The sequence below is a fragment of the Mesorhizobium sp. M0217 genome (assembly GCF_040321955.1).
GTDB lineage: Bacteria > Pseudomonadota > Alphaproteobacteria > Rhizobiales > Rhizobiaceae > Mesorhizobium.
The window spans coordinates 1-382,004 of sequence record NZ_JAMYSN010000004.1; the positions used below are offsets into that span (position 1 = coordinate 1).

Below are 382,004 nucleotides of genomic sequence, written 5' to 3' on the forward strand. Positions count from 1 at the left end.
TTGTTGGGCGGGGGGGGGGGTTTAGTCCCCCCCTCGCTGTTTGGGGGGGGTGGGGGCGTGGGGGTGCGTATCTGGGTGGGGGGTTGGTTTCTCGCGGCGGCCCCCCCCACCCCGACCATCCAGCGAACTTCGGCCGGCTCTGCTCCAAGGGCTCGGCCCTGGCCGAAACCATCGACCTCGACGGCAGGCTGCTCTACCCCGAAATCCACGGTCGCCGTGCCGGCTGGGACGAGGCGCTCGACCGCGTCGCTTCGACCTTTTCGCAAACCATCGCCGAGCACGGTCCTGACTCCGTCGCCTTCTATGTCTCCGGCCAGTTGCTGACCGAAGACTACTATGTCGCCAACAAGCTGATGAAGGGCTTCATCGGCTCGGCCAACATCGACACCAATTCGCGGCTATGCATGGCCTCCTCGGTTGCCGGCCACCGCCGCGCCTTCGGCTCCGACACCGTGCCCGGCACCTACGAGGATCTCGAGCTCGCCGACCTGATCGTGCTGGTCGGCTCCAATCTCGCCTGGTGCCATCCCGTGCTCTTCCAGCGCATCGCGACGGCCCGGGAAAAACGACCGGAGATGAAGGTCGTGCTGGTCGATCCTCGCCGCACCATGACCGCTGATATCGCCGACATGCACCTGGCGATCGCACCGGATGGCGACGTTGCTTTGTTCACCGGACTGCTCGCCTGGCTCGGCCGGCACAACGCGCTCGAGCGCGGCTATGTGACCGCACACACGACCGGCTTCGGCCAAGCTCTCTTCGCCGCATCGGCGCTCGACCTTGCCGGCATTGCCGCCGCCACCGGCCTGAGCGAGGACGAGCTCACCCGCTTCTACAACCTGTTCGCCGCGACTGCGAAAACCGTCACTGTCTACAGCCAGGGAGTGAACCAGTCGTCTTCGGGCACCGACAAGGTCAACGCCATCATCAACTGCCACCTCGCCACCGGCCGCATCGGCAAACCTGGGGCAGGGCCGTTTTCGGTGACCGGCCAGCCCAACGCCATGGGCGGCCGCGAGGTCGGCGGCATGGCCAACATGCTGGCTGCCCATATGGAGATCGATAACCCCGAGCACCGCGACCGCGTGCAGCGTTTCTGGAATGCGCCGGCCGTCGCCCAAAAGCCCGGTCTGAAGGCGGTCGAGATGTTTCAGGCGATCGCCGCCGGCCGCATCAAGGCACTGTGGATCATGGCCACCAACCCGGTCGATTCGATGCCGGATGCCGATGCCGTCGAGGCAGCGATCAAGGCCTGCCCGTTTGTCGTGGTTTCGGATGTGCTGGCGAGCACGGACACCGTGCGTCACGCCCATGTGCGGCTACCCGCCGCCGCCTGGGGCGAGAAGGACGGCACCGTGACCAATTCAGAGCGCCGCATCTCGCGCCAGCGCAGCTTTCTTGCAGTGCCCGGCGAGGCGCGGCCGGATTGGCAGATCATTGCCGAGGTGGGCAAGCGGATGGGGTTTGGCGAGGCGTTTGCGCATGTGACGCCGGCGGAGGTTTTCGCCGAACACGCCGCGCTGTCGGGTTTCGAGAATGACGGCGCGCGGGATTTCGATATCGGCGCTTATGGTGCGATCGATGCCGACGCCTATGAAGAATTGGCTCCGTTCCAATGGCCGGCGCCGAGCCCAGCCACCCCCCTCTGGCCTGCCGGCCATCTCCCCCGCAAGGGGGGAGATCAGCCGTCGCCTCGGCCTTCGCCAATTACCAACGATGCAGAAGATATGCCGGCGTCAAAGCTGCCAATCTCCCCCCTTGCGGGGGAGATGTCCGGCAGGACAGAGGGGGGTGTTCAAGCGGGACTTGACCCTTCCAGCACCCGCTTCTTCGCCAACGGCAATTTCTACAATCCCGACCGCAAGGCGCGCTTCATCGCCATTCGTCCCATCGTCGAGACACGCACCAGCCCGGACTATCCGCTGATCCTCAACACCGGCCGTGTTCGCGACCATTGGCACACGATGACCCGCACTGGGAAAAGCCCACGTCTCTCCCAGCACATGGCCGAGCCCTTCGTCGAGATCCACCCGGCGGATGCCACGCATCACGGCATTGGCGACGCCGACATCGTGCGCGTCTCCAGCCTGCGCGGGGATGTGCTGGTGCGCGCGCTGGTGACGGCACGCCAGCGCCGGGGGAGCGTGTTTGCGCCGATGCACTGGACCGATCAGTTTTCGGCAAAGGGCCGCCTCGACACGCTGACCGCGCCTCTGACCGATCCGGTTTCCGGCCAACCTGCGCTGAAACATGTCGGCGCCCGTATCGAGAAATTCGCCGCGAGAGCCTTCGGCTTCGCTGTGGTGCGCCGCAAGCCGGTGGCGCTCGCAGCAGATTACTGGGCCGTGGCCAAATGCAAGGGCGGCTGGCGGGTGGAGCTTGCCTTTGCCGGCGATGACATCGACTGGGCTGGTTTTGCTGGTTCGCTTTTCGATGTTCCCGTAGCCGACATGCTCGCCTATCACGACCGCGATACCGGCCAGCATCGCATTGCTGCCTTTGACGACCAGCACCTCGCCGGGGCTTTGTTTATCGCGTCGGGACCGGTGGCGGTTTCGCGGGGTTGGGCGGCACAGCAACTCCAGGAGGTTCACACCAGCCAGCGCGAACGCTTCAGGATCGTCGCCGGTCGCGCCGGCGCCGATCGGCCCGATGCGGGCGCGACCGTCTGCTCCTGTTTCAGCGTCGGGGTCAACCAGATCGTGGCGGCAGTGGCGGCCGGGTGCACGACAGTCGAAGCCGTAGGCGGCGCCCTGAAGGCCGGCACAAATTGCGGCTCCTGCCGGTCCGAGATCCGGGCGGTCATCCAGGCCAATCGGGTTCAGGCTGCGGAGTAGGTGCGGCTGGATCTGACGATATCCTCTTGGGCCACCATGGTCATCGATTGCGGAAGGTGGTGGCTGTCTAATCCAGCCGGTCGCGCAGGATGCTCCAGGGGAGCAGCATATTCGGTGCATAGCGCACGAGCTTGTGCAGCGGGATCGGCGCTGGCGGCGCGAAGGGGAGCGGCAGATCGCGGGCGTCCGTTCCGCTCGCCCAGTTGGCCAGCACCTTGCCCATTGCCGTGGTCATGGCGATGCCGCGGCCGTTGCAGGCGAAGCCTGCGATCAGGCCTGGGCCGAGGTCGATGAGACGCGGCAGGAAATCCGGCCCCACCGCCGCCACGCCTGTCCAGCTGTAGGCAAGCGGCGGCAGGTCAGGCAAATCGAGATGCCTGGCGAGCCGTCGCCAGATTGTTTGCGGCACCCGCGTCTCGGCGCCGGCTCCGACGACATGCATGCCGCCGCTGATCAGCCGGTTCTGGCCATCGCAGCGGCACGTGAACAGGTTGCGCCTGGTGTCGCCAACGCCCTGGCCGCCGGGCATCAGGCGCGCGCGTATGGCGCGCGACAGCGGCGCAGTGGCGATCTGGAAGACTTTCAGCGGGATATACGTCCGTGCCAGTGTCGGGTTCAGCTCTCCACCATAGGCGTTGGTGGCGACCAAGACCTTGCCCGCTCGCACAGTGCCGGACGCAGTCTTCAAGGCCCAGCCATCCGGCGTGCGGTCGATGGAAGTGACACGCGTCTGCTCGAAGATGCGTGCGCCAACCTTTTCCGCGGCGTCGGCCAGGCCGCGCGCATACTCGACCGGATTGAGGACGCCGCCCGAGTTGTCCATCCAACCGCCGGCGTAGCCGCCGATACCGGTGAGCGTCGTGACCGCCTTGGCATCGAGCGTTACGGTCGGCCTGCCCCGCGCCGCCCATTGCTCGGCGCGCGATCGCGTCTTTTCCAGCGCGGCGGACGAATGCGCCGGCTGGATCCAACCGTTCTGCACAGCGTCGCATTCGATGCCATGCCGCTTGATCAGGCCGAAGACGAGGTCAGCGCTTCCCGCGGCGAAATCGATCAGCCTCCCGCCGCGCTCGGGTCCGAGTTCGGCGATGATGTCGTCTGGATCCCGCTTGGCGAAGTTCGGAACGACGAAGCCGGCATTCCGGCCGGTCGCACCCCAAGCGATGAATTCGGCTTCGAGGACCGCGACCGAAAGCCCTTTCTCAGAGGCATGCAATGCCGTCGACAGGCCGGAAAAGCCGCCGCCCACAATCGCGAGATCGACGTCGAGTCCGCCTTGCAGCGCGCCCCGGTCGCGGCGGTTGCGGCTGACGGCATGCCAGAGCGAAACGCCATACGCTTGCTGCCGGATCATGGCATTCATGATCCGGCCTCGTTCTCGTTGGCCGCCGCCTTTGTCTGTGTGCCGGGCTTCGGTCGGCGCGGCCGGTCGCCGAACAATCCGTTAGGCCGCATCAGCAGGATGACGCAGAGCATGACGCCGATGGCGACGATCTGCAGTGAGGCCGCGCGTGCTTGCTGCTCGGGCGCAAACAGCACGCTGGTCAGCGTGCCCGACCCCGCCCATATCGCCCAGACCAGGATGCTGCCGGCAACGGCGCCGGCATTGCTGCCCGAGCCGCCGACGATCAGCATCACCCAGACCTGGAAGGTCAGGATCGGCAGATAGTTATCGGGCGCGATGAAGCCGGTGAAATGCGCCTGCAAAGCGCCGGCCAGCGCCATGATAGCGCCGCCGACGGCGAAGGCCTGGACGCGGTAGAAGCGCGCGCTCTTGCCCAGCGAAATCGCCGCTCGCTCGTCCTCGCGCAGCGCCTTGAGCACGCGGCCCCAGGGGCTGCGCGACAGGTGCTCCAGAGCGAGATAGGCGATCAGCGTCACAGCCGAAACGACGGCGAGGTTCGACAGGTTGAACAGCAGCGGCGTTTCGGCAAGGCCGCCGAACGGGCGCGGGATGAAACCGATGCCGAACGGGCCGCCGGTGAGTTTCTGCGCGTTGAGCGCGACCAGCTGCACGACGACGGCGACGCCGAAGGTGGTGATCGCCAGGTAGTCGGATCGCAGACGCAGCGTGGCCATGCCGGTAAGTGCTGCGGCGATACCGCCGACGACCATGGCGCCCGCCCAGCCGACCAGGATCGGCAGACCGAAGCCGCCGAAGCGCGCGGCATCGTCCGGGGTCGTCAGCAGCGCCGATGTATAGGCGCCGATGGCGACGAATCCGGCAAGGCCGACATTGAAAAGGCCAGTCAGCCCCCACTGCAGATTGAGCCCCAGTGTGACCAGCGAAAAGATCAGTGCGGTGGTCAGGAAGAAGGCGCCGTAGCCGAGCAGGTCCATCAGCGTTCCCTCACACCAAACAGGCCGATCGGCCGAACGAACAGCACCGCCATCAGGATGATGAAGGAGATTGCGGCGCGCCATTCGGCGCCGATCAGCTGCACCGCACCGGCTTCGGCAAGACCGATGATCAAGCCGCCGAGCACAGCGCCCGGAATGCTGCCGATGCCGCCGAGGATGGCTGCTGCAAACATCGGCAGCAGCATGTCGAAGCCCATGAACGGGCGGATCTGCACCAGAATGCCGATCATCACGCCGGCCACGCAGGCCAGCGCCCCGCCGATGATCCAGGTGACGCGCACCACGGAGGCAACATCGATGCCGACGATGCGGGCCAGGGCCGCATTTTGGCTCAGCGCCTGCATGGAGCGGCCGGTCTGCGTGCGTGTCATCAACAGATGCACGCCGAGCACCAGCACTGCGGTCAGCAGCAGCAGCGCGATCTGATCGGGCGTGATGCGGATGCCGAAGCCGACCGGCATGGCGATCTGGATCGCCCGGCTGAAATAGGTCGGGCGTGAGCTGAAGGTGAATTCGAGCAGGCTGCGCAGCGCCATCGAGGCGCCGAAGCTCGCCATCACCACGATGATGGCTTGCCCCTGCGAGCGCAGCCGCGAAAACAGCACCTTGTCGAGCAACAGCGCCAGCAGGGCGGTGAAAGCCATGCCGACAACCAGCGCAACCAGCAGCGGCCAGCCGAAGGACAGCGGACCAATGGGCGCCACCTTGCCGAACATCGCGCCGATGGCGCTGACGACGGCGAGCGTCGCATAGGTGCCCCAGGCCATGAAGTCGCCATGGGCGAAGTTCGAGAAGCGCAGGATCGAGTAGGTCAGCGTCACGCCGATGGCGCCAAGGCCGATCATCGAGCCGGTCAGCAGCCCATCGACGACAAATTGCAGGCTCATGCCGCGCCTCCCTTGCCGACGGGGGACGGGCGTTGGCCGAGATAGAGTTCGGCGACGACAGGATCGTTCCACAATTCGGATGCCACACCCTCGTGCCGGTCCCTGCCTTCGACCAGCACATAGGCGCGGTCGCCGATGGCAAGCGCTGCCTTGGCGTTCTGTTCGACCAGCAGGATGGTGACGCCGGACCTGCGGATGCCGGCCAGCATCTCGAACACCGTCGATACGAATTTCGGCGAAAGGCCGGCCGACGGTTCGTCGAGTACCAGCACCTTGGGATGGACGATCAGGGCGCGCGCGACGGCAAGCATCTGCCGCTGTCCGCCCGACAGATTGCCGGCGGCGGTGCGGCGCTGGCGGACGAGGTCGGGGAAGGCCGTGTACATTTCCTCGATGCGGGCAGGGATTTCGCGTCGCTCGAGGATGCCGCAGGCGACTTTCAGATTGTCCTCGACCGACATCAGCGGGAAGATGTTCTCCGTCTGCGGTACGAAGGCCAGGCCGAGCCGAACCATGGTGTGGGCGGGAGCAGCAGTTATGTCCTTGCCGTCCAGGAACACCGCGCCGCCGGTGATCGGGACAAGGCCGGCGATCGCCTTGATGAAGCTCGACTTGCCGGCGCCGTTGGGACCGAGCACGACGACGATCTCGCCCTTGCCGACGGTGATCGAGGCGCCGCGCACGATCGGCACGCCGGGCTCGTAGCCGGCTTCGAGGTTGCGCACGTCGAGGACCGTCTCACTCATGCTGGGCCTCCGAGATAGGCCTCGATGACGCGCGGGTCGCGGGCGACCTCTTCCGCAGTGCCTTCGCTGAGCAACTGGCCGCTCGCCATGACCAGCACGCGGTGGCAGAGCCGCGTCACCATGTCGATATTGTGCTCGATCAGCAGAAAGGTGATGCCGCGCGCGTTGATGTCGCGGATGCGGTCGATGATGATCTCGAGCAGCGTTGCGTTGACGCCGGCCGCCGGCTCGTCGAGCAGGATGATCGCCGGATCGGCCATCATGACGCGGGCGAGTTCGAGCAGCTTGCGTTGACCGCCGGAAAGCACGCGTGCCGGTTCGTGCGCCAGCCGAGCGAGCGAGACGAGCTCGAGCAGCTCGAGTGCCTTTGCCCTGGCTGCTCTTTCCTGTGCCGCCACTCGCCACGGCGTGACGAAGTTGGCGAGCAATTTTTCGCCGGCTTGGCCCTGCGCCGCCAGCATGATGTTTTCGATCAGCGTCAGATTGGGCAGGGGGCGCGGGATCTGGAAGGTGCGGCCAAGACCACGGCCGATACGCAGATGAGCGGCTTCGCCGGAGACGCGCGTGCCATTGAGCAGGATATCGCCGCTGGTTGGCAATATGCTGCCCGCCAACAGATCGAACATCGTCGTCTTGCCGGCGCCATTGGGTCCGATCAGGCCGAGGATTTCGCCCGCTTTGACATCAAACGAGACATTGTCGACGGCGACAAGGCCGCCAAAACGCCTGACGACGTTTCGTGCCGTCAGAACTGGCGCACGGGTCTCCTGCCGTTGGCGCTCCGCTGCATCGCTCATCAAACCCTCTGGCCGAAGACGATCGTTGTCGCCTCCTGATTTTTGATTTGTGATCACACTTGCGTTGATCACGCTATTCGGCTTTAATTTCATTCGCAAGCCGAAAACGGGGCAAATGCCGGTAATGCAGAAGGCTGCCATCGACAAGAACAACGGGACGATCGCAGCCCAGCTTACGCCGGTCGGCCGCGAGACGGTGCAGGATCGCGTCTATTCCGAGTTGCGCCGTGCTCTGATCGGTGGCCTTTTCGAGCCGAACCAGGTGCTGACTATCCGCGGTCTCGCCGATGCGCTGGTCACCTCGACCATGCCGGTACGCGAAGCGCTTGGACGGCTGATCACGGAAAAGGCGCTGGAGGCGCTGCCCAACCGCTCGGTGCGCGTGCCGCCGATCACGCTGGAGCGCATCGACGACCTCCTGCGCGCCCGCTCACTCATCGAAGGCGAAGCGATCGCGCTTGCCGCCACGCGTATGAGCCCGCGCCAGATCGCATCGATCGAAGCCATGCTGGGCGAGTGGGACGAGATGCGGGCCCTGAAGCACAAGAAGGATATCGATCGCGAAGCGACGCTCAACCAGAGCTTCCATTTTGAGATCTACCGCTGCTGCGGCTCGGCTGTGCTGATCCCGATGATCGAAAGCCTCTGGCTTCAATCGGGTCCCTGCATCCGCGTCGCCATCTATGCCTTCTCCGAGGCAGGCGAGGTTGATACCGCCCACTATCATCGTCGAATTGTCGCGGCACTTGCCAAACAGGATGCGCAAGCGGCGCGCGAGGCGCTGGTAGCCGACATCAGCCGCCCCTTCGCCTTCCTGCGCGACAAACTTCAATCGGCGAAGGACTGACATGCCCAAGCCCGCCATCGGCATCACAGAACCACGCTCGAAGCTTTCCGTGACGGCGCTGCTATTGCCCGAAAAGGCGCCGGAGAATGCCGCCTTCCTGCTGGCGTATCTGGCGCAGCCACGCATCATCCCAGGCATCCATGCGATGTGGACAGGACCGGAAATCTCGTGCCCGGTTCCGTCAGCCGATCTCCACGGCCAGGCCTATGCCCAGCCTTTGCCACCGGAGAATGCAACGCTGACGCCGCAGCCCGGCGATATCATGCTGTCCTATGTGCCGCCACGCGTGTGGGGCGGCAATCCCAATGCCATCTTCGATATCGGCCTGTACTACGGGCAGGGGGCGCGGCTGCTGTTCCCGATCGGCTGGCTGGCCGGCAGCGTGGTCGCGCAAGTGCTTGCGGGAGAGCGCGATCAGTTTGCCGCCGCCTGCGGCGTCATCCGCCGCAACGGCGCCTGTGACATCACCTTCAGCCTGGTGGAGGCCTGAATGGCCGACGACAGTTTCGAACTCTTCGATCTGCGCGTCGAAGCGGTCATCCCCGAGGGCAAGCCGGTCTATTGCGGCGCCAGGGCCGGCGACTATTTCGAACTCAAGGGCGAAATGCTGTCGCTGCCGGCGGGGCAGGGTTTTTCGATTTATTCGATCTCCGCCGTGTTGCCGCTCCTGGCGGCAAAGCAGCGCCCGACGCATGCAAATGACTGGATGACCTCGGATGCCGAGATCGCCTGTCCCGATCCCAATTGCGCCAGCCGGCTCCGCATTGTCAGGCTTGCCAAGCGGCGGTTCAGCCATGCCGAAACCACGGCCGTGCCGCTGCCGAAGGAGACCGACAAGGGATGACCGCCAGGACCATCGAACTCAGCCCCGGCTATGCGATCTCGCGAGTCATCCGCGGTGGCTGGCAGCTTGCCGGCGGGCATGGCGCCGTCGACCGCAGCCAGGCGGTGACCGACCTCATCGCCACTTTCGATGCCGGCATCTGGACCTATGACTGCGCCGACATCTACACCGGCGTCGAGGAACTGATCGGCGCCGCGCGCCTGCGGCTGGCGCGCGATCGCGGTCTCGATGTCGCGGCCAGGATGAAGGTGCACACCAAGCTGGTGCCGGACCTCGAACGACTGGCAAGGATCAGCCGCGACTACATCAGGGGCATCGTCGATCAGTCGCTTCGCAGGCTGAAGACGGAGCGGATCGATCTCGTGCAGTTTCACTGGTGGGATTATGACCAGCCTCGTTACGTCGAGGCGATGGGTTGGCTCGACGAGCTTCGGCTGGAAGGCAAGGTGCGCAATCTCGGCACCACCAATTTCGATACGCCGAGGCTAGCCGAAATCCTCTCCGCGGGCATCCCGCTGGTCAGCCAGCAACTGCAATATTCAGTGCTCGACCAGCGGCCGGCAAACAGCCTTGCGGGTCTTGCCGCTAAGAACGGTGTCCGCTTCCTCTGCTACGGCTCGGTGGCCGGCGGCTTCCTCAGCGACAAATGGCTTGGCGTGGCCGAGCCCTCCACGCCGCTCGAAAACCGCTCGCTGGTCAAATACAAGCTTATCATCGACGACTTCGGCGGCTGGGAGCTGTTCCAGTCCCTGCTCAAGGCGCTGAAAGCGGTCGGCGATCGCCACGGCGTCGACATCGCCACCATCGCCTCGGCATGGGTGCTCGAGCAGCCGCAGGTCGCGGCCGTCATTGTCGGTGCGCGCAACCAGGCACATGCGCTGGCCAATACGAAAATCATGGACGTCGCGCTCGACGCCGACGATCGCGCGCGGATTGCTGCCGCCATCGCACAAGGCACCGGCCTCGCGGGCGATGTCTACACGCTGGAGCGCGACCGTCACGGCCGCCATGGCTCGATCATGCATTACAACCTCAATGCGGGGAAGAAATGAGCGGAGAGCCTTCCCTTTTTTCGCGTGCCAGCGCTGAAATCATCGACCTGCATCGCTTCTTCGTCGACTGGTTTGTCGCCGCGCGAGCCGACGCTGTGGAGTTCGGCCGCTTCGAGGCTGTCATGGGCGAAGGCCTCACCATGGTGGCGCCGAATGGCCAGATCCTCGATCGCGACGCGGTCGTAGATCATGTCCGGACAAGCCGCGCCACTTGCGACGACGGTTTTGCCATATCGATCGAGGACATCAGGCCGGGTTGGCAGGACGCGGACACGATCGTCATCTTCTACATCGAGGCGCAACTGCGCGCCGGCAAACACAGTCGCCGGCAGTCCAGTGCGGTCTTCACCACCAGTTCATCGGCACCAAACGGCGTCGAATGGCGGCATCTGCATGAGACCTGGCTGCAGGCGCCGGAAGGCTGAACAGGCAAAAGTTCAAACAAGAAAAGGGGAACGGCAATGAAGAAGACGATACTTCAAATCACCACAGCACTGGCTCTCGTGACGATGGCCGGCGCCGCACACGCAGCGGACTGCAAGATCACCGTCGGCCTGGTCATGGAGCTCACCGGTCCGGCCGGCGAATACGGCCAGGCCGGCGCGAAGTCCGTCGAAATGGCCTTCCGCGACATCAATGAAGCCGGTGGCGTACGCGGCTGCGATCTCGCAACCGACACGCGCGACAGCCAGAGCCAGGGCAATATCGCGGTCGATGCCGCGACCCAGCTGGTACAGGTCAAGAAGGTGCCGGTGATCATCGGCGGCATCATCTCCTCGGTGTCGATCCCGATTTTGACCTCGGTCACCGGGCCGGCCAAGATCGTGCAGGTGTCGCCGGCTTCGTCCTCGCCGACGCTGACCGCCCTTGGCCGCGACGGCAAGACCAACGGCATCTTCTTCCGCACCATCACGTCGGATGCGCTGCAAGGCGTGGCCGCCGCCAAATACGCCATCGACAAGGGCTTCAAGAAACTGTCGATCATCCATGTCAACAACGACTTCGGCGTCAACATGGTGGCCGAATTCTCGCGTGCCTACAAAGCGCTCGGCGGCACCATCGTCTCCGACACGCCCTACAACGAAAAGCAGTCGAGCTATGCCTCGGAGGTCACGGCGGCGATGGGAGGCGAACCGGACGGGCTCTACCTCGTCAGCACGCCGGTCGACGGCGCAACGGTCGCCCGCACCTGGATATCGCAGGGCGGCGTGCAGAAATTCCTGCTCAATGACGGCATGAACAGCCCGGACTTCATCGAATCCGTCGGCGCCGATTATCTCAAGGATGCCTATGGCACCTCTTCCGGCACCAGCCCGACGGCCTCCACCGACTACTTCCTGAAAAACTACAAGGAGTTTTCGGGTATCGAGCCGTCGAACCCGGCAGCCGACCGTTCCTATGATGCCGGCGCCATTGTCGGCCTCGCCATTGCCATTGCCGGCTCCGAGGATCCAGCCAAGATCAAGGATGCCATGTACAAGGCGGTCGATCCTGCCGGCACACCGATCTATGCCGGCAAGGACGAGTTCGCCAAGGCGCTCGGCCTGATCAAGGACGGCAAGCCGATCCGCTATGAAGGCGTCATCGGTCCGGTCAGCTTCGACAAATATGGCGACATCACCGGTCCGTTCCGGCTGTGGAAGATCGTCGACGGCAAGGTGACGACCGACGGTGAAATGACAACCGACGACGTCAACGCGCTGCAGGCGAAATTGCAGTAGGCGCCGGTACATTGTCCGGCGCGATCTCCGTTCGATCTCTGGGAGATCGACGCCGGACAAGCAGTCCAACATCGGCGCTAGTTACGCGGTCAAGCGCGAAATCAGCCGGGTCAATATAACGACAGGCGGCTGGCCGGGCATGAAGACCTGCGGATTGGAGAGGGCGCCGACGATATGACCCACATAGTCCGATTTGTCGTAGCCGATTGACGATATCGGGTAGGCGTCGAAATTTGTCAGGGACACATTGTCGAAGCCATAGAGGCGGAAGCGGCTGGGCCGGTTGTCGGGGAAATCCGCCCGGCAGACATCCAGAACACCCATGGCCATCGCGTCGGACGTACAAAAGACCGCATCGGGACAGCCGCGTCCCGTCAGGCCGGCGGCTGCCGCATAGCCCGACTCGTAGGAATAGTCTCCCTGGACCGTCTGCAGCAGTTCAATTCCATGATGCCGGAACGCTTCGAGGTAGTGGCCGATGCGCAGCTGTTCGACGCGTGAGGACGAACGGCCGGTCAGTAGGCTGGCCGTGCGCACGCGCTTGGCCGCCGCATCCGCCACGGCCTCGGCGATGCCCACACCTTCATCGGGAATGACGGTGGGTGACAGATCGTCATGCAGTCCGTTCAGCATGATGACCAGGTCCGAGCGAAACATGCGCCGCACCGTCGCTGCATCGGCAAAGTCGGAGAACACCACGGCGGCATCGACATGATAGGCAACGCCGTTGCGCAGAAAATCCTCGACCCCTTCCGCCGAGCCGATGCGGATGAGGATGACCTGCTTGCCGATCGACTGGATTGCGTCGAGCAGCCGGTCGAACAGGTCGAGATCTGAAAGGTCGTGAATGTGGTTGACCACGACGGCAACCAGATTGACGGTCTTGGTGGTCAGGCTTTGCGCCAGGAGATTGGGTTTGTAGCCGAGCTGCGCGGCGGCCTGCACGACACGTTCGCGTTTGTCCGCCGAGACCGGTCGCGGTCCGCTCGACAGCGCACGGCTGGCCGCGGCACGCGACACGCCTGCCAGCCGCGCGACGTCGGCGATCGTTGCGACGGCGCCTCGAGTGTGCGCCGATCGGTTGCCGGTAATGGGTGTCACCACAGCGGGTTGAGCGCCGGCGGGTTGGAGTCCGGCCCCCACCACTTCTTGTAGGTCGTCTCGTAGGTGCCCGACTGGATGAAGTCGGACACGAACATGTCGAGCCAGCGGACGAATTCGGGATCGCCCTTGGCGACGGCGATGCCGATCGGATCGTTGGAATAGAGGCCTGGCAGCGTCACCAGGCTCGGTGTCTTGGTCGCGAGGTAATCGAGCAACGAGGAATCCTCGATCGCCGCATCGACGCGCTTCTGTTGCAGCTGCAGAACCCCGTCGGGCGCGAACTGGTCGACATAGACGAGCTCTGCTTCCGGCACGGCCGCCTTGAGGAAGGTTTCGCCCGTGGTGCCGCGGCCGACGACAACCTTCTTGCCGGCGAGCCCCTTGAGGTCGGTTATCCCGGCATCTTTCTGGACGATGACGCGCAGCCCGGCCCGGTTGTAGGGGATGGTGAAGTTGACGGTCTTGGCCCGCTCGAGCGTTGCAGAGGTGTTTGCGACCGCGACATCGATCTGTCCCGACACCAGCATGGAAATACGCGCATCGCCCGAGACGTCGACGAACTCGACCGGCACGCCGAGCTTTTGCGCCAGCAGCGTCGCGACATCGACATCGTAGCCGACAGGGTTGTTTTGTGCATCGCGAAAGCCGATCGGCTCGCCGCCGAGCGATACGCCGATGCGAATGGTGCCGCGTGAGCGGATGTCGTCAATCATGCCGGCAAGGGCTGGAAATGCCGAACCGGCCACGATGGCCAGCGCGGCGAAGGCACGCAGTACGGTTTTCATGGTTCCTCTCCTTATTTTCAAGTGACGCGTCTTGCCGCCCGCAATTCGGGTGCGGACATGGAATCCTTCCAGAGCCAGTAGCGGACCTCGCCCTCGCATCTGAAATTCACCACCTCGTGGTTCTGCTCGGCGTCGACGGCGTGGATGACCACTCCGGCCAGGAAGCCGGTGTCGAGTTCAGCCAGTTCCTCGACCGCCAGCGCGACCGCATCCGACAAGGATCGGCCAAGCTTCATGGCCAGCACGACGGTCCGTGCGGTGGCGCAGCGCATCGTCATCTCGCCGGTATGGGTGCACGCCGCCGCGCCATAGCGGCTGTCGGCGTAAAAGCCTGCGCCGGGAATGGGAGAATCGCCGAGCCGGCCCGGATATTTCCAGGCCCAGCCCGAGGTCGAAGTCGCGGCATGGATGCCGCGCCGCGCATCCGCCGACAGGAAGACGGTGGTGTCGCGGACGCGCTCGGGATCGGTGATAGTACGGCTGAGCGGCGCCAGATCGATATTGGGGAATTTCGCCAGCTGTTGCGGTGTGAGTTCCTGTTGCAGCCGCTCCCACCAGACGCGCCTGGAGTCCTCGAACAAGACTTTGTCTTCGGCAAAGCCGATTTCGCTGGCAAAGCGCTGCGCCCCTTCGCCGGTCAGTATCACATGCGGCAGGCGCTTCATCACCTGGTGCGCCAGGGCAGCGACCGCCAAGGTCCTTGGCACAGCGCCGACTGAACCGACCTCTCTTGTATTGCCATCCATGACGCCGGCGTCGAACTCCATCTCGCCCAGCATGTTCGGCCAGCCGCCATAGCCGACGCTTCGAACCTTGACCTCTTTCTCCACCATGCCGATGCCGGCAACCATCGCGTCCAGGCTGACGGCGCCATCGCGCAGCATTTGCACCGAGGTTTCGAATCCCGGCCATGCTTCGTTGTTGGCTAACAGCAGCATTCCTAGTCCTTGCGCATCTTGGAGAGAAACTGCGCAACCCGCGGCTGCGCCCGGCCGCCGTCCGCGGCGAAGAAACGATCCGTTGGCAGATCGACCACCAGCCTGCCCTTGTCGAGGAAGACGATGCGGTTGGAAATCTCGCGCGCGAATTCGATCTCGTGGGTGACGAACAGCATCGTCGTGCCTTGCGCGGCGAGCTTTGCCAGGATGGCCAGCACCTCGGAAGTCATTTCCGGGTCGAGCGCGCTGGTCACTTCATCGAGCAGCAGATAGCGCGGCTGCATGGCGAGCGCCCGGCAGATGCCGACACGCTGGCGCTGCCCGCCCGACAACTGCGCCGGGTAGGCGTTGGCCCGATCGGCGAGGCCGACGGACTCGAGCAGCTTGCGCGCCAGCGCCTCGGCCTCAGGGCGCGGCATCTTCAGCACCTCGATCGGGGCGAGCGTAATGTTCTGAAGCGCGCTCATATGCGGATAGAGGTTGAACAGCTGGAAGACGGTGCTTGAGCGCTTGCGCGCCTCGGCCAGCTCCTTCGGCTTGCTGACATCGAAATCGTCGACCGTGATGCGGCCCGACTTCAGCTTTTCGAGGCCGTTGATGCAACGGATCAGTGTCGACTTGCCGGACCCCGACGACCCGAGGATCGAGACCACTTCGCCGGGCGCGATCGTCAGGTCGACGCCGTCCAGCACAGTGACCTCGCCGAACGCTTTGTGCACGTTTTCGATCTTGAGCATGTTAAAGCCCCCGCCAGGCGCTGTGCGCCCGCAGGCGGTTTTCAAGACGCTCGCCAAGCAGGGCGACCAGCTTTGCCGCGCCATAGTAGAGCAGCCCGACGACGGTCCAGACCACGAACGGCTTCAAGGTTCGCATGTTGAGGATGTGGCCAATCTTGGTCAGGTCGACGACGCCGATGACAGAAATCAGCGACGTCACCTGAAGCTGGTTGACCAGCAGCGCGACGAGCGGGCCGACCGCGAAGGCGGCAGCCTGGGGCGAAACGATATGGCGCAGGACCTGCCACCGGGTCAGGCCGAAGACACGCGCGGCCTCGACCTGCTCGCGTTCGATCGACTCGATCGCCGAGACCGCGATGACATAGACGAATGCCGCGGTGTTCGCCGACAGAGTGATGGTCGCTGCGGTGACCGGCGTCACCCTTATATGCAACAGCGCCGGCAGGCCGAAGAACACCAGGAACAGCTGCACCAACACCGGCGAGTTCTTCAACAGCTCCGACAGGAAGGTGACGACCTGGGCCAGAACCGGCACACGGTAGAACCGCACCAACGCCCAGCTCAGGCCAATCAGCAGTCCGATCAGAGAGGTGACGAGAAACAGCGCGATGTTGGTGCCGAGACCTTGCGCCAGCAGGATCAGGTCGTAGGAGGTGAAGTCGCTGAACCGCATCAGTCGACCGCCTCCATCATGTCCCGATTGAGATGGCGGTGGAGCAGGGTGACGCCCAGCGAGACCAGATAAGTCAGGGCCGCATAGGCACAGAGCAGCACCATATAGACCTCGAAGGGCCGATAGGTCTGCGAGACCACGATCTGGGCTGAGCCGGTGAGCTCGTTGAGCGTGATGGTCGAGAGGATCGAGGACGTAAGGATCATGTTGATGAGCACGGATCCGAGCGGTCGCACGGAGGTGCGCAGCGCAATCGGCAGCACGATGCGGGTGAAGATCTTGCGCCTGGACAGGCCGCTCACTTCAGCGGCGTCGATGATGCCCTGGTCGATGGCGAGGATGCCGGCGCGAATGATGTCGGAGGCATAGGCGCCGCCGGCAATCGAAAGCGCCACGACGCCGGTGGTGAAGGCATCGATGTAAATGCCGAGCTCGGGCAGGCCGTAATAGAAGAAGAACAGCTGGACGATGAACGGCACATTGCGGAAGAGATCGACGTAGACGAAGGCGATCCGTTGAAGCAGTGCCGAGGCGGAGGTGCGTGCGATCGCCACCAACGCGCCCATGACGACGCTTCCCACCAGCGACAGCGCGCAAGCCGCCGCCGTAAGTTCGGCGCCGCGCGCCAGAAAACCCAGATGCGGGAGCAGAATGGACAGATCGAAATGCACCGGCGGTCCCCAGTGAAACCGGTTTCACTCTTTTGGCTTTCGCCTCGTCTGTCAAGATGCAGGGTCTGGTTGCCGGCCTGTGGCTTGCATTCGTTGCGATGATTCCGGTTCGCCTCATGCGCGCTATGTCTCAAGCGCCGGCAATTCGCCGCCGGCTTTCAGCTCGAGGACGCCGCCTATGCCAGCCGCGCGTCGCCGCAATCCCTCGGCCATGGCGGCTGGGGGCGGCGCCCTCGATTTTGCCGATCCCGGCGCCGGTGTCGGATTCGGCTACGTCACCAACCGCATGCTGGGTTTCGACGACGTCGATCCACGCCGCAAGGTGTTGATTGATGCCGTTTACGACGCGCTCTGACGTTGGGAGCCGTTATGCGCGGATGTTCCACATGGCGTCCGGCACAACCACCAGCTTGCCGACGAAGTCCTTGGCAACAAAGTCTGCCTGCGCCTTGTGAAAATCGGAGAGCCTGTAGACGCCGCCGACCAGCGGCCGGATTTTCTTCGCTTCGATGTATCCAATGATGCGGCGGAAGTCGGCGCGCGTGCCCTGGCTCGATCCGTGCAGTTGCAGCTGCTTGAGATACATGGTCCTGAGATCGAGCTGCACGACCGGGCCGGCGATGGCGCCGGCGGTGGTGTAGCGGCCTTCAGGTCGCAGGATGCGCAGCAGGTCGTTGAAGATCGCGCCGCCGACGAGATCAGCGACCACATCGATCGGCTGGTCGCCAGTGGCTTCATTCACGGCGGCGGGAAGATCGGCAACCCCACGGGTAATGACCGCTTCGGCGCCGATGTCGCGCACCGCCTGCTCCTTGCCCTTGCCGACGACCGCATAGGGAATGGCGCCGCGCGCCCGCGCCAGCTGCACGATGCCGGAACCGACGCCGCCTGAGGCGCCGGTGACCAGCACGCGTTCGCCGGCTTTCAGCCCGGCGCGCTCCAGCATCTGTTCGCCGGTGAGGTAGGCGCAGCAGAAGGTGGCGAGTTCGACGTCGCTCATGTCAGTATCGACGAAATGCGCATTCTCGCCCGGCACCGTCTGGTACTCGGCGTACCCGCCGTCGCGACCGTGGCCCATATAGTCAATGTCGGCGAGGGAATCGTCGTCGCGGTTGTAGATCGAAAAATCGACCATTACCCGTTCGCCGATACGGCCCGGGGAAACGCCTTCGCCGACGGCAGCGATGGTGCCGACCGTGTCGGTGCCCTGGATGCGCGGGAAGGTAAGCGTGTTGCCTTGCCGCCGCCACGTCGACACGGCGGCAGCGTCCTCCTCCGTGCCATAGGCGCCCTGGCGTACCCAGACATCGGTGTTGTTCATACCGCAAGCGCTGACCTTAACCAGCACCTCGCCGGCGGCAGGCACAGGCACTTTCACATCGCTGCGATAGACGAGCTTTTCCGGTCCGCCATGCCCGGTGAGCAGCACGGCGGCCATGGTGGCGGGGAGGGTCTTGGTCATGGCATTCACGGTCGATCTCAGAGATTGGAAAACACGCTGTTGACGGCATCGGCGGTTTTGGAAACGACGATGTCGGCTTCCTCACGCGTCAGGCAGAGCGGCGGCGCGAAGCCTAGTATGTCGCCCTGCGGCATGGCGCGGCCGATGACGCCGCTGGCGGCAAGTGCTATCGCCACTTGCGGCCCGATCTTGAGCGAGGCGTCGAAGAACACCCGGTCGTCCTTGTCGGCGACAAATTCGACCGCCGCCAGCATGCCATCGCCGCGCACGTCGCCGACGTGTCTGTGCCCGCCGACAGCCTTGGTCAGTTCGGCGCGGAAATAAGCGCCGGTCTCACCGGCGTTCGTCACCAGGTCCAGTTCGTCGATCAGTTCGAGATTGGCGACACCTGCGGCGACGCAGATCGGATGCGCGGCATAGGTCCAGCCATGGCCGAGCGAACCAAGCTTGTCGGAGCCCTGCACCAGCACCTGCCACATCTTGTCGGCAACGATGACGCCCGACAGCGGCGCGTAGGCCGAGGTCAGCCCCTTGGCGATGGTGATGAGGTCTGGCTTGATGCCGTAATGGTCGGAGCCGAACATGGTGCCCAGACGGCCGAAGCCCGTCACCACCTCGTCGGCGACCAGCAGCACGTCATACTTCTTCAGCACCGCCTGGATCTTCTCCCAGTAGCCGGCCGGCGGCGGCACGATGCCGCCAGTACCGAGGATCGGCTCGCCGATGAAGGCGGCGACGGTTTCGGGACCTTCGGCCAGGATCATCTCTTCCAGTCTGTCGGCGCAATGCTGCGAGAACTGCTCCTCGCTCATCGAGCGGTCGGCGCGGCGGAAATAGTAGGGCGCTTCGGTGTGCAGGACCGGCGCGCGCGGCAGGTCGAAGGCGTTGTGGAACAGGTCGAGCCCGGTCAGTGATCCCGTCATCACGCCCGAACCGTGATAGCCGCGCCAGCGCGAGATGATCTTCTTCTTCTCCGGCCGCCCAAGCACGTTGTTGTAGTACCAGATCAGCTTGATGTTGGTCTCGTTGGCATCCGAACCCGAGAGGCCGAAATAGACCCTCGACATGCCCTTCGGCGCGCGGTCGATGATCATCTTGGCCAGTGTGATCGAAGCCTCGGTGCCGTGGCCGACATAGGCGTGGTAATAGGCGAGGTTCTTCGCCTGGGTGGCGATGGCATCCGCGATCTTTTGGCGGCCATAGCCGACATTGACGCAATAGAGACCGGCAAAGGCATCGATGCTCTTCTTGCCATTGTTGTCCCAGACGGTGACGCCTTCACCGCCGGCCATGATGCGGGTCGGGCTCTCGCCCCGCGCATGCGTGCCCATATGGGTCGAAGGATGGAAGAAATGGTCGCGATCCCAGGCGTTGAGTTCGTTGGACTGGTCGAGCATTTTTTGACTCCTTGAGAGATGGCCGGACGGACTATGTGACGTCCAGACAGAGGTACTTCAGATCGGTGAAAGCTTCGAGCCCGTGGCGCGAGCCTTCGCGGCCGATGCCGGATTGCTTGACGCCGCCGAAGGGGATCGGCGCTCCGGTGATCTTGACGCGGTTGATGGCGACCATGCCGTAGTCGAGCGCGCGGCCCATACGTTGCTGGCGAGCGCCATTCTCGGTAACGACATAGGCGACGAGGCCATATTCTGTGGCGTTGGCACGGGCGATCACCTCGTCCTCACTGTCGAACGGCGTGACTGCGGCGACCGGCCCAAAGGTCTCCTCGCGCATGATCAGCGCTTCGTCGCTGACATCGGCCAGCAACGTCGGCTGGTAGAACAGCGGCCCGGCCTGATGCCGCTTGCCGCCGGTGAGGCAGCGCGCGCCATGGGCGACGGCATCGGCGACCTGTTCCTCGACCTTGGTCACGGCGCGCTCATGCATCAGCGGTCCGATATCGATCTTTTCGACAAGCCCATTGCCGGTCCGCAGCGCCTCGATGCGCTCGGCAAAGGCGGCGCAGAAGCGATCGTAGATCGGGCGCTGGACATAGATGCGGTTGGCGGCAAGGCAGTCCTGGCCTGACGTTGCAAACTTGGCATCGATGGCAATGCTCACTGCGTTGTCGACATCGGCGTCGGCAAAGACGATCAGCGGCGCATGGCCGCCAAGCTCCATCACCAGCCGCTTCATCGTCGGAGCACACTGTGCGGCGATCAACCGGCCGATCTCCGTCGAGCCGGTAAAACTCATGGCGCGGACGCGCGGGTCTTCGCACATGCGCCCGACGATCGTCGCTGCCTTGCCGGTGATGACGTTGAAGACACCGGCGGGCAGGCCGGCGCGCTCGCCGAGTTCAGCCAGCGCCAGCGCCGACAGCGGCGTCTCCGAGGATGGGTGTGCGACGATGGTGCAGCCGGCGGCGAGTGCGGCGGCCGCCTTGCGGGTCAGCATCGCCGCCGGAAAATTCCAGGGCGTGACGACGCCGACAACGCCGAGCGGCTCGCGCCTCACCATCATCTCGGCATTCGGCAGATGGCTGGTGACGCTCTCGGCGTTGAGGCGCTTTGCCTCTTCGGCATACCATTCGACGAAAGAGGCGGCATAGTCGATTTCGCCGAGCGATTCCTGCAGCGGCTTACCTTGTTCCAAAGTCATCAGCAGGGCAAGGTCGTCTTTCGCCGCGATGATCAGCTCGAACCATTTTCGCAGAATTCTCGACCGCTCCTGCGGCAGCAGTGACCGCCAAGCCGGGAAGGCACGCGCGGCGGCACCGATTGCCCTTGTCGTTTGCTGCGCATCGAGCGCGGCGACAAACGCGACCGTCGCGCCTGTGGCCGGATCGGTGACTTCAAAGCTTTCGGCCGCTTCGCTCGCGGTCCAATGCCCATCGACATAGGCAAGCTCGCGCAGCAGCCGGCGGTCGGAGAGGCGGTCGAGCGCCTCATGGCGATGCGAGCGGGCAAAATGCGCGGACATGGTCGAGGCCTCCCGGTTCGGACGATGCGGGAAGACTATCCGTCACATGCAGACAGAGAGACTGTTTCGACGCCCTGAAGGAGAGAGACTCTCTCTATTGTGCCGTCCCGACAGACATTCTCTCCGGGCTTATGCCGACGCCGGCAGCAGATCGGCTATCGGCAGCACGATTTCGTCCTTCACCGTCTTGGTGACGATGTAGGTGAAGTAGCGGTCGATGCCGATCTCGCGCTCCAGCAGGTCGTCGACCAGCCGCTGATAGGCGTCGATGTCGCGCGCCATCACCTTCAAGACATAGTCGACGCCGCCGCCCACCGACCAGCAGGCGACGATTTCGGGGATGTCGCGGATGACGCGTTCGAAGCGGTCGAAATCGGCCTGGCGATGGCTGGCCAGCGTCACCTCCATCAACACGGTGGCGACCGGCGCCACCACGCGCATGGCGATCTTGGCGTGGTAGCCCGAGACGATGCCTGCCTTCTCCAGCTTGCGCAGCCGCATCCAGCACGGCGTCGGCGACAGCCCGACCTGTTCGGCCAGCGCCAGCTTGGTGATGCGCCCGTCGCGCTGGATGACGTCGAGTATCCTGAGGTCGATCTCGTCGAGTTTCGCTGATGTCATTGGCGTCCGCTTTTTTGTCGGCATCACCATGACGGCGCATTATTTCGATTGTCAATTGCACTGATTTCGATCTCTAATAAGTCATGACATTATGGCAACCCGACCCCGCGCTCCTCCGCCGGCCAGCCTATCAATCGCTGGCCGACCAGTTCGCGCGCGCCATTCATGACGGGCGGCTGGCCAATGGCGCGCGGCTGCCGACGCATCGCCGGCTGGCCGACGATCTGAAACTGTCGGTGCAGACCGTCAGCCGCGCCTATGAGGAACTGATCCGGCGCGGCCTCATCTCGGGCGAGATCGGCCGCGGCAGCTTTGTCCAGACGCAGCGCCGTGAGCCGGAGCCGCCCTATCTGCCGGAGCGCCTCGGCGAGGTCATCGACCTATCGATCCTGAAGCCGGTCTGCGAGCCGATGCATCTGGAGCGGCTGAAGCAGGCGCTGGGCTGGCTGGCCGAAAACCTGCCATCGAGTTCGGCGCTGTCGTTTCGGCCCAACATGGTGTTTCCGCGCCACCGCGCGGTGGCGGTCGAATGGCTGAAACTGTGCGGGCTTGACGTCTCCGCGCAGAACATCAGCCTGACCAACGGCGCCACTGCTGGGATGACCGTAGCGCTGATGAGCGTGGCGCCGCCGGGCTCGACCGTCGCCACTGAGGCCATCGGCCACCACACGCTTGTGCCGCTGGCGCGCTATCTCGGCTTCAACCTGGAAGGCCTGCCGATCGACGGCAATGGCCTGATCCCGGAGGCGTTGGACGAGGTCTGCCGGCTCACCGACATTCGCGCGGTATTCGTGCAACCGTCGGTGATCAACCCGACGGCGACGCTGATGGACGCTCGGCGGCGCGAAGAGATCGCCGCGGTCGCGCGCAAGCACGACATCGCCATCATCGAGAACGATGTGCTGGGTCCGCTCGTCGAGGACCGGCCGCCGCCGGTCGCGGCTTTCGCACCGGAGCGCACGCTCTACGTCACTTCCTTCACCAAGATCACCGTACCTGGCCTGCGCATCGGCTATCTCGCGGCGCCCGACCGCTATGTCGCGGCGGTGGCCAACCGGCATCTGGTGTCGAACTGGATGGCGACGCCGCTGGTGGCCGAGATCGCCACCAAATGGGTGACCGACGGCACGGCGATGGAACTCGTTCGCTGGCAGCGCGCGGCATTGCGCCGCCGCCAGGACATCGCAGCCGAGGTGCTGGGCGGGGTTGGTTATCGCGCCAGGCGCGACGGGCTGCATGTCTGGTTGCAACTGCCCGCGGACCGTGCCGAGGAAAGCTTCGTCGCCCAGGCCCGCCTGCAAGGCGTGGCGATCGCGCCCGGCACCTCCTTCCGCATCTCGGATGCGCCCTGGCATCCGGCGGTGCGCATCTCGCTCGGCTCGACCACCGAGGGGGAACTGCGCGCCGGCCTCGGCGTTGTCACCAAGTTGCTGCTTGGCGATCCGGAGCATCTGCTGCTCGCAATCTAAGCGGGAATTGCTCTGGAATCATGCAGTGCCGGAAATATTGTCATGATTTTATTTTCCCAATTGACATGATTTGGCGCGTTCCGCATCGTTAAGGGCACAGGCTTCTCCAGCAGGGGAAATTCATTTGTCCTCACCCATCATCAAGGTCGACGCCATTTCGAAGAGCTTCGGCTCGTTCAAGGTACTGGACGGCCTGTCGATGCAGGTCATGCCCGGCGAGAAGCTGGCGCTGATCGGCCCGTCCGGCTCGGGCAAGACGACGATCCTGCGCATCCTGATGACGCTGGAGAAGATCGACGGCGGCCATATCCAGATCGATGGCGAGCAGCTCTATCACATGGAGCGCAACGGCCAGCTGCTGCCCGCCGACGAGCGGCACCTGACCAAGATGCGGCAGAAGATCGGCATGGTCTTCCAGCTGTTCAATCTGTTTCCGCACAAATGCGTCATGGATAACGTCACGCTGGCGCCGATGCTGACCAAGGGCACGCCTCGCGCCGCCGCTGAAAAGCGGGCCATGGAACTGCTCGACATGGTCGGCATGGCCGACAAGGCGAAGTCGATGCCGGCGCAGCTGTCCGGCGGCCAGAAGCAGCGCGTGGCGATTGCCCGTGCGCTGGCATTGTCGCCGAAGATCATGCTGTTCGACGAGGTGACGTCAGCCCTCGATCCGGAGCTGGTCGAGGAGGTGATGAATGTCATGCGCAAGCTCGCCGCAGAGACCGACATGACCATGCTGCTGGTCACCCACGAGATGGGCTTTGCCCACGACTTCGCCGACCGCGTGCTGTTCTTCGACCGCGGCAAGATCGTCGAAGAGGGCAAACCAGACGAGATTTTCCGCCATCCAAAGCAGGAGCGCACGCAAGGCTTCCTGAAGAAGATCATCGCAGCCGGACATCGTGTCTGACCGCTTTGCGGGGCGGAAGACCGCCCCAGACAAAACCAAGAAGACAACAAAGGAGTTGGGAACAATGAAGAAACTTGGCATTCTGGCCGGCGTCGCCGGTCTCGCACTGACGGCGGTGCTCGCCGCGTCGAGCACCGGTTCGGCCGATGACAGCAAGCTCGAGCAATTGAAGGCGCAGGGCTTTGCCCGCGTCGCGATCGCCAACGAGCCGCCCTATACGGCGGTCGCCGCCGACGGCAAAGTTTCGGGTGCGGCGCCCGACGTGGCGCGCGAGGTCTTCAAGCGTCTCGGTGTTGCCGACATCGTCGCTTCGATCTCCGAATATGGCGCGATGATCCCCGGCCTGCAGGCCGGCCGCTTCGACGTCGTCACCGCCGGCCTGTTCATGAAGCCGGAGCGTTGCGCGGCGGTCGTCTATTCCGAGCCGGTGCTGTGCGACGCCGAGGCGATGCTGGTGAAGAAGGGCAATCCGAAGGGCTTCAAGAGCTACGAGGACGTCGCCAAGGACACGTCAGCCACCATTGGCGCGCCCGGTGGCGGCACGGAGGAGAAGCTGGCGCTCAACGCCGGCGTGCCGCGCGAGCGCGTCATCGTCGTGCCGGACGGCCAGAGCGGCCTGAAGATGCTGCAGGACGGTCGCATCGATGCCTATTCGCTTCCCGTCCTGTCGATCAACGACCTCGTCAAGAAAGCCAACGATCCGAACCTCGAAGTCATCGCCCCGGTGGTCGGCGCGCCGGTCTATTGCGACGGCGCCGCCTTCAAGAAAGGCGATGAGGCCCTGCGCGACGCCTTCGATGTCGAGCTCGCCAAGCTGAAGAAATCCGGCGAGTTCGCCAAGATCGTCGAGCCCTACGGCTTCTCGGCCGCAGCCGCGATGTCGACCACGCGGGACAAGCTCTGCGCGGCGAAGTGATTTTTCCTTCTCCCCGTTCAACGGGGAGAAGGTGGCCCGAAGGGCCGGATGAGGGGCGGCGCCAAGTTCTGTTATGCTAGCGCTGCCCCTCATCTGCCTGCCCGTCCTCCGCAGCAGCTGCGCTGCAGCTTCGGAGGGTGGACTGGCATCTTCTCTCCGTGAACGGGGAGAAGGAAGCTAACCGCCAACGTTGGAACCCGAATGACCCAGTGGTCCGGCTACCTCGGCCTGATATTGCAGGGAGCGCTTGTCACCATCGAGCTGACGCTGATGGGGTCGGTGCTCGCCCTGATCATGGCCTTCCTCGCCGGCATGGGCCGCGTGTCGCGCTTCTTTGCGCTGCGCTGGCTGGCCACCGCCTATATAGAATTCTTCCGCGGCACCTCGATCTTCGTGCAGCTGTTCTTTGCCTATTTCGTGTTGCCGTTGATCGGCCTCGAACTGACCCCCCTGCAGGCGGGTGTGCTGGCGCTGGGCCTCAATGTCGGCGCCTATGCGGCCGAGGTGGTACGCGGCGCCATCCAGTCGGTCGGCCGCGAACAATATGAGGCCTGCATCGCGCTCAACCTCGGCCGCTGGCAAGGCATGCGCCATGTCATCCTGCCGCAGGCGCTGCTGGTCATGCTGCCGACCTTCGGCAACAATGCCATCGAACTGCTCAAGGCGACCTCCGTGGTGTCGCTGATCTCGCTCGCCGATCTCACCTTTCAGGCGCAGGTCGTGCGCTCGCAGACCGGTAACACGCTGGCGCCGTTCACCACCATCCTGATCATCTATTTCGCCCTGGCGCTGATCATCTCCTGGGGCGTGCGTTCATTGGAACGCCGCATGGCGCGCGGCCACGACGGGGTGCGCGTCTGATGGATTGGGACTGGAACTTCGTCTGGGAGATCCTGCCGACGCTGATCCAGGGCGTGAAGATCACCATCCTGGCAACGCTGCTCGGCTCCGTGCTGGCCGCTGTCGTGGGTCTGGGCATCGCGCTAGCACGACGCTCGCCCAACAAGGCGCTGTCGCGCACCGTTGGTTGGGCGGCCGAATTCATCCGCGGCACGCCGCTTCTGGTGCAGCTCTATTTCATCTTCTACGTGCTGCCGGATTTCGGCATCCTGTTGCCGCCGCTGGTCGCCGGCGTCATCGGGCTCGGCCTGCACTACGGCACCTACACGGCGGAAGTCTATCGCGCCGGCATCGACAACGTGCCGCGCGGCCAGTGGGAGGCGGCCAAGGCCTGCAATCTGAGCGCCACGCAGACCTGGACCAACATCATCATTCCGCAAGCGATCCCACCGATGATCCCGGCGCTGGCCAATTATTTCATCGCGATGTTCAAGGAGACACCGCTGCTATCGGCAATCACCGTGCTGGAGCTGATGAACCAGGCAAAGAGCGTCGCCAACACCTACTATCGCTACATTGAGCCGATCACGCTGGTCGGCGCTTTCTTCCTCGTCATCAGCCTCTTCTCGGTCGTGCTGCTGCGCTGGCTGGAACATCGCTACGGCAAGATCGAAAGGTAATTCTCAAGATGAAACCGCTGCCCGAAATCAGGCTGATGCCGACAAGGCCGGCGCTCGATGCGCGCCCGCTGGAAAAGCGCGTCGGCCTGATCATCCTTGCCACCGACCACACCAGCGAACCGGATTTCCGCCGCATGGTGGCGAGCGAGCGCATCGGCGTCTATGTCGCGCGCATTCCCTACAAGAATCCGACGACGCCGGAAAACCTTCGCAAGATGCAGCCGGAGCTGGCGGCGGGCGCCGCGCTGATCCTGCCAGACGAGCCGCTCGACGCGATCTGCTACTCCTGCACCTCGGCCTCGGTGGTGATTGGCGACGCCGAGATCGAGGCGGCGATCCAGTCTGCCAAGCCGGGTGTTCCTGTGGTCACGCCGCCCATGGCAGGCGTGCGCGGGCTGAAGGCGCTGGGTGCCAAGAAGATCAGCATCCTCACCCCTTACACCGTAGAAACCTCCAGACCGATGGCGACGTATTTCGCCGAGCGCGGCTTTGAGATCGTCAGCTTCACCTGCCTCGGCTTCGAGGACGATCGCGAGATGGCGCGCATTGCGCCGGCAGCGATCGCCGACCTGGCTCGTGAGGCGACGAATGCGCAGGCCGATGCACTGTTCGTGTCCTGCACCGCATTGCGCGGAGCGCTCGCGGTTCCCGGGATGGAACAGGCGATCGACCGCCCGGTCGTCACCAGCAATCAGGCCAGCGCCTGGAATTGTTTGCGGTTGTGTGGCGACGGGACGTCGCATCCCGAATTTGGCCGTCTGATGACGCTGCCTTTGCCGCGCGATTGACGATCATGACGACAGTCACCCTTAACGATATTCGTGCCGCCCGGGAGCGAATTGCCGGCAAAATCGAACGCACGCCGACAGGGTTATCTCACAGCCTTTCCGAACGACTGGGCATCCCCGTCCACCTCAAGCTTGAACACCGCCAGACCACCGGCAGCTTCAAGCTGCGCGGCGCCTCGAATGCCATTGCTTCGCTGAGCGCCGAGGAGAAGGCGCGCGGCGTGGTCGCGGCGTCGACCGGCAATCATGGCCGTGCGCTGGCCCATGCCGCGAAGCTCGAAGGCATGCGTGCGGTGATCTGCATGTCGCGACTGGTGCCGGGCAACAAGCTCGACGAAATCCGTCGGCTTGGCGCGGATGTCCGCATCATCGGCAACAGTCAGGACGAGGCGCAGCAGGAGGTCGAACGGCTGGTGGCGCAGGAGGGACTGGTGATGCTGCCGCCCTTCGACCACCCGGCCATCATCGCAGGGCAAGGCACGCTCGGACTGGAGATGATCGAGCAGGTCCCGGATGCCGCTCTCGTCCTGGTGCAACTCTCCGGTGGTGGACTCGCCTCGGGCATCGCCGCCGCCGTCAAGGGCGTCAGCCCCGGGACAAAAATCATCGGCGTTTCGATGGCGCGTGGTGCTGCGATGAAGGCGAGCCTGGATGCCGGTCGCCCGGTCGAGGTGGAAGAACTGCCGACGCTGGCGGATTCGCTCGGCGGCGGCATCGGTCTCGGCAACCGGCTGACCTTCGCCATGTGCCGCGATCTGCTCGACGACGTCATCCTGCTCAGCGAGGACGAGATCGCCGCCGGCATCCGCCATGCCTATGAACAGGAGCGCGAGATCGTCGAAGGCGCCGGCGCGGTCGGCATCGCCGCGCTGCTTGCCGGGAAGGTCAAGGCGACCGGGCCGGTGGTCGTTCTTCTCTCGGGCCGCAATATCGACATGAACACGCATCGCAAGATCGTCTGGGGTGACGCAATCGCGGAGCGCGCGGCATGAAAACTCTCCCACGCCGAATTCCCGCCCACCCCCCTCTGTCCTGCCGGACATCTCCCCCGCAAGGGGGGAGATCGGCAGCTTCGATGCGGTCGCTGTTCTTGCTGCGCTGGAGATTGGCGAAGGCAGGAGTGCAGTCCAATCTCCCCCCTTGCGGGGGAGATGGCCGGCAGGCCAGAGGGGGGGGTGACGGAACACTATCCTTCGCAGTGCGCGCCTTCGCGGAGCGCGTCGCATGAGCCGGATGACGATCCTCACCGAGAAGGAACTGCGCACAATCGTGACGCTCGATCTCGACGCGGTCGCCTGCGTCGAAAACGCTTTCCGCGCGCTCGCCACATTGCCGGTGGCGATGCCGCCGATTCTGCGGTTGGACATTCACGAGCAGCGCGGCGAGGTGGATGTGAAGTCCGCCTATGTGCCTGGAATAGACGGTTTCGCCGTCAAGATAAGCTCCGGCTTCTTCGATAATCCGAAGCTCGGTCTGCCCAGCGGGGGCGGCATGATGGTGTTGCTCTCGGCAAGAACCGGTGTGGTCGAGGCGCTGCTGCTGGACAATGGCTATCTCACAGATGTCCGCACCGCTGCTGCCGGCGCCGTCGCGGCGAAGCATCTGTCGCGGCCGGATTCGTCCGTCGCCGCAATCTTCGGCGCCGGCGTGCAAGCCGGGCTGCAACTCGAAGCACTCATGTTGGTGCGGCCGATCGCCGAGGCACGTATCTGGGCGCGCGATGCGGTCAAGGCGCAGACGGCCGCAGGCGCGCTGCGCGAAAAGCTCGGCATTCTCGTGCGCGCCGAGCCGGATGCAGCCAAAGCAACCATCGGCGCCGACATCATCGTCACCACCACGCCGTCGACCGAGCCGCTGATCAAGGCCGGCTTTGTCGTTGCCGGGCAGCACATCACCGCCATGGGCTCGGATGCCGAACACAAGAACGAGATCGCGCCGGCGATCCTGCGCATGGCCGATCTCTATGTCGCCGACAGCGCCAAGCAGACACGGCGTCTGGGAGAACTGCATCACGCCATCGCATCGGGCGTGATGGGAGCCGATGCCGCGGTCACCGAACTCGGCCAGATCATCGCCGGCGAACGGCACGGAAGGCGCTCACCCAGCGATATCACCATTGCCGACCTCACCGGCACCGGCGTGCAGGATACGGCGATCGCCACGCTCGCTCGCGACCGGGCGCGGGCGGCCAATGCCGGAACCATTTTTGAAAGCTGATGCTGGCCGCAAGGCCCAACAAACGAGGACCAAGAACAATGCAACCGAACCTGAAATTCTCGCGCGCCGAATTTGCGGATCGCCTCGCCAAGACGCGGAAAGCCATGGAGGTGAAGGGCGTCGATCTCCTGGTTGTCAGCGACCCCTCCAACATGGCCTGGCTGACCGGCTACGATGGCTGGTCGTTCTATGTGCACCAAGCAGTGATTGTGCCCCCATCGGGCGAGCCGGTCTGGTACGGCCGCGGCCAGGATGCCAATGGCGCCAAGCGCACCGCCTATCTCGCGCATGACAACATCGTCGGCTATGCCGACCACTACGTGCAGTCGACCGAGCGCCACCCGATGGATTTTTTGGCCAGCGTGCTTAGTGATCGCGGCTGGGGCAAGCTGACCATCGGCGTCGAGATGGACAATTACTGGTTCTCGGCTGCCGCCTTCGCCGCGTTGCAGAAGCACCTGCCCAACGCCCGCTTCGTCGACGCGACAGCGCTGGTCAACTGGCAGCGCGCGGTGAAGAGCCCGACTGAAATCGACTATATGCGCAAGGCGGCCCGCATCGTCGAAGCCATGCACCAGCGCATCGTCGACAAGATCCAGGTCGGCATGCGCAAATGCGATCTGGTCGCCGAGATCTACGATGCCGGCACGCGCGGCGTCGACGGCATCGGCGGCGACTATCCGGCGATCGTGCCGCTGCTGCCGTCGGGCGCCGACGCCTCGGCGCCGCATCTCACCTGGGACGACCAGCCGATGAAGTCGGGCGAGGGCACCTTCTTCGAGATCGCCGGCTGCTACAGCCGCTACCATTGCCCGCTGTCGCGCACCGTCTTTCTCGGCAAGCCGACGCAGGAATTCCTAGATGCCGAGAAGGCGACGCTGGAAGGCATGGAGGCGGGGCTTGCGGCGGCAAAGCCCGGCAATGCCTGTGAGGACATCGCCAACGCCTTTTTCGCCGTGTTGAAGAAATACGGCATCGTCAAGGACAACCGCACAGGCTACTCGATCGGCCTGTCCTATCCGCCGGATTGGGGCGAGCGCACCATGAGCCTGCGCCCCGGCGACCGCACCGAACTCAAGCCCGGCATGACCTTCCATTTCATGACCGGCCTGTGGCTGGAGACGATGGGACTGGAAATCACCGAATCCATCCTGATCACCGAAACCGGTGTAGAGTGCCTCGCCAATGTACCGCGCAAACTGGTGGTGAAGAATTGAGCCCGATGCCTAGCCTCCGCCCATCTCCGATCGCGCCGACCGTCGATTTCGACAAGGACGGCGTGCAACATGGTTTCCTGCGCCTGCCCTACAGCCGCGACGACTCGGCCTGGGGTTCGGTGATGATCCCGATCTGCGTCATCCGCAACGGCAAGGGACAGGCCGCGCTGCTCACCGGCGGCAATCATGGCGACGAGTATGAGGGGCCGCTGGCGCTCTACGATCTCGCCCGCACGCTCGATCCCAAACAGGTCAGCGGCACGGTGATCATCGTGCCGGCGATGAACTATCCGGCCTTCCGCGCCGGCACGCGGACGTCGCCGATCGACAAGGGCAATATGAACCGCAGCTTTCCCGGCCGTCCCGACGGCACGGTGACCGAGAAGATCGCCGACTACTTTCAACGCGAACTGCTGCCGCGCGCCGACCTCGTCTTCGATTTCCACTCCGGCGGCAGGACGCTGGATTTCGTGCCCTTCTGTGCCGCCCACACGGTGCCCGACAAGGCGCTGGAGCAGAAAGCCTTCGACGCGGTCGCCGCGTTCTCGGCCCCGTTCTCGATGCGCATGATCGAGATTGACTCCGTCGGCATGTATGACACGGCGGCCGAGGAAATGGGCAAGGTCTTCGTCAGCACCGAGCTTGGCGGCGGCGGCACCTCGCGTGCCCAGACCGTGCGGATCGCGCGGCGCGGCATCAGCAATGTGCTGCGCCATGCCGGTATTGTTGATGGTGCGGTCGAGAAGGGCAGAACTCAGTGGCTCGACATGCCGTCAGGCGATTGTTTCTCCTTCGCCGAGGACGACGGCATGATCGAGACCATGGTCGATCTCGGCGAGCCTGTGAAAGAAGGCTCGGTGCTGGCGCGCATCCATTCCACCGGCCGCACCGGCATCGCTCCGCAGGAGATCAAGGCAAAAATGTCCGGCATTCTGGCGGCGCGGCATTTCCCCGGCCTGGTCAAAGCCGGTGACTGCGCCGCCGTCCTGGCCCTTGTGGTTTCATCGTGATTTCGCAGAGTACGCCGCGCGAATATCAGTCGGTCTGGATCCAGACCGACTTGGTCTCCAGATACTCGTGCAGATGCTCGATGCCGCCCTCGCGGCCATAACCCGACATCTTCGTGCCGCCGAACGGCACCGCCGGGTCGATGGCATGGTACATGTTGACCCAGACCGAGCCGGCCTTGACGCGGCGCGCAAGCTTGTGCGCGGTGCCCAGATGTGTCGTGAAGATGCCGGCGGCCAGGCCATAGGGCGTCGCATTGGCACGCGCCACCGCTTCGTCGAGCGAGTCGAAGGGCATCGCCGAAATGACCGGGCCGAAAATCTCCTCGCGCGCGATGGTCATCTGGTCCGACACGGCGCCGAAGACCGTCGGCGCAATGAAGTTGCCGCCATCGTAGAGCTCGCCGGTCAGCCGCGAGCCGCCGGCGACCAGTTCGGCGCCTTCGTCGCTGCCGGCCCTGATATAGCCCTCCACCTTGGCTGCCTGCTTGGCATTGATGAGCGGTCCGATTTCCGTCTCTGCCTCGATGCCATGGCCGATCCGCAGTCTGCCGGCGAAATCGGCGAGCCGGCGGACGAACTCGTCATGGATTTCGCGCGCCACGAACAGCCGCGAGCCGGCAATGCAGATCTGGCCCGAATGCACGAACACCGCCATCGCCGCGATCGGAACAGCCTTGTCGATGTCGGCGTCGCGGCAGACGATGATCGGCGACTTGCCGCCGAGCTCCAGTGAAACGCGTTTGAGGTTGGCCACGGCTGCCCGCGCGATGGCCTGGCCGGTCAGCGTCGATCCGGTGAAAACGATCTTGTTGACGTCTGGATGTTCGGCGAGCCGCGCACCGGCTTCGGCCCCGGTGCCGGTGACGACGTTGACGACGCCGTCGGGCACGCCGGCTTCCTGCATCAGTTGCGCGATCAGCAGCGGCGTCAGCGACGCATCCTCGGACGGTTTCAGCACGATGGTGCAGCCTGTCGCCAGCGCCGGCGCGATCTTCCAGATCGAGGCGGCGGTCGGCGCGTTCCAGGGAATGATCGCACCAACGACGCCCACCGGCTCGCGCCGGGTGAAGGTGACGATCTCGCCGGGAATCGAATTGTCGATCGCCTCGCCATGCAGCGCCGTCGCCATGCCGGCATAGAAGCGCAGCATGCCGATGACGCGGCGCCGGTTGGAGAGCGTGCGCGTGATCGGCAGTCCCATATCGAGCGTGTCGGAAACGCTGAGCTCTTCCCAATGCGTCTCGAACAGATCGGCGATCCTGAGCAGCACGCACTGCCGCTCGTAGGGCGAGAATTTGGACCATGGGCCTTCGAAGGCCGCGCGCGCGGCGGCCACCGCCGAGTCGATATCGGCAGCCCCGCCGCGCGGCACTGTCGCCAGCACCTCGCCTGTTGCCGGATTGAGTGCCTGCATGCCCTGGCCGGACTGCGCGGCGACCCACTTGCCGCCAATGAACATCGGTCGGAATTCGCCATGGTACAACGCCGTGGCCTTCGCCTTCGGGTCGAAGTTCAGCGTCATCTCTTCCTCCTCGCAATTCCTTGGCGACTATTACTCCCGCCGCCGACCTCAAACAAGGAAAGCTAAAGGGCGCTCAGATAACCAGGTTGTGCGGGTGACTTCCGATCGCGCCAGCAACAAGAAACAGACAGCCGCTAGAGCATGGTCCCGAAAAGTGGAAACCGGCTTTCGGAAAAGATTGTGCTTCGACAAATGGCATCTAGAAAAATCATCGCGAGTTGTCGGAGCGCGTCGCTAAAAGCTCAATGAGGCAAGCCGATCATTGCCCACGGCGACCGTGATGCCGGCATTGCAGACGAGAGCGCAACAGGCAGTCGCCAGCCGCCACCCAGCGCTCACCCGTGGCCGGATCGATCGTGGCCGTTCCAGCCGGCTTCACCGTGACAGAGGTTTCGCGCGCCGCTTCGCTGCAATCGCTGTTGGATGACTGCTCGCGGAAGCAAGATCGGTCGAGCGGCCTCGCGACGTGCAAACATTGGCAGGATTGATCCGCAACCGACGGTGCCTGGCATCGATCGAGCACGCCGGTCCGTCACTCCGGAAGGCCGGCCTTTCGGAAGCCATCGACGAAATGGTCGAGCGTGGCAGTGTCGCGGAACGGCTCCGTCTCGACCCAGTGACGGGTGGTGAAATGTGGGTTCGCGACGAGGAACAGGTCGACCTCGGCGCGCGCCTCGTCGATCCGGCCGAGTTGCGCAAGGCTTGCCGCAAGGAAACGGCGCGAGCTTGTCCGATACGTCTCGTCCCGGCGCGTCGTCTCGACGGCGGCTTCATAGTCGCGCGCCGCATATTGCGCCTGGCCGAGCGTCAGATAGTACCAGCTTGCCGGAAACGGGTTCAGCCGGAACGCCTTGCTGATATAGTCGAGGCCCTCCTCGACGCGCCCGGCCAGGACCGCGATGTCGGACAATGTCGCCCAGGCATCGGCCTCGTTCGGGTCGAGCTCGAACGCCTTGGCAAATCCCACATCCGCTTCGTCGAATCTGCGCTCATAGGCAAGCAGGTTGGCAAGCACCCAGTGGCAGCCGGCATCGTTGGGATCGATCGCCACAGCCTTGCGCGCCAGTTCCAGGGCAAGGCCGCGGGCAGGCTCAATGGGCTCTCCCCAATGCACCCATCCCATCCAGTGGTTCATGGCAAGCCAGCGATAGGCTTCGGCATAGTCCGGATCGAGCGCAAGCGCGCGCGTCAGCAACAGATGCGCTTCGCGCGCCGTCTCCGGCGAGACGTCGATCAGGTTGCGGGCCCGCACGCACAGATCGTAGGCCTCGAGATTTCGGGGCCGATTGCGCGGCAGCGGCGCGCGCAGCCGGCCAAGCAGCGCCTCGACGATCTTGGCCGTCACCTCGTCCTGAACGGCAAAGATATCTTCCAGGCCGCGATCGAAGCGGTCTGCCCATAAATGCTCGCCGCTCAGCGCGTCGACCAGCTGGGCGTTGATGCGCACGCGCCCGGCGGCGCGTCTGGCGCTGCCCTCCAAGAGATAGCGCACGCCAAGTTCCCTGGCGACCTCGCGCACATCCACCGCCTTGCCCTTGTAGGCAAAGGTCGAGTTGCGCGCGATGACGAACAGGCCGCCGATCCTCGACAGGTCGGTGATCAGGTCTTCGGTCAACCCGTCGGCGAAGGCTTCCTGCTCGGGGTCGTTGCTGAAATTGGCAAAGGGCAGCACGGCTATCGACGGTTTGGCAGGCAGCGGCAAAGCCTGTCGCTTCTCGTCGCCGAGCTGTTCGATGGCGCCGGTGAAGCGATAGCCGACGCGCGGAACGGTCGATATCCATTCTCCGCCGTTCGTGGCCGGACCCAGCAGCTTGCGCAATTGCGCAATCTGGACGGTGAGGTTGCCTTCCTCAACGGCGGTGCCTGGCCATGCCGCATCCATCAACTCGGCCTTGGCCACGATCTCGCCGGGCCGGGCGACGAGCGCCGCCAGCAGCTGCAGTCCGCGGTGGCCGGCGGCTACGGGAACTTGGTCCCGAAGGAGCGTTCCCGCACCCGGATCAAGCACGAACGGACCAAAGGCAAAGCGCGATCCCTGCATAACGCGCATCTATAGAGCAATTCCAGGAAAGGTGTGAAGGCGGTTTTCCCACGGGAAAGCGCGGCGGAGCGCTTCACGGACGTATGGCGTCAAAACAAAGAGTTGAGCACCTCGCCGTTTCCATGAAACGGCGAGGTGCTCTAGCCGGTTTGGAACTTTTGAGAACTATTTGGCCGGGCTTAATTACGGCGCCGTCCGCATGCGGCAGAGTTCAACCTCTTGCAAGCCGAGGGCTGTCGCTCCTCAAACCGAATGGAGGTTGCCATGAACGATACCCTTGCTTCTGCTCGTGCAGCCTTGCCGGAAAAGGCGGTGTCATCGGGCCGGCGTCCGACGGGCCCGCGGGGCATGATCGCGGCCTGGCGCGAGCGGATACGCTTTCGCTGGGACCTCAAGCAGATGGCGGAGGCCAATCCGCACCTGATCGACGATATCGGTCTGACCAGACGCCAGCTCGAGGCCGAAATCGTCAAACGCTTCTGGCAAGTGTGAGCTGATGTCGCGGATAAGACCCGCCCGCCTGTTTGGGCGTACCGCGGCGTTTTGCCGGCATTTGCACTTGCCGGAACGTGCCGATCCTGCTTCGAAGTCGGCATGAGCGCCGAAGACGCGACGTCACCGCCGGAGAACCACATCGCATGGGCCGCGATGGCCGGCATCATCGCGACAGTTACGGTGTTCGCCATAGCACAGGGGCTGACGTATCCGCTGCTCAGCTTCATCCTGGAACGGCAAGGGACGACACCGGGCCTCATCGGCCTCTCGGCCGCGATGACGCCTCTGGGTTTCATTATATCGTCGCTCTTCACGCCGGCGCTGGTCCGGCGGGTGGGCGCGGCGCGCTTTGCGGTTGTGTGTTCGATCCTGGCAGCAACCGTCCTGATCGCGATTGCCTGGACGCAGGATGTATGGGCCTGGATGCCGTTGCGCTTCCTGCTCGGCTTCTTTGCCAATCCGCTTTACGTGATCAGTGAAACCTGGCTGGTCTCGATCACACCCGCCGCACGCCGAGGCCGCATCATGGGCCTATACTCCTCCATCGTTTCCGCCGGCTTTGGCCTCGGCCCGCTGTCGCTAGGCTTGGTCGGCACGCAAGGATGGCCACCCTTCATCATCGGCAGCGCGGCCTTCCTTGTCTGCGGCCTGATCGTGCTTGCCGTCGCGCCACGCCTGCCCGACATGCCGCGTGAGGGCGAAGCGGTGTCGGTCGGCGGCTTCTTCGCGCTGGCGCCGCTGCTCTTGTTCGCAGTCTTCACGGCTGCCGCCTTCGAGCAAGTCCTGCTTTCGCTGTTCGCGGTCTATGGTGCCGCGCTCGGCAGCACTGAGCAGCGCATCGCTTCGCTCATCACCTGTTTCATCGCCGGCAATGCCGTGCTGCAGGTCGTGCTTGGGCGCGCCGCCGAACGGTTTGGCTCGAAGCCGATGATGCTGTTCTGTGTCCTGGCTTGCCTGGCCGGTTGTTTGCTGTTGCCGTTGCTCTTCGCTACATGGCTTGTCTGGCCGCTCTTCTTCGTCTGGGGCGGGGTCTCGTTCGGGATCTACACGCTGTCGCTGATCCAGCTCGGCGAGCGTTTCACCGGTCAAGCCTTGATCGCCGGCAATGCCGCCTTCGCGTTCGTATGGGGGGTAGGCGGCATCGTCGGCTCACCCGTGGCCGGGCTGGCGATGCAACTGACCGGACATCAGGGACTGCCATTGTCGCTTGGCCTGCTGTGCTGCGTGCTGGTGGTGTTTCTGCTGGCGGAGTTACGGCGGGTTGACCGCGTTCAGGCGTAAGGCGTGCCTGCCATTGCGGCCTTCAGGCCGATGCTGCCCTTGTCGACAATAGCGAGAAAGGCCGGACCCGCCTCGTCGCCGTCCTGGGTTTCTCGAAGCGTCCGATCCGCCTCGATGAACGCCACGGCCGCCAGGCGGGTGTCGGGGTCTGCAGCTTACGCCCGCCGCCTTCGGATAGTGCCACCATTAGGATATCCCAGCTCGTCGCGTTCGCTCTCGCTCGCGCCGACGCCGGCCCAGTCCGGACCAGCAATGTCTTCAGCTGCCATGTCTTCAAACCTCGATGTCAGGCGAAAACGCGGCCGCCGTAGAAACTCGGCGGCCGCCAATGGCGACGCTATATTCGCCCGAGAACAACCAGAATGATCACGATGATCAGCACCAGCCCGAGGCCACCGCCGCCATAGTAACCAGTGCCGTAGAACGGGCCGCCGCCGAGGCCGCTGAAGCCGCCGAGCAACGCGATGATCAGGATGATAATAAGAATGGTACCCAGGCCCATATGCCGTCTCCTTCGCTGCCGCGCCGTTCACGGCGCGGCTCGAAGAACTAAACTCCCAGCAAGCCTTCCTGTTCCCCGGCGATTTTCATCCGACGGCTAAGGAACGAAAGCCATCATGACGGCGTTTGCTGAGGTTCAGGCGCAAGCTGCGCGTGCCATCGCGCGCGCTGGGCGGCGCGTAGAATTCAGAATTTAGGCGGGATCGCCCTCAAGGCGACCGGCGGCTCGTCCACCCGAACGCGCCGGCAGGCGTGACGCCGGGCTTACGCTGGAAGGCGAGATGAAACGTGTCGGCATCTGAAAGCCGAATTGGTCGACGACGAGTTTTGGCCCCGCACCATTTCCAGTCGAGCCGAACCGGCAGCAGCTCACGTCGCCTTGCCGGCCGGCGCGCCTATGTCTTCCTCGGCAATATCGTCGAACGATGCGTAGTTCATGTTGTAGAGCCTGGCATAGAGGCCCTTGGCCGCCATCAGCTGCTCGTGGTTGCCGCTTTCGACGATCTCGCCGTTCTGTAGAACGATGATGCGATCGGCGCCGCGTATGGTCGCCAGCCGGTGCGCGATGACCAGCCCGGTGCGGCCTTCCAGCAGCGTGACCAGCGCTTTCTGGATCAGCATCTCGGTGTAGGAATCGATGCTCGCCGTGGCCTCGTCGAGCACCAGGATTTTCGCATCGGCGACCAGTGCGCGTGCAAAACTGATCAGCTGACGCTGGCCGAGCGAGAGATTGCCGCCGCGCTGTTCGAGCTCGGTGTCGTAGCCATCGGGCAGATGCTCGATGAAGTCGTGCGCGCCGACGGCCTGCGCCGCGCGCACCACCTCCTCGCGGGTAGCCGATGTCTTGTGGTAGCGGATGTTCTCCAGCACCGTGCCGGAAAACAGGAATGGCTCCTGCAACACCATCGCCACCTGGTCGCCGAGCGAATCCTGCGTCACGTCGCGCACGTCGTGGCCGCCGACCCGCACCTCGCCCGACCAGACATCATAGAAGCGGTGCACCAGCGCCATGCAGCTCGACTTGCCCGAACCGGTCGGGCCGACAAGCGCAACCGTCTCGCCCGGATTGACGCGGAAGGAGATGTTTTTCAGCACCGGCTGGTTCTGCCGGTAGCCGAAGGTGACGTTCCTGAACTCGACCGAACCGTCCATGTCGCGCGTCAGCGCCACCGCGCCTTGTTTGTCGCTAACGTCGACCGGCACGTCCAGCACTTCGGAGATGCGTTGGCCCGACGCCATGGCGCGCTGCATGACACTGTACTGCATGGTGAGCGAGCGGATCGGGTCGAAGAAGCGCTGGATGTAGAACAGGAACGCCACCATGACGCCGATGTCGAGGCTGTGCGACAGCACCATCGAACCGCCGACGACGATGACCGTCGCCATCGCAATGCCGGTCAGCGTGTCGACGATCGGCACCATCACCTGCGCATATTTGGCCGAGGTCAGGTGAGCCCTGAGATTGGCCAGCACCTTCTCGTCATAGAGGTCGAAATTGACGTGCTGGCGTTCGAGACTCTGCACAGTGCGCACGCCATGGATGCCTTCCGCCAGCGCCCCATTGGCAATCGAATTGGTTTCGTGCGCGGCCATGAAGGCGACCTTGGCGCGCGGCAGCCAGAACAGGCGCACGATGAACAGCGCCGGCATGGTCGACAGCGTCAACAGGCCGAGACGAAAATCGAGCCACAAAAGCACGCTGACAATGCCGAAAAGAAGCACGATGTCGCCCACCGACATGACCGATGTCTCGAGGAATTCCTGCATCGAATTGACGTCGCCCTGCAGGCGCGACATCAGCCGGCCCACCTCGGTCTTGTCCATGAAGCTCAGCGAGACGCGCTGCAGATGGCTGAACATGGCGCGGCGCAAATCCGACAGCACATTCTCGGCCACCTTGCCGACGACACTTTCCTGGACATAGCTGGCGCCATAGTTGATCAGGATGATCAGAGCGAAGGCGCCGATCGCCCAGTTCATCACCGAGCGGTCGGCCTTGCCAGCGGCCATGCCGTGGTCGATGGCGTAACGGATGACCAGCGGGATCGCCAATTGCGTCAGCGTGAACACCAGCACGGCGGCAACCGAGATGAAGATCCGGCCCTGATACGGTTTCACGAAGCTCCAGATGCGGCGCACGATACGCGGATCGTAGACCTTGCCGAAGACCTCTTCCTCGTCGCGGTGCGAACCGACGACGGCCCTGGTGGGCCGCCGGCTGGTGTCTTCCTTCTGGTCGTCGTTCTGTGTCGACATCATGCGGCTCCCACCGCCACCGGAAAATCGTCGTCCGGCCGCAGCTGCAGGTCGTAAAGCGCGCGGTAGCGTCCACCCAGCGCCAACAATTCCTGGTGCGTGCCGCGCTCGGCGATGCGGCCATTCTCGACGAACAGGATCTGGTCGGCATGCATCAGCGAGCTCAGCCGGTGCGAGATGATCAGCGTCACGCGGTCCTTGGCGAAGCGCTTCATCGCGGTGCGGATTCGCTGCTCGGTGCCGGCGTCGACAGCCGCGGTGGAATCGTCGAAGACCAGCACCGAAGGCCGCAGCATCAGGGTGCGGGCGATGGTCAGGCGCTGCCGCTGGCCGCCGGAAAGCGATGACCCGCGCTCGCCTACGACTGTAGTGTAGCCGGCCGGAAGCCCGATGATGTAATTGTGCAGCTGGGCGTATTCAGCCGCCTGCCCGATGCGGGTCTCGCGTGCCCAGGGATTTCCATAGGCGATGTTGTTTTCGATCGAGGTGGTGAACAGGAAGGCGTCCTGCTGCACGACGCCGACCGCCTTGCGCAACGATTGCAGCGTGACCTCGCGTATATCCTGCCCGTCGATGGTGATCGCGCCTGACGTCACGTCGTAGAAGCGCGGGATCAGATGCGCGATGGTCGACTTGCCGCTGCCCGGCGGGCCGACAATACCGACGGTCTCGCCGGACCGGGCCTCGAATGAAATGCCCGACAGTGCCGGCCGGCCGCCGGCGCCCGCGTAGCGGAAGCCGACATTGTCGAAGCGCAGCACGCCTTCGGTGACCATGAGATCCTTGGCATCGGGCGCATCCTGAATGTCGAGTTCGGCGTCAAGCAGTTCGAACAGCCTTGTACCGCAGGTCGAGGCGCGGGCGAACGAGTTGACCATCAGCCCGAGCTGGCGCACCGGCATTTGCAGGATGGTCATGAAGGTGAGGAATTGGGCCAGCGTGCCGACGCTGATCTGGCCTGCGATCACCTTCTGGCCACCGAACCACAGCACCAGGCCCATGGCCGCCAGGAAGGAAAAATTCATGGCGCTGGTGTTGGAGACGCGGATGTCGACGCGCTGGTCGGCAAGCTCCAGCGCCGACTTCTTGGCGCGGTCGAATTTTTCCAGCTCATGCCGCTGCGCCGCAAAGGCGCGCACGACGCGGATTCCGCCGAGGTTCTCGTCCATCACCCGGCTCAGCACTGACAGCCGCTCCTGCAGCGTCAGCCAGGTGCTGCGCAGCCTGAGCTGTGTGACCGAGGAGCGCCAGGCGACGAACGGCACGAAACTCAGACTGAGCAGCCCGAGCTCGAGATCGGTGCTGATCAGGAGATAGGAGCCGACGCCGATCAGCACGCCGAGCAGCACCACGCGCAATATGCCGGTGGAAAAGAACATGCGCACGCCGTCGAGGTCGAGCAGGCCAAGCGTAATCAGGTCGCCGGTATGCACCCGGTCATGGAAGGAGAAGCTCAGCCGCTGGATCTTCTCGTAGAAGGCCAGGCGCAGCTCATAGCCGGTGCGGTGGCCAACGGCCTCGCCATAATAATTCTGCGCCATGGTGAAGAGGCCGCGCAGGATGCTGACGACGAGCAAGGTGATCGCCGTCGTCCACAGCGCCTGCTCAGCCGCCGCGCCGCCGCCTCCAGCCATCACGCCTTGCGCCTGGTCGATGGCGTGGCCCAGCAGGCGCGGGATGAACAGCTGCAGCGTCGCGGCGATGAAGGTCGAGGCGATGGTGACCGCAACCTGCCAGGGATGGCGCAACGTCATGCGCACGATGCGCAGCAGCGTGCTGAGGCCCTTGCCCCAGGACGCCTCCGCCACATGGGCAAACGATTTGCCGCGCTTCGCCGCGCCGCGGGTTGCATCCATTGCCAAGGAAAATACCCAATCCGATCCGGACATTAGCCCAGACGAATGAAAACAGACTCAGTTTCAGATACCGCGATGGTACGCCTCGATTTTGACCGTTCAAGGGCCAATGGCGGCATCGCACTGTGCCTGAAAGGGGCTGATCGTCCGCGGCTGCCTAAGCCCGAGTCGGCGTTAGAAGCGGCTGGTCGTCACTTTAGGCCGATTGAAAAGATGCGAGCATGACCAGCCACCATCATGCCCGACCTCGACCAATATGGTCCGCCGCGGGACCGAGCGCAGTGAGCAGCGCCTTGCCGCTTTCCAGCGTCGCATTCTCATGCGGCGCGCGCAGGTTGAGCCAGCGTTTGTCGCCGGAGCGCACCGCCAGCACTGCCTTCATCGCTGGGATCAGGCCGGCATCCTGGATCACCTTGCGGAACGCCCTGATCGCGGCGTCCGCTTCCGTGACGTCTTGGCCAGCGATCGTCGCGTCGTAGAGGGCGCGGATGGCCGCAGCGTTGAGATTGACGGTCGCGGAGATACAGCCCGCAGCACCACTGGCGAGCCCCTTGGTCAGTTGCGCCTCCGAGCTGGGGAACACCGCGACGTCGGGTGCGGCGGCAATCACCGCCGCCGTGTTGTTCCAGTCGCCGGCGCTATCCTTGTAGGCGACGACCGTCTCTGGAAACGCCGCGCTCAACCGGGCGGTCAGGGCAGGGCTTACCGGCACGCCGGAGTTCTGCGGGATGTGGTAGAGGATCATCTTCAGCGCCGGGTTGGCCACCCTTTCGATCAGCTCGCTATAGTAGCGCGCCTGGCCATCGTCCCCGGCGGCCGTGTAGAAGAACGATGGCAGCACCATCACGGCGGCGCAGCCGAGGCCGACCGCGTGCTTCGACAGTTCGACGGTTTCGGGCAGTGCGGTGACGCCGGTGCCGGGCATCATGCGCCCCGGCGAAATGCCTGATGCAACCAGCCATTCCAGCGCCTGCATGCGCTCGTCGAGCGAGAGCGACAGCGCCTCGCCCGTGGTGCCAAACGGCGACAGGAAATGGGCGCCCTGGCCCAGCGCCCATTTGGCGTGTGAGATCCACAGGTCACGGGCAATGCGGCCGTCATTTTCGAAAGGTGTCAGGATCGGGGCGATGGTTCCTTGCGGGCGGGTCATGTCGGTCCTTCCATCGGTGCTGGAAATCAGCTTGGCATAGAGCATACGTACGATGCGATCTGCCAGAGGCGATCTCTTGGGCCACCGCGCCGGCCGTGGGAAAACTTGCGGGTCATTGCCGCGAAATTCTGGCCCTTCGGTCTGCCGCAACCAGATGACGCCGGCGTCAATGGGTTGCAAATGGACCGGGGTTGCAAATGGACCTGGGTTGCAAATGGACCAGGGTTGCAAATGGACCAGCCAAGCCCGAAATGTCGAACAGAGACAGATCCGGAAACGGCATGCACCCACGATTGCTCAAGACCTTCCTCGCCGTGGCGCGGCACGGTAATATCACCCGCGCAGCGCGGGAGGTTCATCTGGCGCAGTCGAGCGTCAGCGACCAGATCCAGTCGCTGGAAAGCGAACTTGGTGTCGTCCTCTTCATCCGCTCGCGCCACGGCCTCGACCTGACAACGGCCGGCGACGCGCTGAAACCCTATGCGGAAGAGATTCTGCAACTGGCGGAGGAGGCGCGTATTGCCGTCGAGGCAACGACGGGAATGACCGCCGGAACGGTTACGGTCGGCGCGCTGGAGACGATTGCGACCGTCAGACTTCCGCAATGGCTGGCGGCCTTTCGAGGCGACCACCCGGAGATCGGTCTGCGGCTGAAAATCGCCGGCAGCGATGCCCTGCTGCGGCAGCTCGAAGAGAGCGAGATTGACGTCGCCTTCTGTTTCGACAAAGGCGGTCTGGACGAACGTCTGGCCCGGCGCACGATATCGGCCGAGCCGCTGGTCCTTGTCGCCTCACCCGAACATGCGCCCGCATCGGGGCAGAGCGACCTGGCCACGCTCGCCGCGATGCGTTTCGTGGTGACGGAAACCGGATGCGTCTACCGGCATCTGTTCGACACTGCCTTTGCCGAGATTGCAGCGCCAGAACTTGCCGCCGAAGTCGGCAGCATCGGCGCCATTGCGGGCCTGGTGGCGACTGGTGTCGGCATGGGCCTGGTGCCGCGGCTGGCCGTTGCCGACGCGCTCGATCGCGGCGAGATCGTCGAATTGCCATGGCCGGGTTCGGCCCGCACGGCGTCGCTGGTCATGATCTGGCGCCGCCGGCGGGTGCAACCGCCGGCGCTGAAACTGCTGCTGGCTGCCGCGGCCAGGAATTTCGCTGCGCTCAGATCAGCCGATGACCGCCCTCGACATGCAGAACCGTCCCTGTCGTAAAACCGTTGCCCATCAGAAAGGCGATGGCATCGGCAATGTCGTCCGGCTGTCCGACGCGGCCGACCGGCAGGCGCCTGGCCATTGCATCGAGCGTCTCGTCCTTCTTGTCGCCGGCCACAAAACTCCAGATCGGCGTGTCGACCCAGCCCGGCGAGACGGCGTTGACACGGACCGGCGCCAGCTCGACCGCCAGCGCCCGCACCAACCCTTCCAGCGCAGCGTTGACAGCGGCAACGACCGAGCCGCGCGCCGCCGGCCGGTAGGCGGCAATGCCTGAGGTGAAGGTGATGGAGCCGTTGGCCGAAAGCTGCGGCGCGCCATGCTTGGCGAGCAGCAGCGGCCCGTAGAATTTGCTTTCGACGACCCGCTGCGCCGCCTTCAGGTCGACTGAAGGCAATAGCTCATAGGCGCCTTCGATGTCGGCGGCGGTGCTGACAATATGGTCGAGCCGGCCAATTCGCTTGAACAGGTCAGCGACCTGATCCTCCCTGGCGATATCGGCCGCGACGGCGCTCAAAGCGGAAGGGTTCTGCAGCGCCTCGCCGGCACGCTTGAGCCTGGCTTCACTGCGGCTGACGATGATGACTTCGGCGCCTGAGTCCAGGCACCGCCTTGCCAACGCCAGCCCCATTCCGGAGCTGCCGCCAATGATAGCGATTTTCGATTTTGCGATGTCTGCCATGTTTCCGTTGCTGTCCTGAACCGCTCCGGCGAGAGTCGCAGACCGGCGGCAGGAGTGGAAACGGAAGAAAGCGATAGTGCCATCGGAGGCTCCGATGGCACTATCGTCGATAGGAACCGACGCGGGCCGCTCCGTCGAGTGCCCGCCTGTCAATGAAGTGCGCTCAGTAGCCGACCGTAAAGCGCTGCTTGATATGCGCCGGCTTTTCGATCTCGTCAGCCATGACGATGGCGTAGTCCTCGAAGGAAATGCTGCTGCCCTTGTCGGACGTCAGCAGCGTGTCCTTGCCGATGCGGTATTTGCCGGTCCGCTCGCCGGCGACGAACAGCGCCGAAGGCGACAGCAAGGTCCAGTCGAGATCGTCGACCGTCCGCAGCGTGTCGAGGAAGTCGGCGCCCTTCTGCGCCTCGGCCTTGTAGATATCAGGGAAGGTCGGCGTGTCGACCAGGCGCTTGCCGGGCGCAACCTCAAGGCTGCCGGCGCCGCCGACGACGAGGTAGCGTTTGACGCCGGAAGCACGCACGGCTGCGATGAGCGTATCGGGATCGCTGTCGAGGAAATGAACCGAGGAGATCACCGCGTCATGACCCTTGATCAGGGCGGCAAGGCCATCCTTGTCGAAGACGTCGCCCTTCTTGGCAGTCACGCCCGGAAGTGCCGCGATCTTGTCTGGATGCCGGGCAATGGCGGTGATGCTGTGCCCGCGATCGGAGAGTTCCTTAAGCAGGCGGGAGCCGACCTGGCCGGACGCGCCGATAAGTGCGATTTTCATGGGGATTTTCCTTTCGTCTGGGGAGAATTTCATCTGGGGAGAATTTCTGGGATTACGCCGCCTCGATGTGAGCGACGAGATTGTCGTAGCTGCCGAACAGCGCGTTGGCGCCGATCAGGCGCGGCGCCGTTTGGCCGATCACCGCCAGCGCGGGAACGCCATTGGCATGCAGCCGTTGGAACAACATCCGCCCGCGGCTGACCAGGTCGTGATGCTTCGCCAGAAACGGCTGCGTCGGCGCTTTCAAGAGCTTTGCCGCGTCGCTCATGCCGGCGTCGGTCAGTACCGCGGCGACGCCGTCAACCGTCACAATATCGCGGCCGTCGACATAGCGCGCATGCTGGATCGCCTTCAGTGCCGCAAGTTCCTGGCGCCAGTCGTCCAGCCCGGCGGCGTTGATGCCCATGGTGGCAGCGGAAGAATCGAGCAAGGTGCCGCTGACATTGAGCACATTGTCGAGATAGGCCTGGCTGAAGCGCTGTCCGCTCAGCCGCGCGATGCGCTGGTCATTGTCCCAGGCGTGGGCGGCAAAACCTGTATCCAGCGGCCGCGCGCCGGCACCGGAGAAAAGCCCCACCGGCAGCAGTTGGAGCGCGGTCCCGCCGGCGGCCAGTCGATCAAGCATCGGCGTGGCGCCATAGCACCAACCGCAGAGCGGGTCGAAAAGATAGGTTAGGGTTGCATTGGTCATGGCGGCCTCATTCTGTTGCCCGATAGATGACAGCTGGACCGCTTGCGAAAAATAGCGATCAATCATACAAACTGTCTGATAAAATCAGACAATGAGTGGCCTGTGACCGAACTCCTCAATCTCAATCGGCTCGTCTACTTCGCCACCGTGGTGGAGACCGGCTCGTTCACGGCCGCTGCCGACCGTCTCGATGTTGCCAAGGCTGTGGTCAGCCATCAGGTCGGCAAGCTCGAAGAAGAGCTTGGCGCCACGCTGTTGCGGCGCACGACCCGGCGCGTGACGGCGACCGAAGAGGGTCGTCTGTTCTATGACCGGACCGCGATCATCCTGCGCGAGGCGGAGGCAGCCTATGGCGACATTTCGCAGCGAGCGGCGCAGCCGACGGGGACGCTGCGGCTGACGGCGCCGCTCGATTATGGCGAGAAGGTCGTGGCGCCGACCATCGCCGCCTACATCAGAAAATACCCGAAAATGCGGGTCGAGACGATCTTCGACGATGCGGTCAGCAACCTGGTCGACGAGCAGATCGATCTTGGCATCCGCGTCGGCTGGCTTGCCGATTCCAGCAATCTGGCGCGGCGGCTGGGCAGCCTGCAGCAATTCGTCGTCGCCAGCCCGGAACTGGCCGCCAGGCTGCCTGGGGAAGCCAGCCCCAGGCAGGCGAAGTCGCTGCCCTGGGTCGGCAACGCCCAGTTGCGCGGGGTCGGCCAATGGCTGTTCTCGAGGGGCACGGAAACGGTGCTGGCCGAACTCAACCCCGTCGTCAGCTGCGACAAGACACCAGGCGTGCTGTCCTGCGTGCTGGCCGGCATCGGCCTCGGCATCTTTCCGGATTACAGTGTCGCCGACGACATTGCGCGCGGCCGGCTGGTGCGGGTGTTCGCGGACTGGACCTTGCCGTCCGGTGGCATCCATGCCGTCTTCCCGCCGGCGCGCTTCAGGCCGGCCAAGGTGCGCGCTTTCGTCGACCTCCTGGTTGCAGCCGAACGGCGGCGCGCGCGCAGTGCGGGCTGATTTCGGCACCGGCCGGCAATGCCGGCGAGGGAACCTTTGTTCGGCAGGCGCTTTTGGATATGCTGCGATTCCGAACCGTCAGAAGGGGTACTGCCGATGACCACCAAGATCTTTGCGACCTGCATGCTCGCTCTCGCTGTCGGCTGCAGCCTGTCCACAGCGGGTGTCGCCAAGGACAAGCATCGCCATCGTCAGCCAGAACCCGAACGCTACGTCCCCGCCCATCGCGACCTCATCTACGCCCTGTTCGGCGGCCCGCGCTACTATGACAAAATGCTGATCACCACGGCGGCCGGCCCGTGCTCTTACGACCGGGTCGGGCCGGACGCGAATGCGCTGAACAAGGTCAACGATCACCATTGCGGAAAGTAGATTGGTCCCAAAGGCGGGGTCCTGCGTCCCAGGGTTACCGGATGACGGCCGCCGCGAACACGATAGAGACAGTCGATGACCGCTGGTGAGAAATGGTCTCCGTCCGAAAAGAAAGTCGCCCGCACTGCCTATGACGCAGCGCTGAAGGTGGCGCTCGACAAGACGCTGGCTGAACTCAAGAGCAGGGCCCACGTTGCGGCAACGCCTTACGAAATGTGGGATGTCGAAGACTTCTGCTGCAGCAGCGACGGAAGATCGACCAGATGTTCGACTATCGCTATTCACAGCTAATACAGGTCTTCGCCAATCTCATCCGGCAAGGCTATCTCGAGGAGAATCTCCTTGTTGGCTTGTCGGAAGACAAGCGGCAAACGATCCGAAAATACGCCAGGTGGAATCGCGAAGGGTAGGGGTCCTCTTCGGGGACCTTGGCGCTGCATTCAAACTGGACCATTCACCATCTTCGCGCGCGCCGCGCAGCTCGAGTTCAGCCATGGCGTGCCTCCGTGGCATCGGGGGTCGCGCCTCTGTCCTTGTCGTCCTGCGCCATCGCCAGCGGCGCACCGCCTTCCCACAGGATCAGGCTGGCGGCGCCGATCAGCCCGGCGCGGTCGCCGAGTTCAGCCTGCACGATCGGCACGTCGCGATAGGCCGGCATCGCCCGCTGCTGGATGACCGCTCTGATCGACGGTGCCAGAAGGTCGAACCCGTTGGAAAGGCCGCCTCCCATGACAATCAGATCGGGCGAATAGAGATGAAGCAGGTTGGTGAAGCCGATGCCCAGCCATTGTGCTTCCGCCTCGATCAGGTCGAGAGCGTTGGCGTCGCCGGCCTTGGCAGCCTCTACGACATGCCTGGCCGAGACCTCGCCGTCATTTGACAGCCGTCGTAAGAGCGAGCCGTCGCCCGGCGCGGTCAGTCGCGTGGCGCGGCGGCCGAGCGCGGTTCCGGAGGCAACGGCCTCGAAGCAGCCGATGGCGCCGCAAAAGCAGCGGTCGCCTTCACCGGTGATGGTCATGTGGCCGATCTCGGCCGCCAGTCCGCGCCTGCCGTGATAGATGTGGCCATCGGCGACGACGCCGCCGCCAATGCCGGTCGATACGGTCACGAACACCAGCGATCCGCTGCCGCGTCCGGCGCCAAAACGCCATTCGCCGAGCGCCGCCGCATTGGCGTCGTTTTCCAGCCGCACCGGCAGGCCGAAATGCCGCCCCAGAATGTCGATCAGCGGCACATCATGCCAGCCGGCCAGCGTTGGCGGCGCAATGACGATCCCCGCCTTGGGGTCGAGTGGCCCCGGCGCACCGACGCCGATGCCGGCGACCTTTGCCTGCGGGTGTTCCTTGAGGAGCGTGCCTGCCAAAGCGACGATCTGGCTGATCACCGCCTCCGATCCCGCACCGGCAAGCGTCGACGCTGAAGCATGAGCGACGATACGGCCATCGCTTTCGACCAGCGCACCGCGCAGCGCCGTGCCACCGAGATCGAAGGCGAGCGCAAGCTTGGTCATCAGGCGGCGACCTCCAGCCCGTGCAGCCAGGCCATGCGCCGGGGAAGGTCGGGATCGCCGAAGGCCAGCGAGCCCAGCACCACGGTTTCCGCACCTGCGGCGCGCAGCAGCGGCACGGTCTCGTGGCGGATGCCGCCATCGGCGGCGAGCACGATGTCGGCCTCGCGGCCGGCTTTGCGCATCAGCGCGCGCGCCTCGATCAGGCGCGGACACGCTTGATCGGACAGGCTCTGGCCCTTGACGCCGATGGAAGTGCCGAGCAGCGTCACGAACGCCACTTCCGGCAGGAACGGCGTGACGGCCGCGACCGGTGTTTCCAGCCGCAGCACCACGCCGGCCTCGGCCCCGAGTTCACGCGCCAGTTTCACGGCACGCAGACCGGTCTCGCCGTTTTCGGCGTGCACACTGATCAGGTCGGCGCCGGCCTCGATGAACTGGCGCGTCTGTTCCTCGACGATCTCGGCTTCGACCATCAAATGGACATGGATAGGCTTTGCGGTGAGCTTGGCGATGTGCGCCACCAGATCCGGGAAGAACAGGAAGCCAGGGGTGAAGCGGGCATCGGCGACGTCGATATGATGGACATCGGCATGGGTCTCGATGCGCTTCAAATCGCGCTCCATATTGGCGAGGTCGGCCGACCACAGCGAAAACTCGCCGATAAGCCGGTTGCGCGGCAGAGCGGCAATTGCGGCGGGGCCGGACAGGGGCTTGTTCGTCGTCATCGTCTCAGGCTCCGTAGCCGCGCATTGTCTGGCGGTTGGTTTTGACGGCGCCGGCAGGGTCGGCGGCGGCCGTTTCGGACTCTTCCTCCAGCACCAGCCAGCCGTTGAAATTGGGTGCAGCACCAGCGATCTCGATCACCTTCGCCGTGTCACAGACGCCCTTGCCGAGCATCGCCCAGGTTCCATTCGCGTCGACATCCTTCAGATGCACATAGCGGATGCGGTCGCGATAAGTGGTGAGCGTATCCGCCATGTCCTGGCCACCGCGCAAGATGTGGCCGGTGTCGGGCACCCAGCCCACCAGCGAGGCGTCGAGCAGCCCGAAGATGCGGTCGTAGTCGGCGCGGTCGAACAGCAGCGTGTTGTGATGCGAGCTTGGATGCACCGCGACCTGGACGCCGGCCTCGCGCCCGAGCTCGCCGGCTTTGTTGTAGACCTCGGCGGCGATGGCAAACTTGTGGTCGCGCGGCCCGTCGGAAACGATCGTGGCCGAGCCCATCGACACCAGCGCGCCGGGAAAGGCGGCGGCGAAGTCGATCCAGCGTTTGGCGGTATCGAGGTCGGCGCCGATCTCATCCCTGAGCGTGAAACCGCTCTTCGAGCCGAAGGCGAAGGAGACGAGCGTCAGTCCGGATGATTTCAGCGCGGCCGCGAACTCCGCCGGCTTGCCGGCATAGCGGCCGATCATCGTGTCGGTGATCTCGATGCCGGCATAGCCGCCATCGGCGATCGCCTTGAGCAGATCGTCCGGGCCGCCGGCAAAACGGTCGCCGAGCATTTCCCAGGTAAAGGTTTGGCAGCCGACTTTCAGGTCTTTCACGGTCATCCTTTCATTCCTTGATCCACCTCCGTTGGAGGGACATCCTACTTGACCGACCCTGCGGTCATGCCGGCGAGGAAGAACCTCTGGGCAACCAGGTAGATGACCAGGAGCGGCAGCGAGCCGAGCACGCTGATCGCCATCATCTGGTTCCATTCGAAGGCGTGTTGCCCCATCAACAACTGGATGCCGATCGGGACGGTGCGCATGGACGTCGACTTCGTCAGTGTCAGCGCAAAGAGAAATTCGTTCCAGCACAACAGGAAGGTGTAGACCGACGTCGCCACGATACCAGGCAGTGAAATCGGGACGATCACCCGCCACAGTGCGGTCCAGCTGGTGCCGCCGTCGACAGCCACCGCTTCATCGAGGTCGCGCGGCAAGGTGTTCAGATATCCCGTCATCAGCAGGATCGCATAGGGCAGCGTAAACACCAGATAGGTCAGGATCAGCGCGACATAGGTGTCGAAGATGCCATACGAGACGACAAGCCCGAAGAAGGGGATCAAAAGCGTGATCGGCGGGATCGTCTGCGTGCTGATGATGAGAGTGTTGAGGCTGCCCTTGCCGCGGAAATTGAAACGGCTGAACCCATAGGCCGCCAGCAAGGCGATCAGCACCGTCAGCACGGTCACCGCTCCGGCCACGAAGTAGCTGTTGAAGAAGAAGCGCAGCTTTACCGGGTCGCCCAGGATGGCCGCATACGCTTCCAGCGTGAAGGCCTTCGGCAGGACGGTTGGTGGCAGGGCAAAGATTTCGGTGTTCGACTTGAACGAGCTGCTCAGCATCCAGTAGATCGGGAAGGCCGCGAAAAAGAGCCCTGCGGCAAGCGCGACATGGAGCGCGGCGGTGATCAGCCTGTCTTTCGGCGTGTGCATTTTCCTCATGTGACTACCGAGCCTTTTGATAGCGGATGTAGAACAGCGTCAGGCCGAGAGAGATCAGCAGGATGACCACGGCGCTCGCCGAGGCCTGCGACAGGTTGTAGCTCGAAAACGCCAGCTTGTATGTGTAGGTGCTGAGGACCTCGGTCGAGTAGATCGGACCGCCACCCGTCGTTATCCAGATCAATGGAAAGACCTGCATGGTCCAGATGAAGTCGAGCAGCGAGATGCTGATGATGATTGGCATCAGCTGCGGAATGGTGATGAAGATCAACTTCTGGTAGGCCTTCGCGCCGTCGATATCGGCGGCCTCGTAGAAATCCTTAGGAATGCCCTGCAAGCCTGCGAGCAGGCTGACCATGAAAAGCGGGTAGCCCGCCCAGATATTGGCGAAGGTGACGGCGTGCAGCGCGGTCGCGGACGAGGAAAACCACTCGACCTTGGAACCGATGATGCCCATCTGCATGAGAACACTGTTCACGACACCATTCGGCTCAAGCAGAAGGCGCCAGATCACCGCGATAATTACCGCGGTGAACAGCCAGGGCAGTATGTACAGCACGCGCAGAATGTTGCGCAGCGTCGGATTGATGCGGTCGCTGTTCAGCATGAGTGCGAAGAGCATGCCGATGGTCATATGGAAGACGACACTCATGCAGGTGAAGTAGAGCGTGTGCCACAGCGAGGCCCAGAACACCGGATCGGCAAAGATCGCCTGGTAGTGTTTCAGTCCGGCAAAGGACGGGTCGCGACGCAGCACCGCGCTGTTCTGGAACGAATAGCCAATCACCGTCACCATCGGCAGCAGCATCAGAAGGCCGACTATGAGGAGCGATGGTGACAGATAGAGATAGGGTGCGACCGCTCGTTTCAGTCGATGGTGGGAGCGCTTCTGCCCGGTCATGTGCGACCCCTGGGATGTGCCTTCAGGAGGAAGGTGCGCTTCAAAAACAGGTCCATCTCAAATTGCGATCCGTTGTTGACGGGTGGCCTGGCCGAGGCCGGGCCACCCGGTGGAAGATAGCAAACGGGCAATGGGCCGCTCAGAATTTCGCCATCCAGCCCTTTTGAGCGTTGGTTGCGGCTTGTTCCGGAGACTGCTCGCCGGCAAGCATCTTCTGAGCCTCCACGTCGAACTGGGTCATCAGGTCTTCAGCCACCGGCAGGCCCGTGAACTCGTTGGCGAGATAGCCGGTCTTGAAGATTTCGAAAGCCTTGGCGAAAGCCTTGTCCGAGGTCACGAAATCGGGCTTGGCGTTGACGTTCCCCGGGAAGGCGTTTGCAAGCGACACGAGCTTGGCATTCACCTTTTCACTCATCAGATATTGGACGAGCTTCCAGGCTTCATCCTGATGTTTCGAGGCGGCAGAGATGCCGATGCCCCAGGAGGCATAGGGAAGGCCGCGCTTGCCGTTGTAGTCCGCCACGACTGGGACCGGGATGAGGTCGAAGTTCAGCTTGGGATTGCGTTTGCGGATGAGATTCACATGCGCGAGCGAGTCGATCATCATTCCGACCCGATCGTTGACGAATTCCTCGACCTTTTCCTGCTCGGTCTTGGTGGCAATGCCGGGCGAGATGACGCCGGCGTCGTTCAGCGATTTGACGAAGGTGAGCATATCGACGACCGGCTTGCCCTCGAGAGCCGGCTTGCCTTCAACCATCATCGATTGACCCGAGGCCCAGACCCACGACATCAGGTCGTTCTGGACACCGGACGGCGTTTGCAGCGACAGCGGCAGCACCCAGCCATACTGGTTCTTGTCGGCATGGGTCATCTTCTTGGCGGCTTCGAGAAACTCCGCGCGGGTCGACGGCAGCTTGGTGACGCCTGCCTGGGCGGCGAGGTCCAGATTGACGAAGACCGGATAGACGAACGAAGCCACGGGAAACATCACCGCCTTGCCGTCCACCTTGATGATATCCGCGACCTGGGTCTTGTCGAACCCGCTCGCATCCATCATCGGGTTCATGTCGGCTAGCGCACCCTGCGCGTTCAGATTGTTCACCCAGGCGCCGTCGAGACCGACGACGTCGCTGAGCGTTCCGGTTGCGGCGCCGACCGAGATCTGGTCTCGCGTGGTCGCATAGGGACCGCTGACCAGCGTCACCTTGATGCCGGGGTTTGCAGCCTCGAAGTCGTTCATGATTGCCCTGAGCGATCCCGCCGGCAATTCGGGCTCCCACCATTGGGTGAATTCCAGCGTCGTGTCCGCCATGGCGCCGGTTGCACCAAGCAACCATGCGGCCGCGGCTATTTTCAGCATCGCGGGTCGTATCCGAAACATCATTTTCTCCTCCTTCTTCAAGATCGGCCGCACAATGCGGACGATCGTCTGTTCATTCAGAAGCCTTCTTGTATCTTCCGCAGGCACCTCGCTCCCGCCCGCGGTCTTCCGCAGATCTTCAGATCGCCAGATGCGTTTCGGGATCGAAGAAATGGAACTTGGCATCATCCACGGCCAACCGGATTTCCGAGCCGGAGCGGACGGCGCTGATCGGCTCGAACCTCGCCACCGCGTTCGACGCCAGGCCGAAATCATCCACCGCATCCGGATCGCCGGAGTCCACCCGGACCGCGTCGATGTTCATGTGGACGATCTGTTCGGAGCCGAGTTCCTCGATCGAGGTCACCCTGGCCGGTATCGTCTGATACTTGCGACCGGATTCAAGGCTGCTGTCATAAAGATCCTCCGGTCTGATCCCGAACACGACCTTGCGCCCCGCATACGACCTCAAGGCCGGCCTGCGCACGAAGGCTGCATCCTGCAGCCGGACGGCGAAGTCGCGAAAAGCGAGCTCGCCGCCCTTCAGGGTCGCCTCGAAAAGGTTCATCGAAGGAGAGCCGATGAAGCCGGCAACGAAGGCGTTAACCGGCGATTCATAGAGCCTCTTGGGTGTGTCGACCTGCTGCAGCACACCGCCTTTCAACACCGCGACTCTGTCGCCCATCGTCATCGCTTCGATCTGATCGTGGGTCACGTAAATGGTCGTGACGCCGAGCTGCTTTTGCAGGCTGGTGATTTCGGCGCGCATTTGCACACGCAGTTTCGCATCCAGATTGGAAAGCGGCTCGTCCATGAGAAAGGCGGCCGGCTCGCGCACCATGGCGCGGCCCATGGCAACCCGTTGACGCTGCCCGCCTGACAGGTTCGCGGGTTTGCTGTCCAGCAAAGACGTCAGCTGAAGAGTTTTGGCGATCTCGTCCACGCGCTTCTTGCGCTCGGCCTTCGGCTTGCCTGCCAGCCGCATCGAAAAGGCGATGTTTTCGGATACCGTCATATGCGGGTAGAGCGCGTAGCTCTGGAACACCATCGCGATGTCGCGGTCCTTGGGCGGCATGTCGACGACGTCGACCCCGCCGATCCGAAGGCTGCCGCTGGTGATGTCTTCCAACCCCGCGATCATTCGCAACGCCGTGGATTTGCCGCAGCCGGAAGGCCCGACGAGGATCAAGAACTCGCCGTCCTTGACCGACAGGTTCAACTGGTCGATTGCGCGAAAACTGTTCCCGTAGGTTTTGCAGATCTTCTCAAGAATGACTTCTGCCATATTCCTCCCTCCACAAGTATAAGCCCTGATTTTTATGATTCTCCTGGGCTTGTGTTCGCCTGCGAAATGTTTCGTCGGATCGTTTCAGGTCATGCTCCAGCATCCACATGCGCATTTTTCAGGTCGACTGCTGACGGCGCGTTCGCCGATGCCAGGAGTTGCGTGACCTGGTCCTCGGTCGGAAGCGCCTCGCGCCCGCCACGCCCCGTTATCGAAACGGCCGCCGCCGCGGCCGCGAATGCGATCCGGCCCGCGGTGTCGGCTCCGCGCGTCAACGCATGGGCATAGGCGCCATGAAAGCAGTCACCCGCGCCTGTGGAGTCGACGACCGCAACCCGGTGCGGGGGCAGGTGCCAGAGACCTGTCTCTTCACGGCCGCGATAGTACACACCCCTGCCTCCATCGGTCAGAACCACGGCGGATCGCGATGGCAACCACAAGGCATCGAGCATCTCGGCAGGCGATCGGCGCCCCGTGGCAGTCCGTGCAAAGCTAAGTGGAAGAATGAGATGGTCGCAGAGCGCGATCAGCCGCTCCGTGGCGGGGCCGCTGCTCCATTCGATATCGCCGAGGATCGCAAGGCCGAGATCGCGAGCCCGAGCCACGACATCCAGCGACCCGGTCGCATAGCTATCGACGATCAGGACGGTTGCGCGGCTGAGGATATCGTCCGGAAAGTCCGGAGCGGTGCCCAGCATCGCATCGTCGTCATACGCGATGAACCTTTCCCCGTCCGAGCCGACGGTGATCCGCGAGTGCACCGGGCGCGCGTCGGGATGGCGCGGCGCGAATGCGGTTTCAATACCGCTCGCCACGAGATCGAGCAGAACGGCGTCGTCCGCGGCACTGGCCAGCCATCCGACGAACCCGGCGGTTCCGCCGAGCCGCGCGACGGCGGCAAGCGCCGTCGCGACATTTCCCCCGAAAGCGCGGGTACTTTGCAGAACCTTACCCTTGCCCGCCGACAATGGCTGATCGACGTAGACGATGTCGTCTATCGCAATAGCGCCGAAGCCGAGGGTGGCGGGGACGGTGGGCATCGTTCAGGCGCCCGCCTTCGCCAAGGCGTCTTGCGCCGAAAGGCCGTCATGGATGACGCCGCGAAAGGCAAGCGCTGCCTTCTCCGGATCGCCGTGCCCCCAGAGATTGCGGCCGACCACGGCGCCGCGCGCGCCGGCACGGATGGCATCCGCCGTCTGCTGAAGCGCGCCGAGCAGCGTATCGGTCTTTGGACCGCCCGCGATGACAACCGGCACCGGGCAGGTCCGGACGGTCTCCCGGAACGACTCGAAATCCCCGGTGTAGCCGATCTTGATCACGTCGACGCCGGACTCGTAGCCGATGCGCGCCGCATAGGCGATCTCGTCGGGGGTGAAGACGATCTTTGCTCCGTCGGTGAAATCGCGAGGGTAGATATGCGCCACCACAGGCATGCCGTAGCGGGCCGCCGCATTCACCGAATCGGTCAGCCAGCGTATGTATTTGCCCTCCGTCGCGCCGCGCACCGGAATGGCCACGGCCAACGCATCGGCCCCCGCGCGCACCGCGTCCTCGGGCGTTGCGATCAACTCGCTGATGCGATCGTCCGCGGTGAAGCAGCCCGCCTGAATCACCAGGGAAGCTTTGCCCGCATATTGCGGCCACAGATGGCGCGCGGTGCCAGGCTGGATGCTGACGTAGTCGGGTTTGCCCGCCATGACGCGTGCGAGCGCACCCGGCAGGTCGGCAAGGCCGCCTTTGCGCACGTCGCCATAGCCGACGAAGTGGTCGACCGCGCCGCCAAAAAGGTTCCCCGATGGATGCGAGAAGAGGCGCGCGAGGCGCACCTTGGTTCCTAGGCTCATGAGTCCAAAATTCCCTGATCGGTTGATTTAAAAATGCTCGATCCAGTGTTTCCGAAAGAAAAAAGAAAAACAATCTTTCGAAAGCTTTCGAATCTGCATATTTCCGGTAAGGTGAGCCGAGGCCGGCGCGATTGCTCGGCGCAGGCAGGCAAGGGCAGGGCAATGTTGTCGGAGCAGAGACGCCAATCGATCCTGGGCGAGGTGCAACGCAGCGGACAGGTTCGCATCAAGGACCTGTCGGACGGGTTTGGCGTGTCGGAGGTCACGGTGCGCTCCGACCTCGAAATACTGGACCGCAAGGGACTGCTGACCAAGACCCGTGGAGGAGCGGTGACCCGGACCACCGATTCGACGACGGCCGCGTTCGCGCGGCGGATGCAAACGAACCTCGACGCAAAGAAGCGCATCGCCCGGGCGGCGCTCGACCTTTTCGAGGACAACCAGTCGATCATCTTCGACGGTGGCTCGACCTTGATGCAGCTTGCCATGCAGTTACCGCCGCTCAGCAATGTCGTGGTCGCGGCCACGGCCATGAATATCGTGCAGCATCTTATGCATCGTCCCGGGCTCGACGTTCATATGATCGGCGGCCGGGTCTATCCCGACACGGTGAGCACGCTGATCACCGATGCCGATACGGCTCTCGGCGGCCTGGTAGCGCATCAGGTCTTTGTTGGAGCGCATGCGATAGACTCGTCACTGGATGTGGTCGACGTGAACGAAGACATGGCGCGAACGAAGCGAAACCTCGTTCGCATGGCCCGGCGCGTTGTCCTGCTCGCCGATTCGAGCAAATGGGGCGTCAGCGGGACGTCCAAGGCATTTTCGCTGTCGGCCGTCGATGTGGTGATCACCGACGATGGCCTGCCCGGTCCAATACGCAGCGAGCTTGATAGGATCGGGGCCAAGGTGATCTATGCCTGAACCCATCCCGGTCTCTGATGCGCGACGGAAAGCGCGCATGAGCCACGGGCTTCGCAGCGGCCGTCGGCCGTTTTTCATGCCGGTCATGTTCTCCTCCTCACGCTGGCGGCCTCCCAGTGCACGCCAGAATTCTCATAAGCTCTATAAAAATTTTACGCGCGTCAACATTTAAAGTCCTGTATAGCGGATTGCGGGGGGTCGTGGGAACTGCAACGGTTGCGCAGCATGCCCTTGGCTTCGGAGGAAAGCTGGAAATGCACGGAAAATCAGAGACAAAGCTCGGCATCGGTGTCATCGGCTGCGGCAACATCTCGATGACCTATCTGCGCAATGCAGCGCTCTTTGGTGGTGTCGAGCTACGCGCCTGCGCCGACATTTCCGCTGACATGGCCGAGCTGCGCGCCAGGGAATACGGCATCCGCGCCCTCGGCGTTGACGCGCTGCTGGCCGACCCCAATATCGACCTCGTGCTGAACCTGACAATCCCCGCGGCGCATTTCGATATTTCGTTCTCGGCGCTTTCGGCGGGCAAGCACGTCTTCACCGAAAAGCCGTTGGCAACCTCCGCCGCCGACGGCCGCCGGCTTGTCGCCGAGGCCGCGAAGCGCGGCCTGCTGATCGGCTCGGCGCCGGACACATTCCTGGGTGCAGCCGGCCGCCGCGCGCGCCGGCTGATGGATGACGGCGCCATCGGCAAGCCGGTGACCGGCACCGCTTTCATGATGGGACGGGGCATGGAGCACTGGCATCCCAATCCGCAATTCTATTATCAGCCCGGCGGCGGTCCGGTGTTCGACATGGGTCCCTATTACCTGACCGTGCTGGTCAATCTGCTCGGGCCGGTCGAGCGCGTCATGGCGATGGCGACGCGCGGCCAGGAGGAGAGGCTGATCACGGCCGACGGGCCGTTCAAGAACACGACATTCAAGGTCGGCACGCCGACCAACATAATATCGCTGCTCGAATTCCGCTCGGGCGCCACCGTCACCTTCGGCGCCTCATGGGATGTTTTCAGACACTCCAACCATCCCATTGAACTGCACGGCACCGAAGGCTCGCTCAGGCTACCCGATCCCGACACGTTCGGCGGCACGGTCTCGCTGTCGGAACGTGGCGCCGACTGGGCCGATTTCGCCAGCGAGAGCGAATTGTATGGCGCCCGCAACTGGCCCTATGTGGCGCCCGACCGCGCCAATTACCGCATGCTCGGCGTCGCCGATCTGGCGCGCGCGCTGGCCACGGGCAGAAAGCCGCGCGCCTCCGGTGAGCTGGCGCTGCAGGTGCTGGAGATCATGGAGGCGATCCTGGCTTCCGGCGAAAGCCGCGGCTCGGTTGCCGTCAACGGCACGGTCGACCAGCCGCCGCTGCTTGGCGAAGACGAAGCGGCAACCCTGCTTGCCTGACGGGAGGTTCGTCCGTGACATTGCCACCGTCCCTGCCGACACTCGATCCGGAGGCCCGGCATGTGCTCGAACTCGGCAGCCAGGCCGGCGCGCCGCCGTTCGAAACGGGAACGCCTGAACAGGCGCGCCGTGCCTACAATGAGGGCTTCCCAAACCTGCAAGGCGAGCGTGAGCCGGTAGCGGCACTCAATGAGCGCATCATCTCCGGACCCTGCGGACCACTTAGGCTCAGGATCTATCTTGGGCAGGGCGCGCCTTCGGCAGGCGCTCCGGCGCTGCTCTATCTCCATGGCGGCGGCTGGGTGATCGGCAATCTCGACTCGCATGACGAGATCTGCCGCTGGTTCGCCAACGGGGCAGTCGCTGTCGTCGTTTCCGTCGACTACCGGCTGGCGCCGGAACACAAATTCCCGGCGGCAATAGAGGATTGCCGAGCGGCACTTGCTTACATGCAAAGCGCCGCGGACGAACTCGGCATCGACGCTGCCCGCATCGCGGTTGCCGGCGACAGCGCGGGCGGCAATCTCGCCACGGTGCTCGGCCTGCTCACGCGGGGGGACAAAAATCCGCCGGCAGCGCAGCTGCTGTTTTATCCCAACACCGATGCCGGGCAGACGACGGACAGCTATCGGCGCTTCGCCATAGGCTTTGGCCTGACCGCCTCGACCATGGCCTGGTTCCGCGACCATTATGTCCGCAATGCCGCCGACATCGGCGACTGGCGTACCTCACCGCTGAAGGCGGAAAGCCTCGCCGGTGCGCCGCCCACCTTCATCGCCATCGCCGGTCACGACATCCTCGCCGACGAAGGCGAGGCCTATGCCAGGCGTCTGCAGCAGGCTGGCGTGCCGGTCGTGCTGGAACACTGGCCCGGTCAGATCCACGGCTTCGTCTCGATGGGCCGTCACGGCCCGGCAGCGAGACAGGCGGTTGCCGCCGCCATTGCCGCGTGGCGAAGCTTCGATCCTGCCTTTGGAAAGGCTCAAGCGGACTGACGCATCACCAGGGCGGCGTCGAGGCTGACCTTCGGCGCGACGTTTGCCGTATCCTCGTTGAGCAAAGCGAGCAGTGTCTCGACGCTGCGCCCCGCCATGGCGGCAAAATCCTGCGCGATGGTGGTCAGTGCGGGGCAGGTGTAGCGGCTCAGCGGATGGTCGTCATGGGCGGCGATACGCAGGTCGCAATCGGCCTTGCGGCCGATCTTCAGCCCTTTCGCGAAGGCTGCCGCCATCACGCCGAAAGCCAGGCGGTCATTCGCACACAGTATGGTCTTGCCGGGCAGACCTCCGGTCTTGCCGGGCAGACCCCCGGTCTTGCCCGGCAGGCCGCTGGCCCCGAGCATCTGTTCCATCTGCTTGTAGCCGATGCGCTCGAAATCCCATGTGTAGTCTCGGGTGTTGCCGATAACCACCGGCTCCTGGCCAAGTTGACGCATCGCGGCGACGTAACTGTTCAGGCGCTCCGGCGAATTGTGATTGACATGCGGGATGTCGAAATAGACCGGGGCGTCGCCGGAGCGGCAGAGATAGTCGACGATGGTCGAGACGCTCTGGGCATTGTTGTTGCCGACAAAGGGCGTGCCGCCTTCAAGATAGGTGTCGAAATAGACGACCGGCATTGTCTGGGTCAGCTTCTCCAGCGTGCGCCGGTCCGAGCGCAAGCCGAGCGGCGCGATCAGCGCGCCCGAAACTTTCAGCGACAGGATGGTACGTGTCGCCTCCATTTCGAGCTCGGTTGAGCCATGCGAGGAGATGACGATCGGCCAGTAGCCCTCGTCGCGCAGCCTGAGCTCGATGCGGCTGACCATTTCGGAATAGAAGGGATCGGTGACCGTCGGTACGACAATGCCGATGGCGCGGGTGCGCTTGCGGTTGAGGTTGCGGGCAAACAGATTGGGCTGGTAGTCGGACGACCGCAACGCCTCTTCGATGCGCTTGCGCGTTGCCGGCTTGACGCTGGTCGGATCGTCGAAATATTTCGACAGCGTCGGCCTGGAGACGCCGCAGGAGCGGGCGAAATCCTCCATCGTCTTGTGCGTCATTGGCATTCAATCCTCGTCTGGCACGCGCCAGAACCTCGGTCATCCCTTGACGCTGCCCACGGTCCTGCAGCCGGCGCGTCCGCCACGCAACGGCAGACGAAATTTACAGGAAACGTCAGTGGGTTCAACGCGCAATGACAGATTATACCGTGCGTAAATTTGTTCAATTGACGCGAAAATTGTCGCGCATCAAAGTCTCGGTCACAAAGAGCGCTGAAAAGTCCAGGCACCATGACACAACAGATCGATCGGCTTCTTTCCCAGCTATATCGTCGGCTCGATGCCGCCGCGATTGTGATCGGCGATGCTATCGATCCGCGCTATGGCGACGACCTCTCCGGCAAGGGCGGCAGCCAGCCCGAACTGGTCTTGCGTCCGCGCAACGCCGCCGACGTCGCCGAAATCCTGCGCCTATGCAGTGGTATCGGCCAGAAGCTGGTCGTCCATGGCGGCCGCACCGGGCTGGCCGGCGGCGCGCGCGTGCAGCCGGGCGAAGCGGTGCTGTCGCTGGAGCGCATGACCGCGGTCGAAGCGCCCGACCGCGCCGCGGCAACCATCATCGCGGAAGCCGGCGCGCCGCTGCAAATGGTGCAGGAAGCGGCCGATGCAGCCGGCCTGATGTTCGGCGTAGATATCGGCGCGCGCGGCACGGCGACGGTCGGCGGCAACATCGCCACGAATGCCGGCGGCATTCGCGTGCTGCGCTACGGCATGTACCGCGCCCAGGTGCTGGGGCTGGAGGCCGTGCTTGCCGACGGCTCGATCCTGACTTCGTTGCGTGGCCTGGCCAAGGACAATTCGGGATACGATCTCAACCAGCTTTTCATTGGCAGCGAAGGCACGCTGGGCGTGGTTACTCGCGCCTGCCTGCGGCTGCATCCCAAGCCCGCCACCGAGGTTGCCGCCTTTTGCGCCCTTGGCTCGCTGGGGGCGGCCATTGCGCTGCTCGACCTGCTCAAGCAGCGGCTCGGTCCCTTGCTGTCAGCCTATGAGGTGAATTTCTCGCCGCTCTACGGCTCCATGATTGCCGGCATGGCGGCGCCGGCGCCGCTGCCGGCCGGCGCGCCGGTTTACGTGCTGGCCGAGATCCAGGGCAATCAGGCCGAGCTGGACGGCGAGCGTTTCGCTTCGGTGCTGATGCAGGCGGTCGAAGACGGCATCGTCGCCGACGTGGTCGTCTCGCAGTCGCCGCGCGAATTCCGTGCGCTATGGGATGTGCGCGAAGAGGCCAACCGCTTCCTGTTTGCGATCGAGGGCATGATCGGCGTCGACATCAGCATCCCGTTGGCGACCATGGCGGGTTTCCTGCGCAACGCCGAAGCCGCGATCCACGCCGTCGACAGCCGCGCCGAGATCTACGTCTTCGGCCATCTCGGCGACGGCAATCTGCACTATCAGGTCGACACCACGGAACCGGCGGCCGCCTATGAGATCATCTATCGCGGCGTGGCGGCATGCGGTGGCGCCGTCTCGGCCGAGCACGGCATCGGCCTCGACAAGAAGAAATGGCTGAACCTCGTGCGCAGCGACGCCGAACTATCAGCCATGCGCCGGCTGAAGGTGGCGTTCGATCCGCACAACATTCTCAACCCAGGGCGGATTTTCGATATCATTTGATCGCCAGGAGGATCTAGCTTGCAACTGGCGAGAGCAGCGCGTGGAAGTCGACCGTTCTCATCTGCTCGACGCCGTCCAGAGTCATATTTCCCGCGACATAGACGATGATTGCCAGACCGAGCCAGCCGATCCAGCGATACCTGGCAAGCAGCGCCGCCACCAGCGTCGAGGCGACCGCCATCAGAACCACCGACAGGATGAGACCGAACACCAGCGCATTCATGTCGTGGGCGGCGGCGCCCGCCACGGCCAGCACATTGTCCAGCGACATCGAGACATCGGCGACGACGATCTGCAGGATCGCGGTGCGCAGCGCCTTGGCCGGCCGCGCCGTCGCAAGTGCTGCGGCTTCAGTGTCGACGTCCTCGCCGTCGCCGGCCGAGCGCAACTCCTGGAACATGTTCCAGCACACCCAGAACAAAAGCATGCCGCCGACCAGCATGATCCCCGGAATTTCCAGCAGTTGCACCGCGATCACCGCAAAGACGACGCGGATCACCGCCGCCGCGGCAATGCCGGCGATGATCGCCTTCTGCCGCAACGCCTTGGCGAGGCCTGCGGCCGCCATGCCGATCACCACGACATTGTCGCCAGACAGCACAAGGTTGATGGTGATGACTTCCAGATAAGCGGCGACAGTCGTCTGGTCGAAACTCATAGAGCGGTCTCCCCGGAAGGCTCCGGCTGGTTGCGGCGGATCGGACCGATGTCTGCGCAAACGCGAAGACAGCTGATTTGAGTGCAGCCCGGCATTGAAACAAGACGCCAGCGCGGCCAATCGGTCCTCATCCACGGAATTCATCGCCGGGTCGTGATTTCCGACCAGAAATGCCCGTCCCAGAATGCCCATCATGGAAGGGAAGACAAAAGCGTTCCGCTTGCCTATCAATATTGCCGACCAAAGGAGAGACGAGCATGAGCAAGACGGCACTGATTTTCTGGGGCGGATGGGAAGGCCACACGCCGGCTCGCAGCGCCGCTGTCGTCAGCGAGATATTGACGGGGCATGGCTTCGAAGTGCGGATAGAAGAGGGCACATCGGCGCTCGCCGATCCGCAGCTCCCGGCCATCGATCTGATCGTGCCGGTGATCACCATGTCGACGATCGATAAACCGGAGCTGCAAAACCTCACCGCCGCCGTCAGCGGCGGGACCGGCCTTGCCGGCTTCCATGGCACCATGGGCGACAGTTTTCGCAACGAACCGGCCTATCAGTTCATGACCGGCGGCCAATGGGTCGCGCACCCCGGCGACATCATCGACTACCGTGTCGACATCATCAGCGACGATCCGATCGTCAGGGGTATCGAGGGTTTCGCCTACCATTCCGAGCAGTATTACATGCATGTCGACCCGAGCAACGAGGTGCTGGCGACGACGACGTTCAGCGGTGAGCATCTCGACTTCATCGACGGCGTCGTCATGCCCGTGGTCTGGAAGCGCCGCTATGGCAAGGGCCGCGTCTTCTTCAGCGCGCTCGGCCACACCGCGGATGAGTTTTCCGTGCCGCAAATGCGCACCATTCTCGAGCGTGGGGTGCTGTGGGCCAGCCGATCGGCCTGATCCCGGGCTTGGCGTCAAGCTGAGCGCAGTGGGACGGATTGCTTATAGCGATCGTCCAGTTCCGCGAAGCGGCGCTCCCGACACTGCTGGGGGCGCGCTGGCGAAGGAATCGCCAATGCCATGACACTCGAGCCGTATCGTTCGACGGGCGGCTTTTCGGAGGATTGGATGGCGTCGGGATACGGGAAAGTAGAAGACTCTAATTCTCTCTGAATCCTCGATTGAGCGAGTCGCGAACCGGCGCCAGCATATAGTCGAGCAGTGTGTGCTCGCCAGTCAGGATCATCACTTCGGCAGGCATGCCGGGCGACAATTTTACGTCATGGAGGGTTGCGAGGTCAGCCATATCGACTTTGATCTTGGCGAGAAAATAGGGTTCTCCGGTCCTCTCGTCCGTCAGCCGGTCGGCCGATACCGAGGTGAGCAACCCGTGGATTTGCGGAAGATGCCGTGTTGGATAGGCTGACAGCACAACGCGTGCCGGCATGTCCGGATGCACCATGTCGATGTCCCGCGGCTTGATCCGTGAATCGATGACCAGGTTGGACCCATTCGGAACGATATCGAGGAGGGGCTGGCCGCTGGAAATCACGCCAGATTCAGTTGTGACACGCACGTTCATCACTGTTCCCGCGATCGGCGCGACAATGTCAGTCCTGGCCAGCACATCCTGACGCGAGGGTAACAGGCTCCGCAATTCGGCCAGATCGCCGCGCACCTTGCCAAGATCCTCGTTCGCTTTCTCACCATCCTGTTGCCGCAAATTGAGAAGCTGCAGCTCGGTCTCGCCGATCTGCTGTTCGTTGCGCGCGACCTGCGACCGGTTCGACGCCTGGCTCGCTCGGATGTCGGCCTGGGCACGCTGCAGCGCAAGGATCCGCGGCAGGCGCTCCAATCCCTTTTTGTACATTTCCTGTGCCGAAGCGATCTCGCGGTCGATCAGCCCCAGTTGCTCCTCCTCGGCTGCGATCACTTCCCTGGACCCGGTGATTTGCTCCTCTATCTGCCGTATCCGCTTGTTGAGGATCTGCTCGCGCCCCTCGCGAGTGGCAAGGCGGCTGCGAAGCAGTTCCTGCTCTTCAGCGGCCACTTTCTGCCCGGCCTGGTTGTCAGCCGATGTCAGTTCCTTGGGAAAAATGATCTGATCTTCTCCGGCAACCTCCGCACCCAAGCGCGCTTCGACCGCCAGCAAGCGAATGTAGCGCTCATGCAGCTCGTCGTAGCGGCCCTGTGCATCGGTCGTCTTCATGCTTATCAGAACCTGGCCCGCTGTGACCTTGTCGCCATCCCGCACGTGGATCATCCCGATGATGCCGCCCTCCAGATGCTGAACGGTCTTCCGGTAGCCGTCCGGGCTGACGATGCCGGGGGCCACGATGGCGCTGGCCAGGAGGGCCACGTCTGACCAGAGGGCGATGCCGCCGACAAAGAACAGCGCGGAGAAATAGCCGAGTATACGCGCTGGACGCGTCCGGCGATTCAGGTCGCGCTTGCTATCGCGATATGCAGACGAACGCCGCCGGACAAGCCCGACAAGCCCGACAAGCACGAGCACGAACAGCGCGGTGGCAGTTGCAGCCAGCGCGGCGCGCGCCGGCACGTCCAGGCTGTCGAAACGGTTCGAAGCCGCCGCAGCTAGATCTCCAGCAGCGACAACTAACCTGTCCAGCACGTCACGCAGGCTGGCCATCAGCATGTCCATCATCTTCGACAGGTCGCTAAATCGGTCGCTCATGGCTCACTCCGCCGCCTTCAATTTTGCCGGAACGACGACGCTGGTCTTGTCTTGCCCGGACGACGGCACGGCAGTCGGTTTGCGGTGACCGCCCAGCGCGCCCAGCACCTCGTCGCGCGTGCCGAACATCTTAACGGTGCCGTCGTGCATGAAAACGACATGATCCGCCGTACGCAGCAGGTTCGTCTGGTGGCTGACGAGAATGACGGTGCAGCCCCGTTCCTTCAAATGGTGAAGAACATTGAACAGAGCCATTTCACCATCGCCGTCGAGGCCAGTGTTCGGTTCGTCGAGCACGACGAGCGCGGGATTGCCGAATAGCGCCCGGGCGAGAGCGATGCGCTGACGTTGGCCACGCGAGATTCGCGCCCCATGCGGCCCCACCTCCGTTTGATAGCCATTTGGCATCCGCAATATCGTCTCGTGGATACCTGCGGCCTGCGCCGCGGCGATCACTGCGGCACTATCGACATCGCGCAAGCGCGCAATGTTGTCGGCGATCGTTCCCGGAAACAGCTCGACCTGCTGCGGCAGGTAGCCGATGTGCATTCCAAGCTGGTCCGAAGGCCAACTCGCGAGCTCTGCGCCGTCCAGCCTTACATGACCGAGCGAAGGCCGCAACGTTCCCACCATGAGGCGGCAAAGTGTGGTCTTGCCGGAACCCGACGGACCAATCACGCCGCAGGTCTCGCCGGCCTCGACGTTGAAGGATACTTTGTTCATCAGGGCCTGCTGTGTACCCGGCGCATGGTAGTGTGCGTTCTCGAGCCTTAGCCGGCCTTGCGGGCGGGGTAAGGTCACTTCACCGCCCTGCCTAGAATTGGTGTCCGCGAACAGGCGCATGAGGTTGCGACGCGCGGTGCGAGCGGTAACCAGGCTGCGCCAGGCTCCGATCGAGCGTTCTATCGGCGCAAGCGCGCGGCTCAGCAGTACCGATGCCGCGATCATCGATCCGGCCGTCAGTTCGCCGCGCAAGACAAAGTAGGCGCCAAGTCCCAGCACGGCCACTTGCAGGGCCATGCGCAGCGAGCGCGACAGGCTCCCGATGCTGGTCGTGCGACCGAGAAGTTGCGCCTGGATGGTCATCAACGACTGCTGCTTTTCTTCCCAGCGCTGCAGCGCCGAGCCCGACATGCCGAGCGAGCGCAACGTCTCAGCGCCATCGATGTATTGGCCGGCCGCGACCTGGTTGCGACGCAGCTCTGCCGACGTTTCCTGGCTCCTGCGGCGGGTAAAGAAATCATTGGCGAGCGCGCCGCAGAACAAAAGGATCGCCCCGATGAGTCCGAGCACGCCCAGTGCTGGGTGCAGAAGCCACATGAAAGCCAGGAAGACGGGCGTCCACGGCGCGTCGAGAAAGGTCAGCATGCTGTCGCCACCGACGAAACCGCGCAGGTCCGCTACGTCCTTCAGGCCGGCCTCGACGTTGCTACCCGCGAGGCGAGCCTCCATGGCTCGTTCGATCACCGGGACGTTCAACTGGTCGTCGAGCCATTGGCTGATATGGCCGAGGATCATGCGGCGGGCTTGTTCCAAAAGGCCATAGACGGCGATCGCGCCGATCACCGCCAGGGTGAGCCACACCAGCGTGTCGATCGACCCGCTCGACAGCACCCTGTCGTAGATCTGCAGCATGTAGACGGTGCTGGCGAGCATCAGGACGTTTGCAAGCAGGCTGAAGATGAGCAGGGCGGGCGCCTGGCGCCGGGCCAGATGCATTACCTCTTCGAACTGCGGTCTTGGCTGCGGCACGGCTCGCCCCCCATTGTGATGCTTTGGATTGTGCCGGCCGGGCGCCAGGAAAGGCGCCCGCCCGGTGTCGGGTCAGATGATGCCGTCCGGGGCGTCGACATGGACCGAGAACGTGTCGGTAAAGCTGTCATTGTCGCCGTCGACGAGATTGGCCGTGAAATCCAGGTCGAGCGGCGCCGGGTTGGACTCCTGCTCGAGCGAGAACTGAATCACGGGGATCTTGACGGTGCCCACGCCCATGATGAGCTGGACCGCCTCGATCTGCTTCGCGCCGCCGTCGATCTCGAAGTACTTCCCGCCCTCCGCGACGTCAGGAATGAGCGGGTCGTGGCGCGGGGCATTGCTGAGCATGCCCGCCGTCACGTCGGTAGGACCGCTGACGGTACCGTCCGTATAGTAGACGATGTAATAGAGGTCTTCCGTAGCCGGGTTGTAGCCGCCGACGGAGTTGTCGATATAGACCGTGACCTTATCCACGTCTTGCTGGGGATTGACCACGAAGCTCTCGTCGCCCGAGGTGATTGAGGTGCCGGCGAACAGCGGGGTACCCCCGCTCTTGCCGTCGAGGTTGTTGTTGTTGACGCCGATGCCCGAAGTCGACACGTTCATCTTCGATGAGCTGTTGATCAGGCTAGTGGCACCATACCCCTCCAGCGTTGCCTCGGTAGGGTCATTGTTGACCAGGTCTTCGATGTCGTTCGGGAAACTGCCCGCCCCATTCTCCAGGGGAGCGGTCACCAGATTGCTGAAGAAGATGACGTCACCGTCGTGACCGGTCGGCGGGAATTGCAGCGTTTGCACCGCGTCCGGACCGCCCGCCTTCAGCGAACCCTGTGTGGTGTCGAAGGTCGTGATCGTTCCAGGAGGGGTGTCGACGTCAAGGTCGTAAGTGCCGTTGACCGGATCGAAGGTCAGTGTGAAGTCCACGTCTTCAGCCGTGCCGTCGCCGTTGAAGTCATCGTGGATCGAGCCTGTGAAGGTGTAAGGGTCTGCCGCGTCCGGTGTCAGGGATAGGCCCGACGTTACCGTCGGGTTGGAGTCGATTGTATAATCGTCCAGCGTTACGCCCAGCAGGTTGAACCCGTCGGCGCCTGGGTCGTGCGTCCAGGTGCCATGGGCGCCACTGTCGTAGTCACCGGTTGCGTTCTCCACAGCAATTGCCGGCCCGGTGTCTTCGAAGGTGAAGGCACCGCCTATGTCGACCGAGGTGTGCGCGCTGTCGCCGTCGCCGTCGGTTGCGGTTGCGGTCAGGCTCACCAGGTTGGCGGCAAGGATGACCGGAGTGTCCGCCTCTACGGGATCGGTTGGATCGCCATGGACAACCGCACGCGACTGGTCGAGGGTCACGTTGCCGTCGGCATCGACCGAGATGCGGAACACCTCATCCGTGCCGGCAGTGCCGACGATGTCGCCGCCGACAACATTGAGAAGCACCTCAAGGCCGCTGAGCGTATCGAACACGCCGCTGGCGACGTTACTGCCGCCGCCGAGTACATCCAGCGTGTAGGTCACATCGTCGGTGGCCGCTGGTCCATCGACGCCAAAGTTCGGCGTGAACAGCGCCGCGAAGCTGGTCGAGTCGTCGGTAACGAAGTCCGAATCGCCGACCACCAGGGTCGGTACGTCATTGCCGGACGGCACGATCGATGGGCCGTCATCGTCGAAGTTGATCAAGGAGCCGACCTCTGCGCTGGCGACGTTGGTCTGATCTGTGCCGAAATGCACTTCCTTGACATCGAAATAGTCTTTTTGCTCGTCAATGTTCTTGATAGTGAAGCGGTCAAAGGTTGCGTCTGCGGTGAAATCGACCGTCACACCCTCGCCGACATTGTGAAGGATCACTCCCAGGTTGGTGTAATCAACCGTGATGCCCAGGGTGGCGGCATCCGTTACCACGCCGTTCAGCTTGAAAGTCACTGAGGCGATGTTGACTTCCGCATCGTTGTCATCACCCGGTAACGTGGCGCCTTTCGCGTTGTCATCATTGTTGTAGGCGTGGACCTCTATGTCAGCCACGGTATGGGTCGGAGTAGACTGCGAAATCGAGAAACCCGCGGTGGAGACGGTCTCGATGTGATCTGTGTAGTTCGGCGCGGTCGGCGTGTTGGTAAAGTTCTTGCCGGCGCTCTGGGTGCCGCCGTTGATCAGGTCGATCTGAAGCTCACGGCCAAAGCGCACGTCTTGTGATGAGACGCCCAGGCCTTGCGTGCTGACATTGACTTCAGCCTGTACGCCATTGTCATGAGCCGTGACCAGGATCTTCTGCGTGCTCGCCGTGTCAGCGTCGAGGATATACCACTTGTTGTGTCCGGGAGGGGCGTCACCAAGCGAGCTGAAATTCAGGACGCTGGTCCCGGTGACCGAGGCGTAGACTAGCTGATCCAGATCGATTAGATCGACGTCCGCGTTGTCAGGGTCCGGATTCATCAACGCCACGTACTGGACCAGGTACAGGTCCGCGTCGCCGTCCAGCGCAAACGAGAAGGCGAGGGGATCGAGTAATGGATCGGGCTCGCCAACTGAGGTCGGGTCAGAGGTCCCAATGACGCCGATCACGACGTCTGCATTGTTCGGGTCCTGGAACAGCCAGACATAATTGCCATCGACCGTCCGGATGCCGGTGACCGCGCCGTCGGTGGGTGAAAACGCAGTTCCCGAAGAGTCCTGGGCGAGAACGACCGAGGTGATGGTCTCCCCTGGGTCCGCAGAGGCCACCACGAAGTCCTCCTTGAAGGCGACCTCCAGCGCGGTGCCAAGATTCAGCAGATATTGCAGCGTGGTGTTGGTGCTGTACAGCGGATCGGATGGGTCAATATCATTGTCCGTGAGGCCAGCGCTCTCATCGATGATGATGTCATGAGCTGTGATGTCGATTGCCATGGAGATTCTCCCCTTTTTGAACAACATCAAGAAAAGGGGTTCACCCCCACCCGATGTCGGATGCACCTACCCCAGGGCATCCGCCGGCGCACAGAATTGCGGCCGTTTATCCTCCATTGTGCCGCCGACGCAGAGGACGCGTCCATTCGCGGTTCGATAGTGTTATGGTGAATGCCCCTACCTGATCGAACGATATACATCCTTCGAAAGATCGAGCCGCGACAGGCGCTCGCGGGCAACCGCGTTGGTATGGATCGATCGATATGCCGTGGGTTTCCGGCCTTTTGTCGGCATCTTGTCGACGCAGCCTGCCTTGCCAGCTCGCCGAAGGTAGGATCAAAGCCCGCTTTTGTGACTTGGTCCCAGATGGTCGGAAGCTTCGCCAAAAGTCGCCCAGGCGAGTTCCGCCCTGCTGCCGAGGCGGAGCTTCTCGTAGACGTGATGCAGGTGCATCTTCACCGTGCCTTCGGATACATGCAGTCGCTGCGCAATGATCTTGTTGCGCAGGCCGCGTGAAACAAGGCCGGCGACTTCCGTCTCGCGTCCAGTAAGCTTTGGCGCGCGCTGAGGCAGCGATCTCGGCGTCAGCAGATGCTGGAGGATATGGTCGTCGACCCACTTTCGGCCGCCTGCCACTGCATTGGCGCATTCGACAAGGTAGCTGTGGCTGATGCCGTCCATCAGCAGGCCGTCGGCATCGAGCTTGGGGATTTCGTTGAAGTCGAATCCGCCGTTTGGCTGCAGGATGTAGATGATGCCCAAAGGGCTGCTGGTGGCTCTCAGCCTTGCGGAAAGGCCGGCCGTCTGCCGGTCCACACCATCCAACCCTATGATGACAAGATCGGGCCGGTGGCGCTCCACCAAGGGGAGAACCTCAATCGTGTGGTGGCATTCTGCGACAACGCTGTGTCCCGCCTTCCGCAAAACCCACTCCAGACCGGCGAGATACACCCCCCGCGGGTCCGCGACTACCAAGCTCGACATGGGAACACGTCCGTAAAAAACGCAACGAACTTTGTTTAATATGTCAAGAAACCAGAGCTTCGGTCGATTGTCAAGGAGTTGCTAATATTGTAGTATATTCAAGGCTATGAATGGCATTTTCTGCGTTCGACAGGCCCGCCGAAGCGCTCGTGATCGCGCAAGGCGCCTCTGGATTTGACGCCTGTTAAGCTGCCAGTGATGACGGATTTTTGAGCTGTCTTCTCCCCTTGGGCAGACAGGCGGAGCTACTCGCAAAGCCAAATCATATGTTCTATGCTCGCTGGCATCACTGCGTTCGACAGCCGTGATCGGAACTGAGGTCTGTTGTCCTGAGGCGGGGCATCAATGTTCGAGGTCGGCGGATTTTTTCGGCAACGAATGCCGTTCTCAAAGGGCCGGCGCATCGTCGGCGCCCTTGCTCTCGTCGCCGCTGTATTCGGGCTGTTGCTGCTCGCACCGGAAGTGGCGAATGCGAAGCCGAACTGGACGCTCGATCCGGCGAATTCGACGCTCACCTATCAATCGGTGAAGAAGAACACCATTGTCGAAACCAACAAGATCAGGAACCTCTCGGGCACGCTGACATCGGATGGCGCCGCCAAGGTCACGTTCGACCTCAACTCGGTCGACACCGGCATCGACCTTCGCAATGTCCGCATGCGCTTCCTGTTCTTCGAAACCTTCAAATTCCCGACGGCGGAAGTGACGGCGAAAGTCGATCCCGCCGCTTTTGCCGATCTCGCCACCAAACGGCGCATGAGCGCGCATATCCCGTTTCGCCTGAGCCTGCACGGCGTCGACAAGGACCTTGAGGCCAATGTCGTGGTCACCATGATCACCGACAGCATGGTGTCGATCGCCTCGGAGGCGCCGGTCGCCGTGCATGTCGAGGATTTCGGCCTGTTGCCCAACATCGAAAAACTCCAGCAGGCGGCCAATGTCAGCAGCATCGTCCCGACGGCTTCGGTGTCGTTCGACTTCGTCTTCACCGCTGATGGCGCCAAGCCTGCGGCCACGCCTGCCGTCGCGGCCGCAGCCCCAGCCGATGCCGGGCCGGTCGCCACAGATGCAGGCAAGATGTCCTTCAGCGACGATGAATGCCTGAACAGGTTCGAGGTGCTGTCGCGCACCGGCGCCGTCTATTTTCGCCCAGCCAGCGCTCGGCTCGATGAAAAGAGCCGCCCGCTGCTGGCCGAGGTGGTCGGCGTCGTCGGCAAATGTCCGAAACTGAAGGTCGAGGTTTCGGGCCATACCGATTCCGACGGCTCGCCGACGGCCAACAAGAACCTGTCGGAACGGCGCGCCAAGGCGGTCGCCGACGCGATCATCGCTGCGGGCATTCCATCGGCGCAGATCACGGCTTCCGGCTATGGCGAGGAAAAGCCGGTGGCGCCGAACGATACGCCGAAGAACAAGGCGCTGAACCGGCGGATCGAGTTCTCCGCCACGCCGCTCTCCAACTGAGCCGGTCCTTAACTGAGAAGGCCCGTCAACCGAAAAGGAATCCGGTGCGTTTGGACATGATTGCAAGTTGCGGCAACTTCATGCGCGGCATCGGCCTCGCCGTGCTGGCGCTTGCGTTGACCATGACCATTACCATGACCGCGGCCAGTGCCGAACGCCGCATCGCCCTGGTGCTCGGCAATTCCCATTACCGGAACGCGCCGGTGCTGCCCAATCCGGTGAACGATGCGCAGGCAATGTCCGATCGCCTGAAGGGGCTGGGCTTCGAAATCGTCTCCGGCCTCGATCTCACCAAGGCGCAGACGCAGGAAAAGATCGCGCAATTCGCGCGGCAGGTGCGTGGCGCCGATGTCGCGCTGTTCTTCTATGCCGGTCATGGCCTGCAGGTCTCGGGCAGGAATTACCTGCTGCCTGTCGATGCGGCGCTGGAGGACGAGACCTCGCTCGACTTCGAAGCCGTGCAGGTGGATTTCATCCTGCGGCAGATGTCGCGCGAGACCAGCATCAGGCTGGTGTTCCTCGACGCCTGCCGCGACAACCCGCTCGCCGATGTGCTTGCCAAGGAGACCGGCGGCGACAGCACGGCAAGCAGCGGCCTTGCCGAAATACCGATCGAGAATGGCGGCGCCGGCACGCTGGTCGCCTTCGCTGCCAGTCCCAACCAGCTCGCCTATGACGGACCGGGCGAGCACTCGCCATTTTCGGCGGCGCTGCTTGCCCATATCGGCGAGGTCAACGTCTCGATCACCGAAGCGATGAACCGGGTTACGTCGGATGTGTTCAAGGCCACAGCGGGACGCCAGCAGCCCTGGGTCAACGTTTCGCTGACCACCGATGTCGTGCTTCACAAGGTCGATCTCAAGGCGCCGCTGATCGTCGGCGATTCCGGCGCGGCTGCGCCCGAAGGCGATACGCAGGCGCGCACCGGCGCGGCCGCCAATCCGCCGGGTACGGACGCCGGCGAGCAGGCGCTGGAACAGCTGCGTGAGGAAATTCCGAAGCTGGGCTCGGACGCGCCAGTCCTTTTCGACGTTCCGGTCAATTTCGGCGACCCGGCGATCGACGGCAAGAGCATCGCCCAACTCATCCAGGGCAAGCCGCACTTCAGTCCGGTCGAGGGCCTGGAAAAGTCCGTCTGGGACAACCAGTGCAGCAACTGTCATCAATGGACCGAGGAGCGGCTGTGCGATCAGGCCAAGACCTACGTCACCAATGATGTCTCGGTGTTGCGCCTGCAACACCCGCTGGGCACGCGCTTCAAGGTGGCGCTCGGCAAATGGGCGCAAAACGGCTGCAAATGAGACCGCCAACAATGGGTTGGATCAGATTTCAATGAAATCTCATCACGATCCAGAGCAATCAGGCTCGGCGCAGCGCCTCGGTTTCGGCCAGATGGATGCCCATTTCGACAAAGGCGGTGAGCACGGAGAAACGGTCCGCCACCGCAACCCGCGCCAGTCCGGCCAGTATACCGGTATTGACGGCGTGCGCAGCCGGCAGCGGCCGCAGCCCCGACCCGTTCTGCGCAGCCAGGCCGCTGATATGCCGTTGCGCCGCGAGCGCGATCCAGCCGGCAGGCGTGTGCTGCTGCGTCATCGCCGCCCCGGCGACAGCCTCCCGGCGGGTTGCATTGTTGGGGTCGCCGACCCACTCCTGGATCAGTGTCAGCGTTGCGAGGTCCTGCTCTTCGAGCAGCTCGGTCAGATGCCCCAGGCACTCATGGCCCCACCAGATTGCGGCCCGGTCAGGCAGGAGATAGGCGCAAAAGGTAATCGCTTCCTCGGGGATGCGCCCGGCCATCAGCCGGCGGCAGAACTCGAGCGAGGGTTGGTCGGTCGGAACGGCCGTCATGTCCCGGGCGACAGCCGTGTTCGCGGCGAAGAGATCGCGTGCGGTCTGGAATCGAAGCCCGTTGACCATCGCTGCTGTTATCCTCCCCCAGCCCTCACTCAACCCGCCTGCGAGGCGTGGGTCAAGTCTGTCGACCACCACATGTCCATGACGTTGTTCACAGACAAACGCCTCACGGTTTGGTATATTCCACAGCCGACCGTGATCTCGACAGATCATTGTCGAACAGGAAGAGTTGGCCCGGATCCATGGATCGGGCCTGAGTGAAAATCGGATGCTCGAAACGGGAGTAACCGTTATGCAGCGGCACATTTCAGTCTTGGCATTGGCGACCGTGCTTTTCTCGACCCACGTCTATGCCGACCCACTTCAGAAATCGGAAGACATTGTGAAGTTCTTTGCCGGCACGATCGATCACGGCGCGGCACGCGGGATTTGTGTCGGCACCGAGGACGAGTGCAAGAGCAAGACCGGCCAGAAAGAAAAGCCTCCGGAGAAGACCGGCCTCGATATGCTGATCAATTTCAGCCTGGATTCGTCCGAGCTCGACGCCAAGGCGCGCAGCGAACTCGACCAATTCGCCAAGGCGCTGAAGGACGATCGGCTGAGCAAGCTGTCCTTCGTCGTCGAAGGCTATACCGACGCATCCGGCTCGGCGACCTACAATGAAGGCCTGTCGCAGCGCAGGGCGCAATCGGTCACCGCCTTCCTCGAATCCAACGGCATCGAATCCACCCGCATCAAGGCGGTCGGTCTCGGCGAGGCCAATCCACGCAATCCCGATCCCTACGATCCCGTCAACCGGCGGGTCGAGATGCGGATCAAGGCGCAGTAGCTTCGCCGGCTGCGTCTTCCGGCCGTCGTCAAACACAACGCCGCGCGTCCAACGGACACGCGGCGCTTTTGTTGTTTGACATGATCGATCAGTTCTTGAGCACGCCGCCGACCGCTACGCCGGTGCCGAAGATCAGCGCCTTGGTCAGGAAATCATTATTGTCCCGCGGCGGCGGTTCATCCTCGCGCACGACCTCGCGGTTGCGCCTTTTCTGCACGAACTGCTGTTGCCGGCGCGGCTTCTGGGCGTACTGCTTCTTGCGTGGCTTTTCCGCCACCGGCTTCAGCGTGCGGGCCTTCTGCACCACCTGTTTTCTCGGCTTGTCCACTCCGGCCTGGTCGGCCTCGTGCTTGGCACGAACGGCCTCCATCATCGGGTCCGTCTGGATAACCAGGAACGCCAGTTGCTCGCGCGTCAGGAAGGTGGTCGGAGGCAGCCCGTTCCCCTCTTGCCAGTCGCCGATCGCTTGCCGGGTCTTGGCGCCGATATTGCCGTCGACGCGGCCAAGCTCGTTGCCCAGCGCCTCGACGCGCAATTGCAGGTCGATGCGGCCCTGGCGATCGAGACCGATCGCGTTCTCCGTCGCCTCGGTGCCCAGCACCTTCTTCATGTCCTCCGAAATGCCGACCGAGGTGCGCACGGCAGAACCCGAGTTCGCTTCGTCGGCATCGAGCGCTGCCACCTGCCGTTCCTGGGCTTTCGGATCGTTCAGCGCATCGATGTTGAGCCGCGCCACCGTGGCGAAGCGGCCATTCGGGAACTGTTCGAGATAGGCTTCGTAGAATGGCGCGGTGTTGCGCTTCGAGGCCTCGTCCCAAAGCCGCTGCTCGACTTCCCACGAAGGCGGTTCGCTGGTGACGAGAGCAGGAGCGGGCGCTGCCGCGGCGTTCGCGTCATCGGCGGCCGGTTTTACCATCGGTGCGGCTTCGGCGGCCGGTTTGCCAAGGAAGACCTCGCGGCCCAGCGATGCGTTGTGCCATGGCCGCTGGCGGCCTTGCGTGGTCTCGGCCACTTCGCCGCGCACCCGCGTCAGCGCGCTCTGGATCTCGACGCCGGGTTCGGTCAGGTGCCTGGCGAGCGCGGTCGAGTAGGGGCTGTCGACGCCGTTGCCGTCAAAGGCGATGGCGCCCGGATCGGTGGCATAGGCAATCAGGATGCCGCCGGTGCCGACGCCCTCTGATTTAGGATCGATCGGCGCCAGGCCGGTGCCCAGCGCGGTGGAGCGGGTCTTCGGCATCGCGGCCGCCAGCGTCCGTGCCAGCGGATTGTCGCGGCAGGCATCGAGGATGATGACGCCGACCGCCGGGTCGGGCGGCAGTGCGGCCATGAAGTCGTCGATCTGGACGGTGCGGGTCTTGAGATAGGCAGGTGACGTCAGTTCGGCGTCGACCGGGATCAAAAAGTTCTTGCCGTCGACCTGCATGCCGTGGCCGGCATAGAAAATGACGGCGAGGTCGGCATCGTAGGACTGCTCGGTGAATTTGCTGATCAGGCTGTGCATGCCGGCATTGTCCTGGTCGACGCCCTCGATCACCTCGAAGCCGGCATTGCGCAGCGTCGATGCGATGAGATGCGCGTCATTGGCCGGATTGGGCAATTCGACGGCATGGACGTATTTGCTGTTGCCGATGACCAGCGCGACGCGTTTGACGCCACCGGCATCCGGCGCCGCCGCCTGGACGGTGCCAAGCGCGGTCAGCATTAACAGAAAAAATCCGCTCAAAAGGACGGCAAACGCTTTCATGGGATCGGCCCTCCGCCCCAATGGGGCGCGTTATTGATGGCTGCGCATGCTAAATTTCACCAGCGACTGTATCGCTTCTGCCAAAATGGCTGTTGGGCGTATGTGATCCCAGCCACAGTTTTGGTTCACAAGGACCCAAAAACCTTCCCAAATATCCGCAAACATACCATTCGCCGGCCTCAAAACCAATCGGCTTGGCGAAAGCCGGGGCAAACTGCCCGCTCTAGCCCGGCTCGAGCGCATTTTGGGTCGAGCCGACCAGTGCCGTTATCGCCTGCTTGTATTTTTCGAACTCCGGCGATGTCTGGCGGACTTCCGTCGTCGTCTGCTGGCCCGCATCGGTGGTGGCGGACGTCGGCAATTTGCGGCCCATCTTCCGTTCCGCCCAGTCGACGACGTAGCTGGCGGTCTTCCCGGCGAGAAACGGGTTGGCCTGGATAACGGACGAGCCGAGCACGGCGCTCAACTGCGCCGATCCCGGCGACGCCAGCACCTGATGTGCGCCTTCCATGCCGAGGAAATGGCAGAGATAGAGCCGGCCGGCGGTGATCTGGTGGCCACGCGCCTTGAGATAGGCTTCGCCCTCGCGCGCCAGATTGCGCACCATCTCACGCGAGATGGTGGCGTCGTAGCGCAAAGCGAGCAGGTCTGCGGTCGACAGCGAGCGCGCCAGTTCGGGACGATAGGTGTTCATCATCCGGATCCAGGTCTTGGATATGAACTGGCCGGCGCCTGTCGCCGAAGACAGCGGGTTCTTGGCCCGCGCGCTACCGCCCGATTCGACGTGGACGATACGGTCGGTCAGCGTTTCGACGGCGGGATCGCTGGAAGTGACGGCAATTGCAGCGGTCACTGTTCCGAGCGGATCGATCGCCTGACCGCTTTGATAGAGTTCGAAATGCAAATGTGGCCCGGTCGACAGGCCGGTGGTGCCGATATAGCCGATGATATCGCCGGCCTTCACCTTGGTGCCGACACCGCTGGCAATGGCGAATTTCGACATATGCGCGTAGCGCGTCTCGCGGCCGCCGCCATGGGCGATCTTGACCACATTGCCGTAGCCGCCGCCGTCGCCCTGGAAGATGATCTCGCCGTCGAAGGCTGCGGCGATCGGGGTCCCCACGGGTGCTGCCCAGTCGACGCCTTTGTGGATGCGAACAACGCCCAGGATCGGATGCTTGCGCGGCCCGAAGGTCGACGTCATGACACCGTTGACCGGCGTCACCATGCCGTTGGCCACCGTCAGCGAGCGCACCTGGTCATCGCCCGAGACGCAGGAAAACTGGCCGTCGCTCTGCTGGAAAACGAAACAATCGAGGCTCTTTTGCGTGCCTTGGATGCCGACATAGAGCACCCGTCCGTCGGTCTCGTTCTTGCCGCGCGGCGTCTGCGAATAGATCAGCACAAGGCGCTGGTCCTCGCTGGCGAAAGCATCCAGATCCTGTCCGCGCGACAGATACATGATGGCTTCGCCGATGATGCCGCTCGGCACATTGTTGCGGGCCGCCGTCGAGTAGATCGCGTCGAGCAGGCGGTATTGCCGTTTCTGCGTGCCTTCGGTCTCGGCGCCCGAATAATTGAACAGGTCCTCGCGCACCCACGGGTCGACGCCCGACACGAAGGCGCCGGCCGCGTTGCGTGTCAGCGTGCCTACAAAGACGTTCCTGGCGTAGATCGAGACCTGCATCAGCGACATCGTCGTGGTCTCGCGCGTCGGCCTAAAGCCGCGCATCGCCACGACATAACCAGGCTGCAGGCCGTCCTTGTCGAACAGCGCCTTCAGCGCCTCGCCGGCAAGCTTTGCGTCGTCGGCGGAAAAATGCGCATCGAGCGCCACGCTGTCCAGGCTGCGGTCGTTGAGGATTTTCACGAAAATGTCCTGGGTCGCCTCGAAGCGCTGGTATTCCGAGCTGACGGTGGCAACGCTGGTGTTGTTTTCGACCGGTGTCTTCTGAAAGGCGGGGAGTGCTGCTTCGCCCTCACCGATGGTCTCGCCCCAGCCGGCCTCGGGGTCATCGGCCGCCGCCGATGCACCCGGAGCGGTCTGCGGGTCAGGAGCTGGGCCGGAGGCCGCCGGAGCCCCGTCCGCGCCGGGCGATGGTTGAAGATCGTTCTGCAGGTCATTCTGCGGATCGTTGGGTTCGGCGGGTGGCGCGACCGCGGTCTTCCGCTGCGCCTGAAAGAAAGCGAAATCCTCTTGCGTCGACGGGATCGTCGTCATGAATTTTTCGCTGGCGCTCAGCATCACGTCGGAGAGAACCATGATCTGAGGGGAGATGCCGGCCTGGTCGAGCTCCGTCGGGCGCGGCATCCCGCGGCTCTTGGCGGCGCCGGCCTCCGGCGCCAGTGTGATCCACATCGGGTCGCCGGCAAGGTCGATGATGGCCGGCACATAGACCGATGCGTCGGCCGGTACGTCGTCCGAGCCTTCGACGGCGTGCAGTTCCTCGTCCTCGTCGCCAAACGACCAGTAGTCGGCGGTAAGATAAAAGCCGGTGGCAATCGCGGCAAGGGCGATTGTCGCCAGGCCAGCCGCCAGCCCGATCCAGATCCTGCGCCTGCGCAGCGCGGCGCGCGCCTGCTTCTTTGCTCTGAAGCTGGTGTCGATGCTGTGCGTCACGGCGCGCTTCCGGTCAGGAAGAAGGTCCAGCGCACCTGTTCCTGCGTGTCGACTTCGAGAAACTTCGCCGCGATATGGCCGCGCTGCCAGCATTCATCGATGCCACGGATCGAGAACCGCCGCCGCTCGATGCACATGTCGGTGGAGCCTGCCAGGATGGCGTGGCCGAAGACATCCGTCGCGTAGATGTAGATGTAGCGGTTGGTCAGCTCCTCGCGAATGACGTTGACGCATTGATTGGCGCCGATGGTCCACCAGCCATCGGTCTGGTCGGCATCGTCGACCTTCTGGCCGACGGCAAGATTGACGACGTCGAGCGTCTGGTTGCAGACGGTGAATTCGGCGCGCGCCTGCCCGGTGGAAAGAAGCGCCAGCAACAGCGTCGCGACCGCGCTCGCGGCGAGCTTCACCCGCACGTTCCGGGCAAGCAGGACGGGATCACGGCGACGGCGTTGCATCGGCGTCGGTGCTACCCGCCGAGGCGGAAATATTTGGCGGTCGCCGAAAATGCCGAACTCCTGGCGCCGATCTCGTCGAGTATCCTGGGCAACAGCACCGAGGCCGGCGTCGGCGTTGTGAAGTCCGCCGCCTTAATGTCCTGCGGCCCGGTGATCACCATGATGATCTGCGGCAACGCCTTGCCAGCCGCCTTGTCGGCGGCGCCGAGCCCGATCGGGATCGAGAAGGTCGCCTTGTCGGCTTGTACGACAACATGGTCGTCGAGGTTGAAGGCGATGCCCCTGTGGTCGATCAGGAACACGCTCGACACCAGCCCGCCATGCGTCACCAGCGTGCCGTCGATCGGCGAGCCGTCCGGCACCGATGTCTGGTCGAGGACAAGCTGCGGCCTGTCGGCCGTGCTCGCGCCCATGAAACGCAGGAAGCCGGTGATCCCGCATTGCGGGGGCTGGATAAGGCGGACGCTGATATCCGGCTCGACATGGAACTTCGCCTGGAATTCCCCAAGCAACTGTTCGAAGGGTGGCACCGACGTGCCGAAGCCCTCGATCGCGACACCCTTGTCGGCGGCCGACGTCACCGTCGCAAAAAAACAATCACCACCATTGAAGGCGCGTACCCAGGTGACCCGCTCCGCGGCCGCATCGGCCGGTGGCGGCACCTCCGGCTTGGGCACGTTCATGGCAATGTCGGGCTCTGCCGGCTTGTCGGCCTGCTCACCGCTGGCGATATCGGGCTGGCTTGGCTTGGGCTCCGCGGTCGGTTCAGGCGCCCGCGCCTTGGGCTCGGGCGCTTGAGCGGTGGGTTCCGGCGTCGGTGCTGTGGGTTTGGGGGCCTCGGCCGTCGGTTCAGGTGTTTGCGTGGCTGGCGCTGTCGCCTTGGGCTCTACCGGCGGACTGACAAGCTCCGGGTTCTTCGCGGCACCGGGCTGCGACGGGCCGGATGGCGGTTGCAGCGCAACGGTCTTGTCGGTTGGTTCGGCCGGCTGCGGGGCCGTAGCGCTCGACGCGACTGGCGGCGTCGGCTGCGGCTCGACCGGCGCTTTGGCCTGATCTTCAGCCGCAGTCTCCGCTGGTTGCGTCTTTGGCACCGTCTTCTCGACCGGCGCAGTGTCCGGAACGGGCTTGTCAGCGACGATCGGCTTTGTCAGTTCGGGTTGGAGCGGCTTGCCGGTGTCGGTGACGCGAGGCCGGTCTCCGAATCCCACGATACCCGATGCATAGAGCCCTCCAAGCGATACCACGGCCACCGCCGACAGCACCGCGATCGTCAGATTTCTGCCTGTAGTAGCACGCTTCGGCGGTGTGCTTTCTCGTCTGGGAGTTTCAGCAGCCGGTTTCGGCTGCGACAGGTGCGCTGGGCGCACGTGCGGCACGAAAGACGGCTCCGCCGTGCCGCTTGGCGGGGCCGAACCGAAGCCTTGGGCCGGCGAGTCCCCGATCTTCGAAACAGGCCCGGCGGTTTGCCCGGTTCGCGGCAGGCCGGGCCGGGGCGCAAGCGAGGCCGGCGGCAAGGTCGCGTCGCTGTCGTCGCGCGTCAACCGGGCGATTTCGGCCATGCTGGCCGGTCGATCATCCGGGTCAGGCTGCAGCATCGCTTCGACAATGTCCCTGAAATCGGCATCGATGCCGGAGAGATCAGGCACGGTCCGCCGTTTTTCGACGATCTCGTATTGCGAGCCGCCCATGTCGATCGGCTTGCCGCGCAGCGCCGCCGCCAGCACCAGCCCCAGGCTGTAGATGTCGGACTGTTCGCTGACCTCGCCGCCATAGAGCCCGAGCTGCTCGGGAGAAACATAGTTGTATTTTCCGGCGAACTTGCCGCCGATCAGCGTCTCGCCACCGACCGCGGCCGATCGCGCAATGCCGAAATCGATGATCTTTGCCCGCTCGACCCGGCCGCCCGGCAGGATGATGTTGTCGGGCGACAGATCGCGGTGGATGGCGCCGGCCTGGTGCACGGCGCTCAGGCCCGAGGCCAGCCGGTGGCACAGTTTGCGCACATCCGGAGTCGCCATCGCCCCGCCGCGCATGACGTCGTACAGCGACTGGCCGTCGACGAATTCCATCGCCAGATAGGGCCGCCCGATGCCGGGATCTATGGTGAAGACGTGGTAGCGCACGACCGCGTCATGCGACAGATGGTTGAGGATCGAGGCTTCCTTGCGAAACAGCGACAGGATCGTCTGATCGCGGGCGAATTCCGGCAGCACGATCTTGATCGCGACATGATCGCCGGTCTGGATGTTGTGGCCGCGATAGACTTCGCCCATGCCGCCCGACGCGATGCGTTCGTCGAGCTCGTAGATGCCGCTGAGCTGCGTGCCGACGCTGGTATCCGCCATGTTGGGCAATAGCCGGGTCTTGTCGTCGGAGCTCATCGGTCGTGGCCTCCTGCTCGGGACAGGCCATTGCCTTTGTCTCTGATCTTGACCAGAACGATGGTGACGTTGTCGGTGCCGCCGCGCTCAAGCACCATGGAAAGCAGCTTTTCGCAGGCAGCCTGCGGCGCTGCCGAGAGCACTGCTGCCGCAATTTCCGCGTCGCTGACATGCGCCGTCAGCCCGTCCGTGCTGAGGATGAAGATGTCGCCGGCAAGGGTCTCTCCCTGCTGGAAGTCGATGGCGATTTCGTCGTTGACGCCGATGGCACGGGTGATGACGTTGCGGCGCGGCCAGTTCTCCGCTTCGGCTGCGCTGATCGCGCCGCTGTCGAGCAGTTCCTGCACCTCGGTGTGGTCGCGCGAAATCTGCGAGATCGCGGCGTTGCGCACGAGATAGACGCGGCTGTCGCCCGACCACAGGCAGGCGAACCTGCCGTCCATGGCCAGCAGTGCGGCAACGGTGGAGCCGATGGTCACGCCGCGTGAGCGCGAAATCCGGCGGATCTCGGCGTGCGCCCGGTTCAGCCGATCCTCAAAGCGGGCGCGCAGATCCGGCGCCGAACTGGCGATGCCGATCGTCGCCAGATGCTCGACAATGCTTGCCGAAGCGACTTCTCCGGCCTCGTGCCCGCCCATGCCGTCGGCCACCACCCAGAGGCCGATCTGCGGCTCGACCAGAAAGCTGTCCTCATTGTGGTCGCGCACGCAGCCCTTGTGGCTCACGCCGTAGCTCTCAAAGGCGGCATCGTTCACTTGCCTACGCTCCGCAACGCCTTGGCTGACGTGCCTGGCCAGTCTGCCACAGCCCCATTCATTAGAGTATCGAAATCTAAGCCGCTGATGACGGACGGTGTGGTGCCGCCGCTGTCTCTGCGTCCTGCAATCGCCGGTCCTGCCATGCAATTCCCCATCAGAAAGCCTTCGGACAGCTGAACGCGGAGAGCGCCGGCAGCGTGAACGGATTGCCGTCCTCCCCGGTCTTGATCGTGTAGGCGACATCGCGCCCGCCGATGACGAAATGCGCTTCGAGACTGTCGCCATTGGCGGTGACCTGCCCCTTGTCCAGCAATCGTTTCAACGCCCAGGGACCGTCGAACTTGATTGCGGACTCGCGGCCGGGCAGCTCCGGCGTCAGGCTGAGACTGGCCGAACCGGTCTTGCCCGGCCACGGAATCAGGCCCGGCGTGTTGCCGGCTTGGGTGGCCTGCAGCACCTGGCCGTCGATATTGAGCAGCGCCATGTCGGCATCGCCATGCAACGACAGCGGCGTGAATGTGATGCTGATCGACGGCACCGGCCCGCCGAGCGGAAAGAAAGCCGCGCGGATTTGTGCCGCGAGCTGAAAGTTCTTCAGCGTCGATTTCGCCAGATTGCGGCCGAACCTGGTGTCCTGCTTCCAGTCCCAGTCCTGGCCGCTCATGTCGACCAGCGACGCCAGGTTCTGCGCGAAGAACCGGTCGAGAACCCCGCCTGGAGAAAACAATCTGGCAAAATCCGCCATGGCGACATCGTCGGTACCGGCGGGGGCGAATGGAAAGCGCCCGGCAATCATCTCTTCGCACGGACGGCCGACGGTCTCCTCCAGCATCTCGTTGAGACGCGTGGTCGATGTTTCGGCGACGGTGCCCTCGAAATCGTCCGCCGCCGCGCTCACCATCCTGGCCAGCGCCTTCGGCAGCCGCGAGGCGTTGGCGCGTAGAGTCGATATCTGCAGCTGCAGATTGGCGTTGGCCTGGTCCGTCTGGGCGGGGACATCGGCGGCCAGCCGCACGCTCTGATAGATTTCGCGGAAATTCTGGGTCAGGGCGTCGAGCGGCCGCTGCCCCGGCGCCCCGGCCACCAAAGCCTGGAAAGACCGGAACTGGGCTTCGATGTTGGCGCCGGGATCCTTGTTCTGGGTGCTGACAAAGGCGGTCCCGGCCCTGCTCTGCGATTTGCGCGCCGCAATCTCGATGCCGATGCGGGCGAGGCCCTTGGCGCGCGCGGCGGTTTCCTGGTCGCTGTCTTGAGACGGCGCAGCCGGATTGCGCTCTTGCGTCAAAGCTGTTTCGCGCGCGATCGCCTCGAACAGCTGCATCAGCGGCGAACTCGGTGATCCCGCTGCGGACAGCGCCAGATATTGCGGTTTGTCGGCGGCCATTGCCTTGAACTTCAACCTGTCGAGCACCTCGTTCCACGCCGCCGCAAAGCCCTTGCCATAGCGATCGAGCAGCTCCGGGCCGAGCTTGAGCAATTCCTGGTCGAAACCGCCTTGCTCGCCGCTCGAGCCGATCACCCATTGATCGTCGACCAGCGCCTGCGCGCTCCTGGCAAGTTGCGCCAGATAGAAGTCGAAGCCGGCATGGGTGTAGAGACCGGGGACGCGAAGGCCGGCGAGATCGTTTCCGTCATTGCGCTCGAACAGCATCGGCGCTTCCGGGCCGGCTTGCGAGGCCACCGAAAAATCGTCCAGCGCCGCCGCATAGGTGGCCGACTGGATGAGAGCGGTGGCGCGATCGGCAAGGCTCATGCGGCCGAGCGAGCGCTGGGCGGATTCGACCAGCGTGCGGTTGAGTTCGAACGAGGGATCCTGGTCGTTGTCGAGCGCCAGCATGGCGCGCAAATGCTTCTCCAATTGCGCCCGGCCGTCGCGATTGTGGGCGCCGGGATAGCGGTTCTGTTCCCAGTCCCGTTTCAGCCAGGTGACGACCAGCTCGTCATCCACTTTCGGCGCCTTGCCGCCCAGCATCAGGTAAATCTCCAGCGGCTCGTACAGCGCCATCGGATCGGCCATCCTGGCCTCGATCGTGCGTTCGAGCTGGAACAGCAGGCGCGAGCGGAACATGCGCTCCAGCCCTTGCCGGTAGGCAGTCTCGGAAGCCGAAAGGATACGCTCGCGCTGGCTGAGGCCGAACGTCGCCGTGGCCGGGGTGGGCTGGTCTCTCGTATCGTAGCCGGCCGGCAGGCCGCGCAGCGCATCGAGCGCGCCGATGACGGTTTCGAGGTCGGCATCCGACACCGTCGTGCTGGCCAGCAGCGGCGCGGCTGTCGCGCGGTATTGGCCTGCCGCCTGGCCGGTCGCGGCGACCAGCGATTTGTTGGTCGTAAAGCTCAGGCCGAGAACGCCAAGCGCGGCGATCGCTATGGCCGCGATCGCTGTCAGGCCGGCGTAGCGGGCGATCGCAACGCGCCTGTCGGCCGCCCTGTCATAGGACACCCAGCCGGACTCGGCGAAAATGACGCGGCTCAACAGATCGTGCAGGAAGAAGCTTTTGCCGGTGCCGGAAAGATGCGCCTGGGCATTCCTGCCGAAACTGCGGCCTATGCTGCCCAGCAACTGGTCGATCGGCGTGCCTTCCTGCGTGCCGGAAGAAAAATACAGGCCGCGCAGGGGGGCGTTCAGCTGCTTGCGCGTCGGCTCGAAAACGCCCTCGAGGAAATTCACGATCCGGCCTTTCAGCGCACCGAGCTGCGCGGCGAAGCCGAAAATGGCGATGCGCGCGACCGGATCGGTCTCCGCCTGCAGCCGCTCGCTCATCTCTTCGGTCAGGCGCTTCACCAGCGCGTCGAATTCGGCTGGCGCTTCTGCGACCATGTTCAGGCCGCGCTCGGCGGTCTGGAAGGTCGCGCCCCACACCTTGCGCCGGCGTGCTTCGTCGAAACCGCCGAAATATTCCATGAATCCGGAGACCAGGTCGGCCTTGGTGAACAGCACGTAGACGGGAAAGCGGACCTTCAGGACCTCGTGGATTTCCTGCAGGCGGCTGCGGATCTCGGCGACACGGGCCGCCTGCTCTCCGTCCGCCATCAGATCGGCAAGGCTGATCGCCAGGATGACGCCATTGATCGGCTGACGCGTCCGGTGCCGCTTGAGCAGCGACAGGAACGCCAGCCAGCTTTTGCTGTCGGTCCGTGCATGGGAATCCTGCGTCGTGTAGCGCCCGGCCGTGTCGATCAGCACCGCCTCGTCGGTGAACCACCAGTCGCAATTGCGCGTACCGCCGACACCCGCCACCGGCTGCGCCTGGCCCGACCCGGCAAGCGGAAAGTTCAGGCCGGAATTGACCAGCGCGGTGGTCTTGCCGGCGCCCGGCGGGCCGATGACGATGTACCAGGGGACGTCGTAGAGGAAGTTGCGCTTGCCGCTCGACTGCCTGAGCGTCGCGACTGCTTCGTTCATGCGAGCTTCCAGCACCTTTGCATCGCTGCCGTCATCCTCGGCGCTGGCCATGGCGGCCTCCAGCGCCTTCTGCGCCTTGCGCCTGCGCCAGAACCGGATTGCATAGATGATCGCCACCGTTCCGACGACGATGCCGATGATCGCTGCCCGCAGCCAGATGGGATCCAACGGCCGGGCGCCGGCAAAGCGGATTAACGGGCCGGCGTACCAGACCGCGGCGGCAAAGCCGGCGAGCGCGAGCGCGCTGAAGATGCGCAGCAGCCAGCCGGTCACAGCATCTCCTCCCGCGGGATCATTACATCGACACGGCGGTTTTTGGCGCGGCCGTCCGGCGTTGCATTGTCGGCGATGGGCTCGTCCTCGCCCTTGCCCTCGACCTTTGTCCGCAACGGATCGCTGAAATGCGCTGCGATCATCTTTTCCACCGACTGGGCACGTGCGACGGAGAGGTCGAAATTCGATTTGAAGGCGCTGGTCTTCTTCGGTTTGACGTTGTCGGTGTGGCCGACGATCCGGATCGGCCCGCGCTCCGCGTCGAGAGCCGCCGCGATGCTGGCGGCCACCGGCTCGAACTCCGGCTTGACCTCGGCTCGTCCCGACTGGAACAGCAGGGCGTTGCTGATTTCCACGATAATGAAATCACCCTTGGTGCCGACGCTGACGCCGCCGCCTTCGATCTCCTTGGCCAAGGCAGTGCGGATGCGATCGACCTGCGCAATCGTCGTTGGCGCTGCGACGACCTTCACCTCCTCGGTCAGCGGGACGAAGCCGGTGCGCTCGATGGTGACCGGCGTCGCCGGATTGAGCGCCAGCAACTCGCCGGCAACAGCCTCGCCATCATTGGTGATGAGCACGCGCAGCGTGAAAAAGGCTGCGGTCAAGCCCGCCGCGGTTGCAGCGGCTATGACCCAGAGCGGAACCCGCCTGGAGCCTTGCGCCGATGTGACCGACAAGCCTTGCCAGCGCGGCGAGATGTCGTCGTCACCGGGGACGCGGAAATAGGCTGATGTCTCGTAGACGTCGCGGCGGACCCGTTCGAGGCTCTCGCGCGGCTGGCCGCGATACTGGCCTTCGAAGCCAAGCGACAGGCAGACATGCATCAGCTCGATGAGATTGCGATGAGGTTCCGGCGTCGCCAGCACCGTGTTCAGCGCCTGGAAAAAACCGGCGCCGGTGGGTTTGACCTGGAAGAAGCGCTGCAGCATGGCCTGCTGCGCCCAAGCATCCCGGCTGGAACCGGGCAGATTGGCGACGATATCGTCGGCGGTTTCGCAAAGCACATAGCTGGCGATGCGCGCATCCTCTTCCGAGGTATCGGTCCTGGCGATCTTGCGGTCGAAATCCTCGATCAGGCCGGCGACATGCTGCGCCAGCTTCTCGGCCGGTCTTTCGACAGCCATCAGCCGCAGATGCCCAAGCAGCATCAGCAAGGGCGCCGCGGCAGCGACGATCGGGTTGGCCGCGCCATAGTCGACGCCGTCGCTGGCGCCGAGCAGCGCATCCCATGGCGTTTTCCCCGCCGTCCCGGCTGAGCCGTGAACGGGCGGATCGGCCGGCGCCTCAGTGAAGGGCGTACCCTGATAGATCACCGTCCCCGTGACGTCGGGTGGCGGCTGGCGGCCGGCGTTGGGGTCGAAAACCGTGGGTTCCGGGACGCTGGCAGGGGCGATCACCGTACTGCCGGGGGCCGGCGCATCGCGGGCGAGAACCGTCTTTTGCTTGCGGCCGGGATTGGGGCGGCTGGGGCGGATGACGGTTTTGCCGGTCGGATCGAAAGGATCATCCTTCGAGCTCATCGCCGATCCCTGCCTCTACGCCCGCGCGCCGCGACGCACAGCGCCATGTCCGCGCAAACGCGGACCGCAGGACGCTATCTCGCCGTGACATGACATGTGCCGCAGACCCCCGAGGTCGACCAACCGTACCCGCGTGCTCAATCGTCGTATGTGATCGTAGTCTCAGAAGGTTGCGATGGAAACCCGGCGCAATTTTGGTGGCCGGCCCGTGCTCGGGTCGCCTTCACGGTGTCTTCAGCGGTGCGCGGGCTTAGCCCTTGCCGGTCTTCTGTTTGGCGGCCTTGGCATAGGCTTCACTGAAATAGGTGAGGAATATGTCCAGCATGCCGTTCTCGTGCGCTTCCTCCTTGGCCCGCCAGGTCGCGACCAGCGCGTCCCAGGCGCGCGTTTTCTTCGAGGCAAAGGAGGATGGCGGCAGTTTTTTCGCAATCGCCTCGGGCGACAGATCGTCAAGCAACCGCGACAGCGCTGCCTGCATGGCGGCGAAGGTGGCGAATTCATGTGTTTTGAGGTCGTGGAAAGCGTCTTCGATGCTGTGCCTGGCATCGAGATAGCCGGCCCTGCGCCGCGCGAACATGATGTCGAGGATTTCGTCTGTCCCGGGCACGAACTTCAGCGGATTGTTGTCCGCGGAATTGATCATGGTGCGGTCGCTGGTCTTGGCCAGGACTTTCGCGGCGGCGCGCGCCTTCAACAGCAGCACCAGTTCGTCGACGACGATGCGCAGCACCGCGCCGATCTCGCCGGCCACCTCCTGCGGCTGGCGCAGCAAAAGCACCTCTGGCGGAATGCCGGCGCCGGCGGCAATCGCGCGCAGGATCTCGTCGGCTTGCTGCGGCCGGCTGGAGAGCGAAGCGGGCGGCGCGGTCGGTGACCGTGGCGATGCGGCATGGTCTGGAAAGGATCCAACGGGCATCTGCCGTTGCGTCGAACCATGGCCACCGAAGGCTGGGTTCCCGTCATCGATCGATACCGAGACGATATAGCGGCCGATCCGGAGCCGGTCACCTTGCGCCAACCGGTGCGGGTCGGTCAGGCGCTGGCTCGACCCGTTGACGAATGTGCCGTTGCGCGAGACGTCGTGGAGAAAAAAAGCGCCGCCTTCGTAGCGGATTTCGCAATGCCGGCCGGAGATGAACTTGTCCGGATCGGGCAAGGTCCAGGCACAGTTCTCCCGCCCAATCTCGAAGCCGCGGTCGCGCGATGCGTATCCGGGCGGCAGCCCGGCAGGCAGGACATCGACATTGCTGATCTGCAGACTGATGAACATGCGCTATGGACCGTCGACCGCTGCCGTTTTCCATTGATCCGATGTGCCACAGTCTAGCAGCTTGCGGGCACAGCGGGAGAGCGGCGTTTCACACTGGCGAAAGCGGCGCAAACAGCAACGGCCTGCCGCTTGTCCTCTTTGGTCTGCCATAGAACATGTGGTAGGCTCAACATGGCTTGGGTGGCAAGTTGCGAAATATCCCTGAACGTGAGGTCGTTAACACAAGAAGGGCTTCGAACCTGCCACACTAGCGCTCAGGAGGGGCACGACCCATGCCGAGTGAACAACGCGCCGCGCTTGTGCAGACGCCGGTCGGCGCCGAGCTGTTGACCTTTACGCATCTCGTCGGCCGCGACGAGATCAGCCGCTGCCTTGCCTACACCGTTGGATTTGTCTCGACCAATGCCGATGTCGACCCGCTGAAGATGCTGGGCGGCACCGTTTCGATCGAAGGGGAGGCCGACCCCAAGCGCTGGTTCAGCGGCCTCATCGCCGAGTTTCGCCTTACCCGCATCGAAGATCGGCTGGCTCACTATGAGGCGGTCGTCAGGCCGTGGCTGTGGTTCCTCGGCAATACCACCGACTGCCGCATCTTCCAGGACAAGACTGCCGTCGAGATCGTGGAGGAGATTTTCTCCAAATATGGCGGCATCGCCAAGTTCGAGAAGCGCTTGCAGGGCTCCTATCCGCCGCGCGAATATTGCGTGCAGTACGACGAGAGCGACCTCGATTTCGTGCAGCGGCTGCTCGAGCATGAAGGCATAATGTACTTCTTCGAGCATGCCGAGGGTGAGCACACACTGATCCTGGCCGACGCCATGAGCAAGCTGAAGCCAGCGCCGGGCTATGAGACGGTGCTCTATCAGTTCGAAGGGCAGGGCTCGCGCCGCGACGTCGAGTACATCACCGACTGGATTCCAGGCAGCGCGGTGCGCCCCGGCGCCTATGCCCACACCGACTATGATTTCGAGAAGCCCGCCGCCGATTTGATGGCGAAGTCGGCACAGCCCTTCGGCCACAAGCAGGCTGCCGGCGAGAACTATCGCCACCCCGGCGCGCATCTGGAAGTCGGCCGCGGCGACAGCCTGGCGGCGATCAGGCGCGAAGAAATCCAGGCGGCGCATATGCGCATTGCCGCCGTCGGCACCGTGCGCGGCCTGTTCTCCGGCTGCACCTTCAAGCTCGACGGCTTTCCGCGCAAAGACCAGAACAAGGAGTATCTGGTCGTCAGCGCCGAATACCGGCTGTTCGATCCGGGCTACCGCGCCGGCGTCGACACCGATGGCGAGAATTTCAAGGTCGTGCTCGGCGTGGCGCCGACTTCAGTCGCCTATCGGCCACCGCGCATCACGACGCGGCCGATCATGCGCGGGCCACAGACGGCGACGGTCGTCGGTCCGTCCGGCGAGGAAATCTTCACCGACAAATATGCCAGGGTGAAGGTGCAGTTCCACTGGGACCGCCTGGGCAAGAAGGACCAGAAGAGCTCCTGCTTCGTGCGCGTGTCGCAGACCTGGGCCGGCAGCGGCTGGGGCTTCATCCAGATCCCGCGCATCGGCCAGGAAGTGATCGTCGATTTCATCGAAGGCAATCCGGATCTGCCGATCATCACCGGCCGGGTCTACAACGCCTCGCAGATGCCGCCCTACGGGCTGCCCGGCAACGCCACGCAGTCGGGCTGGAAATCCAACTCGTCGAAGGGCGGTGGCGGCTACAACGAGCTGATGTTCGAGGACAAGGCCGGCTCCGAACTGGTCAATTTCCAGGCGCAGAAGGACCATCACCTTCTGATCAAGAATGATCGCCAGAAGCTGGTCCAGCACGACCAGTCCGACCGCATAGACCACGACGCCAAGCACTCCGTCGGTCACAACCTCGACGAGGACGTCGGCAACAACAAGACGGTCAAGGTCGGCGTCGACCAGACGACGAATATCGGGTCGAACGACACCGAGACGGTCGGCAAGAACCGCTCACTGAGGGTGGGGGCCAATGAGACGATCCACGTGCTCTCGAACTCGACAGAAAACATCGATGTCAACCATTCGCAGACGGTAGGGCTGGTTCAGACCATCACCGTTGGCGCGGCGCGTGTCGATTCGGTTGGCGCCGCTGAAACCAGAACCGTTGGCGCGATGCAGACCAACACCATCGGCGCGACGCGCTCGGTCAGCGTCGGCTTAAGTCAAAGTCACACGGTCGGCACAAGCGACAGTTGGGACATCGGTTCCGACCAGAACGTCAAGATTGGAGGCGGACAAAACAACAAGATCGCCAATGATCAGAAATCAGAGATCGGCGCTGCGCGTTCAGTCAAGATCGGCACGGACGACGCGACCGCTGTAGGCGGCAACAGGGCCCTCAAGATTGCCAAGAACAGCTCCGTCGAAGTGGGTGAAGGCGGTGCCATCAATATTGGAAAAAAGTTGATCATCGAGGCCGGTGATTCCATCATGATCAAGAGCGGGTCGGCGTCGATCGAGCTGAAGAAGGACGGTACGATATCCATCACCGGCAAGGACATCTTCGTGAAGGGTTCGGGCGACATCAACGTGAAAGCGTCGGGCGACATCATCATGAAGGGTTCCGAGATCAAGCATAATTGAGGCGTGTCGAAATGGCCAAGACAAAGACCCGAATTGAAGGCGTGGTAATCGGTGTGTTCCTCGGATTCGACGGCGGCGCGCCACTGGTCGTCTTCGCTGGTAACGCGCGTGACACTGCTGTCCCCGCCAAAAGCCTATGCGAGCTCAGCTCGGACATGATTGGCACGGATGTGGCGCTTCTCTTTCAGGGCGGTGATTCCGGTAAGCCGCTGATTGTGGGTCGCATTGTTGAGCCAGCGCGCAAGGCGCCATCTCCACAGGTAGTCAGGGACGGTGAGACGGTCAGGATCGTGGGCGAAGAACGCATCGAATTGCGCTGCGGTAAGTCGACAATCATCTTGGAGAAGGATGGCCGCATAACCATCCGTGGCACCTATGTGACAAGCCACGCGCGGGTTTCCAACCGCATACGCGGTGGATCGGTCAACCTGAACTGATGGCCCCGCCTCCTCTCTTTGAAATCGTGCGTCAGCATGCCGAGATGGCGGCGTTTCTGTGGACCGTCTACAATCAACACCTTCTGCATCCGGATAAAAACCCCGATATGGACGAGGAACGGCTGGGTCGAGTGGTCGCGCAGCTGGAGGCGCATCTTGATGGGTTGCGGGTGGCTGGGGACGTTGGCCGTACAATTGCGCAAAAGCTCTACGACGAATTTCCCGAGGAGGGCGAACTGTTCGTCTTGCGCATGCTTTCGGTGCCAGACGCTCCGCGCATTTCCGAGTTGGACGTCAGCAAGGTCAGAAAGTACATAGCGGCGAATTTGTCGTCGACGTAATCTGAAACGATTGCTTCGAAGGTGCGTCCGTCAATTCGAGGACTTGGCGACCTTGTCAAATTCGGGGAAGCCGTCCACAAGCAGGGACTCGACAATAGAGTCATCGAGCAGCCACGTGGGGAGCTTGCGGCTGTGGGCCCGCATATTGTCATGCTGTTCCATGCGCAGGCCCGCAATCTGAGCCTGATTGAGTGCCTTGCGCTCTCGTCGCCACCACTCGCGGACGAGCACATCCCTATGCCCGGAACTGACATATACTGACGGGTCCATATAGGATCGCTCGAAGAAAAAGCGCCAAAGCATCTTATCGAAGTCGCTCTTGCGAGCGTCGTTTTCCAGCCAGACCTCGCTTGTCTGCCTGCACCGTAGCGAAAGCTGAAGACTGGGCTCAAGGACATGGGCCGCATAAGATAAGGAGAGTTGCTCCATGAGGTCTTCGTCAACGTGCTTGGCTCTTTCCCGCTTTCCTTGGGCAAACCGCGTGAACGTATTGATCCAAAGACGCATCGCCAACTGGGCTTTTGTATCCTGCATGAAAGGAGTTAGGCAGTAGGCCCAATCATACACGCGGTCCACGTCTTCGCCGTTCTCTGCAAGCTCTCCCAGCATCGCTTGAAAGGCCTTGGCGATGTCAGAATCGGGATTTTGCGGTGGAATGGACACTCTTTTCCGTGAATACTTTTCCGTAGCGGCATGCAGGCATTCAAGCGAATTGATCGGTCGTCGAATAACGTCGTCGAACTCAAAAACGCGATCGGACGCGATCCAAGCCCACTGACGGGCGAAGTTTAGCAGATGATTCTCACGATAATGTCGCATCCAGCTCAACCTATCACGCGGTGATGATGGCGGTTATTTGATTTAGTGTTCGATCCGCACGCGCGGCGCTGAGGTCTCCGCCGTTACACAGGTCATGACCGGGACCAAGGTGCTCGGGCTCTCCGACATATTGCGGGTCGTTGTTCTGGATTCCCTCGATGGCAGCCTTCATGTTGTCGTCACGATCCTTCTCTTTGCGGGAATTGGCGAAGTCGATGTCGTCCAAATCACATCCAGCTTCATTGAAGGCATCGATTGCTGCGCGTACTTCGAGCAGCTTGTCGTCCAGGTTCTGTTGATGGGTTTGCCACCCTTCCGATCCAGGCGCCATCTGGCCGCATCTTTGCTCGGCGAGCATAAACAGATAGCCATGCGCCCCGCCCTTCTTCTTGGGGGCGTTCCGCTTGTCCGACGATGCATTTTCGACGCGTTTATTGCGCGTCAACTGTAGCTCGATGGCCGTTGCCAACTCTTCGCAGTTGGCGTCCCCGCCGCCCCCGCCGCCCCCGCCGACCAGCGCGCCGTTGCCGTCATTCGGCTGTGGCGACGCGTGGTTCACGGTGGCACGATCTGTGTTGCGAGGCACCGGCTCACCCTGTGCCTTGACGTTGCTCGACCAGGCGGCGGCATAAGCCTTGCCTGTATTTGTCGAGGTGATGATGCCCTTCTTGGCCGCGCAACCTGCCTCGGTTCCCGTCGTCTTCGTGTAGTAGGAAAGGTTCTTCTGTGCGATCGTTTTGCCGCCGATCTTTACGGTGCTCGTGCCGTTGTCGGTATCGGAATCCATCCCGAATGTCGGGTAGGGAATGGGCGCACCTGGTGGTGTTGCCGGGTTTTCCGGTGGCGTGAAACAGGTATCGGGAAAGGCCGCGATAATCTTGTTGTCTTGTGCCTTGGCGGAAATCTCAAGCCCGTTGGCGTAAACCGAGCCCATCAGGCGACCCTCTTGGCGAAGATCGCGGCTCCGCAGACGCCGTTGTCGGAGGCAGATTCGATTAGCACTGGATTTCCGGCCGCATAGCCTTTCCGAGCTGCCGTCCATGCCATGCCAACCATCAGGGGGACCGCTGCCGCCCCGACATTGCCAAGGAACTCGTTGGGCGACCAAATATCCTGGAAGCCATGATCTCCGCGCAGCACACGGATGGATGCCAGGGTTGACTGCGAGAACCAGAATTGTTCTCCGATCAGATCGGCAATGCGGTATCCGACCTGGTTCATCCCGATGCGTGCCTGTGCGAGAGCCGTGCTGTAGGCTTGGACCATGCCGTCGCCGCGCAGCGGTATATCCTGACGATTGAGGATCGAACCTTCCTCGTGCGCCAGTCCGACACCCATCAGGTGAAAGTTGCCCCCGGCGCTCGGCCCGCACAGAAATGCTGCTGCCGCTTCGCCCGGAATGAAGCCGTTCGAGTTGCCTGCTATGAGCAGTCGCTTCTGTTTGAGATAGTGTGCGACGCTGCGGCTGCCCAGAAAACTGTCCACCCCCGCGACCAGAACGTAGCGTGCGCTTCGCTCTTCGATCATTTTGCGCGCATGCTCGAGCGCCACATGCCCCGACGGTCTGCCATGCGCGATGATGCGGCTGCTGGCGTGCAGTTCGATCTCGGCAATTTTGGCAATCTGACGTAGTAGATCTGAATCGTTCACAATCGGACGGGCTGGTCGGTCATCCTCGGAAGTGCACAGAAGCAAGGCGGTTTGACCACGGGCCTGTGGCACCGCGTCCAAGGCCTCGCAGATCGCGGCTGCGGCGATATGGGCAAGACGTTGCTCGCCATGCCACTTGCGTGGTAACGGCACCGGCGCGCCGATCAGCCGTTCCCCACCAGGGGCGATAAAATCGGTCTCTTGAAAACCGTCGATCTTACCTCTCATGGCAGCGCAGGCGGCGGCCGAACTCAAGCCGACGGCTGTGACCATCCCAACGGAAAGAATATCGACGCCGACGGTCATGATGATACCGCCTGATTTCGATTGCTCGGCAACAGTTCTGCGCGAACGTAGCGTTTGCCGGTATCCTGGGCCAGAAGCATCCCGGGCGTCGGCGGCCCCACCCAGCATTCGCTGAAATCCAGCAAACTGGTTTGGATGCGCTGTGCCGACCGCCAGACCATCGAAAACCGTCTCGCCTCAGGGTCAAGGAGGATGGTGTCGGGGCTGAGATCCGCTTCAAAGGCAATTCGCCTTCCTTTAAACAGACGCATGGGCAAGGCCGTCGGCGGCAGCCGAAAGCTTACGCGCCCCTCCGGCGTCATGTTCACCAGCACAATTTCCTCACCGCCGCGAGGCGGATCAATCTGCTGGTCGGGCGGCGCCATCTGGAAGTAGCGCTCGTCGAAATCCTGCGGCAGAAAAGGAAAGACATTGTCGGCCCATTTCTGGTCGTAGGTGCCGCCATATTCTACTCGCCCGGGCCAGCCGCGACCTATCGGCCCGAAGCTCATCGGCTTGTAGTCGCCGAAGGGTGAGCGGACGTCCTCGCCTATGGCCTGCGTGTTCGGCAGCCGCAAACCGGGAACCAGGCGTTGATTTCTGGTTCGCGACCAGCCGGTTCCGACCGGGTTGTACTTATAGCTGGCCGGCAGCTTGTCCTCCGGGTCGAGTCTGTCAACACCGCCCCACGCGACATCATAAGAGATCGGTAGTTTCAGGAAAGGCCGCGGCATGGTCGCGGCGAACATCGGCCCGATGGCGCGCCACTCACGGTTCCCAATCACCTCGAACCGCTTCGACCAATTACCGATCTTGATGCCAACCGGCACACGCTCCGTCGGGCGCCTTTCCGGCGCATAAGCGCAGCCGTTGGCGACCACGTCGCAGCGCGACTTGCGGAAGGCGAAATCAGTCTCCCACAGCGTTGCCGAATAGCCGGGAATGGCGGTGTGCGTGTCAGCCATGACAAGAGGGGTCTGCTCGCGAGATTTCTGCGCCAGCTCACCGGGCTTAATTGGAAAATCGAAAGTGCCTTTCACCACCACCACGATCCAATCATGACCGGCTTTATCTGTGGCTATGGTGAACTCATGCAGATACCCCATCTGATTCCATATCTGCATCAGCTGGTCTCCCAACTGCCGGCGAGGATTGTCTCCAGCGTCGCTTGCGGCGACACCGGGTCGATGTCGAAAACGTCGGAGTGCGCCGTCCACATTACCATGTCGGCAATCAGCTCTTCGCCTGGCTCGACCGACGGCACAGGTAGTCCGCCGAGCGCTGCATCCAGTTCTTCGGGCGTCAGCTCGCCCCGCTGGGCGGCGGTGGCGGCCTCCTCGATCCCGGCAAACCATGCCTCGGCATGCGTCAGCGCGACAGGCGCTTCGGGCAGCAGGGCAACGACGCTCAGCGGAAATTTCCGGCCAACCTTGTCGGCGCTTTGCAGGATGATGCCCGCCGACGCGCCGAAGGAATTCGCGCCGGCCAGAAAGCGCAGCGCGGTGGCGGGGGGCCAGATGTGCTGGCCAAACAATGGCACCAGGTGCTGCGCCAGCCAGCGGTCCCACAGGCGCACGAACTCGCCCGTCAGCCGCCGGCTGACGAAGTCGCCGGTGGCGGGCATTTTGCCGTAGAAGCCAGGCAGGATCAGATCTGCGGCGGACATGAGAATTTCTTGAACATCTGGAGGTTGTAGGGATTTTCGACGCTCGCCGCCTTGAGCTTGAAATCGGCGTACATGCCTTTCGTGCCCAGCCGCAGGCTGTAGACGTCGGACAGCGACGTGCCGGTAAAGCGGCCGCCGCGCAGCATCCTCAGCCATGCCCAGCTGCCGGTCTCGTTGAGCATGATTTCGGGTGAGCCGTCGATCGGCTGGAAAGCGAGCGAGATGACGCCGGTGCCGTCCTTGCCGGGCCAGGTCATCGGTTGCGGTCGCGTCGCATTGTTGAAATAGACCAGGTTCTGGCCATCGAGGTTGAGCGTGACGCGGGTCACGTTGGGCGACAGGTCGGTCGGCTCGAGCGTGAAGGCCATCACCGGGCCCTGGCCGCCGGGAAAGAGATCGTCGCGGATGCGCCGCGCCTGCTCGAAGGCGGCGAGCGCCGATGGGTCGAGGCCGAAATCGGCACGCCATTTCCAAGGCTGCGCCGAGGTGTCGACATAGCCGATGAGATGGTCGTTGATGAAGCCGTCGATCATCCCTGCCGGTCCGAACAGGCGGGCGAAGTCGCGCACGTTGACGTCGACGGCACTGTCGGGGCTGAACGGATAGCGGTCGTTGAGCGCGGCCTGGCAGAAGGGCAGGATGTCGGCGCGCCAGATGGCGTTGAGCTCGGAGGCCACGGCCTTCTGCGTCAACCCGCTGGTGTCGCCGGCAATGCCGCTCAGCCAGGTGTTGACCGGGTCGGGCAGGATTTGCGCCTGGCGGGCGACGGCGCCGGTCAGTTCGGCAAGCCCGCCCTGTTTCTTGATCGCGTCCTGCGGGTCGGGATTGGCGGTCACCGTCTGCAGCACGTTGGACAGCGCCGTCAGCGCGACGACCGCGGCATCGAGCGCCGGCGGCTGGCCGTCGACCTCGGCAATCGTGCTCTTGAGCGGCTTGAAGTGTTCGGCCACCAACGTGCCGGTCAGGTCGACTTCGCTCGCCGATCCTGCGCGCGGCAACAGCTTGGCGCCGGTCTTGACGATCTTGCCAAGTTTGCCGAGCTTGCCCAGCAGTTTCGAGCCGCCCTTCGCCGCCGCCTTGTCGTCACCGGCCGGCGCGTCGTCCGAGCGGGTGAGGTCGACCTCCTGGACCACCGCCGTCAACAGCCGCTTCAACGCGGAATCGGCACTGGAAAGGTCTTTCAGATTCTCGCTGGCAATGTTGAGGTCGCTCAGCGGCGCCAGCCGCATGTCGCGCAGGAAACTATCCCACTGCGCGATATAGTCGTCATAGTAAAGCTTCAGGATGTCTTCCGACAGCGCCGACACCGAGGTCTCGGAGTTTTCAGAACAGCCGCCGGCAAACACGGCGCGGTCGAGTGCCGCCTGGGCGGCGACATCCTCGACCCGGTCGAGGATCGCATCGTGGAAGCCGTCATAGGTGAAGGCGCCTGATATGCCGACGCGCAGCGTCTTGTCGGAGCGTCGCGAAAACACCTTGGCGCCGTTCGGCCCGGCGAAATTGGCGGGGATCCATTCCTTCAATCCGGCCACCGCCGGATCGGCCAGCAATTGCTTGTAGGCCCGCGCCGGCAGCGAGATCGTGCAGACCGTTTTCAGCGCTTCGGCGACCAGCGCCTGGTCGGGTGTGATGTAGCTATCATCGACCGCCATGCGCCGGATCGCGGCCAACTGGTGTTCTTCGGCATCGGCGGTCGGGAAGGGCGCGGCCGGCGCGAATTCGGGCAGGTCGTTCACCCACCAATTCTCGACGAAGTCGGAGTCCATCTGAGACAGGCCGGTCATCATGCGGTAGGTCTTGAGTGCGCCCAGCATGAAGTCCGGATCGCGGATCTGCCGCCACATGGTCGCTTCCAGCAACGCCACCATGCGCGGCTCCAACACGTTGCGCAGAGCGTGGTCATAGGTGTCGGTCTGCGCCCGCATCATCTCGGCCGAAGCCGATGGCCCGAGCAGGTCCTGCGCCTTGTTCGGAGGCGCAGTCCTGGCATTGACGACTTCGTCCATGGCGGTCAGCGCAACGTCCATAGCCGGCTGCAGCACCGAGGCGGGCGTCGCGGCGGTCGACGTCAGCGGCGCCTGCAGTGCTTCGAACTGGCCGGCTTGCGCGGCGATGGCGTTGCGGTTGTCGTAGTAGGACCAGGTGAACAGGCCGCCGGCGAGTATGGCCGCAGCCGCGCAGGCAGCGGCGGCACCGCGCCAGATCCAGCTGCGGCGGCGCTGCGCCAGCGGATCGAAGGTGCCAAGCCCGGCCTCCTTGAAGATCACCTCGGTCAGAAGGTTCTTGAGGAAGAAGCTGCGCTTCTCGAAGCGCTGCGCCGGCATCGTGCGTCGTGCCGGCAGGCCGAAGGAGGAGGCCAGCGCCGCGGTCAGCCGGTCGATCGGCGCGCCTTCCTGGGTCGCCGAGGTCAGATAGAGGCCGCGCAGCCAGGCTGCCTCCTCGTAGCGGCTCTCGCCGAACATCGCTTCGACCAGCACCTGGATCGGCTCGGACAGGCTTTGCAGCTGTGCGGGAAAGCGGAAGATCTCGGCCCGTTCGGCCAGCTTGTCCTCGTCTTCCAGCCGCGGCACCAGTCGCTTTTCCAGCTCCCTCGACAGCGTCGTGATTTCGCCCGCGATCGCCTTGGCATCGACGCGCGCGTCGAGCGGGAAGGTCGTCCCCCATACCTGTTCGCGCGCCGCCGTCGACAGGCCGCCGAAGAAAGCCTCGAAGCCTCTGATCAGATCGGCCTTGGTCAGCATGAGATAGACCGGCAAGCGGATTTCCAGCCGCTCTTCGAGCTCGGCCAAGCGCCTGCGGATCTTGCGGCCATGCGCCTTGACGGCTTCGTCGCCCTCGGACAGCGCGTCGATCCCAAGCGCAACGATGACGCCGTTCAGCGCACGACGGCCACGATGCTTCTTCAACAGATCGAGGAAACCCAGCCATTCCACGGCGTCGACATCGGGCTGGCTTTCCTGCTGGACATAGCGCCCGGCGGTGTCGATCATCACTGCGTTTTCGGAGAAGAACCAGTCGCAGTTGCGGGTACCGCCGATGCCCTGCAGATCGTCGGTGAGGTCGATCGGAAAGTTGAGGCCGGATTGGCGCAAGGCCGTCGTCTTGCCGGTCGCCGGGGGGCCGACGATCACATACCACGGCATCTCGCGCAGGAACTTGCGGCCGCCGAGCTTGCGGCGCTTCAACTCCACCATGACGTCCTGGAACTTGGCGCCGACCGCGGCGACGTTTTCCTCGCCCGGGCTGAGCCGCTTTTCCTCGACCGGGGCGGAAATCTCGGCGACGAACATGCGGTTGGCGCGGATCGCGCGGCGCTGCGCGACGATCAGCCAGATCAGCCAGAAGATCACCAGAAGAGCGATGATGACGATGCGCACCGTCTCCGACGCCATCGGCACATAGTCGCCGACTCGTACGATCGGGCCGAATACCCAGATGATCAGCGACAGCAGCGCCAGGCCGATCAGCGTCCACAGGAAACGCGAAGTCAGGACCGCCCAGAGGAAGCGCAGGATGAACATGTCACAGCCTCTTTTCGACCAGCACTTCGACGCGGCGGTTCAAGGCCCGGCCTTCGCGTGTGCCGTCGTCGGCCACCGGATCGGTGGCGGCCCGGCCTTCGGAGCGCACGCGCTCCTTCGGCACGCCGTTCTGAATCAGGATATCGGCAATTTCCGCGGCGCGGGCTTCCGACAGCCGCTGGTTGGTGGACAGTGGGTTGGTCTTTTGCAAGGGAACGCCGTCGGTGTGGCCGACCACGGTGATATCGCCGATCAGCTCCTGGTTCTCGAGGATCACCCTGGCGACCGAGGCGATGAGCGGATCGAAGCCGTCTGTCAGCTGCGCGCGCGACGACTGGAAGAGTTCGGGATTGGAGGCCTGGATGACCAGCCGCGCCAGCGACACGCTCTCCGTGCCGCTCAGCGCTCTCTTGAGCTCGTCCGGCGCCGCCGCCTGGAATTCCGGCAGCAGCGCGAAATCCACGGCCACCGGCGGCGGCGCGTCGACCTTCGGCGAAGCGCGGGTGACATCCGTACGCGTCGGCGGCGGCAAGGCGCGAACCAGCGCCGAAAGCTCGACCGCCTGGCTGCTCAGGCTCATCGACAGGCCGATATGGATGGCGGTGGCGATCACCGCCGCCGCCGCAACCATCACCCAGATCGGCACGATGAAACGTTGTGGTTCATCGGACGCGATCACGCCCTTCCAGTTGGGCGACAGCGGTGCGCCTTCGGCGTCGCTGTCGCGCAGGAAACGCGCTGCAGCCACCCGCACCGCATTGAGCGAACGGTCGCCGGAGCGGCCCGGCACGCGATATTTGCCGCGGAAACCGAGCGCCATGCAATGATATTGCAACTCCAGCATTTCGCGGTCGCGATTGGGATGGCGTTCAAGCTCTTCGAGCCGGGCGAAGAACTGCGCGCCGGCATCGACGTCGCCGCGCAGCATCACCACCAGCGGCTGGCGCGGCCAGGCGCTGGCCCCGCCCCACGGCGTATTCAGCGCCAGATCATCGAGCAACGCAGCCACCAGCCACGCGGCCTGGTCGGCTCGCTCAAGCGAGGAGCCCTGCGCCATGGTGGCGTCGCGGCAGCGCACGAGTTCGTCGAGCAGCCTGGTGCGCAGGGCTTCCGGGTTCTCAGGCGGCTGCGCGTTTTCGAGTTCGGGTGCAAATTCCAGCAGCGGCGAGAACGCGTTGACGAGCACGTTCGGATGCGCGCGCGCGGAGCGTTTCGCGGTCACCCCTGACGCCGGCAGCGGCATGGCGCGCGGCGTTGGCGCTCCGCTCAGCCGAATGCGCGTCCGCTCCCGATCCTCGGACAGTCCGAAAGGATCGTCCCTGCTCATCATCTCACCTGTTGACCGAGTAGCAGTCGACCTGCGGTTCGCTGGGCAGCACGCCCGAAACGCCGATCACAAAACCGGGCGCTTCGAGAAGCGAAGCCCAGTGCTCGCTTTTCTGGTCGAGTTCGAGGCACAGCCGGTCGCCGTCATAGGGAATTTCGCGCGGCTGCGAATGCAGTGGCTTTAGCGGAATGCCGGGCAGGCGTGATTTCCACAGCCCTTCGAATTCGCTGGCCGAGCCGACGGTCGCCTGGTTGACGAAAATCTTGCGCAAGGCATCCTCCGACAGTTCGGAGCCGATCCGCACCACGATGCGGCTCGCCACCAGAAGTTTCGGGTTGTCGATGCGGATCTTCCACACATTGGTGGCATGGCGCATGACCGGCAGCGCGCGCGATTTCGGCTCGATGTAGCGCAGGCTGAGGATCAGCGAACGCAGCGCGTCGGCCAGCGCCGAATAGGCTGGGCCTGGCGCCATGTGGTCGTAAACAGGCAGTTCGCCGAGCCGCCTTGCGCTCGAGCCATAGGTCGCCATCGAGCCGGCTAAGCCAGCCAGCTCCATATAGACCTCGGCTGGATGGAAGACATCCTGCACCAGCATGTGCGCAAACCGCGGCCGCGCGGCGTTGACCAAATTGAGGATCAGAAGATCCTCGACGCTGCGCCCGGGGCCGCCCAGCACCATCTTGCCATGCGCCTCGGCGATCTGGTCGAGGCCGGTGACCACTTCCTGCAGCAGCCGGCTGTACCAGGACGCCGCGCCGATGACCAAGGTCGGCGGCAGGAAGGTGTCGTCCAGGGCCACGCCGCCATCGGCGCGCACGCCCTTGAGTTCGGCCACCGGCAGCGCGGTGTAGCCGCCGACGGCCGTGCCCGGCGCCAGCAACAGCGCCTGCGGCCGTGCGATCTCGATTTCCTCGGGATCGGAGCCGCCATGCACGGCGTCGCGCACCGACACGATCCGGCCGCGATAGCGCGCGCCAGACGGCTCGGCGTGAGCGGGGTCGAAGCCGACGCCGCCTGGCGGTTCGAGCGGCAGCGCTATCAGCACCGGTCCAGCGCCCATTTCCGGTGTCACCGCCAGCGGCCGCGGCGCATCCATCGTCTCGGGGATCGCGAACGGCGTCCCGTCTGGAAAGATGCCGCGTGCCGAGAGCACCGAGATCTGGCCGGCATCGAGCTGTGCCTGATCGAGCGTCAGCGTTCGAAAGCCGAACGTATGCAGATGCCCCGCCTGCAAGGCGCCGCGCACCGTCGCTTCGAAGAAGCGGTCCTGTTGCTGGAAATGCTGGGTGCGGAGGAACAGCCCCTCCGACCACAGCACCCTGTTTGCATCGCTCATGCCGCCACTCTCTGCTTCCTGCTCATCATGTTGCGCGGCTTGCGGACTTTTGCCGCCAATGCATGTCGCTCAAAAGTGGTCACGGTTTTGAGAGAACGACATGCATAAAAACAAAGACCTAAAGCGCGTCGCCTGAATCCGTTCAAGCGCGACGCGCTTTAGGCGGAAATCCCGCCGCTGCCGAGCTTCACATTGACCGTGAACTTCGATCCCGGCGAAACCGATTTGGTCGTGCGCCAGTTGCGTCCGCCGGGTTCCCTGATCAGCGCGACGAAGCCGAGTGCTGCCACTTCTGGCTCGACCGTGATGGTCTTCGATGCGGTCTTGCCGGGTCCGACGGAAACCGTGTCGGAGCCGATGAGATCGCCGCCAAGTGCCGCGCCGGCACCGCCCTGCAGGGCAAAATAATCGGCCGAATTGAAGGCGCCGGTGCTCTTCAGCCGTAAGACCATTACCGTTACCGGCCTGTCGCCGCCGCCCGGTCCCGGGTTCATGCCGGCCCCACCGGCCAAATTGACCGTTATGACGGAGGGTTTAGGCGGGCCGCTCTGGCAAGCCGTCAGCAGTCCCGTAGCCCCGATGGCCAGAATGAATTCGCGTCTGTCGATCATGTCTCAGTCCTCCTCATATGCATCACGAAAATCAGCGCCGATCTCGCCCAGAAAACGCGTCTCGGCGCTGTGAGCGATTTCACGGTGGCGTTTCTGGTACAACTCCCAGAGCTTGGCTCCGCGCCCGCCGGTCAGCAGATTGCCGATCGCCGAACTCGACTTCAGTTCCTGCTCGATCGCCGCCGGATCGAAGCGGTCGATCATGCGCTTGAGCGCGCCTTGCACGCCGCGCCAGGCGCGAACGTGATGCTGCGCCAGATCGCGCACCGCGTCCTTGATCGCCGCCTCGGCGCCGAGGAAACCGGGGCTGCGCTCGGCCAGGATGGTTACCAGCGCATCGTCGACCGAGGGCAGGAATTTGAGCGGGTTGACTTCGGATGCGCCAACCACCGTTTGAGCGACGCGAGCGTTGCCCTTCTCTTCGGCGCGCTTGCGCAAAAGCTGCATCAGCCCTTCCATCATCAGCCGGTACTCGCGGCCGAATTTTTCCATGTCGGCCACCGGATCGCCGCCGGGAAAATCGGCCTCGTCCATGCCCATGCCGCGCAGGAAAGCGGCGCGCAATTCCGCGTCCGACGGTCCGGCTGACGGCCGCGCCGCGGATTGGCGGACAGGAGCGCGTGGTGGCGGTGGAGACGGGGGAGGCGGTGGCTGCGGTGGCGATGGCTCGACCGCGCGGACTGGCAGATCCCAGGGCGCTGCAGAGGGGGCAGGCGAGGGCGCATCGGTTGCACCGCCATCCGTCACGCCGGCGTCGAGGCTGGTGGACCCGGCAGGGCCGAAACCAAACCCGTCATCGTAGGCCGGCAGCTTCTCAGGATTGGATCTGCTCGGCTCTCTCGACCGCGGCGCGGAGTCGAGGCCGAAGGGATCGTCGAACGATGGCTTGGCGCCGTTTCTGTCAGTGGGCTCGGCCACCGGCGTTGCCACAGGGTCGAGGCTGAACGGATCGTCGAACGCCTGCGAGCTGCGTTCATCGGACCGCGCACGCGCGAATGCGCCGGGCACCGGCTTTTCGAATGGATCGGGCAGGTTGGCAGGGCGTGGCCGTCCCGGCTCTTCTTCCGTGGTGGACGAAAAGAAATCGTCGCCGCCGAGGCTGACCGGCGCCCGCGACGCCGCCGGCTTACTGGCAGGCGCTGAAGGCCTGGAGGCCGGCGCCTCGGTCTTCGCCGTCTGCAAATCGACCCACACCACATAGTCGCCCAGTCGCAGTCGCATGCCGCTTTGCAGGCGCGCGGTATTTCCCGCGCCGAGCGGGCTGGCGGCATCGTCGATGAACAACCCGCTGCTGGAGGTATCGGTGACGAAATAGCCGCCCTGCTTGCTGGTGATCTTGCAGTGGGCGCGCGAGACGAACATGTCGGGATCGTTGATCTGCCAGTCGGCGTCGGCGCTGCGGCCGATTACCAGCTCGCCCTCGTCCAGCCGCGCCTGCCGCGTGACTTGCGCGCGTGGTCCCTGTTCGAGAATCAGAAGCAGGCTCATGCCGCCACCTCTTCCCGCCAGCCGACGATGGTCCGCAACCGCATGTCGTCGGCGTCCCCCTTTTCGACCGGTCGCGCCAGCCAGGTGGTGCGGGCAAGCTGGACGGTGCCGAGCTTCGCCGGCGGCACTGCCTTTGCCGCAAGCACGATCCTGAGATCGACATCGATGGTCTCGCCGATCAGGTCGCGCACCGCCTGCTTCAACAGCTTCAGCCGCTCACCGCCCGGCAGGAAGGCCTTGTAATCGATATAGCTGAGCGCGCCGATGCGCAGCTCGATGCGGCTCTGCCGGCTGAAGCTGCGCGGGCCGATGGTGGCGCTGCGGCCGAGCGTGGCATAGCTGCCGGCAAGCCGCGTCTGCAGCGCCTTGGGGATGGTCATCCAGGCCGCGACGAACTCCTTCAGCACCACCGGCACTTTGAAGGCTTCGGCCAGGAACAGCGTCAGTCGCTCGGGGCCGTCGACTTGGGCAGCGAGCGAGGCGGCCTGGCGAAGTTTTACTGTATCGAGTTCGGCATCCTGCGTGCCCGGCAGCCCGATGCCGGCCATCGCTTCCAGCATGGAACGGACGCGGCCGCCGACACCGCGTTCGACCTGCACAGCCGGATGCGCATCCGCCCAGGCCCGATAGTAGAGCGCGATCATCCTGTGCTGCAGGATATTGACAAAATCGACGAAGGTCGTGTCGCTCGTCTGCCGCGCCTCGGCGCCGGCATACCAGCGTTGCGACAGGCGATCGAGCACCCAGCGCGTCAGATGCAGTGGCATCGGCCCTTCGGGTCCGAGCAGGCCGAGATTGTTGACCGTGACGCGTGCCGGCGACTTGTCCGTCGGCTCGCGGAAATCCACCACGTCCTGCACTGCGAAGGACAGCCGCACATTCTGGCCGAGCCTTGCCGGCTCGCGGTCCGGCCGGCCGGAATGGCCGAACAGGCCGCCTTGCCGTTCGAGCCGGCGCAGCAGTTCGAAAAAGTCGAAACTCTCGGACAGGGTTGCGGCTCGCTCTAGATCAGGTAGCGATTGCCGGGCGTCATCGGCCATGGCACATCCTCCTGTTTCTGGAGCAACCGCGTGCGCGTGCGCACGAACCCGTTAATGCCGGCATGGCGGGCAAACAGCCGCGACAGCAGGCCCGACAGCAGCAGAGTGCTCTGTCCCGCCAGCACCGACTGGTCGACATGCAGCGTCACTTCCGTGCCGCGGCCGAAGCACATCGGCCCTTCGATCGCCAGCCTTTCGATCACCGCGCGCGAGTCGATGCGCACGATCGAGCGCACATTGCGGGCGAGCCCGGGGTCGCCGCGCTCGGCATAGAGATCGAGCAGCGCGTGCAGCGGATCGACGCCGCGGCCTTCCTTGGCCAGGCTGAGGAAGTTGAGCGCCAGCTGTGACACCAGCCGCCAGGCCAGGTCGTCGGCGCGCGACTCGCCGTCGGCGCCGGTCGGCAGCGCTGCCGGGATCGCCGGCTGCGGCGAACGCAATGCGCCGAGCAGCCGGACCGTCTCCACAGGGTCGCCGGCTTCCAGCGTCAGGGTCGGCGTGTCGTCGAGGATGGCCAGGTCGCGATTGGTGCAAAGCGCCATGATATCGACGCGCTTGAGCGGCCGGTTGGCCTGACTGTTGACTGGGCGCGACACCGCCAGGAAGACGTCGTCGCCGGCATAGGAGGTCCGCGTCACGCCCTGGCGCCGCTCGTCCTCGGTCGGCCGGCGCGGCCGCCGCTCCGTCGAATAGACCCAGCCGCTGCCGCGATTTTGCCCAAGGCTGAAGAGTTCCGGTATCTCCGCGTCGGGTCCCTCGGCATCGGCGTCTTCGACGCGGATGACGCGGTAGATTTCAAAGTCGCGCGCCCGCGTGCGGTCGGCATGCAGCACCTGGCGTGTCTTGCGCTGGTCGAGCTCGACGATGTTGCACTCGCGCTCGAAGAGATTGATGATCGGGGTGGCGAAGAGATCGAAATCCGCCGGCGTCAGATCGGCGAGTTCGGGCACCGGACGCCGGAACAGGAAGATGATTTCGAGCCCGGCCTGGCATTTGCGCACGACCGGCAGCAAGCCGGTGACGCGCCCATAATGGAAGCGCTCGGGCATCATGAAATATTCGCGCAGCAGGCGGTAGCCTTCGAAGGTCGGCCGCGTGCGCGGCATCAGCGCCTCGGCATCGGCAATGCCGACCATCTCCGGCGGCGGTAGCGGCGACAATGGATTGGTCTTGCCTTCCGGTCGAGCGCCGACACCAGAGCAGACTCCGAAGATGGCGTCGAAGATTAGCGGCGCCTTGGTGCGGTTGGCGAAATAGAAGTCGAGCCGGTCGAGCGCCAGTTCGTCGAGCTTGCCTTTGCCGGTCCGCGCCAGCGTGATGCGAAGTGCCGCTTCGCCGGCCTTGCCGGCGATCGGGCCGATGCCGGCGGCGGCAAGCGCGCTGCGGTCCTGGAAATAGCCGACCGAACTGATCGCGATCGGAAACAGCGTCATGTCCTGCGCGGTGGTGAAGGTGCAGCGTGTCGACAGGCCGGCCTGCAGGCTGGAGACCAGCCGCGTGCCGCGCTTGACGACGTGGCCGGCAAGCATTGTCTGCACCTGCTGGCCGGGCTTCAGCACCACCATGGCGGTTGCCGGCACCGGCGTGACGAGATCGGGATAAAGCACGTCGAGGATGCTGCGCGAAAACCGCGAGCGCTCGGCATCCACCTTCAGGCGCGTGCGCGCGGCGAGGAAGGCGACGCCGTCGAGCAGCCGCTCGACATAGGGGTCGGGACACGGCACCGTATCCAGCGACAAATTGCGGGCAACCGCCGGATGCATGTCGGCGAACTCCGCCGCCAGCCCGCGTATGTGGGACAGTTCCTCCTCGTAATATTCTACGAAGACCCGGTCCATCTCTCAGGCTTCCCTGAACTCGGTGCGCGCCAGTCCGTTGTCGAGATTGATCGTCGTGCGCAGGCGCATGCGCTCGGGCGTCGGCGTCATGATCAGCACGGCGTCGATCTCGATCTTCAGGCCGGTCTTGTCGCCGAGGTTGACCGTGACTTTCGTCGCGCTCTCCTTCAGCCGCGGCTCGAATGCGGCGAGCACGGCGCGGATCTCGCGTGCCAGAACATCGCGATCGAAGTCGCGCGACGACCGGCCGGAGAAGGACGGCACGCCATAATTGACAACGCTGCGGCGCACCTCCGGAAAGTCGGCCAGCGATGTCGGACTGTCGGTCATCTGCTCGGCCTCGAGATCGGATAGCAGCGGCGCGGATTCGAAACGCTCGGTGTTGAACAGCGCCTCGATGTCGCGCCGCACGGCCTCGCGCAGCACATCGGGCGACACCACGATGCCTCGGCTTTCAAGCTCGCCACGGTGCCGGTTCTGAAACGCCAGCCTTTGCAGCCGGCGCTTCTGATCGGGGTTCAATGCGTCATCGGCGTCGATGCGCCTCGGTCCGTCTGCCAGCAGCTCGTCCAGGCGCTCTGCGCCAAGCTCCTCCTGCAGAGCCTGCCTGAGCCCGTCTATCTCCGAGCTCAGGCCCGGCAGATCGTTGACGAGGCGGTCCCACAGCGAAGGCTGTACCGCCTCGCGCTTGGCCCGTGAACCGCCCGCCTGTACCTTGTCGGCGGCAGGGCGCTTTGCTCGCCCCTCACTTGCCGACATAGACATCCATTTCGGCTTCGTCATTGTCGTCATAGACGAACTTGATCTTCTTGTAGGCGAAGGAGACTTCCTCCTGGATCAGGTCGGCTTCATCATCGGCCTGCGACATGTCGTATTCCATGATCGAGGCGTCGGTCAGGGTAACGACCAGATAGTCCTTGCTCTCGCCGTCGATGGTCCGCCGAGCGGAGAATTTGACCTCGTCCAGCGCCTTGTTTTCGAACAGGGCCTTGGCCAGATAGGGTGAGGCCTTGTCGTAGTGCTTGGTGAACTTGATCATGCCCATCGACACGCGGCCTCGGCGCGAGAGGGAATTGGGGTCGTAGGGCGCGACCATCTTGTAATCGACGCCATGGATTTCGATCTCGTCGTCATGGCCGTCGCGCGTGCTGGGCCCCTTGATATCCGGAACTTTCAGAAAACCGTCGATCTTCATTGTGGGCATTTTCGTTCTCCACCGCTTTCAAACAAAGGTTTGGTTGCTGCAATCAGGTCTTAACGGACGGCAATTCCGACACCAGCCTGAGCGAGGCGTTGATGCCCTCCAGCTGGTAGTGCGGGCGCAGATAGAAGCGGGCGTTGTAGTAGCCCGGCCGGCCCTCCACGCTGTCGACCTGCACCTCGGCGGCGGCAAGCGGACGCTTGGCGCGTGCCTTGTCGTCGGCGAAGGCCGGGTTGGCCAGCACGTACCGGTTGATCCATTCGGTCAACCAGATCTGCATGTCGGTGCGTTCCTTGAACGATCCGACCTTGTCGCGCGCAATCGCCTTGAGGTAGTGGGCGAAGCGCGAGACCGGGAACAGATAGGGCAGGTTGGCGGAGAGCCGCTCGTTGGACTGGGCGTCGGGGTCGACCAGGCGGCCCGCCCGCGTCTCATCGTCCTGCAGCGAATGGGCGCCGATGAAGGCCGCGAGATCGGTGTTCTTGCGGTGCAGGATCGGCATCAGCCCGAGCTTGGCCAGTTCCGCTTCGCGCCGGTCGTCGATGGCGACTTCCGTCGGGCACTTCATCGCAATCGAGCCGTCATCGGTCGGGAATGAGTGCACCGGCAGGTTGAGCACCGTGCCGCCATTCTCGACGCCGCGGATCTGCGTGCCCCAGCCATAGAGCTTGTGGCTGCGGTTGATGTTGACGCCCATCGGGAAGGCAGCGTTCATCCAGACATATTTGTTGTGATCGCCCTGCACTTCCTCCTCGAAGGAGAAGCCCTTGACCGGGACTGTCTCCGAGCCGTAGGGCAGCCGCGCCAGCACGCGCGGCATGGTCAGCCCGATATAGCGCGCATCCTCGCTCTCGCGCAGCGATTGCCACGAGGCGTAGGCCGGGTTGGAGACGATCTGCTGCAGGTCCTGCGGGTTGGGCAGTTCCTGCCAGCTGTCCATGCGGAACAGCCGTGGCGAGGCGGCGGCGATGAACGGCGTGTGCGCCGAGGCGCAGATGCCGGAGATGTTGCGCAACAGGCCGACGTCGCGCGGGTGGTTGGAGAACTCGTAGGCGCCGATGACGCAGCCGATCGGTTCGCCGCCGAGCATCGAATACTCGTCGGTGTAGACTTTCTTGAAGATCGGGCTCTGGTCCCACATCTGGCCTTCATAGTCTTCGAGCGTATCGGCCAGCTGCTCCTTGGAAATGTTCATCACCCGGATCTTCAGCTTCTGATCCGTCTCGGTGTTGTTGATGAGGTACCAGAGGCCGCGCCAGGTGCCTTCCATCTGCCGCACTTCCGGCGCGTGCAGGATTTCGTTGACCTGGGTCGTCAGCATCTTGTCGATGCCGGCGATCAACGACTTGATCGACTTGATCGAGTTGGACGAGATCGTCGTCGTTTCGGAGCGCGACTGCGCCGCCAGCGCCAGGTTGCGAACCAGCTGCTGCAGCTTCTCGCTGTCGTCCTTCTTGACCTTGAAGTCCTTCTCCAGCAGCTGGCTGAATTCACCGAGATCGACGGCCTCGGCCTCGGCGACGGATGCTGCGGTCTTTTGCTGTTCGGCCATGATCTATTCCTCACCCTTGTCGTCGGACAGCGCCTGGGCGGCGATCTGGCCAAGCAACGGCTGGTTGTTCAGCAATTGGGCTATGCGCTTTTCGGCATCGACCCGGCCGTCCATGAAGCCGAGCAGCTCCTCGAGCTGGCGCCGCATCTTGAGGATTTCGGCCAGCTGCGGGACCTGTTCGGCGATCTTGTCGGGGGCGAAATCGCCCATCTTGGTGAAGGTCAGGTCGAGCGCCAGCTCTTCGTCGCGCTCCTGTCCCTCGGCCTGCGGCAGCGTGTTCTTCACCCGCGCCTTGACCCTGGGTCCCAGCGCTTCCATGAATTTGGGGAAGCGGTTGGCATCGGTCTCGACAAAGGAACGGTCGAGCACTGTCTTGGACGCTTCCCTTGTCTGCGATGCGCCCGACAGGTCGGCCATCACGCCCATGACGAACGGCAGTTCGATCGTCGTCGGGCTGCCGTAGGTTTCGACATCGTAGGCGATCTGCACGCGCGGGGCGCGATTTCGCTCGATGACCTTCGCTTTGCTTTCGGCTGGCATGTGTTGCTACCTTTCATCCTTCTGGGCAGTCTTCTTGGCGTCTGGAACGCCGGCGAGCAGCCGGAATTCCTTGAGCCCCGACGGGGCGAGGTCTTCCATCAGTTCAACGAAATCCATGTGCACCATCCTGCGCACCCGGCGGGCGAGATGCGGGATCGGGCTCGACGGCTCGGTGCGGTCGTAGAACGCGACCACAAGGTCGAGGCACTTCACCACATCGTCGCGCGAGGAAATCCTGTCCGGGAGCCCCGCACCGGTCTCCGCGTAGCTTGCCATCGTCTCGGCTCCATGACCGTTTCTGACCGGCGCGGCCGGGCTTGCCGCCGCAGCAGCCGGGCTGGCCGCCCCCTTCGTCGCTGCCTCTTCCGTGGTCTCGACCGCCGTATTGCGTTCCAGCGTCGTCAGCACGCGCTGCAAAAATCGTTTCAGGTCCGGGACGGCGGCCCCGTTGCTGTCAAAGCGGGCATTCAGCGCCGTATCGACCGCGTCGAGCGCCTCGATCGCAGCGTGCGCCCCGGCGATGAGCGCCGTCATCTGTTCACCGGCCTGGTCCTGATGGGCGGCACAACCGCTGCCCACCCGGTTCAGGAGCTGTCCGTGCGCGCTGACCAGCGCTGCCTTCTCCGTGGCATTCAATCCCGACGCCGCTTCCTGAAGCATGACGCGATCGTCGAGCGCACCCTGTTCGAGATCGCGTCCGCTGATCGGCCCGATGGGACGCGGCGCGAAGAAGACCATCTCCCTGAGGTTCGCCAGCAGGCCTTCCTGGCCGTTCTGCAGGTCGGCCAGCGCGTTGAGGCGGCGCAGGGCGGCCTCGCGTGGTTGGGGGCTGGCGCGCAGCGCCGGGTGCATCGTCTCCCAATGCGTCTCGAAGGTCCTTGCAATCAGGGTCAGGCCCTGTGCCAGTCCGGCCAATCCCTCTTCATTGGCCAGCGCCCGGGCGACAATGACAAGCAGGCGCAGGTCGCGGCCATGCGAACGCAACTCCTCGGCCTTGCCGAGCACGGCAGGCCAGTCGACCGGAATGGTCGATTGCGCGGCTGGCTTGTTGCGCCCGTCATGGACGACCTTGACCTGCGGCTCCGTGAGCCGCTCCAGCTCATGAAAAGCCGGATCGTTGCGCAAGTCTTCGCCTGACGGATTTTCACCGTCCAGCGGAGCAAGCCAGAGTGCGAGATCGATCACAGATACCCCCGGCGACCGGCTCTAAAACCGTACGTGACCCAACGTTAGCACACGGTTGCATATTCCCACAATTCGCCATCCGCTCAAAAGTTAACGAGCGCTAATGAATGTCGGTGCAACTGCGTCTCGGATGGCGCAATTCATGGCGTGCCTGGCCAACCTCGTATGTGAAGCGCATCGCATAGGATTAGAAAAAATCGTGGTTGTCTGCATTTGGCGGCGCGGAACTCTCCACAAAGAGAAAGGCCGGCTGCATCAAGCGCTTTGTCAAGCGGCTGCTTATGTGGCAGGCTGTCGACGGGCAGATTGCAGGAGCACGTTCGATGGAACAGCGCCGGTCGTCGCAGGGGTTCAAACGCAAGGAACTGGTTGGCAAGCTCAATCCGGTCTGCCTGCGCGCCTTCAAGGCCGCCGCCGACAGCGCCAAGCTGCGCGGCAATCCTTACGTCGAACTCGTCCATTTCATAGAACAACTGGTGCTGTCCGAGCGTTCGGATGTGCAGATGATCATTGCCGATGCCGGCGTCGATGCCAGCCGGCTTACCAGCGAAATGACCCGCGCCGTCGACAAGCTGCCCTACGGCGCCACCTCGATCGAGGAATTTTCCGACCACATCTTTCACGCCATCCAGGAGGCCTGGAACCTGGCGACGCTGGAATTCGGCATGGAGGAGGTCCGCAGCGCCCATATCGTGCTCGCCTGCCTGAAGACGCCGGTGCTGGAAGGCCTGGTGGCGAAGATCAGCGGCGAATTCGACAAGATCGACGCCGACGGGGTCATCGCCCGCTTTGCCGAGGTGGTGGACGGTTCGCTCGAAGCCGGCGCCACGGCAGCAGTGGCTCCCACCGCGGAGGCGCCGCGGCGAGCTCCGGGCGGGGACTCCGCGCTGGCCAAATACGCCACAGACCTCACCCAGCGCGCCCATGACGGCAAGATCGACCCGGTCGTCGGCCGAGACCCGGAGATCCGGCAGATCATCGATATCCTGATGCGGCGCCGGCAGAACAACCCGATCCTGACCGGCGAGGCCGGTGTCGGCAAGACCGCGGTGGTCGAGGGCTTTGCCCTGCGCATCGCCCAGGGCGACGTGCCGCCGCCCCTGCAGGGTATCAGCGTGCGTATGCTCGACGTCGGCCTGATGCAGGCTGGCGCCAGCGTCAAGGGCGAGTTCGAGAAGCGCCTGAAGGCGGTGATCGACGAAGTTCAGTCATCCGAGACGCCGGTCATCCTGTTCATCGACGAGGCGCACACGCTGATCGGCGCCGGTGGTGCCGCCGGAACCGGCGATGCCGCCAATCTCTTGAAGCCGGCGCTGGCGCGCGGCGAATTGCGCACCATCGCCGCAACCACCTGGGCCGAGTACAAGCAGCACATCGAAAAGGACCCGGCGCTGACCCGCCGTTTCCAGGTGGTCAAGATCGATGAGCCGTCGGAAGCGGTCGCTGTGCTCATGCTGCGCGGTGTAGCCGGCGTGCTCGAACAGCATCACGAAGTGCAGATCCTGGACGAGGCGATCGAGGCGGCGGTCGGCCTGTCGCATCGTTACATCCCGGCGCGGCAATTGCCCGACAAGGCGGTCAGCCTGCTCGACACCGCTTGCGCCAGGGTGGCGATCTCGCAGCATGCGACGCCGGCCGAGGTCGAGGACATTTTGCGGCGCCGCCAGGCGCTCGAGGTCGAAAGCGGCATCATCGGCCGCGAGGCAGCGATCGGCATCGAAGTAACTGACCGGCAGGCGCGGGTCGAGGCCGGGCTCACTGAGACGGGGACCATGCTCGCCGCCGCCGAGGAGCGCTGGGAGCGCGAAAAGGCGCTGGTTGCCGAGATCCTCGAACTGCGCGCGCGGCTGCGCGGCGACGGCGTGCCGCTCGATGCGGTGGCGACAGCCGAGACCGATGCCGAACCAGCAGCGCCGGACGAAGAAAAGACCAAGGTACCGAAGGCCGAGACGCCCAAGGCCGGAACGTCCGAGCCTGAAAAGCCGAAGGCCAAAGCGTCCGAGACCGAAGCGCCGGCTGCCGAAGCTGCACCGTCAGATCCTGCCGCCGATCTGGCGCGGTTGCGCGAACTCATGGCCGAGCTTGCCACCGCGCAAGGCGAGACGCCGCTGATCCTGCCGTCTGTCGACCGCAATGCGGTCGCTGCCGTGGTCCAGGACTGGACCGGCATCCCGACGGGACGGATGCTGTCCAGCCAGACCGAAAAGGCGCTCAAGCTGGCCACCACGCTGTCCGAACGTGTCGTCGGCCAGGATCACGCCATGGAGATGATCGCCAGGCGCGTGCAGACCAGCCGCGCCGGGCTCGGAGCGCCGGAAAAGCCGGTCGGCGTGTTCCTGCTCTGCGGCCCCTCGGGAGTCGGCAAGACCGAGACGGCCCTGGCGCTGGCCGAGACGCTCTATGGCGGCGAGCAGAACCTGATCTCGATCAACATGTCCGAATTCCAGGAGGCGCACACCGTCTCGACGCTCAAGGGCGCACCGCCCGGCTATGTCGGCTACGGCAAGGGCGGCATTCTCACCGAGGCCGTGCGCAGAAAACCCTATTCGGTGATCCTGCTCGACGAGGTCGAGAAGGCGCATCCCGATGTCCACGAGATCTTTTTCCAGGTCTTCGACAAGGGCATGATGGATGACAGCGAGGGAAGGCGCATCGACTTCAAGAACACGCTGATCCTGCTGACGTCCAATGTCGGCTCCGAAGTCATCATGGAGCGGACGCAAAACGGCACGGTGAGGGCAGGGCTCGACGGCCTCGATGCTGCCCTGCGCGCCCCACTGCTGAAGGTGTTTCCAGCGGCCTTCCTCGGCCGCGTCGTGACCATCCCTTACTATCCGCTCTCGGATTCGATGATCGAGGCCATCACCCGCCATCAGTTCGGCAAGATCGCGCGGCGGCTGCGCGCCAGCCACGACGCCGAACTGGTGATCGGCGACGGCGTCATGGCGCTGGTCAAGGCGCGCTGCACCGAAATCGAGTCCGGTGGCCGCATGATCGACGCCATCCTCACCAACACGCTGTTGCCGGAACTCAGCCGCGGCGTGCTGAACCGGTCGCTCGACGGCGAGAAGATGACCAAGGTGACCGTCAGCGCTTCCACTGACGGGTTTGCCTATTCGTTCGAATAGTCAGGCCTGACTGCTCGGCTCCGTCTCGGCGCGGATCAGCTTGATGTCGGCGCCGGCTGCCCAGGCGCCGATATCCTCGCGCCGCAACGCCGCCGCCATCATGTCGGGAAACAGGTCCGGCGTGCAGGCGAAGACCGGTATGCCAAGTGCCGCGACCGAAGCCGACATCGCCGGATCATAGCCCGGCCGGCCCTGATCGGTCAGCGCCAGCAGCACGACGACATTGACGCCGGACCGGACCAACGCCGCAAGCCGCCGCAGCAAGTCCTGGCCGTTGCCGCCCTCATAGAGGTCGGTGATCAGCACGAAGTGGGATTTGGTCGGCCGCTCGATGCGGTCGGCGCAATAGGCGACCGCCTGGTTGATGTCGGTGCCGCCGCCGAGCTGCACGCCAAACAGCACCTCGACCGGGTCGCTGAGCTCTTCGGTCAGGTCGACGATGGCCGTGTCGAAACAGACCAGCTTGGTGCGCACGACCGGCAGCGACGCCATCACCGCGGCGAAAATCGAGGCGTAGATCACCGAGCTCGCCATCGAGCCGGACTGGTCGACGCACAGCACCACTTCGTCGAGATCGACCAGCCGGCGTTGCTTGCGCATGAAGCCGACCAGTTTTTCCGGCACGACGGTTTTGTGCTCAGGCTGGTAGTGGCGAAGATTGGCCGAGATGGTGCGCGGCCAGTCGATGTCGCGTTGGCGCGGCCGGTTGGTGCGTCGCGACTTGTCGAGCGCGCCACGGATCGCCTCGGCGGTCTTCTGCTCCAGCCGCTGCATCAGCTTGGCAACGATGTCGGCGATGATGGTGCGGGCGATGTCCTTGGTCTTGGCCGGCATCACCGAACGCAGCGAGATCAGGTCGGCGACGAGGTTGACGTCGGCCTCGATCGCCTTGAGGAATTCCGGCTCCATCAGCATCTGCTTCAGGTTCAGCCGCTCAAAGGCATCCTTCTGGACGATCTGGACCACCTGGGCGGGAAAGAAGGAGCGGATATCGCCCATCCATTGCGCCACGCGTGGCGCCGAGCGGCCGAGCCCGCCGCGCCGCTTGCGCGGGTCGGCATCGGCATTGGCGCGGTCGCCGTAAAGCGCATCGAGCGCCGAAGACAGTTTTTTGTCATCACTGGAAAGGGCGGAGGAAGCCTCGTCATCGGCGCCGATCGCCAGCCGCCAGCGGCGCTCGCGCCCGCTATCGGAGGATGCTGGGCCGGGTTCGGGCACTTCGGCTTCGTCATCCATTGTCACACTCCGCCCGCCAGCAATGGCCCAAGCCGCTCCAGGTGACGGCGCCAGCCCTCGCCGCCATCCGGCGCCGGCGTCAGGCCGGCCGGCAACCTTGCGGTGCGGCCGAGCACGGCCTCGATCAACCGCTGCCGCTCCATCGAGTCCAGATTGGAGAAGACGCGGCGCAGCAATGGCAGATGCGCGATGAAAGCGTCCTCGTCGAGCGATTTCAGCCACCCATCGACGGCGCCGCGCAGGCCCTCGTCGTAGATCAGCCGCTGGCCGGCAGTGCTGAAGAAACCTTCGAAGAACCCCGCTGCCTGGGCGACCGGCGTCCCCGGCGACAGCCTGCGTCCGAGCAGCCCGGCGGCGTCCTCTGCCGACAGTTGGCCGGCTTCATAGAGCAGATGCGCGGCGCAGCCGGCGAGCAGCGCCGTCGAGCCCGGACCTTCCAGCACGCCGGTCAGGCCGTTGCGCCAGGCATCGAGCACGCCTTCGCCGGGCTCGACCAGCCGGATCGCCGTGTCGGCCTTGCGCACAGCACCGACCAGCGTGGTGGCGGCCTGCTCGTCCAGGTCGCGCACCGCATAGGGCAGCGCGATCGCGCCTTCGACGATCAACCGTTCCAACAAACCGGACAGCCGGTTGGTTTCGGTCTTGCGCGCCTCGCCGTAACGGATGATGTCGGCAAGCGGCGGCACCGAGGCCAGCATCTCTAGGCATTCGCTGCTGTGCGCTGCGCGCGCCTCCAACGCTACAAGGCCGGCGCTCGCGGCCTCCGACAGATCCGCCGTAATGGCGCTCTGGACAAGGGCGGCAAGCGTGTCGAGGCTCGCGGCCGCACCGAGCATCTGGATCAGGCGGCCATTGGCGGCCTTTTCGATAGTCGGGCCGTAGACCAGGTTCTCGACCAGGCGCACGGCATATTCCGGCTCCCAGGCGAGCGTCCATTTTTCGCGAAAGGTGCCGCGGCTGCGGCCGGCGTCGGCCAGCCTGCCCCATTGCACGCCAAGCACGTTCAGCCGGTGCAGCAATGTCGAACGAAACAGTCCGCTTTCGCTGCGCAGATCGACCGACAGCTCGCGTTCCAGCGCCTCCGGCTTCAGCCGCGCCGCCTTCTGGTTGCGCTGCAGGTCCTCGATCAGCGGCGCCAGCGGCGTGTCGGGCGGAATCTCGCCGACATCCGCGCCCAAAAGCAGCTCGGCCTCGACCAGCGCCCACAGCACCGCTTCGCCGTTGAACAGCGCCGCGATCGCGGCATCGCGCAATTCCTCGAAGCCGGGCTTCGGCCGCTCGCGAATGGCAGCCAGTGTGCGCGCAAGCCGCTCGGCCTCGATCAGCGACGCGGTCGACACCAGATGGCCCTTCGCCCGCAGCACCGCCGCGATCGTCGCCAGCCACAGCGTCGCGGCGTCGCGCCGCCCTCGTGTGCGCCACAGATGCTTGCACCAGCCGGGCGCGACGACGCCAGCGCCATAACCATAGCCCAGCGCAAGACGCGGCCCGGTCCATGGCGCCCATGTCATGATGCTTTTGCGCCGGGCAATTGCCTTTATCAGCGCCTGGTCGTTCTTCTGCGTGTGCGCGGCCTGCAGGGCCGGCACATGCCATGCGCCGCAGACGACGGCGATCGGTCCGGCGAATTCCTTGCGCGCGGCAGCGATTTCCAATCGCATATGCGCTTCACGCTTGGCCTCGAACGGCGCGATCGCACCTTCGCCGTCGCGCAGCGTCGTCATCGCATCGGTGATGGCAGCGAAGATTGGACCCGGCTGCGGATTCTGCTCGATAATGTCGGCCCACCAGCTTTCGCCATCTTCATAGCCGGCGGCCGCAGCCAGCGTGCCGATCGGGTCGCGATGCGATGCGGGCTCGCCATCCTCACCGGTTTCGTCCTTGGGTTCGGGCTTGTCGGCGTCAGCCGTTTTGTCGGTGTCGTCGGTTGCCGGTGCCGCGAACCGTGCCGATGACGGCAGGTCGATGAACCGCAATGCCGCCTTGTTCTCCACCGCCCACACCGCCGCCTGGTATTCCGGCGAGAACTCGGCGAACGGCCAGAAACTTGTCGCGGCCGGATCGTCCTCGGGGTAGCAGAGCAGCGCCACCGGCGGCTGCATCTGCGGGCGCGCCAGCAATGGCAGCAGGGCGGACGCGTCGCTCGGCCCTTCGATCAGCACCGCGACCGGCTGCAAGTCCCGCAGCGCCTGCACCAGGCTGTCGGCGGAGCCCGGCCCGTGATGGCGGATGCCGAAATAGGCGACGTCGCTCATGACCTCAGATCGCTGCGTTCAGCGCCGCGTAATAGCCGGCATAGTCCGGCCGCTTCTTGAGCACCGTTTCGAGATATTCCTCCAGCACCACCTTGTCCTGCACCGGGTCCTTGACGATGGCGCCGACAAGGCTGGCGGCGAGGCCTTCGGCGCCGAGCTTGCCGCTGTCGAACCACGCCGCCTGGCTGAGGCCGCCGACCATGGTGGCGATCGCCTCGGCGGTCGAGAGCGAACCCGAAGGCGTCTTCAGCGTCACCTTGCCGTCGGCGGTTGCGCCCGAGCGCAGCTCGCGGAAAATGGTCAGCACGCGAGCGATCTCCTCGCCGACATTTTTCGGCACCGGCAGGTCGAGCCCGCCGGCCATCTCGTCGACCCGCTTGGAGACGATCGCCACCTCTTCGGCCATGTCCTCGGGCAGCGGCAGCACCACCACACTGAAGCGGCGCTTGAGCGCCGAGGACAGCTCGTTGACGCCCTTGTCGCGGTTGTTTGCGGTGGCGATGATGTTGAAGCCGCGCTGGGCATAGAGCGACGTGTTGAGTTCCGGGATCGGCATCATCTTTTCCGACAGCACGGTGATCAGCGTGTCCTGCACGTCCGAGCCCATGCGCGTCAGTTCCTCTAGCCGGCATAGCTTGCCGCTCTCCATGGCGCGGTAGAGCGGCGTCGGCACCAGCGCCTCCTGGCTCGGCCCTTTGGCCAAAAGCTGCGCATAGTTCCAGCCGTAGCGGATCTGGTTCTCGTCGGTGCCGGCCGTGCACTGCACGATCAGCGTCGAGTTGCCCATGATGGCGGCGGCGAGATGTTCCGACACCCAGGACTTGGCGGTGCCGGGAACGCCGAGCAACAGCAGCGCGCGGTCGGTAGCGAGTGTCGCCACCGCGGTTTCCATCAGCCGGCGGCGACCAACATATTTCGGCGATATCACGGTGCCGTCGCTTGCCTTGCCGCCGAGCAGATATGTCAGCACGGCCTTCGGCGACAGGCTCCATCCGGCCGGCTTCTGGCGTTCGTCATTGCGCGCCAGCGCCTGCAGTTCAGCGGCATAGGCCTGCTCGACAGGGAGGCGGATGGCTGCGTTCATGGTGCTGTTCTCCGGATTGTCATGTTTTGGTTCCCGTCATTGCCGCGTTGAGGCGCAGGAAAACGAGCGAGGCTGCCGCCGGCAGCATGCCGGCCGCAACGACATGCTCGATCAATTTTTCCGCTGTCGCCGCAGTGGCCAGAAAGCCCAAAGTTTCCAACAGGTCGTCGACGGTTCGCTTCATCGCGTCATCATTGCCGGCGACAGCCGAACGCAACACCGCCAAGCTCTGGCCGTTCGTCAGGTCGGGCCAATCCAGCCAGTTGGCTTCGAAGCCCTCGGCAAGGGTGAGCGTGCTAACATACTGCGGCGTATCTTTCAGGATCAATCTGACCAGGACACGCTTCCTGCGGCTATCCAGGCGCGGTGTCAGGTGCAGCACGAACAGTGCCGGCTTGCCACCCTCGGCGATCAGCGTGTCGGCCATCTGCGTTACTGCAGCGTCGCTGCCCGACGCGGCGACCATTCGTGAGATCTGGATGTCGGCATTGTTGTCGGCACCGAACTGCCAGGCTGCAATGAAATCGGGTTCGCTGACCCCAAATCGGGAAGCAAGGTCGACCAGATTGCAGGTCTCGAACAGTTCGGCGCGGCGCTTTTCCTGCGCCGGGGATTTGAGTTTTGCCGGGGTGTAGGTGGTGCGGCGGCGGATAAAGCCGGATTTGCCTTCTGCGATGAAGGCGGCAAGTTCGGCAACGGGATCGTCGGCACCGCCACCAACACGACCGTGCTCGCCCAACCTCGCCAGCAGCCGGCTCGCCAGTTCCTGCACCTTGCCGGAGCGGTCAGTGGCCAGGCTTTTCAGGAACGGCGCGTCCTCAGGCGTCAGGCCGAAATGCATGAGTTCGATCAGTGCCAGCCGGACTTCCGCCGGCTCGCCGGGCGCCTTCGCTTCCATCAGGCTGCGGGCCGTGGCCGGATCGCGACGGCGCATCTCGGTCAACGCGATACGGCGCGCGGCGGGGTAAAAGTCATCCCAGTTCTGCACCGTCAGTTGCTCCTGCGGCGCAATCTTCAGCCCCTCGACGCTGGCCTGCCAGTCGATCCACGGCGCATAGATGTCAGGGCTGTTCTGGTCTGATGCCGACGGCATCCAGTCCATCGGATGCAGCACGTAGCCACGGCCGGCGACGAGCGTCGCCACGCGCGACTTGCGCCGCGCATCGGCGGCGTTCTTCAGGGCCGCCCGCAACAGCGGCCGCAACCGCTCCGGCAGCAGCGGCAGGCCAAGCCTCGGCAGCGGCGGGCGCCGCTTCAGCGTCTTCGGCGCCGACGGCCGCAGGCCGACATCGAGCGCCTGCGCCGCGATCGCCAGCAGACGTCGCTCCCGTTCGTCTGGGCTTGCGCCACCCGCGATCTCCTTCCATGCGGTTGGCGCCAGATCGAATGCGGTTCCGCCGGTGATCCAGCAGTCGCGCATCGTCGCCAGGCCGGTTAGTTCGAGCTCGTTCATGACAGATCGAGCCTCCCGAAGCCGCTTTGCGCGGCCAGCAGATCGAGCCGCGCGCCGTTCCAAAGCGCTGCCGTGGCCGCGAGGTCGAGGCCAAGCACGGTCTGATCGACGGTCCCGCTAACAGGCAGGGCGATCCCTTGCGGGTCGTGCGCCGCTTGCCACCAGGCGGTGCCGCGCTCATCGAGCAGGATCGCGCCGGCAGGCAGCATCAGCGGGCTATCGGTCGACCAGGGCGCTGCGTCCTGGTGCGCCGCATGCGCCGCGAGCGGGTCCTTGACAGCGTCGAGGCCGAAATCCGGCCAGGCGCCCGACACGACGTCGCCCTTGCGCTCCGCCACCAAGGCCCGCAGTGGCTGGCGCGACGGGTAGAATACCAGGCGGGCGTGGAACCGGTCACCGGGCGTGAACGCCGCCGAGCGGCGGCCGGCCGAAGCCGGAAAGAAATCGAGCAGCAGCGCAAACTGCGGCGTCGGGCTTTTCAGATCGAGCAGCCAGGTCGAATGGCTGACGAGACCGTCGCGGCGGGTCTCGATCTTCTCGCCTACGACCTCCCAATGGCTGTCGACCTGCTTCGCGTCGGGACTGGACAGAACCTGGTCGCGGGTTTCGGACGCCGACACCAGTCGCTTCAGCTCGGGATCGTCGGGCGCCGAGCGCCAGGCTTTGGCCAGCAGCACCAGCTTGCCGAGTTCGCGGATCGCCGCGTCCGGCCGTTCCTCGCTGCGCAGCGCCATTAGCCGGGCCGGGATTTCGTCGATGCGTCCGGCAAGCGCCGTCGCCTTCATGTCGACAAGCCGCGCCGCAATGCGGCGGCAGCGCTCGCTGCTGGCGTCGGCAAAGGCGGAAAGGCCGAGCCGCAGCTGGTCGGCAATCCACTGGTCGAGTTCGTCCAGCGCGCCTGCCACCGCGGTGCGCGTATCTTCCGCCCGCTTGCGCTGCGCCGTCTCGCGGCGCTCCGTCGCGGCGGCGTCATCGACGGTGCTTTCCTCTGCCTGCGAGGCCTCGCCAATGCTCTTGCCAGACGCGCCCCTGCCAGACTTTGCGTCGACCGGCGGGGGCGCACTCTTCCTGCGCCGGCCAAGCCAGTCATTGACCCATTCCGGCGTTGTTTCGGCTGATGTGAAGCTGGCCGGCGCCGTGGCGGCGATCCACATCAGCGCCAGCGTGTGCTTGCAGGGAAATTTTCGCGACGGGCAGGTGCATTTGTAGCCGTGGTCGCCGGTGTCGACGACGGTGCGATAGGGGTTGGATCCCGAGCCCTGGCATTCGCCCCAGATCAGCGCCTGCTGCTCGTTCTTCTCCAGCCGCGGCCAGTTCGAGCGCTTGGTGAGCTTCGAGGCGGCGCTTAGCGACGCCTGATCGGGGGCCAGCGCCTCGATGGTTTTCAGTTCGAATTCCAAGCCGCGCCTCTCGTCACCCCAAATCAATGCCTGGCATCAATATAGGGTGCCGTTTGTGAAGGATTGTTGTGGCCCCGGCAAGACGAAGATAGCGCAGATCAGTACAACGGCGTGGCCATATGCCGGGGCGTCGGCCATTGCGCCGTGATCTCGGGCTGCACCGGGCGCTCGAGATAGGTCGACAGCACGACATAGCTTCGCGTCGAGGTGACGCCGGGCGTTTCGTAGAGACGCGCCAGCAGGCCTTCGAGCGCCCTGGTGTCCTCGGTGCGGACCTTGAGAAGCATGCAGGTGTCGCCGGCCACCGAATGGATTTCCTCGACCTCAGGATATTGGGAGACGGCCATCAGCTCCGGTGTCTTGCCCCAGCCCTTGGTATCGATATGCACGAAGGTGAGCAGCGGCTTCTTCACCGCCTTCGGGTCGATGATCACAGCCGTGCCGCGGATGGCGCCGCTGCGCCGCAGGCGCTTGACCCGCTCATGCGCCGCCGGCGGCGAAAGGCAGACGCGTTCGCCAAGTTCGGCGTAGCTGATCGTCGCATCCTCGACCAGCACGCCTAATATTTTTCGGTCGATTGCGTCGAGCTCGCGGGGAGCTACCTTGTTCTGCAGAACCCCATCTGTTTCTTCGTCCATATCGAAATTCCTTGTTGTCGCGGAATCCAGTTCGGCCATTATGACCCGATGACGAACGCGCATCAAGCTGCAACGCTCCATCAGCCGATCCCGGCGCTGGCCTACCTCCTGACCGGCTGCATCGCCGTCATCGGCTCGAACTCGCTGGTCCTGGGTCCAATTGCTCCGGCAGTCGCCGCATCCTTCGGCACCAGCGTGCCGGCGGTGATGGCCGCGTCGGCTGCCTTCGGTCTCGGCACTTCCGCCAGCGCTTTGTTCCTCGCCCGCTATATCGACGGCGTCGGCGCCCGCCGCATGCTGCAGGGCGCTCTGCTGTTGCTGGCGGTCGGGCTTCTCGCCAGCGCGCTGGCGCCGACGGTGATCATGCTGGTCGCGGCCCAGGCCGTCGCCGGCATCGCCGCCGGCGTCGCCATGCCGGCCATCTATGCCAGTGCAGCGGCAATTGCGCCGCCCGGCCGCGAAAGCGGCACGATCGGCGTCGTGCTGACCGGCTGGACGGTCTCCATGGTGGCCGGCGTGTCGCTGTCGGCCGTGCTTGCCGATCTCGTGCACTGGCGCGCCGTCTTCGCCGCCGTCGCGGTGCTTTCCGCCATTGCGCTTGCTGCCTTGTCGATGACCTCGCTCAGCGACGTCAGGAAGAGCGGCCCGGCGCCGTCGCCGTTCGTTGCGCTGGCCATTCCGGGCATCGTGCCGCTGCTCATCGCCTGCACCGCCTTCATGACCGCTTTTTACGGCGTCTACGGCTATCTCGGCGATCATCTGCACCAGGATCTGGGCGAGCCCGTCAGCGCCAATGCGCTGGCCGCACTCGCCTACGGCGCCGGCTTCGGCGCCGCGGCCTTCCTCGACGGCGTCATCGACCGCATCGGCGCACGGCGCGTCATGCCTTTCGCCTATCTGCTGGTCGCCGTCGTCTATGTCGCGATCGCGCTCGCAAGCAGCAATTTCGTGCTGATCCTGGCTATGATCGCCATCTGGGGCCTTGCCAATCATTTCGGCCTGAACGTGCTGGTGATGCGCCTTACCGCGCTCGATCCGTCGCGCCGTGGCACCATCATGGGCCTGAACAGTTCGGTCACCTACCTCGCCGTCTTCATCGGCACCACCAGCTTCGGGCCGCTTTATTCATCGTTCGGCTTTGCCATCTGCGCGATCGTCGCCGCCGTGCTGATGCTGGTTGCGGCAGCAGCGGGGTCATGGCGGTCGCCTCCGCCCATCAAGCCGTAAAGCTTGCGTCCTCATCCCGTCCTTCGCTAGAGCTTGGCTTGCCATGCGAGCCCCGCCCGGATGAAGACGACGCTTGAAACCACTGCCGACCCCTCGTCAGACGACCTCGCCTTCCTGGCCGAGCGGCTGACGGCGTTCAATGACGGCGATGTCGGCCCCTCCGGCCGCAAGCCGATCGCGGTCTTCGTTCGTGACGAGCACGGCGCTGTCGTCGCCGGCATTTCGGGATACACCGCCTGGGGCTGGCTCTATGTGCAATGGCTGTGGGTCGACGAACGCCTGCGCGGCCAGCATATGGCCGGCGACATGCTGGACGCTGCCGAGCGCGAAGCAGTCGCCCGGGGCTGCCAGACCGCCTGGATCGACACGTTCAATCCGACAGCGGCCAAAGTCTATGAGCGGCAAGGCTACCGGCGTTTCGGCGAGCTGCCTGACTTTCCCATCGGCCGCAGCCGCATCTTCCTGCAGAAGAAGCTCTAACCTGCCAGCCGCCCGCCTTGCATCGGCCGCGGCACGCCGGTGGTGCTGGGAAAGCTGATCGGCAGGCCGCGCAGCACGCGCACGGCAAGGAAGGCAAAGCATTCGGCCTCCACCGCATCGCCTTTCCAGCCCAGTGTCTCGGCCTGCACCACCTCGACGTTGGCGCGCCTCGCCAGCATCGCCATCATCGTCGGGTTGCGGCGGCCGCCGCCACTGACCGCCAGGCGCTTCGGCCGGCGCGGCAACAAATCGAGCGCCTTGCCGACGGCCGAGACGGTGAAGGCCGTCAGCGTCGCCGCCCCATCCTCTGCGCCGAGGCCGTCGGCCATGGCGGCGCCGAAGTCGAAACGGTCGAGCGATTTCGGATAGGGCTTGGTCAGATACGGATGCTGGAGCAATTTGGCCAGCCGCACTTCATCGACGGTGCCGGCCGCGCCCAGTGCGCCGTCGCGGTCCATCTCGCCGAGGCCGTTTGCCTTGATGAAATCGTTGAGCGGCGCGTTGGCCGGGCCAGTGTCGAAGGCGACGATGTTGTCCTTGCCGTCCCACCAAGTGACGTTGCCGACACCGCCGAGATTGAGCACAGCGGTGTCCCCGCTGGCGTCGGCTTCCCTCAAAAGCGCCGCGTGGTAGGCAGCCGCCAGTGGTGCGCCCTGGCCGCCGGCGCGCACATCGTCCGAGCGGAAATCATAGGCGACCTTGGCGCCCAAAATGGAATGCATCAGCGCGCCATCGCCCAACTGGCGCGTATCGCCGCGCCGCCCGGGTTGCGGGGCACGATGCAGCACGGTTTGGCCGTGAAAGCCGACCACGCCGATATCGCCCATGGTCAGGCCGTAGCTTTCGACAAGGTCCTTCACCGCCGCCGACTGCGCCCGCGTCAGCGCCTCCTCGGCTTCGGCAAAGATCGCCGGCTCCGGCCCGTCGAAATTCCACACCCGGGCCTGACGCAGCGTCTCCTCCAGCAAGGCACGGATCGCTGCGGGGTAGGGGGCCAGCGTATAGGTGCCGAAATCGGCGATCCGCTCGCCATCGGTCTTGATCAGCGCCACGTCGATATTGCCGTCAAGCACGGTGCCGGTCATCAGGCCGACGGCCCAGATTGGTTCCACGGTCGACTCCCTTGCGACACCGTTTGCGATTCCAACGCAATCACCTGTCGGACGGATTGTCTCGCCAGGCAAGACCCTGGCCGCGGTCGATTGCTCCGAACCTGCCGGCAGAGTTTTTCACCGAACAGCGAAAATCGAGCAACGCCGTTCTTGCGTCTCGCCGCTCAAGACGCCAGCTATGAGACGAACACGTCATCGCCAAGGAGAAACGACATGGCATCCGAAGTCGCAGTGATCGCCGGCGCGGGTGCGGGCCTGAGCGCCTCTTTGGCACGCCTTCTCACCACGGAAGGCTATCGTGTGGTGCTGGCCGCCCGCAACACGGCCAAACTCGCGGCGCTGGTCGGGGAAACCGGCGCGCTGGCCGTCGAAACCGACGTCGCCGATCCGGCCTCCGTCGCCGGCCTGTTTGACGCCGCCGACAAGCAAGGCCCGCTGGCCCTTGCCGTCTTCAATGCCAGCGGCCGCACGCGCGGCCCGATCGCGGAGGTCGATCCCGATGCGGTCAAACAAGCCTTGCTTGTCGGCGCCTATGGCGGCTTCCTGGTCGGCCAGCAAGCGGCGCGGCGGCTGCTTGCGCGCGGCTCCGGTTCGATTCTTTTCACCGGCGCCTCCGCCAGCATCAAGGGCTTTCCCAACTCCGCCGGCTTTGCCATGCCGAAATTCGGCCTGCGCGGTCTGGCTCAGTCGATGGCGCGCGAACTCTTCCCTAGGAATATCCATGTCGCGCATTTCATTATCGACGGCCAGATCGAGCCGGCCGGGACGAAGCCCGAGCGACCGGACAGCCAGCTGTCGCCCGATGCGATCGCGCAGACCTATCTCGCGACCCATCGCCAGCATCGCAGCGCCTGGAGCTTCGAGGTCGAGCTGCGGCCCTTTGTCGAGACATTCTGACCGGTCCGGCGTGACCGTTCTCGCAATTGCGAAATCTTTGAGAGAATATTCCCGGCTTCGTGTTTGAGAAGAAATGCGGTTCTTTGATCCGGCAAGCAGCATTGCCGATGATGTCGTCAAGGCTTGGTATTCCACCTCGCCGCAATGACTTCAGGATTACGAGGGATCGACAATGTCCGAACGCGGAAACGCTTCCAGCTCTCTTCTTTTTTCAGCCATCAGCCGGCGAGCTGCCCTTGCGGCACTTTTTGCCTCGGCCGTCACGCTTGCCGGTCTGGCTCAGCCGACGCCGTCCTTCGCCGAGGACAAGAAGTCTATCAAGGTCGGCATCATCAGCGGCGAGGATGAGGATGTCTGGCGCGTCGTCGTCGCCCAGGCCGCCGAAAAAGGCCTGACCGTCGAGACCGTGGTGTTCAACGACTACACCCAGCCCAACGAGGCGCTCGAGCGCGGCGAGATCGACGCCAACGCCTTCCAGCACCAGCCCTATCTCGACAACCAGATCAAGACCCAAGGGTACCACATCGTGCGCGTCGGCTACACCGGCGTCTGGCCGATCGGCCTCTACTCCAAGAAATACACCAAGGTTGCCGACCTGCCCGAAGGCGCCGTCATCGGCTTGCCCAACGACCCCTCGAATGAGGGCCGCGCGTTGCGCGTTCTGCAGAACGAAGGCGTGATCAAGCTGAAGGACGGCACCGGCATCCTGGCGACCACCGCCGACATTGCCGAGAACCCTAAGAAGGTCGTCATCAAGGAACTGGACGCCGGCATTGTCGGCCGCTCGGTCGAGGATCTCGACGCGGCTGTCGTCAACACCGACTGGGCGCTGAAGAGCGGTCTCGGCCCGGACAACCGCATCGCCCAGGAGCCAGTGGCCGACAACCCCTACCGCAACTTCATCGCCGTGAAATCCGGCAACGAGAACGAGGCGTGGGTGAAGACGCTGGTCGCGTCCTACCAGAACGAGGCGGTCAAGGCCGAGTTCGACAAGGTCTACAAGGGCACCGGGATCAGCGCCTATTGATTGGCGCCTGGTTGTCAGGAGCAGGCGGCCCGCTGTTGAGCGGGCCGCTGTCGCATTTGTCGAGCGTTGAAACGGACAGTGAGATGAACCAGCACGTCACGGCCGAGGCATCCGGTCCGGTCAATATATCGGCCGGGCAAGAAGATGTCGTACGCCTCGTCGACCTCAAGCGCCGCTTTGGCGCGACGCCTGCGCTCGACGGCGTCTCGCTGACGGTGAAGAAGGGCGAGATCCTCGGCATCATCGGCCGCAGCGGAGCCGGCAAGTCGACGCTGATCCGCTGCCTCAACGGGCTGGAGCGGCCGGACTCCGGCGACGTCTTCATCGAGGGCCGCGAGATCGGCCGGCTCGGCGAGCGTGAATTGCAGCCGCTGCGGCGTCGCATCGGCATGATCTTCCAGCACTTCAATCTGCTGTCGGCCAAGACCGTGGAGGACAATGTCGCGCTGCCGCTAAAGATCGAGGGCCGCCCAAAGGCCGAACGGCTGGCGCGCGCCGCCGAATTGCTCCACCTCGTCGGCCTGTCGGAGAAGGCGAAGGCCTATCCGTCCTCGCTGTCGGGCGGCCAGAAGCAGCGCGTCGGCATCGCCAGGGCGCTGGCCGCGCGGCCAGCGCTGCTGCTGTCCGACGAGGCGACCTCAGCGCTCGATCCGGAGACGACGCGCTCCATCCTGGCCTTGCTGAAAGACATCAACCGGCAGCTCGGCCTGACCATCCTGCTCATCACCCACGAGATGGAGGTGATCCGCTCGATCGCCGACCGCGTCGCGGTGATCGATGCCGGGCGCATCGTCGAGCAAGGCCCGGTGTGGTCGGTCTTTGCCGAGCCGCGTTCCGAAATCACCAGGAGCCTGCTCGGCGGCATCCGCCCGCAACTGCCGGCCGAGATTGCCGGCCGGCTTGCTCCCGGAGGCGGCGCCGAGCTCATCCTCAGGGTCGACGTCGCAGGTGAGGCCGCGCGCGGTCCGCTGCTGTCCGATCTTGCGGTGGCGGTGCCGGGGCCTTTCCGCCTCGTCCATGGTGGCATCGACCATGTCCAACAGCAGCCGGTCGGCACGCTGTTCCTTGCGGTCGCGGGCAACGATCCGAAACATCTGTCGAAAGTAATCGCATTCCTGAAGGCCCGCGACGCGCGGGTGGAGGTGCTTGGCCATGTCGCCGGTTCTGTTTGAACTTCTGCTGCGTTCGATCTGGGAGACGGTCCTGATGACAGCCGCGTCCGGTCTCATCTCGCTCGTCTTCGGACTGCCGCTCGGCCTGGCATTGATTGCCACCGAGCGCGGCGGCATTGCCGAAAGCCTGTGGGTGAACCGCGCGCTCGGCGCCGTCATCAACGGCTTCCGCTCGGTGCCTTTCATCATCCTTCTGGTGGCGCTGATCCCGGTGACGCGGCTGATCGTCGGCACCTCGATCGGCACCTGGGCGGCGATCGTGCCGTTGTCGATTGCGGCGACGCCCTACTATGCCCGCATCGCCGAAGTGTCGCTGCGCGAGGTCGATCGCGGCCTGATCGAGGCGGCGCGCGCCATGGGCGGCAACCGCTGGACGATCATTCGCGAGGTGCTGGTGCCCGAAGCATTGCCCGGCATCGTCGCCGGTTTCACGGTGACGCTGGTAACGCTGATCGGCGCCTCGGCCATGGCCGGCGCCATCGGTGCCGGCGGGCTTGGCGACCTCGCCATCCGCTACGGCTACCAGCGTTTTGAGACCAGCGTCATGGTCGCCGTGGTCATTGTGCTGATCATCCTCGTTTGCGGCATCCAGTGGGTCGGCGACCGGCTGGTCGCCAGGCTGGACCGGCGCGGATGAGCGCCACGAACGTTATTTGCCGGCAGGCTGCCAAACGCAGCGCCGGCTTTCTCTATCGGCGCCGAGATTGGATTGCGCGTTGCTTTGATCGGACCGGCCTGCGTGCCACCGTGACAGCGGAACAAGGAGCTTGACCATGCCCAGGATCGTACCCGTGCTTGATCTCGGCCGTCTCGAACAGGGCGCTTCCGAGCGGCGAACGTTTCTCTTGGACCTGCGCACGGCCGCGCGCGATGTCGGCTTCTTCTATTTGACCGGCCACGGCATATCGGCTGCGGATACCGCAGAAGTGCTCGACGCCTCGCGCCGGTTCTTTGCCTTGCCGGAAGCCGACAAACTGGCGATCGAAATGGTGAAGTCCTCGCAGTTCCGCGGCTACACGCGCGCCGGCGGCGAGCTGACCAAAGGCAAGGCCGACTGGCGCGAACAGCTCGACATCGGCGTCGAACGCCCGGCCATCGAACAAGGCCCCGGCGTGCCCGCCTGGACGCGGCTGCAAGGGCCGAACCAGTGGCCGGGGGCACTGCCCGAGCTGAAGCCGGCTCTGCTGGCATGGCAGACCAAGGCGACAGCGGTAGCGATCCGGCTGCTCAGGGCCTTCGCTTTGTCGCTCGACCAGACCGAGGATGCCTTCGATCCGATCTACCGGGCCGAGCCCAACCACCGCATGAAGATCGTGCGCTACCCCGGTCGCGACGCCACCGGCAATGACCAGGGCGTCGGCGCGCACAAGGATGGCGGTTTCCTGACGCTTCTGCTGCAGGACGAGAGCAAGGGCCTGCAGGTCGAATATGACGGTGCCTGGGTCGACGTCGATCCGCTGCCCGACACGCTGGTGGTCAACATCGGCGAACTGCTCGAGCTGGCCTCCAACGGGTATCTGAGAGCAACGGTCCACCGCGTGGTAACGCCACCGGCCGGTGTCGAGCGGATTTCGGTGCCCTTCTTCTTCAGCGCCCGGCTCGACGCCACGATCCCGCTGCTCAACCTGCCCGAGGAACTGGCGGCCGAGGCGCGGGGTCCGGCCAGCGATCCCGACAATCCGCTGTTTCGCAATGTCGGTACCAATGTGCTGAAGAGCCGCCTGCGCTCGCATCCCGACGTGGCGCGCCGGCACTATGCCGATCTTCTGGAAACCGACGCCTCACCGGCTGAAATCTTTCAAAACGAGAACGAAATTTCCGAATCTCGCGTTGTTTTAGAAAGCCGTTCGTCGCCATCTGCCGCGAATACGCGCATATAGGAATTATCGTTCGGCGGTTTCCTCCCATTCCACCGAGCGGTGTTCCCCTCTGAAGGTTCTTGACCTTCTTTTGGCCGGGCCGCTTTCGCGCCCGGCCTTTTTTATGTCAATAGCTCTTCTTTCTTCCCCACAAGGGGAGAAGGAAGAGGCGCCAGGGGACTTCACCCAAACTTCGGATCAAGGCTCCCCGACTTGTAGCGCTTGGCCATCTCGGCCACCGGCAGCGGCTTGATCTTCTGGGCATTGCCGGCGGTGCCGAACTGCTCGAAGCGCTCCTTGCACAGCTTGCGCATCGCGGCCATGGCCGGCGTCAGGTATTTGCGCGGATCGAACTCGCTCGGGTTTTCGGTCAGCACCTTGCGGATGGCGCCGGTCAGCGCCATGCGGTTGTCGGTGTCGATGTTGATCTTGCGCACGCCGTGCTTGATGCCGCGCTGGATCTCTTCCACCGGCACGCCCCAGGTCGGCTTCATCTGGCCGCCATATCTATTGATGATTTCCTGCAGGTCCTCGGGCACCGAGGACGAGCCGTGCATGACCAGATGCATGTTGGGCAGGCGGCGGTGGATTTCCTCGATGACGTTCATCGCCAGCACCGCGCCGTCCGGCTTGCGTGAGAATTTGTAGGCGCCGTGGCTGGTGCCCATGGCGACAGCCAGCGCATCGACATGGGTGTCCTTGACGAACTCGACCGCCTGTTCCGGATCGGTCAAGAGCTGGTCGTGGCTGATGGCGCCTTCGACGCCGTGGCCGTCCTCCTGCTCGCCGCCGCCGCTCTCAAGCGAACCGAGCACACCGATCTCGCCTTCCACCGACACGCCGCCCCAATGCGCCATGTCGACGACGCGCCGGGTGATGCCGGAATTGTAGGCATAGTCGGCCGGCGTCTTGCCGTCCTCTTTCAGCGAGCCGTCCATCATGACAGAGGTGAAGCCGTACTGGATGGCGGTGACGCAGGTGGCTTCGTTGTTGCCGTGGTCGAGATGCATGCAGACCGGAATGTCGGGGTGGATTTCGACCAGCGCGTCGATCAGCTTGGCCAGCACCACATCATTGGCGTAGGCGCGGGCGCCGCGGCTGGCCTGCAGGATGACCGGCGACTTGGTCTCCTCGGCCGCCTCCATGATGGCGAGGCCCTGTTCCATATTGTTCATGTTGAAGGCGGGTACGCCGTAGCCGTATTCGGCGGCGTGGTCGAGCAATTGTCTCAGTGTTATGCGAGCCACCCAATAGTCTCCCGTATCTGGTTTCAAGCGCAACGTCGCGGGCCGGCCGGTTGCCGGCCTAGATGCTTCTGGCCGGATTTCGCCAGAACCGCAACCGTCAGCGGCCATCGAGGCCGCAATTCTTGTTGCATGGCCGAAATTCGGTAGCCAGCCGGTGAGGCGCTAATCTCCCCCCATGAGGGGGAGATGGCCGGCAGGCCAGAGGGGGGCGGTTCGACTGGAGCGCTAGCATCATCTGTCGGTGCTGGGAGGTCGCGTCAGGACGCGCCGACCCCCTCTGTCGCCTTTGGCGACATCTCCCCCTCAAGGGGGGAGATTATCCGCGTTCGGGGAACATCGCCTTCAACCCTTCGCGCGAAGCCTTGGCCACACCGCGCTCGGTGATCAGCCCCGTCACGAGCCGTGCCGGCGTCACATCGAACGCCGGATTGGCCGCCGGCGTCGCTTCGGGCGAAACCCGCACCTGCGCAATCTTGCCGTCCGCCGTCTTGCCCCAGACCAGCGACACCTCGTCACCGGAGCGTTCCTCGATCGGGATTTCGGTCAGGCCATCACCCACCGTCCAGTCGATGGTCGGCGAGGGCAGAGCGACGTAGAAGGGCACCTCATTATCGGAGGCGGCGAGCGCCTTGAGATAGGTGCCGATCTTGTTGCAGACGTCGCCATTGGCCGTGGTGCGGTCGGTGCCCACGATCACCATGTCGACCGCGCCACGCTGCATCAGATGGCCGCCGGCATTGTCGACGATCAGCGTGTGCGGCACGCCGTGGCCGGCCATCTCCCAGGCGGTCAGCTGGGCGCCCTGGTTGCGCGGGCGCGTCTCGTCGACATAGACATGGACCGGAATGCCGGCCTCGACGGCGAGATAGATCGGCGACGTGGCGGTGCCGTAATCGACCGTCGCCAGCCAACCGGCGTTGCAGTGGGTGAGGATGTTGACCGGCTCGCCCGGCTTCTTGCGTGCCGCGATCTCCTTGATGATGGCAAGCCCGTTCTCGCCGATGGCGCGATTGAGATCGACATCCTCGTCGGCGATTTCGGCAGCGCGCTTATAGGCCGCCTCCGCGCGCTGTCCCAATACGATCGGCCTGAGGAACCGCCGCATCTCGTCCAGCGCCCAGCGTAGATTGATCGCAGTCGGCCGCGTCTTGTGCAGCGTCTCCCAGACCGCGTCGAGCGCTTCGTCAGACGGATCGTCCGCCATCTGGATGGCGACGCCGTAGGCCGCGGTGACGCCGATCAGAGGCGCGCCACGAACCCACATGTCGCGGATCGCGGTGGCGATGCCGGCAACGCTCCCGATCGTCTCGACCCGGAACTCGTGCGGCAGCCAGCGCTGGTCGATGATCTCGACCGAACGCTGGTCGTCGCTCAGCCAGATGGTGCGGTAGTGGCGCTCGCCGACGTTCAAATCCTGCTCTCCCGTTCGATCAAAGCGGCCAGATTATTAACCTCGTCCATGCCGTGAATCTGGCGCCGGTTGACGGCGATGTGACGGCCGAATTTCAGCGCCTTGGCCTCGCAGGAGGCCCGCAGATCCTCGTCCTCGATGGTCTCGAAATCGGCATTGTGGGCGAGGCCGAGGATGCGCCGGTGCACCTCGATGCCGGCAAAGCCCAAGAGGTCGGTCCAGATCTGGTGCAGCACATGGTCGAGCGCCTGCTCCGAGGCGAGAATGTCGCCCTGATCCTCGAACAGGCTCTTCTGGTAAAGCATGCCGGTGCGCTCGGTGCGCCATAGATGCGAGAACTCGGCGCGGAACACCGTCCAGGTGTCGTTGGTCACCCCGAGCAGATAGGCACGCATGGCGTCACGCTTGCCCTTCTGTTCATGGCCGCGCTGCGAGAAGTAGGACATCCAGAAATTGGCGAGCAGCATGCCGACGTCGAAGGCCATCGGACCGTAGAAGGCGAACTCCGGATCGATCATCCGCGTCTCGGTGTCGGTGACCATGATCGAGCCCGAATGCAGGTCGCCATGCAGCAGCGTCTCGGCGTTGGCGGCGAAGATATGCTTCAGCCGCTGCGCTTCGACCTTGAGGTCGCGGTCGGCACGCAGTTCGGCAACCAGGCCGTCGAGCTGCGGCGAGGTGTGCCGGTTCAGCTTGGCGTCGAAATAGGGATCGGAAAACACCAGGTCTTCCGTGATGCCGCAGAGCTCGACATTGTCGGCGAACAGCGCCAGGTCGGCCTTGCGGTCCTTGGTCGGCATGGAGAGATCGGAGCCGCGGAACAAAGTGCGGGCCATGAACAGGCCGATGTCGCGGGCAATATTTGGCAACTCGCGGCCGCCGATCAGGGCACGGCGCAGGATGATGTGCGGCGGCGCCAGATATTCCATGATGATCAGCGCCTGGGCTTCGTCGAAATGGAGGATCGCCGGCACCGAACCCGGCGCGCGCGCCTCTTGCCGCGTCAGCGCGTGATACTCGAAGAAGGAGCGTTTGAGCGGCAACGGCCAGCTGTCGCCGACGAGGCGAACATAGGGCAGGGCCTGCTTGACCACGGCCGCACCCGACACGCCCTCGACGATGAAGACGAGGTTCAGATTGCCGTCGCCGACCTCGCGCACCTTCCAGGCACCGGTATCGGGGCCGATTTTTGCGCACAGCGCTTCGTTCGTGCCGAGGCGCGATGCAAGCGTCTCCACCGACAGTGCTTCGAACGGCAATTTCGCAGTCATTCCTCACCCTCCCGCTTGCTCGCTCAATCATAGTGGAGCGATGGCGGTGAGGCCAAGCTAGGAAGCTGACTGGCAATTGTCAATCGAGTTGACAATTGATGACGTAGCCCATAGCGTCATGGTCAGGGAGGAAACGAATGGGCAATGATGCCGTGTTCCGCGTGGACGGGCTGAGGAAGTCCTTCGGCTATATCGAGGTGCTTGGCGGCGTCTCGCTCGAACTGCATGCCGGTGAGATCACCGTGCTGATGGGCGCCAATGGCGCCGGTAAGTCCACCCTCGTGAAAATTATCAGCGGCGTCTACGACCATGCCGGCGGCACCATGCACCTGGCCGGTCATGATTTCGCGCCGAACACGCCGGCCGAGGCGATCCGCGCAGGCGTCGTCACCGTGCATCAAAACATCAATGACGGCGTCGTCGCCGATCTCGATGTCGCCACCAATCTGACGCTGGATAGGTTGAGCGGCAAGGGCGCGCCGCTGCTGTTCAACCCCGGCCGGGTGCGCCGCGAAGCCAAAGCGGTGGCCGACCGCATGGGGCTCGCCATCGACCTCAAGGCCCGCATCAGCGATCTGTCGCTGGCCGATCGCCAGATGGTGGCCATCGCGCGCGCCATGGCGCACCAGCCGAAAGTGCTGATCCTCGACGAGCCGACCTCCTCACTGTCCAGCGCCGAGGCCGACCGGCTGTTCGCCCTGCTCGACCGGCTGCGCGAGCAAGGCGTCGCCATCCTCTACATCTCGCACCGCATGTCGGATATCAGGCGGCTTGCCGACCGCATCGTCTCGATGCGCGATGGCGTCATCTCAGGCGTCTTCGACAGCGAGCCTCTCGACTATGAGGGCGCCGTTAACGCCATGCTCGGCCGCAAGATCCATCTTGACCGCATCGAAGCCAGGAGTTCTGCCAAGCCGATCCTGACCGTCGATGCCTTGCGCATCGCCCCTGGTGCCCGGCCATTCTCGCTGACGCTCGGCGACGGCGAGGTCGTTGCCATCACCGGCCTCGTCGGCGTCGGCAAGACCGCGCTCGCCGAGACGCTGTTCGGCTTGCGCAAGCCGCTGTCCGGTACGATGACTTTATATGGCAAGCCCTATGCGCCCGCGTCGACCGGCGAAGCCATCGCCGCCGGCGTGTTTCTGGTCGCCAAGGACCGTGGCGAAAACGGCATCGTCGGCGGCTTCAACATCCAGGAAAACATCAGCCTGCCCTTCCACAAGCGCATGTCGCGCTTTTCAGTTCTCAAACGCGGCCTTGAACGCACTATTGCCCGCCGGCAGATCGAGGATCTCGGCATCGTCTGCCGCTCGGAGAAGGACGAGATGACCACTCTGTCGGGCGGCAACCAGCAGAAGGTGATGGTGGCCCGCTGGATGGCGCAGGACGCCCGATTGTTCATTCTCGACGAACCGTTCCAGGGCGTCGATATCTCCGCCAGGCGCGACATCGCCGCCAAGCTGAGGGCAAGCGCCAATGGCCGCGCCACGCTGCTGTTCGTCACCGAACTCGACGAGGCACTGGAGACGGCCGATCGCATATTGGTGATGTCCGAGCAGACCATCGTCGGCGAACACCGCAACGCCGATGTCGATCTCGACCGTCTGCTGGCCGAAGTCGCGGGCGGGCCGTTGCACAGTGCGGCCTGAGCCACGATGATTGAAGAACTGAGGGTTGGAATGGAGTGCACGGGTTTGAGTTGGGTATTGACGGCGGGCGCTGAATGACGCTGCGCGATTACGCTATCCGCTACGGGTTCATCGTGCTTCTGTTCGGGCTGATCGCGTATTTCGCCATCGCCGCCGACGGGTTCGTCTCGCCGCAAAGTGCCGTCTTCATTTTCCAGTCGGTCGCCATCACCGGCGTGCTGGCGCTGGGCGTCACCGCCACACTGGTTGTCGGCGGCTTCGATCTCTCGATCGGCTCGGTTGCCACATCGGCCATGATGGCGGCTGCCTATGTCATGGTGGTGCTGGAGCAGAACGTTGTCGTCGCTGTCCTCATCTGCCTGCTCATCGGCGCCCTTGTCGGCCTCATCAATGGCTGGCTGATCGTCTATATGCGCGTGCCCGATCTGCTGGCGACGCTCGGCATGATGTTCCTGCTCGTCGGCTTGCAGCGCATCCCGACTGAAGGACGCTCCATCGCCACCGGTATGACAATGCCGGACGGCTCGGTCGCCAACGGCAAATTCTCCGACGCCTTCCTGGCGCTCGGCCGCCACCGCTTCGACTTCTTCATCCCGAACCTCATTCCGGTCTCGGTGGTCGTGCTGATCGTGCTCGCCGTGCTGATCTGGTTCTTCCTCGAATACACACGCTTCGGCCGCATGATGTATGCCGTGGGCAGCAATGAACGGGCCGCCGAACTCGCCGGCGCGCCTGTCAAGGCATACAAGATCTGGGCCTACGTCATTTCAGGAGTTTTTGCCTCGATCGGCGGGATTTTGCTGGCCGCACGGCTTGGACGCGGTGACATCGCGTCGGGTAATAATCTGCTGCTCGATGCGGTTGCCGCGGCGCTGATCGGCTACGCGGTGCTCGGCGCCGCCAAGCCGAACGCCTTCGGCACCGCCATCGGCGCGCTGTTCGTCGGCATCCTGCTGCAAGGCCTGACGATGATGAACGCGCCTTACTACACGCAGGATTTCGTCAAGGGCGTGGTTCTCGTCGTCGCCCTTGTCTTTACCTTCGCCCTTTCCGGCCGGGGCAGGAGATAGAATGGCTGCCGGGACAGTTTTGGGTTCAACAAACGGAGGAAAGAACGTGAACATCACAAGACGACTTTTGGGGAAGGTCGCGCTCGGATTGGCCGGCGCAACAATGCTGATGCAGGTCCCGGCCTTTGCCGCCGACAAGCCGGCGCCGTTCGACAAGCCCGGCGTCAAGATCGCGCTGGTGCGCTATCTCTCGACCGGCGATTTCTTCCAGGCCTATCTCTCGGGCGTCGAGTCCCAGTCCAAGGCGCTCGGCATCGATCTGCGCGTGCTCGACAGCCGCCAGGACGCCGCCCTTCAATCCGACATGGTCGACCAGGCCATCGCACTCGGCGTGCAGGGCATCATCATCCAGCACGGCCTGACGGAATCGATGAAGGACGCCGCCCAGCGCGCGGTCGATGCCGGCATCAAGGTCGTCGCCTTCGACGTCAATGTCGAAAACCCCAAGATCCCGCAGATCGAACAGTCCGACAAGGACCTTGCGCGCCTGGCGCTCGAGCAGGCGGTCAAGGACAATGGCGAGAGCTGGAACGCCGGCTATGTCTATGTCGCTGGCATCGCGCCGCTCGACCGCCGCAACGAGACCTGGGTCGACGTGAAGAAGAAACATGCCGGCATCAAGGAAGTCGCGATGTTCGGCACGCTCGACAACCCGATCGCCAACTCGGTCGCCAACCAGGCGCGCTCGGTGCTGCAGGCGCATCCCGACATCAATGTGATGTTCGCGCCCTATGACGAGTTCGCCAAGGGTGTGAAGATCGCCGTCGACGAGGCGGGGCTGAACAAGAAGATCAAGATCTACTCCGCCGACATCTCTACCTCGGACATCGCGGCCATGCGCGAGACCGACAGCGCCTGGGCCGCCACCGCCGCCACCAACCCTGCCGTCGTCGGCCAGGTCTCGGTGCGCGCGCTGGCGCAGCTGCTCGCCGGTGAAGATCCCGGCCACAACGTCGTCGTGCCGCCGACGCTGATCACCCAGAAGGACCTGATCGACAAGGACATCAAGAACATGGAGGACCTGTCGGCCAAGCTGCCGCAATTCGCCCATGCCGATGTCGCCATGCCGGCCTGGATGCCGAACCCGAACGCGAAGTAGGATCGGTCGTCTGATAGATGCGAAGGGCGGCTATGGGCCGCTCTTTTCATATTGATGGTAAGCCTGCCGGCCTACAACCAATGGTCTGGATCGCGCATCCCGGGGACAATCGCCACAGCGATAACACCATCGGGCTGCGGCTCGTAGATGATGATATAGCGGTCTTCGACGAGCACGCGGGCCGTTGCGCTTAACTCGGGCCGTGCGCTGCCCATCTTGGGGTGCTGCGCCGCCAGCTCCAGTCTTTCGAAAATGCGCATCAACAGTCTGTCTGCTGCCTTTTCATTGTCGGCGGCGATGGTGTGCCAGATGTCTCGCAAATCCTGCGAAGCGCGCGGTGTGAGCCGATGGCTAGCCACGGGCGCGGCGTTCTGCCTTCAGGCTGCGAATGAACTCGGTGTGGTCGACAGCCACTGGCTTACCGCTGCCCATCCCGTCGGCATAGGCCCGCTTCAAGTGCTGGAGTTCGAGCGTGCGCAATTCCTCGCGCTGCTCCCATAAGCGCAGGGCGTCGCGGACAATCTCGCTGTTGGAAGCATAACCGCCACCTTCGATAGCGCTTTGCAGGCGAGCTATCTGCTGCGCGGTAAGGGATATGGTGAGGGTGCGCATAGGTTCGTTTTTCATACCCACATTATAATGCAGCCAACAAGATCTAACAATATCTGTTAGGAATCTGCCCCTGCATCATGACCGCCCGACGCGCACCAGCCACCGCGCCGTCCTCGCCATGCAGGCGTGCAGCACCGGAACACCATATTCGATGGCAGGCAGGTCATGCGGCGCCCTTGGCGGGATCGCCAGCATCCGCCATGCCCGCCCGGCGGCAGGCAAAGCTGCGTCCCATCAGACGGTGTCGCCAGCGCGCCGTCCTTGAAATCGCTCAGCAGCCATTGGCCTTCGCGGGTGACGAAGGTGGGAACGGAGTCGTATTTCGCCGATCCAGAGTACGCATGACATGGTTGCCGAAAGCAGCGAAACCTCATGCTCGGCGGAGCGCCCGCCGAACAGCACGCCGACACGAAGTCTCTTCGCAGCCATCGACAACTCCACCAAGGATCAGGGTCGGAGCTCGCATGCGAAACACAAGGCGCGCCCTAAAGTGGTCGAGCAATAGGCCAAGGATTGGAGTGGATTTTGACCAGTTCGAGCAGTTTTTCAGCACGACCTGCAAAAGCAGTTCTCCGCCTGGAGTCCTTCAGGTGGGAGAGCGGTTCGTCGTTTTGGTGAACGATGAACCGCTCCAGGTCTATGTCTAGCGCAGCGCTGCGGCGATGTTGCCACCGTCGACCGTCGTCACATCGGCGGTGGTGCGTTCGGCCAATGCTTGGTGCAGGAAGGCCTGCGCCACGTCTTCTGCCGTCACCTCCTGTCCGAGCAGATTGCCCGACATGTATTCCTTCTCCGACACGCCGCGCGCGCCGGAACGGCTGGCGATCATGGCGTCGGTCAACAGGCCGGAGCGGATGCGGTCGGCGTTGACCGCATTGGAGCGGATGCCGTGCGCGCCGTAGTCGAGCGCATATTGCCGGGACAGGAATAGCGTCGCCGCCTTCGGCACACCATAGGCGCCGAATTTCGGACCCGGGTTGACCGCCTGCTTGGAGGTGTTGAACAACAACACACCGCCGGTGCCCTGTTCCAGCATGATGCGCACCGCGTTCTGCGCCGCCGACTGGTGGGCGAAGAAGTTGAGCTCGAAACTCTTGCGCAGCAGGGCATCGTCGAGCTCGCCGATGCGGCCTTCCCAGGCGGCACCGGCGTTGGAGACCAGAATGTCGACGCCGCCATAGACAGCGACAGCTTTGTCGAAGGCGGCGCGCAGCTCGGCCGGGTTGGTGATGTCGGCGCCGACGCCGATCGAATTGTTGCCGGCTGCCTTTGCCGCCTCGGCCGCCCTGGCCGCATCGAGATCGACGACGACGGCATGCGCGCCATTGGCGGCGAACAGTTTTGCCGTCGCAGCACCGATCGCGCCGGCGCCGCCAGTGATCAGCACCACCTGGCCGGTCAGCGGCTTCGGCTTGTTGGAGGCGAGCTTGGCCTGCTCAAGCGACCAGTACTCCAGCGGGAAGAGGTCGGCCTTCGATAGAGGATGGAAGCTGCCGACGGCCTCGGCGCCGCGCACCGCCTCGATCCACATCTCGCCGACATCAGATGCGATCTTCGCATCCTTCAGCGTGCGGCCATGGCCGAACATGCCGAGGCCCGGCACCAGCGTCAGCCGCGGCATCGGGTCGAGCATGGTGCGCTGGACGTCGTCCAGCGCATCGTTGGTTTCGAAATAGGCGCGATAGTCGTTGGCGAAGGCGTCGACATGGCTCTTGATGACGGCCTTGTAGTCGCCAATCTTGTCGGCGTCTGGCGCCGGAACCGCCATCGGTCCGGTCTTGATGCGGATCGACAGGTCGGGCGTCGACACGCCGCGTCCGGCATAGTCTGCAATGCCGGCCGAATTGATGAAATCGACAATGGCATCCGAGGTGCGGAAGTCGCTGATCATGCGGTCGAAGCGGCCTTCGCCACGCGCCACCGCCACCGCGCCACGCAGCATCGGCGCGATCGCTGCCGGCGTTGCGAGCTTGGCCGGCAGTGCGGCTTTCGCTGCCTTCGGCTTGCCGTTCTTCGCCACATAGTCTTCGGCCACGTTCACATAATGGATCATGCGGTCATAGGCCTGCTTCGCAGCGTCGCCGAAGGTGAAGATGCCATGCTTGTCGAGGATCAGGCCTTCGACGCTGGGGTCGGCGTCGTAGACATCGGCGGCCACCTTGGCGAGGTCGAAGCCCGGCTTGATGTAGGGCACGTACCCCATCTTGTCGCCGAACACGGTCTTGATCAGCGGCTTGCTGTCCGCCTGGTCGACGATGGCGAGGATCGCGGTCGAATGCGTGTGGTCGACGAATTTATGCGGCAGGAAGGCGTGCAGCAGCGTCTCGACCGATGGATTGGGGGAGGCGGGGTCGATGAGGTTCGCCCGCTGCAGCGCCACCATGTCCTCGTCGGCGAGGCTGGCCAGCGCACGCGCCTTCAGCAGCGCGCCGAGCTTGACCGCCGGCAGGCCTTGCGGCTCGATCACACCCATGTCCCAGCCGCTGCCCTTGACGCACAGCACATCCCATTCGTCGCCGACGAGATCGGTGGCCTTGGTCTTGCAGGAGGTGTTGCCGCCGCCATGCAGCACCAGCCGCGGCTCGCCGCCGAGCAGCCGGGTCGTGTAGACGCGCAGCGCGAGGTCGCGGGCAACGCCCTTTTTCGCATAGTCGGCAACCAGTCTTTCCGCGTCGCCGTCATTCCAAAGGTTCTTCATGTCGCTATGTCCGCTTTGCTGTCTTTGATGTTGCTGTGAACAGGAGTGCCGCGACGCCTTGATGACAATGCGCCTGCTGCTGGGATTTCGTTGGTCAGGAAGCCTTTTTTGCCCCCGCACTGGCTCCGGCATGGTCGAGCAGCCGCCGCGCCATGCTGGCGCCGACGACGAGATGCGTGCAGAGTCCGCCGGCGAGCGCGGCGAGCAGCGGTTCGAACTTGCTGTCTTCCTGCACCACCATCAGCCGCTTTTCGATCTGGCGCAGTGACGACAGCGAGGCCGAGATGACGCGGCGGTTGTAGCTGCAGTCGAGCGCCTTGCCGGTGGCATCGATGATCTGGCCGGCAACGACGCCGGCGGCGCCCGCTTCGCGCAACAGCCCCATCTCGCCGGGGCTGAGCGCGCCGCATTTGACGACATGGCTGTCGCCATCGACGGTGCCGACCGAATAGAGCGCCAGATCGCAGTTGGCAATATCGGCCAGTTGTTCGCGGATCACCGGTTCGGCGCGCAGCCCATGCGCCAGCAATTCCGTCGTCAGCACCAGCGGCGCGTAGAAATTGAGGCCCTTGGCGTTGAGCCGCCGGGCGATCTCCATCGTGCACTGGTCGGGACGGTAGGAGTAGGGCGCGCCGAGATTGCCGCAGAGCTGCACAACGGTGACGTCCTGCAGGTCGGCATAGGACATGACGTCGGCGATGGTGTAGACGGTGCGGCCCCAGGCGACGCCGATCCGGTCGCCCTTCTTGACCAGTTCGAGAAAGACGCCCGCCGCCAGCACCGCAACGTCCGTCGAAGGGTCGACGACATAGGCATTCTCCGGCGCGATCCACACCGCATCAAGCTTGAGCGCGTCCTCGAGCTGGCGCGCAAGCACGTCGTCGGTGAACAGCTGCGTCGAGGTCGAGATGTTGACGATGCCGGTCTCGCGCGCCTTGCGCAAATACATCGCGACCGAGGCGCGGGAGATGTTAAGCTGGCTGGCGACCTGGTCCTGGCGCAGGCCATGGGCATAATAGAGCCATGCGGCCTTGTGGATAAGCTGTTCTGCCGGTCGGATCGCCATGCCGTCTCCTCGGCTGACATTATTCACGGCTCTCGACAAAAGTCAAACTGGCGTGGGTACACGATACCTCTTTGCCCATCGAATCTGGACGATCATTGCGCCAAATGTGCCCGGTCGGGAATCGCCGATGGTGACGTGGCGGGAAGCTGTGGTTAGAAGTTCTCAACAATGAAAATTCGGGGAGCACGGGATGGGCAGTCCCTACGAGCAGGATCTCGGCAAGAACGCCGCCAACCATCAGCCGCTGACGCCGCTCACCTATCTGGAGCGGGCGGCAAGCACCTATCCCGATCATGTCGCCATCATCCATGGCAGCCAGCGCATCACCTATCGCACCTTCTGGCAGCGCTCGCTGAAGCTCGCCTCGGCTCTGTCGAAGCGCGGCATCGGCAAGGGTGATACGGTGACCGTCATGCTGTCCAACACGCCCCCCATGCTGGAGGCGCATTTCGGCGTGCCGATGGCCAAAGCGGTGCTGCATTCGCTCAACACAAGGCTCGATGCCGCCGTCATCGCGTTCCAGCTCGACCATGCCGAGACCAAGGTGCTCATCGTCGACCGCGAATTCGCTGCTGTCGTCAAACAGGCACTGGCACTGGCCAAGGTGAAGCCGCTGGTCATCGACTATGACGATCCCGACTATGCCGCCGATGCACCCTATCCCAAGGGCGAGCGCATCGGCGCGATCGACTATGAGGCGTTCGTCGCCGGCGGTGACCAGGGCTACGCCTGGTCGATGCCCGACGACGAATGGGACGCCATCTCGCTCAACTACACCTCCGGCACGACAGGCAATCCGAAGGGCGTCGTCTACCACCATCGCGGCGCTGCCCTGATGGCTTACACCAACACCATCCATGCCGGCATGGCCAAGCACGCCGTCTATCTGTGGACGCTGCCGATGTTCCACTGCAATGGTTGGTGCTTCCCATGGACAATGGCCGTCCAGGCCGGCACCCATGTCTGCCTGCGCTGGGTGCGGCCGAAGCCGATCTACGATGCCATCGCCGACCACGGCGTCACACATCTTTGCGGTGCGCCGGTCGTCATGTCGGTGCTCATCAACGCCAGCGATGAGGACAAGCGCCACTTCCCGCAGACCGTTACCTTCAACACCGCTGCCGCGCCGCCGCCGGAAGCCGTGCTGTCAGGCATGGCCGATGCCGGCTTTGCCGTCACCCATCTCTACGGCCTGACCGAGACCTATGGCCCGGCGGTCGTCAACGAATGGCACACCGCCTGGGACGGTCTCGACAAGGGCGAACGCAGCGCCAGAAAGGCCAGGCAGGGCGTGCGCTATGCCGCACTCGAAGGCCTGACGGTGATGGACGCGGAGACGATGCAGAAGACGCCGGCCGACGGCGAGACCATCGGCGAGGTCATGTTCCGCGGCAACATTGTCATGAAGGGCTATCTGAAGAACAGGAAGGCGACCGACGAGGCTTTCGCCGGCGGCTGGTTCCACTCCGGCGACCTCGGCGTCATGCATCCCGACGGCTACATCCAGCTCAAGGACCGCTCCAAGGACATCATCATCTCCGGCGGCGAGAACATTTCATCGATCGAGGTCGAGGAAGCCCTCTACAAACACCCGTCCGTGGCGTCCTGCGGCGTCGTCGCCAAGGCAGACGACAAATGGGGCGAGGTGCCGGTCGCCTATGTCGAGCTGAAGCCCGGCAAGGTGGCAAGCGAGGCCGAGATCATCGAACACTGCCGCGCGCTGCTCGCCCGCTTCAAGGTGCCGAAGGCGGTGATTTTTGCCGAGATCCCGAAGACATCGACGGGGAAGATCCAGAAGTTTCAGCTGCGGGAAATGGCGAAGGGATCTTAGTTCCAGAGTGCAACGGCACGCGCAAGGTCGAGTTCGCGCACACCCTCTGTCACCATCTGTCACCAAATTATACGCGTACGTCGAATTCGCATTGACACTTCCCTCTTTTCGATTTACGACTGACGAAAGTTTAAATTCGTCACTCATAAATCGACAGAGAGCCATGTCCGAAGCCGCCAGCATAATGGCCGACTCCACCCGCCAGGAGAATGTCACCCGCATTCTCGACTGTGCCGAACGCCTGTTCCGGCACTATGGTTACGGCAAGACCAATGTCGCCGACATCGCCCGCGAACTCGGCATGTCGCCGGCCAACATCTACCGTTTCTTCGCCTCCAAGGTCGAAATCCACCAGGCCGTCTGCGGCCGCATGCTCCTCGCCAGCTACAACATGGCCTACGAGATTTCCCGGTTGCCGATCAGCGCCGAGGAGCGGCTGCGCCGCTACGTGCATGCGCAGTACAAGATGACGCTGGAAGTCATGCTCGACGACCAGAAGGTCCACGAAATGGTCATCGTCGCGCTCGAGCGCGACTGGGGCGTCATCGACAAGCATATCGACAGCATTCACGACCTGTTTGCCGAGGTCATCCGCGAGGGCATCGAGGCCGGCGAGTTTGCCGACCAGGATCCGGTCATCGCATCGCGCTGCTTCGGCGCCGCCACCGTCATTCTGTGCCACCCGCAAATGGTGGCGCAGTGCCTTGCCAAGACCAATCGGGCGATGCCCGACGATCTCATCGATTACGCGATCAAGGCTCTGAAGTAATAGCCGCCGCCCGCCGGGCGCCGGCGTCGACCGTTCATCTCCAGTCGGGAGTACGAAAGTGTCTTTGTCCAGTTCCATCATCCGCAAGCTGCCGGTCGCCGGCCTGATCGTCGCCACGCTCGGGCTCGCCGCCTGCAGCCAGGAGAAGACCGAGGTCCAGGACATCATCCGTCCGGTCAAGGTGGTCGAGATCGGCCAGGCCGAAAAGAGTCGCGAACTCACCTATTCCGGCTCGGTGCGAGCCCGTACCGAAATGAACCTCGGCTTTCGCATCTCGGGCAAGGTCACTGAGCGTCTGGTCGACATCGGCCAGCATGTGACGACAGGCGATGTGCTAGCCCGTATCGATCCCACGGACTATGAGTTGTCGGTCAAGAGCGCCAAGGCCAGCCTCGACGCCGCCGAGCGGCAGGTCGAGACGGTCGATCTGTCCCGCAAGCGCGCCGAACAGCTTTTTGCCAAGAACTTCACCTCCAAGTCGCAGCTCGAACAGGCGACGCTGAGCTACAACCAGGCGGTAGCGACGCGCGATGCCGCCCGCTCTACCCTTGCCCAGGCGCAGAACCAGGTCGTCTACACCGATCTCAAGGCGAGCGAGAACGGCATCGTCACGGCGGTCTCGGCCGATGTCGGCCAGGTGGTCGGCGCCGGAACGCCTGTGATGACCGTTGCCGTCGACGGCGAAAAGGAAGTGCTGATCGCGGTTCCCGAAATGGACATCGCCGCCTTCAAGCCGGGAAAGGACGTCAAGGCCAGCTTCTGGTCCGATGACGCGCTGGCGCTCTCCGGCAAAGTGCGTGAAGTCGCCGGCAGCGCCGACCAGCAGTCGCGCACCTTTGCCGTCCGCGTCTCGCTGCCCGACGACCCGCGCGTGCTGCTCGGCATGACCGCCAACATCGAGGCCTCGGTGGCCAAGAAGCAGGAGATGGTGTCGATCCCGCTCAGCGCGCTTGCGGAAAAGGATGGTCGCAAGATTGTCTGGACCGTCGACCGCGCCGGCGAGACGGTGCACGAGCGCCTGGTCAAGGTTGCGGAGTTCACCGCCGACGGCGTCAGCGTCGCCGACGGGCTCAAGCCGGGGGATGTCGTCGTTGCCGCCGGCACCCAGTTCATGACCGAGAATCTCAAGGTCAAGCTGACCGGCGATGCGGTCCAGGCCGCCTCTGCGGAAGGCGATGCCGCAAAGGCCCTGCGCTGACCGCAGGCATGAAGCCGGCTTGATCGTCGCTTCGGCGAAAGGGCTGGGCAAGCGAATTCAGGGTTTCCGGGCGGCGAGCGCCCGATGGTCGAGACGCCAAGATCGAGTTCCCCCGCATCGATCCGCGCGTCCCACCGCGATGAGTGTCTCTCCGCTCGGAAAGCCTCGCCGCCCGGAAGCCAGCATCGGAATATCCTAGCTGCATGCAAAGCGTATGCGCGCACGATCAACGAATTGGACTGACGCCGATGACCACCACCGACAGCACTGAAAAGCAGCCTTTCAATCTTTCGCGCTGGGCCATCGGCCATCCCTCGATCGCGCGCTTCCTGTTCGGTCTGATCATCATTGCCGGCGCGCTCGGCCTAATGCGCATGGGCCAGAAGGAAGACCCCGATTTCACTTTCCGCGTCATGGTCGTCCAGGCGATCTGGCCGGGCTCCTCGATCCAGGAGATGGAAGACCAGGTCGTCAACAAGATCGAGCGCAAGCTGCAGGAAACGCCGCACCTCGACTTCGTCCGTTCCTACACCCGCGCCGGCAGCGCCATCATCACCGTCCAGATCAAGGGCGACACCAATGCAGAGGAGGTGAAGGACGCCTTCTACCAGGTGCGCAAGAAGGTTGGCGACATCTCCGGCGACCTGCCGCAAGGCCTGCTCGGGCCCTATTTCAACGACGAGTTCGGCGACACCTTCATCACCCTGCACTCGATCGGCGGCGACGGCTACAGCTATCCGGAGCTGAAGAAATTCGCCACCCAGGCTCGCGACATGCTGCTGACGACGCCGGGCGTCGAGAAGGCCGTCATCATCGGCGACCAGCCGGAGAAGCTTTATATCGACGTCTCGTCCAAGGCCCTGGCCGAACGCGGCCTGACGCTGACCGACCTGCAGAACGCCATCAAGGGCCAGAACAATGTCGATCCGGCGGGCTCCGTCGACACCGGCCTGCGCTCGGTGCGCATCTCGGTCGAGGGCGATGTCACCAGGGCTGCCGACATCAGGGAATTGCGCCTGCGCGCCGGTGGTCAGGTGACACGTCTTGGCGACATCGCCACCGTGAGTTCCGGTCTCGAAGATCCCTATCAGCGCAAGTACCGCTTCAACGGCCACGAAAGCGTCCAGGTCGGCGTCGTCATGGCCAAGGGTTTTAACGTCAGGGACGTCGGCACGGATGTCGAGGCGACCTACAAGCGCTTTGAGGAAGCGCTGCCCTACGGCGTTGCGGTTGACCAGATCTCCAACCAGCCCGAGGTTGTCAAGGACGCCGTCAACGAGTTCATGGAGGCGCTCGGCGAGGCGCTGCTGATCGTGCTTGCTGTCTCGCTGCTGTCGATCGGCTGGCGTTCCGGCCTGGTCATCGCCATTGCCATTCCGCTGGTGCTGGCCGCCACCTTCGCCATCATGTACGAGCTCGGCATCGATCTGCAGCGCATTTCGCTCGGCGCCCTGATCATCGCGCTCGGGCTGTTGGTCGACGACGCCATGATCGTCGTCGAGATGATGGAGCGCAAGCTGGAGGAGGGGCTGGTCAAGATCGAGGCGGCGAGCTTCGCCTATTCCTCGACCGCCTTCCCGATGCTGAGCGGCACGCTGATCACTATCGCCGGCTTCATCCCGGTTGGCTTCGCCGCCTCGACCGCAGGCGAATATGTGCGCACGCTGTTCTATGTCGTCGGCATCGCGCTCGTCGTGTCGTGGTTCGTCGCCGTCTATTTCACGCCGTGGCTGGGCTACATGATCCTCAAGCAGCGCAAGCATGCCGGCAACCATCATGACGCCTTCGACACCGGCTTCTACCGGCGGCTGCGCGCCACGGTCGGCTGGGCGGTGCGCCACCGCATCATCGTTCTGGTGATGACGCTGGTCACCTTCGCCACCAGCCTGTGGGCGTTCCAGTTCATCCCACAAAACTTCTTCCCGCAATCCTCGCGGCCGGAAATCCTCGTCGATCTCTGGTTGCCTGAGGGAACCTCGATCAAGGAAGTCGAGACGCAGGCCAAGGCGCTGGAAGCCCGGATGATGGACAACAAGGACAAGCGCTTCATCGCCACCTATATCGGCGAAGGCGCGCCGCGCTTCTTCCTGCCGCTCGACCAGCAATTGCGCAATCCGAACTATGCGCAGCTTCTGGTGATGGCCAATGACGAGCCGGCGCGTGAGCGGCTGATCCTCAAGCTGCGCTCAGTCCTGGCGCAGGATTTCCCTTCGATCCGCTCCAAGGTCGACCGTCTGTTCCTCGGCCCGCCGACCGGCTGGCCGGTGCAGATGCGCATCATGGGTCCGGACCGCCAGGAGGTGCGCCGCATCGCCGACCAGGTGAAGGCGAAATTCGCCGAAAATCCGCTGCTCGGCGCCCTCCATGACGACTGGCTGGAGCCGGTACCGGCGATGAAGCTGGTCATCGACCAGGACCGCGCCCGTGCGCTTGGCGTCACCTCGCAGCGCATCCGCCAGATGCTGCAGGCAGCGATGTCCGGCGCGCCGCTCGATGACTTCCGTGATGGCGAGGAGACGGTTTCCATCGTCGCCCGCGAACCGGACGCCAGCCGCAGCCTGCTGTCCTCGGTCGACTCGGTCTATATCCCGACCGATTTCGGCGGCTTCGTGCCGCTGTCGCAGGTGGCCAAGGTGGTGCCGGTGCTCGAGCAGGGCGTCGAATGGCGGCGCGATCGCCTGCCGACCATCTCGGTGCGCGCCACGCTGCCGGATGGCGTGCAGTCGAACGACGTCGTCACCAAGCTCTACAATGACATGCAGGGCATGCGCGCCGGCCTGGCGCCCGGCTACAAGATCGAGATCCAGGGCGGTGCGGAAGATTCCGCCGAAAGCCAGGCCTCGATTGCCGCCAAGGCGCCGATCATGCTGGCCGTCATCGTCGTGCTCCTGATGATCCAGCTGCAGCATTTCGGCAAGGCGATGCTCGTGCTGGCCACCGGTCCGCTCGGCATCATCGGTGCGGCGGCGGCGCTGTTGATCAGCGGCGCGCCGTTCGGCTTCGTCGCCATCCTCGGTGTCATCGCGCTGCTCGGCATCATCATGCGCAACTCGATCATCCTGGTCGACCAGATCGATCAGGACATCGCCAGGGGGATGGACCGATCGGAGGCCATCATCGGCTCGGCCGTGCGCCGTTTCCGGCCGATCGTGCTGACGGCGATGACGGCGGTGCTGGCGCTGATCCCGATCTCGCGTGCGGTGTTCTGGGGACCGCTCGCCTACGCCATGATGGGCGGCATCCTCGTCGCCACCGTACTCACCATCCTGGTGCTGCCGGCAGGCTACGCGCTGTTCTTCGGCCGCGAGCCGAAGAAAGGCAGGAAGCCGGCTGATGAGGCCGTGCAGGACAATGACAGGCCGCCACTGGCCCTGGCCGCCGAGTAGGCGCTGCTGGGGCACAGGATCTTCCTTGGAAAATGCTGGAACGCCGTACGCTTGACGTGCGGCGTTCTGGCTTTCTCCTTGCCGGTGGCACCGAGCACCCAGGCAAGTATCTCAACACCAGGCGGGTTCATCAAAATAGGTTGAACGGCCACCTGTATGAAAATGCTTCGCGGCGCCGGTTTTGCAAAACAGAATTCCTTTCCAGGACGGCAAAGCCGTCCGATCCTGCTTACATATCGGAGCGGCAACGCTCATTCGCATCAGGTGATCATCCCATGGTAGACAATAAGCAATTGCGGCTCGGCGCCTTCATGCGTCCGGTCAGTCTTCACACCGGGGCCTGGCGCTATCCCGGCTCATATCCCGATGCCAACTTCAACTTCGCCCATCTGAAGCGCTTCGCGCAGACGCTTGAGGCGGCGAAGTTCGACGCCTTCTTCATGGCCGACCATCTGGCCGTTCTCAACATGCCGATCGAGGCGCTACGGCGCAGCCACACGGTGACCTCGTTCGAGCCGTTCACGCTGCTGTCGGCGCTCGCCGCCGTCACTGATCATATCGGCCTTGTCGCCACCGCATCGACGACCTTCGACGCGCCCTATCACATTGCCCGTCGCTTCGCCTCGCTCGACCATATCAGCGGCGGCCGCGCCGGCTGGAACATCGTCACCACATCCAATCCCGACGCCGCGCTGAACTTCGGCCTCGACGAGCATGTCGAGCACGACGAGCGCTATCACAATGCGCGGGAATTCTACGATGTGGTGACCGGCCTCTGGGACAGCTTTGCCGACGACGCCTTCATCCGCGACGCCGAGAGCGGGCTCTATTTCGATCCCGCGAAGCTGCATGTGCTCGACCATAAGGGTGAGCATCTCTCGGTGCGCGGCCCGCTCAACATTGCGCGGCCGGTGCAGGGCTGGCCGGTCATCGTCCAGGCCGGCGCATCTGAGGCCGGGCGGCAGCTGGCAGCCGAAACGGCGGAGGTGATCTTCGCCGCCCATTCCGATCTGGCGGCTGGGCAGCGCTTCTTTGCCGATGTCAAAAGCCGGGCCGAGAAGCTCGGCCGTTCGCGCGACGACATCAAGATCCTGCCCGGCGCCTTCGTCATCGTCGGCGACAGTGTCGAGGAAGCACAGGCCAAACGCGCCAAGCTCGACAGCCTGGTCTATTACGAGAGCGGCATTGCCTCGCTGTCGATCGCGCTCGGCCATGACGCGTCGGCCTTCGACCCCGACGCGCCCTTGCCCGAAATCCCCGAGACCAATGCCTCGAAGAGCGGCCGCGAGCGCGTCATCGAGCTGGCGCGCCGGGAGAATTTGACCGTCCGCCAGCTGGCGCAGCGGCTCGGCGGCTATTCCGGCCTTGCCTTCGTCGGCACGCCTAAAACCATCGCCGACGCGATGGAGGAATGGTTGGTTGCCGAGGGGTCAGACGGCTTCAACGTCATGTTCCCCTATCTGCCTGCCGGGCTCGATGACTTCGCCGAGAAGGTGGTGCCCGAGCTGCAGCGGCGAAAGCTCTTCCGGCGCGAGTATGAGGGCACCACCTTGCGCGAGAATCTCGGCCTGAAGCGTCCGCCGAACCGGTTCTTCGAAGGCTCCGAAGCGGCCACTCGCAAGGCCGGCTGACGTCCTGCCACAAAAAGAAACGGGCGCGCCGAAGCGCGCCCATTCTTTTCAGCCATCACTTTCAGATGACGAAGTACCAGTTGGCGAGCAGCATCACCACCAGGCCGGCGACCAGCGTCAGGTAGGGCAGCATGCCTGCCTTTTTGACCGAGAGGTCTGCGCCCGCCATGCCGAGGTCGGCCAGCATGTGGTCGGGGAACCTGCCCTTGTCTTGGACGTAGTGCCGGTAGCAGAACACCGGGATGATCAAGGCGGCTGTGATCAGGCCGGCCCAGAGCGCCATCGGGTTCCACACCTTGGCGCCGGCGCCCATGAAGATGGCGTTTACATAGGCGAAGATGGCGCCGAGGCCGAGCAGCCAGCTCGGCGCCTTCCACGGCCGGTTGATGTGGCCGTTGTCGATGCGGTGGATCCAGCCGGCATTGAGGTTGAGGAAGTTGAAGATGATGTAGCCGCAGTTCGACACGGCGAGGATGAAGAAGAAGCTCGTCGCGTCGGCCGAGGCGATGGCCAGCACGATCAGGTTGAAGACGAGATCGGTCCACATGGCGCGCGTCGGCGCGCCATGCTCGTTGACGTGGCTGAGATAGCGCGGCAGCCAGCCATCGACCGAGCCCTGGTAGAGCGTGCGCGACGAGCCGGCCATTGCCGTCATGATGCACAGCACCAGCGCCAGGATCATCAGCATCACCAAGAGGCTGTGGATCAATGCGCCACCCCCGACCATGCCGGCCAGTGCATCGGCGACACCCGAGCCGTCGACGATCGGCGTCGCCAGCATGCCGTTGAGGCCCAGCACGCCCTGGAAGGTGAAGGGCACCAGGATGAACAGAAGCATGCAGAGCAGGCCGGAATAGAAAATCGCCTTGAACGTGTCGGTGCCCGGGTTCTTGAACTCCGATGTGTAGCAGACGGCGGTCTCAAAACCATAGGTCGACCATGCGGCGATGAACATGCCGCCCAGCACCAGCGTCCAGCCAGCAATGTTCCACGAGCCGGGCTCCGGCGCGTAAGCCGCCGCCAGCGGCACCAGCGGCGAAAAGTTCGCCCAGTTGATCTGGCCGGTGACGATCGGCACGACACCGACGATCAGCATCGGGATGATGACCAGCAGGCCGATATACTTCTGCACATTGGCGGTGCCGAGAATGCCGCGATGCTGGATCGAGAAGATGATCAGCATCAGCACCGCGCCGATGAAGAAAGTGGCATTGAGGGTGAAGGAGACAGGACCCAGCGTGTGGCTGAACAGCGTCCAGTTGCGGATCGCCGGCGTGGCCGCCGTGGTCACCGCGGCGATGGCGTCGGCAGGCACCGTTCCGGCGTGCGCCGCGATATAGGCGACGACATCCGGCGAGGCCTCGGTGAACAGCGGCACCGGCGCCAGCGCGTTGAGGATATAGGCGGCGGCGATCGAGCAGCCCAGCGACAGCACCGGCGACCAGGCGAACCAGTTGCACCACACCGACAGCGGCGCGATGAACTTGGAATAACGCAGCCAGGCGGTGGCGCCGTAGATCGAGGCGCCGCCCGACTTGTTCGGGAACAGGCCGGCGATCTCGGCATAGGTGAAGGATTGCAGGAAGCCCATGATCATGGAAGCGATCCAGATCCCGAAGGCCAGCGTTCCCGTCGTTCCGGCAATGCCGCCGATCGAAAACAGGACAAGGGCAGGAACGCCGCTCGCCACCCAGAAGGCGCCGCGCCAGTCGATGTTGCGGAGCAGCTTGCCTTCAGCGGGCTGCTCCAGGGCAGTGGTAATCGTGCTCATCTGTCTGAATTCCCCATTTTGTGTTCCCGGCCGGTGATGCCTCGGCTTCGCGAAGCTTGTTCCCCGGTACATGACCGCACGACTCCAGTGTTTCCACTCAGTCGTATTTTTTTCTTAACAGTGAAGATTGATCCGGCGCGCTTTCACGTCAAGTGATTTGTGGCGCCGTGCACATCACGGTTGCGAAACGCTCGCTTTGTCCTTCTCCCCTTGTGGGGTGAGAAGCGGTCCGCGGTAGCGGACGGAAAGCCAATTGCTTTCGAGCTTCGAACGCCCTGAGCCTGCGAAGGGCCGGGGGTGCAACCCTCAGGATCGCGGCCTGGTCTTTTGCGGATCGTAGTGGGCGAAGGCCACGACGCGCGCCGGCAGCCGCTTGGCCTGCCCGTCGAGTTTGCCGATCTCGACCTCTGTGCCGGTGGCCGCATGGGTGACGTCAAGCCTCGCCAGAGCGATGTTCTTGTTCAGCACCGGCGAGCGCATGCCCGAGGTGACGACACCGATCTGGGCGCGGCCGATATGGACACAGTCGCCATGGCCGACCGCGACATTGCTGTCGATGTCGAGGCCGACGAGCTTGTGCTGCGGATGTTCCTTGCGCCTTATCAGCGCCTCGCGGCCTATGAAATCGTCGGTCTTGGTCTTCAACGGCACGGTGAAACCAATGCCCGCCTCGAACGGGTCGGTCTGGTCGGAGAATTCGTAACCGGCGAAGATCAGCCCGGCTTCGATGCGCACCATGTCGAGTGCCTGCAGGCCCATCGGCTTCAGCCCGTGCGGCTGGCCGGCCTCCCAGATGGCATCGAACACTTTTTCGGCGTCGCGTGGGTGGCACCAGATTTCGTAGCCGAGCTCGCCGGTATAACCGGTGCGCGACACCACGACCGGAATGCCATTGCCGCCGCCGATGCGCGCGACAGCGAAGCGGAACCATTCGAGTTCGTCGATCGACGGTTGCAGCGGCGAGGTCCAGACCACCTCTCGCACAATGTCACGGCTCTTCGGCCCTTGGACAGCGACATTGTGCATCTGGTCGGTGGACGAGCGCACCAGCACGTTGAGGCCGAGTTTTCTGGCGGTGTCGCGCAGCCATTCGCCGGACAGGTCATCGCCGGCGACCCAGCGGAAATTGTCCTTGCCGAGCCGCAGCAGCGTGCCGTCGTCGATCATTCCGCCATGCTCGTAGCACATGGCGGAATAGACGACCTGGCCGACGCCGAGCTTCTTGACGTCGCGGGTCAGCGTGTATTGCAGCAGCGCTTCGGAATCGGGACCGGTGACCTCGAACTTGCGCAGCGGCGACAGGTCCATGATCACCGCGTCCTGCCGGCAGGCCCAGTACTCGGCGATCGGCCCCTCTTTGGCGAAAGAATTGGCCAGCCAATAACCCCGGTATTCCACGAAGTTGCGGGTGTGCTTGGCGAAGCTTGAATGGAAGGCGGTCTCGCGGGTCATTTTCGGTTCCGAATCGGGCGTCATGCGTCTGGCGATCGCTCGCGAGAATTTGTGTTGGCCGGAATAGGTTCGCACATGGATGTCGGTCGGGTTCCAGCCATTGGCCGGTGTCGTGTCGTCGGGACAGGCGGAGGAGACGCAGACAATGTCGGTGAGCGCCCTGAGCAGGACATAGTCGCCGGCGCGCGACCACGGCTCATCCGACACCATCACGCCATGGGCGTCGATCTCCGTGTTGAAGAAGAAGTTGATCGCCATCCAGCCGGCACGTGGGGTCACACCCTTGTCGGCCAGCTCGCGGTTGAAATTCTCCGAGCAGTTGGTGTGGCCGGGATAGCCGATGTCGTCGTAATATTTGGCCGCACACGCCAGCGCGAACGCGTCATGCCGGCCGCATGTGTCCTGGATAACCTCGACCAGGGGCTCCATGTCCTGGTCGTAATATTTCGAGTGAAGGCCGGGCATCGGGTAGCTCGACCCCATCAGCGTGCGCGTGGTCGTTACGTCGAGCGGATGGTCCAGCCCCTTGTCCAGCTTGCGCGCCGAGAAGCACTGGAAATCGGTGCACTGGCGGCCGTCGACATCGATGATCTGCAGGTAGTCGCCCGCCTTGACGAAATAGGATTCGGCTGTCGCCGAATGGACGCGCAGATCGAGCACCGGATCGGCAAGCGGATCGGCCAGCTGCGACTTTGACTTCAGGCGCACGGTGGCGCGGCGCACCATGACGGTGAGCGGCGTTGCCGTATCATGGCTGTCGACGAGCATCGGCCCGCCGGGTGCGGCAATCAGCATCGCGCCGTCGCGCCTGACCGTGAATGCCTGCTCGGTGCCGGCAGGCGTTGCGCCGCCGAACACACGCACCGCCTTGGGCTCGTCGAGCTGCACCTGGCGGCGCTCAAGGCCACGACGGACGGAAGCCAGGCTGTCATCGCCCTCGGCCAGAAGCGCCTTGATCCCGGCGGCATTGCTGTTGGACTTTTCGCCGAGGATGGAAGGATCGGTGGCGCCGGTCCTGTCCCAGGCCAGCAACTCGCAAGCCTGCCCGCCCTCGACATTGCGCACGGTGAACGTATCGCCGGCCTCGACCTCGATCAGCACCGCGCCATTCCCCAGGATAGTATGGCGCTCCATGCCCGGCGGCAGCGCGATCTGGCCGGGCCGCAGGATGAGGCTCGGCCGCGGCGGCCCGGCTGTCACTGAAGGGTAGGGCGACTGGCTCATCTCAGCCTTGCGGTTACAGAAACAAGTTTGCCTGTGTGTAAAATTATTTTAGCAGCAAGAATAGCAGCGCGGTTGGGTTTGGCAAGGTGGAGGTGGCGTTCTCGACGCGGTCGCTGCAGGTTAGACCCTTCCAATCAAACCCATCTTCCGAACGCCAGCGCCGCCCCTCATCTGGCTGCCGCCATCTTCTCCCCGTAAACGGGCGAAGCGGTCGTCGCCGGCTTCGCCAATCGCCAACGTTGCAGGATGAGCGCCGAGGCTGCGGCCAGCTTCTTTCTCCCCGTCACTATACGGGGAGAAATGCCCGGCAGGGCAATGAGGGCGGCGCCAACATCTGAAACTATCGAGCTAAAGCTCCTCGGAATGCTCGACAGCCACACCATACTCCGCAGCCGAATCCAACATCGTGTGCCACAGACTTTCGGCAAACGTCGCAAACACCAGGAGGTTGAACACCGCCTGCCCATCCGCCTTGTCACCACCACGCCAGAGCGTGACGCTGGTGTGATCCATCGAAGTCGCGGCAGCAGCGCCAACCGGAAACGCATCGGGATGCAAATCAATCGACGACAGTTTCGCCAGCATGGCGCGCGCCTTGGGGCCGCAGACGCTGATCAGCACGCGGGCATGCGATTGGTCGGATAGTGAGGCGGAAGATGCAAAGGTCTGAGCGAGCACCTCAGTCCTGCCACCCTTCGACAGGACAAAAAACTGATCCGGTCCCGACCAGATCAGCGTCGCATCCGCGGTGCCAACCGCCTTCGGCGTTTCCGGAGCCGCGACGCCGAAACGAGCGTTCGCCGCCTCGGCCAAATCACCCGCCTTGCCGCGCCGTGCCATCACCTGGACGAGGTCGAAATTACGGATCTCGGTCAGCGACACACCGGCATCGCCTTGCACGCCGTAAGCGCCAGGAGCGAGCGCGCGCTCGAGCGGGCTACGAACATCCCAGGAAAAATCAGCCACGCTGGCGCCCTCCATCGGGATCGTAGAAGACGGGATTGCAGAGTTCGACATCATAGTCTTCACCGCGCAGCGGATCATGCGCGTGGACGATCTCGCCGATGCGTTCGCGGCCGCGCTCGACAAGGCCGAGACCGATCCACTGGTCGAGCGCCGGCGAGAAGCAGACCGAGGTGACGTAGCCCTGGTCGTTATCAGGCCCGGGCGTCTGGCCCTTCGGGATGATGTGCGCGCCGGAGCGCAGGCGGCGCGCCTTGTCGACCGGCTTGATCCCGACCACGACCTGCCGGTCCGGCGCCACCAGCGCCTCGCGGCCGGCCATGACGCGACCGATGAAATCCTTCTTGGTCGACATCATCTTGCCAAGGCCGAGATCGGCGGCGGTCGTCGTGCCGCTCAGTTCCGGCCCAGCGACATGGCCCTTTTCAACGCGCATGACGCCGAGGGCTTCTGTGCCATACGGCGTCACGCCGAACGGTTTTCCCGCCAGCATCAAATTGCGTGCCATCGCTTCACCGTAACGCGCCGGCACCGAAATCTCGAACGCCATCTCGCCGGAGAAGGAGATGCGGAACAGCCGCGCCTTGATGCCGCCGCGCAAAGCGACTTCGCGCACGCCCATGAAGGGAAAACCTTCGTTCGAAAGGTCCTCGGCAGGGTCGACGATTTCCTTCAACAGGTCTCGCGTCCTTGGCCCGGCAATCGAGAATTGCGCCCACTGGTCGGAGACCGAGGTCAGTTGCACGTCGAGTTCGGGGAATAGCACCTGCCGGCAGAATTCGAGATGCTGCATCACCAGCCCGGCCTTCGCCGTGGTCGTGGTGAGGAAATAATGGTCATCGGCCAGCCGCGAGGTCGTGCCGTCATCATAGACGAGGCCGTCCTCGCGCAGCATCAGCCCGTAGCGGGCTTTTCCCACGGCAAGGTTTGAGAAGGTGTTGATGTAGACGCGGTCGAGGAAGGCGCCGGCATCGGGGCCGTGCACATCGATCTTGCCCAGCGTCGAGACATCGCAGAAGCCGACGCCGCCGCGCACCGCCTTGACTTCGCGGGTCACGGATTCCAGCCAGTCCTTCTCGCCGGCGCGCGGATACCATTGCGCGCGCTTCCACAGGCCGGTGTCGACAAAGATCGCGCCCTGTTCGGCCGCCCAGTGATGCGACGGCGTCAGCCGCGTCGCATGGAAATTTTCGTCGCGATGGTGGCCGGCAAAAGCGCCGATGGCGACCGGCACGTAGGGCGGGCGATAGATGGTCGTGCCGGTCTCGGGAATGGATTTGCCCGACACCGCCGCCATGATGGCGAGGCCGGCGACATTGGACGTCTTGCCCTGGTCGGTCGCCATGCCGAGCGTGGTGTAGCGCTTCAGATGCTCGACCGATTCAAAGCCTTCGCGCTGCGCCAGCTCGATGTCGGATGCGGTGACATCATGCTGCTGGTCGACGAAAGCCTTGCCTTTGCCGGCGACGTGCCAGAGCGGGGTCAGCGAGAACGCCTCGTCGTCGGCGACCGGTGCCGATCCCGCATTGCCGATCCGGCTGGCGTCATGCGCCGCTGCGGCGCCGGCCTCGAAACCTGCGCGCAGGCAGGCGCCTAGCCCGAAGTCACCATTAGCCGCACCTGCGGCGACCATACCGGGCGGCGCGCCGTCCGGCACGAAGGCGGCGATGTCGTCTCGCCATTTCGGCCGGCCGCGATGGTAAGAGGTGAGCCCGACCGCCGGATTCCAGCCGCCGGAAACGGCAAGCCCGTCGGCCTCGACCTCGGCGCGCGCGCCGCCGGTCAGCGACACCGCTATTTTTCTTACGCCGTCCTTGCCGCCGTCGACGCCGCTGACCGAACCATGCAGCACGGTGAAGCCGTTCATGGAAGCGAGAGAACGATGGGCAGGCGAGACGTCAGGCCGCGCGTCGATCACCGCCGCGATCTGCAGCCCGGCGCCGAGTGCCGTCTCGACCGTGCGCCAGCCATCCTCATTGTTGGTGAACAGCGCGATCCGCTTTGCCGGCGTCGCCGCATAACGTGTGACGTAGGTGCGGATGGCGGACGCCATCATCACGCCGGGCGTGTCATTGCCGGCAAAGACGATGGGACGCTCAATCGCGCCGGCGGCGACGACGCAGCGCTTGGCCACGATGCGCCACAGGCGCTGGCGCACCTGATGCTCGGGCGGCACCGGCAGATGATCGTTGACCCGCTCGATCGCGCCATAGGTACCGCCGTCATAGACGCCGAACAGGGTCGTGCGGGTCATGATGCGGACATCCGGCATCGAGCTGAGCTCGGCCAGTGTGCGCGACAGCCACTCCGCGGCCGGCAGACCGTCGATCGTGCCGCCATCCGACAACAGACGGCCGCCGGGCGCAAAATCTTCTTCGCACAGGATGACGCGCGCACCGCTGCGGCCTGCAGCGAGTGCGGCGGCGAGACCGGCCGGACCAGAGCCGGCGATCACCACATCGCAATGCGCCCAGGCCTTGTCGTAGTGATCCGGATCGGGGGTGACCGCCGCGCGACCCAGACCCGCGGCGCGTCGGATCGCCGGCTCGTAGACCATTTCCCAGAATTTTGCCGGCCACATGAAGGTTTTGTAGTAGAAGCCGGCGACGAAGATCGGTGCGAACAGCTGGTTCACCGACATCACATCGTGGCGCAGCGACGGCCAGCGGTTCTGGCTGGCCGCTTCGAGGCCTTCATAGAGTTCGGCCGTCGTGGCCTTGGTGTTGGCCTCGCGCCGTGCGCCGGTGCGCAGTTCGACCAGCGCGTTGGGTTCTTCCGAGCCCGCAGTCAGAATGCCGCGCGGACGATGGTATTTGAACGAGCGGCCGACCAGCTTGACGCCATTGGCGACCAGCGCCGACGCCAGCGTGTCGCCCTGGAAGCCGGAAAATGTCGTGCCGTCGAAGCGGAAGGTGAGGGGGGTGGAACGGTCGATGAGACCGCCGGATGAGAGACGATGAGAGGTCACGATGTCCAGCCTCTGATCCATATGGTGTCACGGCGAAGGATGGCGCCGTCCCTTACCCTCCCCCTTGTGGGGAGGGTCGCTGCGCAGCAGCGGGGTGGGGGTGCGGCACCGACCCCCACCCGGACCTGCGGTCCTACCTCCCCACAAGGGGGAGGTAGGGGGCTGGCGCTTTTCGCGACGGCTGTGGTCTCGACAGAATAGCTCATGTCTCCACCTGGCTCGCACCAGCCCCCGCCGCCGGTTCCACCGCGGAGATCTCGTGCGTCAGCGTGTTGCGGGTGACCTTCAGCCAGGCCCGGCAGCCACCGCCGTGATACCAGTTCTCTGCCATCACGCCGGCGATGTTGTCGCGCAGATAGACGTAGTCGTAGACAGCATCCTCGCCGGCACCCGCCGCCGGCCGCGCCGGCTTGGCGTCGCCGAGATAGCTGAACTCGCCGAGTTCGCGTTCGCCGCAGAAGGGACAGACAATACGCATCTCGCCAGCCTCAGTGCAGGTTCGGTTGGGCGCCCTGGCCCTTTTCGTCGATCATGGCGCCAGTCCGGAAGCGGTCGAGCCGAAACAGCGCCGCCTCCTTGTGCGTTTCGTCACGCGCCAGAAGATGGGCAAAGACGAAGCCGGAACCGGGCGTCGCCTTGAAGCCGCCATAACACCAGCCGGCGTTGAGGTAGAGCCCCTCGACCGGCGTCTTGTCGATGATCGGCGAGCCATCCATCGACATGTCCATGATGCCGCCCCACTGGCGCAGAAGCCGCACGCGGCCGATCATCGGGATCAGCGCCATGCCGCCTTCGCAGACATCTTCCATGACAGGCAGATTGCCGCGCTGGGCGTAGGAATTATAGCCGTCGATGTCGCCGCCGAAGACCAGCCCGCCCTTGTCGGACTGGCTGACATAGAAATGCCCGGCGCCGAAGGTCATGACGCCAGGAATGAGCGGCTTGATCGCCTCCGAGACGAAAGCCTGCAGCACATGGCTTTCGATCGGCAGGCGCATGCCCGCCATCGCTGCGACACGCGACGATGACCCGGCGACTGCCATGCCGACCTTGCCGGCGCCGATCTTGCCGCGCGACGTCTCGACGCCAGTCACCTTGCCGTTGCCGTCCCGGACAAAGCCGGTGACCTCGCAGTTCTGGATGATGTCGACGCCGAGTTCGCTCGCCGCATGGGCATAGCCCCAGACCACCGCGTCATGCCGCGCGGTGCCGCCGCGGCGCTGCAGGAGGCCGCCCTGCACGGGAAAGCGCGCATGGTCGAAATTCAGGAACGGCAGCATCTTCTTCAGCGCCGCCTGGTCGAGCAGTTCGGCATCGATGCCATTGATGCGCATGGTGTTGCCGCGCCGCGCATAAGCGTCGCGCTGCGCATCGGAATGATAGAGGTTGAGGACGCCGCGCTGGCTGACCATGGCGTTATAGTTGAGGTCCTGCTCCATCCGCTCCCAAAGCTTCATCGAAAGCTCGTAGAAGCCGGTATTGCCGGGCAGGCCGTAATTGGAACGGATGATGGTGGTGTTGCGGCCGGCATTGCCGGAGCCGATCCAGCCCTTTTCCAGCACGGCGACGTTTCTGATGCCGAACTCGCTGGCGAGGAACCAGGCGGTGGCGAGCCCATGGCCGCCGCCGCCGATGATCACAACATCGTAGTGGTCCTTGGGCGCCGCATCGCGCCAGGTGCGCTGCCAGTTCTTGTGGCCGGAAAGGGCAGCACGGGCGAGCGAGAAGATCGAATATTTCATCAGGTCATTCCGAGGTCGCTCGCACAGCTGGGACGATTATATGTCCAACGTGTGGTCGCGCTCCCATTGCGTGAAGTGCGAAGCATAGGAATTCCATTCCTGGTGCTTCAGCTTTAGATAAGCCGACGAGAATTCCTCACCCAGCGCCGCCTTGAGCGATTTGTCCTTGTCGTATTCGCGAAGCGCGTCGAGCAGATTGAGCGGCAGCTTCGGCGCGCCTTTCACCGTGTGGCCGTTCTGGTACATGTCGATGTCGTAGCGCTTGCCGGGATCGGCCTTGGAGCGGATGCCGTCGAGACCGGCGGCAATGATGACGGCCTGCAGCAGATAAGGGTTTGCGGCGCCGTCCGGCAACCGCAGCTCGAAGCGGCCGGGGCCGGGCACGCGCACCATGTGGGTGCGGTTGTTTCCGGTCCAGGTCACCGTGTTCGGAGCCCAGGTGGCGCCCGAAATGGTGCGCGGCGCGTTGATGCGTTTGTAGGAGTTCACCGTCGGGTTGGTGATGGCGGCCAGCGCCGAGGCATGTTTCATGATGCCGCCAAGGAAATTCTTGCCCTTGGCCGACAGGCCGAGCTCCATCGCATTGTCGGCAAAGACGTTGACCTTGCCGGCCTTGTCCCACACCGAAATATGGGCGTGGCAGCCATTGCCGGTCAGGCCCTGGAAGGGCTTAGGCATGAAGGTCGCGCGCAGGCCGTGCTTTTCCGCCACCGACTTGACCATGAACTTGAAGAACGAGTGCTTGTCGGCGGTCGCCAGCACATCGTCGAAGGCCCAGTTCATCTCGAACTGGCCGTTGGCGTCCTCATGGTCGTTCTGGTAGGGGCTCCAGCCCAGCGCCAGCATATGATCGCAGATCTCGGCGATGACATCGTAGCGGCGCATCACCGCTTGCTGGTCGTAGCAGGGTTTTGAAGCCGTGTCGTATTTGTCGGAGATGACGCTGCCGTCCGGCGAGATCAGGAAGAACTCAGCCTCGACGCCGGTCTTGACATGCATGCCGTCAGTGGCGGCTTCCGCAATCAGCCGGCGCAGCGTGTTGCGCGGCGCCTGCTCGACCTCCTTGTCGTCCATGATGCAGTTGGCGGCGACCCAGGCGACCTCGGGCTTCCACGGCAGCTGGATCACCGAATCCGGATCCGGCACCGCCAGCATATCAGGATGCGCCGGCGTGAGGTCGAGCCAGGTGGCGAAACCGGCGAAGCCGGCGCCGTCCTTCTGCATGTCGGCGATCGCCTGCGCCGGCACCAGCTTGGCGCGCTGGCCGCCGAATAGGTCGGTGTAGGAAATCATGAAATATTTGACGCCGTTCTCTTTGGCGAATGCGGCGAGATCGTTCCCCATTATAGTTCCTCGCTTATTTTGATGTGTTTTTTAGAAGCCGTTTTTCCCCGGTATCCAGTTGGTGCCGGCCAGCGGCACGCCGGCCATGGCGGCGGCTTCGATGGTGAGGGCTACGAGATCCTCGGGCTCGAGATTGTGCAGGCTGTTCTTGCCGCAGGCACGCGCAATGGTCTGCGCCTCCAGCGTCATCACCTTGAGGTAGTTCGCCAGCCGCCGTCCGGCGGCGACCGGATCAACCCGCTTCATCAGTTCGGGGTCCTGCGTGGTGATGCCCGCGGGGTCGCGACCCTCGTGCCAGTCGTCATAGGCCCCGGCGGTGGTGCCGAGCGCATTGTACTCCGCTTCCCAGCGCGGATCATTGTCGCCGAGTGCGACCAGCGCTGCCGTGCCGATCGACACCGCGTCGACGCCGAGCGCCAGCGCCTTGGCGACGTCGGCGCCGTTGCGGATGCCTCCGGAGACGATCAGCTGCACCTTGCGGTGCATGCCGAGATCCTGCAGCGCCTGCACTGCCGGCCTGATGCAGGCAAGCGTCGGCTGGCCGACATTTTCGATGAATACTTCCTGCGTCGCCGCCGTGCCGCCCTGCATGCCGTCGACGACGACGACATCGGCGCCGGCCTTCACCGCAAGTGCAGTGTCATAATAGGGGCGGGCGCCACCGACCTTGACGTAGATCGGCTTTTCCCAGTCGGTGATCTCGCGCAGTTCGAGGATCTTGATCTCGAGATCGTCCGGCCCGGTCCAGTCGGGATGGCGCGAGGCCGAACGCTGGTCGATGCCTTTCGGCAGCGTGCGCATTTCGGCAACGCGGTCGGAGATTTTCTGGCCAAGCAGCATGCCGCCACCGCCCGGCTTGGCGCCCTGGCCAACGACCACTTCGATGGCGTCGGCGCGGCGCAAATCCCTGGGGTTCATGCCGTAGCGCGACGGCAGGTACTGGTAGACCAGTTGCTTGGAATGGCCGCGCTCTTCCTCCGTCATGCCGCCGTCGCCGGTGGTGGTCGACGTGCCTGAGAGTGTGGCGCCACGGCCGAGCGCTTCCTTGGCCGGGCCGGACAGCGACCCGAAGCTCATGCCGGCAACGGTGATCGGGATTTTCAGCTCGATCGGCTTCTTGGCATAGCGCGAGCCCAGCACCACCGACGTGTCGCACCGCTCGCGATAGCCTTCCAGCGGATAGCGCGAGATCGAGGCGCCGAGGAACAGCAGATCGTCGAAATGCGGCAGCTTGCGCTTGGCCCCGGCGCCCCTGATGTCATAGATGCCGGTCGCCGCGGCGCGGCGGATTTCGGAAAGCGTGTAGTCGTCGAAGGTCGCGGATTTGCGCGGCGTCGTCGGCGGGTTCTTGTAGGTCATGCTGCCTCAATACGCGTCGGCGTTGTCGATATTGAAATTGTAGAGCGTGCGCGCCGAGCCGTAGCGCTTGAATTCCGACGGCTTGACGCCGGTGACGCCGGCGCGGTCGAGCAGTCCCTGCAGCAGTTCGATATGCTCGGGCCGCATCTCCTTGGCGATGCAGTCGGCGCCCAGGCTTTCGACCTTGCCGCGCACGAACAGCCGCGCTTCGTAGATGGAATCGCCAAGTGCGCCGCCGGCATCGCCCAGCACCACCAGATTGCCGGACTGCGCCATGAAGGCCGACATGTGGCCGATATTGCCGTGCACGACGATGTCGATGCCCTTCATCGAGATGCCGCAGCGCGACGAGGCGTTGCCCTCGATGACGAGCAGCCCGCCCTTGCCGGTGGCGCCGGCATACTGGCTGGCGTCGCCCTTGATGACGATCGAGCCCGACATCATGTTTTCGCCGACGCCAGGTCCGGCCGAGCCGTGCACGGTGATGGCAGCGCCGTCATTCATCCCGGCGCAGTAGTAGCCGACGCTGCCGCGCACATCGATGCTGACAGGCTGATCGACGCCGACGGCAACCGAATGGCTGCCCTTCGGGTGCAGCACTTCCCACGCCGTTTCGTTGGAGCCGGGCGTCAGATTGTGAAGCGCCTGGTTGAGCTCGCGCAGCGACGACACATCAAGATCGAAGACCCGGGACGCCTGGTCTTGCGCCGCCTTCGAAAGTTTGGTTGCCGGCATGAGCTCAATGCTCCCAGAAATAGACGGTTGCGGGTTCCGGCTCCCAGACCCTCGCATTGTCTATGCCGGGCAGCTTGGTCAGCGCCCGATATTCCGAGCCGAAGGCGACATACTGGTCGGTCTCGGCCATGACGGCGGGCTTGCAGGCGATCGGATCGCGCACCACGCCGAAACCGTTCTTGGTGCCGACGACGAAGGTGAAGAAGCCGTCGAGATCGGACAGCGTGCCTTCCAGCGCCTCGCCGAGGTTCTTGCCATGCGCCATCTGCGACGAGAGATAGGCGGCGGCGACCTCGGTGTCGTTCTCGGTCTCGAATTTCATGCCCTCCCGCACCAGCTCACGCCGCACATTATTGTGGTTGGACAGCGAGCCATTGTGCACCAGGCACTGGTCGGCGCCGGTCGAGAACGGATGCGCGCCCATCGTGGTGACGGCCGATTCCGTCGCCATGCGGGTATGGCCGATGCCATGCGTGCCGGTCATCGAGCGGACGTCGAAACGGTCGACGACCGCTTCCGGCAGACCGACTTCCTTGTAGATTTCCACCGCTTCGCCGGCGCCCATGATGCGCACGTCGGGGCGGATTGACTGCAGCGCTTCGCGCGCGGCATCGACCTTGTCGGGCGCGGTTCTCAACACTGCATGGGTGGACTTCACCGCTATGCTCACCGGCGCGCCGATGGCCTTCGCGAGTTCGGCGTCGAGGCCGCGGAAATCGCGCTCGGGCTTCGCGGACTGGATGGTGATCTTGGCTTCATTCCTGGAAGGCGCGCCATAGATGGCAATGCCGGCGCTGTCGGGGCCGCGATCGCTGAGCGATATCAGCATCTGCGACAGCATCGAGCCGAGCTGCGGCTCAAGCGACTTGTCTTTCAGAAAAAGTCCGACGATTCCACACATGTCAGCCTCCCGACGTTACCACTAGACGATGATGTATCGAATGCGTCGTGCGAATTCAATCGTATGAAAAAAATATTCCTGTAGTTACGTATCCGGCTCGATGCGGCCTTGTGAACTATCGCCGCCGTCGCGGGCGCTGTGAATCCATGTGGCGGTGCGGATGCGGGCTATTCTGTAGGCATCGAGGATCGACAGCGCATAGATCAGGAAGCCGCCGGCGTGGCGGCCGACGAAGCTGGCATCGGCCGGCGCGATCTTGGCCGTCACCCAGGCGAGGATCACCATGAAGAACAGGAACTGCAGGCCGCGCACGGGCACGCCCAAAATGACGTGGCCGCTGGCCGGTAAGACGATGGCAGCGCCGAGCACCAGATACGGGTTTGTCGGTGCGGGTGCGCTCATGCGACCTGCCTTTCCTGTCGGTTGATGGCATCGCGCAGCACTGAGGCCGAGGTCAGCAGTCTCTCGACCAGCGTTGGATCCAGCCTTGCGCCGCCGAATGCGGCCTGCCGGAACACGCCGTAGCGCGCCCGCTCGGCCTCGGCCAGCAGCCAGACGATGCGCACGCCGTTCGGGGTGATCAAGAGTTCCTTGGCGCGGCCTTCGGCAAAGATGTCGAGATGGCTGGCGATCAGGTTCTGCGGAAAGCGCGCCGCCCTGAGGTCGGTTCGCAGCACGGCTTCAGCCGGAAATCCCGGAGCCTTCGGCAGCGTATGCTGAAGATGATCGAAATTGGAGAAGGTCGTCGGCGAGCCCGGCCGCATCATCATGTCGAAGGTCGCCGGCACCGCAACCGGCTCTGTGATCGTGACACTCAACCATCGCGCCGGCAGCTTTCGCGTAGCCAGCGTGTCGACGATGGTGCGCAGCTGCACGCGCTGTCCGTTCCATGTGCCGACCCAGGTGACAACGCCGGCTGTGCCATCGGAGACATCAACGGCATCTGTGATGACGGTCCGGATGCTGGCTGCCTCGGCTGCAAGATCAGCCTTGGCCTTTTTGCGGCTGGCGCGCGTATGCCAGGCGAGGTGCAGGACGAGAGCCACGGCGACCGCCCCGGCCAGCAATGCTGTCGTCACGTCAGACACCTCGTCACGCCATGCCCGCCCAGACCGGCAGGCCCTCTCCTGTCAATAGCCCTGCGGCTTCGGCCACGGCATGGTGAACTGGTCGCCGCGGCGCACATAGCGGTAACGGTAGAAGTGGAACCACAGCGAGATCAGGAAGTAGAAGGCGACCATGGCGATCAGCTGCGTGCCGTAGCCGAGGAAGATCGCAAAGAAGGTCACCACGCAGAGGCAAAACAGCACGATCGCCGGGATCGGGTGGAACGGGTGCGTATAGCCGCGGCGGATCGTGCCCAGCGGCCACTTTTTGCGGAACATCATGATGTTTATGCTCATGAAGGTGTATTGCAGCACGCCCGACAGGATTGAGAAGGTGATCGCCTGGTTGAGGTCGGCGATGAAGGCGAAGGCGAGCGCGATCGGCAACAGGAACAGGATCGAGCGATAGGGCGTGCGGTATTTCGGGTGCACGGCCGAGAACCATGTCGGCAGATAGCGGTCGCGTCCAAGCGAGAACCACGCGCGGGCCGCATCGTTGATACAGCCATTGGCCGACGCCAGTGCCGCGAGCAGCGTGGCGACGAACAACAGGTTTTCCAGCAGCGGGCTGCCGGTCAGCTTGCCGGCGTCCCACAAGGGATAATAGGTGATACCGAGGTACTCCCAGGGCATCAGCGAGGCGCAGACATACCAGGTCATGGCGGCGGCGATCAAAAGCGTGATCATGCCGGCCATCGTGCCGTAAGGCAGCGAACGCGCCGGCGAGCGCACTTCCTCGGCGGCCTGCGTGGTGCCTTCGATGCCGAGATAGTACCAGATGCCGAACTGGAAGGCCGCGATGACGCCGATCCAGCCATAGGGCAGCGCATTGCCGGGGGTGACCAGTTCGTTGAGCTTCAGCACAGCACCCTGCGTCCAGGGGCTGACCGAGAAGAACAGGATAACGATCGAGACATAGGCTATCGCCGTGATGACGAAGTTGACGTTGAGCGTCATCAGCACGCCGCGATAGTTCAGCCATGCCAGCACGACGATGGTGGCGGCAATGAAGGAGTTGTGGGTGAGCCCTTCGACGCCGGCCTTGGCGACGATGGTGTCGCCGAGCAGGATGGCGTCCGAAACCTCCAGCATGGTGTAGGCAAAGACCAGGAACAGCGCGACGTTGAAGGCCATCAGCGGCCCGACAATGTGCTTAGCCTGCGCGTATTGGCCGCCGGCGGCGGCAACCGTCGATGTCACCTCGGAGTCGATCATGGCGACCGAAGTGTACAAGAGCCCGACCACCCAGCAGACGATCAGCGCCGCCAGTGCGCCGCCCTTGTCGGCCGAGAAATTCCAGCCGGTGAATTCGCCGACCAGCACGATGCCGACGCCAAGCGCCCAGACATGGGCGGGGCCGAGCACGCGCAGCAGTGAAACTCTGTCGCCGTGTATTGCCGGTTCAAGCGTGATCGTCATTGTTCAATCCCCACTCAGATCCGGTGTTTTTCGGAAGCGGCTTCAAGCTCGCCTTCGCGCGAGGAAGTCAGCACCTCCTCGGAATAGGTCGTGTCGATCTTGAACCAGTCGTAGAGCATCCACAGCGCAAGCACGACCGAGATGCCCCACGATGCGTAAGAGAGTGCGACCCACATGAGCGTGCTTCCCCAAAATCTCTGGCGTTACTTGTCGTCGAACTTTTCGTTGATGACGTCGCGATATTCGCGGTCGGAGGCGCGGAACAGGAAGACGAAATAGCCGATCAGCACCGCCGCCATGATGATCAGCGTCGGCCAGTCGATGATGTAGTGGAAGCGGTTCTGGATGATGTCGTGCGCGGTCTCCGGCGTATAGCCGAGCTTTTCCCAGATCGAGGCCATGGTCGGGTTCTGTCCCAACGCTTCCCAGGTTTTGGCATCGAGCGCGTCGATGGATTTCGCCGCACCCGCCAGGCCGAGTTTCAATGGCAGCCACAGCGCCACGAAAATGGCGACCACGACGACCACGATATCGAAAATCTGCCCGGCCTTGCCTTGTTCCGGCGGCGTGTAGCGCGACATGTCTTCTACCCCTCAGGACGTTCTGTTTTCAGGACTTGCGGCTGCGGGCCGCGTCGGCGTTCTTGATGTCGAGACCGTAGATGAAGTCCTTGTCTTCCTTGTAGTGATTGACCATCGCCAGGATGGCGGCCGTATTGAAGATCAGCACGGCGGCGGCAGCGATGGCGACGACGATCTTGATCCCGGTGTCCGGGATGTAGGGCCATGTCATGACGAGCACGAAGAGGATCGTCGCCCAAAGGCAGATGATCAGGAGCGCGGACCCGCGCAGGTCGGAACGGTACAGCGTTTCGATGCGCTGCTGCAGGTCTGACATCGGTTTCCCCTTTTCCAGCGCCCGACCCCGAATTGGCCGCCCGCTGCCTCTTTCAACAGAGTGAAATTTTTTTCATAAATTCGGGCCGAATCCAGCAATTGTCAAGCCGATTTTACGTTGGGTTAACCGTTTGTCCCCAGCCGCGAATTTTGCCTGACAATGAAATTATTTGCTTCCGGGTATTGCGGCATCAGGACGTTTGCGATCAATATTCGACCAAATGCTCCCGCCTCGCGCAGGGAGCCGGGAACACAATAGAATTTTCGAACGGAGGATTTGCGGATGACGGCATCCTGGAGATTTTCGACCCTGGCGGATCGCCATCGCGCGTTAGGCTCGAAGCTCGAAGACTGGAGCGGCATGGGCACCGCCTGGACCTACGACAAGGACGCCGACGAGGAATACACCGCCATCCGCACCAGGGCCGGGCTGATGGATGTGTCGGGCCTGAAGAAGGTTCACATCACCGGGCCGCACGCCTCACACCTCATCGACCTGGCAACGACGCGCGACGTGGAGAAGATCTATCCCGGCAAGTCGGCCTATGCCTGCATGCTGAACGAGGCCGGAAAATTCACCGACGACTGCATCCTCTACCGCACCGGGCCGAACGCCTGGATGGTGGTGCACGGCTCCGGCACCGGCCATGAGGAATTGCAGCGCGCTTCCGTCGGCCGCGACGTATCGCTGCGCTTCGACGACAATCTGCACGACCTGTCGCTGCAGGGACCGACCGCGGTCGACTATCTCTCAAAGCATGTGCCGGGCATTCGCGACCTCAACTATTTCCATCATATGCAGACGCAGCTGTTCGGCTTTCCCGTCATGATCTCGCGCACCGGCTATACCGGCGAGCGCGGCTACGAGATATTCTGCCGCGGCCAGGACGCCGGCACGATCTGGGACAGGATCCTCGACGAGGGCAAGAGCGCCGGCATCATTCCGTGCCGCTTCACCACGCTCGATATGCTGCGCGTCGAAAGTTATTTGCTGTTTTATCCCTATGACAACTCGCAGAAATATCCGTTCGAGAACGAAGGCCCCGGCGACACGCTGTGGGAGCTCGGCCTCGACTTCACCGTCAGCCCCGGCAAGACCGGCTTTCGCGGCGCCGAAGAGCATTACCGCCTCAAGGGCAAGGAGCGCTTCAAGATCTACGGCGTGCTGCTCGACGGCAAGCAACCCGCGGATGAGGGCGCGCCGGTCTATCGCGACGGCAAAAAGGTGGGCGTGGTCACCTGCGCCATGTATTCGCCGCTGGTCGAGAAATCGATGGGCATCGCCCGCCTCGACGTCGACTGCGCGGTCAAGGACACCAAGCTCGAGATCCGCAACAAGAGCGGTTCGATCAGGGCGACGGCGCAGCCTCTGCCCTTCGACGATCCCAAAAAGACCAAGCGCACGGCGAAAGGCTGAGGCACAATCGACAGCGAGGGGTTTCGAGGTACGAAGTAGAGAATGGCAGCCAAAACGATCATCAGCCGGCCCATTTACGGAACCCTGTCCCCGCAGCCCGGCAAGCATCATCTTTTCGTGGCGGATGCGGAAGGCGCGCTGGCGATCGTCGATATGGCAAGGACGGCGCCCCCCGGCTTCTTCGACGGCGCCGAAATCGTCTTCATTCCCGGGGCCGACGGCAAGCACGTTGCCGCTCTTGAGGCACTGAAGTCCGCGCAATTTCATGTCGCGCCAACCTTCGCCAGCCTGCTGCCCCGGCTGAAGCAGACGCTTGCCAACGCGCATATGTGCCTGCGCCTCTATCTCGCCGGCACCGAAGGGCTGATCGGCCAGGCCATGCAGGTGGCGCTCGAAGCCGGCATCGATCATACCTCCATGCAGACCGAGCATCGCGGCTCATTGGCGCGGCGCATGCAGTGCGTGCATTGCAAAGGCATCACCGAAAATGTGACGACGCAGCCGGCCACCTGCGCGCATTGCGGCCTGCTGCTTCTGGTGCGCGATCATTATTCGCGACGGCTGGCAGCATTCCAGGGCGTCTGCATAAATGCCGAGGATCGCTCGGAGATCCCTCCCATAGAGGAGGTCTTCCCATGAGCACCGGCACCACCAAGCTCGATGTCGTCGTCAGCGACGTCGTCCCGGTCAACGAACTGGTGACGCGCTTCCATTTCCGCCGCCGTGACGGTGAGCTTTTGCCGACCTTTTCCGGCGGCGCCCATGTCGTGGTCGAGATGCGCGATGGCGACCGCACAAGGCTCAATCCCTATTCGCTGATGGGATCGCCGCTCGACACCCGCGAATACACCATCTCGGTGCGCCGCGACGATGTCGGCCGCGGCGGCTCGTTGTTCATGCACCGGAGCGTCAAGCCTGGCCTGGAGATGGTGGTCAGCTACCCCGTCAATCTGTTCTCGCTCGACCTCAGGGCAAAGAAGCATCTGATGCTTGCCGGCGGCATCGGGATCACGCCGTTCATGGCGCAGACCGCGCAGCTCGCCGGGTCCGGCGGCAATTTCGAGCTGCACTACACCTGCCGCACCGCCTCGCTCGGCACCTATGCCGATGTGCTGCAGGAGCGCTATGGCCGTCGCGTCCGGCTCTATCACGACGACCGCGACGAGCGCATCGAACTCGACCGTCTCTTGTCCTCGCAGCCGCTCGGCACCCATCTCTATGTCTGCGGCCCGGCCGGCATGATCAACTGGGTGCGCGAGCGCGCTGCGGCTCTCGGCTGGCCGGCGGAGACCGTGCACTACGAGCATTTCGCGGCACCCCAGCCCGGCCTGCCGTTCGACGTCACACTTGCCGTTAGCGGCAAGACCATCCGCGTCGGCGAGCAGCAGAGCCTGCTCGAAGCGATCGAGGCCGCCGGCGTCGATCCGCCCTATCTCTGCCGCGGCGGTGTCTGCGGCCAGTGCGAGACCAACGTCGTCTCGTATGACGGCAAGTTCATCCACAACGACCACTGGCTCAGCGAGGAAGACCATCGTTCCGGCTGCAAGATCATGCCGTGCGTGTCGCGCTTCGAAGGCAAGTCGCTGGTCCTGGAAAGATAGGAGGCCAGCTTGGGCATCACCTTTCGCAAGGAAACGTTTCGCGACGATTTCACCTTCAGGAACAGCCCGGAACACATCAGGCGGTTTCCGTTCCCGTTCCACGAAGACGCCTACATGTATGCGGTCAACATCGAGCCGCATGTGGTTGGCCCCAAGGGCAGCGTTCTGGAAAACCTGATCGACGTCGACGAGCACTATGTCGCCGAGATGCAGGACCGTGCACTGGTGCTGGCCGACGATCCGCTGCGCTGCCAGTCGCTGCCGCATATGACGCTGGCCGGCTGGGACCTGCTCGAACTTTTGATGGAGCAACAGGCACTTGGCTATCCCGAGCATTTCACCCTGACCCGCGACGGCGACCGCTGGCGCTGGATCAACCGGCCGCTCGGCATCGACGACACCTTCACCTTCGGCGACACCTCGACACTGCCTTACGGGCCGATGGAGTACATCACCCGCCAGAGCCAGGGTGATTTCTGCATTCTCGATCAGCGCGACGGCAATCTTTGGATGGACGCCGGCATGGTCACCACTCAGGCCGACTGGTCGCTCGATTTCGACATCGGCATGAATTTCTTCGAATGGCACGCGCCGGTGCCGCTGGCGCATGAGAAGGGGATTTTCGTCAGGGCGCTGAAGTTCCTCACCAACATCCAGCAGGGCAAGCCGGCGCGGCGTCTCAACTGGACGATGACCATCAACCCGCGCCTCGACACCAGTCCGGAGAATTACCACAAATGGGGCCCGGACCGCGCGACGGTGACGCCCGAAAATGTCGGCGACAAGGTGCATCTGCGCGTCGAACTGCAAAGCTTCTGGCGCCTGCCGCGCTCGAACGGCATCGTCTTCCCGATCCGCTGCTATCTGATCAAGATGGACGAACTGGTGACACAGCCGAAATGGGCAAGGCGACTGCACCGGGTGATCCGGGATTTGCCGGAAGAGCTGGCCACCTACAAGGGCCTGACGCGGTATCGGCCGACATTGGTGGAATGGCTGTCGAAGCTGGATGATGGCAGTGCGACGTCACCGGGGTTCGGGCCGGACTAAAGGCCCCCTCATCCGGCCGCTGCGCGGCCACCTTCTCCCCGAGCGGAGAAGAGATCGCCAGCGCTGACGCCAGACTCCTCTCCCCTCGGGGCAATCCGGGTGAGCGGGCTGCGGCGGTCCGACTACCCCGCGCTCTGCGGATAGCAAATAATCGACAGATACCGCATCGGAAGTTTCGTCAGTTGCTCCGGCCCGTGCGGCGCGTCGGCGTCGAAGAACAGGCTGTCGCCCGGCTTCATCGGATAGAGGTTGCTGCCGTGCCGGTACACCACCTCGCCCTCCAGCATATAGAGGAATTCCATGCCCTCATGCTGGAAGGTCGGGAACACATCCGAGTCCTCGGTCAGCGTAATCAGATAGGGCTCGACGACGACGCCGCTGGTGTTGGAGCCGATATGGCCGAGCAGATTGTATTGATGGCCGGCGCGGGTGCCGCGGCGTTCGACATCTAGCCCTTCGCCGGCCTTGACGAAGACGGCGCTGCGCTCTTCCTCGAATCGGCGGAAGAAGGCGGTGACGGGAACGCCGAGCGCCCTCGACAGCGCCTGCAGTGTGGTCAGCGACGGCGAGGTGATGCCGTTCTCGATCTTCGACAGCATGCCCAGCGAAATATCGGTGGCGACGGCGAGATCGGCGACGGTGATGCCGAGCTTCTTGCGGAAGGCGCGCACCTCGCGCCCGATCGCCACCTCCAGCACTTTTTCGCGCGTGTCGCGAATGGCGTGCGGATTCTGCGTCAGCGGGGCGCGGATGGTTTTTCCGTCCACGGAGGCCTTTGCCGGTGGCTTTGCCCTTGTCGAAGCAGTCTTGGAATCGGAACTTGTCTTCGCCATCTCGCCTCCGAATCCCCATGATTATTTCACTCCAGGTGAACATATTCGGTGCCGATACAGAAACGCAACCGCGCAGCAAGCCCCTTAAGTCGAATGGTGTCCGAACAGGATTTACGCCGTCATCCGTTTTTCCGGAAATCCGCTGGGGCGAAACGCGGTTTCTCCACAAGGCCTGTTGACAGCATCCAAGAGGCAATTACTGTCCTGTGAGTGAAATTTGTTTCGTAAGAGCAATTCCAAAAATCGAATGACACCGGGAGGCCTGCCATGAAAACGCGCGTTGCCGTCATTGGAGCGGGGCCATCCGGTCTGGCCCAGCTCAGGGCCTTCAAGTCGGCTGCCGACAAGGGCGCCGAGATCCCCGAAATCGTCTGCTTCGAAAAGCAGTCGGACTGGGGCGGCCTGTGGAACTACACCTGGCGCACCGGCCTCGACGAGCATGGCGACCCCGTCCACGGCTCGATGTACCGCTACCTCTGGTCGAACGGACCGAAGGAATGCCTGGAATTCGCCGACTATACGTTCGAGGAGCATTTCGGCCGCCCGATCGGATCCTACCCGCCGCGCGCCGTTTTGTGGGATTACATCAAGGGTCGCGTCGAGAAATCAGGCCTGCGCAAATGGGTGCGCTTCAACAGCCCGGTGCGCATGGTCACCTTCTCGGACGAGAGCAGGAAATTCACTGTCACCGCGCATGACCGCACCAACGACGTCACCTACTCCGAAGAGTTCGACAATGTCGTCGTCGCTTCCGGGCATTTCTCGGTTCCCAACGTTCCCTATTTCGAAGGCTTTTCGACCTTCAACGGCCGTATCCTGCACAGCCATGATTTTCGCGACGCCATGGAGTTCAAGGGCAAGGACATACTGATCATCGGCCGCTCCTATTCTGCCGAGGACATCGGCTCGCAATGCTACAAATACGGCGCCAGATCGATCACCTCCAGCTACCGCTCCAAGCCGATGGGGTTCAAATGGCCGGAGAACTGGAAGGAAGTGCCGCTGCTGCAGAAGGTCGTCGGCAAGACGGCGCACTTCAAGGACGGCACCACAAAAGATGTCGACGCCATCATCCTGTGCACCGGCTATCTGCATTCCTTCCCGTTCCTCACGGAAGAGCTGAAGCTGAAGACCGCCAACCGCATGTGGCCGGACGGGCTCTATGAGGGCGTCGTGTGGGAGAAGAACCCGAAACTGTCCTATATCGGCATGCAGGACCAGTTCTACACTTTCAACATGTTCGACGCCCAGGCCTGGTTCGCCCGTGACGTCATCATGGGCCGCATCAAGCTGCCGTCGGGACAGGCGATGGCCGAGCACGGCGCCAAGTGGCGGGCACGCGAAGAGACGCTGGAAGACGCCGAGCAGATGATCTGGTTCCAGGGCGACTACACCAAGGAACTGATGGACCAGACCGACTATCCCGGCTTCGACGTCGAGGCGGTCAACCAGACCTTCATGGAATGGGAGCACCACAAGGCGGAAGACATTATGAGCTTTCGCGACCACGCCTACCGCTCGCTGATGACCGGCACCATGGCGCCATTGCACCATACGCCCTGGCTGCAGGCGCTGGACGACTCGATGGAAAGCTATCTCCAGGTGAAGGGCGTGGCGGCGGAATAGGTCGGCGTGATGCAAAACAATGCGCCGGCACCGGCCCAGTTTCAATTCAGAGGGTAGTCGGGAGCCGCATCGGTCTCCGTCACCTTGACCCACACCAATTCGCTATAATAGGCACCCTCCGGGCCGGTGCCGTACATAGACAGCCTGTCAGCCATCAGCAGATGTGTCATGTCGTTGAGTGCCCGGCCGGTCGGCTCCTCGGGCCAGGCGAAGACGCCGTCGGTTTTGGCGCCGAACCTCACATCGGTGCATCCGAAATCGATCTCGACCTTCCACGACAGCAACGGCCTGATATCGCTGAGCGGCGGGCGCGGCGGATCGGGCTGCTCGAAGTGATGGTCGACCGAGACTCTCGTCGGCACTGCCGGCGTGATGCCTTTGGCTTTGAAGGAGGCGATGGCGTCGTCGCCAAATCGTGCGAGCAGGCCAGCGTGCCATAACCGGTAGGTCGCGCGGAAAAAGCCGCTGACCCGGATAGATTTGCCATCGTTGTTGAAGACGTTCACAGCGGCGTAGAAACGGCGCAGTCGTGGCGCCAGCGCCCGCCAGTCGCATTCGGCCGGTGTCCCCGGCGTCGCGATGAAATCGTCAAGCAGATCGCTGCCGCGCACATTGGCGTTCAGCACCGTGCAATCCTCACCATGGATATGCCAGTGCCGCCGGAGCTCGGCTGCTGCGATGCCAGGCTTGCGCAGCTCTTCCACCGAGGCGCGAACCCGAGCAATCGCGTAGGACGTAGCCGCATCCAACGTCTCAAACCCCGAAACCACATGCTCGCCGGTTTTGGCCATGTCGAAGACGACGACAGTAAAAGGCGGTTTGCGCTGATCGGGCATTCGGCAGCAAGCTCAGGCTGGTCGAGGATGAAGCAGCTTTCCGCGCGAAAATGCGTCAAAGTCAAGAGCTGGAGCGCGGCCTGCCATTTCCAGAAGAGGCGAACTCCAGAAGAGGCGAAACCGTCTATCCGAGCCGTGCTTGAGCTTTCGCGGCTCAGGGGTCGAAGACCGACCGCGATGATGTCGATGGCAGGTTGTTGCCAGCCCGCGACAATGCCGCGACTTTGGACAGTGCGACCAACACTTCCTGGCCGAGATCGCGTGTGCCGGCCACGGGGCAGGTGATGATCATCACTTCAATCCAGCGGATAGTCGGGAGGCGCCTCCGTCTCGGTCACCTTGGCGGTTAGTATCTCGCAGTCGTTGGCCCAGTCGGGGCCATCGCCGCGCATGGCCATCATGTCGGCCATCAGCAGGAACTGCATGGTTCTGAGCGCCCAGTCGGTGGGCTCTTGCGGCCAGGCGAAGATTCCGGCGGCGTCGCCGCCGAACTTCACGTCATGGCAGACAAAACCGACCTCGACCTTCCAGGATCGCAGCGTCACGCCTGGCGGCGGGTAGGGCGGGTCGGGAAGCTCGAAGTAATTGGCGACCATGAGCTTCGTCGGCTCCGCCGGCTCGATCCCCTTGGCCTTGAAGGCGGCAATGGCGTCGTCGCCAAAGCGCTCGAGGAGGCCGTCTCGCGTCAGCCTGTAGGTCGAGCGAAAGAAGCCGCCCGCCCAGACGGATTCGTTGTTGCCGTTGGAGATCAGCAGCGAGGCGCGGAAGCGGCGCAGCCTTGGCGCGAGAACTTGCCAGTTGCATTCGGCCGGCATCGACGGCGTCGCAATGAAATCGTCGAGTAGATCGCTGCCGCGCCCTCCGGCGTTCAGCACCGAACAGTCTTCGCCATAGAGGTGCCAGAGCTGGCGAAGCTCAGCAGTGGCGATGCCGGGCTTGCGCAACTCCTCCACCGAGGCGCGAACCCGCGCAATGGCGTAGGACGTCGCCGCCTCCAGCGTCTCAAACCCCGAAACTACGTGCTCCCCGTCCGGCTCGCCGGTCTTGGCCATGTCGAAGACGAGTACGGCAAAAGGCGGTTCGCCGGGATTGGACATTCAACAATTATCCTAGTCTTGCCCGCGCCTTCGCCGTCCAGGCATTGAACAGCCGGTCTGCGACGATGCCGATGAAAGCGATGGCGAGACCCGCGACAATGCCGCGTCCGGAATCGGCCTTGGACAGCGCGATGAAGACTTCCTGGCCGAGGTCGCGTGTGCCGACCATGGCGCAGATGATGATCATCGCCAGCGCCATCAGGATCGTCTGGTTGACGCCCAGCATGATTTCGGGAAGCGCCAGCGGCAATTGCACGCGAAAGAAGGTCTGGCGCGGCGTGCAGCCGGAAACCTTCGCCGCCTCGATCAGCGCCGGCGGCACTTGCCGGATGCCGTGATTGGTGTAGCGGATCGCTGGCACCACGGCGAACGCGACCGTTGCGATCATGGCGGTGACGTCGCCGACCCGGAACAGCATCACCACGGGAATGATGAAGCAGAAGGACGGCAGCACCTGCAGCGTGTCGATGATGGGCGTGACGATCTTTTCGAAGCGGTCGCTGCGGGCGGCCGCGAGACCGATCGGAATGCCGATCAGGCAGGCGATGAAGGCCGAGATGCCGCAGAGATAGACTGTGGCCATAGTCTTTTCCCAAAGGCCGGTGACGGCGCAGAAGGCGGTCAGCGCCGCGACAAGGGCGGCCAAACGCAGGCCACTGAGCTGATAGCCGGCGAGGCCGAGCAGGGCCACCGCGCCGAGCCACGGAAAGCCTTCGCAGAAGGCGCGCAGCGGGTTCAGTACATTGAGGATGAGCGCCACGCGAAACGCTTCGATCACGTCGAAGAAGTTGATCGTCACCCAGCTCACCGCCGCCTTCCACAGTGGCGCGGTGGTGAAGGTGATCTCCTTCGGCACCGCTGCGAAGGCCGGTACGAACAGGCCGAGCAGCGTCGTCACGACCAGGATGGCGATGGCCAGCGACAGATTGGGATAGCGCCGCCAAACGCTCTGGTTCGCCTGCCGTTGAACGTGGCCTTTTGCCTGCTTATGCGCGATCGCCTGGCTCAGCCGGTCGAGCGCGATTGCGAGCGCCACAATGGCGAGCCCGGCTTCCATCGCTTCGCCGACCTTCAGCGCACGCAGCGCCAGCAGCACATCATAGCCGAGGCCGCCGGCGCCGATCATCGAGGCGATGATCACCATGTTCAGCGCCAGCATGATCACCTGGTTGACGCCGATCATCAGTGTCGGCCGCGCCGACGGCAGCTGCACGCGCCACAATTTCTGCCGCGCCGTGCAGCCGGCCATCTCTGAGAAATCGTCGATCTCGGAGGGCACCCGCGACAGACCCAGCATCGTTGCCCGCACCATGGGCGGCGTGGCGAAGATGGCGGTGGCGATCATCGCCGAGACCGGGCTGTTGCCGAACAGGAGCAGCATCGGGATGAGATAGGCGAAGGTCGGGATGGTCTGCATCAAATCGAGGGCAGGGGAGATGATCAGCCGCTCGGCCCATGGCTTGCGCCACGCCCAGATGCCGGCGAACAGGCCGGTGACGATGCAGAACGGCACCGCGATGGAAATCAGTGCCAGTGTCAGCATGGCGCTGGTCCACTGGCCGAACAGCGCGGTGTAGAGGAAGCAGCCGCCGACCAGCATGCCGAGTTTTCTACCGCCCACGGCGTGCCCGGCGATGAAGGCGGCTACGCAGACGCCGATCCAGGACAGGCGCGGCAGGACATAGGCATCGGCACCGTGACCGATCTTGAAATTCTTGGCCAGCAGGTCGAGCGCGAAATCGAGGGGAACGCCGAGCACCGCGGTGATCGAGCGGGTCAGCCAGGACAAGTTCGACTTGATCCAGCGCATCAGCGCACTGACCCAGTCGGCGACGGGAACGACCGCATCGGCCGGATAGTCGACCGCCCATGGCAGCCTCTCCTGCAGCAGGAATACCACCAGCACGGCGGCCAGCGCCAGCGCCCAGATCAGCAGCCAGCGCTGAACCGGTGGCCTCGTTTGGCTGGCGCTTGCAGTCACCGTCATGCGCCGGCTCTTTGCTTGTCGATGCCGGCCAGCAGTCCGATCACGGCTTGCGGCGTCACCTCGCCGATCGACTTGCCGCTGCCGTTGACCACCGCGAACGGTTTTCCCGAAGCGACGATGCTGGCCGAGAAGCTGGCGATCCTGGCGTCGGGCGAAACCGTGCCGCCATGCTCGGAGCCATCCAGGGCACGCATCAGGCTGCGCGCCGAAATCACCTTGGCGCGGTCGACATCCCGGGTGAATTCGGCGACATAGTCGGTCGCCGGATTGACCACCAGTTGCTCCGGTGTGCCGATCTGGATGACCTCGCCGTCCTTCATGATGGCGATGCGGTCGGCCAGCCTGATCGCCTCGTCGAAATCATGGGTGATGAAAACGATGGTCTTGTGCAGCATGGTCTGCAGCCGCATCAGCTCGTCCTGCATCTCGCGGCGGATCAATGGGTCAAGCGCCGAGAACGGCTCGTCGAGGAACCAGATCTCCGGCTTGGTCGCGAGGCTGCGGGCGATGCCGACGCGCTGCTGCTGGCCGCCGGAGAGTTCGCGCGGATAGAAATGCTCGCGGCCGCGTAAGCCCACGAGATCGATCACCTCCCGCGCTCTCGCTTCGCGCGTCGGCCGGTCCTGGCCCTGGATACTCAGCGGGAAGGCAATGTTCTCCAGCACGTTCAGATGCGGCAGCAGCGCGAAATTCTGGAACACCATGCCCATGCGATGGCGCCGCAGTTCGATCAGCGCCGAATCGGAAATCTTGAGCAGATCGTTGCCTTCGAATTCGACCTTGCCGTGGGTCGGCTCGACCAGCCGCGACATGCAGCGCACCAGCGTCGACTTGCCGGAGCCGGACAGCCCCATAATGATGAAAATCTCGCCCTGGCGGATTTCGAGATCGACGGCGCGCACCGCGCCGACCAGTCCGGCCGCGGCGATGTCGGCCATGCTGGCCTTGCCGTCACGCTCGCGGATGAAGCTGGCCGCGTTCGACCCGAACAATTTCCAGACATTGCGGCAGGCAAGCTTTATCGGCCGCACATCCTTGGGCGTGCCAGTTGCCTGCGGTTCAGTCGCTTCCGTCATCCAATGGTCCTTCTGGAAAATGGAGATAAGACCCGGCCGCTAGGGCCGGGTCTGGCTTCCAGTCAGGCGATCACTGCGCCCAGGCTTTCCAGTCGGCTTCGTGGGCGGCGATCCAGGCGGCGGCGACATCTTCGGGCGTCTTGCCGCCGAGGTCGATCTCGCCGCTCATCTTGTTGAGCTCATCGGTATCGATCGTGTACGCCTTGGCCACCTTGTAGGCGACCGGCCATTTGTCCTTCATGCCGGACCAGGAGTATTTCCAGATTTCGCCATGCGGTTTGCCGCAATCATATTTGGCATCCGGGTTGGTGCCCCATTTCGGGTCGGTGTAGCACTCGGGCGTATACTCCGGGAATTCGACCCACTCGCCCTTGTACTTGGCCGGCGCCCAATGCGGCGAATAGATCCACAGCATGATCGGCGCCTTGCGCTGATAGGCCGAGTCCAACTCGGCGAACATCGCCGCGTCGGTGCCGGCATGGATGACGGTGAAGGGCAGCTTCAGCGCCTCGACGCGCTCGTCGTCAAAGCCTTCCCAGGTTACCGGGCCGCCGAGATAGCGGCCCTTCGGCGCCGTCTCCGCCGTCGAGAACGCCTCGGCGCATTTCGGGTCCTTCAGCGCCTCCCAATTGGGCAGGCCCGGGCATTTCTCCTTCATATATTCGGGAAACCACCACTCTTCCTTGGCCTTCGGCCCGAGCTTGCCCAGCCGCTCGGTCTGGCCGGTGGCGTCGGAGGCCTTCATCGCCTCGCCGGCCGTCGTGTCCCAGAACTCCAGGCCGACATCGAGGTCGCCATTGGTGAGACCGGTGGTCAGGCTGGAGAGGTAGTCGGCTGTCGGATATTCGACGGTATAGCCGAGCTTTTCGAGGATACCGCCAAGGATCTTGGCGTTGAGATTGACGCTGGTCCAGTCGAACAGCGCGATCTTGATCGGGTCGTTGGATTCGGGTGCTGCTGCCTGGACCGGCGATGTAAGCGAACTTGCGGTGGCAAGCGCAAAGGCTCCCATTGATAGGTTCGAAATCACACTGCGAAATGACATGCTTGTTCTCCTGTCAAACCATGTGGAAATTTCTTGATCGTTCCCTTCTTGCGTCTTTTCTTGATTGTGTTGGAAAGGCGGGTCGTTACGCAAGCTCGTTCGCACCAAGCCAGTGCCGCAGCCGCAACTTGCGCAGGCGAAATGGTTGCTCGACTTGGTGTTTATGTGATGCCGGGCGGGCCCGCGTCATGGCATCGGATGGATTGCTGCGCGAGCAATCGTCAACAGATCGATCGCCGCTCCAGCGGCGCTCTCAGACGTGCGAGCCATCAAGGTCCCATGGTCTCGGCCGGCGAGCCCCGTCCCCGCCAAGGCCGTTTCATGGGATGAAATTATATATACCAACGTTCATGCGGCGCAACGGCTGATGCCCTGTGCACTGCGGAATTTCAGACTGGTCGATTGCCAACCGCCAGAGCTGACGTTCACGACATGATCAGGCCGCCATCGACATTGATGGTTTGGCCGGTGATGTAGGTGGCGTCGTCGCTGGCGAGAAAGCTGACCAGGCCGGACACGTCCTCGCCGCTGCCGGCGCGTCCCATCGGGATGTTCTTCACCCATTCGGCCATCAGCTCGCCGGGCTTGTAGTCACCCATCAGCTTGCCCCAGGCGGCGTCGTTGTAAGCCCACATGTCAGTGTCGATAATGCCGGGGCAAATCGCGTTGACGGTGATCTTTTCCTTGGCTACTTCCTTGGCCAGGCTCTGGGTGATGCCGACGACGCCGAACTTCGACGCCGCATAGTGCGGCGTGTAGATGAAACCCTGCCGCGCCTGGCCCGACGCCGTGTTGATCAGCCGGCCGCCATCGCCATGCTTGCGGATGCGGGCGATCGCTTCCTGACAGCACAGGAACACGCCCTTGGTGTTGACCGCCATCACCTTGTCCCACTCGGCCTCGGTCATCGCCTCGATGCGGGCGATGGTGATGACGCCGGCATTCTGCACCGAAATGTCGACGCGGCCGAATTCCTTCTCGGCGAGGTCGTACAGCGCGGTGACCTCATCCTTCCTGGTAACGTCCATGCGCATCGACGCGACCTTGGCGCCCGCGGCTTTCAGGCTGGCGGCGACGTCCTCGACGCGGGTATCGATGGCGCTGACCACGACCGCGGCACCTTCTTCGGCAAAGCGCTTCGCCATCGCCGCGCCGATGCCGCCGCTGGCTCCGGTGATCACAGCAGTCTTGCCTTCAAAACGCTTCTGCACTTTTCTTCTCCTACCAGCAGACAAAGCCGCCATCGACGATCAGGTCGATGCCGGTGACGTAACTCGCGGCGCGGCTGGCCAGGAACACGGTCGGCCCGACCATCTCTTCCGGCGTCGCCATGCGGCCCATTGGTGTGTCGCGCTCGAATATCTTGATCTGTTCCGCGACCTCAGGCCGTTTGTTCATCGGCGTCAGCGTGTAGCCGGGGCTCACCACATTGACGCGCAGGCCGCGATCGGCCCATTCCATGGCGAGGCTCTTCGACATATGGATGACGGCCGCCTTCGACGAATTGTAATGCGCCTGGGTCAGGCCGCGATTGACGATCGAACCCGACATGGAGGCGATGTTGATGATCGAGCCCTTGCGTCGTGAAAGCATGGCGCGCGCTTCGGCCTGGCAGGACAGGAACACGCCGCTGACATTGACGTCGTAGATTTTCTGCCACGTCTCCAGCGGCAGCGTCTCGGCCGGCTCGGCCCCGGCGATGCCGGCATTGTTGACGGCGATGGTCAACGCGCCGAGTTCGTTCTCGGTGCGCTCGATCGCTGACGCGAGATCGGCCTCCGACGTCACCGTGCCGGTCAGCACCAGCGCCTTGCGGCCAAGTGCCGAAATCTTGTGCGCCGTCTCGTCCAGCCCGCCCTTGGAGGTGTGGCCGAAACAGACGACATCGGCGCCGGCTTCGGCCAATCCAATGGCGATCGCTTGCCCGATGCCGCTGCCGGCGCCTGTTACCAGCGCTACGTCGCCGCTGAGATCGAATAGTTTCATGTTGTTCCCCCTCCTGAAATGAAGGGGCGCCAGTCTTTGCTGGCGCCCCGCGCGGTCCGGTCCTTGGGAGGATACCACCTGCTGCGCTTTGTTCCGACTCCTGTCCTCAGCTCGTGGCGAGTTCCATCACCGCGACATTGCTGGCCTCGCTGCGGCCGAGAATGCCGCGCTGGCGGCCGCGGCTCAGCACCAGCACCCGGTGCGACAGACCCAGCACCTCCTCGAGGTCGGAGCTCACCACCACCACCGCCATGCCGGAACGGGCGAGGTCGGCGATGACGTCGTAGATCGCTGCGCGCGCACCGACATCGATACCGCGCGTCGGCTCATCGAGGATGAACACCTTCGGCGGGCGTGACACCCATTTGGCGATGATCACCTTCTGCTGGTTGCCGCCGGAAAGCTTGCTGACCGCCTGGCCAGGTTTGCCCTTGACCCCGAGCCTTGCGATGCCGGCTTCGGCGAATTTCTGCACCGCTTTCGGAAACACCCAGCCCTTCGGCGCGACATGGTCGAAATTGCCGAACGCCAAATTCTCGCCGATGGTCTGGTCGAGCACGACGCCTTGCGCCTTGCGGTCTTCCGGCACCAGCACGACGCCGGCCTTGATGGCTGCCGCCGGCCCGCTGAGATGCACCGGTTTGCCGGCAACGCGCACCGAGCCCGACGAGATCGGATCGGCGCCGGCGATCGCCCGCACCAGTTCGGTGCGGCCGGCGCCGATCAACCCGGCAATGCCGAGGATCTCGCCTGCTTTGACCGAGAAGGAAACGTTGTTGAAACTTTTCTCCGGCGAAGACAGGTTGTCGACCTCGAGCAGCGTCTCCTCGCGCGGTGGCGACAGATGCGGGAACATCCGCTCGACCGAGCGGCCGACCATCTGCTCCACCACTGTGCGCACGGGAATATCGGCGCGCTCGTGGCGGGCGACGATGCGTCCGTCGCGCATCACAACCACGCGGTCGGCAATCTGCGCGATCTCGTCGAGACGATGGCTGATGTAGATGAAGGACATGCCCTCCGCCTTGAGCTTGCGGATCTGCTGGAACAAAAGCTCCGTTTCCTCGCCGCCGAGCGCTGCGGTGGGTTCGTCGAAGATCAGCAATTCGGCATTGAGCGTCAACGCCTTGGCGATCTCGACCTGTTGCTGGGCGGCGATGCGCAGTGTGCCCACCTTGCGCTCGGGCGAGACGTCGAGGCCAAGCCGCTTCAACTGCGCCGAGGCCTTGGCGTTCATCGCTGCGCGGTCGATGCGACCGCCGCGCATCGGCAGGCGCCCGACATAGACGTTTTCCGCCACCGACAGATCCGGCAGCAGCTTCAGTTCCTGATGGATCATGCCCACACCGGCATCGATTGCCGCGGCAGGCGAGGCGGGGGAATAGGGCTTCCCCCGCCAGATGATGGTGCCCGCGTCGGGCCGGGTCGAGCCGGCGATGATATTGGACACCGTCGACTTGCCGGCGCCGTTTTCGCCGAGCAGCGCCACAACCTCGCCCGGCCGCACCTCAAAGCTTGCATCGGCCAGGACCTGGACCGGTCCGTAGCTCTTGCAAAGGCCGTTGACGAAGAGCCCGTTGTGCGGGCTTTCGCTGTGGCGAGGATCAGGAGACATCGTGGCGCTCTCTTAAGCGGTGCCGGTCGTTACGGATGCTTGGCGATGAACTGCTCGACATTGTCCTTGGTGGTCAGCGTCGCATCCTGCAGCTGTTCGGCCGGAACGCTTTCGCCGGCCACCAGCTTGATCGCCGCATCGACGGCGAGCCGGCCCATGCCTTGCGTCTGCTGCGTCGCGGTGACGTCGAACACGCCGTCCTTCAGCGCCTTGAGTGCGGCCACGTCGCCATCGAAGCCGGCGACCCAGACCTTGTGGCCGGGATTGGCGACCTTGACCGCCTGTGCCGCGCCCAGCGCCAGCGCATCGGCCTGGCCGATGACGATGGAGACATCGGGATGCGACTGCAGCAGGTCCTGCGTCAGCTTGAAGCCTTCGTCCTGGTGCCAGCCTTCGCTCCACAATTCGCCGACCACCTTGATATCGGGATAGGCCTTGAGCGCTTCGCCGCAGCCCTTCGAGCGATCGACTTCCGGCGTGGTGCCCTTCTGGCCGTGGATGATGATCAGTTCGCCTTTGCCGCCGGCCTGCTTGGCGATGTAGTCGCACACCGCCTGCGCCGAGGCGACACTGTTGGTGGCGATGAAGGTGTCGCCGGGCGCGCCGTCGGCGTTGCGGTCGACATTGACCACCGGAATGCCGGCAGCCTTGGCGGTCTTGGTCGGCACGGTGGCGGCTGTGGCGCCGGCCGGAATGTAGATCAGCGCGTCGATGTTCTGCGTGATCAGATCCTGGACCTGGCTGACCTGGGTCGCTGAATCGCCCTTGGCGTCGACGGTGACGATCTCGATGCCCTTCTCCTTGCCGTAGGCTTCGACCGACTGCTTGATCTGGTTGAAGAAGTCGGCCTGCAAATTGGCCACGGCGAGGCCGAGTTTCTTGGCCTCCTTGGCCGAGGCCATGTCGGTCAGCCCGAGCATAGGAATGATGGCGGCAGCGGCGAGCAGCAGTGAACGTTTGGTCAGCATGTGTTTCCTCCGTTGATAGTCAAACTGTCCCGCCAGCGCATCGCGCCCCTTGGAACATCCCAGTTTCGGATCGACCGATCCGTCTATCGCCCGGACGCTCCGGGCGAATTCTCAATTGTGCCCCGTTCTCTATCGCGCCCTGCGCCGCCAGGTATCGCTGGCGACCGCCAGCGCGATCACCACGCCGATCACCACCTGCTGGATGAAGGGCGAGACGCCGAGCAGATTGAGCCCGTTGCGCAGCACGCCGATGATGAGTACGCCGACCGCGGTGCCGCCGATCGAGCCGATGCCGCCCGACAGGCTGGCGCCGCCGATCACCACCGCCGCGATGGTGTCGAGCTCATAGCCGAGGCCGGAACTCGGCTGCACCGAATCCAGCCGCGCGGCGAGCACGATGCCGGCAAGACCCGCAAGTACGGCGCAGATGGCGTAGACCCAGTTGGTCAGTGACTTCACCGGAATGCCGGAGAGCCGCGCCACCTCGGCGCTGCCGCCGATGGCGTAAAGGCTGCGGCCGGTGGCGCGGTAGTTGAGGAAGATGGCGAAGACGATCGCCAGCACCATCATCACCCCGACTGTGACCGACAGGAAGCCGAAATGGCGGATGATCGACAGGCTGGTGAACCAGTCGGGAAAGCCGACAATCTGCGAACCGTCTGTGATCATATTGGCAAGACCGCGCGCCACCGACATCATCGCCAGCGTCGCGATGAACGGCGGCAGCCGGGTGACGGTCACCAGCAGGCCGGACACCAGTCCGCAAAGGCCGGCGACGACCAGTGCTGCAACGACGCCGGCCGCAAGGCCGAGATTGAGATAGTCGGGGTGGGAGACAAAGCCCATCACCATGGCGGCCAGCGCCAGCACCGAGCCGACCGAGAGATCGATGCCGCCGATCAGGATCACCAGCGTCATGCCGATTGCCATGATGCCGAGCACGGTGATCTGGTCGAGTACGTTGAGGATGTTGCGCACGGTGAGGAACGTGTCGGTGGTCAACGTCAGCGCCAGGCAAAGCAGCAGCAGCCCGATCAGCGGCCCCATGGTTCCGGCAAACAGCGCCGAAAGCTTCGCGGCCGTCGCACCTTGAGTGCCGGGCGCGGCTTTCAACTCGCCAGCCTTCGACTCGCTTGCATCATTGCTCACGGCCACTTCGTCTCCTCCGTCAGCGAAACGACGATGGCCTGCCGTCCGCTCTTGTTCACCAGGCACCTCCCTGTGAACAATTTATCTTTGATATGCAATTTTGTTCAGCTAAACTGTTCATTAGAAAATTGTCAAGAGCCGTTGCGCCATTCGGCGGTGGTTTGCGCCACCGGGCGGTTTGTCCTAGGGAAGGCCAGGGGGCGGCGCTTGCGGAAAGATTTCCGAAATTTGCCGCGGGAGGGCAAAAGATGGCGACCGTCGAAAACGAGAAGGCCTCGCGCTTCCCCGATGCCGAGCTCAAGGCCCGGGCCGCCTGGCATTACTATGTCGAAGGTCTGACGCAAGAGCGCATTTCCGAGATCCTCGGCGTCGGCCGCATCAAGGTGCACCGCATTCTCTCCGCTGCGCGAGAGGAGGGCATCGTGCAGTTCCGCATTCGCGACAGTGTCGTCGAATGCGTGCAGCTCGAGGAGGGCCTGAAGCAGCGTTTCGGGCTCAGCCAGGCGGTCGTGGTGCCATCAGCCGCTGATCGCAGCAACGCGCCGCTGATGATCGGCCACGCGGCTGCCGCCTATCTCGCCGACAATGTGAATGCCGGCGACGTCATTGCGCTGGGCTGGGGCCGCACGCTGAAATTCGCCATCAACGAATTGCCGAGGCGGCCGATCGCCAGGACGACGGTCGTCTCGATGCTCGGCGGCCTCACCCATGCGCAGCCGCTCAACCCGACCGAAAGCGCCTGGGAGTTCGCCGAAAAGATCGGCGCTGAATGTTTCCTGCTGCCGGTGCCGGTCTATGCCGACAAGCCGGAACAGCGCGATGCCTTCATGAGCCAGCGCAGCGTCCAGGATGTCGTCTTCCGCGCGCGCCGCGCCAACATCGCCGTGCTCAGCGTCGGCTCGTTTTCCAAGGACAGCCCGATCGCCAATTACGGCTTCATCAAGCCGAGCGAACTTGAGGAACTGCAGGCCGCCGGCGCGGTCGGAGACCTCTTGTGCCATTTCATCGACGCCGAGGGCCACCCGGTCGACCATGAGGTCAACCGCCGCGTCTGCGCCTATCCGCTGCAGGATTTGTCCGATATTCCGAGCATCATACTGGTTTCAGGTGGTCAGGAGAAGGTCGCTGTGATGCGCGCGGCGCTGGCCAACACCAGGATTTCGGTGCTGATCACCGATGAGGATGCGGCCAAAGGCCTGCTCAATCGTTGAGCGCTGTCCGGCGTCGGTCAGAATTCGCAGGGCTCCGGACGACTGTCGTCCGACCAGTCGGCCAGTGCGATCGGCACGAATTTTCCCGCGACCGGTTTGCCGTCGTCCAGGTCCTTTGAGGCAACGCCTCTGCCGGTGAGAAAATTGATGTCGCAGCCGCCCAGCGTCGTCTCGACCGAGCCGTCGGCTTTCTGCACATTCCAGTCCCAGTCGCGACTGTAGCCGGCGACAAGGAATTTACCGCCGCGCCAGACGATGGTCAGCGTTGTATCCCATGATTTGTTGGCGCCGCAGCCGAAGCACGAGGTGACGACAAGCGATCCCTTGCCCTTGCTTTCGAGCCCGAGAATACGGTCCTGCGTCAGCGCCTTCTTGACGAAGTCAGGCGTGCGCGAAGGATCGAGCTTTCCTTCGCCGGCAGCCAGATAGATCGAGAGATCCGCCAGCCCGCTGTCGGAATCCGCCGCGATCGCGGCCCGATCCATCCTGCCGTCATTGTCCATGTCGAGCGTGACCTCGAAGGGCGGCTCGTCCTGCGCACGCGCCGTCATTGGAGCTGCCGCAAGCGCGACAATCCAGGGCAGGGCGGCAAGGTGAAATACTGCTTTCATTAGCCCGATGAGTCTAGCATTGGCCGGGCAGGACGCAAAATCGGCAAGCTGGGCAGGTTGGGCATGGGAGCCTCACGCAGGCAAGCTGCGCTTGAACTCAGATCGCACCGAGCCGCGCGTGGATGTCGCGTGTCGCGTGATAGAGGTCGCGGTAGATCGCCTTGCGCGCCCGGTAAGCCGGCACCAGCGTCATGTCAGGATCGACACGCCTGGCCGGCGCCGCCGCCATTGCCTTGGCGGCGTCTTCCGCCGAGGCGAACCAGCCGATCGCCGAAGCCGCCAGCATCGCCGCGCCAAGGGCCGCCGCCTCGTTGACCGGCGACACGAACAGCGGCCGCTCCAGCACGCTGGCCATGATCTTCATCAGCAGCGCCGAATTGGTGCCGCCGCCGGCGGCAATCATCTCTCCCGGCTTGCCGCCGCTTTCGGCCTCCATCGCCTCGCTGGCGATGGCCTGCTCCAAAGCGATGCCTTCCAGCGTGGCGCGGAAGAGATGCCTGGGCTCATGGTCGAGCGACAGGCCAACAACGGCGCCGCGCGCCGCGCCATCCCAATAGGGGCTCATGACGCCGGCCCAATAGGGCATGACCAAAAGACCGTCGCTGCCGGCCGCAACATCGACCGCACCCTTCTCCAGTTCTGCCGCGGAAGACGCGCCGGTGGTGCGCACGATCCAGTCGACCAGTTGCATGCCCGAGCGCAGCACGGTTTCCAGCATGAAGCCCGAACCGGTGGGCGAGACCAGCGTGCGAAACGCGTCCGATGTGGTGACCGTGCCGGAATAGCAGCCGCTGACGACGCCGGAGCCGAGCGAGAGATAGCTCTTGCGGGCACCATAGACGCCCATGCCGAGACCCATGGCCTGGCCATCGCCGGCGCCGGCGACAATTGGCGTGCCCGCTTTGAGGCCAGTCAGCTGGGCAATGCTTTCGGCAAGGCCGCCGCAGATTTCGCCTGGGCCGATCAGCGCCGGCAACTGCCGTGGCTGCAGCCCTGCAGCCGCCACAAGCTCAGCGTGCCATTCGCCTGTCGCGACATCGAGCAAGCCGAGCGGGTCGGCACTTGCCGTGCTGGTTACCAGCCGTGCGGTCAGCCGGTGAACGAAGAAGCCATGAACATCGACCAGGGCGGCGGCGTTGGCCAGCACCTGCGGCTGGTGTTCCGCCAGCCAGGCGATGGCATAGAGCGCCGGCGTCGGATCCGGCGGCTTGCCGCTCCAGTCGCGGATCGTCTCGCGGCCAAGCTCGGCCGACAGCTTGGCGACTTGAGGCCGGGCGCGCTCGTCAAGCCACAGGATCGCCGGGATGAGCGGCGTGCCGGCCTGATCGATCAGGGTGAAGGTCTCGCGCTGATGGGCTATGGCAATTGCCGCCACGCGCGCGGCGCCGACCTTGTCGGCGACCTGCTTCAGCGCACTGATGAGGGCTGCCCACCAATGTTCGGCATCCTGCTCGAAATGGCCGGGCTTCGGATTGGCCAGCGGATAGGCCTCGCGCGCCTGGAACAGCTCCGCGCCGTCGCGGGTGAAGGCGATTGCCTTCACCGCCGTCGTCGAGGCATCGATCCCGATAACGACATCGTCCATCACAGGGAGATCCCGAAGGTTCAGGCGGCGTTGGTCACAAACTGTCCGTCCGACTGGTCGAGACGGCGGCGGATCTGCGTTATCACCATCGAATCGTCGGGTACACAATTTTCATAGGTGAGGAAGTCGCCGGTCTTGACCGGCTTGACCACCTTGGCGCGTTCGGCAATCCCGAGCGGCAGCGCGCCCTTGGCGCGGGCGTCCTCCCAGGTCATGGCGAAGCCGCGATAGTCGTTCTCGCCGATCATGCCGAGCGATTGGCCCGCGCCGAGATCGCTCTTGGCCACCGCCACCGCTTCGGCCACCGGGTGGTCGAGCGGCTCCATGTCGGCGCGTTTGTAGACCACGGCGCGCGCCGCCGACAGTGGCACTTCAAGGCTTGTCAGGTGATAGGGACGGTAGATCGTGAAATAGGGGCCCTTGCCGACCTTGAGGTCGACCATGCGCTCCAGCACGCGCGGATGCCTCGTTTCGATGATGCAGAACACGCCGGGCGCCACGCCCTTGCCGATGGAATAGTCGACCACGCCCTTGCGATGCAGCACGCCGCCATCCTCGCGCGGGCAAAGCACGCTGGCCAGTTCCTCCAGCGTCGCCGTCGGGCCGTGCATGCCCGGCACGTCGGGCACCAGCCCGGTGGCGTTGGCGATAGCCACCATCTCGATCGCCGTCTTGGAACCGTCGACGAACTCGACCAGCATGCGCGCATTCATGTTGCGCTCGGCCGCTTCCTTCTCGTAGTCGGCGGGCATGGCGTCGATCTTGAGCGGGTTGTTTTTGCCCTTGCCGGCGGCGATGATGTTGAAGCCGAGGCTCTTGGCGAAGCCGATGATCTCCAGCGTGCAGGCGGGTTCGTCGCCGGCCGCACCGGTGTAGACCACGCCGGCCTTGCGCGCTTCCTCCTTGAGGAAGCGGCCGATCGTAATGTCCGCCTCGACATTGAGCATAACGATGTGCTTGCCGTTCTTCATCACTTCGAGCGCAAACAGCGTGCCGATGTTGGGATTGCCTGTCGCGTCGATGATGACATCAATGCGGCCGGCCGCGGCCAGCGCATGCAGATCTTCGGTGACAGCGATCTTGCCGGCCTCGATGGCGCGGTCGATGGCAGAGGCGTTCGCAGCCTGGACGATGCCGGAGCGGTCATGGCCGGCGAGCAGTGCGGCATCGATCGCCGCTTGCGGCCGCACCTCGGAAATGGCACCGATCCGCATGCCCGGCATCAGCGCCACCTGGACGACGATGTCGGTGCCCATCTGCCCGGCGCCGGCGAGTCCGATGGTGATAGGCCCTTGGGCTTCAGCGCGCTGCAGAAGTTCCGCTGCAAATTGCGGATGGGCCATATCGCTTCCTCCAGTCATGACGCGCCGCAGCGTCAAATCATCATTTTGAACATTCCTATTTCCATTTGAAAAATATTTCAACCCGCAAATCGGAGAATGGCTGCAGGGCCAAACCTCCCACGGAGGATTCGTCGGGTGACAGCTTCATGCTGGGCTTGATCTCAGCCGATCTCTAGGAAAGGCTTGCCGAGCAGGTCGGGCACGACATCGACGCCGAGGCCGGGCCCGTCGGGAATGCCCATGTGGCTGCCGGTGACCGGTGGCGCGTTGGAGGCCGTGCGCACCGTCACCCACTCATGGAAGGCGATGGCGTGCAGCCGGCGTTCTTCCGGCGTCGACAGCGACAGATGTGCCATCGCCGCCGTGTCGATCTCGGCGCCGCCCGTATCCTCGACGGTGATCATGAAACCGAGATCGACGGCGACGTCGCGGATTTGCCTTGTCCTGGTTACGCCGCCAAGCCGCGAGATCTTCAGCGTCAGCCCGTCGGCGGCGCCCAGGCGGTGGATTTCCAGCATCGCCTCGAGCGAGATGACGCTCTCGTCCAGCACCATCGGCTTGTCGAGCATGCGGCGCACCGACATGTTCTCCTCAATCGACGTGCAGGGCTGCTCGAACGTGTAGTCGATGCCGCGCGTGGCGTCGGCGAACTGCCGCGCCTGGTAGGGTGTCCAGCCGGCATTGGCGTCGCAGAAAATCACCGTGCCTTTCGGCACGGCCGAAGCGACTGCGCTCACCCGCTCGATGTCTTCATGCACATTGCCGCCGACCTTGACCTGCAGCCGGCGGCAGCCTTCCGCGATGATCCTTTTGGCCAGTGCCGCCATCTGGTCGAGCGTGCCGTGGGTGACGACGCGGTAGGTCTCCGCCATGTCGCTCTCGCGGCCGCCAAGCATGGTCACAAGCGGCACGTCGGCGGCGCGGGCGGCCAGATCCCAGCAGGCCATGTCGAGCGCCGACTTGATGTAGGGATGGCCCTTGAACACCGTATCCATCAGCCGGCCGATGCCGGCGAGAGCACGCGGGTCCTGGCCGATCAGGTGCGGCGCGATCTCGACCACGCCCGCGCGCGTTCCCGCCGGAAACGCGGCCGAATAGAAATTGCCGAGCGGCGCCATCTCGCCCCAGCCGGTCACGCCGCTGTCGGAGGTGATGGCGACGATCACCGCATCGAAACAGTCGGCCACACGCCCCTTGGACATGCGGTAAGGCCCGTCCACGAAGGGCTGCACGACGCGATAGGCCTTGATGGATTTGATCTGCACTTGTCTGTCCGTTGTCTCTAGGTGTTGAGGAGGGTCAGCCCTTCGATGTTCCGCTGCTCGAGGCCACGCGCATAGGCAAGCAGCTCTTCGAAATCGAGGTCGATATGCTCGCGCGCATGGCGCTGGGCAGCGCGCATGTCGGCGCCCTTCAAGAACCGCACATAGGTCTCGTGGAGATCTTCGGCCGGCACCGGCTCGTTGCGGGCCCGCTGGTGCAGGGCAAAATACATCTGCAGCCGGCTGGTCAGCCGCTGCCAGGTTTCCAGCAGCACCGAATTGTCGGCCCATTCATAGATCAGCCCGTGCAATTGCAGCGCGGCTTCGATCTGGCGGGTGGTGTCGCGCGCGCGCGTTGCCTGCTTCACCGCTTCGTGGCGGCGGTCGAGTTCATCGAAGAAGCGCTGGTCGCGCAGCTTCCATGTCCGCTCCATGGCGAATTCATCGAGCACCTTGTTCAGCGAGTAGGCGTCGTCAATGTCCTTGGCGGTGACATCGATGACGAAGGTGCCGGCATAGGGAATGCTGGTCAGGATGCCTTCCTGCACCAGCTCGCGCATAGCTTCGCGCAAAGGCGCGCGGCTGACCCGCATCTGCTCAGCGATCCTCAGCTCGCTCAGCTTTTGGCCGGGTTCCAGCTGGCCGATCAGGATCGCCCGCCGCAACAGCGCAACGATCTCGGCTCGGCGTGTCGTATCCGCGATCGGATTGAAGTCCAGCTTGGCCATTCCGTCACTCCAGTGAGAGCCGGAAACAGACAAGCAGATTGTCGACAATCCTACAATATGTCTATTCCGGATTCTTGTGCCTTGCGGTTACTCCAAAAACGGCGTGCGGCGCTCCATAAAAAAACGGCGCCCTCGGCGTGGAAGCCGAAGGCGCCGCAGGACCGGGGCTGATGGGGGTTATCAGCTGGCCGGTTTCTCCTGGGGCAACGGCGAGATCGGCATTCCTGGTCCGATCTTCTGCAGATTGCCCGTTATCACCTGGTCGCCTTCGGCAACGCCGCTGAGGACCGCCACAAGGTCGCCGCTGGTCGCGCCAAGCGAGACGATGCGCTGGTCGACCGTGTTGCCCTTGCCGACGACATAGACATATTTGCCGAGCTGGCTCGAACCCAGCGCCACCTGCGGCACCATCAGCGCGTCGGGCAGCTGCTTGATGTGCAGCCGCACGCGGACATACTGGCCCGGCAGCAGCGAGAACTTCGCATTGCCGATGGTGGCGCGCGCCGTAATCGTGCCGGTCGAGTGGTCGACCGTGTTGTCGATGAAGGTGAGTTCGCCCTTCTGGCTGGCTTCGGTCTCGCCGGGCAGCAGCACCTCGACCTCGATCGGGCCGGCGGCGCGGGCCTGTTCGATTTCGGCCAGGTCCGTCTCGCTCGGATTGAAGGTGACGTAGATCGGGTCGAGCTGCACCAGCGTGTTCAGCACCGTGCCGGCGACGCTGACCAGCGTGCCGACCGAAGCCTGGTTGCGGCCGACGCGGCCGGCAAACGGAGCGTGGATTTCGGCGTAGCTCAAATTGAGCTCGGCCGTGCGCACCGCCGCCTGGTTGACGGCAAGCGACGCTTCGGCCTGGCGCAAGGTGCTCGTACGCTGGTCGAACCCATCCTTGGCCAGATAGCCGCTCTTGGCGAGTTCGGAGCCGCGGCCGAGATTGGAGCGCGCATAGTCGAGGCTCGCCTGGTCGCGCTGCACTTCGGCCTTGGCCTGGTCGAGAGCCGCCTTGAAGTCGTCAGGCGAGATCTTGTAGAGCAGATCACCCTGGCGCACATCCGCGCCGTCCTTAGCCGTCTGCTCCTGCAGATAGCCGGGCACGCGGGCCTGCAAGGTGACGCTGCGGATCGCCTCGATGCGGGCGGCGTAGTCAAGGTAGATCGGGATCGTCTTCTTGACCACGCTCGTCACCGGCACCGGCATGACGAATGCCGCAGGTGCTGCCGTCGCTGCCGCCGTGCCGGCATTGAGGCTGAGATTGCCCATGTCGAGGAAGTGGACGCTTGCCACCGAGATCGCTCCCAGGGCGACGGCCGTTCCCAAAGCTATTTTCCATTTACGCATTTTGATCTCCAATTCCATTCGGCTGCTTCGGCCAGGCGCATCGGCGCTGGTTCGGCAGTCGGTTCATTATTGTCCTGGTCATGAGCGGCGTTCGGTTCGCTGCGCACGCGGCCTTCGCGCAGCTGCTCGATGACCGCGTAGAAGACCGGCACGAACACCAGCGACAGGATGGTCGCCGCGACCATGCCGCCAAACACGGTGGTGCCGATCGACTGCCGGCTTGCCGCACCCGCACCCGTCGCAAACATCAGCGGCAGCACGCCGAGGATGAAGGCGAAGGCCGTCATCAGGATCGGCCGCAGCCTCAGCCGCGCGGCTTCCATCGCCGCGTCGACAATGCTCAAGCCTTCCTCGCGCCGCCGCCTTGCAAACTCGACGATCAGGATCGCGTTCTTGGCGGCGAGGCCGATCAGCATGACGAAGCCGATCTGCGAGTAGACGTCGATCTGCATGCCGCGCAGGAACAGGGCTGCGAAGGCGCCGAACAGGGCCAGTGGCACCGCCAGCAGCACCATGAACGGCATCGCCCAGCTCTCATACTGCATCGCCAGGATCAGGAAGACGAAGACGATGGCGAGGCCGAAGACGACCGACGCGATCGATCCTGCCTTGAGCTCCTGGAAGGTGATGCCGGTCCATTCGAAACCGAAATCCCTGGGCAAAGCGGTGGCGGCGGCCCGTTCCATCGCGGCAACCGCCTGGCCCGACGAGAAGCCGGGGGCTGCGCCGCCATTGATCGTGGCCGAGGCGTTGTTGTTGTAGTGCGGCACGGTTTCCGGGCCGACGAACGGCACCAGTTTGCCCAGTGTGCTCAGCGGCACCATGCCGCCGGAGGCGTTGCGCACATAGAGCCGCGAAAGGTCGCCTGCGTCGGCACGTGCATCCTTGTCGGCCTGGATGGTCACCCGGAAGGTGCGGCCGAACAGGTTGAAGTCGTTGACGTAGAGCGAGCCGAGATAGATCTGCAGCGTGTTGAAGACGTCGGGCAGGTTGAGGCCGAGCAGTTTGGCCTTGCTGCGGTCGAGGTCGTAGTTGAACTGCGGCGTCGAGGTCGAGAACGGCGAGAACAGCTGCTGCGGGTTGATTTCCGGCTGCTTGCGCGCCTCGGCGATCACGGCTTGCGTCGCGTCGTTGAGGGCTGAACTGCCTCGCCCGGTGAGGTCCTCGACGACGAATTCGAAGCCGCCCGTGGTGCCGATACCCGGGATCGAAGGCGGATCGAAGGACAGCGCGAAGGCTTCCGGAATCTGCATCAGCTTGCCGCGCACATCGGAGACGAGCTTGGACGCGCTCTGGTCGGGGCCGCGCTCTTCCCACGGCTTCAGGATGGCGAACTCGACAGCCGAGTTCGACTGCGCCGCACTGGTCAGGAAGTTCAGGCCGCTGATCGAGCCGACAATCTCGACGCCGGGTGTTGCCTGCAATATGTCGCGCGCTTTCTGCGCCACCGCATCGGTGCGTTCCAGCGAGGCGCCGTCAGGCAGCTGGATGACGACGAAGAAGTAACCCTGGTCCTCGACCGGAAGGAAGGTCGAGGGCAACTTCTGCCAGACGAAGTAGGTGGCCACCAGGCCGGCCGCGAACAAGCCGAGCATGATCCAGCGCAGCCGGATTAGGATACGCACGCCGTGCGCATAGGCATGCGACAGTCTGTCGAAGCCCGTGTTGAACCAGCGGAACGGGGCGAACTGCGTCTCGCCGCGATGGAGCAGGAAGGCGGCGCTCAGCGCCGGGCTGAGCGTCAGCGAGTTGAAGGCGGATATGCCGACCGAAATCGCCACCGTCAGCGCGAACTGATTGTAGAGCTTGCCGGAGACGCCGGGAATGAAGGCAACGGGCACGAAGACGGCCATCAGCACTGCGGTGGTGGCGATGATCGGTCCGGTGACCTCGGCCATCGCGGCCTTGGTCGCCGCCAGCGGTTTGAGACCCGCCTCCAATTGTCGCTCGACATTTTCGACCACCACGATGGCGTCGTCGACGACGAGGCCGATGGCCAGCACCATGCCGAGCAGGGAGAGCATGTTGAGCGAGAAGCCCATCATTTCCATGACGACCATCGTCGCCACCAGCGACACCGGAATGGCGATGGTCGGGATGATCGTCGTGCGCCAACTCTGCAGGAAGATGAACACCACGGCCACGACCAGCACCAGCGCTTCGCCGAGCGTGATCAGCACGTCATGCATCGATGCCGACACGAAGCGCGTGGTGTCGTAGTGCATGGCGTAGGAGACGCCCTTGGGGAACCGTGCCGACAGTTCCTGCATCTTGTCCTTGACGTGCTGCTGCAGATCGAGGGCGTTGGAACCCGGCATCTGGTAGACGGCCAGCACCACCGTCGGGTCCTTGCCAAAGAAGGCCGACGACGAATATTGCAGCGCGCCGAGCTCGATGCGGGCGACGTCGCGCAGCCGCACCAGCGAGCCGGTGCCGGTGTTGGCGCGCACGACGATGTCGCCGAACTCCTTGGGGTCGCTCAGGCGGCCGACGGCGTTGACCTGCATCTCGAAGGCGGTGCCGGCGGGCGCCGGCGACTGGCCGATCTTGCCGGCCGCCACCTGGACGTTCTGTTCCGAGATGGCGTTCTGGACGTCGACAGCGGTGATGCCGAGATTGGCGAGCTTGTCCGGATCGAGCCAGACGCGCATCGAATAGCGGCGTTCGCCGAAGATCTGCACGTCGCCGACGCCGGGCAGCCGCTTCAGCGGATCGACGACCTGCAGATAGGCGAGGTTGCTCAGCGCCACCGGATCGACCGAACTGTCGGGCGAGGTCAGATTGACGATGAGGACGAAATTCGGGTTCTGCTTCTTGATCGTCACGCCACCCTGGTTGACGATCGCCGGCAGCGACGAGGCGGCTTGCGAGACGCGGTTCTGGACGTCGACGGCCGCGGTGCTCAGGGAATAGCCGACATCGAAGGTGATGGTGATGGTCGAGGAGCCGTCATTGGAGCTCGACGACGACATGTAGGTCATGCCTTCGACGCCGTTGATCTGCTGCTCCAGCGGCGTCGTCACCGTATCGGCGACCACTTGCGCGCTGGCGCCCGGATAATGGGCGCTGACCACGACCTGCGGCGGCGTGATGTCGGGAAACTGCGAAACCGGCAAAAGGAAATAACAAATCGTCCCGGCGAGCACCATGATGATGGCGATGGCCGAGGCGAAGATCGGACGATGGATGAAAAAGTTTACCACGACACGCAAACCTCTTTAGAAGAACCGGCCTCTTTAAAAGAATTGGCAGACCGGGACAGCCGCCGGCCGCGCACCGAACCCGGGTCTTGCAAAAAATACGAAGACGGCGCCGCACCGCTGAGGCCCTGCTCATCGGCAACGGTCCTCAGCATCGCTTCGAAGGCGCGCGGATTGACGCGGTCCGCTTTCATCACCAGCCGGATCATCGGATCCCGGATGGCTTCATCGATGGTCAAATCCTTGCGCTGCGACATTGGAGCGTCTCCATTCCAGCGATTCGCATCGGACGATCGCGAACCGGTTTTCATCTCTTCACCGGCCGGAGCCGCATGACCTGCAATTTTCACCCTTTGTGATCTGGCAGGACCAGTTCACGGCCTTGTTATTGACGGAAGGCCACATAGGTGTTACTAGTAAGTAACATTCGGATAGTTACAGACCGGTAACACCCTAGTCAAGAGGTGAACCGAATTTTTAGGGAGACAAGGAGACTGCGATGGCAGACGGCATTACCGATCGCGTGCGCCCCCGGGACCGAATCCTGGAGACGGCGCAGGACATGTTTCACAAGCATGGCATCAAGGGCGTCGGTGTCGACGCAATCACGGAAGCCGCCGGCACCAACAAGATGACGCTCTACCGTCATTTTGAGTCGAAGGACGAACTGATCGTCCAATGCCTGCGCGCGTCGGCGGCTAAAGGCGCCGCGATGTGGGACCAATTCGAGGCTGAGCATCCCGGCGACAAGCTCGCCCAGTTGCATGCCTGGATTCGCATGGCCGCTGCTTGCCTGGCGGCTGACGGTCGCGGCTGCGACATGGCCAATGCCGCCGCCGAATTGACCGAGCCGGACCATCCCGCCAGGAGCGTGATCAAGGAGCTCAAGAGCGCTCAGCGCGATCGCCTCGTTGCGCTGTGCCGGGATGCGGGCATCGGTCAGGCCGAGCTTCTGGCCGATACGCTGTCGCTGCTGTTCGAAGGGGCGCGCGTCAGCGTGCAGACCATGGGCTGCCAGGGCCCCAGCACGCAGTTCGTGCGCATGGCTGAAGGCCTGATCAGCTCTTTCAGGGCGCGCTGAATTCCAGCTTTCGGAGTTGAGGAGTCCCCATCATCCGGCGGGGCTTTTGGCTATTCTCCGAACTTGCCCGTCAACTCTAATTTAGATTCGTTTGAGAATGAAAAAAGCCCGCTGCCGGGAGGAGGTGGCAGCGGGCTCGATTTCGAACGAGATGCGGGAGGAGGTGCACCGCGCTCAGCGTCGGCATCGCATCTGGGAGGAGTAGATGGCCGACACCCAGATGAGTACGGGTTGCCCAATGATTCGGCAACAATGAAAGTTGCATGGCTGCTGTGCAGATTTGCGGCATCTACCCCGACTTGTCGTACAAATCGGAGAAACCGCCACGGCGCGACTTCACTGCACCGGCACGTTTTCCTTGAAGATCAGCCGTGGCTCGATGAACTTCTTCGTCAGGTAGGGCGCGGCGGACGCGATCGAGCCGAGCAGGCGGATCACAGATTGCTCCGCGATCAGCCGCGCATTCTGGTCGATGACGACATCGGCGAGGTCGTCGACGAGATAGCCGCGCGTTTCCTTGGTCAGGTCGTGGCAGATGAAGACCGGCTTCTTCTTTGGCTTGGCCTCGAGCAGCGCTCTCGCCACACCTGAGCGCCCGGCGCCGACGCAATAGATGCCGAGCAGTTCCGGCTCGTTGTGCAGCGCCTGCATCGTTGCGGTGTAGCTGCCCTCCGGTTCGTCATTGATCTCGACCGCACTCGAGACCGTGAGATTGGGGAATTCCTCTGTCAGCACCGACCGAAAGCCCATCTCGCGCTCCTCGTGCCCGCGATAGGAACGCGAGCCGACGACCATCGCCAGATGACCCTGGCGGCCATTGAGGAAGCGCCCCATCAACAGCGCCGCCGTGCGTCCGGCAACCCGGTTGTCGATGCCGACATAGGCCGAACGCGGGGCGGCTGGAACGTCGGAGACCAGCGTGACAAGGCGGATGCCTGCCTCGACCACATCGCGCAATATGTTGCGCGTTCGCGGATGATCGACGGCAATGACGCCGACGCCATTGGCCTTCAGCGACAGATTTTCAACCGCCGCCTGCAGCGCTGCCGGCGAGATGCCGCCGAGATTGTGGATCCGGCACGAGGCGACCAGCGGCAGGCGCCCCGCATAGTCCTCGATGTGCCCGGCGAGGTCGATCATGAAACCGTTGGCGCCGATCGGCAGGAAGAATTCAAGATGCGCCGGCCGCGACGGCAGCGTCACCTGATCGACCACCGGCAAATAGCCGAGCTGCTTGGCCGCCTCCATCACCCGTTGGCGGTTGGCGGCGCTCGCGCCGGCCCGGTTGTTCAGAACCCGGTCGACGGTCGCGGTCGACAGGCCGCAGCTCCTGGCTATGTCGGCAACGGTGGCTTTCATGGCTGTAGTCATAGAGCATGATCCCGAAAAGTGGGAACCGGTTTTCTCGGACAAACGGGAACCGTTTTGTCAAAAGGTCATGCTCTACAACGAGTTAGAGCGGATGCGTTTCCGTGCCAGACGGCGCGAAGACGGTTCAGCCGTGCGATGGCCCGCCTTCGATGATGGCGTCGCGGATCTCCTTGTCGGACATCCCGGTGATGATGCGTTCGACCTCGGCCACGCTGGTCTTCTTCGGGTCGATGTCGTCGGCCACCACCTTGCCCCGGCGCATGACGACGATGCGGTCAACCACCTGGAAGACATGGTGGATGTTGTGGGCGATGAAGATGCAGGAATGCCCGGAATCGCGCGCGTTGCGCACGAAGCTCAGCACGCCTTGCGTCTCGGCGACGCCGAGATTGTTGGTCGGCTCGTCGAGGATGATCAGGTCGCTGTCGAAGTGCATGGCGCGCGCGATGGCGACGGCCTGCCGCTCGCCGCCGGACAGGGAGCCGATCGGCGTCGTCGGCGGGATGTTCTTGGAGATGCCGACCTGTTTCAACAGGTCGCGGGCGACATTGTTCATCGCCTCCTGGTCCATGCGGTTCAAAAAGCGCGGCGGTTTGATCGGCTCGCGGCCGAGGAACAGGTTGCGCGCGATCGACAGCTGCGTCACCAGTGCCGAATCCTGGTAGATCGTCTCGATGCCGTGCGCGATGGCGTCGCTGGTGCTGCGCAGATTGACCTTCTTGCCGCGGATGAAAATGTCGCCGCTGGTCAGCGGCACCGCCCCCGACAACACCTTGATCAGCGTCGATTTGCCGGCGCCATTGTCGCCGAGCAGGCCGACGATCTCCCTTTCGTTGACATGAAAATTGGCGTCTTCGAGCGCCTGCACGCGCCCGTAGGACTTTTTGATGTTGGACATGCGGATGAGCGGTTCAGCCATGGTTCTAGGTCCCTGCCTGATGCCGGCGTTCCAGCCATGAGTGCAGCGCCATCATGCCGAGGATGATGGCGCCGATGAAGATGTTGTAGGCCAGCCCGGGCACGCCGATCAGCACGATGCCGTTGCGCATGACGCGCAGGATGAGGATGCCGAGCACCGTGCCGATGATGGTGCCGCGCCCCCCGGTCAGCGCCGTGCCGCCGATCACCACCATGGCGATGACTTCGAGCTCGTAGCCGGTGCCGCTGTTGGGGTTGGCGGCCGACGTGCGCAGCGACGAGATGACGCCGGCAAGCGAAGCCATCACCGACGACAGCACGAACAGGCCGATCTTGACGCCGCTGACGTTGACGCCGCGCGCCCTTGCGGCGCCTGGATTGCCGCCGGCTGCCTGGATCCAGTTGCCGGTCCGGCTTTGCGTCAGCACGTAGCCCAGTGCGATGGCCGCCGCGATGAACCAGAAGAGCGACATGTAGATGCGGAACGGGCCGATGAAGAAATCACCGACCAGCGCTTCGGCCAGCCAGCTGCCCTCGGCGCTCCACGTCCGCTGCGGAAAGCCGTCGGTGACGAACAGCGCGGTGCCGCGCACCACCAGCAGCATGCCGAGCGTCACCAGGAAGGATGGGATTTTCAGCTGCGTGACGAACCAGCCATTGACCAGGCCGATGAAGGCCGCGATCAGCAGCGCGGCGAGGAAGCCGACCTCCAGCGAGGTCAGGCCGCTGTTGAACAGCGTCCACATCAGCACCGGCGAAAAGCCGAACAGCGAGCCGACCGACAGATCGAATTCACCCGACGTCATCAACAGCGTCATCGCCAGCGCGATCAGCCCGAGCTCGACGGTGAAGGCCAGCGTGTTGGAGATGTTCTGCGGCGACAGGAAATCGTGGTTGATGCTCCAGAACACCGCGATTTCGACGATGAGCAGAACGAAGGGCCCGAATTCCGGCCTCGCGATCAGGCGTTGGATGAGCGAACGGTTTTCCACTGATAACCTGCGACAGGAAGGGGAAGGCTGAGCCCAGCGCGCAACGCGAAGGGCTCGGCGAAAGACAGTCGCGACCGCGGCTGCGGCCGCGACTGTTGAAGGTCTGGGTTATTTGCCCGACAGGATGTCGTCGTAGACCTGCGCGGTGTCCTTTTCATAGAGCGCGCCGGTGATGACGTTGAAGCCCGGAGGAATGCCTGACGCCGCCATGTTGGCCAGCGACAGCGCGACGTAGCTGGTCGCCTGCGGGTCCTGCCACTGGCCGGCATTGACGTAGCCGGTCAGCACTTCCTGGGTGGTGTCGAGCGAGTTGCCCCAGCCGACGACCGGGATTTCGCCCGGCTTGATGCCGGCCTGGTCGAACACCCGCTTGATCGAGCCGGTGACCAGATCGCCGAGGCCGATGATTGCCTTGACCTTGGCCTTGTTCGCGGTGAGATAGTCGACCATGCGGTTGATGGCTTCGGCCTGGTCGAGCGTCGCTTCGGTGATCTCATAGGTGATCCCCAGCGGTTCGAAGACGCTCTTGATGCCTTCCTCTTCCTGGACGCCGTAGGTGGCGCCGGGGATTTCGACCGGCATCCAGACGAAGTCGCCCTTCTTCACCAGACCCTTGTCGACCAGATATTGCGCCCAGTGCTTGCCGAAGGTGACGTTGTCGCCGCCGACATAGGCGTCGAAGCTTGCCTTGGGATCGGGCGTGTTGAAGTTGATGATCGGGATCTTGGCGGTGTTGGCTTCCTTGGCGATTTCGATCAGGCTGCCCGGATCGGGGCTGGTGGTGACGATGCCGTCGGCCTTTGCCGAGATCGCGGCGCGCACGGCCTCCTGCTGCGAGGCAACGTCGCCATTGTGGAACGAAGTGTTGACGGTGTTGCCGGTGTCCTTCGCCCATTGCTTGGCGCCGGCCAGGAAGTAGGTCCATACCGGGTCGGCCGGGCCGCCATGCGAAATCCAGTAGAACGTCTTGGCCTGTGCCGCCGCCGGAACGGCCAGCGCCACAATCAAGCCAAGCACGAGTAATCGTAGCCTCGTCAGCATTTGCTTTCCTCCCATGTTGAAAAACGACCTCCACGTCCGGCGATGATCCGGGCCATGCCCTTGATCCTCTCCTCCTGCCAGCGCCGACCCGGATGCGCAGAGCATCTTCTTTTGCGGCCGATGGCAAGCCTCTATCCGCCCAATGGATGGTGGCGCGATGCAACGCGCCATCAGCGATCCCATCAGATCGCATCAGTTAGAGGGCAATTCCAGGAAAAGTGTGAAACGGTTTTCCGCCCGGAATTGCGTCAAACCAAGAGATAGAGATATTCCCCGGCAAGCAGGCGGGGCTTAAACTCAGGCGCGCGGATTTTCCTGGAAGCGCTCGGCCTGGCGGTTGCGCAGCACCTTGGCCAGCCGGTCGAGCGCGAGCGCCAGCACCATCACCGCGCCGATCACGAACGGGCTCCATGCGGCGTCGATGCCGAACAGGGTCACGCCGCTCAAGATGACCTGGACGATCAGCATGCCGATCACCGCACCGAAGACGGTGCCGCGCCCGCCGGAAAGCGAGGTGCCGCCGATGATCGCCGCGGCAATCGCCATCAGCACGAAACCGCCGCCTTGGTCGACGTCGGTAACGGGAGAGCCAAGCCACAGCGCGCCCGCCAGCCCCGAGATGACGCCCATCAGCACCAGCGTCTGCAGCCGCACAGCACCTGTCGGGATGCCGGCATAGAGCGCCGCCTGCGGATTGCTGCCGACGGCCTGGATCCGGTAGCCGAAGCGGCTGCGGTGAAGCACGAGGTGCATCACCACCGCCATTGCGACGAAGACAAAGACAGCCGTCGGCACAAGGCCGAACAGCTTGCCGTGAACGATCTCAAAGAAGTCGCCGCCTGGGCTGGCCGGAGCTGTCGCTTGCATCTTGACGGCCACCGCCGCCACGCCCCGGAACATTGCAAAGGTGCCCAGCGTAACGACGATGGCCGGCAGTCGCAGCGCCACCACCAGCAGGCCGTTGACGAGGCCGAGCCCGGCGCCGAGCAGCACGCCGGCAAGGGCGGCAAGCCACGGGTCGATGCCGGCGGCCAGAAGGAATGCGGTGAGAAGGGCCGCGAGATGGAATATCCAGCCGACGGAAAGGTCGATCTCGCGGAGTGCGAGCACGAACACCATGCCGATCGCCAGCATGCCGGGATACGCAGCGGTTTCCAGCAACGACAGCACATTGGCCTCATCGAGGAAATCCGGCCGGGCAAAGCCTGTAATCGCCACCAGGACAACGAGCCCGATGAGCGGCCTGAGTTCGACGGGCAGGCGAAGGCTGCGCTTCGGGTGGGCAGCCGAACCGGCAAGCTGTAGCATGGGATCCAATCGTGTCATGCCATGGCTCCCACGAGTTTCTTTTTCGGCCGCTCCGCCTCCGGCATCTCGCCGGTGGTGGTCAGTTGCAGCACTGTCCTTCGCTTCATCTCGACGCCGGACAGCTCGCCGGCGACCTGGCCGCGGTGGAAGACAAGGACGCGGTTGCTGAGGTTGGTCAGTTCGGACGGCTCGACCGAACGCAGCAAAACGATACAGCCATTGGCCGCCATCTGCCGGATCAGCGCATAGATCTTGCGCTTGGCAGCCGCCTCGATACCGCCAGCCGGATTGTCTAGGAGCAGCACTTGCGGCGCCGTCTCCAGCCATTTGGCGATTACGATCTTCTGCTGATCGCCGGCCAGCAGCGAATTCACCGGCGCGTCCGGCAGGCCCTTGATGCGCAGCGCATCGATCTGCCTTGCGGCGGCGGCGATCGCGGCCTTGGGCGAGTAGCGGCGAGACCCCCAGTTGCGGGCGCCTGTAGCGATGTTGCCTATGTTGAAGGCCAGCGACCGGTCGGGCATCAGGCCGTTGCACAGGCGGTTGGCCGGCACCAGGCCGATGCCGCGCCGCGCCGCTTCGGTCGGATTTCCAGGCAAGCCGTAGCCGTCGGGGAGCCGCACCCTGCCGCTTTGCGCCTCGCGCAGGCCAAACAGCATCTCGAACAGGTCTTCAACGCCCGACCCCTCAAGCCCGGCCAAGCCGAGGATCTCGCCGGAGCGGGCGGTGAAGCTGACGCCGGAAATCCGGCCGCCGCTCAGACCCTCCACCGTGATCCGCGGCCTTATCGTGCTGGCATTGGCCGGCAGTGCAGGCGGGAACAGGCTGCCGCGCTGCTGGCCGATCATGGCGTCGATCACATCGGCTTCGCTCAACGCCGAGCGCTCACTTGTCAGCACGTCACGGCCGTTGCGCATCACGGTGACCTGGTCTGCGATCGCAAACACGTCCTCCAGCCGGTGCGAGACATAGAGCACGCTCGTGCCCTTGGCCTTGAGGTCACTTAGTACGGTGAACAGGTGCTCGGTCTGGCGCCGGTCGAGCGCAGAATTCGGTTCATCGAGGATCAGCAGCCTCGGGCCTTCCAGAATTGCGCGGCCGAGTTCGACATAATGCCGTTCGCCCATGCCGAGTTGTCCCACAGGAGCGTGGACATCGACGTCGAGCTTGAGTTGCCGAAGCAAGGTGCGGCTGCGTGCCTCCATTTCGCGCCTGGAGACGAAGCCATTGCGCAACGGCTCGCGATTGACGAACAGATTGGCCAGCACCGAGCGGTCGGCAAACAGGCCGAGCCCCTGGTGGACGACGCCGAAGCTGTGCTTGCGTGCAGCGATCGGGCTGTCGACGGTGACGATCTGGTCGCCGACGCGGATGGTGCCGCTGTTGGGCCGGAGCACGCCGGCAAGCACCTTCACCAGCGTCGACTTTCCGGCGCCGCTTTCACCGACGACAGCATGGATGGTCCCCTGTCCGACAGACAGGTTCATATCCCTGAGCGCGACAACGCCGCCATAACGCATGGCGAGATTGCGCACCGATATCATCGGCAAACCGAGCATGCGATTCGGCCCCCACAGACCGCGCCCCGATCCTGGAGCGAATTTCCGATACAGTCACCCGGATTCCGCTAACAAACGGCTTACAGGGACCGGATGCGAACGTTTATCGGCTATCCGTTCGTCCCGCTGCTCCGAAATCAGATCAGGTCGGCCTTGGCGAGGTCCCGCATGAGATGGCTGGCGCCGTAGGTCCAGTGCGGGCAATCGGGCGACAGAAGCACGCGGTTCACCAGCGCGCCGAATTTCTCCGACGAGATGGTGACGATGTCGCCGATCTTGTGGGTGAATCCCTTGCCCTTCTCGCCGCGATCCTTCGACGGCACGAACATGGTGCCGAGATAAAGCGCCAAGCCGTCGGGATACTGGTGGTGCGGCCCCATGGCGGCCGCGACCAGCTCTTCGGGCGAACGGCTGATCTCGGCCATCGAGCTCGCGCCCTCCAGCGAAAACCCGTCCTCGCCCTCGACCTTCAGCCCCACCGTGGCGCGCTTGACATCGTCGATGGAAAAGCTTGCGTCGAACAACCGGATGAAGGGCCCAAGCGAGGCCGAGGCATTGTTGTCCTTGGCCTTGCCGAGCAGCAGCGCCGAGCGTCCCTCGACGTCGCGCAGATTGACGTCGTTGCCGATGGTCGCGCCGACGATCTTGCCGGTGCTGGCGGCGATCATGGCGATCTCCGGCTCGGGGTTGTTCCAGGTGGAGACAGGATGCAGCCCGACATCGGCGCCGAAGCCGACGGACGCCATCGGCTGGCATTTGGTGAAGATCTCGGCGTCGGGGCCGATGCCGACTTCCAGATATTGCGACCAGGCGCCGCGCTGGATGAGCTTGGCCTTGATCTCCATCGCCTCAGGCGAGCCGGGCTTCAGCTTCGACAGATCGTGGCCGATCAGCCCGGCAATGTCGGCGCGGATGGCGTCGGCCTTTTCCGCCGAGCCGCGCGCCTGCTCCTCGATGACGCGTTCGAGCAGGCTGACCACGAAGGTCACGCCCGACGCCTTCACCGCCTGCAGGTCGACAGGCGAGAGCAGATAGGGTTTTGCCGGATCGCGGGTGGCCTGAAAGCTGTTGGCGGCGATCGCGTCGAGCGAGCCGATCGGTTCGCCCTTGGCAGAGCGCACGTGTCCGGCCGGATCGGCCATCTCGCAGATGTCGCGCACTGTGGGTGCGGTGGTCGAGGTGACGTCGAAAACGATGCCGTCGCGCACGGTGACCACCAGCGGATGCGAGGCATCGCTTGCCCTGGCTCGGCCGATGAAGAGCCCGTCGGCGGGAAGCTGCGTTGGGTTCGTCATGGCTTACGGTCCTTTGATGATCGAGATGGCAGCTGGGCCGCTGCACTTTCACCGGATTCACGCCAAAGGTCTATCCCGTGGCGCAGGCAATTGTCGGTTCTGACATGAGGCCCGCCCTTTCAAAAAAATGAAACTGGCACTAGAATTTTCATTTTCCGCATACTCCAGGTGAAGCCTTGCCCGCACCGTTTTCCGTTCCGATCTGGCAGAAGCCGCAGACCGCATCCGCCTTCCAGTTGCTCGTCACTGCGCCGGTCGACGTTGCCATCGTCGGCGGCGGCTTCATGGGCCTGTCGACCGCCTTGCACGCAGCCCGGCTCGGTCTCGGTGTACAGGTGCTGGAGGCTGGCGAGATCGGCCAGGGCGCCTCGGGCCTCAATGGCGGCCAGGTCATTCCCGGCCTGAAATATGATCCCGAATGGCTGCTCGAGCATTTCGGCCCCGAGCGTGGCCAAGCGCTGGTCGATTTCGCCGCCTCGGCGGCGGATACGGTGTTCGATCTCATCCGCGACGAAAAGCTGGCGGTGCCGCTCACCCGCAAGGGCTGGATCCAGGCCGCGCATACCGAAACCGCATTGAAAGCGGCGGCGAACAGGGATGGTCAATGGCGGGCGCGTGGCGCCGATGTCCGGCTTCTGAATGAAAGCGAGATCGCCGATATGACCGGCGCGCAAGGCTATCTCGGCGGCTGGCTCGACCGCCGCGCCGGCATCATCGATCCGCTCGCCTATACAGTGGAACTGGCGCGCATCGCCGCCGCCGCCGGCGCCAGCATTGCCGAGCGGCAGAAGGTGGTGAAACTCCGCAAGGAGGCCGGCCTTTGGCGTGTCTCAACCGAAAGCGGCGCCGAGGTGCGGGCGAAAGCGGTTGTCCTGGCGACGAACGCCTATACCGATGGACTGCTTCCGGGCCTCGCGGAAACGATCGTGCCGCTGCATTCCTTCCAGGTCGCGACCGCGCCGCTGTCATCCAACCTTGCGGCGACGATCCTGCCGGAAGGGCAGGCGGTGTCCGACTCCAGGCGCATTCTCGTCTACTACCGCAAAACAGCCGACGGCCATCTGGTGCTTGGCGGCCGCGGCCGCATGGCGCGGCCGAGGAGCGAGGCCGACTGGGCGCATCTGCAGCACGCGCTGGTGCGGCTCTATCCGGCGCTCTCCGATGTCGTCATCGAGAAGCGCTGGTTCGGCCGCGTGGCGATGACACCGGATCACCTGCCGCACATCCATGAGCCGGAAAAGGGCCTGCTCGCCGTGGTTGGTTGCCAGGGCAGGGGCGTCGGCCTGATGACCGCGCTGGGAAAACGCATGGCGGGCTACCTCGCGGGCGGCGATGTCAATCAATTGCCGTTCCCGCTGTCGCCGGTCCGGCCGATCCCGTTCCACGCCTTCCGCCAGGTCGGCGTCGCCGCGACCATCGCCTGGTACCGGATGCTCGACGCCTTCGAGCGCTGATTGGGTGCCGGTCGCCTAGGCCTCGTGGATTCAGCTTGACAGTTTCACAAATATGAAAAAAGCTAAGCCGATTTCATATTTCCGTTGAGCAGTCCGATGTCGAGCATCGTTGCAACAGAAGCGCCGGCAGGGTCGTCCCGAGGCTTCCGCTTCGCCATGTTGCTGCCGGGCGGGCTGGTCACCTTGTTCCTGATCCTGTTTGCCCTTGGCCTTGTGCTCTTCCTCTCACTTCGCGGCAATGACGGTTCGCTGCTCGGCGCCGGCTTCACGGCAGGCAACTTCATCACCGTGGTCTCCGATCCGCTCTACTGGACGGTGACGCTGCGCTCGCTGGTGATCGCCGGCCTGGTGACGCTGGCGACCGTCGTCACCGCCTATCCCGTCGCCTACTATCTCGCCTTCCATGCCGGCCGCCGCCGCAGCCTGCTTTTGTTTCTGGTGACCCTGCCGTTCTGGACCAGCTATCTCCTGCGCGTCTTCGCCTGGAAGATCGTGCTCGCCTACAACGGCGTCTTGAACTCGGCGCTGATCGAAAGCGGCATCTGGTCGGAGCCGACGCTGGCCTTCCTCAACACGCCGGCGGCGGTGGTCGTCACGCTGGCGCATGCCTATGCGCCCTTCGCCATCCTGCCGATCTATGTGGCGCTGGACACCATCCCGAAATCACTGCTCGAAGCCGCCTCCGATCTCGGCGCCAGACCGTTCACGGCGTTTCGCCGCGTCGTCTTGCCCAATTCGATGCCGGGCGTTCTGGCGGCCGCCCTCGTCGTCTTTGTGCCGACGGTCGGCGACTATGTCACCCCGGCCATGGTCGGCGGTCCCGCCAGCACCATGATCGGCACATTGATCCAGTCGCAGTTCGGCAAGGCCAATGACTGGCCGTTCGGGGCGGCACTTTCAGTCTGCGTGATGCTGGTCATCCTCTGCGTGGTGCTGGTCGCACGCGGCGCCGACCGCAGATTCGGCAGCCGCACATGAGCGCCGCGCGGAGAGATGATGGCCGCGGCTGGCTCGGCGTCTATGTGCTTGCCTATCTCGTCTTCCTCTATCTGCCGGTGCTGTTGATCCCGCTGTTTTCCTTCAACAACTCCATCCAGGCCGCGTTTCCGCTGCAGGGCTTCACGCTCGAATGGTATGCCACGCTCTATGGCAATCCGGCGCTGTCCGGCGCGCTTTTGAACAGTCTCGTCATTGGCGTCGTGGCCGCCGCCGGCGCCACGCTCTGCGGCATCACCGTCTCCTATATGGACCTCTACGGTCGTTCGCCGCTCGCCGCCACCATCAGCGCCATCTCCAGGCTGCCGATCCTGATCCCCGGCGTCATCGTCGGCATATCGTTGCTGATCCTCGTCAATCTCATCGGCCTCGGCCCGTCGCGCATCGCCATCGTTCTCGGCCACATGCTGGTGGCGCTGCCGACCACCGTGGTGATCATGCGCAGCCGGTTTGCCGCAATTCCGAAAACCATTCGCGAGGCCGCACTCGATCTCGGCGCTTCCGACTGGACGACCTTCCGGCGGGTGATGTTGCCGCTCTCGCTGCCGGCCATCGTCTCGGCCTTCATGCTGGCCTTTCTGATTTCCTTCGACGAGTTCATCGTCGTCTTCTTCCTCGCCGGCACCGAGCCGACGCTGCCGCTCTACATCTGGAGCCAACTGCGTTTTCCTCGCTCGCTGCCGACCGTGATGGCGCTGGGGACAGCTATCCTTGCTGTGTCAGTCATCATCGCCGGCATCGCCGAAATCCTGCGCCATCGCGGGCTGAGCACAGCCCGTCGGACGGCGCCCACCAGTCCAGCCTGAACCATAACAAAAGAGGAGAACCGAAATGGCATTCGACCCGAAATCAATTACTGGGCTGAAATCGATCACTGGCCCGAAATCGATCACTGCAAAGACAGCCCGCACCGGGCTTGCCGCGCTTGCAATCGTCCTGTCGTCGACTGTCGCCTTCGCCGCCGACAAGCTGCAATATTTCACTTGGTCCGGCTATGAACTGCCAGACTTCAACAAGAGCTTCCTGACGGCCCATCCCGATGGCGTCGAGGCCTCGATCTTCGGCGACGACGACGATGCCTTCACCAAGGTCAAGGCCGGCTTCCGCCCCGATATCGCCCATCCCTGCTACGACAAGGTGGCGCGCTGGAACAAGGAAGGCCTGCTGCAGCCGATCGATACCAAGCGCATCAAGAACTGGGATTCGATCTTCCCGGTGTTCAAGAACCTGCCCGACATCCAGGCTGGCGACGGCAAGGTCTGGATGGTGCCGTGGGATTGGGGCAACACCTCGATCCTCTACCGCACCGATCTGGTGAAGAACCCGGAAGCGAGCTGGAACCTTCTGTGGGACAAGCAATATGCCGGCCGCATGGCGACCATCGATGCCGTGCATGACACGCCGATCGTTGCAGCACTTCTGGCCGGCGTAAACCCCTTCGATATGACGCCGGAGCAGATGGACAAGGTGGCGGAAAAATTGCGCGAGCAGCGTCCGCTGCTCTCCAACTACACCACCGACATGACCTCGGTCGAACAGGCGCTGGCCAGCGGCCAGCTGGTCGCCGCCATGACCTGGAACGCGTCGGCAACCTCGCTGAAGAAGCAGGGCGTGCCGGTCGAGTTCATGAAGCCGAAGGAGGGCATGCTGACCTGGGCCTGCGGCTTCGTCATGCTCAAGGACGCCAAAAACGTCGACCTCGCCTATGACTTCATCAACAGCCGGCTCGACGCCGACTCGGGTAAGTACCTGATCCAGGCCTACGGCTATGGCAGCTCGCTGAGCACCGCCTTCGCCGGCGTGGCGAAGGACGAACTGGACAAGCTGCAATTGCCGGCGGACCCGGAGGTGATGCTGAAGACCACCATCTTCACCGGACCGATGAAGCAGAATGACGATGTGGCGAAGATGTTCGAGAAGGTGAAGGCTGGGGGGTGAGCTGAGGCTGGGGTGTCCCCTTCTCCCCTTGTGGGAGAAGGTGGATCGGCGCACAGCGCCGAGACGGATGAGGGGTGTTCCAAGGAACGCCAACGTCTCACTCCGCTGGAACACCCCTCATCCGTCGCCTTCGGCGACACCTTCTCCCACAAGGGGACAAGGGGGAGCCTATCAACCCCGCGCCGCGCCAATAAAGAGACGAGGACCCACGCATGGACATGCTTGACGACGCAACCGAGAAGCCCAAGGCCGACGCCGACATCCGCGTCGGCCGGCGCGTGCGGGCGCTGCGGCTGGAGCGCAATTTGTCGTTGGCCGAGCTTGCGGCAAAAGCCGGCGTGTCGATTGGGGCGCTGAGCCAGATCGAGCGCGGCCTGTCTTCGCTGCGCGTCAAGGTGATCTGGCCGCTGGCCGCCGCTCTCGACATCGAGCCTTCGGCGCTGATCACCGACGGCAACGAAGCCGCCAACGATCTCTATTGCGTGCGCGCCGACAAAAGGCGGCAGCTCCCGGTCAAGTCGGAAGGCATCGCCAAGGCGCTGCTGTCGCCGCCGGGCGCGGCGCTGACCGGCCTCTTGGTGACCGTGGAAGCCGATGGCGGCACGGCGGAAGCCTATGCGCATATCGGTCACGAGTTCGGCTATGTCCTGTCGGGCGAGGTCGAACTGGTGGTGGACTCGACAAAATACGTGCTGAAGAGCGGCGACTCCTTTGCCTTCAAGAGCACGCTTCTGCACGCCTTCCGCAATCCCGGCACCGAGCCTTGCCAGATCCTCTGGGTCAACACCACCAAGCCGTCCGAGGTTCGCGATGGCGCCTGATGCGCTGGTACGCCTGGACACGGTCTCGAAGGTTTTCCCCGGCGGCATTGTCGGGCTCGACGCCGTCGATCTCGACATTATCAGCGGCGAGTTCATCACCCTGCTCGGGCCCTCGGGCTGCGGCAAGACCACCAGCCTGCGCGTCATTGCCGGTTTCGAGAGCCCGTCGAGCGGCAAGGTGCTGCTCGATGGTCGCGACATCACCGCGCTCAGGCCGTTCGACCGTCCCGTCAACACCGTGTTCCAGGATTATGCGCTGTTCCCGCATATGAACGTCGCCGAGAATGTCGGCTTCGGCCTGTCGCTGCGCAAACTGTCCGGCGCCGAGCAGGCAAAGCGCGTCCGCGAAGCCCTCGACATGGTCGGCCTCGCCGACAAGCTCGGCGCCCGCGTTTCCGAACTGTCGGGTGGCCAGCGCCAGCGCGTCGCGCTCGCCCGAGCCATAGTCTGCGAGCCGCGCGTTCTGTTGCTCGATGAACCGCTGTCGGCGCTCGATGCGCATCTGCGCGAACAGATGCAGGTTGAACTGAAGCGGCTGCAGTCGCGGCTCGGCACCACCTTCGTCATGGTCACCCACGACCAGACCGAAGCGCTGTCGATCTCCGACCGCATCGTCGTCATGAACAAGGGCCGCATCGAGCAGATCGCGCCGCCGGCCACGCTCTACGACCGGCCGGCGACGAAATTCGTCGCGAGCTTCATCGGCACCATGAACCTGCTGCAATCGCGCTTCATCGGCCGCGATGGCGACCGCCTGCGCTTCGCCGCCGGCGGGCTCTCGCTGGAGGCGACATCCGAAACCGGCGACACGCCCGGCGAAGGTGCGACGCACACCATCGGCGTCCGTCCGGAGGATCTGCTGGCCACCACCGACGCCGCCGCCGGCACCACGCCGGCGCGCGTCAACTCCATCGTCTTCCACGGCCGCACGCTGCGCCTGCATGCCGAACTCGGGCAGGGGCTGCCGGTGGTGATCGATGCGCCGCGCCAGGCCGAGGGCTTTCAATTCAGCGTCGGCGACGTGGCGCATATCAGCCTGCGCCGTGGTGCCAACTGCCCTATGCTGCCGAGCTGATCCAACCCAATCCCTTCATCGACGGTTGGATTTAACCTGCTGTGAAGATCGCCAAGGTGGAATTAAGTGTGAATTGACTCGCAAAGGAACATATTCCTACTTTGCGGGATGCCCGAACTAAGCACCCGACCGCGCCGAAATGTGCAAACCCTCTGCTTGGCGCATGAAGTCGGGCAGCTAATTCGTGTTCGATGTCGGAACTGCAACATCACTCGACACTATCTGCCTGGCGATCTCGCAAAGCTGGTTGGTGATATCCCCTTTTGGGATGTGGAGCGGCACATGCGGTGCGAGCGCTGCAAAGGTCGTGAGCTCGATGCAGGCATCATTCTGCCAAGCGCTGCTGAACGCCTTAAAATTCGCGTCAGACGTCTTGTCGAAATCCGCATGGTTCGCCGGGTAATCTGGCGAGACGACGATTGAGGAGAGCCGATTTCGGGCTAAAACAGAGACCCTTGGGCCGGGGCCCGTGGTGGGAACTTGATCTGTGTGGCTGGCTTCTCAACGATCACCAACGCGTCGTTGGGCGCCGTCCGCTGCAAATGCCGTGCTTCCGACCATGGCGCCGTCAGCCAAGCCTCGGTTTCCTCCGGCGTGGTGAGGATCACGGGCATAGCCTTCTCATGGATCGGCGCAATGAGAGCATTAGGCTTGGTGGTCATGAAGGCGTATAGCTCGAAGTCGCCGGGACCGTCCTTGACCTTTCGCACGCCCTGCCAAGACGTCCAGAAACCAGCGAAGAAGAACAACGGCCGGCTCTCGCCACGGGCAAACCAGTAATTTCGCTGGATTCCTGTTTCCGGGTCTTTATCGTTCGCCGCAGGGCTGGGCTCGGCAAAGCTGGTCACCGGCACGACACATCTGTGCTCGACGCCCACATATTGCTGCCAGTGCGAATATTGCGGATTGCGAACGTTGGTGGTGCCGTAGTCGGCCTTACCTTTCATGCGCTCGGGCGGCGTTGGCAAACCCCAAAGCAGTTTCGCCAGTTCACGCTCCCCATCCGCCCTGTTGCGAACGACAAGCCCAGGTTGATTGGGATAGACATCAAGCGAAGGTTCGAGGTTGCCGCTGATATCGCGCAATGTGCGGGTCCATTGGCGGACCGCCTCTTGCGTCGTCGTGATGTTGTAGAGGTTGCACATGCACCCAGCATTGCGGAATTGGCTTTTGTCTGCAACCGAAGTCGCTGTCCGACGCCGCCGCAATCGTCGTCACACAGCCGCGCTGTATCATCGTCCTGACACACCGTGTCAGCTGTCGTGCGGGTAAAGGTGGCGGGCCGGCAAGCGCTTCCCTACTTCAAACCAGTCTGAACAGGAGGAACACACATGACCATCGCGGATGTTGCCAAGGATTTCACCGAAATGCTCCAGCAGGGGGATCACCTGGGTGCTGGTGAAAAGTACAATGCCGATGATATCGTCAGCCTCGAAGCGATGGAGGGCCCGATGGCCATTGCCCGTGGCAAGGAAGCTCTCAGGCAAAAGGGCGAATGGTGGCAAGCGAACCACGAAGTCCATGGCGGCTCTGTCGAAGGCCCCTATGTCAACGGCGACCAGTTCGCGGTGCGCTTCAAGTTCGACATAACGCCCAAGGCCACCGGCGAACGGGTCACCATGGACGAGGTTGGCCTGTACACGGTCAAGAACGGCAAGATCACCGAAGAGCGCTTCTACTACTGAGCCCGGGTGCCGTAGGGTTCCGGCGCACTTCGCTGCACGACCCAAAAACCAGGCGGCCGGGACAAAGTCCTGGCCGCAGTGGGAAAAGCTCAAATGGTCTTCACATACTGCGCCAACTGATCGGCCACCGTGCCCCAGCCGTCGAAGAACCCCATCTCTTCATGATTGTTGCGGGTAGCCTCGTCGCGATGGATGGCCGTTGCCGTGTAGCGCGTGCCCTTGTCATCCGACTGAAGCGAAATGACTGCGGTGATGAAGGGCTCGCCGGAGGGCCGATAGCCCGGCAGCAGCGCATCGGTCCACACCAGCCGCTCGTTCGGCACGATCTCGAGATAGCAGCAATGGCGGTCGTTGACCTCCTTGCCGTCGGGTGATTGCATGCGCGTCCGGAACAGTCCGCCCGGACGAAGGTCGATCTCGCAATCGGTGATCAGCCAGGGCTTGGGCGTGAACCATTGCTTGACATGCTCCGGCACCGTCATCGCGCTCCACAAGAGTTCGCGCGGCGCGTCGAGCTTGCGCTCCAGCACAAGGTCCAGTCTGGGGTCGGGCTTGAAGGGATAGCTCACTTTTCTTGCTCCTTGAGGCTCATCACATAGGCGTCGAATTGATCGAGTCGGCGCTCCCACAGCGTGCGCTGTTCGGCCAGCCAGTTTTCGGCGAGCTGCAGCGGTTCGGGCGCCAGCTGATAGGTCCTGGTGCGGCCGATTTTTTCCGATCGCACCAGACCGCAGCCTTCCAGCACTTTCAGATGCTCGATGAAGGAAGGCAGCGCCATCTCGAAAGGCTGCGCCAACTCGCTGACCGAGGCCGGACTGCGGTTCAACCGCTCGACCACGCGCCGCCGCGTCGGGTCAGCCAGCGCGCGGAAGATGCCGTCGATCGGCGGGAGACTTGTAGTTGGGGCGAGGAGGCTTGGCATGGGCGATCCTGAGGTCTGTCGACGCGGTGCAGGCAGATACTTAGGAAATTTCCTTAGTATTGGCAACCTCTAAAAAAGCGCCGCTAGCGATTGGGAAGCTGGCAAAGCGGGGAGGGCGGTTTTAGGCTGTCTGAGGATTCGACTGTCAGTCAAGGGAAGCGCGTTTTGACGATCACCATGTACGGCATCACCACCTGCGACACGATCCGCAAGGCGCGCACCTGGCTGGAGGGCCATGCTGTGCCCTACCGCTTTCACGACTACCGGGCCGAGGGGATAGAGGCGGGCAGACTGGACGGGTGGGTCGGCAAGGTTGGCTGGGAAAAGCTGCTCAACAAGGGCAGCACCACATTTCGCGAACTGCCGGACAAGGACAAGCAAGGGCTCGACGAGAAGAAGGCCAGGAAGCTGATGCTGGCCAACCCGACGATGATCAAGCGCCCGGTGCTCGAGGTCGGGGATGAGATTTTGGTGGGGTTCAAGCCGGAGGCTTATGAAGGGGTGGTGAAGTAGCGTAGCCTTGCCTCGTCAGCCTATGGCGTAGCAAGGAGCGAAGCGACGCAGCGCAGACCCGAGGATGACGAACGCGTGGAGGGCGATCGCTAATTGTGAAGGCTTTCGCTTGCGGCGTATGCAGCGGTTCGCTGTCTCTCAACCCGTCCCGCGCAAATATCCCGCCAACGCCACCGCATTGTTATGCGCCTCGTCATGCGCGCCATAAAGCAGCGTCACCTTGGCCTTGCCGAGCAAGCCACGCAGTTTCGCCACCGCTTCTCTATTCCCATCCAGTTCGACCGAATACCGCACCTGAAACTCCGCCCATCGCGCCGGCTCATGTCCGAACCACCTCCGCAATTCATCGCTCGGCGCGATCTCCTTCAGCCACAGCGTCAGCGCGGCATCCTCCTTGCTGACGCCGCGCGGCCAGATGCGATCGACCAGCACCCGCTGCCCGTCATCGGGCGCGGGTGCTTCGTAAATTCGCTTGACCGTCAGGTCGGAGGCCATCCGCCCCCTTTACGCCCACTCGCCTTTGCGCATCACCGGCACGCGGCGGCCATCCTTATGCACGCCGTCTATGTCGATCTTGTCCGAGCCGATCATCCAGTCGATGTGGATAAAACTCTTGTTGCCGCCGCGCTGGGCGATTTCGTCCTGGCTGAGCGAGGCGCCGTCGACGAAGCATTTTGAATAGCACTGCCCGAGCGCGATGTGGCAGGCGGCGTTCTCGTCGAACAGCGTGTTGAAGAACAGCAGGCCGCTGGCCGAGATCGGCGAGGAATGCGGCACCAGCGCCACCTCGCCGAGCCGGCGCGAACCCTCGTCGGTGTCGAGCACTCTCTTCAGCACGTCCTCGCCCTTCGAAGCCTTGGCTTCGACGATCCTGCCCTCTTCGAAACGCACCGAGATATCGTCGATCAGCGTGCCTTGGTAGGACAGCGGCTTGGTCGAGGATACATGGCCGGAGACGCGCCGTGCATGCGGCGTGGTGAAGACCTCCTCGGTCGGGATGTTCGGATTGCAGGTGACGCCGTTCTTGGCAGTCGAGGCGCCGCCCATCCATTCATGGCCATCGGCCAGCCCGACGGTCAGGTCGGTGCCCGGGCCGCTGAAATGCAGATCATGGAAATTGTGCTCGTTCAGCCACTTTGTGCGGCCGCGCAGCGCTGCATTGTGCGCCGTCCAGTTTGCGATCGGGTCTTCCACATCGACCCGTGATGCCGAAAAGATCGCATCGGCGAGCTTCACCACCGCGACATCGTCGGCATCGCCGGGGAAGACCTGTTTTGCCCAGGCGAGATCCGGGTAGGCGACGATGTTCCAGTTGATGTCGAAGCCGGTGATCTTTTCCAGCGCCGGCTGGTAGGCCATCGAGTTCGCCTTGTTGGCGCGCGCCACTTTCGCCGGGTCCTGCGCCGACAACAGCGACGGGTCCTCGCCGCGCACGGCAAGCCGCGCCGCATTGTTGGAAAAGGCCTTCGCCATGCCTTCATACATCCAGCCGGCGGCGCGGTCGAAGCCGGCATCCGCGCCGTAGCGGAAGCGCGCCAGCATGATCTCGTCATCGTTGAAGATAGGGGTCACCAGGCCGGCGCCCGCTTTATAAGCGTGCTCGACGATGCGCCTGGTCAGCGGCAGTGCGGCGATCGACGAGGTCAGCACCAGATCCTGCCCCGGCTGCAATTGCAGCCCCACCTTGATGGCGACTTCCGCCAGCCTGTCGAGCTTCACCGGGTCGATGGTTGCGGAAACGCCGCGCGAATGTGTGGTCATGATCCTGCCTGCCTTGGTCCGGGAGTGAGAGTTCCAACATAGGCCGGCGCGGCTGTCCTTTCCAGCACCGTCGCGACGGACAGCCCTAGGCAGCGCTTTCCAGCGCGCTGAACTGCGCCACGGTCGCCGCGATCTCTTCGCGGATCCAGATCTTGAAATCGCGCACCTTGCGGCTTTCGGTCTTGGTGGCCGAGGTCACCAGCCAGTAGCCGAGGCCGCTCTGCGCCCGCACGCCGAAAGGCGCGACGAGGCGGCCGTCGGCCAGCGCATCGGCGGCCAGCAATTGCCAGCCGAGCATGACGCCGTGGCCGGCGATTGCCGATTCCAGGCACAGCATCGGGTCGGTGAAGCGCGCGCCCTTGCGGAAGCTGACCGGCTCGGCCCCGGCAGCCTTGAACCAGCTCTCCCAGTTGATCATCGCCCGCTCGTCGGTGATGGCGCAGGTCTGCGCCAGGTCTTCGATCGACTTCAGTTTCTTGGCGATCACCGGCGCGCAGACCGGAAAGACTTCCTGCGCCAACAAAAGTTCCGCCCGGCCGCCCGGCCATTTGCCGTCGCCAAGCCGGATGGCGATGTCGATGTCGGAACGTTCGAGATCGGCGAGGCGCACCGAGGCGTCGATGCGCAGCAGCACGTTGGGATGGCGGTCGAAATGCCGCGACAATCGCGGCAGCAGCCATTTCGAGGCGAAGGCCGGCGCCACCGAAACCACCAGCGTGCATTGGCTTGCCTCATCGGCCAGCGCCACCGCCTGCGCCAGCTCGCGAAAACCGGCGCCCAGCCGGGCGGAAAAAACCGTTCCGAATTCGGTCAGCACCAGCCCGCTTGCGGTGCGTTCGAACAGCGCCTGTCCGAGCTGCTTTTCAGTGCGGTTGATCTGCTGGCTGACGGCGCTGACCGAGACGTTGAGTTCGCCGGCCGCCGCCGCGAGCGAGCCGAGGCGGGCGACGGTTTCGACGGCGCGCAGGCCGTTGAGATGGACGCGGTTCAGCATAGCCATTTCAGTTTTTCTAAACCGGCGCGGCTGAAATCTCAATTGAAAGACAGCCCGACAAGGCAGATTTTAGTGGGACAGTCAGACCGAGGAGGCGAGGATGACGATCGTATCATTGTTCAAGATCTTAGCCGCTGCCGGCCTCCGGCCGGACCGCTATGATGGGATGCACGGCGGCGATGTCATCGACTGGGTTACCGACCCATTGTCGCATCCGGTGCTGGACACCATGTCGGAACGCGAACTCGGAGATATCCCGTTCCGGCTGACGGCGCGCCGCACCGCCTACGAGACCGGGGCGGTCGGCTGCGGCTGAGATGCGGGGGCGTTAGTCGCGCCCGCTGGCCCAACACAAAGCGGATTGTTTCATCGGTCGCCAATTCTATGGTGCGCTGCAATGAACGCCGCTCCATCACCCTTGCGCCAAGCTCTCGCTGGCATGATCGCCATGGCCGTTGCCATGGGCATTGGCCGTTTCGTCTACACGCCGATCCTGCCCGGAATGATGGAAGAACTGCATCTGTCGCCGGCCGATGCCGGCTGGATCGCGTCGGCCAATTATCTCGGCTACCTCGTCGGCGCGCTTGCGGCGGCAGGCGGCTGGGCGCATGGGCGCGAGCGCCTGCTGATGTTTGGCGGCCTTGCCGCCAGTGCTGCGCTCGCCGCCCTGATGGGGCTGAGCGAGACGATGACCGCCTTTGTCGTCCTCCGCTTCCTTGCCGGTCTCGCCAGCGCCTTCGTCATGGTGTTCATGGCCTCGATCGTCTTCGGTCACCTGGCAGCCGCCAACAGAAGCGACCTGCAGGCGCTGCATTTCGGCGGCGTCGGCCTCGGCATCGCGGCATCCTCAGCGCTGATGGCGGTTCTGGTCACCGAACATGCCGGCTGGGCTTCGGGCTGGCTGTGGTCGGCAGCGATTTCCGCCGGCGGCCTTGCGATGGTCGCCTTGCTCGCCGGCAGCACCGCACCTGGCCGCGGCGTGGCCGACCGCGAACCGGCACTGCCGAGGGACCGGTCGTTGGCAAAAGTCATCGTTGCCTACGGCCTGTTCGGCTTCGGCTATGTGGTGACGGCGACCTTCCTGGTCGCCATCGTGCGCCAGGGCGGCGGCGGCCGCGTCTTCGAGGCAAGCGTCTGGATGGTCACCGGCCTTGCCGGCTTTCCCTCGGTCTGGCTGTGGCAGAAGGTAGCGGCACGGATCGGGCTTTATACCGCCTATGCCGTGGGCTGCCTGGTCGAGGTGGTCGGCGTCACCGCCAGCGTCGCCATCGGCGGCACCGCCGGGCCGCTGCTGGCGGGCGTCCTGCTCGGCGGCACCTTCATCGCCATCACCGCGCTCGGCCTGCAGACGGCAAGGCAGCTCGTGCCGGAGGCGCCGCGCCGGATTTTTGCGCTGATGACCGCTTCCTTCGGCATCGGCCAGATCGTCGGCCCGATCGTCGCCGGACTGCTGGCGCAAGCCTCGGGCAACTTCTTCCTGGCCTCGATCGTCGCTGCTGGCGTATTGCTGGTATCTGCTGGGATCACCTGGTCGGCCGCGCCAAAATCGCCATGATTGTGGTCTTGCTCGATGCCGGGCATCGGGTACGGGCATTTGCTTTCCACCTAATGTGTGACTTTATGCCCGCTGAACCCCGCTGATTTGCGCACCGACCGAGGATTTCACCACAGTGTTCGTATCCTTCTTCCCGCAGCCGAAGCTGTTTTTCACCTCGGCCGCCGTCTGGAGCCTTTTGCTCATCATAATTTGGTTTTTCGGCGGCCAAGAGCTGGGTACCCTGATTGGGCTTGCTCCGGTGGCAGCCGACACGCCCGTTGGCGTTGAAGTCTTTTGGTCTGACCCGTTCGTCTGGTTCTACCTATACTACGGCACGGGCGTAGCGCTTTTCGCTGGCTTTTGGAGGTGGTATTCACCCCATCCTTGGCAGAACTGGTCGATCCTTGGGTCCGCGCTCATTCTCTTCGTGATCTATTTCCAGGTTCAAGTGGATGTAGCCTTTAACGCTTGGTACGGACCGTTCTACGATCTCATACAGCGGGCGCTCGGCAAGGCGTATTCGACAACGCCGTGGGATTTCTACAGCCAACTGCTGACCATCTCCTGGGTCGCTGGATTGGCCGTTGCCGTGGGTGTCCTTAACCTATTTTTTGTGAGCCATTGGATCTTCCGCTGGCGCACGGCGATGAATGAATACTACATGTTCTATTGGGACAGGCTTCGCACTATCGAAGGAGCGTCGCAGCGTGTCCAGGACGACACCATGCGCTTTTCCACGACGATGGAAGCACTCGGTGTGAATTTGGTCCGCTCGGTAATGACGCTGATCGCATTCTTGCCCGTTCTCCTCGTTCTGTCGAAAAATGTAACTGAATTGCCAATCGTCGGAGAGGTCCCTTACTCCCTAGTGGTGGTAGCGATTGTTTGGTCGATTTTTGGGACTACTTTCTTGGCGCTCGTCGGCATCAAGTTGCCAGGCCTCGAATTCCGTAACCAGCGCGTCGAGGCTGCCTATCGAAAAGAACTTGTTTATGGTGAAGATGATCCGAATCGTGCTCGGCCGCCCACTGTCGCCGAACTATTTAACAACGTGCGGCGAAATTACTTTAGGCTTTACTTCCACTACATGTATTTCAATGTGGCTCGCATATTCTATCTTCAGATAGATAATATATTCCCTTATATAGTATTGGTCCCAACGATGGTGGCCGCCAAAATCAGTTTGGGTCTATTGAACCGAATTCTCGATGCCTTCGGGCAAGTGCGCTCCTCGTTCCAATATCTCGTCAATGCGTGGACAACGATTGTCGAGCTTCTGTCCATTTACAAGCGCCTGCGTGCCTTCGAGGCAATTATCCACGGCGAGCCGCTTCCCGATATCGATCGTCGTTTCCTCGCGCGCCAGGCAAAGGAACCCGACCCGGCTTGATCCTATCTGCATAGACGGTTGGCGGCTCAGCCGCCCACCGCCGCCTGCCTCTCGCTACCACGTTGCCGCTGCACATAATCGCGAAAACTGATGCACTCGACATCTGATTTGACGCAGTTTTCGCCGGCAAAGCGCTCCAGCGCGTCCCAGTAGGCGCCGTTGTTCATCGGCGTGAAGTGGAAGCTGAGCACCAGCGGGATGCGCTTGCCCTGATATTGCCTGTCGAAGGCGGCGCGGAACGCCTGGTACGTCCGCTCGGTGAAGTCTGCCGCCTGGCTTGGCCGCTCGAAGCCGCCGGAATGCCTGACATAGAGATTGTAGTCCATGGCGATCACCAGCCTACCATCAGGGCCTTCCGGGATCTGCGGCAGCGAAAAGCGGGTCAAGCCGCCGCCGGTCGGCGGCTCGACCGGGCCTTTCGAAACGCCGCTGGCATCATAGTGGTAGCCGGCTTCAGGCAGGGCCTCATAGAGCCCTTTGCTGGTCGAGAGGTACGGCGCGCGAAAGCCGACAACGGCATGGGCAATATCGCGCCATCCCTTGGGCTCGGGTTCAATACCGTTGATCGCATAGGCGTTTTCCAGAATGCGCTCGAACGAGGCGAATTCCTTCAGCCAGTCGGCCTTGCTCCAGTCCTTGCCGTCGAAATGGCCGCAGCCATGGCTGGCGATGTCGTGGCCTTCCGAAGCGGCGAGCCCGATCTGATCGAGCCGATCGGCGACGTCCTGCTTCGAAGCGGCAAAGCCGATGTTGGATTTGCCCGCGGACTTGGCCGGAGCTGTGTAGTCGGCCCGCGTCTGCGGCGACAGCAGGAAGACGCAGGACAAAAAGTAGGTGAAATGCGCGCCGGTGCGCTTGGCCAGCGCCCGGCTGCGCTGCCATTGCGAGATCTCCCGGGCGCTATCGAACGAGATGATGACGATTTGCTTCGGCTTTGCCGGGGCAGGCGGCGCCGGCGGGTCGGCGAAAGCCGCACCAGCCATGGCAAGCACGGCTGAGGAAAACGCAACAACGCGGGACAAACGTGGCATCGGCAATCTGGGCTTGATCTGGAGGCAGTCCAAGCCGGCTATCGGCAAAATGTGGCGTGGGTGCGATCAACGTCGGCAGCTATGCGCCCGGCGATTAGCCGATTTTCCTGCCGAGCCCCTTCCATGCCCGCGAAATTTCGCTAAAACGCGGGCTCAAGAAGCGCCCCTGTTAGGGCAGCAATGGTTTTGATTGATGTCCGACGACAGTTTTATCCGCGAAGTCAACGACGAGATGCGCCGCGAAAAGGCGCAGGCGCTGTGGGATCGTTTCGGTCCGGCGCTGCTTGGCCTTGCTATCCTGGTGGTGCTCGGCACCGCTGCCTTCGTCGGCTACCGCTATTGGGACGAGACGCGCGCCAACCGCTCCGGCGATGCCTTCTCGCAGGCGCTGAAGCTTGCCAATGACGGCAAGAGCGACGAGGCGCTGACCGCCCTCGAACAGCTGGAAAAGGACGGCTACGGCGCCTATCCGCTGCTCGCCCGCATGCGCGCGGCGACCGTCAAGGCCGACAAGGGCGACTTTGCCGCCGCCGTCGCCGATTTCGATGGCGTCGCCGCCGACAACGCCATTCCCCAGGGCATTCGCGACATGGCGCGCCTGCGGGCCGCCCTGCTGCTCGTCGATCACGGCTCCTTCGCCGACGTCTCCAGCCGCGTCGAGGCGCTGACCGCCGACAACAACACGCTGCGCCACACAGCGCGCGAAGCGCTCGGCCTTGCCGCCTGGAAGGAAGGCAAGACCCAGGATGCGCTGAAACTGTTCGACCAGATCGCCGCCGATGACGGCGCCCCGCGCAACGCGCGCCAGCGGGCGACGCTGATGTCGGAATTGATCCGCGGCTCGGGCGCGTCATGATACGCATCGCCCAAAGCCTGCCCTCGGGCCTGACCCAAGGGCGCGCTGCGGTTTGGGCGATGATATGGATAGCCGGATGAGCTTCAAAGTCGCCATTATCGGCCGGCCCAATGTCGGCAAATCGACGCTTTTCAACCGATTGGTGGGACGGAAGCTGGCGCTTGTCGACGACACGCCGGGCGTCACCCGCGACCGTCGCGTCCACGCGGCCAAACTCTACGATCTGCATTTCGATGTCATCGACACCGCCGGTTTCGAAGACGCCGCCGCCTCGACGTTGCCCGGCCGCATGCGCGCGCAGACCGAGATCGCGATCCGCGAAGCCGACCTGATCTTCTTCACCATCGACGCCAAATCAGGCCTTTTGCCCGACGACCGCACCTTTGCCGAGATCGTGCGCAAATCCGGCAAGCCGGTCGTGCTGGTCGCCAACAAGGCCGAGGCCAAGGGCGCCCAGGGCGGCATGCTGGAGGCCTGGGAACTCGGCCTCGGCGAGCCGATCCCGGTCTCGGCCGAGCACGGCCAGGGCATGCCCGATCTGCGCGACGCGGTGATCGAGGCGCTGGGCAAAGACCGCGCCTTCGGCGAGGAAGAAGACGAGGCCGAGGACGTCGCCGCCAGCGAGGTGCTGATCGGCGAGGACATCACCGATCCCGACGCCGAACCTGCCTATGACGACACCAAGCCGATGCGCATCGCCGTCGTCGGCCGTCCCAATGCCGGCAAGTCGACGCTGATCAACGCGCTGATCGGCGAGGAGCGGCTTTTGACCGGCCCGGAAGCCGGCATCACCCGCGATTCCATCTCGGTCGACTGGGACTGGCATGGCCGTCGCCTAAAACTGTTCGACACTGCCGGCATGCGCCGCAAGGCCAGGATCCACGAAAAGCTGGAAGTGATGTCGGTGCAGGACGGTCTGCGCGCCATCCGCTTTGCCGAGATCGTCATCATCGTGCTCGACGCCACCATCCCATTCGAGAAGCAGGACCTCCAGATCGCCGACCTGATCATCCGCGAGGGCAGGGCGCCGGTCATCGCCTTCAACAAATGGGACCTGATCGACAATCCGCAGGAACTGCTGGCCGAATTGCGCGAAAAGACCACACGGCTTTTGCCGCAAGTGCGCGGCATCCAGGCGGTGACGGTTTCGGCCGAGACCGGGCGCAGCCTCGACAAGCTGATGGATGCCGTCATCAAGACGCACAAGGTGTGGAACAGCCGCGTTTCCACCGGCAAGCTCAACCGCTGGCTGGAAAGCATTCTTGCGCATCATCCGCCGCCCGCCGTCGCCGGACGCCGGCTCAAGGTCAAATACGTCACCCAGGCCAAGACCCGGCCGCCGGGTTTCGTCGTCCAGTGCTCGCGGCCCGACGCGATGCCGCAATCCTATGTCCGCTACCTCTCCAACAGCCTGCGCGAAGCCTTCGACATGCCCGGCGTGCCGATCAGGATAGCGCTGCGGACTTCGGACAACCCGTTCGCGGGGAGAGCGAACAAGCGCAAGTGAGCGGTGACGGTTGCGAAATTCTCCGCAAGATTGGCGGGGCAGCACCCCCCTCTGCCCTGCCGGGCATCCCCCTCAAGGGGGGAGATCAGCAGCCGCTGCGGCCGTTCTCACCTTGCAAGATCAAAAATTGGCGAAAGCGTTGATGACAGCAATCTCCCCCCTTGAGGGCCCTTGAGGGGGAGATGTCCGGCAGGACAGAGGGGGGTGTGACGGAACGCGACACCGGGTGATCACCGCGTCTAAGCGACCTCTCTCAACCGCTCGTCCTGCGGCAGCGCCGCCACCGCCGCCTGCCACAAAATATCCGCCAGCCGCGTCGCCACCGGGTCCAGTTCGGCGTCTTTCTGGTGCATCACCAGCGCCATGGTTGGCAGCGCGGGTAAGCCCAACGTTTGCGGTGCCATCGTCCTGACATTGGCCGGCAGGCCGATATCCGTGCGGATCGTCAGGCCGAGGCCGGCGGCGACCGCCGCCCAGATGCCGCCAAGGCTGGGGCTGGAGAAGGCCATCCGCCATGGCAGGCCGGCGCGGTCGAGCGTTTCCGTCGTCACTGTGCGCAGCAGGCATGGCGCTTCCAGCGCCACCAGCGGCAGTGCCTCGCCCTCGCGTAGCCTGGTCTCGATCAGCTTTGCCGGCCCGATCCAGCGCAATTGCGCGTCGCCGACATGCCGGCTGTAAGGCAGCGCCTGGCCGCTGTCCCAGGCCAGCGCAATGTCGAGATTGCCTGATGTGATCCGCTCGGCGAGTTCATAGCTGCGCCCGATCCGCGCCTCGATCTTGACCTTGGGGTGCGCGCGGGCGAAGCGTCCGAGCACCTCCGGCAGCACCGCCTCGCCGAAATCCTCCTGCAAGCCGAGCCTGACCCAGCCTTCCAGTTCCACGTCGTGGATGGCCGAGGCCGCCTCGTCGTTCAACTCGAGCAGCCGCCTGGCATAGCCGAGCATGGTTTCGCCGGCTTCGGTCAACGCCAGTCCGCGGCCCGACTTGCGGAAGATCGGCGTCGCCGCCTGGTCCTCCAACTTCTTCAGTTGCGCGCTCACCGCCGAGGTCGAGCGGCCAAGCCGGTCGGCGGCCTTGGCGAAGCTGCCGAGTTCCATGCCGGTGACGAAGCTTCGGAGGACATCGAGGTCGAAGGTTACGCGGCGCATCACAACGATCCTGTTTTTCGGGAACAATTGTCAAAAACTTCCCGATATTCGGGATGAAGTTATGGCGGTAAAGACGAGGCGTCAAGGTCCCGAAAGGGCATCAACAGGAGTCCCGCCATGTCGATCGCCGACGCAAATTGTGAGCCAGGCCGGGTTGGCCGAGCCGCCGCCGTCACGTCGAAGGCTGAACGATTTCGCGCCAATCATCGCTGGAAGGTGCTTGGCATCGGCGTTGCCGCCAATGCCAGTTTCTCCGCCACCTTCGCCGGCATACCGGCGGCGGCGGTGTTTCTGCGGTCGGGCTATCACTTGAGCAATGGCAATCTCGGCCTGGTCCTCGGTCTTCTCGGACTGGGCGTTGCCTTGAGCGAACTGCCCTGGGGTCTGCTCACCGACCGCTGGGGCGATCGCGGCGTGCTATTGACCGGCCTTGGTGCGACCGCGGCGTGGCTCGCCCTGATGGCGTTGTTCATCGTGCCTTCAGTGACCTATGTGCCTGGCGTCGCAATGCTGGCCGCATGCCTTCTGGTCACCGGCCTGCTCGGCGGCAGCGTCAACGGTTCCAGCGGCCGCGCCATCATGGCCTGGTTCCACGAAGGCGAACGTGGCTTTGCCATGAGCATCAGGCAGACCGCGGTGCCGCTCGGCGGCGGGCTCGGCGCGCTGGTCCTGCCGTCGCTGGCATCGGTGCACGGTTTCGCGGCGGTCTTCGGGCTGCTGGCCGCCATGAACGCCGTCTCTGCGCTGTTTGCCTGGCGATGGCTGCACCAGCCGCCGGAACTGGACAATGCCGGCAGCATGGCCGTGGCAAAGTCGGGCGGTCCGGCGCCGCTGCGCAATGTCGAGGTCTGGCGCATCGCCACCGCCATCGGCCTGCTCTGCTTTCCGCAAGTGGCGGTGCTCACCTTCGCCTCCGTCTTCCTGCACGATTTCGCCGGCATGGCCACGCTCACGATCAGCGCCAGCCTTGCCGCGGTGCAGACCGGCGCGATGGTGATGCGCGTCTGGAGCGGCCGCTTCACCGACCGCCATGGCAACCGCCGCTGGTTCCTGCGCCTCTGCAGCATGACGAGCGCGCTTGGCTTCGCGGCCGTCGGCCTGCTGGTCCTGGCGGCAGGAGCCACGCCAGACGCCCATGCCGCGTTGATCCCGGCGATCGACGTGCTGCTGGTCGTTGCCGGCATTTCGGTCTCCGCCTGGCATGGCGTCGCCTACACCGAACTCGCCACGCTTGCCGGCGCCAGCCGCGCCGGAACCGCGCTCGGTCTTGCCAACAGCTTCGTCTTCATCGCCTTCTTCGTGGTGCCGACCGCCATTCCGGCTTTGCTGCTCATCTGGTCGTGGCCTGGCGTCTGGCTGGTGGGCGCGCTCTGCGCCATGATTGCATGGCCAATTTTCCTGCGGCCGAACTGACGGGTTGCCGGTCGGCAAACGGCGTCCCATTTCGGGCCGCTTCGGAAAAACACGATCAACCGCGTTAACCCCGCATCAAGGTTAATGCTTCACTTTGGCTCTCCAGTGGCTCAGTGGCGTTTCTGGAGAGTTCCCCGTGCATCGACGTGTCCTGAAGCGGCTGGCCGCCGCCGCCGGTGAGAAAAAACGTTCCTTCGTATCGCCATTGGTCATCGGGCTCGGCATCTGGATCGGCTTTCCAACTGTCGTCGCCTACCAGGACATGGGCAGCTTGATTTCCGGCCTCGAAGCTTCGGGCACCCGCTGGAACTCTTATGTCGAGCGCTCCGTCGCCGGCTCGGTTCATGCCGCCGAAATGCCTTTCATCGATTCCGTCACCACCGGTTCGCTCTCGGGCTCGGGCGTGCGCCTGCCCGGCGTCGGCAAGGTCTCGTTTCGCGGCAAGGGCAATGTCGCCGGCATCACGCCCGACGAGGACCGCATCATGCGCGCCGACAAGAAGGGCCGCATCATCCAGGTCTCGCCGGTGGCGCCGCCGAAGAACTTCAATGCCGGCTCAATCTTTCAGCGCACGTCCTCGCTGCTGCGGCCGAGCATGGACAGCGGCCTGAAGCTCGCCTTCGCCAAGCCCGGCATCAAGGGCAAGGAAATCCAGATCGCCCAGGCCTTCCATACCAATGTGGACAAGAAGCCCGATCCCGGCGTGCCGGCCATGCTTGCCGCGTTGGTCAACAATGACAGACCGGACGTGCTGGCCACCGCCTATGCCCAGGCCGAACCCGATTACGCCAAGGCCTCACCCTTCGAAGCGCTGCTGCAGGACGAGGAGCCGAGCAGCGGGCGCTTCATTCCGCCGATGGCCAAGGGTGACCACTCGTGGATCCAGAACCCGCTGCCGGCCAGCGTCTTCTCCACGAAGGAGCAGGCCTGCCTCGCCAACGGCATCTATTTCGAGGCGCGCGGCGAATCCGTGCGCGGCCAGGCCGCCGTCGCGCAGGTCATTCTCAACCGCGTCCGCAATCCGGCCTATCCGAACTCGATTTGCGGCGTCGTCTACCAGAACGACAACTGGCTGAACCGCTGCCAGTTCTCCTTCGCCTGCGACGGCCGCAAGAAGCGCATCGAGAGCCCCGCCCATTACAAGACCGCGCAGGACGTCGCGATGGCGGTCACCGCCGGCAAGATATTCATTCCCGAAGTCGGCTCATCGACCCACTACTACGCCAACTACGTCCATCCGGGCTGGGCGCGCACGATGCAGAAGATGACCAAGATCGGCCTGCATATCTTCTACCGCACCTATGGCGGCGGCTGGAGCTGAGCCCTTCGGCTTGCCTGTCGCAAACGAACCGCAAAGGCCCTGGAAGCCGAAATCGGACAACGGTCGCCGGACGGATTCGGGGCATGTGCCGACCCGATAGTGCCGGGCACGATGTCGCACCTCGCCAAGTGATTGATTCCAATAGAAAAAATACATGGCTTTGAAGTCCCGCCCGTGGCTTGACGGGCGCAAACCCTCTAACTATGTTGCCGGCGACTTTAGAAGCGGACGGACGGTGACGGTCTGACCGGGCAGGGGGGTTACGATGGCCGACAAGAACGGGCCAGACGGAACCGGAGAAACCGGCCGCGGCAGCAAGCACGAGGCCGACATCCGCGACGAAGATCTCGAACGCCGCCGGCGTGAGCTTGGAGCATCGCTTGCGACAAGACGGCCGGATCAGCTCGAGGGGAATGACGGCGCGAAGGCGACGGCCGGATATGGCCAGGCGCTCAAGCTGTCCAGCGAGTTCATCGCCGGGATAGTGGTGGGTGTGGGCCTTGGCTGGTTTCTGGATCGCGTGGCGGGAACCTCGCCATGGGGTCTGGTCGTCGGCTTGTTGCTGGGCTTTGGCGCCGGCGTGCTCAATGTCCTGCGTTCGTCAGGTGTTGTGGCGGAATTCGGAAAAAGCGAGAAGTCGCACGATCCGAAAGAATGAAATGGCGCGCCGCCAATGGCGCACAAGGACACTTAAGGCCGCTCGCGGTTTTGACGGGGATGTAAATGGCTGCTGACAAGGTCGATCCGATCCACCAGTTCCATATCGTCAAGCTGATTCCGATCAATATCGGCGGCTATGACCTGTCCTTCACCAATTCGGCTCTGTTCATGGTCGCGACCGTGCTCGTCGCATCGGCGTTTCTGTACCTCTCGACCTCCAGCCGCAGCCTTGTTCCCGGGCGCCTGCAGTCGGTTTCGGAAATGGGCTATGAGTTCGTCTCCAACATGCTGCGCGACGCCGCCGGAACGCAGGGCATGAAGTTCTTCCCCTTCGTGTTCTCGCTGTTCATGTTCGTGCTGGTCGCCAACCTGCTTGGCCTTTTCCCTTACTTCTTCACCGTCACCAGCCACATCATCGTCACCTTCGGCCTCGCAGCCCTGGTGATCGGAACCGTCGTTGTCTACGGCTTCACGAAGCACGGTCTGGGCTTCCTCAAGCTCTTCGTGCCGCACGGCGTTCCGGTGTTCCTGTTACCGCTGGTGGTGCTGATCGAGGTGATCTCCTTCGTGTCGCGCCCGGTCAGCCTCTCGGTTCGTCTGTTCGCCAACATGCTGGCCGGCCACATCACCCTGAAGGTGTTTTCGGGCTTCGTCGTCAGCCTGAGCGCGCTCGGCGCCGTCGGCGTTGCCGGTTCGGTGTTGCCGCTGGCCATGGCAGTCGCGCTGACCGCGCTGGAATTGCTGGTCGCTTTCCTGCAGGCCTACGTCTTTGCGGTGCTGACCTGCATGTATCTGAACGACGCCCTGCATCCCGGGCACTGACCTTAGAATTTCCGGCATCTTTCGCCGGATGGAATTGCAACGGAATTACAGATCCAAAGGAGTTCAAAATGGACGCAGAAGCAGCAAAGTACATCGGCGCCGGTATCGCTTGCCTGGGCATGGGCGGCGCGGGCATTGGCCTCGGCAACATCTTCGGCAGCTACCTGGCGGGCGCCCTGCGCAATCCGTCGGCCGCCGATGGCCAGTTCGGCCGCCTGATTTTCGGCTTCGCCGTGACCGAAGCTCTGGGCATTTTCTCGCTTCTCATCGCGCTTCTCGCCCTGTTCGGCTGAGCCCCTGTTCGGCCAATTATCGGTCGGACGAGCATTGGGAAGAATTGGCTGGCCGCATTCCTGCGGCCATGCCTGATATGAGGGGATAGTCCATGTTCGTGACATCTGCGTTTGCGCAAGAGTCCGCACCCGCCGCTGAAGGCGCCCACACCGGTACGGAAGGCGACACGCATTCCGGCACCGGCGTGCCTGCCGAGGCGCACGGCACGTTCCCGCCATTCGATCCGGCGACGTTTCCGTCCCAGCTTCTGTGGCTGGCGATCACGTTCGGGCTGTTCTATTTGTTCCTGAAGAAGGTGGTGATGCCGCGCCTTGGCGGCATCATCGACGTCCGCAGCGATCGCATCACGCAGGACCTCGACCAGGCCGCCAGGCTGAAGGGCGAGGCCGACGCCGCCGTTGCCGCTTACGAGCAGGAACTGGCGGAAGCCAAGGCCAAGGCCAACGCGATCGGCCAGCAGGCCAACGACGCTGCCAAGGCTGAAGCCGAGGCTGCCCGCAAGAAGGTCGAGGCCGCCCTCGACAAGAAGCTCGGCGAGGCCGAGGCCAGCATTGCTTCCATCAAGGCCAACGCCATGAAGGAAGTCGGCATGATTGCCGAGGACACCGCTTCAGCCATCGTCGATGCGCTTGTCGGCGGCAAGACGAGCAAGGCCGAGATCTCGGCTGCGGTCAAATCCGTGGCCCGGTGAGGAGCACATCATGGACGCCACATCTCTCGCAACGCTTTGGGCAACGGTTGCCCTCGTCATTTTCCTCGGCGTTGCCGTTTACATCAAGGTGCCAGGCCTGATCGCCAAGTCGCTCGACGCCCGTGCGACCAAGATCAGCGACGAGCTTGCGGAAGCCCGCCGGTTGCGCGAAGAGGCCCAGCAACTGCTCGGCCAATACCAGAAGAAGCGCAAGGAAGCCGAGCAGGAGGCCGCAGCCATCGTCGCTGCCGCCAAGCGCGAGGCCGACATGCTTGCCGCCGAGGCGCACAAGAAGACCGAAGACTATGTCACCCGTCGCACTGCGCTTGCCGAGCAGAAGATCGGCCAGGCCGAGCGCGAAGCCGTCGCCGAAGTGCGCGCCAGCGCCGTCGACATCGCCGTCGAGGCGGCCCGCACGCTGCTTGCCGGCAAGATCGACGCCAAGGCCGGCGCCGACCTGTTCAAGTCCGCGCTGCAGGACGTGAAGGCCAGGCTGAACTGAGCGGGGTTAACTCGCTGACATCAAGCCGCCCGGGCAACCTGGCGGCTTTTTTGTTGAGCGGCGACGGAGATTGGCGAAGGCGGTGGTGCGCCTGATCTCCCCCTCGAGGGCCCACGAGGGGGGGAAGTCGCCAAAGGCGACAGAGGGGGTCCGTTCGACCAGGCGCGACGCTCTTTCTGCGACCAAGAAGGGCTAGCACTTCACGCGCGCGACCCCCTCTGGCCTGCCGGCCATCTCCCCCTCAAGGGGGGAGATTAGCTGTCCAACCCGACAAACCCTTCTTCTTCCACCACCTCAACCCCACCCAGCCTGAACGGCGCGAATGATGCCCGGTGCAGCCTTGCCACCGGCCCATGCGCTTCGATCGCGGTGCGGTGCCGCACGGTGGCGTAGCCCATATGGACCTCGAACCCGTAGCGCTCGTGATGGCTGCCGCAGCCGCACATCATGCGGTCGCGCATCACCTTGGCGACGATCGAGGCGGCGGCGATCGATTGCGAGCGCTGGTCGCCCTTGATCAGCGCGCGGCCTTCGCAGAGGAGGCCCGGCGGCACATCGCGGCCATCGGCCAGCGCCAGCTTCGCCTGGATCGGCAGGCCGGCAAGGGCGCGGCGCATGGCTTCCAGGCTGGCCTTGAGGATGTTGCTGCCGTCAATGCCTTCGGCGCTGACCGAGGCCATCGACACGCCGAGCGCTGACCCCAGGATTTTCAGGAACAGCGCCTCGCGCTGCAAATGGTTGAGCCGTTTGGAATCGTCGAGCCCGTCGGGAATGTTGGCGGGATCGAGGATCACGGCCGCCGCCACCACCGGCCCGGCCAGCGGACCGCGGCCGGCCTCGTCCATGCCTGCCACCGGCCACAGGCCTTCCGCCATCGCCTTCGTCTCGAAGGAGAAGTCGGGCTTTTCGACGATTTCGAAAAGAAGCGGAGAATCGGAACGTGCGCGAGCCATGTTGCGGCGAGGTTCGCATCGGCTCCGATTCTCCGCAAGTCCCTCCAAGGTCGAGTGGGGGCAAGACCGGGAGGGCACCGTCTGCAGGCCGGGGGACAGGCCGGACGGGATTCTTGGGTCGCCTGACAGCCACGAGGGCAGGGCAGGCGCTACTCTCAGAGCAGCATCAGCTGCTCGGTCGCCTTGGCGGCGGCGACAAACTGGTCGGTTCGGAGCGTGCGCCGCTCGGCGTTGAGGCCGAGCCGCTTGGCCGTGATCTCGAAGCGCCGGCCGATCTGCCAGGCATAGGGGCCGGCGCCTTTCATCCGCTTGCCCCATTCCGAATCATAGTCCTTGCCGTCGCGCATCGAACGGATCAGCGACATCACGTGCCGATAGCGGTCGGGATAATGGCGCAGCAGCCAGTCCTTGAAGATCGGCGCCACCTCGAGCGGCAGGCGCAGGATGACATAGCCGGCCTCGCGGGCGCCTGCGGCGCGTGCCGAATCGAGGATGCGCTCCATCTCCTGGTCGGTCAGGCCGGGAATGATCGGCGCCACCATGACAGAGGCCGGAATGCCGGCATCGGAAAGCTGCCGGATCGCCTCAAGCCGCTTGGTCGGCGTCGACGCGCGTGGCTCCATGGTGCGCGCCAGCATGCGGTCCATCGTTGTCACCGACAGCGCCACCTTGGCCAAGCCCCGTTCGGCCATGCGCGACAAGATGTCGATGTCGCGCGTCACCAGATGGGATTTGGTGACGATGCCGACCGGATGGCCGCGCGCCTCCAGCACTTCGAGGATCTCGCGCATAATCCGGTATTGTTTCTCGATCGGCTGGTAGGGATCGGTGTTGGTGCCGATCGCGATGGTGCGCGGCTGATAGCCATCCTTCGACAGTTCCTTGTCGAGCAGCCGCGCCGCATCCGGCTTGGCAAACAGCTTCGCTTCGAAATCCAGCCCCGGCGACAGGCCCATGAAGGAATGCGTCGGCCGGGCGAAACAATAGACGCAGCCATGCTCGCAGCCGCGATAGGGGTTGATCGAGCGGTCGAAGGAAATGTCGGGCGATTCGTTGCGGGTGATGATGGTGCGCGGCTTCTCGACCTGCACTTCGGTCTTGAACGGCGGCAATTCCTCCAGCGAATTCCAGCCGTCGTCGAACACATGCCGGCTGACCGGCTCGAACCGGCCGGACGGGTTGATGCCCGCGGAACGGCCGCGGTTGCGATCCGGACGGACGCGCATGCCGCTCTGTTCGATCATCGCATTGGCCATCTCGGCTCGCCCTGCTCCGAAAGCAGCAATGTCCGCACGCACGATATGTTCCATTTTGGCCCTTTCCCAAGGACTGTCGGCTGGCTGTCGAATCGCTCTGTTCATGAAAATAATCCTATTTCGCTGGTGAGAACAAAGCAAGAACTTTTTCGTTGGGCCATGCAAAACTGGCGCTGCGCCGGGCTTTCCGCTATTCGGCTAAAAATGCTCAGCGTTCTCATCGAAACCCGGGATGACGAAGAAGGCCTTGCCCGCACGCTCGCCTCGTTGATCGGCGGCGCGGTCGAGGGCGTGGTGCGCGATGTCATCGTCTGCGACACCGGCTCGACCGACCAGACGCATCGGGTTGCCGATCATGCCGGCTGCCACTTCGTGGCCGGCGGCATTGCCGCGGGAATCAGGCAGGCGAAGGGTGACTGGCTGCTGTTTCTGGAACCCGGCGCAAGGCTGGCGGAGGGCTGGATCGACGACGTTGTCGCTCACACGGCGCGGCAAACCATGCCGGCGCGCTTTTCCCGTGCGCGCGGCAGCCGCACGCCGTTCCTGTCACGGGTGTTTTCGGGCAACCGGGCGCTGGCCGAAGGGCTGGTCATCAGCAAGCGCCAGGCCGCTGCCCTGTCGAAGAACGCGCACAGCGCCGAAGCCCTTGCGCGCGGTCTCGCCACCAGGCGGCTCGACGCCGAAATCTGGCTGGCGCCGAAGAAGTGATGTTTCTCCCTTTTCCCGTTCCCAGGGAGAAGGGTGCCCGAAGGGCGGATGAGGAGCAGCGTCGGCGTCTCATCCGCATTGGCACGGTCGCAGCACCATCCCTCCTTTTCGCCGCAAAAAGCTATTGTGCATTGCACAAAAGCTGACGCGGGATTAGCATTCCGTTGATGCGGGATATCGGGGTTTGGGTAGTGCCGGAGCGGTAAGCAAGCGCCGCGTCGTCGTTGCTGCCGTTCATATCTGAGGACCCCGATGAACCTTTCGTCCCCTGACAAATCCGGCGCCCCCAGTCTGGAAGCCATTGCCCGCAACGGCAGCCTGCTCCGCCGCATTGCGGTGCGTATCCCGACCTATCTGTCCGACCTGCGCGAAAATCCCGCATGGCTGCCGATGTTCGTGCTTGCCCGCACCATGCCGGCGCGCAAACTGCACTGGCTTGGCGCCAAAGCCGCGCGCCCCGCGCAGAGTGCCGGAGCGACGATGTTCAGGGGCGTCGACCTCAAGTCGATCGTCGCGGCGCTGCGCGCCGATGGCCTGTTCTCCGGACTGGTCCTTCCGCAGGCAATCCACGAAGAGATCGCCAGCTTTGCTCAGAGCACGCCGTGCTTCGGCAATTTCGACCGCCGGCTCGAATTCATGCCCGGAGAACACGCAGAAGCCGAGAAGCGGTTCGGCCGCTCTTTGCTCAGCGGCCACTATTTCGAGCGCATCCTCAGCTGCAAGGCAGCACTCGCCATCCAAAACGATCCGCTGCTGCTCGACATCGCCCAGCACTATCTGGGCGGGCAGGCAAAGCTGATCACCACGCGTGTCTGGTGGAGCTTTCCGACCGGCGAGGCTTCCGACGCCGACAAGAACCTTGCCTCGCTCGGCAAATATCATTTCGATCTCGACGACTGGCGGATGCTGAAATTCTTCTTCTATCTCAAGCCCTGCGATGCCGGCACCGGCCCGCATGTCTATGTCAAAGGCAGCCACAACAGGCGCAGCCTCAAGCACCAGTTGACGCTGCTGGTCGGCCATCCGGCGCAAGACGTGCTCAAGGTCTATGGCGACGACAGCCCGGTCACGCTGACCGGCGAGGCCGGCCTCGGCTTCGTCGAGGACCCGTTCGGCTTCCACATGGGCACCGTGCCGTCCACCACGCCACGGCTGATGATGGAGGTCGGCTTCGGCGTCTCGCCGCCCTCGCGCCGCCGCTTCCACGGCGAACCGGTCATCCGCTGAGGCCGGAGCGGATCTCGACCGGCATCCAGCGCGCTTGCCGCCGGGCAATGCGACCCTCTTTGTTCTCGGCATCATAGTCCATTGGGACCGGCTCGCGGTTGAACCGCGGCCGGTCATCCAGCGCATTGACGATGACGATCGCTCTCGGTTCGCCGTCGGTGGTCACAGCAGCGACATAGACGCCGCAGTCCCGGCAGATGAGATAATCGGCGGTGCGCAATCCGAACCGGTATCGGTGCAGCCGGGCCTCGTCCTCGACCGCGACGATCAATCGCCCCTGCGGATCGGCGGCGGCGCGCGAACCATGCCGGACACAGAACGCGCACTGGCAGGCGCGGATCTCCATCTCGGACGGCTCAATTCCGGTTTCGAAGGTCAGGTGGATGTTGCCGCAATGGCAGCCGCCGCGGTGCGCGCTCATTGGATCTCTTCCGTCTTGACTTGGCGACAGACTATCCGCCCGACGACCCGGAGGAAATGACCTCTCGAAGGCGCAGCCGCCATTCTGCCTGACAAAGGCAGCACTTGGCCGGCTTTGCCTTGGTTTACGAGGCGGCCTTGCCGCGCCGCAAATGCTCGTCCAGGCGCGGCATGATCTCGACGAAGTTGCAGGGCATGTGGCGGTAGTCGAGCTGCGGTTTCAGGATGCCGTCCCAGGCGTCCTTGCAGGCGCCGGGCGAGCCCGGCAGCACAAAGACGAAGGTGGCGTTGACGACGCCGCCCGTCGCCCGGCTCTGCACTGTCGAGGTGCCGATCTTGTCGTAGGAAATGCGGTGGAACACTTCGGAAAAGCCATCCATGCGCTTCTCGAAGATCGGCTCCAGCGCCTCCGGCGTCACGTCGCGGCCGGTAAAACCGGTGCCGCCGGTGGTGATGACGACATCGATGTCTTCGTCGCGCGACCAGCCCAGCACCTTGTCGCGGATTTTCTCCCGGTCGTCGGTGACGATGTCGCGCGCGGCCAGGACATGGCCGGCCTCGGCGATGCGATCAGCCAGCGTCTGGCCGGATTTGTCGTCGGCAAGGCTGCGCGTATCGGACACCGTCAGCACCGCGATGCGCACCGGGATGAACAGGCGGCTTTCGTCAATTTTGGTCATCGGCCCCCTCTGAAGCGATGCTTCGTGTCGCGGCGACAAACCACTCCGGTTCGCGGCTGCGGATCTCGGCGGCGGCGCGCTTGGCGACATTGCCGGTCTCGAACAGCCCGAAGCATGTCGCGCCGGAGCCCGACATGCGCGAGAATCCAGATCCGGCCCTGTTCAGCAGGGAAAGCGCTCTGCCGATGGGCGGCTGTATTGCTTGCGCCGGTTCCTCAAGATCGTTGCGGGTGATCTCCAGCCAATTGCGGACGCCGTGGAAATCGAAACCGCGCGGCAGCGGCGGCAGTCCTTCATTGTCGCGTTTTTCAAGTGCATTGAACACATCGGGCGTCGAGACGGCGACGCCGGGATTGACCAGCACCAAAGCGAGCGCCGGAAAATCCGGCACCAGCGACAGCTCGTCGCCGACGCCACGCGCAACCAGCGGTTTTGCCGCAAGACACATCGGCACGTCGGCGCCGAGCGTGAGACCGATCCGGCTCAGTTCGGCCTCGCCGATGTCGAGCCCCCAGGTCCGGACAAGACCCTGCAATACCGCCGCCGCGTCGCTCGAGCCGCCGCCGACCCCGGATGCGACCGGCAGGTTCTTTTCCAGCCGGATGGCAACCGGCGGCGTGCTCTGCTGGCCGGCCTGCCTGCGCAGCGCCTCGCGCGCCTTCACCACCAGATTGCTGTCGTCGATCGGCACGGAAGTCGCGTAACGGCCCGATACGGAGAACCGGTCGGCGTCGGCAGGCTCGATCTCGACCCTGTCGCCGAAGCGGGTGAAAACGACCAGGCTCTCGAGCAGATGGTAGCCGTCGGCGCGCTTGCCGGTGACGTGCAGCGCCAGATTTATCTTGGCGGGCGCAAGCCACGTCCGGGCTGCGGCATCCAAACTGTCGGCTGCTGACGGGATGATGATCAGTCCTTGGCCAGGCGGTATTCGCCGGTCTTGGGATCCTGGACCAGCGTGCCGTTGGTGCCGTTGGCTGCCTGCTTTTCGGTGCGCCGCACCTTGGCGGTCACACGTTCGGCCTCGCGGACGAAGGTGCGGTAGCCGAAATAAGCGGCTGCGCCGACAACTGCGAAGAAAATGATCTGTGGCATTTCAAAGCTCCTCCCTCGCAAGGCGGCAAGGCAGACTGTCAAGCCCTCATGCTAGACGCTTTCCCTGCTTTTTCAAAGCCCGAAGCGCGCCCACAATGCGCGCTCTTCCGCCGCATCGATCACGCCGCTTGCGGCGGCGGCGGCAATATCGGGCGCCGAAACGTTCGAGCCGAACAGGCCGATGCGGCCAAACAGGCCACGCGGCGCGGTGACCAGCCTGAGCTGGGTTTTCGCGCCGAAGCGGGTTTTCAGTACCGTGCGCATGTCGCTCAACGCATCGACGAGGCCAAGCTCCAGCCCTTTCTTGCCGGTCCAGAACAGGCCGGTGAACAGGTCCGGATCGTCCTTCAGCTTGGTGCCACGGCGTTCCCTGACCAGGTCGATGAAGGTCTCGTGCACTTCCAGCTGCAGCGCCTTCAGGCGCTCGACGTCTTCCCTCTTCTCCGGCTTGAACGGGTCGAGCACCGCCTTGTTCTGGCCGGCGGTGTGGACACGGCGCTCGACACCGATCTTCTTCATCAGTTCGGGAAAGCCGAACGAGGCCGAGACGACACCAATCGAACCGACGATGGAGGACGGATCGGCAAAGATCTCGTCGCCGGCGACCGCGATCATGTAGCCGCCCGAGGCCGCCACATCCTCGACGAAGACCAGCACCTTCTTGTTCTTCTCGACCGCGAGGTCACGGATGCGCTTGAAGATCAGCCGCGACTGCACCGGCGAGCCGCCAGGCGAATTGATCGAAATGGCGACGGCGGGCGCATCGAACAGGAACGCCTTTTCGATGAGGGCGGCGGTGGACGCCAAGGACAGGCTCGGCCGGAACGGGCCGCCGCCGGCCATGATGGTGCCATGCAGCCTGATGACGGGAATGGTGACGACGCTGGATCGCCAGGATTTCGGCAGCAGGCGGTTGAAAAGGCGTTTCACGAGGTGGCTGTCTCCAAATGGCTTCAACGCATGTAGGGATTTGCGGGTCAACGGCAATGCTGCAATCCATCTCAGCCAACTGTGTGCCGGTTTTGCGGCAACGACACTGACGGGCCCAAAATCAATCGCCAAACAGCGACGCCAGTCCGTTGTTGATCATCTCGGTTCGTTCCGACGGGCCGTCGCCCGTTTGCCCATGCAGCATCAAAGGCGGGCGGATCGACAGCTTGCCGCGCGCGCCGAGCGCTGCCCTAACGACAATGCGGATTGCGGCTGCTTCCGGGCGCGGATGCACGGCCAGCATCTCGGCGTCGCCGAAGCGGCCCGACAGCGCATGGAGGAGGTCGCCAAGCTGTTCCGGCCGCGCAATGACGGCCAGGCCGCCGCGCGGCTTGGCGACGGCAGCCGCACTTCGGATCCAGCTCTCGAACAGCCCGTCGTCCATGACATGCGCTTGCCGCCGCAGCGGATCTGGCGTGGCGCGGTCCTGCGCCGCGTTGAAGGGCGGGTTCATGATGACGAAATCGAAGGAATTGTCGGCAAGGCCGGCTTGCGTCCGCGCCCGGCCCGACAGCGTGACGTCGGCGGTCAGCACCGAGGCGCGATTGCCGAGATGCGCATTGCCGGGATGGGCGAGCGTGGTTGTGGCGAAGCCTGCCATCTCGGTCGACCGTTCGACGAGCACGACCTGCGCCTCTGGGCAGCGCGACAGCACGGCAAGACCCGCCGCACCGGCGCCGGCGCCGAAATCGGCGAGGCGTCCAGCAAAGCCGGATGGAACTGCTGCCGCCAGCATCATGGCATCCATCCCGGCGCGATGCCCTGTCCTGGGCTGGACCAGCCAGAAGCGGCCGCGATGGAAGGCATCGACCGTATGGGCCGGCGTATCGCTGGTAAGCGCGCTCGCTTCAGCCATTATGTCTGGCGGATTTCGTTCTCGATGCCGGCGTCTTTCAAGATGCGCCGCGCCTGATCGGCCTGGTCGGCATCGACCATGACGCGCTTCTGCAAAAGACCGATCGACCCTTCGAGAATGCTCATGTTCTGGTCGGCGACGAAGCAGGCAATCCCGGCATCGCGCATCAGCGATTCGACGAAGGAGATGATCACGGCATCGTTGGTGCGCACGAGTTCTATCATCGGACGAAGTTCGCAGGTTGCAGCGTTGATGTAAACGCTGGAGCATGGCGCCGAAAAGTGTGGAGCGGTTTTCGGGCAACGGCATGCGGTCGCTAAGGTTGACACGCCGTCACCGCAGCCGCGCCAATTCGCCTCTTGCCGTGCCCGTATGTGCCGCCCTAGAGTCCCAGGCGGGACCAGGGTGCCGTCGCACGCGTGATCAAAGACGGGAGTGTTTGTTGGTGGGTGTCGTTCTCAACATCGAAAACGGGAAGCGGGAACCCGCCTCCATCAAGGATCTCATCGACCTGACAGCAGCCGATATGGGGCGCGTCAACAAACTGATCCTGTCCAAGGCCGGCTCCGACGTCGAGATGATCCCGGAGGTCGCCAATCATCTGATCTCGTCGGGCGGCAAAAGGCTGCGTCCCATGCTGACGCTCGCGGCGGCCCAGATGTTCGGCTATTCCGGCGAGGGCCACGTCAAGCTCGCCACCGCGGTCGAGTTCATGCACACCGCCACGCTGCTCCACGACGACGTCGTCGACGAGAGCGGCATGCGGCGCGGCAAAAAGACTGCCCGCATGATCTGGGGCAACCAGGCGAGCGTGCTGGTCGGCGATTTCCTGCTCGGCCAGGCTTTTCGCATGATGGTCGATGTCGGTTCGCTGGAAGCGCTCGACATCCTGTCCAGCGCCGCCTCGATCATCGCCGAGGGCGAGGTGATGCAGCTGGCGGCAGCCAAGAACCTGGATACCACCGAGGACGAGCATTTCGCCGTCATCAAGGCCAAGACCGCGGCGCTGTTCTCGGCTGCCGCCGAGGTCGGTCCGGTCATCGCATCGGCGACGCGCAACGATCGCGCCGCATTGCGCTCCTACGGCATGAATCTCGGCCTTGCCTTCCAGCTCATCGACGATGCGCTGGATTATGGCGGCTCCAGCCAGGAGCTGGGCAAGAATGTCGGCGACGATTTCCGCGAAGGCAAGGTTACGCTGCCGGTCATCCTCGCCTACCGGCGCGGCACCAAGGCCGAGCGCACCTTCTGGAAGCGCGCCATCGAGGACAATGTCACCGACGATGCCGGCCTGGAAAAGGCGATCGGCCTGATGACCCGCCATGGCGCCATTGCCGACACCATCGGACGGGCCCGCCATTTCGGCGAGATCGCCCGCGACGCGCTGGCGCCGCTGGAGGCGGCGCCGCAGAAATCGGCGCTGATCGACGTCATCGACTTCTGCATCAGCCGGGTGAACTGACCCGCGCCTGGCGCCAAAGCAAGTTTGCATGCAAAATCGGGCAATCACCGCTCGACAATCGGCAGCAGTGCAAATTATCTATAAAACATGGCAAAGACCGCAGACGACACCATCGCCGTGCGCATCAGCAAGGTGCTGGCGGATCGCATCATATCGGGCGCGATCGAGCCGGGAGCCCGGTTGCGGCAGGATCACATCGCCGAGGAATTCCAGACCAGCCATGTCCCGGTGCGCGAAGCCTTCCGGCGCCTCGAGGCGCAAGGGCTGGCGGTCAGTGAGCCCAGGCGGGGCGTGCGCGTCGCCGCTTTCGATCTCGGCGAGGTAAGGGAAGTCGCCGAAATGCGGGCAGCCCTCGAAGTGCTGGCGCTGCGCCATGCCGCGCCGCATCTGACGGCTTCCATTCTCAATCTTGCCGAAGAAGCCACAAAGGCCGGCGACAAATCCCGCGATGTCCGCTCTTGGGAGGAGGCCAACCGCACCTTCCACCGGCTGATCCTGGCGCCCTGCGGCATGCCGCGGCTCATCGCCACCATCGACGATTTGCACGCCGCAAGCGCCCGCTTCCTGTTCGCCGCATGGCGCTCGGAATGGGAAATCCGCACCGACCAGGATCATCGCGCGATCCTGAGCGCGCTGCGGCAGGGCAATACCGAATCGGCCGCCGCCACGCTTGGCCGGCACGTGCAGTGGATCGGGCAGAAACCGGTCAAGACCGCGTCAGGCAAGATGCGCGAAGCGTTTGCCATTGTTGGGTAGCGATCCTTCACACCCCCCTCTGTCCTGCCGGACATCTCCCCCGCAAGGGGGGAGATCAGCAGCTTTGCCGGCTGCGTTAGTCCTGCAACGTCGGCGATTTGCGAAAGCATAGGCGACATCCGATCTCCCTCCTTGCGGGGGAGATGGCCGGCAGGCCAGAGGGGGGTGCTGTCCCGCCGGCCCTTTCCAATTCCGTTCATCTAGGCACTCAAGATCCATCCTTTTTCACCCGAGGGGTTGCCATCTCCTCGCAAGTATGGATTCGATAATAGATCGAACAACAAAATTATCTATAATTACAAACCAACAGGGAAGCCGCCATGACCGACATCGCCTTTTCGCCCTCCAAGCCATCCTTCAGCCCGTTGCGCCTGCAAACCCGATCGCTTGGCTGGCAGGTCGGGGCCGTCGTCATCGGCACGCTGTTCCTGGCGCTGTCGTCCTACATCGAGGTGCCGATGGTGCCGGTGCCGGTCACCATGCAGACCTTCGCAGTGACGCTGATCGGCGCGCTCTATGGCTGGCGGCTTGGCGCCATCACCATCATCGCCTGGCTGGTCGAGGGCGCAGTGGGCCTCCCGGTTCTGGCCAGCGGCGCCTCCTGGTTCTACACCGGCGGCTATCTCCTGTCGTTCCCCATTGTCGGTGCTCTGGTCGGCTGGCTTGCCGAACGCGGCTGGAATGGCAACCGGGTTGGCTTTGCCTTCCTCGCCATGCTGCTCGGCAACCTGCTTTGCCTGGTGATCGGCACTGTGTGGCTCGCCGCCATCATTGGTGCCAAGGCGGCGATCGTCTCCGGCTTCCTGCCGTTCATCGTCGGCGGCTTGCTCAAGTCGGCGCTTGGCGCCGCCACGCTGAAGCTGTTTTCCGGCAACAAGGCGAGCCGGGTCGGAACCGCGTCCTGACCAATGACCATCAGGCTGCGCTCCCATCACCTGCTTTGCCTGCTGACCTATGTCGGCAAAGGGTACAGCGCAGCCTTCGTCGCCAATTATGACGTGATCGCGAAACGTCTGGGCCGGGGTGAGGATATCCTGATCGTCTCCGGCCCCGACGATATCTGCCAACCGCTGCTCGGCGAGGCCGAGCCGCATTGTTTGCGCGAAAGCGCCGCCGCCCGGGACGAACTGGCGGCACGCGATGTCGGCAAACTGCTGGCCCGGCCGATCCGGGCCGGCGCCCGCCTCAGCCTCGACGCGGCAACGCTTGCCGGTCTGCGCGCGGCCTTTGCAGCCGGCGTGACGCGTGAGGCCTGCCAGGGTTGCGAATGGGCCGGCCTGTGCACCACTGTCGCGGCAGGCGGATATCGCGATGTCAGGCTGTAGCTCCCAACCCCGATCTGCTATTATCCCGAACCGACAGTGTGTGCGTCGCCATGGTTTGTTAATCGGGTGACCCGATTGTGAATTCGGCCCGGATTGAAGCCTGACCCCAAAAAGGCCATGCTTTGGCAGGAAACATCGAGTCTATGGCTTCTCCGCGCCGACGCGGGATGGCGCTTGGCTGAAAGGGATACGATGCGGCAAGGACGTGCGCGCTGGCTCGCGGGGCTGGCAATTATGGCAGGGATGGCGATTTCTCCGCTGCCTGCCTACGCCAAGGAATCGACCGACCCGGTCAAGATCACCTCCTTCTCGGGCGCCTATCTCGCCGCCCGCATCGCCGAAGGCGACAACGACCTCGACAATGCCATCGCTTATTACAAGCAGGCGCTCGCCTTCAATCCCGGCGACACCTCGCTGCAGCAAAGCCTGATGCTGTCGCTGATCGCGCAAGGCCGCTTCGAGGAATCGCTGGTCTATGCCGACAAGCTCAAGGCAGTTCCCGACGTCGAGCGCTTCTCGCGTCTGGCTCTGGCGGTCGATTCCTTCCACAAGAAGGATTTCACCAAGGCGCAGTACTGGCTCAAGCTGTCGCTCGAATCCGATCTCGACCGGCTGATTTCCGGCGTCATGTCCGGCTGGGCACAAGCGGGCGCCGGCGACCCCACCGGGGCGATGGCCTCGATCGACAAACTGCAGGGGCCTGACTGGTTCGGCCTGTTCAAGTCCTTCCACCGCGCGCTGATCGCCGATGCCGCAGGCCTGTCGGATAAGGCCGACGCGCTTTATGACGCGACCCTGACCGACGTCACGGCCGGCGGTGCCGCGCCCGAGACATGGATGCGCAACGCCCAGGCCTACGCGTCTTTCCTGGCGCGCAAGGGCAACAAGAACAAGGCGCTCTACGTGCTCGACAAGGCCGAGGCGTTCGCGCCCGGCAAGCTCGACATCCAGGCGCTTCGCGACAGGATCAGCAAGGGCGACAAGATCGAGCCTTTCGTCGCCAGTCCCTCCGAAGGCGCCGCTGAAATCCTGCTCGACCTCGCCATCGCGCTCAATCGCGGCGGCGGCGAGCCGTTCGTGCGCCTCTATCTGCAATATGCGCTCGCGCTCAAGCCCGACAGCGACGCCGCTTTGGTGCAGCTTGCCGCCGTTGCGGAGCAGCTGAAGGACGGCGAAGGCGCCATTGCGCTCTATAGCCGCATTCCAGCCTCCTCGCCGCTGAAGGAGCTTTCCGACCTGCAGCTCGGCCTCAACCTTGCCGATCTCAACCGTCACGATGAGGCGATCGCCCATCTCAAGGCATTCGTCGAAGCTCACCCCGATGACATGCGCGCCTATCTGGCGCTGGGCGGGGTCTATGCGTCGAAGGAGGATTTCCGCTCCGCCGCCACTCTCTACGACAAGGCGGTCGCGGTGCTGAAGACGCCGACCAATGCCAACTGGAACATCTACTATCAGCGCGGCATCGCCTATGAGCGGCTGAAGGAATGGCCCAAGGCCGAACCGAACTTCCTCAAGGCGCTGGAACTGTTCCCCGACCAGCCGCAGGTGCTGAACTATCTCGGCTATTCCTGGGTCGACATGAACATGAACCTCAAGGAAGGCCTGGCGATGATCCAGAAGGCCGTCGACCTCAGGCCGAGCGACGGCTACATTGTCGATTCGCTGGGCTGGGCCTATTTCCGCATGGGCCGGTTCGACGACGCCGTGCGCGAAATGGAGCGCGCCGTGTCGCTCAAGCCGGAAGATCCGGTGCTCAACGACCATCTCGGCGATGCCTATTGGCGCGTCGGCCGCAAGCTCGAAGCCACTTTCCAGTGGAATCAGGCGCGCGACCTGAAGCCGGATCCCGATGTGCTTGCCATTTTGCAGCAGAAGCTGATGAAGGGCTTGCCGCCGATCGAATCCAACACGGCGCAGGAAACCCCGAAGGTCAAGCCGGCCACCCCGCCAGCGCCGAAGGGGTGATCGGGCCATACTTCTGATGAAACGGGGCTCGCTGAGCCCCGTTTTTTCGGTTTGGTGTCTTAGAGCAATTCCAGGAAAGTGTGCGCGGTTTTCCGTTCGGAATTGCGACAGAAACAAAGAGATAGAGACGCCCTATCGGGATCGTCATTCTATGGCGGAGCAAGGAGCGAAGCGACGCGGCGCAGACCCAGCGTTGGCGCTCATTCTAGAACAGCTTTCGGTAGACGACGAACCCCGAGAGATCGCCGATCTTGTCGTAGAGCTTTATCGCCGTGTGGTTGGTTTCGTGTGTCAGCCAGTAGACGCGGCTGGAGCCTGCGGTTTGCGCCCTGGTATAGACGTCTTCGATCAGTGCCCGGCCGACGCCCTTGCCGCGCGACGCCTCATTGGTGAAGAGATCCTGCAGATAGCAGTTCGGCGAAATCGCCGTCGTGGTGCGGTGGTAGAGATAGTGGACAAGGCCGAGAAGCTTGCCTTCGCTCTCGGCGACCAGCGCATGCATCGGCTCATAGGCATCGAAGAAGCGCGACCATGTCATTGCAGTGATGTCACCGGGCAGGGCGGTCTCGCCCGAGCGGCCGTAAAACGCATTGTAGCCGTCCCACAGCGGCAGCCATTGCTCGTAATCCTCTCGGGTGACGGGGCGTACGGTGAACTGGCCTTGCATGGCTGAACCTTTGTCGTTGAAGCTGGGCGAGCAAACGGCCACCGGCACCGTCCGGCAATGGGCCAGTCCGAAGCAAAGCGTTCAACCTCTCATCAAGGCGGCCATAGGCGCTGCCTTGACGCCTACCGGCCCGGCAACTAGGGAATGTCTTCTTTTTCGCGCTTTCCGAGGCCGCCGTGACGTCAGACAGTCCAGCCCATATGCATCCCAGCCGCTCGTTCCAGGGGCTGATCCTGACCCTGCACAATTACTGGGCCGCCTATGGCTGCGTCATCCTGCAGCCTTACGACATGGAAGTCGGCGCCGGCACCTTCCATCCGGCCACCACGCTGCGCGCGCTCGGGCCCAAGGGCTGGAACGCCGCCTACGTCCAGCCCTCGCGCCGGCCCAAGGACGGCCGCTACGGCGAAAACCCCAACCGGCTGCAGCATTATTACCAGTACCAGGTGATCCTGAAGCCCAACCCGCCGAACCTGCAGGAACTCTATCTCGGCTCGCTCAAGGCGATCGGCGTCGATCCGTTGCTGCACGACATTCGCTTCGTCGAGGACGACTGGGCAAGCCCGACGCTTGGCGCCTGGGGGCTCGGCTGGGAGTGCTGGTGCGACGGCATGGAAGTGTCGCAGTTCACGTATTTCCAGCAGGTCTGCGGCATCGAATGCGCGCCGGTGGCGGGAGAACTGACCTACGGCCTGGAGCGGCTGGCCATGTATGTGCAGGGCGTCGACAATGTCTACGACCTCAACTTCAATGGCCGAGAAGGCGCCGAAAAAGTCACCTATGGCGATGTCTTCCTGCAGGCCGAGCAGGAATATTCCAGGCACAACTTCGAATATGCCAACACCGCCATGCTGCTCAGGCATTTCGAGGACGCCGAAGCCGAATGCAAGGCGCTGCTCGCGGCCGGCGCCCCGGCTTCGAACGACAATCTGCAGATGCACCGCATGGTCTTCCCGGCCTATGACCAGTGCATCAAGGCCAGCCACGTCTTCAACCTGCTCGACGCGCGCGGCGTGATTTCGGTGACCGAGCGGCAGAGCTACATCCTGCGGGTGCGCAATCTGGCGAAAGCCTGCGGCGAGGCATTTTTGCAGACCCAGGCCGGCGGGCTCGCCGCCTGAGGTTCAGGCTCACTTCATCATTTCGGGGGAAATGTTGATTGGCGCCGAGAACTGGCCAGACGATCCCGCCATGGTCCGCATAGCCTGCCGCACACCCGGCATCGAGAAGGCGCCATGCACCTGCGCGGCGAAACAGGCGCTGAGCGCGATGATCTGGAGAAGTCTCGATGCCGTTTTCATGGTCGTTCAGCCAATAGGTCCCTGCCTGAGCGTTGGTCGCTTCAGCGCTGCGTTTGGTTCATGGAAATCTTTGATCCAAGGACGGGCGGGCTGGTTGCGGCCCGACAGCGGCGGTCAAATTTCTGGAAACAGCGGTCAGCCGAGTTGCTATGCCCTCTTACCTCCCCCTAGATGGGGAGGTCGCCGCGAAGCGGCGGGTGGGGGTGACAGCGCGACGTTCCATGCCAAAACTCGATCGATTCAAGCTGCAGTCTGCGCAAAGGCTTCGCGCGGCGATGACCGACGAGGAACGCATCCTGTGGCGGCATCTGTGGCGCATTCCAGTAGAAGGCACTCATTTTCGCAGGCAGGCGTCGGTAGGCGTTTACTTCCCTGATTTCACCTCCCACCGGCTGAAGCTGATCATTGAGGTGGACGGTGTCCATCACAGCTTCGATGACCAGCTGCGCCATGACGAGCGTCGAACGAAATGGTTCGAGAGCCAGGGTTATCGAGTCATCCGCTTCTGGAACCATGAAATCAAAAACGAACTGGATTCCGTGCTCGATACGATCTATGCGGCGGTGGAAGAACGAAAATCACACCTGCGTTTGCGCGATGGTGCCGAAGGTATCGGCGGCTGAGAGGTCGCCACCCCACCCCGGCGCTGCGCGCCGACCCTCCCCATCGAAGGGAGGGTGGGAGCTTAACTATGCCTGATCTGCTCGTAGAACTCCGCTCGGGAGAGATTCCCGCCCAGTCGCGCGCCCGCAGCGCCGGAGGCGCGAGGACGCGCAATCAGGAAGAAGGCATGCGGGTGGAGAAACTCTGATGCCGGATTTGTTGCTGGAATTTCGCTCCGAGGAAATACCGGCCCGGCCGCGCGCCCGCAGCGCCGGAGGCGCGAGGACGCGCAATCAGGAAGAAGGCATGCGGGTGGAGAAACTCTGATGCCGGATCTTTTGCTCGAACTTCGTTCCGAGGAAATTCCCGCCCGCATGCAGCGCAAGGCGGCGGGCGATCTCAGGAAGATGCTGACCGACGGTCTGGTCGAGGCGGGTCTGACCTATGACGCCGCGCGCGAATACTGGACGCCGCGGCGCCTGGCGCTCGATGTCAGGGGCCTGACCGCGCGCTCGAAGGATATCCACGAGGAGATCAAGGGGCCGTCGACGACGGCCCCGGAACAGGCGGTGCAGGGTTTTCTGCGCAAGGCAGGCCTTGCCTCGGTTGCCGAGGCGCATGTTCATTCCGATCCGAAGAAGGGCGATTTCTACGTCGCCCATATTTCGAAGCCGGGCAGGGCGGCGGAAGAAATCATCGCCGAACTGGTGCCGGCCATCATTCGCGGCTTCCCCTGGCCGACATCGATGCGCTGGGGGCCGGCTTCAGCCAAGCCCGGTTCGCTGCGCTGGGTGCGGCCGCTGCAGACGATTCTGTGCACCTTCGGCCCGGAGACCGAGGAGCCGGTGGTGGTCGATTTCGAGATCGATGGCATCCGCTCGGGCAATATCACCTACGGCCATCGTTTCATGGCGCCGGGAGAAATCACCGTGCGCCGCTTCGACGATTACGTGACCAAGCTGGAAGCGGCCAAGGTCGTGCTCGATGGCGACCGCCGCAAGGAGATCATCCTTGCCGACGCCCGCAACCTCGCCTTCGCCAACGGGCTCGATCTGGTCGAGGACGAAGGGTTGTTGGAAGAAGTGTCGGGCCTGGTCGAATGGCCGGTGGTGCTGATGGGCGAATTCGAGCAGGCCTTTCTTGCCATACCGCCAGAAGTGGTCCGGCTGACCATCCGCGCCAATCAGAAATGCTTTGTCACCCGGCGGCAGGGCGACGGCGAAAACCTCTCCAACCGCTTCATCCTCACCGCCAACATCGAGGCCAAGGACGGCGGCAAGGAGATCGCGCACGGCAACGGCAAGGTGGTGCGTGCCCGCCTGTCGGACGCGCTGTATTTCTGGAAGACCGACCAGGGCGATCTGCCGGATCTGGAGCAGCTCGAGGCGTCGGCGAAGAAATTCGGGCTCGATCTGAAAAAGCCGCTCGACCAGCGCATGGCCCGCCTCGACCATCTCAACGTCACCTTTCACGCCGAGCTCGGTACGCAAGGCGATCGGGTGGAGCGGATCAAGCGGCTGGCGCAGGAGCTGGCGCCAACAGTGGCGCAGTCGATCTCCCCCCTTGAGGGGGAGATGGCCGGCAGGCCAGAGGGGGTCGCTTCGGCTGCCGCGACGCCGTCCGGTCTCTCGAAGAAAGAGGGAGTTGGCACTCCACGCGAGACGACCCCCTCTGTCGCCTTCGGCGACATCTCCCCCTCAAGGGGGGAGATTACCGCGCTCGCCGCTCGCGCCGCCGTGCTGGCCAAGGCTGATCTCACGACAGAAGCAGTGGGCGAGTTTCCGGAACTGCAAGGCGCAATGGGCCGCAAATACGCGCTGCTGCAGGGCGAGCATCCGTCCGTGGCTGCGGCGATCGAGGAGCACTACAAACCGCAAGGTCCGTCGGATAGCGTGCCGACCAATCCGGTGTCGATTGCCGTCGCGCTGGCCGACAAAATCGATACGCTGGTCGGTTTCTGGGCCATTGATGAAAAGCCGACGGGGTCTAAGGACCCTTACGCGCTGAGAAGGGCCGCGCTTGGCGTGGTGAGAATCTTGGTCGAGAACGGGATCTCACTGCCGCTGACATCGCTCTTCGATAGTGCCTATCAAACGGCGAGTTATCTCGCGTCTAAGGCTGGACGGGCCTTTGGCCCCGACCTCCTCGCCTTCTTCCACGACCGCCTGAAAGTCTATCTCCGCGACCAGGGCGCTCGGCATGATCTCATTGACGCCGTGCTGGCAGGTGGTGGAAGCGCGCCAATCTCCCCCATTGTGGGGGCGGCGAAGCCGACGAAGGGGGGCGCTGTCCCGCCGACCTCTCATTCTGGCGCGCCCCCCTCTGCCCTGCCGGGCATCTCCCCCACAAGGGGGGAGATCGGCCAATCGCAGTCGGACGACCTCCTGCAGATCGTGCGTCGCGTCGAAGCTCTGGGGTCCTTCCTCGACACCGAGGACGGCAAGAACCTGCTCGCCGGCGCCAAGCGGGCGGCCAACATTCTGGCTGCCGAGGAGAAGAAGAAAACGCGCGTCGCCGAGACTGTTGAGCCGGCGCTGTTTCGCGAGGAGGCCGAGAAATCGCTGTTTGCAGCGGTGAATCAGGCGGAGAGAGAAGCCGGCGAAGCTATTCAAAACGAAGACTTTTCCGCCGCCATGCTGGCGCTTAGCGTGCTGCGTGAACCGGTTGATTCATTCTTTGAAGGCGTTCTCGTGAATGATGAGGACCAGGCCGTGCGCGCCAACCGCCTGGCGCTGCTGGCTCGCATCCGCACGGCCACCGATCAGGTCGCGGATTTTTCCAGGATAGCTGGCTAAAGGGCAGATAAGCCCGAAGACAGCGACGACAAGGGCGGTGCTCCCACGCCGCCCTTCTTGTCCGGAACCAACGTGTCAGTCTTGAGGCTGACTCCGTCAGTCCTCCCGAGGTTGACGAAGTCAATCCTCCAAAATGCTGACATGCACGCTGTCTGAATAGACGTCGACCTGGATCAGCGGCTCGCCATTGACGATGGCGTTCCGTGTCGAGGAGCTCATCGCGCCACCGCGCTTCAGCATGCGTTCCAGATACGCGCGATCATCGTTGCTGCGGAACCAGTCATCGCCCTGGTCGTCGGCATCGCGCCGGTGGAACTTGTGCCAGTTGGCACGGTCCTGCCGCACCATCTGTGCTGCGCTGCTCAGCTCATAGCCGTCGCTGGCATGGTGGTCGCGATCGGAAATGCGCGCGACGTAGGACCCTAGCTCGTCACCGGCCTGCGCGCCGCCGACAGCTATAGGTGACGCCAGCAACAGGCCGGCAATAGTCAAAGATTTCGTCATGTTCATGATAACCCCTCGCTCTCCTAGAACCCGGCGCGCTCATGCCAAACCCGATTGGCGAAATTGGGGCCGCCGCCGCCAAGCCGATCGTGCGCCGGGCTGTCGATCGGCGTCAAGCGGCATGGATCGGCCGTCTGTCTTGGCCGACTGTTTTGGCTGAATGGCCTACTCGGCTTTGCCGACGCCCTCGATCGGCTGCTGCGGTGTTGTTGCCGGCTGCGGCGCTGCCGGTTGCGACTCGGGCTTGCCGTTCGATGCCGTTGCAGTTCCGGCTGGTGCGGTCTCTGCCGTCGGCTCAGTTGCCGGCGCCGCGGCGCTCGCCCTGGCCGGAGCCGGCGCGGCGAAGGCGCCGCCGACGATGCCGCCGCGAATGATCATCGGATCCTGCCTAGGCTTTTCGGGGATCGCCGCGACCTTTTCATAAGTCACATCGGGCTGGGCATCGCCGAGCGCGACGATCGATGGCGTCGAGGCGGTCCTGACCGGTTCGGATCCGCCAACCTTGATGACCGATGGCGTCGAGGTCGAGACGCCGAGAAAGACGATCGACGAGGCGTGCGCCCCACCGGTCATCGCCGCCAGGGTGAAACCAAGCGCTCCAAGCACACGCATCGACATCGAAACCGTCCCCTTGCCCAACAAGCCGCCAGCCCTAACCCAAGTAGCCTTAACCCGAGTGGATTGATGCCGGCTTGCAGGGAAACATAGCATTTTAGGCATTGATAATTCGCCAACGCCGGCTTGCCCGAAAACCACTGCCGTATTAGAGCAATTCCAGGAAAAGTGAGTAGCGGTTTTCCGTCCGGAATTCCGCAAAAACAAATACTTAGAGCGTTTAAGCGAACAGCTGAACCGCTCTAATGCATGTCGCTCAAAAGTGGCCCCGGTTTTGAGAGAACGACATGCATCAAAACAAAGACCTAAAGCGCGTCGCATGAATCCGGTTCAGCGCGACGCGCTTTAGGTCCGGTGCCTGTGAGGGGAAGCGAGTGGCTGAGATACTATCCGTCGGCGAAGCGATGGAGCAGGCGTTGGCGCTGCTCGAGGGCGGCGACGTGGTCGCCATCCCGACGGAGACCGTCTACGGACTGGCCGGCGACGCGACCAATGGCGTCGGCGTCGCCCGTATCTTCGAAGCCAAGGGCCGGCCGCGCTTCAACCCGCTGATCGCCCATGTCGCCGATCTGGCGATGGCCGAGCGCATTGCAACCTTCGATCCGCTGTCGAAAAGACTGGCCGAGGCGTTCTGGCCGGGGCCGCTGACGCTGGTGCTGCCGCTCCGACCCGGCAACGGCATCCATCCGCTGGTCACCGCCGGGCTCGATACGATCGCGCTCCGCATGCCGAGGGGCTTCGGCGGCGAGCTGATCGCCAGGCTCGGCCGGCCGCTGGCCGCGCCCAGCGCGAACTCTTCGGGCAAGATAAGCGCGACGACAGGGCAAGCCGTGGCGGCCGATCTCGGCGCCAAAATCCGGCTGGTGGTCGATGGCGGCGCCACCCCGGTCGGGCTGGAATCGACCATCGTCAAGGTCGAAGGCAACAGCGTGCGGCTGCTGAGGCCAGGCGGCATCGCTGCCGCCGATATCGAGGCCGTCACCGGCATCAAGCTGCAGCGCGGCGCGACAGCCGGCATCGAGGCGCCCGGCATGCTGGCGTCGCATTATGCGCCGCGCGCATCGGTGCGGCTCGATGCACAGAGTGTGGCTGAAGGCGAGGCCTTGCTGGCCTTTGGTGGCGACCGCGCCGAAGGCTGGCAAGCGGCGGCCGCCTTGCGCAACCTGTCCGCGTCAGGCGATTTGCGCGAAGCCGCAAGCAATCTGTTCGCGTATTTGCAGGAACTCGACCGCAGCGGTGCGGCGACGATCGCCGTCGAGCCGATCCCGTTCGATGGGCTCGGCGAGGCGATCAACGATCGGCTGTTTCGTGCCGCTGCCCCCCGTGACAAGCTCGATTGAGCGCCATAGTTTGCGCCCATGAACGACGCACCCTTCGACCTCGATCCCGCTCTCATCGCCCGCTTCGCGGCAATCGTCGGCGACAAATATGCGCTGCGCGACCAGGCCGATATTGCGCCGTATCTTACCGAGCGGCGCGGTCTGTGGCATGGCAGGACCGCCTTGGTGCTGCGTCCCGGCAGCGTCGACGAGATCAGCCGGATCATGCGCCTGGCGAGCGAGACGGGAACGCCGGTCGTGCCGCAAAGCGGCAACACCGGGCTGGTCGGCGCCCAGGTGCCTGACGCATCCGGCCGCGAGATCGTGCTTTCTTTGTCGCGGCTGAACCGCATTCGCGAGATCGACGTCTTCTCCAACACGGTAACAGTCGAGGCCGGCGTTATCCTGCAGACGCTGCAGGAAGCGGCCGATGCCACCGACCGGCTGTTTCCGCTGTCGCTCGCCGCGCAAGGGTCCTGCCAGATCGGCGGCAATCTCTCGTCCAATGCCGGCGGCACCGGCGTGCTTGCCTATGGCAATGCGCGCGAACTCTGCCTCGGCGTCGAAGTGGTGCTGCCGACCGGCGAGGTCTTCGACGATCTGCGCAAATTGAAGAAGGACAACACCGGCTACGATCTGAAGAACCTGTTCGTCGGCGCCGAAGGCACGCTCGGCATCATCACCGCAGCGGTGCTGAAACTGTTTCCCAAGCCCAAGGGGCGCGAAGTGGCCTTTGCCGGCCTGTCGTCGCCGGAAGCAGCGCTTTCGCTGTTCAGCCTGGCGATGGACCGGGCAGGGGCGGCACTCACCGCCTTCGAGCTGATCGGCCGGCGTCCGTATGATTTCACGCTGCGCCATGCGCAGGGCGTCACGCGGCCGCTGGCGCAGGATTGGCCATGGTATGTGTTGATGCAGGTGTCGTCGGGCCGTTCGGCCGAGGACGCCAGGGGGCTGATCGAAGAAGTGCTGTCGGCAGGCCTCCAGCAAGGCATCGTCGGCGACGCGGTGATCGCGGCCAGCCTGGCGCAGGGCGACGCGTTCTGGAACTTCCGCGAGGTGCTGCCGGATTCGCAAAAGCCCGAAGGTGCTTCGATCAAGCATGATATTTCGGTGCCGGTGGCATCCATCCCGGCGTTTATCGAAAAGGCGGCCGGTGCAGTGGCTTCGGTCAGTGCTGGTGCGCGCGTGGTCTGCTTCGGCCATATGGGCGACGGCAATCTCCACTACAACATCTCCCGGCCGGAGGGCGGTGACGATGAAGCGTTTCTCGGCCTCTACCACGCCATGAACCATGCCGTGCACGATGTTGTGCGCTCCTTCCAGGGTTCGATCTCGGCCGAGCATGGCATCGGCCAGTTGAAGCGCGACGAGCTGATCGCCACCGCGCCGCCCATGGCGATCGAGCTGATGCGCCGGGTGAAGGCGGCCTTCGACCCGGCCGGCATCATGAATCCCGGTAAGGTTATCTGATCCTTTCAACATTTTGTGGCTGGTCTCATTCCGATAACCATCGCCTGAGATCAGCAAAATTTAACTGACTTTCTTAAGCCGGGCGGCAGAAGCTCGCGCTAATGTTTCACACAACGAGGCCGGGAAAACCGGCCCGGAGAGACCCGCAAAACGGCTCTCAGGAGAAACACAGGAAGGCAGCAGATGAACAGTGTATTGAAGCCCGTCTGGGCCGGGCGCAACATGCGCCTCGACCCATTCCGCCTGCCGCAAGTGGTGAGCTATGCCACGCGCGACGACTATGGCGACGTTACCTTCACCATCGACCAGCGCGGCGCCGTCATCCGCCGCACGCTCGAGATGAGCGGCGTGCCGGCGATCATCGCGCTGCCCGCCAACGCGTTTCGCGGCGTCGCCGCCCGCGCGATGGAGGATGCGCAAGGCAATGTCACGGTAACCCTCGAACTCCTGCACAACGACCCGATGCTGTCGGTGCCGCTGCTGGTGGCCGACGATCTCGACGACGTCGCCGCCGACTGGCGCGCCTGGGCCGATGCTTACCGGCTGCAGATGCTGCTGATCGAATCCGACGGCATTGCCCGCACGCTTGAGGAATCGCTCGGCGCCGCCATCAAGGCGCTGCCGGCCAAGGATCGCCGCAAGGGCCGGGTCTCGACCACGCGCCGCCCGCGCTTCCTCGCCCGCCGCAGGGCCGGCAATCTCGGGCTGAGACTGGTGATCGACGGCCAGGAGATTATTTCGAGAGAGTAGAGCGCTCTTCTCCTTCCCCCCTTGTGGGGGAAGGTGGATTGCCGCGAAGCGGCAAGACGGATGAGGGGTGTTCCAGGGAACGCCAACGCCTCACTCCGCTGGAGCACCCCTCATCCGTCTCGGCGCTGCGCGTCGATCCACCTTCTCCCACAAAGGGAGAAGGAAGAGGGAGCCTACACCAGCGGCTTTAGCGCCACCCACAGCGCACCGCCGATCAGGCCGATGAAGATCAACCAGCCGACCTGGTTGTTGGATTTGAACAGCCGCAGGCATTGATCGGGATCGTCGATATCCAGAACCGCTATCTGCCGCGCCATATGGGCGCCGGCGGCGATCAGCCCGGCCAGCGCCACCACCGGCGCCTGCGCCGAGGCGAAGGCGATGGCGAAGCAGACCAGCGTGCCGCCATAAAGCCCGACCAGCCAGGTCTTGGTGTTGTCGCCGAACAGCCGCGCCGTCGAGCGCACGCCGACGATGGCGTCGTCTTCCTTGTCCTGATGTGCATAGATGGTGTCGTAGCCGATCACCCACAGGATCGAGCCGATATAGAGCATGATGGCCGGGCCATCGAGATCGCCGAACTCGACCGCCCAGCCCATCAGTGCACCCCAGGAGAAGGCGAGCCCGAGCACCAATTGCGGCCAGTTGGTGAAGCGCTTCATGAAGGGATAGACGGCCACGATCACCAGCGAGGCGATGCCGAGCGGAATGGCGAAGTCGTTGAACTGCAACAGCACGACGAGGCTCAGCAAGGCCTGGATGACCAGGAATATCCAGGCCTGGCGGCGCGTCACCTTGCCGGCCGGCAGCGGCCGCGAACGGGTGCGCTCGACCTTGTTGTCGATGTCCTGGTCGACAATGTCGTTATAGGTGCAGCCGGCGCCGCGCATGGCGACGGCGCCGACGAAGAACAGGAACAGGAACCATGGCGACGGGAGCAATGTGAGCAGCGGGTCGCTTGCGCGCGGATAGGCGCTGGCCGCAAGCGCTGCCGACCACCAGCAGGGCCACAGCAGCAATTGCCAGCCGATCGGCCGGTCCCAGCGCGCAAGCTGCGCGTAAGGCCACAGCCAGCGCGGCAATATCTTGTAGACCCAATGGCCGCTCGGCGCGTCGGCGACGCGGCCCTGTGCGGCTTTCGACTGGATGGTTTCCATCGTGCTGGAGTGGCAGCAGCGGCGTGCGCCGTCAAGCGGCCGCATTGTCGCTCAGGCGGTGAAAATATCGTGGCTGGCAAACCATTCCTTCGCCACCTCCGTGAAGGCCAGCGCCGCCTTCGACAGCCTTTGCCTTGTGTCATGGGTGAGGATGATGCACTGCATCGGCAGCGGATCGGACAGCGGCTTGCAGACCAGCGGCAGCCCGTCATAACTCCTGTCGCCATAAGGCCTGGTGTAGCTCACAGCGACGCCGAAGCCGTTGGCGACCATGCTGCGCTGCAGTTCGAACGAACTCGCCGTCGATTGCGAGACCGGCGACAGGCCGCGGCTGAGGAACAGGTCCAGCATATGCTGCCAGCTATGCGGCTGGTCGGTGGTGATCAAGGGATGGGTCGCCAGCTCCGCCAGGCTGACGCTGGCCTGGCTGGCCAGCGCGTGGCCTTGCGGCAGAAGCGCGTGTGGCCGCAGCTCATGCAGCAGGGTGCGGGCGAAGTGCGAGGGCAGGCCGAGATCGTAGGTCAGGCCGAGATCGATTGCCGCATCGCCGAGCCGCCGGCCGAGCGTCTCGAAGGTCTCGTCGCGGACCACCACGGTGACCGCCGGGCAGCGTTGCGAAAAAGCGCGGATCAGCGCCGGCGCGAAATAAGGCGCCAGATCCTCGAAACAGCCGAGCACAAGTTCGCCGCCGACATCGGCGTCGCGCGTCCCGAGCCCAACCAGTTCGTCCGCTTCGGCCAGCACCTGCTTTGCCTTCGCCACCGCGCTGCGGCCGAACGAGGTCAGCGCGATGCCGCTGCCGCGCTGGCGCACGAATATTTTCTGGCCGAGCGTCGCTTCGACATTGTCGATCGCCACCGAGATCGAGGGTTGCGAGACGTTCAGCATCCGGGCGGCCACGGTGACGCTGCCGTGACGGGCAACAGTGACGAGGTAGCGCAACTGGGTGAGGGTCAGGTTCATAGAGTAAAGCTATAAGGGAGATGAGAAGTTATTATTTTACGCGATGTGCGGCGGCCGCGATAGTCGGTCATCGAAACAGGAGAGACATGACATGGCCGCCAGACATATCGATGCCGCAGCGATTGCCGACTACCAGCGCGACGGCGCGGTCTGCATACGCGGCGCCTTCAATGACTGGGTTGGCACCATCGCCGCCGGCATCGAGCGCAACATGCAAAACCGCAGCGCCACGGCCTCGGACATCGCCAACGGCAAGGGCAGCTTCTTCGACGATTACTGCAATTGGGAGCGCATTCCCGAATTCGTCGACGTGGTGCGCAATTCCCCGGCCGCGGAACTCGCGGCAGCGGCGATGCAGTCGCGCAGCGCCCAGTTCTTCCACGACCATGTGCTGGTCAAGGAACCGGGCACGCAAAAGCCGACGCCTTGGCACCAGGACATCCCGTATTACTTCGTCGATGGCACCCAGACCGTCAGCTTCTGGATTCCGATCGATCCGGTCAAGGAAGCGACGCTGCGGCTGATCGCCGGCTCGCACAAATGGGACAAGATGATCCTGCCGGTGCGCTGGCTCGATGACAGCAATTTCTATGCCGGCGAGGGCGATTATCTGCCCGTGCCGGATCCCGACAAGGACCCGTCGCTGAAGGTGCTCGAATGGGAGATGGAGCCGGGCGACGCCATCCTGTTCGACTTCCGCACCGCGCATGGTGCGCGCGGCAATCCGACCGCGGCGCGTCGCCGGGCGCTGTCGCTGCGCTGGGTCGGCGACGATGCGCGCTATGTCGAGCGCCCCGGCCGTACCTCGCCGCCCTATCCCGGCCATGACATGAAGCCCGGCCAGAAACTGCGCGAGGACTGGTTCCCGGTCGTCTTCCAGAGCTGATACCGGCCGGGGACGCCGTGCTCTCGGCGCGACGTTCCCGTGCGCAACCGGTATGGCGCAAGGTAAAACTCTTGACCCGCGCCGCCCGGGGCAATAGCGCAGTCCCTGTCGTGAAATGACAAGGGACATCGGCATGCGCGTTTTGTTAATCGGCTCCGGCGGCCGCGAACATGCCCTGGCCTGGAAGATCGCGGCCTCGCCGCTTTTGACCAGGCTCTATGCCGCGCCCGGCAATCCGGGCATCGCCCACGAGGCCGAACTGGTCAAGCTCGACATCGCCGACCGTGCCGCTGTTGCCAGCTTCTGCCAGGACAACGCGATCGATCTCGTCGTCGTCGGGCCGGAAGGGCCGCTGGTCGCCGGCATTGCCGACGATCTGCGTGAGCAGGGCATCCGCGTCTTCGGCCCGTCGAAGCGGGCAGCGCGGCTCGAAGGCTCGAAAGGTTTTACCAAGGACCTTTGCGCCAAATACGGCATCCCGACCGCCGCCTATGGCCGCTTCACCGATCTTGCCTCGGCGAAAGCCTATGTCGAAAAGGTCGGCGCGCCGATCGTCATCAAGGCCGACGGGCTTGCCGCCGGCAAGGGCGTCACCATCGCCATGACGCTGGACGAGGCGCGCGCCGCCCTCGATGCTTGTTTCGACGGCGCATTCGGTGACGCCGGCGCTGAGGTAGTAGTCGAGGAATTCATGACCGGCGAGGAGGCGAGTTTCTTCTGCCTGTGCGACGGCACGACCGCACTTCCCTTTGGCACCGCGCAGGACCACAAGCGCGTCGGCGATGGCGATACCGGCCCCAACACCGGCGGCATGGGCGCCTATTCGCCGGCGCCGGTGATGAGCCCCGAAATGGTCGAGCGCACCATGCGCGAGATCGTCGAGCCGACCATGCGCGGCATGGCCGAGCTTGGCGCGCCGTTCGCCGGTATTCTGTTTGCCGGGCTGATGATCACCGACAAGGGGCCGAAGCTGATCGAATACAACACCCGCTTCGGCGATCCCGAGTGTCAGGTGCTGATGATGCGGCTGAAGGACGATCTGCTGGTGCTGCTCAACGCCGCCGTCGACGGCCAGTTGGCGCACAGTTCGATCCGCTGGCGCGACGATGCCGCGCTGACCGTGGTGATGGCGGCACAGGGCTATCCCGGGACGCCGGAAAAAGGCTCGGTCATCCGCGGGCTGGAAGAGGCGGCCGGTGATGGTGTTGAGATTTTCCACGCCGGCACCGCCATCAATGGCGGCGCGCTGGTCGCCAATGGCGGCCGCGTGCTCAACATCACCGCGTCAGGCAAGACGGTCGGCGAAGCGCAGAGCCGCGCCTACGCCGCGCTCGACCGCATCGACTGGCCGCAAGGCTTCTGCCGCCGCGACATAGGCTGGCAGGCGGTGGCGCGGGAGAAAGCCAGCGCCACCTGAGCCTCAGCGCTCGCGAACGAGTTCCGTCGAAGCGGTGCTGACCGGGTCGGCGGCCTGCGAGAAGGCGGCCTCGAGCAGAGCCTCCGAACGATACGCAGTCCGCTTCCAGGCGACATACTCGGCAATGCCGAAGCGCGCGCGGCGCGGCACCGTCTTGACCACCGGCATGCGGAAGGCAGCGCGGAATGTCTGCCAGCGCGCGCCGAGCACCGCCACCATCTCCTCGACCGTCGGTGGCGTCGCCACATCGGCATAGGTGATGGTGACTTTTCCGGCGAGCCCGGCTGCGCGCGAGACTGGCACCGGTATCGAGGCGAGGTAGTCGGGCGGCACGTCGATCAGGCCGCCGAAGGGCCATTGCTGGCGCAGTGCCGCCGCGTCCATCGGCGCGACGTTGACGTCGATGTCGTTGGGCGTGCCGGCGACGCGGTAGGGGCAGCGCAGGCGCCCGCAATTGGCCTGCGCCGAGAACTGCCACAGCGCATAACCCTGCCAGTTGCCCATCGGAAAATGCACGTCGATGTCGGGCTTGTAGCGCGCATACCAGAGCGGCAGCCGCGACAGCAGACGGTATTGGTAGCGGTTGTCGGCGATGTACTGGGCGGTCTTGCCGTTGGTGTAGAGGATCGGGAAACGGCCGAGCCGCCGGTGCACCTGGCGCACGAATTCCTCGGCATCCTCGAGCGACATCCATTGCGAGGGGTCGTTGCCTTCGAGATCGAGGGCGAGCAGATCGTCAGGGGCTGGCTCGGCGAAATCGATGAAACTGTTGGCCTGCTCGAGCGGATTGCCGGGGCGGGCAAGATGATAGGCGCCCCATTTCAGGCCGAGCGCCTTGGCCACCACCTTGCGCGTCTGAAACAGCTCGCGCGTCACCGCAAAGCGTTTCCACAATGTCTTGCAGAGTTTGACCGTAGGCTCGTCGCCGTAGCAGAAATAGGGCGGCGGCAGCCCGTCGGAGGCCTTGTTGATGAAGCCGACAATGCGCTTGTCGGTGGCAAGCTGCGCCCAGTCGATGGAATTGTATTCATAGGCGTCGACCACCAGCGCGCGGTCGCCATCCCGCCAAGGCTCGGAAAAGTCCGAGGCTGTAGCCGCTGACGTCAGCGCCATCATCGCCGCGAGAGCGATCGCTGAGCGGCGAAGAAGATGCGCCGGCGTTTTCAAACAGGGATCCTCGCTGACCAAACACCGATGGTGGACCGGTATGGTTAAGGAAGTGCTTTCGGGCAGGAGTCCTGTCGCTCTCGCGATTTCGTCATTCTATGGCGAAGCAAGGAGCGAAGCGACGCGGCGCGGACCATAGTATGCATTCCGCGACTTCGAAGCGTTGCCACGGCGCGGAATTCTGCACCGTTGCGCCCCTAGCGCGAGGTCGCGACATGGTACTCGGCATCCGCTACGCTCCCGCTCCACCTGTGGACGACGAAGTTCGATGAAAATCCGCGTGACAAAGTTTGACGTTTACGTAAAAAGAAGGTCGGAGGCCGCCCAGAGGCGGATGGTTTTGCATCGGCCCGGGTCCTAGGATCGAGCGGTCGGAGCAGCGGAGTAGAAAGCGGCATGTACAAGGCCCCGGTCGACGACATTTCGTTCACGCTCAAGCATGTCGCCGGGCTCAAACCGGCGCTCGACAGCGGCGCGTTCGGCGACCTCGGCGAAGACCTTGTCGACGCCATCCTGTCCGAGGCCGGCCGCTTCGCCAGCGAGGAAGTGGCGCCGCTCTACAAGATCGGCGACGAGCACGGCGCGGTGCTGAACGATGCAGCCGTGACCACGCCGCCCGGCTGGAGGGCGCTTTACCGCAGCTGGATCGACGGTGGCTGGAACGCGCTGTCCGGACCGGAAGAATTCGGTGGCCAGGGCCTGCCGACCATGCTCGGCGTTGCCGCGCTCGAAATGTGGAACTCCGCCGCCATGGCCTTCGGCATCGGCCCGACGCTGACCATGGGCGCGGTCGAGGCGCTCGACAAGCATGCTTCCCAGGCGCTCAAAGCAAGGTATCTGGCGAAGCTCGTTTCCGGCGATTGGATGGGGACGATGAACCTGACCGAGCCGCAGGCCGGTTCCGATCTCGCCGCTCTGCGCACCCGCGCCGAGCCTGCCGGCGACGGCACCTACCGCATCTTCGGCCAGAAGATCTTCATCACCTATGGCGAGCATGATTTCACCGACAACATCATCCATCTGGTGCTGGCGCGGCTGCCCGACGCACCGGCCGGCACGCGCGGCATTTCGCTGTTTTTGGTGCCGAAATTCCTGGTCAATGATGACGGCTCGCTCGGTGCCCGCAACGACGTCTTCTGTTCGGGCCTCGAGCACAAGCTCGGCATCCATGCCTCGCCAACCTGCACCATGATCTATGGCGACGGTTTTCAAGACGCGACCCCCGGCGCCATCGGCTGGCTGATCGGCGAGGAAAACAAGGGGCTCGCCTGCATGTTCACCATGATGAACAACGCGAGGCTTTGCGTCGGCATGCAGGGCGTGGCGGTGGCGGAAGCCGCGACACAGAAGGCGATCGCCTATGCCAATGAGCGCCGCCAGGGCAAGGCATCCGACTTTTCAGGCGCCGGGATGGCGCCGATCGTCCATCACCCCGACGTGCAGCGCAATCTCTTGACCATGAAGGCTTTGACCCAGATCGCCCGCGCCATCTCGTATTCCTGCGCCCACGCCATCGACTTCGCGCGTCTGTCGGCAGGCGAGGAGGCCGCGCATTGGCGCGATCGCGCCAATCTGCTGACGCCGCTGGCCAAGGCCTTTTCCACCGATATCGGCGTCGACGTTGCGTCGCTGGGTGTCCAGGTCCACGGCGGCATGGGCTTCATCGAGGAGACGGGCGCGGCCGCGCTCTATCGCGACGCCCGCATTGCGCCGATCTATGAAGGCACCAACGGCATCCAGGCGATCGACCTTGTAGCCCGCAAATTGCCGCTTGGCGGCGGCGAGCATGTGCATGGCTATATCGCCGAACTGGAGGCCATCGCTGACGAGGTGCGGACCTCGAACCTGCAGGGCTTCGGCCGCACCGCCGAAGCGCTTGACCAGGCGTTCGACGATCTCACCGAGGCGACGCGCTTCCTGCAGAAGCTGCTGGCCGACGGCCGTCTGGACGAAGCGCAAGCCGGTGCGACCCCCTATCTCAGGCTGATCTCGCTTGCTGCCGGCGGCGCTTATCTGGCGCGTGGCGGACTTGCCCAGCAGAGCCGCATCGCCCTTTGCCGCTTTTTCGCCGAAAACCTGCTCGGCGAAGTCAGCGCCTTGAAGGAACGCGTCATCGATGGCGCCGAGAGCCTCGCTGACGCCGGCAAGGCGCTGATAACGGCCTGAATACCAGAGCGCTCACCAGGGAAGAATGACCGTGACAGACCATATTCTCGTCGAGCGCCAGGGCGCCATCCAGATCATCCGCATGAACCGTCCCGACAAGAAGAACGCACTGACGCGCGCCATGTATGCGACAATGTCCAAGGCGCTGGCTGATGGCGATGCCGACCCGGCGGTCCGCGTCCATGTCTTCCTCGGTGTTTCAGGCGCCTTCTCTTCCGGCAACGATCTCGCCGATTTCCTGGTCATCGCCACCGGCGGTGAGGGCGGCAACGAGGTCTGGGACTTCCTGATGGCGCTGGCCAAAACGGAGAAGCCGATGGTCTCCGGCGTCGACGGCATTGCGGTCGGCATCGGCACCACGCTCAATTTGCATTGCGACCTGACTTTCGCCACGCCGCGCACGGTGTTCCGCACACCCTTCGTCGACCTCGGCCTGGTGCCGGAGGCGGGCTCCAGCCTGCTGGCGCCGCTCATCCTCGGCAGGCAGGGCGCCTTCGCCCTGCTTGGGCTCGGCGAAGGTTTTTCCGCCGAGCGCGCCAAGGCCGCCGGCCTGATCTATGAGGTGGTCGAGGAGGACCGGCTAGAAGCCGCGGTACTCGCAGCGGCCGGCGAGATCGCCGCCAAGCCGCCGCAGGCGCTGAAGATTGCGCGTGACCTGATGCGCGCCCCGCGCCACGAGCTTGTCGCCCGCATCAAGGTGGAGAGCGAGCATTTCTCCGAGCGGCTGAAGTCCGACGAAGCGCGCGCCGCATTGACGGCCTTCATGACGCGCAAGAAGGCATAGGCTCACGCCAAGCTGTATCCGACCTTGGCGGTGGCGGTAGGCGTCAGGGGAAAACCGCTCAAGGGTTGTCAAAGCGCTTCGGCCTGCACTATTTCTCGCTCGATCCTGGCGGCCAGGTGGAGAGGACATGACCCGAGAATTTGTCATCGATGCGCACAGCATCGAAGCCGGCGCCCGTTGACGGGTTGAACGCCGGGACATGCTTGCCGATTTTGCAAGGCCGCTCGGCCTGACGTTCAGGCTCTGGTGGCGCTTCTGGCCGCAGCTGATCGCCATGGTGCTGTTGGGCATTTTGGGCGGCGACCTGTTCATGCAGATCGCCGCGCGCGCCGCCTTCCTCAACCATATGGCGGGCTTGGCGCTGCTGACGCTCGTCGCCTTGACGCAGCTCATCGTCACCGTCGCCATGTTCCAGACCCTGCTTCCCGGCCTGCCGGCGATCCGCGCGGCGCAACAGGCCGCGCGGGACAAAGCCTCCGATAAGACGTCTCGCGAAGAACCGAGCAGCAGCGCCGCAAGGCTGGCGCGCATGGTCACTGTCGCGCTCCTGCCTTTCTTCGCCTATTACGCCGCCTGGGGCTTTCTTGGCGATTCGGTGCGGCAATATTCGCGCGTCACCCTCGACATGGCGCCGTTCGGCGAAGGCGCGGGTAATGTGCTGGATGTGCTGGATTCGCGCTGGCTCATATTTTCCGTCGTCATCTCCTGGCTGGTCAGGCGTTTTGCCCAGGCGATGCAGAAGCGCGGCGGCGCAAAGTCCTTCTGGCAAATCGTGGTCGTGATCTGCGAGACCAACTGGATCTTCGTCGGTCTGTACGTCATCTCGCGCTGGAAGGACGATATCGTCGGCTGGATCATGAGCCGCAACATCTTTTCCACGCTTCAGGCTGCGGCCGACGGCGTCGCCAATCCGGTTTCCGCCGCCTTTGCCGACCCGATGGTGCCAGTCGAAGTCACCTCGATCGATACGACAACAAAACTCATCGCGCTGTTCTTCTTCATGCTGCTGCCGGTGATCTGGCTGGTCATGACGGCGTTGATCTATGGCTATGATGTACGCGACGACAAGGAACTGCTGCGCGTGCACGACCGGGTCGAGCGCCTCGGCGCCCGCTATCGAAGCATCCCGAAGTTCATGCGCGACTTCGTCGAACACTTCATCTCCGGCTATCGCTCGCGCTATCTGCCGATCGCCAATGGCGTGCGCATCACGCTGAGCTCGGGTGTCGTGCTCATGCTCACGCTGATCGTCGGCTATCGTCTCATCGACTGGCTGGCGGCATGGGCGTGGCTGGGGGCAACCCGCATCATCGGTCCGCACGACCTCGACACCTGGCAGGTTTTTTCGCAGAGCGTGTCGCTGCTGTTCGGCAGCGCTTTCCAGGACTCATCGACCGGTGTTCTGGTCGAGCCGTTGCGCATCTGCTTCCTCGCGGCGATCCTCGAAACGGCATTTGCGCTGCCCAAGCGCCGGGCCAGCGAGGCTGCGCAGCCGGCTGGTCCGGCCAGTCCGGAAGGCGAGGCGCAGAATGCTTGAAACCGCCCGATCGCGGCTGAAAGCGTGGATTGCCGCCGGCATCGGCACGGCCGCGGCGATTGCCGTTGCCGGCGTGCTTGGCGCCTTCGGGGCAAGGCACGCGCAAGTGCCGGTTCTGGCTCCAGCCGGCCCGATCGAAACCGGACAATGGCTTCTGCAGCCGGTGAAGGCCTATGTCAGCGCCCAGAAATATGTCTATGGCATGTTGCGCAAGCCTGGGACCAAAGCGCTGGTCTTCGAGGTCGACATGACCAACCGCACGGCCCAGTCGACGAGGGATTATTTCGAACTCCTCCAGGCAAGCCAGCCGGCTGTCGACCCGGCGACAAAACCGTACATCGTGCTGACGCGCGACGAGACGCTGTCGCCGGAACTGCACCCGGATATGCCGGAGCGCATGGCCTATATCTGGGAGCTGCCGGAAGGTGCTGCCGCTCCAGCCAGCCTCGACCTGACAGTCATCCGCAAAACCTACAAACAGCGCGACAACCTCTACGGCCTGCCCGGCTGGTTCAATCCGAGCCCGGTCGGCACGCTGACCATTCCTGTCGCGCCCGATGCTGGAGGCCAGCCATGATGCGCAGACTGGCCAATCTCGTCCTGCTGCTCGCCGCCGTAGCGCTCTGCTACGGCTTGCAGGTTTCGAAGCCGCACTATGCCGACCTGATTGGCCCGATCCCGGTACGGGGCAATGTGGGAGAGACAATCGTCGGCCGCAGCTTCGAGGTGCGCGCGGAAAAGCTGGAGTTTGCGCGCAAGCTCAAGGCCGACCGGTTCGGCGAGACCAAGGTGCTGACCACTGGCGGCGTGTGGGCGGTGGTGACCGTCGAGTTCGCGGCCAAGGCTGCGTCCACGATCGTCGCGGTCGCCTCATGGCGCGGACCAACGGGCTTGACCTACGACCACACCGAGCGGCTGTCGTTCATCAACAAAGGCATTCTCCCGGTAGCTGTCGACCCCGGCCTGCCGCGGAAGGCGAGGCTGGTCTTCGAGGTGAGGCCAGAGGAGGCCGGCAACGCGACGGTGCTGATTTCAAGCAAGCTGATGGCGGCGCTCGATTCGCAGGCCGAGATTTCGATCGGACCGGTCGCAGCCGGTTCCGACGGCCTGCCTGCCGGCACCGTCGGCACGCTCGATCTGGCGCGGCCGATCGATGGGCAACCGAAATGACGGCGCTGATTGAGGATAGAGGGCTGACGGAGAAAAAATGGCGCCGCCGCAGCCTTTGGGCGCTGCTTGTGCTCGTTCCCCTGACCCTGGCGGTGCAGGCCTATGACAGCGTCAAGGCGCTGCTCGGCGACAACGATCTGTTCGAGCGCCGCGTGGCCTGGGGCCAGAGCGCGCATTTCGGCGGCAGCGAGTGGAAGCTGACCGATCTGCGCGGCGCCTTCGGAATGAAGAACCTGCCGCCCGATTCCGTACCGGTGCTCGCGGATTTCGCGGTGACCATCGGCGATCCCGACCTGCAGAACCTCTGGCTTGGCTGCAAGGTGATGCTGATCGATGCCGAGGGAAGGCGCTGGTCGCCGACATCGGCGGTAAGGCTGAACGCGCCGGACAATGTTCAGACCTGCATTTCCGCGATGTTTTCGGGCGCCAAGGCCGGGGACACGATCAAGCTGCGCGAGACATTCCTGGTGCCGAAGGACGTCACCAGGACTATACGACCAGCGGTCGGCGCTGCCAGCGAACGGCCGCATTTCCTGCTGTTCCAGATGGAGAAGGACTGATCTCCGGCGGCCCCGGCGATCCTCAGGGATAAAGCCGTGTCTTGTCCCAGCCGCCTTCGGCGTTGCGCGAAAAGACCAGCCGATCGTGCAGCCGGAATGGCCGGTCATGCCAGAACTCGATCGCCTGCGGCACGATGCGGAAGCCCGACCAGTGCTTGGGCCGCGGGATTTCGCCGATAGGGTAGCGCGCCGTGTATTCGGCCACCGCCTTCTCCAGGGCAAAGCGGCTTTCCAGCGGCCGCGACTGTTTCGAGGCCCAGGCGCCGATGCGGCTGCCGCGCGGCCGCGTCGCGTAATAGGCATCCGCCTCGGCGTCGCTGACGATCTCCACCGGACCGCGTATGCGCACCTGGCGGCGCAGCGATTTCCAGTGGAAGCACATCGCCGCCTTCATGCTGCCAAGAATCTCGCGGCCCTTGGCGCTCTCGAAATTCGTGTAGAAGACAAAGCCGCTTTCATCGAAACCCTTGAGCAGCACCATCCGCACATCCGGCATGCCGTCGGCATCGACGGTTGCAAGTGCTACGCCGTTGGCGTCGTTGATTTCGCTTTTCTTGGCGTCCTCCAGCCACTCGGCAAAGAGCCGGAACGGCTCGGCGGCTTCGGTAAAGTCACTACTTGTTAACTCAGTGTCACTCATAGTTTTTCTCAAATTGTCTCGAGCTTCAGGAGGTTGCCGATTGTCGCGTATCGCGCAAGCTTTTGACAGCGGGCAATGGAGCGTTATCGCTTCGGCCAGTTCGAAAGCCGTGATCGTGATTATCGCCCTGCCGCTTGCCGCCTGCGGCGTCGGCGGCTTCAGCCTGGAAAAGGCCGAGGTCGATCGTTCCATCGTCACCTCAAGCGCGCCGGCCAGGGTGACATCGACGGACGCCGACAGCGCTTCCGACCAGACCACGATCGGCAATGCGGTGTCTTCGGCCGACATCGAGGAGCTTCGCGGCCAGGCCGTGCCCTGGGCGAATGCCGACACCGGCTCGCGGGGCTCCATCACTGAACTCGCCGAAGTGCAGGACAACGGCCAGGCCTGCCGCAGCTTTACCGCCTCGCGCGAAAGCTTCGACGGCGTCGCTTTGTTCAAGGGGCAATTGTGCATCGCCGCGGCCGGCGGCTGGCACATGCAGGACTTCAAACCGCTCTGATTTTCGAGGTTTGCGGGCATCGCAATTTCAACCCTCGATTAGCCTGCGCGCCACTGGAATTTCTTCCTATGGGAGCGCATATAAGGGCCAACGTGGATTTAACTCATTTTCCAGGGCAGGACGCATGCGCGACCCCTATGAGGTGCTGGGCGTTGCCAAGAACGCATCGGCCAAGGACATAAAATCGGCTTACCGCAAGCTCGCCAAGAAGTATCATCCGGACCAGAATCCGAATGATCCCAAGGCCAAGGACCGTTTTGCCGCCGCCAATCAGGCCTATGAGGTCGTCGGCGACGAGAAGAACCGTGCGGCCTTCGACCGCGGCGAGATCGACGCCGACGGCAAGCCGAAATTCCAGGGCTTCGAGGGCGCAGCCGGCGGCGGCGATCCGTTCGGTGGCTTCCGCCGCCAGCAGGGCGCCGGCGGCTCGCGCTTCGAATTCCGATCGGGGCGTCCGGGCGGCGATCCGTTCGACGGCAACAGCGACATTTTCAGCCAGATCTTCGGCGACGCCTTTTCCGGCGCGCGCGGCGCCGGAACAGGCGACCGCCGCCAGCAGGCGACCGCCGCCGATCTGAACGTCACGCTCGACGTCACCATCGAGGAGATAGCGACCGCCGAAAAGGTGACGGCGATGTTCCCCGACGGCCGCAAGATCGCGGTCAAGCTGCCGGTCTATGTCGAGGATGGCCAGACCATCCGGCTGAAGGGCCAGGGCGAGCAGGGGCCGGGACAGCCGGGCGATGCGCTGGTCAAGATCCGTATCCGCAGGCACCCGCGCTACCGCATCGAGGGCCGTGACTTGCATGCCGATCTGGAGGTAGCGTTGGCCGACGCGGTGCTGGGCGCCAAGGTGCCGGTCGACACGCCGACCGGCAGGCTGGCGGTCAACATTCCGGCCTGGTCGAGTTCCGATAAGGTGCTGCGCCTGAAGGGCAGGGGCTTGCCGGAAAAGGCCGGCGGCCATGGCGATCTCTACGCCCATGTCCGCATCATGCTGCCGGAAGGCGGCGACAGCGAACTCGAAGCGCTGATGCGCAGCCGCAAAGGCTGACGCGGCTCGACTTCGCTGGCTAACTGCCGGGCGCCACTTCCTCCATCCGCCGGATGGTTTCGCCGAAGCGGCGCAGCGCCTGCCGTACCGGGACATGCGGGCTCTCGATCTCCAGCAGGATCATCGTCTCGCTGCCGAGGAAGGCGGCGCTGACCAGGCTGGTCACTTCGGCGGCGGAGAATGGCCCGAGGCCGCCGAACCGCCGCTCCGCCTCTTGCGCCAGTCCGTCCAGCAGTTCGAACCAGCCGCGCAGGTCGCGGCGCACCGCCTTGGCGATTTCGGGGCTCGACAGGCTTGCCGCGATCATCTCGTGCAGGATCCGGACATAGCCGGACGCCAGATCATCGTCGAGGAAATCGCAAGCGCGCTCCCAGCGTTGCCACAGCGGCATAGGTGCCGCAAAAGTCTCCGCCTGGCGCTTCAGCAGGCCCTCGTTCAGATGGTCGAGCAGCGCCAGGAACAGCCGTTCCTTGGAGCCGAAATGGTAATGGATCTGGCTGAGCGGAACGCCGGCGATCTCGGCAACGCGGCGCGTCGACAGATCGGCATAACCGCCTCGATGGAGGCATAACTCGGCAGCCGAAATCAGTTCGGCGCGCGTGTCGCGCTTTTGCTTGTTCTGCGGCGGGGTAACGGCTTGGGCAGCGTCCGTCATGCGGCGTGGCTGCCGCTGGTAGCGGTGCAATCTGGGCGGATCATAGCTTCTCCTGTCCGGGGCTGGACGTCCCTCCACTCTATCTCGGTCGAGCGACCGATCAAGTTGACTCGCTAGAAAATTTATGGTTTTTGACGCTGAATTCGGTCGACCGACCGAATCCTGATGCTTGCATGGAGGGGCAGTCATGGCGGGCGTAATCACCCTTATCTACGGCGTTGCCGCATACCTGATTTTTCTCGGTTCGTTTCTCTATGCGGTCGGTTTCGTCGGCAACATGGTCGTGCCGAAATCGATCGATTCCGGAGTCGCTGGAAGTCCGGTCGAAGCCGTCATCGTCAATGCACTGCTGCTCGGCCTTTTCGCCGCCCAGCACAGCATCATGGCGCGACCGGTTTTCAAGCGCTGGTGGACACGGATTGTCCCGCACGCGGCCGAACGCAGCACCTATGTGCTTTTGGCCAGCCTCATCCTGCTGCTGCTCTACTGGCAATGGCGGCCGATTCCCGGTCTCGTCTGGACGGTCGAGAACCCGGTCTGGGTCGCCGTCATCCATGGCGTGTTCTGGCTCGGCTGGGCGGTATTGTTGACCAGCACCTTTCTGATCAACCATTTCGAACTGTTCGGCCTGCGCCAGGTTCTCGCCGCTTTGCGCAAGAGCGAACCGGCGCCGCCCGTGTTCAGGACGCCACTGTTCTACAAATGGGTCCGGCACCCGCTCTATGTCGGCTTCCTCCTGGCCTTCTGGGCGACGCCGTCGATGACATGGGGCCATCTCCTGTTCGCGGCGGGCAGCACCGGCTACATCTTGCTCGGCATCTTCCTCGAGGAACGCGATCTCGTCGCGATGTTCGGCGATCAGTACCGAAGCTACCGCAAGCAGGTGGGAATGCTCATTCCCTGGCGCAAAATGGCTGGATAGGGCCGATGCGTTGCCGGCCAGCCGATTCGGCTGGTCGGGCGGGCCTGGGCCATCAAGGCGCGCTGGCCGCAGTGAGGCGTTCAAATCTCACAACAACGTTATTATCCCCCATTCGTTGTCACGCCGAGTGTCTGAATTGAACGCGCGCCCCGTCTGCGCTTGATGCGCCTTTCTGCCTGTGCGATAGGCACTCCAAAGCAGAAAATCTTTCGGAGAGCGCTGACATGGCGGGTGGACAGGGCCTTATGGCCGGCAAGCGCGGCCTTATACTGGGCGTCGCCAACAACAGATCGATTGCCTACGGCATCGCCAAGGCCTGCGTCGACCATGGCGCCGAGATCGCGCTGACCTATCAGGGCGAGGCGTTCAAGAAGCGCGTCGAGCCGCTGGCTGCGGAATTGGGCGCCTTTGTCGCCGGTCATTGCGATGTCACTGATCCGGCGAGCCTCGACGAGGTGTTTGCCAATGTCGCCAAGCATTGGGGCGGCAAGCTCGACTTCCTCGTCCATGCCATCGCCTTTTCCGACAAGGACGAGCTGACCGGACGCTATGTCGAGACGACGCGCGACAATTTCCTGCGCACCATGGACATTTCGGTCTATTCCTTCACCACCATCGCCAAGCGCGCCGAAGCGTTGATGACCGATGGCGGCTCGCTGCTGACGCTGACCTATTACGGCGCCGAAAAGGTCATGCCGCATTACAACGTCATGGGTGTCGCCAAGGCCGCGCTCGAAGCCAGCGTGCGCTATCTCGCCGTCGACCTCGGCGGCAAGAAGATCCGCGTCAACGCTATCTCGGCCGGGCCGATCAAGACCTTGGCTGCTTCGGGCATCGGCGACTTCCGCTACATCCTCAAGTGGAACGAATACAATTCGCCGCTGAAGCAGACCGTCACCCAGGAAGAAGTCGGCGATTCCGCCGTCTATTTCCTGTCGGACCTGTCGCGTGGCGTCACCGGCGAGGTGCACCATGTCGATTCCGGCTATCACGTCGTCGGCATGAAGGCGGTCGACGCGCCGGATATTTCGACCGTCAAGGAATAGTTCTGCCGCGGTTTCCGCCCGCCTGTCCTGATTTCCGGAAGACCTGATGGTTCCGCTCGTCTACATCGTGCGCCATGGCCAGACGCAGTGGAATGCCGAGTCGCGGCTGCAGGGCCAGGCCGACACCGATCTCAACGCGCTCGGCCGCGAGCAGGCGACCCGCAATGGACGGCGGCTGGCCGAACTGATCCAGAATCCTGAGGATTTCGACTTTGTCGCCAGCCCGATGAAGCGGACGCGCGAGACGATGCAGCGGCTGCGCTTGGCGATGCAGCTCGATCCCGATGCCTACCGCACCGACCCGCGTCTGGTCGAGGTGCACTTTGGCGACTGGCAGGGCTTTACCTATGCCGAACTCGACGCGCGAATGCCGGGCTCGGCGAAGGCGCGACGACGCAACAAATGGAATTTCCAGCCGCCGGGCGAGGGCGCCGAAAGCTACCAGATGCTGCTCGAACGGGTGAAGCCGTGGTTCGAGGCGCTCGACCGCCAGACGGTCTGCGTCACGCATGGTGGCGTCGTGCGGACTCTGTTTCGGATGGTCGAAGGTGTTTCCGAACATGAAGCGGCAAACCTGGAAGTGCGGCAGGACCGGGTGCTCAGGCTGCAGGACGGGCGTCTGGATTGGCTTTAGGTTCGAGCAGATAAAAACAGGACGACCGTCCTGTTTATCCGGGCAGGGCTCCGCCGAGCGGCAAGACCCTGTTCGGCGTCGGTGTTACTCGGTGTCGGGCAGTTCCATGTCGGTGACGACGTTCTCGCCATTCGTCACGTCATAGGCAATGACGATATCCATGCCCGGCTTTAGCGAATCGAGATCGGTCTCGGCGTTGAGCTTGAAGGACTTGCCGTCCTCCAGCGTCAGCGTCAGCGCGTCCTTGTCGACCTTCTTGATCAGGCCTTCGGTCTGGCCGGCATAGGCGGCGGTGGAAATCAGCAACATGGCGGCAGCAGCGCCAATCAGGGTACGCATCGTCGTCCTCTTTGTCATTGCGCCTGCACGGATGGCGGCGAGCTTTCAACGGGCGGATGGAAGAGAGCAGAAACCAACCGAATGTGTCAAAACTAAAACCGCCGGATCACAGTTTGACCGCTGTGGAAAACGCCAATAGAACGCACCCTTGATCCGGCTCCGCTGCCGGGCAGGGCTAAAATTCATGTCTCACAACACGTTCGGCCATCTCTTCCGCGTCACCACCTGGGGCGAAAGCCATGGCCCGTCGCTCGGCTGTGTCGTCGACGGCTGCCCGCCCGGCATCCGCTTCACACGGGCCGAAATCCAGGCCGAACTCGACAAGCGCCGTCCCGGCCAGTCGCGTTTTGTGACCCAGCGCCGCGAGCCGGACGAGGTGAACGTGCTATCCGGCTTCATCCTCGACGAGGACGGCGAGACGATGATCACCACCGGCACGCCCGTCTCGATGCTGATCGAGAATGTCGACCAGCGCTCCAAGGACTATGGCGAGATCGCCCGCCAGTACCGGCCCGGCCACGCCGACTACACCTATGACGTCAAATACGGCCTGCGCGACCATCGCGGCGGCGGCCGCTCCTCGGCCCGCGAGACGGCCGCGCGCGTGGCCGCCGGCGCGCTCGCCCGTAAGGTGGTGCCCGGCATGGTGGTGCGCGGCGCGCTGGTGTCTATGGGCGAGAAATCGATCGACCGCGCCAACTGGAACTGGAATTTCATCGGTGACGCCGAAAACCCGTTCTTCACCCCCGATCCGGCCTCCGTTCCGGTCTTCACCAGCTATCTCGACGGCATCCGCAAATCCGGCTCCTCGGTCGGCGCGGTTATCGAGATCGTCGCCGACGGCGTGCCGGCCGGCCTTGGCGCGCCGATATACGCCAAGCTCGACCAGGACATCGCGTCCGGCCTGATGTCGATCAACGCCGTCAAGGGCGTCGAGATCGGCAACGGTTTCGAAGCCGCCCGCATCACCGGCGAACAGAATGCCGACGAGATGCGCATCGGCAATGACGGCAAGCCGGTCTTCTTGTCCAACAATGCCGGCGGCATTCTGGGCGGCATCTCGACCGGCCAGGCGATCGTCGCCCGCTTCGCCGTCAAGCCGACCTCGTCGATCCTGACGCCGCGCAAATCCATCGACAAGGACGGCAACGACGTCGACGTCATGACCAAGGGCCGCCACGACCCCTGCGTCGGCATCCGCGCCGTGCCGATCGGCGAAGCCATGGTTGCCTGCGCCATCGCCGACCATTATCTGCGGCACCGGGGACAGACAGGCCGGGGATTAGGCAGTAGGGATTAGGCAATAAGCCAGCCCGTACTTCCTTCCCTAACTCCTACTGCCCAACCCCTATTCCCTGCGAGCGAAGCGAGCCAATGCCATACGATCAGAAGAAAATCGTCGAAGCCATCCGCGCCTTCGAGCGCGGCGAGATCGTCGTCGTCATGGACGATGACGGGCGTGAGAACGAGGGCGACCTGATCGTTGCCGCCGTGCATTGCAGCCCGGAGAAAATGGCCTTCATCATCCGTCACACCTCCGGCATCGTCTGCACGCCGATGCCGCGCGAGGAGGCCAAGCGGCTCAATCTGCAGCCGATGGTCGCCGACAATGATTCCGCCCACACCACGGCCTTTACCGTCAGCGTCGATTTCAAGCATGGCACCACCACCGGCATTTCGGCCGAGGACCGCACGCTGACCGTGCGCAACCTGGCCAACGGCAATGTCGGCGGTTCGGATTTCGTTCGCCCCGGCCACATCTTCCCGCTGATCGCTAGGGAAGGCGGCGTGCTGATGCGTTCGGGCCATACCGAAGCCGCGGTCGATCTCTGCAAGCTTGCCGGCCTGCCGCCGGTTGGCGTGATCTCGGAGTTGGTCAATGACGACGGCACCGTCAAGCGCGGCCCGCAGGTGGCGAGCTTTGCCGAGGAACACGGCCTCAAGCAGGTCTCGGTCGCCGACCTCATCGCCTACCGGCAGCGCAAGGAAACGCTGGTCGAACGCGTCGCCTGCTCCGAAATCGACACACTCGGCGGCAAGGCACAGGTCTTCACCTACACGCTGCCCTGGGATTCCATGCACCATGTCGCGGTCGTTTTCGGCGACATCCGTGACGGCGAGGACGTGCCGGTGCGGCTGCATTCGGAGGATGTGGTGACCGACGTGTTCGGCACCAGCCACCGGCTCGACGCCATTATGAAGGCGATGGGCGAACGCAAGCGCGGCGTCATCGTTTACCTCCGAGAGGGTTCGGTCGGCGTCGCCCATCAGGAGCGCAACCGGCCGATGAGTGCCGACCGTGAGGACCACGAAGAGGCCCGCCGCCGTGAGAACGAGTGGCGAGAAATCGGCCTCGGCGCGCAGATTCTCAAGGATCTCGGCATCTCCTCGATCAATTTGATCGCCTCGCGCGAACGCCACTATGTCGGGCTTGAGGGCTTTGGCATTCATATCGCCAAGACCGAGATTTTCTAGGGGACAGGGGGCGGTCGGATGAGCTTCGAGGCCTATCTCAATTGCTTTGAAGATGGCGAAGAGAGCTACTTCCCCACATCGATCGTCGAGGATGCCTTCGCGCCGTTCGTCACCAGGCGTGAACCTGAATTCACCTGCTGGGTCGTCGCCTATGACGATGCGTCGTCGGCCGACCTCTATCTCAATTTCGACCCCGGCGATGCCTCGCGATGTTCAGGCTTCACCGTCGCGCGGCCGCCCGACGATCCGCCTCTACGAAGCGCTGTGGAAAATCCTGCGTGTCACCAGCTCGGTCGTGTATTGCGCCGGAGAATGTCCGCCGATGGTCGGGCGCGCTGAAACCATACCCCATCTGAACCCGGATATGGTTGAGACACTGGGAAGTCCTGTTGTCGTTCTCGATGGAAACGAGATCCGCAAGAGGCTTGAACAGTCGTAGGGAGCCGCGCTCCTTTGAGAAGCTGCGTCCGATCCGCGTTCCCGACCGGACGCTTGTGCGTTTATTCCGCGGGAACGGCGGCTGCACCGCAGCCGTCCAGCTCGCAGGCGCGGGTGGCCAGGCTGCGCTGGCCCAGCAACACCGTCACCAATGCGATGACGCCGGCCGCCACCGAGACCCAGAACCCGTTGCGGGCGCCGAATTCATCCACCACCGCACCGGCGGCAAACGAACCGAGCGCCATGCCGATGCCGATGCCTGTCATCACCCAGGTGATGCCTTCGGTCAGCATCGCTTCCGGCACGTGGCGTTCGATCAGGCCGAAGGCGGTGATGAAGGTTGGCGAGATCGCCACGCCGCTGATGAAAACGGTCAGCGCCAGCAGCGGCACCGTGTCGGCGGTGAGCGGCAGCAGCGTGCCGAGCGCAACGAGGGCGACCGCGAGGGCCAACTGGCGCTGCAGCGGCGCTTTCAGGTTGAGCGCGCCGACGATAAGGCCGAGCACGAACGATCCCAGCGCATAGACGCCGATGACGAGGCTGGCGGCGCCCGGCTGGCCGAGTTCCTTGGTGATCGCCACCGTGCTCACTTCCGTGGTCGCGAAGGTGGCGCCGACGAAGATCAGGGCGAAGGTGATGATCTGCACCGACCTGAGCCGGATTGCCGAGCCGCTCGAGACATGATTCACCGGCCGCACTTGTGGTTCGGTCGAACGCTGCAGGATGAAGGCTGCCGAGCCAAGGGCGAGGAATAGCGTGCTGACCAGGACACCGGCTTCCGGGAACAGAGCGGCACTCAAGCCCACCGACAGCGATGCGCCTGCAATGTAGACGAGTTCGTCCGCCGCCGATTCGAAGGCGAATGCGGTGTTCATCTGCGGCCGGCCGCGAAAAATCTCGGTCCAGCGCGCGCGCACCATCGCCGGCATGCTGGGCATGGCGGCGGCCGCCAGTGCCGACACAAACAGCGTCCACACCGGCCAGTCCTGATTGGCTGCGGCAATCAGCACCGCGAAGGCGAGCACGGTGAGGATGGTGGTCGGAATCACGATCCGCGTCTGGCCGAGGCGATCGACCAGCCGTGATATCTGCGGCGCCACGAAAGCGTTGCTCAGCGCGAACGTCGCCGAGACAGCTCCCGCCAGCCAGTATTCGCCACGCGTCTGCGAGAGCATGGCCACGATGCCGATCGGCGCCATGGCGATCGGCAGCCGCGCGAGGAAGCCCGCGGCGGCAAACCCCTTGGCTCCAGGGGCACCAAAGATTTCCGAGTATGGGTTTTGCATGGCTGGTTCCTCGACAAAGGCCAATTCGACAATTACATACGGTCCGTATGAATATAGGTAGTCGATACGCCGCGTATGTCAATTGGCATACGAAGCGTATGTGAATAAGGCCAGAACCATGCACAGACCCCGCAAGGAGATGATTGCCGAAACGCGCGCCAAGCTGATCACGGCGGCCCGCCACGCTTTCGGCACAATCGGCTATGCCGAGGCGTCGATGGACGACTTCACCGCCTCGGCCGGGCTGACCCGCGGCGCGCTCTACCATCATTTCGGCGACAAGAAGGGCCTGCTGCAGGCTGTCATCGCCGAAATCGATGGCGAGATGGCCGTCCGCATCCATGAGATTGCGTCGCGGGCGCCAAGCCGCTGGCAGCGTTTCGTCGACGAATGCACGACCTATATCGAGATGGCGCTGGAGCCGGAAATCCAGCGCATCATGTTTCGCGACGGTCCGGCTGTGCTCGGCGATCCGGCGCAATGGCCGAATGCCAATGCCTGCGTCGGTTCAATGACCGATCATCTGACGGCTCTGCAGCAGGAGGGGGTGGTCGTCCCCGGCGTCGACCCCGAAACCGCCGCCCGGCTGATCAACGGCGCCAGCAGCCAGGCGGCACAGCGCATCGCCAATTCGAACGACCCCGAAGCCACGTCGAAGACCGTGGTGGCGGCCTTCCAGCAGTTGCTTGAAGGCTTGCTTAAAAAGCAGGACTCGCAGCCGGTCTGAAATCTCGCCAGCCGATCCCCGGCATTGCCGAGATTGACAATTCCCGGCCCGGGTTCATCCTCGCCGTCCATCTCTGAGGGGAGATTCGGGCGCATGTGGGATTTCGAAATCGGCAGGTCGGTGTCCATCATGATCAGGACATGGCCATTCATCGTCTTTCGCATGATCGTCTATTTCGGCATTACGCTCGCCTACATCGTGGCGACCGGCAGCGGCGCCTCGGTCGGCTATGGCGTCGGCCACATCTCCACCGATCCCGACGGGCCGCTGTCTTTTGCGCTCTGGGGCGGCATCGTCGGCATCGGCGTCGTTTCGATCGCGCTGTACTGGATCCGCGAATACATCCTCTATGTCGTCAAGGCCGGCCATATCGCCGTCATGGTCCATTTGATCGATGGCCGGGACGTTCCCAATGGGCAGGACCAGATCGCCTACGCCAAGGACGTGGTGAAGGAGCGTTTCGCCGAGGCCAACATCCTTTTCGTGGTCGACCAGCTGGTCAAGGGCGCCATCCGCGCCATCACCGGCCTGATCGGCGGCATCGCCGCCTTCCTGCCCATTCCGGGTCTCGGCGGCCTGATCGCTTTCATCAATACGGTCATCCGCCTGTCGCTGACCTATGTCGACGAGATCATCCTCGGCTACAACATCCGCATCAATTCATCATCGCCCTTCGAGACAGCCCGGCAAGGCGTCGTGCTCTACGCCCAGAACGGCAAGACCATGGTCAAGAACGCCATCTGGCTGGCGGTCATCATGTGGGGCGTGTCCTTCGTCATCTTCCTGCTGATGCTGGCGCCGGCCGCAGCCATCATGTGGTTCATTCCGGGCCAACTCGGCGGCTGGGCCTTCGTGCTCGCCATCCTCCTTGCCTGGGCCTTCAAGGCGGCCTTCATCGAACCCTTCGCCATAGCCTGCCTGATGCAGGTCTATTTCAAGACCATCGAACGCCAGATGCCGAACGCCGAATGGGACCAGCGGCTGGCCAAGGGGTCGTCCAAGTTCAGGGAACTCAGGGACAAGGCGGTGGCTTCCTTCGGCGGCTCGCGCTGGACGCAGTCGGCGCCCGGGGTGTAATCCCTGTTGAACGTCGGGGCGGTGCGGCGTCAAACCATGGTCAAAGCGGCCGGGCGCGCCTATATCGGGTCATGGTCACCAGGCTCTACACCCATCCGATCTTCCTCGAACATCTGACGCCCCCCGGTCATCCGGAGCGGCCGGACCGCTTGCGCGCTATCGAGCGCGTGCTCGACGACGAGGCCTTCACCGCACTCGATCGGGTCACGGCGCCGCAAGGCGACGAGGCCACCATTCTCTACGCCCACCCCGAGGATTTCGTCGCCCGCGTCCGCGCCGCGATCCCTGAGAGCGGCATCGCCTCGATCGACGCCGACACCAGCGCCAGCCCGAAAAGCTGGCAGGCGGTGGTCACCGCCATCGGTGCGGCCAACGCCGCCGTCGACGACGTGTTCGAGGGCCGCGTCGCCAATGCCTTCGTCGCCGCACGTCCGCCAGGCCATCATGCCGAAAAGACCACGGCGATGGGCTTTTGCCTGTTCAACACCGCGGCGATTGCCGCGCGTTATGCGCAAAAGAAACACGGCGCCGAGCGCGTCGCCATCGTCGACTGGGACGTGCATCACGGCAACGGCACGCAGGACATCTTCTGGGACGATCCCTCGGTGCTCTATTGTTCGACGCACCAGATGCCGCTCTATCCCGGCACCGGCGCCAAGAGCGAAACCGGCGCCGGCAACATCGTCAACGCGCCGCTGGCGCCGCAGACCGGCTCGGACATGTTTCGCGATGCCTTGCTGTCGCGCGTCCTGCCGGCGCTCGACAATTTCGCGCCCGATCTGATCATCATTTCCGCAGGCTTCGACGCTCACCATCGCGACCCGCTGGCCGAGATCAACCTCAGCGAGGACGATTTCGACTGGGCGACAGGCCAGTTGCTGGAACGCGCCGGGCGCCACAGCGGCAACCGGCTCGTCAGCCTGCTTGAGGGCGGCTACGATCTGCAGGGACTGGCATTTTCGGTCGCCGCCCATGTCGGGCGGCTGATGAAGGGGTAAAGTATGGCTGGCGAAGCAAACGAAGACGTCAAGGCGATGAGCTTCGAGCAGGCACTCGACGCGCTGGAAAAGATTGTCGATGATCTGGAACGCGGCGACGTGCCGCTCGACCAGTCGATCAAGATCTATGAGCGCGGCGAGGCGCTGAAGGCCCATTGCGACCGGCTGCTGAAGGCCGCCGAAGACAAGGTCGAGAAGATCAGGCTGTCGCGTGATGGCAAACCGGTGGGAACGGAGCCGCTCGACGCGGAGTAGTGGAATGGGGCGGGCATAAAGCAGATAGGAGTTCAAGCATGTGCAGAAACATCAAGACCCTGTTCAATTTCGATCCGCCGGCAACCCATGACGAGATCCGCGACGCCGCGCTTCAATTCGTGCGCAAACTGAGCGGAACGACGCGCCCCTCGCAGCGCAACCAGGCGGCCTTCGACCGTGCCGTCGAGGCGATCGCCGAATCGGCGCACGAATTGCTGCATTCGCTGGAAACCACGCATCATCCGCGCAATCGCGAAGAGGTGGCGGCCAAGGCAAAAGCCAAATCGGCGCTCCGCTTCGCCTGAGGACATCCAGATGAGTTTCTTCCCCGGCAAGGACCCTGAGCCTGGCGATGCCTTCGCCAGCGACCAGATCGAGCTCATGGTCATTCCAAACGCCAAGGATATTGGCGGCTTCCAGGTTCGCCGCGCTCTGCCGACGGCAAAGCGGCGGCTGGTTGGTCCCTTCATCTTCTTCGACCGCATGGGGCCGGCCATCTTGCGCGCCGGGCAGGCGATGGATGTGCGCCCGCACCCGCATATCGGGCTTTCCACCGTCACCTATCTGTTCGACGGCAATATCAGGCACCGCGATTCGCTCGGCACCGAGATGGTCATCCAGCCGGGCGACGTGAATTTGATGACCGCCGGCCGCGGTATCGTCCATTCCGAGCGCACGCCCGAAGAACTGCGCGGCGCGCCGATGTCGGTCTCCGGCCTGCAGACATGGCTGGCTTTGCCCGACGGCAAGGAGGAAGTGGCGCCGGTGTTCGAGAACACGGCCGCGCTCCTTCTGCCCGAGATCGACGCCGAAGGTGTTTCCGGCCGCGTGGTGATCGGCGATTTCCAGGGACTGCGCTCGCCGGTAAGAGCCGACACCGAGACGCTCTACGCCGATCTGAGGCTGGCGCCCGGCGCCAGCGTCAAAATTCCCGCCGACGCCGAGGAACGCGCCATCTACACGCTGGATGGCGATGTCTCGATCTCGGGCGACCGCTTTCCGGCCGAACGGCTTTTGGTGTTCCGGCCTGGCGACGAGATCGTCGTGTCGTCGGAGCGTGGCGCCCATTTCATGCTCTTCGGCGGCGCTTCGCTCGGCTCCCCGCGCCACATCTGGTGGAACTTCGTCTCGTCGTCGAAGGAACGCATCGAACAGGCCAAGCAGGAATGGAAGACGGGCCGCTTCGATATCGTTCCCGGAGACGAGGAAGAGTTCATTCCGTTACCGGACAATTAACGTCAGCATCACCCGCGTCACTGACACGCATTTACATTCCGGCGACGCAGGCATATTTCGCCATGATCGACGCGCATCATAGCTGAGCAGGCCCTTTACCAGTGAACGCAACGCTGCATACGCCGCTTCTCGACAAGGTCCGCATTCCAGCCGACCTGAAGAAGCTTGACGAAAGCGAGCTGCCGCAGCTGGCCTCGGAGCTGCGCGCCGAGCTGATCGATGCCGTCTCGCATACGGGCGGGCATCTCGGCGCCGGCCTCGGTGTCGTCGAACTGACGGTGGCGCTGCACTATGTCTTCAACACGCCGGAAGACCGCGTGATCTGGGATGTCGGCCACCAGGCCTATCCGCACAAGATCCTGACCGGCCGCCGCGACCGCATCCGCACGCTGCGCCAGGAGGGCGGCCTGTCCGGCTTCACCCGTCGCGCCGAGAGCGAATACGACCCGTTCGGCGCCGCGCACTCCTCGACCTCCATTTCCGCTGGCCTCGGCATGGCCATGGCGCGCGACCTCTCCGGCGGCCACAACAATGTCATTGCCGTCATCGGCGACGGCGCCATGTCTGCCGGCATGGCCTATGAAGCCATGAACAATGCCGGCGCGCTCGATGCTCGCCTGATCGTCATTCTCAACGACAACGACATGTCGATCGCGCCGCCGACCGGCGCCATGAGCGCCTATCTGGCGCGGCTTGCCTCTGGCAAGACCTATCTTGGCCTGCGCGACTTCGGCAAGAAACTGACCTCCTATCTCGGCAAGCGTGCCGATCGCGCCATCAAGCGGGCGGTCGAGCATGCGCGCGGCTACGTCACCGGCGGCACGCTGTTCGAGGAGCTTGGCTTCTACCATATCGGCCCGATCGACGGCCACAATCTCGAGCATCTGATCCCGGTGCTGAAGAACGTCCGCGACCATGCCGACGGTCCGGTGCTGATCCATGTCGTGACCCAGAAGGGCAAGGGCTACGCGCCGGCCGAGGCTGCGGCCGACAAATATCACGGCGTGAACAAGTTCGACGTCATCACCGGCGCGCAGACCAAGGCCCCGGCCAATGCGCCGGCCTACACCAAGGTGTTTGCCGAAAGCCTGGTCCAGGAAGCCCGCCTGGACGAACGTATCGTCGCCGTCACCGCCGCCATGCCGAACGGCACCGGCCTCGATTTGTTCGGCGAAGCGTTTCCGACCCGGACCTTCGATGTCGGCATTGCCGAGCAACATGCCGTGACCTTCGCCGCCGGCCTCGCCAGCGAGGGCTACAAGCCCTTCGCCGCCATCTATTCGACCTTCCTGCAGCGCGCCTACGATCAGGTCGTCCATGATGTGGCGATCCAGAAACTGCCGGTGCGTTTCCCGATCGACCGCGCCGGTTTCGTCGGCGCCGACGGCGCCACTCATTGCGGCGCCTTCGACACCACCTTCCTGGCGACGCTGCCGGGCTTCGTGGTGATGGCGGCCGCCGACGAGGCGGAGCTTCGCCACATGGTGCGCACCGCCGCCTATTATGACGAAGGCCCGATCGCCTTCCGCTATCCGCGCGGCAATGGCGTCGGCGTCGACATGCCGGAGCGCGGCTCGGTGCTCGAAATTGGCAAGGGCCGCATCGTCAGGGAAGGCACCAAGGTGGCGCTTCTGTCCTTTGGCACAAGACTGCAGGACTGTCTGCTGGCGGCCGAGGAACTCGGCGCGGCAGGGCTTTCGACGACGGTTGCGGACGCCCGTTTCGCCAAGCCGCTGGACGAGGATTTGATCCGCCGTCTCGCCCGCTCGCACGAAGTGCTGGTGACGGTGGAAGAGGGGGCTGTCGGCGGTTTCGCCAGCCACGTGCTGCAGTTCCTCGCCCATGAAGGCTTGCTGGAAAGCGGTCTGAAAGTTCGGCCGCTGGTGCTGCCGGACGAGTTCGCCGACCACGCCAAGCCGGAAAAAATGTATGCCGATGCCGGGCTCGACGCGGCCGGCATCGTGCGCACCGTGTTCGTCGCGCTCGGCCATTCCGCGCGCGCGCAGCGCGCCTGAATCAAACCTCACGCAGCTGAAGCAGTTGCCTGTGCAAGCCTGACACTTTGTTAACGCTTCTCTTTGGCGTTTCGCTTACCGTCTCTTTTGGCCGTTTTTCAACGCCGCCCTGCTAGAACTGCCTCCAGGCAGGGAGTTAAAAACAATGCGAACGCTTCTGTGCGGCGCGGCCCTTTTGGCCGTCATCGCCGCGCCGGCCATGGCCGAGACGCGCTATGACCGCAAGCTCGAACAGGCGGTGGCAGGCATCGTCGCCCGCAAGATGGGCGATATCAGGGGCGCTTTTTCCTACAAGCAGGTGCCGCAGCTTGTCGTCGTGCCGGACGCACCAGTCGTTGCTGTCGAGCGCCCGCGCAAGCAGGCTTCAGATGACGGAAGCGACGGCCTGATGCCGGCCGTTGAACGGCAGGTCTCACGGACGATCTTCTAAAACCACATATCGCGCACGCAGCGCCCATCGCGCGGCAGGTCGTCATAAGTGTCCAGCCCGTCGAATGGTCGATCGGCAGGTCGGCGACCGCCTCCGGCGGTGCCAGCCTGACATTGACGGCGATCCGCGTGCGGCCGCTGTCGCTGCGGCGCAAACCGCGCCAGGCAAGCACACAGGCACATGTCGGGCAAAACAGTATTTCCAGCGACGGCGTCTCCTTGCCAGCGCGGGTGTAGGACTGCACAGGCCCCACAAGCCGGATACGCTCGTCGACAAAGTCATAGGCCCAGAGTGTGCCATAGCGGCGGCAAAGCGTGCAATTGCAGGCCGTGATCGGGCCGGGATCGCCTTCCAGGGTCCAGTGGGCGGCGCCGCAATGGCAGGTTCCCGTCAGCATTCGTCTTCCTCCGCATTGCCTGAGCCTCTACATCTTGCCGGACTGGCTGCGCTATTCAACCGGGCGGACTGGCTTGCGGCCCGGGTCTCGACGTCCTCCTATGCCAATGTCCTTGCCTTCGCGGCCGGCTTTCGCCATGAAGGCCGATGAACTCCCCTCTGCCAGCCAGCACACGCCAGCGGCTCGACGAATTGCTCGTCCAGCGCGGCCTGTTTGCGAGCCGCTCGCGCGCCCGCGACGCGGTCGAGCGCGGCACCGTGACGGTCGACGGCGTGGTCGCCCGCAAGCCCGGCCAGACGGTTCTGCCGCACTGTCTCATCGTCATCGACGACCCGGCGCAGGGTTATGTCTCACGCGCGGCGCTGAAGCTGATCGCCGGGCTCGACCATTTCAGTCTCGATCCCGCGGGCAGTGAAGCCCTCGATATCGGCGCCTCGACAGGCGGCTTCACCCAGGTGCTGCTCGAACGCGGCGCGGCCCATGTCACTGCCATCGATGTCGGCCACGGCCAGATGCATCCCGGTGTCTCGTCCGACCCGCGCGTCACCGTGATCGAGGGCCTCAACGCTCGCGAGCTCGCGGCTGCCGATCTCGGCGGCCGTATCCCCGATTTCATCGTCTCCGATGTAAGCTTCATCTCGTTGAAACTGGCGATGCCACCGGCGTTGACATTGGCACGGGACGGCGCTCGTGCGGTGTTTCTGGTCAAGCCGCAATTCGAGGCCGGCCGCGAGGCGATCGGCAAGGGCGGTCTTTTGAAAGACCCTTATGACGCCGCCCGTGTGGCCGGCTTGCTGCAGGAATGGCTCGAAGGCGTCCCTGGCTGGCGTACATTGGGCTTGCACATGTCGCCGATCGAAGGCGGGGACGGCAACCGCGAATTCCTGCTTGCCGGGATCAAGGATGCCGGGACCAAGGATGCCGGGACCAAGGACCGATGAGCACGGGCTTCACCATCAAGAGACTGGGTTCGCAGGGCGACGGCGTCGCCGAGACGGAAACCGGCGAGCTGTTCATTCCCTTCACCCTGCCCGGCGAGACCGTCACCGCCGCGCGCGAGAGGGATCGCGCCATGCTGATGGCGGTATTGGAGACGTCGCCGCTGCGTATCGATCCGGCCTGCCGGCATTTCACCGAATGTGGCGGCTGCGCCGTCCAGCATCTGCAAGCCGACGCTTACCAGCAATGGAAACGCGACAAGGTCGTGCATGCCTTGAAAGGCATTGCCGGCGACATCGGCGCCCTGGTGCCGTGTGCGCCACACACACGCCGCCGCGTCGTGCTTGCCGCCAGGCGCGCCGACACAGGCATGCTGCTTGGCTTCCATCGCCATCTGTCGCCGGAAATCATCCCCATCGAGGAATGTCCGATCTCGCTGCCGGAGATCGTTGCCGCGCTCGATCGCTTGAGGTCGGTCGCCGACCTGGTTTGCGCCACCACCAAATCGTTCCGGATGGCGGTCACTGTGACGGGCTCGGGGCTTGACGTCGCTGTCTATGAGTCGGGCAAGCTGGGCGAGAACCAGCGCCGGGTCGCCTCCAACTTCATCATGGCCAATGGCTTTGCCCGGCTTTCGATCGACGACGAGATTGTCATCGAGCCGAAAAAGCCGGTGGTCATGTTCGGCACCGTCGCTGTCGCCATACCGCCTGGCGCCTTCCTGCAGGCAACGCAAGCCGCCGAACAGACGATGGCCGATCTCGTTGGCGGACATCTGAAGCGTGCCAGGAAAGTCGCGGATCTTTTCGCCGGCTGCGGCAGCTTTGCGCTTCGGCTGGCGGCCAAATCCGAAGTCCACGCGGTCGAAGGCGACGCGGCAGCCCTTTCGGCGCTCGACCGCGGATCGCGCTTCGCCACCGGCCTGAAGCGGGTAACCGGCGAACGCCGCGACCTGTTCCGGCGGCCGCTGACGTTCAAGGAGCTGAATGCTTTCGATGGCGTCGTCTTCGACCCGCCGCGCGCCGGCGCCGAGGACCAGTCGAAGCAGATCGCCCGCTCGGATGTGCCGTTCGTCGCCGCCGTCTCCTGCAATCCGGTGACGCTGGCACGAGACCTGCGCATCCTGATTGACGGCGGCTACATCTTGAAGAGCGTCACGCCCATCGACCAGTTCCTGTGGTCGCCGCATGTCGAGGCCGTGGCGCTGCTGGAGAAGCCGAAACGGCGACGTTAATCCGCCGATTTTCACAAGGCCGTGCTTGAGTTTGCCGCCCCCCGCAAGACGTAGCCGGCTGGCAAACTAGCCTTCGCGAACGCTTTCGTACCCGGCCGCTTGTGCGGCCTTGATGAACTTACGGTCGAAGGACACAAATGCTGAGCAGTGCGAGGACTTGCCCAGATGGAGCGCATCGGCGAAATCCATTCCCGTCTCGGCTAGATCGACCGCGGAAGAGACGATCGCAGCATCCTCTATCTCGACAGTGGGAAGCCCGCCGAACACCCGCAGTGCATTGACGATCGAGGCCTGATCATAACCATAGCCGCTGCGCAGCACCCACTCAGCCTCCAGGATCACCGTGACGGCGACGAAAACGGGCTGACCGTCGATCAGCCGCCGGGCTCGCGGGGACTGCTCGGGATCGTCGTTCGTCAGATACCTGACGACAACGTTGGTATCAATCGCGAGCATGGCGCCGCCGTGCTTCAGCAAGGACGGCCGCGTCCATCTCCTCCAAGGTCTTCGGTCTGCCACTGTGCGGCAGGACACCAAAGACATCTTCTGGTCGTGTCGGGGCAAAGGCAGGCGCCGGTCTCAAAAGTACACCGTCCGGTGTGTCTTCGACCTGCAGGCGCGTGCCCGCGCCCCAGTCCCTCCGTTTGCGGATCGCGCTGGGCAGGATTACCTGTCCCTTGGTAGAGACGGTCGTTATAAGTTTTTCGGTCGCGGCCATCGCGAAGGACCTTTGCGTAAGACGAACGTAAGATATCCCTATCGCGGAAGGTATTCAAGCCGACCGGATTCGTATCCTCAAACCCTGGTGCCGCCGACGGTCATCTGGTTCATCCTGAGATGCGGCTGGCCGACGCCGACAGGCACGCCTTGTCCGGCCTTGCCGCACATGCCGATGCCGGTGTCGAGTTTCATGTCGTTGCCGATCATCGACACACGGTGCATGGCGTCCGGTCCGTTGCCGATCAGCATGGCGCCCTTGATCGGCTGCGTCACCTTGCCGTTTTCGATCATGTAGGCCTCGGTGCAGCCGAACACGAACTTGCCTGAGGTGATGTCGACCTGGCCGCCGCCGAAGGATACCGCATAGATGCCGTTCTTGACCGAGGCGATGATCTCGTCCGGCTCCATGTCGCCCGCCGTCATATAGGTGTTGGTCATGCGCGGCATTGGCTGGTGCGCATAGCCTTCGCGCCGGCCGTTTCCCGTGGCTTTCATGCCCATCAGCCGGGCGTTCTGGCGGTCCTGCATGTAGCCGACAAGCTTGCCGTCCTCGATCAGCACATTGCGGGCCGAAGGCGTGCCTTCATCGTCGACGGTCAGCGAACCCCGCCGCTCCGGCATGGTGCCGTCATCGACCACGGTAACGCCCTTGGCGGCGACCTGCTGGCCGAGCAGGCCGGCAAAGGCGGAGGTCTTCTTGCGGTTGAAGTCGCCCTCCAGCCCGTGGCCGACGGCTTCGTGCAGCATCACGCCCGGCCAGCCGCTGGACAAAACGATGTCGAACGTTCCGGCCGGCGCGGGAATGGCTTCGAGATTGACCAGCGCCTGCCTGAGGGCCTCCCTGGCAGCATGCTTCCAGGCGTCCTCGACCAGGAACTCGCCGAACGCCTTGCGCCCGCCCATGCCATAGGAGCCGCTTTCCTGGCGGTCGCCGTCGCCGACGACGACGGAAACGTTGATGCGGACCAGCGGGCGGATGTCGCGCACGATCTGGCCGTCGGCGCGCACGATCTCGACATGCTGCCAGGACGCCGCGAGCGAGGCCGTCACCTGGCGCACGCGCGGGTCCTCGGCACGCAGCCATGCGTCGATCTCCTGCAACAGCTTGGCCTTGACCTCGAAGGAAGGCGAGGGGATCGGGTTCTCCTCGCCATAGAGATGGCGGTTGGTGCGCGCGGGTGCCGCGGCAAGCGTGCCGGAATAGCCGCCCTTGACGGTCGAGACCGCGTCGGCGGCGCGCAGCAGCGACGCCTCCGAAAGATCGCTGGAATGGGCGTAGCCGCTGGCCTCGCCGGCCACGGCGCGCAGGCCAAAACCCTGGTCGGTGTTGAAATTGGCGGTCTTCAGCCTGCCATTGTCGAACATCAGCGCTTCGCTCTCGCTGTATTCGAGGAAGAGTTCGCCGTCATCGGCGCCGTTCAGTGTGTCGGCGACGATCCGCTTGATGCGATCATCTGAAATGTCGAATTGGCCGGTCAGGCTGTTCATGGCAGGTCCGCTCACAGGAGGAATGGTGTTGCCACGATGTAGGCGCGAAGACGCGCCTGCACAATCCGCAATGACGATCCGCAGCCGGACAGTGGAGCGCTAATGCATGTCGCCCAGAAGTGTGCCGCGGTTCTGGGATAACGACATGCATCAAACAAAGACCTAAAGCGCGTCGTATGAATCCGTTTCAGCGCGACGCGCTTTAGGGCTCTACTTCTCGTCCACGAACGATTTGATGTCGCTGGTCATGGAATCCCAGTTCGAGAACTGCTCTTCGAGGTAGGAGCGGGTAACGCCGCCCCTGAACATGACATCCATCTTGAAGTTCGACCCGTCACCGGAAAAGGCCTTCACCCAGCGGTATTTCTTGTTCCATTCATTGGCCTGGTCGGCCGTGAAGGGGTCGGTATAGCCCGAGGAGAACTGGATAGACTTGCACTTCTCATGGTTTTCGCAGCCATAGAAGTAGATCACATATTTCATGCCCTGGAGCCGGCCGGAGATCATCGGATCACCGCCGTCATCCTTGTCCATCTTGGCCGAGCCATAGCCTTTCGCAAGCTCGAAAATGACGGCCGGATCGGGCGCCGTGATGATTTCGGTATCCTCGGCAAAGGCGACGGAAACGGCGCCGGTCAGGATCAGACCGGTCGAAAAAAGCAAAGAAAAAGCACGCATGATGACCCCCACAGCCAACAATCAAACCCGTGGGAATTGTGCGTCAGGAAACGGTTTCGCAAGCATCAAGCTCAGGGCAGGGCGGCAAAACCGTCGGCGAAGCCCTTGAGGTCGACAGGGATGCCGATGCCTTCTTCCGGCGTCTGGAAGACGATGAAGGTGGCCGACGTCCCGGTCTTCAGCGTATCGAGCAGCGGCTTTTCGAGAATGACCTCGGCATAGCAGCCGTCCTGGAAGCAGCGCACGAAATAGGCGCGGCCGATATCCTTGCCGTCGACATTGAGGCCCAGGCCATTGGGCAGCAAAACGCCGAGCGGGGCCAGCACGCGCAGGATCTCGGCCTTGTTGTCGGCGGTGCGCAGGACGACGACGGACAGTCCCATTTCCGGGCGATCCTCGGCAACGACGTTCTGCATCATCACGCATTGTTCCGAGGTGGCGCCGGCCGGCGTGTCGCAGATGATCGACCACGCGCCATGCGTCGACTTGACCGTGCCGCTGGGCTGCGCTGCATTGGCGACGCCGGTTGCGGACGAGCCGATACCGATCAGGGCGGCGAGAAAAACGACCTTCGCCCCGCTTCTCGAAAGCCAAGCGCTTTTCGAATGCCAGGCGCTCTTCGAATGCCAGGCGTTTCTCGAAAGCCAAGAGGTCATGACGGCTCCATTGCGAATCACGGCACTTTAAGCCGCGCCAAGGCCAAGTAAAGGATAGGGCGACCGCCGGTCAGCCCCGGCGGGCGCAATAATGCGCTTTTCCCTAGCAAATTCGCCCGAATTGCGACCGTCGGGCGCATTCCGGACACAAGCCCGCATAGCCTGTCTGTCGACGACCCGCGCGGGCCACGAGGCCGTCGAAACAGCGCGGCAGCACTTGCGCGCAAAAATGCCGCACGGTTTCGCCCGCTCCTTTCTTGCGGAGGGAAATAGAGTATGGTTTGAACCACCCTTGGGACTGTCCGGGATTCCCATCCCGGCATTGTTCGATATTCTTGCGTCGCGATCGCGAGGAACCGGGAGATGAAGAGGGCGATGAGAAAATTCCCAGCAAGCGCCAAATCGATGGCAACAGCAGGCGCCGCCGCCGCATTTTTCGCCGGTGCCTCCGCCCATGCGGCCCAGCCGCAGCCGTGGGAGATGACTTTTCAGCCGCCGGCGACAGACATGATGCGGCAGATCGAGTGGTTCGGGAACTACACGATGTGGTTCGTCGTCCCGATCACTGCTTTGGTTCTGGCGCTTCTCGCCTGGTGCATCTTCAGGTTCCGCGCCAGCAAAAACCCGGTTCCGTCCAAGACCAGCCACAACACGCTGATCGAGATCATCTGGACAGTCGGGCCGGTCGTCGTCCTGCTGTTCATCGCCATTCCCTCGTTCCAGTTGCTGACGGCGCAGTACACGCCGCCGGAAGAGGCCAAGCTGACCGTCAAGGTAACGGGCAATCAGTGGAACTGGGACTATGAGTACCAGACCGAGAACACGCTCTCCTTCAACTCGGCCATCCTGCAGGACGCCGACCGCGCCGCGATCGGCAAGGAAGACCGCAAGGTCTATCCGCGCCTGCTGGCGGTCGACAACGAGCTGGTCGTGCCGGTCAACACCATGACGCGCGTCCTGGTTACCGCAGCCGACGTGATCCATTCCTTTGCCGTTCCGGCCTTCGGCATCAAGATGGACGCGGTTCCCGGCCGCACCAACGAGACGTGGTTCAAGGCGGAAAAGGAAGGCATCTATTACGGCCAGTGCTCGCAGCTCTGCGGCAAGGACCATGCCTTCATGCCGATCGCCGTCCGCGTCGTATCCGATGCGCAGTACAAGACCTGGCTGGCAGCAGCCAAGACCGACCTCCCCGGCGCCAACAAGGCGCTGATGGCCGAGGTCGACGGTACCAACAAGGTAGCGGCCGCCGGCAATTGATGCCGCGGGTTAGCAAGAATTAGGGAACGGAGCCGACCATGGCAGAAGCTGCAGCTCACGACGACCACCACAAGCCCTATCATGGCTGGGTCCGGTGGGTGTACTCCACCAACCACAAGGACATCGGCACGCTCTACCTGATCTTCGCGATCTTCGCGGGCATCGTCGGCGGCGCGCTTTCGGTCGTCATCCGCATGGAGCTGCAGGAGCCGGGCATCCAGATCTTCACCGGTCTGGCGCAGATGGTCTATGGCATGAACGGCGATGCCGCCATCGACGGCGGCAAGAGCATGTACAACGCCTTCGGCACCGCGCACGCGCTGATCATGATCTTCTTCATGGTCATGCCGGCGCTGATCGGCGGCTTCGCCAACTGGATGGTGCCGATCATGATCGGCGCGCCTGACATGGCCTTCCCGCGCATGAACAACATCTCGTTCTGGCTGCTGCCGCCGGCCTTCCTGCTGCTCATCGCTTCGGCTTTCATGCCGAGCGCGCCCGGCGCCTATGGCGTTGGCGGCGGCTGGACGCTCTATCCGCCGCTGTCGACCTCCGGCCAGCCCGGGCCGGCCATGGATCTGGCGATCCTGTCGATCCACATTGCCGGCGCGTCCTCGATCCTCGGCGCCATCAACTTCATCACCACCATTTTCAACATGCGCGCGCCGGGCATGACGCTGCACAAAATGCCGCTATTTGCCTGGTCGGTTCTGATCACCGCCTTCCTGCTGCTCTTGTCGCTTCCGGTTCTGGCCGGTGGCATCACCATGCTGCTTACCGACCGCAATTTCGGCACCACCTTCTTCGCCCCGGATGGCGGCGGCGATCCGATCCTGTTCCAGCATCTGTTCTGGTTCTTTGGTCACCCCGAAGTGTACATCCTGATCCTGCCGGGCTTCGGCATCATCAGCCACATCGTCTCGACCTTCTCGAAGAAGCCGGTGTTCGGCTATCTCGGCATGGCCTACGCCATGGTCGCGATCGGCGCTGTCGGCTTCATCGTCTGGGCGCACCACATGTACACGACCGGCCTGTCGCTCGACACGCAGCGCTACTTCGTCTTCGCCACCATGGTCATCGCCGTACCGACAGGCGTGAAGATCTTCTCCTGGATCGCGACGATGTGGGGCGGCTCGATCTCGTTCAAGACGCCGATGCTGTGGGCGCTGGGCTTCATCTTCCTGTTCACGGTCGGCGGCGTCACCGGCGTCCAGCTCGCCAACGCCGGCCTCGACCGCTCGCTGCATGACACCTATTTCGTCATTGCCCACTTCCACTATGTGCTGTCGCTGGGTGCGGTCTTCGCCATCTTCGCCGGCTGGTACTACTGGTTCCCCAAGATGACCGGCTACATGTACTCGCCGGTGATCGCCAACACCCACTTCTGGGTCACCTTCGTCGGCGTCAATTTGATCTTCTTCCCGCAGCATTTCCTCGGCCTGGCCGGCATGCCGCGCCGCACCATCGACTATCCCGACGCGTTCGCCGGCTGGAACATGGTGTCGTCCTACGGCTCCTATATATCGGCCGTCGGCGTGGTGATCTTCCTCTATGGCGTGTTCGAGGCCTTCCAGAAGAAGCGCGTCGCCGGCGCCAATCCGTGGGGCGAGGGTGCAACGACGCTCGAATGGCAGCTGCCTTCGCCGCCGCCCTTCCACCAGTGGGAACAGCTGCCGAAGATCAAGTAAGGCAGCCCGAATACGAAACCGCCGGCCCGCCGGCGGTTTCGGCCAACGGAATGATTGGACTTATGTACGCATGGCCCTTGTCGACGACCCAATGATTGACGAAGCGGGCTTTCGCATGTCGGAAGCCACGTCGGGCGATTTCTTCGCCCTGCTGAAGCCGCGCGTCATGTCGCTGGTGGTGTTCACGGCCTTTGTCGGCATGGTCGCTGCGCCCGTGACCATCAACCCGCTGCTGGCGGTGATCGCCATCCTGGCCATTGCCATCGGCGCCGGCGCCTCTGGTGCGCTCAACATGTGGTACGACGCCGACATCGACGCAGTAATGAGCCGGACCGCCGGCCGCCCGGTACCCTCCGGCCGCATCCTGCCCGGCGAAGCCCTGAGCTTCGGCCTTGTGCTTTCGGTACTATCGGTGATGACGCTGGGCGTACTGGTCAACTGGCTGTCGGCGGCGCTGCTTGCCTTCACCATCTTCTTCTACGCCGTCGTCTACACGATGTGGCTGAAGCGCTCGACGCCGCAGAACATCGTCATCGGCGGTGCCGCCGGCGCCATCCCGCCGGTCATCGGCTGGGCCGCGGTGACCGGAACGGTGAGCCTGGAAAGCCTCGTCCTGTTCCTGATCATCTTCCTGTGGACGCCGCCGCACTTCTGGGCGCTGGCACTGTTCAAGTCCGACGACTACGCCAAGGCCGGCATCCCGATGATGCCGAACGTTGCCGGCCAGGCCTCGACCCGCCGCCAGATCTTTGCCTACGCCCTGATCCTGGCGCCGATCGGTGTGCTGCCCTGGGTGCTCGGTTTCACCACCGCCTTCTATGGCGTCGCATCAGTGGCTCTCGGCGCCGGCTTCGTCTGTTATGCCTGGAAAGTGCTGTGCATGGCCGATAGCGACCGCGTCATGAAGCCGGCCAAGGCTCTGTTCGCCTATTCGCTGCTCTACCTCTTCGCCATCTTCGCCATCTATCTTGCCGACTGTGTCGTCGGTCGCGCTTTGGCCATCGGTGGAGCATGACCATGATCGACAAGAAGCTTGAACTGGTCACGTTGACCGAAAGCCAGAAGAAGGCGCGGCGCAACCGTTCGGCGGCGATCGGCGTCGCGCTGGCGATTCTGGTCGTCATCTTCTACGTCGCGACCATCGTGAAATTCGGCCATACCGGATGAGGCCGATGATGACCCGCCAGACCGTGACCGATCCCAGGAAGAAGAACACCAACCGCGTCGTCGCCGCCGTCTGCGTCGCCTTCTTCGGCGGCATGATCGGCATGGCCTACGCTGCGGTGCCGCTCTACAAGATGTTCTGCCAGGCCACCGGCTATGGCGGCACGACGCAGCGCGCCGAAAAGCAATATGCCGGCCGCATCCTCGACCGCGACATCACCGTGCGCTTCGACGCCAACACCAACGGCATTCCGTGGCAGTTCCAGCCGGTCGCCCGTTCGGTCACCATCAAGATCGGCGAGACCACGCAGGCGCATTACAGCGCCACCAACAAGTTCGACCGCGCCGTTACCGGCCGCGCCACCTTCAACGTGCAGCCGGAACTGGCGGGCCCCTACTTCAACAAGGTCGAGTGTTTCTGCTTCACCGACACGACGCTGAAGCCCGGCGAGACGCTGGACATGCCGGTCGTGTTCTATGTGGATCCCGATATCGTCAACGTGCCGGAACTGAAGGACTTGAAGACGATCACCCTGTCCTACACCATGTTCCCGGTCCAAAAGAACAAGCCGGTGGCGTCATCGACGCCGGACAGCAGCAGCAAAGTTTCAGATACCGAAGCAAATCTCGGGGGTTGATATGGCAGACGCGCACGCAAAACCACAACACGACTACCATCTCGTCAACCCGAGCCCATGGCCCTTCCTGGGGTCGATCGGCGCGCTGGTGACTGCAGTCGGCGGCGTCGCCCTGATGCAGTATCTCAAGAACGGCGATTTTCCGATTTTCGGCCACAACATCGCGAATCCATGGCTGTTCTTCATCGGCCTGGTCATCGTCCTCTACACGATGTTTGCCTGGTGGTCGGACACCATCAAGGAAGCGCATGAGGGCCACCACACGCGCGTCGTGTCGCTGCATCTGCGCTACGGCATGATCATGTTCATCGCTTCGGAAGTGATGTTCTTCGTTGCCTGGTTCTGGGCCTATTTCGATGCCAGCCTGTTTCCGAGCGAAGTGCAGAATTACGCCCGCACCGCTTTCACTGGCGGCGTCTGGCCGCCGAAGGGTCTCGAAGTCCTCGATCCCTTCCATCTGCCGCTCTACAACACCATCATCCTGCTTCTGTCGGGCACCACGGTGACATGGGCGCACCATTCGCTCATCCATGGCGACCGCAAGGGCCTGATCAACGGCCTGGTGCTGACCGTCGGCCTCGGCATGCTGTTCACCATGGTGCAGGCCTACGAGTACATGCACGCTCCGTTCGGCTTCAAGGATTCCATCTACGGCGCCACCTTCTTCATGGCGACCGGCTTCCATGGCTTCCACGTCATCATCGGCACCATCTTCCTGCTGGTCTGCCTGATCCGCGCCTGGAAAGGCGACTTCACGCCCAAGCAGCATTTCGGCTTCGAGGCGGCTGCCTGGTACTGGCACTTCGTCGACGTGGTCTGGCTGTTCCTGTTCGCATCGATCTACGTCTGGGGATCGGTCGGCGCGGTGATCGAAGGCCACTGACGGCTTTCACCGAACCGACAAATCAGAAGGGCGGTCGCGGCAACGCGGTCGCCTTTCTTCTTTTCGGCGCCCGTTAATGTCCAACGGATTCGGCTGGTCGGGCTGGCTGCTTCAATTGGTCGACTGGACCGATGGCTGCATTGGGGTTACCGACTGCGACATGGACGAAATCTGGACTATGGTGCCGGATGGAACGCTGATCGAAATCGAGCCGTAAAGCATGACTATCCATGAGTGAAGATAGGGCGATCTGGCCACCCATCGAGCCGATCTCGGCCGGCCTGCACGGACGCTGCCCGCGCTGCGGCGAAGGACGGCTGTTTTCCGGCTTCCTCACCGTCGGCAAGCGCTGCAACAATTGCGGCCTCGACTATTCCTACGCCGATGCCGGCGACGGCCCGGCGGTGTTCGTCATCCTGATCATCGGCTTCATCGTCGTTGGGCTGGCGCTGTGGGTGGAGGTGACGCTGAGCCCGCCGCTGTGGCTGCATTTCATCATCTGGATACCGCTGGCCGTGGCGCTGTGCCTGACGGCGCTGAGGCTGATCAAGGGGGTGCTGCTAACGCTTCAATACGCCAACAAGGCGGCCGAAGGCCGCCTGGACCAGGGGCAATGAACGAGGCGCTCACCAAGCCCGCCGGCCGCTCGCGGCCGAAGACGGCATTGCTGCTCGGCCTCGGCCTGGTGGTGTTCGTCATCCTGCTCGGGCTTGGCACATGGCAGGTGCAGCGCCTGTACTGGAAGGAAGCCCTTCTGCAGACCATCGACCAGCGCACCCATTCAACGCCGCAGCCGCTGGCGGACGTCGAGAAGGAATTCGCCGCCACCGGTGATGTCGACTACACGCCGGTCACCGTCAGCGGGACGTTCCTGCACTCCGGCGAGCGGCATTTCTACGCCACATGGGACGGCGACGCCGGCTTCAACGTCTATACCCCGCTGGCCCTCGACGATGGCCGCTATGTCCTGATCAACCGCGGCTTCGTTCCCTATGATGTAAAGGATGCCGCCAAGCGCCCGCAAGGGCAGGTGACCGGCAAGGTCACGGTCACCGGCCTGGCGCGCAACCCGCTGCCGGCCAAGCCGTCGATGATGCTGCCCGACAATGACGTGGCCAAGAACATCTTCTATTGGAAGGATCGCGATGCCATGGCGGCGAGTGCCGGCCTGCCGGCCGGTGCCGTGCTGGTGCCGATCTTCATCGACGCCGACAAGACGCCGAACCCGGGCGGGCTGCCGGTCGGCGGCGTCACCATCATCGACCTGCCGAACTCTCATCTGCAATATGCCTTCACCTGGTATGGCCTGGCGGCGGCTCTTGCCGCGGTTCTGATCGTCAGGCTGCGCCGTCCGGCAAAGACTGAATGATCCAGAGCATCATCCCGAAAAGTGGGAACCGGTTTTCGGACAAGATCATGCTCCAACAAAGAGTTAGATCAGGCTGACCATTCAACCTGATCTCAACTGCCCTTGACAGGGCAGGGGTGCACACCTCATTTCGCGTCACGATACGATCAACCGATCTGGAATCATGCTGCAGACCGCCACAAAACCACCGCTGACGATCCGGCTCTGCCAGCCGCGCGGCTTTTGCGCCGGTGTCGACCGCGCGATCCAGATCGTCGTGCTGGCGTTGAAGAAATACGGCGCGCCGGTCTATGTCCGCCACGAGATCGTGCACAACCGCTATGTCGTCGAGGGCCTGCAAAGCCTTGGCGCGGTTTTCATCGAGGAACTCTCGGAAATCCCGGCCGAGCACCGCAAGTCGCCGGTTGTCTTCTCAGCCCACGGCGTGCCGAAATCGGTGCCGGCCGACGCCAAGGCACGCGAGCTCTTCTATCTCGACGCCACCTGCCCGCTGGTGTCCAAGGTGCACAAGCAGGCGATGCGCCATCAGCGGCTCGGCCGCCATGTGCTTCTGATCGGCCATGCCGGCCATCCCGAAGTGATCGGCACCATGGGCCAACTGGCTGAAGGCGCCGTCACGCTGATCGAGACCGAAGCCGACGCTGGGACCTTTGCCCCCGCCGACCCGGAAGCGCTCGGCTTCGTAAGCCAGACAACGTTGTCGGTCGAAGACACTGCCGGCATATTGCGGGTGCTGCAGGAGCGCTTCCCGCAACTGCATGCACCGGCCGCCGAATCGATCTGCTACGCCACCACCAACCGCCAGGAAGCGGTCAAGGAAACCGCCGCCGGCGCCGATCTCTATCTGATCGTCGGTGCGCCCAATTCCTCCAATTCGCGCCGTCTTGTCGAAGTGGCGGAGCGCGCCGGCGCCACCATGTCGCTTCTCGTACAGCGCGCCGCCGAAATTCCGTGGAATGACGTCACAAACATCTCGACGCTCGGCCTGTCTGCCGGCGCGTCGGCGCCGGAGATCATCGTCGACGAGATCATCGATGCCTTCCGCCAGCGCTTCGAGGTGAACATCGACCTGGCGATCACGGCCACCGAAACGGAGGATTTTCCAGTCATGCGGGTTCTGCGCGATGTCGAACTGACGCGGGCCGACATGGCCTTCGTCAACGGAGCCGCGTGAACAGCCCATGGCGGTCTACACCGACGTCAATGAGGGCGAACTCGGCGCGTTCCTGAGGGCATATCCGGTCGGCGAACTCTTGTCCTACAAGGGTATCGCCGAAGGCACGGAGAATTCGAATTTCCTGCTGCACACCTCAAGCGGCTCTTACATACTGACGCTCTACGAGAAGCGCGTCGACAAGGCCGACCTGCCGTTCTTCCTCGGCCTGATGGGCCATCTCGCCCGCAAAGGCATTTCCTGCCCGTTGCCGGTGACCGCGCATGACGGCACCGTCATCGGCACGCTGGCCGGCCGTCCCGCGGTCATCATCACCTTCCTCGAAGGCCTGTCGCTCCGGCGGCCGACAGCGGCGCATTGCGCGGAGGTCGGCAAGGCGCTCGCCGCCCTGCATCTCGCCGGCCAGGATATTGCGATGACGCGTGACAACGCACTGGCCATCGAGGGCTGGCGCAAATTGTGGAACGCCTCGCGCGACCGCGCCGACGAGGTCGAGCCGGGACTGGCGGCCGAGGTCGACGCGGATTTCGCCGACTTCGGACGCCATTGGCCGCAAGGCCTGCCGGCAGGCATCATCCATGCCGATCTGTTTCCCGACAATGTCTTCTTCCTCGGCGAGAAACTGTCCGGCCTCATCGACTTCTATTTCGCCTGCAACGACCTCTACGCCTATGACGTCGCCACCTGCCTCAATGCTTGGTGTTTCGAGAAGGATTTCTCCTTCAACCTGACCAAAGGCACGGCGCTGCTGGCCGGCTATCAGAGCGTGCGGCCTTTGAGCGAGGGCGAGAAAGCAGCGCTGCCGATGCTTTCGCGCGGCTCGGCGCTGCGCTTTATGCTGACCCGGCTCTATGACTGGCTGACGGTTCCCGAGGGCGGGCTGGTCATGAAGCGCGATCCGACCGAATATATCCGCCGCATGCGCTTCCACCGCGCGATCAGGTCGCCTTCGGAATACGGACTGACATGACCAAGCAGGTTGAAATCTTCACCGACGGTGCCTGCTCGGGCAATCCCGGTCCCGGCGGCTGGGGCGCCATCCTGCGCTTCAACGGCAAGACCAGGGAATTGTCGGGCGGCGAGGCCGAGACGACCAATAACCGTATGGAGCTGCTGGCCGCCATCTCGGCGCTGAATGCGCTGAAGGAGCCGTGCTCCGTCGAGCTTCACACCGACAGCAAATATGTCATGGACGGTATCTCCAAATGGATCCACGGCTGGAAGAAAAACGGCTGGAAGACCGCCGACAAGAAGCCGGTCAAGAACGGTGAACTGTGGCAGGCGCTGGATGAGGCCAATCGGCGCCACAAGGTGACCTGGAACTGGGTCAAGGGCCATGCCGGCCATACCGAGAACGAACGCGCCGACGAACTCGCAAGGGAAGGCATGGCGCCGTTCAAGAAGAGTCCGTTAAAACCTGTGGCGCCGAAGCCTGCGGCGGCGCTGAAGCCGGCGGCATCCGAGAAGCAGCCTGCGGCGCCACGGGCACGGCGCTCGACCCAAAGCTATTGAGCTCAAGCTATCGGCAGGGGATCTCACTCATGCCGATCGTATACTACATCACCCATCCCCAGGTTCAGATCGATGCCAACGTTCCCGTGCCGCACTGGGGGCTGTCCGAGATCGGACGGGCTCGAGCATCAGCCATGCTCGAGCAGCCATGGGTCGGGTCGATCCGGCGGGTCGTCTCGTCGGCCGAACGCAAGGCGATCGAAACCGCCGAGATTCTTGGCAAACACCTCGGCCTCGCGGTCGAGGTGCGGGAGCGCATGCATGAGAACGATCGGTCGGCAACCGGCTTCCTGCCGCCGCCGGAGTTCGAGGCGGTCGCCGACCAGTTCTTCGCCAACCCGCACAAAAGCATCCGCGGCTGGGAGCGGGCCATCGATGCCCAGCAACGCATTGTCAGCGAGGTCGAAACGGTGCTGGGTGCTGCCGATGGCGGCGACATTGCCTTCGTCGGCCATGGCGGCGTCGGAACGCTCTTGCTGCTCTCGCTCAGCGATCGCGCAATCAGCCGCGAGGCGGATCAGCCGGCCGGCGGCGGCAATTACTTCGCCTATGATGTCGGCACGCGCCGCGTCGTCCACGGATGGCGGCCGATAGACAGTCTGGCGCCGCGCTAAAGCGGATGTCAGGAGATCATCGACACCGTAGCGGCGATGAAGCCGCTGGCGACCAGCGGATAGAACCTGTCCTCAGCGGATCAGCAGGGCCGTGCCGTAGAGGCCGAGCGCGAACACCGTGTGCGAGATCACATTGAAGGCGCGGATCTGCATCGCGTTGGGGCGCTTTGAGGCAGCCCAGCCGGCGCCCATGCCGGGCGCCAGCAGGAACCAGCCGGCGCCGATGGTGACCATGCCGAGGATGAAGGCCGGCAGGAAGGTCGGCGCGTCCAGCCATGCCGTGCCCACCAGCGCCACCAGGATGAAGCCGTAGACGATGCCGGTGACATAGTGGAAAGCCCAGCCCAGCGCCTGCTCATGCGCATAGGGTGCGGCTTGGGCGATATCGTCGTGGAAAACCTTGCCTTCCCTAAGGTGCCAGACCCAGCGGCCGGGCGGCCCCCAGTTCGGCCGCGGCTGGCTGAGCGCCAGATGCAGGAACAGCGCCCAAAGATCCATCAGCACCGTGGCGCCGATGCCGATCGCAACGCTGCGCCAGATGATGTCAAACATCGTCGATGTCCCCCAAAGCAGGCAATCCGGCTGGAAGCGCGTGGTCGTCAGGCCATGGCGCTCATGAGCCGACGCGGCCGCTGCGGTTTAGAGCTGGCTCAGAATGTGAGCGGCACCCGATGTGTCGACTCCTGGCTTGGTCTCGACATTGAGCGCGGTGACCTTGCCGTTGTCGACGATCATCGAGAAGCGCTTCGAGCGCAATCCCATGCCGCCGCTGGAATAGTCGGAGTCGAGGCCGATCGACCTGGCGAAGTCGCCATTGCCGTCGGCGAGATAGAGGATCTTGCCTTGACCGCCGGTGAAATTGGCCCAGGCGCCCATGACATGGACATCGTTGACGGAGACGACGGCGATGGTGTCGACGCCGCGGGCCAGGATGGCATCGTGGTTCTCGAGATAGCCCGGCAGATGATTGTTGCTGCAGGTCGGCGTGAAGGCGCCTGGAACGCCGAACAGCACGACCTTCTTGCCCGCGAAAATCTCGGCCGAGGTGATCACCTTGGCGCCGTCGGCGGTCATTTCCTTGAAGGTCGCATCGGGCAGTTTGTCGCCAACGGCAATCGTCATGATGGTCCTCGTGTGAAAAGCAGGGAAGGTTTCTTGCGATAGCGAAATCGGGCATCTCCCGCAACCGCCGACAAGGCCTGGATCAAGGGAAAGCCCTGATCGGGTTCGGTATCAGGGGAACGGCAGAACGCCCTCGACCGCGCCTTCGGCACTTGTCAGGGTGTAATACAACCCGCCATCGGTCGGTGTCGTCGACGGCCGGTCGAGGATCGGAATGGTAAATACCAGCCGGCCGTCCTTTTCGCTGCGTGCAGGCGCCCCGAACATATAATCGCGTCCCCCGGCGACGAATAAATCCGCCGCCTCCGGATCTCCGGGAAAAGTCGCCTCGACCATCAGCGTCTCATGGTCGCCCGGCAGCACCTTGATCCCGAAATCGGGCTTGGCAGGCGCGGGCAAGGTGGCGAGTGCAGCCTTCACCAGCGCCGCATCCTCGGCATTGTCGGGATCGGCGGCGGGATCGACGCTCAGCCGCGTCTGTACCGGAATACAGATCGTCTCGCATATGCCGAGAAAGATGTCGGCATCGATGACGGCCGCATCCCCAGGCGACGACAAAGTGAATGTCACCGGCAGCGAGACCGGATGGTTGTAGCCGGCCCATTTGCCGTAGCCGTCGTCATGGCGCTGCGGCGGAGGGAAGGAAAACGCCGCATCGGTGATGTTGGTGCTGGCCGAAACGTCGATCTGCGGCGGCACGCCGGCGTCGCCCGGATCGCGCCAATAGGTCTTCCAGCCGGGCTTGAGCGCGATGTCGAGAACGCCCTGTATGCGACCGGCCTCGTCGGCCTTGCCTGTTGTCACCAGCCGCACCTTGCCCCCTTCGCTGTTGTACCAGTCGGAAGACGAGGCGGCGGCGGGAAGGGCTGCTCCGCATCCGATGGCGGCGCCGAGCAGCAGGATTTTCAAGCTTTGCATGGCGTTGATTTGATCGTCAGTTCATGGCCGCGCAATGTTTTCATGGCGCTCTGCGTATCATATTTGCGTGACCTTCGGGTAAGGAACAGTTGGGTTCAAGCAATCGGCCGAGCAAAGTTCGCAGTCAAGATTCCGTTGTTCCAACCATTGGGCTTTGGCCGAATCGCACGCGGCGCATCTTTTCGGCGTCCCGGAAACGCGTTACGCTCCAGTCCATGGATTTGTTGCGCCACAAAAAGACGGCCGGTGGACGCGGCTTTCTTGACGACCAGTTTCTGATTGCCATGCCCGGCATGAAGGACGATCGCTTCACGCGCTCGGTCATCTACATCTGTGCGCACAGCGATGAAGGCGCCATGGGCCTGATCATCAACCAGACGCAGCAGATGCTGTTTCCCGATCTTCTGGTGCAGCTCGGCATCATGAACGAGCAGGAGGCGATCAGGCTGCCGGCGCAGGCTCGCGACTTCGTCGTGCGCAATGGCGGCCCCGTCGACCGTAGCCGCGGCTTCGTCCTGCACTCGGGCGACTACCGGGTGGAATCCTCGCTCACCGTCTCCGACGATATCTGCCTGACCGCGACGGTCGACATATTGCGCGCCATCTCGTCCGGCCGCGGCCCGCGGCGCGCATTGATGGCGCTCGGCTATTCCGGCTGGGGCGCCGGCCAGCTGGAAACCGAGATCGCCGAGAATGGCTGGCTGACCTGTCCGGCGACGCCCGAGCTTCTGTTCGACGCCGACATCGAGCGCAAATACGACCGCATCCTGGCATCGATCGGGATTGATCTGGCGCATCTGAGCCTGGCCGCGGGGCACGCCTGAGGCCTCGCATTTGCCGACGTTCCGCCGAACCTTCGCGACTAGCCGAAGCCGCCCGCCACTTTCGTCATCCTAGGGTCTGCGCTGCGTCGCTGCGCTCCTTGCTTCGCCCCAGGATGACGAAGGCGCGGTCGCTTCAGCTAATTTTCGGGGTTCATTCCAATGTAACCACGCGCCTGCACGACGCATGCCTCACCCATCACGCCTGCGTCATCGGGTACTGCTCTTTCAGCGCCTTCAGCACCTGGTCGCCGGGCATCGGCGCGCCGAACATGAAGCTTTGCACATATTCGCAGCCCATCTGGCGCAGTTCCAGCGCATCGCTTTCGTCGGAAATGCCCTCGGCCACCACCGACAGGCCGAGTTCATGCGCCATGTTGACCATGGATTTGAGCAGCACCGCCCGCTTCGGCGTCGCGTCGTCGACGAAGCTCTTGTCGATCTTGATGGTGTCGAAGGGGAAGCGGGTCAGATAGGCGAGCGAGGAATAGCCGGTGCCGAAATCGTCCAGCGACAGGCCGATGCCGAGCTGCTTCAGCTTGGTCAGCACATGCGAGGTCTGCTCTGGATTGTCCATGACCAGCGATTCGGTAAGTTCGAGCCGGAAGCAGCGCGGCTTCAGATTGGCGCGGGCGATGACCGAGCGGACATCGCTGACCAGGTCGCGGCGGATCAGCTGGCGACTGGACAGATTGACCGACACCGACAGCGGCGTGTCGCCGATCTGCTTTTGCCAACCGGCGAGGTCTTCGGCCGCCTGCTGCATGGCAAACAGCCCAAGCTGCACGATCAGACCACAGCTTTCGGCGACCGGGATGAAATCGCCCGGCGGGATCATGCCGCGGCGCGGATGGTCCCACCTCAGCAGCGCTTCGAAGCCGGCAATGCTGCCGTCCTCCAGCCGTACGATCGGCTGGTAGGCAAGGGTGAACTCACGCCGCTCGATGGCGCGGCGCAGATCGGATTCGAATTGCAGCCGGTCGGTGCCGACGGTGCGGAAGGCCGGCCGGAACGGCTCGATCCTGTCGCCGCCGAAGCGCTTGGCCTGGTGCATGGCAAGCTCGGCGTCCTTGACCATGTCTTCTGCCGAAGTCTGCGCCGAGGTCCAGGTGATCAGGCCGATCGAGGCAGTCAGCACGATCTCGCGCTTGGCGAAGGTGATCGGGTTGTTGATGGCGTGCTTGATGGCGTCTGCCACCGCCGCGATGCGGGAGGGTTCCTGTTCGGAGAGCAGCATCAGGGCGAACTGGTCACCGGCAAAGCGCGACAGCGAATCCTTCGGTTTCAACAGCCGGTGCAAGCGGCGCGCAATGGTGAGCAGGATGGTGTCGCCGGCCGAGATGCCAAGCCCGTCATTGACCTGCTTGAAACGGTCGATGTCGATGACGAAGACGGTCGGGCGCACCTTCTCTTCGGTGCGCGCGATCGAGATGATGGCTTCCAGCCGGTTCATCAGAAGTTCGCGGTTGGGCAGGCCGGTCAGATTGTCGTGAACGGCATCGTGCAGCAGCCTTTCCTCGGACTTTTTCTGCTCGGTGACGTCGACCATGGTGCCGACGCAGCGAATCACTTCGCCGTCCGAGCCGATCACCGGCCGCGCCCGAAGCAAGAACCAGTGGTAGTGCCCGTCGGCGCCGCGCAGGCGGAAATTCTGCGAGACCCGGCCGCGCCGATGTTCGAGCACCACGTCGAGGGTGGTGCGGAACGTGTCGCGGTCGTCGGCATGCAGCACCGGCAGCCAGTTGCGGGCCGCACCCCCCAGGCTGTTGGGCGCCAGGCCAAGCTGGATGCTGACGTCGGGCTTGGTGACGACGCGGTCGCGCAGCACGTCCCAGTCCCACACCGTGTCGCCGGAGCCGGCGACGGCCAGCGCCTGGCGCTCGAGATCGGAGAACAGGCCCTGATGCAGCGCGCCGCCGGCAAAGGCATGCTGCATGACGGTGAAGCCGATCAAAAGGATGATCAGGATCAGCCCGCCGCCCAATGCCGGCTGGGCGATGTCGTTGTCGAGCATGCCGGTGATCGCCATCCACGACCCGCACAGCCATAGCAGCACCATCACCCAACTGGGCACCAGCATGATCGCACGGTCGTAACCACGAAGACCGAGCAGGATGATGAGGCCGAGCCCGGTCAGCGCGGTGGCGGCAAAGGACAGCCGGGCAATACCGGCGGCGACGGCCGGATCGATGATGGCCACACCCGCGATCAGCACCAGGCCGAGAATCCAGACCAGCGCGCCATAGCTGAAATGCCCGTGCCACCGGTTGAGGTTGAGATAGGCGAACAGGAACACCACGAAGGTCGCCGCAAGCGCCACCTCCGTTCCCGCCCGCCACATCTGCTCGTTGCCGGGCGATATCTCTATGATCTTGTTCAGAAAGCCGAAATCGACGCAGATATAGGCAAGTACCGCCCACGCAAGTGCGGCTGTCGCCGGAAACATCGAGGTTCCCTTGACGACGAAAAGGATGGTCAGGAACAGCGCCAGCAGCCCGGCGATGCCGATGACGATGCCGCGAAACAGCGTGTAGGAATTGACCGAGTCCTTGTAGGCTTCCGGCTCCCATAGATAGACCTGCGGCAGCTTCGGCGAGGCGAGTTCGGCGATGAAGGTGATCACCGTTCCCGGGTTCAGCGTCACCCGGAACACGTCGGCGTCGGAGCTTGACTGGCGGTCGAGCGCGAAGCCCTCGCTGGGTGTGATCGCGGCGATGCGGGTGGCGCCGAGATCGGGCCAGAAGATGCCGGAATTCACCAGCCTGAAATGCGGCGCCACGATCAGCCGGTCAAGCTGCTGGTCGGTGGTATTGGCGAGCGCGAACACCGCCCAGTCACCGCTCGAGCGCGCGTCATTGGCCTCGACCTCGATGCGCCGGACGATGCCATCGGGGCCGGGTGCGGTCGACACCTGGAAGTTTTCGCCCTGGTTGCGGTAAATCTCGACGGCGCGCGACAGGTCGAGCGCGACATCGTCGCGGGCAATCTTGATCGGTTCGACGGCGAAGGCCGGGAGCGCCGCGCAAAGCGTGACGACAGCCGCCAGAACAAAGGCCAACAGCGACCCGTTTCGCAGGAAATTCGTCAAAAATCAGTCCTTCGTTCCAGCGCCCGGCAGATCGTCCGCGATCCGGGCGTAGAGGTAGTGGTCCTGCCAGATGCCGTTGATCCTGAGGTAGGATCGCAGAAGTCCTTCGCGCCGGAATCCGGCTTTTTCAAGCACGCGGATCGACCGGATATTGTCGGGAATACAGGCAGCTTCGATCCGGTGCAACCTCAGCGTATCGAAGGCGAAGCGGCAGACCACGTTGACCGCGTCGGTCATCAGGCCGCGGCCGCCAAACCGCTCTCCGATCCAGTACCCGACATGGCCACTTTGCGAGACGCCGTGGCGGATATTGCCGAGTGTAATGCCGCCTGCAAGCTTGCCGCTCGCCTTCTCGAAGATGAAGAAGGCGATGGCGGTTCCCTGCGCATAGTCTTCGCGGTAGCGGCCGATGCGCAGCCGCCAGGCGGTGCGGTCGAGTTCATCGGGCGTCCAGCGCGGCTCCCACGGTTCGAGGAAGGCACGGCTTTCGCCGCGCACCGCCGACCATTCGCGATAGTCGTTGGTGTAGGGCACGCGCAGCATGACCCGGTCGCCTTTCAGTGCCGGCAGGTCACGGCGAAAGAAAGGGAGCGCGAACACCGGCGCTTGAAGGCTTAGACGGCGAGCTTGCGGGCCGTGGTGTGCGTGCCCGCAAGCGAATCGAGAATCGCCTCATAGGGCGCGAGCGTACCCACCGGTCCAACCGCGGTCAGCGTCGGCTTGGTCGAAAACAGCCGGGACGAAAGGTCGGTCAGCCGCTCGACGGTCAGCGCCGACAGCCGTTCCATCAACTCCTCCTTGGCGATCGGCCGGCCGAACAGAAGCAGCTGCCTGGCGATCTGCGAGGCGCGGCTGGCCGGGCTTTCAGCCGACATGATCAGGCCGGCGCGGTATTGCGCGCGGGCGCGGTCGAGCTCTTCCTGAAGGATATTCTCGCCGGCCTTCTGCAGCTCGTCGATAATGACCGGAACCAGTTCGGCAATGTCGCTCTGCCCGGTCGCGGCATGAACGCCGAAGATGCCGGTATCGGAAAAACCCCAGTGGAAAGCATAGACCGAATAGCACAGGCCACGCTTTTCGCGAACCTCCTGGAACAGCCGGGACGACATGCCGCCGCCGAGGATCATCGACAGCACCTGCGAAGCGTAGAAATCGCGCACATGATAGGCTCGGCCTTCGAAGCCGAGCACGATCTGCGCGTCCATCAGGTCGCGATCCTCGCGGAAATCGCCGCCGACATACTGCGCATATTGCGGCATCGTGCTGTCGGACTTGCTGCGGAAACCGCCGAGCTGCTTTTCGACCTCGCGCACGAAATTGTCGTGCTTGATGTCGCCTGCCGCCACGATCACCATCTTCTCGGCGCCATATTGGCGCTCGATGAAATCATGCAGCTGTTTGGAGGTGAAGGATTTGACGGTTTCCGGCGTGCCGAGGATCGAGCGGCCGATCGTCTGGTGGCGGAAGGCGGTCTCGGTGAAACGGTCGAAGACGATGTCGTCGGGTGTGTCGTGCGCGGCGCCGATCTCCTGCAGGATCACATGCTGCTCGCGCTCCAGTTCCTCTGGGTCGAATTCGGACTCCTGCAGGATATCAGCAAGGATATCCACCGCCAGCGGCACATCGTCGGACAGCACCCTGGCGTAATAGGACGTCGTCTCGACTGATGTGGCGGCATTGATCTCGCCGCCGACATCCTCGATTTCCGAGGCGATCTCGAAGGCCGTCCGCCTTTTCGTACCCTTGAAGGCCATATGCTCGAGCAGATGGGCCATTCCGTGCTCGTCGTCACGCTCATTGCGGGCGCCGGACTTGACCCAGGCGCCAAGGGCAACGGATTCGAGGCTTGGAAGGGTTTCGGTGGCGACTGTCAGGCCGTTCGACAGACGGCTTACCTCAACACCCATATGGCAAGTACTCCCTAACGCGCTGCCCTTGAGTGGCGGCTCACGTAATCTTCCACCATTTTCAGGTCGGATGGAAGTACCGTGTACTTTTCGTCGGCTGACATCAAGGACCCCAGCCATGCGGGCAGGGCCGGCCACACGCCGCAGGCGGCTTCGACGGCGGCCGGAAACTTGGCCGGGTGCGCCGTGCCCAGCACCACCATCGGCACTGCACCGTCGGCCTGGCCGGCGGCGACATGCACGGCCGCGGCCGTGTGCGGATCGAGCAGATAATTGCTGGATTCGAGCGTCGAGCGAATGGTGGCTGCAACCTCGTCCATATCGGCGCGCCCGGCGTCGAATTCGGACCGCATCCGGTCGATTTCCGCGGTTTCGATGGTGAAGGCGCCGGATTGCTTGAGGCCGGCCATGTAACGCCGCACCGTCTCTGCGTTACGGTCGCAGGCCTCGAACAGCAGTCGCTCGAAGTTCGACGATACCTGGATGTCCATCGATGGCGACGTCGTCGCAAACACACCCTTGGTGCGGTATTCACCGGTCGCGAAAGTGCGCGCCAATATGTCGTTGTCGTTGGTGGCGACGATCAGCCGCTCGATCGGCAGGCCCATCTTCTTGGCGGCGTAACCGGCGAAAATATCGCCGAAATTGCCGGTCGGCACGGTAAAGGAGACCGGCCTGTCCGGCGCGCCGAGCGAAAGCGCCGAGGAAAAATAATAGACGATCTGGGCCATGATGCGGGCCCAGTTGATCGAATTGACGCCCGACAGCGACACGCGATCACGAAAACCATGATCGTTGAACATATCCTTCAGCAGGCCCTGGCAATCGTCGAAATTGCCTTCGATCGCCAGCGCCTGGACGTTGGCGGCCGTCGATGTCGTCATCTGCCGCTGCTGCACCGGCGAGACGCGGCCATGCGGGAACATCACGAAAATGTCAGTTCGGTCGCGGCCGGCAAAGGCATCGATGGCGGCGCCGCCAGTGTCACCCGAGGTCGCGCCGACGATGGTGGCGCGCTGGCCGCGCTCAGTCAGTACATGGTCCATCAGCCGGGCAAGCAGCTGCATGGCAACGTCCTTGAAGGCCAGCGTCGGACCGTGGAAGAGCTCGAGGATGAACGTGTTGGCGCCGGTCTGCACCAGCGGGCAGACGGCCCGGTGGCGGAAGGTGGCATAGGCTTCTCGCACCAGGCGCTCGAAGACGGGTGCGGCGATCTCGCCGCCGAGGAACGGCGTCAGCACGCGGATGGCGAGGTCCGCATAGGGCAGGCCGCGCATGGCGCGGATCTCGGCTGCCGAAAACTGCGGCCATGTCTGCGGCACATAAAGCCCGCCGTCGCGGGCCAGCCCCGCCAGCACCGCATCGGCAAATCCAAGCACGGGCGCATCCCCGCGGGTACTCACATAGCGCATCGTCAAAGGTCCATTGCTGCCGCCGGTTTCATCCACGGCAATTGGTTAATTTTCCGAGCCGCCTCAGTCGCATTTTTGCCGTGGCGTTGCTATACGTCACCAACTTTGCGAGAGGGAAGTGCAGTTTCATGGCGTTTCATAAGTTCAACCGTCGCTTTGTCGCGGGTCTGGCGCTAACCGGCTTTATGCTTGCCGCCGCCGGTTGCCAATCGAGCGACAATGGCATCCTCAATCTCGGTTTCGGCAAGAAGACCGACCCGAATGCGCCAATACCGCCTCAGGATCCCAAGGTTCTCGCCAGCCAGTTGCAGGCCTACTGCCCGAAAGTGACGGTGCGCGATGGCACCGCATACTTCAATACCTACGCCAAGGGCGCGCCGCAGCCGAAAAAGAAAAAGGCTGATGCAACACAGGATGCCGAGGCCGCTGCCGCCGCGCAGACGGCGCCTGACGGCTCCATCGTCGATCCGAACAAGGATCCGGCCAAGATCATCTACCAGGCCTCGATCAGCGATGTGAGCCGCGATTGCAGCCGTGCCAACGGCCAGTTGACGATGAAGGTTGGCGTTGCCGGCAAGATCGTGCCGGGACCGCTGTTCGCCCCCGGCACCATCACCATGCCGATCCGCATTGCCGTCATGCACGGCCCCGACGTGCTTTATTCGCAGATCCACCCCTATCAGATCCAGGTCAGCGATCCCTCGACCGCCACCCAGTTCGTGTTCACCGATCCCAACGTCGTCGTGCCCGAACCCTCCGCCCGGGATTACACTGTCTATGCCGGCTATGACGACACCGCGCCGGCGGCGGTGGACAAGAAGTCCGGCAAGAAAAAGAAGCGCGCTCCGGCGACGAACTAAGCGCCTGGGCGCCGTCGCTGCTGCGACGGTGCCGGTCAACTCTTTGAAAGATCCAAACGATCCGATCGTAATCCTGCAGGCGTGCGCCTGCGGCAGGTCGCGTCTGCGCTTTAATCTCGATCCATTCCGCCAGCGCACTTGACTCATCCATATCCCGGCGGTTATACGTCAATCAATAGCTCGCAGGTTATTGACCCGATGCCGGACGCCCACGATACTTTGTTCAGAACGCTTGCCGACCCGACCCGGCGGGCCATCTTCGAGCGCTTGTGCCGCCAAGGTGAGCAGACCGTGGGGGCGCTGACGGCGCAGTCCGGGGTCTCGCAACCGGCGGTGTCGAAGCATCTCGGCGTCCTGAAGCTGGCCGGCCTGGTGCGTGACCGCCACGCCGGACGCCAGACCCACTACAGCGCGCAGCCCGAGGCACTTGGTCCGCTGACCGACTGGACAGTTCAAATGACAGGATTCTGGGAGAGCCGCTTCGATGATCTCGAGAACCTGCTGAAAAGGATGGACCAGTGAGCAATCCCGAACTGCGCACCGTCGTCGTCGAACGTGAAATATCCTGGCCGGCGGAGAAGATCTGGCGCGCGTTAACGCAGCCGCATCTGATGGAGGATTGGCTCATGAAGAACGATTTCAAGCCTGTCGTCGGCCACAGCTTCAATCTTCGCGGCGACTGGGGCGGCGTGCTCGACTGCGAGGTGCTGGCCATCGAGCAAAACAGGACGCTGTCCTACAGCTGGGATTTTGCGCATGAGGATGCCGCCTACAATCTGAAGAGCGTGGTGACGTTCACGCTCACACCCACGAGCTCGGGAACCCATCTGCGCGTCGAGCAGTCGGGCTTCCATCCGAGCCAGAAGCAGGCCTATGGCGGCGCCAGGGCCGGGTGGCAGCAATTCCTCACCAAGCTGGAGCAGGTCCTGGCGAAGCCGGATTGAAGCCTGCCGGTACCATGCCCTGATCGCGGGGCACCGAATGCAAAAAGGAGGAAATCGATGAAGATCAAGCTGACCAGCGTCTATGTGGACAACCAGGACAACGCACTGCGCTTCTACACCGACGTGCTGGGCTTTGCTGTGAAGGCCGACTTCAGCAATGGGGCTTTTCGTTGGCTGACCGTCATCTCACCCGATGAGCCCGAGGGAGCCGAGCTACAGCTGGCGCTCAACCACAACCCGGCCGCCAAGGCCTACCAGCAGGCCATCTTCAAGCAGGGGCAGCCCGCGCTCATGCTGTTCACCGACGACGTCAAGGGTGATTACGAGCGCATCAAGGGACGCGGCGGTGCGTTCGCCATGGCGCCGACAGAAGTGACCGGCTCGACCATCGCCCAGCTCAACGACAGCTGCGGCAATCTCATCCAGATCACCCAACTGGCGCGTTGGTAGGCGCTGGTTCAAGAGGAAGTTGCAATGAACTTGAGCAAATGGATACGTCAAACCCATCGTTGGCTGTCGATCATCTTCACGCTGACCGTGGCAGCCAATTTCATCACCATGGCGTTCGGGCAACCTCCGGCCTGGGTGGTCTATTCGCCGCTGCTGCCGCTATTCCTGCTGCTGTTCAGCGGCCTCTACATGTTCGTGCTGCCTTACGTCGCGAGATCGCGTGGCGAGCAGGGCGCGCAAGGGTAGGACATGGCCAAGGCGCCGGGAAAATCGAAGGTCGCAAAACCGGCCCCAGACAAGCCGGAAAAGCCGGTCCTGCTTTCGGGCGGCAACCCGCAGATCCCGAAGGCCTATGGGGACGCTCCGGTGCAGGCATATATTGCTGCCATGCCGGGCTGGAAAAGCGATGTCGGGCGCCGGATCGACGCACTTATCGTCAGCGCCGTCCCCGGCGTCTGCAAGGCGGTGAAGTGGAACTCACCGTTCTATGGCATCGAGGGCGAGGGTTGGTTCCTCAGCCTGCATTGCTTCACCAGATACGTCAAAGTCGCCTACTTTCGCGGCACGTCGCTCGATCCTGTGCCTCCCGGCGGTTCAAGGCAAAAGGAAGTGCGCTATCTCGACATCCATGAAGGCGAAGAGATCGACGAAGCCCGCTTCGCCTCCTGGGTGAAGCAGGCCAGCCGATTGCCCGGCGAGAAGATGTGAACGGAGGCAGACCATGAAGACCAGTATGTCGAGCAAGGACGAGGGAGGCGCCTCTGCCTCCGAGCGGATAGATGCCCGAATCCGGGAGCTGGACGATTGGCGGGGCAAGACGTTGGCCAGCCTGCGCAAGACCATCCTCGATGCCGATCCGGAAATCATCGAGGAGTGGAAGTGGATGGGCAGCCCGGTATGGTCGCGCGACGGCATGATCGCCGTCGGCAACGCCCACAAGGACAAGGTGAAGCTGACCTTTTCCCACGGCGCCAACCTGCCGGATCCCGACAGGCTGTTCAACAACGGGCTCAACGGCAAGGTGTGGCGCGCCATCGATGTGTCGGAGGGCGACGAGATCGATGCGGATGCGCTGAAAGCGCTCGTCCGTGCCGCGATTGCCTACAACAGGGCAAAGAAGAAACCGGCCAAATCGGCCAAAGCCAAGGACTGATCGGTTCAGGCGTCCGACCACTCCGACAGAGCGGCAATCACACTTTTCAGTTCGGCCCAGCGGCGGATGACGGTTTCGGCTCCGGCTTCGGTCAGCACATCGGCATGGCCGGGATAGCTGTGCGCGGCGCCGGTGAAGCCGATCACGCGCATGCCGGCGGCCCTGGCGCCGGTGACGCCGTGCACCGAATCCTCGATGACGAAGGTGTTTGCCGGATTGGCGTTGAGTTGCTCCGCCGCAATCAGGAACACATCCGGCGCGGGCTTGGTTTTCTTGCTTGGTATTTCCAGCGCTGAAAAAATCCGGCCGGCGAAGAACGGCAGCAGGCCCACTTTCTCCAGCATGAACTCGATCCGCTCCAAGCGTGAGTTCGAGCAGACGCAGCGCGGCGCGGTCACCGCCGCGACCGCCTCGCGCACGCCGTCGATGGCGCGCACGTCGCTGCGCAGTTTGCGGTCGACCAGCTCTTCGGCCCGGTCGATCATCGAGGCCTGGAACGGGATGGCGGATTTTTGCTCGACCCGCATCATGATGTCCTTGAAGGTCAGTCCGGCATAGGTTTCGGCGTATTCCTCAGCCGAAATTTCATATCCGGCCAAGGTCAGCAATTCGGCCTCGACGCGGGCTGCGATGATTTCGGAATCGACGAGCACGCCGTCGCAATCGAAGATGACAAGATCTGGCTGGGGCATGGCAATCCGAACGAGGAGGGTGATGGAGGCCCGGCAAGGCTCAAGCGGCGCGACATACACCAACGGGCCGGGCTGCGCAAATTGACGACGTCAGGGCTGCCTAGACCGTTGCGTCCTTCACCGAATATTTACGCTGATCGGTAACCATAACGGGGAGTAAACAGTAACGCGTGCCTTGGGTGTAAAAATGTCTGCCGTGCGTCTTCTCGCCGACCTCTCCCACGCCCCCCAGCAATCCGAGTGGCTGGACACGATCCTCAAGGGCGATTGTGTCGCCGCGCTCGACCGGCTGCCGGAAAAATCCATCGACGTCATCTTCGCCGATCCGCCTTACAATCTGCAGCTCGACGGCGATTTGCACCGGCCCGACCAGTCCAAGGTCGACGCCGTCGACGATGACTGGGACCAGTTCGAGAGTTTCGAGGCCTATGACGCCTTCACCCGCGCCTGGCTCCTGGCGGCACGCCGCGTGCTGAAGCCGAATGGCACCATCTGGGTTATCGGCTCCTACCACAACATCTTCCGCGTCGGCGCCAAGATGCAGGATCTCGGCTTCTGGATCCTCAACGATGTCGTCTGGCGCAAGACCAACCCTATGCCGAATTTCCGCGGTCGCCGCTTCCAGAACGCGCATGAGACCATGATCTGGGCTTCGCGCGACCAGAAGGGCAAGGGCTATACCTTCAATTACGAAGCCATGAAGGCATCGAACGACGACATCCAGATGCGCTCCGACTGGCTGTTCCCGATCTGCACTGGCGGCGAGCGGCTGAAGAACGACAATGGCGACAAGCTGCATCCGACGCAGAAGCCGGAAGCGCTGCTCGCCCGCATCATGATGGCCTCGACCAAGCCGGGCGACATCGTGCTCGACCCGTTTTTCGGCTCCGGCACCACCGGCGCCGTGGCCAAGCGGCTTGGCCGCCATTTCGTCGGCATCGAGCGCGAACAGGCCTATATCGACGCCGCCAATGAGCGCATCGATGCGGTGCGGCCGCTGGAAAGCGCCGATCTCGCCGTGCTCACCGGCAAGCGCGCCGAGCCGCGCGTCGCCTTTGTCAGCCTCATCGATACCGGGCTTATGCAGCCCGGCGCCACGCTTTACGATGCCAAGAAGCGCTGGTCGGCCAAGGTACGCGCCGACGGCACGGTTGCCATCGGTGACAGCGCCGGCTCGATCCACAAGATCGGCGCCGAAGTGCAGGGCCTGGACGCCTGCAACGGCTGGACCTTCTGGCACTATGAGCGCTCGGGCGGCCTGACCCCGATCGACGAACTGCGCCGCATCGCCAGGCTCGGTATGGAGCGCGCAGGGGCTTGAGATTCAAGGTTTAAATTCGGCGCTCTACGACGGCCCCCCTCTGCCCTGCCGGGCATCTCCCCCTCAAGGGGGGAGATTGCTGTCATCAACGCTTTCGCCAATTTTTGATCTTGCAAGGTGAGAACGGCCGCAGCGGCTGCTGATCTCCCCGCTTGAGGGGGAGATGGCCGGCAGGCCAGAGGGGGGCGCCGTAGAGCGTTACTTCGGCCCTCCGCGCATTCACACCGCGATCCCATACCCCGCAAGATCTGCCCGCAGCGTTTTTGCATCCGTGAACAGCACCGACTGCCAGCCGGCGGCCCTGGCGCCATCGACATTTCTGGGGCTGTCGTCGATGAACAGCGTGGCTGACGGTTCGAGACCGAACGCGGCGACGTGATGGTCGTAGATGGCGCGGTCGGGCTTGATCTCACGGATATCGGCCGACACGGTCACGCCGCGCGGGCGGCTGAGGAAGTCGAAGCGCAGTCTTGCCTCGGCAAGCGTGTCGGCGGCGAAATTGGTCAGCATGGTCACGTCGTGGCCGCTCTCGATCAGGCCGAGCATGATGGCGACGCTGTCCTCATAGGCATGCGGCACCATGTCGTTCCAATAGCGTCGGAAATTGCGAATGTTTTCAGCATGATCCGGGTAATCCGCGATCAGCAGCGCTTCGGCCTCTTCCCACGTCCGGCCACGGTCCTGCTCGATGTTCCAGTCATGCGTGCAGACATTGTCGAAGAACCACTTGCGCTCTTCGGCATCGGGAATGAGGCGGCTGAACGGAATGTTCGGATCGTAGTGGAGCAAGACGCGGCCGATGTCGAACACGATGTGGCGGATTTCAGTCATTTCTGGCCTTTCAAAGCGAATGCTAGTCAATCGGGCGGTGTTTTTTGGTCGCGCCCGGTATCGCTGCTTCGATGACCTTTTTCATGACCGTCGGCAACGCTTCTCCGGAAATGTCATGGGCCAGCGACCAGAAATGCCCTTCCGGCGCCTCACTTTTCACTTGAGCGTGAAAAACTTCGAGCTCGAGCGCGAAATGGGTGAAGACATGCGCGATCTCTCCGGCGCGCCGCCAGTCCGCAGCGAACGGCGCTGCCTCCGAAGTGGTTGCGCCGTCGATCCGTGCTGTCCAACCTGTGGTCGGCACCTCGGTCATGCCGCCGAGCAGGCCCTTGTCAGGCCGCTTGCGCAACAGGATGGCGCCGTCGCCGCGCTCGGCGACGAAGGCGGCACCCCGCCTGAGTGGTTTGTCGACCTTGGGCAGGCGGACCGGAAAGCGCTCGGGGTCGCCGGACAGGATGGCGCTGCAATCCTCGCGCACCGGGCACAGCATGCAGCGCGGCCGTCTTGGCGTGCAGATCGTGGCGCCGAGGTCCATCATTGCCTGGGCGAAGTCGCCCGGCCTTGTCTGCGGAACCAGTCTTTCGACGAGCGCGCGGATTTCAGGCTTTGCCTCGCTGAGCGGCGTTGCGATCGAATAGAGCCGCGAGATGACACGTTCGACATTGCCGTCGACGACCGCCGCCGGACGGTCGAAGGCGATCGCCGCGATCGCCGCCGCCGTATAGGCGCCGATCCCCGGCAATTCCCTCAATCCCGTTTCGTTGTCGGGAAAACGGCCGCCCTGGCTCGCAACCAGATCGGCGCAGGCCTTGAGGTTGCGCGCCCGTGAATAATAGCCGAGCCCGGCCCAGGCCTTCATCACATCCTCGGCCGGCGCAGCCGCCAGCGCCTTCACATCAGGCCATTTCTCGACAAAGGCGCGAAAATAGGATTTTACCGCTTCGACCGTGGTCTGCTGCAGCATCACTTCCGACAGCCAGATGCGATAGGGGTCCGGCCGTGCACCGCCGGCCGCCGCGCGCGGCGTGATCCGCCACGGCAGTTCGCGATGGTGCGCGTCATACCAGGCAAGCAGACGCGCGGCGATCTCTCCTGATAGAGTTGGTCCGGATGCGGCCTTGCGGGTCTGTTCGTGCAGTGCCATTGATCGCGGGCTGGCTCTAGGCTGGTGAGGAGCGTGGCTGGAGAACGTACATGGCAGGGAGAACGCCTTACGGCAATCCCGTTCCGGTGAGCGATCTCGCGACCGCGATCCTCGACCCCGTGCTGCGCAAGCGGGCCGGCATTTCGATCGGGCTGGTGCAGTCATGGGAAGAGATCGCCGGCCCCAGGCTCGCCGGCCATTCGCGCCCCGAAAAAATCCAGTGGCCGCGCCGCATGCATGAGGACGATCCGTTCGAGCCGGCGGTGCTGGTCATCGCCTGCGAAGGCATGGCCGCGCTGCACCTACAGCACGAGACCGGCGAGATCATCAACCGCGTCAATGCCTTTCTCGGCTTCAACGCGATCGGCAGGATCCGGATCGTGCAAAAGCCGGTGCTGAGGGACAAAGCCCGGCCGAAACCGACGCCGAGAGCACTGACTTCCGTCGAAAAGACCAAATTGTCCGATACCGTCGGCAAGATCGAGGATGAAGGCTTGCGCGCCTCGCTGGAGCGTCTTGGCGCCACAATTCTTGGCCAAAGGAAGCGGCCAAGGTAATCAACCGGTAATCAGTCGGTCATGAACGCGTCATCTATCTCGCGCATTCGTGATCCTGCATGTAGAGTTTGGCGATTGGAATGGGGACGGCGATGCCTTAATTCCCGCCAACTCTCGCCTTTTCTAGCCTTTGCGTTGCAAAATCAAACCACAGTCAGGTGATTCGCATGAACCGTAGCTTGTCCCGCAGAAACCTCCTGTCTTCGCTGGCCGTCATTCCGGCAGTGGCTATGCTCGCCGCATGCAGCGATTCAGGCGAGGATGCCAAAGCAGCGGATGTGAAGCCTGCGGCTCCCGCAATGCCGGCTTCGACGCCTGCCACTCCGGCCGCCGTCAAGGTCCCGGAGTCTTCCGGCAATGTCGACATGGCCGAACTGCTGAAGCCCGGCGCTTTGCCCGACAAGCAGCTCGGCAAGGATGACGCCAAGGTCACCATCGTCGAATATGCCTCGATGACCTGCCCGCATTGTGCGCATTTCGCCGCGACCACCTTCCCTGAGTTGAAGACGAAGTACATCGACACCGGCAAGGCGCGTTACATCCTGCGCGAATTCCCGTTCGATCCGAGCGCCGAGGCCGGTTTCATGCTGGCGCGCTGTTCGAAGGACAATTATTTCCCGATGGTCGATGTGCTGTTCAAGCAGCAGGCCAACTGGGTCGGCGTCAACAATACCAAGGATGCGCTGCTGCAGATCTCCAAGCTCGCCGGTTTTACACAGGAGTCCTTCGAGGCCTGCTTGACGGACCAGAAACTTCTGGACGATGTGAGATCGGTCCAGAAGCGCGGCGCCGATGAATTCAAGGTCGACTCGACGCCGACCTTCTTCATCAACGGGAAAACCTACAAAGGTGCGATGTCGATTGAGGAAATATCGGCCATCATCGACCCTCTGCTCTGACGTCCAGGCGGCGCCGGAGCGACTGCGCTTCGGCGTCAGCGCACCTTTGTGCCTTCCAGGCAGGCGCGAATGAAGTTTTCGCGCCTTCGCCTCCTCGGCTTCAAGTCCTTCGTCGAACCCGGCGAGTTCGTCATCGAACGCGGCCTGACCGGCATTGTCGGGCCGAATGGCTGCGGCAAGTCGAACCTTGTCGAGGCGATGCGCTGGGTGATGGGCGAAAGCTCATACAAGAACATGCGCGCGTCCGGCATGGACGACGTGATCTTTTCCGGCTCGGGAACGCGCCCGGCCCGCAACACCGCCGAAGTCACGCTGTTCCTCGACAATAGCGACCGGACCGCGCCCGCCGCCTTCAACGACGCCGATGAATTGCAGGTGTCGCGCCGCATCGAGCGCGAAGCCGGCTCGCTCTACCGCATCAACGGCAAGGAAGCCCGCGCCAAGGACGTGCAGCTTCTGTTCGCCGACCAGTCGACCGGCGCGCGCTCGCCTTCCATGGTCGGACAGGGCCGCATCGGCGAACTGATCCAGGCCAAGCCGCAGGCGCGCCGCGCGCTGCTCGAAGAGGCCGCCGGCATTTCCGGCCTGCACACGCGCCGTCACGAGGCCGAGCTTCGGCTGAAGGCGGCCGAACAAAATCTGGAACGGCTGGACGATGTCGTCGGCGAACTGGAGAGCCAGATCGAAAGCCTTAAGCGCCAGGCGCGCCAGGCATCGCGCTTCAAGAACCTGTCGGCCGATATCCGCAAGGCGGAAGCCACGCTCTTGCATCTGCGCTGGACTTTGGCCAAGACCCAGGAGGGCGATGCGCGTTCGGCGCTGGCGGTTGCCACAGCTCTGGTCGGCGACCGCGCCGCCGCCCAGATGGCTGCCGCCCGGGAGCAAGGCATCGGCGCCCACCGGCTGCCGGACCTGCGTGACGCCGAGGCCGCGGCTGCCGCCGCCTTCCAGCGCCTGTCCATCGCCAAGGCGCAGATCGAGGAGGAGGCAGGCCGCATCCGCGCCCGCCAGGCCGAACTCGAGCGCCGGCTGCAGCAGCTCGACGGCGACATCGCGCGCGAGGAGCGCATGGTCCGCGACAATGCGGATATTCTTGAGCGCCTGCGCGAGGAAGAAGCCACGCTCAACTCCGAAAATGCCGGCGCCGCCGAACGCGAGGCCATGACGCGGGCCGCTTTCGAGCAGGCCGGCGCAACGCTGTCGCAGAGCGAAGCAAAGCTCGCTGCGCTGACCGCAGAACGAGCGGAGGCCGCCGCCGCGCGCAATCAGATCGAACGCACGCTGCGCGAAAACGCCGAACGCCGCGACCGCTTTGCCCGCCAGCTGGCCGACGTCGACCGCGAATTGTCCGAGATTGTGTCGAAGGTTGCGGGCTTGCCTGACCCGGCCGAAAAACGTGCTCTGGTCGAGGACGCGCTCGCCCGGTTGGAGGAAGCGGAGGCCGGCGCCATTGCTGCCGAACAGGCGGTCGCCGAGGCGCGCGCCACCGAGAGTGCCGCTCGTCCGCCGCTGCAGGACGCCAGGTCGGAGCTCGCCGGCATCGAGACCGAAGCGCGCACGCTGGCCAAGATCCTCAATGCCGCCAGCGGCGATCTTTTCCCGTCGGTGCTTGAGCAGCTCAGCGTCGAACGTGGCTATGAGACGGCGCTTGGCGCTGCGCTTGGTGAGGACCTCGACGTGCCGCTCGACCGCAGCGCGCCGGTGCATTGGGGCGAAAGCCAGGTTCAACCAGGCGATGCGGCCTTGCCGGAAGGCATCAAGAGCCTCGCCAGCGTGGTGCGCGCGCCTTCGCAGCTTGCCCGCCGGTTGGCGCAGATCGGCATCGTCGATGCCGCCGACGGCAAACGCCTTCAGACGCTGCTTGCCCCCGGCCAGCGGCTGGTCAGCCGTGACGGCGCGCTGTGGCGCTGGGACGGGCTGACCGCCAGCGCCGATGCACCGACCGCGGCCGCGCAAAGGCTGGCGCAGAAGAACCGGCTGGCCGAGCTCGATGCCGAGGCGGTACAGGCGACGCAGATGATGCGCGAGGCCGAAGCCGCCCTTGCCCAGGCCGAACAGGCACTCCGCCAGGCGAGCGAGGCCGAACGCAATGCGCGCCAGGCCGGGCGCGATGCCCAGCACGGCCTGGACGCCGCCCGCAGCGCGCTGGCCGAGGCCGAAAAGGCCGGTGGCGAGCTGGCAAGCCGCCGCGCCGCCCTGGACGAGGCGCGCGCGCGAATCGTCGACAGCCATGAAGAAACGGCCGCCGCCTTCGCCGAGGCCGAAATGCTGCTGCAGGACGCCCCCGATCTCGGCGACCTGCAATTGCAGCTTGAACAATCCGCCGCCAATGTCAGCCGCGATCGCGCAACCTTGGCCGACGCGCGCGCCGTCCATGAAGGCCTGCGCCGCGAAGCCGAGGCGCGCACGCGCCGGCTCGACGCCATCGGCGCCGAGCGCAGCAACTGGTTGCAGCGGGCCGAAAACGCCTCGACGCAGATTGCCTCGCTGGGCGAGCGCAGGGCCGAGGCCGAGGCCGAGCGCGAAACGCTGGCCGACGCCCCCGACGAGATCGACGCCAGGCGGCGCGCGCTGCTGTCGCAGCTGACCGAGGCCGAGACCTTGCGCAAGGCGGCCGCCGACCGTTTGCAGGAGGCCGAGAACAACCAGGCCGAGCTGGACAAGGCCGCCACCGCGGCGATCCAGTCGCTGGCCGATTCCCGCGAAACCCGCGTCCGCGCCGAAGAGCGATTGACCGCCGCCGACGAGCGCCGGCTCGAGGTCGAGGCGCGCATCCAGGAAACGCTGAACACGCCGCCGCATCTGGTCATTCGCCATACTGGCCTGGAAGCCGACAGCCCGATGCCGGAAATGGCCGAGATCGAGCGCCAGCTCGACCGGCTGAAGGTTGAGCGCGAGCGGCTCGGCGCCGTCAATCTGCGCGCCGAGGAAGAGCAGAAGGAATTGTCGGACCGGCTGGAGACCATCGTCTCCGAGCGCGAGGACATCATCGAGGCGATCCGCAAGCTCAGGCAAGCGATCCAGAGCCTGAACCGCGAAGGCCGCGAACGGCTGCTTGCCGCTTTCGAGGTGGTCAACGGCCATTTCCAGCGGCTGTTCTCGCATCTGTTCGGTGGCGGCACGGCCGAATTGCAGCTGATCGAATCCGACGACCCGCTCGAAGCCGGGCTCGAAATCCTGGCCCGTCCGCCCGGCAAGAAGCCGCAGACCATGACGCTGCTGTCCGGCGGCGAGCAGGCACTGACGGCGATGTCGCTGATCTTTGCCGTGTTCCTGACCAATCCGGCGCCGATCTGCGTGCTCGACGAAGTCGACGCGCCGCTCGACGATCACAATGTCGAGCGCTTCTGCAACCTTATGGACGAAATGGCCGCGACCACCGAGACGCGCTTCGTCATCATCACCCACAACCCGATCACGATGGCGCGCATGAACCGCCTGTTCGGCGTGACCATGGCCGAGCAGGGCGTCAGCCAACTGGTGTCGGTCGATCTGCAGGCCGCCGAGGCGATGCGCGAGGCGAGCTGACGCAGCATGCTTTGTTGATTTCGTCGGCGATGGCCTCGATCCGACTGTTGCAACAGGACCGTCGCCCTTGCGACCTGCTTGCGACGCGCATTCTGTAAGGTTCGAAGAGAAGGAATTTAAGCGCCACCTGAGAGCGAACGCCAAAGCCCACATGCAAAGCGCCCGGCCAACGCGAAAGCGATGCCTACAAGGCGCAGATGGCAATAGGCTCCCACCGCAATTCAGCTGCCACGTTTATCGGAAGCCCAGGAAGCTCAGTATCGCAATCACGATAACGACTGCTCCGATGAGCCAGATTATGTTGTTCACCGTATCTCTCCCGAACTAGTTGCTGGGAGTGAACTCGTAAGAGCCTACTAATGTTCCCGCATTTTCTGCGTCGAAACAAAATGGCGGCCATCGCTTCGTCGATTGCCAGACCAAGGTCCGAACAGGGTATGACTGAAGTCCTGACGTCGGAGCCATAGGCCCGAAGGCGGGCAACCTATGCCTTCCCGATACATTGGAACCCGGCTGCCGAGCATGAGTCCCTTCATCGGTGGTCAATCGGGTGCCCGCCATTCCTGAGAGGTTAGCGGGCACCCGATCGTCGTGACACCGCCAAGCGGTGTTCGTTCAATAGAGAGGCTGACAGTGACCTTTGTCCAGAGATCTGTGCGTGACGGCGCCACCCGACCCGCAAACGACAACGACAGTCCTGCGGAAGTTTCTTCCGTTCTTGACCTCATACCATCGGCTGACGACGACAAGGTCGCTGAGCTTGTCAGGCGAACAGAGCGCCTGGCAATCGCAGTGGTTATCGGAATCGCGGTTCTGCTGATCTTGGCGCCGGTGGTTTACCTTGCACTTTCTTACGGGATCTGAGACCGCCCGACTTAGGCGATCTAAGATGGCCTGATTGGTCGTATTCTCGTAAATCTGAAAAGTTGTGCCGACAGTCCTCCTCGCAAGACAAGTGTTTCCCGTCACAGATCAGGAGATCGAACGCGACGACATAGAATGGTCGTGCGCAGCGCTCCTTTGTCGAGAGGCGTAACCCTGGTGGTCGGCTTGAAAGAGCGCCTTTACCAGAAGTTGCCAACAAGAGCTGTTGTCGCAATTCCTTCCTTCACACGCCGTGTTGCGCGGGAGCAGCCGTCACTGATCGCGCCCGTGGACCAACGACGCTACTCGGAACCAAAGGGATGGGACGCGGTTATCCCCGCGAAGGGATAATTAGCAGGTGGAGATATTACAATGAAAACAATGATCGTGAGCGCCTTGGCGCTGTTCATTGCCATGCCGACGATAGCTCCGGCAGCCGAAGCTGACGTGGTCATCACGACCCACCATCGACATCATCACAGGAGCGTAAAGGTCATCAATGACCAGGGTCAACGCCTTCATCACCGCAGACACGGCACGGTTGCCTTCTACGACCACGGCCGCAGACATCATCGCCGGGATACGGTCATCGTGACCGGCTCGATCGAGCGCAGCCATCATCGCTATTATCGACATCATCGGCATCATCCCGTCGTCATCCAGGACGACAACGATTACTGATCCTCTCCGCACGGCCCCGGCTCTGTCAACGGAGTCGGGGTCGCGTGGGAGTCAGATAGCTCCTGACGGCAGCCATCGACAAGGTCGGTAAATCATTGATTCCAAAGGCATGTGATTTGGCTGGGGCGCCAGGATTCGAACCTGGGAATGTCGGTACCAAAAACCGATGCCTTACCACTTGGCGACGCCCCAGCAAACGAGCTTTGCCCGCTGCGCGCGGCCTTATAGGACGAGCGGCACGAAAGCTCAATGCCGAGTTGGCCACTGTGCAAAACTGATCCACCGCTTGGCGCGGGGACGCGCTATTCGCCCCAGACCGCCAACTCGTTGCCAGCGGGATCGGTGAAATGGAACCGCCTGCCGCCCGGGAACGAGAATATCGGCTTGACGATCGTGCCGCCGGCGCTTTCGACAACGTCGAGGGTGGCTTCCAGATCCTGCGAATAGAGCACCGGCAATGGTTTCGCCGGAGCCTCGCCTGCATCGGCCTGGAAGCCGCCATCGAGCCCTTCGCCGAAGGCTGAATAGGTCGGCCCGTAATCGGTGAACGACCACGAGAAGGCGGCGCTGTAGAAAGCCTTGACGCTGTCCAGCGTCGCGCCGGTCGCGGGCAGTTCGAGATAGTCGAGTTTTCCGTTGAGTTTCATCACGCTGCTCCCAAGTTGTTCCCTATATGTTCTATATCTTGGGCAGCGATACGGCAAGTCTTTTTGATGCGGCTTTCCTTAATCGATTGTAGTTGGCGCGCCTGGCCGGCCACGCCTTGCCTTTCGCACTGCAGCATAATAACGCTCGGGTCGGAGCGCGGGGGGAACCGGGTCTTGGCCCCGGGGTTCTAATCTTCCGAGAACTTGGAGGGCGAGCATGACCAAATGGGTCTACACCTTCGGCGATGGCGCCGCGGAAGGACGTGCGGGCGACCGCAACCTTCTCGGTGGCAAGGGCGCCAATCTGGCCGAGATGTGCAGTCTTGGCCTGCCCGTGCCGCCGGGCTTTACGCTCACCACCGAAGTCTGCAACGCCTATTACGCCAACGGCAACAGCTATCCGGCCGAGTTGCAGGCCGATGTCGTCAAGGCGCTGGACCATATCGGGCAACTGACCGGGCGCCGTTTCGGCGATCCGTCGAAGCTGCTTCTGGTCTCGGTCCGCTCCGGGGCCAGGGCCTCGATGCCGGGCATGATGGACACCGTGCTCAATCTCGGCCTCAATGACGAGACGGTCGAGGCGCTGGCAGCCGATTCCGGCGATGCCCGCTTTGCCTATGACAGCTACCGCCGCTTCATCCAGATGTATTCCGATGTCGTCATGGGTCTCGACCACGAAGTGTTCGAGGAAATCCTCGAGGACCAGAAGGCCAGCCTCGGCCACGAGCTCGACACCGAACTGACAGCGCAGGAATGGCAGAGCGTCATTGCCCTCTACAAGGCCAAGGTCGAGGAGGAGCTCGACAGGCCGTTTCCACAGGACCCGCACGAGCAGCTGTGGGGGGCGATCGGCGCGGTGTTTTCCAGCTGGATGAACAACCGCGCCATCACCTACCGGCGCCTGCACGACATCCCGGAAAGCTGGGGCACGGCGGTCAATGTCCAGGCCATGGTGTTCGGCAATATGGGCGAGACGTCAGCCACTGGCGTCGCCTTCACTCGCAACCCCTCGACCGGCGAAAAGATGCTCTACGGCGAGTTCCTGGTGAACGCGCAGGGCGAGGATGTCGTGGCCGGCATCCGCACGCCGCAGAACATCACCGAGGCGGCGCGCATTGCCGCTGGCTCCGACAAGCCGTCGCTGCAGAAACTGATGCCGGACGCGTTTCGCTCCTTCGTCGACATCTCCGACCGCCTGGAACAGCACTACCGCGATATGCAGGACCTCGAATTCACCATCGAGCGCGGCAAATTGTGGATGCTGCAGACGCGTTCCGGCAAACGCACCGCCAAGGCGGCGCTGAAGATCGCCGTCGAAATGGCGCGCGACAAGCTGATCACGACGGAGGAGGCGGTCGCCCGCATCGATCCGGCCTCGCTCGATCAGCTGTTGCATCCGACCATCGACCCCAAGGCCGCGCGCGATGTCATCGGCGTCGGCCTGCCGGCTTCTCCGGGCGCGGCGACCGGCGAGATTGTTTTCTCCTCGGGCGATGCCGAGGATCTGAAGACGCAAGGTCGCAAGGCAATCCTGGTGCGCATCGAAACCAGCCCCGAAGACATTCATGGGATGCATGCTTCGGAAGGCATCCTGACCACGCGCGGCGGCATGACCAGCCACGCCGCCGTGGTCGCGCGCGGCATGGGCAAGCCTTGCGTTTCGGGCGCCGGCTCGCTGCGTGTCGACTACAAGGCCGGCACGCTGATGTCGATGGGCCAGACCTTCCGCAAGGGCGACATCATCACCATCGATGGCAGCAACGGCCAGGTGCTGAAGGGCGCCGTGTCGATGCTGCAGCCGGAACTGTCGGGCGATTTCGCCGCCATCATGGAATGGGCCGATGCGGTGCGCCGCATGAAGGTGCGCACCAATGCCGAGACGCCGCTCGATGCGCGCATGGCGCGCTCCTTCGGCGCCGAAGGCATCGGCCTCTGCCGCACCGAGCACATGTTCTTCGACGGCGAGCGTATCGTCGCCATGCGCGAGATGATCCTGGCCGATACCGAGAAGGACCGCCGCACCGCGCTTGCCAAGCTGTTGCCGATGCAGCGCTCGGATTTCCTCGAACTGTTCGAGATCATGGCCGGCCTGCCGGTGACGATCCGGCTGCTCGATCCGCCGCTGCACGAATTCCTGCCCAAGACGGAAGCGGAGGTGGCGGAGGTCGCCGCCGCCATGAACGTCTCGCTCGACAAGCTCAGGCAGCGCACCGAAGCCTTGCACGAGTTCAACCCGATGCTCGGCCATCGCGGCTGCCGCCTCGCCGTCTCCTATCCCGAGATTGCCGAGATGCAGGCGCGCGCCATTTTCGAGGCAGCCGTCGAGGCCGGCAAGAAAGCCGGCGCGCTGGTCGTTCCCGAGATCATGGTGCCGCTGGTCGGCCTGGTGAAGGAGCTCGACTACGTCAAGGCGCGCATCGATGCGATCGCCAAGGCTGTCATGGACGAGACCGGCGTCAAGATCGACTATCTCACCGGCACGATGATCGAGCTTCCGCGCGCGGCGATCCGCGCCCACGTCATCGCCGCTACGGCCGAGTTCTTCTCCTTCGGCACCAACGATCTCACCCAGACCACCTTCGGCATCTCGCGCGACGATGCGGCGTCCTTCCTCGAGACCTATCGGCAGAAAGGAATCATCGAGCAGGACCCGTTCGTCTCGCTCGACATCGAGGGCGTCGGCGAACTGGTGCGCATGGCTGCGCAAAAAGGCAGGGCGACGCGGCCCGACATCAAGCTCGGCATATGCGGCGAACATGGCGGCGATCCGGCCTCGATCCGCTTCTGCGAAGAGGTCGGCCTCGACTATGTGTCGTGCTCTCCCTACCGGGTGCCGATCGCAAGATTGGCCGCAGCCCAAGCCGCGGTGCAGATTGCCAAAACAGCAGTGCCGCGCCCCAAAAAGAGCGCCGCGGCATCCTGATTTCGACATAGTCATTTCGGCAGCGATGAAACGGCCACCCTGGGTGGCCGTTTGGCGCTAAGCTTACGATTTTGTAAGCAAATTCACGCTGATGTGCGCGGCTCAACACGCAATCCCGACATCGTTTCTGCCCAATTTCACGGCCCCCCAACCCGCCCGGTGCCGAGAAAAAGATGTTACAGATTTCGCCCAGACCCTTCCGCTCGATCCTGATTATCCAGACCAAGTTCATCGGCGATGTTGTTCTGTCCTCCACGCTCGCCAAGAACCTGCAGCTCGAATATCCCGGTGTCAGGATCGTCTTTCTCTGCGAGGCGCGCCTCGCCAGTTTCGTGACCGCCCACGGCATCGCCTCGGAAGTCGTGACCTTCCGCCGCGCCGCCATGCGCGGCACCCCGCTGGAGCGTGGGCGCGAGCTCTATTCTATGATCAGCAAGCTGCGCCAATTCCGTTTCGACCTGACCATCGACCTCACCGATTCAAAGACATCGCGGCTCATCGTCAGGTTCCTCAACGCCAGCACCCGCATCGGCTACAATCCTCCGGAAAGGCCGCTGCGCTGGCATGAGCGCCAGCCCGCCAATGTCTTTGCCGAGCCGTTCGGTTTTGGCGAACGTCACTATCTCTACCGCTACCTTTCGCCGCTCGAGCCGCTCGGCGTCGGCCTGCGCGTGCGGGTGCCGTCGATTCGGCCATTGCCGATGGAGACGGCGAGGGCCCAGGCATTGCTGGACAAACACCATTTGCGGCCAAACGGCTTTGTCGCGGTGCATGCCGGCGCCAGTTTTCACGGCCGGCGCTGGCAGCATGAACGCTTTGCCGCCGTGTTCGACACGATTTCGCGCGAAACCGGACTGGATTTCGTACTCGTCGGAGGCCCTGACGAGCGCAAGCCGGCCGAGCAGATCCTCGCCAGTGCCGCGTCGATCGTCAACCTCGTCGGCGCGCTGTCGCTGGAAACGCTGCTGGCGGTGTTGCAGCAGGCGCGGCTGTTTGTCGGCAATGAGAGCGGCCCCATGCACATGGCAGCAGCGGCCGGAACGCCGGTTGTCGGCCTGTTCGGCCTGACCAGCCCGGCCGTCTGGGGACCGGTCGGCGTGCCCAGCCTCGCCTTGCAGCCATCCATGCCGTGCAATTGCGTGGCGGGCAGCCTGTGCAATCCGCTCGATCCCAGCAAGGCCTGCTGCGTCTGGCGCCTCGAGGTCGAACCGGTCGTCGCGGCCGTGCGCGAAGTCCTGTCACGCACGCATGTGGAACTGGAACACGCCGTCTGACGGTGCGCGGCGGTCACATTGTCGGGATATCAGCTTTCTCACGGCCACTATCCCAATTTCCGCCTTGTTGCGGGTCCTGGGATGCGGCTATGACAGCGCCGATTCTCAGACAAGACAGGCATCCCTTGCAAAAGCTGTTTTGCGCCTTGGCGCTATCTATCCTGGCCGTGTCCTCGGCCCAGGCCGCGCCGCTTGTCGAGCCGACGCTGCATCTGAAGGCTGAGGATGGTGGCAGTGGCAATGTCGGCCGCGTCGCGCTTACGCTCGACGCCTGCGGCGGCCAGACCGATACGAGGATCCTGTCGGCGCTGGTGGAGAACCGGATTCCGGCGACGATCTTCGTCACCGGCATCTGGCTGAAGCGCAACGCCGCCGTCGTCGAGATCATGCGCGCGCATCCGGACCTGTTCGAACTGGAAAACCATGGCGGCCATCACATCCCGGCCGTCGACACGCCGCGCAAGATCTATGGCATCCGCAGCGCCGGCAGCCCGGAAGCGGTGCGGGCCGAAGTCGAATCGGGCGCCGCCGCTCTCGCTGGCACCGGCGAGCCGGCGCCGAAATGGTTTCGCGGCGCGACCGCCGAATACAGTCCGTCGGCCATCGCTATGATCCGCAGGCTCGGCTTCAAGATCGCCGGCTTTTCGATCAACGGCGATGGCGGCTCGTTGCTTGGTGCAAAAGAAACCGCCCGGCGCATCGCCGCCGCCAAGGATGGCGATGTCATCATCGCCCACATCAACCAGCCGACCCACGCCGCCGGCGAGGGCGTCGTGCAAGGTCTGCTCGCGCTGAAGGCCAAGGGGCTGATGTTCGTGCGGCTGGATGACGCCGACGGTGTCGGCAACGACGGGACGACTGATTAGGATTGGGCGGCGGCAGGCAGTTTCATCGCCTTTGGACTGACGTCGCCGACGTTTGAGATTAGCCGAGGCCTCTAAACTTCGTCATCCCAGGATGAAACAGGAGCGAAGCTCCGTCGCGAAGACCCTGGGATGACGAAGCGAGCAACGGCGGCTTGAGTCGCTTGCTCAGGCCGGTGCTGCTTCGATATTGACCCTGTTGGGATAAAACGCGCCGTGGTCGCGAATCTCAGCCATTTCGTCGAAGGGCTGCTCATAGCCCCACATCGCGTCCTTGCCGGTCTCACCGGCCGGCAGCACGCTCCAGTAGCTGGCGTCGCCCTTGTAGGGGCAGTGGGTCGACAGGGTGGTTTTGCCGAGCTGGGTGAAGTCGATGTCTTCGAAGGGGATGTAGAATGCCTGGGGGTAGGGCGGTTCGGACAGAAGCTTCGCCCGCGTCGATGAGGCGATCACCGTATCGCCGGCACGCACGACCACGGTACCGCGATAGGGTTCGACGGTGATGACCTTGCCGGGATTGCTCTGAAAGCCGGGGGCGGGGTTGGCGATCTGGTCCATGCGGGGTTCTCCTTGTTCGATTGGGAGCACAGTCCGATTGAGAGCGTGCGGGATGCTTCCCATGTCTCTAAAATGTGTCTGGAGAACCCGTTGCGCAAGCCTTCGCCAGTAGCCCAGAGCTGGCCTTCCGATCACTAAAAACGATCCCGCGTGGAATGCTCAGGCTGCGGTCTTGAACACGTCCATGAGGCCGGCATAGGCCGCGGCAATACCGGCTACCGGGTTGGTGCTTCTTGACGTCGTCTCGACCTTCAGTGGGCCGCCGCCTATCGGCAAGGTGAGCAGCAGGAACTGGCGATTGCCGCCATCGCCGATCGATGCGGCGGCGACATGCTGGCCTTCGCCTTCGTTCTGGACGCACATTTTGAACAGCAGCGTGCCGCCGACCGCTTCAAGGGCGCCGCCGACCACCTCGACAAATTCGTCTTCGGAGACCTTTTTGGCCTCCGGCACGAGATCGGGCAGACTTGCGGCAAGCGTGTCTTCAAGCTCTTTGTCGTCGAGTTGAATATCGTCCAACTGCACGTCTTGGGCCTCGCTGTCATCCAGCTGCCTGTCGTCGATCTGCCTGTAATCGATCTGCTTGCCGTCGATCTGCTTGCCGTCGAGCTGCGTGTCCATGCGAACCTCTTTCAGTCGCCAATCCGCACCCCTACCCCGTTAACGAACCTTAACGTCGACGATGGCCGGATTGTGGCGGTTTTCCCCGCCTTTCGATCACTGCTTGCTTCAGCCGTTAACGGTTGGAGACGTCATGGCTGGACAATCCGTCCGTTCGTCCCACAATGGAACAAAAGACGGGAAAAACGAGGAAGCAATGGGAGGAACCAGATGCTCGGACTGATGCAGGAATGGCCGCTGCTCTGCCACAAGCTGATCGACAATGCCGAGCGGCAGCACGGGACGCGCGAGATCGTCTCGCGCTCGATCGAAGGTCCTGTCGTTCGCACCACCTATGCTGAAGTTCATCGCCGCGCGCTCAAGGTCGCTCAACGGTTGGAGCGCGATGGCTTTGTGCTCGGCGACCGCATCGCGACCCTGGCCTGGAACACGGCGCGCCACATAGAGGCCTGGTACGGCATCATGGGCATCGGCGCCATCTACCATACGCTCAACCCGCGTTTGTTCCCCGAGCAGATCGTCTGGATCATGAACAATGCGCAGGATAGAGGGATCTTCGTCGACCTGACCTTCATGCCGCTGCTGGAAAAGATCGCCGGCGCGGTCAAATCGCTGAAAAAGGTGATCGTCCTGACCGACAAGGCGCATCTGCCTGAAACGACGCTGTCGAATGTGGTTGCCTATGAGGACTGGTTGAACGAGGCCGATGGCGACTTCGCCTGGAAGGTTTTCGGCGAAAACACCGCAGCCGGCATGTGCTACACCTCCGGCACGACGGGCGATCCCAAAGGTGTGCTCTACAGCCACCGCTCGAATGTGCTGCATGCCATGATTGCTGCCATGCCCGACGCCATGGGCCTCTCCGCGCGGGACACGATCCTCCCCGTCGTGCCGATGTTTCATGCCAATGCCTGGGGCCTTGGCCAGAGCGCGCCGATGATCGGCGCCAAGCTGGTCATGCCCGGTTGCAAGATGGACGGCGCCTCGATCTACGAGCTGCTCGACACCGAGAAGGTGACCTTCAGCGCCGCCGTGCCGACCGTCTGGATGATGCTGCTGCAGCATCTGGAAGACACCGGCAAGAAGCTTCCCTATCTCAGCAAAGTCGTCATCGGCGGCTCGTCCTGCCCGCGCGCCATCATCAGGAAATTCCAGGACAATTACGGTGTCGAAGTCATCCATGCCTGGGGCATGACCGAAATGTCACCGCTCGGCACGCTGTGCACCATGAAGCCGCAGTATCAAGCGCTCGAGGGCGAGGACCGGCTCGATATCCAGGGCAAGCAGGGCTACCCGCCCTTCGGGGTCGAGATGAAGGTGACGGATGACGACGACAAGGAACTGCCTTGGGACGGCAAGACCTTCGGCCGGCTGAAGGTGCGCGGTCCAGCCGTCGCCAGCGCCTATTATGGCGGCGTCGGAGCCGAGCAGTTCGACAAGGACGGCTGGTTCGACACTGGCGATGTCGCCCATATCGATTCCGGCGGCTACATGCAGATCACCGATCGCGCCAAGGACGTCATCAAGTCGGGCGGCGAGTGGATATCGACCATCGACCTGGAGAACCTCGCCGTCGGCCATCCCGATGTCGCCGAGGCCGCGGCGATCGGCGTCCATCATTCGAAATGGGGCGAGCGGCCCTTGCTGGTCGTGGTCGCCAAGCCCGGCAAGGAGCCGAGCAAGGCCGATATACTGGCGTTCATGGACGGCAAGGTGCCGAAATGGTGGATACCCGACGACGTCGCTTTCGTCAGTGAAATCCCGCACACCGCCACCGGCAAGATCCAGAAGATCACCTTGCGCAAGCAGTTCAGCGACTACCGCCTGCCGACGGATTGACCGGGACCGTGCGTTTCCTTGACCTTCAAGCTACCGGCCGCAAAAACGTTAGGGCAGGGGATGTTCAATTTGAGCATCCTTTGCTCTAAGCGTCTGTGCGGGTTGGGGCGGTGCTGAAGACAATGGAAATTGACGAGCGGCAGACATCGAAGGCGGCCGGCTGGTCGCGGCGCACGGGCGCTTTTGCCCTGGTCCTGCTGCTCACCGTGCTGGCCGGCCATCATTTCGAACTGGTCGAAACGCCGGCCTTCCTGTGGGTGCTGGCGATCGTCGCCTTGCTTGCCGCGTTCGCTTTGCTGTTTGCCGGCCTCGCTTTGTCCCGGCTGTGGCATTTCGGTGACCGTGGCGGCCGCGACCTCTCGGTCGGCGCCCTGCTGGCGCTGCTGGTGCTGACGCCCTACGGCTTTGCCACCTATTTGGCGGCGACCACGCCGCCCCTGAGGGACATTTCGACGGACCTCGACAATCCGCCGGTGCTCGAGACCAGCGACCGCACCAAGGACATGAACGTGCTCGCGCTGCCAACGCCGGGCGAAGCGCGCCTGCAGGCCGACGCCTATCCGCTGGTCACCGGGCATAGCTACAATCTGCCTTTCGAAACCGTCGTCGACGCCGTTGAAACCGTGCTCGACCGCCGCGATTGGCAACTTACCGCGCCATACCCAGTGACCGACGGTCAAGACGAGGTGACGATATCGGCCGTGGCCCGGAGCTTCGTCGTCGGCCTGCCCGCCGACGTCGCCATCCGGGTCAGCAATGATGGCGACACCATCGTCGTCGACATGCGCTCGGCCTCCCGCTACGGCCGCTACGATCTCGGCGACAATGCCGCGCGCATCGTCGGGTTCCTCGCCGAACTCGACCAGGAGGTTGCGGGCCAGGTGGGTGCGGCTCCGGCCGAGTAGTTCTCTACCCCACCGGCACAAAGACGCCGTCGATGGCCGGGTCACCCTGGGTGGCAATCAGGCCGCGCGCCACCAGGTCTTCGAGATGGGCAAGCACCGACAGACCGGCAGCGCCATGCAGGCGTGGGTCGGTGTCCCGGTAGATCGCCTTGACCATGTCCGGGATCGTCCGGTCGCCGTCGCGGATCCGCTCGAGGATCGCCCGTTCGCGCATCTTGCGATGGGTCTTGAGCCCGCGCATGAAGCTGAGCGGCGCGGTCACCGGGCCGCCGTGGCCGGGCAGCAGCAGGCGGTCGTCGCGCGCGATCAGCCTGTCGAGCGAGGCCATGTAGTCGGCCATCGCTCCGTCCGGCGGCGCCACGATCGATGTCGCCCACGCCATCACATGATCGGCTGAAAACAGGATGCCGGTGCCTTCGAGCGCAAATGCCGCGTGATTGGCGGTGTGGCCCGGCGTCAGCACCGTCCGGATCGTCCAGCCATCGCCCTCGACCAGCGTATCGTCGGGCAAAGTGACATCCGGCACGAAACCGGTGTCGGCGCTGGCGTCGAGCGGATTGATCTCGGCGATCCGCAGCGGCCTTGCCGGGCGGTGCGGGCCTTCGGCCAGCACGGCGGCACCGGTGCGCGCTTTCAGCCGGGCGGCCAGGGGAGAATGGTCGCGATGCGTGTGACTGACGAAAACATGGCTCACCGGCCGGTTTGCGATCACCTTCAGCAACGTCTGGAAATGCGCTTCATCATCCGGACCCGGGTCGATCACCGCCAGTGTGTCGCGGCCGATAATGTAGCTGTTTGTGCCGTGAAAGGTGAATGGGCTGGGGTTTTTGGCGGTGACGCGCAAGACCTCGGGCGCGACGGTGACGCCCTGGCCATAGGCGGGATCGAAGCTGGTGTCGAATTTGAGCGCCATGGCGGTGTCGTTGAATCTCTGTTCAGGAAGACGGCAAAACTGATTGCCGCATAACACGGAAGCCAATATAGAAAAACGCAAGGCCGCGATCTGCGGCAATCCGGATTGGGGAAGACCATGGCACTTGCAACGACGATGCGCCCGCTTGTTTCTCTCGCTTTGCCCCAGGAGGGCGCGCAGCGCCTGGCAACCCAGCTTTTGCTGGCGATCGCCGGAACGCTGCTTTTGACCCTGTCGGCCAAGACGAAAGTCGTGCTCGGGCCGGTCGACATCTCGATGCAGACGCTGGCCGTCCTGCTGATCGCCACCGCATTTGGCCTGCGGCTTGGCGTCGCTACCCTGCTTCTCTACATGGCCGAAGGCGCCATGGGCTTCCCGGTCTTCCAGAGCACGCCTGAAAAGGGCATCGGCATCGCCTACATGATCGGCGGCACCGGCGGTTATCTCGCCGGCTTCGTCGTCATGGCGGCCATTGTCGGCTGGGCCGCCGACCGCGGCTGGGACCGCCACCCGATCAAGTTGTTCAACGCCATGCTGGTCGCCGAAATCGTCATGATGGCCATGGGCTTTGCCTGGCTGGCCACCCTCATCGGCGCGGAAAAGGCGTGGCAGTTCGGCGTTTTGCCGTTCGTCCTCGGCGACCTGATCAAGGTTGCGCTCGCCGCCAGCCTGGTGCCGGCGGTATGGTCGCTGCTGCCCAAGCAGCCCTGAAACCGGACAAATGAATGAGCCGGCGGGCCCAGGGCCCGCCGGCTTTTTGTTGTCACGCGTCCGCCAGCCGATGGCGGGACGCCGGTTTGCCAAATCGCCGCATCTATTGCAGCGTCAGCTTGTGCCTGGTCGGTCAAATTGCCGCGAGGCGGCAGATGCAGAGCAATTCTGGCGCCGATCCACGGCCGAGATTGAATTGACAAGCCATTGCGCGAAACCTAAGCACGGGCAACTTGATTTCGAGGCGGGGGCCGGCAATTCAAGGAGAGCTTGTTGAAGGGAATAATCCTTGCAGGAGGCAGCGGGACGCGTCTGTATCCCCTTACATTAGCGATCTCTAAGCAGATTCTGCCGATATACGACAAGCCGATGATTTTTTATCCGCTGAGCGTCTTGATGCTCGCCGGTATCCGCCAGATTTTGATCATTTCGACACCTCGCGACTTGCCGGTGTTTCGGGAGTTGCTGGGCGACGGTTCGGAATTCGGGGTCGAATTCTCCTATGCCGAGCAGGCGCAGCCCAACGGGCTTGCCGAGGCCTTCATCATCGGCCGCGACTTCATCGGCAAGGATAATGTGTCGATGATTCTCGGCGACAACATCTATTTCGGCGAGGGCCTGTCGCAGCTCTGCCGCACTGCTGCGCAGCGCCAAAGCGGCGCGTCGGTGTTCGCCTACCATGTCGAGGACCCGCAGCGCTACGGCGTGGTGTCGTTCGACAAGCTCAGCGGCACGGCTTTGACGATCGAGGAGAAGCCGCGGGAGCCGAAGTCCAACTGGGCGGTCACCGGCCTCTATTTCTACGACAATGAGGTCGTCGACATCGCGTCGACGATCAAGCCCTCGGCGCGTGGCGAACTCGAGATCACGGCGGTCAACAACGTCTATCTCGAGCGCGGGAAATTGCACGTGCATCAGCTCGGCCGCGGCTATGCCTGGCTCGACACCGGCACGCATGACAGCCTGCATGAAGCCTCTTCCTTCGTGCGCACGATCGAGCACCGCCAGGGGATCAAAGTCGCCTGTCCTGAAGAAATCGCTTTCGAGCAGGGCTGGCTGACCGCCGACAAGGTGCTTGAGCGCGCCACGCGCCTGGGCAAGAACGAATACGCCGCCTATCTGCGCCGGCGTGTCACCGAGCTGACGGAGACATAGGGTGCTGGAAGTCAGGCAGCTCGGTTTGGACGGCGTGCTGGAAATCGTGCCGAAGCGGCACGGCGATGCGCGCGGTTATTTCATCGAAACCTGGAATGCCGAGGCCTTTGCTGAGGCCGGCATCGATCTGCGTTTCGTCCAGGACAATCATTCCTATTCGGCTGCCGCAGGTGTCGTGCGGGGGCTTCACTATCAACTGCCTCCACGCGCGCAGGACAAGTTGCTGCGTGTGATCCGAGGCAAGATTCTCGACGTGGCGGTCGACATCCGCCGCAGCTCGAAAACCTTCGGCAAATGGGTCGCGCTCGAAATATCGGCCGAGAGAGGCAACCAGATCCTCGTGCCGAAGGGTTTCGCGCACGGTTTCGTCACGCTCGTGCCGGACACCGAGGTTCTGTATAAGGTCACCGACACCTATTCGCCGGCGCATGATCGATCGATCCGTTTCGACGATCCTGATATCGGCATCGATTGGCCGTCGCCGGCCGGCGCCTTCGAGCTCTCGGCCAAGGACCTCAAGGCGTCGGCGCTTGCTGAGGCCGAGGTGTTCGCATGACGCGCGACGATGTGAGGAGAGCGCCATGAATTTTCTGGTGACAGGCGGTGCCGGCTTCATCGGCTCGGCGGTGTGCCGGCATTTGTGCGCCAATCCCGCCTACCATGTGACCAATCTCGACAAGCTCACCTATGCCGGCAATCTGGCCTCGCTGCGCACCATCGAGAATGCACACAACTACAAATTTGCGCAGGCCGACATCTGTGACGAGCGGGCGGTTCTCGACATCCTCCACCGCGACGAGATCGACGTCGTCATGAACCTCGCCGCCGAAAGCCATGTCGACCGCTCGATCGACGGACCCGGCGCCTTCATCGAGACCAACATCGTCGGCACCTACCGGGTGCTGAATTCGGCGCTCGAATATTGGCGCGGCCTTGACGAGGACAGGAAGGCGCGCTTCCGCTTCCACCATGTCTCGACCGACGAGGTGTTCGGCGATCTGCCCTTCGATGGCGGCATGTTCGTGGAGGAGACGCCTTACGCGCCATCCTCGCCCTATTCCGCCTCCAAGGCCGCATCCGACCATCTGGTGCGGGCCTGGCACGAGACGTACGGCCTGCCGGTCGTGCTCTCCAACTGTTCGAACAATTACGGGCCTTATCACTTCCCCGAAAAGCTGATCCCGCTGGTCATCCTCAACGCGCTCGACGAAAAGCCGCTGCCGGTCTACGGCGCTGGCGCCAATGTGCGCGACTGGCTGTTCGTAGAGGATCACGCCCGTGCTCTGGAACTGGTCGCCACAAAGGGCCAGCCCGGCGAAAGTTACAATGTCGGCGGCAATTCCGAGCGTACCAACCTTGGCGTCGTCGAGACGATCTGCGGCCTGCTCGACATCAGGCGTCCGCGCAGCGGCGGCAGGAGCTACCGCGATTTGATCAGCTTCGTGACCGATCGGCCCGGCCACGACCGCCGCTATGCAATCGATGCCTCCAAGATCGGCCGGGATCTCGGTTGGGCGCCGGCGGAGAGTTTCGACAGCGGGCTTGCAAGGACCGTCGACTGGTTCCTCGACAACAAATGGTGGTGGGGACCGATCCGCGAGCAGCGCTACGCCGGCGAGCGGCTGGGGCAAGTCCGGTCGCGCGGCCAGGTTGAAGGCAGGAAGGGCGCGGCGTGAGGCTGGTTGTCACCGGACGCGACGGTCAGGTCGCTGCCAGCCTGCTGGAGGCCGGGCAGAGGCGCGATGGCATCGAGGTCGTCACCCTCGGCCGCCCAGTGCTCGATCTGGCGCGGCCCGATACGGTGTTCGACGCACTCGCGGCAGCGCGGCCGGATATCGTGGTGTCGGCTGCCGCCTACACCGCCGTCGACCAGGCCGAGGACGAGCCCGATCTTGCCTTCGCTGTGAACGCCGTCGGCGCCGGCAAGGTCGCCGAGGCGGCCGCGAAGCTCGGCGTGCCCGTAATCCATCTGTCGACCGACTACGTCTTCGATGGCACCAAGGACGGCGCCTATGTCGAGACCGACGCCACCGCACCGCTCGGCGTCTACGGCGCCTCCAAGCTTGCCGGCGAGCTGGCCGTGGCCGCCGTCAATCCGCGCCATCTGATCCTGCGCACCGCCTGGGTCTACAGCCCGTTCGGCAAGAATTTCGTGAAAACCATGCTGCGGCTGGCCGGCGACCGCGACGAGATCGCCGTGGTCGCCGACCAATGGGGAAATCCGACATCCGCACTTGATATTGCCGACGCGATCCTGCACGCGGCGGCGGTGTTGCGCGGCGACGACAGCTTCGACGGCTATGGGATCTACCATCTCGCCGGAGCCGGAGACGTCAACTGGAGCGGCTTTGCACGCCACATTCTGGAGGCAAGCCTGTCACATGGCGGGCCGTATGCTGCGGTACGGGATATTACGGCGCGCGACTACCCGACCAAAGCGCGTCGCCCGGCTAATTCGCGTCTTTCGACGCAAAAATTCACAGCCGCATTCGGATCGGAGGCACAGGGGTGGCAGCAATCGACAGGGCTTGTGGTGCGCCGCATCTTGCAAGCCCCGCCGGCAGCATGGAAAGACGTAGCGATTGTGTCTGTTAAGCGATGAAACAGCTTGTCGCTATCTTTATGTCGGCCGAGTCGCCATATCGCGGCGCCTTCATGCCTGTCGCGGAAATTACCAAGCCTGAGCAAGTTACACTGAAGGAAGTATCATAATGTCGGGTGTATCAATGGTTTGGCTTCGGCTCGCGCAGTTTGACATACGGCTTCGTTACCGAAATTCGACTTTCGGGCCTTTCTGGATTACGCTGAACACGGCAATATTTGCCCTTTCAGTTGGGCTTCTATATGCTGTGTTGTTTAAGCAGCCAATAAGGGAGTTCATACATCACTTGGCCACGAGTGTAGTCTTGTGGCAATTTCTGTCTGGAGCAATAATTGAAGGTTCGGAAACTTTAATTGGATCTCACGATCTTCTTCTAAATACGAAGATCTCGCCGGCCTCATGCATATTTCGTTGTGTCTCTAAGAACATAATAATATTCATGCACAATGTGCTAATTATATTTATAACTCTAATTATTGCCTATCCGAACTCCGGCTTGAACATACCAATGTTCATCGTCGGAACCGCGCTGTTGGCTGCCCATGCCGCCTGGATATCGACAATCGTAGCGATTGTTTCTGTGCGATACAGAGACGTTCCGCTGATCACCGCTGCCGTTATGCAGCTTCTGTTCATGCTTTCGCCGATTATCTGGACGGCAAAGGTTCTCCCTACCAGCTCTCCGTTCCTGGTCTACAATCCTGTCGCCTACATCATCGATGCAGCGCGAACTCCACTGATGAGCGACGGCACCGACTACATGAGCGTGCTCGTGTCCGCCATTATTGCCGGCGCGGGGAGCACCGCCGCCTATCTTCTCTATCGAAGGACGGAGCACCGAATTCCGTACTGGCTTTGAATTCTGACGCCGTCACACAATTATATTGGAAGCCCCATGTCACCGCCATCCATTCATCTGAGCGACGTCACCGTCCGAATTCCGGTCTGGTCCGTTCCGGCAAATCGTTCTCTCAAGCAAGCCGCGCTCCGTTTCACCACGGGCGGGCGTTTGCTGGCCGGTGACTCCGGCCGTTTCGAAGTCGCGGCTCTCGATGGCGTGTCGCTCGATCTTAAGCCCGGCACCCGGCTGGGGCTGAGCGGGCACAACGGTGCTGGCAAGACGACACTGTTGCGCGTCTTGGCAGGCATTCTCAAACCCACCAGCGGGACAGCTGTCATCAACGGGGACTCGGCCGTTCTGATAACGCCCTCCATGGGTTTATCTCCCGAACTCACGGGCCGAGAGTTCATCCGGCTTCAGAGCCTCATGACCGGTATCGCCCCCCGTGAAATCGAGCGCCAGACCGAATCGATCATCGAGTTCTCGGAACTGGGCGATTTCATAAATTTGCCGGTACGCACCTACTCGTCCGGCATGCAGACACGGCTGTCGTTTTCGGTTGTCACCGCATATCCGACCGATATCGTGCTTCTTGACGAAGGGCTGGGCACGGGCGACGCGTCATTTCAAAAGAAGGCCAGAGAGAGAATGGAGCATTGGCTCAACAATGCCGCCATCGTCGTGCTGGCATCGCATTCCGATGCCCTGATCCGGTCGATGTGCAGTTCCGCGGTGTTTCTCGAGAAAGGTCGCGTCGTGAGAGAGGAGACCTTTGGCTAATGCGTCGTCAGCTGACTGCAACGCTCGCCGGCGCCGGCGCCAGAATCTTCGGGCACCAGGATTTGAAACAATCCTACCATAAGGTCTTCGACCCCGACGTTCCCCTGCAAAGCTATAGGGGCAGGCTTGCCTATTGGTGCATGTCGGCGGCGCACCGCCTTGGCTTCCTCTCCGACCTGCAACTTTCCTACCTGTCGCAGCTGCCGCTCGTCCCGGCGGTCGCTCCGCCAAACCATGTCTATGATCACGAGTTCTTGAACCTGCGGCTGAATCGAATCTACGACATGCCGGACGTCGAGATAGACGAGCGCCGGCCGCAGACGATCAATGTCCTGGTTCCTGCTTTCGACTTCAAATCGATCTCGGCCGGGTTCTTCGGCGTCTTCCAGATGGCGCTGTTCTTGCGCAAGACGGGTATCAATGTTCGCCTCGTCCTATTTGATAATTTCTATTTCAATATCGCCGACTTCAGAGAAAAGGTTTTGAAATACCCCGGTATGGAGGGTGTCTTCGACGAACTCGAAGTCGAGTATATCGGCGAGAGGCGGAAACCGCTTGCTATATCGCGCTTCGACTATGCCGTGGCGACCGTTTGGTATTCAGCCTATTTTGCAGAGAAGATTACAGCGCGCACAGAGAGCAAGAAGTTTATATACCTGATACAGGACTATGAGGCTGTATTTTATCCAGCAAATAGTCTATTTGCCGTTGCAGATCGTACATACGCGATGGACTACGACGCGATATTTTCAAGCGAAAGCCTTATGCAGTTCTTCATTTCGAATGATGTCGGCGGCATAAGGTCTCGCGGCATGTCGCATACGTTTTTCAACAACGCCTGCTCGTCCAATCTCCTGCCCAAGGACATGTTCATCCAACGCAATCTTGCAAAAAAAAAGAAGACGATCGTCTTCTATTCTCGGCCGGTGGTGGATCGGAATATGTTCGAACTTACAGCGTTAGCTCTTACGACGGCCTTCAGGCGGGGCATTTTCGACCCCGAGGAATGGGATTGCGTGGGCATGGGCTTGGGAGAAGGTGTTGTCGAGTTGCAGCCCGGGGTTCGATCGGTTTCGTTGCCAAGGATGGACCTCAGCAAATACATCGAGGAGGTCTCGGGTTTTGATATCTGTCTCACGCTGATGGCTTCTCCGCATCCGAGCATGATCCCGATGGATCTGGCCGGATCCGGCTGTGTCGTTGTGACAAATACCTTCAAGACAAAAACTGATGATTATTTGAAGGGCCTCAGCGGAAATATCATCCCGGCTGCTTCGGAATTGAATGAAATCGTTTCAGCTTTGGAGCTGGCAAAGTCGAGGAGCGGGGACCTGGAGCAGAGGTACAGATTTGCCAAGGCAATGAAGTATCCGCGGGATTGGGACCAGTCGCTCACTGCCAAACATCTGAATTTCTTCAAGCGTCGCCTGCAGGTTCGCGCGGAAAAAGCAGCAACCGGCAAACAATAACCGTCGTGAATTTTTTCGATTGCCGGCGCCGCGGTCGGGGCGACTGCAACAAGGAGCGTAAGACGGTGGCGATGGCTACATCACACAAGGCGGTCAGACTCGCTTTGCCGCGGGGGCCACGAACCCTGATAGTGGTCGGATGTGGCCGGGGCGGCACAAGCCTCGTCGCCGGTGCGGCCATAATCCTGGGCGTGCCCATGGGATCGTCACCCGATTCCATCATCCATGAGGATATGGAGCTCGTTTATGCGGCCCAGGGTCGGGACATCGATGGCCGCCTGATCGATGGTTCGGCAGATAATGGCTTGAAGAAGCTGGAAGAGATCATCGAGGCGAGAAATGATGCCAATGATCTATGGGGTTGGAAAGATCCGTCTGCCGATCTTTACCTCGGGGCGATAGCGGAGGTCGTGAGGAACCCGTTCATCGTGTTCGTCAACCGCGACATGGCTGCGGTCGCCCAGTCCGAAGTCAAGCAGATGCAGTCCTCAATCGAGCAAGCCTATGACCTGGCGCTGATCAGGTACAGCAGATATTGGGAATTGCTGCAGCGATTGCAGTGGCCGACGCTCCTTGTCAGCTATGAGCGTTCGCTGTTGAACCCGGAGTCACTGTTGTGCGAGATCGCAGATTTTATTGGACTTGAGCCCCCCAGCGAAAGACAGCGCGATTTCATCAAGCAGTTCGCTTCCGGGCGGGATTATCAGCAACTGGACTTGGCAAACGCCGCTGTCTAGGCTTCCTTGATGGCTTGCCGGGCAATTTCGTCGGGGGGCGAGAGACAGTGGTGACAAGGACGTAACCTTGGCATGGGGGCGCATGCATTGGACCAGCCTGTGTTGGGTTTCATCGTTGGTGGGGTGCAGAAGTCCGGCACGACCAGCCTGTTCGGCTATCTCAGGCAACACCCACAGCTGGCGACGCCGTCCGTCAAGGAGATGCATTTCTTTGACGACGAGACGCAGAACTGGACGGAGCCGGACTATCGCAAGTTGGGAAGCTTTTTTTCCGACGATGCTGGGAGAGGCATCGGATTTGACGTGACCCCGATCTATCTCTTCTGGCCGCCATCGCTGGAACGGATAAAGCGATACAATCCCGCAATGAAGCTTGTCTTCATCTTTCGCGATCCGATCGAGCGAGCGTGGTCGCAATGGCGTATGGAGACCGGTAACCGGTCGGAGTATCTGCCTTTTCACCTGGCGATCCGGCAAGGCCGCTGGCGACTAAAGGGGTTGGATCAGACCGATCCGGCATGGCGTGTGTATAGCTATGTCGAACGGGGCTTTTACGCACGCCAACTACGCCGGCTATTTGCCTTGTTCCCAAGGGAGAACGTTCTGCTCCTGCGTTCACTGGATTTGTTGAGGGATCACCAACCTACGCTGGATGCCGTTGCCGGGTTCCTTTCCATCCAACCGTTTCTCCCCCTTGCTCCGCGAACAGATCAGCTTGGGAGACGATGTGAGAACGAGCTTCGACCTGAGGACGTAACCTATTTGCGCGAGATTTTTTACGATGACACCGTCGAATTCTCCCGACTTTCGGGGCTGTCGGTTTCCGACTGGCCGACTATTGATTCGGGCTTGGCGGTAGAAGGCTGATGGAGCGACCCAACATCCTCTTCATCGTGGCTGACGACCTCAATTCCTGGATTGCGCCGTTGGGCCGCCATCCGGACGTCAAGACGCCTGCAATCGACCGACTCGCATCGCGTGGAACGACGTTTCTGCGCGCCTACTGCACGGCGCCCTATTGCAATGCCAGCCGGATGTCCGTGTTTACCGGATGCCTGCCGACGACAACGGGTGTCTATCAGAACGAGCCATTCTGGGAGGCGCCGCTGCGCAGGGTCACACTGCTTGAGCGCCTGCGCGAGGCCGGGTATTTCTGCATGGGTGCGGGGAAAGTGTTCCATGGCAGTTTCGACTACGCCGATGCAGGGCGCAACAGGACGCCGTCGGCAAGATGGAGCGACATCGAGAACCGCCCAGCCTTGTGGGACGAATTCCATACGACCGCCGCCGAGCCGATGCCGTTGCATCGGCCGCTCAACCGCATGTTTGATTTTGATGATTTCCCGAACGTAGCGTCGATGAATCATCACTTCGATTGGGGCGCCATCGAATCCGCTCGCGAGCCGGAGATGCCCGATTTCAAGACCGCGGACGCGGTTTGCGCCTTCCTGCAAAAACCGCACGAGCAGCCGTTCTTTTGCGCGACGGGTTTCTACAAGCCGCATTTGCCCTGGTACGTACCGCAACGATTCCTTGATCTTTATCCTCTCGACAAGGTCAGCCTGCCCTTTGTCAAGAATGACGACCTTGACGACGTTCCCGCCATCGCAAAGGCTTGGGCTCTGTCGCCGCCTGACCACGAAACCGTCCTGAAACACGGGCAATGGCGCAACGCCGTCCAAGGCTATCTCGGGGCCATTTCCTACTGCGACAGTCAGATTGGACGTGTGCTTGACGCCCTGGATGCTTCGCCCGCCGCCGACAATACGATCGTGGTCCTTTGGGGAGACAACGGGTTCCACCTGGGCGAAAAGCTGCACTGGCGGAAATTCGTGCTGTGGGAGGAAGCAACGCGAGTGCCCTTCATTCTGGTGCCGCCACGAGGTATGGCGACATCGGCTCGCGTCGACCAGCCGGTCAGTCTGGTCGACTTGTTTCCTACGCTTCTTGATCTTTGCGGGTTCGAGCCACCAGCGGACATAGACGGCCGTTCACTCATGCCTTTGGCGCGGGGCGGCAAAATGGAAGACCATTGTGCGATCATGACATGGTTGCGCGGCAATCATTCTGTGCGGTCAAGCCGCTGGCGCTACACGCGCTACTCCGACTTGTCGGAAGAACTCTATGATTTGAGCGCCGACCCTTATGAGTGGAACAATCTGGCCGGCGACGCCCGCTTTGAGCAAATGCGCATGGATCTCGGTGCGCGCCTCCCGCCCGATCGCCTGGATTGAAGGCCAGCCAAGGGAATTTCCAAAAAAATATCTGGCGATCACTACAACTCCACGCTATGCGATACAAAGCGGCGGGGCTGGGGATTGGCACTCTAAACAGGTGATCGGTGACGGGTTTCCGTCGCTCTTGCACCACGTTAGTGTCCATGTCCTTGCGCCTGGAGTTCAGTACTACCCAATGACATCCTATGTAGAGGTCGTGTCCGGACTTCGGCCGAAGATGCGGCGCGCCATTATAATGATCCAGGATCTGGTCATGGTCCTGGTCGCGGTGGCGCTGAGTCTGGGGCTTTCTCAGTCGAGACTTTCATTCGACGCGCTCTCCACGGCCGGCCTGGCGTGCTGGGCAAGTATTGTTTTTCTCAGCCATATGCTGTTTCGCTATTGCGGCCTCTACAACACCGTGTGGCGTTTCGCCTCCACGCCGGACTTCTTCAACATCCTGAAGAGCTGCGCCATCCTGACCGTCACGCTCTATGTCGTCTCGCTGGCGGTTCGATCGTTTCAGCCGGTGACCGGCCTCAACGAGCGCCAGTTCATCGTCTTTTTCCTCGTCTCCTTCACCATCATATCGGCGCCTCGGCTCTATTACCGGTTCCTGCGCGACGGGGCGAGCTGGCGAATCCTGAGCCGCAACGCAAACAATGCGGCGATCAAACAAGCGCTGTTCGTCGGCAGGCTTGGCGAAGCAGACGTCATCATCCGCTTCACACGCACGGCCGAGCCGGCCGAATATTCCATCGCCGGCATCATGGCCATCGAGAACGGCGCGCCGTTGGGCACGCAGATCCAGGGCGTTCCGGTGGTGGCCGTGCGGCCCCGCCTGGTCGAGGTCCTCGAAGAATATGCAAGAGGCACCAAAAGCCTCGACATGCTGATTTTCGGCAATGGCACCGAACGCGAGATCGAGGAATATTCGGAACTGGTCCGTGTCGCCCGTCACAGCGGCATCGCCGTCGTCCAGTTCTCCGGCGTTTCGGAGCTCGGCCAGGGCGGAAAGCTGGTACTCGACGCTGTCGAGATGGAAACCATCCTGCGCCGCTCCACAGTTGCTTCCGATATGGAGCGGATCGGCGGCTTTATCGGTGACAAGCGCGTCCTGGTCACCGGCGGCGCCGGCTCAATCGGTCGCATCCTGGTCAAGCGGTCGCTGGAACTTGGCGCCGAGGCGGTTCTGGTCGCCGATATCTCGGAGTTCGGTATTTTCCAGCTCGACCAGCAGGTTGACGAAAAGGACCATGTCCGGCTCAAGAGCCGCATCGTCGATGTCACAGACCGGCGCCAGATCACCCGCGTCGTCAGCGATTTCAAGCCCGACATCATCTTCCATGCCGCCGCGCTCAAACATGTGCCGCTGCTCGAGGAAAATTGGGAATCGGCGATCCAGACCAACATTTTGGGCACCCTCGTCTGCGCCGAGGTTGCCGCCAAATGCGGGGTGCCGCAGTTCCTGTTGATTTCCAGCGATAAGGCGGTCGATCCGACCTCGGTGCTCGGTATGACGAAACGCGCCGCCGAGCAGATCGTCTCTTCGCTGCACGAAACGCACGCCACCGGGCCCAGCGGCCGTCGCTCCGGCACCAAGTTCATCGCCGTGCGGTTCGGCAACGTCTTCGGCTCCAATGGCTCGGTCTCCACCATCTTCCAGGCGCAGATCGAGGCCGGCGGTCCGGTCACCATCACCGATCGCCGCATGACCCGCTACTTCATGACGGTGGCCGAAGCCGTCGACCTCGTCATCATGTCGGCGGCCGACGCCGAGCGGCGCCAGGGCAAGGACGACTACGCCATCTACATGCTCGACATGGGCAAGCCGGTGCCGATCCTCGAAGTCGCTGAAACCATGATCCGCATGGCCGGCAAAAGCCCCTACACCGACATTCCGATCCGTTTCACCGGGATCAGGCCGGGCGAGAAGCTTCACGAGGTGCTGCATGGCGGCAATGAGGAGATCGTCGCGCTGGATATCCCCAAGATCTTCGGCCTCAGGACCGATGTCGTGGGATGGCCCGAGGTCCAGGCCGCGCTGACATTGCTGCAGGCGGCCATGCGCGATCAGGACAAGGCCTCGGCGCTCGCCGTCATGGCCGGCCTCTATCAGGCGGAAGAGCCTCCAAGTGACGCACGCCGGGAAACCGTTGCGAAAACAGTCGGGCAAGCTGGTTAGAGCAATTCCAGGAAAAGTGTGCAGCGGTTTTCCGTCCGGGATTGCGTCAAAACAAAGAGCCTGTCCTGATCGACCGGGATTGGCTATTGAAACCGATCCGATGGCCGTTCCCAGGCGTTTGCAGATGATTTTGAACCAGTGAGCAGACAAGATCAGCGCGTGGCCGTGCTGCTGGGCACGAAAGATGGCGCGGCTTTCCTTGACGAGCAGCTCGCGTCGCTGGCTGCGCAATCGCATCCTGTTGTCGACCTCTGGGTTTCCGACGACGGTTCGACAGACGGCACTTCGGCCATTATCGGCGCCTGGCAGAGCCGCTGGTCCAAGGGCCGGTTGACCCTGTCGAATGGTCCTCGCCAAGGCTTTGCCGCCAATTTCCGCGCGATGATCATCGATCCGCGCATCGAGGCCGACTACTACGCCTTCTGCGATCAGGACGACATCTGGGAGCCGGACAGGCTGGAGAGCGCCATTGCCTGGATGCAAGGGCACGACGCCGGAACGCCGCTGCTGTTTTGCTCCAGAACCGCGACCATGTCCGAAACCGGAGCAGCGCAAGGGTATTCGCCGCTGTTCCAGCATCCACCCGCATTTCGCAATGCGCTTGTGCAAAGCATTGCCGGCGGCAACACGATGATGATCAACCGCGCCGCGCGAAAGTTGCTGGCAAAGGCATCGGCAAGGACCGAGTTCGTCAGCCATGACTGGTGGACCTATCTGATCGTCACGGCTGCCGGCGGCATTGTCCGCTATGACCCGCGACCGCTGGTGCGCTACCGCCAGCATGAGGCAAACCTGGTCGGCGCCAACGTGTCGTGGAAGGCGAGGCTGTCGCGGCTGGGGCGCCTCTTCAGGGGCGAGTTCGCCGTCTGGACCGATCACAATCTGAGCGGCCTGGCCGTCAATCGCGACATCCTCACGAGGGATGCCGCCGCCTGTCTCGGCCTGTTCATCAGGGCGCGCAAGGGCGGTATCTTGCGACGCCTGCGCCTTCTCAGGAAAAGCGGCGTCTACCGGCAGACGCTGGCTGGGACGCTTGGGCTCTATGTGGCCTTCATCTGGCGGCGGATCTAGAGCATGCTGAGATGGCCATGAGGGGACCCAAGCGAGCTTTCGATCTCGTCGCGGCGGCGGTTCTGTTGCCGCTGACCTCGCCCGTCACCCTGCTTGCCATACTGGCAATCAGGCTGTCGTCGCCCGGACCGGCACTCCTCTCCCAAACTCGCGTCGGCCAGCACGGGGTGCTGTTTCGCTGCCACAAGTTGAGGACGATGGTTGTGGGAACGCCATCTCTGCCCTCGCATCAGGCGCCGGCAAACTCCGTCACCGCCGCCGGTAAGGTGCTGCGAAAATTCAAGATCGACGAGCTGCCGCAGCTCTGGAACGTGCTGAAGGGCGAGATGAGCCTGGTCGGGCCGCGTCCATGCCTGCCCACGCAAACCGAGTTGGTCGACCGCCGCAGGCAATTGGGTGTGCTTGCCGCACTTCCAGGCATTACCGGGCTGGCGCAGATGAGAGGCATCGACATGTCGGATCCGAAACTCTGCGCCGAAACCGATGCCGAATATCTCAGGGGAGCCTCGATCGGACTTGACGTCAAAATCCTGCTTGGCACAATCTACCGGACCTGACGGGCCTGTCGTGCAAGTTCCTCAATCCGGCCGAGCGTGTCGGTTTCCGGCATCCAGCCTTCCGAGATCAGCAGTGACGGGTCGCAAATCTGTGTCGCCATGGAAGCGTCGTACGCTGCTTTTCTGCCAAGCAGTGTGGCGAACAGCCTGAATGGCCAGGCCGGCACAGGAACGAGCCGGGTCGGAACGTCGTATCCGTGCCTGAATGCAGTCAAGATTTCGAACATCGCAACGGGGGAAGCATCGCCCAGGACATAGGTCGGGCGCGGTGGCGTGGGACGAGTCAAAAGATGCGCCACGGCGCCAGCCACCGCGTCGCGCGATATCAGCGAACGAACTGCGGTGAAAGCGCCTAAGGGCAATGGTAAGGCAATGGCGGCAGCCCGCATCATTCCACGCAGGTTTCCCTTCATGCCTTCGCCATAGACCGGCGGCAGGCGCAGCGCCGTGGCATCGGAGGGCCTGGACGCATAGGCTTCCAGTGTCTTGATCTCGCCTTCGCGTTTCGAGCGCCCGTAGGCGCATTGCGGGGCAGGGAGCGTCGCCTCGCTGATCGTTCCGCTGAAACCGGGACCGGCTACTGCCCGGATCGACGACAGATAGATGAAGCGCCCGCTTGTCCGCGAGGCGGCCGCGCGCGCCAGCTGCGCGGTCAGTGTCGCGTTGGCTGCCATGAAGTCGGCTTCGCTCGCCTTGCGGTCATTGTTGAGCGCCGCACAGTGGACGACATGGGTGATATCTCGCATCAGCGCCTGGTATGCCTGAGCCGGTGCGTCGAAGTCCGGCAACAAAACCGCATCGCTCACGGGATCGAGCCGTTCCGGGTGGCGCGATGCCATGCGCACCCCGAACCCGGCTTCGCGCAGCTGGTTGACGACCTGCCTGCCGATGAAACCCGTCGCGCCTGTGACCAGCACTTTCACGGCCGGCTTGCCTGGGGCGCCGGGGCCGGTGCCTGTTGTTCCGGCAGCATTTGTTGCCGGCCCGATGCAAGATATGTCCCGGACACCAAGAACACCATCAGTGTGGCATCGAGGATGTCGTGGCCGACCAGGATGCCGGTCAGGCCACCGATGAGGTAGGTGATCGCAGTGACGACAATCATCGTGGCGCCGAACCGCTCGATCGCGTCCGTGCTGGTGCGCAGCACGATGGCCGCGTTTCTCGCGGCAACGAAGAACACAGCCGCGAGCGTTACGGCTCCAAGCAGCCCGGCCTCCACCAATGCGGTCAGGAAGCCGTTGTGAAAATGGCTGAAGCCCGTTGACGGCATGTTGAACTGATTGTGGAACCCATCCTTTATCAGCTCGCGGCTTGCGGCAATGCCGTGGCCGAAAATCGGCATGTCGTGGAAGGCGCTCAGCCCAATCTGCCAAAGTGCGGCGCGCAAGCCGAGCGCGGTCGTGTGGTCGCCCTTCGTGGCGAGCGCATCCCAGTCGCTGAACAGGAAGGCCGCGCGCTCGGAAATGATGGGGAGACCAATGACTGCGATGACGATGCCGATCGCGCCCGCAATCAGCAAAAGCCGAATGGCGTTTCTGTTGTTGAGCTTGCGACGGTTGATCAGCAGGACCGCGATGCCGGCCACCAGCATCGCCAGCCAGATGATCCGCGACCCCGAATAGACAATGGCGACCGCGCCGGCCAGTGTCGCGCAGGCCAGCAACGCCCTGTTCTTTTCGACACCCGATAAGGCGCCTGCCAGGCACATCATCATGCTGAGGCAGGCGACGGTCGCGAACACGATCGGATTGCCGGCGCCGCCTTCGGCCCGTATGCCCAGCCCGTGATATTGCACGACCGCCAGCAGCACGGCGCCAAAACAGGCGGCGGCGCTCGCCAGCACGACGATGCGCGTCAGCGTGGTTTTCTCGGTGATGCTCCAGGTCGCGTATGAGACTGGGAAAAACAGGAAGGTGATCAGCCCTGCCAGATGCGGCGCATCCCTGGCGATCGAATTGTTGACGATTGAGGCGAACACGCTGGCTGCGCAATAGGCATAGATGGCCACCGTCATCGCGGTCATCGGCCGGTCGATGTTGAAACGCCGTCTTTTCAGCGCAAGCAGAAGCACCGACCACAGGCCGCCGCCATTGAACAAAAAGCTGACCGCCGATCCCAGTACCGGCGGGAAAAAGAAGCACAAAATGGAGAAGGTGACGTTGATCCGTGACGGCGAAACGTGCTGCTTGATGGCGGAGATCGGGGTCAATGCTCTGGTTCACAATGCGCTGGGTCGCTTGGCGACGGACAATGTTTGGCGGCGTCATTTGCGGCATGCCGCCCGGCGCAGGTTCAGGAGCCGGTATAGCGGCTGGGTGCGGTTTTCGAAAGTGCGACGAGGTCGGGCCGGCGTTTCTTTCGGTCCAGGCAAGATTTTTCCCGGCCTTTGAATGCTATCGCTCCGTCGGGCAGGAATTTTCGGATTCTAGGCTTTTCATGGAAAATTCGTTGCCGATCGGGTGTGGCCGCCGGCCTTTCCAGCGTTGTTATATCAGGTGGCGATCTGCTAGAACGCCGGCACGAACCGATAGTGTCCAGCAGTGAAGCTTGAACCGGGCGGCTGAAAAGGACGCCCGATCCATCTGATGCAAGGTCTGGATTGCACGAGAGAACGCTCACAGTCCATGAACATCGCGCTTACGCACCTGCAGCGGCTCGAGGCCGAGTCCATCCACATCTTCCGTGAGGTTGCCGCCTCCTTCTCCAAGCCGGTGATGCTCTATTCCGTCGGCAAGGATTCCTCCGTGCTGATGCATCTGGCGATGAAGGCCTTCTATCCGGCCAAGCCGCCTTTCCCCTTCCTGCATGTCGACACCACCTGGAAGTTCCGCGAGATGATCGCCTTTCGCGACCAGATGGCGCAGAAGCTCGGCTTCGACCTGCTGGTCCACGTCAATGAAGACGGCGTGCGCGACGGTATCAACCCCTTTGACCATGGCTCGAACACCCACACCCATGTCATGAAGACGGTGGCGTTGCGCCAGGCGCTCGACAAATACGGCTTTGACGCTGCCTTCGGCGGGGCTCGGCGCGACGAGGAGAAGTCGCGCGCCAAGGAGCGCATCTTTTCCTTCCGCAACGCCCAGCATGTCTGGGACCCGAAGAACCAGCGGCCGGAGATGTGGAAGATCTTCAACACCCGCATCGCGCCGGGCGAATCGATCCGCGTGTTTCCGCTGTCGAACTGGACCGAGCTCGATATCTGGCAGTACATTCTGCAGGAAAACATCCCGATCGTGCCGCTCTATTTCGCCAAGGAGCGGCCGGTGGTCGAACGCGACGGCATGCTGATCATGAAGGATGACGATCGCATGCAATTGCGCCCCGGTGAGACGATGGAGAACCGTCTGGTGCGTTTCCGCACGCTCGGCTGTTATCCGCTGACCGGCGCCATCGAATCCGACGCCGACACGCTCGAAGCCATCGTCGGCGAGATGCTGACGGCGCGCACCTCCGAGCGCCAGGGCCGCCTCATCGACCGCGATGAAGCCGGCTCGATGGAAAAGAAGAAGCGCGAGGGATATTTCTGAGCATGCGCCATATCCTGGCCAAGAGCCTCGCTCCCACCGACGGCGTGCGCGAATACATGGCGGCGCAGGAGAAGAAGTCGCTGCTGCGCTTCCTCACCTGCGGCTCGGTCGACGACGGCAAGTCGACGCTGATCGGCCGTCTTCTGTCCGACACAAAGCAGATCTTCGAGGACCAACTCGCCGCACTCGAGCGCGATTCCCGCAAGCACGGCACCACTGGCGACGACATCGACTTCGCGCTTCTGGTCGACGGCCTCGAGGCCGAGCGCGAGCAAGGCATCACCATCGACGTCGCCTACCGCTTCTTCGCCACGCCCAAGCGCAAGTTCATCGTCGCCGACACCCCCGGCCATGAACAGTACACCCGCAACATGGCGACCGGCGCATCGACTGCCGATCTCGCCATCGTGCTGATCGATGCGCGCCAGGGTGTGCTGCGCCAGACCCGGCGCCACTCGATCATCGCTTCGCTGCTCGGCATCCGCCATATCGTGCTTGCCGTCAACAAGATCGACCTCGTCGATTTCGACCAGGCGGTGTTCGACCGTATCGTCGAGGATTACCGGCAGTTCTCGCACGAGCTCGGCTTCCTGACGATCGTGCCGATCCCGATGTCGGCCCGCTATGGCGACAATGTCACCAGCCGCTCCGGCAAGACGGCGTGGTATTCCGGCCCGTCGCTGATCGAGCATCTCGAAACCATATCGGTCGACGAGGCCGCGGTCGAACTGCCGTTCCGGTTTCCGGTGCAGTATGTCAACCGGCCCAATCTCGACTTCCGCGGCTTTGCCGGCACCATCGCGTCCGGCTCCGTCGCGCAGGGCGACGAGGTGGTGGTCGCCAAATCCGGCAAGGCCTCGCGGGTCAAGCGCATCGTCGCGCAAGGCGGCGATCTTGCCCAGGCGGTGGCCGGCCAGGCCATCACCCTTGTGCTCGATGACGAGGTCGAGGTCTCCAGAGGCAACATGCTGGTGTCGCCGGCGGCACGGCCGCAGGTCGCGGACCAGTTCGCCGCCAACATCGTCTGGTTCGACGAGGCAGCGCTGCTGCCGGGACGCTCCTATATACTGCGCACCGAGACCGACCAGACCAGCGCCACCGTCACCGACCTGAAATACCGCGTCAACGTCAACGACTTCGCTCGCGAGGCGGCGAAGTCGCTCGAGATGAACGAAGTCGGCATCTGCAATATCTCGACCCGGGCGCCGATCGCCTTCGATACCTTCGCCGACAACCGCGATACCGGCGCCTTCATCCTGATCGACCGCATCACCAATGCCACGGTCGGCGCCGGCATGATCCTGCATTCCTTGCGCCGCGCCGAAAACATCCATTGGCAGTCGCTCGATGTCGGCAAGCGCGGCCGCTCCGACCTCAAGAGCCAGCGCCCCGCCGTATTCTGGCTCACCGGTCTTTCCGGCTCGGGCAAGTCGACCATCGCCAATCTGCTTGAGAAGAAGCTGTTCGCTTCGGGGCGTCACACCTACATTCTCGACGGCGACAATGTCCGCCACGGCCTCAACCGCGATCTCGGCTTCACCGACGCCGATCGGGTCGAAAACATCCGCCGTGTCGCCGAAGTGGCAAAGCTGATGGCCGATGCCGGGCTGATCGTCATCGTCTCCTTCATTTCCCCCTTCAGCGCCGAGCGGCGCATGGCCAGGGAGTTGATGGCCGACGGCGAGTTCGTTGAAGTGTTCGTCGATACGCCGTTCGAGGAATGCGCCCGACGCGACCCGAAAGGCCTTTACGCACGGGCGCTGAATGGCGAGATCAAGAACTTCACCGGCGTCGATTCCCCGTATGAAGCTCCCGAAAATCCCGAAATCCATCTCAAGACACTCGGCAAGACGGCCGAGGAGATGGTAGAGGCTCTGGAACACTGGCTGAATGAGCGCGACATTGCCGAAGACCAATATGACAGCGGCGGCGGCATCTGACGACGAAGTGATGCTCGACGTGTTCGAGCGCCTGGCGCTCGAAGCCGGACGCGAGGTGATGCGGGTCTTCAAGGCCGGCTGCGCGGTCGACAGCAAGTCGGACTCCTCGCCGGTCACGGAAGCCGACCGCGAGAGCGAGACGATCATCCTCGCCGGCCTGCGTGCGGCCTATCCCGATATTCCCTGCGTGGCCGAGGAAGAGGTCGCCGAAGGCATTGTGCCGCCCGATCTGGATGGCGCCTTCTTCCTGATCGATCCGCTCGATGGAACGAAGGAATTCGTCAACCGCCGGACCGATTTCACCGTCAACATCGCGCTTGTCCGGCACGGCGTGCCGGAGATCGGCGTCGTCTTCGCACCGTGCAGCGGGCGGTTCTTCTCTGGACGGCCGGGCTGGGCCGAAGCAATCGAGGTCGATGGCGACTTCCGTATCGTCGGCCGCCGGCGGATTTCGGTTAGGAGGGCGGTCACGCCGCTGGCGGTCGTTGCCAGCCGCTCGCACAACACCCCGGAGACCGAAGCCTTCATCAAGGATCTCGGCGCCGCCGAGATCGTCTCGGTCGGCTCATCGCTGAAATTCTGCCTGCTCGCCGCAGCCGAAGCCGACATCTATCCGCGCTTCGGCCGCACCATGGAATGGGACACGGCGGCCGGCGACGCCGTACTGCGCGCCGCCGGCGGCATGACGCGCACGCTGGACGGCGAGCCGCTCACCTATGGCAAGCGCAAACAGAGCGACGACGAGGATTTCGCCAACCCGCATTTTATTGCGAGCGGGAAGGCGGCGGACGCGGCGTAACTTACGCCGCCGCTACATGCGCCGAGTTCGAGCCAATGTAGTTGCGGATCGTCTCGATGATGCGGTCCTGGTCGGCTTCGCTGAGATAGGGATGCATCGGCAGGCACAGGATGCGCTTCGGCAGTTCCTCCGAAACCGCAAGCCCGGTCGGCGTGCGCGGATAGTCGCGATAGGCGACCTGCTCGTGCAGCGGCTTCACATAATAGATCACCGAAGGGATGCCCTTTTCGCCGAGATGCGCCCTCAACCCGTCGCGCTTCGGCGTCTCGATGGCGTATTGCGCCCAGGCCGAGCGGCCACCGCCCAGATTGCGTGACGTCTTGACGATGTCGCCGAGACCTTCGGCGTAGCGCTTGGCCACCACCTGGCGGGCGACCATCTCGTCTTCGAGGATGGCGAGTTTCTCGATCAGGATCGCCGCCTGGATCGTGTCGAGGCGTGAATTGATGCCGACGCGGACATTGTCATACTGCGTCTCGCCCTTACCGTGGAACGCAAACGAGCGCAGCTGGTCGGCCAGCGCGTCGTCATTGGTGAACATCGCGCCGCCATCGCCGTAGCAGCCCAGCGGCTTGGCCGGATAAAAGCTGGTCGAGCCGACATGGCCGAAGGCGCCGCACATTGTGCCGTCGGCCGAACCGCCGATCGACTGCGCCGCATCCTCGATCACCAGCAGCCCTTCGCGCTTGGCAATCGCCATGATCGCCTCGTAGTCGGCGGCAAGCCCGAACAGGTCGACGGGAATAATCGCCTTCGGCTTCAGCCGGCCTTCCTTCTTGATCATGGCGATCGCCGCCTCGAGGCTGGCGATGTCGATGTTGTAGGTCTCGGCGTCCACATCGACGAAAACCGGTTCGGCCTTGGCAAGCGCCACCACTTCCGCCGTCGCGGCAAAGGTGAAGCTCGGCACGAACACCGCGTCGCCGGGGCCGATACCGGCGGCAAACAGCGGCAACAGCAGCGCGTCGGTGCCGTTGGCGCAGGCCACGACATGCTTGGTGCCGATATAGGCTGCGAGCTTGTTTTCGAATTCGGTGACTTGCGGTCCGAGGATATAGCGGCCTTCCTCGACGACATTGTCGATCGCGGCCTTCAGCCGGTCGCGGATACGTTCGCGCTGCGCGCCAAGATCGATGAACTGCATGTCGGCCTCAAAACGGTGTGGTGCGGGCTGCCCCGGGGACAATGACACGCACAGAAACAACAACTTAACCGGGCCGCTGGTACCAGAGTTGGGCCGGTCTAGAAAGCCGGACCGGCCGCGGGACGGGTTGTCTAGGTGTCGCAGCCTGTTACTTCAGGCTTTCCCTGCATTGCCGCAAGATGCCGGAAATCCGGGCTTCGCCGCCTATTAATCCGGCTAATTCAGTGCGTCTTTCCGGCTCGCGGAAACATAAAGTGATCGGCTGCTTGCAGCGGCTGGCGGCGGACTAAGCGTGGATCAGGCGATTTCGTGCCGCCAGGGCGGGTTGGCGCCGGCCCGCGACACGGTCACCGCCGCCGCTTTGGCGCCGAGCGCCAGCGCCTGACGGATGGCGTCCTCCGAAAGGCCGCCGATCCCGGCCTTGGTGAGCAGGCCTTGCTCGTGCAGCGAGGCCAGAATGCCGGCATTGAAAGTGTCGCCGGCGCCGACCGTGTCTACCACCTCCACCTTATGCGGCATCACCGTGACCTTGTGTTCCCTGCTGTAGCCGACGGCACCTTCGCTGCCGTGGGTAACGACGATCAGCTTCGGGCCGCGATCCAGCCAGTTGCGGATGACGTCCTCATGCGAGCCGGCCTCGCCGAACCAGTGCAGATCCTCATCCGATAGCTTCACGATGTCGGCCATCGCCATCATCGAGCGGATGCGCCGGAGGTGCTTGGCTTTGTCGGGGATGAAGTTCGGCCGGATGTTGGGGTCGAGCATCATGACGCGGCGTTCGTGCTCGCGTTTCATGAATTCTTCGTAGGCAGCACCCGCCGGGTCCGAAATCAGGCTGATGGCGCCAAACAGCATGGCTTCGATCTCGGCGCCCAGTTTCGGCAGATCCTCTGTCGTCAGCATGCGCCCGGCGGTGTTTTCGTCGTAGAAAGTGTAGGTCGCCTGACCGTTGGTGAGCCGCACGAAGGCGAGCGTGGTCGGGCGAGGGGAGGTGTGCGCATAGGTGGAGCTGACCTTGCTTGCGCCGAGCGCCTCGCGGAACTGGCCGCCGAACAGATCCGACGACAGGCCGGAAAAGAAGCCGGCGGGCGCGCCGAGGCGGCCAAGCGCGATCGCCGTGTTGAACACCGCGCCGCCGACATAGGGCGCAAAGGCCGGCTCTCCCTGTGTCGTGGTGCGCGGCAGCATGTCGATCAGGGCTTCGCCGCAGCAGAGGATCATGATTTCTTGTTCTCCGGCGGATAGATCACGCCCTTGCGGATGATGATGTTGGCATAGAGCCGGGGTTCGCTGGTGGCGACGATCGCATATACCGACCGGACGCGTGCATAGAAGTCGGCGCCCGCCAGCGCAACCACCTTGCGGCCCGGCGCGCGCCTGGTGCAGATCGCCTCGATCTCGAGGTGGACGGGATCGGCGACCGAGGGATCGCCTTTTACCGAGGCACGAAACAGCGCTTCCGGCACGAAGTCGTCCACCGGCAGCACGCTCAAAATGGCGTCAAGCACCGGTATGAGGTGAAGACCGTCGGCGCGGATCAGCCGGTTTGCCTGTTCTTCCGCCGGATAGTTGCCGTCGACAAGCGCGATCTCGTCGCCATGGCCCATGGCGCGCAATGTCGCCAGAAGCTCCGGACCGAGCAGCGACGGAATACCGATCAGCATTCAGGTGCTCCGGGAAATGGTGGTCGAACCGATGAGGAAGCGTTCGGACAGCGGCAGGCTGGCGCCGCCCAGCGCGCGGGCATGGATGCCGACGGTGCCTTCGCGCACCACCGGAAGCTTCAGCCCTTCGCCATCGATCGTACCGATCGCCTGCCTGATCGCATCGACGAGCCGGCGCCGGACAGCGAGCGGCATCCAGCCGTCGATCACCGCGGCCTCGAAATCGATCACCGATGACGCCGATACGATGGCATAGGCCAGCGCCTGAGCGGCATTGGCGATCCAGTCGTCGAGCTCGTGACCGATCTCGCCCCAATCCTCAGGCGACGTCCACAGATGCGAAGCCTCGACGCCGCGTGCGTTAAGCGCCTTTTCCAGCATGGCGATCGAGGCGACGTCGATGAGCTGCGTCGGCTTGCCGTCTGGTCCCGGCACCGGCATCGAACCCAGCGCCCCGGCATTTCCGGTTGGCCCGCCGAACAGCCGGCCGTTGAGCACGATGCCGCCGCCGGCAAAGGCGCCGATATAGAAATAGACGAAGTCGCGCGCCCCGCCGGTCTGGCCGAACACCAGTTCGGCGCCGCAGGCGGAGGTGGCGTCATTCTGCAGATAGACCGGGAATTCGCACTTCGCCTGGATGTCGGCACGGATGTCGCGATGGCGCCATTCGTCCATGATGTCGCGCGGCGCGCCGGCGGTGTCGGCCCAGTTCCACAGTTCGAACGGCATGGCGATGCCGAGCCCGGCAATGCGCTTGTCCTGCGCAGGTGTCAGTTCGGCGCGCATCGTCTTCATGCCTTCGGTGACGAACTCAACCGTCTCGCGCGGCGCCGGATAGCGGTAGGAGTGCTGCAGCATGGAACGCACAGTTCCGAGGAAATCGATCAGCACCAGTTCGGCGCTGCGGCGGCCGATCTTGAGGCCGATGAAGAAGGCGCCTTCGGGGTTCAGCGCCATCGGGATGGAGGGCTGGCCGATCTTGCCGCGCAACGGCGCCTGGCGCAGCAGCAGGCTGTCTTCCTCCAGTTCGCGCATGATGACCGAGACGGTCTGCGCTGAAAGCCCGGTCATGCGCGCAATGTCTGATTTGGCCAAGCTGCCGTGCTGGCGAACCAACGACAGCACCAGCCGCTCATTGTGGTCGCGCATGCCGCTCTGGTTGGTGCCACGGTGGAGACGGCTGGCGGCCGCCTCGGGCGAACCGTGCCTCGCAATGCCGGTCTCCACCCTTGTTCCTTCCCTTGGTTTATTCTTACTGCTTTTGCGGCAGAATGAGTGAACCGCGCAAAGCTGTCAATAATAAATAAGAGTGATTTAATTATTGACAGGCGGCTCCCGCTGGTGTCATTTGAGGGCGCGTCCACACTGGGAGAACTTCAGTGGATGCGCTCGAGATGCCGGTTGGCGGCATCCGCATGGTTCCATGGGAGGAAGATCGTGACCAAAGCTTTATTGAAGTCCACCGTGTTCGCCGCGGCGGGCCTCGGCCTGATGGCGTTTGCTTCGACAGCATCGGCCGCCGGCGTCGGCGCCTGCCTGATCACCAAGACCGACACCAACCCCTTCTTCGTCAAGATGAAGGAGGGCGCGACCGCCAAGGCCAAGGAACTTGGCGTCGACCTCAAGACCTATGCCGGCAAGATCGACGGCGACAGCGAGAGCCAGGTGGCGGCGATCGAAAGCTGCATCGCCGACGGCGCCAAGGGCATCCTGATCACCGCGTCCGACACCAAGGGCATCGTGCCGACGGTGAAGAAGGCGCGTGACGCCGGCCTGCTGGTGATCGCGCTCGATACCCCGCTGGACCCGATCGATGCCGCCGACGCGACCTTCGCGACGGACAATCTGGAAGCCGGCAAGCTGATCGGCGCCTGGGCAGCCGCGACCCTCGGCGACAAGGCCAAGGACGCCAAGATCGGTTTCCTCGACCTGACCCCCTCACAGCCGACCGTGGATGTGCTGCGCGACCAGGGCTTCATGATGGGCTTCGGCATCGACGTGAAGGATCCCAACAAGATCGGCGATGAGGACGATGCCCGCATCGTCGGCCACGACGTCACCAACGGCAATGAAGAAGGCGGCCGCAAGGCGATGGAAAACCTTCTGCAGAAGGACAACTCCATCACCGTCATCCACACCATCAACGAGCCCGCCGCTGTCGGCGCCTACCAGGCGCTCAAGGCGGTCGGTCTCGAAAGCCAGGTGCTGATCGTCTCGGTCGATGGCGGCTGCCCCGGCGTGAAGTCGGTGACCGAAGGCGTCATTGGCGCCACCTCGCAGCAATACCCGCTGCAGATGGCGGCACTCGGCATCGAGGCGATCGCCGCCTTCGCTAAGGACGGCGCCAAGCCGAAGCCGACCGAAGGCAAGAACTTCTTCGACACCGGCGTCAACCTCGTCACCGACAAGCCGGCCAATGGCGTGAAGTCGATCGACACCAAGGAAGGCCTCGCCAAGTGCTGGGGCTGATGGCTGCCTGACAGCCAGCGGCAAGCTGACGGCCGGGGGCTTGATCCCCGGCCGCTTCGGGTGGACGATGCGCCACGCGAATAATCCCGGCAGCAGACCGGACAGGCGCGAGCGGGTATCGGCATGGAGCTGAAGCCCAGGGGAGGAAACATGGCTCAAGCACAGGAATTCGAGAAGGTTCTCTCGAGCAGCGACACAAGCGTTGCCGCCTTTGACGAGCACAAATCGGCCGTCAAGCGCATCCAGCATTTCCTGCACTCCACGCCGGCGGCGGTGCCGCTGATTGTGCTGGTCCTGTCGATCGTAATTTTCGGCATCGCCATTGGCGGGCGTTTCTTCTCATCCTATACGCTGACGCTGATCCTGCAGCAGATCGCCATCGTCGGCATCCTCGGTGCCGCGCAGACACTGGTCATCCTGACCGCCGGCATCGACCTGTCGATCGGCGTGATCATGGTGATTTCAGCCGTGATCATGGGCAATTGCGCGGTCAGCTACGGCATGCCGGCCGTGCTCGCAGTGCCCATCGGGCTTGCCGCCGGCGCAGCCTGCGGCCTGCTCAACGGTTTGCTGGTCGCCTACATGAAGCTGCCGCCGTTCATCGTCACGCTCGGCACCTGGAACATCGTCATGGCGACGAACTTCATCTATTCGGCCAATGAGACGATCCGCGATACCGACGTCGACGCCCAGGCGCCGCTGCTGCATCTCTTTGCCCTGAGTTTCAAGATCGGCACGGCGGTGCTCACACTGGGCGTCATCGCCACGGTCGTGCTCGTTTTGATCCTCTGGTACGTGCTCAATCACACCGCCTGGGGCCGCCATGTCTACGCCGTTGGCGATGATCAGGAGGCGGCGAAGCTGTCTGGTATCCAGACCAAGAAGGTGTTGATGACGGTCTACACCCTTGCCGGGTTGATCGCCGCTTTCGCTGCCTGGGTTTCCATCGGCCGCAACGGCTCGATCTCGCCGTCAGCCGCCGTCACCGACTACAACCTGCAGGCGATAACCGCGACGGTGATCGGCGGCATTTCACTGTTCGGCGGGCGCGGCTCAATTCTGGGCACGCTTTTCGGCGCGATGATCGTCGGCGTCGTCTCGATGGGCCTCAACATGCTGGGCGCCGATCCGCAATGGAAGGTGCTGCTCACCGGTGTGCTGATCATCGGCGCCGTGGCGATCGACCAATGGATCAGAAAGGTTTCGGCATGACCGTGGAACCCATCCTCACCGCGCGCGGCCTGATCAAGCGCTATGGCCGTGTCACCGCCCTCGACAATGCCGACTTCGACCTCTACCCAGGCGAAATCCTGGCCGTCATCGGAGACAATGGCGCCGGCAAATCATCGCTGATCAAGGCGATTTCCGGCGCCGCCGTGCCCGACGAAGGCGAGATCCGTCTTGAAGGCAAAGCTGTCGCTTTCAAATCGCCCATGGAGGCGCGCGAGGCGGGCATCGAGACGGTCTACCAAAACCTGGCTTTGTCGCCGGCTCTGTCGATCGCCGACAACATGTTCCTCGGCCGCGAGATCCGCAAACCCGGCTTCCTCGGCGACTGGCTTCGTATGCTCGACCGGCCCGCAATGGAAAAGCGCGCCCGCGACAAGCTGACCGAGCTTGGGCTGATGACCATCCAGAACATCAGCCAGGCGGTGGAAACGCTGTCGGGTGGCCAGCGTCAGGGCGTGGCGGTGGCGCGCGCCGCCGCTTTCGGCAGCCGTGTGGTGATCATGGATGAGCCGACCGCGGCACTCGGCGTCAAGGAGAGCCGCCGCGTGCTGGAACTGATCCTCGACGTCAAGAAGCGAGGCCTGCCGATCGTGCTGATCTCGCACAACATGCCGCATGTCTTCGAGGTTGCCGACCGCATCCATATCCATCGGCTGGGTCGCCGCCTCTGCGTCATCGATCCCAAGCAATATACCATGTCCGACGCCGTCGCCTTCATGACGGGAGCGAAGGTTCCGCCGGAGGCTGCACTCGCTGCCTGATCCGCTCGACGGATAAATTGCCGCAGGGGAACTGGCGGCATGCTGGTCTAAATCGATTGAACGTATGTTGCGATGCACTAGGATAGGCTGGGACTGAGAGCGAAAGCCGGTATGATCGCAGCACGATCACGAGAGGCAGTATGACGCGAACAATGACAGCCAAAGCCCCCGATCTCGAAATACCCGATCCCAAGACGCTGGCCGACGAAGTCTTGCTGGCTCTCAAATACCGGGTCGGCAAAGGCACCTCCGTTGCCACGCAATATGATTGGCTGACAGCCTCGATCAAGGTCGTGCGCGACCGCATCGTCGATCACTGGATGCAGGCGACGCAGGAGGCCTACGCCCAGCAGGAAAAGCGCGTCTATTACCTGTCGCTCGAATTCCTCATCGGCCGGCTGATGCGCGATGCCTTCTCCAATCTCGGCCTGATGGACAATATGCGAGAAGCGCTCAAGTCGCTGGGCGTCGACCTCGACCTCATCGCCGGGCTCGAACCGGATGCAGCGCTCGGCAATGGCGGTCTTGGCCGGCTCGCCGCCTGCTTCATGGAAAGCATGGCGACCGTCGACATTCCCGCGCATGGCTACGGCATTCGCTACGCCAACGGCATGTTCCGCCAGGAGATCCATGATGGCTGGCAGGTCGAACTGCCCGAAACCTGGCTCGACCACGGCAACCCATGGGAGTTCGAGCGCCGCGAACGCGCCTTCGAGGTCGGCTTCGGCGGCTCGGTGGAATCGATCACCTCCAAGGATGGCCGGCTCGAACGTCACGTCTGGAAGCCGACCGAGCATGTCCAGGCCGTCGCCTACGACACCCCGGTGGTCGGCTGGCGCGCCAACCGCGTCAACACGCTGCGGCTTTGGTCCGGCATGCCGATCGATCCGATCCTGCTCGACAAGTTCAACGCCGGCGACCACATCGGCGCGCTGGCCGAAAGCAACAAGGCCGATGCCTTGTCGCGCGTGCTTTACCCCGCCGATTCCCACAAGGCCGGCCAGGAACTGCGGCTGCGGCAGGAATATTTCTTCTCCACCGCATCGCTGCAGGACATCGTCCAGCGCCATCTCAGCCAGTATGGCGATCTCGCCTCGCTGCCCGACAAGGCGGCGATCCATCTCAATGACACCCATCCGGCGATCGCCGTGCCAGAGCTGATGCGCCTGCTGATGGACGTCCATGGCATGGATTTCGACCAGGCCTGGGACATCACCAAGCGCACCTTCGGCTACACCAACCACACGCTGCTGCCAGAAGCGCTGGAAAGCTGGCCGGTGCCGCTGTTCGAACGGCTTTTGCCGCGCCACATGCAGATCGTCTACGCCATCAATGCGCAGGTTTTGCTTGAGGCCCGCGCCACCAACCAGTTTTCCAATGAGCAGATCAGCCGCATCTCGCTGATCCAGGAAAATGGCGACCGCCGCGTGCGCATGGGTAACCTGGCCTTTGTCGGCTCGCACTCGATCAATGGCGTGTCGGCGTTGCACACCGAGCTGATGAAGGAGACGGTGTTTGCCGATCTCCACAAGCTCTATCCCGATCGCATCAACAACAAGACCAACGGAATCACGCCACGCCGCTGGCTGATCCAGTGCAATCCAGGCCTCACCGCGCTCGCCCGCGCGGCGATCGGGGACCGTTTCCTCGACGACATCGACGCCATCAAGGGGCTCGAAGCCTTTGCCGGTGACGCCGCCTTCCGCGACAAGTTCGCCGCCGTCAAGCGCTCCAACAAGATCAAGCTCGCCAATCTGGTCGCCGACCGGCTCGGCATCAAGCTCGACCCGTCGGCGCTGTTCGACATCCAGGTCAAGCGCATCCACGAATACAAGCGCCAGCTGCTCAACATCCTGGAAGCGATCGCGCTCTACGACCAGATCCGCTCGCATCCCGAACAGGACTGGATGCCGCGCGTCAAATTCTTCGGCGGCAAAGCGGCGCCCAGCTACCACAATGCCAAGCTGATCATCAAACTGGCCAACGACGTTGCCAAGGTCATCAACAGCGACCCGTCGGTGCGCGGCCTGCTGAAAGTGGTGTTCGTGCCGAACTACAATGTCAGCCTGGCCGAGGTGATGATGCCGGCCGCCGACCTGTCCGAGCAGATTTCGACTGCCGGCATGGAGGCGTCGGGCACCGGCAACATGAAGTTCGCGCTGAACGGCGCCTTGACCATAGGCACGCTCGACGGCGCCAATGTCGAGATCAAGGAATGCGTCGGCGACGACAACATCTTCATCTTCGGCCTGAGCACGGCGGAAGTCGCCGAGCGGCGCAGCAATGGCTACAACCCGCGCGCCGTGATCGAGGGCTCCCCTGAATTGGCGCAGGCTGTTGCCGCAGTATCGTCGGGCGTGTTCTCGCCCGACCAGCCGGATCGCTACCGCGAGCTGGTCGACGGTCTTTACAACAGCGACTGGTTCATGGTGGCGGCGGATTTCGACGCCTATGCCGCCGCCCAGCGCGATGTCGACGCCGTCTGGCGCAACAGCCCCGATTGGTACGCGCGCGCTATCCGCAACGTTGCCCGCGTCGGCTGGTTCTCTTCCGATCGCACGATCCGCCAATATGCGAAAGAAATCTGGAACGTGCCCGCCTGATATGATTGCATGAGGCCACGAGCAACGGGTCTTGTGCACAAGAACTGGTTCCCAGGGAGGGACACCGCCTGATGAAGAAACCGCGCGCGACCGCGACGACGAGCGGGTCGGACGGGCTGGCGTCAGCCGGCGATGTCGCCGCAATTGTTGCAGGCACGCATGGCGATCCTTTTGCAATCCTGGGCGTGCATGATGCCGGCAAGAGCCTGGTTGCCCGCTGCTTCGTCCCCAATGCCGAGTTCGTCACCGCATACACGCTGGCCGGCAAGAACGCCGGCGAACTCACGCGGCGCGACGCCGCCGGTTTCTTCGAAGGCAGACTGTCGATCAAGAAGCGCCAGCCGCTGCGGTATCACGCCAAAAATGCCGGCGGCGACTGGTGGCTGACCGATCCCTATTCCTTCGGCCCGGTACTCGGCCCGATGGATGATTATTACATCGCCCAAGGGTCGCATCTCAGGCTGTTCGACAAGCTCGGCGCCCATCTCCTCGACCATGAAGGCGCGTCGGGCGTCCATTTCGCGGTCTGGGCGCCCAATGCAAGGCGCGTCTCCGTGGTCGGCGACTTCAACGAATGGGACGGCCGCCGCCATACGATGCGCGACCGCCGCGACACCGGCATTTGGGAACTGTTCATTCCCGATATCGGCGCCGGCCACCCCTATAAATACGAGATCATTGCCCCGGACGGCGTGCGCCTGCCGCTCAAGGCCGATCCGTTCGCCTTCAAGTCGGAATTGCGCCCGGCCACAGCCTCAGTGACGGCGGTGCCGCCGGCGCATGAATGGGGCGACGAGGCGCATCGCGCTTACTGGCGAAAGGCCGATCCCCGGCGCGAAGCCATATCGATCTACGAGGTCCATGCCGGTTCGTGGCAGCAGCACGATGATGGCAGCTTCCTGTCATGGGACGAACTCGCCAACCAGCTGATCCCCTATGCTGTCGAGACCGGCTTCACCCACATCGAGTTCCTGCCGATCTCCGAACATCCCTATGACCCGTCATGGGGTTATCAGACAACCGGACTTTATGCCCCCTCAGCGCGCTTCGGCGACCCCGACGGCTTCGCCCGTTTCGTCGACGGTGCGCACCGCGCCGGCGTCGGTGTCATCCTCGACTGGGTGCCGGCGCATTTCCCGGTCGACGCGCATGGCCTGGCCAATTTCGACGGCACAGCACTTTATGAGCATGCCGATCCGCGCAAGGGTTTTCATCCCGACTGGAACACCGCGATCTACAATTTCGGCCGCCGCGAGGTGGTGTCGTTCCTGGTCAACAATGCGCTGTTCTGGGCCGAGAAATACCATGTCGACGGTTTGCGCGTCGATGCGGTGGCCTCCATGCTCTACCTCGATTATTCGCGCAAGGCCGGCGAATGGATCCCCAACGAGAAGGGCGGCCGCGAAAACCTCGAAGCAGTCTCCTTCCTGCAGAAGATGAACAAGGAGGTCTACAGCCACCATCCCGGCGTGATGACCATCGCCGAGGAATCGACCTCATGGCCGAAGGTCTCGGCGCCGGTGCATGAAGGCGGACTGGGCTTCGGCTTCAAATGGAACATGGGCTTCATGCACGACACGCTGGAGTATTTCGCCAAGGAGCCGATCTTCCGCAAACATCACCACAACGACCTGACCTTCGGCCTGACCTACGCCTTTTCCGAGAATTTCGTGCTGCCGCTGTCCCATGACGAGGTCGTGCACGGCAAGGGCACGCTGCTCGGCAAGATGGCCGGCGACGACTGGCAGAAGTTCGCGACTTTGCGCGCCTTTTACGCCTTCATGTGGGGCTATCCCGGCAAGAAGCTGTTGTTCATGGGCCAGGAATTCGCCCAGCACCGCGAGTGGAGCGAGGCGCGCGCGCTCGACTGGAACCTGCTCGACTTCCACCCGCATCGCGGCGTCTGGCAGACGGTGCGCGACCTCAACTATCTCTATCGCTCGCGCCCAGCGCTGCATGCACGCGACTGCGAGCCGGACGGCTTCTCCTGGCTGATCGTCGACGACAAGGAAAATTCGGTCTTCGCCTGGCTGCGCAGCGCGCCCGGCGGCAACCCGATCGCCGTCATTTCCAACTTCACGCCAGTGCCGCGCGACAATTATCGCGTGCCATTGCCCAAGGTCGGCAAATGGCGCGAAATCATCAACACCGACGCTTCGGACTACGGTGGTTCGGGCAAGGGCAATGGCGGTGTGGTCGAAGCCAGGGCGGAAGGAGGAGGCATTTCGGCAACGATGCTTTTGCCGCCGCTGTCGACGATCATGCTTGAACTCGTTGCGGACTAGGTCCGTCAACTCGTTGCGGACTAGATCCGTCAACTCGTTTCGGATTAGGTCCGTCGACTCGTTGCGGACCGGGCGATGCTCCAGACTGGTAATTTGGGAGGGTAAAAATGGCAGACTTGAAGAGAACCCAGCCGCTGGCGCGCGATGCCATGGCCTATGTGCTGGCCGGCGGCCGCGGCAGCCGGCTCAAGGAATTGACCGACCGCAGGGCCAAGCCGGCTGTCTATTTCGGCGGCAAGACGCGCATCATCGATTTCGCGCTGTCCAATGCGCTGAATTCCGGCATCCGCCGCCTCGGTGTCGCCACCCAGTACAAGGCGCATTCGCTGATCCGCCACCTGCAGCGCGGCTGGAACTTCCTGCGGCCGGAGCGAAACGAAAGCTTCGACATCCTGCCGGCCAGCCAGCGTGTCTCGGAAACGCAGTGGTATGAAGGCACCGCCGACGCCGTCTACCAGAACATCGATATTATCGAAGCCTATGGCCCCGAATACATGGTCATCCTCGCCGGCGACCACATCTACAAGATGGACTACGAGCTGATGCTGCGTCAGCACGTCGACGCCAATGCCGACGTCACCGTCGGTTGCCTCGAAGTGCCGCGCATGGAAGCGACCGGCTTCGGTGTCATGCATGTCGACGGCAAGGACAACATCATCGCGTTCGTCGAAAAGCCCGCCGACCCGCCCGGCATTCCCGACAAGCCGGAATTCGCGCTGGCTTCGATGGGCATCTATGTCTTCAAGACCAAGTTCCTGATGGAGCAGCTGCGCCGCGATGCCGCCGAGCCGGGTTCAAGCCGCGACTTCGGCAAGGACATCATCCCCTACATCGTACAGCACGGTAAGGCGATCGCGCACCGTTTCGCCAAGTCCTGCGTGCGCTCGACGGCCGAGAACGAAGCCTATTGGCGCGATGTCGGCACGGTCGACGCCTACTGGGAAGCCAATATCGACCTGACCGACATCACTCCCGAACTCGACCTCTACGACCGCGACTGGCCGATCTGGACCTATGCCGAATTGAAGCCGCCGGCAAAGTTCGTGCATGACGAGGATGGCCGGCGCGGTTCGGCCGTCTCCTCGCTGGTCTCAGGCGATTGCATCGTCTCGGGTGCTTCGCTGAAGCGCAGCCTGATCTTCACCGGCGCGCGCATCAACTCCTATTCGACGCTGGAAGAGGTCGTCATGCTGCCCGACGTTCATGTCGGCCGGAACGCAAAGTTGAAGCGCGTCGTCATCGACCACGGTGTAAGGATACCGGAAGGGCTGGTGGTTGGCGAAGACCCTGTTCTCGACGCCAAGCGTTTCCGGGTTTCGGAAAAGGGCATCTGCCTGGTCACGCAGGACATGATCGACAAGCTGAAGCTGTAAGACGGGGTACCATAAACGCATGCAGGTTCTGTCGGTCACGCCCGAGATATTCCCGCTGATCAAGACCGGCGGACTTGCCGACGTGACCGGCGCATTGCCGATCGCGCTGGCCGCCAAGGGCGTGACCATGCGCACGCTTATCCCCGGCTTTCCCCAGGTGATGGACGCCTTCAAGAAAAAGAAGGCTGTCTACCAATACCCGCTGCTGCAGGGCGGCAAGGCTTCGGTCCATGCCGTCAAGATCGCCGGGCTCGACCTGTTCGTGCTCGACGCGCCGCATCTCTACGACCGTCCCGGCGGCCCTTACGGCAATGCGGCCGGCGCCGATTGGCCCGACAATTGGCGGCGTTTTGCTGCGCTGAGCCAGGTCGGTGGCGATATCGCCGGCGGCGCCATTTCCGGCTACCAGCCGGATCTCGTCCACGCCCATGACTGGCAGTCGGCGATGACGCTGGCCTATATGCGCTACGGCAAGGCGGTCGGCGTGCCGTCGCTGATCACGGTTCACAACCTTGCCTTCCAGGGTCAGTTCGGCGCCGGCATTTTTGGCGAGCTCGGCTTGCCGGCCGCGGCGATGGCGCTCGACGGCGTAGAATACTATGGCGGCGTCGGCTTCCTCAAGGCCGGCCTGCAGGCGGCCTGGGCGATCACCACGGTGAGCCCCACCTATGCCCAGGAAATCCGCTCGCCGGAATTCGGCATGGGCCTCGACGGCCTGATCAACATGCGCTCTTCCGACCTCTACGGCATCGTCAACGGCATCGACACCGACATCTGGAACCCGGAGACCGACAAGCATCTGGTGTCGGCCTACTCCGCCGCGACGCTCAAGGCTCGGCTTCCCAACCGGGCGGTTGTCGAGGACCGCTTCAGCCTCGAGCGCGACGACAGTCCGATCGTCTGCGTCGTCAGCCGGCTGACCTGGCAGAAGGGCATGGACATACTGGCGGCTGTGGTCGACGGCGTCGTCGCCACCGGCGCGCGGCTGGCGATCCTCGGCTCAGGCGACGCCGGCCTGGAAGGCGCGCTGCTGGCTGCCACCGCCCGCCATCGCGGCCGTGTCGGCGTCGTCGTCGGCTATGACGAGGGGCTTTCCCACACCATGCAGGGCGGCTGCGACGCCATCGTCATCCCGTCGCGCTTCGAGCCTTGCGGGCTGACCCAGCTTTACGGCCTACGCTATGGCTGCGTGCCGGTCGTCGCCCGCACCGGCGGCCTTGCCGACACCATCATCGACGCCAATGAAGCAGCGATCTCGGCCGGTGTCGCCACCGGCTTCCAGTTCGCGCCCAATAGTGGCGGCGCCATGCTGCACGCCATCCGCCGGCTGGTCGATGCGCATTCGAGCCCGGCCGTCTGGGAACAGATCCAGCGCCAGGGCATGAAGGCCGATGTCTCCTGGGACAAGAGCGCCGACAAATACGTTGAACTCTACCGCCTGCTGCTTTCGAAAAGGGTTGCCTGAAGCATGATCCGGACCGTCGCCACCAAACCCTATCTCGACCAGAAACCCGGCACGTCCGGCCTGCGCAAGAAGGTGCCTGTCTTTCAGCAGGAGCACTATGCCGAGAACTTCATCCAGTCGATCTTCGACGCGCTGGAGGGCTTTGAGGGCAAGACGCTGGTGATCGGCGGCGACGGCCGCTTCTACAACCGCGAGGTCATCCAGAAGGCCATCGCCATGGCGGCGGCCAACGGCTTCGGCAAGGTGATGGTCGGGCAGGGCGGCATATTGTCGACGCCGGCGGCGTCGCATGTCATCCGCAAATACAAGACCTTCGGCGGCATCATCCTGTCGGCCAGTCACAATCCGGGCGGCCCGCACGAGGATTTCGGCATCAAGTACAATGCCGGCAATGGCGGCCCGGCGCCGGAAAAGCTGACCGACGCGATCTTCGAAAAGACCAAGACGATTTCGAGCTTCAAGACCGCCGACATCGACCAGATCGACATCGACAAGATCGGCACGGTGACCGCCGGCGGCATGGCGGTCGAGATTATCGACCCGGTCACCGACTATGCCGAATTGATGGAGAGCCTGTTCGACTTCGACGCCATCCGCGCCAATTTCAAATACGGCTTCCGCATGCGCTTCGACGCCATGCATGCGGTCACCGGCCCGTATGCCAAGGAAATCCTCGAGCGCCGGCTCGGCGCGGAGAATGGCACCTGCCGCAACTACAAGCCGCTGCCGGATTTTGGCGGCCATCACCCGGATCCGAACCTGGTCCACGCCAAGCATCTCTATGACGAGATGATGGGACCGGATGCGCCCGATTTCGGCGCCGCTTCCGACGGCGACGGTGACCGCAATCTCATCATCGGCAAGGGCATTTTCGTCACCCCGTCGGATTCGGTGGCCATGCTTGCCGCCAATGCGCAATTGGCGCCGGGCTACAAGGACGGCCTCAAAGGCATCGCCCGCTCGATGCCGACCAGCGGCGCTGCCGACCGCGTCGCCGAACAGCTCGGCATCGGCATCTACGAAACGCCGACCGGTTGGAAGTTCTTCGGCAATCTGCTCGATGCCGGCATGGCAACGATCTGCGGCGAGGAAAGTGCCGGCACCGGCTCGAACCATGTCCGTGAAAAGGACGGGCTGTGGGCGGTGCTGTTGTGGCTGAACATCCTGGCCGTGCGCGGCGAAAGCTGCAAGGACGTCGTCACCGAACATTGGGCGACCTACGGCCGCAATTACTATTCACGTCATGACTATGAGGAGGTCGAAACCGAGCGCGCCAACGCCCTGGTCGACGAGTTGCGCGCCAAGCTCGCTTCGCTGCCCGGCACCAGCGTGCGCGGCCTGAAGATCGCCAATGCTGACGACTTCGCCTATCACGATCCCGTCGACGGTTCGGTGAGCAAGAACCAGGGCATCCGCATCCTGTTCGAAGGCGGCTCGCGTGTCGTGTTTCGTTTGTCCGGCACCGGCACGTCGGGTGCTACGCTGCGCGTCTACATCGAGCGCTACGAGCCGGACAGAGCGCGGCATGATCTCGACACGCAAGAGGCGCTCGCTGACCTGATCGCGGCTGCCGATGATATCGCCGGGATCAAGAGCCACACCGGGCGCAACAAGCCGAGCGTGATTACTTGAGGGTGGTGACGTCTTTACCCTCCCCCTTGTGGAGAGGGTCGATCCGCGCAGCGGATCGGGTTGGGGGTGCTCGTAAAGCGCTTTCCCCGCGCCGACCCCCACCTCGCTCACTTCGTTCGCGACCCTCCCCACAAGGGGGAGGGTGGAGGATGCGCCGATGACCCAACTCGGCGCAACGGTCACTCCCGAAGGCATCCGCTTCGCCGCTTGGTCGTCATCCGCGCGGCGCCTGTGGGTGTCGATCTTCGACGACACCGGCGCCCGTGAAATCGACCGGCTCGAACTTCAGCCGGAAAGCGAGGGCGTCCATGCGCTGTTCGTCGCCGGCCTTGCCGCGGGTACGCGCTACGGCTTTCGCGCCGACGGCGAATATGCGCCGGAGCGCGGGCTGTGGTTCGATCCCGACAAGCTGCTCACCGATCCCTACGCCGTCGAGATCGACCGGCCCTACCAGCATCATTGGCGGCTTGCCGCCCGGCGCAACGAAGGCGCCGACACCGCGCCACTGATGCCGAAGACCATCGCGCGGGCTCAACCGAAGCCGCTGCCGGCCAAGCCGCCTTTGTTCCAGCCAGGCGGTCTGATCTACGAACTCAATGTCCGTTCCTTCACCAGACTGCATCCGGACGTGCCCCAAGCGCAGCGCGGCACCATTGCGGCACTTGCGCATCCGGCCATCCTCGAACACCTCAGAAAGATCGGCGTCTCCGCCGTTGAGGTGATGCCCGTGACGGCATGGATCGATGAGCGCCATCTACCGCCGCTCGGCCTCAGCAACGCATGGGGCTACAACCCAGTCACCTTCATGGCGCTCGATCCGCGGCTGGCGCCGGGCGGCCTCGCCGAATTGCGCGATACGGCGGGGGTGCTGCGCAAGGCTGGCATTGGCACCATCCTCGATCTCGTCTTCAATCATACCGGCGAAAGTGACCGGCTCGGGCCGACGCTGTCGCTGCGCGGCCTCGACAATCAAGCCTACTACCGCAGCGAGCCGGACGGCAGGTTGGCCAACGATACCGGCACCGGCAATACCATTGCCTGCGACCATCCGGTCGTTCGCGACATGGTACTCGACACGCTGCGCCATTTCGTCCGCCAAGCCGGCGTGGACGGTTTCCGCTTCGACCTGACGCCGGTCCTCGGCCGCGTCGCTGGCGTATTCGATCCGGCGGCTCCGTTGCTAGAGACCATCGCAACCGATCCCATTCTTGCCGACAGGGTGCTGATTGCCGAGCCGTGGGACATCGGCCCGAATGGCTATCAGCTCGGCAATTTCCGGCCGCCTTACGTCGAATGGAACGACCGCTACCGCGACGACGTCAGGCGCTTCTGGCGCGGCGATGCCGGCGCGGTCGGTGCGCTGGCGACAAGGCTCGCCGGCTCCTCCGATGTGTTCGGCAGGGAGGGCCAATCCGCCAGCCGCACGGTCAACTTCATCGCCGCGCACGATGGCATGACGCTGGCTGATATCGTCGCTTATGAAGCCAAGCACAACCAGGCCAATGGCGAGAAGAACCGCGACGGCCACAATGAGAACCTGTCCTGGAACAATGGCGTCGAGGGCGAGACCTCCGACAAGGCGATTGCCGAGGCCCGTTCCGGTGATAGGCGCGCACTGCTTGCCACCTTGTTTGCCTCGCGAGGGACGATCATGCTGACGGCGGGTGACGAATTCGGCCGCACGCAACAGGGCAACAACAACGCCTATGCGCAGGACAACGCCATCACCTGGCTCGACTGGGCCGGGCGCGACGTCGGGCTGGAAGCCCATGTGTCCGCGCTCGCAGCTCTGCGCGGCGCGGTGCCGGCGCTTTCCGATACGCGCTTCCTGACCGGAGAGCCGCCGGCCGGTTCTGAAACGCCCGACGTCGCCTGGCTGACCGAGACCGGCGCGCCGCTCGGCGAAGCCGACTGGAACGATGGCTCGCGCCATCGCCTCGTCATGCTGCTCGGCGATGGCGGGGAAGGCCGCCTGGCTGTGATCGTCAATGGCGATCGCCGCCAATGCGTCTTCACGCTGCCCGCGCGGCAAGGGTTTGAATGGCAGCCGGCTGTTGAAGCGCAAGCGGTCGACCTCGCGTGGCCGCTGCCCGGCCGCAGTGTCAGTTTCATGATCGAGCGCCGGACCGCAAAGGCCCGCGCCAGGAAGGGTCCGTGATGGCCGACGACAATGCCCAGCCGGGACCCGAACAGAGCGCCGACTGGTGGCGCGGCTGCGTCATCTACCAGATCTATCCTCGCTCCTTCCAGGACACCACCGGCGACGGCAGCGGCGACCTCTCAGGCATCACCTCACGGCTGGCGCACGTCGCCTCGCTCGGCGTCGACGCCGTCTGGCTGTCGCCCTTCTTCAAATCGCCAATGGCCGATATGGGCTACGACGTCTCCGACTATCAGGCGGTCGATCCGATGTTCGGCACGCTCGACGACTTTGACGCGCTGGTTGCCGAGGCGCACAGGCTCGGCCTGAAGGTGATCATCGATCAGGTGTTGTCGCACTCCTCCGACAAGCACGAATGGTTTGTAGAGAGCCGTGCCAGCAAGGATAATCCCAAGGCTGACTGGTATGTCTGGGCCGACACCAGGCCGGACGGCAACGCGCCCAACAACTGGCTGTCGGTCTTCGGCGGCCCGGCCTGGGAGTGGGACGCGACCCGCCGGCAATACTACATGCACAATTTCCTCGCCTCGCAGCCGGACCTCAACTTCCACAATCCTGAGGTTCAAGACGCGTTGTTGCAGACGGTGCGGTTCTGGCTCGAGCGCGGCGTCGACGGCTTCCGCCTGGATACGGTCAACTACTATGTCCACGACCGCTGGCTGCGCAGCAATCCGCCGCTGGCGTCGAGCGTCGCCGGCACCAATGGCGAAACCAACACCTATCTCTTCCAGGAGCATCTGTTCGACAAGACGCAACCGGAAAACCTCGGTTTCCTCAGGCGCTTCCGCGCTTTGGTCGACGAATATGACGGCCGCGCCAGTGTCGGCGAGGTCGGCGACGAAGGCCGTTCGCTGCAGACGCTGGCCGCCTACACATCCGGCGGCGACAAGCTCAACATGTGCTACACCTTCGACCTGCTCGGTCAGCAATTCTCAGCCGCCCATGTGCGCGGCTGTGTCGAGGCCTTCGAGGCAGCTGTCGCCGACGGCTGGGTCTGCTGGGCGTTCTCCAACCACGATGTCGTGCGCCATGTCAGCCGCTGGACGCGGCCGGGCGGCGATCCAGATGCGGTGGCGACATTCGCTATCGCTTTGCTCTCCTGCCTGCGGGGCTCGATCTGTCTCTACCAAGGCGAAGAGCTTGGGCTGGAGGAGGCTGAACTGACCTTCGAGGATCTGCGCGATCCTGTCGGCATCCGTTTCTGGCCGGGGGTAAAGGGCAGGGACGGCTGCCGCACACCGATGGTCTGGGAAGCGGGCGCCGACAATGCCGGTTTTTCCTCGGGAAAACCCTGGCTGCCGGTGCCGGAAAGCCACCGCGCTCGGGCGGTCGATATCCAGAACGCCGACGACAAGTCCGTGCTCGCCGGCTACCGGACGATGCTCGCCTTGCGCAAGGCGCATCTGGCGCTGGTCAAGGGCCCGATCCGCTTTCTCGATACCGACGGCGATGTCCTTGCCTTCATCCGGCAGGGCGAGGAGATATTGCTCTGCGTCTTCAATTTCGCCGACAAGCCGGCCGACTGGCGGCTGCCGCCGGATCTCCAGCCTGTCGAGGCGATCGCTCTGGGTGGCGGTGCCGTCCTGCAGGAGGAGGGGCTGTTGCTGCCGGCCCTGGGCTGGTTTGTCGGCAAGGTTGGCTGATCTTTCAGGGACGCCGTCCGGCTTCAAAAAAGATCGTGTCCGCATGCAACCGTGCCGAGTGATCCGCGCAACGTCACCGGCGCCACGTTTTCCATTTTCGGGCTTCTTCGGTACTTTCGTCGAGCTTGGCCACGAACGGCATTCCTGGAATTTTTCCAGATGGTTGCGCTAATGACAACTGCTGAGGGCAAAACCCAAAATTACAGGACAACCACAAGCTGCACCCAATTGGATCTTGTAATATAGATTAGCTATGGCTGGTTTAAGGTGAGGATGCTCACTTAGCGTCAAGCAAGACTCGGTTGAAATAATATTTCCGTCTGTCTAGTCTCCTGCCACCAGCTGCCGGAACGGGAACCGGCGGCGCGCTCGAAGGGGCCAGAAATCGGTTCCGGGGCGTCAACACTCGTAAGGCGCAGCCGATGGGCAGCGCCACAGGGAGAGACTTCATGCTGAAAAATATGCTGAAGGCGACGCTTGTCGCCGCGACCATGACCTTTGCCGCAGGCACGTTCCTGACGCCGGCCCTTGCCGAGACCGTCTATAACAGAGGCAGCGCCGCCGAAGCGGAGACGGTCGATCCGCACAAGACCTCGACCGTCTACGAAGCCGATATCATACGCGACCTGTTCCAGGGACTGGTCATGCACGATCAGAAGACGAACCTCATCCCGGGCGCCGCCGAAAGCTGGACGGTATCTGATGACGGCACCGTCTACACCTTCAAGCTGCGCAAGGACGGCTTGTGGTCGGATGGCAGCCCGGTGACGGCGGACGACTTCGTCTATTCCTTCCGTAGGCTGGAGGATCCGGCGACCGCCGCCGAATACGCTTCCATGCTCTATCCCGTGAAGAACGCCGAGGAAGTCAACACCAAGAAAGGCAAGCCCGAGGACATGGGCGTCAAGGCGATCGACGCCAACACCCTGGAAGTGACGCTGAAGGCGCCGACGCCATACTTCCTCGAGATGCTGACCCACCAGGCTACCTATCCGGTCAACAAGGCCTCGATCGACAAGCTCGGCGCCGACTGGATCAAGGCGGGCAATCTCGTTTCGAACGGCGCCTATACGCTGGCCGAGTGGATTCCCAACGACCACATGAAGCTGGTCAAGAACCCGAAATTCTGGGATGCCGCGACCGTCAAGATGGACGTCGTCAACTACATCCCGACCGAAGACCGCTCATCGGCGATGAAGCGCTTCGAGGCCGGCGAACTCGACAGCTACGGCGACTTGCCGACCGAACAGCTCGCTGACCTCAAGACCAAGTTCGGCGATCAGGTCCGTGTCGGACCGTATCTCGGCACCTACTATTACGCGATCAAGACCGACAAGGCACCGTGGGACAATGTCGAGCTGCGCAACGCCATCTCGATGGCGATCGACCGCGACTTCCTGGCCGAAAAGGTCTGGCAGAATTCCATGCTGCCTGGCTATTCGATGGTGCCTCCGGGCATCGCCGGCTACACGCCGGCAATGGCCAAATACGCCGACATGCCGCAGATCGACCGCGAGGACGCCGCCAAGAAGATCCTTGAGAAACTCGGCTATACGCCCGAGCATCCGCTGAAGATGGAGATCCGCTACAACACCTCGGAAAACCACAAGAACACCGCGGTTGCCATCCAGGAACAGTTGAAGCCGCTTGGCGTCGAGATCACGCTGCTCAACACCGATACCAAGACCCACTATTCCTTCCTCGAGCAGAAGGGCAACTACGACGTGGCGCGTGCCGCCTGGATCGCCGACTACAAGGATCCCGAGACCTTCCTCGGCATCACCCGCAAGGCCAGCGGCAACAACTATTCGAACTACGTCAGCCCGGCATATGAGGCGGCCATGGACAAGGCCGCGGCTGCCGGCGGCAAGCCGGAAGAGCGCATGAAGGACCTCACTGAGGCCGAGCGCATCCTTGTCGATGACGTCGGCAACATTCCGCTTCTCTACTACAGCTTCCACGATATCGTTTCCTCGAAGCTGCATGGCTTCGATGACAATGTGATGGACATCCATCCGTCCCGCTTCGTCTCCAAGGACTGATAATCATCCTTGACTGGACCGCCCCGCCCCACTTTGGGCGCGGGCGCGAGTGGCGGGATGGCCCCGCCGCCCAAGGGGTGCGGCAATTAAGGCACCCCCCGGGGCTCGATTTGGACGCGCGGGGGGGCAAAA

At 63.5% G+C, this 382,004-nt stretch carries 353 protein-coding genes, 1 tRNA gene and 2 pseudogenes; 177 read left to right on the plus strand and 179 right to left on the minus strand.

The annotated features are described in order from the left end of the window. The first annotated feature begins 83 nt into the window (after nt 1-83). The gene (locus NKJ18_RS09100; protein ID WP_352758120.1) at nt 84-2,837 is read left to right on the plus strand and encodes a nitrate reductase; all 2,754 of its coding nucleotides are present in this window, start codon (nt 84-86) and stop codon (nt 2,835-2,837) included. 67 nt (nt 2,838-2,904) lie between these two features. On the opposite strand, the gene NKJ18_RS09105 is transcribed toward NKJ18_RS09100, so the two are convergent. The 5 genes from NKJ18_RS09105 to NKJ18_RS09125 are packed head-to-tail and all read right to left on the minus strand — an operon-like array spanning nt 2,905 to nt 7,628. Continuing rightward, the gene (locus NKJ18_RS09105) at nt 2,905-4,200 is read right to left on the minus strand and encodes an NAD(P)/FAD-dependent oxidoreductase (protein ID WP_023710024.1); all 1,296 of its coding nucleotides are present in this window, start codon (nt 4,198-4,200) and stop codon (nt 2,905-2,907) included. Further along, on the minus strand, nt 4,197-5,180 hold the full coding sequence (locus tag NKJ18_RS09110) for a branched-chain amino acid ABC transporter permease (protein WP_352446751.1): 984 nt from the start codon (nt 5,178-5,180) through the stop codon (nt 4,197-4,199). Before NKJ18_RS09110 ends, NKJ18_RS09105 begins: the two co-directional genes overlap by 4 nt. Beyond that, the gene (locus tag NKJ18_RS09115) at nt 5,177-6,085 is read right to left on the minus strand and encodes a branched-chain amino acid ABC transporter permease (protein ID WP_023710022.1); all 909 of its coding nucleotides are present in this window, start codon (nt 6,083-6,085) and stop codon (nt 5,177-5,179) included. The genes NKJ18_RS09110 and NKJ18_RS09115 overlap by 4 nt, the downstream gene beginning before the upstream one ends. Then, nucleotides 6,082-6,831, minus strand: coding sequence for a branched-chain amino acid ABC transporter ATP-binding protein (locus NKJ18_RS09120; RefSeq protein WP_023710021.1), 750 nt, complete (start codon nt 6,829-6,831; stop codon nt 6,082-6,084). Before NKJ18_RS09120 ends, NKJ18_RS09115 begins: the two co-directional genes overlap by 4 nt. After that, nucleotides 6,828-7,628, minus strand: a complete 801-nt coding sequence (locus NKJ18_RS09125; protein WP_023710020.1) for an ABC transporter ATP-binding protein — start codon at nt 7,626-7,628, stop codon at nt 6,828-6,830. The genes NKJ18_RS09120 and NKJ18_RS09125 overlap by 4 nt, the downstream gene beginning before the upstream one ends. A 124-nt stretch (nt 7,629-7,752) precedes the next feature. On the opposite strand from NKJ18_RS09125, the gene NKJ18_RS09130 reads away from it, so the two are divergent. Genes NKJ18_RS09130 through NKJ18_RS09155 form a run of 6 tightly spaced genes read left to right on the plus strand, consistent with a single transcriptional unit; the run spans nt 7,753 to nt 12,092 of the window. Then, entirely contained in the window at nt 7,753-8,475 is a 723-nt protein-coding gene (locus NKJ18_RS09130) for a GntR family transcriptional regulator (RefSeq protein ID WP_023710019.1), read from the plus strand. 1 nt (nt 8,476) lies between these two features. Beyond that, nucleotides 8,477-8,965, plus strand: coding sequence for a DUF3830 family protein (locus tag NKJ18_RS09135; RefSeq protein WP_352758121.1), 489 nt, complete (start codon nt 8,477-8,479; stop codon nt 8,963-8,965). Further along, entirely contained in the window at nt 8,966-9,319 is a 354-nt protein-coding gene (locus NKJ18_RS09140; protein ID WP_023667858.1) for a TIGR04076 family protein, read from the plus strand. Then, a complete protein-coding gene (locus NKJ18_RS09145; protein ID WP_352758122.1) occupies nt 9,316-10,371 on the plus strand; it encodes an aldo/keto reductase in 1,056 nt (351 codons plus the stop codon). The genes NKJ18_RS09140 and NKJ18_RS09145 overlap by 4 nt, the downstream gene beginning before the upstream one ends. After that, the gene (locus tag NKJ18_RS09150) at nt 10,368-10,796 is read left to right on the plus strand and encodes a hypothetical protein (RefSeq protein ID WP_023667860.1); all 429 of its coding nucleotides are present in this window, start codon (nt 10,368-10,370) and stop codon (nt 10,794-10,796) included. The genes NKJ18_RS09145 and NKJ18_RS09150 overlap by 4 nt, the downstream gene beginning before the upstream one ends. Nucleotides 10,797-10,832: 36 nt before the next feature. Then, a complete protein-coding gene (locus NKJ18_RS09155; RefSeq protein WP_023692246.1) occupies nt 10,833-12,092 on the plus strand; it encodes an ABC transporter substrate-binding protein in 1,260 nt (419 codons plus the stop codon). An 81-nt stretch (nt 12,093-12,173) separates the two neighbouring features. Here the strand turns inward: NKJ18_RS09155 and NKJ18_RS09160 are convergent, their stop codons facing one another. From NKJ18_RS09160 to NKJ18_RS09185, 6 genes are read right to left on the minus strand one after another with little or no spacing between them, the layout of a single operon-like run. Further along, nucleotides 12,174-13,196, minus strand: a complete 1,023-nt coding sequence (locus tag NKJ18_RS09160; protein ID WP_352758123.1) for a LacI family DNA-binding transcriptional regulator — start codon at nt 13,194-13,196, stop codon at nt 12,174-12,176. Further along, nucleotides 13,190-13,981 (minus strand): transporter substrate-binding domain-containing protein, encoded by a 792-nt coding sequence (locus NKJ18_RS09165; RefSeq protein ID WP_023695228.1) that lies wholly within the window; start codon nt 13,979-13,981, stop codon nt 13,190-13,192. Before NKJ18_RS09165 ends, NKJ18_RS09160 begins: the two co-directional genes overlap by 7 nt. A 17-nt stretch (nt 13,982-13,998) precedes the next feature. Then, on the minus strand, nt 13,999-14,919 hold the full coding sequence (locus NKJ18_RS09170; RefSeq protein ID WP_023807550.1) for an isoaspartyl peptidase/L-asparaginase: 921 nt from the start codon (nt 14,917-14,919) through the stop codon (nt 13,999-14,001). Nucleotides 14,920-14,921: 2 nt separating this feature from the next. Beyond that, nucleotides 14,922-15,656 carry an amino acid ABC transporter ATP-binding protein gene (locus NKJ18_RS09175; protein WP_023692243.1) on the minus strand — a complete coding sequence of 245 codons (735 nt, stop codon included), beginning with the start codon at nt 15,654-15,656 and terminating at the stop codon, nt 14,922-14,924. Nucleotide 15,657: 1 nt separating this feature from the next. Continuing rightward, nucleotides 15,658-16,329 (minus strand): amino acid ABC transporter permease, encoded by a 672-nt coding sequence (locus NKJ18_RS09180; RefSeq protein WP_023667866.1) that lies wholly within the window; start codon nt 16,327-16,329, stop codon nt 15,658-15,660. Continuing rightward, the gene (locus NKJ18_RS09185) at nt 16,329-17,000 is read right to left on the minus strand and encodes an amino acid ABC transporter permease (protein ID WP_352758124.1); all 672 of its coding nucleotides are present in this window, start codon (nt 16,998-17,000) and stop codon (nt 16,329-16,331) included. The genes NKJ18_RS09180 and NKJ18_RS09185 overlap by 1 nt, the downstream gene beginning before the upstream one ends. Before the next feature lie 178 nt (nt 17,001-17,178). Here NKJ18_RS09185 and NKJ18_RS09190 point away from each other — a divergent pair, with 178 nt between their 5' ends. Beyond that, nucleotides 17,179-17,355: a hypothetical protein gene (locus NKJ18_RS09190; RefSeq protein WP_023692240.1), complete on the plus strand. Its 177-nt coding sequence runs from the start codon at nt 17,179-17,181 to the stop codon at nt 17,353-17,355. 12 nt (nt 17,356-17,367) lie between these two features. On the opposite strand, the gene NKJ18_RS09195 is transcribed toward NKJ18_RS09190, so the two are convergent. The 4 genes from NKJ18_RS09195 to NKJ18_RS09210 form a co-directional block, all read right to left on the minus strand. Then, a complete protein-coding gene (locus NKJ18_RS09195; RefSeq protein ID WP_352758125.1) occupies nt 17,368-18,462 on the minus strand; it encodes an alcohol dehydrogenase family protein in 1,095 nt (364 codons plus the stop codon). A 17-nt stretch (nt 18,463-18,479) separates the two neighbouring features. Continuing rightward, nucleotides 18,480-19,859: an aspartate aminotransferase family protein gene (locus tag NKJ18_RS09200; RefSeq protein WP_352758126.1), complete on the minus strand. Its 1,380-nt coding sequence runs from the start codon at nt 19,857-19,859 to the stop codon at nt 18,480-18,482. Nucleotides 19,860-19,890: 31 nt separating this feature from the next. Further along, nucleotides 19,891-21,384, minus strand: a complete 1,494-nt coding sequence (locus tag NKJ18_RS09205; RefSeq protein WP_023686965.1) for an NAD-dependent succinate-semialdehyde dehydrogenase — start codon at nt 21,382-21,384, stop codon at nt 19,891-19,893. Between the two features lie 129 nt (nt 21,385-21,513). Further along, nucleotides 21,514-22,005, minus strand: a complete 492-nt coding sequence (locus NKJ18_RS09210) for an Lrp/AsnC family transcriptional regulator (RefSeq protein WP_352758127.1) — start codon at nt 22,003-22,005, stop codon at nt 21,514-21,516. Between the two features lie 83 nt (nt 22,006-22,088). Between NKJ18_RS09210 and ehuR the strand changes: the two genes are divergently transcribed. From ehuR to doeB, 10 genes are all read left to right on the plus strand, one after another. Then, a complete protein-coding gene (ehuR, locus tag NKJ18_RS09215; RefSeq protein ID WP_023732236.1) occupies nt 22,089-23,474 on the plus strand; it encodes a MocR-like ectoine utilization transcription factor EhuR in 1,386 nt (461 codons plus the stop codon). A gap of 124 nt (nt 23,475-23,598) precedes the next feature. Then, nucleotides 23,599-24,384: an ectoine/hydroxyectoine ABC transporter ATP-binding protein EhuA gene (gene ehuA / locus NKJ18_RS09220; RefSeq protein WP_023682675.1), complete on the plus strand. Its 786-nt coding sequence runs from the start codon at nt 23,599-23,601 to the stop codon at nt 24,382-24,384. Nucleotides 24,385-24,448: 64 nt separating this feature from the next. Next, nucleotides 24,449-25,300 (plus strand): ectoine/hydroxyectoine ABC transporter substrate-binding protein EhuB, encoded by an 852-nt coding sequence (gene ehuB / locus NKJ18_RS09225; RefSeq protein WP_023704762.1) that lies wholly within the window; start codon nt 24,449-24,451, stop codon nt 25,298-25,300. Between the two features lie 201 nt (nt 25,301-25,501). Further along, nucleotides 25,502-26,161, plus strand: a complete 660-nt coding sequence (ehuC, locus tag NKJ18_RS09230) for an ectoine/hydroxyectoine ABC transporter permease subunit EhuC (protein ID WP_352758128.1) — start codon at nt 25,502-25,504, stop codon at nt 26,159-26,161. Continuing rightward, nucleotides 26,161-26,820: an ectoine/hydroxyectoine ABC transporter permease subunit EhuD gene (ehuD, locus tag NKJ18_RS09235; RefSeq protein ID WP_023709687.1), complete on the plus strand. Its 660-nt coding sequence runs from the start codon at nt 26,161-26,163 to the stop codon at nt 26,818-26,820. The genes ehuC and ehuD overlap by 1 nt, the downstream gene beginning before the upstream one ends. An 8-nt stretch (nt 26,821-26,828) precedes the next feature. Continuing rightward, the gene (gene eutA / locus NKJ18_RS09240) at nt 26,829-27,608 is read left to right on the plus strand and encodes an ectoine utilization protein EutA (RefSeq protein ID WP_023682672.1); all 780 of its coding nucleotides are present in this window, start codon (nt 26,829-26,831) and stop codon (nt 27,606-27,608) included. A 5-nt stretch (nt 27,609-27,613) separates the two neighbouring features. Then, nucleotides 27,614-28,600: a hydroxyectoine utilization dehydratase EutB gene (gene eutB / locus NKJ18_RS09245; RefSeq protein WP_023749754.1), complete on the plus strand. Its 987-nt coding sequence runs from the start codon at nt 27,614-27,616 to the stop codon at nt 28,598-28,600. A gap of 232 nt (nt 28,601-28,832) precedes the next feature. Then, the gene (locus NKJ18_RS09250) at nt 28,833-29,825 is read left to right on the plus strand and encodes a cyclodeaminase (RefSeq protein WP_023704765.1); all 993 of its coding nucleotides are present in this window, start codon (nt 28,833-28,835) and stop codon (nt 29,823-29,825) included. A 38-nt stretch (nt 29,826-29,863) separates the two neighbouring features. Next, nucleotides 29,864-31,042, plus strand: coding sequence for an ectoine hydrolase DoeA (doeA, locus tag NKJ18_RS09255; RefSeq protein WP_023704766.1), 1,179 nt, complete (start codon nt 29,864-29,866; stop codon nt 31,040-31,042). Between the two features lie 5 nt (nt 31,043-31,047). Then, nucleotides 31,048-32,052, plus strand: coding sequence for a N(2)-acetyl-L-2,4-diaminobutanoate deacetylase DoeB (doeB, locus tag NKJ18_RS09260; RefSeq protein WP_023704767.1), 1,005 nt, complete (start codon nt 31,048-31,050; stop codon nt 32,050-32,052). A 25-nt stretch (nt 32,053-32,077) separates the two neighbouring features. On the opposite strand, the gene NKJ18_RS09265 is transcribed toward doeB, so the two are convergent. Both NKJ18_RS09265 and NKJ18_RS09270 read right to left on the minus strand, forming a co-directional pair. Further along, nucleotides 32,078-33,574, minus strand: a complete 1,497-nt coding sequence (locus NKJ18_RS09265; protein ID WP_023704768.1) for an aldehyde dehydrogenase family protein — start codon at nt 33,572-33,574, stop codon at nt 32,078-32,080. 532 nt (nt 33,575-34,106) lie between these two features. Further along, nucleotides 34,107-35,624, minus strand: coding sequence for a winged helix-turn-helix domain-containing tetratricopeptide repeat protein (locus tag NKJ18_RS09270; protein WP_023704770.1), 1,518 nt, complete (start codon nt 35,622-35,624; stop codon nt 34,107-34,109). A gap of 255 nt (nt 35,625-35,879) precedes the next feature. Here NKJ18_RS09270 and NKJ18_RS09275 point away from each other — a divergent pair, with 255 nt between their 5' ends. Together NKJ18_RS09275 and NKJ18_RS09280 are read left to right on the plus strand one after the other, a co-directional pair. Then, on the plus strand, nt 35,880-36,107 hold the full coding sequence (locus NKJ18_RS09275) for a DUF1127 domain-containing protein (protein WP_023735668.1): 228 nt from the start codon (nt 35,880-35,882) through the stop codon (nt 36,105-36,107). A 102-nt stretch (nt 36,108-36,209) separates the two neighbouring features. Next, nucleotides 36,210-37,391, plus strand: a complete 1,182-nt coding sequence (locus NKJ18_RS09280) for an MFS transporter (RefSeq protein WP_023704772.1) — start codon at nt 36,210-36,212, stop codon at nt 37,389-37,391. On the opposite strand, the gene NKJ18_RS09285 is transcribed toward NKJ18_RS09280, so the two are convergent. From NKJ18_RS09285 to NKJ18_RS09305, 5 genes are all read right to left on the minus strand, one after another. Next, nucleotides 37,382-37,516 (minus strand): hypothetical protein, encoded by a 135-nt coding sequence (locus NKJ18_RS09285; RefSeq protein WP_023682661.1) that lies wholly within the window; start codon nt 37,514-37,516, stop codon nt 37,382-37,384. The two genes, NKJ18_RS09280 and NKJ18_RS09285, sit on opposite strands and share 10 nt — an antisense overlap. 212 nt (nt 37,517-37,728) lie before the next feature. Next, nucleotides 37,729-37,893, minus strand: a complete 165-nt coding sequence (locus tag NKJ18_RS09290; RefSeq protein ID WP_023667887.1) for a DUF3309 family protein — start codon at nt 37,891-37,893, stop codon at nt 37,729-37,731. A 368-nt stretch (nt 37,894-38,261) separates the two neighbouring features. Beyond that, nucleotides 38,262-40,148, minus strand: coding sequence for an ABC transporter ATP-binding protein (locus tag NKJ18_RS09295; RefSeq protein ID WP_352758129.1), 1,887 nt, complete (start codon nt 40,146-40,148; stop codon nt 38,262-38,264). Beyond that, on the minus strand, nt 40,148-42,004 hold the full coding sequence (locus NKJ18_RS09300; RefSeq protein WP_352758130.1) for an ABC transporter ATP-binding protein: 1,857 nt from the start codon (nt 42,002-42,004) through the stop codon (nt 40,148-40,150). Before NKJ18_RS09300 ends, NKJ18_RS09295 begins: the two co-directional genes overlap by 1 nt. Before the next feature lie 235 nt (nt 42,005-42,239). Continuing rightward, the gene (locus tag NKJ18_RS09305; RefSeq protein WP_352758131.1) at nt 42,240-43,154 is read right to left on the minus strand and encodes a dihydrodipicolinate synthase family protein; all 915 of its coding nucleotides are present in this window, start codon (nt 43,152-43,154) and stop codon (nt 42,240-42,242) included. A gap of 281 nt (nt 43,155-43,435) precedes the next feature. Between NKJ18_RS09305 and NKJ18_RS09310 the strand changes: the two genes are divergently transcribed. Then, the gene (locus tag NKJ18_RS09310) at nt 43,436-44,368 is read left to right on the plus strand and encodes a LysR family transcriptional regulator (protein ID WP_352758132.1); all 933 of its coding nucleotides are present in this window, start codon (nt 43,436-43,438) and stop codon (nt 44,366-44,368) included. Here NKJ18_RS09310 and NKJ18_RS09315 read toward each other — a convergent pair. The 3 genes from NKJ18_RS09315 to NKJ18_RS09325 form a co-directional block, all read right to left on the minus strand. Then, nucleotides 44,319-45,050: an SDR family oxidoreductase gene (locus NKJ18_RS09315; protein ID WP_023753996.1), complete on the minus strand. Its 732-nt coding sequence runs from the start codon at nt 45,048-45,050 to the stop codon at nt 44,319-44,321. The two genes, NKJ18_RS09310 and NKJ18_RS09315, sit on opposite strands and share 50 nt — an antisense overlap. A 163-nt stretch (nt 45,051-45,213) precedes the next feature. After that, nucleotides 45,214-45,822 (minus strand): NAD(P)-dependent oxidoreductase, encoded by a 609-nt coding sequence (locus NKJ18_RS09320; RefSeq protein ID WP_023667893.1) that lies wholly within the window; start codon nt 45,820-45,822, stop codon nt 45,214-45,216. A 52-nt stretch (nt 45,823-45,874) separates the two neighbouring features. After that, nucleotides 45,875-46,513, minus strand: coding sequence for a DsbA family protein (locus NKJ18_RS09325; protein WP_023740596.1), 639 nt, complete (start codon nt 46,511-46,513; stop codon nt 45,875-45,877). A gap of 102 nt (nt 46,514-46,615) precedes the next feature. On the opposite strand from NKJ18_RS09325, the gene NKJ18_RS09330 reads away from it, so the two are divergent. The 4 genes from NKJ18_RS09330 to NKJ18_RS09345 all read left to right on the plus strand — a co-directional run bounded on the left by NKJ18_RS09330 (nt 46,616) and on the right by NKJ18_RS09345 (nt 48,309). After that, nucleotides 46,616-47,527, plus strand: coding sequence for a LysR substrate-binding domain-containing protein (locus NKJ18_RS09330; protein ID WP_023699792.1), 912 nt, complete (start codon nt 46,616-46,618; stop codon nt 47,525-47,527). 96 nt (nt 47,528-47,623) lie between these two features. Then, entirely contained in the window at nt 47,624-47,899 is a 276-nt protein-coding gene (locus NKJ18_RS09335; RefSeq protein ID WP_023732219.1) for a hypothetical protein, read from the plus strand. 75 nt (nt 47,900-47,974) lie between these two features. Beyond that, entirely contained in the window at nt 47,975-48,190 is a 216-nt protein-coding gene (locus NKJ18_RS09340; RefSeq protein WP_352758133.1) for a hypothetical protein, read from the plus strand. Further along, nucleotides 48,163-48,309 carry a hypothetical protein gene (locus NKJ18_RS09345; protein ID WP_352758134.1) on the plus strand — a complete coding sequence of 49 codons (147 nt, stop codon included), beginning with the start codon at nt 48,163-48,165 and terminating at the stop codon, nt 48,307-48,309. The genes NKJ18_RS09340 and NKJ18_RS09345 overlap by 28 nt, the downstream gene beginning before the upstream one ends. Nucleotides 48,310-48,386: 77 nt before the next feature. Here the strand turns inward: NKJ18_RS09345 and NKJ18_RS09350 are convergent, their stop codons facing one another. The 9 genes from NKJ18_RS09350 to NKJ18_RS09390 all read right to left on the minus strand — a co-directional run bounded on the left by NKJ18_RS09350 (nt 48,387) and on the right by NKJ18_RS09390 (nt 57,234). Beyond that, nucleotides 48,387-49,409, minus strand: a complete 1,023-nt coding sequence (locus NKJ18_RS09350; RefSeq protein ID WP_352758135.1) for an ROK family protein — start codon at nt 49,407-49,409, stop codon at nt 48,387-48,389. Beyond that, nucleotides 49,409-50,134, minus strand: coding sequence for a ribulose-phosphate 3-epimerase (locus NKJ18_RS09355; protein ID WP_352758136.1), 726 nt, complete (start codon nt 50,132-50,134; stop codon nt 49,409-49,411). Before NKJ18_RS09355 ends, NKJ18_RS09350 begins: the two co-directional genes overlap by 1 nt. A gap of 4 nt (nt 50,135-50,138) precedes the next feature. Further along, complete coding sequence (locus NKJ18_RS09360) at nt 50,139-50,960, minus strand: sugar phosphate isomerase/epimerase family protein (protein WP_352758137.1); 822 nt, start codon at nt 50,958-50,960, stop codon at nt 50,139-50,141. Between the two features lie 38 nt (nt 50,961-50,998). Further along, nucleotides 50,999-51,841 carry a carbohydrate ABC transporter permease gene (locus tag NKJ18_RS09365; RefSeq protein ID WP_352758138.1) on the minus strand — a complete coding sequence of 281 codons (843 nt, stop codon included), beginning with the start codon at nt 51,839-51,841 and terminating at the stop codon, nt 50,999-51,001. A gap of 4 nt (nt 51,842-51,845) precedes the next feature. Further along, complete coding sequence (locus tag NKJ18_RS09370; protein WP_352758139.1) at nt 51,846-52,742, minus strand: carbohydrate ABC transporter permease; 897 nt, start codon at nt 52,740-52,742, stop codon at nt 51,846-51,848. 139 nt (nt 52,743-52,881) lie between these two features. Next, nucleotides 52,882-54,129, minus strand: a complete 1,248-nt coding sequence (locus NKJ18_RS09375) for an ABC transporter substrate-binding protein (RefSeq protein WP_023729221.1) — start codon at nt 54,127-54,129, stop codon at nt 52,882-52,884. A gap of 115 nt (nt 54,130-54,244) precedes the next feature. Beyond that, entirely contained in the window at nt 54,245-55,390 is a 1,146-nt protein-coding gene (locus NKJ18_RS09380; protein WP_023686996.1) for an ABC transporter ATP-binding protein, read from the minus strand. Between the two features lie 89 nt (nt 55,391-55,479). Then, a complete protein-coding gene (locus NKJ18_RS09385) occupies nt 55,480-56,430 on the minus strand; it encodes a PfkB family carbohydrate kinase (protein ID WP_352652773.1) in 951 nt (316 codons plus the stop codon). Nucleotides 56,431-56,433: 3 nt separating this feature from the next. Then, nucleotides 56,434-57,234: a beta/alpha barrel domain-containing protein gene (locus tag NKJ18_RS09390; RefSeq protein ID WP_023692211.1), complete on the minus strand. Its 801-nt coding sequence runs from the start codon at nt 57,232-57,234 to the stop codon at nt 56,434-56,436. Between the two features lie 162 nt (nt 57,235-57,396). Between NKJ18_RS09390 and NKJ18_RS09395 the strand changes: the two genes are divergently transcribed. The 3 genes from NKJ18_RS09395 (at nt 57,397) to NKJ18_RS09405 (ending at nt 60,556) form a co-directional block, all read left to right on the plus strand. Further along, a complete protein-coding gene (locus NKJ18_RS09395; RefSeq protein ID WP_023686999.1) occupies nt 57,397-58,158 on the plus strand; it encodes a DeoR/GlpR family DNA-binding transcription regulator in 762 nt (253 codons plus the stop codon). A 254-nt stretch (nt 58,159-58,412) separates the two neighbouring features. After that, nucleotides 58,413-59,561 carry a Gfo/Idh/MocA family protein gene (locus tag NKJ18_RS09400; RefSeq protein WP_023751834.1) on the plus strand — a complete coding sequence of 383 codons (1,149 nt, stop codon included), beginning with the start codon at nt 58,413-58,415 and terminating at the stop codon, nt 59,559-59,561. Nucleotides 59,562-59,575: 14 nt separating this feature from the next. Then, entirely contained in the window at nt 59,576-60,556 is a 981-nt protein-coding gene (locus NKJ18_RS09405; protein ID WP_245271874.1) for an alpha/beta hydrolase, read from the plus strand. Here the strand turns inward: NKJ18_RS09405 and NKJ18_RS09410 are convergent. Next, entirely contained in the window at nt 60,544-61,608 is a 1,065-nt protein-coding gene (locus NKJ18_RS09410; protein WP_031197970.1) for a LacI family DNA-binding transcriptional regulator, read from the minus strand. The genes NKJ18_RS09405 and NKJ18_RS09410 overlap by 13 nt on opposite strands. Before the next feature lie 225 nt (nt 61,609-61,833). Between NKJ18_RS09410 and NKJ18_RS09415 the strand changes: the two genes are divergently transcribed. Beyond that, nucleotides 61,834-63,219: an FAD-binding oxidoreductase gene (locus NKJ18_RS09415; protein WP_352758140.1), complete on the plus strand. Its 1,386-nt coding sequence runs from the start codon at nt 61,834-61,836 to the stop codon at nt 63,217-63,219. A 13-nt stretch (nt 63,220-63,232) separates the two neighbouring features. Here the strand turns inward: NKJ18_RS09415 and NKJ18_RS09420 are convergent, their stop codons facing one another. Then, the gene (locus NKJ18_RS09420) at nt 63,233-63,877 is read right to left on the minus strand and encodes a YjbE family putative metal transport protein (protein WP_352758141.1); all 645 of its coding nucleotides are present in this window, start codon (nt 63,875-63,877) and stop codon (nt 63,233-63,235) included. Nucleotides 63,878-64,134: 257 nt separating this feature from the next. Here NKJ18_RS09420 and NKJ18_RS09425 point away from each other — a divergent pair, with 257 nt between their 5' ends. Beyond that, nucleotides 64,135-64,782, plus strand: a complete 648-nt coding sequence (locus NKJ18_RS09425; protein ID WP_023726317.1) for a ThuA domain-containing protein — start codon at nt 64,135-64,137, stop codon at nt 64,780-64,782. Between the two features lie 199 nt (nt 64,783-64,981). Here NKJ18_RS09425 and NKJ18_RS09430 read toward each other — a convergent pair whose 3' ends face one another. From NKJ18_RS09430 to NKJ18_RS09445, 4 genes are all read right to left on the minus strand, one after another. Then, nucleotides 64,982-66,517 (minus strand): HlyD family type I secretion periplasmic adaptor subunit, encoded by a 1,536-nt coding sequence (locus tag NKJ18_RS09430; RefSeq protein WP_023726318.1) that lies wholly within the window; start codon nt 66,515-66,517, stop codon nt 64,982-64,984. A 3-nt stretch (nt 66,518-66,520) separates the two neighbouring features. Further along, nucleotides 66,521-68,236, minus strand: coding sequence for a type I secretion system permease/ATPase (locus NKJ18_RS09435; protein WP_023726319.1), 1,716 nt, complete (start codon nt 68,234-68,236; stop codon nt 66,521-66,523). Between the two features lie 105 nt (nt 68,237-68,341). Further along, nucleotides 68,342-71,149: a DUF5801 repeats-in-toxin domain-containing protein gene (locus NKJ18_RS09440; RefSeq protein ID WP_023726320.1), complete on the minus strand. Its 2,808-nt coding sequence runs from the start codon at nt 71,147-71,149 to the stop codon at nt 68,342-68,344. 336 nt (nt 71,150-71,485) lie between these two features. Beyond that, a complete protein-coding gene (locus tag NKJ18_RS09445) occupies nt 71,486-71,965 on the minus strand; it encodes a response regulator transcription factor (protein WP_352444505.1) in 480 nt (159 codons plus the stop codon). A gap of 546 nt (nt 71,966-72,511) precedes the next feature. Here NKJ18_RS09445 and NKJ18_RS09450 point away from each other — a divergent pair. Both NKJ18_RS09450 and NKJ18_RS09455 read left to right on the plus strand, forming a co-directional pair. Next, nucleotides 72,512-73,597, plus strand: a complete 1,086-nt coding sequence (locus NKJ18_RS09450) for an OmpA family protein (RefSeq protein ID WP_352758142.1) — start codon at nt 72,512-72,514, stop codon at nt 73,595-73,597. A gap of 56 nt (nt 73,598-73,653) precedes the next feature. Beyond that, nucleotides 73,654-74,898 carry a caspase family protein gene (locus NKJ18_RS09455; RefSeq protein ID WP_352758211.1) on the plus strand — a complete coding sequence of 415 codons (1,245 nt, stop codon included), beginning with the start codon at nt 73,654-73,656 and terminating at the stop codon, nt 74,896-74,898. 58 nt (nt 74,899-74,956) lie between these two features. Here NKJ18_RS09455 and NKJ18_RS09460 read toward each other — a convergent pair whose 3' ends face one another. After that, the gene (locus NKJ18_RS09460) at nt 74,957-75,517 is read right to left on the minus strand and encodes a DUF6931 family protein (RefSeq protein WP_352758143.1); all 561 of its coding nucleotides are present in this window, start codon (nt 75,515-75,517) and stop codon (nt 74,957-74,959) included. Nucleotides 75,518-75,746: 229 nt separating this feature from the next. On the opposite strand from NKJ18_RS09460, the gene NKJ18_RS09465 reads away from it, so the two are divergent. After that, nucleotides 75,747-76,283: an OmpA family protein gene (locus NKJ18_RS09465; protein ID WP_352758144.1), complete on the plus strand. Its 537-nt coding sequence runs from the start codon at nt 75,747-75,749 to the stop codon at nt 76,281-76,283. Between the two features lie 88 nt (nt 76,284-76,371). Here the strand turns inward: NKJ18_RS09465 and NKJ18_RS09470 are convergent, their stop codons facing one another. The 8 genes from NKJ18_RS09470 to tagH (NKJ18_RS09505) all read right to left on the minus strand — a co-directional run bounded on the left by NKJ18_RS09470 (nt 76,372) and on the right by tagH (NKJ18_RS09505) (nt 90,713). Next, nucleotides 76,372-77,985, minus strand: coding sequence for a caspase family protein (locus NKJ18_RS09470; protein ID WP_352758145.1), 1,614 nt, complete (start codon nt 77,983-77,985; stop codon nt 76,372-76,374). A gap of 265 nt (nt 77,986-78,250) precedes the next feature. After that, a complete protein-coding gene (locus tag NKJ18_RS09475) occupies nt 78,251-80,647 on the minus strand; it encodes a M23 family metallopeptidase (protein ID WP_352758146.1) in 2,397 nt (798 codons plus the stop codon). Then, entirely contained in the window at nt 80,644-81,105 is a 462-nt protein-coding gene (locus tag NKJ18_RS09480; RefSeq protein WP_023667922.1) for a DUF1036 domain-containing protein, read from the minus strand. The genes NKJ18_RS09475 and NKJ18_RS09480 overlap by 4 nt, the downstream gene beginning before the upstream one ends. Nucleotides 81,106-81,116: 11 nt before the next feature. Beyond that, a complete protein-coding gene (locus NKJ18_RS09485) occupies nt 81,117-83,486 on the minus strand; it encodes a serine/threonine-protein kinase (RefSeq protein WP_352758147.1) in 2,370 nt (789 codons plus the stop codon). Continuing rightward, a complete protein-coding gene (locus NKJ18_RS09490) occupies nt 83,483-84,241 on the minus strand; it encodes a PP2C family protein-serine/threonine phosphatase (protein WP_023687014.1) in 759 nt (252 codons plus the stop codon). Before NKJ18_RS09490 ends, NKJ18_RS09485 begins: the two co-directional genes overlap by 4 nt. 157 nt (nt 84,242-84,398) lie before the next feature. Continuing rightward, nucleotides 84,399-87,920: a type VI secretion system membrane subunit TssM gene (tssM, locus tag NKJ18_RS09495; RefSeq protein WP_352758148.1), complete on the minus strand. Its 3,522-nt coding sequence runs from the start codon at nt 87,918-87,920 to the stop codon at nt 84,399-84,401. Further along, on the minus strand, nt 87,917-89,443 hold the full coding sequence (gene tssL / locus NKJ18_RS09500; protein ID WP_352758149.1) for a type VI secretion system protein TssL, long form: 1,527 nt from the start codon (nt 89,441-89,443) through the stop codon (nt 87,917-87,919). The genes tssM (NKJ18_RS09495) and tssL overlap by 4 nt, the downstream gene beginning before the upstream one ends. A 250-nt stretch (nt 89,444-89,693) precedes the next feature. Then, nucleotides 89,694-90,713 (minus strand): type VI secretion system-associated FHA domain protein TagH, encoded by a 1,020-nt coding sequence (tagH, locus tag NKJ18_RS09505; protein ID WP_023687017.1) that lies wholly within the window; start codon nt 90,711-90,713, stop codon nt 89,694-89,696. Nucleotides 90,714-90,985: 272 nt separating this feature from the next. Between tagH (NKJ18_RS09505) and NKJ18_RS09510 the strand changes: the two genes are divergently transcribed. The 3 genes from NKJ18_RS09510 to NKJ18_RS09520 are packed head-to-tail and all read left to right on the plus strand — an operon-like array spanning nt 90,986 to nt 94,097. Further along, a complete protein-coding gene (locus tag NKJ18_RS09510) occupies nt 90,986-93,319 on the plus strand; it encodes a type VI secretion system Vgr family protein (protein WP_352758150.1) in 2,334 nt (777 codons plus the stop codon). A gap of 11 nt (nt 93,320-93,330) precedes the next feature. Continuing rightward, a complete protein-coding gene (locus NKJ18_RS09515) occupies nt 93,331-93,756 on the plus strand; it encodes a DUF6484 domain-containing protein (protein ID WP_352758151.1) in 426 nt (141 codons plus the stop codon). Further along, entirely contained in the window at nt 93,753-94,097 is a 345-nt protein-coding gene (locus tag NKJ18_RS09520) for a hypothetical protein (RefSeq protein ID WP_502906160.1), read from the plus strand. The genes NKJ18_RS09515 and NKJ18_RS09520 overlap by 4 nt, the downstream gene beginning before the upstream one ends. 30 nt (nt 94,098-94,127) lie before the next feature. Here the strand turns inward: NKJ18_RS09520 and NKJ18_RS09525 are convergent, their stop codons facing one another. From NKJ18_RS09525 to tssA, 17 genes are all read right to left on the minus strand, one after another. After that, entirely contained in the window at nt 94,128-94,916 is a 789-nt protein-coding gene (locus tag NKJ18_RS09525; protein WP_352758153.1) for a hypothetical protein, read from the minus strand. A 13-nt stretch (nt 94,917-94,929) separates the two neighbouring features. Continuing rightward, a complete protein-coding gene (locus tag NKJ18_RS09530; protein WP_352758154.1) occupies nt 94,930-95,850 on the minus strand; it encodes a DUF4150 domain-containing protein in 921 nt (306 codons plus the stop codon). After that, entirely contained in the window at nt 95,850-96,872 is a 1,023-nt protein-coding gene (locus NKJ18_RS09535; protein WP_352758155.1) for a 3-oxoacyl-ACP synthase, read from the minus strand. The genes NKJ18_RS09530 and NKJ18_RS09535 overlap by 1 nt, the downstream gene beginning before the upstream one ends. Further along, nucleotides 96,869-97,975, minus strand: coding sequence for a DUF2169 family type VI secretion system accessory protein (locus tag NKJ18_RS09540; RefSeq protein WP_352758156.1), 1,107 nt, complete (start codon nt 97,973-97,975; stop codon nt 96,869-96,871). The genes NKJ18_RS09535 and NKJ18_RS09540 overlap by 4 nt, the downstream gene beginning before the upstream one ends. Continuing rightward, nucleotides 97,975-98,517 (minus strand): type VI secretion system-associated protein TagF, encoded by a 543-nt coding sequence (gene tagF / locus NKJ18_RS09545; protein WP_352758157.1) that lies wholly within the window; start codon nt 98,515-98,517, stop codon nt 97,975-97,977. Before tagF ends, NKJ18_RS09540 begins: the two co-directional genes overlap by 1 nt. Next, complete coding sequence (gene tssM, locus NKJ18_RS09550; protein WP_352758158.1) at nt 98,499-102,038, minus strand: type VI secretion system membrane subunit TssM; 3,540 nt, start codon at nt 102,036-102,038, stop codon at nt 98,499-98,501. The genes tagF and tssM (NKJ18_RS09550) overlap by 19 nt, the downstream gene beginning before the upstream one ends. A gap of 1 nt (nt 102,039) precedes the next feature. After that, nucleotides 102,040-103,365 carry a type IVB secretion system protein IcmH/DotU gene (icmH, locus tag NKJ18_RS09555; protein ID WP_352758159.1) on the minus strand — a complete coding sequence of 442 codons (1,326 nt, stop codon included), beginning with the start codon at nt 103,363-103,365 and terminating at the stop codon, nt 102,040-102,042. 4 nt (nt 103,366-103,369) lie between these two features. Further along, nucleotides 103,370-104,704: a type VI secretion system baseplate subunit TssK gene (gene tssK, locus NKJ18_RS09560; protein WP_352758160.1), complete on the minus strand. Its 1,335-nt coding sequence runs from the start codon at nt 104,702-104,704 to the stop codon at nt 103,370-103,372. A 158-nt stretch (nt 104,705-104,862) separates the two neighbouring features. Beyond that, a complete protein-coding gene (gene tssJ, locus NKJ18_RS09565; protein WP_023682615.1) occupies nt 104,863-105,315 on the minus strand; it encodes a type VI secretion system lipoprotein TssJ in 453 nt (150 codons plus the stop codon). A gap of 3 nt (nt 105,316-105,318) precedes the next feature. Further along, nucleotides 105,319-106,803 carry a type VI secretion system-associated FHA domain protein TagH gene (tagH, locus tag NKJ18_RS09570; RefSeq protein ID WP_023673711.1) on the minus strand — a complete coding sequence of 495 codons (1,485 nt, stop codon included), beginning with the start codon at nt 106,801-106,803 and terminating at the stop codon, nt 105,319-105,321. After that, nucleotides 106,800-107,843, minus strand: coding sequence for a type VI secretion system baseplate subunit TssG (gene tssG / locus NKJ18_RS09575; protein ID WP_023673712.1), 1,044 nt, complete (start codon nt 107,841-107,843; stop codon nt 106,800-106,802). The genes tagH (NKJ18_RS09570) and tssG overlap by 4 nt, the downstream gene beginning before the upstream one ends. Next, entirely contained in the window at nt 107,807-109,681 is a 1,875-nt protein-coding gene (tssF, locus tag NKJ18_RS09580) for a type VI secretion system baseplate subunit TssF (RefSeq protein ID WP_023682613.1), read from the minus strand. The genes tssG and tssF overlap by 37 nt, the downstream gene beginning before the upstream one ends. A 3-nt stretch (nt 109,682-109,684) precedes the next feature. Then, on the minus strand, nt 109,685-110,440 hold the full coding sequence (tssE, locus tag NKJ18_RS09585; protein WP_023692179.1) for a type VI secretion system baseplate subunit TssE: 756 nt from the start codon (nt 110,438-110,440) through the stop codon (nt 109,685-109,687). Further along, complete coding sequence (locus NKJ18_RS09590) at nt 110,427-110,876, minus strand: Hcp family type VI secretion system effector (protein ID WP_023673716.1); 450 nt, start codon at nt 110,874-110,876, stop codon at nt 110,427-110,429. Before NKJ18_RS09590 ends, tssE begins: the two co-directional genes overlap by 14 nt. A 52-nt stretch (nt 110,877-110,928) precedes the next feature. Further along, the gene (gene tssC / locus NKJ18_RS09595) at nt 110,929-112,434 is read right to left on the minus strand and encodes a type VI secretion system contractile sheath large subunit (RefSeq protein WP_023682611.1); all 1,506 of its coding nucleotides are present in this window, start codon (nt 112,432-112,434) and stop codon (nt 110,929-110,931) included. Nucleotides 112,435-112,437: 3 nt separating this feature from the next. Further along, complete coding sequence (tssB, locus tag NKJ18_RS09600; RefSeq protein ID WP_023673718.1) at nt 112,438-112,974, minus strand: type VI secretion system contractile sheath small subunit; 537 nt, start codon at nt 112,972-112,974, stop codon at nt 112,438-112,440. A 6-nt stretch (nt 112,975-112,980) separates the two neighbouring features. Continuing rightward, nucleotides 112,981-114,159, minus strand: a complete 1,179-nt coding sequence (gene tssA, locus NKJ18_RS09605; RefSeq protein WP_023745569.1) for a type VI secretion system protein TssA — start codon at nt 114,157-114,159, stop codon at nt 112,981-112,983. 323 nt (nt 114,160-114,482) lie between these two features. Between tssA and tssH the strand changes: the two genes are divergently transcribed. Beyond that, nucleotides 114,483-117,287, plus strand: coding sequence for a type VI secretion system ATPase TssH (gene tssH, locus NKJ18_RS09610; protein ID WP_352758161.1), 2,805 nt, complete (start codon nt 114,483-114,485; stop codon nt 117,285-117,287). On the opposite strand, the gene NKJ18_RS09615 is transcribed toward tssH, so the two are convergent. The 6 genes from NKJ18_RS09615 to NKJ18_RS09640 form a co-directional block, all read right to left on the minus strand. Next, nucleotides 117,288-118,523, minus strand: coding sequence for a VWA domain-containing protein (locus NKJ18_RS09615; protein ID WP_352758162.1), 1,236 nt, complete (start codon nt 118,521-118,523; stop codon nt 117,288-117,290). A gap of 2 nt (nt 118,524-118,525) precedes the next feature. After that, the gene (locus NKJ18_RS09620) at nt 118,526-120,778 is read right to left on the minus strand and encodes a DUF5682 family protein (protein WP_352758163.1); all 2,253 of its coding nucleotides are present in this window, start codon (nt 120,776-120,778) and stop codon (nt 118,526-118,528) included. Nucleotides 120,779-120,782: 4 nt separating this feature from the next. Further along, nucleotides 120,783-121,862, minus strand: coding sequence for an ATP-binding protein (locus NKJ18_RS09625; protein WP_352758164.1), 1,080 nt, complete (start codon nt 121,860-121,862; stop codon nt 120,783-120,785). Nucleotides 121,863-121,881: 19 nt separating this feature from the next. Continuing rightward, complete coding sequence (locus NKJ18_RS09630) at nt 121,882-123,315, minus strand: DUF5691 domain-containing protein (protein WP_352758165.1); 1,434 nt, start codon at nt 123,313-123,315, stop codon at nt 121,882-121,884. Next, the gene (locus NKJ18_RS09635) at nt 123,312-124,715 is read right to left on the minus strand and encodes an SWIM zinc finger family protein (RefSeq protein WP_023687040.1); all 1,404 of its coding nucleotides are present in this window, start codon (nt 124,713-124,715) and stop codon (nt 123,312-123,314) included. The genes NKJ18_RS09630 and NKJ18_RS09635 overlap by 4 nt, the downstream gene beginning before the upstream one ends. A gap of 98 nt (nt 124,716-124,813) precedes the next feature. Then, a complete protein-coding gene (locus NKJ18_RS09640) occupies nt 124,814-125,353 on the minus strand; it encodes an Lrp/AsnC family transcriptional regulator (protein WP_023687041.1) in 540 nt (179 codons plus the stop codon). A gap of 48 nt (nt 125,354-125,401) precedes the next feature. On the opposite strand from NKJ18_RS09640, the gene NKJ18_RS09645 reads away from it, so the two are divergent. Both NKJ18_RS09645 and NKJ18_RS09650 read left to right on the plus strand, forming a co-directional pair. Continuing rightward, nucleotides 125,402-126,580, plus strand: coding sequence for an MFS transporter (locus NKJ18_RS09645; RefSeq protein WP_023726345.1), 1,179 nt, complete (start codon nt 125,402-125,404; stop codon nt 126,578-126,580). A gap of 60 nt (nt 126,581-126,640) precedes the next feature. Continuing rightward, nucleotides 126,641-127,060 (plus strand): GNAT family N-acetyltransferase, encoded by a 420-nt coding sequence (locus NKJ18_RS09650; RefSeq protein ID WP_023692175.1) that lies wholly within the window; start codon nt 126,641-126,643, stop codon nt 127,058-127,060. Here the strand turns inward: NKJ18_RS09650 and NKJ18_RS09655 are convergent. Then, the gene (locus NKJ18_RS09655) at nt 127,057-128,172 is read right to left on the minus strand and encodes an anhydro-N-acetylmuramic acid kinase (protein WP_023709949.1); all 1,116 of its coding nucleotides are present in this window, start codon (nt 128,170-128,172) and stop codon (nt 127,057-127,059) included. The genes NKJ18_RS09650 and NKJ18_RS09655 overlap by 4 nt on opposite strands. Nucleotides 128,173-128,385: 213 nt before the next feature. On the opposite strand from NKJ18_RS09655, the gene NKJ18_RS09660 reads away from it, so the two are divergent. From NKJ18_RS09660 to NKJ18_RS09680, 5 genes are all read left to right on the plus strand, one after another. Continuing rightward, nucleotides 128,386-129,069, plus strand: a complete 684-nt coding sequence (locus NKJ18_RS09660) for an SDR family NAD(P)-dependent oxidoreductase (RefSeq protein WP_352758166.1) — start codon at nt 128,386-128,388, stop codon at nt 129,067-129,069. A gap of 172 nt (nt 129,070-129,241) precedes the next feature. Beyond that, on the plus strand, nt 129,242-130,096 hold the full coding sequence (locus NKJ18_RS09665) for a MetQ/NlpA family lipoprotein (RefSeq protein WP_023668580.1): 855 nt from the start codon (nt 129,242-129,244) through the stop codon (nt 130,094-130,096). Between the two features lie 83 nt (nt 130,097-130,179). Then, nucleotides 130,180-131,268 carry a methionine ABC transporter ATP-binding protein gene (locus tag NKJ18_RS09670; RefSeq protein WP_023704825.1) on the plus strand — a complete coding sequence of 363 codons (1,089 nt, stop codon included), beginning with the start codon at nt 130,180-130,182 and terminating at the stop codon, nt 131,266-131,268. Then, nucleotides 131,249-131,905 (plus strand): methionine ABC transporter permease, encoded by a 657-nt coding sequence (locus NKJ18_RS09675; RefSeq protein WP_023668578.1) that lies wholly within the window; start codon nt 131,249-131,251, stop codon nt 131,903-131,905. Before NKJ18_RS09670 ends, NKJ18_RS09675 begins: the two co-directional genes overlap by 20 nt. A gap of 136 nt (nt 131,906-132,041) precedes the next feature. After that, the gene (locus NKJ18_RS09680; protein ID WP_352758167.1) at nt 132,042-133,148 is read left to right on the plus strand and encodes an isopenicillin N synthase family dioxygenase; all 1,107 of its coding nucleotides are present in this window, start codon (nt 132,042-132,044) and stop codon (nt 133,146-133,148) included. Between the two features lie 161 nt (nt 133,149-133,309). Here NKJ18_RS09680 and fba read toward each other — a convergent pair whose 3' ends face one another. The 3 genes from fba to mtnK form a co-directional block, all read right to left on the minus strand. Further along, nucleotides 133,310-134,374, minus strand: coding sequence for a class II fructose-bisphosphate aldolase (fba, locus tag NKJ18_RS09685; protein ID WP_023687044.1), 1,065 nt, complete (start codon nt 134,372-134,374; stop codon nt 133,310-133,312). Between the two features lie 316 nt (nt 134,375-134,690). Continuing rightward, complete coding sequence (gene mtnA, locus NKJ18_RS09690) at nt 134,691-135,785, minus strand: S-methyl-5-thioribose-1-phosphate isomerase (RefSeq protein ID WP_023668575.1); 1,095 nt, start codon at nt 135,783-135,785, stop codon at nt 134,691-134,693. After that, a complete protein-coding gene (gene mtnK, locus NKJ18_RS09695) occupies nt 135,782-137,056 on the minus strand; it encodes an S-methyl-5-thioribose kinase (protein WP_352758168.1) in 1,275 nt (424 codons plus the stop codon). The genes mtnA and mtnK overlap by 4 nt, the downstream gene beginning before the upstream one ends. A gap of 137 nt (nt 137,057-137,193) precedes the next feature. Here mtnK and NKJ18_RS09700 point away from each other — a divergent pair, with 137 nt between their 5' ends. From NKJ18_RS09700 to NKJ18_RS09710, 3 genes are all read left to right on the plus strand, one after another. Next, the gene (locus NKJ18_RS09700) at nt 137,194-138,705 is read left to right on the plus strand and encodes a sugar ABC transporter ATP-binding protein (RefSeq protein ID WP_352758169.1); all 1,512 of its coding nucleotides are present in this window, start codon (nt 137,194-137,196) and stop codon (nt 138,703-138,705) included. Between the two features lie 74 nt (nt 138,706-138,779). After that, nucleotides 138,780-139,775, plus strand: a complete 996-nt coding sequence (locus NKJ18_RS09705) for an ABC transporter permease (RefSeq protein WP_023668572.1) — start codon at nt 138,780-138,782, stop codon at nt 139,773-139,775. Nucleotides 139,776-139,821: 46 nt separating this feature from the next. Then, a complete protein-coding gene (locus NKJ18_RS09710) occupies nt 139,822-140,874 on the plus strand; it encodes a substrate-binding domain-containing protein (protein WP_023687049.1) in 1,053 nt (350 codons plus the stop codon). A 71-nt stretch (nt 140,875-140,945) separates the two neighbouring features. Here the strand turns inward: NKJ18_RS09710 and NKJ18_RS09715 are convergent, their stop codons facing one another. The 5 genes and pseudogenes from NKJ18_RS09715 to NKJ18_RS09735 form a co-directional block, all read right to left on the minus strand. Continuing rightward, complete coding sequence (locus NKJ18_RS09715) at nt 140,946-141,233, minus strand: type II toxin-antitoxin system RelE/ParE family toxin (protein WP_023704831.1); 288 nt, start codon at nt 141,231-141,233, stop codon at nt 140,946-140,948. Beyond that, complete coding sequence (locus NKJ18_RS09720) at nt 141,226-141,486, minus strand: ribbon-helix-helix domain-containing protein (protein WP_023704832.1); 261 nt, start codon at nt 141,484-141,486, stop codon at nt 141,226-141,228. The genes NKJ18_RS09715 and NKJ18_RS09720 overlap by 8 nt, the downstream gene beginning before the upstream one ends. A 94-nt stretch (nt 141,487-141,580) precedes the next feature. Beyond that, nucleotides 141,581-141,915: pseudogene (locus NKJ18_RS09725) on the minus strand (D-alanine--D-alanine ligase A); the annotation flags it as partial. 214 nt (nt 141,916-142,129) lie between these two features. Continuing rightward, nucleotides 142,130-144,184 carry a bifunctional aldolase/short-chain dehydrogenase gene (locus NKJ18_RS09730; RefSeq protein WP_023709180.1) on the minus strand — a complete coding sequence of 685 codons (2,055 nt, stop codon included), beginning with the start codon at nt 144,182-144,184 and terminating at the stop codon, nt 142,130-142,132. A gap of 94 nt (nt 144,185-144,278) precedes the next feature. Continuing rightward, entirely contained in the window at nt 144,279-145,250 is a 972-nt protein-coding gene (locus NKJ18_RS09735) for a sugar-binding transcriptional regulator (protein ID WP_023684445.1), read from the minus strand. Between the two features lie 190 nt (nt 145,251-145,440). On the opposite strand from NKJ18_RS09735, the gene NKJ18_RS09740 reads away from it, so the two are divergent. The 5 genes from NKJ18_RS09740 (at nt 145,441) to NKJ18_RS09760 (ending at nt 154,065) form a co-directional block, all read left to right on the plus strand. After that, the gene (locus NKJ18_RS09740) at nt 145,441-147,081 is read left to right on the plus strand and encodes an acyl-CoA synthetase (protein WP_023684444.1); all 1,641 of its coding nucleotides are present in this window, start codon (nt 145,441-145,443) and stop codon (nt 147,079-147,081) included. Between the two features lie 163 nt (nt 147,082-147,244). Next, the gene (locus NKJ18_RS09745) at nt 147,245-147,850 is read left to right on the plus strand and encodes a TetR/AcrR family transcriptional regulator (RefSeq protein ID WP_023668564.1); all 606 of its coding nucleotides are present in this window, start codon (nt 147,245-147,247) and stop codon (nt 147,848-147,850) included. 58 nt (nt 147,851-147,908) lie between these two features. After that, a complete protein-coding gene (locus tag NKJ18_RS09750; protein ID WP_023692166.1) occupies nt 147,909-149,048 on the plus strand; it encodes an efflux RND transporter periplasmic adaptor subunit in 1,140 nt (379 codons plus the stop codon). Nucleotides 149,049-149,296: 248 nt separating this feature from the next. After that, nucleotides 149,297-152,434, plus strand: a complete 3,138-nt coding sequence (locus NKJ18_RS09755; RefSeq protein WP_023704835.1) for an efflux RND transporter permease subunit — start codon at nt 149,297-149,299, stop codon at nt 152,432-152,434. A gap of 275 nt (nt 152,435-152,709) precedes the next feature. Then, nucleotides 152,710-154,065, plus strand: a complete 1,356-nt coding sequence (locus NKJ18_RS09760) for an LLM class flavin-dependent oxidoreductase (protein WP_023752568.1) — start codon at nt 152,710-152,712, stop codon at nt 154,063-154,065. A 61-nt stretch (nt 154,066-154,126) separates the two neighbouring features. On the opposite strand, the gene NKJ18_RS09765 is transcribed toward NKJ18_RS09760, so the two are convergent. From NKJ18_RS09765 to NKJ18_RS09840, 16 genes are all read right to left on the minus strand, one after another. Then, nucleotides 154,127-155,836: a trimethylamine N-oxide permease gene (locus tag NKJ18_RS09765; protein ID WP_023752569.1), complete on the minus strand. Its 1,710-nt coding sequence runs from the start codon at nt 155,834-155,836 to the stop codon at nt 154,127-154,129. A gap of 306 nt (nt 155,837-156,142) precedes the next feature. Continuing rightward, nucleotides 156,143-158,512, minus strand: coding sequence for a trimethylamine N-oxide demethylase (locus tag NKJ18_RS09770; protein WP_352758170.1), 2,370 nt, complete (start codon nt 158,510-158,512; stop codon nt 156,143-156,145). A 348-nt stretch (nt 158,513-158,860) separates the two neighbouring features. Then, nucleotides 158,861-159,478 carry a sarcosine oxidase subunit gamma gene (locus tag NKJ18_RS09775; RefSeq protein WP_031201653.1) on the minus strand — a complete coding sequence of 206 codons (618 nt, stop codon included), beginning with the start codon at nt 159,476-159,478 and terminating at the stop codon, nt 158,861-158,863. Continuing rightward, nucleotides 159,471-162,464, minus strand: a complete 2,994-nt coding sequence (locus tag NKJ18_RS09780) for a sarcosine oxidase subunit alpha (RefSeq protein ID WP_352758171.1) — start codon at nt 162,462-162,464, stop codon at nt 159,471-159,473. Before NKJ18_RS09780 ends, NKJ18_RS09775 begins: the two co-directional genes overlap by 8 nt. 181 nt (nt 162,465-162,645) lie before the next feature. Further along, entirely contained in the window at nt 162,646-162,921 is a 276-nt protein-coding gene (locus tag NKJ18_RS09785; protein ID WP_023820983.1) for a sarcosine oxidase subunit delta, read from the minus strand. A 10-nt stretch (nt 162,922-162,931) separates the two neighbouring features. Beyond that, nucleotides 162,932-164,185, minus strand: a complete 1,254-nt coding sequence (locus NKJ18_RS09790) for a sarcosine oxidase subunit beta family protein (RefSeq protein WP_023820984.1) — start codon at nt 164,183-164,185, stop codon at nt 162,932-162,934. A 36-nt stretch (nt 164,186-164,221) separates the two neighbouring features. Continuing rightward, nucleotides 164,222-165,529, minus strand: coding sequence for a type III glutamate--ammonia ligase (glnT, locus tag NKJ18_RS09795; protein ID WP_023726360.1), 1,308 nt, complete (start codon nt 165,527-165,529; stop codon nt 164,222-164,224). A gap of 30 nt (nt 165,530-165,559) precedes the next feature. Continuing rightward, nucleotides 165,560-166,888 carry an FMN-binding glutamate synthase family protein gene (locus tag NKJ18_RS09800; RefSeq protein ID WP_023668552.1) on the minus strand — a complete coding sequence of 443 codons (1,329 nt, stop codon included), beginning with the start codon at nt 166,886-166,888 and terminating at the stop codon, nt 165,560-165,562. A gap of 6 nt (nt 166,889-166,894) precedes the next feature. After that, nucleotides 166,895-167,623: a GltB/FmdC/FwdC-like GXGXG domain-containing protein gene (locus NKJ18_RS09805; protein ID WP_023820985.1), complete on the minus strand. Its 729-nt coding sequence runs from the start codon at nt 167,621-167,623 to the stop codon at nt 166,895-166,897. A 4-nt stretch (nt 167,624-167,627) separates the two neighbouring features. Beyond that, nucleotides 167,628-168,524, minus strand: coding sequence for a class II glutamine amidotransferase (locus tag NKJ18_RS09810; protein WP_023668550.1), 897 nt, complete (start codon nt 168,522-168,524; stop codon nt 167,628-167,630). 84 nt (nt 168,525-168,608) lie between these two features. After that, nucleotides 168,609-168,926 carry a hypothetical protein gene (locus tag NKJ18_RS09815; protein WP_023668549.1) on the minus strand — a complete coding sequence of 106 codons (318 nt, stop codon included), beginning with the start codon at nt 168,924-168,926 and terminating at the stop codon, nt 168,609-168,611. Next, a complete protein-coding gene (locus NKJ18_RS09820; protein ID WP_023820987.1) occupies nt 168,923-169,612 on the minus strand; it encodes a hypothetical protein in 690 nt (229 codons plus the stop codon). The genes NKJ18_RS09815 and NKJ18_RS09820 overlap by 4 nt, the downstream gene beginning before the upstream one ends. Before the next feature lie 42 nt (nt 169,613-169,654). Continuing rightward, complete coding sequence (locus tag NKJ18_RS09825) at nt 169,655-171,049, minus strand: APC family permease (RefSeq protein WP_023668547.1); 1,395 nt, start codon at nt 171,047-171,049, stop codon at nt 169,655-169,657. Between the two features lie 14 nt (nt 171,050-171,063). Continuing rightward, nucleotides 171,064-171,225 carry a hypothetical protein gene (locus NKJ18_RS09830; RefSeq protein WP_023668546.1) on the minus strand — a complete coding sequence of 54 codons (162 nt, stop codon included), beginning with the start codon at nt 171,223-171,225 and terminating at the stop codon, nt 171,064-171,066. Nucleotides 171,226-171,252: 27 nt separating this feature from the next. Next, nucleotides 171,253-171,630 carry a hypothetical protein gene (locus NKJ18_RS09835; protein WP_023668545.1) on the minus strand — a complete coding sequence of 126 codons (378 nt, stop codon included), beginning with the start codon at nt 171,628-171,630 and terminating at the stop codon, nt 171,253-171,255. 28 nt (nt 171,631-171,658) lie between these two features. Beyond that, entirely contained in the window at nt 171,659-171,946 is a 288-nt protein-coding gene (locus NKJ18_RS09840) for a hypothetical protein (protein WP_023804352.1), read from the minus strand. 282 nt (nt 171,947-172,228) lie between these two features. Between NKJ18_RS09840 and NKJ18_RS09845 the strand changes: the two genes are divergently transcribed. The 4 genes from NKJ18_RS09845 to NKJ18_RS09860 are packed head-to-tail and all read left to right on the plus strand — an operon-like array spanning nt 172,229 to nt 176,013. Next, entirely contained in the window at nt 172,229-173,362 is a 1,134-nt protein-coding gene (locus NKJ18_RS09845; protein ID WP_023668543.1) for an aminomethyl transferase family protein, read from the plus strand. Nucleotides 173,363-173,404: 42 nt separating this feature from the next. After that, on the plus strand, nt 173,405-174,001 hold the full coding sequence (locus NKJ18_RS09850) for a dimethylamine monooxygenase subunit DmmA family protein (protein ID WP_352758172.1): 597 nt from the start codon (nt 173,405-173,407) through the stop codon (nt 173,999-174,001). Then, on the plus strand, nt 173,998-174,963 hold the full coding sequence (locus NKJ18_RS09855) for a PDR/VanB family oxidoreductase (RefSeq protein WP_023687064.1): 966 nt from the start codon (nt 173,998-174,000) through the stop codon (nt 174,961-174,963). Before NKJ18_RS09850 ends, NKJ18_RS09855 begins: the two co-directional genes overlap by 4 nt. Before the next feature lie 9 nt (nt 174,964-174,972). Next, nucleotides 174,973-176,013: a heme-dependent oxidative N-demethylase family protein gene (locus tag NKJ18_RS09860; RefSeq protein ID WP_023687065.1), complete on the plus strand. Its 1,041-nt coding sequence runs from the start codon at nt 174,973-174,975 to the stop codon at nt 176,011-176,013. Between the two features lie 122 nt (nt 176,014-176,135). Here NKJ18_RS09860 and NKJ18_RS09865 read toward each other — a convergent pair whose 3' ends face one another. Then, nucleotides 176,136-176,846 carry a helix-turn-helix domain-containing protein gene (locus tag NKJ18_RS09865; RefSeq protein ID WP_023687066.1) on the minus strand — a complete coding sequence of 237 codons (711 nt, stop codon included), beginning with the start codon at nt 176,844-176,846 and terminating at the stop codon, nt 176,136-176,138. A gap of 267 nt (nt 176,847-177,113) precedes the next feature. Here NKJ18_RS09865 and NKJ18_RS09870 point away from each other — a divergent pair, with 267 nt between their 5' ends. Further along, nucleotides 177,114-178,472: a trimethylamine monooxygenase gene (locus NKJ18_RS09870; protein WP_023709929.1), complete on the plus strand. Its 1,359-nt coding sequence runs from the start codon at nt 177,114-177,116 to the stop codon at nt 178,470-178,472. A gap of 41 nt (nt 178,473-178,513) precedes the next feature. On the opposite strand, the gene NKJ18_RS09875 is transcribed toward NKJ18_RS09870, so the two are convergent. From NKJ18_RS09875 to NKJ18_RS09925, 11 genes are all read right to left on the minus strand, one after another. After that, nucleotides 178,514-179,308, minus strand: a complete 795-nt coding sequence (locus NKJ18_RS09875; RefSeq protein WP_023754056.1) for a hypothetical protein — start codon at nt 179,306-179,308, stop codon at nt 178,514-178,516. A gap of 154 nt (nt 179,309-179,462) precedes the next feature. Beyond that, a complete protein-coding gene (locus NKJ18_RS09880; protein WP_023726364.1) occupies nt 179,463-179,600 on the minus strand; it encodes a hypothetical protein in 138 nt (45 codons plus the stop codon). 4 nt (nt 179,601-179,604) lie between these two features. Continuing rightward, nucleotides 179,605-180,405, minus strand: a complete 801-nt coding sequence (locus tag NKJ18_RS09885; protein ID WP_023738438.1) for a hypothetical protein — start codon at nt 180,403-180,405, stop codon at nt 179,605-179,607. A gap of 7 nt (nt 180,406-180,412) precedes the next feature. Further along, nucleotides 180,413-182,392 carry an ABC transporter permease gene (locus tag NKJ18_RS09890; protein WP_023735615.1) on the minus strand — a complete coding sequence of 660 codons (1,980 nt, stop codon included), beginning with the start codon at nt 182,390-182,392 and terminating at the stop codon, nt 180,413-180,415. Next, a complete protein-coding gene (locus NKJ18_RS09895; RefSeq protein WP_023709925.1) occupies nt 182,389-183,468 on the minus strand; it encodes a quaternary amine ABC transporter ATP-binding protein in 1,080 nt (359 codons plus the stop codon). Before NKJ18_RS09895 ends, NKJ18_RS09890 begins: the two co-directional genes overlap by 4 nt. Nucleotides 183,469-183,538: 70 nt before the next feature. After that, the gene (locus tag NKJ18_RS09900) at nt 183,539-184,513 is read right to left on the minus strand and encodes an ABC transporter substrate-binding protein (RefSeq protein ID WP_023709924.1); all 975 of its coding nucleotides are present in this window, start codon (nt 184,511-184,513) and stop codon (nt 183,539-183,541) included. Nucleotides 184,514-184,938: 425 nt separating this feature from the next. Then, nucleotides 184,939-185,757, minus strand: a complete 819-nt coding sequence (locus tag NKJ18_RS09905; RefSeq protein WP_050586867.1) for a glucose 1-dehydrogenase — start codon at nt 185,755-185,757, stop codon at nt 184,939-184,941. Next, nucleotides 185,735-186,499, minus strand: a complete 765-nt coding sequence (locus NKJ18_RS09910; RefSeq protein ID WP_023754060.1) for an SDR family oxidoreductase — start codon at nt 186,497-186,499, stop codon at nt 185,735-185,737. Before NKJ18_RS09910 ends, NKJ18_RS09905 begins: the two co-directional genes overlap by 23 nt. A 106-nt stretch (nt 186,500-186,605) precedes the next feature. Continuing rightward, nucleotides 186,606-188,114 (minus strand): sugar ABC transporter ATP-binding protein, encoded by a 1,509-nt coding sequence (locus tag NKJ18_RS09915; RefSeq protein WP_023696615.1) that lies wholly within the window; start codon nt 188,112-188,114, stop codon nt 186,606-186,608. A 29-nt stretch (nt 188,115-188,143) separates the two neighbouring features. Continuing rightward, a complete protein-coding gene (locus NKJ18_RS09920; RefSeq protein ID WP_023668529.1) occupies nt 188,144-189,082 on the minus strand; it encodes a sugar ABC transporter substrate-binding protein in 939 nt (312 codons plus the stop codon). 129 nt (nt 189,083-189,211) lie between these two features. Then, the gene (locus NKJ18_RS09925) at nt 189,212-190,195 is read right to left on the minus strand and encodes an ABC transporter permease (RefSeq protein ID WP_050587411.1); all 984 of its coding nucleotides are present in this window, start codon (nt 190,193-190,195) and stop codon (nt 189,212-189,214) included. Nucleotides 190,196-190,479: 284 nt separating this feature from the next. On the opposite strand from NKJ18_RS09925, the gene NKJ18_RS09930 reads away from it, so the two are divergent. Beyond that, nucleotides 190,480-191,442, plus strand: coding sequence for a sugar-binding transcriptional regulator (locus tag NKJ18_RS09930; RefSeq protein WP_352758173.1), 963 nt, complete (start codon nt 190,480-190,482; stop codon nt 191,440-191,442). 17 nt (nt 191,443-191,459) lie between these two features. Here NKJ18_RS09930 and NKJ18_RS09935 read toward each other — a convergent pair whose 3' ends face one another. The 8 genes from NKJ18_RS09935 to NKJ18_RS09970 form a co-directional block, all read right to left on the minus strand. After that, nucleotides 191,460-192,053, minus strand: a complete 594-nt coding sequence (locus NKJ18_RS09935) for a hypothetical protein (RefSeq protein ID WP_352758174.1) — start codon at nt 192,051-192,053, stop codon at nt 191,460-191,462. Between the two features lie 97 nt (nt 192,054-192,150). After that, nucleotides 192,151-193,638 carry a xylulokinase gene (locus tag NKJ18_RS09940; RefSeq protein ID WP_023709919.1) on the minus strand — a complete coding sequence of 496 codons (1,488 nt, stop codon included), beginning with the start codon at nt 193,636-193,638 and terminating at the stop codon, nt 192,151-192,153. A 20-nt stretch (nt 193,639-193,658) separates the two neighbouring features. Beyond that, the gene (locus NKJ18_RS09945) at nt 193,659-194,981 is read right to left on the minus strand and encodes an NAD(P)H-dependent oxidoreductase (RefSeq protein WP_023709918.1); all 1,323 of its coding nucleotides are present in this window, start codon (nt 194,979-194,981) and stop codon (nt 193,659-193,661) included. A gap of 161 nt (nt 194,982-195,142) precedes the next feature. After that, a complete protein-coding gene (locus NKJ18_RS09950) occupies nt 195,143-196,246 on the minus strand; it encodes a mandelate racemase/muconate lactonizing enzyme family protein (RefSeq protein ID WP_023754063.1) in 1,104 nt (367 codons plus the stop codon). Nucleotides 196,247-196,263: 17 nt separating this feature from the next. Next, nucleotides 196,264-196,971 carry a GntR family transcriptional regulator gene (locus NKJ18_RS09955; RefSeq protein ID WP_023709916.1) on the minus strand — a complete coding sequence of 236 codons (708 nt, stop codon included), beginning with the start codon at nt 196,969-196,971 and terminating at the stop codon, nt 196,264-196,266. 180 nt (nt 196,972-197,151) lie between these two features. Further along, nucleotides 197,152-198,306 (minus strand): efflux RND transporter periplasmic adaptor subunit, encoded by a 1,155-nt coding sequence (locus tag NKJ18_RS09960; RefSeq protein WP_023740662.1) that lies wholly within the window; start codon nt 198,304-198,306, stop codon nt 197,152-197,154. Then, on the minus strand, nt 198,288-201,509 hold the full coding sequence (locus tag NKJ18_RS09965; protein ID WP_352758175.1) for an efflux RND transporter permease subunit: 3,222 nt from the start codon (nt 201,507-201,509) through the stop codon (nt 198,288-198,290). The genes NKJ18_RS09960 and NKJ18_RS09965 overlap by 19 nt, the downstream gene beginning before the upstream one ends. Further along, nucleotides 201,503-201,763: a hypothetical protein gene (locus NKJ18_RS09970; RefSeq protein WP_023692134.1), complete on the minus strand. Its 261-nt coding sequence runs from the start codon at nt 201,761-201,763 to the stop codon at nt 201,503-201,505. Before NKJ18_RS09970 ends, NKJ18_RS09965 begins: the two co-directional genes overlap by 7 nt. A gap of 242 nt (nt 201,764-202,005) precedes the next feature. On the opposite strand from NKJ18_RS09970, the gene NKJ18_RS09975 reads away from it, so the two are divergent. Then, nucleotides 202,006-202,587, plus strand: coding sequence for a TetR/AcrR family transcriptional regulator (locus NKJ18_RS09975; protein ID WP_023668517.1), 582 nt, complete (start codon nt 202,006-202,008; stop codon nt 202,585-202,587). Between the two features lie 336 nt (nt 202,588-202,923). Here the strand turns inward: NKJ18_RS09975 and NKJ18_RS09980 are convergent, their stop codons facing one another. The 7 genes from NKJ18_RS09980 to NKJ18_RS10010 form a co-directional block, all read right to left on the minus strand. Continuing rightward, on the minus strand, nt 202,924-203,946 hold the full coding sequence (locus NKJ18_RS09980; RefSeq protein WP_023668516.1) for a LacI family DNA-binding transcriptional regulator: 1,023 nt from the start codon (nt 203,944-203,946) through the stop codon (nt 202,924-202,926). 136 nt (nt 203,947-204,082) lie between these two features. After that, nucleotides 204,083-204,877, minus strand: coding sequence for an ATP-binding cassette domain-containing protein (locus tag NKJ18_RS09985; RefSeq protein WP_023668515.1), 795 nt, complete (start codon nt 204,875-204,877; stop codon nt 204,083-204,085). Nucleotides 204,878-204,881: 4 nt separating this feature from the next. After that, on the minus strand, nt 204,882-205,868 hold the full coding sequence (locus NKJ18_RS09990; RefSeq protein WP_023668514.1) for an ABC transporter permease: 987 nt from the start codon (nt 205,866-205,868) through the stop codon (nt 204,882-204,884). 108 nt (nt 205,869-205,976) lie between these two features. Then, nucleotides 205,977-206,909: a substrate-binding domain-containing protein gene (locus tag NKJ18_RS09995; protein WP_023687083.1), complete on the minus strand. Its 933-nt coding sequence runs from the start codon at nt 206,907-206,909 to the stop codon at nt 205,977-205,979. A gap of 297 nt (nt 206,910-207,206) precedes the next feature. Beyond that, on the minus strand, nt 207,207-208,235 hold the full coding sequence (locus tag NKJ18_RS10000; RefSeq protein WP_352758176.1) for an ABC transporter permease: 1,029 nt from the start codon (nt 208,233-208,235) through the stop codon (nt 207,207-207,209). Then, on the minus strand, nt 208,232-209,776 hold the full coding sequence (locus NKJ18_RS10005) for a sugar ABC transporter ATP-binding protein (RefSeq protein WP_352514468.1): 1,545 nt from the start codon (nt 209,774-209,776) through the stop codon (nt 208,232-208,234). The genes NKJ18_RS10000 and NKJ18_RS10005 overlap by 4 nt, the downstream gene beginning before the upstream one ends. A 137-nt stretch (nt 209,777-209,913) precedes the next feature. Then, nucleotides 209,914-211,071, minus strand: a complete 1,158-nt coding sequence (locus NKJ18_RS10010) for a fumarylacetoacetate hydrolase family protein (RefSeq protein WP_023747936.1) — start codon at nt 211,069-211,071, stop codon at nt 209,914-209,916. Nucleotides 211,072-211,247: 176 nt separating this feature from the next. Here NKJ18_RS10010 and NKJ18_RS10015 point away from each other — a divergent pair, with 176 nt between their 5' ends. The 6 genes from NKJ18_RS10015 to NKJ18_RS10040 all read left to right on the plus strand — a co-directional run bounded on the left by NKJ18_RS10015 (nt 211,248) and on the right by NKJ18_RS10040 (nt 217,355). Beyond that, complete coding sequence (locus tag NKJ18_RS10015; RefSeq protein ID WP_023747935.1) at nt 211,248-212,525, plus strand: NAD(P)/FAD-dependent oxidoreductase; 1,278 nt, start codon at nt 211,248-211,250, stop codon at nt 212,523-212,525. Nucleotides 212,526-212,621: 96 nt separating this feature from the next. After that, entirely contained in the window at nt 212,622-213,503 is an 882-nt protein-coding gene (locus NKJ18_RS10020; RefSeq protein WP_023668508.1) for an ABC transporter permease, read from the plus strand. Next, the gene (locus tag NKJ18_RS10025; RefSeq protein ID WP_502906159.1) at nt 213,500-214,327 is read left to right on the plus strand and encodes an ABC transporter permease; all 828 of its coding nucleotides are present in this window, start codon (nt 213,500-213,502) and stop codon (nt 214,325-214,327) included. The genes NKJ18_RS10020 and NKJ18_RS10025 overlap by 4 nt, the downstream gene beginning before the upstream one ends. Before the next feature lie 25 nt (nt 214,328-214,352). Beyond that, a complete protein-coding gene (locus NKJ18_RS10030; RefSeq protein ID WP_023668506.1) occupies nt 214,353-215,459 on the plus strand; it encodes an ABC transporter substrate-binding protein in 1,107 nt (368 codons plus the stop codon). A gap of 212 nt (nt 215,460-215,671) precedes the next feature. Further along, nucleotides 215,672-216,280, plus strand: a complete 609-nt coding sequence (locus NKJ18_RS10035) for a helix-turn-helix domain-containing protein (RefSeq protein ID WP_023687089.1) — start codon at nt 215,672-215,674, stop codon at nt 216,278-216,280. Beyond that, entirely contained in the window at nt 216,270-217,355 is a 1,086-nt protein-coding gene (locus NKJ18_RS10040) for an ABC transporter ATP-binding protein (RefSeq protein WP_023735598.1), read from the plus strand. Before NKJ18_RS10035 ends, NKJ18_RS10040 begins: the two co-directional genes overlap by 11 nt. 440 nt (nt 217,356-217,795) lie before the next feature. Here NKJ18_RS10040 and NKJ18_RS10045 read toward each other — a convergent pair whose 3' ends face one another. After that, a complete protein-coding gene (locus tag NKJ18_RS10045; protein ID WP_023701482.1) occupies nt 217,796-218,500 on the minus strand; it encodes an SOS response-associated peptidase in 705 nt (234 codons plus the stop codon). A gap of 186 nt (nt 218,501-218,686) precedes the next feature. Here NKJ18_RS10045 and NKJ18_RS10050 point away from each other — a divergent pair, with 186 nt between their 5' ends. Continuing rightward, nucleotides 218,687-219,040, plus strand: a complete 354-nt coding sequence (locus NKJ18_RS10050; RefSeq protein ID WP_023668502.1) for a nuclear transport factor 2 family protein — start codon at nt 218,687-218,689, stop codon at nt 219,038-219,040. A gap of 89 nt (nt 219,041-219,129) precedes the next feature. On the opposite strand, the gene NKJ18_RS10055 is transcribed toward NKJ18_RS10050, so the two are convergent. Both NKJ18_RS10055 and NKJ18_RS10060 read right to left on the minus strand, forming a co-directional pair. Further along, complete coding sequence (locus tag NKJ18_RS10055; RefSeq protein ID WP_023668501.1) at nt 219,130-219,609, minus strand: SRPBCC family protein; 480 nt, start codon at nt 219,607-219,609, stop codon at nt 219,130-219,132. Continuing rightward, nucleotides 219,606-219,962, minus strand: a complete 357-nt coding sequence (locus NKJ18_RS10060; protein WP_023668500.1) for an ArsR/SmtB family transcription factor — start codon at nt 219,960-219,962, stop codon at nt 219,606-219,608. Before NKJ18_RS10060 ends, NKJ18_RS10055 begins: the two co-directional genes overlap by 4 nt. 165 nt (nt 219,963-220,127) lie before the next feature. Here NKJ18_RS10060 and NKJ18_RS10065 point away from each other — a divergent pair, with 165 nt between their 5' ends. Continuing rightward, nucleotides 220,128-220,475 (plus strand): ArsC family reductase, encoded by a 348-nt coding sequence (locus NKJ18_RS10065; protein WP_023709906.1) that lies wholly within the window; start codon nt 220,128-220,130, stop codon nt 220,473-220,475. Between the two features lie 138 nt (nt 220,476-220,613). Here NKJ18_RS10065 and NKJ18_RS10070 read toward each other — a convergent pair whose 3' ends face one another. The 3 genes from NKJ18_RS10070 to NKJ18_RS10080 form a co-directional block, all read right to left on the minus strand. Continuing rightward, nucleotides 220,614-220,970: a DUF488 domain-containing protein gene (locus tag NKJ18_RS10070; protein WP_352758177.1), complete on the minus strand. Its 357-nt coding sequence runs from the start codon at nt 220,968-220,970 to the stop codon at nt 220,614-220,616. A gap of 9 nt (nt 220,971-220,979) precedes the next feature. After that, complete coding sequence (locus NKJ18_RS10075) at nt 220,980-222,236, minus strand: aminopeptidase (RefSeq protein WP_023668497.1); 1,257 nt, start codon at nt 222,234-222,236, stop codon at nt 220,980-220,982. Nucleotides 222,237-222,321: 85 nt separating this feature from the next. Beyond that, nucleotides 222,322-223,236, minus strand: a complete 915-nt coding sequence (locus NKJ18_RS10080) for a LysR substrate-binding domain-containing protein (RefSeq protein WP_023687096.1) — start codon at nt 223,234-223,236, stop codon at nt 222,322-222,324. Nucleotides 223,237-223,330: 94 nt separating this feature from the next. Here NKJ18_RS10080 and NKJ18_RS10085 point away from each other — a divergent pair, with 94 nt between their 5' ends. From NKJ18_RS10085 to sbmA, 3 genes are all read left to right on the plus strand, one after another. Further along, nucleotides 223,331-223,546 (plus strand): hypothetical protein, encoded by a 216-nt coding sequence (locus tag NKJ18_RS10085; protein ID WP_023668495.1) that lies wholly within the window; start codon nt 223,331-223,333, stop codon nt 223,544-223,546. Between the two features lie 81 nt (nt 223,547-223,627). Then, a complete protein-coding gene (locus NKJ18_RS10090) occupies nt 223,628-224,785 on the plus strand; it encodes a YbfB/YjiJ family MFS transporter (RefSeq protein WP_023738455.1) in 1,158 nt (385 codons plus the stop codon). 115 nt (nt 224,786-224,900) lie between these two features. After that, nucleotides 224,901-226,157: a peptide antibiotic transporter SbmA gene (gene sbmA, locus NKJ18_RS10095; protein ID WP_023668493.1), complete on the plus strand. Its 1,257-nt coding sequence runs from the start codon at nt 224,901-224,903 to the stop codon at nt 226,155-226,157. Between the two features lie 26 nt (nt 226,158-226,183). Here the strand turns inward: sbmA and NKJ18_RS10100 are convergent, their stop codons facing one another. Beyond that, a complete protein-coding gene (locus tag NKJ18_RS10100) occupies nt 226,184-227,188 on the minus strand; it encodes a polysaccharide deacetylase family protein (RefSeq protein ID WP_023834492.1) in 1,005 nt (334 codons plus the stop codon). 193 nt (nt 227,189-227,381) lie between these two features. Here NKJ18_RS10100 and NKJ18_RS10105 point away from each other — a divergent pair, with 193 nt between their 5' ends. Both NKJ18_RS10105 and der read left to right on the plus strand, forming a co-directional pair. After that, complete coding sequence (locus tag NKJ18_RS10105; protein ID WP_352758178.1) at nt 227,382-228,044, plus strand: tetratricopeptide repeat protein; 663 nt, start codon at nt 227,382-227,384, stop codon at nt 228,042-228,044. Between the two features lie 76 nt (nt 228,045-228,120). Beyond that, nucleotides 228,121-229,551, plus strand: coding sequence for a ribosome biogenesis GTPase Der (gene der / locus NKJ18_RS10110; RefSeq protein ID WP_023692116.1), 1,431 nt, complete (start codon nt 228,121-228,123; stop codon nt 229,549-229,551). Between the two features lie 239 nt (nt 229,552-229,790). Here the strand turns inward: der and NKJ18_RS10115 are convergent, their stop codons facing one another. Then, nucleotides 229,791-230,699, minus strand: a complete 909-nt coding sequence (locus NKJ18_RS10115; RefSeq protein ID WP_023738457.1) for a LysR substrate-binding domain-containing protein — start codon at nt 230,697-230,699, stop codon at nt 229,791-229,793. Nucleotides 230,700-230,816: 117 nt separating this feature from the next. Here NKJ18_RS10115 and NKJ18_RS10120 point away from each other — a divergent pair, with 117 nt between their 5' ends. The 7 genes from NKJ18_RS10120 (at nt 230,817) to NKJ18_RS10150 (ending at nt 236,402) form a co-directional block, all read left to right on the plus strand. Continuing rightward, on the plus strand, nt 230,817-232,112 hold the full coding sequence (locus NKJ18_RS10120) for an MFS transporter (protein ID WP_023745507.1): 1,296 nt from the start codon (nt 230,817-230,819) through the stop codon (nt 232,110-232,112). 136 nt (nt 232,113-232,248) lie between these two features. After that, the gene (locus tag NKJ18_RS10125) at nt 232,249-233,433 is read left to right on the plus strand and encodes a cell wall hydrolase (protein ID WP_023668487.1); all 1,185 of its coding nucleotides are present in this window, start codon (nt 232,249-232,251) and stop codon (nt 233,431-233,433) included. Between the two features lie 265 nt (nt 233,434-233,698). After that, nucleotides 233,699-234,091 (plus strand): AtpZ/AtpI family protein, encoded by a 393-nt coding sequence (locus NKJ18_RS10130; protein WP_023668486.1) that lies wholly within the window; start codon nt 233,699-233,701, stop codon nt 234,089-234,091. A 65-nt stretch (nt 234,092-234,156) separates the two neighbouring features. Beyond that, nucleotides 234,157-234,915: a F0F1 ATP synthase subunit A gene (locus NKJ18_RS10135; RefSeq protein WP_023745505.1), complete on the plus strand. Its 759-nt coding sequence runs from the start codon at nt 234,157-234,159 to the stop codon at nt 234,913-234,915. Nucleotides 234,916-234,983: 68 nt separating this feature from the next. After that, nucleotides 234,984-235,208: a F0F1 ATP synthase subunit C gene (locus NKJ18_RS10140; RefSeq protein ID WP_006206606.1), complete on the plus strand. Its 225-nt coding sequence runs from the start codon at nt 234,984-234,986 to the stop codon at nt 235,206-235,208. A gap of 92 nt (nt 235,209-235,300) precedes the next feature. Beyond that, entirely contained in the window at nt 235,301-235,900 is a 600-nt protein-coding gene (locus tag NKJ18_RS10145; protein ID WP_023745504.1) for a F0F1 ATP synthase subunit B, read from the plus strand. 10 nt (nt 235,901-235,910) lie between these two features. Then, nucleotides 235,911-236,402: a F0F1 ATP synthase subunit B gene (locus NKJ18_RS10150; RefSeq protein ID WP_023668483.1), complete on the plus strand. Its 492-nt coding sequence runs from the start codon at nt 235,911-235,913 to the stop codon at nt 236,400-236,402. Between the two features lie 254 nt (nt 236,403-236,656). Here the strand turns inward: NKJ18_RS10150 and rnhB are convergent, their stop codons facing one another. Next, nucleotides 236,657-237,355 carry a ribonuclease HII gene (gene rnhB / locus NKJ18_RS10155; protein ID WP_023726390.1) on the minus strand — a complete coding sequence of 233 codons (699 nt, stop codon included), beginning with the start codon at nt 237,353-237,355 and terminating at the stop codon, nt 236,657-236,659. A 155-nt stretch (nt 237,356-237,510) separates the two neighbouring features. Continuing rightward, nucleotides 237,511-238,665 (minus strand): PA0069 family radical SAM protein, encoded by a 1,155-nt coding sequence (locus NKJ18_RS10160; protein ID WP_023684378.1) that lies wholly within the window; start codon nt 238,663-238,665, stop codon nt 237,511-237,513. 150 nt (nt 238,666-238,815) lie between these two features. Between NKJ18_RS10160 and NKJ18_RS10165 the strand changes: the two genes are divergently transcribed. Next, a complete protein-coding gene (locus NKJ18_RS10165) occupies nt 238,816-239,319 on the plus strand; it encodes a glycosyltransferase (protein WP_023684377.1) in 504 nt (167 codons plus the stop codon). 252 nt (nt 239,320-239,571) lie between these two features. Next, entirely contained in the window at nt 239,572-240,546 is a 975-nt protein-coding gene (locus NKJ18_RS10170) for a hypothetical protein (RefSeq protein WP_023754079.1), read from the plus strand. On the opposite strand, the gene NKJ18_RS10175 is transcribed toward NKJ18_RS10170, so the two are convergent. The 7 genes from NKJ18_RS10175 to NKJ18_RS10205 form a co-directional block, all read right to left on the minus strand. Beyond that, entirely contained in the window at nt 240,536-240,967 is a 432-nt protein-coding gene (locus NKJ18_RS10175; protein ID WP_023726393.1) for a GFA family protein, read from the minus strand. The two genes, NKJ18_RS10170 and NKJ18_RS10175, sit on opposite strands and share 11 nt — an antisense overlap. 124 nt (nt 240,968-241,091) lie before the next feature. Beyond that, nucleotides 241,092-241,646 (minus strand): molybdenum cofactor biosynthesis protein B, encoded by a 555-nt coding sequence (gene moaB, locus NKJ18_RS10180; RefSeq protein ID WP_023726394.1) that lies wholly within the window; start codon nt 241,644-241,646, stop codon nt 241,092-241,094. After that, nucleotides 241,633-242,526, minus strand: coding sequence for a 4-(cytidine 5'-diphospho)-2-C-methyl-D-erythritol kinase (locus NKJ18_RS10185; protein WP_352758179.1), 894 nt, complete (start codon nt 242,524-242,526; stop codon nt 241,633-241,635). The genes moaB and NKJ18_RS10185 overlap by 14 nt, the downstream gene beginning before the upstream one ends. A gap of 26 nt (nt 242,527-242,552) precedes the next feature. After that, entirely contained in the window at nt 242,553-242,738 is a 186-nt protein-coding gene (locus NKJ18_RS10190) for a membrane protein (RefSeq protein WP_023668475.1), read from the minus strand. A 72-nt stretch (nt 242,739-242,810) separates the two neighbouring features. After that, a complete protein-coding gene (locus NKJ18_RS10195) occupies nt 242,811-243,668 on the minus strand; it encodes a S49 family peptidase (RefSeq protein ID WP_023834487.1) in 858 nt (285 codons plus the stop codon). A 121-nt stretch (nt 243,669-243,789) separates the two neighbouring features. Further along, nucleotides 243,790-244,584: a tRNA1(Val) (adenine(37)-N6)-methyltransferase gene (locus tag NKJ18_RS10200; protein ID WP_023702056.1), complete on the minus strand. Its 795-nt coding sequence runs from the start codon at nt 244,582-244,584 to the stop codon at nt 243,790-243,792. Beyond that, nucleotides 244,584-244,808, minus strand: coding sequence for a putative signal transducing protein (locus NKJ18_RS10205; protein WP_023692106.1), 225 nt, complete (start codon nt 244,806-244,808; stop codon nt 244,584-244,586). Before NKJ18_RS10205 ends, NKJ18_RS10200 begins: the two co-directional genes overlap by 1 nt. Before the next feature lie 221 nt (nt 244,809-245,029). Here NKJ18_RS10205 and NKJ18_RS10210 point away from each other — a divergent pair, with 221 nt between their 5' ends. From NKJ18_RS10210 to NKJ18_RS10230, 5 genes are all read left to right on the plus strand, one after another. After that, on the plus strand, nt 245,030-246,046 hold the full coding sequence (locus NKJ18_RS10210) for a polyprenyl synthetase family protein (RefSeq protein WP_352758212.1): 1,017 nt from the start codon (nt 245,030-245,032) through the stop codon (nt 246,044-246,046). A gap of 87 nt (nt 246,047-246,133) precedes the next feature. Further along, entirely contained in the window at nt 246,134-246,802 is a 669-nt protein-coding gene (locus NKJ18_RS10215; RefSeq protein WP_023687112.1) for a GntR family transcriptional regulator, read from the plus strand. A gap of 320 nt (nt 246,803-247,122) precedes the next feature. Continuing rightward, nucleotides 247,123-247,707, plus strand: a complete 585-nt coding sequence (locus NKJ18_RS10220; protein WP_352597342.1) for a biotin transporter BioY — start codon at nt 247,123-247,125, stop codon at nt 247,705-247,707. A gap of 3 nt (nt 247,708-247,710) precedes the next feature. Then, a complete protein-coding gene (locus tag NKJ18_RS10225) occupies nt 247,711-248,127 on the plus strand; it encodes a DUF1284 domain-containing protein (protein WP_352597343.1) in 417 nt (138 codons plus the stop codon). Between the two features lie 192 nt (nt 248,128-248,319). Next, nucleotides 248,320-250,095 carry a tetratricopeptide repeat protein gene (locus NKJ18_RS10230; protein ID WP_352597367.1) on the plus strand — a complete coding sequence of 592 codons (1,776 nt, stop codon included), beginning with the start codon at nt 248,320-248,322 and terminating at the stop codon, nt 250,093-250,095. 205 nt (nt 250,096-250,300) lie between these two features. Here NKJ18_RS10230 and NKJ18_RS10235 read toward each other — a convergent pair whose 3' ends face one another. Beyond that, on the minus strand, nt 250,301-250,762 hold the full coding sequence (locus NKJ18_RS10235; protein ID WP_031239423.1) for a GNAT family N-acetyltransferase: 462 nt from the start codon (nt 250,760-250,762) through the stop codon (nt 250,301-250,303). 176 nt (nt 250,763-250,938) lie between these two features. On the opposite strand from NKJ18_RS10235, the gene NKJ18_RS10240 reads away from it, so the two are divergent. Further along, a complete protein-coding gene (locus tag NKJ18_RS10240; protein ID WP_050589306.1) occupies nt 250,939-251,883 on the plus strand; it encodes a glycine--tRNA ligase subunit alpha in 945 nt (314 codons plus the stop codon). A gap of 9 nt (nt 251,884-251,892) precedes the next feature. Here the strand turns inward: NKJ18_RS10240 and NKJ18_RS10245 are convergent, their stop codons facing one another. Further along, nucleotides 251,893-252,063, minus strand: a complete 171-nt coding sequence (locus NKJ18_RS10245; RefSeq protein WP_023702047.1) for a hypothetical protein — start codon at nt 252,061-252,063, stop codon at nt 251,893-251,895. A gap of 221 nt (nt 252,064-252,284) precedes the next feature. Here NKJ18_RS10245 and NKJ18_RS10250 point away from each other — a divergent pair, with 221 nt between their 5' ends. Together NKJ18_RS10250 and glyS are read left to right on the plus strand one after the other, a co-directional pair. Continuing rightward, nucleotides 252,285-252,686 carry an endonuclease domain-containing protein gene (locus NKJ18_RS10250; protein ID WP_352758180.1) on the plus strand — a complete coding sequence of 134 codons (402 nt, stop codon included), beginning with the start codon at nt 252,285-252,287 and terminating at the stop codon, nt 252,684-252,686. Between the two features lie 306 nt (nt 252,687-252,992). After that, a complete protein-coding gene (glyS, locus tag NKJ18_RS10255; RefSeq protein WP_352758181.1) occupies nt 252,993-255,461 on the plus strand; it encodes a glycine--tRNA ligase subunit beta in 2,469 nt (822 codons plus the stop codon). 120 nt (nt 255,462-255,581) lie between these two features. Here glyS and NKJ18_RS10260 read toward each other — a convergent pair whose 3' ends face one another. Together NKJ18_RS10260 and NKJ18_RS10265 are read right to left on the minus strand one after the other, a co-directional pair. Next, a complete protein-coding gene (locus NKJ18_RS10260; RefSeq protein WP_245274442.1) occupies nt 255,582-255,965 on the minus strand; it encodes a hypothetical protein in 384 nt (127 codons plus the stop codon). A 165-nt stretch (nt 255,966-256,130) separates the two neighbouring features. Beyond that, the gene (locus NKJ18_RS10265) at nt 256,131-256,583 is read right to left on the minus strand and encodes a hypothetical protein (RefSeq protein WP_023684360.1); all 453 of its coding nucleotides are present in this window, start codon (nt 256,581-256,583) and stop codon (nt 256,131-256,133) included. Nucleotides 256,584-256,954: 371 nt separating this feature from the next. Between NKJ18_RS10265 and NKJ18_RS10270 the strand changes: the two genes are divergently transcribed. The 3 genes from NKJ18_RS10270 to NKJ18_RS10280 all read left to right on the plus strand — a co-directional run bounded on the left by NKJ18_RS10270 (nt 256,955) and on the right by NKJ18_RS10280 (nt 260,119). Beyond that, entirely contained in the window at nt 256,955-257,920 is a 966-nt protein-coding gene (locus NKJ18_RS10270; protein ID WP_352758182.1) for an L-threonylcarbamoyladenylate synthase, read from the plus strand. Between the two features lie 18 nt (nt 257,921-257,938). Then, a complete protein-coding gene (locus NKJ18_RS10275) occupies nt 257,939-259,369 on the plus strand; it encodes an FAD-binding oxidoreductase (RefSeq protein WP_352758183.1) in 1,431 nt (476 codons plus the stop codon). Between the two features lie 183 nt (nt 259,370-259,552). Next, nucleotides 259,553-260,119, plus strand: a complete 567-nt coding sequence (locus tag NKJ18_RS10280; protein ID WP_023668457.1) for a DUF6101 family protein — start codon at nt 259,553-259,555, stop codon at nt 260,117-260,119. A gap of 173 nt (nt 260,120-260,292) precedes the next feature. Here the strand turns inward: NKJ18_RS10280 and ubiA are convergent, their stop codons facing one another. Continuing rightward, entirely contained in the window at nt 260,293-261,276 is a 984-nt protein-coding gene (gene ubiA / locus NKJ18_RS10285) for a 4-hydroxybenzoate octaprenyltransferase (RefSeq protein ID WP_031209624.1), read from the minus strand. 51 nt (nt 261,277-261,327) lie between these two features. Further along, the gene (locus NKJ18_RS10290; RefSeq protein WP_023702041.1) at nt 261,328-262,239 is read right to left on the minus strand and encodes a LysR family transcriptional regulator; all 912 of its coding nucleotides are present in this window, start codon (nt 262,237-262,239) and stop codon (nt 261,328-261,330) included. A 91-nt stretch (nt 262,240-262,330) separates the two neighbouring features. Here NKJ18_RS10290 and NKJ18_RS10295 point away from each other — a divergent pair, with 91 nt between their 5' ends. Beyond that, nucleotides 262,331-263,125 carry a phytanoyl-CoA dioxygenase family protein gene (locus tag NKJ18_RS10295; protein ID WP_023702040.1) on the plus strand — a complete coding sequence of 265 codons (795 nt, stop codon included), beginning with the start codon at nt 262,331-262,333 and terminating at the stop codon, nt 263,123-263,125. A 133-nt stretch (nt 263,126-263,258) separates the two neighbouring features. Next, a complete protein-coding gene (purD, locus tag NKJ18_RS10300) occupies nt 263,259-264,542 on the plus strand; it encodes a phosphoribosylamine--glycine ligase (protein WP_023702039.1) in 1,284 nt (427 codons plus the stop codon). Between the two features lie 3 nt (nt 264,543-264,545). Here the strand turns inward: purD and NKJ18_RS10305 are convergent, their stop codons facing one another. After that, nucleotides 264,546-265,658, minus strand: coding sequence for a glycoside hydrolase family 25 protein (locus NKJ18_RS10305; protein ID WP_032997391.1), 1,113 nt, complete (start codon nt 265,656-265,658; stop codon nt 264,546-264,548). A 447-nt stretch (nt 265,659-266,105) separates the two neighbouring features. Between NKJ18_RS10305 and NKJ18_RS10310 the strand changes: the two genes are divergently transcribed. From NKJ18_RS10310 to NKJ18_RS10335, 6 genes are all read left to right on the plus strand, one after another. Then, the gene (locus NKJ18_RS10310) at nt 266,106-267,875 is read left to right on the plus strand and encodes an acyl-CoA dehydrogenase family protein (protein WP_352723865.1); all 1,770 of its coding nucleotides are present in this window, start codon (nt 266,106-266,108) and stop codon (nt 267,873-267,875) included. A 31-nt stretch (nt 267,876-267,906) separates the two neighbouring features. After that, nucleotides 267,907-268,659, plus strand: a complete 753-nt coding sequence (locus NKJ18_RS10315; protein WP_031204362.1) for a crotonase/enoyl-CoA hydratase family protein — start codon at nt 267,907-267,909, stop codon at nt 268,657-268,659. A 199-nt stretch (nt 268,660-268,858) separates the two neighbouring features. Continuing rightward, the gene (locus NKJ18_RS10320; RefSeq protein WP_023685396.1) at nt 268,859-270,196 is read left to right on the plus strand and encodes a hypothetical protein; all 1,338 of its coding nucleotides are present in this window, start codon (nt 268,859-268,861) and stop codon (nt 270,194-270,196) included. Continuing rightward, on the plus strand, nt 270,189-270,773 hold the full coding sequence (locus NKJ18_RS10325; RefSeq protein WP_023685397.1) for a hypothetical protein: 585 nt from the start codon (nt 270,189-270,191) through the stop codon (nt 270,771-270,773). Before NKJ18_RS10320 ends, NKJ18_RS10325 begins: the two co-directional genes overlap by 8 nt. Further along, nucleotides 270,770-271,366 carry a hypothetical protein gene (locus tag NKJ18_RS10330; protein ID WP_352758184.1) on the plus strand — a complete coding sequence of 199 codons (597 nt, stop codon included), beginning with the start codon at nt 270,770-270,772 and terminating at the stop codon, nt 271,364-271,366. The genes NKJ18_RS10325 and NKJ18_RS10330 overlap by 4 nt, the downstream gene beginning before the upstream one ends. After that, the gene (locus NKJ18_RS10335) at nt 271,363-271,926 is read left to right on the plus strand and encodes a hypothetical protein (RefSeq protein ID WP_023685399.1); all 564 of its coding nucleotides are present in this window, start codon (nt 271,363-271,365) and stop codon (nt 271,924-271,926) included. Before NKJ18_RS10330 ends, NKJ18_RS10335 begins: the two co-directional genes overlap by 4 nt. 22 nt (nt 271,927-271,948) lie before the next feature. Here the strand turns inward: NKJ18_RS10335 and pdxH are convergent, their stop codons facing one another. Next, nucleotides 271,949-272,578 carry a pyridoxamine 5'-phosphate oxidase gene (gene pdxH, locus NKJ18_RS10340; RefSeq protein WP_081725434.1) on the minus strand — a complete coding sequence of 210 codons (630 nt, stop codon included), beginning with the start codon at nt 272,576-272,578 and terminating at the stop codon, nt 271,949-271,951. 28 nt (nt 272,579-272,606) lie between these two features. On the opposite strand from pdxH, the gene NKJ18_RS10345 reads away from it, so the two are divergent. After that, the gene (locus NKJ18_RS10345; protein WP_023685400.1) at nt 272,607-273,068 is read left to right on the plus strand and encodes an RT0821/Lpp0805 family surface protein; all 462 of its coding nucleotides are present in this window, start codon (nt 272,607-272,609) and stop codon (nt 273,066-273,068) included. 124 nt (nt 273,069-273,192) lie between these two features. Beyond that, on the plus strand, nt 273,193-274,122 hold the full coding sequence (locus NKJ18_RS10350; protein ID WP_023692090.1) for a DnaJ C-terminal domain-containing protein: 930 nt from the start codon (nt 273,193-273,195) through the stop codon (nt 274,120-274,122). 19 nt (nt 274,123-274,141) lie between these two features. Here NKJ18_RS10350 and NKJ18_RS10355 read toward each other — a convergent pair whose 3' ends face one another. Next, nucleotides 274,142-274,777, minus strand: coding sequence for a TetR/AcrR family transcriptional regulator (locus NKJ18_RS10355; RefSeq protein WP_023685402.1), 636 nt, complete (start codon nt 274,775-274,777; stop codon nt 274,142-274,144). 187 nt (nt 274,778-274,964) lie between these two features. On the opposite strand from NKJ18_RS10355, the gene mddA reads away from it, so the two are divergent. The 3 genes from mddA to NKJ18_RS10370 all read left to right on the plus strand — a co-directional run bounded on the left by mddA (nt 274,965) and on the right by NKJ18_RS10370 (nt 277,379). Further along, a complete protein-coding gene (gene mddA, locus NKJ18_RS10360) occupies nt 274,965-275,699 on the plus strand; it encodes a methanethiol S-methyltransferase (RefSeq protein WP_023685403.1) in 735 nt (244 codons plus the stop codon). A gap of 224 nt (nt 275,700-275,923) precedes the next feature. Next, the gene (gene fabI / locus NKJ18_RS10365) at nt 275,924-276,745 is read left to right on the plus strand and encodes an enoyl-ACP reductase FabI (protein WP_023727494.1); all 822 of its coding nucleotides are present in this window, start codon (nt 275,924-275,926) and stop codon (nt 276,743-276,745) included. Between the two features lie 46 nt (nt 276,746-276,791). Then, a complete protein-coding gene (locus NKJ18_RS10370) occupies nt 276,792-277,379 on the plus strand; it encodes a histidine phosphatase family protein (RefSeq protein WP_023685404.1) in 588 nt (195 codons plus the stop codon). 84 nt (nt 277,380-277,463) lie between these two features. Here NKJ18_RS10370 and NKJ18_RS10375 read toward each other — a convergent pair whose 3' ends face one another. After that, nucleotides 277,464-277,718, minus strand: a complete 255-nt coding sequence (locus NKJ18_RS10375; protein ID WP_023685405.1) for a DUF1344 domain-containing protein — start codon at nt 277,716-277,718, stop codon at nt 277,464-277,466. Between the two features lie 184 nt (nt 277,719-277,902). On the opposite strand from NKJ18_RS10375, the gene aroC reads away from it, so the two are divergent. From aroC to NKJ18_RS10390, 3 genes are all read left to right on the plus strand, one after another. Beyond that, nucleotides 277,903-279,018, plus strand: coding sequence for a chorismate synthase (aroC, locus tag NKJ18_RS10380; protein ID WP_023685406.1), 1,116 nt, complete (start codon nt 277,903-277,905; stop codon nt 279,016-279,018). A 74-nt stretch (nt 279,019-279,092) separates the two neighbouring features. Then, nucleotides 279,093-280,193: a 3,4-dihydroxy-2-butanone-4-phosphate synthase gene (ribB, locus tag NKJ18_RS10385; protein ID WP_023685407.1), complete on the plus strand. Its 1,101-nt coding sequence runs from the start codon at nt 279,093-279,095 to the stop codon at nt 280,191-280,193. A gap of 18 nt (nt 280,194-280,211) precedes the next feature. Beyond that, on the plus strand, nt 280,212-280,532 hold the full coding sequence (locus tag NKJ18_RS10390) for a hypothetical protein (protein WP_352758185.1): 321 nt from the start codon (nt 280,212-280,214) through the stop codon (nt 280,530-280,532). A 161-nt stretch (nt 280,533-280,693) separates the two neighbouring features. Here the strand turns inward: NKJ18_RS10390 and NKJ18_RS10395 are convergent, their stop codons facing one another. Continuing rightward, the gene (locus tag NKJ18_RS10395; RefSeq protein WP_023716104.1) at nt 280,694-281,917 is read right to left on the minus strand and encodes an MFS transporter; all 1,224 of its coding nucleotides are present in this window, start codon (nt 281,915-281,917) and stop codon (nt 280,694-280,696) included. Between the two features lie 118 nt (nt 281,918-282,035). Here NKJ18_RS10395 and NKJ18_RS10400 point away from each other — a divergent pair, with 118 nt between their 5' ends. The 8 genes from NKJ18_RS10400 to NKJ18_RS10435 all read left to right on the plus strand — a co-directional run bounded on the left by NKJ18_RS10400 (nt 282,036) and on the right by NKJ18_RS10435 (nt 288,655). Continuing rightward, on the plus strand, nt 282,036-282,644 hold the full coding sequence (locus NKJ18_RS10400) for a TetR/AcrR family transcriptional regulator (RefSeq protein WP_023685410.1): 609 nt from the start codon (nt 282,036-282,038) through the stop codon (nt 282,642-282,644). Nucleotides 282,645-282,737: 93 nt separating this feature from the next. Further along, on the plus strand, nt 282,738-283,721 hold the full coding sequence (locus tag NKJ18_RS10405) for a hypothetical protein (RefSeq protein WP_352758186.1): 984 nt from the start codon (nt 282,738-282,740) through the stop codon (nt 283,719-283,721). 71 nt (nt 283,722-283,792) lie between these two features. Beyond that, nucleotides 283,793-284,719: a histone deacetylase family protein gene (locus NKJ18_RS10410; protein ID WP_352500433.1), complete on the plus strand. Its 927-nt coding sequence runs from the start codon at nt 283,793-283,795 to the stop codon at nt 284,717-284,719. Between the two features lie 3 nt (nt 284,720-284,722). Further along, nucleotides 284,723-284,974 carry an exodeoxyribonuclease VII small subunit gene (locus NKJ18_RS10415; RefSeq protein WP_023668433.1) on the plus strand — a complete coding sequence of 84 codons (252 nt, stop codon included), beginning with the start codon at nt 284,723-284,725 and terminating at the stop codon, nt 284,972-284,974. A gap of 38 nt (nt 284,975-285,012) precedes the next feature. Next, nucleotides 285,013-285,279 carry a DUF2277 domain-containing protein gene (locus tag NKJ18_RS10420; protein ID WP_181058335.1) on the plus strand — a complete coding sequence of 89 codons (267 nt, stop codon included), beginning with the start codon at nt 285,013-285,015 and terminating at the stop codon, nt 285,277-285,279. A 10-nt stretch (nt 285,280-285,289) separates the two neighbouring features. After that, on the plus strand, nt 285,290-286,210 hold the full coding sequence (locus tag NKJ18_RS10425; protein WP_023685413.1) for a pirin family protein: 921 nt from the start codon (nt 285,290-285,292) through the stop codon (nt 286,208-286,210). A 101-nt stretch (nt 286,211-286,311) separates the two neighbouring features. Beyond that, nucleotides 286,312-288,225, plus strand: coding sequence for a 1-deoxy-D-xylulose-5-phosphate synthase (gene dxs / locus NKJ18_RS10430; RefSeq protein WP_023706656.1), 1,914 nt, complete (start codon nt 286,312-286,314; stop codon nt 288,223-288,225). A 145-nt stretch (nt 288,226-288,370) separates the two neighbouring features. Further along, entirely contained in the window at nt 288,371-288,655 is a 285-nt protein-coding gene (locus tag NKJ18_RS10435; protein WP_023668429.1) for a hypothetical protein, read from the plus strand. Here NKJ18_RS10435 and NKJ18_RS10440 read toward each other — a convergent pair. Then, nucleotides 288,652-289,052 (minus strand): annotated as a pseudogene (locus tag NKJ18_RS10440) (GFA family protein). The gene NKJ18_RS10435 and the pseudogene NKJ18_RS10440 sit on opposite strands and share 4 nt — an antisense overlap. Before the next feature lie 146 nt (nt 289,053-289,198). Here NKJ18_RS10440 and NKJ18_RS10445 point away from each other — a divergent pair. Beyond that, the gene (locus tag NKJ18_RS10445; RefSeq protein ID WP_352758187.1) at nt 289,199-289,993 is read left to right on the plus strand and encodes a TlyA family RNA methyltransferase; all 795 of its coding nucleotides are present in this window, start codon (nt 289,199-289,201) and stop codon (nt 289,991-289,993) included. Next, the gene (locus NKJ18_RS10450; RefSeq protein ID WP_023668426.1) at nt 289,990-291,225 is read left to right on the plus strand and encodes a class I SAM-dependent RNA methyltransferase; all 1,236 of its coding nucleotides are present in this window, start codon (nt 289,990-289,992) and stop codon (nt 291,223-291,225) included. The genes NKJ18_RS10445 and NKJ18_RS10450 overlap by 4 nt, the downstream gene beginning before the upstream one ends. A gap of 66 nt (nt 291,226-291,291) precedes the next feature. On the opposite strand, the gene NKJ18_RS10455 is transcribed toward NKJ18_RS10450, so the two are convergent. The 5 genes from NKJ18_RS10455 to NKJ18_RS10475 form a co-directional block, all read right to left on the minus strand. Continuing rightward, nucleotides 291,292-291,681: a type II toxin-antitoxin system VapC family toxin gene (locus NKJ18_RS10455; protein ID WP_023692077.1), complete on the minus strand. Its 390-nt coding sequence runs from the start codon at nt 291,679-291,681 to the stop codon at nt 291,292-291,294. After that, on the minus strand, nt 291,668-291,943 hold the full coding sequence (locus NKJ18_RS10460) for an AbrB/MazE/SpoVT family DNA-binding domain-containing protein (protein ID WP_081732289.1): 276 nt from the start codon (nt 291,941-291,943) through the stop codon (nt 291,668-291,670). The genes NKJ18_RS10455 and NKJ18_RS10460 overlap by 14 nt, the downstream gene beginning before the upstream one ends. A 77-nt stretch (nt 291,944-292,020) precedes the next feature. Then, entirely contained in the window at nt 292,021-293,433 is a 1,413-nt protein-coding gene (gene tldD, locus NKJ18_RS10465) for a metalloprotease TldD (RefSeq protein ID WP_023738485.1), read from the minus strand. A 210-nt stretch (nt 293,434-293,643) separates the two neighbouring features. Next, nucleotides 293,644-294,111 carry a YbjN domain-containing protein gene (locus tag NKJ18_RS10470; RefSeq protein WP_352758188.1) on the minus strand — a complete coding sequence of 156 codons (468 nt, stop codon included), beginning with the start codon at nt 294,109-294,111 and terminating at the stop codon, nt 293,644-293,646. A gap of 71 nt (nt 294,112-294,182) precedes the next feature. Beyond that, entirely contained in the window at nt 294,183-294,767 is a 585-nt protein-coding gene (locus NKJ18_RS10475) for an invasion associated locus B family protein (RefSeq protein ID WP_023668422.1), read from the minus strand. Nucleotides 294,768-295,142: 375 nt separating this feature from the next. Here NKJ18_RS10475 and coxB point away from each other — a divergent pair, with 375 nt between their 5' ends. The 13 genes from coxB (at nt 295,143) to NKJ18_RS10540 (ending at nt 305,069) form a co-directional block, all read left to right on the plus strand. Then, nucleotides 295,143-296,027: a cytochrome c oxidase subunit II gene (gene coxB / locus NKJ18_RS10480; protein ID WP_352758189.1), complete on the plus strand. Its 885-nt coding sequence runs from the start codon at nt 295,143-295,145 to the stop codon at nt 296,025-296,027. Nucleotides 296,028-296,065: 38 nt separating this feature from the next. Next, nucleotides 296,066-297,715 (plus strand): cytochrome c oxidase subunit I, encoded by a 1,650-nt coding sequence (ctaD, locus tag NKJ18_RS10485; RefSeq protein ID WP_352758190.1) that lies wholly within the window; start codon nt 296,066-296,068, stop codon nt 297,713-297,715. 70 nt (nt 297,716-297,785) lie between these two features. Continuing rightward, nucleotides 297,786-298,730 (plus strand): heme o synthase, encoded by a 945-nt coding sequence (locus NKJ18_RS10490; RefSeq protein ID WP_352758191.1) that lies wholly within the window; start codon nt 297,786-297,788, stop codon nt 298,728-298,730. Next, entirely contained in the window at nt 298,727-298,882 is a 156-nt protein-coding gene (locus NKJ18_RS10495) for a cytochrome c oxidase system small membrane protein (RefSeq protein WP_023668418.1), read from the plus strand. Before NKJ18_RS10490 ends, NKJ18_RS10495 begins: the two co-directional genes overlap by 4 nt. Before the next feature lie 8 nt (nt 298,883-298,890). Then, nucleotides 298,891-299,517, plus strand: a complete 627-nt coding sequence (locus tag NKJ18_RS10500) for a cytochrome c oxidase assembly protein (RefSeq protein ID WP_023692073.1) — start codon at nt 298,891-298,893, stop codon at nt 299,515-299,517. A gap of 1 nt (nt 299,518) precedes the next feature. Then, on the plus strand, nt 299,519-300,400 hold the full coding sequence (locus NKJ18_RS10505; protein WP_023668416.1) for a cytochrome c oxidase subunit 3: 882 nt from the start codon (nt 299,519-299,521) through the stop codon (nt 300,398-300,400). A gap of 76 nt (nt 300,401-300,476) precedes the next feature. Further along, nucleotides 300,477-300,617 (plus strand): L,D-transpeptidase family protein, encoded by a 141-nt coding sequence (locus NKJ18_RS10510; protein WP_023735578.1) that lies wholly within the window; start codon nt 300,477-300,479, stop codon nt 300,615-300,617. Between the two features lie 13 nt (nt 300,618-300,630). After that, the gene (locus NKJ18_RS10515) at nt 300,631-301,017 is read left to right on the plus strand and encodes a DUF983 domain-containing protein (RefSeq protein ID WP_023668414.1); all 387 of its coding nucleotides are present in this window, start codon (nt 300,631-300,633) and stop codon (nt 301,015-301,017) included. After that, a complete protein-coding gene (locus NKJ18_RS10520; RefSeq protein ID WP_352758192.1) occupies nt 301,014-301,769 on the plus strand; it encodes an SURF1 family protein in 756 nt (251 codons plus the stop codon). Before NKJ18_RS10515 ends, NKJ18_RS10520 begins: the two co-directional genes overlap by 4 nt. A 163-nt stretch (nt 301,770-301,932) precedes the next feature. Further along, nucleotides 301,933-302,943: a 4-hydroxy-3-methylbut-2-enyl diphosphate reductase gene (gene ispH, locus NKJ18_RS10525; RefSeq protein ID WP_352758193.1), complete on the plus strand. Its 1,011-nt coding sequence runs from the start codon at nt 301,933-301,935 to the stop codon at nt 302,941-302,943. Nucleotides 302,944-302,950: 7 nt separating this feature from the next. Then, the gene (locus NKJ18_RS10530) at nt 302,951-303,913 is read left to right on the plus strand and encodes a homoserine kinase (RefSeq protein WP_352758194.1); all 963 of its coding nucleotides are present in this window, start codon (nt 302,951-302,953) and stop codon (nt 303,911-303,913) included. Beyond that, nucleotides 303,910-304,455 (plus strand): ribonuclease HI, encoded by a 546-nt coding sequence (rnhA, locus tag NKJ18_RS10535; RefSeq protein WP_023698520.1) that lies wholly within the window; start codon nt 303,910-303,912, stop codon nt 304,453-304,455. The genes NKJ18_RS10530 and rnhA overlap by 4 nt, the downstream gene beginning before the upstream one ends. Nucleotides 304,456-304,484: 29 nt before the next feature. Then, complete coding sequence (locus NKJ18_RS10540; RefSeq protein WP_023698521.1) at nt 304,485-305,069, plus strand: histidine phosphatase family protein; 585 nt, start codon at nt 304,485-304,487, stop codon at nt 305,067-305,069. Between the two features lie 72 nt (nt 305,070-305,141). Here NKJ18_RS10540 and NKJ18_RS10545 read toward each other — a convergent pair whose 3' ends face one another. The 3 genes from NKJ18_RS10545 to NKJ18_RS10555 all read right to left on the minus strand — a co-directional run bounded on the left by NKJ18_RS10545 (nt 305,142) and on the right by NKJ18_RS10555 (nt 307,109). After that, nucleotides 305,142-305,621, minus strand: coding sequence for a DUF2938 domain-containing protein (locus NKJ18_RS10545; protein WP_352519995.1), 480 nt, complete (start codon nt 305,619-305,621; stop codon nt 305,142-305,144). 87 nt (nt 305,622-305,708) lie between these two features. Next, entirely contained in the window at nt 305,709-306,191 is a 483-nt protein-coding gene (locus NKJ18_RS10550; RefSeq protein ID WP_023698522.1) for a peroxiredoxin, read from the minus strand. 111 nt (nt 306,192-306,302) lie between these two features. Next, nucleotides 306,303-307,109, minus strand: coding sequence for a protein-disulfide reductase DsbD domain-containing protein (locus NKJ18_RS10555; protein ID WP_023732090.1), 807 nt, complete (start codon nt 307,107-307,109; stop codon nt 306,303-306,305). A 215-nt stretch (nt 307,110-307,324) separates the two neighbouring features. On the opposite strand from NKJ18_RS10555, the gene NKJ18_RS10560 reads away from it, so the two are divergent. Continuing rightward, on the plus strand, nt 307,325-307,933 hold the full coding sequence (locus NKJ18_RS10560; protein WP_023668405.1) for a YqgE/AlgH family protein: 609 nt from the start codon (nt 307,325-307,327) through the stop codon (nt 307,931-307,933). Between the two features lie 196 nt (nt 307,934-308,129). On the opposite strand, the gene NKJ18_RS10565 is transcribed toward NKJ18_RS10560, so the two are convergent. The 4 genes from NKJ18_RS10565 to thrC are packed head-to-tail and all read right to left on the minus strand — an operon-like array spanning nt 308,130 to nt 314,337. After that, nucleotides 308,130-311,018, minus strand: a complete 2,889-nt coding sequence (locus NKJ18_RS10565; RefSeq protein WP_031203549.1) for an EAL domain-containing protein — start codon at nt 311,016-311,018, stop codon at nt 308,130-308,132. A 3-nt stretch (nt 311,019-311,021) separates the two neighbouring features. Further along, nucleotides 311,022-311,618 carry a GNAT family N-acetyltransferase gene (locus NKJ18_RS10570; RefSeq protein WP_352758195.1) on the minus strand — a complete coding sequence of 199 codons (597 nt, stop codon included), beginning with the start codon at nt 311,616-311,618 and terminating at the stop codon, nt 311,022-311,024. Nucleotides 311,619-311,632: 14 nt separating this feature from the next. Further along, nucleotides 311,633-312,925 (minus strand): M16 family metallopeptidase, encoded by a 1,293-nt coding sequence (locus tag NKJ18_RS10575; protein ID WP_023668402.1) that lies wholly within the window; start codon nt 312,923-312,925, stop codon nt 311,633-311,635. Between the two features lie 14 nt (nt 312,926-312,939). After that, nucleotides 312,940-314,337 carry a threonine synthase gene (thrC, locus tag NKJ18_RS10580; protein WP_023824238.1) on the minus strand — a complete coding sequence of 466 codons (1,398 nt, stop codon included), beginning with the start codon at nt 314,335-314,337 and terminating at the stop codon, nt 312,940-312,942. 128 nt (nt 314,338-314,465) lie between these two features. Here thrC and NKJ18_RS10585 point away from each other — a divergent pair, with 128 nt between their 5' ends. The 7 genes from NKJ18_RS10585 to NKJ18_RS10615 all read left to right on the plus strand — a co-directional run bounded on the left by NKJ18_RS10585 (nt 314,466) and on the right by NKJ18_RS10615 (nt 317,744). Continuing rightward, on the plus strand, nt 314,466-315,197 hold the full coding sequence (locus tag NKJ18_RS10585) for a hypothetical protein (protein WP_023687159.1): 732 nt from the start codon (nt 314,466-314,468) through the stop codon (nt 315,195-315,197). 198 nt (nt 315,198-315,395) lie between these two features. Next, nucleotides 315,396-315,719: an ArsR/SmtB family transcription factor gene (locus tag NKJ18_RS10590; protein WP_023687160.1), complete on the plus strand. Its 324-nt coding sequence runs from the start codon at nt 315,396-315,398 to the stop codon at nt 315,717-315,719. After that, entirely contained in the window at nt 315,716-316,141 is a 426-nt protein-coding gene (locus NKJ18_RS10595; RefSeq protein ID WP_023687161.1) for an SRPBCC family protein, read from the plus strand. The genes NKJ18_RS10590 and NKJ18_RS10595 overlap by 4 nt, the downstream gene beginning before the upstream one ends. 57 nt (nt 316,142-316,198) lie before the next feature. Further along, nucleotides 316,199-316,591 carry a VOC family protein gene (locus NKJ18_RS10600; protein WP_352758196.1) on the plus strand — a complete coding sequence of 131 codons (393 nt, stop codon included), beginning with the start codon at nt 316,199-316,201 and terminating at the stop codon, nt 316,589-316,591. A gap of 24 nt (nt 316,592-316,615) precedes the next feature. After that, a complete protein-coding gene (locus NKJ18_RS10605; protein ID WP_023668396.1) occupies nt 316,616-316,837 on the plus strand; it encodes a hypothetical protein in 222 nt (73 codons plus the stop codon). A gap of 3 nt (nt 316,838-316,840) precedes the next feature. After that, the gene (locus tag NKJ18_RS10610; RefSeq protein ID WP_023830051.1) at nt 316,841-317,299 is read left to right on the plus strand and encodes a DUF1801 domain-containing protein; all 459 of its coding nucleotides are present in this window, start codon (nt 316,841-316,843) and stop codon (nt 317,297-317,299) included. Nucleotides 317,300-317,312: 13 nt separating this feature from the next. Then, the gene (locus NKJ18_RS10615) at nt 317,313-317,744 is read left to right on the plus strand and encodes a DUF1801 domain-containing protein (RefSeq protein ID WP_023830052.1); all 432 of its coding nucleotides are present in this window, start codon (nt 317,313-317,315) and stop codon (nt 317,742-317,744) included. A 5-nt stretch (nt 317,745-317,749) separates the two neighbouring features. On the opposite strand, the gene NKJ18_RS10620 is transcribed toward NKJ18_RS10615, so the two are convergent. Beyond that, complete coding sequence (locus NKJ18_RS10620; protein ID WP_023685437.1) at nt 317,750-318,436, minus strand: HAD family hydrolase; 687 nt, start codon at nt 318,434-318,436, stop codon at nt 317,750-317,752. A gap of 187 nt (nt 318,437-318,623) precedes the next feature. On the opposite strand from NKJ18_RS10620, the gene NKJ18_RS10625 reads away from it, so the two are divergent. Then, on the plus strand, nt 318,624-319,757 hold the full coding sequence (locus NKJ18_RS10625) for a site-specific DNA-methyltransferase (protein ID WP_023687165.1): 1,134 nt from the start codon (nt 318,624-318,626) through the stop codon (nt 319,755-319,757). Between the two features lie 219 nt (nt 319,758-319,976). Here NKJ18_RS10625 and NKJ18_RS10630 read toward each other — a convergent pair whose 3' ends face one another. Both NKJ18_RS10630 and mutY read right to left on the minus strand, forming a co-directional pair. Next, complete coding sequence (locus tag NKJ18_RS10630; protein WP_023687166.1) at nt 319,977-320,588, minus strand: HAD family hydrolase; 612 nt, start codon at nt 320,586-320,588, stop codon at nt 319,977-319,979. Between the two features lie 22 nt (nt 320,589-320,610). Further along, a complete protein-coding gene (gene mutY, locus NKJ18_RS10635) occupies nt 320,611-321,732 on the minus strand; it encodes an A/G-specific adenine glycosylase (RefSeq protein ID WP_352673919.1) in 1,122 nt (373 codons plus the stop codon). A 50-nt stretch (nt 321,733-321,782) separates the two neighbouring features. Between mutY and NKJ18_RS10640 the strand changes: the two genes are divergently transcribed. From NKJ18_RS10640 to NKJ18_RS10655, 4 genes are all read left to right on the plus strand, one after another. Further along, nucleotides 321,783-322,289 (plus strand): DUF721 domain-containing protein, encoded by a 507-nt coding sequence (locus NKJ18_RS10640; RefSeq protein WP_352758197.1) that lies wholly within the window; start codon nt 321,783-321,785, stop codon nt 322,287-322,289. Between the two features lie 167 nt (nt 322,290-322,456). Beyond that, entirely contained in the window at nt 322,457-323,188 is a 732-nt protein-coding gene (locus tag NKJ18_RS10645) for a DsbA family protein (RefSeq protein ID WP_352758198.1), read from the plus strand. A gap of 69 nt (nt 323,189-323,257) precedes the next feature. Then, on the plus strand, nt 323,258-326,716 hold the full coding sequence (gene smc, locus NKJ18_RS10650) for a chromosome segregation protein SMC (protein WP_352758199.1): 3,459 nt from the start codon (nt 323,258-323,260) through the stop codon (nt 326,714-326,716). A gap of 1,236 nt (nt 326,717-327,952) precedes the next feature. Continuing rightward, nucleotides 327,953-328,261 (plus strand): hypothetical protein, encoded by a 309-nt coding sequence (locus NKJ18_RS10655; RefSeq protein ID WP_023670691.1) that lies wholly within the window; start codon nt 327,953-327,955, stop codon nt 328,259-328,261. A gap of 117 nt (nt 328,262-328,378) precedes the next feature. Here the strand turns inward: NKJ18_RS10655 and NKJ18_RS10660 are convergent. Then, nucleotides 328,379-328,453: transfer RNA gene (locus tag NKJ18_RS10660), tRNA-Gln, on the minus strand. A 110-nt stretch (nt 328,454-328,563) separates the two neighbouring features. Next, complete coding sequence (locus NKJ18_RS10665) at nt 328,564-328,908, minus strand: VOC family protein (RefSeq protein WP_023687172.1); 345 nt, start codon at nt 328,906-328,908, stop codon at nt 328,564-328,566. A 217-nt stretch (nt 328,909-329,125) separates the two neighbouring features. On the opposite strand from NKJ18_RS10665, the gene ppdK reads away from it, so the two are divergent. From ppdK to NKJ18_RS10680, 3 genes are all read left to right on the plus strand, one after another. Then, entirely contained in the window at nt 329,126-331,831 is a 2,706-nt protein-coding gene (gene ppdK / locus NKJ18_RS10670) for a pyruvate, phosphate dikinase (protein WP_023703201.1), read from the plus strand. Nucleotides 331,832-332,004: 173 nt separating this feature from the next. After that, a complete protein-coding gene (locus NKJ18_RS10675) occupies nt 332,005-333,105 on the plus strand; it encodes a glycosyltransferase family 9 protein (RefSeq protein ID WP_023703202.1) in 1,101 nt (366 codons plus the stop codon). Nucleotides 333,106-333,194: 89 nt separating this feature from the next. Then, nucleotides 333,195-333,971 carry a polysaccharide deacetylase family protein gene (locus NKJ18_RS10680; RefSeq protein WP_050590348.1) on the plus strand — a complete coding sequence of 259 codons (777 nt, stop codon included), beginning with the start codon at nt 333,195-333,197 and terminating at the stop codon, nt 333,969-333,971. 165 nt (nt 333,972-334,136) lie between these two features. On the opposite strand, the gene NKJ18_RS10685 is transcribed toward NKJ18_RS10680, so the two are convergent. Together NKJ18_RS10685 and NKJ18_RS10690 are read right to left on the minus strand one after the other, a co-directional pair. Next, the gene (locus NKJ18_RS10685; protein WP_352445781.1) at nt 334,137-334,526 is read right to left on the minus strand and encodes a DUF427 domain-containing protein; all 390 of its coding nucleotides are present in this window, start codon (nt 334,524-334,526) and stop codon (nt 334,137-334,139) included. 159 nt (nt 334,527-334,685) lie between these two features. After that, nucleotides 334,686-335,045 (minus strand): hypothetical protein, encoded by a 360-nt coding sequence (locus NKJ18_RS10690; RefSeq protein WP_352758213.1) that lies wholly within the window; start codon nt 335,043-335,045, stop codon nt 334,686-334,688. A gap of 312 nt (nt 335,046-335,357) precedes the next feature. Here NKJ18_RS10690 and NKJ18_RS10695 point away from each other — a divergent pair, with 312 nt between their 5' ends. Both NKJ18_RS10695 and NKJ18_RS10700 read left to right on the plus strand, forming a co-directional pair. Continuing rightward, nucleotides 335,358-336,986: a fatty-acid--CoA ligase gene (locus NKJ18_RS10695; RefSeq protein WP_023703205.1), complete on the plus strand. Its 1,629-nt coding sequence runs from the start codon at nt 335,358-335,360 to the stop codon at nt 336,984-336,986. A 122-nt stretch (nt 336,987-337,108) separates the two neighbouring features. Further along, nucleotides 337,109-337,891 (plus strand): DUF1499 domain-containing protein, encoded by a 783-nt coding sequence (locus tag NKJ18_RS10700; protein ID WP_352758200.1) that lies wholly within the window; start codon nt 337,109-337,111, stop codon nt 337,889-337,891. Between the two features lie 4 nt (nt 337,892-337,895). Here NKJ18_RS10700 and NKJ18_RS10705 read toward each other — a convergent pair whose 3' ends face one another. Further along, on the minus strand, nt 337,896-338,804 hold the full coding sequence (locus tag NKJ18_RS10705) for an MBL fold metallo-hydrolase (protein WP_023752792.1): 909 nt from the start codon (nt 338,802-338,804) through the stop codon (nt 337,896-337,898). A 117-nt stretch (nt 338,805-338,921) separates the two neighbouring features. Here NKJ18_RS10705 and NKJ18_RS10710 point away from each other — a divergent pair, with 117 nt between their 5' ends. From NKJ18_RS10710 to NKJ18_RS10775, 14 genes are all read left to right on the plus strand, one after another. Then, the gene (locus NKJ18_RS10710; RefSeq protein ID WP_023684601.1) at nt 338,922-339,515 is read left to right on the plus strand and encodes a biotin transporter BioY; all 594 of its coding nucleotides are present in this window, start codon (nt 338,922-338,924) and stop codon (nt 339,513-339,515) included. Nucleotides 339,516-339,788: 273 nt separating this feature from the next. Further along, nucleotides 339,789-340,670, plus strand: coding sequence for a glucose-1-phosphate thymidylyltransferase RfbA (gene rfbA / locus NKJ18_RS10715; protein WP_023698135.1), 882 nt, complete (start codon nt 339,789-339,791; stop codon nt 340,668-340,670). A gap of 1 nt (nt 340,671) precedes the next feature. Then, nucleotides 340,672-341,226: a dTDP-4-dehydrorhamnose 3,5-epimerase gene (rfbC, locus tag NKJ18_RS10720; RefSeq protein ID WP_023687179.1), complete on the plus strand. Its 555-nt coding sequence runs from the start codon at nt 340,672-340,674 to the stop codon at nt 341,224-341,226. Between the two features lie 25 nt (nt 341,227-341,251). After that, a complete protein-coding gene (rfbB, locus tag NKJ18_RS10725; RefSeq protein WP_023670704.1) occupies nt 341,252-342,346 on the plus strand; it encodes a dTDP-glucose 4,6-dehydratase in 1,095 nt (364 codons plus the stop codon). Continuing rightward, on the plus strand, nt 342,343-343,272 hold the full coding sequence (gene rfbD / locus NKJ18_RS10730) for a dTDP-4-dehydrorhamnose reductase (RefSeq protein WP_352498443.1): 930 nt from the start codon (nt 342,343-342,345) through the stop codon (nt 343,270-343,272). Before rfbB ends, rfbD begins: the two co-directional genes overlap by 4 nt. Nucleotides 343,273-343,396: 124 nt before the next feature. Next, the gene (locus NKJ18_RS10735) at nt 343,397-344,131 is read left to right on the plus strand and encodes an ABC transporter permease (RefSeq protein WP_352758214.1); all 735 of its coding nucleotides are present in this window, start codon (nt 343,397-343,399) and stop codon (nt 344,129-344,131) included. A gap of 36 nt (nt 344,132-344,167) precedes the next feature. Beyond that, entirely contained in the window at nt 344,168-344,893 is a 726-nt protein-coding gene (locus tag NKJ18_RS10740) for an ABC transporter ATP-binding protein (protein ID WP_352758201.1), read from the plus strand. Further along, on the plus strand, nt 344,893-346,362 hold the full coding sequence (locus NKJ18_RS10745) for a rhamnosyltransferase WsaF family glycosyltransferase (protein WP_352758202.1): 1,470 nt from the start codon (nt 344,893-344,895) through the stop codon (nt 346,360-346,362). The genes NKJ18_RS10740 and NKJ18_RS10745 overlap by 1 nt, the downstream gene beginning before the upstream one ends. 71 nt (nt 346,363-346,433) lie before the next feature. Beyond that, a complete protein-coding gene (locus tag NKJ18_RS10750; protein ID WP_352758215.1) occupies nt 346,434-347,099 on the plus strand; it encodes a sulfotransferase in 666 nt (221 codons plus the stop codon). A 72-nt stretch (nt 347,100-347,171) separates the two neighbouring features. Next, entirely contained in the window at nt 347,172-347,966 is a 795-nt protein-coding gene (locus NKJ18_RS10755) for a sulfotransferase family protein (RefSeq protein WP_352758203.1), read from the plus strand. Continuing rightward, nucleotides 347,966-349,333: a sulfatase gene (locus NKJ18_RS10760; RefSeq protein ID WP_023687187.1), complete on the plus strand. Its 1,368-nt coding sequence runs from the start codon at nt 347,966-347,968 to the stop codon at nt 349,331-349,333. Before NKJ18_RS10755 ends, NKJ18_RS10760 begins: the two co-directional genes overlap by 1 nt. A gap of 178 nt (nt 349,334-349,511) precedes the next feature. Then, complete coding sequence (locus NKJ18_RS10765) at nt 349,512-351,500, plus strand: SDR family NAD(P)-dependent oxidoreductase (protein WP_352758204.1); 1,989 nt, start codon at nt 349,512-349,514, stop codon at nt 351,498-351,500. 138 nt (nt 351,501-351,638) lie between these two features. Then, the gene (locus NKJ18_RS10770) at nt 351,639-352,571 is read left to right on the plus strand and encodes a glycosyltransferase family 2 protein (protein ID WP_023732070.1); all 933 of its coding nucleotides are present in this window, start codon (nt 351,639-351,641) and stop codon (nt 352,569-352,571) included. 17 nt (nt 352,572-352,588) lie between these two features. Further along, nucleotides 352,589-353,128: a sugar transferase gene (locus NKJ18_RS10775; RefSeq protein WP_023684586.1), complete on the plus strand. Its 540-nt coding sequence runs from the start codon at nt 352,589-352,591 to the stop codon at nt 353,126-353,128. Here NKJ18_RS10775 and NKJ18_RS10780 read toward each other — a convergent pair. Both NKJ18_RS10780 and NKJ18_RS10785 read right to left on the minus strand, forming a co-directional pair. Then, nucleotides 353,116-354,051, minus strand: coding sequence for an NAD-dependent epimerase/dehydratase family protein (locus NKJ18_RS10780; protein ID WP_023670715.1), 936 nt, complete (start codon nt 354,049-354,051; stop codon nt 353,116-353,118). The genes NKJ18_RS10775 and NKJ18_RS10780 overlap by 13 nt on opposite strands. Further along, nucleotides 354,048-355,340, minus strand: coding sequence for an O-antigen ligase family protein (locus tag NKJ18_RS10785; RefSeq protein WP_352758205.1), 1,293 nt, complete (start codon nt 355,338-355,340; stop codon nt 354,048-354,050). The genes NKJ18_RS10780 and NKJ18_RS10785 overlap by 4 nt, the downstream gene beginning before the upstream one ends. 415 nt (nt 355,341-355,755) lie before the next feature. On the opposite strand from NKJ18_RS10785, the gene cysD reads away from it, so the two are divergent. Genes cysD through cysQ form a run of 3 tightly spaced genes read left to right on the plus strand, consistent with a single transcriptional unit; the run spans nt 355,756 to nt 359,400 of the window. Beyond that, nucleotides 355,756-356,661 (plus strand): sulfate adenylyltransferase subunit CysD, encoded by a 906-nt coding sequence (gene cysD / locus NKJ18_RS10790; RefSeq protein ID WP_023670717.1) that lies wholly within the window; start codon nt 355,756-355,758, stop codon nt 356,659-356,661. A 2-nt stretch (nt 356,662-356,663) separates the two neighbouring features. Next, nucleotides 356,664-358,601: a sulfate adenylyltransferase subunit CysN gene (gene cysN, locus NKJ18_RS10795; protein WP_352758206.1), complete on the plus strand. Its 1,938-nt coding sequence runs from the start codon at nt 356,664-356,666 to the stop codon at nt 358,599-358,601. Between the two features lie 10 nt (nt 358,602-358,611). Then, complete coding sequence (gene cysQ, locus NKJ18_RS10800) at nt 358,612-359,400, plus strand: 3'(2'),5'-bisphosphate nucleotidase CysQ (protein ID WP_031196090.1); 789 nt, start codon at nt 358,612-358,614, stop codon at nt 359,398-359,400. Nucleotide 359,401: 1 nt separating this feature from the next. Here cysQ and NKJ18_RS10805 read toward each other — a convergent pair whose 3' ends face one another. The 4 genes from NKJ18_RS10805 to NKJ18_RS10820 form a co-directional block, all read right to left on the minus strand. Next, nucleotides 359,402-360,544, minus strand: a complete 1,143-nt coding sequence (locus NKJ18_RS10805) for a DegT/DnrJ/EryC1/StrS family aminotransferase (protein WP_023819229.1) — start codon at nt 360,542-360,544, stop codon at nt 359,402-359,404. A 297-nt stretch (nt 360,545-360,841) separates the two neighbouring features. Further along, on the minus strand, nt 360,842-361,765 hold the full coding sequence (locus NKJ18_RS10810; protein ID WP_023684582.1) for a carbohydrate kinase family protein: 924 nt from the start codon (nt 361,763-361,765) through the stop codon (nt 360,842-360,844). After that, nucleotides 361,762-362,208: an RbsD/FucU family protein gene (locus tag NKJ18_RS10815; protein WP_023687195.1), complete on the minus strand. Its 447-nt coding sequence runs from the start codon at nt 362,206-362,208 to the stop codon at nt 361,762-361,764. The genes NKJ18_RS10810 and NKJ18_RS10815 overlap by 4 nt, the downstream gene beginning before the upstream one ends. After that, nucleotides 362,209-363,435 (minus strand): ROK family transcriptional regulator, encoded by a 1,227-nt coding sequence (locus NKJ18_RS10820; protein WP_352758207.1) that lies wholly within the window; start codon nt 363,433-363,435, stop codon nt 362,209-362,211. Between the two features lie 264 nt (nt 363,436-363,699). Between NKJ18_RS10820 and NKJ18_RS10825 the strand changes: the two genes are divergently transcribed. From NKJ18_RS10825 to NKJ18_RS10875, 11 genes are all read left to right on the plus strand, one after another. After that, entirely contained in the window at nt 363,700-364,677 is a 978-nt protein-coding gene (locus NKJ18_RS10825; protein WP_081725578.1) for a sugar ABC transporter substrate-binding protein, read from the plus strand. A 150-nt stretch (nt 364,678-364,827) separates the two neighbouring features. Next, nucleotides 364,828-365,889 carry an ABC transporter permease gene (locus NKJ18_RS10830; protein WP_023670725.1) on the plus strand — a complete coding sequence of 354 codons (1,062 nt, stop codon included), beginning with the start codon at nt 364,828-364,830 and terminating at the stop codon, nt 365,887-365,889. After that, nucleotides 365,886-366,668, plus strand: coding sequence for an ATP-binding cassette domain-containing protein (locus NKJ18_RS10835; protein ID WP_023670726.1), 783 nt, complete (start codon nt 365,886-365,888; stop codon nt 366,666-366,668). Before NKJ18_RS10830 ends, NKJ18_RS10835 begins: the two co-directional genes overlap by 4 nt. A gap of 140 nt (nt 366,669-366,808) precedes the next feature. Next, a complete protein-coding gene (locus tag NKJ18_RS10840) occupies nt 366,809-369,271 on the plus strand; it encodes a glycogen/starch/alpha-glucan phosphorylase (protein WP_023692757.1) in 2,463 nt (820 codons plus the stop codon). Nucleotides 369,272-369,342: 71 nt separating this feature from the next. Then, the gene (gene glgB, locus NKJ18_RS10845; protein WP_352758208.1) at nt 369,343-371,556 is read left to right on the plus strand and encodes a 1,4-alpha-glucan branching protein GlgB; all 2,214 of its coding nucleotides are present in this window, start codon (nt 369,343-369,345) and stop codon (nt 371,554-371,556) included. 107 nt (nt 371,557-371,663) lie between these two features. Beyond that, the gene (glgC, locus tag NKJ18_RS10850; protein WP_023670729.1) at nt 371,664-372,929 is read left to right on the plus strand and encodes a glucose-1-phosphate adenylyltransferase; all 1,266 of its coding nucleotides are present in this window, start codon (nt 371,664-371,666) and stop codon (nt 372,927-372,929) included. A gap of 19 nt (nt 372,930-372,948) precedes the next feature. Beyond that, the gene (glgA, locus tag NKJ18_RS10855; RefSeq protein WP_023692759.1) at nt 372,949-374,394 is read left to right on the plus strand and encodes a glycogen synthase GlgA; all 1,446 of its coding nucleotides are present in this window, start codon (nt 372,949-372,951) and stop codon (nt 374,392-374,394) included. Nucleotides 374,395-374,397: 3 nt separating this feature from the next. Next, on the plus strand, nt 374,398-376,026 hold the full coding sequence (locus tag NKJ18_RS10860; protein ID WP_023684576.1) for an alpha-D-glucose phosphate-specific phosphoglucomutase: 1,629 nt from the start codon (nt 374,398-374,400) through the stop codon (nt 376,024-376,026). Nucleotides 376,027-376,183: 157 nt separating this feature from the next. Continuing rightward, nucleotides 376,184-378,184, plus strand: coding sequence for a glycogen debranching protein GlgX (gene glgX / locus NKJ18_RS10865; RefSeq protein WP_352758209.1), 2,001 nt, complete (start codon nt 376,184-376,186; stop codon nt 378,182-378,184). Next, complete coding sequence (gene bglA / locus NKJ18_RS10870; RefSeq protein WP_352758210.1) at nt 378,184-379,830, plus strand: beta-galactosidase BglA; 1,647 nt, start codon at nt 378,184-378,186, stop codon at nt 379,828-379,830. Before glgX ends, bglA begins: the two co-directional genes overlap by 1 nt. Nucleotides 379,831-380,279: 449 nt before the next feature. Further along, nucleotides 380,280-381,872 (plus strand): peptide ABC transporter substrate-binding protein, encoded by a 1,593-nt coding sequence (locus tag NKJ18_RS10875; protein ID WP_023670734.1) that lies wholly within the window; start codon nt 380,280-380,282, stop codon nt 381,870-381,872. Nucleotides 381,873-382,004: the final 132 nt, after the last annotated feature.

Coding starts and splice junctions, on each gene's coding strand:
- NKJ18_RS09105 (WP_023710024.1), bottom strand. CDS start 4,200: ATGAATGCCATGATCCGGCAGCAAGCGTATGGCGTTTCGCTCTGGCAT.
- NKJ18_RS09115 (WP_023710022.1), bottom strand. CDS start 6,085: ATGAGCCTGCAATTTGTCGTCGATGGGCTGCTGACCGGCTCGATGATC.
- NKJ18_RS09120 (WP_023710021.1), bottom strand. CDS start 6,831: ATGAGTGAGACGGTCCTCGACGTGCGCAACCTCGAAGCCGGCTACGAG.
- NKJ18_RS09125 (WP_023710020.1), bottom strand. CDS start 7,628: ATGAGCGATGCAGCGGAGCGCCAACGGCAGGAGACCCGTGCGCCAGTT.
- NKJ18_RS09130 (WP_023710019.1), top strand. CDS start 7,753: ATGCAGAAGGCTGCCATCGACAAGAACAACGGGACGATCGCAGCCCAG.
- NKJ18_RS09135 (WP_352758121.1), top strand. CDS start 8,477: ATGCCCAAGCCCGCCATCGGCATCACAGAACCACGCTCGAAGCTTTCC.
- NKJ18_RS09140 (WP_023667858.1), top strand. CDS start 8,966: ATGGCCGACGACAGTTTCGAACTCTTCGATCTGCGCGTCGAAGCGGTC.
- NKJ18_RS09145 (WP_352758122.1), top strand. CDS start 9,316: ATGACCGCCAGGACCATCGAACTCAGCCCCGGCTATGCGATCTCGCGA.
- NKJ18_RS09150 (WP_023667860.1), top strand. CDS start 10,368: ATGAGCGGAGAGCCTTCCCTTTTTTCGCGTGCCAGCGCTGAAATCATC.
- NKJ18_RS09155 (WP_023692246.1), top strand. CDS start 10,833: ATGAAGAAGACGATACTTCAAATCACCACAGCACTGGCTCTCGTGACG.
- NKJ18_RS09165 (WP_023695228.1), bottom strand. CDS start 13,981: ATGAAAACCGTACTGCGTGCCTTCGCCGCGCTGGCCATCGTGGCCGGT.
- NKJ18_RS09170 (WP_023807550.1), bottom strand. CDS start 14,919: ATGCTGCTGTTAGCCAACAACGAAGCATGGCCGGGATTCGAAACCTCG.
- NKJ18_RS09175 (WP_023692243.1), bottom strand. CDS start 15,656: ATGCTCAAGATCGAAAACGTGCACAAAGCGTTCGGCGAGGTCACTGTG.
- NKJ18_RS09180 (WP_023667866.1), bottom strand. CDS start 16,329: ATGCGGTTCAGCGACTTCACCTCCTACGACCTGATCCTGCTGGCGCAA.
- NKJ18_RS09190 (WP_023692240.1), top strand. CDS start 17,179: ATGCCAGCCGCGCGTCGCCGCAATCCCTCGGCCATGGCGGCTGGGGGC.
- NKJ18_RS09195 (WP_352758125.1), bottom strand. CDS start 18,462: ATGACCAAGACCCTCCCCGCCACCATGGCCGCCGTGCTGCTCACCGGG.
- NKJ18_RS09200 (WP_352758126.1), bottom strand. CDS start 19,859: ATGCTCGACCAGTCCAACGAACTCAACGCCTGGGATCGCGACCATTTC.
- NKJ18_RS09205 (WP_023686965.1), bottom strand. CDS start 21,384: ATGTCCGCGCATTTTGCCCGCTCGCATCGCCATGAGGCGCTCGACCGC.
- NKJ18_RS09210 (WP_352758127.1), bottom strand. CDS start 22,005: ATGACATCAGCGAAACTCGACGAGATCGACCTCAGGATACTCGACGTC.
- ehuR (WP_023732236.1), top strand. CDS start 22,089: ATGACATTATGGCAACCCGACCCCGCGCTCCTCCGCCGGCCAGCCTAT.
- ehuB (WP_023704762.1), top strand. CDS start 24,449: ATGAAGAAACTTGGCATTCTGGCCGGCGTCGCCGGTCTCGCACTGACG.
- ehuC (WP_352758128.1), top strand. CDS start 25,502: ATGACCCAGTGGTCCGGCTACCTCGGCCTGATATTGCAGGGAGCGCTT.
- ehuD (WP_023709687.1), top strand. CDS start 26,161: ATGGATTGGGACTGGAACTTCGTCTGGGAGATCCTGCCGACGCTGATC.
- eutA (WP_023682672.1), top strand. CDS start 26,829: ATGAAACCGCTGCCCGAAATCAGGCTGATGCCGACAAGGCCGGCGCTC.
- eutB (WP_023749754.1), top strand. CDS start 27,614: ATGACGACAGTCACCCTTAACGATATTCGTGCCGCCCGGGAGCGAATT.
- NKJ18_RS09250 (WP_023704765.1), top strand. CDS start 28,833: ATGAGCCGGATGACGATCCTCACCGAGAAGGAACTGCGCACAATCGTG.
- doeA (WP_023704766.1), top strand. CDS start 29,864: ATGCAACCGAACCTGAAATTCTCGCGCGCCGAATTTGCGGATCGCCTC.
- doeB (WP_023704767.1), top strand. CDS start 31,048: ATGCCTAGCCTCCGCCCATCTCCGATCGCGCCGACCGTCGATTTCGAC.
- NKJ18_RS09265 (WP_023704768.1), bottom strand. CDS start 33,574: ATGACGCTGAACTTCGACCCGAAGGCGAAGGCCACGGCGTTGTACCAT.
- NKJ18_RS09270 (WP_023704770.1), bottom strand. CDS start 35,624: ATGCGCGTTATGCAGGGATCGCGCTTTGCCTTTGGTCCGTTCGTGCTT.
- NKJ18_RS09275 (WP_023735668.1), top strand. CDS start 35,880: ATGAACGATACCCTTGCTTCTGCTCGTGCAGCCTTGCCGGAAAAGGCG.
- NKJ18_RS09280 (WP_023704772.1), top strand. CDS start 36,210: ATGAGCGCCGAAGACGCGACGTCACCGCCGGAGAACCACATCGCATGG.
- NKJ18_RS09290 (WP_023667887.1), bottom strand. CDS start 37,893: ATGGGCCTGGGTACCATTCTTATTATCATCCTGATCATCGCGTTGCTC.
- NKJ18_RS09295 (WP_352758129.1), bottom strand. CDS start 40,148: ATGTCGACACAGAACGACGACCAGAAGGAAGACACCAGCCGGCGGCCC.
- NKJ18_RS09300 (WP_352758130.1), bottom strand. CDS start 42,004: ATGGATGCAACCCGCGGCGCGGCGAAGCGCGGCAAATCGTTTGCCCAT.
- NKJ18_RS09305 (WP_352758131.1), bottom strand. CDS start 43,154: ATGACCCGCCCGCAAGGAACCATCGCCCCGATCCTGACACCTTTCGAA.
- NKJ18_RS09310 (WP_352758132.1), top strand. CDS start 43,436: ATGCACCCACGATTGCTCAAGACCTTCCTCGCCGTGGCGCGGCACGGT.
- NKJ18_RS09315 (WP_023753996.1), bottom strand. CDS start 45,050: ATGGCAGACATCGCAAAATCGAAAATCGCTATCATTGGCGGCAGCTCC.
- NKJ18_RS09320 (WP_023667893.1), bottom strand. CDS start 45,822: ATGAAAATCGCACTTATCGGCGCGTCCGGCCAGGTCGGCTCCCGCCTG.
- NKJ18_RS09325 (WP_023740596.1), bottom strand. CDS start 46,513: ATGACCAATGCAACCCTAACCTATCTTTTCGACCCGCTCTGCGGTTGG.
- NKJ18_RS09335 (WP_023732219.1), top strand. CDS start 47,624: ATGACCACCAAGATCTTTGCGACCTGCATGCTCGCTCTCGCTGTCGGC.
- NKJ18_RS09340 (WP_352758133.1), top strand. CDS start 47,975: ATGACCGCTGGTGAGAAATGGTCTCCGTCCGAAAAGAAAGTCGCCCGC.
- NKJ18_RS09345 (WP_352758134.1), top strand. CDS start 48,163: ATGTTCGACTATCGCTATTCACAGCTAATACAGGTCTTCGCCAATCTC.
- NKJ18_RS09350 (WP_352758135.1), bottom strand. CDS start 49,409: ATGACCAAGCTTGCGCTCGCCTTCGATCTCGGTGGCACGGCGCTGCGC.
- NKJ18_RS09355 (WP_352758136.1), bottom strand. CDS start 50,134: ATGACGACGAACAAGCCCCTGTCCGGCCCCGCCGCAATTGCCGCTCTG.
- NKJ18_RS09360 (WP_352758137.1), bottom strand. CDS start 50,960: ATGACCGTGAAAGACCTGAAAGTCGGCTGCCAAACCTTTACCTGGGAA.
- NKJ18_RS09365 (WP_352758138.1), bottom strand. CDS start 51,841: ATGAGGAAAATGCACACGCCGAAAGACAGGCTGATCACCGCCGCGCTC.
- NKJ18_RS09370 (WP_352758139.1), bottom strand. CDS start 52,742: ATGACCGGGCAGAAGCGCTCCCACCATCGACTGAAACGAGCGGTCGCA.
- NKJ18_RS09375 (WP_023729221.1), bottom strand. CDS start 54,129: ATGATGTTTCGGATACGACCCGCGATGCTGAAAATAGCCGCGGCCGCA.
- NKJ18_RS09380 (WP_023686996.1), bottom strand. CDS start 55,390: ATGGCAGAAGTCATTCTTGAGAAGATCTGCAAAACCTACGGGAACAGT.
- NKJ18_RS09385 (WP_352652773.1), bottom strand. CDS start 56,430: ATGCCCACCGTCCCCGCCACCCTCGGCTTCGGCGCTATTGCGATAGAC.
- NKJ18_RS09390 (WP_023692211.1), bottom strand. CDS start 57,234: ATGAGCCTAGGAACCAAGGTGCGCCTCGCGCGCCTCTTCTCGCATCCA.
- NKJ18_RS09395 (WP_023686999.1), top strand. CDS start 57,397: ATGTTGTCGGAGCAGAGACGCCAATCGATCCTGGGCGAGGTGCAACGC.
- NKJ18_RS09400 (WP_023751834.1), top strand. CDS start 58,413: ATGCACGGAAAATCAGAGACAAAGCTCGGCATCGGTGTCATCGGCTGC.
- NKJ18_RS09410 (WP_031197970.1), bottom strand. CDS start 61,608: ATGCCAATGACGCACAAGACGATGGAGGATTTCGCCCGCTCCTGCGGC.
- NKJ18_RS09415 (WP_352758140.1), top strand. CDS start 61,834: ATGACACAACAGATCGATCGGCTTCTTTCCCAGCTATATCGTCGGCTC.
- NKJ18_RS09420 (WP_352758141.1), bottom strand. CDS start 63,877: ATGAGTTTCGACCAGACGACTGTCGCCGCTTATCTGGAAGTCATCACC.
- NKJ18_RS09425 (WP_023726317.1), top strand. CDS start 64,135: ATGAGCAAGACGGCACTGATTTTCTGGGGCGGATGGGAAGGCCACACG.
- NKJ18_RS09430 (WP_023726318.1), bottom strand. CDS start 66,517: ATGAGCGACCGATTTAGCGACCTGTCGAAGATGATGGACATGCTGATG.
- NKJ18_RS09435 (WP_023726319.1), bottom strand. CDS start 68,236: ATGCATCTGGCCCGGCGCCAGGCGCCCGCCCTGCTCATCTTCAGCCTG.
- NKJ18_RS09440 (WP_023726320.1), bottom strand. CDS start 71,149: ATGGCAATCGACATCACAGCTCATGACATCATCATCGATGAGAGCGCT.
- NKJ18_RS09450 (WP_352758142.1), top strand. CDS start 72,512: ATGCCGTTCTCAAAGGGCCGGCGCATCGTCGGCGCCCTTGCTCTCGTC.
- NKJ18_RS09455 (WP_352758211.1), top strand. CDS start 73,654: ATGATTGCAAGTTGCGGCAACTTCATGCGCGGCATCGGCCTCGCCGTG.
- NKJ18_RS09460 (WP_352758143.1), bottom strand. CDS start 75,517: ATGGTCAACGGGCTTCGATTCCAGACCGCACGCGATCTCTTCGCCGCG.
- NKJ18_RS09465 (WP_352758144.1), top strand. CDS start 75,747: ATGCAGCGGCACATTTCAGTCTTGGCATTGGCGACCGTGCTTTTCTCG.
- NKJ18_RS09470 (WP_352758145.1), bottom strand. CDS start 77,985: ATGCTGACCGCGCTTGGCACCGTCCAGGCGGCGGCGCCGGATGCCGGT.
- NKJ18_RS09480 (WP_023667922.1), bottom strand. CDS start 81,105: ATGCAACGCCGTCGCCGTGATCCCGTCCTGCTTGCCCGGAACGTGCGG.
- NKJ18_RS09485 (WP_352758147.1), bottom strand. CDS start 83,486: ATGAGCTCCGACGACAAGACCCGGCTATTGCCCAACATGGCGGATACC.
- tssL (WP_352758149.1), bottom strand. CDS start 89,443: ATGAGCTCGAAGGATGATCCTTTCGATCCGACCGGCAAAACCGTCATC.
- tagH (WP_023687017.1), bottom strand. CDS start 90,713: ATGTTCATCAGTCTGCAGATCAGCAATGTCGATGTCCTGCCTGCCGGG.
- NKJ18_RS09510 (WP_352758150.1), top strand. CDS start 90,986: ATGCCGAGTGAACAACGCGCCGCGCTTGTGCAGACGCCGGTCGGCGCC.
- NKJ18_RS09515 (WP_352758151.1), top strand. CDS start 93,331: ATGGCCAAGACAAAGACCCGAATTGAAGGCGTGGTAATCGGTGTGTTC.
- NKJ18_RS09525 (WP_352758153.1), bottom strand. CDS start 94,916: ATGCGACATTATCGTGAGAATCATCTGCTAAACTTCGCCCGTCAGTGG.
- NKJ18_RS09530 (WP_352758154.1), bottom strand. CDS start 95,850: ATGGGCTCGGTTTACGCCAACGGGCTTGAGATTTCCGCCAAGGCACAA.
- NKJ18_RS09535 (WP_352758155.1), bottom strand. CDS start 96,872: ATGACCGTCGGCGTCGATATTCTTTCCGTTGGGATGGTCACAGCCGTC.
- NKJ18_RS09540 (WP_352758156.1), bottom strand. CDS start 97,975: ATGCAGATATGGAATCAGATGGGGTATCTGCATGAGTTCACCATAGCC.
- tagF (WP_352758157.1), bottom strand. CDS start 98,517: ATGTCCGCCGCAGATCTGATCCTGCCTGGCTTCTACGGCAAAATGCCC.
- tssM (WP_352758158.1), bottom strand. CDS start 102,038: ATGTTCATCCTGCGCTTCCTCTGGGCGGTCCTGACTTCGCGTTTCCTG.
- icmH (WP_352758159.1), bottom strand. CDS start 103,365: ATGAGCAGGGACGATCCTTTCGGACTGTCCGAGGATCGGGAGCGGACG.
- tssK (WP_352758160.1), bottom strand. CDS start 104,704: ATGAGCGATGCAAACAGGGTGCTGTGGTCGGAGGGGCTGTTCCTCCGC.
- tssJ (WP_023682615.1), bottom strand. CDS start 105,315: ATGATCGACAGACGCGAATTCATTCTGGCCATCGGGGCTACGGGACTG.
- tagH (WP_023673711.1), bottom strand. CDS start 106,803: ATGAGCCTGCTTCTGATTCTCGAACAGGGACCACGCGCGCAAGTCACG.
- tssG (WP_023673712.1), bottom strand. CDS start 107,843: ATGGCCGATGACGCCCGGCAATCGCTACCTGATCTAGAGCGAGCCGCA.
- tssF (WP_023682613.1), bottom strand. CDS start 109,681: ATGGACCGGGTCTTCGTAGAATATTACGAGGAGGAACTGTCCCACATA.
- tssE (WP_023692179.1), bottom strand. CDS start 110,440: ATGTCGGCAAGTGAGGGGCGAGCAAAGCGCCCTGCCGCCGACAAGGTA.
- NKJ18_RS09590 (WP_023673716.1), bottom strand. CDS start 110,876: ATGAAGATCGACGGTTTTCTGAAAGTTCCGGATATCAAGGGGCCCAGC.
- tssC (WP_023682611.1), bottom strand. CDS start 112,434: ATGGCCGAACAGCAAAAGACCGCAGCATCCGTCGCCGAGGCCGAGGCC.
- tssB (WP_023673718.1), bottom strand. CDS start 112,974: ATGCCAGCCGAAAGCAAAGCGAAGGTCATCGAGCGAAATCGCGCCCCG.
- tssH (WP_352758161.1), top strand. CDS start 114,483: ATGGAACAGCGCCGGTCGTCGCAGGGGTTCAAACGCAAGGAACTGGTT.
- NKJ18_RS09615 (WP_352758162.1), bottom strand. CDS start 118,523: ATGGATGACGAAGCCGAAGTGCCCGAACCCGGCCCAGCATCCTCCGAT.
- NKJ18_RS09620 (WP_352758163.1), bottom strand. CDS start 120,778: ATGAGCGACGTCGCCTATTTCGGCATCCGCCATCACGGGCCGGGCTCC.
- NKJ18_RS09625 (WP_352758164.1), bottom strand. CDS start 121,862: ATGAACGCAGCCATCCGCCTCCCTGTCGAGCAGGCCTATGCCGCTGAA.
- NKJ18_RS09630 (WP_352758165.1), bottom strand. CDS start 123,315: ATGAACGAGCTCGAACTAACCGGCCTGGCGACGATGCGCGACTGCTGG.
- NKJ18_RS09640 (WP_023687041.1), bottom strand. CDS start 125,353: ATGGACGAAGAAACAGATGGGGTTCTGCAGAACAAGGTAGCTCCCCGC.
- NKJ18_RS09645 (WP_023726345.1), top strand. CDS start 125,402: ATGACGAACGCGCATCAAGCTGCAACGCTCCATCAGCCGATCCCGGCG.
- NKJ18_RS09650 (WP_023692175.1), top strand. CDS start 126,641: ATGAAGACGACGCTTGAAACCACTGCCGACCCCTCGTCAGACGACCTC.
- NKJ18_RS09660 (WP_352758166.1), top strand. CDS start 128,386: ATGGCATCCGAAGTCGCAGTGATCGCCGGCGCGGGTGCGGGCCTGAGC.
- NKJ18_RS09665 (WP_023668580.1), top strand. CDS start 129,242: ATGTCCGAACGCGGAAACGCTTCCAGCTCTCTTCTTTTTTCAGCCATC.
- NKJ18_RS09670 (WP_023704825.1), top strand. CDS start 130,180: ATGAACCAGCACGTCACGGCCGAGGCATCCGGTCCGGTCAATATATCG.
- NKJ18_RS09675 (WP_023668578.1), top strand. CDS start 131,249: ATGTCGCCGGTTCTGTTTGAACTTCTGCTGCGTTCGATCTGGGAGACG.
- NKJ18_RS09680 (WP_352758167.1), top strand. CDS start 132,042: ATGCCCAGGATCGTACCCGTGCTTGATCTCGGCCGTCTCGAACAGGGC.
- mtnK (WP_352758168.1), bottom strand. CDS start 137,056: ATGACTGCGAAATTGCCGTTCGAAGCACTGTCGGTGGAGACGCTTGCA.
- NKJ18_RS09700 (WP_352758169.1), top strand. CDS start 137,194: ATGGGCAATGATGCCGTGTTCCGCGTGGACGGGCTGAGGAAGTCCTTC.
- NKJ18_RS09705 (WP_023668572.1), top strand. CDS start 138,780: ATGACGCTGCGCGATTACGCTATCCGCTACGGGTTCATCGTGCTTCTG.
- NKJ18_RS09720 (WP_023704832.1), bottom strand. CDS start 141,486: ATGCGCACCCTCACCATATCCCTTACCGCGCAGCAGATAGCTCGCCTG.
- NKJ18_RS09730 (WP_023709180.1), bottom strand. CDS start 144,184: ATGAAGAACCTTTGGAATGACGGCGACGCGGAAAGACTGGTTGCCGAC.
- NKJ18_RS09735 (WP_023684445.1), bottom strand. CDS start 145,250: ATGGCGATCCGACCGGCAGAACAGCTTATCCACAAGGCCGCATGGCTC.
- NKJ18_RS09740 (WP_023684444.1), top strand. CDS start 145,441: ATGGGCAGTCCCTACGAGCAGGATCTCGGCAAGAACGCCGCCAACCAT.
- NKJ18_RS09745 (WP_023668564.1), top strand. CDS start 147,245: ATGTCCGAAGCCGCCAGCATAATGGCCGACTCCACCCGCCAGGAGAAT.
- NKJ18_RS09755 (WP_023704835.1), top strand. CDS start 149,297: ATGACCACCACCGACAGCACTGAAAAGCAGCCTTTCAATCTTTCGCGC.
- NKJ18_RS09760 (WP_023752568.1), top strand. CDS start 152,710: ATGGTAGACAATAAGCAATTGCGGCTCGGCGCCTTCATGCGTCCGGTC.
- NKJ18_RS09765 (WP_023752569.1), bottom strand. CDS start 155,836: ATGAGCACGATTACCACTGCCCTGGAGCAGCCCGCTGAAGGCAAGCTG.
- NKJ18_RS09770 (WP_352758170.1), bottom strand. CDS start 158,512: ATGAGCCAGTCGCCCTACCCTTCAGTGACAGCCGGGCCGCCGCGGCCG.
- NKJ18_RS09780 (WP_352758171.1), bottom strand. CDS start 162,464: ATGGATCAGAGGCTGGACATCGTGACCTCTCATCGTCTCTCATCCGGC.
- NKJ18_RS09785 (WP_023820983.1), bottom strand. CDS start 162,921: ATGCGTATTGTCTGTCCCTTCTGCGGCGAACGCGAACTCGGCGAGTTC.
- NKJ18_RS09790 (WP_023820984.1), bottom strand. CDS start 164,185: ATGAAATATTCGATCTTCTCGCTCGCCCGTGCTGCCCTTTCCGGCCAC.
- glnT (WP_023726360.1), bottom strand. CDS start 165,529: ATGGGGAACGATCTCGCCGCATTCGCCAAAGAGAACGGCGTCAAATAT.
- NKJ18_RS09800 (WP_023668552.1), bottom strand. CDS start 166,888: ATGACCTACAAGAACCCGCCGACGACGCCGCGCAAATCCGCGACCTTC.
- NKJ18_RS09805 (WP_023820985.1), bottom strand. CDS start 167,623: ATGCCGGCAACCAAACTTTCGAAGGCGGCGCAAGACCAGGCGTCCCGG.
- NKJ18_RS09810 (WP_023668550.1), bottom strand. CDS start 168,524: ATGTGTGGAATCGTCGGACTTTTTCTGAAAGACAAGTCGCTTGAGCCG.
- NKJ18_RS09815 (WP_023668549.1), bottom strand. CDS start 168,926: ATGAGCGCACCCGCACCGACAAACCCGTATCTGGTGCTCGGCGCTGCC.
- NKJ18_RS09825 (WP_023668547.1), bottom strand. CDS start 171,049: ATGACGATCACGCTTGAACCGGCAATACACGGCGACAGAGTTTCACTG.
- NKJ18_RS09830 (WP_023668546.1), bottom strand. CDS start 171,225: ATGTGGGTCGCACTCTCTTACGCATCGTGGGGCATCTCGGTCGTGCTT.
- NKJ18_RS09835 (WP_023668545.1), bottom strand. CDS start 171,630: ATGTCGCGCTACACGCCGCCGGAACAAGGCAAGGCCGGGCAGATTTTC.
- NKJ18_RS09840 (WP_023804352.1), bottom strand. CDS start 171,946: ATGTCAGACCTGCAGCAGCGCATCGAAACGCTGTACCGTTCCGACCTG.
- NKJ18_RS09845 (WP_023668543.1), top strand. CDS start 172,229: ATGACGGCATCCTGGAGATTTTCGACCCTGGCGGATCGCCATCGCGCG.
- NKJ18_RS09850 (WP_352758172.1), top strand. CDS start 173,405: ATGGCAGCCAAAACGATCATCAGCCGGCCCATTTACGGAACCCTGTCC.
- NKJ18_RS09855 (WP_023687064.1), top strand. CDS start 173,998: ATGAGCACCGGCACCACCAAGCTCGATGTCGTCGTCAGCGACGTCGTC.
- NKJ18_RS09865 (WP_023687066.1), bottom strand. CDS start 176,846: ATGGCGAAGACAAGTTCCGATTCCAAGACTGCTTCGACAAGGGCAAAG.
- NKJ18_RS09870 (WP_023709929.1), top strand. CDS start 177,114: ATGAAAACGCGCGTTGCCGTCATTGGAGCGGGGCCATCCGGTCTGGCC.
- NKJ18_RS09875 (WP_023754056.1), bottom strand. CDS start 179,308: ATGCCCGATCAGCGCAAACCGCCTTTTACTGTCGTCGTCTTCGACATG.
- NKJ18_RS09880 (WP_023726364.1), bottom strand. CDS start 179,600: ATGATCATCACCTGCCCCGTGGCCGGCACACGCGATCTCGGCCAGGAA.
- NKJ18_RS09885 (WP_023738438.1), bottom strand. CDS start 180,405: ATGTCCAATCCCGGCGAACCGCCTTTTGCCGTACTCGTCTTCGACATG.
- NKJ18_RS09890 (WP_023735615.1), bottom strand. CDS start 182,392: ATGACGGTGACTGCAAGCGCCAGCCAAACGAGGCCACCGGTTCAGCGC.
- NKJ18_RS09895 (WP_023709925.1), bottom strand. CDS start 183,468: ATGACGGAAGCGACTGAACCGCAGGCAACTGGCACGCCCAAGGATGTG.
- NKJ18_RS09900 (WP_023709924.1), bottom strand. CDS start 184,513: ATGTCATTTCGCAGTGTGATTTCGAACCTATCAATGGGAGCCTTTGCG.
- NKJ18_RS09905 (WP_050586867.1), bottom strand. CDS start 185,757: ATGGCGGCTTTGTCTGCTGGTAGGAGAAGAAAAGTGCAGAAGCGTTTT.
- NKJ18_RS09910 (WP_023754060.1), bottom strand. CDS start 186,499: ATGAAACTATTCGATCTCAGCGGCGACGTAGCGCTGGTAACAGGCGCC.
- NKJ18_RS09915 (WP_023696615.1), bottom strand. CDS start 188,114: ATGTCTCCTGATCCTCGCCACAGCGAAAGCCCGCACAACGGGCTCTTC.
- NKJ18_RS09920 (WP_023668529.1), bottom strand. CDS start 189,082: ATGCTGACCAAACGTTCACTGCTGCTCGCCGCTGCCGCCATCATTCCT.
- NKJ18_RS09930 (WP_352758173.1), top strand. CDS start 190,480: ATGGCGACCGTCGAAAACGAGAAGGCCTCGCGCTTCCCCGATGCCGAG.
- NKJ18_RS09935 (WP_352758174.1), bottom strand. CDS start 192,053: ATGAAAGCAGTATTTCACCTTGCCGCCCTGCCCTGGATTGTCGCGCTT.
- NKJ18_RS09940 (WP_023709919.1), bottom strand. CDS start 193,638: ATGGACGATGTCGTTATCGGGATCGATGCCTCGACGACGGCGGTGAAG.
- NKJ18_RS09945 (WP_023709918.1), bottom strand. CDS start 194,981: ATGGCCCATCCGCAATTTGCAGCGGAACTTCTGCAGCGCGCTGAAGCC.
- NKJ18_RS09955 (WP_023709916.1), bottom strand. CDS start 196,971: ATGGCCAAGCTGGACTTCAATCCGATCGCGGATACGACACGCCGAGCC.
- NKJ18_RS09960 (WP_023740662.1), bottom strand. CDS start 198,306: ATGCGTAAATGGAAAATAGCTTTGGGAACGGCCGTCGCCCTGGGAGCG.
- NKJ18_RS09970 (WP_023692134.1), bottom strand. CDS start 201,763: ATGTCGCAGCGCAAGGATTTGACCATCGATGAAGCCATCCGGGATCCG.
- NKJ18_RS09975 (WP_023668517.1), top strand. CDS start 202,006: ATGGCAGACGGCATTACCGATCGCGTGCGCCCCCGGGACCGAATCCTG.
- NKJ18_RS09980 (WP_023668516.1), bottom strand. CDS start 203,946: ATGAAAGCCACCGTTGCCGACATAGCCAGGAGCTGCGGCCTGTCGACC.
- NKJ18_RS09985 (WP_023668515.1), bottom strand. CDS start 204,877: ATGGCTGAACCGCTCATCCGCATGTCCAACATCAAAAAGTCCTACGGG.
- NKJ18_RS09995 (WP_023687083.1), bottom strand. CDS start 206,909: ATGCTGACGAGGCTACGATTACTCGTGCTTGGCTTGATTGTGGCGCTG.
- NKJ18_RS10000 (WP_352758176.1), bottom strand. CDS start 208,235: ATGACACGATTGGATCCCATGCTACAGCTTGCCGGTTCGGCTGCCCAC.
- NKJ18_RS10005 (WP_352514468.1), bottom strand. CDS start 209,776: ATGCTCGGTTTGCCGATGATATCGGTGCGCAATCTCGCCATGCGTTAT.
- NKJ18_RS10010 (WP_023747936.1), bottom strand. CDS start 211,071: ATGACGAACCCAACGCAGCTTCCCGCCGACGGGCTCTTCATCGGCCGA.
- NKJ18_RS10020 (WP_023668508.1), top strand. CDS start 212,622: ATGTCGAGCATCGTTGCAACAGAAGCGCCGGCAGGGTCGTCCCGAGGC.
- NKJ18_RS10025 (WP_502906159.1), top strand. CDS start 213,500: ATGAGCGCCGCGCGGAGAGATGATGGCCGCGGCTGGCTCGGCGTCTAT.
- NKJ18_RS10030 (WP_023668506.1), top strand. CDS start 214,353: ATGGCATTCGACCCGAAATCAATTACTGGGCTGAAATCGATCACTGGC.
- NKJ18_RS10035 (WP_023687089.1), top strand. CDS start 215,672: ATGGACATGCTTGACGACGCAACCGAGAAGCCCAAGGCCGACGCCGAC.
- NKJ18_RS10040 (WP_023735598.1), top strand. CDS start 216,270: ATGGCGCCTGATGCGCTGGTACGCCTGGACACGGTCTCGAAGGTTTTC.
- NKJ18_RS10045 (WP_023701482.1), bottom strand. CDS start 218,500: ATGTGCAACCTCTACAACATCACGACGACGCAAGAGGCGGTCCGCCAA.
- NKJ18_RS10050 (WP_023668502.1), top strand. CDS start 218,687: ATGACCATCGCGGATGTTGCCAAGGATTTCACCGAAATGCTCCAGCAG.
- NKJ18_RS10060 (WP_023668500.1), bottom strand. CDS start 219,962: ATGCCAAGCCTCCTCGCCCCAACTACAAGTCTCCCGCCGATCGACGGC.
- NKJ18_RS10070 (WP_352758177.1), bottom strand. CDS start 220,970: ATGGCCTCCGACCTGACGGTCAAGCGAATTTACGAAGCACCCGCGCCC.
- NKJ18_RS10075 (WP_023668497.1), bottom strand. CDS start 222,236: ATGACCACACATTCGCGCGGCGTTTCCGCAACCATCGACCCGGTGAAG.
- NKJ18_RS10080 (WP_023687096.1), bottom strand. CDS start 223,236: ATGGCTATGCTGAACCGCGTCCATCTCAACGGCCTGCGCGCCGTCGAA.
- NKJ18_RS10085 (WP_023668495.1), top strand. CDS start 223,331: ATGACGATCGTATCATTGTTCAAGATCTTAGCCGCTGCCGGCCTCCGG.
- NKJ18_RS10090 (WP_023738455.1), top strand. CDS start 223,628: ATGAACGCCGCTCCATCACCCTTGCGCCAAGCTCTCGCTGGCATGATC.
- NKJ18_RS10100 (WP_023834492.1), bottom strand. CDS start 227,188: ATGCCACGTTTGTCCCGCGTTGTTGCGTTTTCCTCAGCCGTGCTTGCC.
- NKJ18_RS10105 (WP_352758178.1), top strand. CDS start 227,382: ATGTCCGACGACAGTTTTATCCGCGAAGTCAACGACGAGATGCGCCGC.
- der (WP_023692116.1), top strand. CDS start 228,121: ATGAGCTTCAAAGTCGCCATTATCGGCCGGCCCAATGTCGGCAAATCG.
- NKJ18_RS10115 (WP_023738457.1), bottom strand. CDS start 230,699: ATGCGCCGCGTAACCTTCGACCTCGATGTCCTCCGAAGCTTCGTCACC.
- NKJ18_RS10120 (WP_023745507.1), top strand. CDS start 230,817: ATGTCGATCGCCGACGCAAATTGTGAGCCAGGCCGGGTTGGCCGAGCC.
- NKJ18_RS10130 (WP_023668486.1), top strand. CDS start 233,699: ATGGCCGACAAGAACGGGCCAGACGGAACCGGAGAAACCGGCCGCGGC.
- NKJ18_RS10135 (WP_023745505.1), top strand. CDS start 234,157: ATGGCTGCTGACAAGGTCGATCCGATCCACCAGTTCCATATCGTCAAG.
- NKJ18_RS10140 (WP_006206606.1), top strand. CDS start 234,984: ATGGACGCAGAAGCAGCAAAGTACATCGGCGCCGGTATCGCTTGCCTG.
- NKJ18_RS10145 (WP_023745504.1), top strand. CDS start 235,301: ATGTTCGTGACATCTGCGTTTGCGCAAGAGTCCGCACCCGCCGCTGAA.
- NKJ18_RS10150 (WP_023668483.1), top strand. CDS start 235,911: ATGGACGCCACATCTCTCGCAACGCTTTGGGCAACGGTTGCCCTCGTC.
- rnhB (WP_023726390.1), bottom strand. CDS start 237,355: ATGGCTCGCGCACGTTCCGATTCTCCGCTTCTTTTCGAAATCGTCGAA.
- NKJ18_RS10160 (WP_023684378.1), bottom strand. CDS start 238,665: ATGGAACATATCGTGCGTGCGGACATTGCTGCTTTCGGAGCAGGGCGA.
- NKJ18_RS10165 (WP_023684377.1), top strand. CDS start 238,816: ATGCTCAGCGTTCTCATCGAAACCCGGGATGACGAAGAAGGCCTTGCC.
- NKJ18_RS10170 (WP_023754079.1), top strand. CDS start 239,572: ATGAACCTTTCGTCCCCTGACAAATCCGGCGCCCCCAGTCTGGAAGCC.
- NKJ18_RS10175 (WP_023726393.1), bottom strand. CDS start 240,967: ATGAGCGCGCACCGCGGCGGCTGCCATTGCGGCAACATCCACCTGACC.
- moaB (WP_023726394.1), bottom strand. CDS start 241,646: ATGACCAAAATTGACGAAAGCCGCCTGTTCATCCCGGTGCGCATCGCG.
- NKJ18_RS10190 (WP_023668475.1), bottom strand. CDS start 242,738: ATGCCACAGATCATTTTCTTCGCAGTTGTCGGCGCAGCCGCTTATTTC.
- NKJ18_RS10200 (WP_023702056.1), bottom strand. CDS start 244,584: ATGGCTGAAGCGAGCGCGCTTACCAGCGATACGCCGGCCCATACGGTC.
- NKJ18_RS10205 (WP_023692106.1), bottom strand. CDS start 244,808: ATGATAGAACTCGTGCGCACCAACGATGCCGTGATCATCTCCTTCGTC.
- NKJ18_RS10215 (WP_023687112.1), top strand. CDS start 246,134: ATGGCAAAGACCGCAGACGACACCATCGCCGTGCGCATCAGCAAGGTG.
- NKJ18_RS10220 (WP_352597342.1), top strand. CDS start 247,123: ATGACCGACATCGCCTTTTCGCCCTCCAAGCCATCCTTCAGCCCGTTG.
- NKJ18_RS10225 (WP_352597343.1), top strand. CDS start 247,711: ATGACCATCAGGCTGCGCTCCCATCACCTGCTTTGCCTGCTGACCTAT.
- NKJ18_RS10230 (WP_352597367.1), top strand. CDS start 248,320: ATGCGGCAAGGACGTGCGCGCTGGCTCGCGGGGCTGGCAATTATGGCA.
- NKJ18_RS10235 (WP_031239423.1), bottom strand. CDS start 250,762: ATGCAAGGCCAGTTCACCGTACGCCCCGTCACCCGAGAGGATTACGAG.
- NKJ18_RS10245 (WP_023702047.1), bottom strand. CDS start 252,063: ATGAAAACGGCATCGAGACTTCTCCAGATCATCGCGCTCAGCGCCTGT.
- NKJ18_RS10250 (WP_352758180.1), top strand. CDS start 252,285: ATGCCAAAACTCGATCGATTCAAGCTGCAGTCTGCGCAAAGGCTTCGC.
- glyS (WP_352758181.1), top strand. CDS start 252,993: ATGCCGGATCTTTTGCTCGAACTTCGTTCCGAGGAAATTCCCGCCCGC.
- NKJ18_RS10260 (WP_245274442.1), bottom strand. CDS start 255,965: ATGACGAAATCTTTGACTATTGCCGGCCTGTTGCTGGCGTCACCTATA.
- NKJ18_RS10265 (WP_023684360.1), bottom strand. CDS start 256,583: ATGTCGATGCGTGTGCTTGGAGCGCTTGGTTTCACCCTGGCGGCGATG.
- NKJ18_RS10275 (WP_352758183.1), top strand. CDS start 257,939: ATGAACGACGCACCCTTCGACCTCGATCCCGCTCTCATCGCCCGCTTC.
- NKJ18_RS10280 (WP_023668457.1), top strand. CDS start 259,553: ATGAACAGTGTATTGAAGCCCGTCTGGGCCGGGCGCAACATGCGCCTC.
- ubiA (WP_031209624.1), bottom strand. CDS start 261,276: ATGGAAACCATCCAGTCGAAAGCCGCACAGGGCCGCGTCGCCGACGCG.
- NKJ18_RS10290 (WP_023702041.1), bottom strand. CDS start 262,239: ATGAACCTGACCCTCACCCAGTTGCGCTACCTCGTCACTGTTGCCCGT.
- NKJ18_RS10295 (WP_023702040.1), top strand. CDS start 262,331: ATGGCCGCCAGACATATCGATGCCGCAGCGATTGCCGACTACCAGCGC.
- purD (WP_023702039.1), top strand. CDS start 263,259: ATGCGCGTTTTGTTAATCGGCTCCGGCGGCCGCGAACATGCCCTGGCC.
- NKJ18_RS10305 (WP_032997391.1), bottom strand. CDS start 265,658: ATGATGGCGCTGACGTCAGCGGCTACAGCCTCGGACTTTTCCGAGCCT.
- NKJ18_RS10310 (WP_352723865.1), top strand. CDS start 266,106: ATGTACAAGGCCCCGGTCGACGACATTTCGTTCACGCTCAAGCATGTC.
- NKJ18_RS10320 (WP_023685396.1), top strand. CDS start 268,859: ATGCTTGCCGATTTTGCAAGGCCGCTCGGCCTGACGTTCAGGCTCTGG.
- NKJ18_RS10325 (WP_023685397.1), top strand. CDS start 270,189: ATGCTTGAAACCGCCCGATCGCGGCTGAAAGCGTGGATTGCCGCCGGC.
- NKJ18_RS10330 (WP_352758184.1), top strand. CDS start 270,770: ATGATGCGCAGACTGGCCAATCTCGTCCTGCTGCTCGCCGCCGTAGCG.
- NKJ18_RS10335 (WP_023685399.1), top strand. CDS start 271,363: ATGACGGCGCTGATTGAGGATAGAGGGCTGACGGAGAAAAAATGGCGC.
- NKJ18_RS10350 (WP_023692090.1), top strand. CDS start 273,193: ATGCGCGACCCCTATGAGGTGCTGGGCGTTGCCAAGAACGCATCGGCC.
- NKJ18_RS10355 (WP_023685402.1), bottom strand. CDS start 274,777: ATGACGGACGCTGCCCAAGCCGTTACCCCGCCGCAGAACAAGCAAAAG.
- mddA (WP_023685403.1), top strand. CDS start 274,965: ATGGCGGGCGTAATCACCCTTATCTACGGCGTTGCCGCATACCTGATT.
- fabI (WP_023727494.1), top strand. CDS start 275,924: ATGGCGGGTGGACAGGGCCTTATGGCCGGCAAGCGCGGCCTTATACTG.
- NKJ18_RS10370 (WP_023685404.1), top strand. CDS start 276,792: ATGGTTCCGCTCGTCTACATCGTGCGCCATGGCCAGACGCAGTGGAAT.
- NKJ18_RS10375 (WP_023685405.1), bottom strand. CDS start 277,718: ATGCGTACCCTGATTGGCGCTGCTGCCGCCATGTTGCTGATTTCCACC.
- aroC (WP_023685406.1), top strand. CDS start 277,903: ATGTCTCACAACACGTTCGGCCATCTCTTCCGCGTCACCACCTGGGGC.
- ribB (WP_023685407.1), top strand. CDS start 279,093: ATGCCATACGATCAGAAGAAAATCGTCGAAGCCATCCGCGCCTTCGAG.
- NKJ18_RS10390 (WP_352758185.1), top strand. CDS start 280,212: ATGAGCTTCGAGGCCTATCTCAATTGCTTTGAAGATGGCGAAGAGAGC.
- NKJ18_RS10395 (WP_023716104.1), bottom strand. CDS start 281,917: ATGCAAAACCCATACTCGGAAATCTTTGGTGCCCCTGGAGCCAAGGGG.
- NKJ18_RS10400 (WP_023685410.1), top strand. CDS start 282,036: ATGCACAGACCCCGCAAGGAGATGATTGCCGAAACGCGCGCCAAGCTG.
- NKJ18_RS10405 (WP_352758186.1), top strand. CDS start 282,738: ATGTGGGATTTCGAAATCGGCAGGTCGGTGTCCATCATGATCAGGACA.
- NKJ18_RS10410 (WP_352500433.1), top strand. CDS start 283,793: ATGGTCACCAGGCTCTACACCCATCCGATCTTCCTCGAACATCTGACG.
- NKJ18_RS10415 (WP_023668433.1), top strand. CDS start 284,723: ATGGCTGGCGAAGCAAACGAAGACGTCAAGGCGATGAGCTTCGAGCAG.
- NKJ18_RS10420 (WP_181058335.1), top strand. CDS start 285,013: ATGTGCAGAAACATCAAGACCCTGTTCAATTTCGATCCGCCGGCAACC.
- NKJ18_RS10425 (WP_023685413.1), top strand. CDS start 285,290: ATGAGTTTCTTCCCCGGCAAGGACCCTGAGCCTGGCGATGCCTTCGCC.
- NKJ18_RS10435 (WP_023668429.1), top strand. CDS start 288,371: ATGCGAACGCTTCTGTGCGGCGCGGCCCTTTTGGCCGTCATCGCCGCG.
- NKJ18_RS10445 (WP_352758187.1), top strand. CDS start 289,199: ATGAACTCCCCTCTGCCAGCCAGCACACGCCAGCGGCTCGACGAATTG.
- NKJ18_RS10450 (WP_023668426.1), top strand. CDS start 289,990: ATGAGCACGGGCTTCACCATCAAGAGACTGGGTTCGCAGGGCGACGGC.
- NKJ18_RS10455 (WP_023692077.1), bottom strand. CDS start 291,681: ATGCTCGCGATTGATACCAACGTTGTCGTCAGGTATCTGACGAACGAC.
- NKJ18_RS10460 (WP_081732289.1), bottom strand. CDS start 291,943: ATGGCCGCGACCGAAAAACTTATAACGACCGTCTCTACCAAGGGACAG.
- tldD (WP_023738485.1), bottom strand. CDS start 293,433: ATGAACAGCCTGACCGGCCAATTCGACATTTCAGATGATCGCATCAAG.
- NKJ18_RS10470 (WP_352758188.1), bottom strand. CDS start 294,111: ATGCGTGCTTTTTCTTTGCTTTTTTCGACCGGTCTGATCCTGACCGGC.
- NKJ18_RS10475 (WP_023668422.1), bottom strand. CDS start 294,767: ATGACCTCTTGGCTTTCGAGAAACGCCTGGCATTCGAAGAGCGCCTGG.
- coxB (WP_352758189.1), top strand. CDS start 295,143: ATGAGAAAATTCCCAGCAAGCGCCAAATCGATGGCAACAGCAGGCGCC.
- ctaD (WP_352758190.1), top strand. CDS start 296,066: ATGGCAGAAGCTGCAGCTCACGACGACCACCACAAGCCCTATCATGGC.
- NKJ18_RS10490 (WP_352758191.1), top strand. CDS start 297,786: ATGGCCCTTGTCGACGACCCAATGATTGACGAAGCGGGCTTTCGCATG.
- NKJ18_RS10495 (WP_023668418.1), top strand. CDS start 298,727: ATGACCATGATCGACAAGAAGCTTGAACTGGTCACGTTGACCGAAAGC.
- NKJ18_RS10500 (WP_023692073.1), top strand. CDS start 298,891: ATGACCCGCCAGACCGTGACCGATCCCAGGAAGAAGAACACCAACCGC.
- NKJ18_RS10505 (WP_023668416.1), top strand. CDS start 299,519: ATGGCAGACGCGCACGCAAAACCACAACACGACTACCATCTCGTCAAC.
- NKJ18_RS10510 (WP_023735578.1), top strand. CDS start 300,477: ATGTCCAACGGATTCGGCTGGTCGGGCTGGCTGCTTCAATTGGTCGAC.
- NKJ18_RS10515 (WP_023668414.1), top strand. CDS start 300,631: ATGAGTGAAGATAGGGCGATCTGGCCACCCATCGAGCCGATCTCGGCC.
- NKJ18_RS10520 (WP_352758192.1), top strand. CDS start 301,014: ATGAACGAGGCGCTCACCAAGCCCGCCGGCCGCTCGCGGCCGAAGACG.
- ispH (WP_352758193.1), top strand. CDS start 301,933: ATGCTGCAGACCGCCACAAAACCACCGCTGACGATCCGGCTCTGCCAG.
- NKJ18_RS10530 (WP_352758194.1), top strand. CDS start 302,951: ATGGCGGTCTACACCGACGTCAATGAGGGCGAACTCGGCGCGTTCCTG.
- rnhA (WP_023698520.1), top strand. CDS start 303,910: ATGACCAAGCAGGTTGAAATCTTCACCGACGGTGCCTGCTCGGGCAAT.
- NKJ18_RS10540 (WP_023698521.1), top strand. CDS start 304,485: ATGCCGATCGTATACTACATCACCCATCCCCAGGTTCAGATCGATGCC.
- NKJ18_RS10545 (WP_352519995.1), bottom strand. CDS start 305,621: ATGTTTGACATCATCTGGCGCAGCGTTGCGATCGGCATCGGCGCCACG.
- NKJ18_RS10550 (WP_023698522.1), bottom strand. CDS start 306,191: ATGACGATTGCCGTTGGCGACAAACTGCCCGATGCGACCTTCAAGGAA.
- NKJ18_RS10555 (WP_023732090.1), bottom strand. CDS start 307,109: ATGCAAAGCTTGAAAATCCTGCTGCTCGGCGCCGCCATCGGATGCGGA.
- NKJ18_RS10560 (WP_023668405.1), top strand. CDS start 307,325: ATGGATTTGTTGCGCCACAAAAAGACGGCCGGTGGACGCGGCTTTCTT.
- NKJ18_RS10575 (WP_023668402.1), bottom strand. CDS start 312,925: ATGGGTGTTGAGGTAAGCCGTCTGTCGAACGGCCTGACAGTCGCCACC.
- thrC (WP_023824238.1), bottom strand. CDS start 314,337: ATGCGCTATGTGAGTACCCGCGGGGATGCGCCCGTGCTTGGATTTGCC.
- NKJ18_RS10585 (WP_023687159.1), top strand. CDS start 314,466: ATGGCGTTTCATAAGTTCAACCGTCGCTTTGTCGCGGGTCTGGCGCTA.
- NKJ18_RS10590 (WP_023687160.1), top strand. CDS start 315,396: ATGCCGGACGCCCACGATACTTTGTTCAGAACGCTTGCCGACCCGACC.
- NKJ18_RS10600 (WP_352758196.1), top strand. CDS start 316,199: ATGAAGATCAAGCTGACCAGCGTCTATGTGGACAACCAGGACAACGCA.
- NKJ18_RS10605 (WP_023668396.1), top strand. CDS start 316,616: ATGAACTTGAGCAAATGGATACGTCAAACCCATCGTTGGCTGTCGATC.
- NKJ18_RS10610 (WP_023830051.1), top strand. CDS start 316,841: ATGGCCAAGGCGCCGGGAAAATCGAAGGTCGCAAAACCGGCCCCAGAC.
- NKJ18_RS10615 (WP_023830052.1), top strand. CDS start 317,313: ATGAAGACCAGTATGTCGAGCAAGGACGAGGGAGGCGCCTCTGCCTCC.
- NKJ18_RS10620 (WP_023685437.1), bottom strand. CDS start 318,436: ATGCCCCAGCCAGATCTTGTCATCTTCGATTGCGACGGCGTGCTCGTC.
- NKJ18_RS10625 (WP_023687165.1), top strand. CDS start 318,624: ATGTCTGCCGTGCGTCTTCTCGCCGACCTCTCCCACGCCCCCCAGCAA.
- NKJ18_RS10630 (WP_023687166.1), bottom strand. CDS start 320,588: ATGACTGAAATCCGCCACATCGTGTTCGACATCGGCCGCGTCTTGCTC.
- mutY (WP_352673919.1), bottom strand. CDS start 321,732: ATGGCACTGCACGAACAGACCCGCAAGGCCGCATCCGGACCAACTCTA.
- NKJ18_RS10640 (WP_352758197.1), top strand. CDS start 321,783: ATGGCAGGGAGAACGCCTTACGGCAATCCCGTTCCGGTGAGCGATCTC.
- NKJ18_RS10645 (WP_352758198.1), top strand. CDS start 322,457: ATGAACCGTAGCTTGTCCCGCAGAAACCTCCTGTCTTCGCTGGCCGTC.
- smc (WP_352758199.1), top strand. CDS start 323,258: ATGAAGTTTTCGCGCCTTCGCCTCCTCGGCTTCAAGTCCTTCGTCGAA.
- NKJ18_RS10655 (WP_023670691.1), top strand. CDS start 327,953: ATGAAAACAATGATCGTGAGCGCCTTGGCGCTGTTCATTGCCATGCCG.
- NKJ18_RS10665 (WP_023687172.1), bottom strand. CDS start 328,908: ATGAAACTCAACGGAAAACTCGACTATCTCGAACTGCCCGCGACCGGC.
- ppdK (WP_023703201.1), top strand. CDS start 329,126: ATGACCAAATGGGTCTACACCTTCGGCGATGGCGCCGCGGAAGGACGT.
- NKJ18_RS10675 (WP_023703202.1), top strand. CDS start 332,005: ATGTTACAGATTTCGCCCAGACCCTTCCGCTCGATCCTGATTATCCAG.
- NKJ18_RS10680 (WP_050590348.1), top strand. CDS start 333,195: ATGACAGCGCCGATTCTCAGACAAGACAGGCATCCCTTGCAAAAGCTG.
- NKJ18_RS10685 (WP_352445781.1), bottom strand. CDS start 334,526: ATGGACCAGATCGCCAACCCCGCCCCCGGCTTTCAGAGCAATCCCGGC.
- NKJ18_RS10695 (WP_023703205.1), top strand. CDS start 335,358: ATGCTCGGACTGATGCAGGAATGGCCGCTGCTCTGCCACAAGCTGATC.
- NKJ18_RS10700 (WP_352758200.1), top strand. CDS start 337,109: ATGGAAATTGACGAGCGGCAGACATCGAAGGCGGCCGGCTGGTCGCGG.
- NKJ18_RS10705 (WP_023752792.1), bottom strand. CDS start 338,804: ATGGCGCTCAAATTCGACACCAGCTTCGATCCCGCCTATGGCCAGGGC.
- NKJ18_RS10710 (WP_023684601.1), top strand. CDS start 338,922: ATGGCACTTGCAACGACGATGCGCCCGCTTGTTTCTCTCGCTTTGCCC.
- rfbB (WP_023670704.1), top strand. CDS start 341,252: ATGAATTTTCTGGTGACAGGCGGTGCCGGCTTCATCGGCTCGGCGGTG.
- NKJ18_RS10735 (WP_352758214.1), top strand. CDS start 343,397: ATGGTTTGGCTTCGGCTCGCGCAGTTTGACATACGGCTTCGTTACCGA.
- NKJ18_RS10740 (WP_352758201.1), top strand. CDS start 344,168: ATGTCACCGCCATCCATTCATCTGAGCGACGTCACCGTCCGAATTCCG.
- NKJ18_RS10745 (WP_352758202.1), top strand. CDS start 344,893: ATGCGTCGTCAGCTGACTGCAACGCTCGCCGGCGCCGGCGCCAGAATC.
- NKJ18_RS10750 (WP_352758215.1), top strand. CDS start 346,434: ATGGCTACATCACACAAGGCGGTCAGACTCGCTTTGCCGCGGGGGCCA.
- NKJ18_RS10755 (WP_352758203.1), top strand. CDS start 347,172: ATGGGGGCGCATGCATTGGACCAGCCTGTGTTGGGTTTCATCGTTGGT.
- NKJ18_RS10760 (WP_023687187.1), top strand. CDS start 347,966: ATGGAGCGACCCAACATCCTCTTCATCGTGGCTGACGACCTCAATTCC.
- NKJ18_RS10765 (WP_352758204.1), top strand. CDS start 349,512: ATGACATCCTATGTAGAGGTCGTGTCCGGACTTCGGCCGAAGATGCGG.
- NKJ18_RS10775 (WP_023684586.1), top strand. CDS start 352,589: ATGAGGGGACCCAAGCGAGCTTTCGATCTCGTCGCGGCGGCGGTTCTG.
- cysD (WP_023670717.1), top strand. CDS start 355,756: ATGAACATCGCGCTTACGCACCTGCAGCGGCTCGAGGCCGAGTCCATC.
- cysN (WP_352758206.1), top strand. CDS start 356,664: ATGCGCCATATCCTGGCCAAGAGCCTCGCTCCCACCGACGGCGTGCGC.
- cysQ (WP_031196090.1), top strand. CDS start 358,612: ATGCTCGACGTGTTCGAGCGCCTGGCGCTCGAAGCCGGACGCGAGGTG.
- NKJ18_RS10805 (WP_023819229.1), bottom strand. CDS start 360,544: ATGCAGTTCATCGATCTTGGCGCGCAGCGCGAACGTATCCGCGACCGG.
- NKJ18_RS10810 (WP_023684582.1), bottom strand. CDS start 361,765: ATGATCCTCTGCTGCGGCGAAGCCCTGATCGACATGCTGCCGCGCACC.
- NKJ18_RS10815 (WP_023687195.1), bottom strand. CDS start 362,208: ATGCTGATCGGTATTCCGTCGCTGCTCGGTCCGGAGCTTCTGGCGACA.
- NKJ18_RS10825 (WP_081725578.1), top strand. CDS start 363,700: ATGGCGTTTGCTTCGACAGCATCGGCCGCCGGCGTCGGCGCCTGCCTG.
- NKJ18_RS10830 (WP_023670725.1), top strand. CDS start 364,828: ATGGCTCAAGCACAGGAATTCGAGAAGGTTCTCTCGAGCAGCGACACA.
- NKJ18_RS10835 (WP_023670726.1), top strand. CDS start 365,886: ATGACCGTGGAACCCATCCTCACCGCGCGCGGCCTGATCAAGCGCTAT.
- NKJ18_RS10840 (WP_023692757.1), top strand. CDS start 366,809: ATGACGCGAACAATGACAGCCAAAGCCCCCGATCTCGAAATACCCGAT.
- glgB (WP_352758208.1), top strand. CDS start 369,343: ATGAAGAAACCGCGCGCGACCGCGACGACGAGCGGGTCGGACGGGCTG.
- glgC (WP_023670729.1), top strand. CDS start 371,664: ATGGCAGACTTGAAGAGAACCCAGCCGCTGGCGCGCGATGCCATGGCC.
- glgA (WP_023692759.1), top strand. CDS start 372,949: ATGCAGGTTCTGTCGGTCACGCCCGAGATATTCCCGCTGATCAAGACC.
- NKJ18_RS10860 (WP_023684576.1), top strand. CDS start 374,398: ATGATCCGGACCGTCGCCACCAAACCCTATCTCGACCAGAAACCCGGC.
- glgX (WP_352758209.1), top strand. CDS start 376,184: ATGACCCAACTCGGCGCAACGGTCACTCCCGAAGGCATCCGCTTCGCC.
- bglA (WP_352758210.1), top strand. CDS start 378,184: ATGGCCGACGACAATGCCCAGCCGGGACCCGAACAGAGCGCCGACTGG.
- NKJ18_RS10875 (WP_023670734.1), top strand. CDS start 380,280: ATGCTGAAAAATATGCTGAAGGCGACGCTTGTCGCCGCGACCATGACC.